The 461,373-nt window shown below is 60.6% G+C and carries 423 protein-coding genes, 13 tRNA genes, 2 other RNA genes and 3 pseudogenes (1 of these 441 only partly in view); 188 read left to right on the top strand and 253 right to left on the bottom strand.

Annotated features, from left to right (window positions below):
- Nucleotides 1-83, bottom strand: the 5' end (the start) of a protein-coding gene (nagZ, locus tag BLR92_RS02195) for a beta-N-acetylhexosaminidase (RefSeq protein ID WP_089725063.1). 955 nt of this gene lie to the left of the window's left edge; 83 of the gene's 1,038 nt are visible here — the first part of the coding sequence; it begins with the start codon at nt 81-83; its stop codon lies off the left edge, out of view.
- A 128-nt stretch (nt 84-211) separates the two neighbouring features.
- On the bottom strand, nt 212-871 hold the full coding sequence (locus BLR92_RS02190; protein WP_089725061.1) for a TetR/AcrR family transcriptional regulator: 660 nt from the start codon (nt 869-871) through the stop codon (nt 212-214).
- Between the two features lie 201 nt (nt 872-1,072).
- Here BLR92_RS02190 and lexA point away from each other — a divergent pair, with 201 nt between their 5' ends.
- On the top strand, nt 1,073-1,723 hold the full coding sequence (lexA, locus tag BLR92_RS02185) for a transcriptional repressor LexA (protein ID WP_089725058.1): 651 nt from the start codon (nt 1,073-1,075) through the stop codon (nt 1,721-1,723).
- A gap of 59 nt (nt 1,724-1,782) precedes the next feature.
- Entirely contained in the window at nt 1,783-2,838 is a 1,056-nt protein-coding gene (gene dinB, locus BLR92_RS02180; protein WP_089725056.1) for a DNA polymerase IV, read from the top strand.
- 6 nt (nt 2,839-2,844) lie between these two features.
- Here the strand turns inward: dinB and BLR92_RS02175 are convergent, their stop codons facing one another.
- A complete protein-coding gene (locus BLR92_RS02175; RefSeq protein ID WP_089725054.1) occupies nt 2,845-3,423 on the bottom strand; it encodes a TMEM165/GDT1 family protein in 579 nt (192 codons plus the stop codon).
- Nucleotides 3,424-3,722: 299 nt separating this feature from the next.
- Complete coding sequence (gene purU, locus BLR92_RS02170) at nt 3,723-4,577, bottom strand: formyltetrahydrofolate deformylase (RefSeq protein ID WP_089725053.1); 855 nt, start codon at nt 4,575-4,577, stop codon at nt 3,723-3,725.
- A gap of 219 nt (nt 4,578-4,796) precedes the next feature.
- Between purU and BLR92_RS02165 the strand changes: the two genes are divergently transcribed.
- Nucleotides 4,797-6,398 (top strand): ribonuclease J, encoded by a 1,602-nt coding sequence (locus BLR92_RS02165; protein WP_089725947.1) that lies wholly within the window; start codon nt 4,797-4,799, stop codon nt 6,396-6,398.
- Nucleotides 6,399-6,527: 129 nt separating this feature from the next.
- On the opposite strand, the gene BLR92_RS02160 is transcribed toward BLR92_RS02165, so the two are convergent.
- The 10 genes and pseudogenes from BLR92_RS02160 to BLR92_RS02115 form a co-directional block, all read right to left on the bottom strand.
- On the bottom strand, nt 6,528-6,818 hold the full coding sequence (locus BLR92_RS02160; protein ID WP_089725051.1) for an H-NS family histone-like protein: 291 nt from the start codon (nt 6,816-6,818) through the stop codon (nt 6,528-6,530).
- A gap of 188 nt (nt 6,819-7,006) precedes the next feature.
- The gene (moaA, locus tag BLR92_RS02155; RefSeq protein ID WP_089725049.1) at nt 7,007-7,996 is read right to left on the bottom strand and encodes a GTP 3',8-cyclase MoaA; all 990 of its coding nucleotides are present in this window, start codon (nt 7,994-7,996) and stop codon (nt 7,007-7,009) included.
- Nucleotides 7,993-8,445, bottom strand: coding sequence for a molybdopterin synthase catalytic subunit MoaE (moaE, locus tag BLR92_RS02150; protein WP_089725047.1), 453 nt, complete (start codon nt 8,443-8,445; stop codon nt 7,993-7,995). Before moaE ends, moaA begins: the two co-directional genes overlap by 4 nt.
- 2 nt (nt 8,446-8,447) lie before the next feature.
- Nucleotides 8,448-9,293 (bottom strand): cyclic pyranopterin monophosphate synthase MoaC, encoded by an 846-nt coding sequence (gene moaC, locus BLR92_RS02145; RefSeq protein ID WP_089725045.1) that lies wholly within the window; start codon nt 9,291-9,293, stop codon nt 8,448-8,450.
- A complete protein-coding gene (gene moeA / locus BLR92_RS02140) occupies nt 9,290-10,579 on the bottom strand; it encodes a molybdopterin molybdotransferase MoeA (protein ID WP_089725043.1) in 1,290 nt (429 codons plus the stop codon). Before moeA ends, moaC begins: the two co-directional genes overlap by 4 nt.
- Nucleotides 10,576-11,148 carry a molybdopterin-guanine dinucleotide biosynthesis protein B gene (mobB, locus tag BLR92_RS02135; RefSeq protein WP_089725041.1) on the bottom strand — a complete coding sequence of 191 codons (573 nt, stop codon included), beginning with the start codon at nt 11,146-11,148 and terminating at the stop codon, nt 10,576-10,578. Before mobB ends, moeA begins: the two co-directional genes overlap by 4 nt.
- 1 nt (nt 11,149) lies before the next feature.
- Nucleotides 11,150-11,737: a molybdenum cofactor guanylyltransferase MobA gene (gene mobA, locus BLR92_RS02130; RefSeq protein ID WP_281242875.1), complete on the bottom strand. Its 588-nt coding sequence runs from the start codon at nt 11,735-11,737 to the stop codon at nt 11,150-11,152.
- Between the two features lie 354 nt (nt 11,738-12,091).
- A pseudogene (locus tag BLR92_RS20200) lies at nt 12,092-12,505 on the bottom strand (ATP-binding cassette domain-containing protein); the annotation flags it as partial.
- Between the two features lie 96 nt (nt 12,506-12,601).
- Nucleotides 12,602-13,309 (bottom strand): ABC transporter permease, encoded by a 708-nt coding sequence (locus BLR92_RS02120; protein WP_089725036.1) that lies wholly within the window; start codon nt 13,307-13,309, stop codon nt 12,602-12,604.
- A gap of 36 nt (nt 13,310-13,345) precedes the next feature.
- Nucleotides 13,346-14,206 carry an ABC transporter substrate-binding protein gene (locus BLR92_RS02115; protein WP_089725945.1) on the bottom strand — a complete coding sequence of 287 codons (861 nt, stop codon included), beginning with the start codon at nt 14,204-14,206 and terminating at the stop codon, nt 13,346-13,348.
- A 299-nt stretch (nt 14,207-14,505) separates the two neighbouring features.
- Here BLR92_RS02115 and BLR92_RS02110 point away from each other — a divergent pair, with 299 nt between their 5' ends.
- Entirely contained in the window at nt 14,506-15,087 is a 582-nt protein-coding gene (locus tag BLR92_RS02110) for a cupin domain-containing protein (RefSeq protein WP_089725034.1), read from the top strand.
- An 87-nt stretch (nt 15,088-15,174) separates the two neighbouring features.
- Here the strand turns inward: BLR92_RS02110 and BLR92_RS02105 are convergent, their stop codons facing one another.
- From BLR92_RS02105 to BLR92_RS02075, 7 genes are all read right to left on the bottom strand, one after another.
- A complete protein-coding gene (locus tag BLR92_RS02105) occupies nt 15,175-16,413 on the bottom strand; it encodes a uracil-xanthine permease family protein (protein WP_089725032.1) in 1,239 nt (412 codons plus the stop codon).
- A 70-nt stretch (nt 16,414-16,483) separates the two neighbouring features.
- A complete protein-coding gene (gene upp, locus BLR92_RS02100; protein ID WP_089725030.1) occupies nt 16,484-17,113 on the bottom strand; it encodes a uracil phosphoribosyltransferase in 630 nt (209 codons plus the stop codon).
- 45 nt (nt 17,114-17,158) lie between these two features.
- Entirely contained in the window at nt 17,159-17,845 is a 687-nt protein-coding gene (ung, locus tag BLR92_RS02095; protein WP_089725029.1) for a uracil-DNA glycosylase, read from the bottom strand.
- Between the two features lie 8 nt (nt 17,846-17,853).
- Nucleotides 17,854-18,342: a xanthine phosphoribosyltransferase gene (gpt, locus tag BLR92_RS02090; RefSeq protein WP_089725027.1), complete on the bottom strand. Its 489-nt coding sequence runs from the start codon at nt 18,340-18,342 to the stop codon at nt 17,854-17,856.
- Between the two features lie 54 nt (nt 18,343-18,396).
- Nucleotides 18,397-18,945: an adenine phosphoribosyltransferase gene (locus tag BLR92_RS02085; RefSeq protein WP_089725025.1), complete on the bottom strand. Its 549-nt coding sequence runs from the start codon at nt 18,943-18,945 to the stop codon at nt 18,397-18,399.
- 10 nt (nt 18,946-18,955) lie between these two features.
- Complete coding sequence (locus tag BLR92_RS02080; protein WP_089725943.1) at nt 18,956-20,260, bottom strand: NCS2 family permease; 1,305 nt, start codon at nt 20,258-20,260, stop codon at nt 18,956-18,958.
- Nucleotides 20,261-20,460: 200 nt separating this feature from the next.
- Nucleotides 20,461-21,075 carry a riboflavin synthase subunit alpha gene (locus BLR92_RS02075; RefSeq protein WP_089725024.1) on the bottom strand — a complete coding sequence of 205 codons (615 nt, stop codon included), beginning with the start codon at nt 21,073-21,075 and terminating at the stop codon, nt 20,461-20,463.
- A 193-nt stretch (nt 21,076-21,268) separates the two neighbouring features.
- On the opposite strand from BLR92_RS02075, the gene BLR92_RS02070 reads away from it, so the two are divergent.
- From BLR92_RS02070 to BLR92_RS02055, 4 genes are all read left to right on the top strand, one after another.
- Complete coding sequence (locus BLR92_RS02070; RefSeq protein WP_089725022.1) at nt 21,269-22,312, top strand: methionine ABC transporter ATP-binding protein; 1,044 nt, start codon at nt 21,269-21,271, stop codon at nt 22,310-22,312.
- Nucleotides 22,293-22,946: a methionine ABC transporter permease gene (locus tag BLR92_RS02065; RefSeq protein WP_089725020.1), complete on the top strand. Its 654-nt coding sequence runs from the start codon at nt 22,293-22,295 to the stop codon at nt 22,944-22,946. Before BLR92_RS02070 ends, BLR92_RS02065 begins: the two co-directional genes overlap by 20 nt.
- 132 nt (nt 22,947-23,078) lie before the next feature.
- Entirely contained in the window at nt 23,079-23,894 is an 816-nt protein-coding gene (locus BLR92_RS02060; protein WP_089725018.1) for a MetQ/NlpA family ABC transporter substrate-binding protein, read from the top strand.
- Between the two features lie 89 nt (nt 23,895-23,983).
- A complete protein-coding gene (locus BLR92_RS02055) occupies nt 23,984-24,448 on the top strand; it encodes a GAF domain-containing protein (protein WP_089725016.1) in 465 nt (154 codons plus the stop codon).
- Nucleotides 24,449-24,502: 54 nt separating this feature from the next.
- On the opposite strand, the gene BLR92_RS02050 is transcribed toward BLR92_RS02055, so the two are convergent.
- From BLR92_RS02050 to glpK, 3 genes are all read right to left on the bottom strand, one after another.
- A tRNA-Val gene (locus BLR92_RS02050) sits at nt 24,503-24,579 on the bottom strand.
- 15 nt (nt 24,580-24,594) lie between these two features.
- Nucleotides 24,595-24,671: transfer RNA gene (locus tag BLR92_RS02045), tRNA-Val, on the bottom strand.
- 124 nt (nt 24,672-24,795) lie between these two features.
- Nucleotides 24,796-26,280, bottom strand: a complete 1,485-nt coding sequence (gene glpK, locus BLR92_RS02040; protein ID WP_089725014.1) for a glycerol kinase GlpK — start codon at nt 26,278-26,280, stop codon at nt 24,796-24,798.
- 267 nt (nt 26,281-26,547) lie between these two features.
- Here glpK and BLR92_RS02035 point away from each other — a divergent pair, with 267 nt between their 5' ends.
- The 3 genes from BLR92_RS02035 to BLR92_RS02025 all read left to right on the top strand — a co-directional run bounded on the left by BLR92_RS02035 (nt 26,548) and on the right by BLR92_RS02025 (nt 30,222).
- On the top strand, nt 26,548-27,330 hold the full coding sequence (locus BLR92_RS02035) for a DeoR/GlpR family transcriptional regulator (RefSeq protein WP_089725012.1): 783 nt from the start codon (nt 26,548-26,550) through the stop codon (nt 27,328-27,330).
- Nucleotides 27,331-27,530: 200 nt separating this feature from the next.
- Nucleotides 27,531-29,036, top strand: coding sequence for a glycerol-3-phosphate dehydrogenase (gene glpD, locus BLR92_RS02030; RefSeq protein ID WP_089725010.1), 1,506 nt, complete (start codon nt 27,531-27,533; stop codon nt 29,034-29,036).
- A gap of 112 nt (nt 29,037-29,148) precedes the next feature.
- Entirely contained in the window at nt 29,149-30,222 is a 1,074-nt protein-coding gene (locus BLR92_RS02025; protein WP_089725008.1) for an endonuclease/exonuclease/phosphatase family protein, read from the top strand.
- Here the strand turns inward: BLR92_RS02025 and BLR92_RS02020 are convergent.
- A complete protein-coding gene (locus BLR92_RS02020) occupies nt 30,219-31,598 on the bottom strand; it encodes a class II fumarate hydratase (RefSeq protein ID WP_089725007.1) in 1,380 nt (459 codons plus the stop codon). The two genes, BLR92_RS02025 and BLR92_RS02020, sit on opposite strands and share 4 nt — an antisense overlap.
- A 137-nt stretch (nt 31,599-31,735) precedes the next feature.
- On the opposite strand from BLR92_RS02020, the gene BLR92_RS02015 reads away from it, so the two are divergent.
- Nucleotides 31,736-32,251 carry a hypothetical protein gene (locus tag BLR92_RS02015; RefSeq protein ID WP_089725006.1) on the top strand — a complete coding sequence of 172 codons (516 nt, stop codon included), beginning with the start codon at nt 31,736-31,738 and terminating at the stop codon, nt 32,249-32,251.
- Between the two features lie 5 nt (nt 32,252-32,256).
- On the opposite strand, the gene hda is transcribed toward BLR92_RS02015, so the two are convergent.
- Nucleotides 32,257-32,958 (bottom strand): DnaA regulatory inactivator Hda, encoded by a 702-nt coding sequence (gene hda / locus BLR92_RS02010; protein WP_089725004.1) that lies wholly within the window; start codon nt 32,956-32,958, stop codon nt 32,257-32,259.
- The gene (locus BLR92_RS02005; RefSeq protein WP_089725002.1) at nt 32,958-34,034 is read right to left on the bottom strand and encodes an AI-2E family transporter; all 1,077 of its coding nucleotides are present in this window, start codon (nt 34,032-34,034) and stop codon (nt 32,958-32,960) included. Before BLR92_RS02005 ends, hda begins: the two co-directional genes overlap by 1 nt.
- Before the next feature lie 191 nt (nt 34,035-34,225).
- Here BLR92_RS02005 and purM point away from each other — a divergent pair, with 191 nt between their 5' ends.
- Complete coding sequence (gene purM / locus BLR92_RS02000) at nt 34,226-35,308, top strand: phosphoribosylformylglycinamidine cyclo-ligase (protein WP_089725000.1); 1,083 nt, start codon at nt 34,226-34,228, stop codon at nt 35,306-35,308.
- Entirely contained in the window at nt 35,305-36,072 is a 768-nt protein-coding gene (purN, locus tag BLR92_RS01995) for a phosphoribosylglycinamide formyltransferase (protein WP_089724998.1), read from the top strand. Before purM ends, purN begins: the two co-directional genes overlap by 4 nt.
- Before the next feature lie 114 nt (nt 36,073-36,186).
- On the opposite strand, the gene BLR92_RS01990 is transcribed toward purN, so the two are convergent.
- The 9 genes from BLR92_RS01990 to BLR92_RS01950 all read right to left on the bottom strand — a co-directional run bounded on the left by BLR92_RS01990 (nt 36,187) and on the right by BLR92_RS01950 (nt 45,531).
- Complete coding sequence (locus tag BLR92_RS01990) at nt 36,187-38,112, bottom strand: autotransporter domain-containing protein (RefSeq protein ID WP_089724996.1); 1,926 nt, start codon at nt 38,110-38,112, stop codon at nt 36,187-36,189.
- 224 nt (nt 38,113-38,336) lie between these two features.
- On the bottom strand, nt 38,337-38,903 hold the full coding sequence (gene dcd / locus BLR92_RS01985; protein ID WP_089724994.1) for a dCTP deaminase: 567 nt from the start codon (nt 38,901-38,903) through the stop codon (nt 38,337-38,339).
- A 106-nt stretch (nt 38,904-39,009) separates the two neighbouring features.
- Complete coding sequence (gene apbC, locus BLR92_RS01980) at nt 39,010-39,810, bottom strand: iron-sulfur cluster carrier protein ApbC (RefSeq protein WP_175488716.1); 801 nt, start codon at nt 39,808-39,810, stop codon at nt 39,010-39,012.
- Nucleotides 39,811-39,950: 140 nt separating this feature from the next.
- Nucleotides 39,951-41,138 carry a M24 family metallopeptidase gene (locus BLR92_RS01975; protein WP_089724990.1) on the bottom strand — a complete coding sequence of 396 codons (1,188 nt, stop codon included), beginning with the start codon at nt 41,136-41,138 and terminating at the stop codon, nt 39,951-39,953.
- Nucleotides 41,139-41,209: 71 nt separating this feature from the next.
- On the bottom strand, nt 41,210-42,202 hold the full coding sequence (locus BLR92_RS01970) for an MBL fold metallo-hydrolase (RefSeq protein WP_089724988.1): 993 nt from the start codon (nt 42,200-42,202) through the stop codon (nt 41,210-41,212).
- A 108-nt stretch (nt 42,203-42,310) separates the two neighbouring features.
- Nucleotides 42,311-43,546 (bottom strand): coiled-coil domain-containing protein, encoded by a 1,236-nt coding sequence (locus BLR92_RS01965; protein ID WP_089724986.1) that lies wholly within the window; start codon nt 43,544-43,546, stop codon nt 42,311-42,313.
- Between the two features lie 126 nt (nt 43,547-43,672).
- On the bottom strand, nt 43,673-44,086 hold the full coding sequence (arfB, locus tag BLR92_RS01960; RefSeq protein ID WP_089724984.1) for an alternative ribosome rescue aminoacyl-tRNA hydrolase ArfB: 414 nt from the start codon (nt 44,084-44,086) through the stop codon (nt 43,673-43,675).
- 9 nt (nt 44,087-44,095) lie between these two features.
- Complete coding sequence (locus BLR92_RS01955) at nt 44,096-44,818, bottom strand: rRNA pseudouridine synthase (protein ID WP_089724981.1); 723 nt, start codon at nt 44,816-44,818, stop codon at nt 44,096-44,098.
- Between the two features lie 38 nt (nt 44,819-44,856).
- Nucleotides 44,857-45,531 carry a spermidine synthase gene (locus BLR92_RS01950; RefSeq protein WP_089724979.1) on the bottom strand — a complete coding sequence of 225 codons (675 nt, stop codon included), beginning with the start codon at nt 45,529-45,531 and terminating at the stop codon, nt 44,857-44,859.
- A 220-nt stretch (nt 45,532-45,751) separates the two neighbouring features.
- Here BLR92_RS01950 and BLR92_RS01945 point away from each other — a divergent pair, with 220 nt between their 5' ends.
- Nucleotides 45,752-47,497: a sensor domain-containing diguanylate cyclase gene (locus BLR92_RS01945; RefSeq protein ID WP_089724977.1), complete on the top strand. Its 1,746-nt coding sequence runs from the start codon at nt 45,752-45,754 to the stop codon at nt 47,495-47,497.
- 10 nt (nt 47,498-47,507) lie between these two features.
- On the opposite strand, the gene BLR92_RS01940 is transcribed toward BLR92_RS01945, so the two are convergent.
- Together BLR92_RS01940 and corA are read right to left on the bottom strand one after the other, a co-directional pair.
- A complete protein-coding gene (locus BLR92_RS01940) occupies nt 47,508-48,101 on the bottom strand; it encodes an exopolysaccharide biosynthesis protein (RefSeq protein ID WP_089724975.1) in 594 nt (197 codons plus the stop codon).
- Nucleotides 48,101-49,066, bottom strand: coding sequence for a magnesium/cobalt transporter CorA (gene corA, locus BLR92_RS01935; protein WP_089724973.1), 966 nt, complete (start codon nt 49,064-49,066; stop codon nt 48,101-48,103). The genes BLR92_RS01940 and corA overlap by 1 nt, the downstream gene beginning before the upstream one ends.
- 148 nt (nt 49,067-49,214) lie before the next feature.
- On the opposite strand from corA, the gene BLR92_RS01930 reads away from it, so the two are divergent.
- Nucleotides 49,215-50,150, top strand: coding sequence for a YihY/virulence factor BrkB family protein (locus BLR92_RS01930; protein ID WP_089724970.1), 936 nt, complete (start codon nt 49,215-49,217; stop codon nt 50,148-50,150).
- A gap of 45 nt (nt 50,151-50,195) precedes the next feature.
- Here BLR92_RS01930 and BLR92_RS01925 read toward each other — a convergent pair whose 3' ends face one another.
- From BLR92_RS01925 to BLR92_RS01895, 7 genes are all read right to left on the bottom strand, one after another.
- Nucleotides 50,196-50,654 carry a tellurite resistance TerB family protein gene (locus BLR92_RS01925; RefSeq protein ID WP_089724968.1) on the bottom strand — a complete coding sequence of 153 codons (459 nt, stop codon included), beginning with the start codon at nt 50,652-50,654 and terminating at the stop codon, nt 50,196-50,198.
- Between the two features lie 426 nt (nt 50,655-51,080).
- Nucleotides 51,081-51,482 (bottom strand): DCC1-like thiol-disulfide oxidoreductase family protein, encoded by a 402-nt coding sequence (locus BLR92_RS01920; RefSeq protein ID WP_089724966.1) that lies wholly within the window; start codon nt 51,480-51,482, stop codon nt 51,081-51,083.
- Nucleotides 51,483-51,489: 7 nt separating this feature from the next.
- Complete coding sequence (locus tag BLR92_RS01915) at nt 51,490-52,968, bottom strand: phospholipase D family protein (RefSeq protein WP_340148211.1); 1,479 nt, start codon at nt 52,966-52,968, stop codon at nt 51,490-51,492.
- A 75-nt stretch (nt 52,969-53,043) separates the two neighbouring features.
- Nucleotides 53,044-54,492 (bottom strand): NCS1 family nucleobase:cation symporter-1, encoded by a 1,449-nt coding sequence (locus BLR92_RS01910; protein WP_089724965.1) that lies wholly within the window; start codon nt 54,490-54,492, stop codon nt 53,044-53,046.
- Between the two features lie 108 nt (nt 54,493-54,600).
- Nucleotides 54,601-54,999 (bottom strand): hypothetical protein, encoded by a 399-nt coding sequence (locus tag BLR92_RS01905; protein ID WP_089724963.1) that lies wholly within the window; start codon nt 54,997-54,999, stop codon nt 54,601-54,603.
- Nucleotides 55,000-55,230: 231 nt separating this feature from the next.
- On the bottom strand, nt 55,231-56,841 hold the full coding sequence (locus tag BLR92_RS01900; RefSeq protein WP_089724962.1) for a BCCT family transporter: 1,611 nt from the start codon (nt 56,839-56,841) through the stop codon (nt 55,231-55,233).
- Between the two features lie 255 nt (nt 56,842-57,096).
- A complete protein-coding gene (locus tag BLR92_RS01895; RefSeq protein WP_089724960.1) occupies nt 57,097-57,375 on the bottom strand; it encodes a peptidylprolyl isomerase in 279 nt (92 codons plus the stop codon).
- Between the two features lie 150 nt (nt 57,376-57,525).
- Here BLR92_RS01895 and BLR92_RS01890 point away from each other — a divergent pair, with 150 nt between their 5' ends.
- Nucleotides 57,526-58,146, top strand: a complete 621-nt coding sequence (locus tag BLR92_RS01890) for a rhomboid family intramembrane serine protease (protein WP_089724958.1) — start codon at nt 57,526-57,528, stop codon at nt 58,144-58,146.
- 2 nt (nt 58,147-58,148) lie between these two features.
- On the opposite strand, the gene BLR92_RS01885 is transcribed toward BLR92_RS01890, so the two are convergent.
- The 4 genes from BLR92_RS01885 to BLR92_RS20050 all read right to left on the bottom strand — a co-directional run bounded on the left by BLR92_RS01885 (nt 58,149) and on the right by BLR92_RS20050 (nt 61,841).
- Nucleotides 58,149-60,524, bottom strand: a complete 2,376-nt coding sequence (locus BLR92_RS01885; protein ID WP_089724957.1) for a DNA polymerase II — start codon at nt 60,522-60,524, stop codon at nt 58,149-58,151.
- A 373-nt stretch (nt 60,525-60,897) separates the two neighbouring features.
- Nucleotides 60,898-61,032 (bottom strand): hypothetical protein, encoded by a 135-nt coding sequence (locus tag BLR92_RS20055; RefSeq protein WP_281242871.1) that lies wholly within the window; start codon nt 61,030-61,032, stop codon nt 60,898-60,900.
- 41 nt (nt 61,033-61,073) lie between these two features.
- Entirely contained in the window at nt 61,074-61,442 is a 369-nt protein-coding gene (locus BLR92_RS01880) for a GreA/GreB family elongation factor (protein WP_139171562.1), read from the bottom strand.
- A 276-nt stretch (nt 61,443-61,718) separates the two neighbouring features.
- On the bottom strand, nt 61,719-61,841 hold the full coding sequence (locus BLR92_RS20050; protein ID WP_281242870.1) for a hypothetical protein: 123 nt from the start codon (nt 61,839-61,841) through the stop codon (nt 61,719-61,721).
- Between the two features lie 133 nt (nt 61,842-61,974).
- Here BLR92_RS20050 and metG point away from each other — a divergent pair, with 133 nt between their 5' ends.
- The 9 genes from metG to nth all read left to right on the top strand — a co-directional run bounded on the left by metG (nt 61,975) and on the right by nth (nt 71,919).
- Nucleotides 61,975-64,017, top strand: a complete 2,043-nt coding sequence (gene metG, locus BLR92_RS01875; RefSeq protein ID WP_089724952.1) for a methionine--tRNA ligase — start codon at nt 61,975-61,977, stop codon at nt 64,015-64,017.
- A gap of 195 nt (nt 64,018-64,212) precedes the next feature.
- Complete coding sequence (locus BLR92_RS01870) at nt 64,213-65,805, top strand: GGDEF domain-containing protein (protein ID WP_089724950.1); 1,593 nt, start codon at nt 64,213-64,215, stop codon at nt 65,803-65,805.
- A gap of 122 nt (nt 65,806-65,927) precedes the next feature.
- Nucleotides 65,928-66,509, top strand: a complete 582-nt coding sequence (gene rsxA, locus BLR92_RS01865) for an electron transport complex subunit RsxA (RefSeq protein WP_089724948.1) — start codon at nt 65,928-65,930, stop codon at nt 66,507-66,509.
- Nucleotides 66,510-66,524: 15 nt separating this feature from the next.
- A complete protein-coding gene (rsxB, locus tag BLR92_RS01860; protein ID WP_089724946.1) occupies nt 66,525-67,100 on the top strand; it encodes an electron transport complex subunit RsxB in 576 nt (191 codons plus the stop codon).
- Complete coding sequence (gene rsxC / locus BLR92_RS01855; RefSeq protein ID WP_089724944.1) at nt 67,093-68,871, top strand: electron transport complex subunit RsxC; 1,779 nt, start codon at nt 67,093-67,095, stop codon at nt 68,869-68,871. Before rsxB ends, rsxC begins: the two co-directional genes overlap by 8 nt.
- Nucleotides 68,868-69,938: an RnfABCDGE type electron transport complex subunit D gene (locus BLR92_RS01850; RefSeq protein WP_089724942.1), complete on the top strand. Its 1,071-nt coding sequence runs from the start codon at nt 68,868-68,870 to the stop codon at nt 69,936-69,938. Before rsxC ends, BLR92_RS01850 begins: the two co-directional genes overlap by 4 nt.
- Entirely contained in the window at nt 69,935-70,573 is a 639-nt protein-coding gene (rsxG, locus tag BLR92_RS01845) for an electron transport complex subunit RsxG (protein WP_089724940.1), read from the top strand. The genes BLR92_RS01850 and rsxG overlap by 4 nt, the downstream gene beginning before the upstream one ends.
- The gene (locus BLR92_RS01840; protein ID WP_089724938.1) at nt 70,570-71,274 is read left to right on the top strand and encodes an electron transport complex subunit E; all 705 of its coding nucleotides are present in this window, start codon (nt 70,570-70,572) and stop codon (nt 71,272-71,274) included. Before rsxG ends, BLR92_RS01840 begins: the two co-directional genes overlap by 4 nt.
- A gap of 6 nt (nt 71,275-71,280) precedes the next feature.
- The gene (gene nth, locus BLR92_RS01835; RefSeq protein WP_089724936.1) at nt 71,281-71,919 is read left to right on the top strand and encodes an endonuclease III; all 639 of its coding nucleotides are present in this window, start codon (nt 71,281-71,283) and stop codon (nt 71,917-71,919) included.
- A 10-nt stretch (nt 71,920-71,929) separates the two neighbouring features.
- On the opposite strand, the gene BLR92_RS01830 is transcribed toward nth, so the two are convergent.
- Genes BLR92_RS01830 through BLR92_RS01820 form a run of 3 tightly spaced genes read right to left on the bottom strand, consistent with a single transcriptional unit; the run spans nt 71,930 to nt 74,892 of the window.
- Nucleotides 71,930-72,937: an ArsA family ATPase gene (locus BLR92_RS01830; protein WP_089724934.1), complete on the bottom strand. Its 1,008-nt coding sequence runs from the start codon at nt 72,935-72,937 to the stop codon at nt 71,930-71,932.
- Between the two features lie 6 nt (nt 72,938-72,943).
- A complete protein-coding gene (locus BLR92_RS01825) occupies nt 72,944-73,210 on the bottom strand; it encodes a cory-CC-star protein (protein WP_370659219.1) in 267 nt (88 codons plus the stop codon).
- 8 nt (nt 73,211-73,218) lie between these two features.
- Entirely contained in the window at nt 73,219-74,892 is a 1,674-nt protein-coding gene (locus BLR92_RS01820) for a carbon starvation CstA family protein (protein WP_089724930.1), read from the bottom strand.
- Between the two features lie 184 nt (nt 74,893-75,076).
- Between BLR92_RS01820 and BLR92_RS01815 the strand changes: the two genes are divergently transcribed.
- On the top strand, nt 75,077-75,835 hold the full coding sequence (locus tag BLR92_RS01815; protein WP_089724928.1) for a YdcF family protein: 759 nt from the start codon (nt 75,077-75,079) through the stop codon (nt 75,833-75,835).
- Nucleotides 75,836-75,837: 2 nt separating this feature from the next.
- Here the strand turns inward: BLR92_RS01815 and BLR92_RS01810 are convergent, their stop codons facing one another.
- The 4 genes from BLR92_RS01810 to BLR92_RS01795 form a co-directional block, all read right to left on the bottom strand.
- A complete protein-coding gene (locus BLR92_RS01810; RefSeq protein ID WP_089724926.1) occupies nt 75,838-76,281 on the bottom strand; it encodes a DUF1161 domain-containing protein in 444 nt (147 codons plus the stop codon).
- Between the two features lie 63 nt (nt 76,282-76,344).
- Nucleotides 76,345-77,016 carry a glutathione S-transferase family protein gene (locus BLR92_RS01805; protein ID WP_089724925.1) on the bottom strand — a complete coding sequence of 224 codons (672 nt, stop codon included), beginning with the start codon at nt 77,014-77,016 and terminating at the stop codon, nt 76,345-76,347.
- 162 nt (nt 77,017-77,178) lie between these two features.
- Nucleotides 77,179-77,466, bottom strand: coding sequence for an HlyU family transcriptional regulator (locus BLR92_RS01800; RefSeq protein ID WP_089724923.1), 288 nt, complete (start codon nt 77,464-77,466; stop codon nt 77,179-77,181).
- A 10-nt stretch (nt 77,467-77,476) separates the two neighbouring features.
- Nucleotides 77,477-78,697, bottom strand: coding sequence for an argininosuccinate synthase (locus tag BLR92_RS01795; protein WP_089724921.1), 1,221 nt, complete (start codon nt 78,695-78,697; stop codon nt 77,477-77,479).
- Between the two features lie 171 nt (nt 78,698-78,868).
- Here BLR92_RS01795 and rnt point away from each other — a divergent pair, with 171 nt between their 5' ends.
- Complete coding sequence (rnt, locus tag BLR92_RS01790) at nt 78,869-79,534, top strand: ribonuclease T (protein WP_089724919.1); 666 nt, start codon at nt 78,869-78,871, stop codon at nt 79,532-79,534.
- Between the two features lie 136 nt (nt 79,535-79,670).
- On the opposite strand, the gene BLR92_RS01785 is transcribed toward rnt, so the two are convergent.
- Nucleotides 79,671-80,015, bottom strand: a complete 345-nt coding sequence (locus BLR92_RS01785) for a Grx4 family monothiol glutaredoxin (protein WP_089724917.1) — start codon at nt 80,013-80,015, stop codon at nt 79,671-79,673.
- A gap of 281 nt (nt 80,016-80,296) precedes the next feature.
- On the opposite strand from BLR92_RS01785, the gene argF reads away from it, so the two are divergent.
- From argF to BLR92_RS01770, 3 genes are all read left to right on the top strand, one after another.
- Nucleotides 80,297-81,214 carry an ornithine carbamoyltransferase gene (gene argF, locus BLR92_RS01780; protein WP_089724915.1) on the top strand — a complete coding sequence of 306 codons (918 nt, stop codon included), beginning with the start codon at nt 80,297-80,299 and terminating at the stop codon, nt 81,212-81,214.
- Nucleotides 81,215-81,237: 23 nt separating this feature from the next.
- Nucleotides 81,238-82,296: an ABC transporter ATP-binding protein gene (locus tag BLR92_RS01775; protein ID WP_245703896.1), complete on the top strand. Its 1,059-nt coding sequence runs from the start codon at nt 81,238-81,240 to the stop codon at nt 82,294-82,296.
- A gap of 171 nt (nt 82,297-82,467) precedes the next feature.
- A complete protein-coding gene (locus tag BLR92_RS01770) occupies nt 82,468-82,689 on the top strand; it encodes a hypothetical protein (protein WP_089724911.1) in 222 nt (73 codons plus the stop codon).
- A 136-nt stretch (nt 82,690-82,825) separates the two neighbouring features.
- On the opposite strand, the gene BLR92_RS01765 is transcribed toward BLR92_RS01770, so the two are convergent.
- Nucleotides 82,826-82,901, bottom strand: a tRNA-Ala gene (locus tag BLR92_RS01765).
- 288 nt (nt 82,902-83,189) lie between these two features.
- On the opposite strand from BLR92_RS01765, the gene uvrY reads away from it, so the two are divergent.
- The 8 genes from uvrY (at nt 83,190) to nadB (ending at nt 89,553) form a co-directional block, all read left to right on the top strand.
- Nucleotides 83,190-83,837 (top strand): UvrY/SirA/GacA family response regulator transcription factor, encoded by a 648-nt coding sequence (gene uvrY, locus BLR92_RS01760; RefSeq protein WP_089725938.1) that lies wholly within the window; start codon nt 83,190-83,192, stop codon nt 83,835-83,837.
- 68 nt (nt 83,838-83,905) lie between these two features.
- On the top strand, nt 83,906-85,720 hold the full coding sequence (gene uvrC, locus BLR92_RS01755; protein WP_089724909.1) for an excinuclease ABC subunit UvrC: 1,815 nt from the start codon (nt 83,906-83,908) through the stop codon (nt 85,718-85,720).
- A 60-nt stretch (nt 85,721-85,780) separates the two neighbouring features.
- The gene (gene pgsA, locus BLR92_RS01750) at nt 85,781-86,329 is read left to right on the top strand and encodes a CDP-diacylglycerol--glycerol-3-phosphate 3-phosphatidyltransferase (protein WP_089724907.1); all 549 of its coding nucleotides are present in this window, start codon (nt 85,781-85,783) and stop codon (nt 86,327-86,329) included.
- Between the two features lie 60 nt (nt 86,330-86,389).
- Nucleotides 86,390-86,464, top strand: a tRNA-Gly gene (locus BLR92_RS01745).
- A gap of 105 nt (nt 86,465-86,569) precedes the next feature.
- A tRNA-Cys gene (locus tag BLR92_RS01740) sits at nt 86,570-86,643 on the top strand.
- A 36-nt stretch (nt 86,644-86,679) separates the two neighbouring features.
- Nucleotides 86,680-86,766, top strand: a tRNA-Leu gene (locus BLR92_RS01735).
- Between the two features lie 41 nt (nt 86,767-86,807).
- The gene (locus BLR92_RS01730; RefSeq protein WP_089724905.1) at nt 86,808-87,983 is read left to right on the top strand and encodes an FUSC family protein; all 1,176 of its coding nucleotides are present in this window, start codon (nt 86,808-86,810) and stop codon (nt 87,981-87,983) included.
- Nucleotides 87,964-89,553 (top strand): L-aspartate oxidase, encoded by a 1,590-nt coding sequence (gene nadB, locus BLR92_RS01725; protein WP_089724903.1) that lies wholly within the window; start codon nt 87,964-87,966, stop codon nt 89,551-89,553. Before BLR92_RS01730 ends, nadB begins: the two co-directional genes overlap by 20 nt.
- Here nadB and BLR92_RS01720 read toward each other — a convergent pair.
- Nucleotides 89,536-89,943, bottom strand: a complete 408-nt coding sequence (locus BLR92_RS01720; protein WP_139171561.1) for a YgfX family protein — start codon at nt 89,941-89,943, stop codon at nt 89,536-89,538. The genes nadB and BLR92_RS01720 overlap by 18 nt on opposite strands.
- Entirely contained in the window at nt 89,903-90,184 is a 282-nt protein-coding gene (locus BLR92_RS01715) for an FAD assembly factor SdhE (RefSeq protein ID WP_089724899.1), read from the bottom strand. The genes BLR92_RS01720 and BLR92_RS01715 overlap by 41 nt, the downstream gene beginning before the upstream one ends.
- Nucleotides 90,185-90,389: 205 nt before the next feature.
- On the opposite strand from BLR92_RS01715, the gene BLR92_RS01710 reads away from it, so the two are divergent.
- Genes BLR92_RS01710 through lapB form a run of 3 tightly spaced genes read left to right on the top strand, consistent with a single transcriptional unit; the run spans nt 90,390 to nt 92,213 of the window.
- The gene (locus tag BLR92_RS01710; RefSeq protein WP_089724897.1) at nt 90,390-90,686 is read left to right on the top strand and encodes an integration host factor subunit beta; all 297 of its coding nucleotides are present in this window, start codon (nt 90,390-90,392) and stop codon (nt 90,684-90,686) included.
- Between the two features lie 36 nt (nt 90,687-90,722).
- A complete protein-coding gene (locus BLR92_RS01705) occupies nt 90,723-91,028 on the top strand; it encodes a lipopolysaccharide assembly protein LapA domain-containing protein (protein WP_089724895.1) in 306 nt (101 codons plus the stop codon).
- Complete coding sequence (gene lapB, locus BLR92_RS01700) at nt 91,029-92,213, top strand: lipopolysaccharide assembly protein LapB (protein WP_089724893.1); 1,185 nt, start codon at nt 91,029-91,031, stop codon at nt 92,211-92,213.
- Nucleotides 92,214-92,226: 13 nt separating this feature from the next.
- On the opposite strand, the gene pyrF is transcribed toward lapB, so the two are convergent.
- Nucleotides 92,227-92,928, bottom strand: a complete 702-nt coding sequence (gene pyrF / locus BLR92_RS01695; RefSeq protein WP_089724891.1) for an orotidine-5'-phosphate decarboxylase — start codon at nt 92,926-92,928, stop codon at nt 92,227-92,229.
- 221 nt (nt 92,929-93,149) lie between these two features.
- Between pyrF and BLR92_RS01690 the strand changes: the two genes are divergently transcribed.
- The gene (locus BLR92_RS01690) at nt 93,150-93,416 is read left to right on the top strand and encodes a ComEA family DNA-binding protein (RefSeq protein WP_089724889.1); all 267 of its coding nucleotides are present in this window, start codon (nt 93,150-93,152) and stop codon (nt 93,414-93,416) included.
- Between the two features lie 128 nt (nt 93,417-93,544).
- Here BLR92_RS01690 and BLR92_RS01685 read toward each other — a convergent pair whose 3' ends face one another.
- The gene (locus BLR92_RS01685; protein WP_089724887.1) at nt 93,545-94,306 is read right to left on the bottom strand and encodes an SDR family oxidoreductase; all 762 of its coding nucleotides are present in this window, start codon (nt 94,304-94,306) and stop codon (nt 93,545-93,547) included.
- 170 nt (nt 94,307-94,476) lie between these two features.
- On the opposite strand from BLR92_RS01685, the gene BLR92_RS01680 reads away from it, so the two are divergent.
- The 4 genes from BLR92_RS01680 to BLR92_RS01665 all read left to right on the top strand — a co-directional run bounded on the left by BLR92_RS01680 (nt 94,477) and on the right by BLR92_RS01665 (nt 98,186).
- Nucleotides 94,477-94,992: an FxsA family protein gene (locus BLR92_RS01680; protein ID WP_089724885.1), complete on the top strand. Its 516-nt coding sequence runs from the start codon at nt 94,477-94,479 to the stop codon at nt 94,990-94,992.
- A gap of 189 nt (nt 94,993-95,181) precedes the next feature.
- The gene (locus BLR92_RS01675; RefSeq protein WP_089724883.1) at nt 95,182-95,475 is read left to right on the top strand and encodes a co-chaperone GroES; all 294 of its coding nucleotides are present in this window, start codon (nt 95,182-95,184) and stop codon (nt 95,473-95,475) included.
- Between the two features lie 70 nt (nt 95,476-95,545).
- Nucleotides 95,546-97,180 carry a chaperonin GroEL gene (gene groL / locus BLR92_RS01670; RefSeq protein WP_089724882.1) on the top strand — a complete coding sequence of 545 codons (1,635 nt, stop codon included), beginning with the start codon at nt 95,546-95,548 and terminating at the stop codon, nt 97,178-97,180.
- A gap of 250 nt (nt 97,181-97,430) precedes the next feature.
- Complete coding sequence (locus BLR92_RS01665; RefSeq protein ID WP_089724880.1) at nt 97,431-98,186, top strand: RNA methyltransferase; 756 nt, start codon at nt 97,431-97,433, stop codon at nt 98,184-98,186.
- Nucleotides 98,187-98,259: 73 nt separating this feature from the next.
- On the opposite strand, the gene rpsA is transcribed toward BLR92_RS01665, so the two are convergent.
- The 7 genes from rpsA to BLR92_RS01630 form a co-directional block, all read right to left on the bottom strand.
- The gene (gene rpsA, locus BLR92_RS01660) at nt 98,260-99,936 is read right to left on the bottom strand and encodes a 30S ribosomal protein S1 (protein WP_089724878.1); all 1,677 of its coding nucleotides are present in this window, start codon (nt 99,934-99,936) and stop codon (nt 98,260-98,262) included.
- 187 nt (nt 99,937-100,123) lie between these two features.
- The gene (gene cmk / locus BLR92_RS01655) at nt 100,124-100,831 is read right to left on the bottom strand and encodes a (d)CMP kinase (protein ID WP_089724876.1); all 708 of its coding nucleotides are present in this window, start codon (nt 100,829-100,831) and stop codon (nt 100,124-100,126) included.
- On the bottom strand, nt 100,828-103,089 hold the full coding sequence (locus BLR92_RS01650; protein WP_089724874.1) for a bifunctional prephenate dehydrogenase/3-phosphoshikimate 1-carboxyvinyltransferase: 2,262 nt from the start codon (nt 103,087-103,089) through the stop codon (nt 100,828-100,830). The genes cmk and BLR92_RS01650 overlap by 4 nt, the downstream gene beginning before the upstream one ends.
- Before the next feature lie 2 nt (nt 103,090-103,091).
- Nucleotides 103,092-104,183, bottom strand: coding sequence for a prephenate dehydratase (gene pheA / locus BLR92_RS01645; RefSeq protein ID WP_089724872.1), 1,092 nt, complete (start codon nt 104,181-104,183; stop codon nt 103,092-103,094).
- 15 nt (nt 104,184-104,198) lie between these two features.
- On the bottom strand, nt 104,199-105,281 hold the full coding sequence (serC, locus tag BLR92_RS01640; RefSeq protein ID WP_089724870.1) for a 3-phosphoserine/phosphohydroxythreonine transaminase: 1,083 nt from the start codon (nt 105,279-105,281) through the stop codon (nt 104,199-104,201).
- 59 nt (nt 105,282-105,340) lie between these two features.
- The gene (gyrA, locus tag BLR92_RS01635) at nt 105,341-108,157 is read right to left on the bottom strand and encodes a DNA gyrase subunit A (RefSeq protein WP_089724868.1); all 2,817 of its coding nucleotides are present in this window, start codon (nt 108,155-108,157) and stop codon (nt 105,341-105,343) included.
- A gap of 112 nt (nt 108,158-108,269) precedes the next feature.
- On the bottom strand, nt 108,270-108,704 hold the full coding sequence (locus BLR92_RS01630; protein ID WP_089724865.1) for an acyl-CoA thioesterase: 435 nt from the start codon (nt 108,702-108,704) through the stop codon (nt 108,270-108,272).
- A gap of 229 nt (nt 108,705-108,933) precedes the next feature.
- Between BLR92_RS01630 and BLR92_RS01625 the strand changes: the two genes are divergently transcribed.
- On the top strand, nt 108,934-109,860 hold the full coding sequence (locus BLR92_RS01625; RefSeq protein WP_089724863.1) for a recombination-associated protein RdgC: 927 nt from the start codon (nt 108,934-108,936) through the stop codon (nt 109,858-109,860).
- Complete coding sequence (locus tag BLR92_RS01620; protein ID WP_089724861.1) at nt 109,857-111,017, top strand: 1-acyl-sn-glycerol-3-phosphate acyltransferase; 1,161 nt, start codon at nt 109,857-109,859, stop codon at nt 111,015-111,017. The genes BLR92_RS01625 and BLR92_RS01620 overlap by 4 nt, the downstream gene beginning before the upstream one ends.
- A gap of 213 nt (nt 111,018-111,230) precedes the next feature.
- On the opposite strand, the gene BLR92_RS01615 is transcribed toward BLR92_RS01620, so the two are convergent.
- Complete coding sequence (locus BLR92_RS01615) at nt 111,231-112,715, bottom strand: TrkH family potassium uptake protein (protein ID WP_089724859.1); 1,485 nt, start codon at nt 112,713-112,715, stop codon at nt 111,231-111,233.
- Between the two features lie 80 nt (nt 112,716-112,795).
- Here BLR92_RS01615 and BLR92_RS01610 point away from each other — a divergent pair, with 80 nt between their 5' ends.
- The 3 genes from BLR92_RS01610 to BLR92_RS01600 all read left to right on the top strand — a co-directional run bounded on the left by BLR92_RS01610 (nt 112,796) and on the right by BLR92_RS01600 (nt 116,792).
- Nucleotides 112,796-114,004 carry a cation diffusion facilitator family transporter gene (locus BLR92_RS01610; protein ID WP_089724857.1) on the top strand — a complete coding sequence of 403 codons (1,209 nt, stop codon included), beginning with the start codon at nt 112,796-112,798 and terminating at the stop codon, nt 114,002-114,004.
- A 129-nt stretch (nt 114,005-114,133) separates the two neighbouring features.
- Nucleotides 114,134-114,838 (top strand): transglutaminase-like cysteine peptidase, encoded by a 705-nt coding sequence (locus BLR92_RS01605; RefSeq protein WP_245703894.1) that lies wholly within the window; start codon nt 114,134-114,136, stop codon nt 114,836-114,838.
- Nucleotides 114,839-114,884: 46 nt separating this feature from the next.
- A complete protein-coding gene (locus tag BLR92_RS01600) occupies nt 114,885-116,792 on the top strand; it encodes a bifunctional diguanylate cyclase/phosphodiesterase (RefSeq protein ID WP_089724853.1) in 1,908 nt (635 codons plus the stop codon).
- Between the two features lie 70 nt (nt 116,793-116,862).
- Here the strand turns inward: BLR92_RS01600 and BLR92_RS01595 are convergent, their stop codons facing one another.
- The 6 genes from BLR92_RS01595 to BLR92_RS01570 all read right to left on the bottom strand — a co-directional run bounded on the left by BLR92_RS01595 (nt 116,863) and on the right by BLR92_RS01570 (nt 131,820).
- On the bottom strand, nt 116,863-117,159 hold the full coding sequence (locus tag BLR92_RS01595) for a tryptophan synthase subunit beta like protein (RefSeq protein ID WP_245703891.1): 297 nt from the start codon (nt 117,157-117,159) through the stop codon (nt 116,863-116,865).
- Between the two features lie 142 nt (nt 117,160-117,301).
- Nucleotides 117,302-125,902: a retention module-containing protein gene (locus BLR92_RS01590; RefSeq protein ID WP_089724849.1), complete on the bottom strand. Its 8,601-nt coding sequence runs from the start codon at nt 125,900-125,902 to the stop codon at nt 117,302-117,304.
- Nucleotides 125,903-126,084: 182 nt separating this feature from the next.
- Nucleotides 126,085-126,702: a response regulator transcription factor gene (locus BLR92_RS01585; RefSeq protein WP_089724847.1), complete on the bottom strand. Its 618-nt coding sequence runs from the start codon at nt 126,700-126,702 to the stop codon at nt 126,085-126,087.
- Nucleotides 126,699-128,156, bottom strand: a complete 1,458-nt coding sequence (locus BLR92_RS01580) for an HlyD family type I secretion periplasmic adaptor subunit (RefSeq protein WP_089724845.1) — start codon at nt 128,154-128,156, stop codon at nt 126,699-126,701. The genes BLR92_RS01585 and BLR92_RS01580 overlap by 4 nt, the downstream gene beginning before the upstream one ends.
- Nucleotides 128,153-130,312 carry a type I secretion system permease/ATPase gene (locus BLR92_RS01575; protein ID WP_089724843.1) on the bottom strand — a complete coding sequence of 720 codons (2,160 nt, stop codon included), beginning with the start codon at nt 130,310-130,312 and terminating at the stop codon, nt 128,153-128,155. Before BLR92_RS01575 ends, BLR92_RS01580 begins: the two co-directional genes overlap by 4 nt.
- A 47-nt stretch (nt 130,313-130,359) precedes the next feature.
- Entirely contained in the window at nt 130,360-131,820 is a 1,461-nt protein-coding gene (locus BLR92_RS01570) for a TolC family outer membrane protein (RefSeq protein WP_245703882.1), read from the bottom strand.
- Nucleotides 131,821-132,248: 428 nt separating this feature from the next.
- On the opposite strand from BLR92_RS01570, the gene BLR92_RS01565 reads away from it, so the two are divergent.
- Nucleotides 132,249-132,545: a hypothetical protein gene (locus tag BLR92_RS01565; RefSeq protein ID WP_089724840.1), complete on the top strand. Its 297-nt coding sequence runs from the start codon at nt 132,249-132,251 to the stop codon at nt 132,543-132,545.
- Between the two features lie 167 nt (nt 132,546-132,712).
- Here the strand turns inward: BLR92_RS01565 and BLR92_RS20045 are convergent, their stop codons facing one another.
- On the bottom strand, nt 132,713-133,090 hold the full coding sequence (locus tag BLR92_RS20045; RefSeq protein WP_281242867.1) for a prepilin-type N-terminal cleavage/methylation domain-containing protein: 378 nt from the start codon (nt 133,088-133,090) through the stop codon (nt 132,713-132,715).
- 492 nt (nt 133,091-133,582) lie between these two features.
- Here BLR92_RS20045 and pilB point away from each other — a divergent pair, with 492 nt between their 5' ends.
- The 6 genes from pilB to BLR92_RS01530 all read left to right on the top strand — a co-directional run bounded on the left by pilB (nt 133,583) and on the right by BLR92_RS01530 (nt 139,688).
- A complete protein-coding gene (gene pilB / locus BLR92_RS01555; RefSeq protein ID WP_089724837.1) occupies nt 133,583-135,367 on the top strand; it encodes a type IV-A pilus assembly ATPase PilB in 1,785 nt (594 codons plus the stop codon).
- A 207-nt stretch (nt 135,368-135,574) separates the two neighbouring features.
- A complete protein-coding gene (locus BLR92_RS01550; RefSeq protein ID WP_089724835.1) occupies nt 135,575-136,822 on the top strand; it encodes a type II secretion system F family protein in 1,248 nt (415 codons plus the stop codon).
- A 15-nt stretch (nt 136,823-136,837) separates the two neighbouring features.
- On the top strand, nt 136,838-137,704 hold the full coding sequence (locus BLR92_RS01545) for a prepilin peptidase (protein WP_089724833.1): 867 nt from the start codon (nt 136,838-136,840) through the stop codon (nt 137,702-137,704).
- Nucleotides 137,705-137,710: 6 nt separating this feature from the next.
- Complete coding sequence (gene coaE, locus BLR92_RS01540; RefSeq protein WP_089724831.1) at nt 137,711-138,358, top strand: dephospho-CoA kinase; 648 nt, start codon at nt 137,711-137,713, stop codon at nt 138,356-138,358.
- A complete protein-coding gene (gene yacG, locus BLR92_RS01535) occupies nt 138,355-138,591 on the top strand; it encodes a DNA gyrase inhibitor YacG (RefSeq protein ID WP_089724828.1) in 237 nt (78 codons plus the stop codon). The genes coaE and yacG overlap by 4 nt, the downstream gene beginning before the upstream one ends.
- 77 nt (nt 138,592-138,668) lie before the next feature.
- Nucleotides 138,669-139,688, top strand: a complete 1,020-nt coding sequence (locus BLR92_RS01530) for a CNNM domain-containing protein (protein WP_089724826.1) — start codon at nt 138,669-138,671, stop codon at nt 139,686-139,688.
- A 132-nt stretch (nt 139,689-139,820) separates the two neighbouring features.
- On the opposite strand, the gene BLR92_RS01525 is transcribed toward BLR92_RS01530, so the two are convergent.
- The 6 genes from BLR92_RS01525 to BLR92_RS01500 form a co-directional block, all read right to left on the bottom strand.
- Nucleotides 139,821-140,213, bottom strand: coding sequence for a hypothetical protein (locus tag BLR92_RS01525; protein ID WP_089724824.1), 393 nt, complete (start codon nt 140,211-140,213; stop codon nt 139,821-139,823).
- Nucleotides 140,200-141,735, bottom strand: coding sequence for a hypothetical protein (locus BLR92_RS01520; RefSeq protein WP_089724823.1), 1,536 nt, complete (start codon nt 141,733-141,735; stop codon nt 140,200-140,202). The genes BLR92_RS01525 and BLR92_RS01520 overlap by 14 nt, the downstream gene beginning before the upstream one ends.
- Before the next feature lie 98 nt (nt 141,736-141,833).
- Nucleotides 141,834-142,781, bottom strand: coding sequence for a Nudix family hydrolase (locus BLR92_RS01515; RefSeq protein WP_089724821.1), 948 nt, complete (start codon nt 142,779-142,781; stop codon nt 141,834-141,836).
- Between the two features lie 25 nt (nt 142,782-142,806).
- Complete coding sequence (argJ, locus tag BLR92_RS01510; protein WP_089724819.1) at nt 142,807-144,021, bottom strand: bifunctional glutamate N-acetyltransferase/amino-acid acetyltransferase ArgJ; 1,215 nt, start codon at nt 144,019-144,021, stop codon at nt 142,807-142,809.
- 204 nt (nt 144,022-144,225) lie between these two features.
- Nucleotides 144,226-146,955 (bottom strand): preprotein translocase subunit SecA, encoded by a 2,730-nt coding sequence (secA, locus tag BLR92_RS01505; protein WP_089724817.1) that lies wholly within the window; start codon nt 146,953-146,955, stop codon nt 144,226-144,228.
- 87 nt (nt 146,956-147,042) lie between these two features.
- Nucleotides 147,043-147,396 carry a hypothetical protein gene (locus BLR92_RS01500; RefSeq protein ID WP_245703879.1) on the bottom strand — a complete coding sequence of 118 codons (354 nt, stop codon included), beginning with the start codon at nt 147,394-147,396 and terminating at the stop codon, nt 147,043-147,045.
- A 78-nt stretch (nt 147,397-147,474) separates the two neighbouring features.
- On the opposite strand from BLR92_RS01500, the gene BLR92_RS01495 reads away from it, so the two are divergent.
- On the top strand, nt 147,475-147,966 hold the full coding sequence (locus tag BLR92_RS01495; protein WP_089724813.1) for a DUF721 domain-containing protein: 492 nt from the start codon (nt 147,475-147,477) through the stop codon (nt 147,964-147,966).
- Nucleotides 147,967-148,042: 76 nt separating this feature from the next.
- Here BLR92_RS01495 and lpxC read toward each other — a convergent pair whose 3' ends face one another.
- The 17 genes from lpxC to rsmI form a co-directional block, all read right to left on the bottom strand.
- Nucleotides 148,043-148,957, bottom strand: a complete 915-nt coding sequence (gene lpxC / locus BLR92_RS01490) for a UDP-3-O-acyl-N-acetylglucosamine deacetylase (protein ID WP_089724811.1) — start codon at nt 148,955-148,957, stop codon at nt 148,043-148,045.
- A gap of 116 nt (nt 148,958-149,073) precedes the next feature.
- Nucleotides 149,074-150,240 carry a cell division protein FtsZ gene (ftsZ, locus tag BLR92_RS01485; protein WP_089724809.1) on the bottom strand — a complete coding sequence of 389 codons (1,167 nt, stop codon included), beginning with the start codon at nt 150,238-150,240 and terminating at the stop codon, nt 149,074-149,076.
- Nucleotides 150,241-150,277: 37 nt separating this feature from the next.
- Nucleotides 150,278-151,564 carry a cell division protein FtsA gene (gene ftsA, locus BLR92_RS01480; RefSeq protein ID WP_089724807.1) on the bottom strand — a complete coding sequence of 429 codons (1,287 nt, stop codon included), beginning with the start codon at nt 151,562-151,564 and terminating at the stop codon, nt 150,278-150,280.
- Between the two features lie 205 nt (nt 151,565-151,769).
- A complete protein-coding gene (locus BLR92_RS01475) occupies nt 151,770-152,492 on the bottom strand; it encodes a cell division protein FtsQ/DivIB (protein ID WP_089724805.1) in 723 nt (240 codons plus the stop codon).
- 4 nt (nt 152,493-152,496) lie between these two features.
- The gene (locus tag BLR92_RS01470) at nt 152,497-153,417 is read right to left on the bottom strand and encodes a D-alanine--D-alanine ligase (RefSeq protein ID WP_089724803.1); all 921 of its coding nucleotides are present in this window, start codon (nt 153,415-153,417) and stop codon (nt 152,497-152,499) included.
- Nucleotides 153,414-154,829, bottom strand: a complete 1,416-nt coding sequence (gene murC / locus BLR92_RS01465) for a UDP-N-acetylmuramate--L-alanine ligase (protein WP_089724801.1) — start codon at nt 154,827-154,829, stop codon at nt 153,414-153,416. Before murC ends, BLR92_RS01470 begins: the two co-directional genes overlap by 4 nt.
- Before the next feature lie 28 nt (nt 154,830-154,857).
- Nucleotides 154,858-155,961 (bottom strand): undecaprenyldiphospho-muramoylpentapeptide beta-N-acetylglucosaminyltransferase, encoded by a 1,104-nt coding sequence (murG, locus tag BLR92_RS01460; protein ID WP_089724799.1) that lies wholly within the window; start codon nt 155,959-155,961, stop codon nt 154,858-154,860.
- A gap of 8 nt (nt 155,962-155,969) precedes the next feature.
- A complete protein-coding gene (gene ftsW, locus BLR92_RS01455; RefSeq protein ID WP_089724797.1) occupies nt 155,970-157,148 on the bottom strand; it encodes a putative lipid II flippase FtsW in 1,179 nt (392 codons plus the stop codon).
- Nucleotides 157,145-158,542, bottom strand: coding sequence for a UDP-N-acetylmuramoyl-L-alanine--D-glutamate ligase (murD, locus tag BLR92_RS01450; protein ID WP_089724796.1), 1,398 nt, complete (start codon nt 158,540-158,542; stop codon nt 157,145-157,147). Before murD ends, ftsW begins: the two co-directional genes overlap by 4 nt.
- 15 nt (nt 158,543-158,557) lie before the next feature.
- The gene (gene mraY, locus BLR92_RS01445) at nt 158,558-159,640 is read right to left on the bottom strand and encodes a phospho-N-acetylmuramoyl-pentapeptide-transferase (protein ID WP_089724794.1); all 1,083 of its coding nucleotides are present in this window, start codon (nt 159,638-159,640) and stop codon (nt 158,558-158,560) included.
- 9 nt (nt 159,641-159,649) lie between these two features.
- Nucleotides 159,650-161,032: a UDP-N-acetylmuramoyl-tripeptide--D-alanyl-D-alanine ligase gene (locus tag BLR92_RS01440; protein WP_089724793.1), complete on the bottom strand. Its 1,383-nt coding sequence runs from the start codon at nt 161,030-161,032 to the stop codon at nt 159,650-159,652.
- Entirely contained in the window at nt 161,029-162,567 is a 1,539-nt protein-coding gene (locus BLR92_RS01435; RefSeq protein ID WP_089724791.1) for a UDP-N-acetylmuramoyl-L-alanyl-D-glutamate--2,6-diaminopimelate ligase, read from the bottom strand. Before BLR92_RS01435 ends, BLR92_RS01440 begins: the two co-directional genes overlap by 4 nt.
- Nucleotides 162,551-164,275 (bottom strand): peptidoglycan D,D-transpeptidase FtsI family protein, encoded by a 1,725-nt coding sequence (locus BLR92_RS01430; protein ID WP_089724789.1) that lies wholly within the window; start codon nt 164,273-164,275, stop codon nt 162,551-162,553. The genes BLR92_RS01435 and BLR92_RS01430 overlap by 17 nt, the downstream gene beginning before the upstream one ends.
- On the bottom strand, nt 164,272-164,595 hold the full coding sequence (ftsL, locus tag BLR92_RS01425; protein WP_089724787.1) for a cell division protein FtsL: 324 nt from the start codon (nt 164,593-164,595) through the stop codon (nt 164,272-164,274). Before ftsL ends, BLR92_RS01430 begins: the two co-directional genes overlap by 4 nt.
- A gap of 8 nt (nt 164,596-164,603) precedes the next feature.
- Complete coding sequence (gene rsmH / locus BLR92_RS01420) at nt 164,604-165,563, bottom strand: 16S rRNA (cytosine(1402)-N(4))-methyltransferase RsmH (RefSeq protein ID WP_089725936.1); 960 nt, start codon at nt 165,561-165,563, stop codon at nt 164,604-164,606.
- 33 nt (nt 165,564-165,596) lie between these two features.
- Nucleotides 165,597-165,945, bottom strand: an RNA gene (rnpB, locus tag BLR92_RS01415) — RNase P RNA component class A.
- Nucleotides 165,946-165,980: 35 nt separating this feature from the next.
- Nucleotides 165,981-166,835, bottom strand: a complete 855-nt coding sequence (gene rsmI / locus BLR92_RS01410; protein WP_089724785.1) for a 16S rRNA (cytidine(1402)-2'-O)-methyltransferase — start codon at nt 166,833-166,835, stop codon at nt 165,981-165,983.
- 121 nt (nt 166,836-166,956) lie between these two features.
- On the opposite strand from rsmI, the gene BLR92_RS01405 reads away from it, so the two are divergent.
- The 4 genes from BLR92_RS01405 to BLR92_RS01390 are packed head-to-tail and all read left to right on the top strand — an operon-like array spanning nt 166,957 to nt 170,301.
- Complete coding sequence (locus BLR92_RS01405) at nt 166,957-168,747, top strand: penicillin-binding protein activator (RefSeq protein WP_089724783.1); 1,791 nt, start codon at nt 166,957-166,959, stop codon at nt 168,745-168,747.
- Nucleotides 168,734-169,102, top strand: coding sequence for a YraN family protein (locus BLR92_RS01400; protein WP_089724781.1), 369 nt, complete (start codon nt 168,734-168,736; stop codon nt 169,100-169,102). The genes BLR92_RS01405 and BLR92_RS01400 overlap by 14 nt, the downstream gene beginning before the upstream one ends.
- A gap of 24 nt (nt 169,103-169,126) precedes the next feature.
- Complete coding sequence (locus BLR92_RS01395; RefSeq protein WP_089724779.1) at nt 169,127-169,720, top strand: phosphoheptose isomerase; 594 nt, start codon at nt 169,127-169,129, stop codon at nt 169,718-169,720.
- 5 nt (nt 169,721-169,725) lie between these two features.
- Nucleotides 169,726-170,301 (top strand): BON domain-containing protein, encoded by a 576-nt coding sequence (locus tag BLR92_RS01390; protein ID WP_089724777.1) that lies wholly within the window; start codon nt 169,726-169,728, stop codon nt 170,299-170,301.
- Nucleotides 170,302-170,420: 119 nt separating this feature from the next.
- Here the strand turns inward: BLR92_RS01390 and BLR92_RS01385 are convergent, their stop codons facing one another.
- Entirely contained in the window at nt 170,421-172,232 is a 1,812-nt protein-coding gene (locus BLR92_RS01385; protein ID WP_089724776.1) for an acyl-CoA dehydrogenase C-terminal domain-containing protein, read from the bottom strand.
- Between the two features lie 387 nt (nt 172,233-172,619).
- On the opposite strand from BLR92_RS01385, the gene BLR92_RS01380 reads away from it, so the two are divergent.
- Nucleotides 172,620-173,816 (top strand): IS4 family transposase, encoded by a 1,197-nt coding sequence (locus BLR92_RS01380; RefSeq protein WP_089724774.1) that lies wholly within the window; start codon nt 172,620-172,622, stop codon nt 173,814-173,816.
- Between the two features lie 98 nt (nt 173,817-173,914).
- Here BLR92_RS01380 and BLR92_RS01375 read toward each other — a convergent pair whose 3' ends face one another.
- The 3 genes from BLR92_RS01375 to BLR92_RS01365 form a co-directional block, all read right to left on the bottom strand.
- Nucleotides 173,915-174,676 carry an SDR family NAD(P)-dependent oxidoreductase gene (locus BLR92_RS01375; RefSeq protein ID WP_089724772.1) on the bottom strand — a complete coding sequence of 254 codons (762 nt, stop codon included), beginning with the start codon at nt 174,674-174,676 and terminating at the stop codon, nt 173,915-173,917.
- Nucleotides 174,676-176,334, bottom strand: coding sequence for an AMP-binding protein (locus BLR92_RS01370; protein WP_089724770.1), 1,659 nt, complete (start codon nt 176,332-176,334; stop codon nt 174,676-174,678). Before BLR92_RS01370 ends, BLR92_RS01375 begins: the two co-directional genes overlap by 1 nt.
- Nucleotides 176,335-176,505: 171 nt before the next feature.
- On the bottom strand, nt 176,506-177,096 hold the full coding sequence (locus BLR92_RS01365; protein ID WP_089724769.1) for a TetR/AcrR family transcriptional regulator: 591 nt from the start codon (nt 177,094-177,096) through the stop codon (nt 176,506-176,508).
- Nucleotides 177,097-177,233: 137 nt separating this feature from the next.
- Between BLR92_RS01365 and BLR92_RS01360 the strand changes: the two genes are divergently transcribed.
- On the top strand, nt 177,234-178,418 hold the full coding sequence (locus tag BLR92_RS01360; protein WP_089724766.1) for an acetyl-CoA C-acyltransferase: 1,185 nt from the start codon (nt 177,234-177,236) through the stop codon (nt 178,416-178,418).
- Between the two features lie 7 nt (nt 178,419-178,425).
- Here BLR92_RS01360 and chrA read toward each other — a convergent pair whose 3' ends face one another.
- From chrA to BLR92_RS01330, 6 genes are all read right to left on the bottom strand, one after another.
- The gene (gene chrA / locus BLR92_RS01355; RefSeq protein WP_089724764.1) at nt 178,426-179,634 is read right to left on the bottom strand and encodes a chromate efflux transporter; all 1,209 of its coding nucleotides are present in this window, start codon (nt 179,632-179,634) and stop codon (nt 178,426-178,428) included.
- 21 nt (nt 179,635-179,655) lie between these two features.
- A complete protein-coding gene (gene pstB / locus BLR92_RS01350) occupies nt 179,656-180,438 on the bottom strand; it encodes a phosphate ABC transporter ATP-binding protein PstB (RefSeq protein ID WP_089725934.1) in 783 nt (260 codons plus the stop codon).
- Between the two features lie 98 nt (nt 180,439-180,536).
- Nucleotides 180,537-181,703 (bottom strand): phosphate ABC transporter permease PstA, encoded by a 1,167-nt coding sequence (pstA, locus tag BLR92_RS01345; RefSeq protein WP_089724762.1) that lies wholly within the window; start codon nt 181,701-181,703, stop codon nt 180,537-180,539.
- 23 nt (nt 181,704-181,726) lie between these two features.
- Nucleotides 181,727-182,983 carry a phosphate ABC transporter permease subunit PstC gene (gene pstC, locus BLR92_RS01340; RefSeq protein WP_089724760.1) on the bottom strand — a complete coding sequence of 419 codons (1,257 nt, stop codon included), beginning with the start codon at nt 182,981-182,983 and terminating at the stop codon, nt 181,727-181,729.
- 234 nt (nt 182,984-183,217) lie between these two features.
- Nucleotides 183,218-184,231 carry a substrate-binding domain-containing protein gene (locus BLR92_RS01335; RefSeq protein WP_089724758.1) on the bottom strand — a complete coding sequence of 338 codons (1,014 nt, stop codon included), beginning with the start codon at nt 184,229-184,231 and terminating at the stop codon, nt 183,218-183,220.
- Nucleotides 184,232-184,393: 162 nt separating this feature from the next.
- Nucleotides 184,394-185,578, bottom strand: coding sequence for a Bcr/CflA family multidrug efflux MFS transporter (locus tag BLR92_RS01330; RefSeq protein WP_089725932.1), 1,185 nt, complete (start codon nt 185,576-185,578; stop codon nt 184,394-184,396).
- Between the two features lie 208 nt (nt 185,579-185,786).
- Between BLR92_RS01330 and BLR92_RS01325 the strand changes: the two genes are divergently transcribed.
- Nucleotides 185,787-187,463 carry a methyl-accepting chemotaxis protein gene (locus BLR92_RS01325; RefSeq protein WP_089724756.1) on the top strand — a complete coding sequence of 559 codons (1,677 nt, stop codon included), beginning with the start codon at nt 185,787-185,789 and terminating at the stop codon, nt 187,461-187,463.
- A 91-nt stretch (nt 187,464-187,554) separates the two neighbouring features.
- Here the strand turns inward: BLR92_RS01325 and BLR92_RS01320 are convergent, their stop codons facing one another.
- The 9 genes from BLR92_RS01320 to BLR92_RS01280 all read right to left on the bottom strand — a co-directional run bounded on the left by BLR92_RS01320 (nt 187,555) and on the right by BLR92_RS01280 (nt 200,143).
- Nucleotides 187,555-188,052, bottom strand: a complete 498-nt coding sequence (locus tag BLR92_RS01320) for an STAS domain-containing protein (protein WP_089724755.1) — start codon at nt 188,050-188,052, stop codon at nt 187,555-187,557.
- Nucleotides 188,039-189,211 (bottom strand): PP2C family protein-serine/threonine phosphatase, encoded by a 1,173-nt coding sequence (locus BLR92_RS01315; RefSeq protein WP_089725930.1) that lies wholly within the window; start codon nt 189,209-189,211, stop codon nt 188,039-188,041. The genes BLR92_RS01320 and BLR92_RS01315 overlap by 14 nt, the downstream gene beginning before the upstream one ends.
- Before the next feature lie 13 nt (nt 189,212-189,224).
- Entirely contained in the window at nt 189,225-189,971 is a 747-nt protein-coding gene (locus BLR92_RS01310) for an MlaA family lipoprotein (protein ID WP_089724753.1), read from the bottom strand.
- Complete coding sequence (locus tag BLR92_RS01305) at nt 189,971-191,095, bottom strand: beta-ketoacyl-ACP synthase III (RefSeq protein ID WP_089724751.1); 1,125 nt, start codon at nt 191,093-191,095, stop codon at nt 189,971-189,973. Before BLR92_RS01305 ends, BLR92_RS01310 begins: the two co-directional genes overlap by 1 nt.
- A gap of 53 nt (nt 191,096-191,148) precedes the next feature.
- On the bottom strand, nt 191,149-195,150 hold the full coding sequence (gene hrpA / locus BLR92_RS01300; protein WP_089724749.1) for an ATP-dependent RNA helicase HrpA: 4,002 nt from the start codon (nt 195,148-195,150) through the stop codon (nt 191,149-191,151).
- A gap of 102 nt (nt 195,151-195,252) precedes the next feature.
- A complete protein-coding gene (locus BLR92_RS01295; RefSeq protein ID WP_089724748.1) occupies nt 195,253-196,908 on the bottom strand; it encodes an AMP-binding protein in 1,656 nt (551 codons plus the stop codon).
- 171 nt (nt 196,909-197,079) lie between these two features.
- Nucleotides 197,080-197,871, bottom strand: coding sequence for a class II glutamine amidotransferase (locus BLR92_RS01290; protein ID WP_089724746.1), 792 nt, complete (start codon nt 197,869-197,871; stop codon nt 197,080-197,082).
- Nucleotides 197,864-199,705, bottom strand: a complete 1,842-nt coding sequence (locus tag BLR92_RS01285) for a VWA domain-containing protein (protein WP_089724744.1) — start codon at nt 199,703-199,705, stop codon at nt 197,864-197,866. Before BLR92_RS01285 ends, BLR92_RS01290 begins: the two co-directional genes overlap by 8 nt.
- A gap of 9 nt (nt 199,706-199,714) precedes the next feature.
- Nucleotides 199,715-200,143, bottom strand: coding sequence for a hypothetical protein (locus BLR92_RS01280; protein WP_089724741.1), 429 nt, complete (start codon nt 200,141-200,143; stop codon nt 199,715-199,717).
- Between the two features lie 51 nt (nt 200,144-200,194).
- Between BLR92_RS01280 and BLR92_RS01275 the strand changes: the two genes are divergently transcribed.
- Nucleotides 200,195-202,261 (top strand): S9 family peptidase, encoded by a 2,067-nt coding sequence (locus tag BLR92_RS01275; RefSeq protein ID WP_089724739.1) that lies wholly within the window; start codon nt 200,195-200,197, stop codon nt 202,259-202,261.
- Between the two features lie 168 nt (nt 202,262-202,429).
- Nucleotides 202,430-203,845, top strand: a complete 1,416-nt coding sequence (locus tag BLR92_RS01270) for an APC family permease (protein WP_217636513.1) — start codon at nt 202,430-202,432, stop codon at nt 203,843-203,845.
- Between the two features lie 21 nt (nt 203,846-203,866).
- Here BLR92_RS01270 and BLR92_RS01265 read toward each other — a convergent pair whose 3' ends face one another.
- The 6 genes from BLR92_RS01265 to dnaX all read right to left on the bottom strand — a co-directional run bounded on the left by BLR92_RS01265 (nt 203,867) and on the right by dnaX (nt 208,917).
- On the bottom strand, nt 203,867-204,316 hold the full coding sequence (locus BLR92_RS01265; RefSeq protein WP_089724735.1) for a YcgN family cysteine cluster protein: 450 nt from the start codon (nt 204,314-204,316) through the stop codon (nt 203,867-203,869).
- Between the two features lies 1 nt (nt 204,317).
- Entirely contained in the window at nt 204,318-204,608 is a 291-nt protein-coding gene (locus BLR92_RS01260; RefSeq protein WP_089724733.1) for a YcgL domain-containing protein, read from the bottom strand.
- Between the two features lie 2 nt (nt 204,609-204,610).
- Entirely contained in the window at nt 204,611-205,756 is a 1,146-nt protein-coding gene (rnd, locus tag BLR92_RS01255; RefSeq protein ID WP_089724731.1) for a ribonuclease D, read from the bottom strand.
- Between the two features lie 59 nt (nt 205,757-205,815).
- Nucleotides 205,816-206,421, bottom strand: coding sequence for a recombination mediator RecR (recR, locus tag BLR92_RS01250; RefSeq protein WP_089724729.1), 606 nt, complete (start codon nt 206,419-206,421; stop codon nt 205,816-205,818).
- 146 nt (nt 206,422-206,567) lie between these two features.
- Nucleotides 206,568-206,894: a YbaB/EbfC family nucleoid-associated protein gene (locus BLR92_RS01245; protein ID WP_089724727.1), complete on the bottom strand. Its 327-nt coding sequence runs from the start codon at nt 206,892-206,894 to the stop codon at nt 206,568-206,570.
- 64 nt (nt 206,895-206,958) lie between these two features.
- Nucleotides 206,959-208,917, bottom strand: coding sequence for a DNA polymerase III subunit gamma/tau (gene dnaX / locus BLR92_RS01240; RefSeq protein WP_089724725.1), 1,959 nt, complete (start codon nt 208,915-208,917; stop codon nt 206,959-206,961).
- A 266-nt stretch (nt 208,918-209,183) separates the two neighbouring features.
- Here dnaX and BLR92_RS01235 point away from each other — a divergent pair, with 266 nt between their 5' ends.
- Nucleotides 209,184-210,353, top strand: a complete 1,170-nt coding sequence (locus BLR92_RS01235; protein WP_089724724.1) for a PD-(D/E)XK nuclease family protein — start codon at nt 209,184-209,186, stop codon at nt 210,351-210,353.
- 32 nt (nt 210,354-210,385) lie between these two features.
- On the opposite strand, the gene BLR92_RS01230 is transcribed toward BLR92_RS01235, so the two are convergent.
- From BLR92_RS01230 to ffs, 3 genes are all read right to left on the bottom strand, one after another.
- Nucleotides 210,386-212,581, bottom strand: coding sequence for an AAA family ATPase (locus BLR92_RS01230; protein ID WP_089724722.1), 2,196 nt, complete (start codon nt 212,579-212,581; stop codon nt 210,386-210,388).
- Nucleotides 212,582-212,844: 263 nt separating this feature from the next.
- The gene (locus BLR92_RS01225) at nt 212,845-213,189 is read right to left on the bottom strand and encodes a GNAT family N-acetyltransferase (protein ID WP_217636512.1); all 345 of its coding nucleotides are present in this window, start codon (nt 213,187-213,189) and stop codon (nt 212,845-212,847) included.
- A 307-nt stretch (nt 213,190-213,496) separates the two neighbouring features.
- Nucleotides 213,497-213,593, bottom strand: an RNA gene (gene ffs, locus BLR92_RS01220) — signal recognition particle sRNA small type.
- 296 nt (nt 213,594-213,889) lie between these two features.
- Here ffs and BLR92_RS01215 point away from each other — a divergent pair.
- Both BLR92_RS01215 and BLR92_RS01210 read left to right on the top strand, forming a co-directional pair.
- The gene (locus BLR92_RS01215; protein WP_089724720.1) at nt 213,890-215,113 is read left to right on the top strand and encodes an ATP-grasp domain-containing protein; all 1,224 of its coding nucleotides are present in this window, start codon (nt 213,890-213,892) and stop codon (nt 215,111-215,113) included.
- A gap of 35 nt (nt 215,114-215,148) precedes the next feature.
- A complete protein-coding gene (locus BLR92_RS01210) occupies nt 215,149-217,185 on the top strand; it encodes a hypothetical protein (RefSeq protein WP_089724718.1) in 2,037 nt (678 codons plus the stop codon).
- Nucleotides 217,186-217,197: 12 nt separating this feature from the next.
- Here the strand turns inward: BLR92_RS01210 and BLR92_RS01205 are convergent, their stop codons facing one another.
- The 4 genes from BLR92_RS01205 to BLR92_RS01190 form a co-directional block, all read right to left on the bottom strand.
- Nucleotides 217,198-218,211 carry an AbrB family transcriptional regulator gene (locus BLR92_RS01205; protein WP_089724715.1) on the bottom strand — a complete coding sequence of 338 codons (1,014 nt, stop codon included), beginning with the start codon at nt 218,209-218,211 and terminating at the stop codon, nt 217,198-217,200.
- A 118-nt stretch (nt 218,212-218,329) separates the two neighbouring features.
- Nucleotides 218,330-219,844 carry a tripartite tricarboxylate transporter permease gene (locus tag BLR92_RS01200; RefSeq protein WP_089724713.1) on the bottom strand — a complete coding sequence of 505 codons (1,515 nt, stop codon included), beginning with the start codon at nt 219,842-219,844 and terminating at the stop codon, nt 218,330-218,332.
- On the bottom strand, nt 219,844-220,296 hold the full coding sequence (locus tag BLR92_RS01195; RefSeq protein WP_089724711.1) for a tripartite tricarboxylate transporter TctB family protein: 453 nt from the start codon (nt 220,294-220,296) through the stop codon (nt 219,844-219,846). The genes BLR92_RS01200 and BLR92_RS01195 overlap by 1 nt, the downstream gene beginning before the upstream one ends.
- The gene (locus BLR92_RS01190) at nt 220,296-221,282 is read right to left on the bottom strand and encodes a Bug family tripartite tricarboxylate transporter substrate binding protein (protein ID WP_089724709.1); all 987 of its coding nucleotides are present in this window, start codon (nt 221,280-221,282) and stop codon (nt 220,296-220,298) included. Before BLR92_RS01190 ends, BLR92_RS01195 begins: the two co-directional genes overlap by 1 nt.
- Before the next feature lie 250 nt (nt 221,283-221,532).
- Here BLR92_RS01190 and BLR92_RS01185 point away from each other — a divergent pair, with 250 nt between their 5' ends.
- The 5 genes from BLR92_RS01185 to BLR92_RS01165 are packed head-to-tail and all read left to right on the top strand — an operon-like array spanning nt 221,533 to nt 226,139.
- A complete protein-coding gene (locus BLR92_RS01185; RefSeq protein WP_089724707.1) occupies nt 221,533-222,150 on the top strand; it encodes a helix-turn-helix domain-containing protein in 618 nt (205 codons plus the stop codon).
- A complete protein-coding gene (locus BLR92_RS01180) occupies nt 222,147-222,809 on the top strand; it encodes a response regulator transcription factor (protein WP_089724705.1) in 663 nt (220 codons plus the stop codon). The genes BLR92_RS01185 and BLR92_RS01180 overlap by 4 nt, the downstream gene beginning before the upstream one ends.
- Nucleotides 222,806-224,188 carry a sensor histidine kinase gene (locus BLR92_RS01175; protein ID WP_245703876.1) on the top strand — a complete coding sequence of 461 codons (1,383 nt, stop codon included), beginning with the start codon at nt 222,806-222,808 and terminating at the stop codon, nt 224,186-224,188. The genes BLR92_RS01180 and BLR92_RS01175 overlap by 4 nt, the downstream gene beginning before the upstream one ends.
- Entirely contained in the window at nt 224,185-225,375 is a 1,191-nt protein-coding gene (locus BLR92_RS01170) for an ABC transporter substrate-binding protein (protein ID WP_089724703.1), read from the top strand. Before BLR92_RS01175 ends, BLR92_RS01170 begins: the two co-directional genes overlap by 4 nt.
- Nucleotides 225,372-226,139 carry a TlyA family RNA methyltransferase gene (locus tag BLR92_RS01165; protein WP_089724701.1) on the top strand — a complete coding sequence of 256 codons (768 nt, stop codon included), beginning with the start codon at nt 225,372-225,374 and terminating at the stop codon, nt 226,137-226,139. Before BLR92_RS01170 ends, BLR92_RS01165 begins: the two co-directional genes overlap by 4 nt.
- A gap of 18 nt (nt 226,140-226,157) precedes the next feature.
- Here BLR92_RS01165 and mscK read toward each other — a convergent pair whose 3' ends face one another.
- Nucleotides 226,158-229,466: a mechanosensitive channel MscK gene (mscK, locus tag BLR92_RS01160; RefSeq protein ID WP_089724699.1), complete on the bottom strand. Its 3,309-nt coding sequence runs from the start codon at nt 229,464-229,466 to the stop codon at nt 226,158-226,160.
- A gap of 156 nt (nt 229,467-229,622) precedes the next feature.
- Here mscK and BLR92_RS01155 point away from each other — a divergent pair, with 156 nt between their 5' ends.
- The 4 genes from BLR92_RS01155 to BLR92_RS01140 are packed head-to-tail and all read left to right on the top strand — an operon-like array spanning nt 229,623 to nt 231,629.
- On the top strand, nt 229,623-230,558 hold the full coding sequence (locus BLR92_RS01155; RefSeq protein ID WP_089724696.1) for a phospholipase A: 936 nt from the start codon (nt 229,623-229,625) through the stop codon (nt 230,556-230,558).
- 60 nt (nt 230,559-230,618) lie between these two features.
- Entirely contained in the window at nt 230,619-230,948 is a 330-nt protein-coding gene (locus tag BLR92_RS01150; protein WP_089724694.1) for an ElaB/YgaM/YqjD family protein, read from the top strand.
- Nucleotides 230,948-231,343 (top strand): phage holin family protein, encoded by a 396-nt coding sequence (locus BLR92_RS01145; protein ID WP_089724692.1) that lies wholly within the window; start codon nt 230,948-230,950, stop codon nt 231,341-231,343. Before BLR92_RS01150 ends, BLR92_RS01145 begins: the two co-directional genes overlap by 1 nt.
- A complete protein-coding gene (locus BLR92_RS01140; protein ID WP_089724691.1) occupies nt 231,330-231,629 on the top strand; it encodes a YqjK family protein in 300 nt (99 codons plus the stop codon). Before BLR92_RS01145 ends, BLR92_RS01140 begins: the two co-directional genes overlap by 14 nt.
- 47 nt (nt 231,630-231,676) lie before the next feature.
- Here the strand turns inward: BLR92_RS01140 and BLR92_RS01135 are convergent, their stop codons facing one another.
- A complete protein-coding gene (locus BLR92_RS01135) occupies nt 231,677-232,858 on the bottom strand; it encodes a BaiN/RdsA family NAD(P)/FAD-dependent oxidoreductase (RefSeq protein ID WP_089724689.1) in 1,182 nt (393 codons plus the stop codon).
- Between the two features lie 140 nt (nt 232,859-232,998).
- Here BLR92_RS01135 and BLR92_RS01130 point away from each other — a divergent pair, with 140 nt between their 5' ends.
- The 3 genes from BLR92_RS01130 (at nt 232,999) to BLR92_RS01120 (ending at nt 235,727) form a co-directional block, all read left to right on the top strand.
- Nucleotides 232,999-233,400: a SpoIIAA family protein gene (locus BLR92_RS01130; protein ID WP_089724687.1), complete on the top strand. Its 402-nt coding sequence runs from the start codon at nt 232,999-233,001 to the stop codon at nt 233,398-233,400.
- A 188-nt stretch (nt 233,401-233,588) separates the two neighbouring features.
- Entirely contained in the window at nt 233,589-234,473 is an 885-nt protein-coding gene (locus BLR92_RS01125) for a DMT family transporter (RefSeq protein ID WP_089724686.1), read from the top strand.
- A gap of 195 nt (nt 234,474-234,668) precedes the next feature.
- Nucleotides 234,669-235,727, top strand: a complete 1,059-nt coding sequence (locus BLR92_RS01120) for a class I SAM-dependent methyltransferase (RefSeq protein WP_089724685.1) — start codon at nt 234,669-234,671, stop codon at nt 235,725-235,727.
- Nucleotides 235,728-235,843: 116 nt separating this feature from the next.
- Here the strand turns inward: BLR92_RS01120 and BLR92_RS01115 are convergent.
- The 10 genes from BLR92_RS01115 to BLR92_RS01070 form a co-directional block, all read right to left on the bottom strand.
- Nucleotides 235,844-235,931 (bottom strand) — tRNA-Ser (locus BLR92_RS01115).
- 91 nt (nt 235,932-236,022) lie between these two features.
- Nucleotides 236,023-236,538, bottom strand: a complete 516-nt coding sequence (locus BLR92_RS01110; protein ID WP_089724683.1) for a YiiD C-terminal domain-containing protein — start codon at nt 236,536-236,538, stop codon at nt 236,023-236,025.
- A gap of 1 nt (nt 236,539) precedes the next feature.
- Nucleotides 236,540-237,100 carry a nitroreductase family protein gene (locus BLR92_RS01105; RefSeq protein WP_089724681.1) on the bottom strand — a complete coding sequence of 187 codons (561 nt, stop codon included), beginning with the start codon at nt 237,098-237,100 and terminating at the stop codon, nt 236,540-236,542.
- A 51-nt stretch (nt 237,101-237,151) separates the two neighbouring features.
- Nucleotides 237,152-237,988, bottom strand: a complete 837-nt coding sequence (queF, locus tag BLR92_RS01100; protein WP_089724679.1) for an NADPH-dependent 7-cyano-7-deazaguanine reductase QueF — start codon at nt 237,986-237,988, stop codon at nt 237,152-237,154.
- 148 nt (nt 237,989-238,136) lie between these two features.
- Entirely contained in the window at nt 238,137-238,910 is a 774-nt protein-coding gene (locus BLR92_RS01095) for an ABC transporter permease (RefSeq protein WP_089724677.1), read from the bottom strand.
- On the bottom strand, nt 238,907-239,875 hold the full coding sequence (locus tag BLR92_RS01090) for an ABC transporter ATP-binding protein (protein ID WP_089724675.1): 969 nt from the start codon (nt 239,873-239,875) through the stop codon (nt 238,907-238,909). The genes BLR92_RS01095 and BLR92_RS01090 overlap by 4 nt, the downstream gene beginning before the upstream one ends.
- A gap of 178 nt (nt 239,876-240,053) precedes the next feature.
- Nucleotides 240,054-240,128, bottom strand: a tRNA-Gly gene (locus BLR92_RS01085).
- Between the two features lie 36 nt (nt 240,129-240,164).
- Nucleotides 240,165-240,240: transfer RNA gene (locus BLR92_RS01080), tRNA-Glu, on the bottom strand.
- A gap of 90 nt (nt 240,241-240,330) precedes the next feature.
- Nucleotides 240,331-240,405: transfer RNA gene (locus tag BLR92_RS01075), tRNA-Gly, on the bottom strand.
- Nucleotides 240,406-240,437: 32 nt separating this feature from the next.
- Nucleotides 240,438-240,513: transfer RNA gene (locus tag BLR92_RS01070), tRNA-Glu, on the bottom strand.
- A 216-nt stretch (nt 240,514-240,729) separates the two neighbouring features.
- Between BLR92_RS01070 and msrB the strand changes: the two genes are divergently transcribed.
- The 4 genes from msrB (at nt 240,730) to htpX (ending at nt 244,465) form a co-directional block, all read left to right on the top strand.
- Nucleotides 240,730-241,131 (top strand): peptide-methionine (R)-S-oxide reductase MsrB, encoded by a 402-nt coding sequence (gene msrB / locus BLR92_RS01065; protein ID WP_089724671.1) that lies wholly within the window; start codon nt 240,730-240,732, stop codon nt 241,129-241,131.
- 81 nt (nt 241,132-241,212) lie between these two features.
- Nucleotides 241,213-242,163 (top strand): ribosome biogenesis GTPase YlqF, encoded by a 951-nt coding sequence (gene ylqF, locus BLR92_RS01060; protein WP_089724668.1) that lies wholly within the window; start codon nt 241,213-241,215, stop codon nt 242,161-242,163.
- A gap of 72 nt (nt 242,164-242,235) precedes the next feature.
- The gene (locus tag BLR92_RS01055) at nt 242,236-243,468 is read left to right on the top strand and encodes a pyridoxal phosphate-dependent aminotransferase (protein WP_089724666.1); all 1,233 of its coding nucleotides are present in this window, start codon (nt 242,236-242,238) and stop codon (nt 243,466-243,468) included.
- A 97-nt stretch (nt 243,469-243,565) separates the two neighbouring features.
- Nucleotides 243,566-244,465 carry a protease HtpX gene (htpX, locus tag BLR92_RS01050; protein WP_089724663.1) on the top strand — a complete coding sequence of 300 codons (900 nt, stop codon included), beginning with the start codon at nt 243,566-243,568 and terminating at the stop codon, nt 244,463-244,465.
- 24 nt (nt 244,466-244,489) lie between these two features.
- Here the strand turns inward: htpX and pdxB are convergent, their stop codons facing one another.
- The gene (gene pdxB / locus BLR92_RS01045; protein ID WP_089724661.1) at nt 244,490-245,662 is read right to left on the bottom strand and encodes a 4-phosphoerythronate dehydrogenase PdxB; all 1,173 of its coding nucleotides are present in this window, start codon (nt 245,660-245,662) and stop codon (nt 244,490-244,492) included.
- A gap of 120 nt (nt 245,663-245,782) precedes the next feature.
- Here pdxB and BLR92_RS01040 point away from each other — a divergent pair, with 120 nt between their 5' ends.
- Complete coding sequence (locus BLR92_RS01040) at nt 245,783-246,061, top strand: WGR domain-containing protein (protein WP_089724659.1); 279 nt, start codon at nt 245,783-245,785, stop codon at nt 246,059-246,061.
- Nucleotides 246,062-246,085: 24 nt separating this feature from the next.
- Here the strand turns inward: BLR92_RS01040 and BLR92_RS01035 are convergent, their stop codons facing one another.
- Together BLR92_RS01035 and rlmKL are read right to left on the bottom strand one after the other, a co-directional pair.
- On the bottom strand, nt 246,086-246,412 hold the full coding sequence (locus BLR92_RS01035) for a glutaredoxin family protein (RefSeq protein WP_089724658.1): 327 nt from the start codon (nt 246,410-246,412) through the stop codon (nt 246,086-246,088).
- 79 nt (nt 246,413-246,491) lie between these two features.
- Nucleotides 246,492-248,684 (bottom strand): bifunctional 23S rRNA (guanine(2069)-N(7))-methyltransferase RlmK/23S rRNA (guanine(2445)-N(2))-methyltransferase RlmL, encoded by a 2,193-nt coding sequence (gene rlmKL / locus BLR92_RS01030; protein ID WP_089725924.1) that lies wholly within the window; start codon nt 248,682-248,684, stop codon nt 246,492-246,494.
- 234 nt (nt 248,685-248,918) lie between these two features.
- Here rlmKL and rmf point away from each other — a divergent pair, with 234 nt between their 5' ends.
- Complete coding sequence (gene rmf, locus BLR92_RS01025; RefSeq protein ID WP_089724656.1) at nt 248,919-249,125, top strand: ribosome modulation factor; 207 nt, start codon at nt 248,919-248,921, stop codon at nt 249,123-249,125.
- Nucleotides 249,126-249,228: 103 nt separating this feature from the next.
- Here rmf and BLR92_RS01020 read toward each other — a convergent pair whose 3' ends face one another.
- The 8 genes from BLR92_RS01020 to BLR92_RS00985 all read right to left on the bottom strand — a co-directional run bounded on the left by BLR92_RS01020 (nt 249,229) and on the right by BLR92_RS00985 (nt 260,544).
- Nucleotides 249,229-250,242, bottom strand: a complete 1,014-nt coding sequence (locus BLR92_RS01020; RefSeq protein ID WP_089724654.1) for a quinone-dependent dihydroorotate dehydrogenase — start codon at nt 250,240-250,242, stop codon at nt 249,229-249,231.
- 105 nt (nt 250,243-250,347) lie between these two features.
- Complete coding sequence (locus BLR92_RS01015; protein WP_089724652.1) at nt 250,348-251,340, bottom strand: hypothetical protein; 993 nt, start codon at nt 251,338-251,340, stop codon at nt 250,348-250,350.
- Between the two features lie 175 nt (nt 251,341-251,515).
- Entirely contained in the window at nt 251,516-256,354 is a 4,839-nt protein-coding gene (locus tag BLR92_RS01010) for an NAD-glutamate dehydrogenase (RefSeq protein WP_089724650.1), read from the bottom strand.
- Between the two features lie 206 nt (nt 256,355-256,560).
- Nucleotides 256,561-257,664: a tRNA (uridine(54)-C5)-methyltransferase TrmA gene (trmA, locus tag BLR92_RS01005; RefSeq protein ID WP_089724648.1), complete on the bottom strand. Its 1,104-nt coding sequence runs from the start codon at nt 257,662-257,664 to the stop codon at nt 256,561-256,563.
- Between the two features lie 59 nt (nt 257,665-257,723).
- A complete protein-coding gene (gene murI, locus BLR92_RS01000; protein WP_089724646.1) occupies nt 257,724-258,533 on the bottom strand; it encodes a glutamate racemase in 810 nt (269 codons plus the stop codon).
- A complete protein-coding gene (locus BLR92_RS00995) occupies nt 258,530-259,423 on the bottom strand; it encodes a LysR family transcriptional regulator (protein ID WP_089724643.1) in 894 nt (297 codons plus the stop codon). Before BLR92_RS00995 ends, murI begins: the two co-directional genes overlap by 4 nt.
- Nucleotides 259,424-259,570: 147 nt before the next feature.
- Complete coding sequence (locus tag BLR92_RS00990; RefSeq protein WP_089724641.1) at nt 259,571-259,921, bottom strand: GFA family protein; 351 nt, start codon at nt 259,919-259,921, stop codon at nt 259,571-259,573.
- A 77-nt stretch (nt 259,922-259,998) separates the two neighbouring features.
- Entirely contained in the window at nt 259,999-260,544 is a 546-nt protein-coding gene (locus tag BLR92_RS00985; RefSeq protein WP_089725922.1) for a hemerythrin domain-containing protein, read from the bottom strand.
- A gap of 254 nt (nt 260,545-260,798) precedes the next feature.
- On the opposite strand from BLR92_RS00985, the gene BLR92_RS00980 reads away from it, so the two are divergent.
- A complete protein-coding gene (locus BLR92_RS00980; RefSeq protein WP_089724639.1) occupies nt 260,799-262,139 on the top strand; it encodes a replication-associated recombination protein A in 1,341 nt (446 codons plus the stop codon).
- A 163-nt stretch (nt 262,140-262,302) separates the two neighbouring features.
- On the opposite strand, the gene lolA is transcribed toward BLR92_RS00980, so the two are convergent.
- A complete protein-coding gene (gene lolA / locus BLR92_RS00975; RefSeq protein ID WP_089724637.1) occupies nt 262,303-262,941 on the bottom strand; it encodes an outer membrane lipoprotein periplasmic chaperone LolA in 639 nt (212 codons plus the stop codon).
- Nucleotides 262,942-263,054: 113 nt separating this feature from the next.
- Entirely contained in the window at nt 263,055-266,249 is a 3,195-nt protein-coding gene (locus tag BLR92_RS00970; protein WP_245703873.1) for a DNA translocase FtsK, read from the bottom strand.
- Nucleotides 266,250-266,501: 252 nt separating this feature from the next.
- Here BLR92_RS00970 and aat point away from each other — a divergent pair, with 252 nt between their 5' ends.
- The 3 genes from aat to infA all read left to right on the top strand — a co-directional run bounded on the left by aat (nt 266,502) and on the right by infA (nt 268,296).
- On the top strand, nt 266,502-267,221 hold the full coding sequence (gene aat, locus BLR92_RS00965) for a leucyl/phenylalanyl-tRNA--protein transferase (protein ID WP_089724634.1): 720 nt from the start codon (nt 266,502-266,504) through the stop codon (nt 267,219-267,221).
- Complete coding sequence (locus BLR92_RS00960; RefSeq protein WP_245703870.1) at nt 267,211-267,951, top strand: arginyltransferase; 741 nt, start codon at nt 267,211-267,213, stop codon at nt 267,949-267,951. The genes aat and BLR92_RS00960 overlap by 11 nt, the downstream gene beginning before the upstream one ends.
- A 126-nt stretch (nt 267,952-268,077) precedes the next feature.
- Nucleotides 268,078-268,296 carry a translation initiation factor IF-1 gene (infA, locus tag BLR92_RS00955; protein WP_013332816.1) on the top strand — a complete coding sequence of 73 codons (219 nt, stop codon included), beginning with the start codon at nt 268,078-268,080 and terminating at the stop codon, nt 268,294-268,296.
- 168 nt (nt 268,297-268,464) lie between these two features.
- Here the strand turns inward: infA and clpA are convergent, their stop codons facing one another.
- The 3 genes from clpA to icd form a co-directional block, all read right to left on the bottom strand.
- Nucleotides 268,465-270,729, bottom strand: coding sequence for an ATP-dependent Clp protease ATP-binding subunit ClpA (gene clpA, locus BLR92_RS00950; RefSeq protein ID WP_089724631.1), 2,265 nt, complete (start codon nt 270,727-270,729; stop codon nt 268,465-268,467).
- 99 nt (nt 270,730-270,828) lie between these two features.
- On the bottom strand, nt 270,829-271,218 hold the full coding sequence (gene clpS, locus BLR92_RS00945; protein WP_340148210.1) for an ATP-dependent Clp protease adapter ClpS: 390 nt from the start codon (nt 271,216-271,218) through the stop codon (nt 270,829-270,831).
- Nucleotides 271,219-271,398: 180 nt separating this feature from the next.
- Nucleotides 271,399-272,655: an NADP-dependent isocitrate dehydrogenase gene (gene icd, locus BLR92_RS00940; RefSeq protein ID WP_089724629.1), complete on the bottom strand. Its 1,257-nt coding sequence runs from the start codon at nt 272,653-272,655 to the stop codon at nt 271,399-271,401.
- A gap of 117 nt (nt 272,656-272,772) precedes the next feature.
- Between icd and BLR92_RS00935 the strand changes: the two genes are divergently transcribed.
- From BLR92_RS00935 to BLR92_RS00895, 9 genes are all read left to right on the top strand, one after another.
- Nucleotides 272,773-273,375 carry a pseudouridine synthase gene (locus BLR92_RS00935; RefSeq protein WP_089724628.1) on the top strand — a complete coding sequence of 201 codons (603 nt, stop codon included), beginning with the start codon at nt 272,773-272,775 and terminating at the stop codon, nt 273,373-273,375.
- Nucleotides 273,372-273,821, top strand: a complete 450-nt coding sequence (locus tag BLR92_RS00930; RefSeq protein ID WP_089724626.1) for an NUDIX domain-containing protein — start codon at nt 273,372-273,374, stop codon at nt 273,819-273,821. Before BLR92_RS00935 ends, BLR92_RS00930 begins: the two co-directional genes overlap by 4 nt.
- Before the next feature lie 111 nt (nt 273,822-273,932).
- Nucleotides 273,933-275,099: a tRNA 2-thiouridine(34) synthase MnmA gene (gene mnmA, locus BLR92_RS00925; protein WP_089724624.1), complete on the top strand. Its 1,167-nt coding sequence runs from the start codon at nt 273,933-273,935 to the stop codon at nt 275,097-275,099.
- Nucleotides 275,096-275,734: a high frequency lysogenization protein HflD gene (gene hflD / locus BLR92_RS00920; RefSeq protein WP_089724622.1), complete on the top strand. Its 639-nt coding sequence runs from the start codon at nt 275,096-275,098 to the stop codon at nt 275,732-275,734. The genes mnmA and hflD overlap by 4 nt, the downstream gene beginning before the upstream one ends.
- A 61-nt stretch (nt 275,735-275,795) precedes the next feature.
- On the top strand, nt 275,796-277,160 hold the full coding sequence (purB, locus tag BLR92_RS00915) for an adenylosuccinate lyase (protein WP_089724619.1): 1,365 nt from the start codon (nt 275,796-275,798) through the stop codon (nt 277,158-277,160).
- Nucleotide 277,161: 1 nt separating this feature from the next.
- Nucleotides 277,162-278,358, top strand: a complete 1,197-nt coding sequence (locus tag BLR92_RS00910) for a cupin domain-containing protein (RefSeq protein WP_089724617.1) — start codon at nt 277,162-277,164, stop codon at nt 278,356-278,358.
- A gap of 2 nt (nt 278,359-278,360) precedes the next feature.
- Complete coding sequence (locus BLR92_RS00905; RefSeq protein ID WP_089724616.1) at nt 278,361-278,789, top strand: GNAT family N-acetyltransferase; 429 nt, start codon at nt 278,361-278,363, stop codon at nt 278,787-278,789.
- Nucleotides 278,790-279,110: 321 nt separating this feature from the next.
- Nucleotides 279,111-280,424 (top strand): isocitrate lyase, encoded by a 1,314-nt coding sequence (aceA, locus tag BLR92_RS00900; RefSeq protein ID WP_089724614.1) that lies wholly within the window; start codon nt 279,111-279,113, stop codon nt 280,422-280,424.
- Between the two features lie 160 nt (nt 280,425-280,584).
- Entirely contained in the window at nt 280,585-281,052 is a 468-nt protein-coding gene (locus BLR92_RS00895; RefSeq protein ID WP_089725916.1) for an outer membrane lipoprotein, read from the top strand.
- A gap of 89 nt (nt 281,053-281,141) precedes the next feature.
- On the opposite strand, the gene BLR92_RS00890 is transcribed toward BLR92_RS00895, so the two are convergent.
- Nucleotides 281,142-281,429, bottom strand: a complete 288-nt coding sequence (locus BLR92_RS00890) for a hypothetical protein (RefSeq protein ID WP_089724612.1) — start codon at nt 281,427-281,429, stop codon at nt 281,142-281,144.
- A 208-nt stretch (nt 281,430-281,637) separates the two neighbouring features.
- On the opposite strand from BLR92_RS00890, the gene BLR92_RS00885 reads away from it, so the two are divergent.
- Complete coding sequence (locus BLR92_RS00885) at nt 281,638-282,396, top strand: sulfite exporter TauE/SafE family protein (protein ID WP_089724610.1); 759 nt, start codon at nt 281,638-281,640, stop codon at nt 282,394-282,396.
- 127 nt (nt 282,397-282,523) lie between these two features.
- A complete protein-coding gene (locus BLR92_RS00880; protein WP_089724608.1) occupies nt 282,524-283,006 on the top strand; it encodes an FKBP-type peptidyl-prolyl cis-trans isomerase in 483 nt (160 codons plus the stop codon).
- A 99-nt stretch (nt 283,007-283,105) separates the two neighbouring features.
- On the opposite strand, the gene BLR92_RS00875 is transcribed toward BLR92_RS00880, so the two are convergent.
- Genes BLR92_RS00875 through BLR92_RS00865 form a run of 3 tightly spaced genes read right to left on the bottom strand, consistent with a single transcriptional unit; the run spans nt 283,106 to nt 286,628 of the window.
- Nucleotides 283,106-283,774, bottom strand: a complete 669-nt coding sequence (locus BLR92_RS00875; RefSeq protein ID WP_089724606.1) for a DUF3047 domain-containing protein — start codon at nt 283,772-283,774, stop codon at nt 283,106-283,108.
- Nucleotides 283,771-284,409 carry a CDP-alcohol phosphatidyltransferase family protein gene (locus BLR92_RS00870; protein ID WP_089724603.1) on the bottom strand — a complete coding sequence of 213 codons (639 nt, stop codon included), beginning with the start codon at nt 284,407-284,409 and terminating at the stop codon, nt 283,771-283,773. The genes BLR92_RS00875 and BLR92_RS00870 overlap by 4 nt, the downstream gene beginning before the upstream one ends.
- A 50-nt stretch (nt 284,410-284,459) precedes the next feature.
- Nucleotides 284,460-286,628, bottom strand: coding sequence for an FAD-dependent oxidoreductase (locus BLR92_RS00865; protein WP_089724601.1), 2,169 nt, complete (start codon nt 286,626-286,628; stop codon nt 284,460-284,462).
- A gap of 145 nt (nt 286,629-286,773) precedes the next feature.
- Between BLR92_RS00865 and msrA the strand changes: the two genes are divergently transcribed.
- Nucleotides 286,774-287,388 (top strand): peptide-methionine (S)-S-oxide reductase MsrA, encoded by a 615-nt coding sequence (gene msrA, locus BLR92_RS00860; protein ID WP_089725914.1) that lies wholly within the window; start codon nt 286,774-286,776, stop codon nt 287,386-287,388.
- A 9-nt stretch (nt 287,389-287,397) separates the two neighbouring features.
- Here the strand turns inward: msrA and BLR92_RS00855 are convergent, their stop codons facing one another.
- The 4 genes and pseudogenes from BLR92_RS00855 to BLR92_RS00835 all read right to left on the bottom strand — a co-directional run bounded on the left by BLR92_RS00855 (nt 287,398) and on the right by BLR92_RS00835 (nt 293,793).
- A complete protein-coding gene (locus BLR92_RS00855; protein ID WP_089724598.1) occupies nt 287,398-288,594 on the bottom strand; it encodes an MFS transporter in 1,197 nt (398 codons plus the stop codon).
- Nucleotides 288,595-288,608: 14 nt separating this feature from the next.
- Entirely contained in the window at nt 288,609-289,211 is a 603-nt protein-coding gene (locus BLR92_RS00850; protein ID WP_089724597.1) for a C40 family peptidase, read from the bottom strand.
- Nucleotides 289,212-289,444: 233 nt separating this feature from the next.
- Nucleotides 289,445-290,959, bottom strand: a pseudogene (locus BLR92_RS19855) (Wzy polymerase domain-containing protein).
- A 368-nt stretch (nt 290,960-291,327) separates the two neighbouring features.
- A complete protein-coding gene (locus BLR92_RS00835) occupies nt 291,328-293,793 on the bottom strand; it encodes a DUF1266 domain-containing protein (protein ID WP_089724589.1) in 2,466 nt (821 codons plus the stop codon).
- A 256-nt stretch (nt 293,794-294,049) separates the two neighbouring features.
- Here BLR92_RS00835 and BLR92_RS00830 point away from each other — a divergent pair, with 256 nt between their 5' ends.
- Entirely contained in the window at nt 294,050-295,498 is a 1,449-nt protein-coding gene (locus BLR92_RS00830) for an NAD-dependent succinate-semialdehyde dehydrogenase (RefSeq protein ID WP_089724587.1), read from the top strand.
- 196 nt (nt 295,499-295,694) lie between these two features.
- Nucleotides 295,695-296,993 (top strand): 4-aminobutyrate--2-oxoglutarate transaminase, encoded by a 1,299-nt coding sequence (gene gabT / locus BLR92_RS00825; RefSeq protein WP_089724586.1) that lies wholly within the window; start codon nt 295,695-295,697, stop codon nt 296,991-296,993.
- 153 nt (nt 296,994-297,146) lie between these two features.
- Here gabT and BLR92_RS00820 read toward each other — a convergent pair whose 3' ends face one another.
- Nucleotides 297,147-297,389, bottom strand: coding sequence for a GlsB/YeaQ/YmgE family stress response membrane protein (locus BLR92_RS00820; protein WP_089724583.1), 243 nt, complete (start codon nt 297,387-297,389; stop codon nt 297,147-297,149).
- Between the two features lie 55 nt (nt 297,390-297,444).
- Nucleotides 297,445-297,993, bottom strand: coding sequence for a DUF924 family protein (locus BLR92_RS00815; RefSeq protein ID WP_089724581.1), 549 nt, complete (start codon nt 297,991-297,993; stop codon nt 297,445-297,447).
- A 243-nt stretch (nt 297,994-298,236) separates the two neighbouring features.
- Here BLR92_RS00815 and BLR92_RS00810 point away from each other — a divergent pair, with 243 nt between their 5' ends.
- The 6 genes from BLR92_RS00810 to BLR92_RS00785 all read left to right on the top strand — a co-directional run bounded on the left by BLR92_RS00810 (nt 298,237) and on the right by BLR92_RS00785 (nt 306,421).
- Nucleotides 298,237-299,784 carry an alkaline phosphatase D family protein gene (locus tag BLR92_RS00810; RefSeq protein ID WP_089725912.1) on the top strand — a complete coding sequence of 516 codons (1,548 nt, stop codon included), beginning with the start codon at nt 298,237-298,239 and terminating at the stop codon, nt 299,782-299,784.
- Between the two features lie 190 nt (nt 299,785-299,974).
- Nucleotides 299,975-301,570 (top strand): solute:sodium symporter family transporter, encoded by a 1,596-nt coding sequence (locus BLR92_RS00805; protein WP_089724579.1) that lies wholly within the window; start codon nt 299,975-299,977, stop codon nt 301,568-301,570.
- 159 nt (nt 301,571-301,729) lie between these two features.
- Nucleotides 301,730-302,761 carry a GlxA family transcriptional regulator gene (locus tag BLR92_RS00800; RefSeq protein WP_089724577.1) on the top strand — a complete coding sequence of 344 codons (1,032 nt, stop codon included), beginning with the start codon at nt 301,730-301,732 and terminating at the stop codon, nt 302,759-302,761.
- Entirely contained in the window at nt 302,752-303,930 is a 1,179-nt protein-coding gene (locus BLR92_RS00795; protein WP_089724575.1) for an MFS transporter, read from the top strand. Before BLR92_RS00800 ends, BLR92_RS00795 begins: the two co-directional genes overlap by 10 nt.
- A gap of 26 nt (nt 303,931-303,956) precedes the next feature.
- On the top strand, nt 303,957-305,363 hold the full coding sequence (locus tag BLR92_RS00790; RefSeq protein WP_089724573.1) for a YcjX family GTP-binding protein: 1,407 nt from the start codon (nt 303,957-303,959) through the stop codon (nt 305,361-305,363).
- Nucleotides 305,360-306,421 carry a TIGR01620 family protein gene (locus BLR92_RS00785; protein ID WP_089724571.1) on the top strand — a complete coding sequence of 354 codons (1,062 nt, stop codon included), beginning with the start codon at nt 305,360-305,362 and terminating at the stop codon, nt 306,419-306,421. The genes BLR92_RS00790 and BLR92_RS00785 overlap by 4 nt, the downstream gene beginning before the upstream one ends.
- A gap of 7 nt (nt 306,422-306,428) precedes the next feature.
- Here BLR92_RS00785 and BLR92_RS00780 read toward each other — a convergent pair whose 3' ends face one another.
- From BLR92_RS00780 to BLR92_RS00755, 6 genes are all read right to left on the bottom strand, one after another.
- Nucleotides 306,429-307,241 (bottom strand): HAD family hydrolase, encoded by an 813-nt coding sequence (locus tag BLR92_RS00780; protein WP_089724568.1) that lies wholly within the window; start codon nt 307,239-307,241, stop codon nt 306,429-306,431.
- A 234-nt stretch (nt 307,242-307,475) separates the two neighbouring features.
- Nucleotides 307,476-309,155 (bottom strand): N-acetylglucosamine-specific PTS transporter subunit IIBC, encoded by a 1,680-nt coding sequence (gene nagE / locus BLR92_RS00775; protein ID WP_089724566.1) that lies wholly within the window; start codon nt 309,153-309,155, stop codon nt 307,476-307,478.
- A gap of 33 nt (nt 309,156-309,188) precedes the next feature.
- Nucleotides 309,189-311,702, bottom strand: a complete 2,514-nt coding sequence (gene ptsP / locus BLR92_RS00770) for a phosphoenolpyruvate--protein phosphotransferase (protein ID WP_245703867.1) — start codon at nt 311,700-311,702, stop codon at nt 309,189-309,191.
- Between the two features lie 185 nt (nt 311,703-311,887).
- Nucleotides 311,888-312,910 carry an SIS domain-containing protein gene (locus BLR92_RS00765; protein ID WP_089724561.1) on the bottom strand — a complete coding sequence of 341 codons (1,023 nt, stop codon included), beginning with the start codon at nt 312,908-312,910 and terminating at the stop codon, nt 311,888-311,890.
- Nucleotides 312,907-314,043, bottom strand: a complete 1,137-nt coding sequence (nagA, locus tag BLR92_RS00760) for an N-acetylglucosamine-6-phosphate deacetylase (protein WP_089724559.1) — start codon at nt 314,041-314,043, stop codon at nt 312,907-312,909. The genes BLR92_RS00765 and nagA overlap by 4 nt, the downstream gene beginning before the upstream one ends.
- A gap of 68 nt (nt 314,044-314,111) precedes the next feature.
- A complete protein-coding gene (locus tag BLR92_RS00755) occupies nt 314,112-314,852 on the bottom strand; it encodes a GntR family transcriptional regulator (protein WP_089724557.1) in 741 nt (246 codons plus the stop codon).
- A gap of 237 nt (nt 314,853-315,089) precedes the next feature.
- Here BLR92_RS00755 and BLR92_RS00750 point away from each other — a divergent pair, with 237 nt between their 5' ends.
- From BLR92_RS00750 to BLR92_RS00730, 5 genes are all read left to right on the top strand, one after another.
- Nucleotides 315,090-315,719, top strand: coding sequence for an NAD(P)H-binding protein (locus BLR92_RS00750; protein ID WP_089724556.1), 630 nt, complete (start codon nt 315,090-315,092; stop codon nt 315,717-315,719).
- 102 nt (nt 315,720-315,821) lie between these two features.
- Nucleotides 315,822-317,762: an exoribonuclease II gene (locus BLR92_RS00745; protein WP_089724554.1), complete on the top strand. Its 1,941-nt coding sequence runs from the start codon at nt 315,822-315,824 to the stop codon at nt 317,760-317,762.
- A gap of 134 nt (nt 317,763-317,896) precedes the next feature.
- The gene (locus BLR92_RS00740) at nt 317,897-319,015 is read left to right on the top strand and encodes an N-acetylglucosaminyl phosphatidylglycerol synthase (protein WP_089724552.1); all 1,119 of its coding nucleotides are present in this window, start codon (nt 317,897-317,899) and stop codon (nt 319,013-319,015) included.
- 8 nt (nt 319,016-319,023) lie between these two features.
- Nucleotides 319,024-320,025 carry a glucosaminyl phosphatidylglycerol flippase gene (locus BLR92_RS00735; RefSeq protein ID WP_089724550.1) on the top strand — a complete coding sequence of 334 codons (1,002 nt, stop codon included), beginning with the start codon at nt 319,024-319,026 and terminating at the stop codon, nt 320,023-320,025.
- A 181-nt stretch (nt 320,026-320,206) separates the two neighbouring features.
- A complete protein-coding gene (locus BLR92_RS00730) occupies nt 320,207-320,401 on the top strand; it encodes a hypothetical protein (RefSeq protein ID WP_139171559.1) in 195 nt (64 codons plus the stop codon).
- Nucleotides 320,402-320,509: 108 nt separating this feature from the next.
- Here BLR92_RS00730 and BLR92_RS00725 read toward each other — a convergent pair whose 3' ends face one another.
- The 40 genes from BLR92_RS00725 to sdhC form a co-directional block, all read right to left on the bottom strand.
- A complete protein-coding gene (locus BLR92_RS00725) occupies nt 320,510-321,751 on the bottom strand; it encodes an O-antigen ligase family protein (RefSeq protein WP_089724546.1) in 1,242 nt (413 codons plus the stop codon).
- Between the two features lie 151 nt (nt 321,752-321,902).
- The gene (locus tag BLR92_RS00720) at nt 321,903-323,708 is read right to left on the bottom strand and encodes an ABC transporter ATP-binding protein (protein WP_089724544.1); all 1,806 of its coding nucleotides are present in this window, start codon (nt 323,706-323,708) and stop codon (nt 321,903-321,905) included.
- Between the two features lie 60 nt (nt 323,709-323,768).
- Nucleotides 323,769-325,094, bottom strand: a complete 1,326-nt coding sequence (locus BLR92_RS19850; RefSeq protein WP_245703863.1) for a sugar transferase — start codon at nt 325,092-325,094, stop codon at nt 323,769-323,771.
- Nucleotides 325,095-325,318: 224 nt separating this feature from the next.
- Nucleotides 325,319-326,611, bottom strand: coding sequence for a DUF4910 domain-containing protein (locus tag BLR92_RS00710; protein WP_089724540.1), 1,293 nt, complete (start codon nt 326,609-326,611; stop codon nt 325,319-325,321).
- An 18-nt stretch (nt 326,612-326,629) separates the two neighbouring features.
- A complete protein-coding gene (locus BLR92_RS00705; protein WP_089724538.1) occupies nt 326,630-327,625 on the bottom strand; it encodes a polysaccharide deacetylase family protein in 996 nt (331 codons plus the stop codon).
- 28 nt (nt 327,626-327,653) lie between these two features.
- Complete coding sequence (locus BLR92_RS00700) at nt 327,654-328,478, bottom strand: SDR family oxidoreductase (RefSeq protein ID WP_089724536.1); 825 nt, start codon at nt 328,476-328,478, stop codon at nt 327,654-327,656.
- Nucleotides 328,468-329,385 carry a Gfo/Idh/MocA family protein gene (locus BLR92_RS00695; protein WP_089724534.1) on the bottom strand — a complete coding sequence of 306 codons (918 nt, stop codon included), beginning with the start codon at nt 329,383-329,385 and terminating at the stop codon, nt 328,468-328,470. The genes BLR92_RS00700 and BLR92_RS00695 overlap by 11 nt, the downstream gene beginning before the upstream one ends.
- Nucleotides 329,386-329,486: 101 nt before the next feature.
- The gene (locus tag BLR92_RS00690) at nt 329,487-330,707 is read right to left on the bottom strand and encodes a polysaccharide pyruvyl transferase family protein (RefSeq protein WP_089724533.1); all 1,221 of its coding nucleotides are present in this window, start codon (nt 330,705-330,707) and stop codon (nt 329,487-329,489) included.
- An 83-nt stretch (nt 330,708-330,790) separates the two neighbouring features.
- Entirely contained in the window at nt 330,791-331,585 is a 795-nt protein-coding gene (locus tag BLR92_RS00685) for an SDR family oxidoreductase (protein ID WP_089724532.1), read from the bottom strand.
- Entirely contained in the window at nt 331,566-332,282 is a 717-nt protein-coding gene (locus tag BLR92_RS00680; protein ID WP_089724530.1) for an acylneuraminate cytidylyltransferase family protein, read from the bottom strand. Before BLR92_RS00680 ends, BLR92_RS00685 begins: the two co-directional genes overlap by 20 nt.
- Nucleotides 332,283-332,309: 27 nt before the next feature.
- Nucleotides 332,310-333,371 carry a sugar phosphate nucleotidyltransferase gene (locus BLR92_RS00675; RefSeq protein WP_089724528.1) on the bottom strand — a complete coding sequence of 354 codons (1,062 nt, stop codon included), beginning with the start codon at nt 333,369-333,371 and terminating at the stop codon, nt 332,310-332,312.
- Between the two features lie 15 nt (nt 333,372-333,386).
- Nucleotides 333,387-334,586: a UDP-N-acetylglucosamine 2-epimerase gene (gene neuC / locus BLR92_RS00670; protein ID WP_089724527.1), complete on the bottom strand. Its 1,200-nt coding sequence runs from the start codon at nt 334,584-334,586 to the stop codon at nt 333,387-333,389.
- Nucleotides 334,583-335,602 (bottom strand): N-acetylneuraminate synthase, encoded by a 1,020-nt coding sequence (gene neuB, locus BLR92_RS00665; RefSeq protein WP_089724525.1) that lies wholly within the window; start codon nt 335,600-335,602, stop codon nt 334,583-334,585. Before neuB ends, neuC begins: the two co-directional genes overlap by 4 nt.
- Nucleotides 335,599-336,225 (bottom strand): NeuD/PglB/VioB family sugar acetyltransferase, encoded by a 627-nt coding sequence (locus BLR92_RS00660; protein ID WP_089724523.1) that lies wholly within the window; start codon nt 336,223-336,225, stop codon nt 335,599-335,601. The genes neuB and BLR92_RS00660 overlap by 4 nt, the downstream gene beginning before the upstream one ends.
- Nucleotides 336,226-336,260: 35 nt before the next feature.
- Nucleotides 336,261-337,271, bottom strand: a complete 1,011-nt coding sequence (locus BLR92_RS00655; protein WP_089724521.1) for an NAD-dependent 4,6-dehydratase LegB — start codon at nt 337,269-337,271, stop codon at nt 336,261-336,263.
- Between the two features lie 628 nt (nt 337,272-337,899).
- Nucleotides 337,900-338,595 carry a ParB N-terminal domain-containing protein gene (locus tag BLR92_RS00650; protein ID WP_089724519.1) on the bottom strand — a complete coding sequence of 232 codons (696 nt, stop codon included), beginning with the start codon at nt 338,593-338,595 and terminating at the stop codon, nt 337,900-337,902.
- A 360-nt stretch (nt 338,596-338,955) separates the two neighbouring features.
- Entirely contained in the window at nt 338,956-339,765 is an 810-nt protein-coding gene (locus BLR92_RS00645) for a putative capsular polysaccharide synthesis family protein (protein ID WP_089724517.1), read from the bottom strand.
- 132 nt (nt 339,766-339,897) lie between these two features.
- Nucleotides 339,898-340,773 (bottom strand): glycosyltransferase family 2 protein, encoded by an 876-nt coding sequence (locus BLR92_RS00640; RefSeq protein WP_089724515.1) that lies wholly within the window; start codon nt 340,771-340,773, stop codon nt 339,898-339,900.
- A 244-nt stretch (nt 340,774-341,017) separates the two neighbouring features.
- Nucleotides 341,018-341,743 carry a hypothetical protein gene (locus BLR92_RS19505; protein ID WP_139171558.1) on the bottom strand — a complete coding sequence of 242 codons (726 nt, stop codon included), beginning with the start codon at nt 341,741-341,743 and terminating at the stop codon, nt 341,018-341,020.
- Between the two features lie 458 nt (nt 341,744-342,201).
- Nucleotides 342,202-343,911, bottom strand: coding sequence for a hypothetical protein (locus tag BLR92_RS19500; RefSeq protein ID WP_139171557.1), 1,710 nt, complete (start codon nt 343,909-343,911; stop codon nt 342,202-342,204).
- A 170-nt stretch (nt 343,912-344,081) separates the two neighbouring features.
- A complete protein-coding gene (locus BLR92_RS00625; RefSeq protein WP_089724511.1) occupies nt 344,082-345,431 on the bottom strand; it encodes a UDP-glucose dehydrogenase family protein in 1,350 nt (449 codons plus the stop codon).
- Nucleotides 345,432-345,466: 35 nt separating this feature from the next.
- Entirely contained in the window at nt 345,467-346,474 is a 1,008-nt protein-coding gene (locus tag BLR92_RS00620; RefSeq protein WP_089724509.1) for an NAD-dependent epimerase, read from the bottom strand.
- A gap of 33 nt (nt 346,475-346,507) precedes the next feature.
- Complete coding sequence (locus BLR92_RS00615; protein ID WP_139171556.1) at nt 346,508-347,326, bottom strand: glycosyltransferase; 819 nt, start codon at nt 347,324-347,326, stop codon at nt 346,508-346,510.
- A gap of 1 nt (nt 347,327) precedes the next feature.
- On the bottom strand, nt 347,328-348,182 hold the full coding sequence (locus BLR92_RS00610) for an ATP-grasp fold amidoligase family protein (protein WP_089724506.1): 855 nt from the start codon (nt 348,180-348,182) through the stop codon (nt 347,328-347,330).
- A gap of 70 nt (nt 348,183-348,252) precedes the next feature.
- Nucleotides 348,253-349,170: a glycosyltransferase family 2 protein gene (locus BLR92_RS00605; protein WP_089724504.1), complete on the bottom strand. Its 918-nt coding sequence runs from the start codon at nt 349,168-349,170 to the stop codon at nt 348,253-348,255.
- Nucleotides 349,171-349,299: 129 nt separating this feature from the next.
- The gene (locus tag BLR92_RS00600) at nt 349,300-350,349 is read right to left on the bottom strand and encodes an EpsG family protein (RefSeq protein ID WP_089724503.1); all 1,050 of its coding nucleotides are present in this window, start codon (nt 350,347-350,349) and stop codon (nt 349,300-349,302) included.
- A gap of 165 nt (nt 350,350-350,514) precedes the next feature.
- Nucleotides 350,515-351,564, bottom strand: a complete 1,050-nt coding sequence (locus BLR92_RS00595; protein WP_089724501.1) for a polysialyltransferase family glycosyltransferase — start codon at nt 351,562-351,564, stop codon at nt 350,515-350,517.
- Between the two features lie 165 nt (nt 351,565-351,729).
- A complete protein-coding gene (locus BLR92_RS19495) occupies nt 351,730-352,518 on the bottom strand; it encodes a hypothetical protein (protein WP_139171555.1) in 789 nt (262 codons plus the stop codon).
- A gap of 229 nt (nt 352,519-352,747) precedes the next feature.
- A complete protein-coding gene (locus BLR92_RS00590; RefSeq protein ID WP_089724499.1) occupies nt 352,748-354,991 on the bottom strand; it encodes a polysaccharide biosynthesis tyrosine autokinase in 2,244 nt (747 codons plus the stop codon).
- A 50-nt stretch (nt 354,992-355,041) separates the two neighbouring features.
- Nucleotides 355,042-355,488: a low molecular weight protein-tyrosine-phosphatase gene (locus BLR92_RS00585; RefSeq protein ID WP_089724497.1), complete on the bottom strand. Its 447-nt coding sequence runs from the start codon at nt 355,486-355,488 to the stop codon at nt 355,042-355,044.
- Complete coding sequence (locus BLR92_RS00580) at nt 355,488-356,621, bottom strand: polysaccharide export protein (protein ID WP_089724495.1); 1,134 nt, start codon at nt 356,619-356,621, stop codon at nt 355,488-355,490. Before BLR92_RS00580 ends, BLR92_RS00585 begins: the two co-directional genes overlap by 1 nt.
- Nucleotides 356,622-357,331: 710 nt before the next feature.
- Nucleotides 357,332-358,204: a succinate--CoA ligase subunit alpha gene (sucD, locus tag BLR92_RS00575; RefSeq protein WP_089724493.1), complete on the bottom strand. Its 873-nt coding sequence runs from the start codon at nt 358,202-358,204 to the stop codon at nt 357,332-357,334.
- Nucleotides 358,204-359,370, bottom strand: coding sequence for an ADP-forming succinate--CoA ligase subunit beta (gene sucC, locus BLR92_RS00570; protein ID WP_089724491.1), 1,167 nt, complete (start codon nt 359,368-359,370; stop codon nt 358,204-358,206). Before sucC ends, sucD begins: the two co-directional genes overlap by 1 nt.
- A 145-nt stretch (nt 359,371-359,515) precedes the next feature.
- Nucleotides 359,516-360,955 carry a dihydrolipoyl dehydrogenase gene (gene lpdA / locus BLR92_RS00565; protein ID WP_089724489.1) on the bottom strand — a complete coding sequence of 480 codons (1,440 nt, stop codon included), beginning with the start codon at nt 360,953-360,955 and terminating at the stop codon, nt 359,516-359,518.
- Between the two features lie 53 nt (nt 360,956-361,008).
- Nucleotides 361,009-362,610, bottom strand: coding sequence for a 2-oxoglutarate dehydrogenase complex dihydrolipoyllysine-residue succinyltransferase (gene odhB, locus BLR92_RS00560; protein WP_089724487.1), 1,602 nt, complete (start codon nt 362,608-362,610; stop codon nt 361,009-361,011).
- Between the two features lie 40 nt (nt 362,611-362,650).
- Nucleotides 362,651-365,485: a 2-oxoglutarate dehydrogenase E1 component gene (locus BLR92_RS00555; protein ID WP_089724483.1), complete on the bottom strand. Its 2,835-nt coding sequence runs from the start codon at nt 365,483-365,485 to the stop codon at nt 362,651-362,653.
- A 228-nt stretch (nt 365,486-365,713) separates the two neighbouring features.
- Nucleotides 365,714-366,427: a succinate dehydrogenase iron-sulfur subunit gene (locus tag BLR92_RS00550; protein WP_089724481.1), complete on the bottom strand. Its 714-nt coding sequence runs from the start codon at nt 366,425-366,427 to the stop codon at nt 365,714-365,716.
- An 11-nt stretch (nt 366,428-366,438) separates the two neighbouring features.
- The gene (sdhA, locus tag BLR92_RS00545; RefSeq protein ID WP_089724479.1) at nt 366,439-368,211 is read right to left on the bottom strand and encodes a succinate dehydrogenase flavoprotein subunit; all 1,773 of its coding nucleotides are present in this window, start codon (nt 368,209-368,211) and stop codon (nt 366,439-366,441) included.
- A 3-nt stretch (nt 368,212-368,214) separates the two neighbouring features.
- The gene (gene sdhD, locus BLR92_RS00540) at nt 368,215-368,562 is read right to left on the bottom strand and encodes a succinate dehydrogenase, hydrophobic membrane anchor protein (RefSeq protein WP_089724477.1); all 348 of its coding nucleotides are present in this window, start codon (nt 368,560-368,562) and stop codon (nt 368,215-368,217) included.
- Entirely contained in the window at nt 368,556-368,933 is a 378-nt protein-coding gene (gene sdhC / locus BLR92_RS00535; RefSeq protein ID WP_217636511.1) for a succinate dehydrogenase, cytochrome b556 subunit, read from the bottom strand. Before sdhC ends, sdhD begins: the two co-directional genes overlap by 7 nt.
- 421 nt (nt 368,934-369,354) lie before the next feature.
- Between sdhC and gltA the strand changes: the two genes are divergently transcribed.
- Together gltA and BLR92_RS00525 are read left to right on the top strand one after the other, a co-directional pair.
- Nucleotides 369,355-370,644, top strand: a complete 1,290-nt coding sequence (gene gltA / locus BLR92_RS00530; RefSeq protein ID WP_089724475.1) for a citrate synthase — start codon at nt 369,355-369,357, stop codon at nt 370,642-370,644.
- Nucleotides 370,645-370,782: 138 nt separating this feature from the next.
- Nucleotides 370,783-371,664: an NAD(P)-dependent oxidoreductase gene (locus BLR92_RS00525; protein ID WP_089724473.1), complete on the top strand. Its 882-nt coding sequence runs from the start codon at nt 370,783-370,785 to the stop codon at nt 371,662-371,664.
- A gap of 417 nt (nt 371,665-372,081) precedes the next feature.
- Here the strand turns inward: BLR92_RS00525 and BLR92_RS00520 are convergent.
- The 11 genes from BLR92_RS00520 to BLR92_RS00470 form a co-directional block, all read right to left on the bottom strand.
- Nucleotides 372,082-372,157 (bottom strand) — tRNA-Glu (locus BLR92_RS00520).
- Between the two features lie 24 nt (nt 372,158-372,181).
- Nucleotides 372,182-372,257 (bottom strand) — tRNA-Ala (locus BLR92_RS00515).
- Nucleotides 372,258-372,325: 68 nt separating this feature from the next.
- Nucleotides 372,326-373,240, bottom strand: a complete 915-nt coding sequence (locus BLR92_RS00510) for a branched-chain amino acid ABC transporter permease (protein WP_089724471.1) — start codon at nt 373,238-373,240, stop codon at nt 372,326-372,328.
- A gap of 15 nt (nt 373,241-373,255) precedes the next feature.
- Nucleotides 373,256-374,125, bottom strand: coding sequence for a branched-chain amino acid ABC transporter permease (locus tag BLR92_RS00505; protein ID WP_089725907.1), 870 nt, complete (start codon nt 374,123-374,125; stop codon nt 373,256-373,258).
- Between the two features lie 60 nt (nt 374,126-374,185).
- Nucleotides 374,186-375,406, bottom strand: coding sequence for an ABC transporter substrate-binding protein (locus tag BLR92_RS00500; RefSeq protein WP_089724469.1), 1,221 nt, complete (start codon nt 375,404-375,406; stop codon nt 374,186-374,188).
- 134 nt (nt 375,407-375,540) lie between these two features.
- Nucleotides 375,541-376,767 carry an ABC transporter substrate-binding protein gene (locus BLR92_RS00495; protein WP_089724467.1) on the bottom strand — a complete coding sequence of 409 codons (1,227 nt, stop codon included), beginning with the start codon at nt 376,765-376,767 and terminating at the stop codon, nt 375,541-375,543.
- Between the two features lie 49 nt (nt 376,768-376,816).
- Nucleotides 376,817-377,551 carry an ABC transporter ATP-binding protein gene (locus BLR92_RS00490; RefSeq protein ID WP_089724465.1) on the bottom strand — a complete coding sequence of 245 codons (735 nt, stop codon included), beginning with the start codon at nt 377,549-377,551 and terminating at the stop codon, nt 376,817-376,819.
- Nucleotides 377,544-378,296, bottom strand: a complete 753-nt coding sequence (locus tag BLR92_RS00485; RefSeq protein ID WP_089724463.1) for an ABC transporter ATP-binding protein — start codon at nt 378,294-378,296, stop codon at nt 377,544-377,546. Before BLR92_RS00485 ends, BLR92_RS00490 begins: the two co-directional genes overlap by 8 nt.
- A gap of 157 nt (nt 378,297-378,453) precedes the next feature.
- Nucleotides 378,454-379,578, bottom strand: coding sequence for a zinc-dependent alcohol dehydrogenase family protein (locus tag BLR92_RS00480; protein ID WP_089724461.1), 1,125 nt, complete (start codon nt 379,576-379,578; stop codon nt 378,454-378,456).
- A gap of 157 nt (nt 379,579-379,735) precedes the next feature.
- On the bottom strand, nt 379,736-381,214 hold the full coding sequence (gltX, locus tag BLR92_RS00475; RefSeq protein WP_089724460.1) for a glutamate--tRNA ligase: 1,479 nt from the start codon (nt 381,212-381,214) through the stop codon (nt 379,736-379,738).
- 73 nt (nt 381,215-381,287) lie between these two features.
- Nucleotides 381,288-382,184, bottom strand: coding sequence for a LysR family transcriptional regulator (locus BLR92_RS00470; protein ID WP_089724459.1), 897 nt, complete (start codon nt 382,182-382,184; stop codon nt 381,288-381,290).
- Between the two features lie 475 nt (nt 382,185-382,659).
- On the opposite strand from BLR92_RS00470, the gene BLR92_RS00465 reads away from it, so the two are divergent.
- The 3 genes from BLR92_RS00465 (at nt 382,660) to BLR92_RS00455 (ending at nt 384,495) form a co-directional block, all read left to right on the top strand.
- Complete coding sequence (locus tag BLR92_RS00465) at nt 382,660-383,241, top strand: helix-turn-helix domain-containing protein (RefSeq protein WP_245703848.1); 582 nt, start codon at nt 382,660-382,662, stop codon at nt 383,239-383,241.
- Between the two features lie 67 nt (nt 383,242-383,308).
- A complete protein-coding gene (locus BLR92_RS00460) occupies nt 383,309-383,515 on the top strand; it encodes a hypothetical protein (protein WP_089724455.1) in 207 nt (68 codons plus the stop codon).
- Nucleotides 383,516-384,270: 755 nt separating this feature from the next.
- The gene (locus tag BLR92_RS00455; protein WP_089724453.1) at nt 384,271-384,495 is read left to right on the top strand and encodes a DUF2188 domain-containing protein; all 225 of its coding nucleotides are present in this window, start codon (nt 384,271-384,273) and stop codon (nt 384,493-384,495) included.
- A gap of 532 nt (nt 384,496-385,027) precedes the next feature.
- Here the strand turns inward: BLR92_RS00455 and BLR92_RS00450 are convergent.
- Together BLR92_RS00450 and BLR92_RS00445 are read right to left on the bottom strand one after the other, a co-directional pair.
- Entirely contained in the window at nt 385,028-386,092 is a 1,065-nt protein-coding gene (locus BLR92_RS00450) for a phage portal protein (RefSeq protein WP_089724451.1), read from the bottom strand.
- The gene (locus BLR92_RS00445; protein WP_089725906.1) at nt 386,089-387,867 is read right to left on the bottom strand and encodes a terminase large subunit domain-containing protein; all 1,779 of its coding nucleotides are present in this window, start codon (nt 387,865-387,867) and stop codon (nt 386,089-386,091) included. Before BLR92_RS00445 ends, BLR92_RS00450 begins: the two co-directional genes overlap by 4 nt.
- Nucleotides 387,868-388,009: 142 nt before the next feature.
- Here BLR92_RS00445 and BLR92_RS00440 point away from each other — a divergent pair, with 142 nt between their 5' ends.
- The 16 genes from BLR92_RS00440 (at nt 388,010) to BLR92_RS00365 (ending at nt 398,403) form a co-directional block, all read left to right on the top strand.
- Complete coding sequence (locus BLR92_RS00440; RefSeq protein ID WP_089724449.1) at nt 388,010-388,825, top strand: GPO family capsid scaffolding protein; 816 nt, start codon at nt 388,010-388,012, stop codon at nt 388,823-388,825.
- Nucleotides 388,826-388,836: 11 nt separating this feature from the next.
- Nucleotides 388,837-389,859 carry a phage major capsid protein, P2 family gene (locus BLR92_RS00435; RefSeq protein ID WP_089724447.1) on the top strand — a complete coding sequence of 341 codons (1,023 nt, stop codon included), beginning with the start codon at nt 388,837-388,839 and terminating at the stop codon, nt 389,857-389,859.
- A 15-nt stretch (nt 389,860-389,874) separates the two neighbouring features.
- Nucleotides 389,875-390,594, top strand: coding sequence for a phage terminase small subunit (gene gpM, locus BLR92_RS00430; RefSeq protein WP_089724445.1), 720 nt, complete (start codon nt 389,875-389,877; stop codon nt 390,592-390,594).
- 100 nt (nt 390,595-390,694) lie between these two features.
- Nucleotides 390,695-391,162 (top strand): head completion/stabilization protein, encoded by a 468-nt coding sequence (locus tag BLR92_RS00425; RefSeq protein WP_175488688.1) that lies wholly within the window; start codon nt 390,695-390,697, stop codon nt 391,160-391,162.
- Nucleotides 391,163-391,235: 73 nt separating this feature from the next.
- The gene (locus BLR92_RS00420) at nt 391,236-391,451 is read left to right on the top strand and encodes a tail protein X (RefSeq protein ID WP_089724441.1); all 216 of its coding nucleotides are present in this window, start codon (nt 391,236-391,238) and stop codon (nt 391,449-391,451) included.
- A gap of 70 nt (nt 391,452-391,521) precedes the next feature.
- Nucleotides 391,522-391,830 carry a hypothetical protein gene (locus tag BLR92_RS00415; protein WP_089724439.1) on the top strand — a complete coding sequence of 103 codons (309 nt, stop codon included), beginning with the start codon at nt 391,522-391,524 and terminating at the stop codon, nt 391,828-391,830.
- The gene (locus BLR92_RS00410) at nt 391,827-392,183 is read left to right on the top strand and encodes a D-Ala-D-Ala carboxypeptidase family metallohydrolase (RefSeq protein WP_089724437.1); all 357 of its coding nucleotides are present in this window, start codon (nt 391,827-391,829) and stop codon (nt 392,181-392,183) included. Before BLR92_RS00415 ends, BLR92_RS00410 begins: the two co-directional genes overlap by 4 nt.
- Complete coding sequence (locus tag BLR92_RS00405) at nt 392,180-392,617, top strand: holin family protein (RefSeq protein WP_089724435.1); 438 nt, start codon at nt 392,180-392,182, stop codon at nt 392,615-392,617. The genes BLR92_RS00410 and BLR92_RS00405 overlap by 4 nt, the downstream gene beginning before the upstream one ends.
- Nucleotides 392,614-393,105, top strand: coding sequence for a phage tail protein (locus tag BLR92_RS00400; protein WP_089724433.1), 492 nt, complete (start codon nt 392,614-392,616; stop codon nt 393,103-393,105). Before BLR92_RS00405 ends, BLR92_RS00400 begins: the two co-directional genes overlap by 4 nt.
- Nucleotides 393,098-393,550 (top strand): phage virion morphogenesis protein, encoded by a 453-nt coding sequence (locus tag BLR92_RS00395; RefSeq protein WP_089724432.1) that lies wholly within the window; start codon nt 393,098-393,100, stop codon nt 393,548-393,550. Before BLR92_RS00400 ends, BLR92_RS00395 begins: the two co-directional genes overlap by 8 nt.
- Before the next feature lie 60 nt (nt 393,551-393,610).
- On the top strand, nt 393,611-394,177 hold the full coding sequence (locus BLR92_RS00390; protein ID WP_217636510.1) for a phage baseplate assembly protein V: 567 nt from the start codon (nt 393,611-393,613) through the stop codon (nt 394,175-394,177).
- A complete protein-coding gene (locus BLR92_RS00385) occupies nt 394,177-394,527 on the top strand; it encodes a GPW/gp25 family protein (protein ID WP_089724430.1) in 351 nt (116 codons plus the stop codon). The genes BLR92_RS00390 and BLR92_RS00385 overlap by 1 nt, the downstream gene beginning before the upstream one ends.
- The gene (locus tag BLR92_RS00380; RefSeq protein ID WP_089724429.1) at nt 394,524-395,441 is read left to right on the top strand and encodes a baseplate J/gp47 family protein; all 918 of its coding nucleotides are present in this window, start codon (nt 394,524-394,526) and stop codon (nt 395,439-395,441) included. Before BLR92_RS00385 ends, BLR92_RS00380 begins: the two co-directional genes overlap by 4 nt.
- Nucleotides 395,434-396,060, top strand: a complete 627-nt coding sequence (locus BLR92_RS00375; RefSeq protein WP_089724427.1) for a phage tail protein I — start codon at nt 395,434-395,436, stop codon at nt 396,058-396,060. The genes BLR92_RS00380 and BLR92_RS00375 overlap by 8 nt, the downstream gene beginning before the upstream one ends.
- Nucleotides 396,053-397,720, top strand: coding sequence for a phage tail-collar fiber domain-containing protein (locus BLR92_RS00370; RefSeq protein WP_089724425.1), 1,668 nt, complete (start codon nt 396,053-396,055; stop codon nt 397,718-397,720). The genes BLR92_RS00375 and BLR92_RS00370 overlap by 8 nt, the downstream gene beginning before the upstream one ends.
- A gap of 8 nt (nt 397,721-397,728) precedes the next feature.
- Nucleotides 397,729-398,403, top strand: a complete 675-nt coding sequence (locus BLR92_RS00365) for a hypothetical protein (RefSeq protein WP_089724423.1) — start codon at nt 397,729-397,731, stop codon at nt 398,401-398,403.
- Between the two features lie 177 nt (nt 398,404-398,580).
- On the opposite strand, the gene BLR92_RS19490 is transcribed toward BLR92_RS00365, so the two are convergent.
- The gene (locus BLR92_RS19490; protein WP_139171554.1) at nt 398,581-399,219 is read right to left on the bottom strand and encodes a hypothetical protein; all 639 of its coding nucleotides are present in this window, start codon (nt 399,217-399,219) and stop codon (nt 398,581-398,583) included.
- A 184-nt stretch (nt 399,220-399,403) separates the two neighbouring features.
- Here BLR92_RS19490 and BLR92_RS00355 point away from each other — a divergent pair, with 184 nt between their 5' ends.
- The 5 genes from BLR92_RS00355 (at nt 399,404) to BLR92_RS00335 (ending at nt 404,709) form a co-directional block, all read left to right on the top strand.
- Nucleotides 399,404-400,924, top strand: coding sequence for a phage tail sheath protein (locus tag BLR92_RS00355; protein ID WP_175488687.1), 1,521 nt, complete (start codon nt 399,404-399,406; stop codon nt 400,922-400,924).
- 38 nt (nt 400,925-400,962) lie between these two features.
- Entirely contained in the window at nt 400,963-401,472 is a 510-nt protein-coding gene (locus tag BLR92_RS00350) for a phage major tail tube protein (protein ID WP_089724420.1), read from the top strand.
- Nucleotides 401,473-401,551: 79 nt separating this feature from the next.
- Nucleotides 401,552-401,890, top strand: a complete 339-nt coding sequence (locus BLR92_RS00345; RefSeq protein ID WP_089724419.1) for a phage tail assembly protein — start codon at nt 401,552-401,554, stop codon at nt 401,888-401,890.
- Between the two features lie 26 nt (nt 401,891-401,916).
- Nucleotides 401,917-402,039 (top strand): GpE family phage tail protein, encoded by a 123-nt coding sequence (locus BLR92_RS00340; RefSeq protein ID WP_089724417.1) that lies wholly within the window; start codon nt 401,917-401,919, stop codon nt 402,037-402,039.
- 15 nt (nt 402,040-402,054) lie between these two features.
- A complete protein-coding gene (locus BLR92_RS00335) occupies nt 402,055-404,709 on the top strand; it encodes a phage tail tape measure protein (RefSeq protein ID WP_089724415.1) in 2,655 nt (884 codons plus the stop codon).
- A gap of 1 nt (nt 404,710) precedes the next feature.
- On the opposite strand, the gene BLR92_RS00330 is transcribed toward BLR92_RS00335, so the two are convergent.
- A complete protein-coding gene (locus BLR92_RS00330) occupies nt 404,711-405,220 on the bottom strand; it encodes a hypothetical protein (protein ID WP_089724413.1) in 510 nt (169 codons plus the stop codon).
- 14 nt (nt 405,221-405,234) lie between these two features.
- Here BLR92_RS00330 and BLR92_RS00325 point away from each other — a divergent pair, with 14 nt between their 5' ends.
- The 4 genes from BLR92_RS00325 (at nt 405,235) to BLR92_RS00305 (ending at nt 408,536) form a co-directional block, all read left to right on the top strand.
- On the top strand, nt 405,235-405,678 hold the full coding sequence (locus tag BLR92_RS00325; protein ID WP_089724411.1) for a phage tail protein: 444 nt from the start codon (nt 405,235-405,237) through the stop codon (nt 405,676-405,678).
- Nucleotides 405,675-406,706, top strand: coding sequence for a phage late control D family protein (locus BLR92_RS00320; RefSeq protein ID WP_089724409.1), 1,032 nt, complete (start codon nt 405,675-405,677; stop codon nt 406,704-406,706). The genes BLR92_RS00325 and BLR92_RS00320 overlap by 4 nt, the downstream gene beginning before the upstream one ends.
- A gap of 117 nt (nt 406,707-406,823) precedes the next feature.
- Nucleotides 406,824-407,597, top strand: coding sequence for a hypothetical protein (locus BLR92_RS00310; RefSeq protein ID WP_139171553.1), 774 nt, complete (start codon nt 406,824-406,826; stop codon nt 407,595-407,597).
- A 48-nt stretch (nt 407,598-407,645) separates the two neighbouring features.
- Nucleotides 407,646-408,536, top strand: a complete 891-nt coding sequence (locus tag BLR92_RS00305; RefSeq protein ID WP_089724401.1) for an endonuclease — start codon at nt 407,646-407,648, stop codon at nt 408,534-408,536.
- 410 nt (nt 408,537-408,946) lie between these two features.
- On the opposite strand, the gene BLR92_RS00300 is transcribed toward BLR92_RS00305, so the two are convergent.
- On the bottom strand, nt 408,947-409,300 hold the full coding sequence (locus BLR92_RS00300; RefSeq protein ID WP_089724398.1) for a S24/S26 family peptidase: 354 nt from the start codon (nt 409,298-409,300) through the stop codon (nt 408,947-408,949).
- Between the two features lie 149 nt (nt 409,301-409,449).
- On the opposite strand from BLR92_RS00300, the gene BLR92_RS00295 reads away from it, so the two are divergent.
- From BLR92_RS00295 to BLR92_RS00285, 3 genes are read left to right on the top strand one after another with little or no spacing between them, the layout of a single operon-like run.
- Nucleotides 409,450-409,890, top strand: a complete 441-nt coding sequence (locus BLR92_RS00295; protein ID WP_089724396.1) for a LexA family protein — start codon at nt 409,450-409,452, stop codon at nt 409,888-409,890.
- Nucleotides 409,887-411,167: a Y-family DNA polymerase gene (locus BLR92_RS00290; RefSeq protein WP_089724395.1), complete on the top strand. Its 1,281-nt coding sequence runs from the start codon at nt 409,887-409,889 to the stop codon at nt 411,165-411,167. Before BLR92_RS00295 ends, BLR92_RS00290 begins: the two co-directional genes overlap by 4 nt.
- Before the next feature lie 37 nt (nt 411,168-411,204).
- Complete coding sequence (locus tag BLR92_RS00285; protein ID WP_139171552.1) at nt 411,205-412,152, top strand: hypothetical protein; 948 nt, start codon at nt 411,205-411,207, stop codon at nt 412,150-412,152.
- A gap of 49 nt (nt 412,153-412,201) precedes the next feature.
- On the opposite strand, the gene BLR92_RS00280 is transcribed toward BLR92_RS00285, so the two are convergent.
- The 4 genes from BLR92_RS00280 to BLR92_RS00265 all read right to left on the bottom strand — a co-directional run bounded on the left by BLR92_RS00280 (nt 412,202) and on the right by BLR92_RS00265 (nt 415,544).
- Nucleotides 412,202-412,738 carry a hypothetical protein gene (locus BLR92_RS00280; protein ID WP_089724391.1) on the bottom strand — a complete coding sequence of 179 codons (537 nt, stop codon included), beginning with the start codon at nt 412,736-412,738 and terminating at the stop codon, nt 412,202-412,204.
- Nucleotides 412,723-413,655, bottom strand: a complete 933-nt coding sequence (locus BLR92_RS19485) for a hypothetical protein (RefSeq protein WP_139171551.1) — start codon at nt 413,653-413,655, stop codon at nt 412,723-412,725. Before BLR92_RS19485 ends, BLR92_RS00280 begins: the two co-directional genes overlap by 16 nt.
- Nucleotides 413,656-413,930: 275 nt before the next feature.
- Entirely contained in the window at nt 413,931-414,815 is an 885-nt protein-coding gene (locus BLR92_RS00270) for an AbiJ-NTD4 domain-containing protein (RefSeq protein WP_175488686.1), read from the bottom strand.
- A 36-nt stretch (nt 414,816-414,851) separates the two neighbouring features.
- Nucleotides 414,852-415,544: a S24 family peptidase gene (locus BLR92_RS00265; protein ID WP_089724384.1), complete on the bottom strand. Its 693-nt coding sequence runs from the start codon at nt 415,542-415,544 to the stop codon at nt 414,852-414,854.
- A gap of 49 nt (nt 415,545-415,593) precedes the next feature.
- On the opposite strand from BLR92_RS00265, the gene BLR92_RS00260 reads away from it, so the two are divergent.
- Nucleotides 415,594-415,785: a hypothetical protein gene (locus BLR92_RS00260; protein WP_089724382.1), complete on the top strand. Its 192-nt coding sequence runs from the start codon at nt 415,594-415,596 to the stop codon at nt 415,783-415,785.
- On the opposite strand, the gene BLR92_RS00255 is transcribed toward BLR92_RS00260, so the two are convergent.
- Nucleotides 415,782-416,288: a hypothetical protein gene (locus BLR92_RS00255; RefSeq protein ID WP_089724380.1), complete on the bottom strand. Its 507-nt coding sequence runs from the start codon at nt 416,286-416,288 to the stop codon at nt 415,782-415,784. The two genes, BLR92_RS00260 and BLR92_RS00255, sit on opposite strands and share 4 nt — an antisense overlap.
- 101 nt (nt 416,289-416,389) lie before the next feature.
- Here BLR92_RS00255 and BLR92_RS00250 point away from each other — a divergent pair, with 101 nt between their 5' ends.
- The 15 genes from BLR92_RS00250 to BLR92_RS00180 all read left to right on the top strand — a co-directional run bounded on the left by BLR92_RS00250 (nt 416,390) and on the right by BLR92_RS00180 (nt 423,224).
- Nucleotides 416,390-416,593: a hypothetical protein gene (locus tag BLR92_RS00250; protein ID WP_089724379.1), complete on the top strand. Its 204-nt coding sequence runs from the start codon at nt 416,390-416,392 to the stop codon at nt 416,591-416,593.
- 48 nt (nt 416,594-416,641) lie between these two features.
- The gene (locus BLR92_RS00245) at nt 416,642-416,836 is read left to right on the top strand and encodes a hypothetical protein (protein WP_089724378.1); all 195 of its coding nucleotides are present in this window, start codon (nt 416,642-416,644) and stop codon (nt 416,834-416,836) included.
- Entirely contained in the window at nt 416,833-417,069 is a 237-nt protein-coding gene (locus tag BLR92_RS00240) for an ogr/Delta-like zinc finger family protein (RefSeq protein ID WP_175488685.1), read from the top strand. Before BLR92_RS00245 ends, BLR92_RS00240 begins: the two co-directional genes overlap by 4 nt.
- Nucleotides 417,070-417,101: 32 nt before the next feature.
- The gene (locus BLR92_RS00235; protein ID WP_089724374.1) at nt 417,102-417,497 is read left to right on the top strand and encodes a hypothetical protein; all 396 of its coding nucleotides are present in this window, start codon (nt 417,102-417,104) and stop codon (nt 417,495-417,497) included.
- Between the two features lie 50 nt (nt 417,498-417,547).
- A complete protein-coding gene (locus BLR92_RS00230; RefSeq protein ID WP_089724372.1) occupies nt 417,548-417,964 on the top strand; it encodes a hypothetical protein in 417 nt (138 codons plus the stop codon).
- Nucleotides 417,964-418,179: a hypothetical protein gene (locus BLR92_RS00225; RefSeq protein WP_089724371.1), complete on the top strand. Its 216-nt coding sequence runs from the start codon at nt 417,964-417,966 to the stop codon at nt 418,177-418,179. The genes BLR92_RS00230 and BLR92_RS00225 overlap by 1 nt, the downstream gene beginning before the upstream one ends.
- Nucleotides 418,176-420,551, top strand: coding sequence for a replication endonuclease (locus BLR92_RS00220; RefSeq protein WP_089724369.1), 2,376 nt, complete (start codon nt 418,176-418,178; stop codon nt 420,549-420,551). The genes BLR92_RS00225 and BLR92_RS00220 overlap by 4 nt, the downstream gene beginning before the upstream one ends.
- 13 nt (nt 420,552-420,564) lie before the next feature.
- Complete coding sequence (locus tag BLR92_RS00215; RefSeq protein WP_089724367.1) at nt 420,565-420,780, top strand: hypothetical protein; 216 nt, start codon at nt 420,565-420,567, stop codon at nt 420,778-420,780.
- Nucleotides 420,773-420,991 (top strand): hypothetical protein, encoded by a 219-nt coding sequence (locus BLR92_RS00210; RefSeq protein WP_089724365.1) that lies wholly within the window; start codon nt 420,773-420,775, stop codon nt 420,989-420,991. Before BLR92_RS00215 ends, BLR92_RS00210 begins: the two co-directional genes overlap by 8 nt.
- Entirely contained in the window at nt 420,984-421,193 is a 210-nt protein-coding gene (locus BLR92_RS00205; RefSeq protein WP_089724363.1) for a TraR/DksA C4-type zinc finger protein, read from the top strand. Before BLR92_RS00210 ends, BLR92_RS00205 begins: the two co-directional genes overlap by 8 nt.
- A complete protein-coding gene (locus tag BLR92_RS00200; RefSeq protein ID WP_089724361.1) occupies nt 421,190-421,414 on the top strand; it encodes a hypothetical protein in 225 nt (74 codons plus the stop codon). Before BLR92_RS00205 ends, BLR92_RS00200 begins: the two co-directional genes overlap by 4 nt.
- A complete protein-coding gene (locus tag BLR92_RS00195; RefSeq protein WP_089724359.1) occupies nt 421,411-421,704 on the top strand; it encodes a hypothetical protein in 294 nt (97 codons plus the stop codon). Before BLR92_RS00200 ends, BLR92_RS00195 begins: the two co-directional genes overlap by 4 nt.
- Nucleotides 421,701-421,958: a pyocin activator PrtN family protein gene (locus tag BLR92_RS00190; RefSeq protein WP_089724356.1), complete on the top strand. Its 258-nt coding sequence runs from the start codon at nt 421,701-421,703 to the stop codon at nt 421,956-421,958. Before BLR92_RS00195 ends, BLR92_RS00190 begins: the two co-directional genes overlap by 4 nt.
- Before the next feature lie 65 nt (nt 421,959-422,023).
- Nucleotides 422,024-422,410: a (deoxy)nucleoside triphosphate pyrophosphohydrolase gene (locus tag BLR92_RS00185; protein WP_089724354.1), complete on the top strand. Its 387-nt coding sequence runs from the start codon at nt 422,024-422,026 to the stop codon at nt 422,408-422,410.
- On the top strand, nt 422,403-423,224 hold the full coding sequence (locus tag BLR92_RS00180) for an HNH endonuclease (protein WP_089724352.1): 822 nt from the start codon (nt 422,403-422,405) through the stop codon (nt 423,222-423,224). Before BLR92_RS00185 ends, BLR92_RS00180 begins: the two co-directional genes overlap by 8 nt.
- Nucleotides 423,225-423,226: 2 nt before the next feature.
- Here the strand turns inward: BLR92_RS00180 and BLR92_RS00175 are convergent, their stop codons facing one another.
- Complete coding sequence (locus tag BLR92_RS00175) at nt 423,227-424,282, bottom strand: site-specific integrase (protein WP_089724350.1); 1,056 nt, start codon at nt 424,280-424,282, stop codon at nt 423,227-423,229.
- Nucleotides 424,283-424,388: 106 nt separating this feature from the next.
- Between BLR92_RS00175 and dusA the strand changes: the two genes are divergently transcribed.
- The gene (gene dusA / locus BLR92_RS00170) at nt 424,389-425,429 is read left to right on the top strand and encodes a tRNA dihydrouridine(20/20a) synthase DusA (protein ID WP_217636509.1); all 1,041 of its coding nucleotides are present in this window, start codon (nt 424,389-424,391) and stop codon (nt 425,427-425,429) included.
- A gap of 10 nt (nt 425,430-425,439) precedes the next feature.
- Here the strand turns inward: dusA and BLR92_RS00165 are convergent, their stop codons facing one another.
- The 3 genes from BLR92_RS00165 to BLR92_RS00155 form a co-directional block, all read right to left on the bottom strand.
- Entirely contained in the window at nt 425,440-426,468 is a 1,029-nt protein-coding gene (locus tag BLR92_RS00165) for a succinylglutamate desuccinylase/aspartoacylase family protein (protein ID WP_089724345.1), read from the bottom strand.
- Nucleotides 426,469-426,590: 122 nt separating this feature from the next.
- A complete protein-coding gene (locus BLR92_RS00160; RefSeq protein WP_089724343.1) occupies nt 426,591-427,190 on the bottom strand; it encodes a YceI family protein in 600 nt (199 codons plus the stop codon).
- A 40-nt stretch (nt 427,191-427,230) separates the two neighbouring features.
- A complete protein-coding gene (locus BLR92_RS00155) occupies nt 427,231-427,983 on the bottom strand; it encodes a CDP-alcohol phosphatidyltransferase family protein (RefSeq protein ID WP_089724341.1) in 753 nt (250 codons plus the stop codon).
- 210 nt (nt 427,984-428,193) lie between these two features.
- Here BLR92_RS00155 and BLR92_RS00150 point away from each other — a divergent pair, with 210 nt between their 5' ends.
- The 5 genes and pseudogenes from BLR92_RS00150 to BLR92_RS19845 all read left to right on the top strand — a co-directional run.
- Nucleotides 428,194-429,174: a zinc-dependent alcohol dehydrogenase gene (locus BLR92_RS00150; protein ID WP_089725900.1), complete on the top strand. Its 981-nt coding sequence runs from the start codon at nt 428,194-428,196 to the stop codon at nt 429,172-429,174.
- Nucleotides 429,175-429,352: 178 nt separating this feature from the next.
- Nucleotides 429,353-429,751 (top strand): 6-pyruvoyl trahydropterin synthase family protein, encoded by a 399-nt coding sequence (locus BLR92_RS00145; RefSeq protein WP_089724339.1) that lies wholly within the window; start codon nt 429,353-429,355, stop codon nt 429,749-429,751.
- Complete coding sequence (locus BLR92_RS00140) at nt 429,748-430,845, top strand: glycosyltransferase family 4 protein (RefSeq protein ID WP_089724337.1); 1,098 nt, start codon at nt 429,748-429,750, stop codon at nt 430,843-430,845. The genes BLR92_RS00145 and BLR92_RS00140 overlap by 4 nt, the downstream gene beginning before the upstream one ends.
- Nucleotides 430,842-431,735 carry a class I SAM-dependent methyltransferase gene (locus BLR92_RS00135; RefSeq protein ID WP_089724335.1) on the top strand — a complete coding sequence of 298 codons (894 nt, stop codon included), beginning with the start codon at nt 430,842-430,844 and terminating at the stop codon, nt 431,733-431,735. Before BLR92_RS00140 ends, BLR92_RS00135 begins: the two co-directional genes overlap by 4 nt.
- Nucleotides 431,689-432,657 (top strand): annotated as a pseudogene (locus tag BLR92_RS19845) (lysylphosphatidylglycerol synthase transmembrane domain-containing protein); the annotation flags it as partial. The gene BLR92_RS00135 and the pseudogene BLR92_RS19845, both read left to right, overlap by 47 nt.
- Before the next feature lie 33 nt (nt 432,658-432,690).
- Here BLR92_RS19845 and BLR92_RS00125 read toward each other — a convergent pair.
- On the bottom strand, nt 432,691-433,506 hold the full coding sequence (locus BLR92_RS00125; protein WP_245704014.1) for a RibD family protein: 816 nt from the start codon (nt 433,504-433,506) through the stop codon (nt 432,691-432,693).
- 160 nt (nt 433,507-433,666) lie between these two features.
- Here BLR92_RS00125 and ribA point away from each other — a divergent pair, with 160 nt between their 5' ends.
- From ribA to BLR92_RS19475, 4 genes are all read left to right on the top strand, one after another.
- On the top strand, nt 433,667-434,791 hold the full coding sequence (gene ribA, locus BLR92_RS00120; protein WP_089724332.1) for a GTP cyclohydrolase II RibA: 1,125 nt from the start codon (nt 433,667-433,669) through the stop codon (nt 434,789-434,791).
- Between the two features lie 143 nt (nt 434,792-434,934).
- Nucleotides 434,935-436,374, top strand: a complete 1,440-nt coding sequence (locus BLR92_RS00115) for a PAAR domain-containing protein (RefSeq protein WP_175488684.1) — start codon at nt 434,935-434,937, stop codon at nt 436,372-436,374.
- Entirely contained in the window at nt 436,371-436,748 is a 378-nt protein-coding gene (locus BLR92_RS19480) for a hypothetical protein (protein WP_139171550.1), read from the top strand. The genes BLR92_RS00115 and BLR92_RS19480 overlap by 4 nt, the downstream gene beginning before the upstream one ends.
- Before the next feature lie 102 nt (nt 436,749-436,850).
- On the top strand, nt 436,851-437,453 hold the full coding sequence (locus BLR92_RS19475; RefSeq protein WP_139171549.1) for a tetratricopeptide repeat protein: 603 nt from the start codon (nt 436,851-436,853) through the stop codon (nt 437,451-437,453).
- A 122-nt stretch (nt 437,454-437,575) separates the two neighbouring features.
- On the opposite strand, the gene BLR92_RS00105 is transcribed toward BLR92_RS19475, so the two are convergent.
- Nucleotides 437,576-438,376 carry a creatininase family protein gene (locus tag BLR92_RS00105; RefSeq protein WP_089724327.1) on the bottom strand — a complete coding sequence of 267 codons (801 nt, stop codon included), beginning with the start codon at nt 438,374-438,376 and terminating at the stop codon, nt 437,576-437,578.
- Nucleotides 438,373-439,821, bottom strand: a complete 1,449-nt coding sequence (locus BLR92_RS00100; protein WP_089724325.1) for a mannose-1-phosphate guanylyltransferase/mannose-6-phosphate isomerase — start codon at nt 439,819-439,821, stop codon at nt 438,373-438,375. The genes BLR92_RS00105 and BLR92_RS00100 overlap by 4 nt, the downstream gene beginning before the upstream one ends.
- A gap of 123 nt (nt 439,822-439,944) precedes the next feature.
- Between BLR92_RS00100 and BLR92_RS00095 the strand changes: the two genes are divergently transcribed.
- Both BLR92_RS00095 and BLR92_RS00090 read left to right on the top strand, forming a co-directional pair.
- The gene (locus tag BLR92_RS00095) at nt 439,945-440,940 is read left to right on the top strand and encodes an amidoligase family protein (protein ID WP_245703839.1); all 996 of its coding nucleotides are present in this window, start codon (nt 439,945-439,947) and stop codon (nt 440,938-440,940) included.
- Nucleotides 440,937-441,626: a gamma-glutamyl-gamma-aminobutyrate hydrolase family protein gene (locus BLR92_RS00090; RefSeq protein WP_089724321.1), complete on the top strand. Its 690-nt coding sequence runs from the start codon at nt 440,937-440,939 to the stop codon at nt 441,624-441,626. Before BLR92_RS00095 ends, BLR92_RS00090 begins: the two co-directional genes overlap by 4 nt.
- 55 nt (nt 441,627-441,681) lie before the next feature.
- Here BLR92_RS00090 and BLR92_RS00085 read toward each other — a convergent pair whose 3' ends face one another.
- Both BLR92_RS00085 and BLR92_RS00080 read right to left on the bottom strand, forming a co-directional pair.
- A complete protein-coding gene (locus BLR92_RS00085) occupies nt 441,682-442,113 on the bottom strand; it encodes an OsmC family protein (protein ID WP_089724319.1) in 432 nt (143 codons plus the stop codon).
- 337 nt (nt 442,114-442,450) lie between these two features.
- Entirely contained in the window at nt 442,451-443,011 is a 561-nt protein-coding gene (locus BLR92_RS00080; protein WP_089725896.1) for a DUF1415 domain-containing protein, read from the bottom strand.
- Between the two features lie 113 nt (nt 443,012-443,124).
- Between BLR92_RS00080 and BLR92_RS00075 the strand changes: the two genes are divergently transcribed.
- Complete coding sequence (locus tag BLR92_RS00075; protein WP_089724317.1) at nt 443,125-444,015, top strand: aldo/keto reductase; 891 nt, start codon at nt 443,125-443,127, stop codon at nt 444,013-444,015.
- 10 nt (nt 444,016-444,025) lie between these two features.
- On the opposite strand, the gene nfi is transcribed toward BLR92_RS00075, so the two are convergent.
- Nucleotides 444,026-444,781 carry a deoxyribonuclease V gene (nfi, locus tag BLR92_RS00070; RefSeq protein WP_089725894.1) on the bottom strand — a complete coding sequence of 252 codons (756 nt, stop codon included), beginning with the start codon at nt 444,779-444,781 and terminating at the stop codon, nt 444,026-444,028.
- An 84-nt stretch (nt 444,782-444,865) separates the two neighbouring features.
- Between nfi and BLR92_RS00065 the strand changes: the two genes are divergently transcribed.
- Nucleotides 444,866-446,092, top strand: a complete 1,227-nt coding sequence (locus BLR92_RS00065) for an exonuclease SbcCD subunit D C-terminal domain-containing protein (protein WP_089724315.1) — start codon at nt 444,866-444,868, stop codon at nt 446,090-446,092.
- Nucleotides 446,089-449,394 carry an AAA family ATPase gene (locus BLR92_RS00060; protein WP_089724313.1) on the top strand — a complete coding sequence of 1,102 codons (3,306 nt, stop codon included), beginning with the start codon at nt 446,089-446,091 and terminating at the stop codon, nt 449,392-449,394. Before BLR92_RS00065 ends, BLR92_RS00060 begins: the two co-directional genes overlap by 4 nt.
- Here BLR92_RS00060 and BLR92_RS00055 read toward each other — a convergent pair.
- The 6 genes from BLR92_RS00055 to wrbA form a co-directional block, all read right to left on the bottom strand.
- On the bottom strand, nt 449,391-450,554 hold the full coding sequence (locus BLR92_RS00055) for a mandelate racemase/muconate lactonizing enzyme family protein (RefSeq protein WP_089724311.1): 1,164 nt from the start codon (nt 450,552-450,554) through the stop codon (nt 449,391-449,393). The two genes, BLR92_RS00060 and BLR92_RS00055, sit on opposite strands and share 4 nt — an antisense overlap.
- A gap of 25 nt (nt 450,555-450,579) precedes the next feature.
- Nucleotides 450,580-451,038 (bottom strand): tripartite tricarboxylate transporter TctB family protein, encoded by a 459-nt coding sequence (locus BLR92_RS00050; RefSeq protein WP_089724308.1) that lies wholly within the window; start codon nt 451,036-451,038, stop codon nt 450,580-450,582.
- Complete coding sequence (locus BLR92_RS00045; RefSeq protein ID WP_089724306.1) at nt 451,035-452,606, bottom strand: tripartite tricarboxylate transporter permease; 1,572 nt, start codon at nt 452,604-452,606, stop codon at nt 451,035-451,037. The genes BLR92_RS00050 and BLR92_RS00045 overlap by 4 nt, the downstream gene beginning before the upstream one ends.
- Nucleotides 452,607-452,713: 107 nt before the next feature.
- The gene (locus tag BLR92_RS00040) at nt 452,714-453,670 is read right to left on the bottom strand and encodes a Bug family tripartite tricarboxylate transporter substrate binding protein (protein ID WP_089724304.1); all 957 of its coding nucleotides are present in this window, start codon (nt 453,668-453,670) and stop codon (nt 452,714-452,716) included.
- Nucleotides 453,671-454,019: 349 nt separating this feature from the next.
- The gene (locus BLR92_RS00035; protein ID WP_175488683.1) at nt 454,020-454,751 is read right to left on the bottom strand and encodes a FadR/GntR family transcriptional regulator; all 732 of its coding nucleotides are present in this window, start codon (nt 454,749-454,751) and stop codon (nt 454,020-454,022) included.
- Nucleotides 454,752-454,840: 89 nt separating this feature from the next.
- Nucleotides 454,841-455,446: an NAD(P)H:quinone oxidoreductase gene (gene wrbA / locus BLR92_RS00030; protein WP_089724300.1), complete on the bottom strand. Its 606-nt coding sequence runs from the start codon at nt 455,444-455,446 to the stop codon at nt 454,841-454,843.
- A 130-nt stretch (nt 455,447-455,576) separates the two neighbouring features.
- Here wrbA and argE point away from each other — a divergent pair, with 130 nt between their 5' ends.
- The 5 genes from argE to BLR92_RS00005 all read left to right on the top strand — a co-directional run.
- The gene (gene argE / locus BLR92_RS00025) at nt 455,577-456,734 is read left to right on the top strand and encodes an acetylornithine deacetylase (RefSeq protein ID WP_089724298.1); all 1,158 of its coding nucleotides are present in this window, start codon (nt 455,577-455,579) and stop codon (nt 456,732-456,734) included.
- A gap of 103 nt (nt 456,735-456,837) precedes the next feature.
- Complete coding sequence (locus BLR92_RS00020; protein WP_089724296.1) at nt 456,838-457,596, top strand: FadR/GntR family transcriptional regulator; 759 nt, start codon at nt 456,838-456,840, stop codon at nt 457,594-457,596.
- Between the two features lie 260 nt (nt 457,597-457,856).
- Nucleotides 457,857-459,578, top strand: a complete 1,722-nt coding sequence (locus BLR92_RS00015) for an IlvD/Edd family dehydratase (protein ID WP_089724294.1) — start codon at nt 457,857-457,859, stop codon at nt 459,576-459,578.
- 63 nt (nt 459,579-459,641) lie between these two features.
- On the top strand, nt 459,642-460,661 hold the full coding sequence (locus BLR92_RS00010; RefSeq protein ID WP_089724292.1) for a TRAP transporter substrate-binding protein: 1,020 nt from the start codon (nt 459,642-459,644) through the stop codon (nt 460,659-460,661).
- 98 nt (nt 460,662-460,759) lie between these two features.
- Nucleotides 460,760-461,373: TRAP transporter small permease subunit (locus tag BLR92_RS00005; RefSeq protein ID WP_139171548.1), on the top strand; the 614-nt coding region annotated here is incomplete at its 3' end.

The following is a 461,373-nucleotide window of genomic DNA, read 5'->3' as shown; positions in this document are numbered from 1 at the left end:
GGGCGCGCCAGTAACTTGCACTCCGCATTGGTCAGGGCGGTCGCTTCGAGATCCAGCATCACCGGGCCGAGCGGTTGGGTCATGGTCGGATTCCTTGGCTGTGAAGGGTGCCGATTCTAGACCAATGAACGAGGGGACAACAGACGACTCGCCGCGAAGATGCCATCCGACAAGCCCAGCCGACGCCAACGTACGGATGAATAACGAGAAATTATCCTGCCCGCATGGGCGGCGGCTCGGGCAGCGGCGCATTCATGCCCGCGACTACCACCGGGCGCAGACGACGAATCAGATCGCGCACGGAAACATGCTCGCCATAGTCCTGCTCGGCGATGTCACGCAGGGCATCGAGCCCCGAAAGTGTGAAGATCACCGTACCCAACATGAAGTGTAGACGCCAGAAGCGCTCGGAATCCGCTAAATCCGGCGTAGCACGGCGCACCAGTTCGACGAAGCGCGTGAAAACGCTGCCGTAGTGTTCCTGAATGTAACGACGCAAATGCCCCTGAGCCTGGGTGTAGGCCAACCCTAACAGGCGCATGAACACCTTGAGGCTGTTGCGCTCGGCGGGAACCTCCAACACCGTTTGCGCCATGCTCTCGAGCAATACTTCCAGCGGAATCGGCTTATCGCCGTAATGGGCTTCGAGGTCATCCAGCGCGGCATGAAAACGCTCGGTGAATGGATCCAGATAGCGGGCGAAGACCGCCTGAATCAGGGCCTTCTTGGAGCCGAAATGGTAATTCACCGCCGCCAGATTGACCTTGGCCTTGCTGGTGATGTTGCGCAGCGATGTCTCGGCGAAGCCGCGTTCGGCGAATAGCACCTCGGCAGTATCGAGAATGCGCGTCACGGTATCGGTCTGGGCCATGGAGCGGTCTCTTGGCTTATGAACGGGTAAACGAATGTTTTAAACGTCATACAATTCTACGACGACGGCGGAATTTCAACAATTCATGTGTTTTAAACGCAACTCAACATGAGGCGATTTCTCAAACAGCCAGTTACTGGATACAATACCATGCTGTATACTTAATCAAACCCATGACCGAGCGCCAACCGCGGAGGCTCCATGTCCCGAACCCTTACCCCGCGCCAGCAGAACGTCTATGACTTCATCGTCAAGACCATGAGCGAGTTGGGTTATCCGCCAACCCGCGCCGAGATCGCCAGAGCACTGGGCTTTCGCTCGCCGAATGCCGCCGAGGAACACCTGCGCGCCTTGAACAAGAAAGGCGTGATTCGCATGATCCCCGGCACATCGCGGGGTATCCGCCTGCCCGCCCAGGAACATGAAGAAGGCCAGAACCAGGATGGACCCAGCGCCGGCCTGCCGATTATCGGCGAGGTAGCCGCGGGTAGCCCGATTCTCGCTGCCGCGCATATCGATCGCCATTGCCCCCTGCCGCCGGATTACTTCACCCCACGCGCCGATTATCTACTCAGGGTACGCGGACTATCGATGAGCGATATCGGCATTCTCGAAGGCGACCTGCTGGCCGTGCACCGCACCGACCAAGTACGCGACGGCCAGATCGTCGTTGCGCGCCTCGAGGACGACGTCACGGTCAAGCGCTTCAAGCGTGACGGCCACCGGGTCCGGCTACTACCCGAAAACGACGACTTCGCCCCCATCGAAATCGATCTGCGTAACGAGCACCTGGAAATCGAGGGAATCGGTGTCGGTGTGATTCGCGGTGGCAACGGCCAGGCCCTGGGTTAATCAATTCCTAGGCTCGTCCAGACTGCGTTCAGAAAGTGATTTGTCTAGCGATATAGATAATGCGCAAGATCCTGCATGCCGATTGCGACTGTTTCTACGCTGCCGTGGAGATGCGCGACGACCCACGCCTGCGCGATATTCCGTTGGCGATCGGCGGCAGCGCCGAACATCGTGGGGTGATCGCCACCTGCAACTACCCTGCCCGCGCCTATGGCGTGCATTCGGCAATGCCCACCGCACATGCCCTGCGGCTATGCCCCGAGTTGACGCTGCTACCGGCCGATTTCGCCCGTTATCGCGCTGTATCCGAGCGCATCCAGGCGATCTTTCACGAACTGACGCCACTGGTCGAGCCGCTGTCGCTCGACGAAGCCTTCCTCGATGTCAGCGCGGTGACGCGCTTCAAGGGCAGCGCCACCTGGATGGCCAGTTGGCTAAAGGAGGAGGCGCACAAACGCACCGGCATCACGATCTCGGTAGGCGCGGCACCGAGCAAGTTTCTGGCCAAGATCGCCAGCGACTGGGACAAGCCCGATGGACTACAGGTCATCACGCCCGACAACGTCGATGCCTTCATCCTGGCCCTGCCGGTCACCAAGCTACACGGCGTTGGGCCGGCCACGGCGACTAAGCTTGCGGCGATGGGCATCGTCAGTTGCGCCCATCTGCGCCAATGGCCGATGAAAGCCCTGCTCGAGCGCTTTGGCAAGTTCGGCCAACGGCTTTACGAACTGGCAAGAGGTATCGACGAGCGACCGGTGCGCGTCGAGCGCGAACGCAAGTCGGTGAGTGCCGAGAATACCTTTCATCGCGACTTGCCAGGGCTCGCCGCCTGCCACGCCGAGCTGCCGACCTTGATCGAGCGCCTGAGCCAGCGACTCGAACGTCATGGCAATCCACCGATCAAAGGCGTGTTCGTCAAGGTACGCTTCAACGATTTCACGCTAACCACGCTGGAGGGCCCGGGCCACCAGGCCGAACCCAACCGTTTTCATACGTTGCTCGACGAGGCCTGGGCGCGTGGCAGTCGCCCGGTTCGGCTGCTCGGCGTCGGCGTGCGGCTGGTCAGCGTCGATGCCAGTCAGCAACTGACGCTATTCGACGATGCGACATGACGCCAATCACCAGCCGCTCAGCGCGTGCGCCTCGAACAATAACGCCCAAATGCCCAGCATGATGAAGATCAGGCTAGCCAGGCGCTGAATCCAGCGTACCGGCAGTCGCTGGCAAAAACGCTGGCCAAGCCACAGAACCGGCGCATTGGCCGCCAACATGCCCAGGGTGGTGCCTACGGTCACCGCCAATACATCGGCGAACTGGGCGCCGAGCAGTAGCGTGGCGATCTGCGTCTTGTCGCCGATCTCGGCAAGGAAAAACAGCACGAAAGCCGTGAAGAAGACACCTCGCCCTGGCGGGCCGGCTTCCAGCGTCTCTTCGCCATCGGGCTTGAGCAGCCACAGGCCGACCCCCACGAAAGCCGCCCCCAGTAGCAAGCTCATCAACCGCTCATCGATCAGCGTGATCAATTCGGCCCCAAGCCAGGCGGAAACGCCGTGATTGATCAACGTAGCCCCACAAATGGCTGTCAGAATCGGCCAGGGGCGGCGATAGCGCGCGACCAGCAGCAGCGTCAGCAGTTGGGTCTTGTCACCGATCTCGGCCAAACCCACGGCCAGGATGGAAGTCAGCAGGGCGTCCAATGATGGCTCCACGGGCCGGCGACAAAACTTCAGAACATCGCGCGTCGCCGGCCCCCGGAAACACGCCATATTCTGAGTCTCGTCAGGCCGAACACCCAAGGCTCGGCTGCCTACACCATGACCGCATAGCGGCCAACTTTGTTGATACAGGCCTTTCTCTGGACGCCTGGAAGGAAGGCAGCAAACTGCCGAATCAGACGGGTGGAAAGCGACTACTCCCCCAAAACGGTCGTTACTATATCGGGTTGTCCGAATACTGCCAAGCACGCTAATAACCTGGCCAACTGCCGACTACCCGCTTACGCGAAAACCACCGTCTTGTTGCCGTGGATCAACACACGATCCTGCAAATGCCAACGCAGGCCACGCGCCAATACCGCCTTCTCCACATCGCGCCCGAAACGCACCAGGTCGTCGGCATCATGGCAGTGCGAGATGCGATGAATATCCTGCTCGATGATCGGCCCCTCATCGAGCTCATCGGTCACGTAATGGCAGGTCGCCCCGATCAATTTGACCCCACGATCGTAAGCCTGATGATACGGCTTGGCACCGGCGAACGATGGCAGAAAACTGTGATGGATGTTGATTACTCGACCCGCGTAGCGCCGACACAGGCGCGGCGGCAGAATCTGCATGTAGCGCGCCAGCACCACGCAATCGGCGCTAACCGAATCCACCAGTCGCTCGACTTCGTCGAATGCCGCCGCCTTGGTATCAACACTCACCGGCACATGATGAAAGGGAATGTCGTGCCCCTGAACCAGCCTGCGCAAATCGTCGTGATTGGAGATCACCCCCACGATGTCGCAATCGAGCTCGCCGGCCGTCCAGCGATACAACAGGTCGACCAGACAATGAGATGCCCTGGACACCATCAGCACCACCCGCTTGCGCAGCGCCGTATCGTATAGCGCCCAGCGCATCTCGAACTCATCGGCGATCGGCCCGAAGGCTTGGCGCAACCCTTCGGCATCCAGCGAAACGGAGTCGGCCTGGATCTCGTAGCGCATGAAAAAACGCCCGGTGGCAAGATCGGAATGCTGGCTGGCTTCGGTAATCGAGCCGCCCTGGCTGGCAATGAACCCCGACACTCGCGCCACGATACCCACGCGATCGGGGCAGGAAACGACGAGTCGATAGAAACGCGACATGAGATACCCGCACGAACGTAAAAGGCCTGGAGGAGCCAGCTATTGTAGCGAATTCAGCGACTTTCGGTCACCTTCGTTGTGGCCCTGCCCCGCTATCACGTATAGTGAAAAGCCCATGACAACCTCGTGTCGATGATGTTTCAGCCCCGCGTACAGATCCGCGCCCGCCGCCGCCCGCCCTTGCATTTCATGCCCTTGGGGGGATGCGGCGAAATCGGCATGAATCTCAATCTGTACGGTTTCGATGGTCAATGGCTGGCGGTCGATTGCGGCATGATGATTCGTCAGGACCTACCCGACGCGCCGCTGCAAGTTCCCAATATCGACGACCTTCCCGCACTCGGCATCGCGCCACGCGCATTGATCATCACCCATGGTCACGAAGACCATATCGGTGCCGCCGCCTGGCTATGGCCGCATTGGGGCTGTGACATTCATGCCACGCCACTTGCCGCCGGTCTGCTGCGTGCCAAGTTCGTCGAACGCGGCCTGGCCACTGATGCGATTCGCGTCATCGAACCCGGTGAGGCGCTGGAGTGCGGGGCCTTCACGCTGCGTTACCTCCCTCTCACGCATTCGATTCCCGAAAGCTGCGCTTTGCTGCTGGCTACGCCACATCATCGCGTCCTGCACACCGGCGATTGGAAACTCGATCCCGAGCCACTGATCGGCGAACCCGTCGATGCCGAGCTGTACCGTTCGCTGGCGCCAGTCGACCTCGTGGTCGGCGACTCCACCAACGCTCCCCTACCGGGCCACTCGCGCAGCGAAGGCGAGGTGGCCCGCTCGCTGGAGCGCACGCTGGGCGATTGCCAGGGGCGGGTCATCGTCTCGTGCTTCGCCAGCAATCTGGCACGCGTGCTCGCCGTAGGGCGTGCCGCTGCGCGCTGTGGCCGTCGTGTCAGCCTGATGGGACGCTCCATGGAGCGCATGGTGAGAATCGCCCGTGGCCTGGGGTATCTGGAGGACTTTCCAGCGCTGGTACCGGTTCGCGATCTCGGCTACCTGCCTGCCGATGAAGTGCTGGTGATTGCCACCGGCAGCCAGGGCGAACCACGCGCCGCGCTGTCGCGTCTCGCCCAGGGACGCCACCCTCATTTCGAACTTCAGCAAGGCGATACGGTGATTTTCTCGGCCCGCATGATCCCCGGTAATGAGCGTTTGATCGAGCGCCTTCACGCGGGCCTGCAACGCCTCGGCGTCAGCATTCTCGAGGAAACGCACCACCCCGAGTTACACGCCTCGGGGCACCCTGCCCAGGATGAACTGAACACCTTCTACGAGTGGATCAAGCCGCGTCATTTGCTACCGGTACATGGCGAGCATCGCCACCAGAACGCCCACCGGGAACTGGCCGAAGCCCGAGGCATCCATGCGCCGTTGATTCCCGTCAATGGCGATCTGATTCGTTTCGATGCCGACGGCTTGACGCGCGAGGCGCGTCACCCTCAGACCCCGCGAATCGTCAGCCAGGATGAGGTGCTTGCCCTGGAAGGTCTGGCGGCGCCTCAGGGCGATCGCCGTGAGCGTCATGGCCAGCTTTTCCTGATGTTGCCGGTCATGACCGCCCAGCCAACCGGCTGGCTACGTATCGGCCGCCTGCTGATCGATTACAACACCTCGACCGCGCTGGATGAAACCGGCTTCGCCGATTGGCTCGATGACACACTGAGCCGACTCGACGCGGAAAATCTCGTGCAACTGCGCGACCAGCTTCAGCCTCGCCTGATGCAATGGCTCGCCGATCATCTGCGTCACCTGCCGATAGTCCACCTGCAACTGGTGCCGGCGGAAGCCGATATTTCGACATCCAGCGGTTGAGAGTCAACCGGCCAAGGAAGAGCATTTGGCGCAATCACCAACAAGGCAAAAAAGAAGTGGGCCTCAAGGCCCACTTCTTTTTTATGACTTCTGTACTCGGCGACACTAATCGCGACTATATATCAGCACTCAAGCCTTGGCATTCTTCTTGGGTGGACGACCGCGACGACGCTTGGGTTGTTCACCGACCAGATCGTCGAGCGACAAACCGGCTTCATTGATCGCTTCACGAATTTGCTCGAGTTTACGGGCCTTGAGCGCGTCGTCTTCCTTGCGACGGTGCTCTTCTTCCTGTTTCTGTTCGATCACTTCACCAATGACTTCCGCCAATTTGTGCAACTGTTCCATGCTCAATTGACGTGCGGCCGCTCGGGCAACGTTCTTGTTACGGGCGATTCTTTCTAGTGATTCGGTAGACATTGGCCTCCTCCATACTGAGGGTCGAGTGACCGCACCAAGGATTATTATTGTAAAAAGTATATGCCCACACTGGCATTTGGCAAGCAAAGCTTGCAAGAAATTGCTAACGGTGATTTGGCGATTAGCGGATAAAAGACATCGCAGTGACCATTATCATGGCCGGTAATGATCGCTGCTGTCGTAGAAAATCAACCGCCGGTCATGTTCATGAAGCGCACCACCTGAACGTCGCCATCGGTAGTGAAATGATGGCGTTCGGGCTTGAGCGACATGGCCTCGACGATACGCGACTTGAGCGCATCGATGTTGCCGGGGTGGCGACGTAGCACCTCGCGCAGGTCCACGGAGTGTTCGTTACCCAAGCACAACAGCAGGCGACCTTCCACGGTCACCCGTACGCGGTTGCAGGTGGCGCAGAAGTTGTGGCTGTGCGGTGAAATGAAGCCGATTCGCGAAGGGCTATCGGGCATGCGGAAATAACGCGACGGGCCCAACGTAGTTTCGGTGGTGGGCAGCAGTTCATATTGCGTCTCGATGGCCGCTTGAACGTCGTCGCTCGAGCAGTAGGTTTCCCCGCGCGAATGATCCGACACATCGCCCAGCGGCATCTCCTCGATAAAGCTGATGTCCACGCCTTCCCTACGAGCGAAATCGACCAGTTCGAGCACTTCGTCGTCGTTGCGCCCCTTGAGAATCACCGCATTGAGCTTGATACGCTCGAAACCGGCATCCTGAGCGGCGTGCAATCCGTCGATCACCTTGCCTAGATCGCCGGTGCGCGTCAGGTGTTTGAAGCGGCTTTCATCGAGTGAATCGAGACTGATATTGAGACGCTGCAATCCGCCCTGGCGCAATGCCTTGGCATGCTTGACCAGGCCGGCGCCGTTGGTCGTCATGGCAAAGTCCCTGAGCCCGTCGAGCCGGCCGATATTCGTCACCAGTTCCTCGATGCCGCGCCTGACCAGGGGTTCGCCACCGGTCAGGCGAATCTTTTCCACGCCCAGTTCGGTAAAGGCTTTCGCCACCGTGGTCAGTTCTTCCAGAGTGAGCACCTGGGCGCGGGGCAGAAACGTCATCTCCTCGCTCATGCAATAAACACAGCGGAAATCGCAGCGATCGGTAACCGAGATCCTCACGTAGCGGACGACGCGCTCGAAGTCGTCGATCAATTGTGTCATGAGGCCTCCCAACGCTGTGCGGCGTGCTTGTCGGTATCGCGTTCGGCCACCCAGTAATGACCCTGGGCGGTGTGCTCCTTTTTCCAGAAAGGCGCGCGCGTCTTGAGATAATCCATGATGAAATCGCAGGCTTCGAAAGCGGCCCGACGATGCGCGCTGGCAACGGCCACCAGCACGATAGGATCGCCAGGAGCCAGGCGCCCAATGCGATGAATCAACCGCACGCCCTGCAAAGACCAGCGACTGCTGGCCTCGTCGACGATACTCTCGAGCGCCTGCTCGGTCATGCCGGGATAATGTTCCAGCGTCAATGCCGCGACATCCGGGCGCTCGTTGAAATCGCGCACCAACCCGGTAAAACACACCACCGCGCCGATATCGCTACGCCCATCGATCAGGGCATTTTGCTCGTCGCCGGCATCGAAGGTCGCGGTTTGCACACGAATCATGTTCAACCTCCAGTGACCGGGGGGAAGAAAGCCACTTCATCGCCATCGGTCAACGGCGTATTTTCGGCGCTCATCACCTGGTTGACGGCGCACAGCACGCGTCGTTCCCCAAGCAGCGAGAAACGCGCGTCGTGCACCTTCAAGGCCGCCTTGAGACCGGCGACATCCGGTGTATCGAGCGCTTCAAAAGGAATTTCGAGGTCGCTGACGCCGAGCCGTTCGCGCAGCTCGGCCAGGCATTTCACGTAAATACAGGGTTGCTCGGGGCGCGGAGCGACACCGACACGACCGTCCTGACACTCGCCGGTGACGATGGGCATCGCGCTGGCTTGCATGGCGCCCGGCGAGGCGTCCTCCAACACCTTATCATCGGCCGGCTGACGCCGATAATCGCCCGACTTGCCACCGGTCTTGGTATCCAATTGGATATCGCCGATCTGCATGTCCTTGTCGACCGCCTTGCACATGTCATAGAGCGTCAAGCAGGCCACCGAGACCGCCGTCAGCGCTTCCATTTCGACACCCGTTCGGCCATTGAGCCGACAGGTCGCCCGAACATCGACGCAGGCACTGGCCTCGTCGAGCGTGAATTCGATGGCCACCTTGGATAACGCCAGGGCGTGACAAAGCGGGATCAGTTCATGGGTGCGCTTGGCGGCTTGAATACCGGCGATGCGCGCGGTTGCCAGCACATCGCCCTTGGGCAGCCCACCCTCGGCCAACAGCGCCAGGGTTTGTGGCCGCATGCGGATACGCCCGCTGGCTACCGCCTCGCGGCGGGTTTCTGTCTTGTCGCCGACGTCGACCATATGGGCCTCGCCGCGCGCATTGAGATGAGTCAGGCTCATGTCAGCTCCCCGAAGGGTTGTAGGGTCACGGTCTCGCCCGGCGCAACGTCGCCGCGGGCGTTTCCGATCTCGATCAGGCAATTGGCCGTCACCATCGACGACAGGATACCCGAACCCTGGCGCCCGGTGCTGCGTACATGCAATTGCCCCTCGTCGTCGCAGTGATAATTACCCCGATGATAATCGACCCGGCCCACGCGGCTCTTGAGCGGTTCGTCGGCGATGGCCATCAGTCGCTGCGGCTGCCAGTGAATCTCGCCTTGCAAGGTGCGCAGCAAGGGTTGGACGAACTGCAAGAACGTCACCATCACGGCAACCGGGTTACCGGGTAGACCGAAAAAAGGTACCCCGCGTTCGCCCAGCACGCCGAACGCCAACGGCCGCCCGGGCCGCATGGCGATGCGCCAGAAACCCAACCGACCACTTTGAGCCAGCGCGGTCTTTATCCAATCGGCCTGGCCCACCGATACGCCGCCGCTGGTAATCACCATATCGGAGACGCTCGCCGCATCGTCGAGTGTCGCACATATGCGTTGGCGATCGTCGGCGAGGATGCCCAGATCGACGATCTCGCAACCCAATGCGCTGAGCAAGCCGCGCAGCGAGAAGCGGTTGGCATCGAAGATGCCGGCCGAAGGCAACGACTCGCCGGGGGCGGTCACTTCGTCCCCGGTCGAGAATATCGCCACCCGCGGACGACGATGCACCCGCGTTGTGGCGATGCCCAGCGAGGCCAGCAGGCCCAAATGCTGGGCTCGAAGCCGCGTGCCCGCGTTCAGCGCTATCTGGCCACGCTGGATGTCCTCGCCGGCACGCCGTACATTCTGACCGCGGCGCACCGTCTCTGCGTGCCGCACTTCGACCCAGCGTCGCGGCCCTTGCCGTTCATCGAGGAGCGACTCAACGACGAGTTGCTCATGCATGATGACCGTATCGCACCCCTCGGGCAGTGGCGCGCCGGTGGTAATCATGACCGCCTCATCGGCTGCCAGGCGTTTTGCGAAACGCGCACCGGCCAACACCTCGCCGACGACTGCCAAACGCGGCACTTCGGTCCCGGACCAGGCTACTTGAGGCAGTGTCAGGGCAATACCGTCCATGGCGGCATTGGTGTTCTGCGGCACGTCGATCGATGAGGTCACATCCTCGGCCAGCACCCGCTCGGCCAACGAATCCAGCGCCACCGTTTCGGCGGCGAGCGGGCACGGCGTGAGCTCGCGCAAGGCCGCCAGTGCCTCGTCGACACTTAGCATGCGCTCGCCAAGATCGAAACAGGACAGGCTCATACATGGACTCCCGACTCGCGCGCCCGGCGGCGCTCGGGCCATTGACTTGACCAGGCGGCGACATAAGAGGCCAATGCGCCGAGATCGTTGAGATCGAGTAGCTCCACCGCATCTGGCAATGCTAGCGCCTCATCACTGGCCACGGCATGAATCCAGGCATCCTCGAAGGCCAATAGAGGCTTGCCGAGCGCCGGGCGGTGCAATTCCAGCTTGGGGAGCGGCCAGGCCTTGAAGCCCTCTATCAGCACCAGATCCGGCTCGAGCGGCCTGACCTGATCGATCAGCATCGCCAGATCCGCGTCCTCGCGACCCGGTGTTTCCATCATCAGCGCGAAGCGCGCTCGCGATGCGACCAGCATCGGCATCGCTCCGGCCTCGCGTAGACGATGGCTATCCTTGCCCGGCTGATCGACATCGAAGTCGTGATGAGCATGCTTGATCACCGCCACGCGCCGGCCATGCTCGCCCAGGCGCGGCAATAGCGCTTCGAGCAGCGTGGTTTTACCCGTGCCGCTCCAAGCCGCGATACCCAACAACGGCAACGTTTCATTGGCGAGATCGAGAGTCATGTCATCCTGTGTCGAGAGACCGTTTGGCCAGTGCCGCTTTATCTTCAGGGCTATTGAGATTGGCGAATGCCCCAGGCTGGTCGCTGAAATCCACGTGGCACCAGGCATGGCGCGCATACCAGCGGTCGATTTTGCGCTCGCCCCCAACCAGGGCCTCGCCCAGATCGTCGACCAGCGAACGGCGAATCAACGCCACCACCGGGTGAGCACGCTCGCCGTCATGAGCCACAGCGATATCGCCATCGCCCATGTCATCGCGCAGGCGCACCACGAGATCCGTCGGCAGCGCCGGCGTATCGCAGGGCACCACCATTACCCATGGCGTCGAGGCTGCCGACAGACCGCTCCAGATACCCATCAGCGGGCCTTGGAAACCGCCTTCGCGATCCTCGACCACGCGAACCCCGAGCTCACGATAGGCATCCAGCGAGCGGTTGGCATTGATCAGCACCGACCCCGCCTGGCCCTGGACCCGCGACAGCACATGAACAATCAGCGGGCGCCCGACGAAGTCCGTCCAGCCCTTGTCGACACCGCCCATGCGGCGCCCCTGGCCACCGGCCAGAATCAGCACGGTTATGTCATCCACGCTCGTTTCATCCAGGCTGCTTCGTTCAGTGGCGGCTTCACTCAAAGGCATACCGACTCCAGTAAGCCGCGAAATACTCGTCGAAGAAAGTTGTCCATTTGGTCAGATTAGCATCTGTAGCCAGCGTCGCCCAGCGTGCGGGGCGCTAGCCTTTGGTTTCAGACTAACGCAGACGCCAGATTAACGCAGGGCAGGATTAGACTCACGTCGCTGAGCGACATCATCGAACAATACCCCGTCACGCAAATGCCAACGCCGCTGGCAACGCGCGGTCAGCGGGCTGGGATGATGAGCGCTCATCAGAATGGCGCAGCCGGCCAGAGCCAGATCGTCGATCAACGCATCGACATCGGCGATGGCGCGAGCGTCCAGAGTCGCGGTGGGTTCGTCAAGCAGCAGAACACGTGGCTCCAGCAGCCAAGCTCGGGCTAGTGCCAGACGCAAGCGCTCGCCGCCGGATAGCGAGCGCGCCGGTTGACGGGCGCGCTCGCCCAGGCCGCACCAGTTCAGCATGCCCAAGGCTCGCTCACGAGCATGGGCGCGCTCGAGCCCATGCCAGCGCGCCGCGAGAAGCAGATTGTCCAGCACACCGGTATCGAACATATAAGGGTGCTGATGCAGGTAAACGACCCACCCCGGGCATGGCGGAACCAACGACTGTCCATCGAGCGTCCAGCGAACCCGCCCCAGACGCGGTGGTTCGAGGCCCGCCAGCACCCGCAGCAGCGTGGTCTTGCCGCTACCGTTGTCGCCTTGCAGATGGACCATTTCGCGACCCGACCAATGCAAGCGGTCGATGGTCCACAAGGTGTTTCCGGCAAAGCCATGATCGAGCGCTTCGATGTCGAGCATCTCCACCACCTTTCAAGAGCTGAATATCTGGCGGCCACGGCCACGCAGCATACCCAGTAACAGATTCAAGATCAGCGCCAGCAGCAGCATCACCAGCCCCAGAGCGATGCCCTGGGCATATTCGCCCTTAAGGGTCTCCAGGGCGATAGCCGTGGTGATGTTGCGGGTGAAGTGCTCGATGTTGCCGCCAACCATGATCGCGCACCCTACCTCGGCAATCACTCGTCCGAACGATGCCACCACCGCCGCCATCACGCCGAAACGCGCCTCGCCCAGCAGTCGCCACAACGCCGCCATTTTCCCTGCGCCATGCAAGCGCGCGGTTTCCCAGGCGCGCTGATCGATGCCCTGCAAGGCGCTGTGCAGCATCGCCACCAATAGCGGCATGGCCAGCAACCACTGGCCGATGATCATCGCCGGTTGAGTGAACAGCAATTGCCACTCGCCCAACGGGCCACTGCGCGACAACAGCATGAACAGCAGCAACCCGACCACCACGGTCGGCACCGCCATCAGGGTATTGGCCAGCGAGATCAGCAGCCAGCGCCCGGGAAACACCACTCGCGCCAGCACCAATGCGATCAACAGCGCTGGCGGAATGGCAAACAGCATGGCGGCGAGCGAGACACTGAACGAGACACCGATGATCTCCCATAAATCGGGATCGAACGACAGCAGTAGCACTAGCGCATCGCCCGTCGTTTCCAGTAGTTCGTGCATCGCTGCCCTTATGTCATTTACGTCGTTGCCGAGGCGTTATTGGGCCGCCGCCTCGCTGACTGCCTGAGCCGCGGAAACCTCCTCACCGGCGCTGGCGTGGAAGAGCACCTGACCATTGAGGCGAAAATCGTCGATCAACGCCTGCCCTTCATCGGATACCAGCCACTGCGCCAGGGCACGGGCGCCCTCGGCATTCAGGTCATCATAACGCTCGGGATTGACCAGAATCACCTGGTAGGGATTGAACAAGCGCTCGTCGCCCTCGACCAGCAGGGCCAGATCGAGCTTGTCCTGCATCGCCAGCCAGGTACCGCGATCGGTCAGCGTGTAGCCCTGCAACTCATTGGTCATCTGCAGTACCTTACCCATGCCCTGGCCGACGGAGCGGTAACCCTCGAAATCCACGGCGACCCCTGCGGCCTCCCATAGCTTGAGCTCTTTCTTGTGCGTACCCGAGTCGTCCCCGCGCGAGATGAACAGCGCATCGCTATTGGCGATGTCGGCCATCGCCTCGGCGACATCTTCGCTGCCTGCGACATCGGCCAGGTCGCTTTCAGGACCGACGATGACGAAGTCGTTGTACATCACGCTTAGCGGATTCACGCCGTAGCCGGCTTCGACGAATGCACGCTCGGCGTCGGGGGCATGCGTCATCACCAGATCGACATCGCCATCCTGGCCCATGCGCAGAGCCTTGCCAGTGCCTACCGGAATCACCTGGATTTGGTAAGGGTGCTCAGCTTCGAACTTAGGCAAGAGGTAATCGAGCAACCCCGAGTTGTAAGTACTCGTGGTAGTTGCCAAACGCACTATTTCATCGGCGGCGACAACCGGGCCGGCCAATAGCGCGCTCACCGCTAGCGCCCCAGCGGTCCTAGTCAGGGAGCGTACTTTCATGATCATAGGGGATCTCCTCGAACGAAGTGACTTTGCGATGCAACGCAGCGTTTGCAGTTTAATCGTTATTGGTCGATATGCCTTGCCGGACGCGACGGCATCGATTGGCATTAAAGCATTAGGCACCAGGTCGCGTAGCGGCATCATATTCATGACCGCCCATGCCAATCTCGATACCGCTATTCGCGTGTTGCGACCAGCGATGCCCTCACCACGGCACGAAACCAAGTTCTCCAATACTGACTGGCAGGCCGTGAAGGCGGTATCATACTGTCAAGGATGTTCAACAAGGAGTCTCGATGAGCGGATTCGATGTGGGTGCGCGCCTGAAGCAACTTCGCCTCAAGCGCGGCCTCTCACAGCGCGAACTGGCAAAGCGCGCCGGCGTCACCAACAGTACGATTTCATTGGTCGAACAGAACAGCGTCAGCCCTTCGGTCAGCTCGCTGAAGAAGATTCTCGACGCATTGCCGGTATCGATCAGCGAATTTTTCGCCGGTGAAGAGATAGCCCAAGAGCATATTTTCTACCGCGCCAGCGATCTCACCGAGATCGGTGATGGCAAGCTTTCCTGGCGCCTGGTCGGTGCGCGCCGACCCAATCGCAGCATGTCGATCATCCACGAGCACTATCCGCCCGGCGCCGATACCGGCGAGGACATGCTCGAGCACGAGGGCGAGGAAGGCGGCGTGATCGTCTCCGGCACCATCGAGCTCTCGGTCAATGGCGACAGCCAATTGCTGACCGCGGGCGACGCCTACTATTTCGACTCACGACTGCCCCACCGCTTTCGCAACGTCAGCGATGGAGACTGCGTGATCGTCAGCGCCAACAATCCGCCGAGCTTCGCCGACGGCGGCAACCATCAACATCACGGTTAACCACCGAAGCTAGAAGCCAAGAATGATTTCAGCTTCCGGTTTTTCTTCAAGGCGCGCAGCGGCGCTCTTCCAACTCAAGACTTTCTTTTAGTCTTCCTTGGCCGGCGGCAACACCAGATTCAGCACGATACCGGCAACCGTCGCCAGGCTGACACCTTGCAAGGCGAACTGGCCGCCACCGATCTGCATACCACCGATGCCGAACACCAGGATCAGCGACACCACCACCAGATTGCGCGGCGCGGTCAGTGGCTGTCCGGCGCGCACCAGGATGTTCATGCCAACCACGGCGATAGAGCCGAACAGCAGCGTCATGATGCCGCCCATCACAGGCGCGGGAATGGTCTGCAACAACGCGCCGAGCTTGGCGACAAAGGCCAGGGTAATCGCCACCACCGCCGCGACCGTCATTACCTTAGGGTTGAAGTTGCGCGTCAGCATCACCGCGCCGGTCACTTCGGAGTAGGTAGTATTGGGCGGTCCGCCGAACAACGCCGCCACCGAAGTCGCCAGGCCATCGCCCAGCAGGGTGCGATGCAAGCCAGGCTTCTCCAGGTAGTTCTTGTGCGTGACCGAGCCGATGGCGATCATGTCGCCGATGTGTTCCACCGCCGGCGCGATGGCCACCGGAATCATGAACAAGATCGCCGCTAGATGAAAACTCGGCGCCACGAACTGTGGCAACGCCAGCCAGGCAGCCCCGACGACCGGAGTCATGTCGACCACGCCCATGGCCAGCCCCAGCAGGTAACCGACCAGGATGCCGCCCATGATCGGCACCAGACGCAGCAGGCCGCGGCCAAATACCGCCAGTATCAGTGTTACCAGCAGGCTGATCATCGATAGCGCGATCGCCTGGCCATAACCGATCGTTTCGCTGGTTTCGCCCGTGGCCATGTCGACCGCCACTGGCGCCAACGCCAGTCCGATCACCATGATCACCGGCCCCACCACCACCGGCGGCAGCAGCCTATGCAACCAGCCAATGCCCTTCAGGCGCACGAACTGCGAGATCAGCACGTACACCAGGCCGGCCGCAAACAGCCCTCCCAGGGTGGCGGGAATGCCGAAGCTGGCCACCGAGCCCTGGATCGGCGCGATGAAGGCGAATGAAGATGCTAGGAACACCGGGACGCTTTGCCGCGTGGTTACCTGGAACACCAGCGTGCCGATACCGGCGGTGAACAGCGCCACGCTGGGATCGAGCCCGGTCAACAGAGGCACCAGCACCAGCGCGCCGAAGGCCACGAACAGCATCTGCGCGCCGACCAGTAGGGTACGTGGCAGGGAGTCGGCTTGCGGTGTCGAGGTGACAGCGTCCGTCATTATCGTTACTCCAAAAAAATGCCCCTGGCGTCGATAACGCAAGGGGCAGGATTTTTTCATTATCTAGCGATCAGCGAGTACCAAAAATCTTATCCCCGGCATCGCCGAGACCCGGCACGATATAGCCGTTCTCGTCGAGACGCTCGTCGATGGCGGCGGTGTATATCTCCACGTCCGGGTAGGCTTGCTGCACGCGACGAATCCCTTCCGGCGCCGCGACCAATACGATGACTTTCATCAGCGGGCAACCACGGTCCCTGAGCATGTTCAGCGTGGCTAGCATCGACCCGCCGGTGGCCAGCATCGGGTCGATGACGATCGCCAGGCGCTCGTCGAGGTCATTGGTGAACTTCTCGAAATACGGCACCGGCTCGAGGGTTTCTTCGTTGCGATAGAGCCCGACCACACTGATTCGCGCGCTGGGAATCAGGTCGGTCACGCCATCGAGCATGCCAAGGCCGGCGCGCAGGATCGGCACGATAGTGACCTTCTTGCCCTTGAGATGCTCGACCTGGATCGGCTCGCCGCTCCAGCCGAAGATCGTGCCCGACTCGACCTCGAGATCCTGGGTGGCCTCGTAGGTCAACAGCTTGGCGACTTCACCGGCCAGTTCACGAAAGCTCTTGGTGCTGATATCGGCGGCACGCATCAAACCCAGCTTGTGCTTGACCAATGGATGGTCGATAGCGTGGACGCTCATGTCGGGAAAGCCCTCTGCAAGACGATAAATGAATGGAACCTCGGCTTAACCCACGGTGGCCGGCAATTGCCAATCGATCGCTCCCCGGCCGCGCGCTTCGAGAAAGGCATTGGCCTGGGAGAAGTGGCGCTTGCCGAAAAAGCCGCGATGCGCCGACAGCGGCGATGGATGCGGTGCATGCAAAACCAGGTGCTTTTGCCGATCGACGAAATCGGCCTTTTTCTGGGCATAACTACCCCATAGCAGGAAGACCACACCATCGCAGTGTTCGTTGACCGCCTGTATGGCCCGGTCGGTGAACGTCTCCCAGCCCTGGTTACGATGCGCGCCGGCATTGCCCTGTTCCACGGTCAATACGCTGTTGAGCAGTAGCACGCCCTGACTCGCCCAACTTTCGAGAAAGCCGTGATTGACCGGCGTGAAGGGCACGTCCTGGGCCAGTTCCTTATAGATGTTCTGCAGCGACGGCGGCGTGGGCACGCCTGGGCGCACCGAAAAGCACAGGCCATGCGCCTGATGAGGGCCGTGATAGGGGTCCTGGCCGAGGATCACCACACGCACCTGATCGAGCGGGGTTAGCTCGAAGGCGCGAAACCAGTGCGACGAGTGCGGGTAGATTACCTTGCGCGAGCGCTTCTCGCGGGCCAGAAAATCGCGCAGGGCCTGCATGTAGGGCGCCTCGAACTCGGCGCCCAAATAGCGGTTCCAGCTTTGCGGCAGCACGGCGGTCATGACATCTCTCAATCTTCGCGCGAACGAACTTGGTCGACCAGCGGCTCGACATAGGCGATGCCCATGTCCCAGGGGAACTGGATCCAGCAATCCTGAGCCACTTCGGTGAGGCACTGATCGACCAGCGGGCGCCCCTCGGGCTTGGCGTAGACGGTGACGAAGTGCGCCTTGGGCAGCATGTCGCGCACCGCGCGGGCCGTGCGTCCGGTATCGACCAGGTCGTCGACCAGCAACCAGCCCTCGCCGTCATGTTCGACACCCTTGATCACATCGAGTCCGCCCTGCTCTTTATAATCGTAGCTCTTGATGCACACGGTATCGATCAAGCGTACGTTGAGCTCGCGCGCGACCAGTGCCGCCGGTATCAAGCCCCCACGGGTGATGGCGACGATGCCTTTGAAGTCGCGCTCGACGAGTTGATGACACAGGGCACGCACGTCGCGGTGCAGTTGATCCCAGGAAACGGTGAAATGCTGCTGATAACGGTTGGCGGTCATGATCGAGTCACTTTGCAAAATCGGCTTGGCGGCAGTTTTTCAGACGCTTTCGGGTCAGTCGTTCTCAGAGAAGCTACATACCGCGAACACGCCATGCCCCGCGTCACGGATTTTTTGCGAGCCGCCCAGTTCGGGCAGGTCGATGATCGTCGCGGTCTCGACCACCTGTCCGCCACTGCGCTGGATCAGCTTGGCGGCCGCCAGCATGGTGCCGCCGGTGGCGATCAGATCGTCTATCAGCAGAATACGGTCGCCGGTGCGAAAGGCATCGGAATGCAACTCGACGCTGGCCTCACCGTATTCCAGCGTGTAGGTCTCGCTGATCGTCTTGAAGGGCAGCTTGCCCTTCTTGCGCACCGGCACGAAGCTACAACCCAGCTCGTAGGCGACCGGCGCGCCAATGATGAATCCACGCGCATCGACGGCGGCAATCGCGTCCAGATGCATGTCCTGATAACGATGCACGAAGCTATCGATCAGCTTGCGAAACGCCGAACTGTTCTGCAACACCGGGGTGATGTCGCGAAAATTGACGCCCGGTTGGGGCCAGTCAGGCACGGTGCGGATCACGGACTTGATGTAGTCACCGTAGATGCTACTCATCAATGGCCTCCTAATCGAGGAACAGGAACTTGAGGGCGAACAGGATCGACAACACCACGACCGCCGCATTGAGATCCTCGCGACGACCGGACAACAGCTTGATCGCGGTGTAACTGATGAAGCCGAGCGCGATGCCATTGGCGATCGAATAGGTCAGCGGCATCGCCAGCGCGGCGATCAGTACCGGCGCCGCGTCAGAGACGTCGTCCCAGTTGGCATAGGCCAGGCTACCGCACATCAGCACGGCGACATACAGAAGCGCGCCAGACGTAGCATAGACCGGAATCGAGCCGGCCAGCGGCGCGAAGAACAGGCTGATCAGAAACAGGATGCACACGACCACGGCAGTGAGTCCGGTACGCCCACCGGCGGCAATACCTGAAGCGCTCTCGATATAGCTGGTGGTCGATGACGTACCCAGCAACGCGCCACTCATGGTCGCGGTGCTGTCGGCCATCAGCGCTCTGTTGAGTCGCGGCAGCTTGCCGTTCTCATCGAGCAGGCCACCACGCTGGGCCACGCCGACCAGCGTACCGGCGGTATCGAACAGGTCGACGAACAGGAACGCGAAGATCACGCTGATCATGCCGACCTCGAGGGCACCGGCGATATCCAGGTTGAACAGCACCGGCGCCATGGAGGGTGGCATGGAAACGATGCCACCGAACTCACTGTGTCCCAGCGCGATGGCGACGATCGTCACGCCGAGAATGCCGATCATTACCGCGCCGGTCACGCGCAGATAGGACAACGCGGTGATCGCGAAGAAACCGGCCAGGGTATACAGGGCAGCCGGCTGGGAAAGATCGCCGATGGTCAGCAGCGTCGCCGGATGGCCAACCACGATTCCGGCATTCTGCAGGGCGATGATCGCCAGAAACAGGCCGATGCCGGCAGCGATGCCCAGGCGCAGCGACATGGGAATCGAATTGATGATCCACTCGCGGATGCGAAAGACGCTGAGCAGGAAGAATGCCACGCCCGACAGGAACACCGCCCCCAGCGCGACCTCCCAAGTCTTGCCCATGCCCAACACCACCGTGTAGGTAAAGAAGGCGTTGAGGCCCATGCCCGGCGCCAGCGCGACGGGGTAATTGGCCCAGGCACCCATGATCAGCGTGCCGATGGCCGCCGCCAGACAGGTCGCGACGAACACCGCGCCTTGATCCATGCCCGCCTGCGCCAGCACGTTGGGGTTGACGAAGATGATGTAGGCCATCGTCAGGAAGGTGGTAATCCCGGCGATGATCTCGGTACGAATCGTCGTCTTGTGTTCGTCCAGCTTGAAGTAATTGTTCAGTTGGCGTTTCAGCATGGGATCGGCCTGCGCTAGGAGCAACGTCATGAGTACGAGAAAGCCGCATAGGGTACCCAAAGACATCGCATTAGGCGAGACGCTCGGACCCCGTGCGGCACGGCTTCCGGAAAAACCGGAATCGGGATTGTGGTTCTTCTTTATAAGCAAGGACCGGCGAATACGCCACCGATGCCATCAACGCCCTCTTGACGGAATGGTCAACACGACTCACGCGTCGCCAGTACGCGCTCTACGGTCTCGACGATCGCCTGGGTCTGCGGGTCGATTTCGATATTCACGCGATCGCCCGGCGCCCGCTCGGCGAGCACGGTGCGCGCCAATGTCTCGGGGATCAGGTTGACACTGAAGCGGTTATCGCGCACGTCGCCAATGGTCAGGCTGATGCCGTCGACGCCGATGTAGCCCTTCTCGAATAGAAAGCGTGAATACGCCGTCGGCAGTTCGAACCACAGGCGACGATTGTTGGGCGCCTCATCGATCTCGACGAGTTCGGCCATGCAGATCACATGCCCGGACATGGCATGACCGCCGATCTCGTCTCCAAAGCGCGCCGCCCGCTCGATATTGACGCGATCGCCGACGTCCAGCGCCCCCAGATTGGTCAGCCTGAGCGTTTCGCGCATCAGATCGAAACTGACCCGCTCGCCATCGATGGCCGTGACGCTCAGGCAACAGCCGTTGTGGGCCACCGATGCACCCAATTCCAGGCCCCGACGCAGCGGCTCGGGCAACGCCAGCACATGGCTGCGAAACTCGGTTTTCTCCTCGATGGCCACCAGCTCGGCGGTACCCTGTACGATTCCCGTGAACATCGCGCTCTCCTATAATCGGGCCGCCAGTTTATCAGCACTGCCAGCCAAAACCCGCCTTGACGCTGTCGAGAATCGGGCCGGAAAGTGACGTCGGCGCCTGATCCGATGATTTTCCTGTTAAAATCAACGGCTATCGTCGCCCTGCGACAGATTGGCTTGCTTCTTTTTTCGATGCCGCGACCCGAACAGGACCATGATTACACTAGACAACGTTTCCAAGACCTACGGTAGCGGGTCTCAGGCGATCCATGCGCTAAAACCGACCAACCTTCATGTGCCCCAAGGCGCCATTCATGGCGTTATCGGCTTGTCCGGCGCCGGCAAGTCGACTCTGATTCGCTGCGTCAACCTGCTCGAGCGCCCCACCACCGGCCGTGTCTTCGTCGATGGCCAGGAGTTGACCGCGCTCGATGCCAAGGCACTCAACCAGGCGCGCCACCGGGTCGGCATGATCTTTCAGCATTTCAACCTGCTGTCCTCGCGCACGGTATTCGCCAATGTCGCCCTGCCGCTCGAGCTGATGGGAGTCGCCAAGCGCGAGATTCGCGACCGCGTGCAGCCGCTGCTGGATCTGACCGGGCTCAGCGACAAGGTTGACAAGTACCCGGCCGAGCTTTCCGGCGGCCAGAAGCAGCGCGTCGCCATCGCGCGCGCCCTGGCCAGCCGCCCCAAGGTGCTGTTGTGCGACGAGGCCACCTCGGCGCTCGACCCACAGACCACCGCCTCGATTCTCGAACTGCTGCAGGACATCAATCGCAAGCTGGGGTTGACCATCCTGCTGATCACCCACGAGATGGAAGTGGTCAAGACGATTTGCCACAAGGTCGGGCTGATTTCCGCCGGTGAACTGGTCGAGGAAGCCGACGTCGGCGACTTTTTCACTGCGCCGAGCACACGCCTGGGGCGCGACTTCCTCAATGCCTTCCTGGAGCTCGAACCGCCGCAGGCGCTGGTCGATCGACTGGAAGCCCAGGCAGGCCCGAGCACGCATCCGGTGGTGCGCCTGACATTCGCCGGCGATGCCGTCGCCACGCCGCTGGTTTCGCGCCTGGCCCGCGATTGCGGCGTCGATGTCAGCATTCTTGAGGCCAAGGTCGAGTCGATTCAGGACCGCACCCTGGGCCTGATGATCGCCGAGCTGATCGGTTCGCCCGAGAAGACTCGCGAAGCGCTCGATTATCTCGAATCCCACGACCTGCAAGTGGAGGTGCTAGGCCATGTCCAGCGCGATGCTTGAACTGATACTCGAGGCCACGCTCGATACCCTATACATGGTCGGTATCTCCGGCCTGATCGCGGCGGCCCTCGGGCTGCCACTCGGCGTGCTGCTGTACGTAACCCGCCCCGGCCAGATACTCGCCCAGCCGTCCACTCATCACGTACTGGGCATGATCACCAATATCGGCCGCTCGATTCCCTTCATCATCCTGCTGGTGGCGCTGATTCCCGTCACTCGCATGCTGGTGGGAACGTCGATCGGTACCAGCGCCGCCTCGGTGCCATTGACGATCGCCGCGATCCCGTTCGTCGCGCGACTGGTGGAAGGCGCCCTGAACGAGGTACCGCCCGGCCTGGTCGAAGCCGCCCAATCGATGGGTGCCACGCCTTATCAGATTATTACCAAGGTGCTGTTGCCCGAAGCGCGCGGCGGCATCATCACCGGGTTGACGATTACCGTGGTGACTCTGGTCAGCTATTCGGCGATGGCCGGCGCGGTGGGCGGCGGCGGCCTGGGCGATCTCGGCATTCGCTACGGCTACCATCGCTACAACCCGACCATCATGCTGATCACCGTGGTGATTCTGGTGGTCATGGTGCAAGGGTTCCAGAGCCTGGGGGATACGCTGGTACGCAAAAGCGACCATAAGTGATGCCATCGTATCGATAACGAAAAGGAATTATAAATTTATTATTTATTCCTTTATATTAGGTCACAGCTTTGAAGCGATAGACCAAAGCATGATAGGGCCTGATTTTTGCCGCCATCACAGGAGATATTCATCATGAAAAAGACCCTTGCCACGAGCCTGGGCGCGATTGCCCTGCTGGGCCTCGGCCTGCTGGCCATCACCGCCGGTGCCGACGACGGCAACGCCGATAACCATATCAAGGTCGGTACCGTGGCCGGTCCCGAAACCGACGTGATGCGTGTCGCCAAGCAGGTCGCCATGGACAAGTACGGGCTGGAAGTCGAGATCATCGAGTTCACCGATTACGTCACGCCCAACGCCGCGCTCGCCGACGGTAGCCTGGATGCCAACGCCTACCAGCACGAACCGTACATGCAGAGCATGATCGACGATCGCGGTTACGATTTCGCCATCGCCGGGCGCACCTTCGTTTATCCGATCGGCGCCTACTCCGCGCAGTACGACAGCATCGAGGAATTGCCCGACGGCGCGGTCATCGCCCTGCCCAACGACCCAACCAACGAAGGTCGCTCGTTGATCCTGATGCACAACAAGGGGCTGATCGAACTCGACGACCCGAGCAATCTCGAAGCCACGCCGCTGAACATCGCCGAGAATCCACATGATTTCGAGTTCCGCGAAATCGAGGCGCCCCAGTTGCCGCGCATACTGCCCGATGTCGATATGGCCTTCATCAACAATACCTTCGCTCAACCCGCCGGCCTGTCGCTGGACGATGCACTCATCCGCGAGGGGCCGGAATCGCCCTACGTCAACCTGATCGTGGTGCGCGAAGGCGACCAGGATCGCGAGGCCATCAAGCAATTGGTCAAGTCCTATCAGACCCAGGCCGTCATCGATAAGGCCAATGAGTTGTTCAAGGGCGCCGCCGTGCCCGGCTGGAAATAACATTCTGGCTCAATCAGCCGCTCCCGGGGCCAGCGCATGCGCTGGCCCTTTTGCATGAACGGCAAGGAACGGAAAGACGGAAAATAGCCATGCCCGATTACACCCTGCTCGCGCGCCAACTCGAGGCGCTGCTCGATACACGCGACTGGCTGACCAATACCGCCCAGACCTGCGCTTTCATTGTGCAGGAAGTGGCCGACCTCAATTGGGCCGGTTTCTATCTGCAACGCCAGCCCGAGACGCTGATACTGGGGCCTTTCCAAGGCAAGCCGGCATGCAACCCCATCCCGTTCGACAAGGGAGTCTGCGGCGCGGCGGCGCGCTCGCGGCAAACCCAACGCGTCGACGACGTGCATGGCATCGCCGATCACATCGCCTGCGACGCCGCCTCGCGAGCCGAGTTGGTGGTGCCGATCATCGTCGGTGAACGCATCTGGGGGGTGCTGGATCTCGACAGCCCGAGAGCCGCGCGTTTTAGCGTGGACGACCAAGCTGGCATCGAGCGCCTGGTGGAGGTTTTCATCGACGCCAGCGATTTCGATCGTGAGCGATAAGTGAGAAAGCAAAATGCCCCGAAGGCGAAAACCTTCGGGGCATTTTGGCGAATCTGGTAGGACCAAGCGGATTTGAACCGCTGACCTCCACGATGTCAACGTGGCGCTCTAACCAACTGAGCTATGGTCCTGAAAATGGCCTGACTTGGTAGGACCGAGCGGATTCGAACCGCTGACCTCCACGATGTCAACGTGGCGCTCTAACCAACTGAGCTACGGTCCTGTAGGCGATTTCGCTGCCAACACATTCGGCAACGGATGCGTATTTTACGCATAGCATGGTCGAATGCAAGCCCGACGAAAATTTTCCCAACGATCAAATGCTTGACGCACTCCACCGAAGCGGGTCACTTGCATTTTACGCGCGCCACGGCATCCAGCCAGCCCCGGTATAACCGCTCACGCTCGGCCTCTTGCATTTGCGGCTCGAACGAGCGCTCGCAGTGCCACAGCCGAGCGATGTCATCGAGACTCTCGTACCAGCCGATGCTCAGCCCCGCCAGGTAAGCCGCGCCCAGCGCCGTGGTTTCGAGTACCGACGGCCGATCCACCGGCACGCCGAGCATATCCGACAGGAATTGCATCACCCAGTTGTTGATGACCATGCCGCCGTCGACCCGCAAGGTACCGTTGGAAACGGCGATGTCGTCGTTCATGCACTCCTGGAGATCGCGAGTCTGGTAGCACACCGATTGCAGCCCGGCGGCGACGATCTCGGCGATACCGGTATCGCGGGTCAACCCGAGAATCGCCCCACGCGCCAGCGGGTCCCAGTGCGGCGCGCCCAAGCCGGTGAACGCCGGTACCAGGTAGACGCCATGACCACTGCGGGTACCGCGCGCCAGGCGCTCGGTTTCCGAGGCATCGGCGAACAGCTTCAAACCGTCGCGCAGCCACTGCACGGTCGCCCCGGCAACGAAAATACTGCCCTCCATGGCGTAGGTCGTCTTGCCGTCGAGCCGATAGGCCACTGTGGTCAATAGCCGGTTGCGCGACACCTCGGCCTTGTCGCCGGTATTGAGAATCATGAAACAGCCGGTGCCGTAGGTGCTTTTCGCCATGCCCGGCTCGAAACAGGCCTGGCCGACCAACGCCGCCTGTTGATCCCCCGCGACACCGGCGATAGGCAGCGGCCCACCCAGGAACTCGGCCTCGGTGCTGCCGAAATCGTCGCTGGAGTCGCGCACCTCGGGCAGTAGATTGGCAGGAATGTCGAACAGCGCAAGCAGCTCATCATCCCACTGCTGACTGTGGATATTGAAGAGTGCCGTGCGCGATGCGTTGGTGGCATCGGTGGCATGCACCTTGCCGCCGGTCATTCGCCATATCATAAAAGTGTCGACGGTGCCGAAGGCCAACTCACCGCGCTCGGCACGTTGGCGTGCGCCTTCGACGTTATCAAGCAGCCACTTGAGTTTGGTTGCCGAGAAATACGGGTCGATCAGCAAGCCGGTGCGTTCGCGGATGAAGTCGGTATGCCCGGCATCGGCCAGCTCGCGACACACATCGCTGGTGCGACGGTCCTGCCAGACGATGGCGTTGTAAATCGGCTTGCCACTACGGCGATCCCACACCAGCGTCGTTTCGCGCTGGTTGGTAATGCCGATCGCGGCGACGTCCTGCACCCTCGCCCCGGCATTGTCGAGTGCCTGACGACAGGTGCGCTGTACCGACTGCCAGATATCCTCGGGGTGATGTTCGACCCAGCCATCATGCGGGAAATGCTGGGGAAACTCTTCCTGAGCGATGCCCGCGCTGCGCCCCTCGCGATCGAAGAGAATGGCGCGAGAACTGGTGGTACCCTGATCGATGGAGAGCACATAAGAGGCCATGGAAGGATATCCTTTATTCGAATTGGAATCGGCAGCCACATTCACTATGCAACACGAATGTTCGCTAGTGACAAAAAATGCTACCCGCCTTTTCGCATAACAACAAACGACAAGCGACGCTTACACTTAATACCATCGTCTAGCGTCCGCGTGACCGGGCGTCACGGCATCACGATATACCTGCTAAGATAGCGCTTTCGCGACGCTTTTTCCGAGGCCGACGTTGCACCACGCCACGACCGGCATAACCGATAGACAGACTTGCCCATGACCCAGCAAAAACGCCACGACGCCATCGTCGCCCTGGTCAAGCGCCAGGGCTATGCCTCTATCGAGCAACTCGCCCAGAGCTTCAACGTCACGCCTCAGACCGTGCGTCGTGATCTCAACCAGCTTTCCGAGGAAGGCTATATCAAACGCGTACATGGCGGCGCGGGTATCGAGTCGAGCACCGTCAATACCGCCTATCACACGCGCAAGACGCTGAATCTCGACGCCAAGCGGCGTATCGCCTATCAATTGGCCACGCAGATACCCAACCATGCGTCACTGTTCATCAACATCGGCACCAGCAACGAGATCGTCGCTGAGGCGCTGCGCGACCATCACGGCCTCGAGGTGATTACCAACAACCTCAATGTCGCGGCGATTCTTCAGCATCAGGAAGACTTCAACGTGATCGTCGCCGGGGGCCAGGTACGCTCGCGCGATGGTGGCATCATCGGCGAGGCGGCCATCGACTTCATCAACCAGTTCAAGGTCGATTTCGGCATCATCGGCATCAGCGGCATCGACGAAGACGGCTCATTGCTCGAGTTCGACTATCAGGAAGTCCGCGTCGCCCAGGCGATCATCGGCAACTCGCGCCAAGTGTTTCTGAATGCCGATCACTCCAAGTTCCACCGCAATGCCGTCGTCCGCCAGGGCAATATTTCCCAGATCGATGCGCTATTCACCGACCGACGCCCTCCCGAAAACATCATGCGCCTGATCGAAGCCAACGATGTGGCCCTGCATATCGCCGATACGCTGTTGGCGACGTCGGCCTAGAACGCCCCTTAGCGCCAACTCCGCTTCACGCCCCATACTCTGCCACCGGTTGCGGCATGTCGTGCGCGTATTCGTTCCATCCGACCGCCCCTTGATGTTCGTTTTCGATTAGGCTATTTTCAAAAACGAACATCATTGTCGTCGATTCGTGGCGCGTCACCATCACGCATTCGACGCAGATAATTTCAGCGGAGCGAACCATGGCTACAGCGCAGCAATCCGAGCTTCTCGACCTGTTCGTCGTTGGCGGCGGCATCAATGGCGTCGGGATCGCCGTTGACGCCAGCGGGCGCGGCTTGAAGGTCGGCCTGTGCGAGCAGGCCGACCTGGCTCAGGCGACTTCGTCGGCGAGCAGCAAGCTGGTTCACGGTGGGCTGCGTTATCTGGAGCATTATGAGTTTCGCCTGGTTCGCGAGGCGCTGCGCGAGCGCGAAGTGCTATTGAAGAAGGCCCCGCATATCGTCTGGCCGCTGCGCTTCATTCTGCCGCATCAGGCTCACCTGCGTCCGGCATGGATGATTCGCGCCGGGTTATTTCTGTACGATAACCTCGGCAAGCGCGATAGCCTGGCTGGCTCGCGCGGATTGCGCTTCGACGCCGCAAGCCCGCTCAAGGCCGATTTCAAGCGCGGTTTCGAATATTCGGATTGCTGGGTCGATGATGCCCGATTGGTGGTGCTCAATGCCCTGCAGGCTCGCGACAAGGGCGCCGAAATCCTGGTGCGCACGCGTTGCATCGAGGCCCGCGATGAAGATGGCCATTGGCGACTGACCCTGGAAGACGTCGCCAGTGGCGAGCGATTCGAGCGCCGGGCGCGCGCGCTGGTCAATGCCGCCGGCCCTTGGGTGGAAAGTTTCATCAGCACCCGCACGACGCGCAAATCGCGTTACGGCATCCGCATGATCCAGGGCAGCCATGTCGTCGTGCCGCGCATCAACACCGACGAGCGCGCCTACATCCTGCAAAATCGCGACGGGCGGATCGTCTTCGTGTTGCCCTATGAGCAGGACTTCAGCCTGATCGGCACCACCGATGTGCGCTATCAGGGCGATCCGGCCAAGGTCAGCGCCAACGACAGCGAGATCGACTACCTGCTTGAAGTGACCAACGCGCATTTCAAGGTGCAGCTCGAGCGTGGCGATGTGATTACCACGTTCGCCGGCGTGCGGCCGCTATGTGACGACGAATCGGCCGATCCCTCGGCGATGACCCGCGATTACACGCTGGATCTCGACACGCACGGCGCGCCCCTGCTCTCGGTATTCGGCGGCAAGATCACCACCTATCGCAAACTGGCCGAAACCGCCTTGCGCGAGCTCAAGCCGCTATTGCCGCACATGGGCGAGCCCTGGACCGCCGAGGCACTGCTACCGGGTGGCAACATCGATTCTCAAGCCAGCTTTTGCGCGCGCCTGGTGCGCGATTACCCATTCCTTGGCGAAGCCCGCGCGCGCCGCTACGCAGCCAGCTACGGTAGCCTGTGCCTAGGCTTTCTCGAAGGCTGCCAAGGGGCCGAGGATCTGGGCGAGGACTTCGGCGGCGGCCTGGTTCGCCGCGAGGTCGACTACCTGATCGCCAACGAATGGGCACGCGAGATCGATGACATAACATGGCGACGCACCAAGATTACGCTGCGCCTTGACGCCTCCCAGCGCCAACGCCTGGCCGATTACCTCGAGGGTAGACGCTGCCATCAAGCCGCGTAACCCTGCGGGGGTGAGTAACAAAAGCCAGACGCAGTGATTTCTTTGATACTGTCTCGCGAGTGCCGTTCGTGTTATTCAATAAGATACGAATACCCCCCACCGGGAGACTGGAATGCTCGATATTGGCTTGAGTATCGTGGCTGCGGCTTTGGTGCTCGCCACGCTGATTCCGTTCTTGCGCTTGCGCTATTGGTGGGTACGCGGTTTCGATTTTCCACGCCTGCAATTCACCGCACTGGCCATTGCCGTCGCCCTGATCCAGATATTCCTCGGCGACGCTGCCTGGCGCTGGTGGGACATCGCCGCTTTTTTGCTGGTGGCCATCGTCCAGGGTGCGCATATCCTGCCATGGACACCGCTGTGGCCGAAACCGGTCAGGTCAGCCAACGCTGGCGAAGGCCGACGCAGTCTCACCCTGCTGATCGCCAATGTGCTGACCCCTAACCGCAATGCCCAGGGTCTGCTGCGTCAGATTCACGAACGCCAGCCCGACCTGGTGCTGACGCTGGAATCCGATGACTGGTGGGGCCGGCAGCTCGAATGGTCGCTGGAGTCCGAATGGCCGTACAGCGTCAAGGTGCCGCTGGACAATCTTTACGGCATGCACCTGTTCTCGCGAGTTCCCCTGGAAGAGCCCGAGGTGAAATGGCTGATCCAGAGCGATATTCCCTCGATTCATACCTGGCTGCGCATGGAGTGCGGCGCACGCATTCGCCTGCATGCGATGCACCCTCGCCCTCCAGCGCCCGGCGAAAGCGAAGAGTCGCTATGGCGCGATGCCGAGTTGCTACTGGTTGGCAAGGACATTCATCAGCACGAACAGCCCACCTTGCTGGTCGGCGATCTCAACGACGTGGCCTGGTCACGCACCACCCGGCGCTTCTGTCGTGTCAGCGGCATGCTCGATCCGCGCCGCGGGCGTGGCATGTTCAGCACCTTCCATGCCAGCTATCCGTTCATGCGTTGGCCACTCGACCATATCTTCATCAGCGAGCATTTCACATTGGCCCGGATGCGCCGGCTAAAGCCCTTCGGCTCCGACCACTTCCCGATTCTCGCCACGCTGTGTTATCGCCCGGCGCGCGCCGACGAGAACGACCCTCCCGAGGCCGATGCCGAGGAACGCCGCGACGCCGCCGAAACCATCAAGGAAGCCAAGCAACGTGGCGATGGCGACGCCTGCTAGTCCGGCACCCCGCCACGCGTCAACTGAGCCGGGTCCAGCAGGCGTTCGAGCTCATCGCGACCGAGATCGGTTTCCTCCTCGGCGACGTCCAGAATCGGTCGCCCGTCTTGATAGGCTTTCTTGGCGATGGCCGCCGCGGCGTTGTAGCCGATTACCGAATTGAGCGCCGTGACCAGAATCGGGTTGCGCGATAGCGGGCCCTCGACGTTATCGTGACGCACCTTGAAGGTCGCGATGGCTCGATCGGCGAGCAGCCGACTGACGTTGCTCATCAGCGTGATCGATGTCAGCAGGTTGTTGGCGATCAACGGCAGCATCACATTCAACTGGAAGTTGCCGCTTTGGCCCGCCACGGTAATCGCGCTATCCAGGCCGATGACCTGAGCGGCAGCCTGCGTTGCGGCTTCGGGAATCACCGGATTGACCTTGCCCGGCATGATCGAGCTGCCCGGCTGCAAGGCTTCAAGCTCGATCTCGCCCAGTCCGGCGAGCGGCCCGGAATTCATCCAACGCAAATCGTTGCTGATCTTCATCACCGCGCAGGCATAGGTACGCAGATGGCCAGACAGCTCCACCGCCGCGTCCTGCGAGGCCAGGCTGGCAAAGAAGCTGTCGTTGGGCCGCAGCGCGAGCCCGCTCTGCGTGCTTAATGCCTCGGCCATGCGGCTGGCGAATTCAGGATGGGCATTGATACCCGTGCCCACTGCGGTGCCGCCCTGGGCCAGCCGAGAGAGCCGGGACTGGCCGTTCTCGAAACGCTCGACGGCCGAGGCTATCTGGCTGGCCCAACCGCCCAGTTCCTGACTCATGCGCACCGGCATGGCATCCATCAAGTGGGTGCGGCCGGTCTTGACCACATCGTCGAGCTCGCCGGCTTTCTGCTCGATGGCGGCCTTGAGATGTTCGAGCGCCGGCAGCAGGCGATCCTTGGCCTCCAGCGCGGCGGCCAGGTGGATCGCGGTGGGAATCACATCGTTGCTCGACTGGCCCATGTTGACATGATCGTTGGGCCCCACCGCCAGGTCGTCCTGCGAGGCGAGGTGCGCGATTACCTCGTTGACGTTCATATTGGTCGAGGTGCCAGAGCCGGTCTGGAAAACATCGATGGGAAACTGATCGGCATGTTCGCCGTCGATCAATCGCTGGGCAGCGGCGATGATCGCCTGGGCACGTTGCTCGTCGAGCAGACCGAGATCGCGATTGACCTCCGCCGCTGCCAGCTTGATGCGCGCCACCGCGCGAATGAAGGCCGCCGGCATCGATTGGCCGCTGATCGGGAAGTTGTTGACCGCGCGCTGGGTCTGGGCGCCGTAAAGGGCACTGTTCGGCACCTCCAACTCGCCCATGCTGTCGCGTTCGATGCGAGTATCGTTCATGACGCCCTCCTTGTCACAAGTTGAGGCGGATCAAGCGACGATCACCATCATTGGCATAGCCCGGCACCGCCACCACCCTTTACCATTGCGCTAACATCAAGCACTTTCAAGCCAATCAAGAGTCAAGGGAGCAAGTCATGGGCAAAAGGATAGCCATCGTCGTTCTGGGGTTGATATTGGCCGGTTGCCAGGCCATCGGCCCGGGCCCTTCTGGCCCGCCGGAAGTCGAGGATCTGGGTGAAGGAGTCCCGCAGCGTGTCGAAAGGCAAGTGCCCTTTCCCGCACAGGAATATGCCAAGCTCGACAAGACCGGCACCGCCACGGTCAGCGGGCGGCTGTTCCTCGAAACGAGCAGTGGCGTGGTTCCCGGCGCGGGCGAAACCGTCTCGATCGCGCCGGCAACCGCGTACTCGGCCGAGGCGGCGGAAGTCGCGCTGTCGGGCCGGGCGGTCGAGCCGGCCGACCCTCGCGCCCGTGAGTACACCCACTACGTCACCACCGATGCGCGGGGCTATTTCCAGGCCACCGGCCTGCCAGCCGGGGTCTTCTATATCGCCGGCAGCGTCAAGCCGCCCGGGAGCGAGCGTCGTATCATCATCAACCAGATATCGCTCAGCGAGGGTGAGACCCTGGAGGTCAGCCTGTCCCGTTAGGCTTGTTACCAGCCTAGCGCCTGTTTGACGAACGGAATGGTCAACTTGCGCTGGGCCGAAAGTGAAGCGCGATCGAGGCGCTCGAGAGCATCAAACAACTCGGCGAGCCGACGCGGACCACGATGCAGGATGTAACGCGTGACGTCGTCGGGGAGCTTCATGCCGCGCATGCGAGCGCGCAACTGCAAGGCTTCGAAGCGGCCATCGTCGTCGAGGCGTTCGATGTGAAACGTCATGCCCCAGGTCAGGCGCGAGGCGAGATCGGCCAGTTCGACACCGAGTTGACGCGGCGACGCGCCGGCCGCGATAACCAGGCACTTGCCCGCATCGCGCAGACGATTGAAGGCATGGAAAAGGCCCTCCTCCCAGCGCTTGCGGCCAACCACGGCGTCAAGGTCGTCGATCACCACCAGATCGAGGCGTTCGATATCCTCGAGCACGTGGGGCGGAAAATGCCCAAGCTCGCCCAGTGGCAGGTAGAGCGCGCGCTTATCGCGATCGCTCGCCTCGTGGCAGGCGGCCTGCAACAGATGGCTGCGTCCCGAACCCTCGCCGCCCCACAAGTAGATGAACGCTTCTCCATCGTCGCCGAGCTGGCGTTGCAACGCCGCCACCAAGGTGGCGTTGCCACTCGGCAGAAAATTGCCGAAGGTCGCGTCATCGCGTAACCCGACACCCAGCGGAAGCTGCGCAGGCCCAGTGCTCATCAGCTTTCCTCGTCACCATCACGATGCATGGCGGAATCGTATAACGTGCTGCTCTTGTAGCGATCGTGTAGATAGCGCAATAGCACCATGACGATCGCGGCAACCGGCAAAGCCAGCAGGATACCGACGAAACCGAACAACTGGCCACCGGCCAGTACGGCAAAGATCACCGCCACCGGATGCAGGCCGATCTTGTCGCCCAATAGCAGTGGCTGCAGCACCGTGCCTTCCAGTAACTGACCCACCGCGAAGATCGCGCCGACGCCAACCAGGTGCCATATATCGCCGAACTGGAAGAACGCGACGATGGCGGCAATCGCCAACCCCACGATCACCCCAAGGTAAGGCACGATACTCGCCAGGCCAGCCACCAGGCCGATCAATACGCCGAACTGCACGCCGAGCAGCGTAAGCCCCACCGCATAGACAAGACCCAGGCTCAACATGACCAATAGCTGACCGCGCAGGAACGCCGACAGCACTTCGTCGCACTGAACGGCCAGCTGGGTCACCGTCGGCTCATAGCGTCTCGGCAGTAGATTGCGAATGCGCCGCTTCAGGCGGTCCCAGTCGAGCAGCAGATAGAAGGTCACCACGGGAATCAACGCCAGATTGGCGATCCATAACATGAACGCCAGGCCCGACTTGGAAACCTGCGCCAGCACCAGCGCGGCGTAGGTACCGGTCTCCTTCCAGTTGGCCATCAGCGCGACACGCAACTGATCGAAATCGGTGGAAAAATCGAGCCCCGTCACCGAGCGCACCCAAGGCAGCACCGTGGTCTGCACCCAGTTGAAAATATCCGGCAGCGCGGCAATCAACTGCACCAACTGGCGCCAGAGCAGTGGAATCAGTACCAAAACAGCCATGGTCAGAACCAATGACAGCACCAGAAAGACCACGCTCACCGCCAGGCGCCGCGACAAGCCCCGGGACTCAAGCCAGTCGGTCAGCGGGTCGCCGAGATAGGCGAAGATCATGCTGACGACGAAAGGCATCATGATCGGACCCAGTTGCATCAGCAGCCACACTAGCGCGGCCAGGCACAGCAGGGTCCAGACTTGTACTCGCGTCATGCTCGGTTCCCTAATTGCTTATGATGAAAAGCTCGCGATGAACGAAAAAGAGCCGCGACACTCATCTTGACGGCGAGCTCGCGCCCAGCGGTGCATCCCCAATGGCAGCGATGTTACAATGCGCGCCCTCTTACCTCGGGCTATTCTCGACTTACGACAGCCATTAACAGCTATCTATCACAGGACTTGCCATGACCCGCAGCGCTTCCGACAACCCCGATTCTGCTTCGCCCTCATTGAGCTACAAGGATGCCGGGGTAGACATCGATGCCGGCAATGCCCTGGTGGAGCGCATCAAGGGTGTCGCCAAGCGTACCACCCGCCCCGAGGTAATGGGTGGATTGGGTGGCTTCGGCGCGCTGTGCGAGCTGCCCAGTGGCTACCGCGAACCGGTATTGGTCACCGGTACCGATGGCGTAGGCACCAAGCTGCGTCTGGCCATGGATCTCGATCGCCACGACACCATCGGCATCGACCTGGTGGCGATGTGCGTCAACGATCTGGTGGTCGCCGGCGCCGAGCCGCTGCAATTTCTCGACTACTATGCCACGGGCAAGCTGGATGTGGACATCGCCGCCGACGTCGTGACCGGCATCGGCGAGGGTTGCCTGCAAGCCGGTTGCGCGCTGGTGGGCGGCGAAACCGCCGAAATGCCCGGCATGTACGCAGGCAGCGACTACGACCTGGCCGGCTTCTGTGTCGGCGTGGTCGAAAAATCGAAGATTCTCGATGGCAGCAAGGTCGCCGAGGGCGATGTGCTGCTCGGCCTGGCCTCCTCCGGCCCGCACTCCAACGGCTATTCGCTGATTCGCAAGATTCTCGAAGTCAGCGGCGCCGATCTCGACACCGACCTCGACGGCCAGAAGCTTGGCGACGCCCTGCTCGCGCCCACGCGCATCTACGTCAAGCCGCTGCTGTCGCTGATACGGGATAGCGGCGTCGATGTGCATGCACTGTCGCACATCACCGGTGGCGGTCTGCTCGAGAACGTGCCGCGAGTGCTCCCCAACGAGCTGACCGCATGCATCGACGCCGGCGCCTGGCAGCGCCCGGCGGTGTTCGATTGGCTGCAACGCCAGGGCAACGTCAGCGAGCATGAAATGCACCGCGTGCTCAACTGCGGTATCGGCATGATCGTGGTGGTATCCGCCGCCCAGGCCGAGGCTGCCAAGCGGCACCTAGAGGCCGCCGGCGAACGCGTCGTCCAACTCGGCGAGATCGTCACTCGCCAGGGCGGCGAGGAGCAAGTGCGTCTGGAGAACCTCAAGGGATGAGCGACACGACCCACGACAGCCCGGCCAGCGACACCCTCAACGGCTTCGAGGCCGAACAGGCCGATACGCCGCGCGTGGTGGTGTTGATCTCGGGCAACGGCAGCAACCTGCAAGCGCTGATCGATGCCCAGTCCTACGGCGAGTTGGGCGGCGAGATCGTCGCGGTAATCTCCAACAAGGTCGATGCCTACGGTTTGAAGCGCGCTCGCGACGCCGAGATCGACGCCGTGGCCCTGCCGCATAACGAATATGACAGTCGCGAGGCCTTCGACGGCGCCTTGATCAAGGTCATCGAGCGCCACGAGCCCGACCTGATCGTGCTGGCCGGCTTCATGCGCATTCTCACGCCACTGTTCGTGCATCGTTTTCATGGGCGCCTGCTGAACATCCATCCTTCGCTGCTACCGGCCTACCAAGGGCTCAACACCCACGCCAGGGTACTCGCCGATGGTGGCGAAGAGCATGGTGTCAGCGTGCATTTCGTCACCGAGGAGCTCGATGGTGGCCCGGTGGTGATGCAAGCCGCGCTGAAGATTCATCCCGGCGATAGCCAGGAAGACGTGATCGAGAAGATCCACGCCCGCGAGCATCTCATCTACCCCATCGCCGTGCGCTGGTTCCTTGAAGGCCGCCTGCAACTCGGGCCCAAAGGGGCAACCCTGGATGGCATGGCGCTACCGCCGCAGGGCATGCGTCTTTCTCACGAGGATGCCGCCGAAGACCTTGATGAAGATCGGGATGAAAACCAGGACGAGGACGACTGAAGCCTGTCCTGCACGAACAAACACGGCCCTGCAATTGCAGGGCCGTGTTTGTTTCCGCCAAGCGTTAGGGAATCGCTGAATAAATCGCCGAGCAGGCATTTAGGCAGCGGTTCCTTAGAACGTGAAACCCGCTCCCACCTGAAAGTGCGGCGTCAGTTCATCCCAGCCCTGCACGCCCGCACCGGCGTGCAGCATGGCGTCGCCCAGCTTGACACGCACGCCGGCATCGAAGCGCAGGTAATGGTCGTCTTCGCGCTCAACGGTTTCACCCGACCAGCTATTGGTCGGCAACGATGCCAGCCGCACCTCGGCGCCGTCGCGCTCGTTTTCCAGATACTCGCCCCAGGCGAGTTCACCGAACAGGCCAAAGCCGCCCTCGAGCGAGCGATCCACCATCAGGCCCAGCTCCGCGCTACGCTGCTCGACGTCCTGATCCGAAACGATCAGCGCATTGGCCGCCGAACCCTGCTCGCGATAGCCGTCGATTTCACCGTCGATGTGACGATAGGCAACGAAGGGCGCGGTGTACCAGGGCGAGTCGCTCGCCGTCAGCCGGTAGTCGACACGCAGCTCGGCGGCCCAGCCATCGGCATCGGATTCACCCCGCAATGTGCGCTCGGCCATTCCCAGCGTTACCTGTCGGTCCAGGTCGAGATCGAAGTCGCCCCGGCTGACGATCGCCTGCACGCCGACCCGACCCAGATGCTGCCGGGCGAACAGACTGAACGCCTGGCCCTCGAGTTCGAACTGCGCCGGATCGTCCATATCGGCTTCGCGCTGGGTCACCGCCGCGCCCAGCCAACCCTGCCCGAGCGGCACTACCACGCCGACACCGGCACCGCTTTGCGTCGCCTCCGGCGTGCCATCCTCGCTGAAGCCGCTGGGCTGGTCGCTGCGATGATCGCCATGCACGAACAGGCGCACGCCATCGCTTTGCATACCCGGGCGCAACTCATTGACGATCGACTGCTGCTGGGCATTCAAGGCACCGCTGGTCAGTTCACCGGCCAGCGACAGGGTATAGGGCGCTTCGATGAGGGCGAAGGCGTAGTCGGCGAGAATTTCCTGGCCTGTCGTGGTCGGGTGTACCGCGTCATTAAACAACAGCTTGCTGGGATCGGGGTTGCCCGCGGCCAGGCCAAAAGGTGTGACATCACAGAGTGGATCGCTGAAGCAGACATCGGTGAGCGGCACATTGGTGGCCAGACCGAAATCCGCCGGCGCGGCAAGCACCTCGTCGAACAACGCGGGGACATTCAAGCGGATGATATCCACCTGACCGTCGTAAACCGCCAGGCGCTCGCCGAGCGTCTGGTTGAATACCTGCCCGAGCGCCGAAAATGCCGCGCGATTGCCGCTACCCAAGCCGGCCGGCGTGGCGCCGACATCCGGCAAATTCGAGACCACGATGGTCTGGGCGCCCGCCGCGACCAGCGCATCGATACCGGCGGCCAAGGTACTCGCGCTAGCCGCCGCATCGGCAGGGCTGGTCACATCGCCATCGAGAAAATCGTTACCCCCGCCGTTGATGTAATACAGCGCATCCGGGTCGGCCGCGCCCACGCTGACCAGGTAACCGTCACGGGTGCGCGACGCGACGCCGGCATCGACCACCGATCCATCCGGCTGGGTAATCGACGCCAGAATGTCATCGGTAGTATAGGCACCGGTGGCGTAGTTGGTGCCATCGGGCAGCCCCACCTGTTCGCGCACGATCGACGTGGACGGCAGTAGCGGCCCCAGGCCCAGCGCATCGGCCAAACGCTGAGTGCTGACCTCGCCATAGGGCGATGGCGCCAGATACGTTGGCCCCTCGCGATTGGTGAAGCGCAGGCTGCCGATCTCGCCGGCGGCGATGCGCTGTACATCGGGAAACTGCCCCGAATCGCTCAGGCTGTCGCCGAACACGATCATCTGCGAATAGGCCGATGCCCCGCTGGGGATCATCGCCAGCCCAATCAACACGGTCAGCGACTGGCGACGCAAGCGCAGGGAAAAACCATTGGATTCAATTCGTCGAGTCTTACAGGGTAGCAACATGGCACCATTCCTATGGTTCTATGATCTTCCTTGGATATCGCCCATTGCAGGAAGGGCGAGCCCCGGCGACGCCGCCGATCAAACACTCTTCCAGCGTAGAAGATCAATGTTATTTAGGCATTGGAATGGCTACGACATATGTCATGGAAAGCGAAGAAGAAGGCAAAAAGCAACGGCCGAACCAGGAGGCTCGGCCATTAGGATAGCGATAGAGACAAGGGGGATCAGGTTCGCGGCAGGGTTACGCCACGCTGGCCCATGTACTTGCCGCCACGGTCCTTGTAGGACGTATCGCAGATCTCGTCGGATTCGAGAAACAGCATCTGTGCCACGCCCTCGTTGGCGTAGATGCGCGCCGGCAAATTGGTGGTGTTGGAAAACTCCAGGGTCACGTGCCCTTCCCACTCCGGCTCCAGCGGCGTGACATTGACGATGATGCCGCAACGCGCGTAGGTCGACTTCCCCAGGCAGATGGTCAGCACGCTGCGCGGAATCCGAAAGTACTCCACGGTGCGCGCCAGCGCGAAGGAGTTGGGCGGAATCACGCAGGCATCGCCCTTGATATCCACGAAGCTCTTCTCGTCGAAGCTCTTGGGGTCGACGATCGCCGAGTGGATGTTGGTAAAGACCTTGAATTCGTCGGCGCAGCGTACATCGTAACCGTAGCTGGACGTCCCGTACGAGATCACTCGCTGCCCATCGACGTGGCGAACCTGATCGGCCTCGAAAGGTTCGATCATGCCTTCGCGCTCAGCCATGCGGCGAATCCACTTGTCGGATTTGATGCTCATCGGGCGTCCTTTGAAGGTCATGTAATCATAAAAAAGGGGCCGCTATGATAACGGCCCCGAGGGTGTTTAATAAAGCTGGCATGCACTGCAAGCTTTCGAAGCGAACCTAATCCCCGAAGGAAATGCTCGGCCCCTCATCGCTCTGACTCTCGACACCTTCGACCACCGCGCGCGCCACGTTGCGGAAGGTCGTTGCGATCTCGCCTTGCGGTTCGGCGACGACGCTGGGCTTGCCACCATCGGCCTGCTCGCGAATCGAGAGCTGGAGCGGTAACTGGCCGAGCAACCGGGTGTCGTACTGGCGAGCGATGCGATCGCCGCCACCCTCGCCGAAGATCGGCTCGCTGTGGCCACAGTTGGAGCAGACGTGCAGGCTCATGTTTTCGACGATGCCGAGCACCGGCACGTTGACCTTGCGGAACATCTCGATGCCCTTGCGCGCGTCGAGCAGGGCGATGTCCTGTGGCGTGGTGACGATCACCGCCCCCGAAACCGGCACCTTCTGCGCCAGCGTCAATTGAATGTCGCCGGTGCCCGGCGGCATGTCGATGAACAGATAATCCAGATTGTCCCAGGCGGTCTGGTTCAAGAGCTGCTGAAAGGCCCCGGCGACCATCGGCCCACGCCACACCATCGGCTCGTTGATATCGACCATGAACGCCATCGACATGGCCTGAATGCCATGCGCCTGCAGCGGTTTGAAGCTGTTCTCGCCGGCCATCTGCGGACGCACGCCTTCACCGATGCCCAGCATCCGCGCCTGGCTGGGGCCATAGATATCGGCATCCAGCAGGCCGACGCGATACCCCTCGGCAGCCATCGCCAACGCCAGGTTGGCGGTCACAGTGGATTTCCCCACGCCGCCCTTACCCGACGCCACGGCAACGATATGCTTCACACCCTCGATCACGGCTCACTCCTAATACGCTCAACAGCTAATACGGTCGTCAATGACGCCAGCCGGATCTCGCCGACGCCGTTTCATGCTCGCAGTATAACGCGCATGGGTCGGGCATAACCAAGCGCCATGCTCAACTTTTCATGCGCTCAAGCGTTGGCACAAAGCGTCCACGGGTTAGCCGTAAGCGGCACGCCACCGGATTCACTCACACGCACAGTGTCGCTGCAGCCAATGCCCCATAAGCCGGGAATGCGCAGGCATAGCGGCAGGTGAAAGACCATGTCCGGCTCGAACCGGCGACTCTGACCACGCGCGATGAACCCCGTTCCCTCGATCCAGGACGGCGGAAACTGCGCGCCGACCGCATAGCCGAATACCCCGGAAAAGAACGCATCCGCCGCCATCGGTTCCAACGCGCGTTCGGCGGCACGCGCCGCGTCATCGAAGCTTACCCCTGGGCGCATGTTCTCGAGCAGCGCTTCAAAAATGCGCCGGCAGGTATCGAAGGTCTTGTGCATATGCGCCGTCGGCTGGCCGGCGATCACCGTGCGCATCATGGGCGCGGTATAGCGCTGCCAGGCCGAGCCGAATTCGAGAAACACCGGTTCGCCTGCGGCGATCTCGTGGCGCTGGTGGTTGAGGTGAATCACGCTGCTGCGCGGGCCCGTGGTAACGATCGGCTGCATGCTCATGAATTCACTGCCGGCTTCAAACAGCGCTTGGGCACCAATCGCGGCGATCTCGCTATCCAGCATGCCGGGGCGAACGGCGTTGGCGGCGGCTTCGATACCCAGCCCGGTGATTCGTGCACTCTCTGCCAGGCACTCGAGCTCGGCCGGGGATTTGACGATGCGTGCGCCATGCAAGATATCGGCGGCATCGAGGAAGCGGCATTCCGGCAGGCGCTCTTGCAGGCCCTGCATCACGCCATGACGCAACGAGCCATGCCAGGCATCGACGCCAATGCGCGTGCCGATACCGGTCATCGCCTCTGCCAGCGGGTCGAGAATCTCATCGGCGTTTTCCCAGCGATAACCACGAATGTCATCGACGCGCGTGCAGGCCACCGCCGGGCCGGTCTCTATCGATGGCACCTGCAACATCATGTACTGCGGCGTGAACAGCAGTGCCGTATGCACCGAAACCTCGAAGGTGCTGTACCCGGTGAGATAGAAGATATCGGCGGGCGCGGTGAATAGCAGCGCATCCAGCCCCGCCGCCTGCATGGCTTCGCCCGCGGCTGTGCACCGACGCTGCAACTCGGCTTCGGAAAACGCGCACTCGCTGCCGGCCATGCATTGGCGAAGCTGCTGCCGATAGTCGTTGTAATCCATGCAGATACTGTCCTTGCGATGATAATGGGATGGTTGTCCAGGCGGTATCTACGCTATCGACAACGGGCCTGTCAGCAGCCGGCGGTACATCGACCGTCGGCATCGAAGCTCATCGTTTGGCCGCTTAACGGCAAGTGCATCGGCATCGTTACCGCGCCCTTGAACGCAGCGGTACGGGTGCCGGGCAACAGCTTGCCATCGCGGGTCGCCTCCTCATTGGCGTGCGAGGCAATCACCGCCTTGGGTTTGACCATCTCATTCATCACATAGGCCGCCTCGGTTGGGCCGGTGGTGAAGGTGCCGCCGATATTGATTACCGCAAGCTCGGCGCCGTAGAACTGGCGCACGACCAGGTCCTGTTCGGCGGTGAGGCCGGTATCGCCGGACAGATAAACGACCAGCCCGTTGGAGAAACTCAGCACGTAACCGCCCGGTGGACCGACATAGGCGGTCAAGCCGCTGGCCTTGAGCGCCTCGGCGTGGGCGCCCTCGAGAAAGGCCGGGTTCAAGCCGTTGCTATGTACCGCCGGTACGCTGGCGACACTCACGCCACCCACCTTGGCCTGGGCGCCAAAGCGCACCAGTTGCACCAGCGCCGGGTCGCCTCCCGCGGCTTCGACCTTCTTCGTGAAGAACGCCGGCATCTCGCCACCCAGCAAGAGCCGTGCCTGCTTGGCGACGGCGATGTTGACGGTATTGGAATTGGGCGTGACCGACACCGAGAACGCCGGCAAGGCGCAGGTGCCGGCGTTTGCCTCGGACTGATGCACGTCGCCCAGATGATCGCCGTGAACGTGGCTCAGCAGCACGGCATCGATATTGCCGAGTCGTGGATCATCGGCGCCGCGCACGGTGCGCCCGGCGTCGTAGAGGATTCGCGTGCCATCCGGGTCTTCGAGTATCAGCGCACGATCGTAGGGGCAGAATTCGCCTTCATGGCTACCCAGTGGCGTGATCTTTACCGCTGCCGCAGTGTCGACCGCCGCGGTATCGGTGGTGGCCTGCGCCGTCAGGCTGACAAGCCCCAACGCGGCCACCGCAACCAGCATGGATGACGTTTTCATTGGTGCCTCGCTCGCCGGTGACGAAGCGGCATCCGACCGGCGCTCCGTCAAGATGGACTCACCATGAATCCAGCCGACCAGACGACCGATCGGCTGGCGGAAGCCGTGTCAGTTGGTTTCCTGCGCTTGGGCATTACGCTGCCCGGCCTGTTGCTGACTCGCTTCGCCCTCGCTGGCTCCTTGGCCGGTCGGTTGGTCGCCGCCGCCCTGCTGGCCGGCACCTTGATCTTGACCACCCGCTGCTTGCCGATTGGCCGCTTGGCCACCGGAGCCCTGTTGACCGGCATTCTGACTCTGGCCAGACTCGCCTTGCTGCGCGCTGCTGGCCTGGGTAGTACCGGCTTGCGACTCATCGCCACCCTGGCCTTTGCTGCCTTGTTCACTTGCCGCTTGTTGGCCCGATGCTTGTTTACTCGACGCTTGCTCGCCCGAAGCCTGTTCACCCGATGCTTGCTCGCCGCCAGTAGTATCGATACTCGCGCCGATATCGGATAGCGCCTCGCGCATCTCGGCGATCTTGGTCAGGCCCTGCTGTACGCTGGCAATCTGGGTCTTCAACGCTTGCAGCCGTTCGACACGAGTCTGAACCTGCGACTCGATCTCGCTCAGGCGTTGCTCGGCGGCCTGCACTTGCGATTGAAGCGCCTCTTGGCGCTGCTGAACCTCGCCGAGCGATTGCTCGGTCTGCGCGAGCGTCTCCTCGGCCGTGGCGATTTGCCCCTTGAGCTCGGCGACCCGCGACTCCCGGTCGGCGATCTGGCTATCCAGGGACTCCTGTTGCTCGCTACTCGCCTGGATCTGCTTCTCCAACTCGGCATGGCGGCCTTGTGCGTCGGCGGCCTTGGCCTGGATTTTCTCGAATTCAGCCTGTGCGCTTCTCAACTTTTCCTGCGCGGCAGCGGCTTCGCTGTTTAACGATTCGAGCTGGGTTTCGCTCTGCGCGACCTGGTCCTGCAGTGACTGCAAACGTTCCTTGCTCGCAGCGGCCTGGCTCTGCTGCTCAGCCAGCTGGCCCTCGGCGTCGGCAATGCTCGATTGCAGCTGGCCCAGGGTCTTCTCGGCATCGGCGATGCTGCCCTGGAGCGAATCGTACTTGGCCTGGGCGTCTTCCACGCTGGCGTAGGTGTTCTCCAGCTCGGTGTTTCTCGCGCTCAGGGCCTGGTTCTCGTTTTCCAGACTGGAGATACGCGATTCCAGCTCGGTGCGCGCCTGCGCCCATTGCGCCTGCTCCGAATCGGCATTGGCACTGATGAAAATCGCGATCAGTATCGCGATAACGGCAATCGCGGCGAGCGCGCGTACACGGTTGTCCCTGGATAATTCGTTCAGCGATGTATCCGCCATGAGCCTGCCTCCCTTGCCCCAACACATGAGGCGCTGCGTAGAAAAAGCGCCGGGTATCCCGGCGCTTCGCTTATTGGTTGTTCTTCACAGGTTAGTGGGGTGTGGGGAGGGTTCAAGCCGAACGGCTCAATAGTCGACCTTGCCACGCAGCGTCTTGCGCTGGCCTTTTTTCGTTTTACTCTCCAGACGGCGCTGCTTCGAGCCCTTGGTCGGCTTGGTGGGGATGCGTTTTTTCGGCGCGTAAATCACACTTTTTATTAGTACACGTAATCGGTGTAGTGCATCCGCCCGGTTCTGTTCCTGAGTGCGGTGTTGCTGTGCCTTGATGATGACCACGCCATCCTTGGTGACCCGGCTATCCTTCAGCGCCAGCAGTTTCTCCTTGATGCCCTCGGGCAGCGACGAAGCCTGGATGACGAAGCGTAGATGGATCGCCGAAGAGACCTTGTTGACGTTCTGGCCGCCAGCGCCCTGGGCACGCACGGCCTGCATGTCTATTTCGTCGTCGGGAATGGCGATATGTTGGGATATTTGCAGCATAAGAGTTGCCTAGAAGCGTTTATCGGCGGGCAGATACCGCCATTCGCCGGGCGCCAGCTTGGCCAATGGTACACGCCCGAGACGCAGGCGCTTCATCGCCAGCATCCGTAACCCCACGCTTTGGCACATCAGCGCGATGTGACCGGGGCACAGGCCCTTGAGTGCGAAGCGCAGGTGTGTCTCGTTCTGCCAACTGACCTTGGCCGGCGGCAGGATACGCCCTTCGAAACGCACGCCCCGAGCGAGACGCTCGAGTCCATTTTCGGTGGGCGTGCCGCTGACTTCGACGACGATTTCCTGCTCGATACGCGAGATATCGTCCTTCAGCTTGCGTATCACGCGGTGATCCTGGGTGAAGACGCTCAGGCCGCTGGCGCCGCGCTCGAGTGGTGCCGCCAATGTCAGTCGTGAAAAATGCGCCTTTAGTGGGCGAATGCCCGACACGTCGTTCGTTGCCCGGCTCGCTGGGGTAATCAGCCGTTTGGCAATGCTATCGCCGTCCGCGTTGTCGTGCCCGGGCGGTAAATGCAGCAGAATCGTCGCCGGCACGATGGGCTCCAAGCGCGCACCAGGGGCTAGCGTCACCGCTTGGGTGTCGACCTTGAACTGCGGCTCTTCCACTACCTCGCCGTCGACCAGCACCCAGCCACCGGCGATATACTGCTCCGCCTCGCGGCGGGAGCATGGCAACAACGCAGCGAGATGCTTGGAAAGACGTACGCGATCGGACATTCGAGATTCAACTCTAGGAAGTGACAGGAATGATAACGCTATTGGGCCAGCCAAATGACATGCTTGGCCCCCTTGCCCGGGCGATGAGCGCGCACCGACTTCTCTTCGACCATGAAACCGATCCGACGCAAACGCTCGGTGAAGGCCGGATCGCGCCCCGCCGACCAGATCGCCAGCACGCCATCCGGACGTAGCGCTTCCTGCGCTGCCTGCAATCCTTTCGGCGAATAGATCCAGTCGTTCTCCTTGCGGGTCAAGCCCTCGGGGCCGTTATCGACATCGAGCATGATGGCGTCGAACGCCTGTTTCTCGGTGCGCAGCAACTTGCCCACATCGCCCACGCTGAGCGTGGTGCGCGCATCGTTCAGCGGATAACCGGCAACCATGCCCATCGGCCCGCGATTCCACTCGACGACATCGGGCACCAGCTCCGCCACGACCACTTCGGCATCAGCGCCCAGCGTCTTCAATGCCGCCGCCAGGGTAAAGCCCATGCCCAACCCGCCGATCAGCACCCGCACACTTGGGCGTGTCTTGACCGGCTCGCAGGCCAACTCCGCCAGCGCATCCTCCGAGCCATGCAGGCGGCTATTCATCAACTCGCCGGTCTTGCCGGCAATCTTGATGGAAAATTCACTATTGCGACGCAGCAGGCGAAGCTCACTGCCTTGACCGGGAATGGTCGCAGTGCCGATCAACTCGAATTTCGCCATAAAGCCTCAGCGGTGAATCGGAAAGGGCGTGAAAGAGGCGGCATGTTACGCGTTAGCGGACTCAGCGACCAGCGTTAGGCGCGGCAAGGCATCGTTAGCGTTGAAAGCACGGAGCGCCATAGGTTTTGACCTTGCTCGCGAGTCGGTAGCAATCTATCGCTAATATGATGTCGTCCGCCCTCCCGACAGCTTGCGTGAGGCATATACAAGAAGAAATTACGTGTTCACCGTTTTCCGCGCCCTCTTCATGCCGCTCTGGCGGCCCATGTGTTTCTGGCTGCTGGCGTCGGTCGCCACGTCCATCCAGGCTGCCTCGCCGCAGGTATTTCCACAGTCTGTCGATATTGCACAACTCGAACATCGCCTGCTCAGGGCTCCGGCGACGTTTCTGATCACTGATACCAGGACCGAGTTGGACGAAGTCAAACAACGAGCCTTCATGCCATTGACCGATGAGCATATCAATCATGGCATCAGTGCCAAAACGTACTGGCTTAGGGTACGGCTAGAGAATACCAGTCCGATACATGACCGAGCATGGGTACTACACCATGAAAGCAGTTATCTGGATAATTTCACGATCTATTACGCCGATACCGGCGAGCCAATGCGCAAGGTCGCGCTTACGGATCGCCAGCCCTTCCATAGCCGCCCCGTCGACTATCGCAAGCTTGCTTTCTCTCACGTAACGCCGGCGGGAGAATCGACCGATGTCTATCTCCGGCTCGACTACGATAAAGCCGATTCGGTCAGCCTCAATGTTCATCTCTGGGAGCGCGACGACTTCGAGCGTTATGTTCGCTGGGAAAACCTGCTCCATGGCGGCTACTTCGGCATCATTCTGACACTGGTATGCATCGCCCTGTTGTTCGCGATCGCCATGCGTGAGCTCACCTTCCTGTATTACTGCGCATTCCTGGTTACCAGCGGCCTAACGTGGGCATTGATCAGCGGCCTGGCTTACCAATATTTCTGGCCCGACTCGGTGTTCTGGCACAACGAAGGGTTTCATATCGTCTATTTGTTGTTCGTGATTAGCGCATTCCAGTTCTCACGGGCCTTTTTGCACACCGCCAAATATTTCCCGCGCTGCAACAAGCTCATGAGAACACTCCAATTCATCATGGCATTCGCCATTCTATTGCGCTTTTTCGGTGATTATGAATTGGTTCTGGATATGGCCTTTGCCGCCATGGCCTCGACGCTTATTCTTCTCCCTGCGCTTGGCTGGCGAGCCTATCGTAAAGGTGTGGTCTATGCTCGCTGGTTTGCAGCGGCTTGGCTGATCTACTCGCTGGGACTGGTTATCAGTCTGGCCAGTGCCTACACACGTGTCTTCGATTGGGGCATGGAATCGCTGGTCTACACCCAAATCGGCGGGCTAATCGAGTCGCTGCTGCTGTTAGTTGCACTCGCCGAGCGCTTGATGGCCCGCGAAGCGGACCGCCGCCAAGCGATCCGACTCGCCAACCAGGATCCGTTAACGCAACTCGGCAACCGGCGCCTGATGGCTCAGCAATATGAGGTCGTTAGAGAGCGCTTCGCACGAACGCAGGTGCCGGTCTTCTTGATCATGCTCGACCTGGATCACTTCAAGGCTATCAATGACGCCTACGGACATATCGCGGGGGATAGTATTCTTCAGCATCTGGCAGACGTACTAAGAAGCTATTGCCGTGAAGAAGACGTGTGCATTCGTCTCGGTGGCGAAGAGTTCGCTATGCTCCTGCAGGTACCCAATGAATCGACCGCTCTGAAGACCGCCGAACGCATCCGTCAGGAGTTCTCCAATACACCGACGTTCTACCAAGGCCATGCGATCGCTCACACGTTGAGCATCGGCCTTAGCCCCGCCCTCACCACCAGCGAGCAACTGACGCTACAGGAGGCGATGGTGCGTGCCGATGAAGCGCTCTATCGAGCCAAGACCACCAGCCGTAACTGCACGGCGGTGTATGCAGCCTAGCAGTGGCCGCTCACAGCAACTGATAGCCGACGAAACCGAGCGTGCCCGCCGTCAGCGCGAACGCCAGCAGTGCCAGCAAGCCATCCTGGGCAATCAGCGAAAGACCGAAGGCCGACAGTGCGGCTCCCGCGCCAGTGGCGGAAAACGGCACCACCTCCATCGGCGGCATCGCGGCGGCAATCACGATGCACATCACGGCGATAAAATAGATACCGGCTCGGCGAGTCAGGAAGACCAGACGCGGTCGCAATAGTCGGTCGATGGAATGCGCGGGAGAAAGCGACCACTGCAATGCTTTGACGAACGTTTTGCGCGATATCGACCGATTCAGCAGCCACCCCGGCAACCAGAAGTATTGGCGATGCAGCAGTAGCTGTATCGAAGTCAGCAGTACCACGACCGCCATCACCGTCGGCACGCCGGGAATGTCACCGATGATCGGCATGAGCGTGACCAGCCCCGCTATCAGCAATAGCGGACCGAAGGAACGGCTGCCTACCGTCTCGATGATGGCGCGCAGCGAAACCCGGTCCGCTCCCTGCGCAGCCTCGCGGAGTCGCACGATCAATTGCTCGAGCGTGGTAAATTGCGGATCGTCGTTCATTACAACCAGCCGGCCTTGCGGAAACGCAGATATAGGCCGCCACAGCAAACGCCCATCAGGCCAAGCGCCAGCGGGTAACCCGACCCCCATTCGAGTTCCGGCATGTGCTCGAAGTTCATCCCCCAGATACCCGCGAGTACTGTTGCCACGGCAAAAATGGCTGCCCAGGCAGCCAGGCGCTTATGCACCTCGCCCTCATCGATGGCGACCATTGCCAGATTGACTTGAATGGCGGTGACGATGGTTTCCCGGATGGTATCCACGGCGGTTTCAATGTGGTGCAGGTGGTCGTAAACATCACGAAAATATTCCTGGGTGTTCACGCACAGTGCCGGCACACGGCCGCCGAACAAGTGCACGCTGGCTTCGGCGAGTGGGGTGACGGCGTGTTTCACCGTCATGGCTTTACGCTTCAACTGATACAGCCGCTCGATATTGTTGCGCGCCGAATCCTTGGTGAATATCTGCTCTTCGATGGTTTCAAGCTCGGTCTCGAGCGCCTCGACGACGGGGAAGTAGCGATCGACCACGGCATCCATCAGGGCATAAAGCACAAAGGACACGCCTTGTTTGAGTAGGTGGGGCTCCTGCTCGCAGCGCGAGCGAACATTGAGGAAGCTCTGCTGCGAATGGTTACGTACCGAGAGCACATAGCCCGGCCCGACGAATACCGCGACTTCACCCTCGCCGATTTCGCCACCCTCCATGCTGAACATGCGCATGAACACGAACAGTGCCTCGCCATACTCCTCGATCTTGGATCGCTGCTGCCCATGCAGCGCATCCTCCACGGCCAGTTCATGCAGTGAGAATACCGTCTTGAGACGTTCGAGCTCTTCCGGCTCGGGATCGTGCAACGCCACCCACACGAAGCAATCCGGGCGACCCATGTAATCGGCGATTTCGGTGACCTTGATATCGCTCAGTTTGTGGCCTTCCTGGTAAACCACGCAATTGACGATCATTATCGGACCTCTCCTAACTAGCGGCCATCGGCTTTCCAGATATTAAGAGCTATGCTCTCGCTATTGCGCAGGATTGCATAAGCCGCGCGCTACTGGCATTCATTGAGCCGGCATCCATTGAACCGAAGCCGGTCGAGAAAGGACTCGCATGAGCAAGAGCACAAAGCGCCAGGCCATCCTCGAGATCGCGCCGCATGTGTTTCGATTTTCACTGCGCGTACTCGGCAGTTTTCTCAAGAACCGTGGCATCCTTCTCGCCGGCGGTGTCGGCTACAACGTCCTGCTCTCGGCGATTCCATTGTTCGCCGTGTTATGCGTGCTACTGACGCACATCGTCGACGAACAACGCCTGTTGGGCATCATGGCGTTCCAGGCCCGCCACCTGGCGCCGGGACATGCCAACCTTCTTCTCGATACCGTGCGCACCCTGGTGGATTCTCGCGATGTGGTCGGCGTCGTCGGGGTGTTGGTGTTGCTGTTCTTCAGTTCCTTCGCATTTCGCATGCTCGAGGATTCCATTGCAATAATCTTTCACCAGCCGGACGCCCCTCAGAAGCGCCGCTTCTGGGTATCCGCCCTGCTCCCCTATGGTTTCATGCTGGTGCTCGGCGCCGGGCTGCTCGCCCTGACACTGCTCGTTGCCATCGCCAACGCCTTCCACGAACTCATCATCTTTAGCTTCGGCGTCACCCTGCCATCGGCCAGCGTCGCCAAGGTCGCGCTCAACCTGCTCAGTTTCATCGGCATGTTCGGGCTGTTCAGCGCTATCTATAAGGTGCTGCCGGTCGTGCGCATCGCGCCCCGGCGCGCGCTTGTGGGCGGCTTCGCCGCCGCGCTGATGTGGGAGGCAGTGAGGCTGATATTGGGTTATTACTTCGCCAACATCTCTTTTGTGAATACGATTTACGGCTCGATGGCGACGATTATCGTGCTGCTGCTGAGCCTCGAGATCGGCGCCATCATTCTGCTACTGGGGGCCCAGGTGATCGCCGAGCTGGAGCGCAGCGCACGCGTCGGCCTGCCCTGGTACGGCGTGCCCAGGAAGAACTCGCAGGAAACGTCGGAAAAAGAGCCACCGCCCTGACAGCGGGCCACACCCATGGTCAAACGGCGCGGATACTGGCGACGATCAGTTCCCTGACTCCTCTTGTACTCGCAGCTTGGTGCGGATGAAGTCACTGTGGCGAACGAACAGCAAATCCGCCAGCTTGCGAATGCGGTGCTCCTCGTGAGGGTCAAGCGCGCTATCGACATAAGCCAGCCGCCACATCAGTTCGACCAGTGCGACCTTGTCATCGTAATCGTAATGCTCGTTGACCAGGCGCACGAACTGGAAATGATCCACCGACTGTTCGGCTTCCCGCTCGGCCAAGCGCATTAATTCGTCGACCGCTTCGTGACTCAGCGAAAAGCGCGTTTGCAGCATCACGCCCAGCGCTTCCAACTCGCTCGGTTCGGTCCGGTAATCGGCACGCACGATCTCGCAGAGTAGCGCCGCGGTTGCCAACTCCAGCGTCAGGGAGCGGTCTTGCGCCTTATCGGGTGCGGCCAGGGTACGATTGAAGAATTGCTGTATGGCATCGATCATCGGGATGGCCCTTGCTAGCGGGTATGGAAGAAGGCGGTCACGTTGGGGCCATGCACGGCGAGGTGAATAACATGGGCGAAACGCCGGCTTATTTGCGTGCCTTGGAAAGCGTGGATGAAAACATGCCGCAACCGGTGATGGCCGGCGCGACATGTCCCTTGGGTTAAACCAATCCCAAGAAGCTGAGAATGATCAATACGATGACGATCAAACCGACGAGATAGATGATGTTTCTCATTAGACTCTCCTTGTGCCAGTGAGCAGGCATCACACAACGTCGTGCGCAACCTGTGTTTAGTTATAGACCTTTTTTGCATAAAAGGCTCATCTCCCCTGGCCATGGCTCCCTGGGACGCTACGTTTCAATGCCATAAGAGTTTCGATGACCAAGCGCACGATCGGTTCCAAACAGCGACATTTCTCCGATCAGAATCGCTCGTTGCCAGGTAGCGACAGATTGTTGATTCGGCTTTTACCCAGCAGCTTGAGTAGCATATTGCGACAGGCTCGCAGCAGCGGATACACCACGGCGGCGACTCGCTTCGATCGGAAAATGGCGGCATTCAAGCGATTGAAAACGCCCGAACGACTACCGATCAATGCCAGCGCATGAATGGCGTCGGCGCCATAGTAGAGCTGATCGTCCAGCTTCAGCACCATGCCCTGGTCGATGTCCCACCCCAGCGCGGTAATTTCATCCAACACCGCGCTGGGGTCGCGGGCATTGACGATACGCAAGGTGCCGACCGTTTCGCGGATTCGCACCAGTCGCACGTAATGTTCGCAAACCGGGCACTCCCGGTCGTATACCAACAGAATGTCGCTCATGATTCCCTCAGAACGTCGAAAGCCCACTAGCCTCCATGACACGGTACATCCAGTAGCGTAGCCGAGAGTCATCCCCGAAGGCTGCATAGGGCACGCTGAAATGCTGGCCCGGTCGATTACTCCAGAGTCGCTCGAAATATTGGCCGGCATCACCGATTGCCGGCGCATCGGCATCGGCAAGCAAGCGCACGCTGGTCTCCAGATTGTAATCGTCGAGATTGCGCCGCGTGTAGTTGGCCGAGCCCAGGATCAACTCGGCTTCGCCGCTGGCCTGGGTCTTCAACAGCAGCTTGGCGTGACACTGCTCGCCATGCGTGTCGCACCAGCGCACGGGCACGCCGGCGGCGTGTAGGTCCGCCGCCACCTGTCGATTGGGAATGCCGTTCTTCTCGATGCCGAAGGCATCCTTGTTGGGATCCAGCAAAACCCGCAGCCGGACGCCACGCTCGCGCGCGGCGATTACCGCCTCGACCAATGGGCGATGCGAAAAATAGAACACCGCGATATCGATCCGGTCGCCCGCTTCGGCAGTGGCGATGGCATCGATCAGCGCATCGCGAATCTTGCTCTCGGTCAATACCTGTAGCCGTGCGCCTACATTCGTTGCTGGCTCGTTCGTCACCTTCACTGCGCGAGGCGTGTCGAACGCAATTTCGGCCCCGGACAACCTGGCCACGGCAAGTTCGGTTTCGAGCAGGTCGAGTGCCGTCGGCCCCTGAAAACGCAGCGCCACATTGCCGTGAAAGCTACTGGCATCATGCGGATTGGCCGAGGTGACAAGCCCTACCCAGTCATCGCCATGGTCGACCAACAGTGTCTTGCGATGGTTGGCCTTGAAGTTGAGCAGGCTGAGATAGCTGCGCAGCGTCACCTCGCCAGACCCTAGCGGATTGGGCAACCAACCGCTCCGTGCCGAGTTGCCCAGCCAGCGACAACACCAATGCCATAGCCCGGACCAGAGTGGATTGGAGGCGCGCAGCTCGGTGAGATCGGTGAACACGACCTGTATTCCCGCCGCGCGCAGCGCCTGAAAGTGGTCGGGCTTCAAGCCACCGTACAAGGTACTGAGCGGGTCGGTGATGATCAGCGCTTCCAGCCCGGGGCGCTGATCCTTGCGACGAACCAGCGCCTGGGTCAACTCGGTGGACAGCGGGCGATAATCGCCTTCGGCCGCGCCGGTAAAGTCGTTGAACAGGAACATGTCCAGCACGACCAACCGCTTGGCCTGGCCGATCAGCCTTAGCACCTCGTCGAAGATCACCTGCTCGGTCTGCCGCTCGCCGCTGGTATCGAGATAGGTGAGATCGGCCAGGAACTCGACATTTTCGACGCCACGCAGCGGCGTTGCCGTGCTCACGCCTTCCGGCAGTGGCTTGAATAACTGATACGCCGCCATGCCCAGGTAAGCGGCCAGCAATATCATCACCAACGGCCGCAACCCGCCTTTGCTGGCATGGCGCTCCAGCGTATTTTCCAATTCCTTCACTGCCGCCCCTCTGCCCGCTCGTGCGCATGCGCCCTGAGCGGGCAGTATAACGCCCAGGCAGCGTATTGGGCCCGCCTACCGCACCGACTGGGTGGAATCACCTTTCATCAGCAAGTAGTAGAACAGCGCCCCCAGGAAGGCACCGAGCAGCCAGGCGTATCCCGACAGAGCGGCCAACGCCGGCACCCAGACTGCGGCGATCGAGAAGATGGCCGCAACGCCAAAGGCGACGACCGCCTTGTGGTTCCAGCCCTTGCGGTAGTAATAGGCGCTGCCCGGAGCGCTGGAAAACAGCGCCTGAATATCGATCCTCTGCTTCTTGATCAGATAGTAGTCGGTCATCATCACGCCGTAGACCGGGGCGAGAATCGCACCCAGCGTATTGACGAATCCGGCGATGCCGATCTGGCTGATGATCGCCACCCACAGGCCACCGATGAAGAACGCGACGATAGCGGTAATCAAGCCACCCATGCGGAAATCGATCTTGCTGGGTATCAGGTTGGCCAGGTCGTAGGCCGGTGGCACGAAATTGGCGACCAGGTTGATGCCGACGGTGGCGGCGAAGAAGGTAATCGCGGCGATAATGGTCAGCGGCAGGTAATCGACGCGCTCGACGATATCGGTGGGATTGACCAATTGCTCGCCGAACAGCACCACCGTGCCGGCCGTCACGATGAGGGCAATCAGTGAAAAGAACGCCACGTTGAGTGGCAAGCCGAGAAAGTTACCCAGCTTCATCTCCTTCTCGCTACGCACGAAGCGCGAGAAATCGCCGTAGTTGATCACCACCGCCGCGAAATAGGCGATCATGGTTCCGGTAATTGCGATGAAAGCCGCGACCGAGCCACCGGCGTAGGAACCGGTGCCACTGAAAATCGTATCGATGGCCGGCAACAGCGCATCGCCGGCCTGTACCCAGATGATGATAGCCAGCACGATCATCACCACATACACGAATGGCCCTGCCCAGTTGAGAAAGCGCCGGATCTGCTCGATACCCCGCCAGAACAGCATGATCTGGAAGATCCAGACGAGCACGAAGGACAGCCAGCCGACGAATGTCAGCCCCAAAAACTGCGCCCCGCCGCTGATGCCGAACAGCGAATTGATCAACAGTGCGAGCGCCGTCGAGGCGAAATAGGTCTGCACCCCATACCAGAAGATGGCCACGATGGCGCGGATCATCGCCGGAAAATTGGCGCCGAACACGCCCATGCTGAGGCGCGCCATGACCGGGAAAGGAATGCCGTATCTGACGCTGGGTGCCCCGGAAAGATTGACCAGCAGCATGACCACGAAACCGGCCAAGATGATCGCCGCCATCACCGCCCAGCCGTTCAGGCCGTAATTGAGAAACAGCGACGCCGCCAGGGTGTAGCCGAACAGGCTCTGGATGTCGTTGGACCAGACATTGAAGATTTCGAACCAGCCCCAGCTTCGCTTGTGTCGCGGGATGGGTGCCAGGTCGGCGTTGTAGAGACTGGAATCGATGCGCTGGATCTCGAGGTTCTGGTCCGTCATGACGCGCCCTCTCCGGGTTGCCCGCGGTCGTGGTTATTGTTGTTACAGACACTTACCTCGTAGTGTAGAACAGGCGTGCATAGGGGCTTCGACAATTTGCAGGAAAACTTATTTGTCCGATGCGCCGCGTTTCAACTCGAACCCCTTGACGATCACATACGCAACCAACGCGAAAACGAACACCAGCAGATACATCCAGGCAATGCTCTGTAGCGTCTCGATGACGGTTCGATAGATTTCCAAGGTCCAGCGCTCGGCATTGAGCACCAACAACTCGGTACCCTTGTGCGGCGCGCTGATATAGCGCTCCAGATCGTAGATTCGCACACCGCCTGAAATGCCGACCACGAAACCGGCGAAGGTAATATAACGGTGCCAGGCGCTACTGATATCGTCCTTGATGATACGCCTGAGTATTTTACCCACCGGTTTATCGAACAGCTTGATCACACCGGCCGACACCACCGCCGCAATCACGAATGTCGCCAACAATAACGTGAAAAACATAAGCAATTCCTATGGAAACGGATTAGCGCATCGATACCACGCTGACGTATATTTCGCGAGCATTACCTACCAGGCCACCCACGGCCAGAAACGCAAGAAGCCACGCCGAAGTAATCCTGACGTGGCTTCTCTGCAAATCACCGCCGTTACGCTCCGATGGGCAAGACGGGGTAATCCCATTGGTGTGGCCATCCTTCCCACCGGATTGAATTTCGTGGCTGGCGCGGTCTCCTACAGTTCCTCGACGTCGGGCGGCTCACCGACGCGGCGCTTTGGGATATTCTCGCTCGTCAGGCCGCGCAGCAACGCAAAGACCATCGCGAACACCATGATGAAGATCGGCAGGCCGAGCACCGTTATCACCTGCTGCAGCGCGTTCAGCCCGGCTTCGCCCGCCAGCACGATGAGCATGGCGGCCACCAGACCTTCGGACACGCCCCAGAACACTCGCTGACGCGCGGGGCCGGGGTCGTGGTCGCCGGTGCACAGCATGTCGACGACGAGCGAAGCGGAGTCCGACGAGGTGGCGAAGAAGATCGCCACGATGAGAACCCCAAAGCCCTGCAGAAAAGTCGTGAAGGGGAAGCTTTCGAAGAACGCGAACATCGCCAGCGGCACGCTTTCCGCCACGGCGGCCGACAGTGCGCCGGCCTGGGCGCCCATGGCCTCGCGCGTGGCGTCACCGATGCCGTCGATCTCCATCGCGGACCAGCCGAAGATCGCGAACCAGACCAGCGTGAACGCCGATGGCGCGCCGAGCACACCGATCACAAACTCCCGGATGGTGCGTCCTTTCGAGATACGCGCAACGAAAATGCCGATGAACGGCGACCAAGTCACGGTCCAGGCCCAGTAGAAGACTGTCCAGTTCCCCTGCCAGCCCCAGCCTCCTTCCTGCTGGGTATATTCGGCGAGCATGTCGTTCCAGAACGCCATCGGCACGATGTTGGAACCGTAAATCGCCACTGTCTCGATGATTCCCCTCAGCAGGAAAACCGTCGAACCGGTCACCAGCACAAAGATCATCAGGCCAACGGCCATGCCGATATTGATGTTGGACAGCAGCTTCACGCCCTTGTCGAGGCCTGCCACGATCGACGAAACGGCGACGGAGGTAAGCAGGATAATGATGACCAGCTTGGTAGTGACCGAATCGGAAACACCGGTCAACTCCGTCAGTCCCGCGTTGATCTGGGACGTGCCCAGCCCAATCGACACCGCCACCCCAAACAACGTGCCAAGCACCGCGAAGATATCGATGGTCTTACCGATCGGGCCGTAGATCCGGTCGTGCAGTAGCGGATAGAACACCGAACTCACGCGCACCGGCAGGTCATAGCGGTAGATGAAATAGGCGAAAGCCAGCCCCGGCAGGGTAAAGATGGTCCATGTGTGCAGCCCCAGATGGTAGATCGCAAAACCCATCGCATCCCGCGAAGCTTCTACCGAGTAGGGCTCGACATCGTCGTAGGGCGGGTTGGAGAAATGGGAGATGGGCTCGGCTACGCCCCAGAACATCAATACGGTGCCGATGCCGCCGGCAAACAGCATGGTGAACCACGAGAGATTGCCGAACTCGGGCCTGGCATCCTGACCGCCCAGGCGAATTCGACCGTACTTACTGAGCGCTATCCATATCAGAAAAAGCAGCCAGACGTTCACCCCCATGATGAAGAACCAGCCAAGGTTGGTGACCACCCACGTCCGGCCAGCGGCGAAGAAATCGCGAATCTGCTCGGGCGCCACGAGCAGCGCTATCAGGAACACGATCATGCATCCAGCCGCCACAAAAAAGATGGTCGGATCCGTGCGTAGCCCAAGGCGTTTCGCTAGTTGTTCCATCTGGCGATCTCCCTCTGATTGTTATAGTGCGCAAGCTTCTGGCTATTTGCCGATACCAACCGTTTGGCTGATTAGCGAACGACTATCAGAAATCAATCAACAACATCACGACCTCAGCATGGTCCTTTTTTCCGATACTGTGCAACTTTCGGGTTGGTGGAGCACCGTCCGTTCGGCATTCTTATTCGGTGCGTCAGAAACGCAAGAAGCCACGGCGGGGCAAGCCCGCCGTGGCTTCTTGGACCAGATCGAAGATTACGAGCGGCTGGTGATTTCCAGCAGGTGATAACCGAACTGCGTCTTCACCGGACCATGCACGGTGTTCAGGTCGCCACTGAATACGACCTTGTCGAACTCCGGCACCATCTGGCCCGGGCCGAACGAACCCAAGTCGCCGCCGTTACGGCCCGACGGGCAGGATGAGTGCTGCTTGGCCACTTCGGCGAAGTCCTTGCCGCCCTCGATCTCGGCCTTGAGTTGCTCACACTTCGCTTCGCTATCCACCAGAATATGGCGCGCAGTTGCCTGGGTCATGGTGCAGTTTCCTGTGTTCGTGAAAGAGACTGCGAATCCTGACGGCGCGGCGGCGTTCTGACAAGTGTTTCCACCCGCTTGCGTCTTTCCCGCGATGTCGGTTGCACGCGCGATCTGACACTATACCGCCATACGCAGCGGAGACCTCGAATGCTCGACCTGACCCAAACGCCGATCACCCTGGCACTGCTCATCGCCAATGTCGTCGTCAGCCTTTATGTACTGTATCGCCGCCCCCGGCTCATCGGCAGCCTGGCCTTTCGGCCCCAGCGTATCCTGCGCCATGGCGAGATCCATCGTCTGATCACCGCCGGGTTCGTGCATGTCGATGGCACGCATTTACTGGTCAACATGCTCACCCTGTACTTCTTCGGGCCGCTAATGGAGTACGTGCTTGGCCCGATCGGCTATTTGATCCTGTATTTCGGCTCCGAACTCGCCGCGCACGGGCTGTCGCTCGTCATTCAGCGCGGCAACGCCCGCTATTCGGCCGTCGGCGCCTCCGGCGCGATCACCGGCGTGCTGTTCGCGTTCTGCCTCTACGCGCCCTTTGAGATGCTTTACCTGTTCTTCGCCATCCCCATCCCAGCCATCGTCTTCGCTGTCGGCTTCGTCGCGATCTCGATGATCGCGATGCGCAATCGAGGCACGAACCAGGTCGGCGGATTGGCGCACGAAGCGCACCTGGGTGGAGCGATTGGTGGGGTGGCGATCACGGTATTGCTCGACCCCACGGCGTTGCCGAGGTTTTTACAGCAGGTGGGGTTCTAGGTTCAAAATAGCCCCAACTGCCGATCGACCAGCGCCTCGAAGTCGTCGCCAACGAACGGCAGGATCGCATCGGCCACCGGCTGTAGCTGACGCGTCAGATAGTGGTCATAATCGATGGCCGAGCGGCGCGTTTCCAGCGGCTCCGGCCCCGCCAGCGTGATCACGTAGCTGATCCAGCCGCCGTTCTGATATTGGCGCGGCCGGCCCAGTTGGGCGTTGTACTCGTCGGCCATGCGTGCCGCGCGCACATGGGGCGGCACGTTGCGCTGATATTCACCGAGCTTGCGGCGCAGCCGCTTGCGATAGATCAGCCGCTCGTCGAATTCGCCGGCGAGCGTGCGCTGCACATAATCGCGCACATAGTCGCGGTGCGGCTCGCCCACGAAGATGCGTCGATAGAGTTCCTGCTGAAACACCTTGGCCAGCGGCGTCCAGTCGGCGCGTACCGTCTCCAACCCCTTGAACACCAGCCGCTCGCCGCCGCCCGCCTCTTTCACGAGACCGGCGTAGCGCTTCTTGCTGCCCGCCTCCGCGCCGCGGATGGTCGGCATCAGAAAGCGTCGAAAATGCGTTTCGAACTGTAGCTCCAGCGCACTCTCCAGGTCGTATTCCTGGCGAAGATGCTCGCGCCACCAGTCGTTGACATGCCGAATCAGGTGCTGGCCGATCCGCGCCGCCTCGTCCTGCTCATGCACCCGCCCCAGCCACACGAAGGTCGAATCGGTATCGCCATAGATAACGGTATAACCCTCTTCCTCGATCAGCTCACGAGTACGGCGCATGATCGCGTGGCCACGCATGGTGATCGACGATGCCAGACGCGGATCGAAGAAACGGCAACCCCTGGAGCCCAGCACGCCGTAGAAGGAGTTCATGATGATCTTCAACGCCTGGGAAAGCGGCGCGTTGCCCTCGCGCTTGGCGGCCTCGCGGCCCTGCCACACTCGCGCCACCATATCGGGTAGCGCATGGCACGTGCGCGAGAAACGCGCGCCGATAAAGCCCGGCACCGAATGGGCGTCGTCGGGCTCGCGCAGTCCTTCGACCAGCCCTACCGGGTCGATCAGGAAGCTGCGTATGATCGAGGGGTACAGGCTCTTGAAATCCAGCACTAGTACCGAGTCGTAGAGGCCGGGGCGCGAGTCCATCACGAAACCGCCAGGGCTATCCTCGCCCTGACGCCCATAGAGGTTGGGCGCGACGAAACCCAGTCGATGCATGCGCGGCAGGTAAAGATGCGAGAACGCCGCCACCGAGCCGCCGCTACGGTCGGCGGGCAGGCCGGTGACGGTGGCACGCTCGAGCAGGAAGTTGATTAGCTCGGTATGCGCGAAGACTCGTGTGACCAGCTCGCAGTCCTTGAGGTTGTAGCGGGCCAGCGCCGGTTTGTCCTCGGCGAACATGCGGTTGATGTCGTCCATGCGCTGGTAGGGGTTGTTGATCGCCTTGCCCTCGCCCAACAGCGTTTGGGCGACGTTTTCCAGGCTGAACGACTCGAAACTCCAGGTCGCCGAACGCAACGCCTCGATGCCGTCGATGATCAGCCGCCCGGGGGCCGAGGCGAAGAAGTGGTTGGGATTGCCGCCATGGGCGCGTAACTCCATCGGCTCGCCGCCCCGCCCCAACAACAGCGCCACGCCAAACTGCTCGGCGTGGCGCTGCAAAATACGCAGGTCGAATTGCACGACGTTCCAGCCGATGATCGCATCCGGGTCATGCCGCGCGATCCAATCGTTCAGACACGCCAGCAACGCCTCGCGGCTGTCGCAATACTCGAGGGAAAAGTCGAGGGGAGGATCGACCTGGCTGCTTTCATCATTGGCCTGCCCCAGCATATACACCTGACGCTCGCCGCAGCCTTCCAGCGCGATGGAATAAAGCTCGCCGCGTTCGCTGGTTTCGATATCCAGCGAGACCAACTTGAGTCGCGGACGATAGGCCGGCGCGGGTTTTAGCTGCGCGTCGATCAGCGTGCCGTCCGGCGTTTCCTGCCCCGTGAACACCACCGGCGCGGTGATAAAGCGCTCCATCAGATAGCGCTCCGGCGGGCGAATGTCGGCCTCGTAAACCTCGACGCCTGCATCATTCAAGCGCCGCTCCAGGTTCATCAACTGGCGATGTTGATGGCAATAGAGACCCAGCACCGAGCGGTGGTGGAAATCGCACAGCTCCAGCGGCCGCAGTTCGACACCCGATTCGCCACGCAATAGCGGCTCGGCGCGTTGGCGCTGCTCGGCGGGGATAAACGCCACCGAAGTCTGAACCGGCAGGCGCACGTAACGCGCGCCGGCATCCGTCGCCAGCCAGAACTCGACTTGCGTGCCGGCGGGCGTGTCCCGCCAATGGCGGGTAAGCACAAAGCCCTGGTTTTGTTCCACCGCTGCCTCTCGAGCACCTGATTCAGCGTGGAATGTTACTGGGTGTGGATGGGGATGTCGCTGGGTGGGGTTACAGGGGTGTTCTCCAGGCAACACCGATGCCTACCTGATTCAGCTCACCACGAGCCCCTCATCGAATTAGTCGTCTTCGTGGTGGTGAAACCAATTGTGTTGTGTCCTTTGGGCTTGATGAGTAGATGAGGCTGCAGCGACGTACTACGAGGAATAGCGTCTGAAGTGATAAAGCAACGCCAGCTTGCTGGCGTTGCTTTGAACCCACCGCTAAATGTAGCCTGTATGCATGAAACTCAGGTTATCTTGAGTGTAGTGCTAGGCTTACATGCTGACACTGAACGTTTAGCCATAGCTCCCATCATGACGAGACTGGTTTCCGCTTTCTGACAGTAGCGCTTATATCCATGCTGTCCTGCTCTTTTTTATTGCGCTTTTCGAGACGTTTTTGCTTCAATGTTTTTTCAGGACTCTTTTTTTCCTTACCCTTACTCATTTCGGTGCTCCTGTGTAAATCAACCTAGCATATGCGAACAATTACAACATTTTGAACTTACATGAAAAGCTCAATATCACCACATCCACCAAATCGCCAGAATTGGCATTCATAAGTGCCGAACCCAAAGGGGTAAGTATGGATACAGAGCCATTTCCAGGGTCTGCATCGTTAGGATGGCAAAGCTTAAGCGATAGCTTGTTCCCGGTACTCAACTCAAGCACTCTAACGCTCATCTCCATGTCTTTAACGACCCCGCCGCCAATCTCCAAACCGCTAGAGAGAGCCTCGCTCCCCCCAAGCCAATTCAGATAGGCCAGCGGGCCGCCGGTAAAGAAGTGACTTGTCATACCTCGCCACAATAAATACTGGCATGTTTTTTTGACAAACAAGGAAAACTTGCGAGCCAATTTATCGCCTCACAACAATAGATCATTGACAAACAGGATATGCTGGGCTGCCGGGGCATTAAATCCCCGGCTTAAACCGGAAAGGTAGTATTCCTCATATTCCTACAGACTAAAAACCACATTGTGCCACCCATAGGATTAACTCTCATGACACCGACCATAGCCCATCTAAAAATTAAAGCAACCCTAGCAAATGGCTTTCTTCTCAAGCATGAAATTCACCCTTTCACCTGCCTCGGTTAAAAATTAAAAACCCCGGACTCATAAAAACTGAAATCATGGAATAATCGCCGCATTTTGTGCCGAAAATAGCGGCAGGTTGGACAGCTCCACACCAGAATCAAGATGGTCACGGTTGCCCTTGGCGAGGTGAAAAACCGCGTTTTCGTTTGCTGGCATCGCGGGAACGTCCCTTCTCACGCAGATGCTCAAACCTTGGAGCGGATGCAGCCAGCCGCCAAGCGGGCTACAATCGCTCTTTCGTCCTAGCTGACGCCCGAATTCCTCGTTTTCGAACAGTCACAGAGCCACCATGCCGACTACCGCCAACGCCCCGCGCAAAATCCTGGTTACCAGTGCCCTGCCCTACGCCAACGGCTCGATCCACCTGGGCCACCTGCTGGAATACATCCAGACCGATATCTGGGTGCGCTTCCAGAAGAGCCGTGGCAACGCGTGCCATTACGTATGTGCCGACGATGCCCATGGCACGGCGATCATGCTGCGCGCCGAGATGGAGGGCATCACCTCCGAGCAGTTGATCGAGCGGGTTTCGAAGGAGCACCAGGCCGATTTTGCGCGCTTCGGGGTGGCGTTCGATAACTACCACTCCACGCATTCCGAAGAGAATCGCATCCACAGCGAGCGCATCTACACCGCGCTGCGCGATGCCGGGCACATCGCGACCCGCGATATCGAGCAGATGTACGATCCGGTGAAGGGGCTGTTCCTGGCCGACCGTTTCATCAAGGGCACCTGCCCGAAATGCAAGACGCCGGATCAGTACGGCGACAACTGCGAGGCGTGCGGCGCGACCTATACCCCGGCGGAGTTGATCGATCCGGTGTCGGCGATTTCCGGCGCCACGCCGGAGGTACGCAGTTCGACCCACTACTTCTTCAAGCTGCCCGATTTCGCCGAGTTCCTGAAAGGCTGGGTCCACCCCGGTCACGTTCAGCCACAGATCGCCAACAAGTTGCAGGAGTGGTTCGAGTCCGGCCTGAACGAGTGGGATATCTCGCGCGATGCGCCCTACTTCGGTTTCGAGATTCCCGATGCGCCGGGCAAGTACTTCTATGTCTGGCTGGACGCGCCGATCGGCTACCTGGCCAGTTTCCAGAACCTGTGCGACCGCGAGGGCATCGACTTCGACAGCTACTGGAAGAAGGATTCCGAGGCCGAGATCTATCACTTCATCGGCAAGGACATCGTCTACTTCCACGCGCTGTTCTGGCCGGCCATGCTCGAAGGCGCCGGGCTGCGCACGCCCAGCGGGGTCAATTGCCACGGCTTCGTCACCGTCAACGGCGCCAAGATGTCCAAGTCGCGCGGCACCTTCATCAAGGCCGAGACCTACGCCGAGTACCTGAACCCCGAGTACCTGCGCTATTACTTCGCCGCCAAGCTGACATCGGGTGTCGACGATCTCGATCTCAACCTCGAGGACTTCGCCTATCGCGTGAACGCCGATCTGGTCGGCAAGGTCGTCAATATCGCCAGCCGCTGCGCCGGTTTCATCAAGAAGCTCGGCGATGGCAAGCTCGCCGATTCATGCGCGGAGCCCGAACTGGTGGCCCGCTTTGTCGCCGCCGGCGAGGCCATCGCCGATGACTATGAGGCACGCGAATTCGGCCGCGCGATGCGCAAGATCATGGAACTCGCCGACGAGGCCAATACCTATATCGCCGACAAGGAGCCCTGGGTGCTGGCCAAGCAGCAAGGCCGCGAGCAGGAGGTGCTGGATATCTGCTCGGTGGGCATCGACCTGTTCCGCCAATTGATGGTCTATCTGGCGCCAGTGGTGCCGAAGATGGCTCGCGATGCCCAGGCCTTCCTCAATCTCGACAGTCTCGATTGGCAGTCTCGCCACGCTGCGCTCAACGGCCACGTCATCAACAAGTTCAAGCCGCTGATGACGCGCATCGAGCGCGACAAGATCGACCAGATGATCGAGGCTTCCAAGGAAGACCTGGCGGAGGAAAAGAAATTGAAGGAAACCGCGAAGGGTCCGTTGGCGGACAACCCCATTGCTGATGAAATCGGCTTCGACGATTTCACCAAGGTCGACCTGCGCATCGTGCGCATCGCCAAGGCGGAGTATGTCGAGGGTGCCGACAAGCTGCTCAAGCTGACGCTCGATTTGGGCGGCGAGACGCGCACGGTATTCTCCGGCATCCGCTCGGCCTACGCGCCGGAAGCGCTGGAAGGCCACCTGACGGTGATGGTCGCCAACCTCGCTCCGCGCAAGATGCGCTTCGGCGTCTCCGAGGGCATGGTGCTCGCCGCCGGTGACGGCAACGGCATCTACCTGCTCGAGCCGCACAGCGGCGCCGAGCCGGGCCAGCGTGTGACGTAACCCGATCGTTGCATCATGAGCGTGTCGGGCAATCCGCCACGCTCATGGGTTCATTGGCAACAGGCTTTTCCTGCCCTTTCCACACCCTCCCTGTGAAAATCCGATTCAACTTTAGCGCACCGCGGCCGATAAACGGGTTATCGACGTGGCGAACCGCTCGCTCCTGCACGCCATTCACCGTGATAACGATTTCAAATGACCCGAATCCTGGCTTCCCTACGTTATCGCTTCTTCCTGGCCCTGGGCATGGTTCTGCTGCTAGCCCTCGTGGCGCTGGGAATCATCGCTCAGCAGTTGGTCATTCCCGCCCTGATCGCCAAGGAGAACGAGTTCGCCGTCGCCGAACTCGATCGCGCACGGCGTGCCATCGACAATGAGCTGCATCATTTGAGCCTGATCAACAAGGATTGGGCGACTTGGGATGACAGCTATATTTTCATGCAAAACGCGCAATCGGGTTATTTGGCGTCCAATCTGGATGATGCGCTGGTCTTCGATGACGCCAATCTGCGCGTGATAATTTTTCTCGAATCCGATGGTACGCCATATTGGATTACCGGGCTCGAGCCCGATGAAGGGGCTTATACTTCTTGCTCCGGACTCAGCGACGATTGCTCATGGGCGGCACCGGCCGTGGCAACGCTGCAAAAACACATCGCCGAGGGAATCGACGAAGACACCCAGGCTTGGTTGCAAGCCTATCCAGAGCGTTCGATGGTGAGCGTTTGGCCTATCGTCAAGAGCGACGGTAGCGGGCCAGCGAGAGGCTGGTTGGCGATGATCCGTATCATCGATGGCGACTGGCTCGCGCGGCTCAAGGAAGGCACCGGAATCGAACTGGCACTGAGTGCCATCGAAACTCCGGGCCGATTGCCGAATCCGACCATCGAACGCGAGAACTCGCAGACCATGATCGCGACCCGCGCCATCGAAGCCGCGCCGCAGGGTTATCATCTCGAAATGCAAGCCACGCTGCCCCGCCAGAGCTTCAAGGCCAGCATCGAGACGTTTCGCTTCGCGCTGTACTGGACTATCGGCCTGCTGGTCGTGGTCGTCGTGGTAGTACTAATCTTGTTGGAGCGCATGGTTCTCGCGCCGCTGCGCCAGTTCGCCACCTTCACCCAACATCTGCAGAAACGCGGCAGCAATGCCAGCGATACACCACCGGCCTTGCTGGCCCGGCGTGACGAGATCGGCATGCTCGCCAGGGAGTTCCAGCATCTCATCGATTACCAGCAGCGCAGGACCTCGACCCTGATCGAGCTATCGCAGCGCGACCCGCTCACTGGCCTGGCCAATCGACGCCTGTTCGACGAACACCTGGGCAATGCGCTCGACGCCGCAAGAAACGGGGGCTGGCCGGTAGCCCTGTTGATGGTCGATATCGACAACTTCAAGACCTACAACGACCACTACGGCCATCCGGCCGGCGACGCTTGCCTATGCAGCATCGCCGAGGCGATGCGCCAGCAGTTCACCCTGCACGATCAACTGGCGGCACGCACCGGTGGTGAGGAGTTCAGCATCATTCTGCCGGCGACCACCCGCGAAGCTGGCATCAAGCAGGCCGAAAGCCTGCGCGGCACCATAGAACGGTTGGCGTTGCCACATGCCGCCTCGCCGTCGGGCTCGGTGGTCACGATCAGCATCGGCCTGGCACTCTCCACGCCGAGCCACCCGCGCGGTGCGGACTCCTTGATCCGCGCCGCCGACAGCGCCCTGTATCGTGCCAAGCAGGCCGGGCGCAATCGTGTCGGCCAGGATGCGCTCAATGCCCTGCCCGAATGACCCCGGTGCGGCTGCGGCGGTATGCTGGTCCGGGTCTAACGGCGTATAATGCCGGCCTGATCCGCACCTGTCGCGGCTCTCGCTAGCAAGCGCAGCGCCGGGCGCCGACTCGACTGGCCGTCATGACCGAATACTTTCTGATTCTGGTGAGCACCGTCCTGGTCAACAACTTCGTGCTGGTGCAGTTCCTTGGGCTGTGCCCGTTCATGGGCGTGTCCAACAAGCTGGAATCGGCGATGGGCATGGCGCTGGCCACCACCTTCGTGCTGACGCTATCGTCGATCGCCAGCTACCTGACGTTTCATTACCTGCTCGCTCCGCTGGGGCTCGAGTACCTGCGCACCATCGCCTTTATCATGGTCATCGCGGTGGTCGTGCAATTCACCGAGATGATGGTCAGAAAGACCAGCCCGCTGCTTTATCAGGTGCTCGGCATCTTCCTGCCGCTGATCACCACCAACTGCGCGGTGCTCGGCGTCGCGCTGCTATCGCTGAACCGCCAGTCGAGCTTCATGGAAGCCACGCTGTTCGGCTTCGGCGCCGCCGTTGGTTTCTCCCTGGTGTTGATACTGTTCGCGGCAATGCGCGAACGCCTGGCCATAGCCGATGTGCCCAAACCGTTTCGCGGCGCGGCGATCGCCATGATCACCGCCAGCTTGATGTCGCTGGCGTTCATGGGCTTTACCGGTCTGGTGCAAATTTGAATTCTTGGAATCCGCATGCTTGACCCGCTTACCGATATTCTCCTGGCCATCGCCGCCCTGCTGGGCATGGCGGCGGTGTTCGGTGCGTTGCTCGGTTTTGCCGGCCGGTACTTCAAGGTCGAGGGCGACCCGGTGGTCGAGCGGATCGACGACCTGCTACCGCAGACGCAGTGCGGCCAGTGCGGCTACCCCGGGTGTAAGCCTTATGCCGAGGCAATCAGCCAGGGCGACGAGATCAACAAGTGTCCGCCGGGCGGCGAGGCGACGATTATCGCGCTGGCCGATCTGCTGGGACGCGATGTCAAACCCTTGGATGGCGACACCCAGGCCGAGCCCCTGGTCGCATACATCCGTGAAGATGAATGCATCGGTTGCACCAAGTGCATCCAGGCCTGCCCGGTGGATGCCATTCTCGGCGCCGCCAAGTTCATGCATACCGTAATCATCGATGAATGCACCGGCTGCGATCTTTGCATCGAGCCCTGCCCGGTGGATTGCATCGATATGCTGCCGCGCCCCAGGCAAGACGCTCTGATCGTTAGCGACCGCCAGCCCATTGGCCATATCAGCGGGGCCAGCGTGTATGGCTAAGGCGAGCTTCCCCGGCGGTATTCATCCGCCCGAGCGCAAGGCGCTTTCCACCCGCGCGCCGCTGGTGCGGGCGCCGTTGCCACGTCGCGTGATGCTACCGCTGACACAGCATATCGGCGCGCCCGCCGAGCCTCTGGTCAACGTCGGCCAGCGGGTGCGTACCGGCGAGGTGATCGCCCGCGCCCAAGGCATGATCTCGGCCAATGTGCATGCCAGCATCACCGGCATCGTCAGCGCCATCGAGGAACACCCCGTGCCGCACCCTTCGGCGGCGGTGGGTGAATGTCGTGCGTTATGTATCGTGATCGATGGCGAATCCGGCAATGCCGACGAGGGCCACGGCGAGTTAAAGCAAAAAGACGAATGGCTTCGTATGCCGCCACTCGACTGGCGCTCCAGCGACGATGCTACCCTGATCGCGCGATTGCGCGAATCCGGCGTGGTCGGCCTGGGCGGCGCGGGATTTCCCAGCGCCGTGAAAGCCCAGGTACGTCAGCGCCACGCGATCGACACGCTGATCGTCAATGCCGCCGAATGCGAGCCGTACATCACCGCCGATGATATGGCGCTGCGCACCTACGCCAATGACATCATCGAAGGCGCCCGGCTGTTCGCCCGGCTCGCCGGTGCCGAGCGCATCCTGGTCGGTATCGAGGACAACAAGCCCGAGGCCATCGGCGCGCTGCGTCAGGTACTGAAGAACCAACCTGATGATGGCATGCTACTCGTTACCCTCAAGGAGGTCGCGACCCGCTACCCCAGTGGCGGCGAAAGGCAACTGGTGCAGTTGCTTACCAACCGCGAAGTACCTTCGCTCGGTCTACCGGCGGATGTCGGCGTGCTCTGTCACAATCCCGGTACCCTGTTGGCGGCACTGCGCGCGGTACGCGACGGCGAGCCGCTGATCTCGCGAATCGTCACCCTGACCGGCGAGGCGCTGGCGCGGCCCGGCAACGTCGAGGCACGCATCGGCACGCCGATGCACGAGCTGCTGGCTTTCGCCGGCTTGCAACCCGAGCGGCTCGCGAAGCTGATCATGGGCGGGCCGATGATGGGCGTTACGCTGGACAGCACCGCCCTGCCCCTGGTCAAGACCGGCAACTGCCTGATTGCGGCGACTTCCGAGGAATTGCCCCCGACGCCCCCGGAGCAGCCCTGCATTCGCTGCGGCGCCTGCGAAACCGCCTGCCCGGCCTCGTTGCTACCCCAACAACTTTACTGGTTCAGCAAGGGCCGCGAGCACGACAAGGCCGAATTGTTCAACCTGTTCGACTGCATCGAATGCGAGGCCTGTGCCTATGTCTGCCCCAGCCATATTCCGCTGGTACAGTATTATCGCGCCAGCAAGAATGAGATTCACGCCCGCGAGCACGAAGCGCACAGAGCCGAGCATGCCCGCCATCGTTTCGAGTTTCGCCAGGCCCGCCTGGCTCGCGAGGAAGCCGAGAAACAGGCCAAGCGCCAGGCGCGCAGTCGGCAGCTTAAAAAACCGCCCCCCGCGACCAGCCAACCAGCCGGCGATGACCTTCAGGCCCAGATCAAGAAACTAAGAATCGCCCAGGCCGCCGCCAGGGCCGCGGTCAAGAAGGCCGAGAAAACCCTGGCCCGCGTCAGCGAGCCCGGCCAGAGCGGAGCGACCGATCTCGACGATTTGGAAACCCAGCTCGCCACCGCGCGCGAGAACCTTCAAGCGACCGATGCGCGGCTAGCGGCGGCCCAGGCCCAAGTTCAAGGCACCGCCACGAACGATCAGGATACACAACCACGATGAGCCTGATGCACGCCAGCTCACCGCAAGCTCGCGCCGCGACCTCCACCGGCCAGGTCATGCGTTGGGTGCTACTCGCCACCCTGCCGGGCATCGCCACGCAGGCCTGGTTTTTCGGTTGGGGCACCCTGATCAACGTGCTGTCTGCCGCTGGGGCCGGCGTGGCGCTGGAGGCACTGGTGCTACGCCTACGCTCGCGCCCGTTGGGATTGACGCTGCGCGACAACAGCGCGCTGGTCAGCGGCGTGTTGCTCGGTGTATCGCTGCCGCCCTTCGCGCCCTGGTGGCTGATCCTGGTCGGCATGGTCGCGGCCATCGTCGTCGCTAAGCAGTTGTTCGGCGGCCTGGGGCATAACCCGTTCAATCCGGCCATGGTCGGCTATGCGTTGCTGCTGATCGCCTTTCCCGTGCCGATGACCCAATGGGCTGCGCCGCATGGCCTGTTCGGTCCCGATGCGAGTTCCCTGGGCGAGTCGCTGGGGTATTTTCTTGGCTTGGCTAGCCCCGCCGACGCCATGACCGGCGCCACGCCGCTGGATGCCTTCAAGCATAAACCCCAAGCGGTTCTCGCCAGCGAGTTCTGGGCCGGCGAACCACTGCCGCCCGGCACATTGAATGCCTGGCATAGTGCCGCGCTGGCCTGGCTGGCCGGTGGTGCGCTGCTGCTGTTCAAGCGCATCATCAGCTGGCATATCCCGCTCAGCATGCTCGGCGCCATGGTGCTGATTGCTACGCTAATGATGGCCAGCGATCCCAGCCATCATGCCGGCCCGCTGTTTCACCTGCTCGGCGGCGCGGCGATCTTCGGCGCTTTTTTCATCGCCACCGATCCGGTCAGCGCCGCCACCAGCCGCAAGGGCAAGCTCTATTACGGTGCCGGCATCGGCGTGCTGGTGATGGTCATTCGCTCGCTGGGCACCTACCCGGACGCCGTGGCCTTCGCCGTGCTGTTGATGAACTTCGCCGTGCCGTTCATCGATTACTACACCCAGCCGCGCACCTACGGCCACAGCCGGCCCAATCGCGGCATCAAGGTAAAACGAATCGACGACGATGAGGGTGCGCAGTGAGCGAGCTGACACGCAGCATGGCGCGCGGCGCCATCGGGCTGGGACTGTTTGCCGTGGTTACCGTCGGTATCGTCGCGGTGACGCACTCCCTGACGGCCGGGCACATCGCCGACAACCGCTTGGCCAGCCAGCACCAGGCGCTGGGCCAGGTGGTGCCCGAGGCGATGCACGACGGTGATCTGCTCGATCACGCCATCACCCTGCCCGCCGCCGAAGCCCTGGGCCAACCCAGCGAGTTCACCGCCTGGCGGGCGCGCAAGAATGGAAGAATCCAGGCAGTCATCCTCCCGGTGATCGCCCATGATGGCTATAGCGGCGATATTTCACTGCTGGTGGGAATCGACGCCGGGGGCGAATTGACCGGCGTGCGCGTGTTGGCGCATAAGGAAACACCGGGGCTGGGCGACAAGATCGAGGTGCGCAAGAGCGACTGGATCACCCAGTTTGCCGGGTTGTCGCTTGACGACCCACCCATCGATCAGTGGGCCGTGAAGAAGGACGGCGGCGCGTTCGATGCCTTCACCGGCGCGACCATCACACCGCGCGCAGTGATCGGCACGATCAGGCGCAGCCTGGAATACTTCGCTGCCAACCGAGCAATATTGCTGGGCGAGCCGGAAGGAGACGACCCATGAGCCAGTTCAATGAACTAACGAAGAATGGCCTATGGTCGAACAACCCGGCATTGGTGCAACTACTGGGGTTGTGTCCGCTATTGGCCGTTACCAGCACGGTGGTCAACGCGCTCGGCCTGGGTCTGGCCACGCTGCTGGTGATGGTCGGCGCCAATGTCTCGGTCTCGTTGATTCGCCATCATGTGCCGGACACGGTCCGCCTGCCGGTCTTCGTGATGATCATCGCCGCCTTCGTGACCTGTGCCGAACTGGTGATGCAAGCCTATGCTTTTCGGCTTTATCAGATCCTGGGTATCTTCATCCCGCTGATCGTCACCAACTGCGCGATTCTCGGCCGTGTCGATGCCTTCGCCGCCAAGAATCCGCTATTGCCCGCTGCCACCGACGGGCTGATGATGGGCCTTGGCTTCGCCGCGGTGCTGGTGGTACTGGGAGCGATTCGCGAACTGTTCGGTCAAGGCACGCTACTGGCCGACATGGAATTGCTACTCGGCCCCATCGCCGCCGACTGGCAAATCACGCTATTCGCCGATTACAGTTTCCTGTTTCTGGTACTGCCGCCCGGCGCCTTCTTCGCCGCCGGACTGTTGATCGCCGCCAAGAACGTCATCGACGATCGCCTGGAGCGGCGCCGTCGAACAAGCCAGACCGGCCAGCCGCAACACAGCCGGCGAGTCAGGGTCACCGGAACGATAAGATAGGACGCGATGAACGCCCAAAAACGTTTTGAGATATTCGCACGACTGCGCGAGCACACGCCCGAGCCGACCACCGAGCTCAACTGGACCAGTCCGTTCGAGCTGCTGACCGCCGTGCTGCTCTCGGCCCAGGCCACCGATGTGGGAGTCAACAAGGCCATGGCGCGGTTGTTTCCGGTCGCCAATACCCCCGAGGCGATCGTCGAGCTGGGTATCGACGGCCTCAAGGAGCACATCAAGACCATCGGCCTTTACAACACCAAGGCCGAGAACCTGATGAAGACCTGCCACCTGCTGATCGAGCGGCACGCTGGCGAGGTTCCACAGACTCGCGCCGAACTGGAAGCCCTGCCCGGCGTGGGCCGCAAGACCGCCAACGTGATTCTCAATACCGCCTTCGGCCACTCGACCATGGCGGTGGATACGCACATCTTTCGCGTCGCCAACCGTACCCGCATCGCGCCGGGCAAGAACGTGCTCGAGGTCGAGAACAAGCTGATGCGTCATGTCCCCAAGGAATTTCTCAAGGACGCCCACCACTGGCTGATCCTGCATGGCCGCTATACCTGCGTGGCGCGCAAGCCGCGCTGCGGTAGCTGCGTGATCGAGGATCTATGCGAGTATCCGGACAAGACCGAACTGTCTTGATAGTTCGGGCCTAGAAGCCCAGCTCCTGCAACCGATTCGCCAACTCCTCGAGAACTTCAATGCCTTGCACATCGGTAGCCAGTAGCGGCAGGCGTGGGCGCGGCAGATGCTCCAGCTCGGCGTCGATACGCGCCAGATAAACCGCCTCCTGCTCGCGACGCCGGCGCAGAAAGTCGCCATCGGCGTCATCCGGGATCACCCGATTGACCAGCGCGCCGGCTATCGGGATATGCGCGGCCTCCAGCGCCGCCACGGCTCGCGCCGTCTCGAGTATCGGCAGTCGTTCGGGAGTCATCACGAACAGGAACACGCTCTCGTCGGGGTTCTCGATGCGCCGTCGCGCCCGGTGAAACAACCGCCGGCGGTCGAGCAGCGTCTGGGCGACGTCGCGGGTGCGCGCATCCAGTTCGTCGAGGCCATCATGCTCGGGATTGTCGAAGGGCGTATCGACATCGCGACCACGCTTGGGCGTCAAGTGCTTGAGCACCTTGCCCAGCTCCTCGGATTTGCGATTGTGTGCCAATAGCCCATCGGTCCAGGCGGCCATGGCTTCGGGCAACGTCAACAGGCGCAGGGTATGGCCGGTGGGCGCGGTATCGAAGACGATCAGCTCGTAGCGGCCGTCGTCCTCGGTCATCAGTCGGGCCAGGCGCTCGAGCAGCGCGGCCTCCTGGGTGCCCGGCGACTGGCGGGTCAGGCGCATCTGTCGCTCAAGCTCAGTCATCATCTCCGGCGCGGCATAGCGGCGCATCTGCTGGATGACACGCTTGAGATGCGCATCGACCTCGGCATCGGGGTCGATTTCCAGCGCATCGAGGCCTGGCAGCAAGCGGCGCGGTGCATCATTGAGTTCCCGCTCGAAGACATCGCCCAGGCTATGCGCCGGGTCGGTGGAAACCACCAGCACACGCCGTCCACGGCGCGCCGCCAGTACGCCGAGCGCCGCCGCCACCGTGGTCTTGCCCACGCCACCCTTGCCGCCTACCCATAGCAGGCGGTGGTCAAGAAGATTCTGCATAGTCCCTCAGCAACAACCGAAATGGTCCAACGGCGAGCGCTCCATGCCCATCCGCAGGTGCCACTCGTGAAAGCGCTCCAGCATCAGCGGCTGCAATTCCAGGGTGTAATAGGCCGCCGGATTGGGCACGCCCATCATTTCCGAGAACACCAGCAGCATGAACAGGTCGTCTTCGTCGCGCCGCGCACGGGCGATGGCACCGCGATAACGCACCGAGTAAGCCTCTTCGGCGAAGTAGCGGGCCTGGCTCAGCCAGGCCCTGATCTCTTCCATTCTGACGTTCATGACGGCTTGCTCGCTTCGCCACGCAGGCGTTTAAGTGCCGAGGCACATTCCAGAGCGACCAGGATCGAGGCAATCAACACCACGATATCGAGCACCAGCAGGAAGTAATTGCCTTGCTCGTAGAAACTGCGCAACTGAGACAACAATGCCCAGAGAGTCATCACCACGACGAAGATCAGCGGCGCCAGGGTGTACCACATAGGACGTCCCAGGCGGACTAGCATCACGGTGACCACCAGCAGGGTCAGGCCGGCCAGCAATTGATTGGTGGTCCCGAACAGCGGCCATATGATCATCCCGCCGGAGCCATCGGCACCCCCAGCGCCGAAGGCCAGAATCAAGCAGGAGCCCACCGCCAGCAAGGTCGCGATGGCCGGTTTCTTCAGCCACTCCTGATGATAGATCTCCCCCCACTCCTGGAAGATATAACGCTGCAGGCGCAGGCCGGTATCCATGGTGGTGCCGGCGAACAGCGCCGCCATTACCGTCAACAAGGTCGCCGCGGTCGTCTCCGGCAAACCGATACCGTTGCTGATGATGTAGGCGCCACCCTCGACGAAGGCATTCACCCCGCCCTGTCCGAAGGCGCTATACATGGCCTGCCAGTCGCCGAAGCTGGCGAACCCCGCGGTCGCCGTAAGAATCGCCGCCAAGGCCAGCATGCCCTCCCCCACGGCACCGAAATAGCCGACGAAACGCACGTCGGTTTCCTTGTCGAGTTGCTTGGATGACGTGCCCGACGACACCAACCCATGGAAACCGGAGATCGCGCCACAGGCGATAGTCACAAACAACAGGGGAATCATCGATGGCGTACCCGCCGGTAGATTGGTGTTGAACATCGGCGCCAATATCGTCGGATTGGAAAACAGCACCGCCGCGTAAAGAATGATCAGACCGATGAACAACTGCAGGCCGTTGATGTAGTCGCGCGGCTGCAGCAACATCCACACCGGCAACAACGAAGCAGCCGCCGCATAGCCGAACAGAATCAGAATCCATAGCGCATTGCCCGGCACCCCCATGACCACATCGGGCATTTGCAAGGGGATCGAGGGGCCAATGCCGATCAAGGCATAAAGTGCGACCACCCCTATCACCGAAACCAGCATCAGGCTGGCCTTGCGCCGGTATATCAACTGACCAATGACCAGAGCAACGGCAATCGCGCCCCACACTGGCACCACGGAACTCGGGAAATCCATCATCAAGCCGGCGATGACCACGGCGAAAACCGCGTTGACCATCAATAACAACAGGAAGATGACGATCATGAAGATGCTACGCGCACGCTTACCGACGACATCCCCGGTCAGCGACCCGACCGAGCGCGCCCGATTGCGCACACTGGCCCAGATCGCTCCGGCATCGTGAATGCCGGCGAAGAACACCGTTCCCAGAATGACCCACAGGAAAGCCGGCAGCCAACCCCAGATCACCGCGATAGCCGGGCCAACGATCGGCGCCGCACCGGCAACTGACGTGAAATGGTGCCCCCACAGCACATAACGGTTGGTTGGCACGAAATCGGTGCCATCTTCGAATTCATGGGCGGGAGTGCGAAACTCGGGGTCGAGACGAAAGATCTTTTCGGCGATGAATTTCGAGTAGAACAGATAGCCCAACGCCAGCCCGGCCAACCCCAGCAACATCACGACAATAGCGTTCATGATAAGCCCTCCTTGTAGTGTCCTTTGCAGCCTCTCCCTGTATGTTATTGTTCTTTTTGAAGGTTCTGTCTGATCACCTGTTTCAAGATAGCCAAGAGTGGCGAATCGCGATAGGTTCGTTGGCTAATCATTGCGTTAAAAAGCCACTATCGATACGCGTACATACCAGGATTGAAAGCGACGAATGTCCATCCATCTACTGAAATACCTGGCGTTGCCGCCACTGGTCAACGTATTGCTGGTCGTGGTCGGGCTGATGCTGTTCAGGCGTTGGCGCTGGTTGGGCGGCGGATTGGTGGCCTTGGGCTTGGTCACGTTACTGGCGCTATCCACGCCACTGGCCAGTTATTGGCTACGCGTGGGCCTGGAACCCCATTCACCGCCTACGCCAGCGGAGTTGTCGCGCGCCGAAGCGATCGTGATCCTGGGCGGCGGACGCGATTACGGCACACCGGAATTCGGCTGGAATGATGCCCCCAACAACGCGACCTGGCGTCGTCTGGCCTATGGTGCCTGGCTCGCGCGACGCACCGAATTGCCGATTCTGGTAACCGGCGGTCGGGGGCATGATGAGGCGCTTGCAGAGGCGACCTTGATGGCTAAGGCGCTGCGTCAGGTGTTTGGACTGGAGGCACGCTGGATTGAAACACGCAGCCGCACCACCGCCGAGAATGCACGATTCAGCGCCCCGCTATTGAAGGCCGACGGCATACAACGCGTATTGCTGGTATCCCAGGCTTGGCATTTGCCCCGCGCAGCGCCCGAGTTCACCCGTGCGGGGCTCAGCGTCATTGCCGCGCCGACCGAGTTCGCCAGCCAGCCATCGCCGGGGCTGACCGCCTGGATACCGCAGGCCTACCACCTCCGCCACAGCGCCCAGGCACTGCACGAATGGCTGGGTCGCGCGTTCTATGCGCTGCGTGCATGGTTTCCCCACGGGTGACGTCACCCGCGCCGATAGATGACCTTGTAGCGACCGGCGTGGCAGCTACCGACGATCTCGGCGTCGTTTTGGCGATCACCGGCCAAGGCGACGAGGCTTTCGGCCTCTAGCGTGGGAACCACTTCCAGGGTGAAACGAGGCACGTCGTTAGCGCGAATCTTGCGCTCGATCTCGGCCCGAAGGTCGGCGCAGGATTGCGGTATCGGCCCCGAATCAGGCTGAGGCTTGCTCGTCTTATCCGGCTGCTGCGCTTGGATTTGCTCGGCTTGCAGTGGCTCGATTTCGCTTGATGGATCGGATGCCGGCAACGCCATAGGCTCTACCGTTGTCGCAGCTTTCAATATCCTCAGCACTCGCTCGTCAATATCTGGAGCCGATTGCATGGTCTGTGCCATGGCAGGCGATGCCATCACGGCCAGCGACAATATTCCCATGATTCGTTTCATCGATATGCACTCCCTATTGCGGCATGGCTCGAACGGTACAGGCAGATAAGCAGGTTTAACGCCTTACCCCGGCAGACTGAACTCGCCGCCCTTCTCCATCGCGCGCTGGTACGCCGGTCGCTCACGCATACGTGCCAGGCAAGCCTTGACGTGGGGTCGGTCGCCAAAGCCACCACGCGCCTCCAGCGCCAGCAGCGGAAAGCTCATCTGGATGTCGGCGGCGGTGAATTGCTCGCCAGCAAACCAGGCCGACGCCGTGAGTTCACTCTCCCAGAAATCCAGATGCTGGCGAATCTGGGGGTCGAGAAACTTGGTTCTTACGCCTTCGCCGAGCATGCGGCCGATGGGACGAATCAACGCCGGCACCGGCGGTTTGCCGAGCCGCGAGAATATCAGCTTCATGACCAGCGGCGGCATCGCCGAACCTTCAGCATAGTGCAGCCAGTAGCGGTAATGGCGATATTCGGCACTGCCGCGTGGCGGAACCAACTGGTGCTGGGCATCGTAGGCATCGATCAGGTAATCGATGATCGCGCCGGATTCGGCGACGGTGATTTCACCATCGGTGATCACCGGCGATTTGCCTAGCGGATGTATCTTCCTGAGCTCGGGCGGCGCCAGCATGGTCTTGGGATCGCGACGATACTCGACGACCTGATAGTCGATGCCGAGTTCCTCAAGTAGCCACAATACGCGTAGTGAGCGCGAATTTTCTAGATGATGAACGGTGATCACGAACGTCTCCTTGTGTGAACTCAAGCGTGTGAATCGAACGTATGAACTCGACCGATCCGAGCCTAACAGGTTTTTACCCGAGCGCGTTCATCAGACGCATGAACGCAAACGGCACCCCGAAAGGTGCCGTCGCGATGCTTACAATCATTGCTAGCGCTACACTCAGCGTCCAAACATGTCATCGCCGATATCGTCGATAAACTGCTGAGCCTTTTTCACAGTCAACTCGACACAGGCCTCACGGCTACTGACCACATCCGAGCGCTCGAAGCGGTGTTCGAGCGTCTCGCCGCCTTCGACCGGCTTGCGAACCCAGCCGCTGACACGATACTGACCACCGGCATCCTGCGGGTCAGGAGTGATCAAATACCCGCGATAATCCGTCGCAGGCATTTCTTCGGCATTGACGTCGCCGGCCCGAAACAGACCGCCAAACAGCTTCTTGAGCATGAAACCTCCTCTAACCTGCGCTGCGCCCCTTGCCGGCAGCGATACGCAGTCGCAGGGCATTGAGCTTGATAAAGCCTTCGGCGTCCTTCTGATCATAGGCGCCGGCATCATCCTCGAACGTCACGATGGACTCATCGAACAGCGATTGATCGGATTTCCGCCCCACCACGCTGACGCTACCTTTATAGAGCTTCACACGCACCACGCCATTGACGAACGTTTGCGTCTCGTCGATGGCGGCCTGCAGCATCTTGCGCTCGGGGCTCCACCAGTAGCCGTTGTAGATCACCTCGGCATACTTGGGCATCAGTTCGTCTTTCAGGTGTGCCGCCTCGCGATCGAGCGTGATCGACTCGATGGCCCGGTGCGCGCGCAGCATGATGGTGCCGCCCGGCGTTTCGTAACAGCCGCGCGATTTCATGCCCACGTAACGGTTTTCGACGATATCGAGACGCCCGATGCCGTTGTCGCCGCCCAGCTTGTTGAGCTTGGTCAGCACCTCATGCGGCTTGAGCGCCTCGCCGTCGATGGCGACGATATCGCCCTTCTCGAAGGTCAGCTCGATATAGGTCGGCTCATCCGGCGCGGCTTCGGGAGACACACTCCAGCGCCACATGTCGTCTTCGGCTTCGGCCCACGGATCTTCGAGAATGCCGCCTTCATAGGAGATGTGCAGCAGGTTGGCATCCATGGAGTACGGCGACTTCTTCTTGCTCTTCGAGAAATCGACCGGGATGTCATGCTGCTCGCAGTAGTTCATCAGCTTTTCGCGCGAGGTCAGATCCCATTCGCGCCACGGCGCGATGACCTTGACGCCGGGCTTGAGCGCGTAGGCGCCGAGCTCGAAACGCACCTGGTCGTTGCCCTTGCCGGTAGCGCCGTGGGAAATGGCATCGGCGCCGGTCTGGTTGGCGATTTCGATCAGGCGCTTGGCGATCAGCGGGCGCGCGATGGACGTACCGAGCAGATATTCGCCTTCGTAAATGGTGTTGGCCCGGAACATCGGGTAGACATAGTCGCGCACGAACTCCTCGCGCAGGTCCTCGATGTAGATTTCCTTGACGCCCAGTGCCTCGGCCTTGCTACGCGCCGGCTCGACTTCTTCGCCCTGCCCGATGTCAGCAGTGAAGGTCACGACTTCGCAGCGGTAGGTTTCCTGCAACCACTTGACGATCACGGAGGTGTCCAGGCCACCTGAATAGGCGAGGACGACCTTTTTTACATCGGACATGCGGGGCTCCTTAAGTGGGAAAACACAACCGGACGGCTCAATCGAACAATTATAGCGCCCGCTGACAGTGGCGAACACCGCCGGAGCTGTCGGGCTTGCACCAAACTGCTAAACTCTCGGCCTGTGGCGCGGGGCGACCGCGGCCAAATCGATACGGGATGGGAGACATGCATGACCGAGGCGAACGCCCACGAGCTGATGGCTCAGCGCTTTCGTAGTTTCTTGCCGGTGGTAGTCGATCTGGAAACCGGCGGATTCAATGCCGAACGTGACGCCATTCTGGAAATCGCCGCAGTTACGCTGACCATGGACCCGCAGGGCAACTTGATGCCCGATGCCACCTTCGCCTTTCATGTCGAGCCCTTCGAGGGCGCCAACGTCGATCAGGCGGCACTCGATTTCACCGGAATCGACCTCAATAACCCGCTGCGCAAACGCGTGTCGTTATCGGAGGCCGATGCCCTCGGTGAAATCTTTCGCCCGGTACGCAAGGCCACCAAATCCAACAACTGCACGCGAGCCATTCTGGTCGGTCATAATTCGGCGTTCGATCACGGCTTCTTGAACGCGGCGGTGAACCGCTGCGGCATCAAGCGCAACCCCTTTCATCCGTTCTCGAGCTTCGATACCGCTACCCTTTCCGGGCTGGTCTATGGCCAGACGGTATTGGCCAGGGCCTGTCGCGCCGCGGGTATCGAATTCGACAACTCATCCGCGCACTCGGCCCGCTACGACACCGAGCGCACCGCCGAGCTGTTTTGCGCCATCGTCAATCGCTTCAAGGACCTGGGTGGCTGGAACCTGGCGCAACGCGAACAGGGCATGGAGGAAAGCTAGACTGGCGCTACGCGCCTAGCTGAAAGTACGACGCTACGCGTCTTGAAGCTGGAAGAGCGCCGCTTCGCGGCTGGAAGAAAACGATTAGAAGCAGAACCATTTTCGATTCTTCCCTCTTCCAGCCGCGCAGCGGATGTCAACTATCGCTTTGCTCGGTGTTAGCCTTGGCGGCCGTTTCCTTGACCAGCTTTTCCAGCTCGCCATTCTGGTACATCTCGACGACGATATCGCAACCGCCGACCAGCTCGCCGTCGAGCCACAACTGCGGGAATGTCGGCCAGTTAGCGTACTTGGGCAACTCGGCACGAATGTCGGGGTTGTCCAGCACGTTGACGAAGGCGAAGCGTTCGCCACAGGCCATCAGCGCCTGCACGGTCTGCGCGGAGAAACCGCACTGTGGCAGTTGCGGCGTGCCTTTCATGTAGATCAGGATCGGGTTTTCACTGATCTGCTGCTGGATGTTCTCGAGAGTGGTGCTCATTGGAAATTTCCTTGCGGGGCGTCAGGACGAGTCGCCCGGTGCCGCGCTGGCGGTGTGTGATTTCTTGCCCCCATTCTACTGATGCATGGCGCCGAAATCAGCCCCATCGACGACGGATATCGCGAGTGCGTTGCGCCGCCCCCGTGGGATGGCTAGGATGGAGGTTTTCCGCGCGACCGGACGCAGCAGTGGCGTCGTGGTCGGGGCGCCGATGGCGTGGTCTTAACCTCCACCCTTCGGCGCCCTTTTCGTTCGCGGCATGCCGATGACAGGAGCTTGCCATGGCGACACGCCATTTTCTGACCCTGCTGGATCTGACACCCGATGAGCTCGCCTACCTGATACAGCGGGCAATCCGCATAAAAAGCGCGCTCAAGTCTCAGGGGCCGGCCTATACGCCGTTCGCCAACCGCACCCTGGCGATGATCTTCGAGAAGTCGTCGACGCGTACCCGGGTCTCGTTCGAAACCGCGATGGCGCAATTCGGTGGCCATGCGTTGTTCCTGTCGCCGCGCGACACCCAGCTCGGCCGTGGCGAACCGATCGGCGATACCGCTCGGGTGCTGTCACAGATGGTCGACGCGGTGATGGTCCGCACCGCCTCGCATGCCGACATCGAAGCGTTCGCCGCGGCCAGCTCGGTACCGGTGATCAATGCGCTGAGCGACGACTGCCACCCCTGCCAGCTGCTTGCCGATATCATGACTTGGATCGAATGTCGGGGTTCGGTCAAGGGCAAAACGGCGGTGTGGATCGGCGATGGCAACAACATGTGTCACTCGTGGATCAATGCCGCCCGCCAGTTCGATTTCAAGCTGCGCGTCTGCTGCCCCGAAGGCTATGACCCGGACTCGGCGGTTCTCGCCGCCGCCGGCGAGCGGGTCACGCTGATGCGCGACCCGCGTAAGGCGGTGATCGACGCCGACCTGGTCACCACCGATGTGTGGGCCTCGATGGGCCAGGAGCAGGAACAAGCCGAACGCGAACGCGCCTTCAGCGGCTTTCAGGTCGACGAGGCGATGCTCGACGAGGCAGCCGGCGACGTGCTGTTCTTGCATTGCCTGCCCGCGCATCGCGGCGAGGAGATCAGCCAGACCCTGCTCGACGATCCGCGCGCCGTGGTCTGGCAGGAAGCCGGCAACCGGCTGCACGCCCAGAAGGCATTGCTGGAATTTCTATTGCTGGGCCGCGTGGATTGATCGAGATGGCCGAGACACAGCCTGTGAGTCAAGCCTTGCTGCGTGTCGACGACCTCGAATGCCGCTACGACACGACCGTGGTGATACGCCATGCGCATTTTTCGCTGAATCGCGGCGATATCTGCTGCCTGCTGGGGCCGTCGGGCTGTGGCAAGACGACGCTATTGCGTGCGATTGCCGGCTTCGAGCCAGTGGCCAACGGCAGCATAGAGCTGGATGGCGAGCGCCTTTCCGATCCCAATACGCTGGTGGCACCGGAAAAACGCCAGGTCGGCATGGTGTTTCAGGATTATGCGCTGTTTCCCCACCTTAGCGTCGCCGACAATATCGCCTTCGGCCTACGCCGATTGACCGCCGGACAGCGTCGCGTGCGTGTCGACGAACTGCTCGAGCTGGTCGAGCTAGCACACCTGGCCCAGCGTTATCCGCATGAACTCTCCGGCGGCCAACAACAGCGCGTCGCCCTGGCGCGAGCATTGGCGCCCCAGCCGCGGTTGCTACTGCTCGACGAGCCGTTTTCGAATCTTGATGTGGAGCTGCGCCGCCAACTCAGCCAGGAAGTACGCCAAATACTCAAGCAGCTCGGCATCAGCGCCATCATGGTCACCCACGATCAGCAGGAAGCCTTCGCGCTGGCCGATCAGGTCGGCGTGCTCCACGGCGGTCATCTGCATCAATGGGATTCACCCTATAACCTCTACCATGAACCGGCGACCCGCTTCGTCGCCAATTTCGTCGGACAGGGTTTTTTCCTACCGGGCGTGATGAAGAATCGCGAGACGGTGAATACCGAAATCGGCGAAATCACCGGCAACCGGGCCTACTCGTTCGCGCCACGGACTCCGGTGGACGTGCTGCTGCGCCCCGATGACATCGTTCTCGACAAGAGCAGTCCGCTCCACGCAGTGGTCGAACAACGCACCTTCGCCGGCTCGAACACGCTGTATCGCTTACGCCTACCATCGCAGCAGGTCGTCGAGGCCTTCTTCAACAGTCATGACGCCTTCTTGCCCGGCGAGCGGGTGCCGGTGCGTATCCAGGCCGATCACCTGATTCTGTTCGAACGCCGGGACGCCGTCTGAAGCACAGTTCGCACAACCCTTTGGCATTAACCCGCTAGACCCGATATCGGCCACTATGGCCATTATCATCAGCCCGCATCGCAGCAATAAATCCATGCCCGCACATGAGCCAATATCCGACAATACGAAGGCACGCTCGGCTTACCCTTGGCTATATCAGGGAGGCTCTGTATGCACCGGATTGGCTGGCTGGTCGATGTCAGGGAAAACCATGTCGTGACGTGTTCATGTGGTAACGCCGAAATAACCGCCGATACGCCGCGCCACTGGTCGGCTTTCCTCGCCCGCGAACTGGATAGCCGAAGCCAGGCGCATTTCATCACCTGCACGCGCTGCGGTAACGGGCAACGCGCCCAGCCCAGCCGACAGCGACTACTGCGCAGCGTGAGCTAGCCATTCCCCATCGCGCCGCGCATACCCATACCCCACCCTACTTGATGCAATCTGCCCTACCAGCCGCGCATGACACTTGCCCAACGAAAGTAGCCGCCTGAGCATATGCCCAGGCGGCTACTTTGTGAATTCATGTTGGTGGAGCCTAGCGGGATCGAACCGCTGACCTCCTGCGTGCAAGGCAGGCGCTCTCCCAGCTGAGCTAAGGCCCCACTTACCGCGTTCGACGGGAGCAGCCGAACAGCGCCGCTAACGCGGGATGCTACTCAACGGCACAGTCCAATACTTTCGCAGTCCACCTACTGCAGCCGCGAGATTGCCGATTGCCGTTGAGGTGAAAAATGCTACGGATCGGCACAGCCGGCGTCAAGTGGCCTTAATCGATATTGTGCACTAGCATCAGCTAGTTACTTAATATTAAACTGATGTAATGCTTCGGTATGATGCCGGCGCTCAATTCCCTCATGCCGTTCTCCACCAACATCATGCGAGGAGCGAATTTGATCAGAGTTCTCGTCGCAGACGATCACCACCTTGTGCGCACCAGCATCGCTCGAATGCTGAACGCTGAAAGAGGCTTGCGCGTCATCGGTGAAGCTGCCGATGGCGAAGACGCCATTAGTCAGGCGCGACGCAAGCGCCCCGATATCGTGCTGATGGACATCCGCATGCCGGGCATCGGCGGTCATGAGGCCACCCGCAAAATCCTGCGGGGCATGTCGGATATCAAGGTCGTCGTGCTAACGGCCTATCTCGAGGAGAAATTCGCCCAACGGCTACTGGATGCCGGCGCCAGCGGCTTCATCACCAAGGGCAGTGAACTGGAAGAAATGGTCAGGGCGATTCGCACCGTGCATGCGGGGCAGCGCTATATCAGCCCGGACATCGCTCAGCGACTGGTGCTCGCCAAACTCAATGCCGAGGAAAACCCCTTCGATGACCTGTCGAGCCGCGAATTGCAGATCGCAGTGATGCTCATCAACTGTCAGCGGGTCGGCGATATAGCGGACTATCTTTATCTAAGCCCCAAGACCATCAATACCTACCGCTACCGTATCTTCGAGAAACTCGGGGTACTATCCGATGTCGAATTGACTCACCTCGGGCTACGCCATGGCCTGGTCGATGGCTATCGCAACGAGGATTGACACTGGCGACGTCACACCGCCGGTGATCTGATATTCTGTCGCTTCTCCATCCTGCAGATCGATTCGGCATGAGCTTCGACGCCAAGCATTTTCTCAAGACCGTCAGCGAGTCGCCGGGCGTCTATCGCATGCTCGACGACCAGGGCAACGCGCTCTACGTCGGTAAGGCCAAGCGCCTCAAGGCGCGTCTGGCGAGTTATTTTCGCGGTGCGCTGAACACCAAGACACAGGCGTTGGTGGGCCGCATCGCCGACGTGCAGGTAACGATCACCCGCAGCGAAACCGAAGCGCTGCTGCTCGAACAGACGCTGATCAAGGAACTGCGCCCGCCATACAATATTCTGCTGCGCGACGACAAATCCTACCCCTATGTCTTCGCCAGCGACCGCCACCCTTACCCGGCGCTGGAGTTCAAGCGCACTCGCCACAAGCGCAACGACGGCCGCTATCTGGGTCCGTACCCCAGCTCGCATGCGGTGCGCGAGAGCCTGGCACTGGTGCAGAAGATATTTCGCATTCGCAATTGCGAAGACAGCGTGTTCGCTCACCGCGCCCGGCCCTGCCTGCAGTATCAGATCCAACGCTGCAGCGCCCCTTGCGTGGATTACATCAGCGAAGAGGATTACCGTCGCGACCTCGAGCACGCCGTCATGTGCCTGGAGGGCAAGAGCGAGAAGGTCACGCAGCAATTGAGCGAGTCGATGGAGGCCGCCAGCCGGGCGCTGGACTTCGAGGAGGCCGCTCGCCTGCGCGATCAGATTCAACAGTTGCGCCGACTGCAGGAGCGCCAGATCGTCGATACCGAAGCCGGCGACGCCGATATCTTCGCCTTCGCCGAGCGGCCGGGTGGGCTTTGCATCAGCGTACTGACGATACGCCAAGGGCGCATGCTCGGGGCGCGTCACTACTCGCCCGGCAATGGCCTGGACTTGCCCCCCGATGAACTGCTCGGTGAATTCATCAGCCAGTTCTATCTCGGCCAGGGCCGCGAACTGCCCCAGGAAGTGATTACCAGCCACGCCCTGCCGGACAGCGACCTACTGCAAGCGGCACTCGCCGAGCAAGCCGGCAAGCGCATTCGCCTGGCGCATCAGGTGCGGGGCCATCGTGCCCAGTGGCTGCAACTGGCGCGCACCAATGCCGAGCAGCACCTGGCCACACAGATGGCCAACCGCACGCAGCTATCCAAACGCTTCGAGACACTGCGCGATGCGCTCGGCATGCAAACCACCCCGGAGCGCCTGGAGTGCTTCGACATCAGCCATAGCCATGGCGAAGCCACGGTGGCATCGTGCGTGGTGTTCGATCAGGATGGCCCGGTAAAGTCCGATTACCGGCGCTTCAATATCGAAGGCGTGGCGGCCGGCGACGACTATGCCGCCATGCGCCAGGCGCTGATCCGGCGTTTCAAGCGCCTGCAACAAGGCGAAGGCAAGTGCCCGGATATTCTGCTCGTCGATGGCGGCAAGGGTCAGCTCAATATGGCCCGCGAGGTCTTCGCCGAACTCGAGGTGGTCGGCGTGCGCCTGGTCGGCGTGGCCAAGGGCACCACACGCAAGCCGGGGCTCGAGACGCTGTTCATCGAGACCGTCGATAATACGCTGAGCCTGGACGGCGGCTCGCCGGCGCTGCATCTGATTCAGCATATTCGCGACGAAGCGCACCGCTTTGCGATCACCGGGCATCGCCAGCGTCGCGACAAGACACGTCGCACCTCGACGCTACAGGATATTCCCGGCATCGGCCCCAAGCGTCGCCGCGAACTGCTGCGTTTCTTCGGCGGGCTGCAAGGCGTGAATCATGCCACCCGCGATGAGCTCGCCCGGGTGCCCGGCATCAGCGCCAGTCTCGCTGCCTCCATTCACCAGGCATTGCATGGATGAAGCACCCGGCTACGGATAGAATGAACGCTCTCGACCACCGGCAAGGACCGACATGTCCCGATGAACATACCCAATATTCTGACACTCGCACGTATCGTGTTCATCCCGTTGCTGGTGATCCTGTTCTATCTGCCGTATACGTGGAGCATACCGCTGACCGCGGCGCTATTCGGCATGGCCGCCTTGACCGACTGGCTGGACGGCTATCTGGCTCGCCGGTGGGACCAGAGCACGCCGTTCGGTGCCTTCCTCGACCCCGTGGCCGACAAGGTCATGGTCGCCGTGGCTCTGGCGCTGCTCATCGAGCGCTTCGATAGCGCCTGGCTGACCCTGCCGGCGCTGGTCATCATCGGCCGTGAAATCGTCATCTCGGCGCTGCGCGAATGGATGGCCGAGATGGGCAAACGCGGCAATGTCGCCGTGTCCTGGGTCGGTAAGGTCAAGACCACGCTACAGATGATCGCGCTGCTGTTGCTGTTGGGTTCCATGCCGGGTAGCTGGATCGCCCATCTCGGCGTAGTGACGCTATATGTCGCGGCGGTACTCACCCTGTGGTCGATGATGCAGTACCTGCGCATGGCCTGGCCGGAACTCTCCAAATCGATGTGACCGGGTGCGATAAGCATTTGACAGGCGCGCACTTCTCTGTAGAATGCGTCCCCGAGTCGAGCGGGAATAGCTCAGTGGTAGAGCACAACCTTGCCAAGGTTGGGGTCGCGAGTTCGAATCTCGTTTCCCGCTCCAAAACTCCCATTTCGGTGGGGAGCAGGCCAACGAGGGTCGCGATCTGGTGTGCCAGTCCGATCGATCTCGTTTCCCGCTCCAATGTTTTTGTAACATGACTCCTGAGGCTGGATGGCAGAGTGGTTATGCAGCGGACTGCAACTCCGTGTACGCCGGTTCGATTCCGACTCCAGCCTCCATATTCCTCTCTGGCCTGACCGGCTAACCCAATCCCCGCCCGGATGGCGAAATTGGTAGACGCAAGGGACTTAAAATCCCTCGGTGGCAACACCGTGCCGGTTCGATTCCGGCTCCGGGCACCATCGTCGTCTGATGGCGTACTTCAGATCAAGGTTCATCGCCGATGTCACTGTTGCGTCTGCGCGATCCCTACTTCAATTATCATCATCGCCATCGCCTGCATGTGCTGCGTACCAGCCTGGCCTTGACCATCACTTTCGCCGTCATTCACCTTTTCCAGATCCCTCACAGCAGTTGGGCCCTGGTCAGCACGCTGATCGTGATGGGCAATCTGCCGCATATCGGCGGCGTGCTCGATAAAGGTAGCCAGCGCTTGCTGGGCACGTTGCTCGGCGCCACCTGGGGAATCGTGCTGATGTTGATCCCCAGTCCACCGCCGGGAGTGATTCCCGTCTGGATCTTGATCAGTATCGCCATTGCGACCTATGCCACCTTTACTAGCCGGTATGGCTACAGCGCACTGATGTTCGGCATCTCGCTACTATTGGTGGCCGGCAGCGGCAACCACGACCTGTCCATCGCACTGTGGCGCGCCTTCAATGTTCTGCTCGGTACGCTGGTCGGCATGCTGGTAACGATTCTGGTGCTGCCCCAGAAGGCCACCGACGTGCTGCGCTTCCTGCTTGCCGACAATCTCGACAAGCTCGCCCGCCTCTATCACGCTCACACCCGAGCCAGCGCCGCCAGCGATATCGACACTCGGGCGCTGCTCAAGACCACCACCCAGCAGCTCGTCAAGCAGCGCGGTCTGGTCGATGCCATTCACAGCGAGCGGCGCCTACGCCGCAACGAGCTCGACGACCTTATCTCGTTGCAGCGACGCATGCTCTCCACCGTCGAACTGCTGCTGGAAACGCATTGGACGACCCGCGAGGGGCATGATCGCATCGATGCCATGCAGGGGCTGCGTGAAGAGCAGCACCATCTGGCGAAGGTGTTGGGAACGCTGGCCTTCCAAGTACGCACCGGGCAGCCTGTCGATGTGCAGGTGGGCCGCTTCGACCTGCAAAGTTATGCCGAACAGGCCACCACCGCACGCGGCGAGAATGGGCGCACGCTATTCAGTCCCAGCGGTTATCTATGGCTCAATCGCGAACTGGCGCGCCAGACCAGCGAACTCAGCGTGCGCCTGGGCAGTCTGCGGCGCCTGCCCAGCAAGCGCCTGCGGCGTCGCGCCAACCGTCACACGCTGATCAGCGACGCACGCCGGCTGGTTACCGGCAACCCCGAACGGGACAATCAAACGGGAATCGACAAAGATGATTCGCAGCGATCATGACGTTCTAATCATCGGCGGTGGCGTCGCCGGCCTGGCGCTGGCACTGGAACTCGCCGAGCACCGCCCGGTGACGTTGCTGCGCCCGGCACAGGACGATATCGGCGCCAGTCGCTGGGCTCAGGGCGGCATCGCCGCAGTATTGGCGCCACACGACACCACCGAGGATCACGTTCAGGACACACTGATCGCCGGTGATGGCTTGTGCGATGAAGCCGCGGTACGCTTCACCGTCGAAAACGGCCGCGCGGCCATCGACTGGCTGGTCGCGCTCGGCGTGCCTTTCACGCCGGATGTCACTCCCGACGCGCCCTACCCGTTTCACCTGACCCGCGAGGGTGGCCATGGCGCACGGCGCATCATTCATGCGGCGGATGCCACCGGCCTGGCACTGATCGATACGCTGATCGAACATGCAAGACGCCATCCCGCCATTGAGTTGGTAAACGACCTGCAAGCCATCGAGCTACTGCGCGACCACAACGGGAACTGCCGTGGCGCGCTGTGCCTCGACACCGCCGATCGGCCACACATGCTCGCGGCGCGCGACACCATACTGGCTACCGGCGGCGCCAGCGGACTCTACCGGCACACTACCAGCCCAGCCCCAGCCTGCGGCGAAGGCATGGCAATGGCCGCCGCGCTCGGCGCCACGCTCAAGAATTTGGAATTCCAGCAGTTCCACCCCACCTGCCTCTATGATCCCAGCGGCAATCCGTTTCTGATCAGTGAGGCGGTACGCGGCGAAGGTGGCATTCTGCGGGACGCCCAGGGGCGGCGCTTCATGCCCGATTATGATACCCGCGCTGAACTGGCGCCACGCGATATCGTCGCGCGCGCCATCCATGCCGAGATGCTGCGTGCAGGCAGCCCACATGTCTTGCTCGACGTCACCCATCTCGAACCGGCAGCGGTACGCGAGCATTTCCCGACCATTCATGCCCACTGCCTGACACGCGGCCTGGATATCACTCGCCAGCCGATTCCGGTGGTACCCGCCGCCCACTATAGCTGCGGTGGCATTGCGACCGATCATTGCGGCGCCAGCGACGTAGCGCACCTCTACGCGATTGGCGAAGTCGCTTATACCGGCCTGCATGGCGCCAACCGCATGGCCAGCAACTCATTGCTCGAGTGTCTGGTGTATGCGCGCGGCGCCGCTCAGGCACTGCACGCGCCCCTCGATGAAAATCATGCCGAACCGCTCACCCCGGAGTTTGCAACGACGCCGGCGAGCCAGCCGGGCGTAGCGGATGACGAGATCGCCAAGGCACTGGCGGCATTGCGTCGAATCATGAGCGATAGCGTGGGGATCGTGCGCAGCGATGTCGGGCTCGCCGCCGGTAGCGAGGCACTACGCCGCTTGCACATCGAAAGTGCCCCGCTGTGGCTGCACAATGCGCCGACCCTGGCGCTGGCCAGGCTACGCCATGCCCTGCAACTTGCCGAACTGCTGATTGCCGCCGCCCATGCACGCCGTGAATCGCGGGGCCTGCACTTCAACCGGGACTGCCCCGACCATGCGGAGGGCCAGGCCAAACCCTCGGTGTCGCACCTAACGTTGCGACGTTGATTTGTTCCACAACAGCACCCGGCGCAACGCCCGGCGTTCGTCGAAACTGGCGCTGTCCGGCCACAGCCAATGCCGCCGGCCGGCGATGCGCAAACCGATCAGCCAGGGGCCGAGATAATCGCAGCACAGCTCCACGGGGCGCCATTCACCGCTGCGACCGGGCTGTTGCTGCCAGCCGCCCTCGATGCCAGGCACCCAGCGCAACCGCCACAAACCGACCCGGCGGCACTCGCGCCAAACCGCCGCGCATAACGCCAAGACCGCCGTGACGGTTAGCCACGGCGGCCCATACCGCGCCACGACCAGGCAGGTGGCCAACCCGAGCAATGCGGTGACCGTCAGCGCCAGCCTAGAGGGTGCGATACTGATCGTTACCGGTTGTTTCAGCATATTCGACGATCATCTTGACGACGCGACGCAGCGCATCGTCTTGGGGCCACTCACGGCGCATCAGCCATACGAACAGATCCTGGTCTTCCTCTTCGATCAACGCGCGAAACGCCTCCCGATCGCGCTCGTCGAGTTCGCTGTAGCGGTGCTCGAGAAATGGAACCAGCAGCAGATCGAGTTCCCACATGCCACGGCGGGAATGCCAGTACAGGCGCTTGAGAGTGATGTCTTCGCTCACCATGGGCCTCGAAAGTCACGAATTAAGGGTGGCGGCAGTATACCCGAGGCTTTCTCGCCACGACATGCATGCCACGAACCGCAGAAAACCGACTACCTTTTGCTTGTAAGCTAGTGCGTTGTTTTCTCACGGTTTGGGCAGTATGCTGAGCGAAACAACAAGACCTTGGCTCCTGCCGCCTACCGGCAATGCCGCACGGAGATACCCGATGACTAAATCCGAGTTGATCGAGCAGATCGCCATGCGACAGCCAGAGCTGTCGATAAAGGAAGTCGAGGCTGCGGTACGTATCATTCTCGACGACATCACGGAGGCCTTGGCCGACGGCGGTCGCGTCGAGATACGCGGCTTCGGCAGCTTCTCGCTGCATTACCGCGAGCCGCGCCTGGGCCGCAATCCCAAAACCGGCGATCCAGTCGATCTGGATGGCAAGTTCGTGCCACACTTCAAGCCGGGCAAGGAACTGCGCGAGCAGGTGAATGCCAGCCGCGCGCTAGGCTACTGACGCCCGGCCGCTACCGAATTCGAAAAGGAAACCGCTATGCGTTGGCTCAAAGGTCTGCTGCTGGCCATCATCCTGTTGGTGGTACTGTTGCTCGGCATACTTTTCGCCGTCAACAACCAGCAGGCGTTGCCACTGAACCTGATCTGGGTGGAGCTACCGCCGGCTTCGCTGTCGCTTTGGCTACTCATCGCCCTGGCTTGCGGCGTGATACTCGGCATGCTGGCGATGAGCGGCGTCTATCTGCGCCTGCGCGCACTGCTGACCCGAGCACAGCGGCACAACCAGCAACAGCGCAAGGAACTGGATCGCCTACGCATTCAGGAGTTCAAGGAAAGCCCCTAAATGCCCGATCTGCTGCTGCTGGCCCTGCTGTTGGCGGCAATCGCCATTGGCTGGTGGCTGGGCCGTCGCGAGCCGTTACGCTCTCGTGGCCGGACCCGGCAACACGCCACCCTCTCACGCGATTACTTCGTGGGCCTCAATTACCTGCTTAATGAGCAGCCGGACCGCGCCATCGAGACCTTCGTGCAGGCCATCGAGGTCAATAGCGATACCATCGAAACGCATATCGCCCTCGGCAACCTGTTCCGCTCACGCGGCGAAGCCGATCGCGCGGTGAAGATCCATCAAAACCTTCTCGCCCGCCCCACGCTGTCGACCGGACAGAGCGATCAGGTGCAACTCGAACTGTCACGCGACTTCCTGCATCTTGGCTTGCTCGATCGCGCCGAGCGCCTGCTCCAGCAATTGATGCGCGACACCGGCGACGATGGCATGCGCCAATCGGCCAAGCGCTTGCTGGTCGATCTGCTCGAGCGCGAGCGGGAATGGCAATCCGCGCTCGATGTCGCGCTTCCGCAACTTATCCGTCAGGACGAGACCGTGCGCCGTGCCGCGCCCCATTGGCTGTGTGAACTGGCGCAGCAGGAGTTGCGCTCCGCCAGCCCTTCCTTGGCGCGCAAGCGGTTACGCCAGGCCCTGAGCATCGACGAGCACTGCGTGCGCGCCAACTGGCTGTTGGCCGAGATCGAGCGCGACGCCGGCAACTACAAGGCCGAGATTCGCCTGCTGCGGCGCATTCCCGAACAGGATCGCGCTTTCACGCCGATCATCCTCGAGCCGTTGCGTGCGGCTTTTCTCAAACTCGAGGACGAGAATGGCCTGGAGCGTTGTCTCCATCAACTGATCCAAGCCACGCCGCATATCAGCGCCGTGATCATGCTGGCGCAATCGCTGGAGCGCCGCGAAGGCAGCGTATCCGCGGCTGAATTCGTGGGCAAGCAACTGGCGGCGACGCCCAGCCTGCGCGGCATCGATTATCTGATAAACCTGTACCTGCTCGACGCCGAGCCGGCTCAGCATGAACGTATCGCCCTGCTCAAGCAGCACAGCGGCAAACTGCTCGAAGCCCAGCCACGCTTTCGTTGCCAGCGCTGCGGATTCTCTGGCGCGCAATTGCATTGGCAGTGCCCGCGCTGCCGCAGTTGGGGCGCCACCAAGCCGATCATCGGCCTGGAAGGCGAATGAACGACACCATCGGCTAGTCAATCAGTTCGCGCTCGATAGCTTCCAACGCGGCCATCGGGTCGTCGGCCTGGGTCACCGGTCGACCAATCACCAGATGCGTGCTACCAGCAGCCATGGCGTCCGCCGGTGTCAGCACGCGGCGCTGATCGCCAACGCCGGCGAATGACGGCCGGATGCCCGGTGTCACCTTGAGGAAGTCATCGCCGCATAGCTCGCGCACCCGAGCGGATTCCCGCGCCGAACTAACCACACCGGCCATGCCGCTTTGCTGGGCCAGGCGAGCCAATCGCTCGACCTGCTCCAGTGGTTCGATATCCAGCCCGATTTCGGCCAAATCCACTCGCTCCATGCTGGTCAGCACCGTTACCGCGATCAGATGCGTGTGCAGGCCATGCCGCTTCAGGCATTCGCTTGCGGCCTCCATCATCCGCCGCCCACCCCCGGCATGCACATTGACCATCCACACGCCCTGCTCCGCGGCAGCCTGAACGGCGCCCGCCACGGTATTGGGTATGTCATGAAACTTGAGATCGAGAAACACCTCGAAGCCACGTCCATGCAGGGCCTCGAGTACGTCAGGGCCGCTGCGAGTGAAAAGCTCCTTGCCGACCTTGACCCGGCAACGCCGAGGGTCGAGACGATCGGCCATGCACAGCGCAGCATCCAGCGATGGGTAATCGAGAGCAATGATCAGAGGAGATTCGGGAGAAGGCATGAAGGCTCCGGTAGCCGGTTTTTGCGCCAGTATATCAGCCCGAGCCATCACGCTTAATGCACGCGTGTCGTCAGACGAAGTCACCGTGTAAGCAATATCTCCGGCTATAAAGCGGCAATCTCTTACACAAACTATCGGCAATCTCGCTACACAACGTCGTGTTTCCTCTCTAGTGTGGAACAGTCTGTAACAAGGCTCCTCTAAATCGGCAAGGAAACACGATGAGAACAATCTTCAAAGCGCTGACATTCAGCTTGCTGCTCGGTATCGCTCCGCTGGTGCTGGCCCAGGAGGCCGCCACCGTAAACGTCAACACCGCCGAGGTGGAAACGCTGGCCCAGCTCCCTGGCATCGGTAGCACCAAGGCGCAGGCCATCGTTGCCGATCGCGCTGCCAATGGCCCCTACAAGAGCGCCGACGATCTCGATCGCGTCAACGGTATCGGTGCCGCTACCATCGAAGGGTTGCGCGACCGCGTCGCGTTCTGAGCGACGCGTCATGTTATGGAAGAGGCATGCCATGGATGGCATATCGCGTAGCTGAAGCCATCATGTATCGGCCCCCAGCCCCGCTACCCCAAGGATTGCTGAAGAAATAGCCAATACATGGTGATTCCTTAGATACGCAGCCCGCCATCACACTCGATGACCCGTCCACTGAAGTAAGCATTCTCGAAAATGAAACGCACGCTATCAGCGATGTTTTCCGGCTGGCCGAGGCGTCCCAGCGGAATACCCTTGGCAAGCTTTTCGAGAATGTCGGGACGCATCGAAGCGGTCATTTCGGTTTCAATGAAACCCGGCGCCACCGCGCCGACACGGATACCATGTCGCGCCAACTCCTTGGCCCAGGTGACGGTCAAGGCCACGACGCCAGCCTTGGCGGCGGCATAGTTGCTCTGCCCCATGTTGCCGGCGCGTGAAATACTCGAGATATTGACGATCACACCCTTGTGTCTCGCCGCCACCATCTGACTGGCCGCCTCGCGACCACATAGAAATACCCCGGTCAGATTGACATCGACCACCTGCTGCCATTCGGCCAGCGACATGATCTTCTCGACTCGACCGTCCTTGGCCTTGACCAACAGGCCGTCACGCGTGATACCGGCGTTGTTGACCAGCCCGCTGATCGGCCCCATCCACTCGTGAATCGCGGCGAAGACATCGACGACCGATGTCTCGTCGGCCACGTTGGCAACGAACGCCCGAGCATCGAGCCCGGCTTCGCCTAACGCCCCGACGGCCTGATCCAGCGCATCGCTTTCCAGATCGATGAGCGCCAACCGTGCGCCACGCTCGCCGAGACTCTGCGCCATGGCCAGGCCCAAGCCACGAGCGCCGCCCGTAATCGCAATTACCGAGCCCTTCAGTTGCATGCCATACCCTCCAACTCTTCCTAATTGTGCACTGCAATATAACGAACATAGCATCTCATCCGATACTGGACCATCGACGCATGACAGCGGCGTACCAAATGGATACCCAAGCCTTGCATTTCAGCGCACAGCCTCCATTTTTGCAGGTAATAACGCGATCCGGAGTTACCATGCCACTACTCATCGTCTTTACCTTGTTCGCCCTGCTGGATTTTATCGTCCTGTTTGCCATCGGCTCCGAGATCGGCTTGCTGACGACCTTGCTGCTGATTGTCGCTACCGGCTTTGTGGGCCTACATCTGGTGCGCCGCGAGGGCGTCGCGACCTTGCGGCGTGCCCAACAGCGCCTGGAGCAAGGCGAAATTCCCTCGAATGAGCTGATGACCGGCGCCGCGCTGATCTTCGGTGGCGCGCTCCTGATAGCGCCGGGCTTTCTCTCCGACACCCTTGGCCTGATGTGCCTGCTGCCTGTCTCGCGCCGCCTGCTGGGCAGATTGCTCACGCGGCTTCCTTCCAAGGTTCGCGGCTTCGGCGCCTCCTCGCACTACCGACACGGCACCGACGGCTGGAACCCGGACAGCCGAAACGCCAACGAAAACCGACGTGACGAAAGCCCAGGACACGGACCGGAAAATACCTCACCCATCGAGGGCGACTTCATCGCCAAGGATGAGCCTCGTCACTGAAAAAATTTTTCGTGCAAAGCCCTTGAAAGGGCTATACGCGGCCCCATCAAGGGGATCAGTAAACCGGTTTCGGTCGATGGGCATAACGCCATTGGCCATTGACAATGGAGGGTTTCGACCCTCCACCCTGGAGCTCGGCTCAACAGGGATTATGCGCTTAGTCATGTAACCATCAGGAGAACGTGAGCAATGAACATCCGTCCCTTGCACGATCGCGTCGTCGTCCGTCGCGTGGAAGAAGAACAGAAAACTGCTGGCGGCATCGTGCTCCCGGGCAATGCCCAGGAAAAACCGACTCGTGGCGAAATCCTCGCCGTCGGTAACGGCCGGATTCTCGACAACGGCGAAGTGCGTCCGCTGGACGTCAAAGTCGGCGACAGCGTCATTTTCAAGGAAGGCTTTGGCGTCGAGAAGCAGAAGATCGACGGCGAAGAAGTCTTGATCATGAGCGAGTCCGATATTCTTGCCGTGGTGGAAGGCTGATTAGCGGCAGGCATCGCCCCGCTTCTTACTCCGAACCTCGTTTTTAGCACTGATTCAGGAAGCAACGACAATGGCAGCGAAACAAATCAAGTTCTCAGACGACGCTCGTAAGCGCATGGCGCGTGGTGTCAACGTTCTTGCCGACGCGGTCAAAGCGACGCTGGGCCCGAAAGGCCGCAACGTGGTACTGGAAAAATCCTTTGGCGCACCGACCGTGACCAAGGACGGCGTTTCCGTCGCCAAGGAAATCGAACTCAAGGACAAGTTCGAGAACATGGGCGCGCAAATGGTCAAGGAAGTCGCTTCCAAGACCTCCGACGTCGCCGGTGACGGCACCACCACCGCGACCGTACTGGCCCAGTCCATCGTCAACGAAGGCCTCAAGGGCGTCACTGCCGGCATGAACCCGATGGACCTGAAGCGCGGCATCGACCAGGCGGTCATCGCGGCGGTCAAGGAAATCGAGAAGCTGGCCGTGCCCTGCACCGACTCCAAGGCCATCGCCCAGGTCGGCACCATCTCCGCCAACGGCGACGCGCGCATTGGCCAGATCATCGCTGAAGCGATGGAGAAGGTCGGCAAGGAAGGCGTTATCACCGTCGATGAAGGCCGTGGCTTCGAAGACGAGCTGGAAGTCGTCGAAGGCATGCAGTTCGACCGCGGCTATCTGTCACCGTACTTCGTGACCAATCAGGACACCATGGCGGTCGAGCTGGAAGACCCGCTCCTGTTGCTGGTCGACAAGAAGATCTCCAACATCCGTGAACTGCTCCCGGTGCTGGAAAGCGTCGCCAAGGCTGGCAAGCCGCTGGTGATCATTTCCGAAGACATCGAAGGCGAAGCGCTAGCCACGCTGGTGGTCAACAACATGCGCGGCATCGTCAAGGTCGCCGCCGCCAAGGCGCCCGGTTTCGGCGATCGTCGCAAGGCCATGCTGCAGGACATCGCCATCCTCACCGGTGGCACAGTGATCTCCGAGGAAGTCGGCTTGACACTCGAGCAGGCCAACCTGGATCACCTGGGCAATGCCAAGCGCATCACCATGTCCAAGGAAAACACCACCATCATCGATGGCGCTGGCGTCGAAGGCGATATCGAAGCGCGTGTCAGCCAGATCCGCGCCCAGATCGAAGACACCTCTTCCGACTACGATCGCGAGAAGCTTCAGGAGCGTGTCGCCAAGCTGGCTGGCGGCGTTGCCGTCATTCGCGTGGGCGCCGCTACTGAAGTCGAGATGAAAGAGAAGAAGGCCCGCGTCGAAGACGCCCTGCACTCCACTCGTGCAGCCGTCGAAGAAGGTGTCGTGCCTGGCGGCGGTACCGCGCTGATTCGTGTGTTGACCCAGCTCAAGGAGCTCAAGGGCGATAACGAAGATCAGACTCACGGCATCGCCATCGCGCTGCGCGCCATGGAGTCGCCGCTGCGTCAGATCGTCACCAACGCCGGTGAAGAAGCCTCCGTCATCGTCAACCGCATCAAGGACAGCGAAGGCAACCACGGCTACAACGCCCAGACCGGCGAGTACGGCGACCTGTTCGAAATGGGTGTACTCGACCCGGCCAAGGTCACCCGTAGCGCGCTGCAGTCCGCGGGCTCCGTGGCTGGTCTGATGATCACCACCGAAGCCATGATCGCCGAAGATCCGGAAGAGAAGGAAGCCGCTCCGGACATGGGCGGAATGGGTGGCATGGGCGGCATGATGTAAGCCAGCCCTACCTTCCAGGCTCAGCCTGACCCAAGCCCCGCTGGCTCTTCGCCAGCGGGGCTTTCTTCTTTAGGCTTCCAAGGTGGCAATGAACACGCTTAGGAACCGCAGGCCGACCTTCCTTTCCTCTTCTCCCTTCTTTCTTCCAGCCGCGAAGCGGCGATCTTACAGCTTATGGCTTACAGCTCATCTCTGGACTGGGTACACTCTCCATCTCTCGCATCCATCACGGCAACCCTGTTAAACCGCCATGCTCTCCAATATCCGCATCGTGCTCGTTCAGACGTTTCACCCTGGCAATATCGGCGCCAGTGCCCGCGCCATGAAAACCATGGGGCTGACCCGGCTTACGCTGGTCAATCCCCGCCGCTTTCCCGATGACCAAGCCAGCCAACTCGCCGCCGGCGCCGACGATGTGCTTGCCAATGCGCATGTGGTTGGCTCACTGGCCGAGGCGGTCGACGATTGCGTCCAGGTGATCGGTGCCAGCGCCCGCCTGCGCAACCTGCCGCTGCCGCATTTCGATGAGCCGGACGAGATGGCCAACGCCGCCATGGCCAATGCCGAGCAAGGGCCTGTGGCGCTGGTGTTCGGTCGCGAACGCTTCGGATTGACCAACGATGAAATTCGCTGCTGCACGCATCAAGTGAGCATCCCCGCCAATCCCGATTATGGTGTGCTCAATCTTTCCCAGGCAGTACAGGTGCTGTCGCACGAGATCTTCCGCGCCTGGCGCCAACTCCCCGGCAGCGATTTCCAGCAAGCAACGCCTCGCCACGCCTCCCTGCCCACCCAACAGCAGCTAACGCATTTTCACGATCATCTGCATCGCGTCATGCAAGGTATCGGGTTCCTGACTCAGCCACACGCGCGTACCGAAGACCACCTACACGCCCTGTTCGCTCGTGCGCAGCCGACGCGCAAGGAACTATCCTTGTTGCGCGGGCTGCTCAGCGCCATCGAAGAAAAAGGCGAGAAGAGCAGCGAACCGGAAAACCGATCATAAAAAAACCGCGACCTCTAGCGAGGTCGCGGTTTTTGTTTCATTCAGACGCCTCAGGGCGTCTGAAAGGGACTGATCAGTCCTGACCCATCTGCTGCTTGATCAGGTCGCCGATGGTGGTCGGGCCACCGCTCTCGACTTCCTGCTCGCGCGGCTTACTTGCGCTACGGCGGGGCTCGGCTTGATCCTTCGCCTTGATCGACAGGTTGATCGCACGATTCTTGCGATCGACGCCGACGATACGCGCTTCGACGCTGTCGCCTTCGTTCAACACGTTACGCGCGTCTTCGACGCGATCAGCGCTGATCTCGGAAGCCTTGAGCACGGCGATGACATCGGTAGCCAACTCGACGTGGGCTTCCTTGGCATCGACTTCGACCACGCGACCGGTAACGATGGCGCCCTTGTCGTTGACCGCCAGGAACTCGGAAACCGGATCGGTCTCGAGCTGCTTGATGCCCAGCGAAATACGCTCGCGCTCCGGGTCGATCGACAGGATGACCGCTTCGGCCTCGTCGCCCTTCTTGAACTGACGAACGGCTTCTTCGCCGGTCTCGGTCCAGGAGATGTCGGACAAATGCACCAGGCCGTCGATGCCGCCTTCCAGACCGATGAAGATACCGAAATCGGTGATCGACTTGATGGTACCGGCAACGCGGTCGCCCTTGTTGTAGCGGCCGTTGAAGTCTTCCCACGGATTGGTGGCGCACTGCTTGATGCCCAGCGAGATACGACGACGCTCCTCGTCGATATCCAGCACCATGACTTCGACTTCGTCGCCGACCTGGACCACCTTGGACGGGTGGATGTTCTTGTTGGTCCAGTCCATTTCCGAGACGTGAACCAGACCCTCGACACCCTCTTCCAACTCGGCGAAGCAGCCGTAGTCGGTGAGGTTGGTGACGCGGGCATGAACCTTCATGCCTTCCGGGTAACGGTCCTTGATGTTGACCCAAGGATCTTCGCCCAGTTGCTTCAGGCCCAGCGAGACGCGGTTGCGCTCGCGGTCGAACTTGAGCACCTTGACGTTGATCTCGTCGCCCACGGCAACGATTTCGGAAGGATGCTTGATGCGCTTCCAGGCCATGTCGGTGATGTGCAGCAGGCCATCGACGCCGCCCAGATCGACGAACGCGCCGTAGTCGGTCAGGTTCTTGACGATACCGTTGATCTGCTGGCCTTCCTGCAGGGTAGCCAGCAGCGCTTCACGCTCGGCGCTGTTCTCGGCTTCGAGCACGGCACGACGCGAAACGACCACGTTGTTGCGCTTGGGATCGAGCTTGATGACCTTGAAGTCGAGCTCTTTGTTTTCCAGGTGCGCGGTATCGCGCACCGGACGCACATCCACCAGGGAGCCCGGCAGGAAAGCGCGAATGGTCGCCACGTCGACGGTGAAACCGCCCTTGACCTTACCGTTGATCACGCCCTTGACGATCTCGTCCTTCTCGAAGGCCGCTTCCAGTTCCTTCCACGCTTCGGCGCGCTTGGCCTTCTCGCGGGACAGGCGGGTTTCGCCGAAACCGTCTTCCACGGCTTCCAACGCGACCTTGACTTCGTCACCGATACTGATGTTCAACTGGCCGTTGTCGTCCTTGAACTGAGCAGCGGGAATCTGCCCTTCGGACTTCAGGCCGGCGTTGACGGTAATCCAGTCGCCATCGATATCCACCACGGTCGCCATGACGATGGCACCGGGTTCCATATTGATGTCCTGGAGAGACTGTTCAAACAGTTCAGCAAAGCTTTCGCTCATGAGCATCCTACATGATCAACGTTAAATGGCGGTTGTCGCCTTCTCCGCGCCACCAGCGAGCGCGGGCCTAATCCACATGTCCCCGGGGATGTTGGCGCTGGTTCGACCTGGGCCGGCTTTCAGGTGTTTGCCGGGCCACGTCATGACATCTTGCCGGGAGCTCCGGATGTGTCGTCTCACCGAGGCCTCAGACCGAGGGCGCAAGGCCCGAATCAGCGAGAAGCTTCTGGATGCGATCCACTACGTCCGGTATCGCCAACTCGGTGGTGTCCAGCTCGACGGCATCGTCTGCCGGCTTTAGCGGGGCCACCGCACGCTGCATATCGCGCGCATCTCGAGTCTCAATCTCTTTCAAAAGACTCGGTAGACTAGCATCTACACCGGCCCTCTGCAACTGAAGGAAACGCCGCCGGGCACGCTCTTCGGCCGAGGCGGTGAGGAAGATTTTCAGCGCCGCGCCGGGGAAAACCACCGTGCCCATGTCGCGTCCATCGGCGACCAGCCCCGGCGGCTTTTGGAAGTCGCGCTGGCGCGCCAACAGTGCGCCGCGCACCGCGGGTAGCGCCGCGACCTGCGATGCTCGCTCGCCGGCCTGCTCGGTGCGAATCGCCGCGCTGACATCCTCGCCTTCGAGCAGCACCCGCGCCGAACCCTGTTCGGCAAGAAAAGCCACGTCCAGCGTTGCGGCCAATTGCGCCAGCGCCGATTCGTCGTTCAAGGCCACCGCGTGGCGCACCGCCGCCTGGGCGGTCAGACGATAAAGCGCGCCGGAGTCGAGTAGATGCCAGCCCAGTCGCTCGGCGATCAGCCGGCTGACGGTGCCCTTACCGGCACCACCAGGGCCGTCGATGGCCAGTACCGGCGCCTGCGCATGGCTATTCACACTTTCTGTCATGCGCCCTCCTCATTCACGCCCAGGCCGACACGGCACGCCAAGCCGACAAAGTCGGGAAACGACGTCGCCACGTTGGCGCAATCGTCGATGACGATCTCACCACTCGCGCGCAGGCCCGCGACAGTAAACGCCATGGCGATACGGTGATCGCCCAGGCTGTCAATGTGCCCGCCAGCGTAGCTGGGGCCGTCGCTTCCCTCACCTTCAAGACGGCCAACGATGTCGATGCCGTCTGCGTATAGCGTATTGGCGACGCCGAGTACGCCGAGGCCATCGGCCATTGCCTGCAGGCGATCGGATTCCTTGACGCGCAGCTCTTCGGCGCCGCGCAGACGCGTGGTGCCTTCGGCGTTGGCGGCGGCAATGAATAGCGCCGGAAACTCATCGATCGCCAGCGGCACCTGATCGACGGGAATATCGATGCCCCTGAGCGGCGCATAACGGATACGCAGATTGGAGACCGGCTCGCCGCCGACTTCATGCTCGTCGAGCAATTCGATATCCGCGCCCATCGCCTTGAGAATGTTGATCACGCCGATACGCGTCGGATTGATGCCGACATGCTCGAGCACCAGGTCCGAATCCGGGGTGATCGCGGCGGCGACCAGGAAGAACGTCGCCGACGAAATATCCGACGGCACGTCGATCGGCCCAGCGGATAACCGGCCGCCACCGTTGAGCCAGGCCACGTCGCCTTCACGGCCGACCGGATAGCCGAAGCCATTGAGCATGCGCTCGGTGTGATCGCGAGTCGGCGCCGGTTCGCGCACGCGCGTTTCACCCTCGGCGTACAGGCCCGCCAGCAGCAGGCAGGATTTGACCTGAGCGCTGGCCATCGGCATGTCGTAATCGATGCCCTTGAGCGATTGGCCGCCCTGGATCCTGAGTGGCGGCCGGCCGCCTTCGGCGGTATCGATCACCGCGCCCATCTGGCGCAGCGGCTTGGCCACGCGGTCCATGGGGCGCTTGGTCAACGAGGCGTCGCCGGTCAGCTCGGTATCGAAGGCCTGCCCGGCCAACAATCCGGTGAAGAGGCGCATGGCAGTACCGGAGTTGCCAACGTAGAGCGACCCGGCGGGCTTTTTCAAGCCGTGCATGCCGACACCATGAATGGTTACCCGGCCCTGGTGCGGGCCTTCGATGGCCACGCCCATCTCACGAAAGGCCTGCAACGTGGCCAGGCTGTCCTCGCCTTCGAGAAAGCCCTGAACCTGGGTGACACCCTCGGCAAGTGCGCCCAGCATGATCGAGCGGTGCGAAATCGATTTGTCGCCGGGCACGCGGATAGCGCCGCTGACGTTGCCACCCGGGCTGACCCGGTAACGGACATTGCGTTGTTCCATCGCCTGATATCTCGTCTGGTTCAAAAGGGTATCGAAATAGTGCCGGGCGTGACTGGCGCGATCGAACGTCGCCAATAGCCTGTCGCCATCGCCGGCGGCCACTGCGCTTCGCAAGCGGGTGACACCGGCTTCGAAATCGTCCAGCGCCGAGAGCACCGCATCACGGTTGGCGATGAAGATGTCGCGCCACATCACCGGGTCGCTACCGGCGATACGCGTGAAATCGCGAAAGCCGCCCGCCGCGTAGCGAAAAATATCCAGTCGCTCGTCCTGGCGCGCCAGGGTATCGACCAGCGAAAACGCCAACAGATGCGGTAGATGGCTGGTGCGTGCCAGCACCTGATCGTGGCGTTCGACATCCATTTCCAGCACGTCGGCGGCGCAAGCGTTCCAAAGCGCCCGCACCCGGGCCATGGCGTCGCGATCGGTATCCGGTTCGGGAGTGAGAATCACCTTGTGACGACGATAAAGATCGGCGTTGGACGCCGCCACTCCGGTCTTTTCCGAGCCGGCAATCGGGTGACCCAACACGAAACGCGCCGGCAGCGCGCCGAAGACCCGTTCGGCGGCGCGCCGAATCGCCATCTTGGTGCTGCCCACATCGGTCAGCACCTGCTCGTCAAGCAATGGCGCCAGCTCGCGCATCACCGACTCCATCGCCAGCACCGGCACCGCCAGCACGATCAGCGAACTGCCGGGAACCAGCGTGGCAAGCTCGCCGCCGCCGGCGTCGATCACGCCCATGCCGATGCCGCGTTCGATTTCATCGGCGTCGGGATCACAGGCGACGATCTCGCCGCCGAAGCCGGCGGCCTTGAGCGCGGCGGCCAGCGAGCCACCGATCAATCCCAGGCCGACGATCAGAATGCGTGGCTCATCGACACCGCTGGCGTCTCGCAAAGGGTCCACCGGCATACCTAGAGCACACCCTGCGGGTACGAGCCCAATACCTTGATCTCGGCGGCGCGCAGGCGGACTTCCTCGAGCACCGCGTCGACTTCGGGCTGATCGCGATGCCCCTTGAAGTCGATGAAGAACACGTAATTCCAAACCCCGGTGCGCGAGGGTCGCGTCTCCAGGCGGGTCAGATCGATCTGGTGACGATGAAACGGCTCCAATAGATCGTGCAGCGCGCCGGGCTGATTGCGCATCGCCACGACTAGCGAGGTCTTGTCGTCGCCGGACAGCGGTATGTCCTGGTTGCCGATAATCAAGAAGCGCGTCGAGTTGTCGGGGCGATCCTCGATCTTTTCGGCGACTCTCTCCAGCTCATAGAGCTTGGCCGCCATGTCGCCGGCGATGGCGGCGCTATGCCACTCGGTCTTGACCAGTCGCGCAGCCTCGGCGTTGGACGATACCGGCACGCGCTCGGCCTGGGGGTAATGGGAATCCAGCCACTTGCGACACTGGGCGAAGGACTGTGGGTGGGAATAGATGCGTGAAATCTTGTCTTTGCGCGTGGTGCCGGCCACCAGCAGATGATGATGGATGCGCAGCACCACCTCGCCACAGATACGCATCGACGAGTCCATGAAGGAATCGAGGGTATGGTTGATGACCCCCTCGGTGGAGTTTTCCACCGGCACCACGCCATAGTTGGCCGCGCCGGCTTCGACCTCGCGAAACACCTCGTCGATGGCCGCCATCGGCAGGCTCTTGGCACTCTCGCCGAAATGCTTGAGCGCCGCCTGCTGGGTAAAGGTCCCCTCCGGCCCCAGATAGGCGACCTTGACCGGCTGTTCCAGTGCCAGGCAGGCGGACATGATCTCGCGAAACAGCCGAGCCATCTCCTCGGCATCGAGCGGGCCGCTATTCAGTGCCATGATGCGGCGTAGTACCTGCGCCTCGCGCTCGGGGCGATAGAACACCGCCTGAGGATCGACAGCACTCTTGACCCGCGCAACCCGCTGCGCACAATCGGCACGCTCACTGATCAGGCGCAGAATATCGCCGTCGATGCGGTCGATGCGTTCACGCAGCTCATCGAGATCGGTCGAGGTATCGCTCATCGTTTTCTCCTGCGCTCAGCCACGGCGTTTTTCGAAATCGTCCATGAAGTCCACCAGCGCATCCACCGCCGCCTCAGGTACGGCATTGTAGAGACTCGCGCGCATGCCGCCGACGCTGCGGTGCCCCTTCAGATTGAGCAGCCCGGCTTCGTCGGCCTCGCTAAGAAAAGTGGCATTGAGGGATTCGTCGGCCAGCACGAACGGCACGTTCATCCGCGAACGGTTGGCCGGCGCGATGGGGTTGCTGTAGAAATCGCTGGCATCGATGGCCTGATAGAGCTTCGCGGCCTTGCGCTCGTTGATGGCGTCCATCGCCGCAAGTCCGCCAATATCGTTTTTCAGCCACTCGAACACCAACCCCGCCAGATACCAGGCGTAGGTCGGCGGGGTGTTGAACATCGAGCCATTCTCGGCCATCACACGGTAGTTGAACATGGTCGGCGTGTCGGGGCGCGCGCGGTCGAGCAGGTCATCGCGCACGATCACCAGCGTCAGTCCCGCTGGGCCGATGTTCTTCTGCGCGCCGGCGTAGATCACGCCGAAGCGCGACACATCCAACGGCCCGGATAGAACCGACGAAGACATGTCGCAGGCCAGCGGTAGGCCGGTGTCGGGGATGTAGTCGAAGGCCAGCCCGCCGATGGTCTCGTTAGCGGTGTAATGCAGGTACGCCGCGTCGTCGGATAACTCAATATCGCCAGGCCGCGGCACGGCAGTCAGGCCGTTGGCTTCACTGGACGCGGCCACGTGCGCGCCACCTAGGTGCCGGGCCTCGGCGATGGCTTTCTTGCCCCAGATGCCGGTATATAAATAGTTGGGCGTGCCGCCATGGCCCAGCAGGTTGTAGGGCAGCATGGCGAATTGCGTCGAGGCGCCACCCTGCAGGAACAGTACCCGGTAGTCATTCGGCACGTTCAACAGCGAACGCAGGTTGGCTTCGGCAACCTCGGCAATGGCAACGAACTCGCGGCTGCGGTGGCTCATCTCCATGACCGACAGGCCGCGCCCCTGATAATCGAGCAACTCTTCGCGGGCGCGCTCCAGCACCCGAGTAGGCAATGCGGCGGGGCCGGCACAGAAATTATAGTGGCGTGTCATCAGCGTGGTTCTCGTAGTATTACCGAAGCGACCGCCGGCTGAGCGGCGGTCGCGTTACCTCAGTTCTGGTCAGGGGTTTCGGGGTCATCGTCGACAGGCGTTTCACCGTCCCCGTCTTGCGGGCTCATGTCGGAGTCCGTCGCGGCGTTCGCCTCGTCTTGGGCAGCGTCGCCGTCCGACGGTTCGCCGTTCGACTCTTCCTCATCCGGCTCCTCGACACGCACGGTCTTGACCAGCGATTCGTTCTCGCCGAGGCGAATCAGCATGACGCCCTGGGTGTTGCGCGAGGTGGTCGAAATCTCCTCGACCCGCGTGCGCACCAGGGTGCCGCGGTCGGTGATCAGCATCATCTCGTCGCAGGTGGCCACCTGCATGGCCGCCACCATGGCGCCATTGCGCGCGCTGGTCTGCATGGCAATCACGCCCTGGCCGCCACGCCCGCGCAGCGGGAATTCCTCGAGCCGCGTGCGCTTGCCGTAGCCATTCTCGGAGGCCGTGAGGATGTAAATCTGCTCGTCGCCAGCGCTGTCGGTCATCGTGCCGGTGGCTTGTTCATTACCGGTCACGGCGTTCACGTCGGCAGTGGGTTCGTCCGTGTTTTCATTCTCGATATCGCCACTGTCGGTATCGGCTTCGGTATCGATCAGCGTCGACTTGGGAATGATCAGGCTGATCACTTCGGCGTCGCCCTGCAGGCGCATGCCACGCACACCACGCGCGGTACGTCCCATGGCACGCACCTTGGTTTCCTCGAAGCGAATCGCCTTGCCGTTGGACGACAGCAGCATGGCGTGATCGTTGCCCGAAGTAATCGCCGCGCCGACCAGCCGGTCGCCTTCGACCAGGTCGATGGCGATCAGGCCGACGCTACGTGGCCGTGAGAACTGCTCGAGCGAGGTACGCTTGACGGTGCCGCTGGCGGTGGCGAAGAAGATGAAGCTGTCCTCGCGGTACTCGCGCACCGGCAACATGGTGTTGATCGACTCGTCGTCGTCCAGTGGCAGAAGGTTGACCAGCGGCTTGCCGCGCGAGCCACGGCTGGCGGCGGGAATCTCGTAAACCTTGAGCCAGTAGACCTTGCCCTTGTTGGAGAACAGCAGCACGGTATCGTGGGTCGAGGCCACCAGCAGATGCTCGATGACATCCTCGTCTTTCATGCTGGTCGCCGACTTGCCGCGCCCACCGCGATGCTGGGCCTGATAGTCGGTGATCGGCTGGGTCTTGGCATAGCCACTACGCGAGATAGTGACCACCATGTCCTCTTCGTTGATCAGATCCTCGATGGTCAGATCGAGATGGCTGACCTGAATCTCGGTCCTTCGCTTGTCGCCGTACTGATCGCGAATCGCGATCAATTCCTCGCGAATCACTTCGAGCAGGCGGTCGGCGGAAGCCAGAATCTCGGTCAGTTCGGCGATGCGCTCAAGAATGCCCAGGTACTCGTTGAGCAGCTTCTCGGTCTCGAGACCGGTCAGACGATGCAGGCGCAACTCGAGAATCGCCTGAGCCTGAGCCGGCGACAGGCGGTACTCGCGGTGATCGTCGGAGAGCCCGAAGCCTTCTTCGAGTTCCTCCGGCTTGCACGAAGTCGCGCCGGCGCGCTCCAGCATGCCGGTGACCTGGCCGGGTTGCCAGGCGCGTTCGAGCAGCTTGTCCTTGGCTTCGGCGGCGCTCGGCGAGGCCTTGATCAGCTCGATCACCTCGTCGATATTCGAGATCGCCACGGCCAGGCCTTCGAGGATATGGCCGCGCTCGCGCGCCTTGCGCAGTTCATAGAGGGTGCGCCGGGTCACCACCTCGCGACGATGGCGCACGAAAGCCTCGAGGACTTCCTTGAGGTTCAGCGTCTTGGGTTGGCCATTGTCCAGCGCGACCATGTTGATGCCGAATACGGTCTGCAACTGGGTCTGGGCGAACAGGTTGTTGACCACCACTTCGCCGGATTCACCGCGCTTGACCTCGATCACCACGCGCAGGCCGTCCTTGTCGGACTCATCGCGCAACTCGGCGATACCGTCAATACGCTTGTCCTTGACCAGTTCGGCGATTTTCTCGATCAGTCGCGCCTTGTTGACCTGATACGGCAACTCGGAAATGACGATGTGATCGCGACCGGACTTCTCGTGATATTCGACGGTATGCCGCGCTCGCACGTAAATACGCCCACGCCCGGTGCGATAGGCATCGAGAATACCTGCCTTGCCGTTGATGATGCCGCTGGTGGGGAAATCGGGGCCCGGGATGTACTCCATCAGGTCATCGATGGTCAGGGTATAATCATCGATCAGCGCCAGGCAGCCGTTGATGACCTCGACCATATTATGCGGCGGAATGTTCGTCGCCATGCCCACGGCGATGCCCGACGACCCGTTGATCAGCAGATTGGGCAGCTTGGTCGGCATCACGTCGGGGATGCGCTCGGTACCGTCGTAGTTATCGACCCAGTCGACGGTCTCCTTTTCGAGGTCGGCCAGCAGCTCGTGTGACAACCGCGCCATGCGCACCTCGGTATAACGCATGGCCGCGGCGCTATCGCCATCGATGGAACCGAAGTTGCCCTGACCATCGACCAGCACGTAGCGCATCGAGAAGTGCTGGGCCATGCGCACGATGGTGTCGTAGACCGCACTATCGCCATGCGGGTGATATTTACCGATGACGTCGCCGACCACACGGGCGGACTTCTTGTAAGGCTTGTTCCAGTCGTTGCTGAGTTCGTGCATGGCGAACAGCACGCGCCGATGCACCGGCTTGAGGCCATCGCGCACGTCGGGCAGCGCACGGCCGATGATCACGCTCATCGCGTAATCGAGATACGACTGTTTCAGTTCGTCCTCGATGTTGACTGGCAGAATCTCTTTGGCGATGTCACCCATGGGTCGTCGAATCCTTTGCACTGCGACTGGTAAGCACTGGCCTGTGGCAGCCAAGCGATCGACGGATTATATCATCGCGCGACGGATTAAGGCAGCGCGCGTCACGGTGGGTTTAGCCTTGCAGAGCATTACGCGCAAGCACCAGCGGAACGAGTATCTCGCGAAGCTTTTGTTCAATCGCCATGGTGCGGCCACTGCGGGTATCGAGCAGCATGAAGGTGAAGTCGGCATCGGCGATGCGCTTGCCATCGACGACACGATGGATCGCCTGGTGCATGACCGCGCTGCGATGATTGATCGCCGAGAGCGAGGTGAGTATTTCCAGCTCGTCGTTCATCACCGCCGCCCGGCGATAATTGATATTGAGATTGACGGCGACCACTGCCAGGCCCTCATTGAACAGAGCGGCCAAATCGAACTGCTGCTCGAAATAGGCCCAGCGCCCCTCTTCCAGAAACTCCAGATAGCGCGCGTTGTTGACATGAGCGTAGCCATCGAGATGAAAGCCGCGCACGCGCACGGTGGAACGGGCGACACGATGATCCATGCTGTTATTTCCTGTTAAGAAAAGTAAAGGCAACGGTTGAATACTAGCCAGCCCCCGGCCAGGCATCAAACGTCAGTTTGAAAACGCTGTAACAACGGTGATTCGTGTCGCTTGAAAGCAATGGCCTGATATGGGCTTTCCACAATCGATCAACGCTAAGTCGGACGCCCGCCTAGCACCCCAGGCCGTGATTGGCCATAATGTGCCTCCTTTTCAACGGAACGACACCATGTGGTTCAAGCACTTGCATCTATATCGCGTGCATGACACACCAGCACTGGATCGCGACACCCTGAGCGAAGCACTCGACGCGCAGGCCTTTCGTCCGCTGGGCGGCGTCGAAGCCAAGCGGATGGGCTGGAGCGCTCCCGCCGGGCGCGGTAGCGAACAGCGCCTGCACGAAATCCAGGGCCATCGCCTGCTGTCGGCATTGCGCCAGGAGCGTTTGTTGCCGGCTGCGGTGGTACGCGAAGAGGTCGAGGCACGCGCCAGCGACCGTGAAGCCGCCGAGGGCGGCCCATTGAGCCGCCAGCAAAAACAGGCGCTCAAGGAGCAGGTCTACGAGGAATTTCTGCCTCGCGCCTTCGTGCGCACGCAGCGCCTGGACCTATGGTGGGATACAGGACGTGGGCTGATCGGCGTCAATGCCTCGAGCCGCAAACGCGCCGAGGATGTTCTCGACTTGCTGCGCCAGACTCTGGGCAGCCTCAAGGTCACGCCGCTGGCCACCAAGGCCACGCCGACTCGCGCCATGACCGAATGGCTGCGCCAACCGGACGAGCGCCCCGCCGCGCTGGAACTGGGCGACCAGGTCGAACTCAAGTCCAACGGCGATGAAGGCGTGCTGCGGGGCCGCCAGGTGGACCTGGATGGCGAAGAGATTCAGACTGCGCTTAGCGCCGGCCGCCAAGTCACACGCCTGGCCTTTACCATCGACGAAGCCTTGACGCTGGTGCTCCACGACGACTTGGCCATGAAATCGATGCGCTTCGCCGACGCCCTGCTCGATGAAGCCAGCCAGACCGATGACGGCGACGACCCGATACTGCGCTTGGAAACCGATTTCGCGCTGATGACCCAAACACTCTCCAATACACTCGAACAACTTATCGACTGGCTGGGTGGCGAAGCCACGCCCGCCGCGCCGACACCATGACAAAAACGCTCGATCAGGATGCTTTCGAGAGCATTCGCCCATACCACGACAACGAAGTCGCCGAGGTGCTCGCCCGTCTTGCGCATGACAGTGAGTTTCTCGATGCCATCACCCGCTATCGCCTGCCGCGCCTGGCGAATCACGCCCCTTGGCTGGCACGCCGCCTGGCGGGCTTCGCCCTGCAGCGGCAGATGCGCGGCGTAACCAGCGTACGCGACCTGCAGGAGCGCATCTCCGTGTATATGCGGCGCATGCTCGCCACCAGCACGGACGCCTTCGATGTCGAGGGGCTGGACAAGCTGGACCCCGAGCGCGCCTACCTGTTCATAGGCAATCATCGAGATATCGCTCTCGACCCGGCGTTCGTCAATTACGCGCTGTATCAGGCTGGGCGCAATACGGTGCGCATCGCCATCGGCGACAACCTGCTGCAAAAGCCCTATGTCACCGACCTGATGCGCCTCAACAAGAGCTTCATCGTACCGCGCTCGGCCCGCGGCAAGCGTGCCATGCTCGCCGCCTATCAGGCGCTGTCGGGCTACATTCGCCATTCGATCATCGCAGATAACCATTCGATCTGGATGGCGCAGCGCGAGGGGCGCGCCAAGGACGGTATCGATCGCGCCGATCCGGCCATCATCAAGATGCTGACCATGGCCCGTCGCCAGCAGGACAAGAGCGCCAGCCTCGGCGATGCCATCCGTGAATTGCGCATGGTGCCGGTGTCGATCAGTTATGAGTACGATCCCTGCGATTTGCAGAAGGCCCGCGAATTGCATGCCGTGCATAGCGAAGGACGCTACGAAAAAGTCGAATTCGAAGACATTCGCTCCATCGTCGCCGGGATTACCGGCGCCAAGGGGCGCATCCAGCTTACGTTCGGCGAACCGCTGGATGCGGATTTCGAAACCCCCGACCAGGTCGCCGACGAAATCGACCGTCAGGTACTCGATGGCTACCACACCTTTCCCAGCCACCAACTGGCGCTGGAAGCCAGCGGACAGGCACCGGAACTGCTCGATTTAAGCGAGGTCACCGACGCCGACCGCGCGCGCTTCACGGCCCGGCTCAACGAGGTTCCCACGCACCTGCGCGACTGGTGGCTGGCGCAATACGCCAATCCGATACTCAATCGGGCGGGGCGAATTAAAGGCTGAAGATGGAAGAAGGAAGAGCCCTTCGGGCTGAAGAAAGAAGTCGGAAGAGAAAAGCAGCCTTGGGAGAAAGACTGGGTGTTCTCTTCAAAGCGCGCAGCGCCGTTCTTCCCTCTTCAAGACGCGAAGCGTCGTACTTCCGTCTTATTTCTTCAAGGCGCGCAGCGGCGCTCTTCCAGCTTCCAGGCGCATAGCGCCGCTCTTCTAGCTTCAGGCTTACTTCCGCCAGAACATCGGCGTAAACAGCACTAGCACGGTGAGGATCTCCAAGCGCCCCATCAGCATCCCTAGAGACAGCAGCCATTTGGCGGCGTCGGGTAGCGTGGCGAAATTGCCCGCTGGGCCGATGATATTCCCCAACCCCGGCCCGACGTTGGCCACCGCCGTGGTCGCCCCGGTCAGCGCGGTGACCAGATCCAGCCCCATCACTGCCAACCCCGTCGCCAGGCCGGCGATGGTGATGAAATAGAAAAACGAGAACGCCACCACGCCGCGCACGATATCGTCGGTCAGCACGCTGCCATTGTAGCGCTGGGAGAAAACGCCATGAGTGTGTACCAGCGAGCGGAGTTGATTGAGCAGCATCAGCATGGCGATCTGAAAGCGGAATATCTTCAGGCCACCGCTGGTCGAACCACTGCAGCCACCGACGAAGGTCAGATAAAAGAACACGACAACCGCCAGCGGGCTCCACTGGGTATAGTCTTCGGAGGCATAACCGGTGGTGGTGACGATGGAAACCACGTTGAAGCTCACCTGGGTCAACGCCTCGAAGGCCGGCACACCACGCAGGAGTTGATAAGCGGTCAACACAGCAATGACCATCAATAACAGCCACAGCAGGCCGCGCACCTGCTGGTCGCGCCACAACGCTTTGGGCGAGCCACGCAGGGCACGAATGTAAAGCACGAAAGGCAATGTGCCGCAGAGCATGAACAGCGAGGCCAGCCACAGAATCACCGGCTGCTCGGCATAGGCGCCAAACGAGGCATCGGAATTGGCGAAGCCAGCCGTCGCTATTGAGGTCATGCCGTGAACCACCGCATCCAACGGGAGCATGCCAGCCAACCAGTAGCATGCGATAGCCACCATGGAAAGCCCGAAGTAGACCAGTAGGGTCGCCTTGGCGATACCGCCGGTGCGCGGCATGACCTTTTCCGACCAGTCGGACGATTCGGTGTGAAACAGCCGCATGCCGCCAACTTTCAGAAACGGCAAAATGGCGATCGCCATGACGATGATGCCGACCCCGCCGAGCCATTGCATCATGCCGCGCCACAGCTTGAGGCCATCCGAAAGGCGTTCGATGCCGACGAGCACCGTCGAGCCCGTCGTGGTAATCGCCGACACCGACTCGAAAACCGCATCAGTAAATGACAGCTGCGGCGCCCCCAGAGCCAGCGGCAGGCTGGCCAGGCCGCTGATCGTCACCCAACTCAACGTAGTCAGCACGAACATCTGGCGCGGCTTGAGCTCAATCTCCACACGCCGGGTGAGTAACCACACAAGCCCGACGAGGGCCAGTACCGTCAGTATCGACAGACCGAAGGGGCGGCTATCGGGGTCGCTCTCGACGACCAGTACCAGCCAGGGCACCACCATGAACAGGGCTAGAACCAACCACAGCATGGACAGTACCTTGAGCACCGGCGCCCAGTCGTTCGCCAACTGCTCCATGCGTGGCAGCCGAATCGATGGCATTGATGTCCTTCCCTTGCGTCCTTGTGATTGGGCGGCAACTATAGCGCAGAAGTGTCTTATATTCTTCGGGATGGCATTAGATGAACCAACGCAACTCCCACGACACAGCCCCTGATAACACGGCACTCGATAACGCCGCTCTTCACGAAGCCAATACCCGGGCCGCTCACCGGGTTACGCTGATCGGCGCCATTCTCGATACACTGCTGGGGCTGGTCAAGGTAATCGCCGGCATCATCGTGGGTTCCGCGGCGTTAGTCGCCGATGGCATTCACTCCTTTTCCGACCTGGTTACCGATGTCTTCGTGCTTGTTGCCACCCACTACGGTCGGCAGGCGCCGGATCGCAACCACCCCTATGGCCACGGCCGTATCGAAACGATGGGCACCCTCGCGCTGGGTAGCGTACTGATCTTCGTCGCCGGCGGTATCGCCTGGGCCAGCTTGAGCCGTTTGCTGGATGGCGTCCCTATCGCTCCGCCCGGCTACTGGGTGATAGCCCTGGCGGCCGTGTCGCTAATCGTCAAGGAGTGGATATTTCGCTATACCCTGCGCGTCGCCCGGAAAATCGGCTCGCGCCTGATCGAAGCCAACGCCTGGCATTCGCGCAGCGACGCCCTGTCGACGGTGGTAGTGCTGATCGGCTTGATCGGCGCTCAATTCGGTGTCGGTTGGCTGGATGCAGTGGCCGCCATCGGCGTCGGCCTGCTGGTCGGCAAGATCGGCGGTTCATTGTTGTGGGACGCCACTCGCGAGTTGGTCGACACCGCCCTGCCCGACGACGAACAACGCGGCATGCGAAATGTCGCACTGGACGTTCCCGGCGTACGCGACCTTCACCAATTGCGCACGCGCAGTGTCGGTGAACGGGTGCTACTCGACCTGCATCTGGTGGTGGCGCCGCGCGTGACAGTCTCGGAAGCGCATGAAGTCGGCAATCAGGTCTGCCGCGAATTGTGCCGCGCCTTTCCCAAGCTCTCCGAGGTGACCTTTCATATCGACCCCCAGGACGACTCCGAACTCGACGACCCGACCCAGTTGCCCGCCCTACCGCTGCGCAGCGATGTCGAGGCGATGCTGGAACGCGTCTGGGGCAATCTGGAGTGCTGGCGCCAGCGAGTCGCCCTCGATCTGCATTATCTCGACAATCGTATCGATGTCTCGCTGTACATCGGCGACACGTACCGCGACGCCGACTTGAATCGCCTCGCCGCGTCGCTCAGAGACGCCGGTGCATCGCTACCTTGGCTGGGCCGCTTGCGTGTGTGGCAAGGCCCGGGCAAGGCCTGATACACTGAGTTACATTAAGTTTCCCCTGAAAGTGCCGATATACACGGTATCGCCATGAAAACGCATGTCTGGCCTCACCGAGCCGCGCATTACCTATGCCAGGCCGCGTGCGAAACCCAGGGATTCCTAGTGCCTCCACCTTACCTAGGCAACGCCTTCGACCCTTCACGGCGTCGCCTGTTGATCGGCGTCGGAGCCACGCTCTTGCTGTCGGCCAGTGGCATGCTGGGGCTGGCGACCGGGGCAATGGACCCACAGCGCATGCGTACGACGATGACCGAGCGCTACGGTCATCAAGGCGCACAGACACTCGATGCCTGGCTGAACCTGCTGCGCAAACTGGAGGGCCGTGACATTGCCGATCAACTCAAGGGCGTCAATGACTTCTTCAACCGCCGGGTGCGCTGGCTCGACGACAGCCAAATCTGGGACGAAGAGGATTATTGGGCCACGCCACTCGAGACACTCGGACGCGGCGCGGGCGACTGCGAGGACTACTCCATCGCCAAGTATCAAACACTCAAGAAGCTCGGCGTGCCCGGCGAGCGCCTGCGCATGATCTACGTACGTGCGCGGCTCGGTCGTAGCAGCATCACCCAGGCGCACATGGTGCTGGGCTATTACGCCACTCCCGGCGTCGAACCGCTGGTACTCGACAACTTGCTACCGACCATCCTGCCCGCCGGTGAGCGTGACGACCTGAGCCCGGTGTTCAGCTTCAGCAGCGATGGCCTGTGGGCGGGAGGTTCCTCTGAATCACTGGCCATTCCCACCCAGCGGTTATCGCGCTGGCGAAACGTATTGCTACGCATGTCGGCAGAAGGGTTCCTATGAACGCACAAGATGCTTTCGATAATGAAGTTCACTGGAGCGTGCGCAAATGTCGCTGATCACACGGCTTTGGCTAGCCATTTCGTTGATTCTGGCGCTGGCCTTCGGTGGCAGCCTGTTCATCGGTATCGTCGCCAGCAAGCAATACATCGAGCAGGAACTGCACATAAAGAACGCCGACAATGCCAACGCCCTGGCGCTGTCGTTGAGTCAGCTCGACAAGGAGCCGATCATCGTCGAACTGCTCATCGCCGCGCAGTTCGATACCGGCCACTACCAGCGCATAGAACTTATCGCCCCGGATGGAAGTGTTATCGAGCGCCGAGTCAGCGATACCAATATCGGTGACGTGCCGGACTGGTTCATCGATCTGGTAGCTTTCTCGGTTCCCGCCGGCACCGCGGTCGTTCAGGATGGCTGGCGGCAATACGCCACCGTCAAACTGCAAAGCCACTATGGCTATGCCTATCGTTCACTATGGCAAGGCGTCATCGATCTGATGCTGTGGTTCGGCCTGGCGGCGTTGACCAGCGCCGGGCTGGCCTGGTGGGTGGTGCGCTCCATTCGAAAACCGCTTCGAGCCGTGGTTTCCCAAGCTCAGGATATCGGCCAGCGCCGCTTCACGACGTCTCATGAGCCGCGCACGCGAGAGTTGCGTCAGGTCGTCGTCGCCATGAATCGGTTATCGAATGCCGTGCGCACCATGCTGGCTGAAGAGACCCGCAAGCTCGATCGGTTGCGTTGCAAGCTCCAGCAGGATGAAGTCACCGGTATCGCCAGACGCGATTACCTGCTCAGCCGTCTCGATGCCATGCTGGGCAGCGACGGACAACGCGCGGCCGGCCACGTAGTCATGGTACGCCTGGCCAATCTGAATACACTCAACTCACGGCTGGGCTACGCCGCCACCAACCGCGTGCTGGCCGATATCGCCGCTCAGCTAGAGAGTCTGGCAACAGGCTATGATGAGGGGCAGGCCGGGCGACTAAATGGCAGCGATTTCGCATTACTGCTACCCGGTAGCATCGACGCCCGAAGCCTGATCGAAGAGCTCAAGACACGGCTGCACCCGCTGACACAAGCGTTCGACAGTAATGTCGAACTACCGCTATCACTGGTCGCCTACGCTCGGGGCGATAGCCGCGCAGCGCTACTCAGCGTACTCGATGGCGCACTGGCCAAGGCGGAGACTGGTAGCGGCCGAGCCATCGAGGTCGCTACGACCGACGCCAAACGCCTGCCTTATAAAACCCACGACGAATGGCGTCATGCACTGAAGCGGGCACTCGAAAACGATGAGATCACACTCTCCCACTACCCCGTCGTCGACAGCGAAAATCAATTACTACATTACGAATGCCCGGCACGGCTCAAACTCGAAGGCGAGTGGCAAACGGCCGGCTTGTTCCTGCCTTGGGTGAACCGTACCGATTTGGGTAGCGATTTCGACCTGATGGTCGTCGAGATCGCACTGCGGGAAATCGCCGAGAAACACATCACGCTGGGCATCAACCTGTCGGGCGAGACGATTCGCGATACCGGCTTTATCGCCGCACTTCATCAACGCCTCAGAGACTACCCGGCACAAGCCGCACAGCTCTGGGTCGAACTGCCCGAGTCGGCCGCCGTAAGACACATGGATGCCTTTCGCACGTTATGCCACGAACTCAGGCCGTATGGCTGCAAGGTGGGTCTGGAACATGTCGGCCCGGAGTTCGGCAAACTTCAGGACTTGCACGATCTGGGGCTCGCTTATATCAAGGTCGATGTCTCGTTGGTTCGCAATATACACCTGCAGCCACAGGCACAACCGTTCCTGCGCGGTATCGCCACGGTCAGTCATGCTATCGGCATGCTGGTGATTGGCGAGGGCGTGACGGGCGATGAAGAACGCGAAACGCTCTTCGACCTGGGGCTCGATGGTGTCACTGGGCCGGGCGTGCGTATTCGAGATTGATGCTCGCCATGCTGTCACGGAAAAAATATGGCGCCGGGGCTCGGTGCCATATCAACGGTAAGCTTGGTGTCTAGATCAGCCCCACGTCATCCTGGTCGCCGATAAGATCGACGCTATTGACCTGGCGGCGCAACGACTGACGAGACATTAGCTTCTCGCGCGCGGCATCGGGTAGATCGGTGAAACTGATCACGCCCTTGGCAACCAAGAGTTCGATCACATCCTCGAGCACGCGCACGAATTCAAGATCGGAGCTACGTAACTGACGTAGCTGCTCATCGGCATCACGCTCCAGAAACGCCAACACCTCCGGCGCATCACTCGCAAGAAACTCCGTGCAGTCCGGCGTCGCGTCATAGCTGACCATGATAACCCCACCTTCGATATTGCGTTTAACGTACATGGCTCACCGATGCCCTATGAGAATGCTAACTATTTGATGACCATCATCAACGTGTATTGCACAATCGAACCCCACACTGCCGGGTGTGGAGTTCGAAAATCAACGATTAGATATCGATCTGGCCCTTGGCGATAAGGTCATCGACAAAGACATCGGAACTCTTGCCACCCATATCGACACCCGCCAGGCTGATCGTTTGATCGGCATTTGCATGGTTACTGCCCAGGTTGCCCGTCGTGCTGATATGCAACGTGGTCGAGCCGCCATCCTGGGTTGCCTGTATAAAGCTGGAAATGTCGTCGCCACTCTCATGATCTTGCAGCAGCTCTGACAAATCGAGCTTATCACCTTCGCCGGCATTGAAGTCCATTACCGTATCGCTGGCCGGCGCGGCTACCTCGCCTTCGTCGCCAAACTCCCAGGCGAAGGTATCGGCACCGAAGCCGCCATATAGCGTATCGCTACCGGTTCCGCCGGTCAGGGTATCGTCGCCGCCCTGACCATAGAGGATATCGTTACCCTCGCCACCGTTGAGGGTATCGTTTCCACCGCGGGCATCTCCGCCAACATTCAGCGCCTCATGATTGGCCTCAATATAGTCGTAAAGCTCAGCATCGGTTGGCGAATGGCCATTCTGCAGCTTCAGAAAGGCCTTCAGTGCCTCCAGGCCAGAGCCATCGGGTAGGTCAGACGACAGGTTATCGGTATTGATGGTATCGCCGAAGATGATGTCGTCGCCCTTGCCCCCGTCGATGGTGTCATCACCTACATCAACAGGGTCGATGCTGGTAGAACCACCCTGCAAGGCAGCATCCAGATCGTCAGCGTTGTTAACGATGCTGACCTCGCCGACCGGGCCGGTTACGACGGCTGGCTGGGTTAGGGTTACATTGTCGATGCTGACATTGGCATCTTCTTCAAAAATCCACCCACCTGTCTTATCTTCAACTGTGTAGACCAGTTGATACTGGCCCGGGCCAATATTATCGAATGTGACTCTACCCCAATCATCCGAGCCATGGTGATCAGTGGCTTCCCAATCGCCGCGATTAAATTTCTCTAAACGCCAACTAAAATTATCCTCACCCCACCAACTAAAACCTGATATATCATAATCAAAACTCAAGGACGAATTACTATTAGCGATCATTATCGGTGAACTGATCGCTGTTGTGGCACTATCATCATTTTCATCTGTTATGGATAGGTCGTCACTCACTGTCTCGGTCTTCGTCCCGAAGCTAACCGTCCCGTCGGTGGGAGATACTTTGGTATTATCGAAGAATTTTAGGTACTCTTCGTTGATTCCGTCACCGATACCAATGCCATGAACAGTGCTGATATCGCTGAGTCCCTCGAAAGCATCAACCGAGTTCTTGAACGTATCGTAATCGGTGTTGTTTCCGTCACCCCTGACATCACCATCATCGTCCAGGTAATAGGTAGGTTTGCCATCAGTCAGGAAGAAGCTCAGGTTCTCATAACCGTTGCTCTGATCGCCAAACCAATCAGTAGCATCGTTAAACCCAGCCTCGTAGTTGGTTCCACCATCAGCATCCAGGTCATCAATGGCAGCCAGAATATCCTCAATTCCACTCTCAGTTATATTATCAAATGTTTCATAAACTGAATTTGAGGCAAAAGAAACAAGTTGGATATTGATCGTACCGTCATGGCCTTCCATCTGATCAACCAGATTTCCCATTGCCGCCTTGACGAGCTCCATTCGAGTCAAGCCAGGTGTACCAGAAGCCTCTTCCATGCTTCCCGAAGTGTCGATAATCAATGAGATATTATAATTCTTTCCTGGCTCCACCGTCGTTTGCGTGCCACCGGTATCACCAAGAATAATATCGCCGCCGAAACCACCCGGGACATCATTATCGTCGTTGGGCGTAGTTTGGGGGACGATTAACCTACCTTCCTCGGTGCCGGTGATGGTGACGACGATGTCGTGGGTGGTGCCGTCCACCGTGGTCACGGTGAAGGTTTCGTCCTTGGTCTCGCCATCGGCCAGGTACTGGACATCGGCGTTGGCGACTTCGTAAGTCCAGCCACCGTTGGCGGTGATCGTCAGGCTGCCCAGGGCGCTGGGGCTGGCTTGCACCGAGCTTGGGTCGAACGTGGCTTCGCCATCATCGGTGTCGGCGACGCTCAGCGTGCCGCTGTCGGTGAGATGGGAATCATCGTTAACGTCGATGTCTTCGGTCACCGCGCCTAGATCATCGCCGCTGACTTCGGCGGTGTCATTGACCGGCGTGACCGCGACCGTGACGGTCGTCGTCTCGGTGTTCCCCGCCGCCGTGGTCACCGTGTAGGTGTAGCTGTCCGGCCCGTGGTAGTTCGCCGCCGGCGTGTAGATGATGCCGGCGTCGGTGACCGTCACGCTGCCGTTGGCGCCCTGCGTCACGCCGGTTACCTTGGCACCGGCGCCGAAGGTGTCGTTGGCCAGCACATCGGTGGTGACCGACGCGTCCTCGGCCACGGTAATCGTGTCGGGGTTGGCATCGCTGACCGGCGTGACCTCGATCGCCACGGTGCTGGTGATTTCTCCACCCTGGCCGTCGCTGACCGTCACGCTGAAGCTGTCGTCACCGTGGTAGTCGGTGGTCGGCGTGTAGGTGTACTCGCCGCTTGCGCTATCGAGTTCCACCGTGCCGTGAGCCGGTCCGTCGCCCAGGCTGTAGGTCAGCGTGTCGCCGTCGATATCCTCGGCTGCCACGCTGCCGTGGACCGCGGTATCTTCCTCTGTGGTCACGGCGAAGTTGCCGCTCTGCGGGTCGTAGTCGGGGTTGTCCGGGATGAACTCGGGCACGTCGTTGACCGGCGTGACCTCGACTGTGACGGTGGCGGTGTCTCCCGCCGTGCCGTCGCTGACGGTGTAGTCGAACGTGGCGTCGCCGTTGTAGTTTTCGGCCGGGGTGAAGGTGATGCTGCCGTCGGTGTTGAGGACGACGGTGCCGTTGCTGGCGTTGCTGACGCCGGTGATGGTCAGCGTGTCGCCATCCGCGTCGTCGTCGTTGGCCAGCAGCATGTCCGGCTGGATGACCAGCGCGGTGTCTTCCGCCGTGGTCAGCGCATCGTCGGCGGTATTGGTGGTGGTGTCGTCACCTCCCGTCGGGATGTCGTTGGTGCCGGTGATGGTGACGACCACGTTGTGCTCGGTGCCGTCCACCGTGGTCACGGTGAAGGTTTCGGTCTTCTTCTCGCCTTCGCCCAGGTACTGCACCTCGGCGTTGGCGACTTCGTAGCTCCACTCACCATTGGCATTGATGGTCAGGCTGCCCAGCGCGCCTTCGCTGGCCTGCACCGCAACGCTGGTGTCGATCGTCGACTGGTTGGTGTCGGCGTCGTCGATGACCAGCGTGCCGCTGTCGGTGAGCTGGAAGTCATCGTTAACGTTGGCGTCTTCGGTCACCGCACCCGTGTCATCGCCGCTGACTTCGGCGGCGTCTTCGGTGCCGGTGATGGTGACGCTGACTTCCTGCGTGTCACTGCCATTGTGGCCGTCGTCGACCGTCACGCTGAAGGTCTCGGTGATCCTCTCGCCACTGGTCAGGGCCTGAACCGCCGGACTGGCGTTGTTCAGGGTGTAGGTCCATTGGCCGCTGGCATCTACGGTGAAGCTGCCGTAGTCGGTGGTGCTGTCTCCCGTGACCGACCAGGTGTGGGTGTCGCTGGTGTCGACGTCGGCCACGCTGAGTTGGCCCGTGGCGCTCTGCGTGGCGTCCTCGGTTACCGCGCCGCTGGCCTCGCCGCTGATCACCGGGGCGTCGTTGGTGCCGGTAATGGTGACGACGATCGACTGAGTGTCGATGCCACCATGACCGTCGTCGGCCTGCACCGTGAAGGTGTCGGTAACCTCCTGATCCGCCGCCAGGCTTTGTACGGCATTGCTGGTGTTATCCAGGACATAGGTCCACTGGCCATCGATTCCCACGGTGATCGTGCCGTAGGCGCCGGTGACCTGGCCATCGCCATCGCTGTCGCCGTCCACGCTTCCGGTGTAGCCATCGGTGGTATCGATGTCGCTGAGATCCAGGTCTCCGCTGACGGTCAGCGCCGCGCCGCCGTCCTCGGTGACCGCGCCACTGGCCTGGCCACTGATCACCGGGGTGTCGTTGGTGCCGGTGATGGTGACGACGATGTCGTGGGTGGTGCCGTCCAGCGTGGTCACGGTGAAGGTTTCGTCCTTGGTCTCGTCCTCGGCCAGGTACTGCACCTCGGCGTTGGCGACTTCGTAAGTCCAGCCACCGTTGGCGTTGATCGTCAAGCTGCCCAGGACGCCTTCGCTGGCCTGCACCGGAACGTTGGTGTCGATCGCCGATTGGTCGGCGTCGGTATCGACGATCTCCAGCGTGCCGTTGTCGCTGAGCGTCGGGACGCTGGCGTCTTCGGTGACCGCGCCGCTGTCATCGCCATTGATCACGGGCACATCGTTGGTACCGGTGATGGTGATCGTCACCGTCTGGGTGGCGATGCCACCGTTGCTGTCGTCGACTTGCACGCTATAGGTTTCGGTGACTTGGTCCCCCGCTCCCAGATTTTGGGCGGCGGCGTTGTCCAGCGTGTAGACCCACTGGCCAGTTTGATCGACCGTCAGCGTGCCGTAATCACCCTGGCCATCTCCGCTCAGGCTCCAGGTGTGACTGTCACTCGCGTCCACATCGGTGACGGCCAGCTGCCCAGTGGCGCTCTGCGCCGTACCCTGTTCCTGGTCGGCTTGACCGTCCTCGGTCACCGCGCCACTAGCCGCCCCGCTAATCGTCGGCACATCATTGGTGCCCATGATAGTGATGGTGACGTCGTGAGGGGTACCGTCTACCGTGGTCACGGTGAAGGTTTCAAGCTTGGTCTCACCCTCGGCCAGATACTGGACATCGGCGTTAGCGACTTCGTAAGTCCAAGTACCGTCGGCGGTGATGCTCAGGCTGCCCAGGGCGCCGGTGCTGGCTTGTACCGGGACACCGGTGTCGATCGCCGATTGGTCGGCGTCGGCATCGTCGATCTCCAGCGTGCCGATATCAATGAGTTGCGAATCGTCATTGACGTTGATGTCTTCCGCCACCAACCCATCGTCAAGACCCTTAATCTCCGGTGCATCATTAGTGCCGGTGATGGAGACGACGATGTCATGGGTGGTGCTGTCCACCGTGGTCACGGTGAAGGTTTCGAGCTTGGTCTCACCCTCAGCCAGGTATTGGACATCGGCGTTGGCGACTTCGTAGCTCCACTCACCGTTGGCGGCGATGCTCAGGCTGCCCAGAGCACCGTTGCTGGCGACCGGGGCCACACTGGTGTCGATCGCCGATTGGTTAGCGTCGGGATCGTCGATGACCAGCGTGCCGCTGTAGGTCAGCATCGGATCGCTGGCGTCTTCGATCACCGCGCCAGTGTCATCGCCACTGATCGTCGGCGCATCGTCGGTACCGGTGACAGTTACGGTCAGCGTGGCTTTGTCGGTTCCACCGTCGCCATCGCTGACGGTGTAATTCAGGCTGGTAGTCTTGCTCTGATCGGCAGCTAACAGATCGAACTCCCCATTGGGGTCAAAGCTGTAGCTGCCATCATCGTTGAGTGTAAAAATACCGCCATTGTTACCGGCGATCGCGGTACCTACTTTACCAGTATCTCCATTGATTTCCGTGATGGTGAGGGTATCGCCGTTTTGATCGGTGTCATTGGCCAATACACCATTTTCAGCATCTACGCTTAGCTGCCCGCTCTCATCAATGGCGTCTTTATCACTGTTGGCTTGAGGGGCATAGTTGACGGTATATCCGCGAGTATCGGCAGCGCTGAAAACATTACCGACTGCGTCACTCCCCGTGACACTGGCAGTCACTTGATTGTTGTCGGCTAGCAAACTCCCCGGCACACCGATACTAAAGCTGCCATCCGCTTTGACTTGGCCGGCTATCTCCTCATCACCGATAGTGAGAGTGACGATGTCACCTTCGCGGGCATCGTCACCGACCGTGCCCGTGATGGTGATCGTCTGTGAACTCTCATCGCCGTTGATTTCATCGTCACCGGCGATCTCATCGATGCTGATCGTGGCACTGGCCTGCGTATCGACGGAATAATCACGTGTCGTGCTGGCTTCATAGTCATTGCCTGCGGCGTTCTGGCCGCTAACGCTAGCGCTAATCTGATCGAACTCACCCAGCGTACCGCCGAATACCTGGATGCTGTAGTTGCCCTCGGCATCGACCTGACCTTCAAAGCGGTTTCCGCCCACGTTCAACGTGACTGTATCGCCCTCGCGAGCATCAAATTCTACCGAGCCGGTGATGGTAATCTGCTGCCCATACTCCGCATCATTGATAACGTCATCGCCGGCGATCATATCGATGGTAATACTGGCCTCAGGCTCCGCCGCGCTATCGGGCGGCGTTTGATAGCCGATCAACGACGCCGATGAGTCCACCGTCAAGGTCGCGCTCGCGTCACCGCCCTGGTCATCGACGATGGTGTAGTCGAAGGTGTCCTGCACGGTGATACCGGTAACAAGATAATCGCCGCCGTCATTCTCCGCGTTTTCACTTCCATTCTGGTAATCGAGGCTCTCGAAGGCGATGAACTGAAAATCGCCATCGACATCGTCGGCGCCGATAGTCACGGTGCCAACATGGTTACTGCCGTCTTCGTAATCCACGGATTCGGGACCGAACTGGCCGGAGCCGACGAGATTGCCGCTCGCGTCATAAGCGAACCATTGACCGGATTCGCCACCGCTTTCGTCATTGAACAGGCGTGCCACGCCAAACGTCACGCTGTTTACCGGAGCGCCAAGATCGGCTATTAGCACATCCCCGGTTTCGCTGATTTGCTCCGGCCTGGGGTGATTCGGCGCCCCCTCACTTACGCCAACACCCTCCTCGGTGATCGATACGCGCTGCTGCGCCTCGCTGCTTAGCGCGAAGTTACCCAGCAAGTTGCCGTCAAGCTGCTGCCCATCAGAGCCGTTGAATCCATAAAGCACGGGCGTGCTTAGAGTGGAGGTATAGGTATATGCGCCGGTTGAATCGATCTGTAGCGTGCCATAGAGACCATCGACAGTGAGCGAGCCGCCGTCGGCCAGAGTATTTCCATCAACCTGGCTGACCCGAATGATATCGCCGTCGATATCACTATCGTTACTCAGTACGCCCTGGCCATTCTGGCCACCCGTTGCCGTGACAGAACCACCAACGCCAACACTGTTGGTATCATCTTGGGCCACCGGGGCGTCGTTGACCGGCGTGACATCGACCGTAACGCTGGCAGTGTCGCTGGCCTGGCCATCGCTGACGGTGTAATCGAACGTCGCCTGGCCGTTGTAGTTGGCATTCGGCGTGAATGTGATCTGCGTCACGCGCCCGGCATTGTCGCTGGTCGCGGTAACCGTGCCGACCACATTGCCCTGGGCGTCGCGGGCCTCGCCGTCGACGGCGCCAATGAACAGATCGTCGCCATCCACGTCGCTGTCGTTGGCCAGCAGAGTCTGCGGGTCGATGCTCAGCGCGGTGTCTTCCGGCGTGGTCAACGCATCGTTGGCGGCATCGGCAGTGTTGTCGTCATTGCCCTGCGGGGTATCGTTGACCGGGGTGACGGCGACCGTGACGCTGGCGGTGTCGCTGGCCTGGCCGTCGCTGACGGTGTAGTCGAACGTGGCCTCGCCGTTGTAGTTCTCAGCCGGGGTGAAGGTGATGGTGCCGTCGGCGTTGAGCACGACCGTGCCATTAGTGGCGTTACCGACACCGGTAATGCTCAGCTCGTCGCCATCCACGTCGCCGTCGTTGGCCAGCAGCGTCGCCGGGTCGATGATCAGCGCGGTGTCTTCCGCCGTGGTCAGCGCATCGTCGGCGGCATTGGTGGCGTTGTCGTCACCACCCACTGGGGTATCGTTGACCGGCGTTACGCTCAATTCCAGCGTCGCGGTGTCGCTCAGATCGCCATCGCTGACGGTGTAGCTAACCACCGGCACCTGGCCATTCCAGTTGGCGACGGGGGTGAAGGTGTAACTACCGTCACCATTAACGACCAGCGAGCCGATGCCCTCGAGCATGGCAGTCTCGCCAGCCTGATAACCAACGCCATTGACCTGGAACTGGGTAACCGTCAACGCATCGCCGTCGATATCGCTGTCGTTGGCCAGCACATTGCCATTGAGCGAGGTGCCTTCCAGGCCCGAACCGCTATCGTCAGTTGCCGTGGGCGCACCGTTCTCATCGATCTCGTCAGCCAGCGCCAATGATTCGCCTTGTGCGTCGATCAAGGTGTCGAGCTGTGGGGGCTGGTAATCGAAAGCCAGCGAATCGGTATCCAGATTGATCCGCGCCAGGCGCACGAAGGTATGGCCGCCGCCTTCGCCGCCACCACCCAGACCCGCCGCCGTGGGGTCGAGCACGTCGAGCAAGTCGCCCTCGCCCGCTTCGATGGCTGCGAGCAGCGCTTCGACGCTCTCGTCCGTGGTAGCGGCTTCGTCCTCAGGAACGGGGTTGTCGGCATTTAGCTCGGCAAGCATCGCGATCGACTGACCAGGGCCGATCGCTACCGGCTCGGCATCACCGAAGTCGAGCCGCACCCGGCCATTGTCCGAGGTAATCAGCGTTTCGCCTTCGAGTAAAACATCGCCGGGCTCAAGAACGCGAAGATTGCCGTCGGCATCACGGGCCCAAGCCTGCCCGGTTACAGAGAGAACGGTAGCGATCGGTGTACTCATGAAGGTAACTCCCGGGCGATGAATGATGACTAGTGACTGACAAAGTCACGGGTCGACCTGCGATAGCCTCAGACTAGGCAAGCCGCTTCGCAAAAAGTATTGGACCGAAGGACAGGTAACAAAATGTAATCGAACGCAAGTTATTTGGAACAAACCACCGGTGCATCATTGGTCGTTGAGCGTCAGCTAGTGACGCTCGCCTCCTGACCCGACAGCGTCAGTATCAATTGCATACGATCGCGCACGCGCAGTTTACGAAACACCGCGCCCAGGTGCGCCTTGACGGTACGCTCGGTAATCTCGAGCTTGCGGGCGACTTCCTTGTTGCTATTGCCGGCGGCCACGGCCAACGCCACATCACGTTCGCGCGCGGTCAGGCAAGCCAGGGCTTGCGTGTTCGCCTGGCTGGCGCCGCCCAGGGCACGATAGGTCGAGCCCACCACCTGGCGCAGCAACTCCGGCCACACCCAAAGCCCCTGATTGACAGTGACCAACGCGACCTGGCGTAGCAACGCAGGTGCCGATAGCGCATGCGCATAGCCCCGCGCACCGGCATTCAAGGCCTGAAAAGCCTGGGTGGCATTGGGCTGGTGCGATAGCGCCACGAGAATGGCGCCACGCTGAACCAGGCGCTCAGTTAAGCCCGGCCAGTCTTCGATATCGGTCATGATCCAGACATGATCGCCAGCGCCGGCCTGGGCTCGCACCTGTTGTGGCGAGCACTGACGCGCGCCGGGAAACGCCTCGCTCCAGCGGGGGATGTCGTCACGACCTTTGCTTACGAAGAGGTGTCTGTTCATCGCTCTGTCAGCGCATTGCCCTTGATACGAAGAATCGGCTCGAGCAGATAGTCGAGCACCGTGCGTTTGCCGGTACGAATATCCACCTGCGCCGTCATCCCCGGAATGATTGCCAGATCCTCGCCCAGCGTGCGGTCCTTGGTGCGCACCCTCACCAGATAGAACGTGTTGTCATCGTCATCGGTAATCGTGTCGGCGCTGATATGCTCCACGGTCGCCGGCATACCGCCGTATTTCGTGAAGTCGTAAGCCGAAAACTTGACGAAAGCCGGCTGGCCGGGATGCAGGAAGGCGATATCCTGCGGCGCGATGCGCGTCTCGACCAGTAGCTGCTCATCAGTCGGCACGATCTCCACCACCTCCTGGCCAGGCTGCACCACGCCGCCCAGCGTAGTGACATATAGTCGCTGCACGACGCCATCCACCGGCGAGCGAATCCCGGTCATGCTCACCTTGTCGCGCAGGCCGACGCTGCCTTCCTCGAGCGCGGCCAATTGGCCCAGTGTTTCGGAAAGCTTGGTGCGCCATTCGTTTTGCATCTCCAGCTTGACTTCGCGCAAATGGCCTTGAGCCTCTTCGACTGCCGCCTTCAGGCGCGCCACCTGGGCACTGGCCTGATTGCGCTCACCGCGCGCATTGGATACCTCGCGCCGCAAGCGCAGAATATCGACTTCGGAAACCGCGCCGGAGCTCAATAGCGGCTGGGTCATGTCGAGTTCCTGAGAAGCCAGGCTGAGCGCCCGGGAAGCCTGATCGAAACGCGCTTCGGCGGCGTTGAGCTCTTCACGATTCTGGGTGATCTGCTGCCTGGCAATCGCCTGGGCCTGTTCGAGTTCCTGCTGGCTGGTGTCGAAAAGCTTGCGCTCATGGCTGGCCAACGCCGGCGCTTTCTCCATAACCTCTTCAGATGGCACGAAAGGCGAGTCGGTGGTCAGCGCGCGCAGACGCTCGGCCTTGGCTTTCAATGCCAATGACTGAGCCATCGCCTCGCGATAGGAGGAAACGAAGCGCGTCGGGTCGATCTTCATCAGCAACTGGCCCTGTTCCACCAGCTCACCTTCCTCGGCCAGAATCTCTTGTACGACGCCGCCATCGAAGGATTGGATCACCTTGACCTGGGATGACGGGATCACCCGCCCGGCCCCCCTGGTCACCTGAACGATTTCGGCGACATAGGCCCACGCCAGCAGGCCCACCACCGTCAACACCATCAGATACAGCAACCCCTTGGCACGCATCGGGTCCTGCTGCATGCGCGCCCAGTCGGCATCGCTGGCCCAGTCGCGATCGAGATGCGCCGACGATACCCAGCGCGCGAATAGCCGATCGATCAGCGGGCGAAACGGCCTGCCGCCAACCTTGGAAACACGCCCCATGGCCTCGAAGCCGCGCTGCTCCGCACTGCTTCCCGTGTTTTCGTTCCCCGCGTTACTCGTCCCCGCATTACCGATCATAGCGCCGCCCTGCCGACCTGGCCGTTACGCAGCGCCTCGACCACCTGGTCCTTGGGACCGTCGGCCACCACCTTGCCGGCATCGATGACCACGATGCGATCGACCAACGACAGCAACGAGGTACGGTGCGTCACGATCACCAGCGTCTTGGGTTTTGCATAAATCGCCAGCTCGCGCTTGAAGGCCTCTTCGCTAGCATGGTCCATGGCACTGGACGGCTCATCGAGCAGCAGAATTTGCGGGTCGTGGGCCAATGCACGGGCGATCGCCACGCCCTGGCGCTGTCCGCCGGAAAGCAATTCGCCACGCTCGCCGACCGGCATCTCGATGCCCTGCGGATGGGCATTGACCATGTTTTCGATACCGCTGACCTCGAGGGCATGGAGCAGTGCCTCGTCATCGATGCCATCGCTGCCGCCCGCGGCGACGATATTGTCGCGCAGCGAGCCGAAGAACAGGCTGACATCCTGCGGCACGTAGCCGATATGGCGGCGCAGATCGATGGGGTCGAACTGACGGATATCCACGCCGTCGACCATCACCGCCCCGGCCGTCGGCTGATAAAGGCCCTGCAGCAGCTTGTTGAGTGTCGACTTGCCCGAACCGACCCGACCGAGAATCGCCACTTTCTCGCCGGCATGAATCTTCACCGACAGGTCGCGCAGCGCGTCACGTTCCTCGTTGGGGTAGCGCAGCGTCACGCCACGCAATTCGAGCTGCCCGCGCACCTGGGCACGGCTGACGTATTGGTGTCCTTCGGAGCGCTCCACGGGTTTGTCCATCACTTCGTTGAGCGAATCCAGCGCCGTGGAGGCATTGTGATACTGCGCCATCAGCGCCGCTGCCTGGCTGATCGGCGCCATCGCCCGCGATGAAAGCAGATACGCGGCGATCAGCCCACCCTGAGACAGATCGCCCTCGATGATCATGAACACGCCGATCACGATGATCGCCACCGCCACGCTCTGCTGGGTCCATAGCGCCACGCTGCCCACCGATGACCCCAGCAGGCGCATCTGCGCCGAGGTACGCGACAGATACGCCGTGGTCTTTTCCCATAGCGCCTGAATGCGCCCCTCGGCGCGCAGCGCCTTGAGCATTTCCAGATTGGCCAGGCTTTCGACCAGCGTGGCGTTACGCTGCGCGCCGACTCGCCAGGTCGTCTCCGAAAGCGCATGCATCTTGCTCTGCGCCGCCAGCGCATAGAGCAGCACGAACACCACGCCAACCACGATGGGGATCACCAACGCTGGACCGATCAGCGCGATGATCACCGCGAACAGCACCACGAACGGCAGGTCGACCAGCGCCACCACCGTCGCCGAACCAATGAAGCCACGAACTGATTCGAACGATTGCAACGTCGCTGCGAACGAGCCGGTCGAGGCTGGCCGCGCCTCCATGCGCATGCCCAGCACCCGCTGCATCAATGCCGATGACAGCTTCACATCCGCGCGGCTGGCGGCCAGGTCGACGAAGGCATTGCGCGTCAGGCGCAGCGCCAGATCGAAGCACAGCACCAGGGCGATACCCGCGCTCAGCGCCCATAGCGTGGCGCTGGCGTGATTGGGCACCACCCGGTCATAGACGTTCATCACGTAAAGCGGCATAGCGATGGCAAACAGGTTGATCAACACCGAGCCAATCAGCACGTCGCGATACAGCCGACGATTTTCCAGAATTACGCCCCAGAACCAGTGGTGCTGCTTCTGCTTGGAAACCTGGGGGCCGCGCGCGTCGAAACGGAACTTGGGCCGCGCGTAGATGGCGCGACCGCTATAGCGCGCATGCAGCTCATCGATGGGCACCTCGACGGCGGCATCGTTGAGCTCCGGATAAATCACTCCAGCCAGGCGCTTGTCGACATCTAGCCATAGCAGCACGCAGGCCCGCCCCGGCTCGAGCAGCAAAATGACCGGGAACAACTGAGGATTGAGACGTACCAGCGCGCAGCGCGACTGACGCGCCGTCAACCCGGCTCGCGCCGCCGCGCGCGGAAACACCCCCGGTGTCAGTTCGCCATCTTCCAGCGGCAAGCCGGCGAGCGCCGCCTCGCGGGTCAGCTCACGATCGTGCGCGCGTGCCACCGAGCGCAGGCATTCGAGCAAATCCCCACCACCCAGGCGGCTGTCGTCTAGCTTGATCTGGCTGGTCATGTTATTTCATCACCCTAGCGTTGGCATGCCGCCGGTATGGTACGGCGTTACCTGTTAGCTTGCGTTGGCTCGCTCAACGAAGCCGGCAGCAGGCCAGCAGTCAGTTCATCGAGGGTGTAATGAGTCGGCGCCGGCGCCGGGCAGATGGTTTCGCCATCGATCGTCACTCCGTTGCTGCCCAGCTCCGCCAGTGTCGGCACGCCCTGGCGCGACACCTCCAGCGCCGGCAACAACTGCCCCATCGCCGCCAGTGTGCGGGCATACGCCAGTTCCAGATCGTACTGCGCATTGACGTAGGCGCGGCTGGCCTCGAAGTATTCGTTCTCGGAGTCGAGCACGTCGAGCAAGCTGCGCTCGCCGATATCGAACTGCTGCTGGTAGGCCCCGCGCACGCGACCGATCGACAAGCGGTGCTGATTGAGATACTCCAGTTGCTCGGCGATTCGGCGGGTGTCGTTATAGGCGATCATGGTGGTCTGGCGCAGGCTCACACACTCCTGCTCGCGCTGATCGATGGCCTGGCTGACCCGGTCGCTAGCGCCGCGAAACGAGGCCAGATCCGAGCCGCCACGGTACAGGTTCATGCTCGCCACCAACTCGACGGTGGTTTGATCGTAACGGCCCTGAATACCGCTTTCGTTATTGGTGCCGGTGCTGGCACGAAACTCGAGTTGCGGATGGAAAGCCGACTTGGTGCCATCGGCCTCGGCGCGCGCCGCGTTGATGTTCTCGATGGCCGCATGAAAACCGGGGTTGCCCTCATAGGCGAGATTCACCGCCTCATCGACCGAGGCGGGCAAGCGGGTGTCCAGTTGCGGCACCGGGGTCAGTTCCTCGGCCGGCAATACACCGACCAGGCGCAGATAACGCGCGCTGACATCGTGCAGATTGGCAGCTTCGGTGAGCAGATTGGACTCGGCCAACGCCAGCCGGCCGCTGATCTGTTCCAGATTCACCCGCCGCCCGGCGCCAGACTCCACGCGCTGCTCGATCTGCCGGTAAACCGTAAGGTGCTTGGCGTAGTTGTCGCGCGCCAACAATACCAACTCGCGATAGCGCTTGACGTCCTGATAGGCTTGGGTCACTTCCAGCGCCACGTCGTTGCTGGTTCCCATCACTTCGTAATAACTGACCAGCTTGGCGTGATTTAGCCGCTCCACCTCGTTGGCGATCGCCAGGCCATCCCATAGCATCTGGGTCAGCGTGATCTCGGCGAAGTCGGAATCGTAACTGCCGCGGCCATCGTCCTCGCGCGATTCACGGCCGACACCGGCGGTTACATCGATGCTTGGCAGGTAGCCGCCAAAGGCCACGTCGACGTCATGGCGCGATGCCTGAAAGCCATGCCAGCTGGCCTGCACCGAGGGATTATTGGTCACTGCGCGACTCACCGCCTCGCGCAAGGTATCCACGGCGGCGGTGTCCTGCGCCAGAGCCACGCCGGTCGTTAGCGGTGCCGCCAGCACGGCGGTTAGAATGGAAGTGCGAGCAGAGAAAGGCAGTTGCATGATTGAGTTCCCCATCTGCCCCCAGTCACCTCGTGTGCCGACGGCAAGAGGGCGACGCTGGGGAGTTATCGAACCGGTCTCGGGGCGGGCAAGCCATGGGCGCCATGCCCAGCCGGATATTGTTGTCGTAACCGTTTTATGACCATTTTGTAACTCTACGGTAACTTTATTTTATTGGGTGTGACGAAAAAAACAAGAATTTTTCCAAATCCCTCATGCGCGGGTCGTAAGCCAGGCCGTAAGGCCTTCTCGGTACACGCTGAGCGTTGTTACTGAGCGCGTCATAGATGCCTAAGAGTGGCGAACCTCGGGCTGTTAGCGCTTTATACCGGGATGTGTGGCACGTCGCTCGAGGCTACCCACTGACGAATCGAGCACGAGCATGCTATCTTCGAACGCAGACAACCCCATAGGCAGGAGAGCACGCCATGGCCAGCTCCGAAATCCAGAAGGCCCGCGTAATCAATGAGCTACGCGGCTTCATCAAGAAATTGCTGCAGGACCCACAGATTCTCGAGCTATCGCTGACGATCACGCGGCGCATTTACAAGGAAAACGAACAGACGGGGCAAAGCGAGCAGCAAGTGATGGCGAGAATCGCCAATGAGATCAGCGAGACGACCAGCGTGCATATACCTGAAGACCCAAGCGAGCACTCCGAGGCGGATACGCTGTTTCTGGAGGTATTGAAGGAGGTAGTGGGGGAAGAGCAGGCGCTTTATTGAGGGGGAAAGAAGGAAGTAGGAAGTAGGAAGTTTTAAGAGTGTCTAGCCCTGAAATAGTTTGATACCTATTTTGCCCCAAAGCGGCGAACAGAAGTATAGAAACGCGAAACCCCGCAAAAATGCGGGGTTCGTTAGCAGCCTGAGGCCGACGAGCGCCGGCCTTCAAGTTATGCAGAATCGGTCCCTCCAAGACTAACTTCTACTGTTTCTGTATTGTCAGTAGGAGTAGCTGCAATACTGCCTGCTGTAGTAGTACCAGCGCCATCATCAGTTGGGAACGTAACCGTAACAGTATCACTCTGACAGGCTTGCCACTCTATCGCGGCTTCCGCTTCTGCCTCATCCATGTCCTCAGCAATTATTACAGTTCTTGCTGATGATAGCTCAGCCAAACAAGCAGATGCCCGAGCTTCTTCTTGATATTCCGTGTATCTCGGTATCGCAATCGCTGCGAGAATGCCGATGATCGCCACCACGATCAACAGCTCGATCAGCGTAAAGCCGCTTTGCTGTCGCTTCATTGCCCTGCTTCCCAATGTCTTCATGCTCTCGCCCCCTCAGGTCCCAAGCGGTCAATCTTTTTGATGAGTCGTACGTTTACGTTTTTGCTGCGCATACCAATTTTTTGCGAAGCTATCACACTCGGCCCATGCCTACTGCTCCTGCCCAGCCCTCCATCTTCAACGCTCGCCTAGCCACTCAAGTCGTTACAGATGGTTACGCTTACCCTCTACTATCGACCGCCCTCGACAATTCTTTAGCGATAAAAAGTGAAAATTTGTCTCTCGCCGCTCATCTGTCGCTTTTAAGCGACAGTTAGCCACCTCCCCATCCCTAAATTCCTCTTAGTCATTCCAGTATGGATTTACACTAAATAACAACTTTACGGTGTGCAAGCCACTCATACCAACGCACCCTAGCGTTAACAGTCTTAAGGCTGAGCCGCTGTGTCAATACCGATTCTTGGCGCTAGACTGCTACCATGTCTTTCTAATGTCCATCTCTTGAATAACAGCAAGAGGCACCGAGCCGATTTTATGAGCGCATCGTCATCCTCCTCGTCAAGGCCTCGAGCGTCGTCGCGCTCTGAAGGCTCCTCTCCGGCATCCAGCGGAGAAGGCCTGCGCGGACTGTCGAAACGACTGGTGGACGATGGGTTGCTGAGTGGGCCTGCGGCACTGCGCGCCGAACAGGAGGCGCAGGGCAGCGAACTAACGGTGATGCAGTACGTCATCGACAACGGCATGGTGACCGCTCGCGATGCCACGCTGAGCGCAGCCTGGGAATATGGTCTGCCGCTGATCGATCTCGATGCGTTGCGGCTCGATGCGCTGCCACCGGCGCGTGAAATGCCGGAGAAGGTATTGCGCCGGCACAACATCATGCCGCTGATGCGCAGCGCGCATCGTTTGACGGTCGCAGTACCCTTCCCCTCGACGCTCGCACAACTCGATGAGCTGCAATTCGCCACCGGCTTGAATGTCGAGGGTGTGTTGGCCCCGGTCGATCAACTCGGCCCGGCGCTGGAGAACTATCTGGCTCAGGCCGATACCAACGGCATGATGGAGGAGCTCGCCGCAGGCGATGAAGGTATCGGCGATCTCGAGTTCGAGGAGGATGCCTCTCAATCCGAGGACATGGCGATCACCGCGTCGAGCGACGATGCGCCGATAGTCAAGTTCGTCAACAAGATCCTGCTCGATGCGATCCGTCGCGGTGCCTCGGACATTCACTTCGAGCCCTACGAAATCAGCTTCCGTATCCGTTTTCGTATCGATGGCATTTTGCTCGAGGTGGCGCGCCCGCCCTTCGGCATGCGCAGCCGAATCGCCGCGCGTCTCAAGGTAATGGCGCGCCTGGATATTTCCGAGCGGCGCATGCCGCAAGACGGCGCCATCAAGCTCAAGCTCTCGAAGAGCCGTTCGATCGATTTTCGCGTCAATTCGTTGCCCACCGTATACGGTGAAAAGCTCGTGCTACGCATCCTCGACCCAGCCACGGCACGCCTGGGCATCGATGTACTGGGCTTCACGACCGAACAGCGTCAGATGTACGAGAAAGCGCTGGCCGAGCCGCAGGGCATGATTCTGGTGACCGGCCCCACCGGTAGCGGCAAGACGGTCACGCTGTACACCGGCCTTAATATTCTCAACACCGCCGAGCGCAACATTCTAACCGCCGAGGACCCGGTCGAGATCAGGGTGCCAGGGGTCAACCAGGTCAACGTGCTGCCCAAGATCGGGCTGGATTTCGCCAGCGCCCTGCGCGCCTTTCTACGCCAGGACCCGGATGTCGTGATGGTCGGTGAGATTCGCGACCTGGAAACCGCCGAAATCTCGGTCAAGGCATCGCAGACCGGCCACCTGGTACTGTCCACCGTGCATACCAACTCCGCCGCCGAAACGCTGACACGGCTGCGCAACATGGGCGTGGCGCCGTTCAATATCGCCAGCTCGGTATCGTTGATCATCGCCCAGCGCTTGGCGCGCAAGCTGTGCCCACACTGCAAGCAACCGGCCGAAATACCACACGAGGCACTGCTCAAGGCAGGCTTCACGGAAGAGCAACTGCACGGCGCGACTATCTACCATCCGGTAGGCTGTAAGCAATGCACACTAGGTTATAAAGGCCGCGTGGGCATCTACGAAGTCGTGCCGATCAGCGACGAGATCAGTCAGTTGATCATGCAGGAAGGCAACTCGCTGGAGCTCGATGACGCGGCGCGCCGCGAGGGCTATCCTGACCTGCGTCGCAGTGGACTGCTAAAGGTACTTAATGGCACGACCAGTCTGGAGGAGGTTAACCGCGTCACCAAGGATTGATAAGGAACCACTGCATAAATGCCTGCACGGACTAGGCGTCCCCGACGAATCGCAGGTCACGCGGTGCTGGTGTGTCAGCCCGGTCGAGAAAAGCCTAACTGTAGCGTCAATTTATTCAGCGATTCCACAGGGCACAAATATAAAGCGCCGCCTGCGTAAATAATTTATCCACGCGGCCGATAAAATAGATAACTACAGGGAAACATCATGGCCACCACCGTAAGAAACGCTCGGCGCTATAAACCCCGCGAGCAGAACAAGCTTTATCGCTGGCGCTGGACCGGCAAGAACAGTCACGGCAAGTCGATCAGCGGCGAAGTGGTCGCCACGCACCGTGGCGAGGTAGAGCGCGAGCTTTCGGGCCAGAGCATCATCGTCAAGAACATTCGCCGCAAGAGCAGCCTGTTCGGCGGTTCGGGGCGTATCAACACGCGCGACGTGACGCTGTTCGCCCGACAGATGGCGACCATGATTCGCGCCGGGGTGCCGGTATTGCAGGCGTTCAACATCGTCGCCGAAAGCCTGCGCAATCCGGCCATGCGCAGCCTGGTGCAGAAGCTGTCTCACGATGTCGCGGCCGGTTCGAGTTTTTCCGAGGCGCTGCGCCAGCATCCGCGTTACTTCGACTCGCTGTTTGCCAATATGGTCGAAGCCGGCGAGCAGTCCGGCTCGCTGGATCGCATGCTCGAGCGCGTGGCGGCGTACAAGGAGAAGATCGAGACGCTCAAGGCACGAGTGCGCAAGGCCATGTATTACCCGGCGGCGGTGGTCGGCGTGGGTATCGGCGTTACCGCGCTGCTATTGATCAAGGTGGTGCCGCAGTTCGAGAGCCTGTTTCAGGGCTTCGGCGCCGAGTTGCCGGCGATGACCCGCATGACGATCACGCTTTCCGAAATGGCTCAGCAATATTGGCTATTCGCGCTGGGGCTGATGATCGGCGCGATACTCTTTATTCGTCAGGGCATGAAGCGCTCCGACGCTTTTACCTACCGCATGCACAAGCTGACACTGCGCATCCCGATTCTCGGCGGCATTCTCGATAAGTCCTCGGTAGCGCGCTTCTCGCGTACCCTCGCCACTACGTTCGGTGCCGGGGTGCCATTGGTGGAGTCGTTGAATACCGCCTCCGGCGCGGCCGGCAACAAGGTTTACGAACGTGCCATCGTGCAGATTCGCGAAGATGTTTCCAGCGGCCAACGCTTGAATTTCGCCATGCGCAATACGGATCTGTTTCCCGTGCTGGCGGTACAGATGGTCGGCATCGGCGAGGAAGCCGGCTCGCTGGATGCCATGCTCAATAAGGTCGCCGATTTCTACGAGGAAGAAGTCGATAACAAGGTCGATGCTCTGACTTCATTGCTCGAGCCCTTGATCATCGTCGTGCTCGGGGTGCTGGTCGGCGGTCTCGTCGTGTCCATGTATTTGCCGATCTTCGAGCTGGGCACAGCGATATAAAGAAAGGAATCTCGATTGTTCGTCGATCTACCTCCTGAGCTGCTTTGGCCGCTGACGTTTCTGCTTGGCCTGACCCTGGGTTCTTTCGCCAATGTGGTGATTGCCCGCTTGCCGGCAATGATGATGCTTCAATGGCGCACCGACGCTCGCGAGGAGCTTGGGATTCCCGAAGAATCCACCGGCACGGCACCACCCCGCATCAACCTGGTTACGCCGCGCTCGCATTGTCCGCAATGCGCCACCCCGATTGCCTGGCACGACAACATTCCATTGCTCGGGTATATCAAGCGCCGTGGCCGTTGCGCGCATTGCCATGCGTCCATCAGCGCGCATTACCCGTTGGTGGAGCTTGCCGGTGGCACGCTAACCTTGGCGGTCGTCGTCATTCATGGTGCTAGCCTCGCCAGCCTGGCATTGATTGGCTTATGCCTGACGCTATTGACGCTGGCGGTTATCGATCTGCGCACGCACCTGCTTCCCGATCTGCTGACGCTGCCGCTACTCTGGGCCGGCCTGCTCTATCAGTTGTTGTTCCAACCAGCGTTTTTGCCAAGCGCGGTTATCGGCGCAATGGCCGGTTACTTCGTGCTTTGGACATTCTATTGGCTGTTCAAGCTGATTACCGGCAAGGAGGGCATGGGCTACGGCGACTTCAAGCTGCTGGCGGCACTCGGCGCCTGGACCGGCTGGCAGATGCTGCCACTGCTGCTGGTACTTTCCGCCAGTGTCGGTGCCATCGTCGGCATTCTCGTTCAGCTCTTCGTTCCACGGCTGCGTGGCGCGCCGATGCCTTTCGGCCCTTATCTATCCATGGCCGGCTGGATTGCGGTACTCTTCGGCGTACCCTTGATGGCGATTTACCAAGCCTTTCTTTTAAGCTGATCAGATATGCCCCACCCCTTAACCATCGGCGTTACCGGCGGTATCGCCTCGGGCAAGTCGGCGGTCGCCCAAGCATTCGCCGCCCATGGCACCCCCTGGGTCGACGCCGATGATGTGGCCCGTGAGGTCGTTGAGCCCGGCGAGCCGGCGCTGGCCGAGATTGCCGAGCATTTCGGTAGCGGCGTGCTCGACGGCGAAGGGCGTCTCGACCGCCGCGCGCTGCGCGCCATCGTTTTCGCCGATGAGAGCGAGCGACGCTGGCTCGAGTCGATCACTCACCCGCGCATTCGCCAGCGTCTGATCGATCGTCTCGAGCGGATGCGTGCAAGCGCCGCGCCCTACCATCTGCTGGTGTCGCCGCTGCTGTTCGAATCGGGTCAGTACGAAATGACCGATCGCCGCCTGGTTATCGATGTGCCCGAGAGCCTGCAGATAGCCCGCATCGGCGCACGCGACGGCAGCGATGAACGCCAGGCCCGCGCCATCATAAAAGCACAAATGTCACGCAGCGAAAGGTTGGCAATGGCCGACGATGTCATCGACAATCAGGGCAGTCGCGAGGCGCTGGCCGCACAGGTCGCGAAGCTCGATGCGTACTATCGCGGGCTAGCCGCCTCATCTTGCCATTTCCGAAATGAAAACGATCCGTCATGAACGACACCGACGCTAACCAACGCCCGCTGGAAGTGGCCTGCCCACAATGTCACACCAAGGTCGCCTGGAGCGCTGAGAATCCTTACCGACCTTTCTGCTCCAAGCGTTGCCAACTTCTCGACCTGGGCGCGTGGGCCGATGAGTCGCACCGCATTGCCGGCGAGCCGGCGATGGACGAAGCCGATCTCGACGAACTGATCGATAGGCTGGAGCGTGGAGGCAGTAATACGTGACGCGGCTCTCAGTGCGAGCTTGACAAGGGTTCGCGCCCCAGTATAAATACACGCTCCACTCCTACCCGCGAGGCTCCATGATCCTTCTGGCAGTTTTTGCTCTGCTAGCCATAGCCGTGTCATTTCTCTGTTCCCTACTCGAAGCGGCTCTTCTCTCCCTGACTCCCAGCTATATTGCGCAGCTAAAGGAATCGCAACCCAGGCTGCACGACAAGCTCTATCAACTAAAAAACAATATCGACCAGCCGCTCGCGGGCATTCTGACACTCAATACCGTTGCGCATACCGTCGGCGCTACCGGGGTCGGTGCCCAGGTCGCGGTCGTGTTTGGCGAAGCGTATCTGACCATCGCCTCGGTCATCATGACGTTGGCTATCCTGTTTTTATCCGAGATCATTCCCAAGACACTCGGCGCAACCTATTGGCGGCAATTGGCCCCCGTGCTGGCGCCTTGCCTGCGGATCATGGTGTTGATACTCAAGCCTTTCATCTGGCTATCGGAATTGATCACCAATCGCATCGGCAGCGACGAAAGCAATGTCGACATGCGTGGCGAGATCAAGGCACTGGCACGAATTGGCTTGGACGAAAAGGCTCTCGACGCCGATGAAACCCGCGCCATCACCAATATTCTCAACCTGCACGACATCCGCGTGGATAGTGTCATGACCCCGCGCACCGTATGTGTCACCGTCAATCCACGGATGACGGTGAGCGAGTTCGACGCCGAACTGAGCAAATCGCCCTTCACGCGGTTCCCGGTCATGGACGGCGGCGAGCAGGCGATAGGCTATGTCCACAAGGCGGATACCTATCACGCCGACGACGATGCCACGCTCAAGTCGCTGATGCACCCGATCAACTCGGTACATGGCGAAGACAATGTCGAACAGGTTTTTGCCACGATGCAGCGCGATCGCCACCACTTGTGCGTGGTTTACGATGAATTGGGCACGTGGCTGGGGGTGATCACCATGGAAGATGTGATCGAGACGATTCTGGGCCAGGATATCGTCGACGAAACCGACAATGTCTCCAACCTACGGAAATATGCCAAGCAGCGCTGGACCAAGCGGTTGAAGAAAACGGCCGAATGAGCCGCGATACGAGGGCACGATAAGCCGTGCCCTTACAACAAGCTGTGTTACCAGGAAGGATGCTTCGTTAACCGAAGTAAACTCAGGAGTAAAGAAAAGCTAATTGTCAGGCCCGGGTAATTAATTACTCGTTCACCTTGCCTCGGGCAATAACATCATTAGAGAACCGAGAGCAAAACCTGCAATAACTAACAAGAACCAACTGGCATACAGCCAGACCAGTAGGCGCTCCAGCCACTTGGGGGGGGTATTGGCCTTGACCAGTTCTAGATCGTCCCCCCAACGTCGTTGTACGTAGCGGGTACGGGCGAACAGGATAATCATGCCGTACTCGGTCATTCGCCATATGCTCCAGGGCGGGAAGGTAAGTTGAGAACGCCCCCAGCCCATGGTCCCAACGCCATAATAGCGATCGGCTTCACCGATCTTGAACAAGGCGACAATGCAAGCAATTGCAAGAAGTGCAAGTCCAAGGACGCCAAAGAAAGTCCCAACAATAGCCAGGGCAAATTTAATCTGTTCCATGGGTTTCTTTCCCGCCGTAGATACCTCTGAACAGCATCGTGCCGAGGCCTTCCCCCACTTTTTCACCTGCCTTCTCGCCGGCTACCGCGCCTGCTACAGCGCCAACGACACCGCAGACTATCCGCCCTTGCGGGGCGAGAGATACCGCTAGGCATATTTCGGCGCCATAAGTCCCCCCGGCACTACTACCTGCGGCCGAGGCAGCCACCCGCCAAATGAGTCCGCTATATTCAACATACTTGACCCGCGTGCATTCCCGCTCCCGACCCTCGCTGCATGCTCGCTCGACTTTTGACTGCGTGGCGGCGATATCCAGACCCAACCCGACGAAAGCGCCAATACTGGTCAGCTTGGCGACCAGCGTGGTCCTGGCGATGGCTTCCGAGATGGTGGGGATTCGGAACTTGCCACCGCTGCGCGCCGTGGCGGTGCTGTGCAGTTGCTGGCGTGCTTCGATATTGATTCGCGCCTTTAATTCAGCGTGGCGGGGTAGGCGCAGCGGAACGCTCACCCAGTTGCCCATCGCCAGCTTCAGGCGCTGAGCATGTTGATCGCGCAGCGCATAAAACTCCTCGCGGGTCATGGGGTGGGTCGGATCCATGGCTTGCTGGTACAGCTTGTCGATGGCTTCAAGCGAGTCACGAACTTCCTTGATGGCACGACCGCCCGCCGTCGAGGTCACGCCGAGCACGCTCGCGGCGTTGGTAAGTGTGGAAGAATCAGCCTCCGCCGCCTCGCCGGCCAAGGCGATATCTTCAAAGACCTGCCAATGATCCATCAGCGATTGGCGTTGGGCTTCTTCAAGCGGCTGCAGGGTGCCTTGAACCTTGCGTGCCTCGGCCATCAGGAAGGCTTCTTCCTGGTGGCACTGTTGGGACCCGGGGTCGGCGAGCACCACCATGTCGCCGGGCAGAATGTAATCGCCCAGGTGCGGGTTCAGCCGCTCGAACATCGCGTCGATGGCCGGCGTCACGGTCGGGAACAGGCGTCGTTTGATCTGCTCGCGGGTGCCCGAGGTACGCACGATATGAAAGCCCGGCTCGATCAGGCTCGGCGGTTCGACGATGGGTTGCGGCGAGCGTTCGGGAATCGCCGGCGCCGAAGTGGCGGCGGGTGCGCCACTGGCTGGCCAGCGGGCATTGGCCACGTTGTTGGGTGTCAGCCCGCGCGCATTGAGTTGGGCGATTTTCCTGGCCCCGGACTCGCCCTGGTCGAATGAGGCGGACGAATTCAAGCGCCACTGGCTACCGGTCCACTCGGCGAGTGGGCTGAACGGTTGATCCATACCCAAGCCGTAAATCAGGCACACCTCGCCACGTTCCACAGCTTTCAGGATATCGCGATGTAAACGCGCCTTGTCGATCGACAGCGAATCACCCAACGCCTGATTGAGCCGGTTAAGCTCGCTGTTCGACATGTGGCCATCGTCGAGCAAACGGGCGACCTTGCTGACGGCGAAAAATGGCGACTCGGTATACGGCAGCTCGACGTCCTTAACGTCGTACCATCGCTTGAGGGGCATAGTGGTTCCTTTCACATATGCTAAATTATTCTTTTGGATGAAAGGACGCTATCCACTCCCTCATGAAATGTCAAAAAATGGATTATGTTTGACTGTGCCTACTTCCAGAAATCGCGAATCGAGGCGATGCCTTGGGCGCCGACGGCGCGTGCATGGTTGGCGTCGTGACGGGTCATGCCGCCGAGAGCGAACACCGGCATGCCCGCCGGTTCGACGAGTTGTTGGAAGTCATGCCAACCCAGCGGCTCTGCATCGGGGTGGGTCGGCGTGGTACGCAGCGGTGATAGCGTCACGAAATCGCAGCCAATGCGCGCGGCCTGCTCCAGTTGTGCGCGGTCGTGGGTCGACCCCGACAGCCACTTGCCTTCGGCGATGGGCCGGCGCTCCAGCGTCATCAGCCGGTCGCTGGTGAGGTGAATCCCATCGGCGTCGACTCGCTCGAGCAGCTCAGGCTCAGCATTGAGCAGCAGTCGCACGTTATACTCCCGACACAATGCCAGGGCCTTTTCGGCGCGCGCGATATAGGCCGCTTCGTCGAGGCGTTTGGCGCGCAGTTGCACCAGACGAACGCCGTCTTCTTTCAATGCGCGCTCGAGCTTGGTCAAAAAGACCGCGTCGTCGTCTTCCTCGGCACTGATCAGGTATTCGGTGGGCAGCATCACCGCGCGCAGGATCGGCAAATTGGCGGCAGGGAACGGATAACTGAACAGCTCGTCGAGCGCTACCCAGCGTACCGCCTGCCCTTCCCGACCGTAGGCTTCACCACTGAAACCATGCACCTGCCAGACATCGAGCAGCACATGCTTGTTAGGGTACTCGTGATGCACGCGAATCAACGGCTGGGCACGTTCGATGGTCAGTCCCAGTTCTTCATGCAGTTCGCGCTTGAGCGCCTCGAAGCCGGTCTCGAATGGCGCCAGCTTGCCACCGGGAAACTCCCACAGCCCGCCCTGATCGACGTTGGAAGGACGCCGGGCAAGCAACACCTGCTGACCGTCACTGCTGAAGATGGCGGCGGCCGCCACATGTACCCTTCGTTTGATCATGTTGCTAAACACCCTTTCAACGGATTCAGCTTCTGTAGTCGGCATTGATAGACACGTAATCGTGCGATAGGTCCGATGTCCACACCGTGGCCCCGCCGTCGCCTCGCCCCAGCGCGATGCGAATCACGATGTCCTCGCGAGCCATGACCGCGCTACCGGCCGCTTCGCTGTAGCCCGCCGCACGTCCGCCATTTTCCACCAGACGCACCTCGCCGAGATCGATAACCACTCGCTCGACGTCGAAATCCTCCACTGGCGCACGACCCACCGCCGCCAGGATGCGTCCCCAATTGGCATCACAGGCGTACAACGCGGTCTTGACCAATGGCGAATGCGCCACGGTAAACGCCACGTCCAGCGCCTCCTGACGCGAGCGTGCTTCGCTCACCTCGAGGGTGACGAATTTGGTCGCCCCCTCGCCATCGCGGATGATGGCCTGGGCCAGTTGCATCAGCACCTCGTCGAGCGCACCGCGCAGCGCCGCTACGTCGGCGTCGCTTACGACCCGCGCGCCACGCCCGGTGGCGATCAGCATGCAGGCATCGTTGGTCGAAGTATCACTGTCGACGGTAATGCAATTGAACGAGCGATTCACCGATTCGCGCAGCAACGCTTCGAGCAGCGGCTGGTCGATACCGGCGTCAGTGGCGACGAAGGCCAGCATGGTGGCCATGTTGGGCTTGATCATGCCCGAGCCCTTACTGATGCCATTCACGCTAACCGTTGCACCGGCGATTTCACAGCTTGCCGTGGCGCCCTTGATACGTGTATCGGTGGTAAGAATGCCTTGTGCCGCATATTGCCAGGCAAGGTGCGAGTCATCGAGGCTAGCCAGCGCCTCGGGCAAGCCGGTGCGGATACGCTCGACCGGCAGCGGCTCGCCGATCACCCCGGTGGAGAACGGCAGAACCGTCTCGGCCGGGGCGCCGGCCAGTTCGCCCAGCGCCTGGCAACAGCTTTCGGCATCGCGCATGCCGCCATCGCCGGTACCGGCATTGGCATTGCCGGTATTGATCAGCAAAAAACGTGTCCGCTCCTGGGCGAGATGGCGTTTGGCGACATGCACCGGCGCGGCACAGAAGGCATTGCGCGTGAAGGTGCCGGCGACACTGGCCCCCTCGACAATCTCGATGACCACAAGATCGCGGCGGTCGGGCTTGCTGATACCCGCCTTGGACGTACCCAGCCGAATGCCATCGATCATTGGCATCTCGGGAAAAATCGCCTCGCCTACCGCCATCGCCCTTCTCCTGATTACTCATTCATCATCTTAGAATCGCTGGATAAATAGCCGAGCGGAATGAAGCGGGCGCCGCTGCGTGGCAAGGCGCACGGAGCGCAGAAGACGAGACATAACATGAGTTAGGCGAGTCTCGACCGGGCTGGCGCTCCAGCACCGCGCAACGCAGCAATTCGTCTGCGTAGGCATTTATACAGTGGTTCCTTAGTTAAGCTTGCCGTGGCACTGCTTGTACTTCTTACCCGACCCACACGGGCAGGGATCGTTGCGCCCGACCTTGGGCCCTTCGCGACGCACGGTCTGGCGAGCCGCCGCTTCGGCCTCACCATCGACTTCACTGGTCGCTTCCTCGCGGGCGGAATCCTCGCGGGTCTGCGTGGCGGCGGCTTTCTCGCGCTCCAGGCTATCGCGACGCTTACGCTCGAGTTCTTCGACTTCTTCCTGACGACGCACCTGAACGTGGCTGAGTATCCGCGTCACGTCGTGCTTGATGTTGCTCAACAGGCCCTGAAACAGCTCGAAGGCTTCGCGCTTGTATTCCTGCTTGGGGTTCTTCTGCGCATAACCGCGCAGGTGGATACCCCGGCGCAGGTGATCCATGGACTGCAGGTGTTCCTTCCAGCGGGTATCGAGCACCTGAAGCATGACCTGCTTCTCGAAACGGCGCATCAGTTCTTCGCCGACCGCCTCGACCTTGGCCGCGTATATCTCGCGATGCTGAGCCTGCAAGCGCTCACGCAGCGCTTCCTCGTGGAAATTGTTGTCCTCTTCGGCCCACTGGGTCAGCGGCGCATCGAGGTTGAACTCGGTCTTGAGATACTGTTGCAAGCCTTCCAGATCCCATTGCTCGGGCAGACTCTGCGGCGGCACGAAATCGTTGATGGCTTCGTCGAGCATCTCATCGCGAATACCGGCGATGTTGGCGGAGATTTCGTCGGCACCCAGGATCTCGTCGCGCTGCTCGTAAATCACCCGGCGTTGATCGTTGGCGACATCGTCGTACTCCAGCAATTGCTTGCGGATATCGAAATTGCGCCCCTCGACCTTCTTCTGCGCCCGCTCGACGGCGTTGGACACCATCTTGTGCTCAATGGCCTCACCACGCTCGAGCCCCAGGGCGCCCATCAGGCGTTGCACGCGATCGGAGCCGAACAGGCGCATCAGGCTGTCTTCCAGCGACAGGAAGAAGCGTGTCGAACCGGGGTCACCCTGACGCCCGGCACGCCCGCGTAGCTGATTGTCGATGCGCCGCGACTCATGACGCTCGGAACCAATCACATGCAGGCCGCCAGCGGCCAGTACCGCGTCGTGGCGGCTTTGCCACTCGGCCTTGGCGGCGTCGATTTGCTCCTGGCTCGGATCGTCGAGCTTGGCGACTTCGGCCTCCCAGTTACCACCGAGCACGATATCGGTGCCGCGACCGGCCATATTGGTGGCAATGGTAATAGCGCCCGGCTGCCCGGCTTGAGCGATGATCTCGGCTTCGCTCTGGTGCTGCTTGGCGTTGAGCACATTATGCGGAATGCTCGCCTGCTTCATCAGCCCCGACAGCAGTTCGGAAGTCTCGATCGACGCGGTACCCACCAGAATCGGTCGACCGGCTTCACGCTGAACCTTGACGTCCTCGATGATCGCCTCGAATTTCTCCTCGGACGAGAGATACACCAGGTCGTTGTAATCGGTACGCGCGATCGGCTTGTTGGTGGGAATGACCGCGACATCGAGGCCGTAAATCTGGCGGAACTCGAAGGCTTCGGTATCGGCGGTGCCGGTCATCCCGGCAAGCTTCTCGTAGAGTCGGAAGTAATTCTGGAAGGTCGTCGAAGCCAGCGTCTGGCTTTCTTTCTGGATCGCCACGCCCTCCTTGGCCTCGACCGCCTGGTGCAGGCCTTCGGACCAGCGACGCCCGGGCATGCTACGCCCGGTATGTTCGTCGACAATGATCACCTCGCCGTTGGCGACGATGTAATCGACGTCGCGATGGAACAGGTGGCGCGCGCGCAGCGCCGAATGCATATGATGCAAGAGCCCCAGATTTTGCGCGGCATATAGCGAGTCGTCCCCCGCCAGCAATTCCTGGCGACGCATCAGTTCCTCGACCGTATGGTGGCCATCCTCGGTCAGTTCGACCTGCTTCTGTTTCTCGTCGAGGATGAAATCACCGCTCGCCGGGTCCTCTTCGTCCTCGCAACGCTTGAGCTCGGTAGCCAGGCGGTCGATGACCTTGTAAAGATCGGTGTTTTCCTCGACCGGGCCGGAGATGATCAACGGCGTGCGCGCTTCATCGATGAGAATCGAATCGACCTCATCGACGATGGCGTAATGCAAATCGCGCTGCACCTTGTCTTGCAGCGCGAAGGCCATGTTGTCGCGCAGGTAATCGAAGCCGTATTCGTTATTGGTGCCATACGTGATATCGCAGGCATAGGCTTCGCGCTTCTGCTGTGTCGTTTGCCCCGAGAAGATCACCCCGACGCTGAGGCCGAGATATTCGTAAAGCGGACGCATCCACTCGGCATCGCGCCTGGCCAGGTAATCGTTGACGGTGACGACATGCACGCCCTTGCCAGGCAACGCATTGAGATAAACCGCCAGCGTCGCGACCAGCGTCTTGCCTTCGCCAGTTTTCATTTCCGAGATGCGCCCGCGATGCAGGGTTATCCCACCGACGAGCTGCACGTCGAAGTGGCGCATGCCCATGACCCGACCGCTCGCTTCGCGCACCGTGGCGAAGGCTTCGGGGAGTAGCTTGTCAAGGGTCTCGCCCCCTCGCAGACGCTCGCGAAACTGTTCGGTACGTGCCTGGAGATCGGCGTCGGAGAGGTCCTTGAGCTCTTCCCCGAACTTATTGATCTCGCCGACCTGCTTGCCCATACGTTTGACTTCGCGATCGTTCTTGGAGCCGACCAGTTTGCGTAACACGGTATTAAGCATGTGATGTCCAAAATCCGAATAGTCCTGCAGACAGGGCAAACCATTGCCACCCCGCCACGATTGGCGTATTGACCGGCACCGACCGGTTCAGGCTAGCCATGGCGGTGGGCCACGCCGATTCAGGACATCATGGTCTGCACAGGGAGCGCCGCTGGCCGGACGACAGTGTGCCCGCGTTCTGGGGCGCAAGCGGGACCGGCGTCGCGGCAGGCAGCGCCAGACCTTGCGCCGTGCCACGCGTCGCGATTCGGCACGAATCGCCTCGGGTGCCATCAGGCAAATTTGCGTCAGGCGCTCGGCCAGGCGCAGCGCCTCGGCTTGAACCAGCGCAGCCGGCAACAGACAACCCACCAGCAGTCCGGCCAGCCACCACGAGCGGGCGCGGCGGCGCGAGGCACGGGCCTCGGCGGGCGGCATGGCGCAGGGGGGCGCTGACGACATCACGCAAGTCATGCTGTAGGAGGGCTCCCGGGCATGGTAGATTGAGCTATTGAAGCCAGTAAGTTTGCAGGCAAGCCCATGAGTATAAAGGCTAAGCGTTTCCGCGCCCAGCCCATGACCGCACTACTGGAAGACGGCTCTCGCGGCTCGGGAGAGCTGGGCAGCTTGATGCGCATGGCGCGCCTGATCGAGCATGCCCAGCGCCACCTTCGCGAGCACCTGCCGGAAGAAGTGCGCGAGCATGTGTTCGTGGGTGGCTATCGCCAGGGCAAACTGACCTTGATCACCGATCGGGCCGTGTGGCTGACCTGGCTGCGCTACGAGCAGCCCCGCTTGCTCGCCTTGCTGAAACAGCTACCCGAGTTCACGGCGGTAATGGGCTTCACCCTCAAGGTGCGCCCGGTCAGCCCGCTCAAGATTCCTCCTCGTCAGACCCGCTCGTTATCGTCGCGAGCCGCCGATGAGATATCGAGCTGCGCGGCCGATACCGACGACCCTGCCCTCAAGCGCTCACTGGAGCGCCTGGCCGCCCACGCCGAGACAGACGCCGAAAAAAACGACCAGACATGAAAAACGCCAACCCAAGGGTTGGCGTCAATAGCTGGCTTGCCCACTGCCTTCATGCCAAAGCAGTCATTCGAAAACGTTACATCGCCATGGCGGGCGCCGCATACGAGATTGGCGCCTTCTGGGACGCTTCCTCGAAGGTGACGACTTCCCAGGCATCACGGTTGGCCAACATCGCGCGACACAATTGATTGTTCAGCGCATGGCCGGACTTCACGCCACGGAACTCGCCAATCAGGCTGAAACCAAGCTGGTAAAGATCGCCAATGGCATCGAGCACCTTGTGCTTGACGAACTCATCCTCGTAACGCAATCCGCCTTCATTCACGATGCGGTAATCGTCGACCACGATGGCGTTGTCGAGACTGCCACCCAGCGCCAGGTTCTGCGAACGCAGAAACTCCAGGTCGCGCATGAAACCGAAGGTACGCGCCCGCGACACTTCCTTGACGAACGATGTCGTCGAGAAATCGACACTGGCGGTCTGTTTCTGCTGATCGAACACCGGGTGATCGAAATCGATCGAGAACGACACCTTGAAGCCATTGTGCGGTAGGAAGACAGCTTCCTTGTCACCTTCACGCACGACGATTTCGCGCTTGATGCGAATGAACTTCTTGGGTGCGTCCTGTTCTTCGATGCCAGCGGACTGAATCAGGAACACGAAGGGGCCGGCGCTGCCATCCATGATCGGCACCTCGGGGGCGCTGACCTCGACGAAGGCGTTGTCGATACCCAGGCCGGCAAAGGCCGACATCAGGTGTTCCACGGTCGCCACCTTGGCACCACCGCTGGACAGGGCAGTACACAGCGTGGTGTCGGTGACGTTCTCGGCGCGGGCGGCAATGCGCACTTCGGGGTCAAGGTCGGTACGCACGAAGATGATGCCGGTATTGACCGGCGCCGGACGCAGCGTCAGATAGACCTTTTCACCGGAGTGCAAACCAACGCCGGTGGCGCGCATGGTGTTCTTGAGAGTACGTTGTTTGATCATGGGCAAAGGGGCCAGACTGTCATATAAGAGTTGTCAAACAGTGTTCACTATAACATCGAACGGCTGTTTAGACAAAAAATGTCATCTGGCAATCCCTATGCCCGCAATAGCCCGACTCAATCGGCTTGGCGACGCAAGAAGGCCGGGATATCCAGATAGTCGTCGAGTTCCTGAGCCTTGCGCTTGTCCTGACGCGCTCGGGCCGCATTTTCCTGCTCGGTTTTGGCCGCCTGCTGTCGCATCACCGTCGGCTGCTGCAGCTTGCGATAATCGGTCGACTCGGGACGCGTGGCGGTTTCGCGTACCGTGGCGGGCTTTTCCGCGCGGCCATCGAGACCGGCGGCCACCACCGTAACGCGCAACTCATCGGTCATTTCCATATCGATGGAGGTACCGACCACGATCGTCGCATCCTGGGAAGCGAACTCCTGCACGGTGGCACCGACATCATTGAACTCGCCAATCGACAGATCGGGGCCGGCCGTGATGTTGACCAGAATGCCGCGCGCGCCATGCAGATCGATATCCTCGAGCAGCGGGCTGCGAATGGCCTTCTCGGCGGCTTCGCGAGCACGGTTCTCGCCGGTAGCGCCACCGGAACCCATCATCGCCATACCCATCTCGGACATCACGGTACGCACGTCGGCAAAGTCGACGTTGATGATACCGGGGCTGGTAATCAGCTCGGCGATACCCTGCACCGCACCCAACAGCACGTCGTTGGCCGCGCTGAAGGCCGTCAACAGGCTGGCGCTCTTGCCCAGCACCGCGAGCAGTTTCTCGTTGGGGATGGTGATCAGCGAGTCGACATGCTCGGAGAGCTCACGCATGCCCTCTTCGGCGGCACGCATGCGCTTGGGACCCTCGAAGGGGAACGGGCGGGTCACTACCGCCACGGTCAGGATACCCAACTCCTTGGCGATCTGAGCCACAACGGGCGCCCCGCCGGTACCGGTGCCACCGCCCATACCGGCGGTGATGAACACCATGTCGGCACCCTGCAGCAGTTCGGCGATGCGCTCGCGATCCTCCATGGCCGCCTGGCGACCGACCTCCGGACTGGCACCCGCGCCGAGCCCCTTGGTGATTTCGCTACCTAGTTGAAGGACGGTCTTGGCGGCCACGCGCTTGAGCGCCTGGGCATCGGTATTGGCGCAGATGAACTCGACGCCTTCGATGTTGCTTTCGACCATGTGATTGACGGCATTGCCGCCGCCGCCGCCAACGCCAATCACCTTGATGACCGCGCTGCTGGAAGGTGCGTTATCTACCAGTTCGAACATTGCCCCGTCTCCTGTGGCCGCGTTTATGCGACCCCTGTCAGAAATTTCCTTTAAACCAGCCTTTGACCCGTTCCAGCGTCGAACTACCGTCCTTGGGGACACGCCGCGAGACCTCTTCTCTTTCTCTACGGGGCTGGGCGGCTACCACACGACCATTGCCATGGCCGTGTTTGGCTTCGCGCATACCATAGAGTAGCAAACCCACCCCCGTAGAATAAATTGGGTTGCGTACCACATCGGCCAGCCCACGGACATTCTGCGGACAGGCGATGCGCACCGGCATGTGGAAGATTTCCTCGGCCAGCTCGACCACGCCTTCCATGCGTGACGTGCCTCCGGTGAGTACCACGCCAGCGGCGACCAGATCCTCGTAACCGCTGCGCCGGAGTTCCTCGCGTACCAGCGTAAACAGCTCCTCGTAGCGTGGCTCGACCACTTCGGCCAGCGCCTGCCGCGACAGATCGCGGGACGGGCGGTCGCCCACACTGGGAACCTTTATCATTTCATCGCTCGAGGCCAATTGAGTCAGTGCGCAAGCGTACTTGACCTTGATGTCCTCGGCATATTGGGTGGGCGTGCGCAACGCCATGGCGATGTCGTTGGTGACCTGATCGCCGGCAATCGGAATCACCGCCGTGTGACGAATGGCGCCTTCGGTAAACACCGCGATATCAGTGGTACCGCCGCCGATATCGACCATGCATACGCCCAGTTCACGCTCGTCTTCGGTCAACACCGCATGACTCGAGGCGATCTGCTCGAGAATAATGGCGTCCACTTCCAGGCCACAGCGACGCACGCATTTTTCAATGTTCTGTACCGCATTGAGCGCGGCGGTAACCAGATGAACCCGCGCTTCGAGTCGCACGCCGGACATACCCAGTGGCTCGCGAATACCCTCCTGGGTATCGATAGCGAACTCCTGCGGCAGAACATGCAAAATGCGTTGCCCTTCCGAAATAGCGCGAGCACGCGCCGAATCGATGACACGATCGATATCCGAAGGAGTGACTTCGCGATCCTTGATCGCCACTACGCCATCGGAGTTCATCGAACTAATATGGCTGCCGGCTACGCCGACATAGACGGAATGAATATCGCAGCCGGCCATCAACTCGGCTTCCTCTACCGCGCGTTGAATCGATTGCACGGTGGACTCGATATTGATGACCACACCTTTCTTCATGCCGCGCGAGGGATGGGAACCAATCCCGGCGATCTCTATGCCACCATCATCGGTGGGTTGGCCGACGATCGCCACGACCTTGGATGTTCCGATATCCAGCCCGACTACCATATTGGAAGCATTGGATTGTCCAGCCATGGGTCGGGATCACTCCTCATTCTTCACTAAGTTAGAATCCATTTATCGAAGTAATAAAGTATTGGGCCAATTATAGGAACAACTGCGGTTGATTCACCAGCCCAATAACAAAACAAACCTCACAATACGGGTATTTTTTAATGAAAGAAACACCCATATCTCTTTACTGGCGGGGGCTAGCGGGAAAAAAACCAGGCAATACACGTTAACTATCGAATATCTGCGCTTCAGTTTCGCCATGCCAGGCAACGGCCACGCCATTGGGATAACGCAAATCTATGTAGCGGATTCGCGACGCGCGGGATCCGAGTTCACGTTTCCATGCCGCCATGAATCGTGCCAAGCGCGGTTCACGCTGGTTGCGACCGAGCATGACCCAAACGCTGTCATTGACCTGAAAACGCCAGGCGCCGCGGTCTTCAAGGCGCAACTGGGTCACTTCGAGCCCCAACTCGGCCAGCCGTGGGCGAAGCCGGTCGAGCAATGCCAATACCTCGGGACCGCTGCCTTCGGGACCGGCCAGGTCGGGCAAATCCCCAGAGACTGTCACTTCACCGCGACGGAAGGGTTTACCGCGAGTATTAAGCAATAAATCATCGTTCCAGCGCGCCACCGGTTGCTGTTCGAAAAGCCGGAATGTCAGGGCATTTGGCCAGCGCCTCGAAACACTCACCTCGGATAACCAATCGATGCCACGCGCCTGCTCGCGCAATTCATCCAGGTCCACCGACAGCCAACGCAAATCGCGCACCATGGGAGCGAGTTTCTCGCGAAGATAGTCGGCGCTGACATACTCCAGATCGCCGCGTATAGAAACGCGCTCGATGGGCCGGTCGAGCCATAGCCACAGCGCGCGCCCACCGGCAACCAGTAGCACCAACAGCAGCACCAGGCCCAGGACCGAGCTGCGTGTTCCGGGCTGCGCCATACGCTCAGGGCTCCAATGACGTATCGAGAATGCGCAGTACCAGGGCATCGAAATCGAGCCCCGCATGCGCCGCTGACTGAGGCACCAGGCTGTGATCGGTCATGCCCGGCACGGTATTGACCTCGAGCAACCAGAATTGCCCGGTCGCGTCGCGCATCACGTCCACGCGGCCCCATCCACGCCCGCCGACAGCAGTGAAAGCATGGCGGCAAAGCGCTCCCAACTCGGCCTCCTGCTCGGCTGCAAGACCGCAAGGAAGATGATAAAGCGTGGTATTGGAATGGTACTTGGCTTCGTAGTCGTAAAAGCCACTGGGCACCTCGACGCGAATCGCCGGCAATACCTCGTCGCCAAGCAGCGACACGGTATATTCATCGCCCTTGATGAAGCGTTCGGCCATCACCGCCGCGTCGAAACGCGCCGCCTCGCGATAGGCGGATTCCAGCGACTCGCGATCGGCAACGATGCTGATACCCAGCGTTGACCCTTCATGAACCGGCTTGACCACCAGCGGCAGACCCAACTGCTCGGTGACCGCCGACCAATCGCTATCCGGCCCCAGCATGATGCTCGCCGGGGTCGGCAACGCCAGGGCCTGCCAGAGCTGCTTGCAACGCTGCTTGTCCATGCCCAGCGCCGAGGCCAGCACGCCACTGCCGGTGTAAGGGATCTTCAACAACTCGAGCGCGCCTTGCAGCGTGCCGTCCTCACCGCCGCGACCATGCAAGGCAATGAAGACACGATCCGGCGCCAGCGCCTCGAGCCCGGTCAGGCCACCGGCGGCCAGATCATAGCCGCGCGCATCGACACCGCTACGCTTGAGCGCCGCCAGTATCGCCGCCCCACTGACCAGCGAGACCTCTCGCTCCGCCGAATCGCCGCCATAAAGCACTACCACCCGGCCATAATCGCTGGGGTCATTCATAACACCACCTCATCGAACTGTAGCCGGCAGGCGGCCAGCGCTAGAGAAATACCACCGACATCACCGGCGCCTTGGGTAATCAGGATATCGCCATCGCGCAGCACATTGGACAGCAAGCGTGGCAACTCGCCCTTGCTCTCTGCAAACAGTGGATCGACCTGGCCGCGCTGACGAATGGAGCCCGCCAGGGTGCGCCCTTCGGCACCGGGGATGGGTGCCTCGCCGGCGCTATAGACATCCAACAGCAACAACAGATCGACCCCCGACAGCACGCGCACGAAGTCCTCGTAAAGATCGTGGGTGCGCGAGTAACGGTGGGGTTGATAGACCATGACCAGTCGTCGCTTCGGCCAACCGGCACGCACCGCGCGAATCACCATTTCGACCTCGCGCGGGTGATGGCCGTAGTCGTCGACCAACATCACCTTGCCCTGCCGGCCATGCGGTAGCGGAAACTCGCCATGCACCTGGAAGCGGCGTCCCACGCCGGCGAAGCCGGCCAGGCCACGCAGGATGGCATCGTCGGCGATGCCCGCATCGGTCGCCACGGCAATCGCCGCCAGGGCGTTCTGGGCGTTGTGCTCACCGGGCATGGCCAGACGTACCGCCAACGGTGCGTGCCCGTCGGGGCGCAAGGCCGTGAAGCGGATCTCGCCGCCCTCCTGAACGAAGTCGCTGATGCGATAATCGGCATCGTCGCTGAAGCCGTAACTGACGAACTGCCGCTGCACTCTTGGCAACAGGCCGCGCACGTTAGCATCGTCCAGGCACAGGATCGCCAGACCATAAAACGGCAGGTTGTGCAAAAACTCGACGAAGGTGTCCTTGAGCCGGACGAAATCGCCGGCGTAGGTCGACATGTGATCGGCATCGATATTGGTGACGATCGATACCATCGGCTGCAAATGCAGGAAGGAGGCATCGGACTCATCGGCCTCGGCGACCAGGTAATCGCCCTCGCCCAGGCGCGCGTTAGTGCCCGCGCTGGTCAGCTTGCCGCCGATCACGAAGGTCGGGTCGAGCCCGCCCTCGGCCAGCAGCGTCGCGGTCAGGCTGGTCGTCGTGGTCTTGCCGTGCGTGCCGGCCACGGCGATACCGTGGCGAAAACGCATCAGCTCGGCGAGCATCTCGGCGCGACGCACCACCGGCACGCGATGCTCACGAGCCCAGGCGATTTCGGGATTGTCATGATCGACCGCCGTGGAAACCACCACCACATCGGCGCCTTCGGCATTGATCGCGTCGTGACCGATGGCGATACGAATGCCGCAATCGCGCAGATGTGCGGTGACCGTGGACTCCTTGAGATCACTGCCGCTGACTCGATAGCCCTGATTGGCCAGCACTTCGGCGATACCGCACATGCCGGCGCCACCAATGCCCACGAAATGAATGTTCAGGATACGGCGCATGCCCAGGCCAGGTACGGGAGGAAGTTTGCTAGTGCTCAAAAGCAGTCTCCATACAGCCCGCCACCAGACACTCGACGGCGTCGAGATGGGCGCAGGCGCGCGCGGCGCTGGCCATGGTGGCAAGACATTCAGGGTCGAGCACGGCGTCCAGCGTCTCGGCCAGAGACGTCGCGTTCAGTGTGTTCTGGGGGATCAATCGCGCCGCGCCGGCATCGACCAGATGACCGGCATTGACCGTCTGATGATCGTCGACGGCATGCGGAAAAGGCACCAACAGCGACGGCTTGGCGGCGGCGGCGAGTTCGGCGACAGTCAAGGCGCCGGCACGGCACACCACCAGATCGGCCCAAGCGTAGGCGGCGGCCATGTCATCGATGAAATCGCTGACCTCGGCCTCGACACCCGCCGCTCGATAGCCTTCGCGAGTGACGTCTTCCTTGTCGCGCCCGGCCTGATGACGAACCTCGGGGCGCGAGGCTTCGGGCAGGCGAGTCAGGGCTTCGGGCAGGCGCTGGTTGAGCGCCACGGCACCCAGCGACCCGCCGACCACCAATAACCGCAAGCGCCGGCCTTGCATCTCGGCCGCCTGGCGCGGGCATTCGCCGAGCGTGGCGATTTCCTCGCGCACCGGGTTGCCGATGACGATCTCGCGATGCGCCTTGCCGGCTTTTCTGAAGGCACCGGGAAAAGCGGCGTACACTCGCTTGGCCAGCCGCGACAGGGCCTGATTGGTCATGCCGGCCACGGCGTTCTGCTCGTGAATGATCAGCGGCCGGCGGGTCAGCCAGGCGGCCAGACCACCGGGACCGCTGGCGAAACCGCCCAGCCCCACCACCAGTTGCGGATCGAAGGTTTCGATCACTTGCCGCGCCCGCAATACGGCACGCGCCAGCCGCCATGGCGCAGCCAGCCAGCCAGCCATGCCATTGCCACGCAACCCGGCGATATCGATGCGATGCAACACGATGCCCGCGGCGGGCACCAAACGGTTCTCGATGCCGCGCGGACTACCCAACCACTCGACGCTGACGCCCCGAGTCGCCAAGCCGCGTGCCAGCGACAGAGCAGGAATCACGTGCCCGCCGGTACCGCCGGCCATGATCAGCACTCTGCGTCCTTGAGAGGATTTCATGGCGTGACTCACTTTCCGGGCGCTCCTTGCGTGGTTTTCCTGGTAGGCGCCTTGACGGGACGCAACCGCCGGGTCTCGATATCGACGCGCAGCAGCAACGCCACCATCACGCAACTGACCACCAGGCTAGAACCACCATAACTCAATAGCGGCAGCGTCAGCCCCTTGGTTGGCAGCAACCCGGTACTCACCGCGATATTGATGAACGCCTGGGCACCCAGCACCAGCGCGATACCGTAGCTGAGATAAGCGGCGAACGGCAATCGCGCCAGCTCCGCGCGGCGGCCGATGACCAGCGCGCGATACACCAGTAGCGCAAACAACCCGATGACCGTCACCGCGCCGACCAGCCCAAGCTCCTCGGCAAGCACCGCGAAGACGAAATCGGTATGCGCCTCGGGCAGGTAAAACAACTTTTGTACGCTATCGCCCAGCCCCAGGCCGAACCAGTGGCCACGGCCAAAGGCGATCAGTGCCTGGGTTAGCTGATAGCCGGAATCGTACATGTCGGCCCAGGGGTTGGCGAAGCTGGTAATGCGTTCGAGACGATAGGGCTCGGCAATTGCCACGTAGCCCCCCAAAGCCACGACGGCGATCATCAACAGGATAAAACGCATCAGCGGCGCGCCCGCCAATAGCAACATACCCATGACACAGGCGGTCATTACCACCAAGGCACCGTAATCGGGCTCGAGTATCAGCAGGCCACCCAGCGGCAGCATGATCGTCAACGGCTTGACGAACTCCCACCAGTGACGGCGCACGCCCGGCAGGAAGCGTTCCAGGTAACCCGCCGTGTAAACGATCAGGAACAGCTTGGCCACTTCGGAGGCCTGAATGTTGATTGGTCCCAGCGGAATCCAGCGCTTGCTGCCATTGACCTCCGTCCCGACCACCAGCACCAGTACCAGCAGCAGGAAACCCAGCAGCAGCAACCAGGGGCCGTTGGCATGCCACCACGACAACGGAAAACGTATCGCCACCGCCGCGATTGCCAGTGCAATACCGATGTAAGCCGCATGACGGACACTGTAATAGAAAGGATTGCCGGTCAGCGCAGCGGCTATTTCGGTCGAGGCCGATGTCACCATCACCCAGCCGATCGCCAGGATCGCCAGGCTCGCCAGTACCAACCAGGCGTCGAACGGCTTGCCCGCGGTCGACACACGCTGCGCCAAAGCCTTCATGGCCTCTCCCCGTTGTTCGCGGCCAGGTAACGCTGCACCCAGTCGCGGAAGTTATCGCCACGCACCTGATAGTTGGGAAACTGATCGAGGCTGGCGCAAGCGGGCGACAACAGCACGCAATCGCCGGGCTCGGCAATCGTCGCAGCGCGCTCGAGCGCGCCTCGCAGGTCATGCGTGCGGGTCACCGGCAACTCGCCATCGAGCAACGCCACCAGGCGCGGAGCATCGCTACCGAAGACGATGGCCTCGCGAGCATGCTCGACCAGCGGTGCCATGAGCGGTGTGAAATCGGCGCCCTTGCCCAATCCGCCACCGAGCCAGATCAGGCGGCCCTCGAGCGTCGCCCCCAATCCGGCAATCGCCGCCAGGGTAGCGCCGACATTGGTGCCCTTGGAATCGTTGACCCAGCGCACGCCATTACGCTCGCCGATCAGTTCACCACGATGTGGCAAACCGCAAAAGCGCGCCAGTACCCGGCGCATCGCCGCGAACTCCAGGCCCAGTTGCGTGCCCATCGCCAGTGCCGCCAAGGCGTTCGCCTGATTATGCCGACCGGGCAGGCGCACCTCGCCAGCCGCCATCAGAGGAGTTTCACCGTGCATCAGCCAGGGTTCGCTGCCATGGCCCACGTCACGATCGGCGATGCCCCATTCACCGGCCCGAGGCGGTTGCGCGGTGAAGTACGCAACGGGTAGCGAGGGATCGTCGGGCCAGGTCAGCGGATCGTCGCGATTGACCACGCCGTGGCGAGCGCCACGAAAAATCCCCAGCTTGGCATTACGGTAGCCGGCCATGTCGCCATGACGGTCGAGATGATCCTCACAAAGATTGAGAAACGCAGCGGTTTCGGCGCCAAGGCACGGCGTCGTTTCGAGCTGGAAGCTGGAAAGCTCGAGCACGAAGAGTTCGGCGTCGGGTTGCTCGGCCAGCAGGTCCAACGCCGGCGTGCCCAGGTTGCCGCCCACTGCGACACTACGCCCCGCTTCGCGGGCCATCTCGCCGAGCAGCGTGGTGACGGTGGATTTGGCATTGGCCCCAGTGATCGCGGCGATCGGCGCACGACACTCGCGGACGAAGAGCGCCATTTCACCCACGATTTTTGGCTCGCCCGAAGCCGCGAGCGTGCGCTTCCACAGACCCTCCAGCCCCGGCGTCTGGGGGTCGATGCCGGGGCTGAGCACCACCTCCTTGGCTTGGCTAATATCGAGCGAGGTAAGCGAACCGCAGTGCACAACGATGCCGGGATGCGCGGCACGAAAATCGTCGAGGCCCGGCGGCGATATCCGGGTATCGGCGACCATGAACGGCACGCCCTGGCGCGTCAGATGGCGCGCGATGGCGCGCCCCGAGATACCCAGACCGACGACCAGCGTCACTCCAGCGGGAACGATCATGCCAGCCCCGCCACGTCAGCGAATCTTCAGCGTGGCAAGGCCCATCAACACCAATACCACGGTGATGATCCAGAAGCGCACGATCACGCGTGGCTCCGGCCAGCCCTTGAGTTCGAAGTGGTGATGCAGCGGCGCCATGCGGAAGATGCGCCGCCCCGTGAGCTTGTAGGAGCCCACCTGCAGGATCACCGAGACCGTCTCCATGACGAACACGCCGCCCATCACGAACAGCACGATTTCCTGGCGTACGATGACCGCGACCACGCCCAGCGCCGCGCCCAACGCCAGGGCGCCGACATCGCCCATGAAGACCTGGGCCGGGTAGGTGTTGAACCATAGAAAGCCCAAACCCGCGCCGGCGATGGTGCCGCAGAAAACCGCCAGCTCCCCTGCGCCCGGAATCATCGGAATATGCAGATATTCGGCGAATACCGCATTGCCGCTGGCATAGGCGAATACCGCCAGCCCCATGGCCACCATCACCGTGGGCATGATCGCCAGGCCATCGAGGCCATCGGTGAGATTGACGGCATTGGAGCTACCGACAATCACCAGATAGGCCAGCACGATATACACAAAGCCGAGCTGTATGACGACTTCCTTGAACAGTGGCACGATCAGACTGGTTTCGACCGGGCTGGCGGCAGTGACATACAGCACGACAGCGGCGCCGATGCCGATCGCCGACTGCCAGAAATACTTCCAGCGCGCCGGCAGCCCGCGTGGGTTCTTCTCGACCACCTTGCGGTAATCGTCGACCCAACCGATGGCGCCGAAGCCCAGCGTGACGATCAACGTAAGCCACACGTAGTAATTGTCCAGATCGCCCCACAGCAAGGTACTGATCGACATGGCGACCAGGATCATCGCCCCGCCCATGGTCGGGGTGCCTGCCTTGGAGAGATGCGATTGGGGGCCGTCGTCACGTACCGCCTGGCCGATCTGACGTTCCACCAGACGGCGGATCATCATCGGCCCCAGCCACAGACACAGCAGCAGCGCCGTGAGTGTGCCCAGGATCACACGCAGGGTCAGGTAGTTGAAGACAGCGAAGGCGCTTTGAAATTGCGCCAGAAATTCGGCCAGATAAAGCAGCATGTGTTGCGTTCACCTTGATACATCCGCGCGCAGCTCAGTAATCAGTCGCTCCATACCGGCGCTGCGCGAGCCCTTGACCAGCACGCTGGCCCCTGACGGCAGATGGTCATGGGCATGGCGCAAAAGCGCCTCCCAGTCCTCGAAATGACAGCCCCGCTCGCCGAAGGCACGAGCCGCCGGCTCTGCCTCGGGTCCCAGGGTGCCGAGAAAGTCGATCCCCAATTCTTGTGCGTACCGCCCAACCTCGGCATGCAATCCAGCGGACGCCTGCCCCAATTCTCCTATGGCGCCGAGAAAGCACCAATGCGGGGCGGGCATCTTCGCCAACGCCTCGAGTGCCGCTTTTACCGCACCCGGGTTGGCATTATAGGTATCGTCGAGCAGACGACTACCACGTGGCCCCTCGATCAGCGTCAGCCGCCCGGGAATCGCCTGGATCGCCGATAGCCCGGCTACCACCTCAGCCGCCGGCAAGCCCAGCGCCAGCGCCGCCGCTGCCGCTGCCAAGGCGTTGCGCACGTTATGCAGGCCCAGCAGCGCCAATTGAACCTGACCCAGTGCCTGGCCATCACGCACAAGCGTGAAAGCATAGCGCCCGAGGCTATCGCAGGCCAGATCGCGAGCGTGGATTCGTGCCTGCTCGGTTAAACCGAAGCTCAGCACATCACGGTTGCCGGCAAGACGTTGCCAGAACGGGTAGAAGGCATCGTCGCGATTGAGCACCGCGACGCCATCCGCCGCCAGCCCGGCGAGGATCTCGCCCTTGGCCTGGGCGATCCGACCCATGCCGCCGAATTCGCCGACATGCGCGCCGGTCACGTTGTTGATGACCGCCACCTGCGGTCGTGCCAATGCCACGGTCCAGGCGATCTCGCCAATATGGTTGGCGCCCAGTTCTACCACCGCATGGCGATGGCGCGACGACAATCCCAACAGCGTCAACGGCGCGCCGATATCGTTATTCAGGTTGCCACGAGTGGCGAGCGTAGCACCGCGACGCTCGAGCAGCGCGGCCAGCATCTCCTTGACCGTGGTCTTGCCGCTGTTGCCGGTAATCGCCGCCAGCGGCCCGCCCCAGGCCAGGCGTCGCGCCTGGCCCAACAAACCCAGCGCCAGGCGGGTGTCGGCGACCTGCAATTGCGGCAACGCATCGTCGACCGGGCGCGAGACGATCGCCGCCGCCGCTCCCGCCTCGCGCGCCTGATCGAGAAAATCGTGAGCATCGAAGCGTTCGCCAACCAGCGCAACGAAGACGTCGCCCGCTCGCAGCGCCCGGGTATCGGTGACGATACCCGCGACCACGCGATCCTCGATCGCCAGCGACACGCCCAGCGCCGCGGCGATAGCGCCCAGGCTATCCAGTCCGCACGTCTTCGCGACCGATTCGCTCATGAGTTCACCTGGCGAGCGTCCAATGCGGATTCGGCGCTACGCACATCCGAGAACGGATGGCGCTGTCCGTCGATTTCCTGATAATCCTCATGGCCCTTGCCGGCAATCAGAATCACGTCATCGGCGCCGGCCTCGGCGACCGTACGGGCAATCGCCTCGCCACGGCCATCGATGCACCAGCTACGCTCGAGCGCCTCTGGCGATAGTCCGGCAAGCACCTGGTCGCGAATCTTCGCGGGCGTTTCGCTGCGCGGGTTATCGTCGGTAATCACCAAGCGGTCGGCCAATGACTCGGCGGCAGCGGCCATCAGCGACCGCTTGCCGGTGTCCCGATCACCACCGCAACCGAACACACACCATAGCTGCCCACGGCGACCATCGGCGTTCGCCAGATGTGCGCGCAGGGCCTGCAGAGCGTTGCCGAGCGCATCCGGCGTGTGCGCGTAATCCACCACCACGCTAGGCGCATTGGGGCGCGTGACGACCTGCATGCGCCCCGGCACCGGCGTCAATTCACCGGCGGCCTGACACAGTGCGTCGATGTTCTCGCCGAGCCCCAACAGCACGGCCATGGCCAGCAGCACATTGTCGAGATTGAAGCGCCCCATCAGCGCAAGCTCGAGTACGCGTTCGCCATCCGGGGTGGCGATCAGTGCACGCTGTCCATCACCATGCGGCTGCCAGTCGATCACGCGCAGCGTCGTCGCCTGCTGCTCGCCGCAAGCCAGCACGCGCACCCCATCGGGCAGGCCGGCGAGCATCAATCGCGCCAGCGGATCGTCGCCGTTGACCACCGCCAGCTTGAGTTCGCGGCGCTTGAAGAGCCGCGCCTTGGACGCTGCATAGGCAGCCATGCTGCCATGATAATCGAGATGGTCACGAGACAGGTTGGTGAACGCCGCCGCGGTGACACGACAACCCGACAGACGCTCCTGCTCGAGCGCGTGCGAAGAGACTTCCATGGCCACGCGCTCGATGCCCTGGGCGGCCATCGCGCCGAGCGCGGCTTGCAGTTCCAGCGGCCCCGGCGTGGTCAGGCCACTCTCGACGAGTCGGCCGGCGCGCCCCCAGCCAAGGGTGCCGATCAGCCCTGCGGGCCGGCCGAGCGCCTCCGAGAGCGCGGCGAAATAATGCGTTACCGAACTCTTGCCGTTGGTGCCGGTAACGCCGACCAGCTCGAGGCTCTTGGGTACCGCGAATAACAGCCGACCCAGTTCGCCCAGCACATGCTCGAGGCCGGCCAGACGCAACACGCGAGGGTCTTCGGGCAGGTCGATGCCTTTCGGCACGCCGCCATCCGATGTCACATCGGTCAATACCAATACCGCGCCGTCATCGAGTGCCTGAGCGATGAAGCGTCGGCCATCGACGTTCACCCCGGGTAAGGCAACGAAAACCGCCGGCGCGGCGCTGTCACCAATGGCCCGGCTATCGCGGCATAGCGCCAGTCGCTCGGCGGGAAGCTCTTCCGGCAGCACGATATCGGGCCACAATGTGGTCAACGCATCGAACAGACCTTCACGACTTATCAGCATCACCCATCGCCTCCTGCTTATCGGGAAGAACGTCGAGCAGGCGCAGTGCCTTGCCCACGACACGCGCGAATACAGGCGCAGAGACCAGCCCACCGTAGTATTCCTGGCCCTTGGGATGGTCGATCATCACCACGGTGACGATGCGCGGATCCGACACCGGCGCGATACCGGCGAACAGCGAACGGTAGGCGGATGTCTGATACCCCTCGCTGGTCACCTTGCGCACCGTGCCGGTCTTGCCGGCAATTCGGTAGCCCGGCACCGCGGCACGCGAACCGCCGGCACCCGGCTGCACGATCTGCTCGAGCATCAGCAACAGATTATCGGCAATACGCTCGGACATCACACGTTTCCCGTCGGCAGGCTCGGAGAGCTCGAGCAGCGATGCCGGTAGGCGCTTGCCATCGTTGGCAATGGCCGTATAAGCGCTGGCTAGCTGCAGTGCGGAAACCGCCAAGCCATAACCGTAAGCCATCGTCGCACGCTTGCTCTCCGACCAGTTATAAGGTACCGGCAAGCTGCCGCTCGCCTCGCCAGGGAAACCGGTACCCGGCACTTGTCCTAACCCCAGTTCATGGTAGCGATTCCATATCGCATCGTTGTCCAGTTGCAACGCCACCCGCGACATGCCGACGTTGGAGGAGTGCAGCAGAATACCGCCCATCGTCAGCTTGCCGTAATTGCGGAAGTCGCTGATGGTGTACTTACCGTCCAGGCGCATATAACCCGGCGAGGTATCGACGATGGTCTCCGGGGCGAACTTGTCGGTAGCCAGCGCCGCCGACATCGCCAACGGTTTCATCACCGAGCCGGGCTCGAAGACATCGGTGACCGCCTGATTGCGTAGCCCCTCGGCGTCGAGTTCAGAACGATTGTTGGGGTTATACGACGGCACATTGGCCATCGCCAGCACCTCGCCATTGCGCGCATCCATCATCACCAGAGTGCCGCCATCGGCGTTATGCTCGTTGACCGCCGCCTTGAGTTCGCGATAGGCCATGTATTGCAGGCGCAGGTCGATCGCCAGGGTCAGATCGCCACCCGGCTTGGCTTCCTCGATCAGGCGCAGATCCTTGACCAGCCGATCCTTGCGATCCTTGAGCACGAGGCGTTTGCCGGGATCGCCGGCGAGATAACTGTTATAAGCGAGCTCGAGCCCTTCCTGGCCCTGGTCATCGATATTGGTGATGCCGACCAATTGCGCGGTGACCTCGCCGGAGGGGTAATAACGCTTGTATTCGTGTTTGCCGTAGACACCGGGCAAGTGCAGATCGAGAACCTGCTGGGCGGCGACAGGCGTCATGCGCCGCTCCAGATACATGAACTCGTGCTCGGCGTAGAGCTCGATCCGCTCATTGAGAGCGTCGAGCTCGACACCCAGCGCCTTGGCCAGCATCAGGCGCTGAATGCGGTCGTCGGGCAATTGCTGGGGGTTGGCCCACAACGTGACCACCGGCGTCGAGATCGCCAAGGGGTCGCCGTTGCGATCGGTGATCATGCCGCGATGCGCGTCGATGGCTTCCACACGCAACGTGCGCGCATCGCCCTGATCCTGCAGAAACAGTCGATTCAGCACATGCAGGTCGACGATTCGCCCTACCAACAGGGCCAGCGCGGCCATGACGATGAAGACCATGAAACGGTAGCGCCCGCTACCCAGCGGAGCCATTTCCGAACGGGTCGGCGAGCCCTTGCGACGCTGACTCATGGACGAATCACTTCGACATCGTTGATATCAGGCACCTGCATTTCCAGACGTTCTCGAGCGAGGCGTTCGATACGCGACGGCGCCGACCAGGTACTCTCCTCGAGCAACAGGCGCCCCCAGATCGTCTGTAGCTGGTCCTGCTCGAGTTCGAGTTGTTGCAAGCGGGCGTATTGCACCCGGGTAAGGTGCGCGCTGGTCGTTACCGCCAGCGCACTGACCAGTACCAGCCCAGTGAGCACTGCCACCCACAGCTGGCGCCACCCCAGGCGCAGCTTCAGCGGCCAGTTTCCTCGGGGCTTGATCTTCGTTCCCTGGGCCATGCCAATCCTCAGACGATCTTGCGCGCGGCGCGCATGACCGCACTGCGTGCTCGGGGGTTGTCGTCGACCTCGGCGGGGCCCGGGCGCCGAGCCTTGCCCAGCGTTTCCAGCCGCCGCGTCAGTTGATCATCGCGAATCGGCATGCCACGCGGCAAATGCGTATCGCCACGCACATGATCGCGAATGAAGCGCTTGACCCGACGATCCTCGAGCGAATGAAAACTGATCACCACCAGATGACCGCCGGGAGCCAGCGCTTCCAATGCGGCAACCAAAGCGGCGTCGAGTTCCTCGAGCTCACGATTGACATGAATACGCAGCGCCTGAAAGGCCCGCGTGGCGGGATGCTTGCCTTTCTCCCAGGCGGGATGCGCCGCCTTCAACAACTCGGCAAGCTCGTGAGTGCGGGTGATCGGCGACTGCTGACGGCGCTCGACGATGGCCCGTGCCATGCGCTTGGCGAAGCGCTCTTCACCGTAGGTCTTGAAGACCCAGGCGATATCGGCTTCCTTGGCGCGCGCCAACCACTCGGCGGCGCTTTCACCGTGCTCGGGGTCCATGCGCATATCCAGTGGCCCATCGCGTAGGAAGCTAAAGCCGCGCTCGGGATCGTCGAGTTGCGGCGACGACACGCCGATATCCAGCAGGATCCCGGCGAGGCGGCCGTGCACGCCCTGGGCGCGGGCGATCTCGCCAAGCTGGCTGAAGGTGTCGGCATGTATCGAAAAACGCGCATCGTCGATGCGCCGCGCCTCGGCCAGCGCATGCGGGTCGCGATCGATGGCCAGCAGGCGAGCGGCGGGACCGAGCCGCTCGAGGATGGCGCGCGAATGCCCACCTCGCCCGAAGGTGCCATCCAGATAGACGCCATCGATTGCATGGATCAACGCATCGACGGCGCCGTCGAGCAGCACGCTGGCATGGCGATAGTCGGCGGACGAAGGCGAAGCGTTGACGCGATGCGGCATGCAATTCTCGGACACGACGATGAAAGAAATGAGGATGGGAGCCGGCCGTTAAGCCGGGTTCTGTCGTGGACAGCCATTCATCTAGGCCCAGCGTCACCACTGGGCTCAAGCAACCTACCCGCCCCCACTGCGGGCCACAGCGTCGGGGGCCTATTCGGTCTTGCTCCGGGTGGGGTTTACCATGCCACGCACTGTTGCCAGGCGTGCGGTGCGCTCTTACCGCACCCTTTCACCCTTGCCGGCAGCTTGCGCTGCTTAGGCGGTCTACTCTCTGCTGCACTTTCCGTCGGCTCGCGCCGCCCAGGCGTTACCTGGCACCCTGCCCTATGGAGCCCGGACTTTCCTCCCCCAGCAAGCTGGCGGCGACTGTCTGGCCGACTCCCAAGCGCGCAAGAATAGCAGTGCCTTAGATGCCCCTCAACCGTCGTCCTTGAGCGACAGTGCCTGTGCGTACCAGGACTTCTTGCGCCCACCGAGCAGTTTCGTCGCCACGCTGGCGGCCTGCTTGACGCCGACCCCCTCGTCCAGCAGCGCGCTCAGCAGCGCCACGCCGTCTACCGTGGTCGTTTCGTCTTCGCGCGGTGGCGCGCCGGCGACCATCAACACGAACTCACCGCGCGTTTGGTCGGGGTCCTCCTCCATGCGCGCGAGCAGGTCGGACGCCGTCCCATCGAGAAAGGTTTCGAAGGTCTTGGTCAGTTCGCGGGCGAGCACCACCCGACGATCAAAGAAGCTGGCGGCGATATCCACCAGGGTATCGCGGATACGATGCGGCGACTCGTAGAACACCAGGGTCTCGTCGCGCTCGCATAGCGCATCCAGGCGGGCGCGACGAGGCCCACTCCTGGCCGGCAGAAAGCCGACGAACAGGAAACGGTCGGTGGGTAGCCCGGCCGCGCACAGCCCCGCCACCAGCGCGCAGGGCCCGGGAATCGGCACGATCCGCGCGCCACGCTCGCGCAGCGCGCGCACCAGCACGAAGCCCGGATCGCAGATCAATGGCGTGCCGGCGTCGCTGACCAGCGCCACGTCGTCGCCGGCGTCGAGCCGCGCACCCAACTGATCCACGCGCCGCTCCTCATTATGCTCGTGCAACGATAGCATGGGCCGCTCGAGCCCCAGGTGACGCAGCAGCCGCGACGTGTGACGGGTATCCTCGGCAGCGATCAGCGCTACCTCGCCGAGCACCTTGGCGGCGCGTGGAGACAGGTCGTCGAGGTTACCAATCGGCGTGGCCACCACGTACAATGTGCCTTTGCTAGACTCGCTCATGGGTCGATCCCGGACGATAGAAGGTTGTGTGACGACGCTCACCGGCCAAGCTGGCCTCTCGTCAATCAGGGCCAGACCAGCACCAGAAAAATACAGGGCCAGACACAAGGAATGAAAACGTATGGATAAATCGCTGCGACGCCTGATCGGTGCCGGCCTGGTGGCACTACTCATGGCTGGCTGTGCCGGCCAGCAAGGCATGGTCGAGACACTGCGCGGTGGCCCCGAGCCCGCCGAACTGCTGGCCCAGGCCCAGAGCCAGAGTGGCCCCGAAGCAGCTCGCACCCGTCTCCAGGCGGCGGATATCCTAGCACGTCGCGGCGATAACGCGCAGGCCCTGAAAGTGGCCTCCGCCATCGATGCCAGCCTGCTCGGCGAGAGCGAACGCGTGCAATGGGCCTTGCTGCTGTCTCGCGTGGGGCTGGAGCAGGAAGATGGCTGGAGCGTCATTCAGGCGACCGCGTTGCTCGAAGACGATATCGCAATGTCGCGCGACGACGCCATGACGCTGCGCTATCGGCGCGGCTTGGCACTCGGCCTGGTCGGCGAAGCCCAGGATGCCGCCCGGACCCTGATCGACCTGCAGCGTGACGACGCGCCCTTCGACCTCAACGATGCCATCTGGCGCCAGCTTTCGCGGCTGCGTGGCCAGACCCTCGATCAACTGGCCAGTCGCGGCGACCCGCTTGCCACTGGTTGGGTCGAGTTGGTGCGACTGCAACGGCGTAACGGCGGCGATATTTCCGGGCTGTTCGCGCGCATCGACGAATGGCGCGCCCGCTACCCCAATCACCCCGCCGCTCGGCGTTTGCCGTCGAATCTACAGGCACTGAGCGAATTGCGCGGCCAGGACGTGCGCCATATCGCGGTATTCCTGCCCGAATCCGGACCGTTGGCCAACGTCGCCCAAGCCATCCGCGAGGGCATGCAGGCACGCCACATGAACGCCCTCGATCAAGGCGAGCAGACGCCACGCCTGAGCTTCTACGATGCCAGTCGCGGCACTCTCAACACGCTCTACGCGCAGGCCACCATGAATGGCGCCCAGGTCGTCATCGGCCCACTCGACAAGGACAAGGTCTCGCAACTGGAGCAACGCGACAGCGTGCCGTTGCCGACCCTGGCGCTCAATTACGGCACCGCGCCCAGCAACAAGGCCGACAATCTTTTCCAGTACGGCCTATCCGCCGAGGACGAGGCCCGCCAGGTTGCCAAGCGCGCCTGGCTCGATGGCCATCGGCGCGCCGGCATGCTGGTCCCCGACAATGCCTGGGGCGACCGGGTCGCCGACGCCTTCCGCGACGCCTGGCTACAACGGGGCGGCAGCCTGGCGGCCGTGACCAGTTACGATCCCGAAGCCTCGGTATCCAGCTCGGTACGTCAACTGCTCAACGTCACCAGCGAGCGTGCCCAGCGCGACATGGACATGCTGTTCCTGCTCGCCTTGCCCAGTTACGCGCGCCAGGTACCACCGACATTGGCGTTTTACTATGCCGACGATCTGCCGATCTATGCCACTTCGCACCTCTACGAAGGTCGCCCGCAACCACGCGCCGACCATGACCTCAACGGCGTTCAGTTCATCGAAATACCCTGGATCGTTCCCGAGGCCGCAGTGGGAGGCGAGAATGCTCTGCCCTTCTTCGAAAGCTACCAGAAGCTTCGCAGTGCCGGTGAACCCGCCCTGTTCAAGCTCAAGGCCATGGGTGTCGATGCCTATGAGCTCGCCCGCCGCTTGCCGCTGTTCGAAGCCGCTCCGGGCACCGAGTTCTACGGCGCCACCGGCGCGTTGAGCGCATCGTCGGATGGGCGCATTCACCGTGACCTGCCCTGGGCGGAATTCACCAACGGCGTGCCGCAACCTCCGCTACGCGATGTACAGAAGATCATGTTCGGCAATGGCTCGCTCTAGCGACGCCCGTGCCCGTGGCGAAGCGATCGAACGCGCCACGGAAGTCTGGTTGCAGGCCCAGGGCCTGCAATCGGTCGATCGCAATCAACATGCCAAGGGTGGCGAACTCGACCTGGTCATGCGCGAGGGCGAGACCCTGGCGTTCATCGAGGTGCGTCATCGCCGCGACTGTCGCCACGGCCATCCGCTGGAAACCGTCAACGTCACCAAGCAGCGTCGCCTGATCCAGGCGGCGCGTTTTTATCTGCTACGCAAAGGGCTATCATGTCCGTGTCGCTTCGACGTGGTCGGTGTCACCGGCACTCCGCCGCAATTGGAGTTCACTTGGGTGCGCGCCGCCTTCGACGCGTTCTGATCGCTAAGGGACCAAGACATCAACATGGATTTTCAATCACGCATTCTCGGCCACTTCAACGACAGCATCGATACCAAGACCTATGCCAGCGAGGTATTGCCACCATTCATCGAAGTCGCCAGCCAGATGATGGTTCAATGTCTGATCAATGAAGGCAAGATTCTATGCTGCGGCAACGGCGGCAGCGCCGGCGATAGTCAGCATTTTTCCTCCGAACTGCTCAACCGCTTCGAGCGCGAACGCCCTAGCCTGCCGGCGCTGGCACTGACCACCGACACCTCGACACTGACTTCGATCGCCAACGATTACAGTTATAACGAGGTTTTTTCCAAGCAGATTCGCGCGCTTGGCCAACCCGGCGATATCCTGCTGGCGATCTCGACCAGTGGCAATTCGGCCAACGTGGTTCAGGCGATTCAGGCCGCTCACGACCGGGACATGGCGGTGGTCGCCCTGACCGGCCGTGACGGTGGCGACATGGTTTCGCTGCTCGGCCAGGACGATTGCGAAATCCGTGTTCCCGCGACGTCGACGGCACGCATTCAGGAAGTTCACCTGTTGGTGATTCACTGCCTGTGTGATCTGGTCGACGAACAACTTTTTGGCAGCAACGAGTGAGAGCAATGAAAAAAGGACTGTTTACCCCGGCCCTGTTGACCCTGGCATTGACCCTCGGTGGGTGTTCGGCCATCAACGAAATGAACACCCCGCCTTCGACCGGTGAAAACTATGGCACCCGCACCGTCGGCATGAAGGTCGAGGATGAAAGCATCGAGTCCAAGATCGAGTCCACCATGCAACGTACCGATGCCCGTCTGGGCGACGCGCGCATCGGCATCAACAGCTATAACGGTGTCGTTTTGCTGTTTGGCCAGGTACCTAGCCAGGAACTCAGGGACAAGGCCGGTGAGATCGCCCAGAATATCCGCCGAGTGCGCCAGGTACACAACGAACTGACGGTCGCGGCCAACCTGCCGATGGGGCAGCGCATGACCGACACCTGGCTGGAAACCCGGGCTCAAACCGAGCTGGCGACCAACAAAAGCATCGATTCGAGCCGTATCGAGGTCATCAGCGAGAACTCGACCGTCTATCTGATGGGCATCGTGACCCGCCAGGAAGCTCAACAGATCGTCAGCGTGGTTTCACAGATCGGCGGCATCCAGCGCATCGTCAAGGTCTTCGAATATCTCGATTGATAACGCCGAAATCGCTTGACGGCTATCGCAAGGAAAAACGGCGCAACAAAAAAGGCGGGTGATTCAGAATCACCCGCCGCCAAGAGGTCAGAGCGCCTGACCGAGAGAGAAGCGAAACGCTAGATTTCAAAACCCAGGCCAAAGTCCTCGGCGGACATGGCCATCAACGAAGCGCCACCGGCGCGAATCATCTGCGCATGACCCCGCGTGCGTGGTAACAAGCGCTGGAAGTAGAAGCGTGCGGTATCCTGTTTGGCGCGGTAGAAGGCGGACTCGCTCTCGCCGCTTGCCAATGCCTGCTGAGCGGTACCCGCTGCACGCGCCCAGAGATAGGCCAGGGTGACGTAGCCTGAATACAGCAGATAATCGACACTCGCCGCGCCGACCTCCTCACGATCCTCCATGGCCTTCATGCCCACGCTCATGGTCAGTTCGCCCCATTCGGCGTTGAGCTTGGCCAACGGCTCGACGAATTCCTTGAGTTCGGCGTTATCGGCCTGGGCCTGACAGAACTTGTGGATCTCCTTGGTGAAGACCTTGAGCGTCTCGCCCTGGCTCATCAGCACCTTGCGCCCCAGCAGATCGAGCGCCTGGATGCCCGTGGTGCCTTCGTAAAGCCGAGTGATGCGGGCATCGCGCACGAACTGCTCCATGCCCCACTCCTGAATGAAGCCATGCCCGCCGAACACCTGCACACCCTCGTTGGTGGCCTCGAACCCCAGTTCGGTGAGAAACGCCTTGACGATGGGTGTCAGCAATCCGAGCAGCGTCTCGGCACGCTCACGCTCGGCAGCGTCCTCGCCATGCTCGGTCACATCGACCAGTTGCGCGGTGTACATCACCAGCATGCGCCCGCCCTCGGCCAGCGCCTTCTGGGTCAGCAGCATGCGTCGCACATCGGGATGCACGATAATCGGGTCGGCCGGCTTGTCGGCAGCCTTGGGGCCGGATAGCGCACGCATCTGCAAGCGGTCGCGAGCATAAGCCAGCGAGTTCTGGAAACTCGCCTCCATCAAGCCCAAACCCTGGATACCCACGCCGATTCGCGCCACATTCATCATCGTGAACATGCACGCCAACCCCTTGTTGGGTGGCCCAATCAGGAAACCCTTGGCACCATCGAAGTTCATCACGCAGGTGGCGTTGCCGTGGATGCCCATCTTGTGTTCCAGCGAGCCGCAGGACACGCCGTTGCGCTCGCCGGGATTGCCATCGACATCGGGTAGGTACTTGGGCACCACGAACAAGGAAATCCCTCGCGAGCCCTCGGGCGCGTCGGGCAGCTTGGCCAATACCAGGTGCACGATGTTTTCGGCCAGGTCATGCTCGCCGGCGGAGATGAATATCTTGGTGCCGCTGATCGTATAGGCGCTGTCGTCGGTTGGCACAGCACGGGTCTTGATCAGGCCGAGATCGGTACCGCAATGCGGTTCGGTCAGGCACATGGTGCCGGTCCATACGCCCTCGACCAGCTTGGTCAGATAGGTGGCACGCTGCTCGTCGCTACCATGATGGCGCAGTGCATCGGCGGCGCCATGCGAAAGGCCCGGATACATGCCCCAGGCCAGATTGCTGGCGCAGATCATTTCGGACAGCGCCATGCCCAGCGACGCCGGCAGCCCCTGGCCGCCATGCTCGGGCTCGGCGGACAGGCTCGGCCAGCCACCCTCGACGTATTGGGCGTAGGCTGCCTTGAAACCCCGCGGCGCCTTGACCTCACCGCCCTCCAGCAAGCAACCCTCGCGATCGCCGCTCTGGTTGAGCGGCAGCAGCACCTCGCGGGCGAAACGACCGCCCTCCTCGAGAATCGCCGCGACCACATCCGGCGATGCGTCGTCGCCATTCGGCAAACGCGCATAATGGCCGGGATAGTCCAGCATTTCGTCCATCACGAAGCGCAGATCGCGCAGCGGGGCCTGGTAGTCGGGCATCTCGAACTCTCCTGAATGAGCCGTATTGAGCGGCGCTCGGCACCACTTCAAACATGTGTTTGAAAATTAGGCCAGAGAAGGAGTCGAGTCAAGCGTTCGTTTTAAATTGATGTGTCGAGAGCCGTTCGAAACGTCGTCGAGCGAAGATCAGAGCTAGGCCCGTTCCCTACGGGCCCACGCATTTCCCACATCCGTGTGGGTCACTAAGCAAAAATCAGCGCAAAGGCGGACTGGGCTCGCACTCGAGTTTACGAATGATAAATGAGCACTTTAAGCCTGACGGATCCCCAGGAAATAGATAAGAAAATCAGAATGATATGATTGAAAAGGCCTGCATGGGCCGGCATGTTGTAAGTCGCCAAACACACAATATGCCGAAGGAGACCCATGCAGGCCCCTCGATTCTTGCATACTCTGCTGACGTCATCACTCCCCCTGGTCCATGCCAAGCGCCTGCAGGCATTGCTCGATACCGTGGGGGCTCTGCTGGGGAAGCGCCGCCTGGGCTTGACCGCCCTGGGCCGTGCCTTGCCGGGTCCGGTGGCGGCCAAGCACACCATCAAGCGGGTCGACCGGCTGCTGGGCAATCATCATTTGCACCGCGAGCGGCCGCTGTTCTATTGGCTCATGGCCACCCTGCTGATCGGCCATACCACGCGGCCGCTGATTCTGGTGGACTGGTCACCGATCGATGACCGGGGACGGCATTTTCTACTGCGCGCCGCAGTGCCGTTCGCCGGGCGGTCGCTGCCGATCTTCGAGAAGGTCCACCACAAGGCCGGCTGTCCTCGCTGCGAAGCGTACCTGCTGGATGCCCTCGCCGAGGTGCTACCCGCCGGGGCCACGCCGATTCTGGTCACCGATGCCGGCTTTCGCAATCGCTGGTTCCGGGCGGTCGAGGCGCGCGGCTGGCACTACGTCGGCCGGGTCCGCTGTCCGACCCGCTACCAGGCACCCGGGCAGGCGTGGCAGCCCGTTGCCGCCCTTTTCCCGCAGGCCACCGCCAGCCCGCAGCCACTCGGCACCGTGCGGATCGCCGAAAGCAACCCCCTCACCACCCGGATGGTGCTCTACCATCGGCCGCCACAGGGGCGCAAGCATCGCAACAAGCGCGGGCAGGTCTCTCAGGACAGCGGCAGCCGGCAGATCGCCCGGCGGCAGAAGGACCCCTGGGTGCTGGTCAGCAACCTGGAGGACCGGGCCACGCTGGCGGACAAGCTGGTGGCCATCTACCGACAGCGCATGCAGATCGAAGAAGGGTTTCGCGACGTCAAGAGCCCCCAGTTCGGGTTGGGGTTCGGCATGCACCGCTCTCGGCAGGGCAAGCGCATCGAGATCCTGCTGCTGATCGCCATGCTGGCGAATGTGGCCGTGATGGGGGCCGGCCTGCATGTCCGAGCCAGCGGGCAACAGCGGCGCTACCAGAGCAACAGTATCCGGCACCGGAATGTGCTCTCCGTGTGGCGGTTGGGCCTGGAATGGCTTCGGCGTCATCGTCTTGGTGCTGCCCCCTGGCCCGCCTGGAAAATGCTTCAAGCGAGCCTTTGCGAGGAGGTCAGGGAGCAGGCCTTATGCGACACGTAGCACAAAATTCGTGGGGATTCGTCAGACTTTAAGCTGATTTTTAACACCGCATGCTCGATTGTAAAAAGACGAGCACAGACAACAGGTGCGAACGGCTCTTATTGCATGCGGATACCGCCATCGAGCCGTATCACCTCGCCATTGAGCATCGCGTTGGTAACGATCTGCTCGGCGAGCGCGGCATACTCCGCGGGGCGCCCCAGGCGCTTGGGAAACGGTACCGCCGCCGACAGAGCGGCCACCGCGTCGTCGGGAATGCCACCCATCATCGGCGTCTCGAAGACACCCGGCGCGATGGTCATCACACGGATGCCGTGACGCGAAAGTTCGCGCGCCAGCGGTAGCGTCATACCGGCGACACCGGCCTTGGAGGCGCTGTAGGCGGCCTGCCCGATTTGACCATCGAAGGCCGCGATCGAGGCGGTATCGACGATCACCCCGCGCTCGCCGTCACTGCCCTGAGGGGTATTCTTGATCATCGCCGCTGCGGCCAAGCGCAGCACGTTGAAGGTGCCGATAAGGTTGATCTCGATGGTACGGCGGAAGGCATCGAGATCGGCGGGATTGCCCTCGCGATCGAGCAACTTGGCGACACTGACCACCCCGGCGCAATGCACCACGCCATGCAATCCGCCGCTATCCACGGCGCGGCTAACCGCCGCCTGGATGTCGTCGGCATCGGTGATATCGCCGCGGCACGCCACGGCGGCATCGCCCAGTCGCGAAGCCTGTGCCTCGATCGCCTCGCTCAAATCGCACAGCACCACGTTGGCGCCACCGGCCACCAGACGCTCGGCGGTCGCCGCCCCCAACCCCGAGGCGGCTCCGGTAATCAGAAAAGTACGGTCCTGCAGTTGCATCAGGGTGTCTCCGTTTCGCCAGCGGCCTGGGCGCGCAACTTGAAGCGCTGAATCTTGCCGCTGGGGGTCTTGGGAAGGGTTTCGACGAATTCGATTTCGCGCGGGTAGGCGTGTGAGGACAAACGTTCGCGCACGCGCTGGCGAATCTCCTCGGCGAGGGTTTCATCCGGTTCGTAGCCATCGCGCAATACCACATACGACTTGATGACCTCGCCACGAATCTCGTCGGGCTTGCCCACCGCCGCCGACTCGGCGACCGCCGGATGCGTCATCACGGTATTCTCGACATCGGTCGGCCCGACGCGATAACCGGCGGTGGTGATGATGTCATCGTTGCGCCCGGCGAAGCAGAAGCTGCCATCGGCCTCGCGGACGACCACATCGCCGGTCAGGTAGTAGCCATTAGCGAAGGGTTCCTTTTCCTGCCAGGTGTAGCCGGTGAAGAAATGTACCGGCGAGGCGGCGATATCCACGCCCAGCACGCCGGGTTCGCCATCGGGAAGTTCGTTGTATTCGGCATCGAGAACGGCGAGGCGGTAGCCCGGCATGGGCACGCCCATGCCACCGGCGGGTTTGACGTGCTCGAGCGCATGATGGTTGCAGCAGGTCATGCCGGTTTCGGTCTGACCGTAATGATCCATTACCGAACAGCCCAGCGCGCGCTCGACCCAACCGACCACTTCGGTATTCAGCGGCTCGCCGGCGGAACTGGCCGCGCGCAGCGACAGTCGTTCGGCGGCAGCGTCGAACAGGCCCGACGCCTTCATTAGCCGATAGGCGGTCGGCGCGGCGGCGAAGTTGGTGATCTGGTGGCGAACCATGAAGTCCAGCGCGCCCTGGGCGGCGAAGGCCGATTCGCAGAAATAGGTCGTCGCGCCCAGCAACAGCGGCCCGGTAATCGCGTAATACAGGCCATACGCCCAACCCGGGTCGGCCATGTTCCAGAACAGATCGTCGCCACGCAGATCGATGGCCAACTCCATGTACAGCGCGAAGGCCGGCAACGCGGCCAACGGTACCGCCACGCCCTTGGGTTTGCCCACGGTGCCCGAGGTAAACATCTGCAGGAATGCCGCCTGCGGATCGAGACGTGGCGCTGGCGTCTCGATCGGCGCATGTCCGGCTGCCGAAGCCCAGTCGGCATCGTCGCGGTGTTCATCGCCGCCACCGCCGACGCAGAGCACCGGCGGGCATTGGCTCAGGCCATCGAACTTGTGCCGGTTGGCACGATCGGTAATCAACAATCGCGCGTCGGCCCGCGCCAGACGAAAATCCACGGCGTCGGGACCGAAGGCGGTGAATAGCGGCTGGTAGACGGCGCCGATGCGCCAGGTCGCCAGCACCGCGATCATCAACTCGGGCGTGCGTGGCAGCATGCAGGCGATGCGGTCGCCCGTGCCCAGCCCCTGTTCCCGGAACCAGCCGGCCAAGCGCGCGCTGGCGGCTTCCAGATCGGCATAACTAAGTCGCGTCACGCGGCCCTCGCCGTCTTCATGCACCAGCGCTATGCGTTCACCGTTGCCGCTGCGCAGATGACGACCGCAGCAGGCCTCGAAGGCATTCAATCGCCCATCTCGATGATCGTCGAGCCGAGCCAGCACCTGTTCCAGCGAGAAATCGGCCAGATACGTCGAGTAATCCTGGGGCATTGTTGTCATTGTCCGCCTCCTTCTTTTCGTTAACGTAAACGTCAAGAGCACTACAAAAAAGTGAGCCGCTCACAGCAGCTCGATTAACCCTAGACATTGACCGCAGCCGATACAAGGCACCCCAACCGAGACAATGGTCGCAACCTGAACCTGGCCCAAGCATGCGACATCAAGCCGTATTCAAGGGCTCTCGGCCGCCTCGGGCGGGGTAATCATGGCAACCAACTCCTTGGCCAGCGCCTCGGGCGAGCGCGGCCCATCGGGGTCGTACCAGCGCACCGTCCAGTTCAGCGCGCCCAACACGAAGCGGCGCACCAGAAACTTATCGCCGCGAATCAACCCGGCTTCCAGTGCCTCGTCAATGACCTGTTGCCACAGTGCCTCGTAGGCATCGCGCAGATGCACCAGATGCGCTCGAGAATCACCATCCAGACGCCGCCATTCATAGAGAGCGACCACATGCGCATTGCGATCGGTGAGCAGCGTTTCGAGGTGAGCCCTGGCCATGGCATCGAGCCGCGCCTGGGGCGAGCAGCCCGCTTCGGCCAGGGCGGTGCGGGCGATCGACAGGGCGTTGTGCATGCCCTCCTCGATCACCGCGCAAAGAATTTCCTGCTTGTCGCGGAAGTGATGGAACAGACTCCCCGACTTGATGTTCATTTCCAGCGCCAACATGCGCACCGTGGTGCGATCGAACCCTTCGTCGACGAACAGACGCGCGGCGACACGGATCAATTCCTTGCGGCGAGGTGACACGTTCACTACAGTCATCGCATTAACACTAGCGCTTGCTTGGTTTTAGTCGAGCAAACCACAGCCCTCATCCGTGGTCAATGAAGTATCTCGACCAAGCGCCCGGTGCAAATTTCAGCCTAGGCTTTCTTACAACAACTTCTCAGGAGTTCGTCATGCCGTCTTCCGATGTTGTCATTCTTTCCGGCGCGCGCACGCCGATGGGCGCCATGCTTGGCAGCCTGTCGAGCCTCACCGCGCCCGAGTTGTGCGCCGTCGCCATTCGCGCCGCGATCGAACGCGCCGGTATCGCCGCCGACGAGCTCGATGAGGGCATCCTCGGCTGCGTGTTGCCCGGCGGCGTGAAACAGGGACCTGGCCGTCAGGCCATGCGCCAGGCCGGCATTCCCGATGGCATCGGCGCCACGACCATCAATAAGCTATGTGGTTCGGGCATGAAGGCGACCATGCTCGCGCATGACCTGATCCGCGCCGGTAGCGGCGAGTTGCTGCTGGCCGGTGGCATGGAATCGATGTCCAACGCCCCGCACATACTGACCAAGGCACGCAGCGGCTATCGCCTCGGTCACGGCGAACTCAAGGATCACATGTTCTACGATGGCCTCGAGGACGCCGAAACCGGCAAGCTAATGGGTGCCTTCGCGCAGCAGATCGCCGGCGAGCGCGGCTATTCCCGCGAGCGCATGGACGATTTCGCCATCGCCTCACTGGAGCGGGCCATGACCGCTCACGAGAAAGGTGATCTGGCTGGCGAAATGGCTCCGGTAAGCGTAAAAACCCACCAGGGCGAGCAACTCGTCGATCGTGATGAGCAGCCGTTTGCGGCGCGGCTCGACAAGATTCGCACGCTACGCCCGGCCTTTTCCAAGGACGGTACCATCACCGCCGCCAATGCCAGCTCGATCTCCGATGGTGCTTCGGCGCTGGTCGTGGCAAGTCGCGCCGCGGCCGATGCGCATGGCATCAAACCGGTGGCACGCATTCTCGGTCACAGCACGCATTCACAGCATCCCAGCGAATTCACCATCGCCCCGGTCGGTGCCATCGGCAAACTGCTGGATCGCCTCGACTGGACGGTCGACGACGTCGACCTGTTCGAGATCAACGAGGCCTTTGCCGTGGTCACCTTGATGGCCATGGACGACCACGCCATTCCCCACGACAAGGTCAACGTGTTCGGCGGCGCCTGCGCCCAGGGGCATCCGGTCGGCTCCACCGGCTCGCGAATCATCGTCACCCTGCTCAATGCGCTGCGCCAGCGCGGCGGCAAACGCGGCATCGCCAGCCTGTGCATCGGTGGCGGCGAGGCCACCGCGATTGCCGTCGAATTGCTGGATTAGGAGGTATTCACAGGGAAGCGACAACGACACTGCCAATCACGGTGGTCACCACCACCAGCCAGGGCGGCAGCTTCCAGACCACAAGCAACGTGAAAGCCACCAGTGCGATGGCGAAATCGACCGGCGCCAGCACGGCGCCGGTCCAGACCGGATCGTAAAGGGCCGCCGCCAGTATACCCACCACGGCGGCATTGGTGCCGGCCATGATCGCCTGCGCCCTTGGGCGCTGGCGTAGCCGATCCCAGAACGGCAGCATACCCATCAGTAGCAGCATGCCCGGCAGGAAGATCGCCACCAGCGCAACGCAAGCGCCAATCAGGCCATTACCTATCGGCGCGGCCACCGCACCCAAGTACGCCGCAAAGGTAAACAACGGCCCGGGCACGGCCTGCGCCGCGCCGTAGCCGGCCAGAAAGGCATTTTGCGAAACCCAGCCGGGATCGACCACGCTGGCTTCCAATAACGGCAGCACGACATGGCCGCCACCGAAGACCAGCGCGCCGGCCTGATAGAATGCCTCGAAAAGCGCCAGTCCTGGCGCCTGCCAAAGCGTTAACGCAAGCGGCAAGCCAAACAGCAGAAAAAGAAACAACCCCAGCGCAACTACTCCGGCACGAGGCGACAATCCAAAGTGAAGACGATTCGCCGAGGGCGCCTGTATCCGCCGGCATCCCACCCACCCAGCGAGCGCCCCCACGACGATGGCGGCAATCTGTCCCAACGACGATGAAATGAAGGTCACGATCAATACCGCGACAATGGCAATCGCCGCGCGCCGGCGATCCGGGCAAAGGTTACGTGCCATGCCCCATACCGCCTGCGCGACAACCGCCACAGCGACCAGCTTCAGGCCATGAATGACGCTCTGGCCCAGCGGCCCGGCGAAGGCATCGGCACCGTAGGCAAAAAGCACCAGCAACAGTGCCGAAGGCAGCGTGAAAGCCAGCCAGGCCAACAGCGCGCCACCCAGCCCGCCACGTAACAGCCCCATCGCGAAGCCCACCTGACTGCTCGCCGGGCCGGGAAGAAACTGACAAAGCGCGACGAGATCGGCATAACCGGCTTCATCGATCCAGCGCCGCCGAGTCACCAGTTCATCGCGAAAGTAGCCCAGGTGCGCAATCGGGCCACCGAATGACGTCACGCCGAGCTTGAGAAACGCCAGGAACACTTCGCCGGGCGTGCCGTCACGATGCGACCTGTTTAGCTTGGGCATGGGCACCACCTTAGTCGGGCGCTAGCCATAACGCCCGGTAATGTAATCTTCGGCCTTCTTGGTGTGCGGGTTGGAAAACATCATGCGTGTGTCGTTGTACTCGATTAGCTCGCCAAGATGGAAAAACGCCGTGTAGTCGGCCACGCGCGCGGCCTGCTGCATATTGTGGGTCACCGTGACGATGGTGAACTGCTGTTTGAGCTTGTCCATCAGGTCTTCGATGGTCGCCGTGGAGATCGGGTCCAGCGCCGAGGTCGGCTCGTCCATCAGGATCACATCGGGCTTGACGGCAATCGCACGGGCGATACACAGGCGTTGTTGCTGACCGCCGGACAGCGAAGTACCGGGCTCCTGCAGCTTGTCCTTGACCTCGTTCCACAGCCCCGCGTCGCGTAGCGCGCGCTCGACCAGTTCGTCCTGATCGGCCCGACGGCTGACCAAGTCGTGCATGCGCGGTGCGTAAGCGATGTTCTCATAGATCGACTTGGGAAACGGGTTGGGCTTCTGGAACACCATGCCAACCCGGCGACGCAGCGCCACCTCGTCCATGCGCGACTCGTTGACGTCGCGGCCATCCATTTCCACCAGCCCTTCGATGCGCACGCTCTTGATCAGATCGTTCATGCGATTGAGGCAGCGCAAGAACGTCGACTTGCCACAGCCGGAAGGCCCAATCAGCGCAGTGACGTTCTTCTGGTAGATATCGATGTTGATGTTCTTCAGGGCCTGGTTGTGTCCGTACCACAAGTTCAGGTCACGCACGCGCACGCTCAAGTCGTGATTGGCGTTCTCGTTGCGGCTTATCGGCCGACCGGGCTCGCGAGCGAGTTGCGGCGAGACATTGATGGCAGGCTGGGATAACTGTTCGTTGACCATGGTCGTGTCCTGTCAGGGTCGCCGGCCTACCAGCGACGTTCGAATTTCTTGCGCAGCCAGACGGCACTGGCATTGAGCGTAATCAACACGGCGAGCAGCACCAGGATGCCGCCGGCAGTCTTCTCGACGAAGGCACGATCCGGCTCGGAGGCCCAAGTGAATATCTGCGCCGGCATGACTGTCGCGGCGTCGGTGAACGATGCCGATATGTCGGGAATGAAGGCCACCATGCCGACGATGATCAGCGGCGCGGTCTCGCCCATGGCCTGAGCCAGGCCAATGATCGAACCGGTCAGAATGCCCGGCAGCGACAGCGGCAAAACGTGATCCTTCACCACCTGCCAGCGCGAGCAACCGACGGCGAAGGCTGCCTGGCGGATGCTGTCGGGCACGCTGCGTAGCGCCGTGCGGGTGGCGATGATGATGACCGGCAAGGTGCCCAATGCCAGGGTCAAGCCACCCACCAGCGGCGACGAACGCGGTACGCCGAAAAAGTTGATGTATATCGCCAGACCCAGCAGACCGAACAGAATCGAAGGCACGGCGGCGAGATTGTTGATGTTGATCTCGATGATCTGGGTGAGGCGATTGTCGGGCGCGAATTCCTCCAGATAGATGGCGGTCATCACGCCGACCGGGAAACTCGCCAGCATGGTCACGATCATCGTCAATACCGTGCCCAACGCCGCGGCGGCGATGCCCGCATACTCCGGGAGCTTGGAGTCACCATTGGTGAAGAAGAACGTGTTGAACATAAGCTCGGCACGCCCCTGCTCCGCCAGACGCTCGACCGTCGCCCGTTCGCTGGCGCCAAGGCTCGAGTGGTGGCCCTTGAGATACTGATCCACCTGAGCGTCGGCCAACACCCACTGCATGGGCGAGGTGCCCAGAAGCTGGGGGTTGTCTTCCATGCGTCCCGGGATCAAGCGCAGGAATCCGCGACTGACCAGGCTGCGAACGTCTTCCTCCAAGGCTGCCAGCGGTATCTCACTGGCCTGCTCGCTATAGCTCACTTCGACCTTGATCTGGGCCTGCTGAAACGCCGGCAGCCCCTTGATCAGCATGTCGGTAATAAACACCACCAGGAAGGCCGCCGCGAGAATCAGCGCCCCCATGGATAGCCACTTCAGGCGCGCCGACTTACGGTGCCGACGCTTCAACTGAGCGGTGATTTCGTCAAAGGATTGGCTCATGGGTGGTTATGACCTCTCCCGTGTCACAGGTTATTGGCGCGATATTTTTCGCGGAAGCGACGGATCATGATCACCGACACCATGTTCAGCGTCAGCGTCACCGCGAACAGCACCAGGCCGAGCGCGAAGGCCGACAGCGTCTCGGCGCTCTCGAACTCCTGGTCGCCGGTCAACGCGGCGACGATGCGCACTGTCACGGTGGTCATGTCTTCCAGCGGATTGGCGGTCAGGTTGGGGCGCATGCCCGCCGCCATGACCACGATCATGGTCTCGCCGAGCGCCCGCGACACCGCCAGCAACGAAGCCGAGATGATCCCCGGCGCCGCCGCCGGCAACACCACGTTCTTGATCGTCTCGCTCTTGGTCATGCCCAGCGCCAGCGAACCTTCGCGCATGCTATCGGGCACCGCATTGATCACGTCATCGGACAACGACGAGATGAACGGGATGATCATGATGCCCATGACGATGCCGGGGGCGAGCGCGTTGTTGAACGACGCATCGAGACCCACCAGCGCGGCCAGATCGACGATGAGCGGCGCCACGGTAATCGCGGCGAAGAAGCCGTAGACCACGGTGGGAATCCCCGCCAACACCTCGAGCACCGGCTTGGCCAGGGTGCGCACATGCGCTGGCGCGAACTCAGCCATGTAGATGGCCGACATCAAACCCACCGGGATCGCCACCAGCATGGCGATCAGCGTAATGATGAAGGTGCCGACGAACAGCGGCACCGAGCCGAACTGGGCGCCACCCTCGCCTGCCTCGGCGCGTCCCGCGGAAACCAGAAAACTGTTGCCCGGCGCCCAGGTCGTGCCGGTAATGAAGTCCCAGAAACTTTGCATCTGGAAGAAGCGGATCGCCTCGAAGAGGATCGAGAACAAGATGCCGAAGGTGGTCAGAATCGACACCATCGCCGCGGCCGCCAACAATAGCCGAATCACCCGCTCGATGGCCTGGCGGGCATGAAACTCGGGGCGTACCTGCATCAACCCGACCACCAGGCCCAGGGCCGCGATCACCAGGCTGGCGGCAAGCAGATAAGCGGTGGGTATCTCGGCGCCCAACAGCAGCATCACAAAGGCGCCCAACGCGCCTACCAGTATCGCCGGGCCTGCCGTGGCCAGCACTGAAAACCATGCGTACTGGTTGGGTTGTGCGTACATGGCCATGCCACCGGCACGCACGCGCGAGGCCTTGGCGCGCGCCATGAAGAAGGCGGCCAACCCCAGCACCAGCAGCACGATGCAGAACAGCAAAAGGATCAGGTTGGTTTGCATAACGTCTCTCGGGATAAGCACCAGCCCAGAGAGGGTGTTTACAAAAATCGCGAGCGACGGTCGAGCAAGGCGAAATCAGCCGAAAAAGCGCAGTTTACTGGAGTAAATGAGCATTTTGAGACTGGTTTCAACACAGCATGGCCGAGCGCAGCAATTTGTAGTCATCCTCTGAACGGGCTGTCATGCAAACGGGCCGATAGCAGGGCTACCGGCCTCGTCAAGGTAATGTCACGCTTACTGAAGATCGGAAAGCTCGAGCTTCTCGTGGTTCTTGACGGCTTCACGCTGTGCCGCGCGCATCTCTTCCGGCAGGGGAATCAGGCCCAGCCCCTTGAGATAGCCCATCGGACCGATCATCTTCTCGCTCATGAACAGGTTGGCATATTCATACATCGGCGGAACTTCTTCGGCGTGCTGATTCTTCACGTAGAAGAACAGCGAACGCGACACCGGGTACTCGCCGGAGCTGATGGCCTCGGGTTCGGGTTCGACGCCGCCGATGCTGGCACCGGACAGGGTGTCGGCATTCTCTTCCAGGAAGGAGTAGCCGAAGATACCGAAGGCATCGGTATTCTCCGACAGGCGCTGAACGATCAGGTTGTCGTTTTCACCCGCTGCAACGAACGCGCCATCGGTACGAATATCGGTGTAGGCTTCGCCGCCATACGCTTCCATCTCCTCTGAAGCGGCTTCCATCACCAACTCCCCGAAGGCATCGCGGGTACCGGAAGTCGTCGGCGGGCCGTAGACGATGATTTCGCGCTCCGGCAGCGACGGATCGATCTCGCTCCACATCGTGTAGGGGTTGGCGACCAATTCGCCATCGACCGGAACCTGGGCGGCCAGCGCCAGGAAGATCTGCTCGAGAGTCAAATCGACCGGCTCGTTGGTGCTGGATTGGGCGAAGGCGATACCGTCATAACCGATCATGGCCTCGGTAATATCGGTCACGCCGTTTTCCATGCAACGCTCGAACTCCGAGACCTTCATGCGACGCGAGGCGTTGGTGATGTCCGGCGTGTCTTCACCAACGCCGTTGCAGAACAGCTTCATGCCGCCACCCGAGCCGGTGGACTCGATGATCGGGGTGGGGAAGTCGGTGGTCGCACCGAACTCCTCGGCAACGTAGCTGGCAAAGGGATACACGGTGCTGGAACCGACGATACGAACCTGCTCACGCGCCTGGGCGACACCAGTCACGCCGATCACAGCGGCAGCGATAGCAGCTGTTTTGAGGATACGGTTCATGCGGTAACTCCTGTTTATGAGAGTGATCAACCTGCGCGAGACACAAGATGCCCAACGAAGATGACAGCTTCATGACAAGAGAAAATCGCTAGAAGGGAACGACCGGCGCAAGGCCATGCTCGACACGAGCGACGCCGAGGCACATGACCGTACGTGCCCGTATCAACCGCGCAGCGCCACCCCCGCGAGCAGGCGCACGCCGATATTACCCAACACCGCGGCACCCAGCATGGTCAGGATTATCGGCCAGGCGCTGGGAATCTCGAAAGCCCCCACCAGTACACCGGCCAGCGCCCCGCAAGTGAACTGTACGCTGCCCATGAAGGCGGTAGCGGTCGCGCTCATGTGCGGAAAATGATCGAGCATCGACGACATCGCGTTGGGGCTGATCAACCCCTGCATGCCGACGAACACCACCATCAATAGCGCCACGACGTAGAGCGATTCCAGGCCGAGCGCGAAAACCGCGACCAATGCCAGCCCGGCGGCCAGTTGGATACCCAATCCCCATAGCAGATTGCGCTGCGGCGCACGAAACCTCAGCAACCGGATATTCAGCCGGTTGGAGCCCGCCATGACGATGATATTGGCGCCGAAGACGAACGGATACGCCGCCGGCGACAGTCCGAAATACTCCATGTACAGAAACGGCGAACCGGTAATAAAGGCGAACATGCCGGCGAACGACATCGCCACCGCGCAGATATAGCCCATCGCCTCGCGGTTTCGCATCACAGCGCGATAGTTACCGAGCACCTGGCGAAAGCTTGGCGCATTGGGGTCGCGACCGTGCGTCTCGGGAAGATAGCGACTGAGTAGCCACAGCAAGAACGCGGCATAGACCGCGAGGAAGGCGAAGATCAACCACCAGCCGGCAAGATACAGCAGCAGGCTACCCAGCGCCGGCGCGACCAACGGCGCCAGCAGCAGGATCATCACCATGGTCGACAGCACCTTGGCCGCTTCACGCCCGCTGAAGCAGTCGCGCACGATCGCCGCCGAATTGACCACCGAGGCCCCGCCACCCAGGGCCTGAATGAAACGCAGCGCCCACAGCGCTTCGAGAGACTCGACCTGGGTGATCGCCAGGCTGGCGAGCAGGAACACGCTGATTCCGGCAAACAGCACCGGGCGACGCCCCAAGCGGTCGGAAAGCGGGCCGAACACCAGTTGGCCGAAGGCGAAGCCGAACAGGAACACGCTGATCGACAGCTCGGTATGATGCACGCTCGCGCCAATCGACTCCGCCAGCGCGGGAATCGCCGGCAGATAGGCATCGATGGCAAACGGCGCCAGGGCGGTATTGGCCGCCACCAGGAGTGCGACACGTCGGGAGTCGAGTTTCAGATCAGCCTCCTTGCAAAACGATCGGCGGGATTGGCAAATAAAGTAGGGTGCTAATGATAGCAAGATTAGCGATAAATGATCCCCTTCGTCACCCCACCATCCAAAACTGCAATAAACCCCCGTCAAAATCATCGTGATCGGTAATCGAGTGCAGCGCCGCTGCCTTGCATGAGTCGCTGCCACGCTGAATGAAAACGCAGGGGGAATAATGAAAACATTCGATAACCTGACCGTCAGAGTCAGCTGGACACTGGTATTGGCAATCTTCAGCTTGCTGGTTCTTGGCGTGGGGACGCTGGGGCTCTACGCCAACCATTACGGCCGACAAGCGTTTGGCTCGCTCAATCAAATCAACGTCGAGCAGAGCGCGGCGCTGAACCGCGCCTATATCGACATGTTGCGCTCGCAAGTGGCGATGGACCGCGCGGCCGAACTGATTCGCGTGCCCTCCTTCGATGCCCCGGGACCGGTCATCGAACGCGCCGAGGCGCTCATGCGCAATGCCGATCTGGCGTTCGCCGACTTTCTCGCCGCGCCGTCGCAACCAACACAGGCCGATGCCATCGAAGCACTGAAGCAACGCTTCCAATCACTGCTGAATACCGGCTTGGCATTGCAACTGATGGTTCTCGAGGAAGGCGACATTGCCGGTTATCGCTCGGGACGGGCACGCGTCAGCGCGATGAGCCAGGCATTCATGGACAGCGCCGACGACTTTTTCACGGCGTCCAGGGCCAGCGGCCTTGATCTCGCGCGCACCTTCGATAGCGTCGGTCACTGGCTAAACCTGACGATTGGCGCCGCGCTAGTGATCTCGCTGGCCATGGTCGGCCTCGTGCTGTGGGGCGTCACCGTCAATGTCATTCGCCCGCTGCGACGCATCGTCGGCCACTTCGAGCGCATGGGAGAGGGGGATCTCTCGGCGCCTATCGAGCAACGCGGGCGCAACGAAATCGGCCAACTATTCGCCGGGTTGGCCAGCATGCAGCAAAGCCTGGCCGCCACCGTGGGTAGCGTGCGCACCAGCAGCCGGACGATTCACGGTGGGGCACAGCAGATCGCTCATGGCAATGGCGAGTTGTCGACTCGCACCGAACAGCAGGCGGCCTCACTCGAACAGACCGCCGCGAGCATGGAGCAACTGACCTCGACGGTGGCCCAGAATGCCGACAGCGCGCGCCAGGCCAGTCAGTTGGCGGCCGGCGCCTCGCGCACCGCACAGCAAGGTGGCGACCTCGTCACCCAGGTCATCGCCACCATGCACGATATCGACAGCAGTTCGCGCCAGGTCGCCGAGATCGTCGGCATGATCGATGCCATCGCTTTTCAGACCAATATTCTCGCGCTCAACGCATCGGTCGAAGCGGCGCGCGCTGGCGAGCAGGGTCGTGGCTTCGCGGTGGTCGCCGGTGAGGTGCGTTCATTGGCCGGGCGCAGCGCCGCGGCGGCACGGCAGATCCGCGAGTTGATCGATGCCTCCGGCCAACGCATCGCAGCGGGCAGCGCCTTGGTCGACAAGACCGGTGACGCCATGACCGGCATCGTCGGCGAAGTACAGCGAGTCACCGCGCTGATGGAAGATATCGCGGCGGCCTCGGGCGAACAGAGCCAGGGCATTCACCAGATCAATCAGGCGATCGCCCAGATGGATCGGATGACCCAGCAGAACACCGTCCTGGTCCAGCAAGCCGCCATCGCCTCGCATGCCCTGGAAGACGCCGCCACGGCCCTGCGTGATGGCGTCGCCCGCTTTCATCTCGCCAGCGAGACATCCACCGAGGAAGAGGCCGTGACTCATGCAGCACTACCGCCAACGGACTCCCAACCACTCTATGAGTGGCAACCGCCGACGCTGACCGATGACACGCGGGTGGCTTGTGCCTGACGCCTTGCCCGGACGCGTCTGACCAACGCAGGCACCCGGCTCATCCGAGCCGGGTGCGATTCATTCGTGGGGGTGCGTATCACGAGACCGATTAACGGTGTTGTTGAGCCTCGAGCAGCTCTACCAGCGGCTGGAATTCCTCGCGATTGTGCTCGTTCATGCGCATCAGGATGCGGTGCGCCTCGAGTATGCGCTCCTCGATACCCTGAACGTCGGTCTCGACCTGCGGCAACTCGGCAAGCTCGTCGGGCTCGGTGAGCGGCGCGCGAACTAGCGTGAAATAGCGTGAAAACCCCATCACGTCGAGCATGCGCCGTACATCGGGATGATCGGCCACGATGGTTGGCGGGTGTTCCAGCCGCCCCTGAACCGCCATGGCCACCTTGGCCAGAAAGCCCAGCGCGGTCGAATCGACGTTGGTCGCCTCGCGCAGATCGACGATCACCGTTTTGAGCCCCGGTGTATCGGCGAGGCGCTGTGCCTCGTTGTCGAGCGTGGCGCACAGGGTGAGACGCACATCACCGCATAATTTGAGCACGAACACGCCGGCATCGTAGGCCGCCTTGAGTCGTCCCTCATGCGTTATCATGGTCGAATCCGCTCAGCATCATGATGGTCAGATCATCCGGAAGCTCTTCCCGCTCCACCGCGTTATCGCTGCCCTCGTCCATGGCCAGACTGACACGCAACGCCGCCACGTCGGGACATGCCCCGACGTGGCGTCTTAATTCCTTGAGCCGAGCATCCAGCGTTTCACCCGGCAAGCACTCCAATACCCCATCGGAACACAGCCACAATCGGAAGTTCTCCGGTAACGCCATAGCGTAGCTCGGGTAGCTCACCTGTGGAAACAGACCGACCGGCATGCCTTCGCCTTCCAGTACCGTGATCCGATCCGCGCAGGCCAGCATCGGCATGGGCAGTTGAGCGCCCAGCGAATAGTGAAGATAGTCGCGCTGATGGTCAATGACACCCACGAACAGGGTGGCATGCTTGCCGATCCCGGTATCGAGCAGCTCGCGATTGAGCTGGACCAGCCAGCGTGCCGCCAACGTCTCGGGCTCCTTGCCGTCCCACTCGTTCAGCCAGCGATTGCACAGATACTTGAGCAGCACGGTAACGAACGCCGACGACGCGCCGTGGCCGGAAACGTCGGCGAAGTAAAATACGCTGTAGCGTTCGTTATAGCGCAGGTAATCGAGGAAATCGCCGGAAAGGTACAGCGACGGCGCCAGCCAATAATCGCAGCCGACGCCGTTGATGGTAAGCGGCTGCGGCGGCAGCATCTTGCGCTGGATATGCCCGCCGGTCTGCTGGTCCAGGCGCAGCATCGCCAGATGCGTCTCGAGATTCTCGTTGAGCTCCGCCAGACGCGCACGATCGCTGGCATGCTCCTCGGCGAGGCGTTGGTGTTCCAACGACCGGCCGATCAGCCGCCGCAGCACGGCGCCATGCGTCAGCGGTTCGACCAGATAATCGACCAGGCCGGCATCGACGGCCTTGAGCAGATCATCGTCGAAACGCGACTCGGTAACGACCACGGTCGGCAGGCGTCTTGACAGCGACGGCCAGTCGCGGCTGGGCACGGCACGGACATGAGCGACGATCAGCGCCGTTTCCGGCGGCAGGTCATCGACATTCTCGACGGCGGAGACGGCGAAATGCCCCCTGGCAATGGTTTTCGCCAGGGCGTCACGCTCGGCTCCGGGCAGGTCGAGCAGACCGATCAGATTTTGCGGGCTAGCCATGATGGCATGGATCTCACTCGGCGAAATCGCCGTCATCAATATCGAAATCGAACTCGCCGCTGGCAAACGGGTCCGCGCCCGTCTCGCCGTCGTTGACCATGAATTGCCGTCGCTGCAAATAGGTATCGCGCAGGAAGATGTAACGATCGCCACGAATCAGCTTTTCCTGGTCGAGGAAACTGGCGCGCAAATCGACCAACTCGAGAAAGCGCAGGCCCCAGCGCGTGGTATCGTCCTCGACGTAAGTCACCGGGTCGGTGTACATGTCGGCCGGTATCGCACCGGCATGGCGCAGCGTACGGCCACCCAGCAGCGGCAACACCACGTAGGGCCCGGAATCGACGCCCCACACCGCCAGGGTCTGACCGAAATCCTCCTTGTTCACGGTCAATCCCATGCGCGTCGCCGGGTCGAGCAGCCCAGCCACCCCGAGGGTGCTGTTGACCAGGAAACGCCCCGTCGAGACGCCGGCATTGTTCCATTTCCACTGAAGTACGCTGTTGATCGTCGTACGGATTTCGCCGAGGTTGGAAAAGAAGTTGCCGACCCCAGTCTGTACCGGCTCGGGCGTGATGAAATCGTAGCCCTGCGCCGCCGGTTTCAGCGCATAGCGATCGATCACGTCGTTGAACGCATACACCCGCCGGTTGAAGCCTTCCCACGGGTCCACGGGATTGGCGGCCTGTTGTGACTGGCTTGCGCAGCCACCCAACATCGCGCCCGCCAATATACCCACCATCCACTTGCCCATCGTTTTCATCAGTTCACCCTGCGCAGAATCACACTGCCGGCACTGTAGCCGGCGCCAAACGAACACACCACCCCCAACGCACCCGTGGTCAAGTCATCGCGATGCAAGTGAAAGGCAATGATCGAGCCCGCCGAGCTGGTGTTGGCATAGCGGTCGAGAATCACCGGCGCCTGCTCCGGGGTCGGGTCGAAACCGAGCACTCGCCGGGCGATCATGTCGTTCATATGACGATTGGCCTGATGCAGCCACAGGCGTGTCAGATCGCCGCCGGCGAGTTCGAGCGAGGCAAGGTGATCGCCTATCAATTGCGCAACCATCGGGCAGACTTCCTTGAAGACGCGTCGACCTTCCTGGATGAACAGCTTGTCAGCGGCCTGCGGGTCGCTGTCGGTGACCCGGTTGAGAAAACCGGCATTGTTGCGAATGGCGTTGGAATAACGCGTCACCAGGCGCGTGCCGAGAATCTCGAAACGCGACTCGGCACTCGCCAGCTTGTCGGCCTCGATGACGATGGCGGTACAGGCATCACCGAAGATGAAGTGACTGTCGCGATCGCGGAAGTTGAGGTGCGCCGAGCAGATTTCCGGACTGACGACCAACACCCGCTGGGCGTTACCCGAGCGGACCGCGTTAGCCGCCGTTTCGATGGCGAACGTCGCCGAGCTACAGGCGACGTTCATGTCGAAGGCGTAACCGCCCGCGCCAAGCAGCGCCTGTAACTCCACTGCCACCGCCGGATAGGGCCGCTCGAGATTGGAACAGGCAACGATCACCAGGTCGATGTCGCTGGCCGCTACCCTTGCCCGTTCGAGCGCTTCGCGCGCGGCGATCATGCCCATTTCGGCTTGAATCGAAGGTTCGTCATTGGCGCGCCGGGGCAAGCGTGGGCGCATGCGCTCGGGGTCGAGAATACCCTCGGCATCGAGGACGTAACGGCTCTCGATGCCCGAGGCCTTGACGATGAACTCGCTGCTCGAATGCGCCAGCGGTTCACGCTCGCCACGCGCAATGGCATCGGCATGGCGGGTATTTTCCGCGTCGACCCAGGCATTGAACGACGCCACCAGTGCGGCGTTGTCGATGGCGTGCTCCGGCGTGTACAGGCCCGTGCCGGTAATCACGGCTTGTGTCATGACGTTCTCCTCACGGTGGCAAAGCGCCACCTGACTGATCCCTTGTCGTCGCTTCAGCGCCCGGTAATCTCCGCCCAGCGCCGCTCCAAGCGCTTGGCGGAAACCGGCATCAGCGTGCCCAACTGCTGGGCGAACAGCGATACCCGAAACTCTTCCAGCCACCAGCCGAACTCGATCAGGCGAGGGTCTTCCCAGCCATTATGTCGTTCGGCCTGGCGACGCTTGGCCAGGCGTGTCTCGAAATCCTGGACCTCCTGCATCAACATCTGGTCGCGCATGCGCTCGCGTGGAGCTTTCTCCAGGCGGATTCTCGCAGCCTCCATATAACGAGGATACTCCGCCAGCCACTCCCCCGCCTCGCTGATGAAGCCAGGGTGAACCAGGCGTTGCATCTGGGCCTTGATATCACTGTATACCAGCGCCAACGCCAGGCTGAGGTTGCCTTTCAACGCCTGGGTCACAGCCAGGTGTCCCTCGAGCGACTTGTGCAACGTAGGCACCAACGATTCGCCGTAGGGCACCAGTTCGCTACGCCGTTCATTCAACCGTTCGTTCAGCGCCTCGCGTGAGCGCGGCAGCGGGTCGACGGCGATCTCGTGCAGGAACGCCGCAGCGATCAGGTCGTCGAGCAACTGCGGCTTGCTGCCCACCTTGGTGAACAGCAGCGCGCAGCGATCCAACCCCTTGAGCTGGCGGAGCGCCTTGACCTGATCCGGCAGGCGCTGCATGGCCAAACGCTTGATGCCATGACGATGCGCCTCGCGGGCCTTGTCCGGATGATCGAACAACTCGACTGCCAGGCCCTGCTCGACGCCCTTTGCCGCGCCTTGCTCGATCAACGCGGGATAGGCCTCGACGCGAATCCCCGCCTGGGTGGTGGTGCGCGACTCGGCCAGCGGCGTTTCGGGTAGATCGTCGAGCTTGCGCGCCACGCCGGCGGATTCGCTCAGCGCCTGGGCACCGGCGCTGGCCGCCGCCGCAAAACGCCGTTCCAGCGCCACCGGGTCGCGGCCCTGCCCCAACACCTCGCCGGCATGATCGACCACCTTCAGATTCATACGCAGGTGCGGCTCGAGCAGATCCTCGCGCCAGTCATCGGGCGACAGCCGCAGGCCGGTCTTGATGCGCAGGAACTCACCCAGCGCCTCGCCGAGCGGCACATCATCGGGCGCCAGCACGTCGAGCGCGGCGTCGACCCAATCGGGTATCGGCACCACCTGACGACGCACCGACTTGGGTAGCGCCTTGAGCAGCGCGATGCACTTCTCGCGCAGCAGCCCCGGCACCAGCCATTCGAGGCGCTGGCGCGGCAGTTGCGAAAGCATCGCCGCCGGCACGGTCAATGTCACCCCATCGTCCTCGGCTCCCGGCGCGAAATGATAGCTCAGCGGATAGCGAACGCCATTCAGGGTCAACGCGTCCGGATATTGCGCCTCGCTGACATCCTCGGCCTCGCGCGCCATTAGCGTGGCCTTGTCGAGTTTCAAGACATCCGGCTCGTCACGTTCGACCCGGCGACGCCAGTGCTCGAACCCCTTGCCATTGACTATGTCGCTCGGCAAGCGCTGATCGTAGAAATCGAACAGTGTTTCTTCATCAACCAGAATATCGCGCTTCCGCGCTCGATCTTCAAGGTTTTCGACCTCATCGATCAGTGCGCGATTGTGCGTGAAGAACGCGGCCTTCGTACGGTATTCGCCCTCGACCAGCGCGCGGCGGATGAATATCTCGCGCGCCTCGGCCGGCGCGATTGGCCCGTAGTGCACCTTGCGCCGCGCGACGATCGGCAATCCAAACAGCGTAACCTGCTCGAAGGCGACCACCTGGGCGCGTTTCATTTCCCAATGCGGCTCGCTGTAGGTGCGCTTGGTGAGATGCGAGGCCAACGGTTCGATCCATTCCGGCTGAATGCGCGCCACCTGGCGGGCAAACAACCGCGAGGTTTCGACCAACTCCCCGGCCATGATCCATTTCGGCGTTTTTTTCGCCATCCCCGAACCAGGATGAATCATGAACTTGCGATTGCGCGCTCCCAGATACTCGCGATTCTCGATGAATTGCCCCAGGTTCGACAGCAGGCCGGTCAGCAGTGCCTGGTGCAGCCGTGCTTGCTGCAAACGCCGCGCCTCGCGCGCCGCTTCGTCGTCGGCTTCGGAGGGCTGACCACTCGACGACGGCGCAACGATTTCCATATCGCGCAGCAACTGGCGAAGCTGGCGGTAGGTATCGTGCCACTCGCGCAGGCGCAGGTAATTGAGATAGTTCTCGCGACACCAGCGCCGTAGCTGGTTGCCCGAGCGTTCGTCGCGCGCCGCCTCGAAGCCCGCCCAAAGATTGAGCCAGGCGACGAAATCGGAATCCGGGTCGTCCCAGCGCTTGTGGGCCTGGTCGGCGGCCTGGCGCTTGTCCGCCGGACGCTCGCGAGGGTCCTGCACCGATAGCGCGCTGACCACGATCAGCACCTCGCGCAGGCACTCCCGCTCGGCGCCGGCCAACACCATGCGCGCCAGGCGCGGGTCGATGGGTAGCTTGGCCAAGCGCCGCCCATTGGTGGTCAGGCGATTGCCCTCGTCCACCGCGCCGAGTTCGAACAGCAGCCGAAAGCCGTCCTTGATGAAGCGTGAATCCGGCGCGTCGACGAACGGGAAGGCCTCGATATTGCCCAGCTTCAGCGACAGCATCGACAGGATCACCGAGGCCAGGTTGGTGCGCTGAATCTCCGGCTCGGTGTACTCGGGGCGGGCGAGAAAATCCTCTTCGCTGTACAAACGCAGGCATACGCCTTCGGCAATACGCCCGCAGCGGCCCTTACGCTGATCGGCACTGGCCTGGCTGACCGGCTCGATGGGCAGGCGCTGGATCTTGGCGCGATAACTGTAGCGGCTGATACGCACCAGCCCCGGGTCGATCACGTAGCGAATGCCGGGCACCGTCAGCGACGTCTCGGCGACATTGGTCGACAGCACGATGCGCCGCCCGGCGTGCGACTGGAACACCCGGTTCTGCTCGGCATTCGACAGCCGCGCGTAGAGCGGCAGAATCTCGGTACTCTTGAGATTGGCGTGGCGCAGGGTATCGGCGGTCTCGCGAATCTCGCGCTCGCCGGGCAGGAACACCAGGATATCGCGCGGTCCGCTGTACCAGCGCTTGTCGCGCTCGATGGCCTCGATCTCTTCCACCGCGTGCAGGATGCCCTCCTGTAGCGTGCGGTCCTCCTCGTCGTCGGCGTCGCGCAGCAGTGGTCGATAACGCACCTCGACCGGAAAGGTTCGCCCCGAGACCTGCACCACTGGCGCGGGCCTATCATCCATCGCGAAATGCGCGGCGAAGCGCTCCACGTCGATGGTCGCCGAGGTAATGATGACCTTGAGATCGCGGCGTCGCCCGACGAGGCGCTTGAGATAGCCGAGCAGGAAATCGATATTGAGGCTACGCTCGTGAGCCTCGTCGATGATGATCGCTTCGTAGCGCTCGAGGTCCGGGTCGTGCTGGGTCTCGGCCAGCAGAATGCCGTCGGTCATCAGCTTGACCAGGGTGCGCTGGTTGGTCTGATCGCTGAAACGCACCTGATAGCCGACCTGCTCGCCCAGCGGCACCTCGAGCTCCTCGGCGAGCCTTGTCGCCACCGAGCGCGCCGCCAGGCGGCGTGGCTGGGTATGGCCGATCAGCCCGCGTCGACCCAGGCCAAGTTCGAGGCACAGCTTGGGTAGTTGAGTGGTCTTGCCCGAGCCGGTCTCGCCGGCGACCACCACCACCTGATGCTCGCGCAGCGCGGCGAGAATGTCCTCGCGTCTCTCGGCGACCGGCAGTTGCTCGGGGTAACGCAGCGTGACCGATAATTGCCGCCGCGCTTCTAGCTGGGCCTGTGAACTTGCCAGACGCGCATCGATATTGCGCAGTGCCCGGTCGATTGGCTGGCCGTCACGCGCGCGTGGTTGCAAACGCTCCAGGCGACGGCGCTGATCGCGAGCATCGCGCAACAGACAATCGTCGAGCCGCGCCAGGCGTGCATCGAGTTCCTTCAAGGCTTGGGTCGGCTGAACGGTGGCGCTCAATGAATCCTCGCTGACTTGCGTAAAAAAACTGCCCGCCGGAATACCGGGACGGGCAGGCAATTGTAACGCCGGGCATGCGGCCACGGCTATTTCATGCCGCGCTCAAGACTCCCTGAGTTCACGGCGCAATACTTTACCGACGTTGGTCTTGGGCAATTCGTCGCGAAATTCGATCAATTTGGGCACCTTGTAGGCGGCGAGCTCCTTCTTGCACCAGCCACGCAGCGTCTCGGCATCCAGCGTGTCGCTACGCGAGACCACGAACAGCTTGATCGCCTCGCCGCTGTTATCATCGGCCACGCCGATCGCGGCGGCCTCGATCACTTCGGGGTGGCCGGCTACCACGTCTTCGATCTCGTTGGGATAGACGTTGAAGCCGGAGACGATGATCATGTCCTTCTTGCGGTCAACGATACGGATGTAGCCATCTTCCTGCAGCACGGCGATATCGCCGGTGCGAATCCAGCCCTCGCCGTCGAGCGTCTTGGCGGTATCCTCGGGGCGATTCCAGTAGCCCTTCATCACCTGTGGCCCCTGGACGCACAACTCGCCCGGCTCGCCCAGCGGCAGTGACTCGCCATCATCATTGATGACCTTCACCGAGGTGCCCGCCACCGGTTTGCCGATGGTGCCGAGTTGAATGGCGCTCGGCGGATTGAAGGAGACGATCGGCGACGTTTCGGTCATGCCATAACCTTCGGCAATCGGACAGCCGGTTATTTCTTCCCAGCGCTTGGCGGCGGCCTTGGTCAACGCCATGCCACCCGAGATGGTCAGCTTGAGCGACGAGAAATCGAGCGCGCGAAAATCTTCGCGATTGGCGAGTGCGTTGAATAACGTATTGAGGCCCACGAAGCCCGAGAATTTGAGCGTCTTGAGCGTCTTGATGAAACCGTCGATATCGCGCGGGTTGGTGATCAGCACGCTGTGGTTGCCGGTTTCCATCATGAACAGGCAATTCACGGTAAAGGTGTAGATGTGGTAGACCGGCAACGGTGCTATCACCGTCTCGCAACCTTCGCCGAGTACGTCCGACATCAGCGACCGGGCCTGCAACATGTTGGCTATCAGGTTGCGGTTGGTGAGCATGGTGCCCTTGGCCGGCCCCGTGGTGCCGCCGGTGTATTGCAGCGCGGCAATATCGCCCGTCTCCCGCGCCACCTCACGATGCTCTAGCCCATGGCCCTTGGCCAACGCCTGGCGAAAGCCGATCGCGCTGGGCAGCGAGTACTTCGGCACCATCTTCTTGACGTGCTTGACCACCGCATTGATCAGCGCGCGCTTGGGGAAACCGTGCAGGTCGCCGAGCTCGGTGACCAACACATGCTTGATCTGGGTCTGCCCGAGCACCCTCTCCAGCTTGTCGGCCATGTTGGCCAGGATCAGGATCGCCTTGGCGCCGGAGTCGTCGAACTGATGACGCATCTCGCGCTCGGTGTACAGCGGGTTGGTATTGACCACCACCAGGCCGGCACGCAGCGCGCCGAATACCGCCACCGGAAATTGCAGGACGTTGGGCAACTGAATGGCGATGCGATCGCCCGGCTCGAGATCGGTTTTATGCTGCAGCCAAGCAGCGAAATCGGCCGATAATAGGTCCAGTTCACCGTAGCTCAGCGTCCGGCCCATGCAACTGAAGGCCGGCTTGTCAGCGAAGCGCTTGACCGAAGCGTGGAAGACATCCATCACCGAGGTATAGTCGTCGAGCCCCTCGAGGGTCGGACCGGAGAGGATGGGAGCGCTAGTGGGCTGACTCATGGGCAGATCTCCGCAGATGCCATCGGCTGAAGCCGATTGTTTTTTGTTGACTCAAGGGCGTTTCAGAAGCTTCTTTGTCATGCCGCTAGGATTACGAACGTCGCGGCCACCTTATAACAGCACCGCCAGGCTGTAAAACAAGCGATTGAAACAGTCGTTCAACCCTAGTCGTCAATCACCATCCATGCAGCTATAGTGCGCCATAATTTCACCATCGCGCCACACCAACAGTTCGCCCGGCAGCATGTGGGTCCAGCGTTCGTTGTCGGTCAGCGGCTCGGTGGCGATCACCGAGACCACATCGGCGGGCGTGGTGTGCTCGACGAAATCGACGGCCATTTCGGCATCGCACAGGCGCGCCTCGCCAAACGGGGCACGTCGGGTGATGTGCACCAGCTTGGTGGCGCAATAGCAATACAGGTGGCGGCCATCGGTCAGCAGCATATTGAACACACCGAGTTCGTGCAGCCGCTCGCAAAGACCATGCAGCGCCTTCCATAACGCTTCGGGATCGCTCGGCGGGGCCGTGAAGCGCTGGCGCAACTCGCCCATCAGCCAACAGAAGACGTGTTCGCTATCGGTGTCGCCCACCGCCTGGTAGAACGCCGGTACCAGCGCCTGCCAGCCGCCGAGCTGGCCATTATGCGCATAGCACCACTGGCGCCCCCACATCTCGCGGGTAAACGGATGGGTATTGGCCAGGCATATGTCACCGACATTGGCCTGGCGGATATGACTGATCACCACATGCGATTTGATCGGGTAATCGCTGATCAGCCGCGCGATTGGCGAATCCGCCGAGGGATGTGGATCGCGAAACTCCCGGTAGCCGCCCTCTTCATAAAAGGCGATACCCCAGCCATCGCGGTGCGGGCCGGTGCCGCCGCCACGGCGCAGAAAGCCGGTAAAGCTGAAACAGATATCCGTAGGCACATTGGCACTCATGCCCAACAGCTCACACATGCGGTTCCTCCCGCCGCCGTCGCCGGCGATGCGCCGCGTGGCGGCGCCATGCGATCAACATCAGCAACCCCACCACCACGGCAGCGATCAGCACCCAGGAAAGCGGGTCGTCGCTATGCTCGCGCAACTCGGGACTCACCTCGGCCCATAGCGCCTTGGCCTGTTCGGGTAACTCGCCCAATACCTGGCCCACGGAGCCACCCAGTTCGCTGAGCAACGAAGGCGACTGTGGCGTTGCTTCGCCGGGCACCTGCTCACTGGCGGCCAGCGCCTGCGTATCGAGCCCTTGGCGATCCAGGCTGGCACTGCCCAAGCCGGTGTCCGCATCGGTATTGAGCTGCAGCGTCGGCAGTTGCAGGGTGCGGGTTTCGCCGTCCAGGGTAATCGTCGCGGTCAGCGCCAGCGGCACCGACAAATCCTCGTCGAGCTCGGGCAGATCGATTTGCCAGTCATGCGCATCGACCGGCACGACGGGTAGCGTTTCGCCCTGCAACGACGCTTCGATACGCGTATTGTCGGCATTCAGCCGAGGATGTTCCGCATGCAGGCTGACGAGGTTCGCGGCTGCGTCGGGCGTGGCGCTGATCGCCGGCAATACGTTGACCGCTTGACGGCGCTGGCGTACGAACTCATCGCTTTCGGCAATCACCGCCAGCCGCGCGTTGCCGGTAGTCTCGGGCGCCGGCAACAGGCCACGGTAGCGCAGGCGCTCGCCGTCGCCATCAGATGCCAGTGTTACCGATTCGCTGATATCGCCATTGTCGATATCGCGCAACTCGGCGCGCACCTGCAAATCCTGTGGTGTCTCGCTTGCCGCCAGCGGCACGCCCCGCTCTTCGAGCCAGGCCTCGATCTGCGTTTCGAATCCGCGATAGAGCGCCGTCGGCAGTTCATCGGTACGCAACGATAGCGGCGAATCGATGTTGACCCGGCTCTCGTCGCCTATCTCGCCTTCGATGCGCCACTCGCCCTCGCTCGGGTTGGGCACGGTAATCAAGTCGAAGAGCGGCTGATGTTCCCAACGGATATCCTCGGGATGATCCTCAGCGGTATAGCGCTCGCCGTCGGGACCAATCAGTACCAGCGGTGGCGCGTCCGGTTCGTGGAACAGCAGCGACGAAAACGCCTCGACGCGATCGTCGACGCGGAACCGGTTGTCTTCCAGCGGAAGCTGGTCGCGGGGAAAAATGCGGTCGAAGACATCGAGAAACGCACGCATCAGCGCTTCGGGCGTCTCGGCCACCGCGGCGAGCCCGCCGGTGGTACGTGCCATGTTCTCGAGCAGCGTGATATCCACCTGGGGCGAAAAGGCGATGGTATGAATCACCACGTTTTCGTCCGCCAGCGCCGGCGCCAGTTCATCCAGTAGCCGCTGGCGCGACGCCGCATCCTGCGCGCTTTTGTTGCCTCCGCCGGCGGGAACGTCGACGACGCCGTCGGTAAGCAATACCAGATGGCGCTCGCTGGAAGCCGGTGGCGCCGATGCCGCCTGACGCACGGCCTGCTCGATATCGGTAAACTGCTGATACTCGAACAGCGCCGGCTTCAATGCCAGCGCGCGACGCCGCCAGGCATCATCGACGGTCGATGTGGGCAACGGGTTGGCAACCTCGCTGCCGAAGGTCCAGAGTCCGCTTCGCGCCCCCGACGGCAACAATGACACCATCAACTCCAGCGCACTCGCACTGAGCCGATTGGGATCGTTGTATTTCATGCTGCCGGAAACATCGATCACCATGCGTACGTCCGGGCGATCTTCCGGCGTCTCCTGGGCCCACCCCTGGGTGGTCCAGGCCAGCAGCGACAGTAACGTCGCGGCAATCAACACGCGCATTGCGATTCCTTAACCAATCACCGGCTCCCGGCGTTTATCGGCGACCGGCGCCCTACCGCCGCCCCCGCTATTGTCGTCATCGGAATTCTGCTCATTGCGGCGGCGCAGCCAGCCCCATAGCAGCACCCCGGCACCGGCACCCAACCCCATGCCCAGCAGCAATAGTGGTAATGCCGCGGAGAAGTCGCCCCGGGCACCCTGCAGCACCGCCACGGCGGCAACCACGATCGACGGCGCCAGGCCTTCATAGACTTCATCCTCGAGCACCGGAATCGTGAAACCGGCCGGCATCCATAGCATGCCGGCCACGATTCCCGTCACTACGAAGCGTGGAAATCTGGGTAGCCAACGAATAGCAAGGTAGCCAGTCACCAGTACCACCAGCGACAATGCCACATAGACCAGCCACAGTAGTGGTATGGAATCGGATATCAGCATCGTCTAGTTTTCTCCTGAAATTGGTTTGATCATCATGGTACACCGCGTTCAATGAAAGCACAGCCGCCCATCGCCGCATCACCCGGCTCTCCCATTCCACGCTTCCGGCGTAACGACGACCCGCATTGGCATTGGTTGGAAGACCGCGACGACCAGGCCGTGACGGCGTTTCTCGATGCCGCCAACGCCGAGTGCGACCACTGGTTCGCACCGCTGGAAGCGTTGGTCGAGTCGCTCTACCGTGGCCACCTGGCGCGTCGCGAACTGGCCATCGTGGGCCTGAAGACGCCACTCGAGCGTTACACCTACTGGAGCGAGACCGCCGCCGAGGCCGATTACCCCACCTGGTGGCGTCATCCGAATGGCGCGCCCGAGCGGCGTGAACGATTACTCGACCTCGAAACCCGCGCCAGCGAGCGGCATTATCTCGAACTCGGCGACCTGGCCATATCCCCCGATGAACAATGGCTGGCCTGGACCGAAGACAGCCGTGGCGATGAATACTTCGACCTGTATCTGTGCCAATTGCCGCATGGCGAACCCCAACTGCTGCTAGAAGGCATCGGCCCGGAACTGACCTGGGCCGAGGACAACCGCACGCTGCTGTTCACGCGCTACGACGCCACCCAGCGCCCGGCTAGCGTATGGCGTTTGACACGCGATAGCGGCGAATCGATCCTCGTTTTTGAGGAAACCGATGCGCAATTCTGGGTCGGCCTGGGTAAGACCCGCTCCAAGGCCTGGCTGGTGCTGGAAACCGCCTCCAAGGACACCTCGGAGTGCTACCTGATTCCCGCTCACGCGCCAAGCACGCCGCCACGCTGCGTCAGACCGCGCGAGAATGGCGTCGAGTACAGCATCGAGCACCGCCCAGGCCATTTCTACGTGCTGCACAATCGCCAGGCGGCGCATTTCTGTCTGGACGTAGCGCCGGAGGCCCAGCCCGATGCCTGGCAATCGCTGATCGCCCACCGTGAGGAGCATACGCTGGAGGGCGTCGATGCCTTTGCCTGGGGGCTGGTGATCACCGAGCGCGATCACCATGAGGCTCAAGTGCATTTGCGGGTACTCGAATTCGATAGCCAGCATGAGCCGATTGGCGAGCAGCGCCTGCCGCTTCCCGAAACACCGTGCAGCCTGGCGCTCGGCGATACGCCGGATTTCGCCACCCGTCGCCTGCGCCTGCACGAGGAGTCCTTCACGCTGCCGCCACGCTGGGTCGAGCATGACCTGGATACCAACGCCCGTCGCCTGCTCAAGAGCCAGCCGATTCATGGCGACCTGCCACCCGAGCAAATTGTCTGTCGGCGATTGTGGGCGACCTCGCACGATGGCGAGCGGATTCCGGTTTCGGTGGTGGCGCGCGCCGACCTACTCGGTCGGCAAGCGTTGCCAACGCTGCTTTACGGCTACGGCGCCTATGGCGAGGTGCTCGACCCGTGGTTCTCGGTGGCACGCCTGGAGCTACTGTCGCGCGGTATGGCCTTCGCGGTGGCGCACGTGCGCGGTGGTGGCGACCGGGGCGAGCCCTGGTATCTGGCCGGCAAGCTCGAGCACAAGGCCAACAGCTTCAGCGACTTCCTCGCCGCCCGCGACGCGCTGGTCGAGGCCGGCCTGAGCGATGGCGAGCACATCGCCGCCTACGGCGCCAGCGCCGGCGGCCTGCTGGTCGGGGCCAGCGTCAATCTCGACCCCGGGGCATTTTGCGCCGCGGTACTCGACGTGCCCTTCGTCGATGTATTGCGCACCATGGAAAATCCCGACCTGCCGCTGACCACCGCCGAGTACACCGAGTGGGGCAACCCGGCCGAGCCCGCGGTACGTCGACGCATCCGTGACTACTCGCCGCTCGACAACCTCGCCGCGCTGCCCTACCCGCCGATGTTCCTGCAAGCCAGCTGGCACGATTCGCGGGTGCCCTATTGGGAGCCGGCCAAGCTCTATGCACGATTGACCGAGCTGGATACAACACACGGCCCGACGCTGCTACGCACCGACATGGCCGCCGGGCACGGCGGCGCCTCGGGGCGCTTCAAGGCGTGGCAAGACAATGCCCGTCAGGATGCCTTCATCCTATGGGCGCTGGGATTAGCTGAACAGAGGTTGGCGGAACACTGAAAGCCGACAACACGGCCATTCGCTACTACGCTTTTTGCATATCCTTAATTTAACAACAAAAAAGTCATTCGGGTCCGTCCAGGGCATACTCTCGGGAAGGCGTCGAGAAAGAGTATCGAGAAACGGCGCCACATGCTCTGTTCGCCCCTGTCATGCAGGGAGTGTCACGTGGAGTCGGAAACCAGAGACAACAGTCTCACGCGGAGCATGGGACCGATAGGGGCCACCGCCACCGTGGTCGCCGGGACGCTCGGCGCGGGGCTGTTCGTGACAATCGGCACCGCCAGCGGCACGACCGGGCCGAGCGTCATCCTAGCAGTGGCACTGACGGGCGTCATCGCGATGGCCGTAGCGATGAACTATAGCTGGATGGCGACCATTTTCCCCGGTGCCGGAGGGGCCTACACCCTCGTCTCGCGAACCTTTCGCAACCGCCTGGCGGGATTCGTCGTCACCTGGACCAAATGGCTAGGTTACATGGCCGCCGACGCGGTTCTGGCCATCGGCTTCGGTAACTACCTCAAGGTGTTCTATCCGAGTATCGATCCCGCACTCTCCGGATTCGCCTTGCTGACGGTACTTTTTCTCATCAACCTCATCGGCACGAAGGGCTATAGCACGACGCAAAACGTCATGTTCTGGCTGCTCATCGCCGCCATACTCGTGCTCGTGGTGCCGGGACTTGTGCATATCGATACCGCAAACTATCGCCCCTTCTTCACCGGTGGCATGAGCGGACTCGTTGCATCCGCCGTCCCGCTGTTCTACGCGTTCATCGGCATCGAAGTCGCCGCGCAATTTAGCGCGGAAGTGAAAAACCCCGGCCGTAATCTGCCGTTGGCAATGCTCGGCGGAACGGGCATCCTGATCCTTCTGTACATGCTGACGGCGGTGGTCATCTACGGCGTCGTCAACGATTACACCGTCTTGGCCGATTCCGCGCGGCCTCTGGCAACTGCCGCCAACGTGTTCCTCGGCGAGTACGCCGTCGCCGTCGTCGCCATCGGCGGCCTGCTCGCCACCGCCACGAGTGTTCATGCCGTCATGGCCGCTGGCATCAAGATCCCCTACGCATGGTCGTGGGATTCACTCTTTCCCCAGTGGTTCTCGACGGTCAGCAAACGCTTCCGGACACCCCACTGGTCGCTGCTCACGCTGTACGCCGCTGCCTGTGCGCTCACCTTCTGGTCGGGAGGGCTCGACCGGGCCATCGCCATCGCCACGTTCAGCTACCTGATCGCGTATCTAGCGGTCTCGCTGGCGGCCGGCTACATCTACCTGAAGCGCGCGGATATGGCCTCGCGGGCCGCTTTCCAGCCGGGCGGCTGGTTCTATGTGCCGATCGTCGTTGCCGTGCTCGGGTCGGGCGCCATTATCTCGCAGGCGGCAAATTGGGTGGCACTTTTCAGTGGCGACTTCGCGGCGCTCTCGACGCTCGCCATCTACATCCCGTGGCTGGCCGTCGGCCTCGTGGTATTCACGCTCTACTGGTATCTCGGCAAACAACGCGGTATCGACGTAGACGCTATTCTCGACACGATTCCCGGCGCTTCCAAGGAGTCGGCCTACCCGGGCGAGCGGTAACCGAGCGCGGCGACGCCGTCATCATGAGTCGATAGGCAGGATCGCGATGATGTGCTCATCGAGCTCGTCTTCGGGCACGTCGCGTTGCGAGACGGCGAAGCTCGCCACGCTGATGCCCTTGCGATGCACACGCTGGGGATCGCCGCAGATCAGCGGATGCCAGCGCGCCAGCTTGCGCCCCTCATGCACTCGCCGGTAGGCGCACGACTTGGGCAGCCAACGAAAATCGTCGACCCGCTCGGGCGTTAGCTGGGTGCAGTCGGGCACCTTCGCGAAGCGATTGGCGTAGTCGCCACAGCGACAGCTACCGATATCCAGCAGCTCGCAGGCCACGTTGAGCACCGCCACGTCGCCGCTGTCTTCGTCCTCGACTTTCAGCAGGCAACACTGGCCACAGCCATCGCACAGCGCCTCCCACTCCTCAACGCTCAGTTCATCGAGGGTGAAGCGCTCCCAGAAGCGTTCGCGCATCTCAATAGCGCGCTTCGGTGGGAGTTCGGTATAGATCGAGCATGTATTCATCCCTAGCCGGCGGCATCTGCAAATAAAAGCCCTTGGCCTCGATAGCCGCGATCACATCATTAACATCGGCACGTGCCAACGGCTTGTTTTCGCTGAGAATCAACGTCATCGCAGAAACCGGTTTGCCGAAACGCTCGAGTAGAACCTCGGGAACATCGACGAGACCACGCGCCTTGTCCACGTAAAGATAAAGCTCGTCCTTACGCGAGCTTTTGAATATCTCACAGAGCAACTTGCCCATCGTCAGTTCCTCTCGGCCTCGGCATCGATTTCGCTTAACGCCCGCTGAAAATTCTCGGCCAGCAGTTCACCACGCCAGCCTTCGGGCAATGGCAGCGGCTGTCGCTCCAGATCGGCAACCACCAGGGCCTCGAGATCGCGACGCCGCGCCAGCAACTCCGGCGCCACTCCCAAACGCTCGGCGGTACTGTTTGCCTGGCTCTTGAGCGCCTTGAACCGGCGCTTGAACGGCCCCGACATCGGCGAGGGCAGTACGTCCGGCAATCGATCGCCATCGAGGTGCGCGGCTTCACGGACGATTGCCAGCAAGGCATCGCCTTCACGCTTGACCAGCGGTGGCTTGACGCCCTCCACCGCCGCCAATTCGTAACGATTGGTCGGCATCGCATCGGCAATTGCGAACAGCACATTGTCACTGACCAACCAGCTACGCGGCATGTCGCGGCTGCGAATCTCGGCTTCGCGCCATATCGTCAAGCGTTGGTATGCGGCTATCGAGCGTGCCGCCAATCGCCATAGCTGACGATGGCGGCGATGCCAGCCGCTGTCACTGTCGACATCACGACCAGCCTGGGCGACCAATGCGGCGCAGTCTTCCTCGAGCCAGGCCAGGCGGTCCAAATCTTCGAGCGCCTGGCGCTGCAACGCCCAGATCCCCGGCAAATAGATGACATCGAGCGCGGCATAGCGTGCCTGTGCCTCGCTGAGCGGCCGTGTCAGCCAGTCGGAGCGCGTTTCGTCCTTGGGCAAGACGTCGCCCGTCCAATGCTCGACCAGACGCTGATAGCCCATCGATGGAACCTCGCCGAGCAGCGCTTGCGCTAGCTGGGTATCGATCAGCGGCTGCATTACCACGCCGGCCCAGTTGCCGATCACTTCGAGGTCTTCACTGCTGGCGTGCAACAGCTTGAGTGGCCCTTGTTCGCCCAGCAATCGCTGCAAGGCGGGGGTTGCCGACAACGCCTGGGGATCGATCAGGTAGACATCCTGGCCCGACGACAACTGAAGTAGCGCCGGCACCGGGTGAAACGTCGACTCGCGAAAGAATTCGGTATCCACGGCGAGTGCCTCGGCGTCGCCCAGCTTGGCGCAGGCGGCGTCCAGGGCGGCGGTGGTATCGATCCAGTGTATCGTGGGGTCAAGGGACATGAAGGCAACTTTGGTTTTTGGAGTCAGTGATTCTTGAGATGGCAGGTCGTGCCTGGCGTTCATTCGCCACGAAACGGTAGCCGACCATTGAAGGCCCGGCTCAAGGTGCCGCCATCGACGTACTCGAGTTCGCCGCCCATCGGCACGCCATAGGCCAGTCGCGACAGACGCATGCCGCGCTCACGCAATTGCTCGGCGATATAGTGCGCGGTAGCTTCGCCCTCGACGGTGGGGTTGGTGGCGAGAATGACCTCCTCGACGCCGCCTTCATCGAGGCGTACATCGAGTTGGTCGAGTCCGATATCCTCCGGGCCAATACCATCGAGCGGCGAAAGGTGACCGTGCAGCACGAAATAGTGGCCGCGATAGCCGCCGGCATCCTCGATGGCCAGCATGTCGGCCGGCGACTCCACCACGCAGAGCACCCCATCGTCACGCCGTGGACTGGTGCATAGCGCGCACATGTCTTCTTCGGTCAATGTGCGGCAGCGCCGACAATAGCCGACCTCTTCCAACGCCTGGGCAAGCACGCCAGCCAGGCGACGACCGCCATCACGATCGCGTTCGAGCAGGTGCAGCGCCATGCGTTGAGCGGTCTTCGGCCCAACGCCCGGCAGCACGCGCAACGCTTCGAGCAGGCGGTCGACAAGCGGCGAGAAGCTCATAGGCAAGGCTCTTAGCGAAAAGTCGGCGAACGATGATCAGACAAGGCAAAAATCAGCGAAAAAACGGAGTTTACATAAAAGTAAATGAGTATTTTAAGCTGATTTTTAACGCCGTATGATCGAGTGCAGGCAGTTTTAGCAAGAGCCTAAAAGGGCATCTTGAAGCCTGCTGGTAGATTCAATCCAGCGGTCGCCTCTTCCATCTTGGCCTTGGAATTGGCCTCGACCTTGCGCACCGCATCGTTGACCGCGGCGGCCAACAGATCCTCGAGCATCTCCTTGTCTTCTTCCAGGATGCTCGGGTCGATGTCGACCTTGCTCACGTCATGACGGCCGTTCATGGTCACCTTGATCATGCCGGCGCCGGCTTCACCGCTGACCTCGGTGCGCGCGATTTCTTCCTGAATTTGCTGCATCTTCTCCTGCATTTCCTGAGCCTGCTGCATCAGGTTGCCCATTCCGCCCTTGAACATGCTGTCACCTCATCAATATGGTCTTGTCAGGATACGATGGCCTACCCGCGCCACCGTGGCAATTTCATTGCGCGCGAGTTTGCGGCGCGACAGTCTGCTCCAGCAGACGCGCATCGAAAGCCTGCTCCAATTGCTGGATATGCGGGTCGCCACGCAGCGCTTCAACCGCCTCGCCGTGGCGCTGGGCCGCTTCGCGGTCGCTGCGCGCCTTGGGCGTCTCGAGCGTATCCGGCAACTCGCCCGCCTCGATCACGATTTTCCGCTCGACGCCCACCTCGGCCAATGCTTTTCGTACTCGCTCGACATGCACCTCGGCATTCATCGCCGCCTGGCTGGGGTCGAGGCGCAGCGACAGTCGCTGGCCGTCGTCTTGCTCGATCACGCAATGCGCCGCCAGGTTGCGGGTCAGCCCCGATAGCGCCAGACGCGGGAATGTTTCCAGCCAGGCGGCATGATCGAAACCGCTCGCCGAATCGATCACCACCGGCTCAAGGTCGGGCTCGGGTTCGGGTTCGGCTTGAGACTCGAGGTCCTGATCGACCACGGCGACTGCTTCGGCAGTGGCTGCTTCGGCGGCCTCCTCAATCGCCGCTTCCCCGGCGAGGGTGTCACCCGTCGCTGCGGGCGGGATTTCGGCAGCCGGCGGCTCGGCAGGCGTCGAAAGCGCCGGGCTGACCGCCGCCTCGGATGGCATGTCGCGTGTCTCGGCCGGTTCCTCTGGCTCTACTTGTGCTTCGGGTTCCTGCTGCTGTTCCGGCTCACTGGCCTCGGGTAACGCTTCCCAAGGCGGCGGAGCGTCATCCTGCGGGGGTATTTCCGACTCCACCGAGGAAGCCAATTCGGGCTTCGCCGCCTCGGCCGCTGGCGGACTCGGCTCAGAGCCACCGGCCTGCTGTTCGCCACGCAGCGGCAGGGGCGTTTGCGGCGGCTTGGGCACGCCCTGCGGGCGAAACGCCAGCATACGCAGTAGCGTCATCTCCAGCGCGGTGCGGGCATCCGGCGCGCTATCCATATCGCTACGGCCCTGCAGGCCGATCTGGTAATAGAGTTGGACGTCTTCGGCGGTGAAACGCGCCGCCAGGGCCAGCAGTGCATCGCGATCGCCATGGCCGTTATCCAGCGCCTCGGGCACCATCTGGGCGATAGCCAGGCGATGAAAGATGCCCGCCAGTTCGTCGAGCATACCCGCGAAATCGGGGCCCTGCTCGGCCAGGCTGGCGACTTCGGCCAACACGCGGGCGGCATCGACCTCGGCCAGTGCCTCGGCCAGCGCCAATAGATGATGCTGATCGAGCGTGCCGAGCATGGCCGCCACGTCGCTGCGATTCACCTGCCCCTGGCCGAAAGCGATGGCCTGGTCAGTCAGGCTCAGCGCGTCGCGCATCGAGCCATCGGCGGCTTTGCCCAGCAACCACAGCGCGGTTTCTTCAAACGTCACCTGCTCGGCCTCGAGCACCTTTGAGAGATGCCCGACGATGCGCTCCGGCGGCATGTTCTTGAGAGTGAACTGCAGGCAGCGCGACAGCACCGTTACCGGCAGTTTCTGCGGGTCGGTGGTGGCAAGCAGGAACTTGACGTGGGGCGGCGGCTCCTCGAGCGTCTTGAGCAGCGCATTGAAACTGTGGGTCGACAGCATGTGCACCTCATCGATGAGATACACCTTGTAGCGGCCCTGGGTCGGCGCGTACTGCACGTTGTCGAGCAGCTCGCGGGTATCCTCTACCTTGGTCCGCGAGGCGGCATCGACCTCGATCAGGTCGACGAAACGGCCCTCGTCGATCTCGCGGCAGGTCGAGCACTGACCACAAGGCGTCGAGGTCACGCCGGTCTCGCAGTTCAGACACTTGGCGAGAATACGCGCCAGCGTCGTCTTGCCGACCCCGCGCGTACCGGTGAACAGGTAAGCGTGATGCAGCCTTCCCTGGTCGAGCGCGTTGACCAGAGCACGCTGAACGTGCTCCTGGCCGACCAGTTCATGGAAGGTGCGCGGACGCCACTTGCGGGCCAACACCTGATAGCTCATGCAGCGCGGAATCCTTGCAAAGGGTGATAGGCGAAGGCCGGCAGCGACCAAGGCCAGAAGTAAACCGACATTCTAGCGGTTGGGGGCAGTAGCGGAAAGCGTGGCGATGTCAGCTTCAGGATTGGTCAGGATTGCCGTTAACTAATATTGCATCTCACTCCGATCCATCATGGCAGGCTATTAGCCCCAGCGTAGCAACGGAGCTTTCTATAAGAACCGATAAAACGCAGGCCATAGGAACCGATCAAACGTAGGGCGAACCACGCATGAGCGAATTAGAAAATTTTCTGAAAGAGCTGGAACTGCTGAAAATAGAGGTACCGGAACCCAATTTTTTCTCCGCTGGTGGGCCTGGCGACAAGGAAAATCCGCTTTCAAAACTGTTGGCATTATTCATGGGAAGCCGCCAGGGGGCGCCCAGGTGGCTGGCAAAGGCCCTGCTGACTTGCCTATCCGACAACGGGCATTTCGATGCTCAGAAATTGGCCGGTATCCATTGGGAAAGCATAGAAACCGAATGTGAAGTCGTTTGCCCGGATGGAGGGCGCATCGACCTGGTGGTCAGCGATGGAAACTTTGTGCTGGGAATCGAGCATAAGGTTAATGCCCTGATCGACAACCCTTTCGCACAATATAACGAATGTCTCGAGAGTTATGATTGTGTAACACGGGTAAAGTGCGTGCTTCGCCCGAGTCATAACAAGCACGAAATCCCTGCAGAGCACAAAGATTGGCATAATATATCCTATGATCAGCTCATCAATAAAGCGCTGTCATTATTCGGACAAGATGTTGCGGAGTCCTCTCATACCAAGTGGCAGGTCTTCTACCAAGAGCTTCTACTACACCTTAGATCGATTGAAAACCGTAAAGAGGAGAAAACCATGGACAACAAAGAACTCCCTATCGTATTAAACAACTATCCACAGCTAATAAAATCCGCCAATCTATTAAAAGAATTCAAAGCCCACCTAAATAATAAAGGTGAGCAATGCCTCCGGGAGTCACTGGCGACAGATGAAATAAAAAGCACCGCACTTCACAGCCTCACTAACAAGGCTGTTGATGACTACAAGGTATTACGATTTTATCCAGAGAAATGGAATAACCAAGCGCATGTCATGTTGGTTTTTTCCGAATCTGGCCTGGCGAAAGAAGGTTTTTATGTGCAAGCCTGCATCAAAGAGTCGGAACGGTGGAATTTAAAACAAATACGGCATAAATTCGAGAAGATCACCGCAAAAAATTGGCCATGGTACCCTCGCGACAATGAGAGCGTCGCTTGGTCCGAAGATAATAACTTGTTATTGATCCTAAGCGCATGGCCAAAGGAAGCCACCCTAGAGAGTGCTATGGTCGCCCTCTCGACCTTGGCCAAGTGGGTTCAAGAGAATGTCTTTGAAGAAACGTCTCATCCTGCCCTAGAGCCATCATAACCTTCTCGACCAAGGGCAGGTTCGCCAATACTCTATTCTCGCCGTGCCGCGTGTCTATCCTTATCAGCCAGCACGGGCATAGGCCGGTGGGAATTGATAAAGCCGATCGGCATACGGTTGCCGTGTCCTTGGCGAGTCTGCTGTTCAAGCTCTAGCGCCTTAAGCAGACTGTTCAGGCGCAGCGGGCAGCCACGCAGGTCGAGTTGATCCAGCGCGGTGTAAATATTACCCGGTGTCAGCGAATAAGCCGCAAGCTGATTATCAGAAAGTGCTGCTAGCGCCTTGCGGTCTCGCTCGGGAATCACCTCCTGCAGCAACTCACGCAACTGGGTTATTTTCAAAAAGTCGAAGCCAACCTTGAGATCGAAGCGACGCATCACCGCATGATCGAGATATTCGAAGCGATTGGTGGTGGCGATAAATACGCCATCGAAATTTTCCAATTGCACCAACAATTCATTGACCTGAGAAACTTCCCAGCTCTGATCAGCCCGCGCCCGGTTCATCAAAAAAGTGTCGGCTTCATCGAGTAGCAGCACGGCCCCTCTATCTCGCGCATTCTCGAACAGCTCGGCAAGTTTTTGTTCTGTGCCACCCACGAACATATCGAGTAATGTGCTGGCATGCGCCTTGACCAGCGGCCTGCCGAGCAAATCCGCCAGATAAGTAGCCAGTGCGGTTTTGCCACTACCAGACGGGCCATGCAGGCAGAGCCGCGCACAGCCACGGCGCTGAACTTGGCGGGTCACGCGGGATAATGCCGGCTGGGTGTTCAGCCAGGTTAGTCGATAGTCTGGCATGAGCCGCTTGACAGTCGATGGCTGCGAAAGAGTCGCGTCAAACACCCTATTCAGCGCCAAGTCATTTTCTCCCAGTGCGCGCAAACGTTCACGCAATACTGCCTTGAGTCGCCGCTGGTTGCGCAGTGGTTCATGCGCGGGTAATAACGCCCCCAGCTCGGCTAATTGATGGGCGATGGCTGGCGTCATCCACGACTGCTTGGCCAAGCGCTTTTTAGCGTCCATCAGAATCGGCAAATTCTGCAATAACGCGCACACTTGCGGATGCCCCCTTTTACTGCTCTGGGGTTTAATTTCGATGATGAGGTCGAAACGACGCAGAAAAGCGGGATCTAGCTTGATCACGCTGTTACTCAACCACAGTCCCGGCACGGTATTGCGCTCCAATACCTGGTTGGTCCATGCCTTGGGTACCTGCTTTTTACCCGCGAAGGCATCCTCGATCTCATCGAACAATAACAACGCATTCGATCTGCCTTCCAGCAGACGCTGCGCCATACGGTAGCGATTCAATCGAGTCGCAGGCTCGTAAGGTTGCTGCTTTTCATCCTCGACGGGAACCTCAAACATTTCGCCACCGAGCACCTGTCCCAAGGCCCGAGCCAGAGCAGTCTTACCGACACCGGGAGCGCCGTATAGCAATACGTTAGCGCCGGAGCGCCGCTCGCTCAGCGCACGTTTCAGGTAATCAACAATCAACTGAAGTTGGGAAACATAGCTAAAGCTATGCAATGGCAATACGGCAACCGGCACGCGTGGGCATAGCTGAATGAGCAACCGAGACAAGCACTTATCGATAACCTCGGGATTATCGCAATCTTCTACCAATAAAGGAGCAAGGTTTTCCAGAGTATTACCTGGCCTGGTAGCATCCAACAGATCACGAGTGCTATGAGGTGCTTCCAGAATCTCGAAGCGCATCAAAGGGCCATTGCAATGCAATGCCTGGGAAACCTGTCTCGGAGAGTGCCCAATCAGGCCTGCAATCAAAGCGGCTATCTGAGAAAAATCGTGTATTTCAATAGAGTCACAAAGATCCCTCAACAGGTTGTGGCGGAAGTTGAGCCAGGCCAGTATCGTCAGGTCGCGTTCCGTCTCGTTCAACCCAAAGACCTTCGCGAATTGCTCACAGATGCCAACCAGCGCCGTATCCACTCGTCCCTTTAGAGGTGACAGCTCATGCAAACGCCGCCTAGCCTGAACTTTACGCAAAATAGCGGCAGCTGGCTGGTTGCTCAATAACGTCTCCTCCACATCCATGCCTAACCAGTTGAATAGCTCCTTCCAGTCAGATTCATCGAAATGGCTTGGATTACCATGCAGGCTGACCAGCTTCAATGCGATTAGCTGTGCCAGCGATAACTCCACTTCATCGGCTTCATTAGAAGTCGACATCCAATTGGTATCGAGCAGCGATTCCCAGCGCATGACATTCTCCCGTGCAATGTAATGAACCGAGTATCGTCCCTATAAGCGACATATCACGTCGCATCCAAGAATAATTGCCTCCAGCAAGACCTCGAGACATTCAAGAGTTCGATTTCATTGATGCCTCATTACCGGTTCGCCCTTGTGGGCAAACGTAGGCCGGTGTCAGTGCCGGGCTTTCACCGCCCCAGGAGGCCGTGTGTTACGCGGCATAGCATCGGCAATCGACAAGCACCGCTAGCGGTTGGCGAATCGACGAGAGTTCAATCGGAGATGAGGTTAGGGTACCAGCCCATGCCGAGGGAGTGCGTGGGTCTGAAACCGAACTGGGCATAGAGCCTATGGGCTTCCCCATCGGCCATCAGGCTGACGAAGGCATTGGGCGGGGCTGTCCGCAGAATGTAATCGCGAATCTCGCCCATGATGCGTTTCCCCAGTCCCTGCCCTTGATGGGCGGGCTTCACGGCGATATCCACCACCTGATAGAAGCAGCCATCGTCACCGACCACTCGTCCCATGCCGACGGTCTCGCCCTGATAGGTCACTTGCACGGCAAAGAGGCTATTGGGTAGACCACGCCCGGCACCCGGCGCGCTTCGCTCGTTCATTCCGGCTTCTCGACGAAGCCTCAGATAGACTTCGACCTCAGGGGGTTCGTGGACCAATGCGTAACCGTCGTCCGTCATGTTCATCCCTATTCGAGCTTGGAGAGGGTGTGGCGTATGCGCCGATATCCACGCCGAGGGCTTTCCATCAATTCGAACGTCCGCAGTATCGCTCACATGATAACGGTCGAATGTCTATTAGGATAATCGAAGGGAGAAGTGGCGGCTGGATACGCGCGGCAGGAACCAGTTCGCAAGCGGTTGGCGAATCGATGAGCCGAGAGGAATACCGGGCCCAAAATGGAGGCGGCCCCACCAGCCACATCCCGGCACACGCAGCCACCACTACCGTTGCTCCCTTCCGGGCCTGGCGGGGTTCGCAGTTTAGCGTTGCGGGAGGACCGATAGGGCCACCACAGTCGTCTCGGTGTTCTCGATCGAATCTTTTTACCCATGGATTCTTGGATCGACCGGCAGTTACCGAGAGGCTCAAACAAGCGTGAGTCATCAGTCACTTGGCTTGAGCGCGCCGGCACTATAACAGCGCGCAATGACAGCGGCAAGCCTGCCGGCACCCGGGCCGTCGAGGCTAGCTGTTCGCTGGATGAGCTAAGCTACTGGTAGCATGTGAAACGATGCCGCGCGCTCAACGCTACATACACTTTTCGCGGCATCTTGCTTGTACCCACAAGGAGAAATTGCCATGACCAAGGACAACAGCAAGGGCTACGTTGCCATTCTCGGCTGGAGCCTGAACGCCATCGAAGCCATCGACCGCTTCGACCGGCGCTACATAGTCGTGGCTCCCGAGTGGGCGGAGGATTATTGCAAGGAACACGACATTCCCTATTTACCCTGGAACTTCGAGCGTCTGAACGACCGCTCCATGGAAATAGCGCAGCGCCTCAAGGAAGAAGGTGTGGATGTCGCCATCCCACTGTTCGAGGAAACGGTCGAGTGGGCAGGCGCCATCAACGCGGTGCTGCTCGACAATCCGCGCCTGTTCGGTCAATCGATTCTGTTTCGCGACAAGGCATTGATGAAGCGCCGCGCGCAGCTTGGCGGCATTCGTGTCGGTATCTTCGAGGAAGCCCATGACAAGGGCGATGTCATCCGTTTTCTCAAGCGGGTCAATCAGACCCTGCTCAAGCTGGATGGCGACCCCAACGACCCGATTCACCTCAAGGCCTTCGACAAGGCCGGCTGCCTGGGGCATCGGGTGATCCGCACGCCAGACGAGGTGGATACGATCCCCGACGAGGAATTCCCGGTGCTGATGGAAAGCCACCTGGACGGCTGGGAATTCGCCGTGGAGGCCTGGGTTCACGATGGCAAGATTCGCTTTCTCAATATCTCCGAGTACGTGACCCTAGGCTATTCGGTGTTCGTCCCGGCCACGCCGGAGCTCGAGAGGTATCGCGATGCCATCACCCGGCAGATCGAGAAGCTGATCAAGACCTTCGATATCGAGTTCGGCTTCATTCACCCCGAATACTTCGTCACCAGCGATGGCGAGATGTACTTCGGCGAGGTTGCCTACCGCCCGCCCGGCTTCAAGGTCTTCGAGTTGCTGGAGCGCGCCTATGGCTTCAATGCCTATCAGGGCATGGTACTGGCATTCGATCCCAAGACCACCGAGGAGGAAATCACCGCGTTCTTCCCTCGCGAAGTGGTCGATGCCAAGGGTCATGCCGGCTGTTTCGGGGTCTACCCGCGCCGCCGCGTGGTCAGCAAGCTCGAAATTCCCGAGGAAACCGAGCAGCATGAATACTTCGAGTCCCACGAACTGACTTCACCGCTCGAAGAGACGGTGACCAAGCGTACGGCGTTTGGAACGCACTGGGGGCTGGTATACTTCTTCGGCGACGATCCGCATCGCATGCGTGACCTGCTTAAGCACCAGGAAGATCTGGACTTCTACGTCTGATCCGCCATCTATCTGGATGGCAATAAGGAGTTTGTTTGACTACCAACGATGAGCGTAGCGTCAATGTGTCCGGCAGCTTGGAGAAGCTGCTGGACAACCTGGACGAGGCGGTGGCTATCCTTGCCAGAACCAAGGACTTCGCCAAGCCACTGAAAACCGGTCGCGTGCTGACGGTGGCGCGACGAGTCTTGATGCTGGAAGGCGGCTGTGCTGCGCTCGAGCAACGTGCGCCCGACATTGAGGCTGCCGGCATCTTCAATGGCTCGGACTGGGCTTTTCCGCAGATTCTGATTCCGTCGCTGGCCAGGCATTCATTGCAATCCGGCACGTCGGAAACGGTGGTGATGGAGGCGCTCAGCGAATTGCGCCTGCTGGCGGTGGCACACGGTACGTATCTGCATGCCGGCATTTCCACGGAGCAGGCCCACCATTACCTGACACAAGTGCTGGCGCTGAATCTCGAACTGCTGTTCACGCCACCCAGTGAAACGGAGCGTACCCAACAGGGCGATCTGGCACTACTCACTCGCGCCCTGTATCGGCATCTGGCCGAGGGCATCGGTTACGAGCATGTCATCGACCAACTGGTCGATGAAATCTGGCGGATCCTCCAGCAGCGTCCGATCCAGGTCGACTCGGTCAAACAGATGATTCTGCAGATCGCGACCTGCCGCGCCAATCCGGAGATCGATCTTGGCAATAGCGGCCAGGGCGCCGATCGGCTGATCAGCAGTCTGTTCGGCACCACGCATGGTTGCCGCGAAGACCCGGGGCTGGATGCCTATCTCGAACGCCTGGGCAGCATGGACACCGCCGCGCTGCAATATGAAGCGACCGGCTTTGCCCGCGCCATGCACGATACCGGCCTGGTTTCGCCCTATCACACCGTGCTGCTACGCCACCTGCTGAACCACGGCGAGCACTTGCTGGCCGAAGCCATGGGGCTGTCGAGCACCGGACGCGACTGCCTGCTGTGCTACCGCGAACTGGTTCACGCCATGATCGATCTCGGCGTGCACCCGCAGACCAGCCAAGCCGTGTATGGCCTGGCGCTGCTGCTCGAACGCGGCATCCTTTACCAGCCGCCCGTGGCGCCGGCACTGTGGCGCCAGGTCGCCCTGCCGCTGTCGCCCTACTCCCAGCAACGGCTGATTCTCGCCTTCGGCAACACTCCCGCGCCGAACGCGCGACTGATGGAAGGCGTGCTATGCATGCTCGGCCAGCCGCTGGGTGTCGGTCAGGGCAACAATCCGACCTGCCAGTCGGCGCGCGCGCTGTCGATGTGGGCCTATAACGATCCCGATTACTTGCTGCAGATGGTCGCCTGGGCGACCCGTGATGACGAAATCATCATGCACTTCGAAGGGCAGCCGGTTTCGTCCCGCGAGAACCTGGAAGGCGTCGCCAAGGGATTGCCATTCGATCTCGATCCGGTATCGCTATTGGTGGTTCCGCATCTGGATCGCATCTACGTCGAGATGGGCCGACGCTGCGTGGGTCGCAGCGAAGACCCGCATCGCTGGATCAACCCCGAGTTCCATGGTTGGTGGGCCGGTCGCGGCTTTCGCATCGCGGTCGATGTCGCCACCGGCAAACTGCACCAACTCGACGACTTCCTGCGCTATTTCTATGCCAGCTATCACCCCTACTTCAACGGCAATCAGCCGCTGATCCATCCACAGCCTGCCGGCATCGCGGTCACTGACAGCGCCGCCCGCTTCATCGGCTGGCACGCCATCACATTGCTACGCGTGAGCCTCGACCCACAACAGGTCATGCGCATGTATTTCTACAATCCCAACAACGACAGCGGCCAGGACTGGGGCGACGGCGTGGTAGTCAGCACCGCGGGGAATGGCGAGCGCTTCGGCGAAGCCTCGCTGCCCTTCGAGGACTTCGTGTCGCGCGTCTATATCTTTCATTACGATCCGCTCGAGCCAGGCGATCCCACCCAGGTCGAAACGCAGTACGTGCATACGGTAATCGACAAGATACAGCGCAGTTGGGGTAGGGACCGTTTACCCGAGACGGGCCTGCAAGCGGATGACGGCCAGGAAACGGTGCCCGGCTAATCCTCTGACAAGCTAGTCGTCTCGGTCGCTCTGGGCGTGTCGGCTCAGCCAACGCGCCCACAACGGTGCAACGATCATCAAGGCGACCATGCGCAGCAAGTGGTGGAACGCCACGAACATCGGGTCCAGGCCCAGCGCCACGGCGACGATCGCCATTTCACCGATCCCGCCGGGCGCCAGGGCCAGCAACGCGACGTCGCGAGGCACACCCACCGCGCGATGAATCAGCTCGGCGAATACCGCCAGCACGCAGAGTGCCAACGCGGTCGCCACGCCGGCCTGCCAGACATAACGCCCCAAGCGCCTGCCCGAGAGCCCCTTGAAACGCGAGCCAATCGCGCAGCCCAACACCCAGAGCATCGTATTCATACCCCAACCAGGCAAATGCAAGCTGGCGACGCCACCGATGCCCAGCGCTACCGCCACGAACAACGGCGCCAGCAGCGCAGGTGTCGGCAGGCGCAGCCAGCGCCCCAGTGGAACGATCAGCGGCAATATCAGCAATAGCCAGAGATCCTGGTGCCGATCGACCGAAGCGGTGTCAGCCGGCGCGGCACCCTCGAAGGTCCAGAATAACGGCGGCAAGATCAGAATGACCAGAATGACCCGCAGCGACTGAGCCACCGAGATGCGCTGAGGGTCGCCGCCCACCTTGTCGGCCATCAACACCATTGCGGTCATCGCCCCCGGTGCCGAGGCGAACCATGCGCTCACCCGATCGAACCCGCAATATCGATACCAGGCGGCGGCCAGCGCGGTGGAACAAAACACGCCCAGCAGCAGCAACGCCGCCGATATCGGCCAGTCCAATACGCGGTGCGCCAGCGCCGGCGTCACCTGGCTACCCAGCACCAACCCCAGCACGCCGAGGAACAATTCGCGCATTCGTTCGGGAATGCGCACCTCGACGCCGCGCACCGACACCACCAGATTGGCCACCAGCGGCCCTAGCATCCATGCCAGCGGCATACCCGCAAGCTGAAACACCAGCCCGCCTATGATGCCCACCCCCAGTGAGCGCAGCATTGACGTTAGCGTCGATGAAACCAAGCGCGCCTCCCTGCCATGCTTCCCCTTCAATGAAAGACCCCGGCAGCGCGCACTGCCGGGGTCATCCGATTAGTCGTTCAAGAGGCTCGGCGCCTCAGTCCGACTGGACGCCAGCTTTCATGCGTCGGCGCAGCATCGGGCCGACGAACACCGGCAGCACCAGACCCAGAATTGCCACGGCCCACAGGCCGATCGCCAGACCACTGCCCCACAGGACGGTCCAGTCGCCGTTGGAAAGCTGCATCGCGTGGCGCAGGTTCTTCTCCATTTCCGGACCCAGTAGCAGCCCCAGGATGACCGGAACCAACGGAATTTCCAGCTTGCGCAGCAGGTAGCCACCGATTCCAAAGGCAATCATGAAATACAGATCGAACGTCGAGTGGCTGATCGCGTAGATCCCCACGAAGGCGATCATCGTGACCATCGGCAGCAGATACATCGGCGGCACCGACAACAGCCTGACGAAGATGCCGATCAACGGGATGTTCAACAACAGCAACAGGAAGTTGCCGATCAGCAGCGCCGCAATCACCCCCCAGACGATATCCGCATTCTGGGTAAACATCAGCGGCCCAGGCGTGATATTGAACGAAATCAGCATCGCCAATAGCACTGCGGTAGTGCCGCTGCCCGGCACACCCAGGGTCAGCATCGGTACCAGCGCACCACTGGAGGCGCCGTTATTGCCGGATTCCGGCGCGGCCACGCCACGCGGGTCGCCCTCGCCGAAGCGGCCCTTCTTGCCCAGTACCTTCTTTTCCAGGGTATAGGCGATGAAGCTGCCCAGCGAGGCACCGGCGCCCGGCAACACGCCGGCGACGAAGCCGAGCACGCTGCCACGCAGGGTGGTCGGCAGCACATGCACGATATCCTTCCACGACAGCTTGAGTTTGTTGACCTTGATCGCTTCGCGTCCCGCGCCGGCACGCTCCTCGATAAAGAACAACAATTCGGAGATGGCGAACAGGCCGACGATGGCAATGATGAAGTCGACGCCTTCGTAAAGTTTCAGCACGCCGAACGTAAAGCGCTGGGTGCCGGTGGAAATATCGATGCCCACGGTGGCGATGATCAACCCGATCGACGCGGCGAGAATGGTCTTCACCGGATTCTTGCCAGTGATGCCGCCCAGCGTGGCGAAAGCCAACACGAACAAGGCGAAATATTCCGCCGGACCGAAAGTCAGCGCGAAATCCGCCAGCAACGGCGCCAGCAGTATCAACCCGATGGTGGCGATCAAACTGCCCATGAACGAGGCCACGGCGGAAATCACCAGTGCCTCGGCGGCACGCCCCTGCTTGGCCATCGGGTAACCATCGAGACACGTCATCATCGCCGGCTCGTCACCGGGAATATTCAGCAGAATCGATGAAATGCGTCCGCCGTACATCGCCCCGGCATAAACGGCAGTCAGCATGATCAAAGCGGTTTCGGGACGCAGGCCGAGAGTAAAGGCCAGCGGAATCAGGATTGCCACGCCATTGGCCGGACCCAGCCCTGGCAGCGCACCGATCAGGGTTCCCAAAAAGGCACCGATCAAGGCGAACATCAGGTTATGCGGCGCTAGGGCGACACCGAACCCATCGATGAGATAATTGATGGTTTCCATCAGAGCGCCTCCAGGAATGACAGCAGCCCCAGCGGCAAGGCCAGCTCAAGCACGAAGTTGAACAGCACGAACACCACGACGCCACCGGCCAAGGCGATGGGGTAGGCATGCACCGGCCTGGCGCCCATGCGCCAGCACAGCGTCCCCACCGCCAACGTGGTGGAGGCGATGAAACCCAGTGGCTCGAGCAATAGCGTATAACCGATCAACACCAGCACGGCGATCAGCATCTCCAGCGCCGTACGCCGCATAGGCCATGCGTTATCGGGGTCCGGCTTGACGATCAGGTACAGGCTCGACAAGGCCAGCACGACCGAAAGAATGGTGGGAAAAGTCTCGGGGCCGACCGCCTCGACCCCGCCGAAAGGTTCGGGAAACTGCTGGGCGCCCCAGCCGTACGCGACGGCCAGGACGAGCATCAGCAGACCGAAGATACGGTCGTTGAGGATCATTACTTGATCAACCCGATGTCTTTGGACAGATCTTCAATGGAGCGAATCTGCGATTTGACGAAAGTCTCGAACTTGTCGGCCCCTGGATGGAACGGCATCAGACCATTCTTCTTCATGACGCTCTTCCACTCCTCGCTGGCGTAGAGCTCATCGATGGCGTTGACCCAGTACTGCTTGGCCTCATCGGACATATCGCCCGGCATGTAAAAGCCGCGCCAGTTGGGGCCGACAGAATCGATGCCCTGCTCACGCGCGGTAGGAATGTCGGAGAACTTGCCCGGCAGACGCTCTTCGGACAGCACAGCCAACACGCGCAGGTCGCCGGACTCCATGAAACCCTGAGCCTCGGAAATATCCCCCGTGAACGCATCGACATGACCACCGACCACTTGGGTCATCGCCTCACCGCCGTTGTTATAGGAGAGGTAGCCGATCTTGGGCAGGTCATCGACACCGGCGGCGTTCGCGGTGATCAACACCTTGAGATGATCCCAGCCACCGTTGGCGCTACCGCCGGCGAACTTCACCGACTGCGGATCTTCCTTGAGCGCATTCATCAGGTCTTGCAGGTTTTTGTACTCGGAGTCGGCATTTACGGCGATAACGCCATAATCCGCGCCCACCGCGCCGATCCAGGTGACCTGTTCGGCGGTCATGCCGGGGAACTGGCCCTGCGCTAGGCGCGTGGTGGTCGCCGTCGAGGCTGCAACCAGCAACTGTTCGTCGCCGGAGCGCTTGCTAACGGTATGTGCGTAAGCCACGCCGCCACCGGCGCCCGCCATGTTGATGGTCTGCACGCTGCCCGGGACCATTCCCAGGGTTTCCAGCACATTGCCCACACTACGGCAGGTGAAGTCCCAGCCGCCGCCCGGGTCGGAGGGCGCGATACATTCCACCTTGCCGGTGGGCTCGAAGGCCATGGCCATGCTGGCGCTCAGCGTCAGCGTAGCCGCGGCGAGAAACTTGAGTGGCGTTTTTAGCGACATTGTTGTTGTCCCCTTTTGCATGAAAGACAGTGTGTGAAGCGATCGAGACGTGGGTCTTGCGGGAAGTTGGCAATCACCTTACAATTCTGTAAGGCAGAACTTCGTTCCTCAGAATAGAAAGCTAGGCAACTTACTCATCGACGTCAACGCTTGGGCCGCCAGTTACAACCAAAGTCGTATAGGTGCTGTTTACGTCGGTCAGGCAAGGACGTCCCATCATCGATGACCACACGAAGAGGCATGGACCAGGATGGCACAGGACCGCGTCGAAGCCGTGGAGCGGGCGTTGACGATACTCAGCGCCTTCGATTGCTCCCAGGAGCAATTCACCCTCGCCGAGCTGGCCTCGGCCACCGGGTACTATAAAAGCACCCTGCTACGCCTGCTGGGCTCGTTGGAGCGTTTCGATTATGTACAACGCGGCAGCGATGGGCGTTACCGAATGGGCCGTGCACCGCTACGCCTGGCGCGTCGGCACCTGCCCAGCCGCCAACTGGAAGCCTGGCTGCAGCCGGTGCTGGACGCGCTGGCTGCCGCCAGTGGAGAAACCGCGGCGCTGATCGAAGCCGACGCAGGCAGCGCCGAATGCCGCCTGGTCGCCCTGCCCGATACGACACTGCGACACGACCTGCGCCCCGGCCTGGAATGGCACGTGGCAGCGTCTACCGACCCCGCCATGGAGTTCACCGGCGGCATCATGGTATGCCGCCATCTGACGATCTCACCGGGCAATCTTTGGCTGTCGTTGTCGGGGCCCGGCGGGCGTCTTGCGCGGCACGTTGCCGAAGCGCATCTGGAAGTCGCGCTGAGCGAGCTGACACAACGCCCGGCCGGCGAACGCGGCAATATCGCGGAGGAACCGGCATGAAATTATTACTGGTCGAAGACGATCGCCTGCTCGCCGAAACGCTCGCCGATACCCTGCGGCTCGATGGCTATCAGGTCATGGCGCTCGACGACGGCAAGCTGGCGCTGCAACGTCTTGAAGCGCCGGGCCACGGCCATGACCTGATCCTGCTCGACCTCAACCTGCCGGGGTGTAACGGGCTGGACGTGCTCGCCGCGCTGCGCCGCCATGACCGCCACACACCGGTGCTGATCCTGACCGCGCGCGGCGCCATCGAGGACCGAGTGCGCGGTCTCGACCTGGGAGCCGACGACTACCTGGCCAAACCCTTTGCGCTCGACGAACTCGAAGCCCGCGTACGCGCCCTGCTACGCCGCCAGTCGCGCGATACGACGCTGCGGGTCGGTAGCTTGAGTTTCGATAGCCTGGCCCAGCGCTTTACCCTCGCCGGCGACTCCCTCAACCTGCCGCCGCGTGAGCAACGCCTGCTGGCCTGCCTGATGCGCCACGCTGGCGAACCGGTCGACAAGGCCCGCCTCGCCGAACAGGCCTTCGCCGGCGAAGCGATGGGCGACAATGCCATCGAAGTCTACGTCCATCGCCTGCGTCGGCGGCTCGCCACCAGCGAGGTGGAACTGCGCACGGTGCGCGGCCTGGGTTATCTGCTGGAGGCACTGTGACGGCGGCCCGGACCAGCGCTCCGGCAAGTCTCTATCGGCGCCTGCTGGCCTGGCTGCTGCTGCCGCTGCTGGGGCTGGGAGCGCTAATGCTCGCGCAGGCCTATATCGGCGCCCGCGAGGCCTCGGATCGCGCCTTCGACCGCTTGCTCGAAGCGTCGTCGCTGGCGATTGCCGAGCAGGTCAAATGGCAAGGCGATCGCCTGTGGCTCGACCTGCCCCCGGCGGCGCTGGAAATGCTCACCACCGATGCCGAAGAGCGCGTGTTCTACGCCATCTACAATGCCAGTGGCGACTACATCACCGGCAGTGCCCGGCTACCGTCGGGGCCCGAGAGAAGCAGCGGCAAGCCGCTGCATTATGCGGATATTACCTGGCATGGCCTGCCACTGAGACTCGGCATTCGCGCAGCACAGATCGACGACTGGAGCCAGCGCGAGCGCTTCGAGGTGCGCGTGGCGCATACCCGCGAGGGCCGCGAGCGGCTGACGCTGTCGCTGTTTCAGGGCAGCCTGGCGCGTCTCGCGCTAATGGCCCTGCTGGCGGTCGGCGTGGTAATGCTGGCGATTCGCTCCGCGCTTGCGCCGCTGACCCGTCTGCGCCGCGCGATTCGCGAGCGCGACCCGCGCACCTTGACCCCACTGGAACTGCCGCTGCCTCGCGAGCTCGCCGAACTGCGCGAAAGCCTCAACGAACTGCTCGCCCGCATGCGCCGCGTGCGTGCCAATCAGGAGCGCTTCATCGGCGACGCCTCACATCAATTGCGCACACCGCTGGCCGGGCTCTCGGCACGCGCCGAACTGGCATTGCGCCAGGACGACCCCGACATCTGGCACGCTGCGCTTCAGGCGATGGGAGCGACCAGTACCAGCGCCGCGCGCCTGGCCACGCAATTGTTATCGCTGACTCGCCTGAACAACCCCGAGGCGACCGCCGAACTTCGCCCCCTGGACCTGAGCGAAATTGCCCGTGCGGCGACCCGCAACGCGCTCGGGACCTGTCACCGAGCCGGTATCGACCTGGGTGTCGAGACACCGCAGGCGCCGGTGTCGGTCGCGGGTATCGACTGGCAACTGGAAGAAGCGCTCGGCAACCTGATCGACAATGCGCGGCGTTATGGCGCCACGCGCATCACCGTGCGGGTACTCGACGCACCGGCCACCCTCGAAGTCGAGGACGACGGCCCCGGTATCGCCGCCGACCAGCGCCTGGTCGTGCTACGCCCCTTCCATCGCATCCATCAGGATGGCGCGGGCTCCGGCCTGGGCCTGGCCATCGTCGACGGCATCGCCCGCACCCATCGCGCACGCCTGAGCCTGCATGATGCCCATCAGGGCAGTGGCCTGCGCGTCGCCCTGACGTTTTCCCGGGATCGCTCATGACTATTCGACGACTCATTGGTCGGCCACGGCAGCGTGCAGGACGCCGGTCGTGGCTGGTCCTGATCTGGCTGGCTGCAGTGTGGCTAACCAGTACTCCGGTCGTGGCGCAGAACTCCCCGGATGCTCAGTTGCACTATGCGTCATCGCCCGCCAGCGACACCGCCGCCTCGCGGCTCGTCGTGCATGGCGCGCTGGATGTGCCGCTGATCGAGCCCTTGCTGGATGACTTCCACCGCCGCTATCCGCATATCGAGCTGACCTATCGCAACTTCACCACCCTGGAAATCTATCGGACGTTCATGTCCAACGCCGGCGAGGTCGATGCTAACGAGGCTACTGCCGATGTGGTGATGTCCTCGGCGATGCCCTGGCAATACCGCCTGGCCAACGACGGTTACGCCCAACCCCTGTATAGCGAGTCGGCACGCAACTGGCCCGACTGGGCGCGCTGGCGTCAGGAGCTATTCGGCATCACTTTTGAGCCCATCGTGATCGTCTATCGCCGTGAACTGGCCGAGCGCTTCGGCGCCGTGGAAAGTCACGCCGACCTGCTCGCACTGCTCGAACGCGAGAGCGAGGCGCTACGCGGCCGCGTGGTCACCTACGACCCGGCCAGCAGCGGCGTCGGCTATACCTACGCGATCGAGGAAGCGCGGCTCTCGCCGCGCTACTGGGAACTGGTCGCGGCACTCGGTAGCGTCGATGCCGAACTCGTCGGCACCACCCGCGAGATGCTCGTCGGCCTGGCCGAAGGCCGCTATTCGATCGGTTACAACCTGCTGGGCAGCTACGCGCGCGGTTTCGTGCGCGATCACCCCGAGCTTACCATCGCGGTACCCGACGACTATGCGCTGGTGATGCAGCGGCTGGCCTTCATCGCGCGTTCGGCCAATAATCCGCGCGCGGCAAAGCTGTTTCTCGATTACCTGCTGAGCGAGGCGGGGCAGCGGGTGATCAGCGAGCAAACGCCACTCGGCGCCGTGCATCCGGCACTGAAGGGCGACGGCAGCGCCAGCGCCCTGCGCGCGCGCCTGGGTGGGGCGCTACGCCCGATTCCCCTGAGCCCCGGTCTGCTGGCCACGCTCGACGACCTGAAACGCCAGGCGCTGCTATCGCGTTGGATGCGCGAGTTCCGGCGCGGGGCCGCGACCCAGAACACCCATCCATCACTGCGGAAAACGCCATGATGCGACTCGACCAACTGCTGGTCGCCCAAGGCCTGGCACGCTCGCGCACCCGTGCCCAGCGGTTGATCCGCAATGGCCGGGTCACGCTCGATGCTGCACCGCCACGAACGCTGACCAAACCCGGCGAGAAACTTCCCGACGACAGTCGCCTGATGGTTGCCGACGACGCCGAAGAGCGCTACGTCTCGCGCGCCGGGCTCAAACTCGAGGCGCTGATCGAGTCCGTCGGATTGTGCCTGGATGGCAGGCTGGTGCTCGATATCGGTCAGTCCACCGGTGGCTTCACCGATTGCGCGCTGCGTTTCGGCGCCGCGCATGTGATCGGCGTCGAGGTCGGCCACGACCAGCTCGATGCCGGCTTGCGCGACGACTCGCGCGTCACCTGCATCGAGGGTCTCAACGCCCGCGCCATGGCCGACGACCCGCGCCTGGCCACGGCCATCGCGCGCCACGCGCCCGAGTGCGTGTCGGTCGCGGTCATGGATGTATCGTTCATCTCGCAGACGCTGATCCTGCCCGAACTGGGCCGCGTGCTTGCGCGCGATGCCGAACTGTTGTCATTGGTCAAACCGCAGTTCGAGGTCGGGCCCAACAACGTCGATCAGCGCGGTATCGTCAGCGACCCGGCACGTTACGCCGAGGTCGAGGCGCGCATCCGTGCCTGCTGCGCCGAACATGGCTTCAGGGTGCTGGCATGGCGCGACAGCCCGATCCTCGGCGGCGACGGCAATCGCGAATTTCTGCTGCATGCCAGGCGCTGCTGAGCCTCAGTGTTCGCCACGTCAGTGCTCTCCCAGCGGCTTGTCCTCAGGCTGCGAGACGACCTTCGTCTCGCGCCCCTCGCTATCGTGCAGCCACACGTCCATCTGGTTGAAGGCGACGCGCACGCCGTGCTCGCGAAACAGCACATCGAGGCGCCGGTTGATCTCGTCGGCGGCATATAGCCGGTCGAGCAGGTCATTGACGAAGATACGCAGCTCGAAATTGAACGCCGTGGCGCCGTAACTGGTGCAGAACACCTGCGGCTCGGGGTCCTTGAGCACACGCTTGTTGGCGCTGGCCGCCTCGAGCAGCAGCCGGTGCACGCTATCCAGGTCCGAGCCATGGGCCACGCCGTAATTGAGCACCACGCGGGTGATGTTGTCCGATAGCGACCAGTTGATCAGCTGATCGGTGACGAACGTCTTGTTGGGAATGATGATTTCCTTGCGGTCGAAATCGGTGACCGTGGTCGCGCGGATACGTATGCGGCTGACCGTGCCGTGCAGATTGCCCAGGGTAATGGTGTCGCCGATGCGCATCGGCCGCTCGAAGAGGATGATCAGCCCCGAGATGAAGTTGGCGAAAATCTCCTGCAGACCGAAACCCAGCCCCACGCCAAGCGCCGCCACCAGCCACTGCAACTTGCTCCAGGCCACGCCGAGCGTACTCAGCGCCACGACGATGCCGGTACCGACGATGGCGTAGGACAACAGCGAGGAAATCGCATAGGCGCTGCCCTGCTTCAACGACAAGCGGGAAAGCACCATCACCTCGAGCAGCCCCGGCAGGTTGCGCGCCATGACGAAGGTCAGCACCACGATGACCACCGCGACGAGCAGATTGGCCACGCTGATCGGCGTTTCGCTCAGACTCTCGCCCGAGCCGCTCACGGTCGACCACACTTCGACATTGTCGAGATACGACAGCACCGCCAGCAAATCCGCCCAGACCAGATACAGCACCAGGGTGAAGCCGAGAAACAGGATCAGTTTGGACAGCCGCAGCGATTGCTGATTGACCTGCTCGAGATCCAACGGCGGTTCCTCGACGACTTCCAGCCCGCCTTCTGCGCCCTCCTGCACCTGGGCACGCCGCCGCGCGACCGCGCGCCGATAGGCCAGGCGACGCGCCGCCACGGCGAGCCCGCGAACCACCGCCGCCTCGATGAGAATCCACAGGCCGAAGATATACAGGCTGGCGACGAAACGCCCGATCAGGCGTAGCGCCGTGTATTCGTAGCCGAGTACGATCAGCCCGCCGAGCACCAGCGTCACCGCCGATAGCGCCAGCCCCAGCAACAGGCGAAACAGCTTGACGCCGAAGTGCGGCACGTGAGCCAGGATCAAACGCGCCGTCAGCACGCTCATGGCCACCAGACCCGCCAACAGTAACGCCAGCGCCAGCGGGCTCGCGGCCAATGACGGTCCATCGCCACGCGCCAGGCCGCTGATCAGCAGCACCGGGATCAGCGCCAGACCCAGTAGGCGCAGCAGGTACCGCAACCGCGCGGCATAGGCCGCCGGCCAGTGGAAATGGCGTATTGCCACGCCATCGGCCACCAACAGGCGCCGGGCCAACGCTACCACGCCCCAGGCCAGCGACAGTTGCAGCAACGCCGCTCCCAATCTCATGCCGAAGGCCTCGCCTATCAGTGTCAGCGCCACGCCAATCCCGGCCATGGTCAGCGGCCCCGGCGCGGCCAGCATGGCATTGAGACAAACCGCCCGCGGCGTGTGCATCTGGGTATCGTGCTTGAGACGACCGATCTGCTCGTGCAGCTTCTTTAGGTGGGCCTTGATTCGCCAACGCCGCAGCAACAATCCCGCAGCCAATAGAAACAACGGCAGCGACCACAACGCAGCCAGGCGCGGCGACTGCCAGAGACCGGCCAGCAGTTTGCGCCACTGCCCCTCGGTGGCTTGCGTGACGACCAGGTTCGGCACCTGACGCAACCAGGCCAGGTCCAGCGGGCTGCGACTGGCGACCCAGAACAGTTGCTCCTCGATGGTCGCGCGTAGCGTCTCGCTGATATCCAGCAATTGCTGTTGATTCAGTTGCAGGTCGATGGCGGTGGTCAACAACTCGCCATATTCCAGTTCCAACTGATCGGTAAGTTCGCGGCGCAACTCATAAAGCCGGGTCAGGGAATCGAGTAACGCCGGCGTTGTCTCGATGCCGGCTTCCTGAATACGCTCGACGGCGCGCTGCCGTGCATCGCGCAGCGCCTCGCGCTGACGCCCCAGATCGAACTGCTTGAGACGAATGTCGGCGATATTTTCCTGCAATCCGGGAGTCGCATTCACTCGCGGCAAGGTATTGCGCTGCTCACGCAGAATGCGCGACAGCAGCAGGCTACCGCGAATGGCCTCGATCTGCTCGGTGAGCGTGCGCTGCACCTGACGCACCCGATCGAGCTGGGCGCGCACCTTGACGCCCTCACGCTCGAGATGGTTGTCGCGATCGATGACATCCAGCAGTTCCAGGTTCAATTGCCGATTGACGGCCTGCACCTGGGATGCCAGCGGGTGATTGGCAAGCAATGGATCGCGACCAGCCGACTCGCTGATGGTGGTCTCGAGTGCCTGGCGACGCTTCTGGTCGAGCACCGCTTGCAATAGACTCAGACGATCCTCGAGGTTATCGACCCGGTGCCCCAGTACCTCGCTGCGCAGTTCGGCCAACTCCTGCAGGCGAGCGTTGTTGGCCAGCTCACGGCGCTTGAACGCCAGCTGACTCTCGGCCAGATAGCGCTCGCTGCGCGCCAGCCAAACGCGGGGCTCGTCCGTGGTGGCGCCGTCGAGCGTCAGGCGCAGTTCCTCGATACGTGACAGCGCCTCGGTGATCGCCGTTTGGGCACGCTCGGGCAGCGTTTGAGCGGCGATCAAACGCGCATTGGTCTCGGCCAGGCGATCCCGCAGCGCTTGCAATTCGTCGAGCGTGTCGGCAATACGCGTCTCCAGTTCGCTCTGCGAGACCGCTTCCAGCGACGCGGCACTCGGGGTGGTACTGTCGGCGATTTCACGCAGCGCCCGGTCAAGGCGTCGTATCTCTTCGGGGGCCCGTTTGAGGCGCTGTTCCAGTTCGTCGCGGCTTGCCTCGAGCGCGGCGATTTCATCCAGCGTTTCGAGCGTGGCGCGCAGCGTTTCGATCTCTTCGCTCTGGCTGGCCCCCGGCTGGTCCTGCGCCGTCAGTGATTCCAGCCGCTGAGCGACTGCCTCGCGCGTTGGCAGCGACGCCTGGGATGGCGATTGCTGAGCCCAGCCATTGGCCGATAACAGCAACAGCCAACACAAAAGTCCTACTTTCACAGCGCGTTCGAACGCCTGCATGATATCCCCTCGTCCCGCCTCGATTGACTGCCCGACAATGCCGGCGAATTGTGCGGTCGTCCCGCCGACTTGGCAATTCATTGCCGTGAGCGATTGACTTGCAGCCATGGCATGGTAGAAACAGACGTTTGATGCCTTATACAGGATGTTCCCTTTATGGCACTGCCGACCCGGCTGCAAGCCACTACCCTGCTACTCACGACCTTGACACTGGGGTCTTCCGCCCAGGCGATCGCCCAAAACGACCAGCAGGATGCCACGGACGCCGTCAGCGAAGCGACGCTGGAACAGGCCGAAACCCGCCGTGAGCTGGAACAGGAATCCGAAGACAATCCATTGGCAATCACCGTCTATCGGCGCAATTATCTGCTGCCCTGGACGTACAACACCAACCCCGATCAACAGGCCTTCAACTCGATCAGTAGCGACGGCAACGCCGACAAGGCCGAGGTCAAGTTCCAGATCAGCCTCAAGATCAATGTGCTGGAAGACATGTTCGGCGATAACGGCGACCTTTATTTCGCCTATACCCAGCGCAGTTGGTGGCAGGCCTACAACGCCGATGCCTCATCGCCGTTTCGCGAGACCAATTATGAACCGGAAGCCTTCGTCAGCTTCGATAACGACCTGACGCTGTTCGGCTGGACCAATACCATCAACCGTATCGGCTACGCGCATCAGTCCAACGGTCAATCACAGCCGTTGTCACGCAGTTGGAACCGCATTTACGCCGACATGCTCTTTCAGCGCGGCGATTGGGCGGTAAGCGTGGCGCCCCACTGGCGCATCCCCGAAAGCGACGAAGACGATGACAACCCCGATCTCGACAACTACATCGGCTACGGCGATATCACCGTGGTACGCGCGTTCGGCGATCATGAAGTGTCCCTGCTGGTGCGTGGCAATCCCGGCAAACACCATTACGGCGCCCGGCTCGATTACTCCTTTCCGCTGGTCGGCAAGATTCGTGGTTACATCCAGTATTACGACGGTTACGGCGAAAGCCTGATCGACTATGACCAGGACGTTCAGCGCCTGGGGCTAGGCTTCAGCCTGAACACCTTTCTCGCCGGGATTCCGGGTAGCCGTTGATAAGGCAAGTCACACTGCTATGATGAAATCGTCATTCACCACGTCATAGGAAGACAAATCATGGCCATGTACCCCACAGGACAGCATGACAGCGAAGCCAGTACCGCCCAGTTGAAGGAAGACCTTCGTCACCTGTCTCGCACCGTCGAGGAACTGGTCAGCGCCACGGCCGATGACTCACGAAGCAACGTCAAGGAATTGCGCGAGCGTGCCGAAAAGCGCCTGCACGAAACGCGTGCACGTCTCGAGGCACAGGGTGAGAAGCTGTATCTCGACGCTCGCGACAGCGCCGACCTTTGTGACCGCTATGTTCACGAGAACCCATGGACCAGCATCGGCGTCAGTGCCGCGCTGGGCGTCGTGGTCGGCATGCTGATCGGGCGGCGCTGATGTCGACCAGCCAGGGACCGGCGGAGCGCGTCATTTCCGCGGTACGTCGTCTGATCGGCAGCTTGGTCGCGACCGGCGAGACGCGCTTGCGCCTCGCCGTGCTCGAGTTGGAGCTGGAGCGCGACCGCTTGCTCTCGCTTTTGCTGCTGGCCGGCGCCAGTTTGATCCTGCTGTCGTTCGGGATCGGCATGTTGCTGCTTATGGTGGTGGTGCTTTATTGGGACGACCACCGCCTGCTGGCGATTGCGCTGTGCGCCTTGGTATTGCTGATTCTCTCGGCACTGCTGGCGTTCAAGGCCAAGCGCCTGGCCAGACGGCGCAAGCTGATGGAATCGACACTCAACAACCTGGCGCAGGATCGCCACGCCCTGAGGCCGTCGCATGAGTCATCGTGAACGCCTGCAACGACGCGACGAATTGGAGACGCTGATACTCCAACAGCGCATCGACATGGGCATCGCGCTACGCGACTGGCGCGAGGGAACGGCTCCCATCGATCATGGCTGGCAGAAACTGATGCAATGGCGCGCGCCGCTCTACGCGCTCGGTGGCTTGCTTGCGGTGCGTGGCGTGCGCAAGCCGCGTTCCACCTCGAAAGCTTTCGGCCGCCTGTTGACGGGCATCCTGCTCGTCAACCGCGGGCGCAGCCTGTATCGCATGATTCGCGACCAACGCCACTGATCGACACCACATCACCCGCTACCGACGCCGGCTCTCGCCGGCGTTTTTCATAATGCCAGCCCACAGGCAACGCCCGATGCCCAGGCCCATTGGAAGTTGTAACCGCCGAGTTCACCCGTGACATCCAGCACTTCGCCGATGAAGCGCAGTTGCGCAAGACCGGCCACTTCGAACGTCTTCGACGAAATCGCCTCGGTATCCACGCCGCCCAATGTCACTTCGGCGGTGCGCCAGCCCTCGGTAGCGGCCGGCTTCAACCGCCAAGCGTTGAGCCGCTCTCGCCATGCCTGTAGCTCGGCATTGGACTGCTCAGCCAGCGTGCCATCGCCGCCGTGCCACTCCACCAGCGCCTGGGCCAGCCGCTTGGGCAAGCGCTCGCCAAGCCAGCTCGAAAGCCGACGTTTTGGCGTATGACGGCGCGCCTCGGTCAGTGCTTCAAAGGCATCGATGCCGGGCAACAGATCGATGACCAGTTCATCACCGGGACGCCAGTAGCTGGAAATCTGCAGCATCGCCGGCCCGGACAGGCCGCGATGCGTAAACAGCATCGGTTCGCGGTAGCGCCCGCCCCGACAGGACACTTCGACCTCGCAAGCCACGCCGGCCAGCGCCGCGACGCGCTCCTTGAACTGCGAGGTCAAGGTGAACGGCACCAGCGCGGCGCGCGTCTCGGTGACCGCCAGGCCGAACTGCCGGGCGATGTCATAACCGAAACCCGTCGCCCCCAGCGTGGGGATCGACAAACCACCGGTGGCGATCACCACCGCGCCGCTATCGATGCGCCCCAGCGATGACTCGAGACGCATGCCTTCGCCACAGCGTTCGACACGGGTCACTTCGGTCTTCAGGTGGATCCCCACGCCCGCCCAGTCGCATTCGGTAAGCAGCATGTCGAGAATCGGCCGTGAGGAATCGACGCAGAATAACTGCCCCGGCGCCTTCTCGACATGCTCGATGGCGTGACGCTCGACCAACTCGAGGAAATGCTCGGGGCGGTAACGCTTGAGCGCCGAAATGCAAAAGTGCGGGTTGGCCGAGAAGAAGTTGGCCGGCTGGGTAGCGAGATTGGTGAAGTTGCAGCGCCCGCCCCCGGACATCAGGATCTTCTTGCCGGCCTTGTTGGCATGGTCGAGCACCAGCACCCGCCGCCCGGCATAGCCGGCGGTCAGCGCGCACATCAACCCGGCCGCGCCGGCGCCGATCACGACTACATCGGGTTTGAGGTTCATGCCGCTGACTGCTCCTGGATCGTCTGCTGGGGGCGGGATTCTAACAGAGCCTTGCCCGTCCGTGACTGACTGGAGCCGAGCGGGTCAGCTCGAGATAGTCATGCTACGCTCATGGAAAGGATCGTGAAGGAGGCAGGAACATGCTCGAACTTATCGCCGCGCCCGCGGCACATGTCGTCGCCATGCGTGCCAGCGGTCGTGTTAACGCTACGGAACTGCAGCGGGCCATCGATGCCATCGAACATGCCAAGCAGGCCCATGCCAAGGTCAGCCTGTATGCCGAAGTCGATGCCATGCGCTGGTTGACCGCGACCGCGCTGCTGCGCGACCTGGGCTACGGCCTGACGCAACTCGGCCAACTCAGCCATTTTCACCGCGCCGCAGTGGTTACCGACCGGCACTGGATACGCCCTATTGCGACGCTTGAAAACCAACTGTTCCGCCCGTTCGAGGTGCGTGTCTTCACCAATGCGGAAAAACAATCGGCGATGGAATGGGTCTGCGAGCTACCCAATACCGCACACAGCGAAGCCATGGCCTGAGCCCCCGGCGTGATACGCAGTGGAGCCGGCTTCCGCTCTACACAGCCCTCTTCTGCCCCTCCCGGGCCACGCCATCCCATTGGCGCGGCCCGGGATTTATTCGTCTTGGCTTAAGCAACGAATTATCGTAGAACATAACGGCAACCCAACGCGATTCGCGTTTCGCCGACTCTCGCCATGGAACGACAATGCTCGCGCTACGCCCTTATCTGCTCTTGCTGCTTACGGTCATCATCTTTTCCGGCAATATCCTGATTGGCAAGGCGTTGGCTGAATTACCGGCACTGACCATTTCCTGGGTACGCGTGTTCATCGCCATGCTGGTCATGGTGCCGATCGGCGCCTCTCAGATGTGGCGCGCGATGCCTGTCTTCAAGGCGCATTTACCCTCCCTGCTGGGCCTGGCGCTGACTGGTGTGGCGTTCTTCAATGCGCTGATCTACGCCGCCTTGAAAACGACGTCCTCGACCAACGTGGCGATCCTCGAAAGCACCATCCCGGTGGTTACCATCCTGTTCGGATTCGCCCTGTTCGGCGAGCGCTATCGTGCAATCCAGTGGCTTGGCGTGGCGGCGTCGCTAACCGGCGCGGTGGCGGTCGTCACCCAGGGTGATGCCAATCCGGTGGACGGCGTCGCCATTGGCGACGCCATCATGCTGATCGCGGTATTGACCTGGGTGGGCTATTCGTTGCTGGTCAAGGAGCACATGGCCAAGTTCCCCCGTTATGGCGGGCTACTGGCGATGCTGATCATCGCCAACCTGGCGCTGGCGCCACTGGCCATGCTGGAGTGGCTATGGAGCGGTCGCGTTCCAGACATCGGTACCGAGCAAGCCCTGGGGCTTGCCTACCTGGGCATTTTTCCTTCGGTCATCGCCTTGTTGTTCTATAACAGCGCCATCGGCGATATCGGCCCCACTCAAGCCTCGGTGTTTCTCAACCTGCTGCCGGTATTCACCATGCTGGGGGCCTGGTTGCTGATCGGCGAGACGATCACGCTGGTTCAGGTCGTGGGTAGCCTGGTGGTGGTCGGTGGCGTGCTGCTGACGACACGCGGTCGCCGTGGCGGCTAGCCCTGGCCATGCAATAGAACGGGAATCTTCCTGTCTCACTCTCCAGCATGACCTTGTCGAGCTGGGCAGGCTGCGCAGCACGCGTGCCATCAACGTGCAAACCGGCAATGTGCCGGTGCAGAATCTCGATAAACAGGAGCTCCGTCAGATGAGAGACGAGGCAGGCGCGGACCATCGAAACAGGGGAATAGCCAAATGAGTATCGACCAAGCCAAGGTCGCAGCGTTCGCCGACCAGGTGGTCGGCGACATCGCCGCCGCGATGTCGGGGGTGATGACCAATCTCGGTCATAAACTTGGTCTTTATCGCGCCATGGCCGGAAGCGGCCCGTTGACTTCCGTCGAGCTTGCCCAGCGCACCGGCCTGCATGAGCGCTATGTACGGGAGTGGCTCAACAACCAGATGGCCGGCGGTTATCTCGATTACGATTCAGCCGCCGGTGCCTATACGCTCTCCGACGAGCACGCCCTGGTACTCGCCAACCCGGATAGCCCCGCATTCCTCGCCGGTGGGTTCGACATGATATCGAGCATGTGGATCGATGAAGAGAAAATCGCCCAGGCCTTTCGAACCGGCAACGGCATCGGCTGGCACGAGCACCATCCGCATCTGTTCTGCGGCATGGAAGCGATCTTTCGAACCGGTTATCGGACCGACCTGGCCCAGCGATGGATTCCTGCGCTCGATGGCGTCGCAGCGAAGCTGGAAAACGGCGGCAAAGTCGCCGACATCGGCTGCGGCCATGGCGCCTCGACCATCATCATGGCCAAGGCGTTCCCTCAGTCATCTTTCGTGGGGTTCGACTACCACCCGCAGTCAATCGAGGTCGCTCGCCTGCGCGCCGAAGAAGCCGGGGTCGCCAATCGCACCACCTTCGAAGTGGCAAGCGCGAAAGAATTCGCCGGTGACGGTTACGACCTCATCTGCTTCATGGACTGCCTGCACGATCTCGGCGATCCACTGGGCGCGGCAAGGCATGCTCTCTCCACGCTAACCGATGATGGCACCGTCTTGCTGGTGGAACCCTTCGCCGGCGACCGCGTCGAGGACAATATCGGCCCCGTCGGACGGATGTTCTATGCCGCATCGACTGCGGTCTGCGTTCCGAATTCACTGAGCCAGGAAACCGGGCTGGGCCTTGGTGCGCAAGCTGGCGAAGCTCAACTTTCAGCCGTTCTGAGCGCGGCCGGCTTCAGTCGTGTACGGCGAGTAGCCGAGACGCCATTCAATATCGTCATTGAGGCCCGGCCATAGGTGAATGCCGTGCAAGCCGGATATGCTTGGCCGATTCGGTTCCAATACCGACAGCCCCACGGCCCAAAAACGAAAAAAGGAACCAAGCTGAACGCCTGGTTCCTTTTCAAATCCTGTGGCGGAGAGGGAGGGATTCGAACCCTCGAAGCCTTTCGACTTACACACTTTCCAGGCGTGCTCCTTCGACCACTCGGACACCTCTCCGCATTTCGAACTACTGGATGCGTTTTGGCATCCCTTAGAACGGCGCAGATGGTAGCGAGCTAAGCCCGCGATTGCAAGCCGTTTTTCGGTTTCAGGGCGGCGCCTGAGCGGGTAAAACGGCGTAATCGCTTTCGGCTTCCAGGCATAACGTAGCGCCGGTGTAGAGGCGTTGAATCAGGGCGATACGCCCTTTGCCGTGCGTTTGCAGACGGGTATGCAACCGCTCGGTGCCACCGGCATCGCGAGGCGCGCATTCCAGCCGGTAATCGCCAGTGACCGGGGCAAGAAAACGCTGATTGGCCTTGGCGACCACCACGTCCTGAAGGCGGCCTTGGGTACGTAGCCACAGCGTCGCCCAACACCAACCGATCAATGTGGTCTGAGCGGCCAGCGAGCCGCCGAAGCCGGTCCCCTTGTCGTTGAGATTGGGGCTGAGTCGTAGGTCCCATATCAACGTATCGCCCTGCCAATGCATACCGCTCAAACCGAGGTGATCGACCAGTGGGATCGCTTCACACAGCCACTGCTGGAAGGCGACCAGGTCATCGCCCTGCCCGGCTCGGGGCAACGCCAAGCGCGGGTGCGCTATGCCAACTTCGCGGAGCATTTCAGTCCCAGCGCTCGACGAAATCGGCGGGGTCGTGCTCCGGCAGGCGCTTGAGCCGTCCACCCGGCTGGCCAAGGTAGATGAAGGCGACAATCTCGTCGTTCTCGCAGAGCCCTAGGCCTTGGCGTACCACCTTGTCGAAGGCGAAGCTGCCGGTGCGCCACATGGCGCCCAGACCTTGCGCGTGCGCCGCCAGCAGAATGCCATGCGCGGCGCAGCCGGCGGAGAGAAGTTGCTCGATACGCGGCACCTTGGGCTGATCGGGCACCACCTTGGCGATCACGGCAATGATCATCGGTGCGCGCTTGGGCTTGTTGCGGATCGCATCCAGCTTGGCCTCATCGATATGCGGATTGGCTTGGTACTCGGCTTCGGCGAACAAGTCCCCTAGCCGGTCGATGCCGTCGCCTGAAAATTCGATGAATCGCCAGGGCATGAGTTCCTTATGATCCGGCGCACGCAACGCGGCACGGTAGAGGGCATCGAGCTGTTGGCGCTCGGGGGCCGGCCCCATCAACTTGCCCATCGAGTTGCGCTCGTGCAGCAACGTCATCGCATCCATTGGCTGACTCCATTCAAACGAGAATATTTCTCACCACTCTACCGGAATCGCTCATTGACGTGCCAGTCGCAGCGGCTCGGGTGGCCGTTCGCCAGGCGTGGCGCGCCACGGACTGATATCCAGGCCTCCGCGACGCACGTAACGCGCCATTACCAACAGCCGTTCGGGACGCACGCGCGCCATCAGATCGGTAAAGATATGCTCGACGCAGTGCTCGTGAAAATCCTGATGCTGGCGGTAGGAGACCAGGTATTTAAGCAACCCCTCACGGTCGATTCTGGGCCCGTGATAGCGAATCAGCACGCTGCCCCAATCCGGTTGGCCGGTGACCGGGCAATTGGACTTGAGCAGATGCGAATGCAGACTCTCTTCGATGGTCTCGTCGCCAGCGCTCAGCAGATCGGGATTGGGCGCATAGTCATGAATCTCGACATCCAGCCCGTCGATGCAGTCGCCGGGCAAGCGACGTGGCGTCAACGCCTCATCGTCGACATCCAGCAGGGTGACGCTGACATCGCCGCCGGCAGCCGCGGAAAGGTCGCGCGCCAGCGTTTGCTCGACCTCGGCATGGCCAGCGAAGCGGCTGTGATTGAAGCTGTTGAGGTACAGCTTCCACGATTTGGATTCGATCAGGTTGGGCGACGTCGCCAGTAGGCGAAAACGCGCCACGGCGACGATCGGCTTGCCCTTCGGATCGAGCCAGGACAGCTCGAAGGCGTGCCACTCGTCTTCGCCGACGAATGGCAGCGCCTCGTCAGCGATACCCAGCGGAGCACGATTGGCGGCACGTGCAATAGGGAATAGCAGCGTCGGGTCGTAACGCTCGGGATAGGCGGATTCGCGCCCCAGCGGGGCATTTTTTAAGACATCAGGGCATTGTGTTTTCATAAAACTCCATTTCTGAGGCGAAAAAACACCGAGCGAGGATCAGGCAAGGCAAAGATCGACGAGAGAGCGGAGTTTACTGAAGTAAATGAGCATCTTGAGTGGACCTTTAACGCCGCATGATCAAGCGCAGGAATTTTTCGCACAGAAACTAGCTACGGATGCCTTTCCCGCGCTCCAACATCCACAGCGCCAGGAAGAAAGCGGCGACGATAAAGATGCCGATCGCCACCAGCGCGCCGGCCACCGGGATGTCGGACACCCCGAGAATGCCGTAGCGAAAGGCATTGACCATATACAAAATCGGATTGACCATCGACACGCCCTGCCAGAAATCCGGCAGCAAGTCGATGGAATAGAACACCCCGCCGAGGTAAGTCAGCGGCGTCAGCACGAAGATCGGCACGATGGAGATGTCGTCGAATTTGTTAGCCACCAGCGCGTTGATGAACCCACCGATGGAGAACAGCGTGGCGGTCATGATCACCACGCCGAGGGTGATCAGCGGGTGGCGCAACGACAGATCGGTAAAGAACAGCGACACCACGGTGACGATCAACCCCACGCCCAGGCCACGCGCCATGCCACCAAAGACGAAGCCGGACAGGATCACCCAATTGGGCATCGGCGAAACCATCATCTCTTCCACGCTGCGTTGAAATTTGTTGGAGAAGAACGACGAGGCAACGTTGGAGTAACTATTGGTGATCACTGACATCATGATCAGCCCGGGCACGATGTAGGCCATGTAGCTGAAGCCGTCCATCTCACCAATTCGCGAACCGATCAGGTTGCCGAAGATGATGAAGTACATGGTCATGGTGATCGATGGCGGCAGTAGCGTCTGCGGCCAGATACGCGTGAAGCGACGCACTTCCTTGACCACCAGAGTCCACAACGAGACCAGAATCTGCATGGGGTTCATGAGTGCTCGATCTCCCTGGCGATGCGTTGCTCCTCGGCCTTGGCATTGTCGCCTTCGACCATCGACACGAACAGCTCCTCGAGTCGGTTGGCACGGTTGCGCATCGACACGACGTTAACGCCCTGCGCGGACAGTTGCGTGAAGGCGTCATTGATGTGCTGGCCCTTCTTCACCGACAACGCCAGTTGCGCGCCGTCGACACGCTCGATATCAAAGCCCTCGATACTCGGCAGTACATCCAGCGGTTGGGCCAGGTCGAGCAGGAAGGTCTCGGTATCGAGTTCGGTAAGCAGACCGCGCATCGAGGTGTTCTTGACGATTTCGCCACGGTTGATGATGGCGATATTGCGGCACAGGCTCTCGGCCTCTTCCAGATAATGCGTGGTGAGGATGATGGTGGTGCCTTCCTCGCGATTGATACGCTGCATGTACTCCCACATGCTGCGTCGCAACTCGATATCGACGCCGGCGGTGGGTTCATCGAGAATCAGCAGGCGCGGGCGGTGGATCAAGGCACGCGCGATCATCAGGCGACGCTTCATGCCACCGGAGAGCATACGCGCCGGACCGTTGCGCTTGTCCCATAGCCCCAGATCCTTGAGCAGCTGGTTGCAGCGCGGCCTGGCTTCGCGCATCGGCATGCCGTAGTAGCCCGCCTGGGAGTGGACGATATCCTCGACCTTCTCGAACTGGCTGAAATTGAACTCCTGCGGCACCACGCCCAGATTGTACTTGGCCCTGGCGAAATCCCGGTCGATGTCGATACCGTAGATTTTCACCTTGCCGGCGGTCTTTTGCACCAGCGAGCAGACGATACCCAGCGTAGTGGACTTACCGGCGCCATTCGGGCCAAGCATTGCGAAGAAATCGCCTTCGGGCACATCCAGATCGATGCCCTTCAGGGCGTTGAAGCCATTGCCGTAGACCTTGGTCAGCCCACGGATGGACAGAGCCGGTTCTGCCATCGAACGCACCTGTCGTCAGTCGGTCGCTCACAGCGTCACGAGAACGCCTGAGGAGAAAATAAGGGAAAATGATTACATGCGGCCAGCGCAGAAAAATTCAATGCCTGCTAACGATATACGCCTCAAGGAAGCAGAAAAACCGGCTGGTTGTCATGAAGATAGGAGAGATTTTTCGATTTGGAGCGGGAAACGAGATTCGAACTCGCGACCCCAACCTTGGCAAGGTTGTGCTCTACCACTGAGCTATTCCCGCACTGCTGACTTGCGCTTTTTTACCGCATGGCCGGAGTGGCGTCCCATAGGGGGTTCGAACCCCTGTTACCGCCGTGAAAGGGCGGTGTCCTAGGCCACTAGACGAATGGGACACATCATGGAGCGGGAACTACGAGATTCGTCCGGCTGGCGCCCCAGCTCGAGACCCTCGTCGCAACTGCTTCCCCACCGAAGTGGGAATTTGGAGCGGGAAACGAGATTCGAACTCGCGACCCCAACCTTGGCAAGGTTGTGCTCTACCACTGAGCTATTCCCGCGCTAATCCAATTCCGGCTACCCGAAAAGGAAGTGGCGTCCCATAGGGGGTTCGAACCCCTGTTACCGCCGTGAAAGGGCGGTGTCCTGGACCACTAGACGAATGGGACGCAGACCCTTGCCTCGTCGAGGTGGCGCGTATATTAATTAGCGCGGCGAAGGGTGTCAAGCGCGGGTCGGCCCCTATCCACCCGTCGACGAAACCGCTCGCGAGGCGATCCCAGCGAGCACTAAAATATACTGGAAAATCGCCCTGCTCTCGTTGTTTCATGGCGTTATCTCATGCCGAGAGCCGATGTAGCCGGTTAGCAAAATGGAGGAACGTCATGCGCAAGAAACTCCACAAGAGCGACGCCGAATGGCGCGAGCAGCTCACTCCCGAGCAGTATCACGTAACGCGCGAAAAAGGCACCGAGCCCCCTTTCAGTGGCGACCATGGCGCTAGCGACGAGCACGGCATCTACCACTGCGTATGCTGTGGCGCGGCGCTATTCGAGAACGAGCACAAGTTCGAGGCCGGCTGCGGCTGGCCGAGCTTCGACCGCCCACTGGCCAGTGCCGCCGTGGAGGAGCATGCCGACAATACACACGGCATGCAGCGCACCGAAGTGGTCTGCTCGCGTTGCGATGCCCACCTGGGCCACGTCTTCCCCGACGGCCCACCGGAATCCACCGGTCTGCGCTATTGCATCAACTCGGTAGCGCTCGGTTTCCACGCTGGCGAATAGCCCTTCCCCCCGCAAACCGCGACGGGCGCCGATCTGTTAAGATAGGCGCCCGTTTTCATGCTAGCGCCCAAGGTGACGATAATGCTCGGCTGGTACCCGGGACACATGAACAAGGCACGCCGCCAGATCAAGGAAGCGCTACCGGAGATCGACGTGGTGCTCGAAGTGCTCGACGCTCGCCTGCCCTACTCCAGCGCCAACCCCATGCTGGCCGTGCTGACCGAGCACAAGCCGGTATTGAAGATTCTCTCGCGCGCCGATCTCGCCGACCCTGCGCGCACCGACGAGTGGGTCGCGCATTTCGATGCCCAGCCGGACACCCGCGCCCTGGCGGTAACCACCACCAACGCCCGCGAGTTGAAGCGCATTCCCAGGCTGTGCCATGAGCTGGCCGGCCGGGTACGTGCCGATCGTGACGTCCGCGTCATGGTCATGGGTATTCCCAACGTCGGCAAGTCGACGCTGATCAATGGCCTGGCCGGCCGAAAAATCGCCAAGACCGGCAACGAGCCGGCGGTTACCAAGCGCCAGCAGAAGATACGCATCGACGGGCGCATCGCGCTGATCGACACTCCCGGCGTGCTGTGGCCGAAAATCGAGGATCAGGCCAGCGCTTACCGCCTGGCGGCCAGCGGCGCGATTCGCGACACCGCGATCGACTACCTCGAGGTGGCGATCGTCACCGCCGCCGAACTGGCGCGGCGCTATCCCGACGAGCTCACCGGGCGCTTCAAGCTCAGATCGCTACCGGCCTACACCCCCGACCCGCATGCCGCCGATGTCCAGGTCGATGGCCCGAAGCGCGTCGACCTGCTGGCCCTGGCCGGTTTCGATGGCCAGGCCATCATCAAGGAGGTCGCCAGCAAGCGTGGTGGCCTGCGCGCCGGCGGCGCGGTCGATCTGCATCGCGGCGCCGAAGTACTGTTGCACGAATTGCGTGACGGCAAATTGGGGCGCCTCACCCTGGAAACGCCAGCCGACATTCCCGCACCAGTCATCGAGATCGATGAATCCGCCAACGACCCGGCCTGACGTGCGCCTGTCGCTTTGGCAGGCCCACCGTGCCGGGGTATGCTGTGCCCTGCTCGCGCCCTAGGAACATCCATGGATACTTCGACCCCGATCAAGAAATCGCACAAGCTCGACAACGTCTGCTACGACATTCGCGGCCCGGTGCTCGAACATGCCCGCCGCCTCGAAGACGAAGGCCAGCGCATCCTGAAGCTCAATATCGGCAACCCCGCGCCGTTCGGCTTCGAAGCGCCCGAGGAGATCCTCCAGGATGTGATGCACAACCTGCCGACCGCGCAGGGTTACTGCGACTCCAAGGGGCTCTACTCGGCACGCAAGGCGATCATGCAGGAGTGTCAACGCAAGGATATTCCGGGCATCGGCATCGAGGACATCTTCATCGGCAACGGGGTTTCCGAGCTGATCGTGATGGCCATGCAGGCGCTGCTCAACGACGGCGACGAAGTGCTGATCCCGGCGCCCGACTACCCGCTATGGACCGCCGCCGCCAACCTTTCCGGCGGTCGCCCGGTGCATTATCTGTGCGATGAACAGGCCGACTGGGCGCCGGACATCGCCGACATTCGCGCCAAGGTCACCAGTCACACGCGCGCCATCGTGTTGATCAACCCCAACAATCCCACCGGCGCGGTCTACCCGCCCGAGGTGATCAAGGAGCTACTGACGATCGCCCGCGAGCACAAGCTGGTGGTGTTCTCCGATGAGATCTACGACAAGATTCTCTACGACGACGTCGAGCACGTCGCCACCGGCGCACTGGCCGATGAAGACCAACTGGTGGTGACGCTCAACGGCTTGTCGAAAAGTTATCGCTGCGCCGGCTTTCGTTCCGGCTGGATGATTCTCTCGGGCAACGTGGCCAAGCAGCATGCCGAAGACTTCATCCAGGGGCTCAATATGCTGGCCTCGATGCGCCTGTGCGCCAACGTACCCGCGCAGCACGCCATCCAGACCGCGCTGGGTGGCTATCAGTCGATCAACGATCTGGTGTTGCCGGGAGGGCGTCTGCGCGCGCAGCGCGATATCACCCACGAGAAACTCAACGCCATCCCCGGCGTTTCGTGCGTCAAGGCCAAGGGCGCGCTCTATGCCTTTCCGCGACTCGACCCCAAAGTGTTCAACATCAAGGACGACGCCAAGCTGGTTCTCGATCTGCTGCTGCAGGAAAAGATACTGCTGGTTCAGGGCACCGCCTTCAACTGGCCGGAGCCCGACCACGTGCGCATCGTCACCCTGCCCTGGGCTGACCAGCTCGACGACGCGCTGGAGCGCTTCGCGCGCTTTCTCGCGCGTTACCGTCAGTGAGTTGCGCCGAAGCGCTATATATTAAACGACACGCTTGAAACCCGGCCGTCGAGAACCTATCTAAATGGCCGACAAGGCTCACCGAGGGTCACTCCCCATGATGCGCATCATCCTGTTCCTGGCCACCAACCTGGCCGTGGTGCTGGTAGCCAGTATTACGCTGCGCCTGCTCGGCGTGGAGCCCTACCTGAATGCCAATGGGCTGAACATGAACGGCCTATTGATCTTCTGTTTCGTGTTCGGCATGGCCGGCTCGCTGATCTCGCTGTTCATCTCCAAATGGATGGCCAGGAAGAGCACCCGCACTCAGGTCATCGATACACCGCGTAACGCCACCGAGCAATGGCTGGTCGATACCGTCGCCGAACTGGCCCGTGAAGCCGGCATCAAAACGCCCGAAGTCGGCATTTTCCCGGCGCAACAGTCCAATGCCTTCGCCACCGGCTGGAACAGGAACGACGCCCTGGTCGCGGTTTCCGCCGGCCTGCTCAGTCGTATGCGTCCGGAAGAGATTCGCGCGGTACTGGCCCACGAAATCGGTCATGTCGCCAATGGCGACATGGTCACCCTGGCGCTGATTCAGGGCGTACTCAACACCTTCGTGATGTTCTTCGCGCGTGTCGTCGCGCAACTGGTCGATGGCTTCCTGCGCCGCGGCGACAACGGCGGTCTGGGCTTCATGGGTTATTTCGCCGTAGTGATCGTCGCCGAGATCGTCTTCGGCCTGGTCGCCTCGGTCATCGTCGCCTGGTTCTCGCGCTTTCGCGAATACCGTGCCGACTCCGCCGGCGCCAAGCTGGCCGGTAGCGGCGCGATGATCAATGCCCTCGCACGCCTGAAATCCGAGACCCATATGCCGGATCAGATGCCCGACACCCTGACCGCCTTCGCGATCACTACCGGCCGGACCCGCAAGATCATGGAGCGGCTGCTCGCCAGCCACCCACCACTCGATGAGCGCATTCGTGCGCTAAAGGAATCGGCCTACCGTCAGTAGATACCCGCCGTGATAGCAGACCTGTCAGGACGACGACTTGCTGGCCAGCTTGACCTTGAACCCATAGCCCTCGATGGCATCGCGCAGGTCGCCGGCGTTTTTCTTCAGATCGACACGCAGCGTCGAGAATTCGCGGCGTACCGGGTATTCGTCGCGGTAGCGATCGAAGGCGTTGGCCATGCCGAAACGCCGCCGGTAGCGCTCGAAGCCGACCATGTCGCGACGTACGTCGTAGCAGGCCCGCACGCACAGCGCCAATGCCTCGAGCGGCGGCGCCCAGCCGGTGAGCACGATCTTGCGCAGCCACGGGTCGGGCTTGATCTGGCCCAGCTTGCGCCGTGCGGGCAGGCCGTAATGGCGCATCAACGCCTGATAGACCAGTTCGGTACCGCGCATCTTGCCATCCAGGCTGTAGCCAGCAATGTGCGGGGTGGCGATATCGACCAGACCATAAAGCGCCTCGTCGATGGCCGGCTCATTCTCCCAGACATCGATCACGCTGCGCAGATCGCCCCGACTCTCGAGGCGTTGACGTAGCGCGGCGTTATCCAGGCAGGCGCCGCGCCCGGCATTGACCAGCCAGGTTCCCGGCTTGAGTGCCGCGATGCGCTGCGCGCTCATCAGGTGATGCGTGGCATGCGGCCCCTCGCGGGTCAGCGGCGTGTGCAGGCAGATGATGTCGGCCCGCTCGATCAGCGTGTCGAGATCGACGAAATCCCCTTGCGTATCATCGGCCGCCTCGGCTTCGGCACGCGGCGGATCGCAGAGCAGGCAATCGACATCGAGCTCTGCCAGGCGGCGGCGCAAGCGCTCGCCAACATTACCGACCCCGACGATACCCACGCTGCGATTGGCCAGTAGGAAATCCTCTTCATCGGCCAGCATCAGCAGGCTTGAAAGCACGTAATCCACCACCGACTCGGCGTTGCAACCCGGCGCGCTGGCGAAGCCGATCCGCCGTTCACGCAGGTAGTCGAGATCGACATGGTCGGTGCCGATGGTGCAGGTGCCGACGAAGCGTACCCGGGAACCTTCCAGTAGCGCGGCATCGACCCGGGTGATGGAGCGTACCATCAGGATATCCTGATCGCGCACTGCCTCGGCGGTGATCTCCCGGCCCGGCAAGCGAGTGATCTCGCCCAATTCACCGAAGAATTCGTCGGCCAGGGGAATGTTCCGATCCACTAGAATGCGCATGAGAGGTTCTCGCTCCTTGTTCACGGCCAGCGGGCGGTTACAATGACGCAACCTCGCGCCGCAGGCCATCTTAGGCCGTGACGCCGAAAGCGACAAGCCGCCGCCAATTCAGGAGCCACCGTGATCGTCCGCTGGGAAAGTGACCATGACTACGTACTGGTGCATGTCCATCGGGACATGTTCGGCGACTGGATATTCGTTCGCGCCTGGGGGCAGATCGGCACCCAGTTCGGCGGGCTGAAACACCAACTGGCCGACAGCTACGAGCAGGCCATGATGTGGCTCGACGACGTCGCGCATATTCAGACCTCGCGGGGTTTTCACAAGGTGCTCGAAACCAGCGAAGATAGCCCCGAGGGGCGCGACGCGGTGCGCCAACTCTCACTGCTCGATGGCTAGGCTCTGTCTGAAAACTGCCTGCGCTCAATTCAAAAAGCGCCGCCCTCTGACCCGCCTCGCACCACGCGGCGGTGAATCCACTTCCTGCACCTCATTCAGCGGCGCTGCCAACAGCCCTCGCGCGTCGAGCCAGGCCGCCAGTCGCTCGACCTCGAAGCCCCGCTCCAGCTCTTGCCCATCGCTATCGGCCAATACCGGGATACGTTCGCCGTAACGGGCGACAAGCGCCTCGTCGTCGGCGATGTCGATGCGTTCGAGTTTGATACCCGCCACGCCCAGGCGCGCCAACTTGGCTTCGAGCCGCTCACACAGATGACACCCCAAGGTGGTGTAAAGCCTCAGTCGATTCACGCATCCTCCCGGTGGCGAATCAGAAAGCAGCGATGCAGATCGGGGCGGCGTTGGCCGGATAAAAAGCGGGTCGAATGGCTCACGCATCCTCCCGGTGACGAATCAGAAAGCAGTGATGCAGATCGGGGCGACGTTGAAAATCGGGATCGAACGTCTTCGCCGAAATATCCTCGACCGCATAGCGACGCGCCACCGCGTCATCCAGGCGAAAACGCTGTTGATTGTTGGAGAACACCAGCGTACCTCCAGGGGCCAATCGCGCCATGGTCAGATCGAGCAGGCGAGCATGGTCACGCTGAATATCCAGGGTGTCGTCCATCTTCTTGGAATTGGAGAAGGTCGGCGGGTCGAGAAAGATCAGATCGAACTCGCTGCCAGCGGTTTGTAGCCAGCGCAGACAATCGTCGCGAACCACCCGGTGCCGGCCCGGGTCGAGCCGGTTGAGCGCCAGGTTGTCGCGCGCCCACTCCAGATAGGTATTCGACAGATCGACGCTAACGCTGTCGCTGGCTCCGCCCTTCTCGCCACCCAACGCGGCCTGAATCGTGGCCGCGCCGGTATAACAGAACAGGTTGAGAAAACGCTTGCCGGCGGCCATGTCAGCCAACATGCGCCGCACCGGCCGATGATCGAGAAACAGCCCGGTATCCAGATAGTCGCGCAGATTGACCCATAACAGCGCCTTGCCCTCTCGCACCTGGAATCGCTCGCCGCTCGCGTCACGCTTCTGGTACTGGGCCTTGCCGGCCTGGCGCTCGCGTTGCTTGAAGTAGACACGCTCGGCACGCACACCGAGCGCCTCGGGAATCACTCCCAGCGCATCGAGTAGGCGGCGTTGCGCCTGATTGGGATTGATCGATTTGGGTGGCGCGTACTCCTGCACATGCACGTGCTCACCGTAAACGTCGATTGCCAGGGCATATTCCGGCATGTCGGCATCGTACAACCGGTAGCAGGTCTCGCCACTGGTCTTGAGCCATTTTTTTAGCCGCTTGCGGTTCTTCTCCAGGCGGTTGGCAAACATCTGCGCACCTTCGGAGCGCGCCGGCTTGCCGTCGAGCGTTGGCGCGCGCGCATCGCCTGGCGCAGCGTCAGGCACCGTCATCAACAACAGTTTGCAGTCGAGTGGCCCGTTCTTGAACGCGTACTGCTTGTCGGCACGCAGCCCGGTGCGATGGCCGAGATCCGGATTGCCGGTGAACAGCGCCAGCCGCCAGCCGGGAAATTCCCGTCGTGCCCGCTCGCCGAGCGCCGCGTATAACGGCACCAACTCAGGCAACTCGCCGAGTCGCTCGCCATAGGGCGGGTTGGTGATGATCAACCCCGGTATTTCGGCATCGGCCGGGCAGGCAAGTTGAGTTACCGCGCCACCCTGAAAATCGATCAGCGCGGGAATGCCGGCGCGCATGGCATTGGTTTTCGCGGCACTCAGTGCCTGCGGACTCTGATCGAAACCGTACAGGCGCGATTTGATGCGTCGGCGTCCCAGGCCGGCACGCGCCTCGGCCTCGCGCTTGAGCTCACACCACAGCGCTTCGTCGTGACCGGCCCAGCCATGCAGGCCGAAGCACTCACGATTGAGCCCCGGTGCGACATCGGCCGCCATCAGCGCGGCTTCGATCAGCAGCGTGCCCGAGCCACACAAGGGGTCGATCAGCGGCTCGCCACGCTTGGCGCGCGCCGGCCAGTCGGCGCGGACCAGCAGCGCCGCGGCAAGGTTCTCCTTGAGCGGCGCATGGCCCTGTTCACGCCGATAACCGCGCTGGTGCAGGCTGACGCCAGCCAGGTCGATGCCCAGCGTCAACCGGCCACGATGCAGATGCGCATAAATGCGTAGATCGGGCTCGCGCAGCTCCACCTGGGGGCGTTCACGGCCAGCCTCGCGTAGCGCATCGACCACGCCGTCCTTGATCGTCTGGGCGCCGAAGCGGGTATGCCGGATCTGCTCGGACTGACCATGGAAATCCACCGCCAGGGTGGCACCCGGCGCCAGGTGTTGCGTCCAATCGATCTGCTGGGTCGTCGCCTTGAGCACCTCGGGTCGTTCGTTACCCTCCTCGCGAGCCAGGCATAACACGACCCGATTGGCGAGGCGCGACCACAGGCAGGCACGGTAAGCTACCGACAACGGCGCGCGAAAATGCACGCCGGCCACAGTGGTCTTGGTGATTTCACCGCCCAGCGTCGTGAGTTCACTGGCCAGCAATTCCTCGATGCCCTTGGGGCAGGTTGCGAAAAAACTCGCGCTTTCAGCGAATTGAGACACAGCCATGATGTGAGGCTCCGTCGTCATGTGCCCTTATGTTCCTTTGGTTTCAATTTGGTAACGTTTGTGTGACAAATTACGACTCGACAGGGTCATGCCTATTGGACTAAAAGTTAATCTTAGTAGCTACTAAAAACGCATGCGTTTCCGTCCGAACCTTCAGATCGCGGCAGCGGTGTTTCGCACCGCTCTCGTGCATATGTCTCGGTACAACTTCGGTTCTTCTCAAGAGGTCATCCGATGAAACGACAGAAACGTGATCGCTTCCAGCGTGCTTATGTTCACGGTTACAAGGCCGGTGTAGGGGGTCGCTCCCGTGATGATTGTCCTAGTCAGGATATCAATCTTCGCGAATACTGGATGAGCGGTTGGCGTGAAGGTCGAGGGGATCAGTGGGACGGAATGACAGGTGTTTCCGGTATTCACAAGAACCCCATGGTGATGTAATTCCAATTGAACGTCGCCGAGCGCTACTCGGTGAAGAACACCACCTTCAAGGCCCGTGCAATGCCACGGGCCTTTCTATTGCCAAGTTGTTTTTCCAACCAAGCTATTTCGCCAGCGCCCGAGCACATTCACCGACCAGGGTCGGCCCCCGATAGATGAACCCCGTATATAGCTGAACCAGGTCGGCACCCGCCTCACGCTTGGCAACGGCCGCTGTGTCGCTGTCGACCCCGCCGACACCAATGATCGGCAATTCGGACAGTTGGCTACGCAACGCCCGAACCACCGAGTTGGCGGCCTCGAACACCGGCACACCGGACAGCCCACCCTGCTCATCGCCGTGCCTCAGGCCGGCAACCGCGTCGCGCGCGACCGTGGTATTGGTGGCGATCACCGCATCGATGCCATTGGCGGCCAATGCCCGCGCCACCAGCGCGATCTCGTCCACGTTCATGTCCGGGGCGATCTTCACCGCCAGCGGCACGCGCTTACCACTGGCCCGGTCGAGCCGCGAGCATTCGTCGCGCAGCGCCCCCAGCAACCCATCGAGATGATCGCCGAATTGCAGGTTGCGCAGTCCCGGTGTGTTCGGTGACGAGATATTCACGGCAATGTAATGTGCGTGCGCATGGGCCTTGGTCAGGCAGATCAGGTAATCGTCCACCGCCTTTTCCACCGGCGTGGTCAGGTTCTTGCCGATATTGATGCCGATCACGCCATCGAAGCGACTCCTGCGCACGTTGTCGATCAGGTGATCGACGCCGGCATTGTTGAACCCCATGCGATTGATGATCGCGCCTTTTTCCGGCAAGCGGAACAGTCGTGGCCGGGGGTTGCCATCCTGTGGCCTGGGGGTCACCGTGCCCACTTCGACGAAACCGAAGCCCAGCGCGGCGAGTGCATCCAGATGATCGGCGTTCTTGTCGAGCCCAGCCGCCAGCCCTACCCGATTGGGAAAGCGCAGCCCCATCACCTCGACCGGGTCGTCGACCCGCCGCCCGCCGCCCAGCATTCCAGGTAGCTTCAGCCGATGCGCGGCATCCAGCGCGGATAGTGAAATGCCGTGGGCGGTTTCAGGATCGAGGCGAAACAGTAACGAGCGGGCAAGGGCGTACATCGGTTTCTCGGCAGCGACGGAAAAATCGCCGAGAGTATAGCGTAGACGCAGCACCCCGGCGACGCGGCAATGCCGCACGCCGGGGAGGAATGGCCTTATCGGCGCTTACTCAAGCGTATCGAGTTGCTGCACGCGCAGCGTGTAGTTATTGGTACCGCTTCTGGCGGGGCCGAACTTCTGCCCATCGACCCAGATGGTGTAACGGCCAGGCTGAAGCACGGTTTCGATGGCGAAGTCGCCTTCGAAACCCTCGCCCGCGTCGCTGGCCACCACATTGCCGCTGGCGTCGAGCACGCGCGCCTCGAGGCGGTAATCGCCCGGGTTGCCAATCATCGTCGAACTGGTAATCGAAACCGTACCGGCCTCGGCCACGTCGAAGCTCAGCACTTCGCCGCTTTGGCGAATCTTGATGTCGGCGACGATCTCGTCGAAAGCGCGCGGGGCGCCTTCCTCGGCTTGCGGCGCGGCATCGGCGACAGCTTCATCGGCAGCCGTCACGGCGGGTTTTGGCGCGGCGATCGTCGCCACGGCATCTTCGTTATTCACGAAGGCCGTGGTCGTGCCATCGTCGTCGCTGGCATCGAACATGATGCCCGAGCCGCCCTCGATCCCGCTCTCGTCGCTGCTGAGACGTTCGCCGCTGGCACTCAAGCCGGCCACCTGAACGGTGTACGAGTTGCCACCGGTGGACTCGCTACCAAACTTGTTGGCCTTGACGCGCAGCACGTAATCGCCCGGCTCGAGGGTCTCGACCAAGTGCAATCCGCCCCTTTCACCCTGCGCTTCGCCGGTGGCGATGACATTGCCCTGGGTATCGAGCAAGGAAGCCTGGATATAGTAGTCGTTCGACTGACCAGGCATGGTCGCGCTGGTGAATACGTAACGACCCGACTTTTCGACGGTGAACGCATGCTCGTGAGTACCGCCGAAGCCGAAGCTCTGGCTGCGCGCATCGGTACGCGACGTGAAGAACTTGCTGATATCGACCTTGGAGGCGGCTTCCATTGAACTCTGCAGTGCAGGGCTCTGAGCCAATGCCAGCGGCGCCGTGGCAGCAAGTCCCAGCGTCACGACGAGGGAAAACACACGATATTTCATGGGGCCTCTCTGAATGGGATTGACCAGTTCGTGGCACAGCATACCAGACCGTGCGATGCCGACACCCCTGTATCGCGCAGCGAATTACGCCGTCATTCCACGCTGGAATCGATTCCGGTCGGGTACCACCCCGCCCGCCGAGGTTCGACGAGCGGGGATGGCGCGGCATGACCGATCAGACTGTGCCGTTACTCTCGGCCAAATCGACCAATTCGCGAATGGCCACCGCGAACAGCGGGAAGCTACCCTGGGTACCCGAGCGTACCTCGCCGAGCAGATCGCTCCAGCGCTCGAGAAGCGTGGCATGGCGCTCCAGCCAGTGATCGACACGCGGCTCCACGTCGCGCGGCGCATCGTCCATCTTCAACACATTCACGGACAACGATAGCTGCTGACGATCAAGGTCGTCACGGAAGGTTTCGCGAGCCTGGGCTTGCCAGGTGTCGCGTACCACCAGTGCGTTGACCTGCTCGCCCATCCACGGCAACTCCAGACGATGGCCGATTTCATAATAAATATCGGCGACGCGCTGGATCTTCTCATCGGTCCGTTTGGCGGCTTCGATGATGCCAAGCCCAGCAAACAGGTTACTGGTTCCGGCGATGACATTGGCCAATGACTTGGGCACGTTGGCGGCGCTGAGTTCATCGCGGCGCTCCTGCCAGGCCTCGAGCTCATCGCCACGCAGACGCTTGCCGATGCTCTCCTGCAACTGCGCCAGGCGCGGCGCGAAATGCTCGACATTATCCTGCGTGGACAAGTCGGTACGATGGCGCAGGAACCAGCGTGTCGCGCGGCGTAGCAGGCGCATCAGATCAAGCATCATGCGGTGCTGCACCTGGCTATCGACCTTGTTGTCCAGCGCCTCGACCTGCTGCCATAGGCTGTCCAGGTTGAAGCTGTCACGGGCGACGATATAAGCGCGGGCGATATCGGCGCGGCTGGCGCCGGTGGTGTCGATCAGTCGCCGCACGAAAACGATGCCCATGTGATCGACTAGGTCGTTGGCGATCTGGGTGGCGACGATCTCGCGCTTGAGGCGGTGCTCGTACATCTCGCTGGGGAATCGCTCGACCAGCACCTTGGGGAAGGCGCGCTCCAGATGCGATTGGATATAAGGATCGTCGGGCACATCGGAAGCGATCAAATCGCCCTTCAGCGTGCTCTTGGCGTAAGAGATCAGCACCGACAGTTCGGGCAGGGTCAACCCTTCGTCGGCATTGGAGCGCTCCAGCAGCGTTTCGTCGTCGGGCAGGAACTCCAGTTCGCGATCGAGAAAACCGCCCGCCTCGAGTTCGTTGATGAAACGCCGGTACGGCCCCATTCCTTCCCGGGAAAGAATCTCGGACAGCGACAATGCCAATGACTGGCGATAGTTACTGGTCAATACCAGCTTGGCGACATCCTCGGTCATCTTGGCCAATAACTGGTTGCGCTGCTTATCGGTCATATCGCCACGCTTGACGATATCGTCGAGCAGGATCTTGATATTGACCTCATGATCGGAGCAGTTGACCCCACCGGCATTATCGATGAAATCGGTATTGACGCGCACGCCGCGCCTTGCGGCCTCCATGCGCCCACGCTGGGTCAGGCCCAGGTTGCCACCTTCACCGACTACCTGGCAGTTGAGTTCGACGCCATCGATACGCAGCCCGTCGTTGGCCTTGTCGCCAACCTCGGCATGCGATTCGCCACTGGCCTTGACGTAGGTGCCGATTCCGCCGTTCCAGATCAGATCGACGGATGCCTTGAGCATGGCGTGAATCAGATCGTTGGGCGAGAGCTTGCTTTCCTTGATGCCGAAGGCATCCTTCATCGGCTTGGTAATGGCGATCGATTTGGCGCTGCGATTGAATACCCCGCCACCTTCGGAGATCAACGAACTGTCGTAATCTTCCCAAGTCGAACGCGGCAGCTCGAACAGGCGTTTGCGTTCCTTGAACGCCTTGGCCACGTCGGGGTTGGGATCGACGAAGATATGCAGATGGTTGAAAGCACCGAGCAGGCGAATCTTGTCGGACAGCAACATGCCGTTGCCGAACACGTCGCCGGCCATGTCGCCGATGCCGACCACGCTGAATTCGTCCTTCTGGGTGTCGACACCCAATTCGCGGAAATGGCGCTTGACCGACTCCCAGGCACCGCGTGCGGTAATGCCCATCTTCTTATGGTCGTAGCCGTTGGCGCCCCCCGAGGCGAAAGCGTCGCCCAGCCAGTGGCCGTACTCGAGCGATATCTCGTTGGCGATGTCGGAGAAAGTCGCAGTGCCCTTGTCGGCGGCAACCACCAGGTAGGGGTCGTCATCGTCGTGACGCACCACGGCTGGCGGCACGACGATGTCGCCGCTCTCGAGGTTGTCGGTGACATCGAGCAGCGCACGAATGAACAGCCGATAGCAGGCAATACCTTCCTGTTGCCGGGTATCGCGGTCGGCGTTTTCCGGTATGCGCTTGCAAACGAAACCGCCCTTGGCGCCGACCGGCACGATGACGGCGTTCTTGACCTGCTGAGCCTTGACCAGACCCAGCACCTCGGTACGGAAATCCTCGTGACGATCCGACCAACGCAACCCGCCACGCGCGACCTTGCCGCCGCGCAGATGCACGCCTTCGAAACGCGGCGAATACACGAAGATTTCGTACTTCGGCCGAGGCTTGGGCATTTCGGGAACCAGGGTCGGGTCGAGCTTGAAGGCAATGTAGTCCTTGAACTCGCCGTCAGCGTCGGTCTGATAGTAATTGGTACGCAGCGTGGCTTGGATCAGGTCGATATAGCGCCGTAGCAGCAGGTCGTCGTTGAGACTGGCCACGTCGTCGAGCTGCTTGTTGATACGCTCGACGCAGGCCTCGACCTCGCTGTCGCGTTGCTGTTGCTCGGGGTCGAAACGCAACTCGAACAGCGCCACCAGCTCACGGGTGATCTCCGCATGGCTGGATAACGTATTGGCTATGTACAACTGCGACAGACCAAAGCGAACCTGCTTCAGGTAACGCGCATAGCCGCGCAACATGGCGACCTCGCGCCAGGTCAGGTTGGCACCGATGACCAGACGGTTGAACGGGTCGTTTTCGGCATCGCCGGCCCAGATACGCTTGAAGGCATCGACGAAGGTCTCGCGCATCTCCTGCAGGTTGACGATCTCGTTGGCGTGATGCTCCAGCGTGAAGTCGTGTATCCAGAATTCGCGATCGTCGCGCAGGATGCCATACGGCCGTTCGGTGAGCACGCGCAGCCCCAGGTTCTCCATGACCGGCAACACATCGGACAGCGGAATCGGCTGATCGCCATGAAACAGCTTGATCTTGATGCCGTCCTCGTCCTCTTCCACCAGTCGGTAGAGGCTCAGCGACAGCGGCGTGCTTTCATCGACCTCGCTAAGGTGATGAATGTCGTAGACCGCCGTGCGTGCCGTGAAATCGTCGCGATAGCTGCCAGGAAAGGCATCATGATAGTGGCTCATCAGGTGATTGGCTTGTTCTTCGCCAAAGCCCTCGATCATCGCGCTGTGCAAATCGTCGCGCCAGCTACGCGACAGGGTAGCGATCTTCTTCTCGATCTTGCGCAGGTCGTATTCGACCGGCGTCTCGCCGTTGAAGCGCAAGATGAACTGGATACGCGCCAGCACCGACTCCGACAGATAGGTATTGAAATCACCGAAGGTCGCATCGAGCTCGTCGCATAACAGATTCTGGATACGCACGCGCAAATCGGTGGAGAACACATCGCGCGGCACGAACACCAGGCAGGAATAGAAGCGCCCGAAACGATCCTCGCGCACGAACAGACGCACCCGGCGGCGCTCGCGAATATTCAGGATGCCCAAGGCAGTGCGCGATAGCTCATCGGTGTCTATCTGAAACAGATCGTCGCGCGGATAGACTTCGAGAATCTGCATCAGCAGCTTGCCGTTATGCCCCTTGGGATTGAAACCCGAGGCATCCATCACCGCTTGGATCTTCTTGCGCAGTACCGGCACATGGCGCGGCGAGTCGTTGTAGACCGTCGAGGCGTACAGCCCCAAAAAGCGGCGCTCGCCGATCACCTTGCCCTTGTCGTCGTAACGATCGATGGAAATGTAATCGGGATAGGCCGGGCGATGCACCCGCGAATGGTAGGCGCTCTTGGCGAACGACAGCAGCTCGGGGATCAGCACGTAATTATCGCCATCGACCCCCTTGTCGTTGCGAATTCGCTCGCGATAACGCGGCTGGCCGAGCCGGAACACTCCCAACTCGCTGCCCTCTACCGGACGCAACTCGTCTTGGCCCTTCTTGGCGATGATGTCGTACTCGTCGTAGCCGAGGAACGTAAAGTTATCGTTGAGCAGCCACTCGAGGAAGGCCACCGCTTCTTCGTGGACAGACGCATCGACTTGCTTGGGGCGTGTGGCCTTGAGCTCCTCGAGTGCAGCACAGACCTTATCGCGCATCGGCTCGAAATCGCTGACCGCCGTTCGCACGTCGACCAGCACCTCGCGCAGGCTGGTTTCAATATCCGCCAGCACGGCGGGGTCGGAGTGACGGTCGATCTCGATGACGATCATCGACTCCCGCGATCGCGGGGCATTCTTGGCCTTGACCGATGTCACGCGCTCGATGCGATGCTCGCTGTCACGTTTCACGGCCAACACGGCGTTATGGATGGCATGCACGGTAATGCCACGCCGATTGAGTTCGATGCGCACCGAATCGACCAGGAACGGCATATCCTCGTGCAATACGCCGATCACCGTGTGCGACGACTGCCAGCCATGCTTTTCGAAATCGGGATTGGTGACCGCGACCTTGGGCTGGCGCGGATCATGCTGTTGCATGAAGTGCCACACGGTCAGCGTCGCGCCATAAATGTCATCGAGGGGACGTTCGGAGAGATCCTCGAAGGGGGCGCTTGCGTAGAAATCCTCGGCGAAGGAGGCAATCGCCTTCACCTTATCCTGTGGAAGGCGCTTCGTGAGTTGCTCGCGAAGCTGGGCAAGAAATTCCTGTTTGCCATCGATTGCGACGTGTTGCATCAATCACCTCGGCTGCGCCCGGTCGCCGACTGCGACCGGAGGGGATGTCCAATGCGCGATGCACTCGATCGCGCTGCCCGTGAGCTTACTCTAGCTCACCCTGGCGACCCTATCGTCATGCCGCTTTCCTCATGGAGCATGTCAGTTGCGCATTGGCTATTGACATTAGCTTACAAGCTACAACCAAGGTCGCATATAGATGCGAGTCAGCGCTTTTCCAGCAGTACCCCGCATTCGCAATGATCGGTCCAGGGGAACTGATCGAATAGCGCAAAGCGCGTAATGGCATGCGTGTCGGCCAACTGCTCGAGGTTGCCAGCCAGCGTTTCGGGGTTGCAGGAGATATAAACGATCCGCGCGTAATCGCGCAGCCGCTCGCAACTGGGCGCGTCGAGCCCGGCGCGCGGCGGGTCGACCAGCACGGTGGTGAGGACGTAATCGTCAAGCGCCATGTCCACGACCCGTCGCCCGCCCTTTTCGCCGACCAGTGCTTCGGCGAACTCCTCGGCCGACATCCTCGCCACCACGGCGTTATCGATGGTGTTGGCCTTTAGATTGACGTTGGCCGAGGCCACCGAGGTGCGCGATATTTCGGTAGCCAGCACGCGGCGGAAGTTCTCGGCCAGTGCCACAGTGAAATTACCGTTACCGCAATACAATTCGACCAGGTCGCCGTTCTGGCTGTCGCGGGTCACCTCTCGCGCCCAGCTCAGCATCGCCCGATTGATCTCGGCATTGGGCTGGGTGAAGCTGCCCTCCACTTGCTGATAGACAAGCTCGCGGCCATCCACCTTGAGGCGCTCACAGACATGATCGCGCTCGAGCAGCCGGCGCTGTTTGCGGGCCCGGCCGATGATCGAGGCGCCGAGGCGTGCCTGCAACGCGCGCGCCTCCGTCTCCCAGGTTTCGTCGAGTTGGCGATGATAGATCAGCGTGATCAACGCCTCGCCGGATAGCGTGGTGAGAAACTCGGCCTGGAACAGCTTGCGACGCAGCACGGTATTGTCGCGAATCGCCTCGATCAAGCGTGGCATCAACTCATTGATGCGTTGGCTCGCCACCGGAAACTGATCGAGGCGCACGATCGTCTTGTTCTTGGGATCACTGGGGTCGACCTCGAACATCGCGTAGAAAAGATCGTCGCCCTCGTGCCAGACACGAAATTCGGCGCGCATCCGGTAATGGCTGGGCGGCGAAGGGTAAACCTCCAGCGCCGGCGGTGCGAGGTGCGCAAAGCGCGCGGTAATGCGCTCGCGCTTGGCCTCCAGTTGGGCCTGATAATGCTGCGGTTCGACGACGGGTACGACCACGAAATTTCGTTTCCTTGCCAAAAGATGATGAGTTCAACCGACCAGAATAACAGTCACGCTCAGCGCGACATCGCACGGGATTTGGCTGACGAATCGACGCCCGCCAACTGCCGGGGCGCGGCAAAGCCATAGCGCGCCAATGCCGTGACCAGCCCCTTATCGGGCGATGTCGCCCAAGCCGGTCCCGCGCCGCTGGCCGGCGCCGGCGAAGCGACGACGCTGGCCACGCGTCGGGCGATGGCCTCGCCCGAATCGATCCAGGTAATCGGCCTTGGCGCACAGGCATTGAGTGATTCGGCGAGCAGCGGGAAATGCGTGCAACCCAATACCACGGTATCGAGCGTCGGCTCTGCCCACAGCGCTGCCAGTTCGGCCGCCAACACTTGCGAATCCAGTGCGCCACCCGCCTGCGCGCGCTCGGCCTGCGCGACCAGTCCATCGGCGGCAACGCGAACCACCCGGCAATGCGCGGCGAACTCGCGAATCAACGCCTCGGTATAGGGGCGGTGCACGGTGGCGGACGTCGCCAACAGTCCGAAGGTGCCCGAGCGCGATGCCGCAACCGCCGGCTTGATGGCGGGCACGGTGCCGATCACCGGGATCGTTAGCCGTTCACGCAGTTCGCGCAGTGCCAAGGTGCTGGCGGTATTGCAAGCGACGACCAATGCACTGGCGCCGCTCGCCTCGACTGCCGCGCAACACACATCGGCAATGCGCATCACCAGCCAGTCATCGGGCTTGGTGCCATAAGGCAACATGGCATTATCGCAAACGTAGGCCAGTGCCGCCCCCGGCAGCCGGGCGCGCAACGCCGCCGCCACCGACAGGCCGCCGACGCCAGAATCGAACAGCAGGATCGGGCCGCTCATCGGTCTCCCTTGTGAAAGTAATCGCGCAACGTCTCGACCAGGGCCCGCAGGCGCGCCGGAATCAATTCACGCTCGGCGTACAGCAAATGCACGCCCACCGGGGGTATCACGAAGGGTTCCAGCACCCGCACCAATCGTCCGTGAGCCACCTCCGGCTCGCCCAGGAACGCCGGCTTGTAAACCAGCCCCATGCCGCGCACGGCCGCCTCGACCAGCGCCCGCCCGTTGTTACAGGTCAGCACCGGGTGAAAGCGAAAGCGCTGCAATTTACCGTCGACCATGAAGCTCCAGCTGGGCCCTTCGCGCTGCAGGCTGTAATGCAGGCAACGGTGGTCGCGCAACGCGTCGGGATGATGCGGTACGCCATGCTGTTCCAGATAGCTCGGCGCGGCATACACATGCATCGACATCGACATCAGCCGTCGCGCGATCAGGCTCGAATCTTCGAGGTTGCCGACCCGCACCACCAGATCGAAATCCTCGGCCAGCGGATCGACACGGCGATCCTCCAGCATCACCTCGAGCTGAACCGCCGGGTGCGCCCGTTCGAAGGCCTGCAGCGCCGGCATCAGTTCGCGCACGCCGAAATCCAACGGCGCCGAGAGCCGCAGCCGGCCGCGAATCTCGCCGCGCTGCTCACCCAGACCGGCCTCGAGCTCGTGTAGTTCGTCGAGCAGTTGCGCCGCGCCCTTGAGATAACGTTCACCCTCGGCGGTGAGTTGCAGGCGCCGCGTGGTGCGGGTCAACAGGCGCACCCCGAGCAGCGCCTCGAGGCGCGCCACCTGCTTGCTGACCATGGCGTTGGACAGCCCCAGCTTGCGCGCACCGCCAGCGAAGCTGCCCGCCTCGACCACGGCACGAAAGATGCGCATCGCCTGTAGCCGATCCATTGCCTCTCCTGCGCTTCACATTGGCTTCACGTTGGAGCGCATTCTACCCTAGCTCGCGGTGACTCGCGCGGTGGGCAAGCCTTATCCAATTGGGCCGGCTGCCACCTACTCCTCAAAGCGACCCGTGGCGTCACGGTCGCGCTCGTATCATCTCGTGAGCGGAAACGGCGGCAACCAGGACTCGCGACGAACGATCCAGCTTTCGTAGGTTGGCATCAGTTGGTCAGGGGCATCCAGGGATCCCAGGTGCACTTCGATTTCGTCTGCGCTGCGTGCGAAAACGGAAGAGCCGCAGCGGGGGCAGAAAAACCGCCCGGCGTAGTCGCGTGTTTCGCCATCGATCGTCACCGCATCCCGAGGGAACACCGCGGCGGCGAAAAAAAGGGCCCCATGATGCTTGCGGCAGTCGAGACAGTGACAAAGGCCGACCCGGTACGGGAGTCCCGAGGCCACAATTCGGACGTTGCCGCACAGGCAACCGCCCGTGAATTGGTCCATGCTGCGTCTCCTCTACAATCGACGGTCGGAATGTTTACAACGAACCCCGTCGGGCGTCCTGGGGACACGACACACGATCAGGCAAAGGGCGAGGGAGCGTCACGAAATTCGGCATAGAGTTCAGGGTACGCTTCCTGTAGGCGATTCAGCTTGGCTTCGGCGCCTTCCGGCAGTTCTTCGGCGAGCCGCTTGAGGTCATCGTCGTCGAAGTGCTCGCTAATCAATGGGAATAACTCTTCACGCTCGGCGCGAAGATAAGCACGGTGGGAATCCAGATAGGCCTTGAGATCGTGGGCGAAGCGATCCATGGGCACCACGGCATCCATCAGGATCATGTCGAGATCCTGCGACAGCCGCTTGAGACGCTCGTTGAGGTCATGATAATCACTGGCCAAGCGGTGACTCAGGCCGCCGGCCTCGGGGGCTTTCGCGGTAAGATGCTCACCGCAGACACGCTCCAGCGGTATGGTGAAACCGCTCATATAGTCGAGAATGTAGTCGACGACTTCCCGGATCAACTGGAAGTCGGGACGCTCGCCAGCATCGAGTGTCTTGTGTTTGAGGGACAGCACGTGCAGCAGCCGCGCCATGTTGGCATGATCCCGACGCAATTGGGTCAGCATGGGCATGGTGAGAGCCTCCTCCGCTTGAGATGGGCCTAACAGGGGCACGCCGTTCTATATTCCCTAGTGTAGGCTGACACTTCGATTCGCTCGCGGCCCAACATGACATGACCCTGGGCCGCCAATGAAGGGTCGACGGTCGGAGCGCCGCTCGCGTGACGCCCCAAATGTTTAACCCTAGTGGTTACCAGGCCATTACGCCCGTTGTATTGACACGTTACATGCATTTTTTCTTTCATACGAGCCGGGACATCATGGATCTATTCAGTCAGCATGCCCAGCAAGACAGCGCTCCCCTGGCCTTTCGCATGCGCCCCCAGCATCTGGACGACTATGTCGGGCAGCAGGCGCTGGTCGGCCCTGGCAAGCCACTACGCCACATGGCCGATAGCGGCACATTACGATCGATGATCCTGTGGGGGCCGCCAGGCGTCGGCAAGACCACCCTGGCGGAGATTCTCGCCGAGGCGTCGAGCGCCCAGTTGGAGCATATGTCGGCGGTGATGGCCGGCGTCAAGGAAATCCGTGCCGCCGTGGAGCGGGCACGCGCGTCGCAGGGTCAGGACCGCCCCACCGTGCTGTTTCTCGACGAAATTCACCGGCTCAACAAGAGTCAGCAGGATGCCTTGCTGCCCCATGTCGAGTCGGGGCTGCTAACGCTGATCGGCGCGACCACCGAGAACCCATCGTTCGAAGTCAATTCGGCGCTGCTCTCGCGAGCCCGCGTTTACGTGCTCAAGAAACTCGATGAGGACGAACTGATCGAGGTCATGCGCCGCGCCCTGGACGACGGCGCGCGTGGCCTGGGCAGCCGTGACATCCAGGTCAACGACGAGGTGCTGGGCATGCTCGCTCGCGCCAGCTCGGGTGATGCCCGGCGCGCCCTGGGTCTGCTGGAAACCGCCTGCGATTTCACCCAGCCCGAGGGTGAAGGCGAGCGACTGGACAAGACGGTGCTGCATGAAGTGATCGGCCACCGGGCCAGCGCCTTCGACAAGCAGGGCGATCATTACTACGACCTGCTCTCGGCCATTCACAAGTCGGTGCGCTCGTCGCGCCCCGATGCGGCGCTGCTGTACATGGCGCAATTCATGCAGGGTGGCGGCGATCCGCTGGACGTGATCCGCCGCCTGGCGGCGATCGCCTCGGAGGACGTCGGCAACGCCGAGCCGCGCGCCCTGCCGCTGGTGATGGCAGCCTGGGACGCCTACCTGCGCCTGGGCGACTACGAAGGCCAGCGCGCCATCGCCCACGCCACGATTCATCTGGCGGTCGCCCCCAAGAGCAATGCCATCGATCAGGCCTGGAAAGGCGCCCAGCGCTTCGTTGCCGAACACCCCGACCTCGAGGTGCCGATTTACTTGCGCAATGCGCCCACCAAATTGATGGCCTCGCTGGGGCATGGCGAAGGCTACCGCTACGCGCACCACGAACCGCACGGCTACCCGGCCGGCAGCGCGCATGACTGCTGGCCCGAGGCCACGGCGCACGCAACCTTCTTCAAGCCCAGCGAATACGGCCAAGAAAAGCGCTTCAAGCAGATGCTCGACTACCGCGCCGAGCTGGACGCCCAGGCGGACAAGGACAAAAGCTAGAAGCTGGAAGCTGGAAGCTGGAAGCTGGAAGCTGGAAGCTGGAAGCTGGAAGCTGGAAGCTGGAAGCTGGAAGCTGGAAGCCAAGAATGCTCTCGCCTCTTGGTTTTTTCTTCAAGCCGCGAAGCGGCGTACTTCCTGCTTCCAGCCGCAAAGCGACGCTCTTCTAGCTTGCGCGTGACTGGCGAATCACATCGGCGCCTTCGGGAACCTCGAAGGTAAAGCGCGAGGCTTCGAGATCGGGATTGATCTCGACATCATCGAAACGAATTGCGGTGCGTTGGCCAATGCTGTCGGCCATCTGCAGCATGCTCAGTCGCTCGCCCTGGAACGTCAACTTGAGTGACTCGAACAGCGTGTCGGGCGTCTGCGGGATCAACGTGAAGGTCTCGGTGACGCCCTGTTGTTGACGAGAGACATTGTAGCTACTGGTCAACTCGTCGGTACTGCCGGACAACAACAGCGCCGGGGTGTGCGTCACCCGGGTGTCCAGCGGCTGTACCCTGACCTGCTCGAGATCGGGGTCATACAGGTAGACGCTCTCGCCATCGGAAACCACTACCTGGCGATACGGTGCCTCGACCTCCCAGCGAAACTTGCCGGGGCGCGATAGCCACATCTGGCCCTGCGCTTCCTGCAAGCGGTTGCCACTGCCATCGAGAATCTGCTGCTCGAAACTGGCCGAGTAGGTCTGCAGCGGCTCGAGTAGATCCGTCAGGCGTGCTGCCGCCGCTTGATCGGCATGCGCCGTCAGCGGCATTAGCAATGCCACGCCCAGCGCTACCAACATCTTGAGTGGTTTCATGCCTTCTCCTTGGTTCGACTCAGCGAGTGGCCACTTACGGCCGGCTCGTTCCATTGACCTCGACGCGCGGCGGCTGGTTGCAACGCCGCCCGCTCTTCCTTATTAGCTGCACGTTATCCACCGACCGGCGGCGGCGCCAGCACCTCCCGGCTGCCGTTGGTGCCCATCGACGACACCACCCCGGCCGCTTCCATGGCCTCGACCAGCCTTGCGGCGCGGTTGTAGCCGATCTTGAAGCGGCGCTGCACGGCCGAGATCGACGCCCGGCGCGTCTCGGTCACGAACATCACCGCTTCGTCGTAGAGCGCATCCTGCTCGGCATCGCCGCCCTCGCTGCCATCGGCCTCGAGGCCGGTCAGCGCTTCGGCGCTCACGCCACCGGTCAGGATCTCGTCGATATATTCCGGCTCGCCGCGACGCTTCCAGTCCTCGACCACCCGGTGCACTTCATCGTCATCGACGAAGGCGCCATGCACGCGGGTCGGCATGCCGGAGCCGGCGGGCAGGTAGAGCATATCGCCATGGCCGAGCAGCGCTTCGGCGCCGCCTTGGTCGAGAATCGTCCGCGAATCGACCTTCGACGACACCTGAAACGCCATACGAGTGGGAATATTGGCCTTGATCAGCCCGGTAACCACATCCACCGACGGCCGCTGGGTGGCCAGAATCAGGTGGATACCCGCAGCGCGCGCCTTCTGTGCCAGACGCGCGATCAGCTCTTCGACCTTCTTGCCGACGATCATGAACATATCGGCGAATTCGTCGATCACCACCACGATATAGGGCAGTTTCTCGAGCACCGGCGGCTGTTCGTGCATCTGCCACGGCTGCGGCTCCCACAGCGGGTCGGCGACCTGGGCACCGGCACGCTCGGCCTCGTCGAGCTTGGCGTTGAAGCCGGCGATGTTACGCACGCCCATCGCCGCCATCAGCTTGTAGCGTCGCTCCATCTCGGCCACGCACCAGCGCAGGCCGTTGGCGGCCTCTTTCATGTCGGTGACCACCGGCGCCAGCAAATGCGGAATGCCATCGTAGACCGACAGTTCGAGCATCTTGGGGTCGACCATGATCATGCGTACGTCGTCGGGTGTGGCCTTGAGCAGCATCGAGATGAGCATGCCGTTGACCCCCACCGACTTGCCCGAACCGGTGGTGCCGGCTACCAGCAGGTGCGGCATCTTGCCGAGGTTGGCGACCACCGGGCCGCCGCCGATATCGTGGCCTAGCGCCAACGTCAGCGGTGAAGCCGCCTGCTGATAGGCGTCGGAGTCGATGACCTCGCGCAGACGAATCATCGCCCGATTGGGGTTGGGAATCTCGATACCCACCGTGGGACGACCGGGAATCACCTCGACCACGCGCACGCTCTTGACCATCAGCGAGCGTGCCAGATCCTTGGCCAGATTGCTGATCTTGGAAACCTTGACCCCGGCCGCCGGTTTGATCTCGAAGCGCGTGATGACCGGTCCCGGCCAGGTTTCGACGACTTCGGCCTTGACGCCATACTCCTGAAGACGCATCTCGAGCAGTTCGGCCATATCGACGAGTTGCTGCGGCGAGTAATTGGGCTTGGCAGGATCGGGTGGCGTCAGCAGACGCAACGACGGCAGCTCGCCACCGGGCTCGGGGAGGTTATCCATCACCGGGCGCTGGCTTTGCAAGTGCTCTACCGTCCACAGGGTCGGCCCTTCGGGATCATCGGCCGCGGCTCGTGCCTGATCGGCACTCGCCATGCACGGCACATCGTCGTCATCCAACTCATCGGGCGTGGCGCTCGCTCCGGCCTCGACGGCAGACAAGGGTATGTCATCGTCCTCCGGCGCATCGTCTCGTCTCTCGGCTGTCGCGTCGCTCCAGCTCAGGCGTGGCTCATTGGCATCCGCCTCATCGTCGCTGTCATCCCACTCGTCCCAATTGATGGCGGGCGGCCCCTGGCGCGCCACGGAATGCGGCGACGAAGCCGAGGATGCCGAAGCGGCATGGTCCTGACGGCTATCGGCCGACTCATCACGTGGCTCTTCTCGCGCTGGCTCATGGCGAGTGGGCGCTGGCGATGAATCGCCAGCGGGTGGGCGCGATACACTAGGCGGGATGATCGGCTCGTCGTCATCGGGAAGAATAGGCTCGGCCGGGCCATGCGTGGCCTGTTTAGACGCTGGCTCGCCAGGCTCGGGCATGCGCCGACGGGTCACGTCGGCGCGCAATGCGACTTCCTTGCTCGCCGTGGGTGACTGCTGAGCGCCATGCGCGGTTGCCGGCTCGGAGCGGGATGCGCCGAAAGCCGCTTTTATCCGCGCTTCCTGGGCGGTATACGCCGCTTCGGGCCGCTTGGCGGAGGGCGTGCGCTCCGGTACGTCCCAGGGAATCGCGATTCCCGCGTCACGCTCGGCGCGCAGCGCCATGCCGGTTCCAGGTGCCGAGTCCGGGTCGTCGAATTCATGCAACTGGGGTTCGCGCCGGCCACCGGCCAGCGCCGGCTCGGCGTCCCAACGATCAAGCTGCGGCCCTTTGTCGCGACCAAACCAGCGCCGCCACCAGGATGGCCTGTCGCTCGCCTGCACGCCAGCGTCTTCCCGCTCAGGCGTCGGTTGCTCGGCGATGGCATCCACGCGCGCCTCGCGACGGTTTGCCAACTGCGTACGCGCACCACCAAACTGGCGGCCCACCCAACGCAGCAGGCGGTGGGCGAGCGATCCCAACTCGTCCATTACCGTCAGCCACGACAGCCCCGAGAACAGCGGAAACGCACACAGAAACGATGCGATCGACAGCAATGTCGCGCCACGCAGCCCCACCAACGGCACCAGTGCCTCGGCCAACCCTTCGCCGAGAATGCCGCCCGCCGAATAAGGCAGTTCGCTCTGCGGGTTGAAGAAGTGCAGCGCGCCCAGACTGGTAGTGGCAAGCAGCAGCAGCACCAGGCCGCCGGCCCTGACCGCCAATGCCGTGGCATCCCACTCCAGACGCACCTCGCGACGGCGCATCAGCCGCCAGGCAGCAAAACCCAGCATGCCCGGCCACCACAGGGCACTGGCCCCGAACAGCGAATACAGCACATCGGACAGCCAGGCGCCGATCGGCCCCATCCAGTTGTCCACGTCCTGCCCCGGCCCACTGTGCGACCAACCCGGGTCCTGCGGTGAATAACTGAACATCGCCAACAGCAGGAACACACAGGCCGCCAGCAATACGATAATGACGCCTTCACGGGACACCCCTTGCAGGCGCAAACCGAAGCGGCGAGCTTGTTCCTTGGCCTGGGTCGTCGTCGTGCGTCGACGTCCGTCGGTCTTTTTCTTGACACTCAAATGGCCTACCCCCTTCCTACCACCCTACCCGCCGACCGAGCTCTACCGGGACGATCTCGCTCGAGTCGCCCCGGGCCAACCAGCGGGCATGGGCATTGTCTTTGCGAGGACGACATCATACCGAGCCTGAGCCATGTGGCACAGGGGGCAGTGCGCCTCATTGCCATCGCTCGGCTCACCAAGCGTTGTGATCGCCGGAGAACGGCGGCAAACTGGCCCATTGCGGCTCTCCCAACGCGATGACTGAACACCATGCTGCCCTGGCTACCCGCCCAATCGATTCATTTTCCGCCTCTCGATACCGCGCTCGACGAACCCGATGGCCTGCTGGCCGCCGGCGGTGCGCTGACACCGGACTGGCTGTTGGCCGCCTATCGGCGCGGCATCTTTCCCTGGTTTGGTGAGGACCAGCCGATTCTGTGGTGGAGCCCCGACCCACGCCTGGTACTGTTTCCCGAGCACATTCGCATCACCCGGAGCCTGGCCAAGCGCCTGCGCAATGGCGGTTTCCATGCCACCTGCGACAGCGCTTTCGCGGCGGTCGTCGAGGCCTGTGCCGCTCCGCGAGCCGACGCCGAAGGCACCTGGATCACTGCGTCGATGCAGGACGCCTATCTTCGCCTGCATCTGCTCGGCCATGCCCACTCCATCGAGATCTGGCGCGATGAGCGTTTGGTCGGCGGCCTGTACGGCGTCGCGCTCGGGCGAATGTTCTTCGGCGAATCGATGTTCTCTGTCGAGCGCGATGCTTCCAAGATCGCACTGGTGCATCTGGCACAGCATCTTCGGGCACAGGGCGGCGGCCTGATCGATTGCCAGATGCCGACCCCGCACCTGGTCAGCCTGGGCGCGCGGAGTATCGCCCGTAGCGAGTTCATCGACTACCTTAATGAGTATGTGGATCAACCGGCAACCCGCTGGGATCCGGCTTCTCCATCATGTGACCCAGGAGGCGAAGTACGTGAGCAGTAGCGCTGTGCAACAGCCGCCGGCGCGGGATCTGCGCTTCTTTCTTACTGTGCCTCATGCGTGCAGTTATTTGCCAGGCCGTGAAGCCACCACCTTGTTTCTCGATCCCCAGGAATCTCCCGGTCAGGGCGTCTACGATGCCTTGGCGCTGTTGGGGTTCCGGCGCAGCGGGCGTCACCTTTACCGACCGCATTGCGAGGGCTGCAGCGCCTGCATCTCGGTGCGCATTCCGGTTGCCGACTTCATTCCCAACCGCACTCAGCGCAGGCTCAAGCGCCGCAACGCGGACCTGACGGTCCATGAACGTCCGGCCGCCTTCGATAGCGAGCATTACGCGCTTTATGCGCGCTATATTCGCGCTCGCCATGCCGATGGCGATATGTATCCACCCAGCCACGAGCAATACCGAACCTTCCTGACACTGGATCATCCTTATGCACGACTGCTCGAATTTCGTCTCGACGACAAACTGCTCGCGGTGGCCGCCATCGACCTGTTGGGTCACGGGCTATCGGCCATCTATACGTTTTTCGACCCCTCCCCCATCTTCGAACGCCGCTCGCTGGGCACGTATGCCGTACTCTGCCAGATCGACAAGGCCCGCGAACACGGCCTGCCCCACGTCTATCTGGGCTACTGGATTCGCGAATCGCCCAAAATGAATTATAAGCGGGCTTTCCAGCCTCTGGAGTTTCTCGACGGTCGTCATTGGCGTCGTTCCATCCCGCTATGAGACGTGATTTTTGCCTTGGCGCGCGGCATGCGGCACAATATCGGGCTATCTTGATTAGCGAAGGCGACGCGATAAGCGATTGCCCTGCTATCATGCGTCGCGACCCACACTCGAGGAACCGCCTATATGGCCCGAGAAGATCATATTGAAATGGAAGGTGTCGTCGTCGACACCCTGCCCAACACCATGTTTCGCGTCGAACTTGAGAACGGCCATGTGGTGACCGCCCATATTTCGGGCAAGATGCGCAAGAACTATATCCGCATACTCACCGGTGACAAGGTCAAGGTCGAGCTCACGCCCTACGACCTGTCCAAGGGGCGCATCGTCTACCGCTCACGCTAGGCTTCGTACGAAAACTGCCTGCGCTCGCAAAATTCGACGACCGGCCCCTGCGCGCTGCATACCATCAGCCTCAATAAAACGCCCCGTCATCGACAGGGCGCAAGCATCGCTAAAGACTCGCTGACCGGGAGACAGGCAAGACGGCCCTCCTCCCGGCCGATGCCTCAATCAGGCCAGTTCCGCTTCCGTGGCCAGATGCAGTTCGCCACCCTCCACCGTGACGTGAACCAGCCCACCATGTTCGGCGAGATCGCCGAACAGGATCATTTCGGCCAACGGCTTCTTGAGCTTCTCCTGAAGCACACGCGCCATGGGTCGCGCGCCCATCTCCGGATCGTAGCCCTGTTCGGCCAACCAGGCCCGGGCCTGTTCGTCGACATCGAGCTGGACACGCTTCTCGTCGAGTTGCGCCTGCAGTTCGACCAGGAACTTGTCGACTACGCTGCGCACCACCGACGGCGCCAGCCCGTGGAACTGGATGATGCCATCCAGACGGTTGCGGAACTCCGGCGAGAAGGTCTTGCGGATGATCTCCATGCCGTCGGTGGAGTGATCCTGCGACTGAAAGCCGATGGAGCGCCGTGAAATCTGCTCGGCGCCGGCATTCGAGGTCATGATCACGATCACGTGACGGAAGTCCGCCTCGCGGCCGTTGTTGTCGGTCAGACGACCATGGTCCATGACCTGCAGCAGCAGGTTGAAGACCTCGGGGTGCGCCTTCTCGATCTCGTCGAGCAACAGCACGCAGTGCGGCTGCTTGGTGATCGCCTCGGTCAGCAACCCGCCCTGATCGTAACCGACATAGCCCGGCGGCGCGCCGATCAGCCGTGACACGGTGTGTCGCTCCATGTACTCCGACATGTCGAAGCGCACCAGTTCGATGCCCATCAACTGGGCGAGCTGGCGCGCCACCTCTGTCTTGCCGACCCCGGTCGGCCCGGAGAACAGGAAGCTGCCGACTGGCTTGTCGGGCGACTTGAGCCCGGCCCGCGACAGCTTGATCGCCGCCGACAGGCTCTGGATGGCTTCATCCTGGCCGAACACCAGCATTTTAAGATCGCGCTCCAGGTTCGACAGCAGCTTGCGATCGGAGCTGGAAACGCTCTTCGGCGGAATCCGCGCGATCGACGCGACTATCGCCTCGACCTGCTCGACGTCGATGGTCGACACCCGTACCTCGGGCGGCAACAGCCGCTGGTGAGCGCCCGCCTCGTCGATCACGTCGATGGCCTTGTCCGGTAGGTGACGATCGTTGATATAGCGATCCGCCAGACGTACCGCGCTATCCAGCGCCGAGTCGGTGTACTTGAGCTGGTGATGCTCCTCGAAGCGCCCGCGCAACCCCTTGAGAATGCGAATGGTGTCCTCGACGGAGGGCTCCATGACGTCGACCTTCTGGAAACGCCGTGCCAGCGCGCGATCCTTCTCGAAGATGCCGCGGAATTCCTGGAAGGTGGTCGAGCCAATGCAGCGCAGATCACCGGACGACAGCAGCGGCTTGAGCAGGTTGGAGGCGTCCATCACGCCACCGGACGCCGCGCCGGCGCCGATCACGGTGTGGATCTCGTCGATGAACAGAATCGAGTTGGGCTGCTTCTTGAGTTCGGCCAGCAGGCTCTTCAGGCGCTTCTCGAAGTCGCCGCGGTATTTGGTGCCGGCGAGCAGCGCGCCCATGTCCAGCGAATAGACCACGGCGTCGCTGATCACGTCGGGGACGTCTTCTTCGACGATCCGCTTGGCCAGGCCCTCGGCGATGGCGGTCTTGCCGACACCGGCCTCACCCACCAGCAACGGGTTGTTCTTGCGTCGCCGGGCGAGAATCTGCACCGTGCGCTCGAGTTCATGATCGCGCCCGATCAGCGGGTCGATCTTGCCGAGTCGCGCCTGCTCGTTGAGATTGGTGGCATAGCCGGTCAACGGATGCGCATTGCCTTCGCTCACGCCTTCCTCGCCCTCTTCGGCGTCCTGGGACGGCGACGGGCTCTGGCCATGGCCGGCAACCTTGGAGATACCGTGGGCGATATAGTTGACCGCATCGACACGCGCCACGTTCTGTTGTTTGAGGAAATAAACCGCCTGGCTTTCCTGTTCGGAGAAAATCGCCACCAGCACGTTGGCGCCCGTCACTTCGGACTTGCCGGAGGATTGAACGTGGAATACCGCGCGCTGCAGCACACGCTGAAAGCCCAGCGTCGGCTGTGTCTCGCGGTCTTCCTGATCCTCGGGGATCAACGGCGTGGTGGAATTGATGAAGTCCTGCAGGTCCGAGCGCAACTTGTCCAGGTTGGCTCCGCAGGCGCGCAGCACATCCGCCGCGGAGGCGTTATCCAGTAGGGCCAGCAGCAGGTGCTCGACGGTCATGAACTCATGACGCTTGGAGCGCGCCACCGTGAAGGCCGTGTTCAGGGTCAGTTCAAGTTCTTTGCTCAGCATGGCAGTCCCCTTCTAGCCGCTTAGGCATCGTCGGCACTTTCACAATCGGGCACATCGGGCAGTTTCGCAAGCCCTAGACTGTCACGTTAGCCAATAACGTCAGTCGGCCCGGTCGATATCGCACAGCAGCGGGTGCTGGCATTCTCGCGCGTAATCGTTGACTAGATGACTCTTGGTTTCCGCGATATCGCGGGTAAAGATGCCGCAAGTCGCCTTGCCTTGGGTGTGCACCGCCAGCATCACCTGAACGGCCTTCTCGCTATCCATGTAAAAGAAGACCTGCAACACCTCGACGACGAATTCCATGGGGGTGAAGTCGTCGTTGTGCAAGATCACCTTGTAGCGTGGCGGTTCTTCAAGCTCGGGGTCGGCCGGCTTGACCGCCAGGTCGTCCTCGCTGTCTTCCTGTGGTTGTGGTGGGCGTGTCATCCCCGCCCAAGAGGGCATCGCCGCGGCAATCATCGTAACGTTCTCGTGTGTCTTGAACATAAGAGGCAAAATCCATCGGCACAAGCCGAATTGCACGCGGGACGTCAACAGTTCTTTGACGCCCGCAGGCCGTCCGGGTTCATTGCAAGATGCGTCCCGCGGGCCAACCTTGCAAGGGTAGCGTACGAAAAAACCCCCGCTGGCAGGGCGAGCGGGGGTCATCTTGTCGCACGCTGAAAATTACATGTTGTCGGCGATGGCCTGGCCGAATTCGGAACACTTCAGCAGCACGGCCTTTTCCATCACGCGGTGGAAGTCATAGGTGACCTCGCCCTTGGCGATGGCTTTCTCGACACCCTTGAGCACCAGGTCGGCGGCCTCGGTCCAACCCATGTGGCGCAGCATCATCTCGGCGGAGAGAATCAGCGAGCCGGGGTTGACCTTGTCCTGGCCGGCATACTTGGGTGCAGTGCCGTGGGTCGCCTCGAACATCGCCACCGAGTCCGACAGGTTGGCACCCGGCGCGATACCGATACCGCCCACTTCAGCCGCCAGCGCATCGGAAAGATAATCGCCGTTCAGGTTCAGCGTCGCGATGACGTCGTAATCGGCCGGGCGCAGCAGGATCTGCTGCAGCATGGCGTCGGCGATGACGTCCTTGACAACGATTTCCTTGCCGGTGTTGGGGTTCTTGAAGGTCATCCACGGGCCGCCATCCAGCAACTCGGCGCCGAACTCATCACGCGCGATCTGGTAGCCCCAATCCTTGAAGGCCCCTTCGGTGAACTTCATGATGTTGCCCTTGTGCACCAGGGTCAGCGACTCACGGTCGTTGTCCACGGTGTACTGCAGGGCCTGGCGCACCAGACGCTTGGTGCCTTCCTCGGAGACCGGCTTGACGCCGATACCGCACATTTCCGGGAAGCGGATGTTGGTAACGCCCATTTCCTCGCGCAGGAACTTGATGACCTTCTCGGCCTCTGGCGAGCCGGCCTTCCATTCGATGCCCGCGTAGATGTCTTCGGAGTTCTCGCGGAAGATGACCATATCCACATCGCCAGGCCCTTTGACCGGGCTCGGCACGCCTTCGAACCAGCGCACCGGACGCTGACAGACATACAGGTCGAGCTTCTGGCGCAGCGCCACGTTCAGCGAGCGGATACCGCCACCGACTGGTGTGGTCAGCGGTCCCTTGATGGAGACCACGTAATCCTTGACGACCTCCAGAGTCTCTTCGGGCAGCCAGGTGTCGGCATCGTAGACTTGGGTCGCCTTTTCACCGGCGTAGACTTCCATCCAGTGAATCTTGCGCTCGCCGTTGTAGGCCTTGTGCACCGCCGCGTCGATGGCGATCTTCATGGCCGGGGTGACATCGGCTCCGATGCCGTCACCCTCGATGAACGGGATGATCGGCTCGTTAGGCACGTTCAGGGTATGGTCGGCGTTGACGGTAATCTTTTCGCCGCCTTCAGGTACGGTAATTTTCTGGAACCCCATTGATGACTCCCCTGTGATGTGTTCAGTGGAGGCCGGAGTATAGCATCGCCCCCCGGCCGCGGAGTAGGCTTGGCGCTTCGATCCGCACGAAAGTCGGTCACGACATAAGTTCTATAGATGAGCACTCTCTACCTGCTGAACAAGCCATACCACATGCTCTCGCAGTTCACCGACCGCGAAGGTCGCGCCACGCTGGCCAGCGTCATCGACGTGCCGGATATCTATCCGGCCGGACGCCTCGATTACGATTCGGAGGGCCTGTTGCTGCTCACCGACGACGGCGCGCTGATCCATCGCATCAGCGATCCGCAGCACAAGCAGCCCAAAACGTACTGGGTACAGGTCGAGGGCCAACCCGGCGAACGCGCGTTGACGGCGCTGCGCCGGGGCGTCACGCTCAACGACGGCCCGACCCGCCCGGCCAAGGTGCGGCGCCTCGACGACCCGGCGGTCGCCGAGCGCAATCCGCCGATCCGCCAGCGCGACGACATACCCAGCGCCTGGCTGGAGCTGACGATCAGCGAGGGCCGCAATCGCCAGGTTCGCCGCATGACCGCGCATGTCGGCCACCCCACGCTGCGTTTGATCCGCGTGGCCATCGGTGCCTGGCGGCTCGACGGCCTGGCACCGGGGCAGTGGCGCAGCGAAACGCTGCATGCGCCCATGTCACCCAGGCGCTATCAGGCACAGCCGGCCCGCCGCAAGAGGAAGCGCCCATGAACCGATGGTCACCGCATGTCACCGTTGCCTCGGTGATCGAACGCGCTGGTCGCTATCTGCTGGTCGAGGAGGACCATGGCGACCCCTTCAGCCTGTTCAACCAGCCCGCCGGCCATCTGGAGCGCGGCGAGCGGCTGACCGAGGCCGCCGCGCGCGAGACCCGCGAGGAAGCCGCCTGGCACGTCGCCATCACCGATTACCTGGGTCTGACCACCTTCACCGCCGCCGATGGGCTGGTCTTTCATAGTCACGCCTTCGTCGGTACGCCACTGGCGCGTCTCGACGAGCCGCTGGATGATGGCATCGTTGCCGCTCATTGGCTGACTTTCGATGAAATCGACGATCTCGATCGCGCTGGGCGGCTGCGCAGCCCGCTGGTCATGCAGCGCCTGCGCGACCTGCGCGGCGGGCGAGTCTATCCACTCAATGTCATTCGCGAGCGCTGACTCGAAGCCCGAAGCCATAGCCTGTATAATCTCGCGCAATCTTTCGGCCTTTCCATACGCGAGCACCCCTGACGTTCGCGGATGAGCATATTGCGAGTATCTATTCCGAGAATGGCTATTTCCGAAGCCCCGGCATCTTCAGCCACCGGGACGCCTTCCACCACAGGCAAGGTCATCGTCGGCATGTCCGGCGGCGTCGATTCTTCCGTTGCCGCGCTGCTGCTGCTCGAGCAGGGCTATCGTGTCGAAGGCCTGTTCATGAAGAACTGGGACGAAGACGACGGCAGCGAATACTGCACCGCCAAGGAGGATCTGGCGGACGCCCAGGCGGTGTGCGAAAAGCTCGGCATCACGCTGCATACCGCCAACTTCGCCGCCGAGTACTGGGATAACGTCTTCGAACACTTCCTGGCCGAGTATCAGGCCGGGCGCACGCCCAATCCCGATATCCTTTGCAACCGTGAAATCAAGTTCAAGGTATTTCTCGACTACGCCGAGATGCTCGGCGCCGAGCACATCGCCACCGGGCATTACGTCCGTAGAGGGCAGGTGCGTGAAGACCAGCGCGAAGGTCAGGCCCTACTGCTCAAGGGGCTGGATAGCAACAAGGATCAGAGCTATTTCCTGCATGCCGTGCCCGAAGCCGCTATCGCCCGCAGCCTGTTTCCGATCGGCGAGCTGGAAAAACCCGCAGTGCGCGAACTGGCCGAGAAACACGGCCTGGCCACCGCGCGCAAGAAGGATTCCACCGGCATCTGCTTCATCGGCGAGCGGCGCTTTCGCGATTTCCTGCAACAGTACCTGCCGGCCCAGCCGGGGCGTATCGAAACCCCCGAGGGCGACGTCATCGGTGAGCACATGGGCCTGATGTACCACACACTGGGCCAGCGCCAGGGCCTGGGCATCGGCGGCTTGGCCGATTATCCCGATGCGCCCTGGTTCGTGGCCAGCAAGGATCTTGAACGCAACGTATTGATCGCCGTACAAGGCCAGCAACACCCGTTACTGTATACCGATGCCCTGATCACCGAAGCGATGGACTGGATCGCTGGCAAGCCACCATCCAGCGAAGCCAGGCTGACCGCCAAGACCCGCTACCGCCAGGCCGACAAGCCTTGCCGCATGCGCGTGCGTGACGATGGCGGCGTGGCAGTGTTTTTCGACGAACCGCAGCGCGCCGTGACACCGGGCCAATCGCTGGTGCTCTACGACGGCAACGTCTGCCTGGGTGGCGGGGTCATCCGCGAAGCCTGGAAGCAAGGGGCACAAGCCGCATGAATGCGACGCCGATTCAGACCGCGCCCGACGACCCCACGACTCGCCAGGCCATTGCCCTGGCCGGCGTATTCCAGGCCGCCGCGGTGGTCGATCAGTTGGCGCGCACCGGGCAGTGCGACGAGCGCGCCTGGCAGACCCTGATTCGCGCCACGCTGGATACCGATCCGACGAGCTTCGAAGCCATTTACGGCGGCCATCACAATAATCTGCGCCTAGGGCTCGGCGTGCTCAATGCCGTGGCAGGTCGCGAGCAAGCCGATCCTGGCGTATTGCGTTACGGCTTCACCCTGCTGATGCTGATGCAGAAGCTGCGCAAGCAGCCAGCGATGATGGATACACTGGGCGAACGGCTGACGCGTGTTCAGGACCAGGCCGAACACTTCGACGACACGCACGAAAACGTCATCGCCAGCCTCGGCGAACTGTACCAGAACACCATCTCGACCTTTCGCCAACGCATTGTGGTGCAGGGTGACCCGGGGCTATTGCAGCAGCGCATGATGCCCGAGCGGGTGCGTGCCGCGCTGCTTGCCGGCATTCGCTTTGCGCTACTCTGGCACCAACAGGGTGGCCGACGCTGGAAACTGATATTCCAGCGCGCGGCGATGAAAAAGACCCTGGACCGGCTTAACTGAACCGACGGCACTGCGCCACACCATCGACACCACTTCGGAAACATGACCTGGAAACATGACCATGCAACTTTCCTCTCTTACCGCCCTGTCCCCCGTCGATGGTCGTTACGGCGCCAAGGCCAAGGCTCTGCGCGAGCACTTCAGTGAATTCGGCCTGATCCGCGCGCGCGTCACCGTCGAGGTACGCTGGCTGGAATGCCTGGCGGCTCATCCGCAAATCGGCGAAGTACCGGCCTTCTCGGCCGAGGCCAAGGCCGTTCTCGACAGCCTGGTCGCCGATTTCTCGGTGGAAGACGCCGCACGCATCAAGGACATCGAGCGAACCACCAATCACGACGTCAAGGCGGTCGAATACTTCCTCAAGGAGAAGGTCGCCGACCAGCCCGAACTCAACGCCGTCACCGAGTTCATTCACTTCGCCTGCACCAGCGAGGATATCAATAACCTGTCGCATGCGCTGATGCTCAAGGGTGGGCTCGGCGTGCTGCTGCCGGTGATGCACGAAGTGACCGCCGCCGTCGAACGCCTGGCCCATGAACACGCCGAACAACCGATGCTCTCGCGCACCCATGGCCAGACCGCCAGCCCCACCACGCTGGGCAAGGAGATGGCCAACGTCGCCTATCGCCTGCGTCGCCAGCTGAAGCAGATCGAAGCCGTTGCACCGATGGGCAAGATCAACGGCGCGGTGGGCAACTACAACGCCCATCTGGCGACCTACCCCGAGATCGACTGGGCGGCCAACGCTCGCGCCTTCGTCGAAAGCCTGGGACTGGCCTTCAACCCCTACACCACGCAGATCGAGCCGCACGACTACATCGCCGAACTGTTCGACGCCTTCTGTCGCTTCCATACCATCTTGATCGACTTTGACCGCGACGTATGGGGCTACATCTCGCTGGGTTACTTCAAGCAGCGCACCGTGGCCGGCGAGATCGGCTCCTCGACCATGCCGCACAAGGTCAACCCCATCGACTTCGAGAACTCCGAAGGCAACCTGGGGCTGGCCAACGCCCTGCTCGGCCATCTGGCGCAGAAGCTGCCCATCTCGCGCTGGCAGCGCGACCTCACCGACTCCACGGTATTGCGCAACCTCGGCGTAGGCCTGGCCTACGGCCTGATCGCCTATCAGGCAACGCTCAAGGGCGTCGGTAAGCTCGAGGCCAACCCGTCACGCCTGGACGACGATCTCGACAACAGTTGGGAAGTGCTCGCCGAACCGATCCAGACGGTCATGCGTCGCTACGGTATCGAAAAGCCCTACGAGAAACTCAAGGAGCTGACTCGTGGCAAGCGCATCGACCAGGCCGGCTTCGCCGCCTTTATCGATACGCTGGAACTGCCGGGCGAGGTAAAAATCCAGCTCAAGGCGCTGACGCCTGCCAACTACATTGGCAACGCCGTCGAGCAGGCCAAGGATCTCTGAGATGTCTCCCGATACGCCCTTGAGCCTGCTCGGCGGCCTGAGCGCCGCCGAGTTTCTCGGCGACTACTGGCAGCAGAAGCCACTGCTGATTCGCGGTGCCCTGCCCGATTTCGTCTCGCCGCTGTCGCCGGATGAATTGGCCGGGCTGGCCTGCGAAGAAGGTATCGAGGCGCGGCTGATCGAGGAGCACGGTGTTGACGAAGCCGACGCCGACAAGCCTTGGAAAGTCAGTCATGGCCCCTTCGATGACGCCACCTTCGCGCGCCTGCCCGAGCACGACTGGACGCTGCTGGTACAAGCCGTCGATCACTACGTGCCCGAGGTCAGCGCCCTGCTCGAGCACTTCCACTTCCTGCCGCGCTGGCGTCTCGATGACATCATGATCAGCTACGCCCCGCCCGGCGGCAGTGTCGGCCCGCACGTCGATCAATACGATGTCTTTCTGCTCCAGGCCAGCGGCACGCGGCGCTGGCAGCTTAGCGGCGCGGTCGCCGACGATGCGCCGATCATCGCCGGCATCGATCTGCGCATGCTCGAACACTTCGAGGTCCAGCCAGACCAGGATTGGCTACTCGAATCGGGCGACATGCTCTACCTGCCACCGGGCATGGCGCATCATGGCGTCAGCCAAAGCGACGATTGCATGACCTTCTCGGTGGGCTTTCGCGCGCCTTCCGTCGATGAATCGATCACCTCGTTCGCCGACTACCTTGGCGAGCAATTGCCCGATTCGCGACGCTACGGCGATGCCGGCCGCACCGTGCCATCGCACCCCGGCGAGATCGACGACGCAGCACTTGCGCGCATGCGCCAGCTGATTCTCGATAGCCTGGATAGCCCCGAGCAGCTGGAGCAGTGGTTCGGACGCGTGATGACGCAGCCCAAGTACGTCGATCAGTTGATCCCCGCCGAATCGCCCACTGACATCGCCGAACTTGTCGCTGAATTACAGGATGGCATGACGCTGGAACGCACCCTGGGGTCACGCTTCGCCTATCGCCAGCATGACGAACATCGCACCACGCTGTTCGTCGATGGCGACGGCCTGGCCTGCGATGCCGAGTTGGCCGCGCTGCTCAGCGGCGATGCCGCGCTGGATGCCCAGGTGCTCGAGTATCCCGGCGGCACCGAGCTACTGGCGACCCTACTCGATCGCGGCAGCCTGAGCTGGCCGCTCGACGACGATCTGGAGGACTGACGATGACTGCCCTCGACATTCGCCAGGGCGATTGGCAGAGCCTCGGCACACTCGCCGGCGACATCCGCCGGATCGTCTTCATCGAAGAACAGGCGGTGCCCGAAAACGAGGAATGGGACGGCCGCGACCCGAATTGCGTGCATTTTCTCGCCTATCGCGGCGGGCGTGCCATCGGCACCGCCCGCTTGCTGCCCGACGGGCATATCGGCCGGGTCGCCGTGCTCAAGGAAGGTCGCGGTTTGGGTATCGGGCTTAAATTGATGCAGGCCGCCATCGATTGCGCCAGGGCAAAAGGTCACCGAGAGGTGCTGCTGGACGCCCAGACTCATGCCCTGGCCTTCTATCGGCGATTGGGCTTCCAGGTGTATGGCGGTGAGTTTCTCGATGCCGGGATTTTGCATCGCAGCATGCGACTGACATTGTCCGAGTAACCTCTTCCCATTCTGCACTAGGTGGAATTTAGCTACAGGGGTGCCCTGAAAAACTCCTTTTTGTAGTCAAACTACAACCCTCCCTGCCCCAAAGTAATAATTGCCAGGCCCCATGTGCTGGGCCATAGTGAAATCACGGAGCAAATTAAAACAAGCGTTTTACCTCTACTACACAGCCAATGGTAAACGCGTGTTTTATGCGGTGCGAACAGCCACCCGTCGGCGACGCACCCGAACAAGGCTTCAATGATTTTGCAGTGCAATACATGGGTATCGTCTTTTTTTACGCACGATATCGTCCACCGGCAGAGAGGCTTGACCATGACTCAGACACGCGAACAGCAGATCGCCGCCCTCGAGAAGGATTGGGCAGAAAACCCACGCTGGAAAGGCGTGACTCGCACCTACTCCGCCGAAGACGTGGTACGCCTGCGGGGCAGCATCCAGGAACAGCGGACCATCGCCCGTCGCGGCGCCGAAAAACTCTGGAAGCTGGTCAACGGCGACGCCCGGAAAGGCTACGTCAATTGCCTCGGCGCGCTGACCGGTGGCCAGGCCATGCAGCAGGTCAAGGCCGGCATCGAAGCGATCTACCTGTCGGGCTGGCAGGTCGCCGCCGACAACAACGCCGGTTTCAACATGTATCCCGATCAGTCGCTCTATCCGGCCAACTCCGTGCCCACCGTGGTCAACCGCATCAACAACACCTTCAAGCGCGCCGACCAGGTTCAATGGCAGAAAGGCGCCAACCCCGGTGATGCCGACTTCGTCGATTACTTCGCGCCGATCGTCGCCGATGCCGAGGCCGGCTTCGGTGGCGTACTCAACGCCTACGAGCTGATGAGCGCGATGATCGAAGCCGGTGCCGCCGGCGTACATTTCGAGGATCAGCTCGCTTCGGTCAAGAAGTGCGGTCACATGGGCGGCAAGGTGCTGGTGCCGACCCAGGAAGCCGTGCAGAAACTAATCGCCGCGCGTCTCGCCGCCGATGTCGCCGATGTGCCGACACTGGTCATCGCGCGCACCGATGCCAACGCCGCCGACCTGTTGACCTCCGACGTCGACGACTACGACAAGCCGTTCGTCACTGGCGAGCGCACCGCCGAAGGCTTCTATCGGGTCAAGGCCGGTCTCGATCAGGCCATCGCCCGTGGCCTGGCCTACGCCCCGTTTGCCGATCTGATCTGGTGCGAGACCGCCACGCCGGATCTGGATGAAGCCCGCCGTTTCGCCGAGGCCATTCACAAGGAGTACCCCGATCAGCTGCTGGCTTACAACTGCTCGCCGTCATTCAACTGGAAGAAAAACCTCGACGACGCGACCATCGCCAGGTTCCAGCAGGAACTAGCCGACATGGGCTACAAGTACCAGTTCATCACCCTCGCCGGCATTCACAACATGTGGTACCACATGTTCGATCTGGCTCATGAGTACGCTCAGGGCGAAGGCATGAAGCACTACGTCGATAAGGTTCAGCAGCCCGAGTTCGAAGCTGCCGAGCGTGGCTACACCTTCGTTGCCCACCAGCAGGAGGTCGGCACCGGCTACTTCGACGACATGACCAACGTCATCCAGGGTGGCGTATCCTCGGTCACCGCACTGACCGGCTCCACCGAAGAAGCCCAGTTCTCATAAGGCATGGAAGTCCCCGGGGAGGCTCCCCACCTCCCCCTCATTTACCGATATTCAGCGTGGCACCGATTCGAAATGTCTTGGTCAAAGCTTTACAATGGCGCTAGACTCATCATTATAGAACAGTGTTTCTTAACAACTCGCCTGGAGATTCGGTATGAAACTGAAGCGCTATCTTTCTATCGCGGCCATAGGCCTGCTATCTCTCGGTGGCTGCGCCAACAGCGATTTGTACTCTGGGGACGTCTACCGGGGTAGTCAGGCCAAGACCGGCCAGAGCGTCAATTACGGCACGATCGTCGCCCTACGTCCCGTGCAGATTCAGGCCGACGCCGACAACAGCAGCCCACTCGGTGGGATCGGCGGCGCCGTTATCGGTGGCTTGCTGGGCAATCAGATCGGTGGTGGCTCGGGGCGGGTGCTCGCTACCGCGGCCGGCGCCATCGGCGGTAGCGTCGCCGGCAGCAAAATCGAAGGCGCCGCCAATAAGGTCGACGCCGTGGAAATGGAAATCCGCCGCGATGCCGGCGACACCGTGATCGTGGTCCAGAAAGCCGACCGCGACTGGCAGATCGGCCAGCGCGTGCGTCTGATCGGCAGCGGCGCCAGCTTGAGCGTGGCGCCTTACTGACCACACGGTACTGCCAAAAGGCACTTGCCAAATAAGCAAAAATCCCCGCGAGCCTGCTCGCGGGGATTTTTTTGGTCATGCTGAAATACTTAACGGCGCGTCTTTGCCTTGCTCATACCCCAGCCCACCACTTTCTTCAACACCCAGACAATCAGCGCGATGATCAGCAACGTCAGCAGCATCGACACCGGGTTGACGATCAGGGTCGCGCCCAGCACCGCCATTGCCAGGCACCATACCCAGCGATCGTCACCTTCACTTCTGAGCGCAGCGGGAACCTTACGATCGAAGAAGCGGCCCAGCGCACCCTCCCAGCTCTTCAGCGAGAAAAACAGGATCACGGCGAAAACAACCAGCCAGATCAGGGTCACGGTCATGTAATTGCTCCTGAAAGATCGGTGATGCTATCGATAACTTCGCTACACACTAGCCATACCCGACGCATGAGCGCCCAAGGCATTCATCCGTTAGAATCGGCATTCGCACCCGCCGATGCACGCGCCATCTTCATCAGGGTAGCGCGCTCTGTCGGCAGAGTACCCCCGCCCCGAAAGACGCGCAACCGCCGCACCAACGAGGACGATCATGATCTGGCTGGACGCCCTTTCCCCGCTTCCCACTGCGGTCAACCTCGGCCTGATCGGCTTGTCGATGCTGACCTCGGGGCTCTCCGCCGCCGCGGGAATCGGCGGCGGTACGTTACTGATTGCGACCATGGCCCAGGTAATGCCAGCCGCCGCGCTGATCCCGGTACATGGCATGGTGCAGCTAGGCTCGAACCTGGGACGCGCCAGCATGACTTGGCGACACATCGATTGGCCGCGCATCGCGGCCTTCGCTCCGGGTGCATTGATCGGCGCGCTGTTCGCCGCCTGGCTGCTGATTCGCCTGCCCTCTGGCATTCTCGAATTGACCATCGCTGCCTTCGTGCTGCTGATGTGCTGGGGGCCGTCACTGCCCAGCCGTTCACTGGGGCGCGTGGGTACGCTACTAGCCGGCGCGATCACTACACTGCTATCGAGCCTGGTCGGTGCCAGCGGCCCGCTGGTGGCGGTATTTCTCAAGCAGATCAGCAATGAACGCCTGGTACGGGTAGCGACCTTTTCCACCGCGATGAGTCTGCAGCATTTAAGCAAGGCCTTCGTATTCGGCATGGCGGGGTTCGTGTTCCGCGACTGGTTGGGCTTGATGGCGATGATGATCACCGCCGGCGTGGTCGGCACCTGGCTGGGATTGCGCTTGCTCAGACGGTTAACCGACACGCGCTTCGATGTGCTGCTCAAGTGGGTATTGACGCTGTTGGCCCTGCGTTTGTTATGGTTGGCTGCTGGAGAATTGATCTGAAACGCCGCAATCTTGAACCACCATCATGCGCACGGCGTGGCGTATGAAAAATTCCCTTGCGCCCCTGACAGTCCCGAAATGACGCGTTACCATGACAGGGACATGCACTCGAAAGGTCCAACTTAACATGCAGATTGCGCAAAATTCCGTTGTCGCGTTCCACTACACCCTGACCAACGATGAAGGTGAGGTGCTGGACAGCTCGGAAGGTCGCGAGCCACTGACCTATCTCCATGGCGCGGGCAATATCATCCCCGGCCTGGAGAAAGAGCTGGAAGGTCGTGAGAATGGCGAAAAGCTGCAGGTCGCCGTCAGCCCCGAGGAAGGCTATGGCGAAACCCAGCCGTCGCTGGTTCAGGAAGTGCCGCGCGAATCGTTCCAGGGCGTCGAGAGCATCGAGCCGGGCATGCAGTTTCAGGCCCAGACTCAGGGTGGCCCTCTGATGGTTACCGTGACCAAGGTCGAGGGTGACACCGTCGTCGTGGATGGCAATCATCCGCTGGCCGGCCAGAAGCTGAACTTCGACGTCGAAATCGCCGAAGTGCGCGAAGCGACCCCGGAAGAAGCCGAGCACGGCCACGTGCATGGCGAAGGCGGTCATCAGCACTGATTCAGCGTAGCCATACGAAACGCTCGAAGCAGCATCGAAAGGAAAAGGGGTGGCTATGCCGCTCCTTTTTTCGTTTCCGGGTCTTCTCTAGATACGTAGCTACTCTCCGGGACAATCCGGCGACTCGGATGATGACGAGAAACGCAACCCGCTGAACCAGGCCGTCGCATCGCCGCCGGCATTATCGCCATCGCTCATTAGCGCCACGCCGGTCAACTCATCGGGTTGGCTACCGAACAGCATGGCGAAGTCCTTGCGCACGTCGCGCACCTCGGCGACCCACTGCCCCGCATAGGCATCACCGCTTTGCAGCGCCAGCAGCTGGGCGCGATCAGTGAAGGCATTCACCCATTGGTTGCCAACCGGTCGGTTGCTCGACCACACATAATTCACGGCCTCGACTTGCCAGGGAAGTATCCCCGTCTTGTCGACCACATAGACTCGCGCCGGGTAGTCGTCGCCAGCTTTGGTCGTCTCATCGAGCCCGGCATAAACGCCCGAAACCTTCCAGCACCAACTCAGATACGGTGTTTCAGCCAAGTCGATTTCGCGCTCCAGATACTTGGCCGAAGCCTGGCCAGCGGCGCGCGCCTGCAAGACCTGCTGCCCCGTCTGAGTGACCAGCGAATAACGCGTCTCGCCTTCGAACGAGCGAGTCGGCCAGGCGGCGATCTGCGTCGCCGTGAAAGTGATCGGTTCAGACATGGCAAACGATGACATGGCCAGTAGAAGCGCAGCCGTCGGCCATCGCAGGCTATTTGATGTCATGTTCGCTCCTGTCGAATCGCTTCGTGGGATTTCAATGTTCGATAGCCGCCCCACAGGCGGGTCGTCGTGGTGATCAGGCAGGCAGCGGCGAAGATCGATGCCAGCGTCGCGAAGTGCTCCGGCCATAGGCAGAACGCCACGAAGGCCAGAATCGTCTCGGTACCTTCGGTCAGCCCATCGAGATAGAAAAACGCCTTGTGGGTGAAATGCGGGCGCTCTAGCCGATGCTTGGCAGCCATGATCGCGAAAGCCAGAAACGAGCTTCCAGTACCCACGAAGGCGAACAGCAATACCGCCGCCGCGAGCGCATTGGCAGCCGGGTCGGCTAGCGCGAAGCCGACCACGACGGCGGCATAGAAGACGAAATCCAGGCCGATGTCGAGAAAACCGCCCGCATCGCTGCTGGTGCCGGTATGCCGCGCCAAGGCACCGTCTACTCCATCAGCCAGGCGATTGAGCGCAATCGTCAGTAACGCGAAAGAGTAAGCTTCGAATGCCAGCAGCATCGGCGCCAGCATGCCAATCGCGAAGCCGACCACGGTGACCTGGCTGGGTGTGATTCGCCGCCGCGCCAAGCCCACCGCCAGGCGTTGAAGCGGTGACTGCACCCATTGCGATGTCCAGCGATCGAGCATGGCGACTTCCTGTTTCAATGACCTTTCGCGTACTCCGTCAGGCTCATGTCTCAGTTGCGCCCACGGCGTCGCCAGGCGAAGTAACGTTCGAGCCAGCCCAGTACACGTTCGGGCTTGTGAGCGTTTTTCCACACGCCGGCGCTGGCCTTTACCGCCTCCGAAAAGGTCGGGTACGGATGAATCGTTCCGAGCAGTTTATTGAGGCCAATGCCACGCGTCATCGCCAGGGTGAATTCGGCGAGCAGTTCGCCGGCATGATGACCGACGATGCTGACACCCAGGATACGATCCTTGCCCGGCACGGTCAGCACCTTGATGAAACCCTCGGTCTCGCCCTCGGCGATCGCACGATCCAGCTCGGCGAAATCGTAGCGGGTCGTCTCGAAAGCGATGCCCTGCGCCTTGGCTTCGCGTTCGTTGAGCCCGACCCGTGCCACCTCCGGCTGGGTGAAAGTTACCGCCGGCAGGTTGCGATAATCGACCGAGAAGCGTTTGATCTCGCCAAACAGGGCATTGACGGTGGCATGCCAGGCCTGGTGCGCGCTGGCATGGGTCAGTTGATAAGGCCCGGCGACATCGCCGCAGGCCCAGATGTTGGGGTGCAGGCTACGCAGCGTGCCATCCACGTCCAGCGTGCCGCGCTCATCGATGCCGATCCCCAGCGCCTCGAGGCCCAGCCCCGTCACGTTGGCCTCGCGCCCCGTGGCCACCAGCAGGCGGTCGAAGGCCACACGCTCGGTACCACCGCCAGGCCGATCGGTCGACTCGATCACCAGCACCTTGGCATTATCGCCATGGCTGGGACCCGACTCGATGCGCAGCGCCGTCGTTGCCAGATGCAGTGCGACACCCTCTTGGCGTAACTGTCGTTCCAGTGCCGCGGCGATATCGGCATCCTCACGAGGCAATAGCTGGGCGCCACGCTGCACCAGCGTTACCCGGCTACCCAGCCGGGCGAACGCCTGGCCCAGCTCGCAGCCGATCGGCCCACCGCCCAGAATCACCAACCGTTCGGGCAGCGATTCGAGACGCCATAGATTCTCCGAGGTCAGCACATCGAGCGTATCGAGACCCGGCAGCTCGGGAATCCTCGGGCGCGCTCCGCTGGCGATGATCACATGGCGCGTATTCAGCACGCGCTCGCCGACCCGCACTTCCCAGGGCGTCTGCAGATAGGCCTCGCCCGCGATCACCTCGACGCCCAGCGAGGCATAGCGCTCGCGGCTGTCATGCGGCGCAACCTCGTCGATCGCTCGCTGTACATGACGCATGACCCGAGTGAAGTCGATGCGTGGTTCGCCGGCATCGATACCGTAACGCGCGCCCTCGCGCACCGTCTGGGCAATCCGCGACGCACGGATCAAGGCCTTGGAAGGCACGCAGCCGGTATTCAGGCAGTCGCCACCCATGCGATCGCGCTCGATCAGAGCCACCCGCGACTTGAGCGCCGCGGCGATATAGCTCGCCACCAAACCCGCCGAGCCGGCGCCAATCACCACGATGTCGTAATCGAAGCCGCGCGGCCTGGCGAAACGCCGTGCCACCCTGCGACGCTTTACGATGTCGATCAGCCAGCGGGCTAGCAATGGGAACAGCCCAATCAGCACGAAAGAAATGATCAATTCCGGTGAAAGGATACCGCCAAGGCTCTGCAATTCGCCCAATTCCTGCCCGGCATTCACGTAGACCAGCGTGGCGGGCAACATGCCCAACTGGCTGACCCAGTAAAAGGTCCGCGCCCGCATGCGGGTCAGCCCCATCACCAGGTTGATGACGAAGAACGGAAAGATCGGCACCAGGCGCAGGGTGAACAGGTAAAAGGCCCCTTCACGCTCGATGCCGCGATTGATGCCCGCCAACTGGCGGGCAAAACGGCGCTCCAACGACTCCTGAGCGAGCAGGCGTGCGATCAGAAAAGCCAGCGTCGCGCCGATGGCGCTGGCGAAAGAGACGATCAGCACCCCCCAGCCCAACCCGAACAACGCCCCGGCAAGCAGCGTCATCAATGCTGCACCGGGTAGCGACAGCGCCGCCATGGCTACGTAGGCGGTGAAAAAACCGCCGGCCACCAGCCAGGGCTCGGCATCGAACCAGGCCTGAAAGCGCGCCTGTTGCATCTTGATATTTTCGAGCGTCAGCGCTTCATAAGCGCCACTGGCGAAGAACACGGCAATCGCGATGGCAACCACCGCTAATAACATCAGGCGCTTGCGACTCACGTATGGCACTCCTTGGCGATTGGGGCGGCGCGGTTTCGCCGTTTGGCATTTCGACCATCATAACGGGTTGCCCCTCGTCCAATGGAACCTGGCAATGCATTGCGCCTCCAACACACAGACCCTCATCGATCCGGGAGATTTACCCATGCGTGCTTGCCTACCATTGCTGGCGCTGTCCTTAGCGACCCTTTCGCCTGCCGTTCTTGCCCAGAACGACGCCCAGCAACCTGCTAAAGCCACGTTCGCCGGCGGCTGTTTCTGGTGCGTTGAACAAGCCTATGACGAGATTGACGGGGTGCTATCCACCACCTCGGGTTATACCGGTGGCGAGCAGGACAACCCAACCTATCAGCAGGTTTCCAGCGGCGATACCCAACACATCGAGTCGGTGCGCGTCGAGTACGATCCCGACAAGGTCGATTACGCCACCCTACTCGAGGCGTTCTGGCACAACATCGACCCCTTCGCCGAGAACCGCCAGTTCTGTGACGCGGGCGCCCAATATCGCAGTGCCATTTTCTATCATAACGAACGGCAAAAGCGCCTGGCCGGAGAAACCAGGGCCGAACTGGAACAGCGCTTCGACCGCGAGATCGCCACACAGATCATCCCCGCCGAGCGCTTCTGGGACGCCGAGGAATACCATCAGAATTACTATGAGAAGAACCCGATACGCTACCGTTTCTACAAGGCCGGCTGTGGTCGCACCGATCGCCTGGAAGAAATCTGGGGTGAACAGGCGGGCTTGCCCGGCAAATAGCCGGTCGCACTAGCGGATCGAGATGAGGTCGACGCGCTCCCGCCACCATAACCAGGCGGCGATCGCCATGGTCATGGCCAGCACCAGCCATGAAGCCGCTATGACTCCGAACCAGCCGGCGGCCTGCCAGAAGGGCTCGAGGTAGAACCCGCCGAGGCTGGCGCCCGAATAATAGAACACCAGGTAGAGTGCCGAGGCGCTGCCGCGAGCGCGCAGCGCCTGACGACCCACCCAACTCGAGGCCGTCGAGTGGGCGAGGAAGAAACCAAAGGCAGCAATCGTCAGCCCGAGCAGGATCATCGCCAATGAAGCGGCCATCGTCACCAGGCTGCCCGCCATCAGAATCGCGATGCCCAGCATCATGCACACCGGCTGGGAAAGACGCTGCGCGACGCGCCCGGACAACGCCGAGCCCAGCGTGCCACCCAGGTAAGTGAAGAAGATCATCCCCAGCCACTGGGTCGACAACGCGTAAGGCGCATCGCTGAGTCGAAACGTGATGTAACTGTACTGGTTGATGAAGATAAAGAAATTGAGCCCGCCGATCAGATAGGCACCCAACAGCAGCGGATTGCGTAGATGCCCGCCCAGCGAGGCCAAGGCCACACCGAGGCGCAGCGGTGATGGCTTGAAACATCGCGCCGGCGGCAGCAGCCGCCAGAATACCGCCAGGCAGATCAGGCTGAGCAGCCCCACGCTCAGGAAACTCGCCTGCCAGCCGCCGTACTCTCCGGCGATGCCGCCGAGTACGCGACCGCCGATGCCGCCCAGCGTGTTGGCACTGATGTAGAATCCTACCGCCAGCATCAATGCCGGCTTGTCGAACTCATCGCCCATCCAGGCAATCGCCACGGCCGGCAACCCACCCAGCACCAGGCCCTGTAGGCTGCGCAGCAGCAATAGGCTGGTGAAATCGGCGACGAATGGCAGTATCAGCGAACACAGCGTGGCGAGTAGCAAGGTTATGCGCATGATCGCACCGCGACCGATGGCATCGGACAGCGGGCCATAGATCAGCAACGAAACCGCCAGGGTCAGCGTCGAGGCACCCATCGCCAACGAGGCCGTCAAGGTCGACACGTCGAAGTCCTGGCGCAGCGCCGGTAACAGCGGCTGCACGGCATACAGGTTGACGAACACGGTAAACGAGCCCAGACACAACGCCAGGGTCGCACGCCACCAGTCACGGCTATAGGCTTCGATCATGAGGCAGTGCCTCTTCAGCCCTCATTGGCCTGTATAACGCGCTGTGCAAGCTCGGTGCGCGCCAGCGGCCGACGGGCCTGCCAGTAATAGCGATTCCAGTAGACGTTATCCAGACGCGAGAGGATCACGCCCTGGGATGATGAGGCATGTAGAAAGCGGCCCTCGCCGACATACACGCCGACATGCCGATAGGGCCCTGGCGGGCGAAAGAACACCAGATCGCCGGGGTTCAGTTCATCGCGCGCGATGCGTTGGCCCTCCAATACCTGGTCACCGGTGGTACGCGGCAGCTCCACCGCGAACGCCTCGTCGAAGACCTGCTGGACCAGTGCCGAACAATCGATGCCACGCTGGCTTTCACCGCCCAGCACGTAGGGCGTGCCCACCCAGCGCTTATGCTCGTCGAGCAGTGCCTGGCGGACCAGTTCCGGCGAGGCTTGCCGGAAACCACGCAACTGCTCGGCCAACTGATTGACCGGTGACAAACGGTACGCACCATGGGCAGACGAACCAAGCGCCCCCTTCATGTGGGCATCGGCGGGTGGTGTTCGGGGCGCCCCCGCACAGCCGCTCAACACGCCGGCCAATAACAGACACACGGCAGTAACACGAAGCATCCAGCGACCTCGTTCGCTCCATCGAACCGACCCCACCGATGCCTGCGCGGTGAAATGTCGCTGTGGGAGTGATGCCCGAAGTACCACTCCCAAAGCGGCCTGTCATCGGCCCATTAACCATGGTAAGCAGGCACGCGAAGCGGTGCCCGCACATATGAAGATTCGATGATAGAGCAAACGCCGTCGCCTGTCATTGCCACACCACTCCAGCGGCCCTGGAATGCCTGGCACATCTATGGCTTAGGAGCGATAGCCGCCGAGCCAAGCCCGCTGTCGTGACCGGAGATGCCTGCCGCCTCCGAGCGGGAAGCCTCCAGCGCAAAAGTCGCCGGCGCGGCAGCACTGGCGTTCAGCCGCTTGCCGGCGGCGACGATCGTCGCGTCACCGGGATATAGATGCTCGGCCCGAGCCAGCATCGCCTCGGCCTGTGCCTTATCGCCCAGGACTCGCCATGCTTCGATCATGTTGGCGTATAACGCCGGTGTCGGATAATGGCGCGCCGTGCGCTCGGCCCACGCCAGGTAATCGCGCACCTGGTCCATCATGCCCAGTCCGGCGCCGGCATCGAGCTGTTGGGTCATCAGCATGAAATCCAGCGTCTCGGGAATCCCCAGCGGATTGATCACCCGCGCCAAGCGCTGAACTTCCTTGCCGCCGCTCTGCAAATAGGCGCTGACCTGCCACAGGCTGTACAGATGCGTGATCATGAACAGCCACACGAGAGGCACGCCCAGTCAGGCACCAACACGAATACCGAAGGTATAGCGGTTGGCGCGCTCGGTCGTCGGCCAGCAACGGCTAGCCAATAGTCCCAGCAGCAGCACGAAGGCCAACCAGTGAGCGAGCGAATGGTAGAACGGGTATTCGGTCATGGCATGCAGCGCCAGTGGCGCCAATAGCGCCATCAGCATCAGCCGCTCGCCATGCGGGCCATGGCGCCACAGCCGCCAGGCGATCCATAGCACCGCGCCGAGCAGCGCCGCCATCGGCAATACCCCACCCTCGACGCCCCACAACAGCAATTCGTTATGCGGATGGTCGAAGCTACCCGAAATCGCCGTGCCGATACCGGGATGAGCCGCGCGCCAATCGGCGAAGCTTTGGATGAAGGCGTACTGGAAATCACCATAGCCCCAGCCGACGAGTGGCGCTTCGAGGATCATGCGCAGCGCATGCATATAGACATGGGTGCGCGCGCCGGTATTACCCAACGCCGCGCTGGAGCGCACCAGCCCCTCGGTAGCGAACCACAGTGCCACGGCGATAACGCAACCAGCCAGTAACGCCAGCAGCCAGGCACGGGCAACGCGCCGGTCGCGCCCCCACAGGTGGGCTACCGACAATACGATGACCACCAGGCTCGCCAGCCACCCGATGCGCGATACCAGTACCAGCAGCATCGCCGGCATGGCCAGTGGCGCCAACAATGCCAGGCTACGCAGCCAATGCTTTTGCGCCTCGCCGAGCAGCCACGCCGAGATCGCAAGCCCGGTGGCTAGAAACGACGCCAGCACGTTGGACTGCTGAAAGATCCCCCAGGGGCGACCGTAATCGGGGCTGAAACCTACCCAATTACCGGGTTCGAGCAGCGTGTACTGGACCCAGGCGAAGGCGGTTTCCAACAAGGTGCCAAGATAGATCGTGCATAACAACGCCACCCAATGGCGACGCTCCAGGGCAAGCTGCTCGAGCCCCAACAGCAATAGCGCCCCGGCGGTCAGCCCGAGCAAGCGCGGCACCGCGCTCATGGCGGTCGCATCCCACGACCAGGCCAGCGGCAACCAGAGCAACGCCACCACCAGCCACAGCCCGCGCTGAAAACCGCTGACGCGGATACGCCCGCGCGTCGCCGGCCACAGCGCCAGCGCAATCATCAGCGCCATACCCATCCACAGCGCCGCATTGAACGGCAGGCGCAAGCCGTGTCCGCCCATGTTGGGGAAACTCACGTGCAGCGCCACGCTGAACGTCGCCAGCGCAGTCAACAGGAACGCTACGGTCAGCCGGCGACCGACAAGGGACTTGCAAGGAGTCATACGGGTTCCTGCGTGGAACTCCGGTCGCCGGCAAGCCAGCGACCATCCAATGAGTTGTTATTAGATTAACGGTTTGCGGCTCAATGCAGCGTCCTGGCGTCACCGGGCAGCGTATCGATGTGCAGCGGCGCCCAGTGCCGCGGGCTCGCTCCGGGAAAATCCAGGCTCGCCCAGGCCCCCGCGAGTGGCGGTGCGCCACTCAGCCAGGCCACCAGTCCTTCGCGAAAGCTCACCAGAAACGCCTCACGCTCCTCGGTTTCGCCCATGAAAAAAGCGTAACCGGCATACAGCCCCCGGGCGTAATCGCGCCAGTTGCCATAGTGGCTCTGAGCCTGGCTTTGCGCGGCATCGAGTATCGCGCCAAATGCCGGGGCTTCTAGCCAGCCCAGGCTGCGCCCGGCAATCGCCAGATCCACCACCTGGGCGAGATCCCAGGCGGTCAAGTCGACGTCGTTGCAGCCGGCATCGTTGTCGCGCACGCGCCGCAAACGCAGCAAATGATTGCGTTCCTCCTCGCCGCAATCGTCGGATTCGAGAATCGCGATCTCCTCCTCCAGCCGGGCTCGGTTGAGGGTATAGGGCGCGTAGTTGATCTGGTATTCCTGACGATCGCCGACCTCGAGCAGAAAATCGAGGAAATCGCGCAGGTCGGCACCGCTGTGCAGCCCATACTGATTGTCGAGCCACTGATGCAGCGCTTCGCGTTCGATACTGCCTTCGCGCTGCGGCTCGCCCCACATGCCGGCATTCAAGGGACCGGTCAGGGCCAGCGCGGTGAAGCGGCTAAGCGTCGGGCGCGGCCCCGGCTCCCGCCACTGGGCCTGATGCCAGTCGAGCCAATGGAAGAGGCTGCCCGGATCATCGCGATGCCAGCGGATCTCATGAACCAAGGTGTCGTCAGGCATCTCGGGCAAAGCGGTTTCCCAGGCCACCCAGGCATCGAGCAGGCGCCGAGGGTCGGAATAGAAACGGCACAGCGCGCCACGCAGCGACTCGCCCAGGCCAGCCAGGCCGGTACCATCGAAGTCGCCGCTATCGCCGGCCATCAGCAGGTAAAAGGCATACTTTTCGGCCATATGAATGGTCGCAGCATGGCGCACGCAGTTCTTCAATCCATCGCGCAGACGCACGGCCTCGGCCGGCGGGCGTCCAAAGGGCGTTTCCAGCGATGGCAACGAGCCGTGCGCGGCATCGGCGGCCAGCTGATTGAGATGATGAGCCAAGGCCGGTAGCCAGTAGCGCGCCAGCCCCTCGACGCCTTCGTCGGAAAACAGCCCCAGGCTCTCGGCCAGATAACGCCGCGCGTCCTGGCGTCGGGTTTCGTCCACGGCCATACCGATGCCCTGCCGATAGAGCAGTTCCGGCTCGCGTATCGATGCCAGTGCCAGCACCCAATGACGAGGATCGTTGCGCCAGGCGCGAATCGCCGCTCGCGAGGTCTCGCGGCGTGCGTCGTCGAGCAATTCATGCAACGGCACTCGCCACGGGCTGATCGGCGAGTGCAACAATAGCGACCAGTCGCTGACCTGATCGCGCGATTGATGGCTACCTTCGAACAGGCTGCAGCCACGCTGGTAGGCCTGGGCCAGCGCCGCCCAATCGCTGTAGCGTCGCGCCAGCAGATCCGCCGCATGCGCCGTGAAGGTCTCGGCCTCGGCCGCCTCCAACCAGCCCAGCGCCAGACCGGCGTAAGCCAGATCGACTAGCCGCAGCCAATCCCAGGCGGCCCATTCCAACGGCTCGCCACGCTCGATGAAAGCCAGCAACACCCGCCCGTAGCGACGTTGCTCACGCTGATCGCCGAGCCCCGTCAGCCATGCCTGACGCGCCGGACCATCCTGATCGAGCAACCGCGAGGCATCCACATCCCAACCGTAGCGATGGCCCTGGCTTGCCAGCCACAGCAGCACCCGTATCAGTTCCTCGCGACCGCGAATCTGCCATACGTCATCCAACCAGGCAGCGGCATCCGGCCAGTCCAGCAAGTGACTGGCCGGTAGCGTCAACACCGGCGCGAAGGCCGCGCGCAGGCGCCACAGCCGGCAATCGTCGCCGGTCGGCCACAATGGCATGTCGCGCCGCGTCGTCAGGTATTCGCCCAACAGCTCCCAGGTCATCCCGTCGCCGTCGTGCTCGAGTTTGGCCAACACCTCGCTGGCAAGGGCGAACGCTTCGTCGCCGTGCGTCCAGCCCTCTTCCCGACGCGCCTCACGCAGCGCCTTCAGCCAGTCGTCGAGCGTGACATGCTGCGCCTGGATGGCGCCAGCCAGACGCTGAACCCAGGCCTGGCCTTGTGTCGGCTCGAGCCAGCCCGCCGCCACGGCCAGCGCCAGCAGCTCCAACGCGGCAAGCCGACGCCCTGGATCCGGCGCTTCAGGCGGGAAGGTTTCGAGCAGCCGCCAACCCAACTCTCCACGATCGGTCACGCCCAGCCGGGCCAGGCTCTCAGCGGCGAGCGCCGGCTCAACGGCGGTTGGATCGGGTTCGAAAGCCCAGCCGCACAGCACCAATTGCTGCGCCCACCAGGCATAAAGCGGATCGACCAAGGCACACCTCTGACTCTTTGCTACCGACATGAACGGAAACGGGCGAGACAGTGTAGCGGAAAGCATCGAGTTCGCCGATGCCTCAATCGTCGCTGACGATCGGCTCCACGGCCGCTTATCGAGACGTACCAATGAAAAGCTTGGCGATTTGTTTTAAATAATGCACACTTCGTTCAACATGATGGCCGCTCAAGATGGAAACTCGCCTCGTGTCGAATGCTATCGCCTTGATGCTGCTCTATTGCGGAGACCACCCATGCCCCAGCGACTGCCCGATCTGTTGATTCCCAAGGCCTATATTGGCGGCGAATGGCGCGACGCCGAGCGTCGTTTCGCCGTCACCAACCCCGCCAACGGCGAGACGCTCGCCGAGGTCCCCGACCTCGATGGTGACGATGCCCGCGACGCCATCGCCGCCGCCGAGGCCGCCTGGCCTGCCTGGCGCAAACGCGCGGCCAAGGATCGCGCCGCCCTGCTGCGCGCCTGGTTCGAGGCCATCGTCGCCCATCGTGACGCCTTGGCGCGGTTGATGACTCTCGAACAGGGCAAGCCACTGGCCGAATCGCTCGGCGAGGTGAACTATGGCGCTTCTTTCGTCGAGTACTACGCCGAAGAGGCCAAGCGCATGGCCGGCGAGACCCTGCCCAGCCATGGCGTCGACAAGCGCATCCTGGTGTTCCGCGAGCCGATCGGCGTGGTCGCGGCCATCACGCCGTGGAACTTCCCGCTGGCGATGATTACCCGCAAGTGCGCGCCGGCGCTGGCCGCTGGCTGCCCGGTGGTGATCAAACCCGCCGAAGCCACGCCATTGACCGCGCTGGCGCTGGCCCGCTTGGCACACGATGCCGGACTGCCCGCCGGCGTGCTCAATGTGGTCACCGCCGCGCAACCGGCGGCCATCGGCGAGGTGCTGACCAGCGACCCGCGCGTGCGCAAGGTGTCGTTTACCGGCTCGACCGCGGTGGGCAAGAAACTGCTGGCGCAGTGCGCCGGCACGGTCAAGAAGGCCGCCATGGAGCTGGGTGGCAACGCGCCGTTCATCGTTTTTGACGATGCCGACCTCGATGCCGCCGTGGAGGGTGCGATCGCATCCAAGTTCCGCAACTCCGGCCAGACCTGCGTATGCACGAATCGCTTGCTAGTTCAGGCCGGAGTGTACGACGCTTTCATAGACAAGCTTGCCAAGCGCGTCAGCGAGTTGAAGGTTGGCGATGGCCTGGAAGAAGGCGTGGTGCAGGGGCCGCTGATCAACGCGGGTGCCGTTGACAAGGTGCAGTCACATATCCGCGATGCGCTCGACAAGGGCGCGCGATTGATCTGCGGTGGCGAGCCGCATGCGCTGGGCGGCACGTTCTTCCAGCCGACGCTGATCGCCGATGTCAGCGACGCTATGCATGTGGCTCGGGAAGAAACCTTCGGCCCATTGGCGCCGGTGTTCCGCTTCGAGCGTGACGAGGACGCCATCGCCATGGCCAACGCCACCGAGTTCGGCCTGGCGGCGTATTTCTACGCCCGGGACTACCGGCGTATATGGCATGTCATGGAGGGTCTCGAGTACGGCATGGTCGCCGTCAATGAAGGCATTCTCTCCACCGAACTGGCGCCGTTCGGGGGCGTCAAGGAATCGGGGTTGGGTCGCGAAGGCTCGCGCCACGGTCTCGACGATTTCACTGAACTAAAGTACGTGTGTGTCGGCGGTCTTTGAAGGAATCGCTGAATAAATCGACGAACGGAATGAAGCGGGCGCCGCTGCGTGGCAAGGCGCACGGAACACAGAAGACGAGACATAACATATGGTTAGGTGAGTCTTCGAGTACCGCGTAACGCAGCAATTCGTCCGTGCAGGCATTTATACAGTGGTTCCTAAAGGACCCCATCAGTCTGACCAAGGAGGCTCTAGCATGAACAACGCACAGCTCAACGAACTCAAGCAACGCTACGTCGCCAATGGCGCCGCCAGCCCCGCCACTCAGTTTGCCGACCGGGCCGAGAACGCCGAGGTCTGGGATGCCGATGGCAAGCGCTTCATCGATTTCGCCGGTGGCATCGGCGTGCTGAATATCGGCCACCGTCATCCCAAGGTGGTCGAGGCGGTCAAGGCCCAGCTCGACAAGGTGATGCATACCTGTCAGACGGTGATGCCCTACGAGGGTTATGTGAGAGTCGCGGAGAAGCTCAGCCAGATCGTCCCCGTGCGCGGCCATGCCAAGGTCATGCTCGCCAACTCCGGGGCCGAGGCGTTGGAAAACGCGGTCAAGGTCGCCCGCGCCGCGACCGGCAAGACCAACGTGATCTGTTTCGATGGCGGCTATCATGGCCGCACCTTCATGACCATGGCCATGAACGGCAAGGTCAATCCGTACCAGACCGATTTCGGCCCCATGCCGGGCACGGTATTCCGCGCGCCCTACCCGGTGCCCTATCACGGCGTCAGCGAGGATGAAGCCCTGCGTGGCCTGAAGATGGCGCTGAGAACCGATGCCAACCCCAAGGACACCGCGGCGATCATTCTCGAGCCGGTACTCGGCGAAGGCGGCTTCTACGCCGCATCGCCGAGCTTCCTGAAGGCCATTCGCGAGATCTGCGATGAGCACGGCATCCTGATGATCGTCGATGAAGTACAAAGCGGCTTCGGACGCACCGGCAAGATGTTCGCCATCGAGCACAGCGGCGTCGAGCCGGATATCATGACCATGGCCAAGAGCATGGCGGACGGCATGCCGATCTCGGCCGTAGTCGGCACCGACAAGACCATGGATGCTTCCGGCGCCAACTCGCTGGGCGGCACCTACACGGGCAGCCCGGTCTCCTGCGCGGCGACACTGGCGGTGCTCGAGGTATTCGAGGAAGAGAAAATCCTCGAGAAGAGTCAGGCGCTGGGCGACAAGCTGGCCAAGCGCTTCGCCACATGGCAGCAGCAGTTCGAGTGCATCGACAACGCCCGCAACATGGGTGCCATGGCCGCTTTCGAGCTGGTTTCCGACAAGGCCAACCACACGCCGAATGCCGACCTCGCCGGCGCCTTGTGCAAAAAGGCCCGCGAAAACGGCCTGATTCTGCTCTCCTGCGGCATGTACGCGAATACCATTCGCTTCTTGATGCCGGTCACCATCGAAGACGACGTGCTGGAAGAAGGCTTGGGCATTATCGAGAACCTGCTAACGGAGCTGGTCGGAAGCAAGAGCACCGCCAGCGCCTGAACGCACCTGTAGCATGAGATGATGCGTCGCTAGAAATTCGGCCCGCTGGCGCTAATGCCAGCGGGCCGAATTGCACCTGCACTTATCGATAACCGGTATCAGGCCGCATCATGCTGGCCCTGCCGTCGAGAAGGACTCAGCCCGTGCGAGCCATCAGGATTTACGCAGCTTGCCGACCCCCCAAAGCAATACCACAGCGCCAATGGTGGCCGTCACCAACGAGCCGATGAATCCGCTCGACGAGAGTCCCAGCAGGCTGAAAAGAAACCCGCCGATCAATGCGCCGACGATACCCACGGCGATATTCCCAAGAATGCCGAAACCGCCGCCACGCATGATGTTGCCGGCGATCCAGCCTGCCAGGCCGCCGATGATCAGCCATAGAATGAATCCCATCGTTACACTCCTTTGCCATGTCGATAGTGACTCGCCCAGCTTGCCATAGTGGTACTCAGAAAGACGAGCCGGGCTCCTTGAGAAAAGCCAGCTCTTCGCTGCTGGAGGTGCGCCCGAGCAGCGTATTGCGATGCGGGTAGCGCCCGAAGCGGGCAATGATCGCGTGATGACGGCGCTCGAACTCGAGGTTGTTCTCTAGCCCCGGCTGGTCGAACAATCTAAGCGCCTCGTCGTGAACCAGTAGCGATTCACTGTGCATATACGGCATGTAAAGAAATGGCTTGTGCTGCACGGCCAAGTGCCCGTCGGCACCCGAGGCTACTGCCTCCTGGGCCAAGGCCAGCGCCTGCGGGTCCTGCGCGAAAGCACCCGTCCGGCCACGATGAATGTTGCGCGAGAACTGGTCGAGCACCAGAATTTCAGCCAAGCGGCCCTGTGGCGAGCGTCGCCAGGCCCATAACTCGCCGGCGATCGCCTGCTCGAGCAACGAGCCAAAGCGCTGTTTGATGAGATCGTCCAGTTCCTCGCTCTTCTCGAACCACTGGCGCGACGCCAGGGTCTCGAACCAGAAGTGAATTACCGCTTGCGCGGGGGTCTCGGTCATCGTCTCTCCTGCCTGGTAATCACAACTACTTTGGTACCCTGAGATTAGCCGATCCCCCGGCGACCACCACTGCCTTTTCCTCGAATCCTGCCTAGGATGACACTGTCATCGCCGGGTCATCGAAGCCTCATCCAATCGTCAGCGAGTTGTCATGTCCGTCGCGCATGCTGATTCGCCAATGATCCGGCTCAGTTGCCGCCCATGGGCATGAGCCACGAACATGACATGCAAGAGGAGAATGGCATGAGCCTGTCCCGCCGTCGTTTCCTGTCGCAAAGTATCCGTGCCGGCTCCCTGCTCGGTGCTGCCGGCCTGGTCGGCGCGCCAGCCATCGTGATGGCCGAGTCGCGTCGCCCGGCCATGCCCTACGGCGTGATGAGCGGCGACATGCTGCCCGGCCGTGCCATGCTGTGGAGCCGCTGCGACCGGCCCGCGCACTTGCTGCTGGAGCTGGCCGACAATGCCGAGTTTCGCAACGCCCGCAAGCTCGAGGGCCCAACCGCCCTGCCGGCAAGCGATTTCACCACCAAACTCGATATCACCGGCCTCGATGGCGTCGATACCTTGCATTACCGCCTGCGTTTCGCCGCGCTGGGCGAGCGTGACGCACTCAGCGAGCCGACGACCGGCCATCTGCGCCTGGCACCCCGGCAGTCGCGCGATGTGCGCTTCGTGTGGTCCGGCGATACCGTGGGCCAGGGCTGGGGCATCAATCCCGATCTTGGTGGCATGCGTCTTTACGAGACCATGCGCCAGGTGCAACCGGACTTCTTTATTCACTCCGGCGACACCATCTACGCCGATGGCCCGCTCGAGGAGCGCGTCGAGCTCGACAACGGCGAGATCTGGCGCAATCTCGTCACCCCTGCCAAGACCAAGGTGGCCGAAACATTGGACGAATATCGCGGCCAGTTCGCCTACAACCTGCTCGATGACAACCTGCGGCGCTTCAATGCCGAAGTACCGATGCTGGCGCAGTGGGACGACCACGAGACACTCAACAACTGGTACCCGGGTGAAATCGTCGACGACCCGCGCTACACCGAAACCAACGCCTCGCTACTCAACGCCCGCGCCCGTCGCGCCTTCATGGAGTACATGCCGGTGCGCCAATGGCCGGATTCACCCGAACGCCTGTATCGGCGTTTCCCCTACGGTCCTGACCTTGAAATCTTCCGCCTCGACATGCGCTCGCACCGTGGCGCCAACTCGGCGAACCGCCAGGCACAGGGCGCGCCCATTCTCGGTGAAGATCAGATCAGTTGGCTGCTTGCCGGTCTGCGTGACTCGACGGCGACCTGGAAGGTCGTCGCCGCCGACATGCCGATCGGCCTGGTAGTCAAGGATGACGAGCGCTTCGAAGCGGTCGCCAACGCCGACCCCGGCAAGCCGCTCGGGCGCGAACAGGAATTCGCCAGGCTGCTCGGCGGGCTACACGATGCCGGAGTAAGCAACGTCGTATGGCTGACCGCCGACGTGCACTACACCGCGGCGCATCACTACGCGCCCGAGCGTGCCACCTTTCAGGATTTCACGGCGTTCTGGGAGTTCGTCAGTGGACCGATCCATGCCGGCACCTTCGGCCCCGGCGAACTCGATGACACCTTCGGCCCCGAGGTGGCATTCCAGAAAGCGCCACCCACCGGACAATCCAACCTGCCGCCGTCACGGGGCTATCAGTTCTTCGGCCAGGTCGATCTCGATGGCGAATCGCGCGAACTGACCGTGACGCTCAAGGACGTTGCCGGCGACGCGCTGTTCAGTCGGACACTGGCTCCTCGGCGCAGCTAATTCATCGGCGGTTCGGCAAGTCCGTCCATCAAACCGACATTGCAAAACCTATGTCCGACAAATGGCTAATGGAAGAATCGATTCAGGCTTCTATACTCTCGACAGCCGTGAGTCGCAGCGGAGCCTGCAAGCACGGGCGCTAACCGGTTGGCGCCCGTGTATGCCCATGCCATAAAAGGACATCGACAACATGCATGCCCTCACCATTGTCTCGTTTTTGTTTTTCACCGGGCTGGTCGCATTGATCACCTGGTGGATCACCCACCGTGACGATCACAGCACCAGTAAAGGCTTCTTCCTCGCCGGTCGCAGCCTGACCTTCCCGGTAATCGCCGGTTCCTTGCTGATGACCAACCTCTCCACCGAGCAGATGGTCGGCCTGAATGGCGCTGCCTTCTCCGAAGGGCTGAGCGTGATGGCCTGGGAGGTAGTCGCGGTGGTCGCCCTGGTGGCACTGGCGCTGTTCTTCCTGCCGCGCTTTTTGCGTAGCGGTATCACCACGATTCCCGAGTTGTTGAGAATCCGTTTCGACGACACCACGCAGCTGATCTGTAACTTTATTTTCCTGGTCGCTTACGCGGTCATTCTGCTACCGATCATTCTTTATTCCGGTGCCGTGGGCCTGAGCGGCATGCTTGATCTGCAAGGGCTGACCGGCGTTCAGTCGGACACGTTCCTGTTGTGGGCCACGGTATGGATCGTGGGTATTATCGGCGCCGTGTATGCGCTGTTCGGCGGCCTGCGCACCGTCGCCGTCTCCGACACCTTGAACGGCGTAGGCCTTTTGATCGGTGGCTTCGTGATCGTCTACTTCGGCTTGCAGGCAGTCAGTGACGGCGGAGGGGTTCTTGCCGGCTGGGAGACGCTCAAGCAGAGCAATCCCGACAAGCTCAATTCGATCGGCGGCCCCGAAGCGCAAGTGCCTTTCGCGACCCTGTTTACCGGCGTTTTCCTGATCAATCTGTTCTACTGGACCACCAACCAGCAAATCATTCAGCGCACGTTCGCCGCCAAGACTCTCGCCGAGGGCCAGAAAGGCGTGCTGTTGACCGGCCTGTTCAAGCTACTCGGGCCGCTGTACCTGGTGCTGCCAGGCATTATCGCCTACCACCTCTACGCCAATGAAGGCATTCGCGCCGACCAGGCCTACGGCCACCTGGTGTTCAACGTGCTGCCGCCTTATCTCACCGGTTTCTTTGCCGCGGTCATGGTCGGCGCCATCCTGTCCTCGTTCAACTCGGCGCTCAACAGCACCACGACGATGTTCAGCCTTGGCATCTACAAGGGATTGATCAACAAGCAGGCCAGCGACCAGCAGGTGGTCAATTCAAGCAAGATATTCGGTTGGATCATGGCTGTCGCCGCAATGACCATTGCCCCACTGCTGGCCGGTCAGGAGAGCCTGTTCGGTTACCTGCAGAAGATGAACGCGATGTATTTCATCCCGATTCTTGCCGTGGTGCTGGTCGGCCTGCTGACCAAGCGGGTACCGGCAGTCGCAGCCAAGATCGCCTTGGTCGGCGGCTGTCTGATCATCGCTGTCGTCTACTTCGTTCCGCCATTCACCGGCCTGCTCAATGTCGTCAACAACTACCACTTCGTGGCCGGCGTATTCGTGCTGCTGATCGCGATGATGCTGCTCTTCGGCAAGCTCAGCCCACGCCCCACCGCCTGGATTCACGAAGACACCGGCCAGGTCGACCTGACCCCTTGGAAGGGCGCGATACCGGCGGGCATCGTGCTGCTGATTCTGGTCGTCGCCATCTACGTGGCCTTCGCCGGCTGATGCTGAATTGACAAAATGGCTGACGAACGTTGCCCCGCTCCGGCGGGGCAACGTCGTTTCGGGCATTCGTATGGCATGTCCGTTTTGGTGGGATAATGGTCGTTGCCGACATCCAGAAATCGCACGACACTAATGGCACTCCCGATCACGGAACCTGTCATGTCCCGTTCTATCGCCCTGCTCGCCTACCCTCGCTGCCAACTGCTCGATGTCAGCGGTCCCTGGCAGGTGTTCGCCAGCGCCAACGAACTGGCTGGCAAACCGCTTTATCGCTTGACGCTGCTCGGCGAGTCACCGGGTCCGCTTGCTACCAATTCGGGCATGGCGTTTCACGCCGACCGTAGCTGGCACTCGCTCGGCGTGGAGGAGACGCTCGATACCCTGCTGGTCGCAGGCGGCAGCGGCGTTACCGAGCAATGCGGCAATGCCGCCCTGATCGACAAACTGCGCGAATTGGCCCCCCACGTCAGGCGCATCGGTTCGGTATGCACCGGGGCCTTCTTGCTGGCCGCCGCCGGCCTGCTCGATGGCCACCGCGCCACCACGCATTGGCGTCACTGCCACCGACTGGCCGAAGCGTACCCGGCGATCAGCGTCGACTCCGATGCACTCTATCTTGAGAGTCAAGGGCGCTACACCAGCGCCGGAGTTACCGCCGGCATCGATCTGGCATTGTCATTGCTCGAAGCCGACCATGGCGCCGAGCTGGCTGGGCGAGTCGCCCGCGAATTGGTGGTATTCCTGCATCGTCCCGGCGGTCAGTCGCAATTCAGTGAAGCGCTGCGCAGCCAGCAGCGCGATGTTGGCCCACTGCGTCGCTTGCTCGACGAACTGCATGCCAATCCCGGCGCCGATCACTGCCTGGAGGCGATGGCGGCACGCATGGCGGTGTCGCCACGCCATCTTTCACGGTTGTTCCACCGCTACCTGGATACCACGCCCGGCGCCTACCTGACCCGCCTTCGTCTCGAACAGGCTCGCCAGACGATGCTGGCAAGCCCAACTCCATTGCCATTGGAGCGCCTCGCCAGGCACTGGCGGCTCGGTGGCGCCGAACAATTGCGCCGATTGTTCCAGCGCCATTACGGTGTTTCACCGAGCGTCTACCGCCAGCGCTTCAGAGCATCGCCGCCCAACGCCAGTGCAGCCTTGTCGTCACCACACCCACAGGAACCCCGTTCATGCCCATAACCGTTACGCTTCTCTCGCTGTGTCAGGCACTGCTGGTCAGCGGCAATATCCTGCTGATTGCCGTCTCGCCGCTGATCGGCGCGAAACTCGCGCCCGGCCCGGCCTGGGCTACCGCGCCGGTGGCCACCCAACTGCTGGGACTGATGTGCGCGACCATTCCCGCCTCGTTGATCATGGCGCGACTGGGTCGCAAGCGCGGTTTCGTACTCGGCAACCTGCTCGGGCTGCTCGGCGTCGGCGTGGCGGCCTGGGCATTGGTCGACGAGCAGTTCGTCATTTTCATGCTCGGCACCTGGCTGATCGGGATCGGGATCGGATTTGGCATGCTGTACCGCTTCGCTGCCGTGGAAGCCGCCCCCGTGGCGCTGCGCGATCGTGCCATCGGCATGGTCATGGGCGGTGGCGTGCTGGCGGCTTTTCTCGGCCCCTGGCTGGCGCGAACCAGTCATAACCTTACCGAGACGCCCTTCCTGGGCAGTTTCCTGGGGCTGGGGCTGCTCTACGTTTTGGCGTTGATCGTGTTGATCTTCACCCGGCTGCCAGCGGCGCAGATTTCTCACGACGACGGCCCGGCACGCCCATTGATGGAAGTCATGCGCCAGCCGGTGTTTATCACCGCCGCCCTGGCCGGCCTGATCGGCTACGGCGTGATGAACCTGGCGATGACCGCCACGCCGCTGGCCATGCAGCGTGCCGGTTTCCACTTCGATCACGTCGCCACCACCATCCAATGGCATGTTCTGGCGATGTTCCTGCCGTCGTTCTTCACCGGCCGGCTGACTGCGCGCTTCGGCGCGCCGGCGATGATCACCCTGGGCTGTTTGCTGCTGGCCGGCTGCGGCCTGCTGGCCCAGTTCGAAGTGGGCCTCTACGGCTACTACGCGGCATTGATACTGCTCGGCCTAGGTTGGAACTTTACCTTCCTGCCCGCAACCGGCCTGCTCACCGAAACCTACCGCCCGGCCGAGAAGGCCCGCACCCAAGCGGCCAATGAGTTTCTGGTGTTCTCGACCGTGAGCCTCACCGCGCTGCTCGCCGGGCCCTTGGAGGCCAGCCTCGGCTGGGCCGGACTGAACGCCGTATTGATGCCGCTGGCATTGCTGCCGCTGGCCGCGCTGATCTGGCAACGACTTGCCTCGCAGGTCACCCGCCCCCACATTAGGAGCTAAATCTTTCGACTCGGATATGAACCCCGATGCGCCAGAGCCTGGCACGCGAACTCAGCAATCTCATCGAACGCGGCCGGGATCGTCAGTTACGCCTGGCGGTCACCGGCCTGTCACGGGCCGGCAAAACGGCCTTTCTCACCTCACTGGTCTATCAGTTGCGCCATGCCGGACTCGAGGCGCGTCTGGATTTGCTACCGGCGGCCCGCGAGGGTCGGCTGCTCGGTGCCCAGCGCGTCGCTCAGCAGGATCTCGGCGTGCCGCGCTTCCCGTTCGATGAAGCGATGCTGGCGCTCGACGACAGCCCACCGCGCTGGCCCGAGCCGACTCGCGGCATCAGCGAGTTGCGTCTGCATATTCGTTATCGCCCGCAACGCGGCGGGCTGCTCGGCGGTCTGGGCCGCGATAGCGCAACGCTGACGCTGGATCTGTTCGATTACCCCGGTGAATGGCTGCTCGATCTGCCGCTACTCGATCACGATTACCTGAGCTGGAGTACTGGCCAGCAGACGAGCTTAAGTCCCGAGCGCCGCACGCTGGCCAGCGGCTGGCTGGATGCCGTGGCCGATCTCGATCCCGCCGCCGCGGCTGACGAGGGGGAACTGGCGCGCATCGCACAGCACTATGCCGAAGCATTGCGTGCCGCTCGCGAGGCCGGTTTCGCCGATCTGCAACCGGGACGATTCTTACTCCCCGGCGACCTCGACGGCGCGCCAGTGCTGCAATTCTTTCCGCTGCCGGGTCTCGATGTGGATGACCGCCAGCGCCTCGAAACGCTACCCGAAGACAGCGTTTATCACACACTGGCGCGGCGCTTCGCCTACTATCAACAGCATATCGTCAGGCCTTTCTACCAGGAGCACTTCAGGCGCTTCGATCGCCAGATCGTGCTGGTCGACGTGCTCGGCGCATTGAATGCCGGGCCCGAGCGTTTCGAGGATCTGTCGCGAGCGCTGGCCACGCTGATGCAGAGTTTCGATTACGGCAAGCGTAGCCTGATCTCGCGGCTGTTTTCGCCGCGCATCGACCGCCTGGCAATTGCCGCCACCAAGGCCGACCACGTGACACCGGAGCAGCACGTCAATCTGGTTTCACTGCTCGAAGCGCTGCTCGGCGAGCCGCTCAAGGACCTGCGTTTCGCCGACATCCCGGTCAAGGCGTTCTCATTGGCCTCGATTCGTGCCACCCGCGCTCATGAGGTAGAGCATCAGGGCAAGCATGCCCCGGCGCTGCGCGGCACCACGCAGGATGGTGAAGAGACACTGGTGTTCCCCGGCGAGGTTCCCGTGCGGCTGCCGCGCAGCGATTTCTGGACTCGCCAGGGGTTCGCGTTTCATGCCTTTCGCCCGCTTTCCCGCGAAGCACGCGGCGATGGCCTGCCGCATATTCGCATGGATGCCGCGCTCGACTGGCTGATTGGAGACAAACTGACATGAGCGACCCGCGACCACGCCAGCGTTTCAGCCTGGATACCACCCACGACGCCCCACGAATAACGCCGGAGTTTGACCCGCGCCCCTTCGAGAGCTATGCGCTCACCCAGAATGCACGACCCTTGGAGGACGAGCGACCGCCCGAGGATGCCGATGCCGCCTTGACCCGCGGCCTGGCCCGGCCGCGCAAGCGCCGCTGGGGGCTGCTGACACTGCTGGGTGGCACACTCACTCTCGGCGCGCTGGAAGCCGGTCAGGCGCTGTATTTTTCGGCACTCGGCGGCAGCCTGCTCGGTGGTGCCTGGAGTCTGCTCGGCCTGCTGGCGCTGGGCCTGGGCGGCGGCGCCCTGGCGCGTGAATTGTGGCGGCTGCGCAAACTGCGCCGCCACGCCGCGCTGCGCCAGAAGCTGCAAACGCTCGAAAACACCACCGGGCGGGATGCCCAACACCTGGCCGAGCGGCTACGCGAGCAGATGGGCCTGGACCGGGACCACCCGCATTGGCAGGCCTACCTCCAGGCTCACCAGCCGCACCACGATGGGGCCGAGACACGTCAACTGCTGGCCCATCATCTGCTTGCGCCACGCGACCGCGAAGCACGCCGCTTGATCTCGCGGATGGCCGGCGATACCGCGATCATGGTTTCGATCAGTTCGCTGACGTTGGTCGACATGATGCTGGTGGCGTGGCGCAACCTGGCGATGCTCGAACGTATCGCCGCGCTCTATGGGCTGGAACTCGGCTATGCCAGTCGCCTGCGGCTGTTTCGCCGCGTGCTTGCCAACATGGCCTTCGCCGGCGCCAGCGAAATGGCTTCCGAGGCGAGCATGGAACTGTTCTCGATGAATCTGGCCAGCAAGCTCTCGGCGCGTGCCGCTCAGGGACTCGGCGTGGGACTGTTGTCGGCGCGGCTGGGCCTGCGCGCATTGCGGCTGACCCGCCCGCTGCCTTTCGACAATGGCCATGCCAATGACCAGGCACCGCGCATCGCCGATTTGCGCAGCGAGTTGTGGCAACGGCTCAGGCGCCTGGAGGAGACCAACGACGGCCCAGTGGCGTAGTTCCCATTCAGGCCGACGCCACATCCAGCGCGAAATAATCGCGCAGCCGCTCGGCGACACCATGTTGATGATGATGACCGATGCGCTCGGCCTGGGGCACACGCAACGCCAGGTCCGGATGCGCGCCGGCCATGATGAAGCCGTGCCCGGCGAGGGCCAGCATCTCGGCATCGTTGAGATTGTCGCCGAAGGCCAGGCAACGCGACGCCGGAATGTCGAGCCGCGCCAGCAATCGATCGAGCGCCGCCCCCTTGTTGACGCCTTCGGCCATGATTTCGAGCGAATTGGCCATCGAATAGGTCAAATGCAGCCGGGTGCCAAAGCTATCGCGGATGCTTGCTTCCAACGCCGCCAATGCCTTGGCATCGCCAATGCACAAGACCTTGCCCACCCCGCTGCCGTCGTGCGCCTCGAGATCCGCGACCTGGTAGCCAAAGCCGGTGTGCTGGTGCAATGCCAATAGCCCCGGCGCCGGTGCGTCGATCAACCAGTCGTCACCGGTATAAAGGTTGAGGCGAATCTCGCCGTCGCGCGGCAGGCGTATCAGCTCGCGGACCAGTTCGGCGGGCACCCACTGCTCGGCAATCAGGCTATCGTCGGGGGCGTACAGGTGGGCGCCATTGGTGCTGAGAATATAGGCTTCGACACCCAGCCGACGGCGAAACTCGGCGATATCGCGGAAGTGACGCCCCGACGCCAGGGCCAGATGATGGCCGCGCGTCGCCAGCGCCTGGAATGTCTCGATGGTCAGCGGATCGAGAGCGTGTTCGGCGTTGAGCAGCGTGTTATCGAGGTCGGTGACGATCAGATGGGCAGTCATGACATATCCTGAAGGCGTAAAAGCATCCACAGGCCAGGGTTTGTTCGAAAAGTCGGCGAGTGAAGGCCAGACAAGGCAAAAATCAGCGAAAAAACGGAGTTTACTGAGGTAAATAAGTATTTTGAGCCGATTTTTAACGCCGTATGGTCGAGCACAGACAGTTTTCGTGCAAAGCCTAGCGTAATTCACCTGACATAAGCCACCGGGCCGCCGTTGACGGCGGCCCGGTGGCCCTCAACTCCGGCTGAGCCCGCTGGCCACGCCTTCGGCCCGCTCGCCAAGCAGCACATGCACCAGCCCCGCCTCGATATGCTGGACGCCCCTCGCGCCCAGCGCCAGCAGTGCCGCCTCGTCCAGCGCTGCGGCATCGCCTAGGCGCAAGCGCACCCGCGTCATCGCGACTGCCGTTGCCTCACGCACGTTTTCCGCGCCACCCAGCGCGGCGAGCCAGCGTTCGACCTGCTCGGCAGGCAAACACTGCGTATCGCTGGGAGCCGCAACGCCGGATGCAGCAGCCTGGGGCGGCGTCCGCGGCGCGGCGCCTTCGGCGGCCATGGCGGCGCGAATCTCGTCGGCCACGCCGTCGGCGATCGGGCCGAGAATGACCTGAATGCCGCCATTGCGCAGGCGCATGAGGCCACGCGAGCCGAGCTGCTTGAGCGCCGTTTCATCGATGGCCTGACTGTCTTCGAGTATCAGACGCAGGCGTGTGGTGCAGGCACCGACACTGGTCAGATTGGCGGCGCCACCCAGGGCGCGGACGAACGCCGGGCCACGCTCACCGAGATCGCGAGGCTGGCCTTGCGGCTCGGCGGTCTCGGGTTCGCGCCCCGGCGTCGGCAGGTCGTAGCGCGCGATCGTCCAGCGAAACAAGCCGTAATAGATCGCGAAATACACCAGCCCTACCGGAATCAGCATCCAGCCGTTGGTCGACAGGCCGTAGGACAGCGCATAGTCGAACGCCCCGGCCGAGAAGGTGAAGCCCAGCTTGACGTCGAGCAGGCTCATTACCACCATCGAGGTTCCGGTGAGCAGCGCATGAATCAGATACAGCATCGGCGCCAGGAACATGAAGGTGAACTCGATCGGCTCGGTCACCCCGGTCAGGAAAGCCGTCAACGCCAGCGACAGCAACAGCCCGCCGACCTGCGCGCGGCGCCCTTTCGGCGCGGCGTGATACATCGCCAGCGCCGCCGCCGGCAGGCCGAACATCATCACCGGGAAGAAACCGGCCATGAAACTGCCCGCGCTGGGATCGCCGGCGAAGAAACGATTGAGATCGCCGGTGGCGCCGTCGAAGCTGCCGAAGACGAACCACACGAAGCTGTTGAGCACATGATGCAGGCCGGTGACGATCAACAGCCGATTGAGCACGCCGTAAACGAACAGCCCTAGCTCGCCGGCATCGATCAGCCACTGGCCGAGCAGGTCGATGCCGACCTGCACCGACGGCCAGATCACCCCGAAAACGCCCCCCAATATGACCGCGACGAGCCCGGTGACGATCGGGATGAAACGTCGCCCGCCGAAGAACGCCAGATAATCCGGCAGCTTGATGTCCTTGAAGCGGTTGTACAGTAGTCCCGCCACCGCGCCGATGATGATGCCCGACAACACCCCCATGTTGATGTCTTCGTTGAGAGTGTGCAGCACTGCATCGAGCACCAGATAGCCGACCACGCCGGCCAGTCCGGCGGCGCCGTTGCTGTCGTTGGCGAAGCCCACCGCCAGGCCGATTGCGAAGATCAGCGCCAGATTGGCGAAGATGGCGTTGCCGGCATCGGCAATGAAGGCGATGTCGAGCAGGTCGGGCTGGCCGAGGCGCAGCAAGAGCCCGGCCACCGGCAGCACGGCGATGGGCAGCATGAGCGAGCGGCCCAGCCTCTGCAGGCCAGCCATGATATCGAGTCGCATGATGTCGTTCCTCCAAGCGTTGTTGTTATGGGATCAGGCGGCCAGGCGCTCATCGAGCCAGGCCGTGAGGCGCTCGCGCAGCGCGTTGCCGTCGTCGAGCGCCAGCCAGGCGGGTAGCTCATCGGCCAGCGCGGCACGATCGAGGAGGCGTATCGCCGCCTTGACCGCCGGTACCCGCGCCGGCTCCACCGATAGCTCGTCGACGCCCAGCGCCACCAGCACGGCCAGTGCCAGCGGATCGCCGGCGGCGGCGCCACACACCCCGACCGGGCAACGCCCGGCCGCGCCCTCGACGGTAGCCTGGATCAGTCGCAGCACACCGGGGTGCAGCACATCCATGCGCGCGGCGAGACTCGGGTCCTCGCGGTCCATGGCCAGGGCATACTGGGTCAGATCGTTGGTACCGATCGACAGGAAATCGGCCTCGCTGGCCAGGCTCGCGGCGCACAGCGCCGCCGAAGGCACCTCGATCATCGCGCCGAGCTGAGGTAGCCGGGTCAGACCCATCTCGTGACCCAGCGCCTCGAGGCGCCGGCGCACCGCACGCAGTTCGCCGGCATCGCCGACCATCGGCAGCATGATGCGCAGGGCATCGGCCGGCGTGACCGCCAGCAGCGCGCGAAGCTGGGTGTCGAGCAGTTCGGGGTGGCTCTGCCACAAGCGCACGCCACGCACGCCCAGCGCCGGATTGGCCACCACCGGCAACGGCAGATACGGCAATTGTTTGTCGGCGCCGATATCCAGGGTGCGCACGATCACCGGCTTGCCGCCCAGCGCATCCACGGCGGCCTGATACTCGCCACGCTGGGTGGCTTCATCGGGCGCGCTATCGCGTTCGAGAAACAGGAACTCGCTACGCAGCAGGCCGACGCCGTCGGCGCCTTCGTCGGCGGCCAGTTGGGCCTCCAGGGCACTGGCGACGTTGGCGCAGACTTCGACCCGTTTACCGTCGCGCGTCGCCACCGGCGCCCGGGACGCCTCGCGCTCGGCGGCGCTGGCTCGCTGGCGCTCGTCGATGCGTGCGCGCATCGCCGACAGCCGTGGTGCATCGGGCTGGGGCTCGAGCAGGCCACGCTCGGCATCGAGAATGGCTTCGTCACCGTCGACATCGCTCAACGCCTCGCCCATCGCCACCAGGCACGGTAAGCCGCGCGCGCGAGCCAGAATCGCCACATGCGACGTGGTGCCGCCAGCGGCCAGACATAGCCCGGCCGGCTTGGCGGCAGCCACGGCGATCAATTCGGAAGGCGTTAGATCATCAGCGATCAGGATGGCGCCGGCGGGCACCTCGACGCTGACCGGCGCATCGCTGAATTGCGCCATCACCTGATGCTGCAGATCGTGCAGATCGATGATCCGCGCCGTCATTAACGTGCTGCCGATCGCCTTGAGCCGCTGGGCCTCGTCGTCCAGCGCCTCGCGCCAAGCCTGGCCGGCACTGCGCCCCGCGTCAATGCGCGCTAGCGCGGCCTGGAACAGTGCCGGGTCGTCGAGCCAGGCCAGATGCGCGGCGAGGATATCCGCCTCCGCCGACTGCCCTTCGCGCTCGGCGCGTGTCATGGCTGCCTGGATATGCTCATTGACTCGCGCCAGTGCGTCACGCAATCGCGGCGTTTCCCGCTCACGCCCCTGGCCCTCGAAAGGCACGCGGGGCAAAGGCGGCGCATAACGCACCAGCGGGCCGATCGCCAGGCCCTGGCTGGCCACCAATCCGGCCAATTGCCCGGCTTCGGCGCTGGCGGCGGGGCGAGCGTCACGGTTGCCATGCTCGTCGGCCTCGGGCGTGGTCAGCAGCACCTCGGCGGCGTCCAGTGCCGCTTGCGACCGCTCGCCCCGGGCGATCAAGGTCATACGCTCGCCTTTAACCAGGCCTAGATTCATCAACTCGCTCAGGCTGCGCGCATCGGCGCGCTGAGCGTCGTAGGCCACGCCCAACTCGACGTCATGCGCGCGTGCAATGGCGCGCAGTCGCGCCGCTGGCCTCGCGTGCAAACCGGCGGCCAGCGCCAACGTCACCTCGCGTTCGAGCGCGGGACCGGCGGCCGACTCCGCAGCGGTCCCGTCGACATCGGCTTCCGCCATCAATACCAGCATCGGCTCACCCCGACGGAGCCGCTCACCGCTTCGCTCAATGGCGCGCTCGACGATGCGCCAGCCAGCGGCCTCGCTGACGATCAGCGGTGTAATCAGGCTCATCGCGCCTTGCGCCAGGCGATCGGTATCGAAGCGTATCAGCGTTTCGCCGGCGGCGACCTTCTGGCCGACCGCCACGCACAGCTCGATCCCCACGCCGTCGAGCTCGACGGTATCCAATCCCAGATGGATCAGCACCTCGATACCCTCGGGGGTCTTCAGGGTCACCGCATGCGCGGTGCGCGCGCACTGCACGATCTCGCCATCACAGGGCGCGCTCAGGGCGTTATCCAGCGGGTCGAGCGCCAGCCCATCGCCCAGCGTGCCTTCGGCGAACACCGGATCGGGCACTTCATTCAGGGGCACGATGACGCCATCGGCAGGCGCGCCCAGAATCAATTGTGTGGAAGACATCATTCTCTCCAGCGTTGTTGTTGTGGCACTTCGCCCACGCAGGAACCACTGCATAAATGCCCGCTCGGCCGAATGACTGCGTTGCGCGGTACTCGAAAGCTCGCCTAACCCTGTGTTATGTCTCGCTCTCTGTGTTCCGTGCGCCTTGTCCTTCATGCAGATCGGCGATTTATTCAGCGGCTCCCTTACAGCGTGCAAGTCACCTTTTGCAGGTGGCGCGGTTGATCGGGATCGCTATCGCGCGCGGCGGCCAGGCCGGCGCTCATCACATAGAAACTCTGAATCACCGACAACGGCTGCAACGCGGCATGGCCGGCGTCGGCCAGGGTCAATTCGCGCTTGGCGACAGCCTCGTCGGCAGCCAGCAGCACCCGCGCGCCGACACCGCGCAGCCACTCGGCCAGTTCGATCAACCCGGCCTGCTCCGGCCCCGGCGGGGCGAACACCAGCACCGGATAACCGGGTTCGATCAGCGCCATGGGCCCATGCTTCACCTCGGCGCCGCTGAACGGCTCGGCCTGTATCGCGCAGGTCTCCTTGAACTTGAGCGCCGCTTCCTGGGCCACCGCCAGGCCAGCGCCACGCCCCACCACCATCAGCCGGTCGGCCTCGCGCAACGCCTCGATAGCCGGCGACCAGTCCTGGGCCACGGCGGCCTCTAGTCGCGCCGACAGGCCATCAAGGGCATCGAGCAGCACGCGATCCTCGTTCCAGTGGCCCAGCAGTTGGGCGCAGGCCGAAAGCGTCGCCAGGTAACTCTTGGTCGCGGCCACGCTGCGCTCTTCACCGGCGAACAGCGGAATCTCGATATCGCTGGCCTCGCCCAGCGCCGATTGCGGCGTGTTGACCAACGCCAAGGTGCGCGCGCCGCCGGCGGCCATCGCCTGCTGGGTGGCGATCAGGTCGGGGCTCTGCCCGGATTGCGAAATCGCCAATGCCAACTGGTCTTGTAGCTGCCAGGGCGCACCGGCCAGCGTGGTCAGCGACGGCGGCAGCGAGGCCACCGGGATTCCCCGGCTGCGCATACAGAGATAGGCGAAGTAGCTGGCGGCATGATCGGAACTGCCACGCGCCACGGTCACCACGCCGCGCGGCTGGGCCAGGCGCAGGCGTTCGCCGACCTCCGCCAGCGGCGCGGCATTGCGCGCCAACTGACCGGCAATGCGCGCCGGGGCGTTGCACGCTTCTTCGAGCATCAAGGAACTCATGAGGCACCTCCTTCGACGAGGCCGCTCGTGATCGAAACTTCTGCGACGACGCCCCCCTCGACATACACGGATTGAACGCCAAGCTGGGAATCCATGACCACCAGATCGGCCTGGCAGCCCTCGGCCAGCCGACCGCGATCGACGAGGCCAAGAAAATCGGCGGGATAGCGCGACAGTCGCGCGCTGGCATCGGCCAGCGACAAGCCGACCGAAACCAGGTTGCGCAGCGCCTGATCCATGGTCAGGGTGCTGCCGGCGAGCGTTCCATCGGCCAGGCGCACGCCACCCAGACACTTGGTCACCGCCTGTTCGCCGAGGCGATACTCGCCATCCGGCATGCCGGCGGCGGCGGTGGAATCGGTCACCGCATAGAGCCTTGGGATGCTGCGCAACGCGGCGCGAATCGCACCGGGATGCACATGCAGCAGATCGGGAATCAGTTCGGCGAACTCGGCATGCGCCAGCGCCGCGCCGACCATACCGGGGTGGCGGTGATGCAGGCCGGTCATGGCGTTGAACAGGTGGGTGAAGCCACAGGCGCCGTGCTGCATGGCCGACACGCCCTGTTCATAGCTACCCAGGGTGTGGCCGAGCTGGACGCGGATGCCGCGCTCGCTCAGATGGCGGATCAGTTCATAGTGGCCGGACAGCTCGGGGGCCAGGGTGACCAGTCGAATCGGCGCCAGCGCGCAGAGTTCGTCGACCTCGGCGATCGGCCCGGGCCGGGCATACGCCGGTTGGGCGCCGAGCTTGCCGGAATTGATATAGGGGCCTTCCAGATGCACACCCAAGACGCGCGCGCCGCGTGCCTCGCCAGAGGCGATGAATGCGTCGATTTCACCGAGCACCCGGCGGATCTCGGCATCCGGCGCGGTCATGGTGGTCGCCAGCAGGCTGGTGGTGCCGAAACGCGCGTGAGTGCGCGCCAGGGTGTCGATCGCCGCTGCGCCCTGCATGACATCGGCGCCACCCCCGCCATGCACGTGCAGGTCGATGAAACCGGGCAGGATACGCGGCGCGTCGTTGCTCGCCGGGTCGACCGGCTTGCCGTCGATGCGCTGAATACGGCCGTCTTGCCAGTGCAGTTCGCCCAGCAGCCAGCCGTCGGGGGTCAGGATATTGCCGTGGAGCATCGGCTTACCTATGCAATGGATGTATTTAGCAGCTCGGTTGTTTATCGAGCCCGATGCAGCTCGGCTCTTTATCGAGCCCGGTGCAGCTCGACCATGAAGTCGTAGTAGTCGGTGCGGCAGTAGGTAACGGTCAATTCCGCCGGGGTACCGTCGGCCAGGTACCCCAGCCGGGTGACCTTGAGCAGCGCCTCGCCTCGCGGCACCCGGGCGAGATCCGCCAACTCGGCATCGGCGTTCACGGCGGTGATGTGTTGCAACGCGCGCTCCACCGGCTTGCCCAAGGCCAGCAATGTCTTGTAGAGCGAGGCCTCGACCGCTTCAGGGTCATCGAGCACCGCTTCAGGCAGGCAGCTCTCCTCCACCGCCATGACCACGTCATCGGCCAGGCGCAGGCGCTTCAATCGCGCGACACGCGCATCGCCGCCCAACCCCAAACGCAATGCTTCTTCGATACTTGGCGCTTCGAGACGCCGCGACAGCCAGCGCGAACGCGGCGTGAAACCGCGCTGGGTGAGCATTTCGGTGAAGCTGACCAGGCGCGTCAGCGGCTGGTTGAAACGCGGCGAGATAAAGGTGCCCGAACCGTGAGTGCGACGAATCAAGCCCTGTTCAGCGAGCCGATCCAGCGCCTTGCGGGCGGTGATTCGCGATACCTCGAGCGACTCAGCCAGAGTGCGCTCGGAGGGTAGCGCCTCGCCGGCCTGCCAGGCGCCCGCCTCGATGGCATCGCCCAATTGGCGCGCCAACTGGTGATAGAGCGGCGTGGCCAGGGCGGCATCGAGGGTCAACTGTGCAAAACGTGGGTCCATGAGCGATTCCCTGATAAATCTTAAGAACCACTATAGACCCAGTACAATACCAATCAAATACCAATTGGTCTTACTTTGGTCTTATAGTGATCATGGTGTCCGTTCCAGCGACCTTGATTCAGGTGACCGCCACCCGCATGACCCATCCACACGGATGCCTCGAATAGACAGCGGCAGTCGGGCACGAGTATTCGGTCGACAGCATTTTGTCGACGAGCACGAACAACGGAGGTTGCGATGAAAACCCTGATAATCGGCGCCAATGGCAAGATCGGTCGTCAATTCTGCGAGCTGGCCCGGGCAGCGGGCTTGCCCATCAAGGCGATGATTCGCGATAGCGACCAGCAAGCGTGGTTTCGCGAGCGCGGTATCGAAACGGTGATCGCCGATCTGGAAGGTGAACTACGCCACGCCTTTTCGGGCTGCGATCAGGTGGTGTTCAGCGCCGGTTCCGGCCCGCATACCGGGCCCGACAAGACGCTGATGATCGATTTGCACGGCGCGGTGCGCGCCGCCGATCTGGCCAGCCGCTTGGGGTTGCCACGTTTTATGATGGTCAGCGCGATGCGCGCCGAGCGACCGCTGGAGGCGCCCGAGAAGCTACGCCCTTACATGGCCGCGAAGCATGCCGCCGATGCCCACCTGCGCGCCTCGAAAGTCGCGCAGGTGATTCTCAAGCCAGGCCGGCTGACCGATGAACCGGCGACCCAGCGCGTGGCCACCACGCTGGAAGAAGCCGGCGACAACCGGGTATCGCGCGCCAATGTCGCGCATGCGCTGTTGCATGTGGCGCAAACGCGCAGCCTTCAGGATCGCGAGTTCGTGCTGCTCGATGGGCAGCGGTCCATTGCCGAGGCGCTGACCTGATCCGGCATCGTCGATCCTGTGCCGGACGATGGCATCACGATTGGCGACCGCGGCGCGAATCCGTATAGTGGCCGTTCGTCCCGCCAACCGTACCGACTCCTCATGCTGCAGAATAATTCGCTGCTGGCGCAGCTCAAGCAACAGATTCGTCAACAGACCCCGCGTGTCGAGGGGGTGATCAAGGCCACCGATCGCGGTTTCGGCTTTCTCGAAACCGCCGACGGCGAGTCCTATTTCGTGCCGCCGCCCGCCATGAAGCAGGTCATTCATGGCGATCGCGTCGAGGCCGCTCTCAAGGAAGAAGGCGACAAGAAATCCGTCGAGCCGGAAACCTTGCTCGAAGCCGGCCTGAGTCGTTTCGTTGCCCGGGTGCAGAAACGCGACGGCCGCCTGGCGTTGATTCCCGATCACCCCTCGATCAACAACGTGCTCAAGGCGCGTATCAAGCGCAGTCTCGATGAAGACAGCATCGCCGATGGCGACTGGGTGGTGGCACGCTTGGTGCGTCACCCGCTCAAGCCCGACGACAACAGCTTCTTCAGCCAGATCGACGAGTTGATCGCCAAGGCCGACGACCCGGCGGTACCTTGGCGTGTCACCCTGGCGCGCCATGCGCTGGAACAGGCCTCGCCACAGGCCGGCGACGACTGGCCGCTGGCCGACGAAGGGCTGGAGCGCGAGGATCTGACCGATATGGCATTTTTCACCATCGATGGTGAAAAGACCCGCGACATGGACGATGCGCTGCATATCGAGGCGCGCGCCGAGGGCGGCTGGCGGCTGAGCGTGGCAATCGCCGACCCCACCGCTTATGTCGCCGAGGGTCACGCCGCCGACCTCGAGGCCCAGACCCGCGCCTTCACCGTTTACCTGCCGGGGCAGAACGTCACCATGCTGCCCGAGCTTCTGGCTGACGATCTATGCTCGCTGAAGGAAGGCGAGGAGCGCCCGGCGCTGGCTTGTACGCTGGACATCGGTGCCGATGGCAGCCTCGGCGACTACCGCTTCTTTGCCGCCACGGTTCGCTCGCAGGCCCGCTTGGTCTACGACCGCGTTTCCGACTGGCTGGAGAAGCGTGGCGATTGGGCGCCCGACACGGCGACCGGCGAACAGCTCAAGGCGCTGGCCGACATGACCGAGGCTCGTAGTGGCTGGCGTGCCGAGCATGCGCTGGTATTCAAGGATCGTCCCGATTACGTCTTCGATCTCGATGACGCCGGCAACGTGCTGGATATCCGCACCGAGGAACGGCGCATCGCCAACCGCATGATCGAGGAGGCGATGATCGCCGCCAACGCCTGTTGCGCCGATCTACTCGCAGCCAAGGTCGGCCACGGCATCTTCAACGTGCATCGTGCCTTCGAGCCCGAGAAGGCCGACGCCGCGCTGGAATTCCTGGCCACCCAGCAAATCGAGATCGAGCGAGAGGCCCTGCTCGAACTGCCGCGTTATCGCGAGCTCAAGCGCGCGCTGGAAAGCCGCGACGATGCCTGGCTGGATGCGCGACTGCGCCGTTTCCAGGGCTTTACCAGCATGTCCGCCCTGCCCGGCCCGCACTTTGGCCTGGGGCTGCCCGCTTACGCCACCTGGACCTCGCCGATTCGCAAGTACGGCGACATGGTCAATCACCGCTTGATCAAGCGCGTGCTCAAGGGCGAACAGGCCCCCGCGGAAGCCAGCGCCAAGCTCACCGAGCAGCTTACCGAGCGTCGCAAGCTCAACCGCATGGCCGAGCGCGACGTCAAGGACTGGCTGTATGTGCGCTACCTGACCCCGGCGGCCAAGCAGCAGCAGACCTTCGATGCCGAGATCATCGCCATCAATCGCGGCGGCATGCGTGTGCGCCTGAGCGCCAACGGCGCCACCGCCTTCGTGCCCGCGCCGCTGATGCATAGCGAGCGCGACAAGGTGGCGATCGATGACAAGGAAGGCCGCGTACAGATCGAGGGCGAGGAACGCTTCAAGCTCGGCGATGCCATTCGGGTAACGCTCACCGAAGCGCGCGAGGAAACCCGTTCGCTGGTAGCCAGACCGACCGCCTGAGCCAACGCCTCGCCTACTCGCGAAAACGGCGGGCACCGATAGTCGGTGCCCGCCGTTTTTTTGGCTGTCGTCGAACTGTCGCATTGTGCCGTTAGCCTGAATCGCAACACGCAACGATCTCAGGAGGTGGCTTCTTGCACGTCGCCGATATCACCATGTTTCACGCTCCAGCCAGCGGCGGAGTAAGAACCTATCTGCAAGCCAAGCATCGCCGCCTGGCGCAACTCGCCGATATCGAAGCCAGCTTGTTGACTCCCGGCAACGAGGCCATGCAATTGGGCGGGTTGCACACCTTGCCCGCGCCCTATCTGCCTTTCGGCCAAGGCTATCGTTTCCCGTTGCGTCGGCGGGCCTGGACCGATGCGCTGACCCGCATCGCTCCGGACCTGATCGAGGCCGGCGATCCCTATGTGACCGCCTGGTCCGCACTGGATGCCGGCCAGCGCCTCGGCGTGCCGGTCATCGGCTTCTATCACTCCGATCTCCCCAGACTGATGGGCGACCGCCTCGGCGCCGGCGTGGCACGCCGCCTGGAAGGCTACGTCGCCAATCTCTACGGGCGTTTCGACCGGGTGCTGACGCCGTGCCGCTCGATGGTCGACCGGCTACGCCACTGGGGCGTGCCCAACGTGTACCTTCAACCGCTGGGCGTCGATCTCGATACCTTTCATCCGCGCCGTGGCGACCCACGACTACGCGAGACGCTCGGTCTGGCGCCCGGGACGCGGCTGCTGATCTTCGCCGGGCGCAATTCACGCGAAAAGAACATAACGGAACTGCTGGAGATGGCGCAGTGCCTGGGGCCTGGCTACCACTTGCTGATCATGGGGCCGCGAATGCCCGCTCGCCTGCCGGATAACGTCAGCGTCTTCAATCGCTACTGCGACGTCAACGAGGTGGCGCGCTGGCTGGCCAGCGCCGATGCCCTGGTGCATGCCGGCACCCGCGAAACCTTCGGCCTGATTGCCCTGGAAGCCATGGCCAGTGGCCTGCCGGTGATCGCCGTGCGCGCCGGAGCCTTGCTCGAAAACGTGCCGTTGGGTTGCGGCATGCTCTGCGAGCCGCATTCCCCGCAGGGCATGGCCCAGGCGGTCCGCGAGCTGTTCATGAACGATGCCGAGGCGATGGGCCGCCATGCCCGGCGCCATGTCGAACGCTACTACACCTGGAGCCGCGTCGTCGATCTGTTGCTCGATCACTACCGCGAGGTCATCGGCGCGACCACGACACAACCCAATCAGCGGCTCGGCTGAAGCAAGCCATGCCACGCTCGCTATGGTTGCTACCTGTCGCCCTGGTCATCGCGGCATCGATTCCGTTGCTGCTGGGCGGGCGCGGTGCACTACGAGAGCTGGGCGACTTTCCCACCGGACAGCTAGTGCTGATGCTGGGGCTGATCGTGGTGTGCTGGAATCTCAATGCCCTGCGTCTGCGCCTACTGTTGGCGGGTCGCTCCGAGCGCTTGAGCCAGTCGCGCGCGGTGGGCGTGGTGATGGCCACCGAGTTCGCGATCTGCGCCACGCCCGGCGGCAGTGGCGGCCCGCTTACGCTGCTCGGGCTGTTGACTCGCCACGGCGTACGCCCGACGCGGGGCTCGGCGATCTTCATCGCCGATCAATTGACCGACCTGACGTTCTTTCTCGCCGCGCTGATCGGCGTGGCGCTGTATGCCGTCGTCGAAGCCATCGAACTGAACCTTGGCTGGCTGATTGGACTGCCAATCTTGCTGCTCGGTTGCGGCCTACTGTTGCTGTGGCTGATGTTGCGCCACACCTCTTATCTGCTCCGCTTGAGCGGTGGCTGGCTAACGCGATTGCGGCTAGGGCCGACTCGGCGTCGACGCTTCGCCATCATCCGGCGCCTGTTGTCCTTCCGCCGAGCACTGATCGAAACACTGCGTTTGCCGCGGCACATTCTAGTGCTGGTGTTCGCGCTCTGCTGCGGCCATTGGCTGCTACGCTACAGTGTGTTGTATCTGGCCATCGACGGCCTCGGCGAATCGGTCGACTGGGCGTGGACGTTCGTGATCCAGATGCTGGCGATGGCCGCTGGCCAATTGAGTTTTCTGCCCGGTGGGGCCGGTGGTGTCGAGCTGACCTCTAGCGCACTCCTGATGCCATTGATCGGCAAGCACAGCGCCGCCGCTGCCGTACTGATCTGGCGCTTCGTTACCTACTATTTCTACCTGTTGGTCGGAGCGCCGGTGTTTCTGGCCCTGGTCGGCCGAACCGTAATCCGCCTGCTTCAACGCCGTCACACATAATCCACAACGCATGAGGTCGCTATACCACGCTTCAGCTCGCCGTCTCGCTCACCCTGGCCCTACCCGCGCTCGCCGACTACGCCGAAGGCGTCGGGCCCTGGGCGCCACAGGTCCTGAATCTGGACAAGGCAAGCTGACCCCGACCAAGCTGGTCGCGCGCGCTCACGATGCCGGGCTAGTGGTGCACCCTTTCACCCTGCGCGCCGACCGACTGCCCGATGGCGTAAAGGATTTCACCGCGCTATTCGAGACGGTGCTGTTCGGGGCCGGTGGCGTATTCACCGATCACCTCGGTCAGGTCGTCGCGTTTCTCGCCGAGCACGGCGAGTCGGACAAGTCGGACAAGTCGGACAAGTCGACAGTATCCGAGCAATAATGCTGCCCAGCGACCCGCTTATCCAAGTGTATTCACGCAAAAGGGCACCCTCAGGTGCCCTTTTGGCCATGCAATCCCCAGCCATCGTTTAACCGTTGACGACGTTGCTCAGCTCACCGCCCATGAATCGTGAGAATGGTATTTCGAGACTCGGGCTGCTATCTGGTTTTTCAACAACGCCCAGCAGATCACGTTAAGTCCCAGGTATCCCGCCAAGCCACGTGCATCACGCAGCATGGATTGACTCAAGCCGAAGTCGATGAAAGACACGCAGATTATCACCCCGGAAAGTGCCAGGGAGCGCACTCGAGAACTGCGGGTGCCTCTCAGGTGACGAGTAAACAACAACAGGGGAATACCGTATAGCCCGACCAGAGTCAGCAAGCCCACCAGACCGCGACGCGCGGCCGTATCAATGACCTCGCTATGCAACTGCTCATACCAGCTCACCTCCAGATGTAGCTTACCCTCGGCGACCATTTCATCGCGGGCGGCTTGTAGCCGGCCCTCCCCCCACCCCAGTAGCGGCTTTTCAGCAAACAACACGACACCGGCCTTCCACATTTCCAGACGCAGCCCTTCGGGAGTGCCTTTTACGTCATCGACGAAATAGCGCTGGAGATTTTCAACACCCACCATCACGCGCGCCAGCACACCCGATTGCGGTAGGCTCACCGCGCCTATCATAAGGGCGCCAAGCAGCCCGATCATTATCAGCAGACGTTTGCCGGGCAGCATCACATGAAAGGTGCGAAAAATCAGCCAGCCAAGCAGGGGAAGCGCAATCCAGCCGCCCCGCGTACCGGAAAGCATTGACGTCACGAGCCCCGCCACGGCGGCCAGACCCAGCAAGCCGGTCAGCCAGGCGGTTCTCCGCAATGCACCGCTCATCAGACCCAGCATGGCAACGAGGGCCAGCACACCCAATAATAACCCCAGATTACCGAAGGGTATGGCATTCATGCCGTTATCGGCTCGCGAATCGCCAAGCCATAGCCGCTCATAGCAAGCGATCGCCCCGGCACCCAGAGCGCCGCCAATCAATCCCAGCCACCAGCCCAACAGCGCTGGCGGATGGCGTCGCAGCCAGACCAGCAAGCCGGCGGCCAGTACCGGCCAAAGCGGCAGCAATACCCCATGACCTCCTCGGCCATCCGGCCACACGCCGGTGCGCGCCACATCCGCCAGCCACACCACGGCATAACTCAGCAACGCCAACAACCACAGGGCATCCTCGACATCTAGCCGGACACCTCGGTCCCGTGTCACCATACCGCCAACGAGCGCCACGCCGGCGGCCAGCAACGGTGCGACCGCGTAACCCCAGGGCAGGACGATCAACGACGCCACGAAAGTCGCCGCAAGAACTGTGTTGGCATGTATCCAGGGCGTGCCAAGAGTCCCTGAAAAAGATCGGGGTGCCACCAAGGCACCCCGCTCACGTTTCTTCTTCACAAAACATCCTTATTGCATGAATCCCGAAAGATATAGCGAGAGAATGTCAGGCATGCTCGACCATGCGCTTGAAGATATCGTTACGTCCGAACAGATCCTCATACTTGCCCGAATCGATAACCCTCCCTTTGTGCATCAGGTAAATGCAATCGCATTGCTTGACCGTCGCCAACCGGTGGGCAACGATAATGATGGTTTTATTTCCGGAAAAATCGTGAACGGCATCCATGACCAGTTTTTCGGTGATGCCATCCAGAGCGCTGGTCGCCTCGTCCAGCACCAACACTTCGGCGTCGCTATAAAGCGCTCGGGCAATACCGATGCGTTGCCGCTGCCCCCCGGAAAGTTGTACACCGCGCTCTCCCACACGGGTGTTCAGGCCGTCAGGAAGCTCCGCAAGCAATTCATCCAAATGCGCCATGCTTGCCGATCGCCTGACCGATTCATCATCGATGGACTCTGGCGGCAAGCCGAAGGCAATGTTCTCTCGAATGGATGCATCGGTAAGGAAAATATTCTGGGGCACAAAGCCCAGTGTGTTTTGCCAAGCTCTTATATCACCTTCCGACAATGGCCGGTCATCGATCATCAATTGCCCACTACCAGGTTTGATCAACCCCAGAAGCAGATCAATAGTGGTGGATTTCCCCGAGCCCGAGGCCCCAACCAAACCGATCACTTGGTTGGCGTGAATTTCCATGGATAAGCCATTCAGTGCCGGCTCCTGTTTGCCCGGATAATGAAAAGAAATATCACGCAAGGCGATGGAACGTTTTGGCGTCATGTAGCCGGCCTCGTGTACGTCGATGGGGCCTTTATCGACCTTGCCTATTGCACTTGCGCGCAAATCGTCGCGTACCGCATCGAACGCCGCCAGAGAGCCTCGAATCTGCGAGATGCTGGAGTAAACCTGCTGAAACGCCGGTAGCAATTTGAAGCCTGCCAATGCATATACCGACAGTATGGGGAGGATACTGCCCATGTTTCCGTTGTGCGTTGCCAGCAAATAGAGCACCAAAAAGATCACGCTGCCAAAGGCCACCAACTCCATGGCATAGCGCGGGGCTTGGCTCAATGCCTGGTTGATACCTTGAGCTTTGGCAAAACGCCCACTCGCCGCTTCAAAACGTTCGTTAAAGACGTTCTGGCGCCCTAGTACCAATACATCCTTGATGCCGCCGAAGCCCTCAACCAATAGTTTGAAGCGTTGTGCCTGCGATTTGGAAATGGCTCTACCATTGGAAATCAGGCGTCGACGCACCGTCATGTAGAGCATCAGGTAGGCGACTATGAACAGCGCCAATCCAGCGATTGCCACAACCGGATTATAAATAAAGATGGCCACCAACATGAAAAACGCCATGGTCAGCTTGGCATTCATCAACATCAAGGGGTTGATGATCTTGAGTGTCATGCGCTGGCATTCCTGGGTGATTCGGTTGGTCAATAGGCTACTGTTTCCGCTGGCATGAAATATCCATGGTTGATGCATATAATGATTGTATAAACGACTGCCTAACTCAACGCCTACCCGGGCGCCATATAGTGAAAGTCGCCAAATCGTGACCATCGAAACCAGCGCTGCCAAGGTGAGGACCACCAGAACGCCTACGCCTACCCAGAGCAGGAAATCGGTCGGCGAGGCTGCACCGGACGCACGATAAACCTGCGCGATCGCCCCCTCTCCCTGCAGTTGACTCATATCTCCAACCAGCGCCATGAAAGGGCCGATGGAAACCACCGAGGCAATTTCAGCGAAGGCCATGAGTATAACAAGTACCTGTAAGCGCAATAGTTTATTGCGCTGCTCCGTCGTTAACAGTGAATAAAATTCCGTTAGACTTTTTAACATTTAAAATCACCAAAAGTGGTTTCTGGTAGTACACCGCGCAACTCATGACAGCCACATTGACTATCTAGAGCCGAATCCAGTAACAAGAGTCTTTAAAGTTCGTATTATGATGAGCACATCGAGCCAGAATGAAAAGTTCTTGATATAATAGAAATCATATTCCAGCTTACCGATCATGCCGTCCACGTCGGCGGCATAGCCCTGCATTACTTGGGCCCACCCAGAAATCCCCGGTCGCACGACATGCCGGTAATGAAAGTATGGTACATCCTTGGCATACCAGCCGGTGAGTTCCATGGATTCGGGACGCGGCCCAATCAGGCTCATATCGCCTTTTAATACATTGAACAGTTGCGGCAACTCATCAAGACGATATTTTCGAATCACTCTGCCAACCCGGGTCACCCTCGGGTCTTCACCATCGATGGTAAAGCCTTTGCCTATACACCCCGTATACATGCTACGAAATTTATAAACCGTAAATTGACGACAACAAAAGCCCATGCGACGCTGCTTGAATATGGCCGGGCCTGGACTATCCAGGCGAATGGCAGCCATCGTCATTGCCATCAGTGGAAGTACCAAGGGTATGACCAGTAGCACGGCAAGAATGTCCATGCCTCGCTTGAGTGCTTCATAGCCTTCATGGGGGGAAAGACTTCCATGCTGAACTTCCTCGTGAAGATGATCGAGAGAAAGCTTTCCACAAGTCATTTCCATAGCCTTGCTCGAGCTATATACGGGTATACGGTGAATTGTACAATCCGCTAAAAAGCGCCGCCATATGTCGCTAAGATCGGCTTGCAAATCAGCGACGACACCATTGACTCGAACATGATCGAGGCTGGGAACATCAAGCAAGCACCAACCGGCACCCTGGCTCTCGTATAGTTCCGCTGCCTTTCCAAAGGGTACGATCGCGAGTATCTTCTGGCTGAAAACGGATATGGCCAGACAAATTATAAAACTGGAAGCACATCCCACCAGATAGGTAATCAAAACATACAAGTGGTCATACTCGACCGCAAAGGTCTGCAGTGCCACAAGCAGGAAAAAATAATATAGCGTTACACATGGAGTGACCAAAACATAAGATTTTACATGAGGCAAACCAGCCAACTGTTGTACTGAAACAGTAGCCATCAGGTATGCCGATGAACAACCGATTATTGCCGCCCACTGCTCTGGCCCGATACTATCCCAGAACTCCCATCCCCAAATAACCATGACTGGAAGTATGATCGAAAAAAACCACCCCAAGACAAGGTGGAAGTTGTTATTAATCAATATTCGTTCGAATGGCCGAGAGTGTCGCCGTTGATGCTCGAGCAGTGGGTGATGAACTTCACGGGCGTGAGTCGCTTCTCCAAGTTTGGCTCCACCCATGCCTGCCGAAGTCCCTTCAGTGGTAGGAGAGCTGAGGCGCCTTTTAATTATTGACAGTAACATTTTCAACCTCTAAGCCAAGGATTCTTGATTTCCAAAACCAACTAATTTGGATGAATAATAATTAGTTATTTCTCCAAGCAGGAGCGCAGCAATTCACCGACAATCTATTTAAGCGCTTAGGGGGTTGTCCGAGAGCTTCGTTAGCCTCGTCAATACTGACTTTAAGATAGCTCCAGCAGACCGTGCCGGACCCATTGCCTTAGGTAGCCTTCAACCAAGAGCGGTGGCAGGCCAACCCTACCAGCCAGCAAATTCACACTGGTGGTCCGGGTGAGCGTCGGAATAATATCCATCAAGAGACGCATTCGGCGCCGCTGATCGTCTGGAATGTCACCGAAGGCGACCTGTCCAGGATCGATATAGAGATCATAAGCCGGGTGTGAAAGACAGATATTTCCGGAGAAACGCTTGCGTACGACCGGACTTGCTTCCAGCGTGTCGACCGCCCGCAGCAATACCTGAACGGCTTCTTCGAGACATTCGTCGCTCATCAAGGAAATATTGTCACGGTCGGTGTGATACTCCGGATAGGGATAACGTGACAATGAAGCCATGGGTATACCATAGGCTTCCCAGATATATTCATCGTTAATAAGCGCGCTTTCGAACTCGCCGGTGTGGTACCGAAAACCGCTCTCAGCCAGCGCATCGGCCAGCGTAAGTTCTATATTGGCCTGCCGATGGCGGGAGAACTGCAAGGACAGCTCTGTTGGTGAACCGAGCATTTCAAGCATTACGCCTTCCAGCAGTTGCTCGCGTTCCCCGGCTGGCAAATGACCAAGATAATATTCATTTCCTATAATCCCTGGTGCCAGCACGAGCCTATAGCTGAAGTTCAGTGGGTGCTGGCGTTTACGCAGGGCCTCGAACAGGGCCACGCCTACTGCCACCCCCGAGAGACCGTCATTAGCAACACCTGGGTGGTCCAGGTTAGCACCGAAAACGATGGTCTCTGGCGATCGACCCTCGAGAGTATAATCGAGTACTCGCAATATACCTTGGGCTTCTTCGGTTTCGATGACGACGTCATAATCGCCCGGTTCAAGGCTATCGAAAAAGGTTCGCGTGACACAAAACCCCCAGTCACGCTTCCAACTACGAAACAACTGACGAAAATGAAAAGGGATCGCATCGAGGTATCGGTGATCGTAATGCAAATGCTGACGCAACTGCTCGCGCGTCACAGTTCCCTGGAAAGGTGCCGAAAGGGCCATGACAGCCAGCGGGTGATGACTGCCGTCGTAAATCCGTTGCCCCTTGTAATCTATTCGGGCGGTCCTGACATCCCATTTTGGCGGTATGACCCAACCGTTATAGTCATCCCCCGCTGGGTAGGTATGCTCCCGGAAAGGCAGGATATCTTGCATATAACGAATAGTATCGTCGTAATCGCTTGAACAAACGACCCGGTTTAGTGGTGTCAGGTCCGAAAGCAGTTTCATCATATCGAACATTGGCTTTTCCCTAGCGTTTTATGCATTGTTAGCAGAGATTTCCTGCATCCAGCCATAGTTCTGCAACGTCGCTTCGAGCGAGTGAGGCACATCATTGGTATCCAGTCTGGGTAGAAGCAAAGGATCATTTCGCGAAATATCCGCCACCCCCATGTCGACAGTCAGGCCTAGCGCGCATTGCCTCTCTCGTAGGAGAGTCAGCAAGGAATCGTTGTAGCCGCCATAGGGGTAACACATGACCCAGTCGCGTGTTGAAACACCCAACTCGGCAAGGAAGTCCAGGCTGTCGTCTATCTCTTTTCGCTGGTCATCGGGGGAAAGCGTGTTCAACCAAAGATGTTGATCACCGTGGCTACCGATAAACATACCGGCGCCCTGGAGCTCGCGAAGCTGATCGGTGCTCATGTACAGCTCGGCGGCGAAAGCTTTTTCATCCTCGGTCACGAAGCGGCGAAATAGCCGATCGATCAGAGGCGCACGCAGGGGTTCCGGTAAACCCTTCTGCAGAATGCGCTTGATGAAAGCCACCTCGGGATCGTCGTAACGGCTCTCGGTCGAATAGGTCGCGAAGTAATCCGCATTGTCTTTTAAATCATATTCACGACGATTCTCATCCATGGCAGTAAATATCTCACTGACCAGGCCCGAGGGGTTTGCACCGCTGGCGAGGGTAAAATGTATCTTGTTAACGCCGAGTACTCGCCCCTCGCGCACGGCGCAAGCAGGAGGAAAGAAACTCCCCTGTAGTCCGCGTTCGGCAAGCAGCGGAAAGACATGCTCATGGTGTTCGCGGTATCCGTCATCGAAGGTCAACAGTGCCGCCCGTGGAGGCAGAGAACCCTGGCCCCGGGCGGCAGCGATCACTTCTTCCATACGCACCACCTGGCAATGACGCTGTATAAAATCGAGCTGTCCACGAAAATACTCCAGCTCAAGAGCCTTGAGGTTGGAGTAGTGAGTTCCTTTAAGGGGACGCACATAGTGATACATCACAATCATGAGGCTCTGTGTCACCGCAAACTCTCCTATAGCCGATTTGTCATTACCAGGCACTCAAACCACCATCGACATACAGGTTTTGGCCGGTGACATAACGCGAGGCATCCGAGGCAAGGTAGATGAGCGCGCCAACCAGATCCTCGGGACTACCCATGCGCCCGAGAGGAACGCGCTGCGAGTAGCGGGATGTGAATTCCGCGTTCTGACCGCTCTGCACACCGCCAGGAACCAATGTATTGACGCGGATGCCGTGCTCCGCCCAGGCCGTGGCCAGGTAGCGGGCCAGACCGGCCACACCGGCCTTGGAAGCGGCGTAGACGGGAGGTGTATTTATGGCCACCCCAAGATATTCCGAGCCTGCGTAGATACGTGGATCGCTGCCGAGGTGACCATAGATGGAGCCGGTATGAATGATGCTCCCTCCCTTGCCCTGCGCTATCATTTGCCGCCCCACCGCACGCGATACCAGGAACACGCCGTCGAGGTTCACCGCCATGATCTTTCGCCACTCGGCAAGGGAGTACTGCTCTACGGGAGCGAAAAAAGCCTGAAGATCAGCGGATTTGCTAGCGGCATTGTTATGCAGGATATCGATGCTCCCAAAGCGCTCGATAGCCTTGTCGATGAGCTCTTCAACCGAGGCCTCACTAGCAACATCGCAGGCCCAGCCTGCACAGGCAACGTTGGTGTCGCGCGCAAGCTCGCGGGCATAGCGATCGGCCCCGCTACCATCCAGGTCAGCTACGATGACATGCGCGCCAAATTCAGCCAGTGCCCGACAAAATTGCTGCCCCAATATGCCGAGTCCACCGGTGACGATGGCGACCCGCCCGCTGAGGTCAAATAGTCGGCTGAGGTTAGTAGACATCTATCGCCACCTCATTTCCGCTCTGTAGAGCCTGCTTTCCAGCAATCAATGTGCTAATCACATCGACAGTGCATTTCGGCGAATAAGGCGGACGCTTATGGCGGATCATACTCCAGAATTCCCATAGAAGACGCCGGAACATGGAGAAGTTGTCGGTAATGTCGTGGCTGCTTATCTTTTGAGTTCCGAAAGCCTCGACTCTAAAAATTTTAGGCGCCTCATGTAGAGCATCGATCACCACCGGCGTCCCATCTGACATAGTTATTACAACAGAATCATGGTTAGACGATACAGCTCGCACCGAAACCGGACGAGACTTCATTAATGGAAAAATCGCATCCAGCAAATGGACTCCGTAGCGCTCCCAATCATTGATTATTGTTCCACGCACCAATCGAAGATCGCCATATCCACTGATATTATTTTTCACCGCATCCAATTCTTTGGCATATCGCATACTCGAGCAGGACATCAACATTCCCGCTTCCAAACATGGAATAAAATAATCAAGATCGTCTTTATTCAATGTCAAGGGCTTGTCAATAAGCGCCGGGATGCCTGCCTCGAGAAAGGGCTCGGCGAAATATCGATGAGTGGTGTGGTCGTCACGAGCGATGATCACGGCATCCACTTCTCCAAGCATATCAGCGGGAGACTTCACTGCATGCTCAATATTTGCTGCCAGACACAAGGCTGAAGTTTGTGAAGGTTCCTGCGTCCAGGCATGCGTAACCTTTAAATCTCCAACACCAAAATCCGAAGCATGGCGACAGCGTACGTAATCGTATATGACTGGCCATCCGGCTTCACTCAGGCCCTTATCAGAATACCCGTTGATAATGGAGGAGTAAGAAAATGGGTGGCCATTGCCTGGACTAAGTCCAAGGACGCCTACACGCGTTAGCATATGAAATATTTCCTCAGAACACACGAACCAACTACCATAAAACTACTCAATGGCAATAAATCCATCAACGCAAAGGATTGTTCACAACACCAAGCATGGCATTAATTATAATTAGAATATTCCTGAAGGACTCTTACATTTTCTTTAGAGAGCTCTTTTAGACGCAAGGCCCCTTCTCGAAATTTTTTTCTGAAAACCTCTCCTTCAGCGATATAATTTTCCACTTCATTGACAATTCCCTCAGCTTGGCTCTCAAGAGAAAAAGGGTCAAAGCGGACCGGCTTCATTCCCGCCTGTTTCATAAAAGCATCCATTTTTGGTGTGTGTTTACTAATCGCGATTACAGGTACACCGCCAATGTGGGCAAATATACTGGGATGCCATCTGGCGCCGATATAAGCCTGTGCATTCCCCAATACATCAATGGCTTGCTGCGTAGAAGCCGAGTTTTTTATCAAAGGTAGCTCAAGCTCTTGGGAGACAGACCCCATGAGATGCATATCTTTTCCTGAAGAAGCTGTTAATAATACCTGCCCCACTTTCTGACGTAATTTTTCACAAAGACTAACCAAGCCGGGGATAGGATCAAAACCAGGCCTTAGACCGCGAAAATATACCGAGCCACCTCCAACACAAACATAGGGTTTCATCGGATCAAAACTTTCAGTACTATCCAACAATTTTTTTAAGGATTTCGCATGAACGTCGTGCGTATTATTTTCTGCAGAGAGGGAAGGGGAAAAATAAGCCGCATCCGCTGCGATTCTTCCATGCCCTTCTTGGCAAGCTAACGCGGAGTCAGGTTCACGAAACACAACATCATCAAGCATTGGATTAACATGATGAGCAATCTCGAGCAATATGGAATCATTCAGAACAACGCTATGGTTAACCAGCGCTGTAACTTTACCGAGGTATTTTTTTGCTAGAAAAGCGATAAAATAAATCATTCGGCTTTGTCGGGTTCTGTCGTAAATACAGCCCTCGCCATTAATTAACACAACATCACATTGATTTATAGCAGTTTTTATTTCCTCAAAAATCTCGCCACACATGACTCGCTGGGCACTACATTCGAACTCACTCCAACTCCTTGGCGCAACATCTAGTACATCTCTATCTTCAGAAGTTAATTCAGCACTCTCTAAATCTTCACTAAATTTTTTTATGTCGCTTTTATGAGGAGCAGAGATACGGTGCTGATATATAGTCGAACCAACATACCCCCCTGCTATTCCAATCAACTCGCGAAGTGCAAATGATGTTGCCTTAGCCCCCCAGTTATTATCATCGGATGTATCGTTAACCAAGCAAATTTCCATATTTACCCACCCTACGCCAAAGACAATGTTGAACAAAATTTATTAGTATTTTTATTAAAGTAAATCCAGTCATCTAATGGGTGTCACCAGATTGCCCAGCCACCGTCGACGCATAGATTTTGCCCCGTCATGTACGCGCCGGCATCGCTGGTCAGCAGGGCTATCGCACCTTTCAATTCGTCTGGCTGCCCCAGTCGCCCCAAGGGAGCCTTGTCCCTAAGGCGTTGCATGAATGCTTCGTTTTCCTGAGTTATGGAATGAGGAAACGCTCCAGGGCTCAATGCGTTAACGCGAATTTCGTCGGGCGAAAGAAAACTTGCCAAATAGCGAGTGAATTGCAGCACACCTGCCTTGGCGGCTCCATAGCTAGGGGGATTGGCGTGGTCGGTACCTGCGTAGAGTCGATAGTCCGGTGCTACATGGCCATACATGGAGGCTATGTTTACGATGCAGCCCGACCTTCCCTTTAGCAGCGGGTAGCACTGTTTTACCATGCGAAAAACGGAATTCAGGCTAATGTCGACATCGTAGTACCAATCATCTTCTTGAATGCTTTCCCAACTGTTCTTACGCCCGGACCAGGCATTGTTGACCAGAATATTCAGCCCACCGTAGTTGTCGCGCAACATCTCCACACAGCGTGTCACGGACGCTTTATCGGTGACGTCGAGTTCAATACCTTGATGGTGACCAGGCCCAATGTCACTCAACCGTGCCGCCATGGCCTCACATTGGCTTCCGTCGCGACTGGCCAGAACCACATTGGCGCCCAACTCGGCAAGTGCCTCGCCCATGGCACTGCCAAGATGACCTGCCCCCCCACTAATCAGCGCGGTGCGTCCGGTCAGGTCCATTAACTCATGCAGTGATCTGTTCATGATTCCACTCGCTGGTAATGAATTCCGCCATTAGGAAATCCCGCTCGTTATCGATATCCAGGGAGTGCTCGCCATTCACGACAACAGCCCCCGTACGGCCGAACAGCATTCCCCGGCTGGCAAGCTCGAGTTTGTCGAAACGGAAAGCATAAACTTCACCACTAAGCTGATAAGCTTCAGGCAATTTTTGGCGAGGCAACCAGGGTACACTACCGTCGATGAACGTCTCAGGCGTGCCGCTATCAATTCGCCATGCTCGATGCGGGTTCAACTCGGCGGGTTTGAAGGTGGCTACGGAATCGAGTTCATCGTGATGCAACCGAAACAGGCAGGACCGTGCATCGGCCGCTTGTCTGAACGGACACGTTGGCTCCAACAGGAGCCCGTATGTAGCGCTCTCGCCTTCATTGTGTAAGCGCTGTGCCAGATCGAGCAGTGCATCGAGAACTAGCGAATTGTCCATCGCAAGCTCTGGAGAGCGCGTATAAACCTCGGCACCATAATCTCTTGACACCTTGGCGATATCGGCACTGTCGGTCGAGACGATGACACGATCGACTTCCTTTACCTGCGAAGCGAGCTCCAGAGTCCATGCAATCAGCGGTTTACCATTCAAGGATCGGATATTTTTTCCCGGGACAGTTTTACTACCGCCACGTGCCGGGACTACAGCAATGACTCTTTTTCCGTCGATCATGGACATTACCTGATATTGGGATGAGTATTAAGCCAATCTTAATTGCGCCATGGTGTCGCAATATTGCTGCCATTCTCCAGTATCCGACCATGCCTTGGCACTAATTGGATAAACGCCAACCCGGCCACCACGGCTCTTGACGTCCTCGATTAGCTCGGTAATGTCATAGAATTTATTTTTGGGAATCATCTCGAGAACCGAAGACCGCAGAACATACAACCCAGTATTCACCATAAAATTATAGTGGGGTTTCTCGCGCATAGCACAAAGCTGCCCGTTGTCAACGATATCGCAGATACCATAGGGAATATCGTAAGGACGCATCGATACCACCATGGTAATATCATTGCTTTCCTTTCGATGATGCTCGACCATGGTGTGATAATCTGCTTTGATTATCACATCACAGTTGGTGACCATTAAATCCCCTTTAAATTTACCGGCCAGAGTATGCAGGCCACCGCCCGTCCCTAGTGGCTCGTCTTCGTAGATGTAATTAAGCCGATACGATGGGTCAAGTTCTTCGAAATAGGCCTGAATCAGTTTCGATTTGTAATTGACGGAAAGGTAGAACTCATCGACACCACATTTTACAAAAGAGTCGAGAATTACCTGGATTGCCGTCTTCTCCCCTATAGGGATAAGAGGTTTGGGAAGCACACTGGTAAAGGGAGCAAGCCGAGACCCCTTACCACCGGCCATCACCACCACGGGGAGATCAAGCGCTTCCGGTTGCTTGGCGCTTTGATCCTCCTGAAATAGGGTCTCCCAGAAATACATATCGATAATGTGCCCCTCTTCATCGAGAACGGGCACTGATGTGATCTTAAGAGTGTGCATGGCACTTTTAATAGTGCCGACATCATCGCCGGCCTTGGCCGCATAGGGAGCGCGGTTGCATACATCCCCCACTACGCCATCCAGATCTCCGCCTCTGAGAATCCAGCGGCGAACGTCGCCATCGGTCAGGGTGCCGAACAGGCGATTGTCTTCGCTAACGACATAGAGGATTTTACGACTTATCTCTTCCAACTGATGTAGCGCTTCCAGAACCTGGCGTTGTTCATCAATCAAGAGTGACTCGAACATGTTATGCCTCCTGTCTCAATCGTTTCCTGCGACTACCGATAAGTCGTGAAAGCGTTTCTTTGTCAACGTTTCATTGAGCGGAATAGTCTTTAGGGTTTCCTTGATTCTTCGTGAAGTTTTTCCGTCTCTAAACCGGTCGTACGGGTTGAGTAGATCAACCAATGTGTCGCGAAATTCCGCGCGCAAGGCTCGATCGATTCCCCTGCGAATTTCGGCAACGTTGCAGTCGGTGGAAATGACATTGTCTGCTGTTAGACGCCCTTCCTGTCGAGATCCTATATTGACGACGGGCAGCCGAAACGACGGCGCCTCGACGAGGCCACTCGAAGAATTGCCAATCATCAGATCCAAATGCCGAAGACAACTGTGGTAAAGCCGTTGACCCAAACTATCGAACAGGTGGCCACGTTCGGGGTGGGCTTTACACCACTGCGTCAGGCGAGCATTGATTTCGCGGCCCTGGGTATCTGCATTGGCCTTGGTAAAGACGATCTGGAGATCGCCATAGGGTTCGAGCGCTTCCAGCAAGGCCATGATCTGAGCGTCGGCCGAGGTATCCGACTCGCCGGTGGTAACCGGGTGATAGGTAACGATTGCCGTAGGCCGGTCCAGGGGTATGCCTAGCGCTTTGACCAGTGCCTCCCGACCTATCGACTCGCTACGGTAGAGATGATCCAGCCCCGGAGACCCATAGTTGAAGGTTAATGCCGGGTCTTCACCCATTTGCAGAATGCGTTGACGATAGGCTTCGGCGGCCGGGAAATGCATATTGGCGAGTTTGCTGACGGCATGCCGGAAATACTCATCCAGGGCGCCTCGGCTGGTTTCGCCCCCATGCACATGGGCCACCGGTATGCCCTGCACGACGGCGGCTAGAGCCACCGGCGCGATCTCGAAACGGTCACCCAACAGCACTAAAAGATCGGGGCAATCCTCGGCAAGAGCGTCACCGCAGGACAGCATGGCCAAGCCCATGGCTTTGGTCATGGCGACGCGACTGTCCGATGACAGCAGGATTTCCATGCGTCGATGGATACGAAAGCCATCTCGCTCGATTTCCCTGACGGTCAGCCCGAACTCCATGGAAAGATGCGTGCCGGTTACCGCCAACATCAACTCCAGCTCGGGATCGTCGTCGATCTCGCGAAGCAGCCAGTAGAGCAAGCCATAGTCGGCTCGGGTCGTTGTCAATACCCAGATCCGGCGTGGAGTCATGCTAGGTCTCGCCAGTCAAGCAGTTGATCGGCCCCGATCGTGCGAGCGGCACGACGGCCAATAATCGTCTCCAGCAAGGAAGGGGGCAATCCCGTACCTGGGCGTTTCATGGTCAAATCGCTGCGAGTGATGATCTCGCCTTCGGTAATGTTCTGGCCGGCGGCGATGCTCTTGCGGACGACATCGAGATTGGCACGTTCGCAGGGGGCCGGCTGCTTAAGACCATCACCGCGCGCACTCTCGACATGCCGGATGGCCTGAACCATGCGCTGAAAATCCCCGGGCTCCATGGAAGCGGCGTGGTCTGGCCCTGACATGGCGGCATCCAGGGTAAAGTGCTTCTCTATTACCGTTGCCCCCATGGCCACCGCCGCGATAGGGATCTCGATACCCGCGGTGTGGTCCGAGTAACCCACCTTCACCCCGAAGGCGTTAGACAGTGTGGCCATGGCGGACAGATTGATCTCGTCGTAGGGAGCGGGGTATTCGGTCACACAGTGCAACAGCGTAATCTCGGCGGCGCCCACTTTTTTCAGGGTTCGCAGTGCGGCCTCCACCTCGCCCAACCAGCACATGCCCGTCGAAAGGATCACCGCCTTGCCCAAGCCACCGATAGTTTCCAGCAGCGGTATATTGGTTATTTCTCCCGAGGGGACCTTGAAGGTGCGCATGCCGAGTTCATGAAGAAAGGCGGCACTGATCTCGTCGAAGGGGCTGGAAAGAAACTCGATCCCGCAAGCCCGGCAGTGTTGATGGATCTGTCTGAAGTCCGCCTCGGACAACTCGAGCGACTTAAGCATGGCGTACTGCGACATCGAGTCCGGCATTGCACGTTGCTGGTAAGCGGCCGTAACGGCCTCACGCGTGACCAGGCGCTCTGCTTTGAAGGTCTGAAACTTGACGGCATCGGCGCCGCAACCCTGAGCGCTTTCCACCAGTTCAAGCGCCAGTTTCAGAGAGCCATTGTGATTCACGCCGGCTTCAGCGATCACAAAGGTAGAAGACGCCCCCCTCATGCAATTCTCCTCGCCGGGGTTCCCACATAGGTACCTGGCATAATGATGTCGTGAATTACTGTGGCCCCGGCGCCGATGACGGAATCGGCACATATGCGCACGGCGTGGATGAGATTGGCGCCCGTCCCGATCATGCATCGGTCGCCGACGATCACACCGCCGCTGAGCGTAGCCCCGGATGCCACGTGAACGTCGTCTCCTAGCACGCAGTCGTGATCGACGGTGGCGTGTGTATTGATAATGCAAGCGCGGCCCAAGCGGCTGCCGGTTACCACGACGGCACCATCCAGAACGACACTTCCGGCGCCTGAATCGACTCTGCCGTGGACGATGGCCCCTTGGGCGTAAAGGACGGGGAAGTCGATGCCGCAGGCTTGGTAGCGCTCAAGAAGCGCAAGGCGCTGATGGCCGATCGTCACCTTGCCCAGCCCGAGAACCGCCATCTCGGGAAATAACGCACAGCGATCGAGGAAATCGTCGTCAGTACCCAAAAAGGGGATGGCCATCGATACGCCTTCATCGCGCGGAGCCGTATAACCGCGAACCTGGTGCCCAAGCTGCTGCAATCCATACAGCAAAACCCGAGCATGACCGCCACCGCCCACTATGCAAAACTCACTCATGCGTTTTCCTATCACTGGCAAGAGGAGCATCAAGCCTAGATGTTATAGAGATGGGACTTATAGCGCGCCAGATTATCGGCTTCGCCAAACCAGTTGATGGTTTTCTGAAGCCCCCGCCGCAAACCATCGAGCCCCCCATGATCGGGATGATGACCCAATAGTCGTGAGGCTTTCTCGGTGCTTGCCCAGAGACGCTCGACCTCGCTATCCGTGGGTCGCAGCCGCTGTGGATCGGTATCGATGTCGATCTCTCGCCCCATCAGGTCCGCGATCAACGCGGCCGTGTCACCGATGCTGATTTCGAAGCCACTGCCGACATTGATGATCTCACCCACCGCGGCGTCACATTCGGCAACGCGAATAAAACCAGCCACGGTATCATCGACAAAACTGAAATCGCGTGTTGGATGTACCGAACCCAGACTAAGCCGCTGCACGCCGGAAGCGATTTGAGAAATGATGGTGGGAATGACGGCGCGAGCGGACTGTCGAGGCCCATAGGTATTGAATGGACGTATCAGCGCCACCGGTGTCGAGAAGGAGCGATGGAAGGACAAGGCGATCTGATCGGCACCAATCTTGGAAGCCGAGTAAGGGGATTGCCCTTGGAGAGGGTGCTCCTCGGTGATGGGCACCTGGCGAGCTGTACCGTAAACTTCGCTAGTTGATGTCTGAACGACCCTGGCCACATTCAAATCACGCGCCGCCTGCACAACATTAAGAGTGCCCTTGATGTTAGTATCAACATAGGTATCGGGAGAGTGATAAGAATAAGGAATAGCGATCAGCGCAGCGAGATGAAAAACGACATCGCAGCCACGCATGGCATGGCGCACGCCATGTGGATCGCGGATATCACCTGCAATGACCTCTAAATTGCTACGTATCTCAAGAGGGGATTCGTCCAACCAGCCCCAACTGTTAAAGGCGTTATACATCACAAAGGCTCTAACGTCGTAACCCAGCCTTACAAGAGTCTCCGTGAGATGCGAGCCAATAAAACCATCCGCCCCGGTAACGAGAATTTTCTTACCCATCAAATCCATAAGTGTCGACTTCCTAGCTGGAAAGTTTCTCTTTGTGGCACTAACAAAACTTAATTACACAAATAAAACTCACAAAATAGCTTTTATAGCTACTGAAAAAACACTCAAACCCTTAAACATCTTTCCACGCTACCGCCCCTGAGCGTTCCCTCGGCTATCTCCAGAACCATGAACACCATTAATTTTAATCTTAGAAATAGCCTCTAAATATTTAATGGGATTTAACAGCAACCGCCCTTCCTTATACACATCGTTACACATAAAGCGCCTGGTCATAGGCTCATTTTTTTAATGATCCACTTCTAATTATATTAATAACCAAACCGTCTGAATAATTAGAAAATTAATTGATGTGGGTTATTGAATGGCGAATCAATGACTTAGCATGGATACATAAACACCTTTGATCGCAAGTCGTCCTTAGGGCGTCAGCCAGCGTTTGCCAGTGCCAACACGACCGCAGAGCCAAAAGCGTCAAGATTGTAACCCGTCTGCTTTTCAAACCCGGTGGACCCGGTGGGGAAGCGTGGCAGCCCACAAGGGAGGGCCATGTGGGCCGGGTGCGTTCTCCTGGGGCCTGCCGATGACCTTAGTCAGGATCTATGTCGTCTACCGATGGAAGGTGGGGTCATTCCAGTTCATCGGGCTTGAAGCTTTCTTGCAATATTTTCCGCCAAGTTCCATTTTCTACAGCGATTTTATGCACCACTCCGACTTGAGCCGGTATTTTCTTGATTCCAAGAGCTTGTGCTATTGCTAGCCGGTGACAACCACCACGACCGAAGATATACTCTCCATTTCTACCAATGTGAATATATACCCCACCACTTTCCCTGAAATTACCACGGCTAATATCCAATCTTTTAAAATAGTCTCCGCCTGATCGCAGAGCCTCTATGATTTTATCAACCCGCTCATATCTGAGATACACATCATCCAGGCTTTTGCAATCATCGTAGAAAGAATGCTTTTCAAGTAATTCCTGCATATGCCTATAAGCCCCGACCTCCTCCCAAGTCAACCCTTTCAAAATTCGCTCTTTAACCATTCTTACTTTTTTAACATCGTTTATATTATTTACACGAAGATCCCAATCGCCATCCTCGATTTTTCCTGTATCATTTCTACGCCAATCCTTGGAATTGACTGTCTGCCTGACTTCCCGAGGGTCCAGGTAAAATAACTGAGAATGCCTTGGCGCACTCAAGCCATATTTAATTATGTTATAAAAATCTCTACCAAAGGTCGCGAACAACATTCGCTTTAGCTTTTTTAGCTCCGACAGCACTTTGAGATCAATTATTTTTTTAATTCCCTGCATCATAATATAACTCTTATTTTGCTATTAAATTCGGCCAGGTATTTTTAGACCAACCCAACAGTTAAAAATACGGCCTATAAGCATTAATATAACAACAAGCCAAGAAGGTGATAGGCCTATTCCTTCCTCATAACCATGAATACAGAGAGAATTTTACTATTGGCACCGAAGGCGCAATTCAATGACTTGGTATGATAATTTAGGTGCCAGGATAATACTTACCGATACCAGTGAGGCCAGAAACTCACTTAAACCGGAGCCCACCACATCAGGCTATATAAGAAAGTTAGAATTCCTCCATGATTCCATACTTACCAGAATATAGATCCGCAAGGAATGCTGGACCGGCTCAATAGTGAATGATCATGGCCAGGTGTCACCCTTGATTTTCGAAGCTGTCGCCTCTTTTTTCCAACTCTCTATATCTTCAGAAGAGAAGAAAGCAGTCAACCAAGAGCTAGAAAACACTTTATTTAACACATTGTCACTAGGAATATATCTCGTCCGAAAGTTTTTATACGCCTCAGAATACCACTTTTTACTACCATCATTTAACCTACGCATGGTTATTTTTTTATTAGTGAATTTTGATATTTCATTTTCGAGACTATCCAACTTATCCATTCTTATAACCAATATTTCAAACTTACCCTTGTTTAGATAACCAATGCCTCTGATTTTATCAAATTCAATATCGGTTACGCTAATTTTACAAAATCTATTTATTTCATTTTCAAACCAATTCTTAGCATAATCAAAATTATATGTGTTTTCGAAACAATCTACCAAGGTATCTATATTTTCGTCTCTTATATCCGCTTTTGCATTTAGATTGTGAAGTGTCAGCCAATATTGTATATCTTGGAAATAGTGGGAAATATCCCTATTCAAAGGCTCCCTCACCAGAGTAATTATTTTTATTGTATTTCGTCTTTTTATAATAATTCTTTTGGCTTGTTGTACAGCACTACATTTCAGCCTAGATATCAGCGTCCTATATCTTAATTTATGGTAAAATTCACACAAATAAGTGCCATATAATGTATGTATGTGTATAGCATTCGGCAGGGATTTTTCAAGCGCTGTAGAGCCAACTTTTCCCATCTGATAAATCAACAATGCATCTTCATCCGAAAACGTTCTATACGTATTAATGATTTTTTTTAGGAACATTAATACATTCCTCCCAAATAAAATTTTCTACATGAATTTTAATGTGATCGTGAGTACAGAAACCTATTGGGATTCTACAAATAAAACGGTTCACCACATTCCTCTTCGTTGCAATCTATCAACGAACTGAATTCATTGCTTAAAATTATTAGGGTTTTCTATCCCGAGCCAAAATTTTAAAATACAGTACAATTTGTAAAATTTAAGATTGTAATAAACCATAAAAGCGATAGCCCTTTCTCTCGCTACCAGGTTATTATCACGAGCAAGTCCTAGCACTTTATTCACCGGCGGAATTGGTGCCCTCAACACAGCAGTCCACCGAATTCCATGGTTACGATATACCCCGCCAGTAATTCTTTTACATCTTACTTTCAGATCGGGAAAATTTGCTCTAGCTGGGTGCAATACAGTACAAGAATCTCCAAAAACCATAGATTTTCCCATTGCTGTGGCCCGCTTATTCCATTCGAAATCACCGCAAGACATTAAACTATCATTGAAATATCCCACCTCATCTAAAACTTTACGCCAAGTGATGAGATTCGCTGTCGCTGAAACACCCTGAGCAGCAAACTCATGTTGTTTAAAGGCGAATGCCTTCTCATAAATTTCAGTCCAAGAGAGACAGTCATTTTTATAAAATAACTCGACCCGTCCGGCAACACGATCAGCACCATCCATTAAATATCTCAAGCCACTTACTAACCAATCGGGTTTAGGAATACAATCAGCATCAGTAAAGGCAATCACTTCCCCCTGAGCAATTTTTAAAGCTGCATTCCTTGCCGCGTATGAACCTGGCTTGCTTTCCTCAATAATTTGAAATCCAGGCGGCAACTCAAACCCAGAAGGCGGTTGATCAATAGGATCATTATTAACAATAATAACTTCAAAGGAACTGCGTTCGATTCTTTGTTTTACCAATGCCTCTATACAAAGTATTAGACGGTTCCAGTCGTGGTAAGTTGGAATAATAACAGAAATCTCAGGCATTCTATTTAACATAAATACTCCTGTGGCGATAAAAGTTCAAGGCCGACCCCGCATATTAGCTTTCACGTTGCTATCTGATACTGCCCCGCAGCCGATGTCTGCTGAAATAAACGTGCTTGGCAATTATGCAGACTTGGGCGTGTTAATCAGCGACTCCATAAAACCTTTACATTACAAATCTCAATTGGGAAAGATCGTATATAAACTTATAAATCACATAAAATTCACTTATACCAAACTTACATGGCTAGTTATTTCATTCATTAAGTGATTCTATTTTCCTTATTACCTCATCCCGAAGTTTTTTAGCTCTGCGGTCTTTACCTATGAAAGCTTCATGTATTCCAGCCACTCTTACATAGACCCTTTCCAAGCCTAAAGATTGTGCGATTAGAATTCTATGCGTTCCACCACAGCCAAGTATCAACCCGCCCCTCCTCCCTATTAACACTTGTATTTCATCAGCTAAGCTTCGTGAATCGTCTGGGTTTTTCAAACTTACTTCTTTTTGCGTTTTGTAACCGTCCTTTTTTATACTTTCATACGCTCTATCAAGTTTTCTAAAATATTCATCTATATCTTCATAACTCCTGCACCAGTAAGCTCCAATTGAAGAAGGCTTTTTATTTTCCCCATCAATATACAAAGAAACGGCTTTTTTCATTTTAGCATACTGCACTGTCCTTTTATAACTCACACCTTTTATAAATATGTCATGCACGGCAGAATATTCCAGCGATCTTACTTCAGATATAGGGGCCACCTCATTAATATCCCAATCCCCACCTGATACAAATAATCTTCTCTTTGCGCCTTTTTTTATGCAACAAGATATAGCGGCAGGGTTTACCCGAAGGAGATCAAGACCGTCTGAAGAAACGAGCATTCTATGCACTTCTGGAAGTGGGAAAAATTCAGCGATGCAAAGAAGTGATCTCCTTACCTTATTTACAGCGGGACCAGCCTTTATCGGCATGAACATACGTTATACTCCTTAAGCAAATAGAATTATTATAGTGCAGGAATATGGTGGCCCCAATCATGGCTTGGAATAATAACAGAAATTCAGGAATTTTATTTATCATACGTCCTCCAATAACGGCCAAAAATCCAAGATCAGAGCGTCGCTTATTAGCTTTTATTTCTTAAAACTTTTTCAACTGCCGTCACTAAATGCAAAAACAAATGCTAATCAGCCGCTATCTGCATCACTTCTTTCAGCACTTGACAGAACTTTTTGATCTCGGCATCTGTTAATGTCGAATGTATCAGAAACTTTTCACTGGTCTCCCTCAACTCCCTAGCTATAGGTAACCGCTGTTCGGTGCGCCAACCAGTATCATCAAAGGCTTTTTCGAAGTATACCTCAGAACATGGCACACCTTGGGAAAGATCAAGGGGCCATTTAACACCGACTAACCTTCATGCACAACATGACTGTTAAGGATCATAGTTAACCGTATCCCAGCTTATTTCTATAACCCACCAGTCGGGAATAACAAAAATGGTTGGATCCATCGGATCAAAGACCCGAATATCGAACCGGCTAATAGTCCCAAAGCCAGTTACTTCACCAAATGAAAAATCGTTTTCAAATGCAACACTATATGACAGGTGAGCATTTCTCTTTATTGGCGTACACTTTATAACTGGAAGTTTTATTACATCATAGCCTTTATCAACTATTACGCGCAGAGTGTTATCGTTAAGAATACTAGCAGTAGCAGGGAATCCGTCCGGCCTAGCCAGCTTTCCATCCCTAAAAATATTTAATACGGCGGACCCCGTTGATGCGCATTCCCTACCCTTGAAGAGCTGTTTTTTTATACTAGTAGTTACAGTCCCACCAACAGCCCGAAAGTATTCACGATTACCGGAAGGGTTAATGATTTCATCATCCCAGCGGCTATTCAGGTCATTCCAGTCTGCCTGTGGTATATTTATGCCATAAAGAGAATTTGATTCTGACCAACAATTTTCGGTAGTCATATACCAAATGCGTTGTGTGATTTCAAGGCCTGTTGTATTTTGCTCAAAGCCACAATTTTTTAACCTCAAGCTTAATAGATCATTATCATTAGCCCCTTCCCCACCTAACCCCCTATTCTCATAAACAAAGCCTTTTTCATTTCCTAGGAATACACACCCTTCGAGGTCAAACATAGTCGACGGATTCCCAGAACATCTTAGCGGTCTTGGGTAAACTCCGATTCGATTTGATGAAAAATATAAGTTTTTCATCCGTACATAAACACCATCCACATCGACCCCTATATCAAAATGGCTAATTCTAGAATTTTCAATTCTCCCGCAATAAAAATTGGCATCGAATAGTTTGTGAATTCTATCTTGTGCGGATGTGAAATTAATATTTATTATATCATGAGAACGCTGAGGATTAGATCCTACGTCACACGATGTCAACCATGTTTTTTTATGTATATTATCAAAAATAAAAGTAACACTGGAGCTTATGTGCTCGTTTTTCACTTCTCCATAATGAGGCACCTTTCGTTGAAGGGGCTGCGTAAACCGATAACGCCCTGGTGGCCAAATAACGCATGCAGCTCCTGCCAAATTAGCAGCTTCGTCTGCAGCAATTTGATAAGATGAGTTGTCCGTGCCGCTATGTAGATCGGTTGAAACAGCGTCGGGTATAGCTCCGAACCAAGTTGCCAGGATTGTGCCAGACCATTCGCGCTTCCACTGCCCTGCGGCCCCATCAACTTTAAAGACCGTTCCACCGTTATTCGCATCATCGCTTGCTGAGTCCCAATAAAAAGTACCACCGCCAACGTTAGTCCCGCCATGATAGCTTCTCACGCTCACCCGTTGTCGATTTAATAGTGTATCCGTATCTAGCGAGAGCATATCAGAAATACTTTCTACATAAATCATTCGGTTATCGAGCGCCATAGCCAGCGTCTGCTTCCCCGTTGAGCTCTTTACTTTAGCTTTAGATATGTTGATAGGAAAAAAAGTATCGCTAAAGCCATGATCCATTGTAAGCGGTATGTGCTTATTGGCAGCATCAGTTGTCAACTCATTTACAGCCGGATCGGAATTGTACGACCACGCATTGTCTGCCACCGTGAAGACAGCGCCAGCCCTGAGGGTCTTTAGGAAAAAATCTCGGCGCGACGGGTTCATACCATCTCCCACTAACTCAGAAAGACAAGCAACATTCTTCGGTAATTAATACTCAGCCAAGCTGTGAGCAGATAATATGGAGGCGGATATAAATCACCTGCAGAGTAAAAGCCAATTAATAAACTTCAAACAAACTAACAGTAAACAACTGTACCTAGATAAAGTATCGTTTAATTTTTGCCGGGCTTCTGTAGTGAATCAGCACGCCCCACCGCGAAGTACAGTAGACCTGCCTGTTTGACATCGTATGGTTCGTATAAATTACGCCCATCAACGACGACTGGTATCGCCAGTTGCTGCTTCAACCAGTAAAAATCAACGCTACGGAATACCTTCCATTCGGTACAGATGACCAGTGCATCGGCTCCTCGTACCGCATCCTCCCGGGATTTGACTAGTATCAGGTCATCCCGATCCCCATAGATCCGACGACATTCGTTCATCGCCTCTGGGTCATAGGCCCGCACCTTGGCGCCAGCAGTCCACAGCGATTCCATAAGGTCTCGGCTGGGTGCGTCACGCATGTCATCAGTGTTGGGCTTGAAGGACAAACCCCACAGAGCGATAGTTTTACCGGTCAGGTCTCTATTCAAGGCTTGGGCAAGCTTATTGAATAAGGTGCCTTTTTGTCGCTGATTGACCGCTTCCACGGAAGCCAATAATTCAGCCTCGTAACCAACCTGTTGAGCGGTTCGCGTTAAAGCCTGAACGTCCTTAGGGAAGCAGGAACCTCCGTAGCCACAGCCAGGGTAGATGAAGTGATAACCAATGCGCGGGTCAGAACCGATACCATGACGCACAGCCTCGATATCCGCCCCCAAGCGCTCGGCCAGGTTGGCGATCTCGTTCATGAAGCTAATCTTGGTCGCCAGCATAGCGTTGGCGGCATATTTGGTCAGCTCGGCACTACGCACATCCATGAACATCAGTTTTTCATGGTGACGGTTATAAGGCGCATAACACTCGCGCATCAACTCCTTGGCTCGCTCGGACTCGGTGCCCACGATGATACGTGCGCCGTAGGTAAAGTCCTCAATGGCTGCACCCTCTTTGAGAAATTCCGGGTTGGAACAAACATTAAAGTCCAGATCGCACCCACGCTTGGCTAACACTTGACGGATTGTCTCGTGAACATTGTTGGCCGTGCCCACCGGAACTGTGGATTTATCAACAATGACCTTATAGTCATTCATGTGTTCTCCAATAGCTCTTGCCACGGCCAGCACATATTGGAGATCAGCGCTGCCATCTTCGTCGGGTGGTGTACCCACTGCGATAAATTGCAAGGTACCAAAAGCGACTGCGCTAGCAGTATCGGTAGTAAAGCGCAGCCGTCCATTAGCAACGTTACGCTTGACCAAGTGTTCCAAGCCCGGTTCGAAAATTGGCATATCACCATCGAGCAAGCGCGCCACTTTGGCTTCATCAACGTCCATGCACAATACATTATGACCCACATCGGAAAGGCAAGCGCCAGTCACCAAGCCTACGTAACCCGTACCAAAAATAGTAATGCGCATAAACTTTCCTTATTGGTTTTTAAAAATAAAACGCATTAAATGCGATAATAATTGCGAAACCAGTTGACAAAGTGATACACACCCTCTTCAACATCATATTTTGGTTGGTATCCTATTACCTGATACAGGTCATCGGTATCCGCCCAAGTACGTTGAACATCTCCCGGCTGCATAGGCAAATAATTACATATTGCCTTTTTCCCAGTAATTTTTTCCAAAGCATGTATAAAATCCATAAGGCACACTGGACTACCATGGCCGATGTTATACAACGCATGTGGAGCTTTGTTGTCATTATGCGTAGACTTGATATAAGCCAGATTCTCGCGGTACTGTGGAATAACTTCCATAATGCGTACTACACTTTCAACGATATCATCAATGTAAGTAAAATCTCGTGACATTTCACCGTGGTTATATACATCAATGGGCTTGCCTTCGAGCACATTTTTAGTGAACTTGAACATGGCCATATCTGGCCGCCCCCAAGGGCCATACACGGTAAAAAAGCGCAATCCTGTAGTAGGAATTTTATATAAGTGTGAATAGCTATGCGACATCAGCTCATTGGCCTTTTTCGTTGCCGCGTAGAGGCTTACAGGATGATCGACATTATCCGTCACAGAGAAAGGAAACTTAGCATTCATGCCATACACCGAACTGGAAGATGCATAAACCAAGTGCCCTATCTGCTGCTGACGACATCCTTCCAAAACATTCAAGTGTCCCACTAAATTTGAGTCGGCATATACATGGGGGTTTTCCAACGAATAACGCACTCCCGCTTGTGCCGCCAAGTGGATCACTCTGTCAAAATCATATTTATTGAATAATTCAGCCATTCCATCTCGATTAGCAAGATCGAGATGGACAAAAACAAAATTCGGATAAGAAGCAAGATTTTCAAGACGGGCCTGCTTGAGCAATACATCATAATAATCGTTAAGGTTATCTATACCGATTATTTGGTGGCCCTGACTAGCTAATTTCCTTGCAACCGCATGACCAATGAAACCAGCCACACCAGTAATTAGAAATTGCATATCACCTTCTTATTTTCGTAGAAAAAGGCTGTGCTATATAGAATTTCGAAACATTTTTTGATAGAGAAATCTGCGAACCGTTGTAGGTGCTAGCCTGACGGGTATGCGAGATACTAGGTTATATATAGCTTGAGGCCAACCAATAAACCCAGAACGCACAAATTCACGCTGCAATTGATACTCGATATTTATAAATCTCCAACCACCACGTCGCGAAAACAAATTTTCACCGGCCCTTGCCAACACAAGATAATCTGGAATATTTGAAATATGATAACCAGCGCCAAGTAGCCTTCCCCATAAATGATAGTCTTGAGAATTCTTGAGTCCAGCATAACCTCCAACCGCCAGAATATGAGATTTTCTAAACATAACTGTCATATGGTTTAGCGGACAACGTCGACGTGCAAAAGTGCGCACTTCTTTAATCGTGCATGGCAAGCGCCTTTCAGCATGAGGGAAATCTTTATCTGTAGAAAATTCTTTGATCCACCCCCCACAGACAGATATATCGGCATGGCTGCTCATAAACTCAACTTGCTGCATAAAACGAGTTGGATAAGCTATATCATCCGCATCCATACGGGCAACAAGTTCATAAGTGCAATGCAACAAACCTTCTTGGAGAGCTTTTCCCAGCCCAACATTCCGCGTCATCTTAATACTTTTAATGTTAAGAAGCGTCCTAAATTTTTCTATCGTTTCATTCAACTGGGAATTAATTTTACCATCTTCTACTAGCACCACCTCATCCGCAGTCGTAGTTTGCCTTGCTAAGCTCAGTAAGCATTCATGCAAATGAATAATATTCTCTTTATTATAAACAGACATAAGCACTGATAGCTTTTCCAAACTATTCCCCTCGAATATTAAGTTTTTCGCCTAGGCTGTAATTGAACTGTTTGGGAGTGAATTGTGCTAAGCCGCTATCAGGAATATTTGTCATTTCTCCAAAATAGACATTCTCTCCAACCAAGTACAAATCCACCCTTATAAAATCGAAGTCCACTGAAAGACCCTCAGCAACATCTATTGCTTTTTCTAGTGAACTAGGTTTTTCGATACATTTATCAGATCTATTATAATTCAAAGTTATGGGCATCAATTCAAAGTCGGCGGTATAAAAATTTCTTTCGTGATTGATAAACCTTTCTATATCGACTTGAATTAAGCAAACCTTCCCATTAATGCAAAAAAATTTGTAGTCAGGAGGCACACACCCATCATCTGTTTCAATAAACTCTTCTACAATTATTTTTTTTTCAATACTAGAGTAGTACCACTCACGACTTTTGTTCGCATAATCAACATACTTCCATGCATTAACCTCCTTCTCTATATCCTCAAAGCAGACTTTTTCCTTATCAACAACCTTAACCATTTTAGAGCCATGCGTAGCTTTTATAACGAATTTCTTAGGAAGCTCTTCCCACGTTTTTTCGTCGAAGGTAATGCCACTCCAAAGGACGCTAATCAAACGGCAATCATTAGTTTTTTTTTCAACGTAACGGCGCACTGATATTCTGTCAGAAACAAGCCTTCTTAAAGCCTCTTGGTGCTTGTTAACTTTAATGTAATTTATTTTCTCGGGAAATGTCCTAGGATTACTTAAATCTAGCCAAGTAAAATTTTTTATAAAGAAAGCAATTTTAACGAATGCCTCGTCGGATAAGAAATCAAAAGATTTTATTATGTAGTCCTTAACCATATTGCTCCCAGCCTCCGGATGCTGTTGAAGATGATAAGATGGCTAGCACACTCATTTACCAACCAATCCGTCACACCTTGCTTTTAAGCTTTTGGCATAAAATCAAGGCTCTTATCCCGAAAAAAGAGAAGAACGATGCTAACAATAGCTCAACATTGAAACGTACTTTAAATGCCGATAGATACAGCCATGAAGCTGACATTTTTTTTCCTGACAAGAGATTCTTGTATGCTTCATGCTTCTTATTTGCTTCTTCCATAGTTTTTTGTTCGCCAAGTGAAAGTGCCGAACATTCCCATCTATATTTTGAATATATAATTTTTTTTGAACTAACAAATTTTTCCATGGATGCCGAAAGATAGTCTTTTCCTGTTGTAACTTGATAGCTTACCAAAGGTTCACTTAGCTTATGAAATGTGGCGCCTGCTTTAGCTAAACGCATCCACATTTCGTAATCTTCGAGCGCAGGCAAACTAGTATCAAACCCACCCAATTTTAATAGCATGTCCCTCTTGGCACTTACCATGGATGCGCCGCCAAGCTGATTACCGATAAGGCAATCTGTAAAAGAGATATTATCTTTTGGATTGGTTATATATCTTAAATTTTCTTTAGTATAATTAACGATGGCTGGATGATATATAACATCAACTCCCGTTTTTTTAAAGGCCCTTAAAACGAGCTCTAACTTTTTGTCTAGAAATTCATCGTCGTCATCTAAAAATGCTATATATTTCCCTACTGCTTCATTTATACCCATGTTTCTTGCGTAAGAGGCTCCTTTTGAGATTTTATTTCTCAGAATCTTTAATTTAATTCTTTCCCCAGGGATGTTAAAGAGATCAGCTTCTACTTCCTGAATTGAACCATCATCAATAATTATGATCTCCTTAGGCAGCAATGTTTGCTTAAGAATACTGCTAATCGATTTCTTCAAATCTTCCAACCTATTATGCGTTGGTATTACTACAGAAATATCAACTTCCATATGGATTACCTGGTTCCTTAACAGTATTATATGCACAAGGGCAATGCGCCCTCGATGTCCAATGGATCATGTCCTATGAAAAAGGGAATCAGCGATAACCTTAGGTAGCCTGGATAGCGATAAATATTTCTAGAATGCTGATCTGAGTATGTATTGATTATCGGGATTCGACGCGTTAATAAGAAACTGAATGCTGTATGGGATCATAAAGACAAGGAAAACAAAGAATTTGTTGGATATTGTTCTATACTCAATCAACAAAAGCCCAGCTATAATAATTTCGACAATTCTAAATGCCATGTTTAGCCTTGAGCTTAGCATAGCCACATCCGCGAAGAGGATATATAAAGAAAAGCCAATAATATAAAAGAATCCCAATGAGGATATAAGCTTATTTTCCTGATGTTTTAATGTAAAGAAAGAAATAGCAATGAGCATTACTATTCTTGAAGCCCACTGGTTAACAGATATTTCTTCTTTCCACTCACTTAGATAGGTTGAAGGCTTTCCTAGCGCGCTAGTGAAAAAGCTAAAAACTTCATAACCTAGGCCGGAAATATATATAAAAAGGGTGATCAAAGGGAGAAATATAGAAAATACAAAGTGTTTTTTACTAATGTCGAAAAACCATATGGCTCCAAAGAATATATATACAATAGAGCTTACATGGAAACACATGGCTAGAATATTCAATAAGAAATACTCTTTCACTTTCCCTTTGATTAAAAAATTAAGCGAATACACAAACATAGCCATAGCCAATGCTTGCCTCATCGCATTAAAGGTAAACGCAAAATAAAACAAACAATAATATAATAACATCACAAATACTAAATTTATCTTAAGTTTTTTAAGGCCAACATAAAGAAACATAATTGTTGCGAAGGCATAAAAAGAGAAATACAAAAAATCCCCTTTATACACTGCCTTTAAAAGGCTATTGACCATCAGGAATCCTGGTTCAACATATTCATATGTCACAAATGAAAAATTTAGCGCCCTAGTGGTGTTCCATATGCTTTGGTATGCATTGAAATCAGTTCCTGTATCATATCTCAACGAGGCCAGTAGAGCTAATAATAGAGCAAATATAGCACCTGCTATTTGTCCATTTCGATTTTTTGAAATAGAGTAAATTGAGTAGCAAAATAATAAAAAATATATTAAATAATATGGCATAAAATATCTTCTGTGAAATTATTTCCCATAGTCACTGACGAGAATTAAAGATACACTCGGACGCAAGAAGCACAATTACTTATCGCCCTTGGATTATCACTAGTTTTCTAGCGAAGACCAATTCCTAGCCATACAACACGCGCATTAAGCGAGCTTTGATAAATATCAGTTAACATTTAACTCGGTCAAATCAATTACATCAATGCCAGACTTTGAATAGTTTGCATATACCTCAATTACTTTTCCTCGGCGCTTTTCAAGTAATATTGAGTGTGGAATTCGAAAGGATAATATTGAAAAGCAGTCGAACATCACTTTTACATTTTGCAAGACGCTAGTGTAAGCCCCACCTATATTCAATGGAACTTTTTCATTTAATACCAAATAAAGCTCAGCCGGCATGTTGAGGTTTTTAACAGAAACGTTCCCCAGCTTTTTTATAGCGGCCACCTTACTGCCTTCCTCATCTCTATGAGGAATATAGATAAATATTTTTCCAAGATTTTCATAATACCTGACCACCTTACCAAGAAAAGCCAATTCATCCTTTCTGCACATTACCCCAACTTCGCTGTATTTTGCGCCAAAGTAGTAAACCTCTTTCTCATCAACAATCTTTTCACTCATTCTTTTTTTCAGCTCTATATATTCGTTCTTTATTACAAACGGACTATAATCGCACAAATGAAAGCTACTAAAAACAATAATTTTCTTTTCGGCGTATTTTTTATTATAAAAATAGGAATATATAAAATCATGAAGGCATTGCCTTATATGGCCTCTGTCCTTTTTTGGCCAATTAATATTCCTGGATATTGAATCGTTATAGGCAGCAATAGTACTATTACCGTCATCCAGCAAGAAAATTTTGTCCGAACGGATCGCGCACTTCAAATAGTGCATCCAGACACTATAAAAATCACCTATAAAAATATTACATATCTTCCCTTTAAATTTTCGAGAAATTTTAGCTATATTTTTAATTATTCTAACATGCATACCGACAGAAAATTTTGAATAAGTGCTGAAAAATATAACTTCTTCCCATTCAGACACCCCTACGACTTTTTTTATTTGCTCATCATTTTCTCTACGCTCCCCCCCCCAAAGCTTTACAAGTATAATATTTTTGTCTTCGGCACATAAACTATCTTTAGCTTCACAAGCGGATAAAGCTTGAAGAGGTGACTCGACTACAAACAAATTTAACCTCATCGAGCATTCCTTTAAAGGTTTGTTGTGTTAATAATAATCGACTTTACAGGAAAGCAGAAGAATGCATTCCGCATAGCCATCTGTTGCGCACCAATTCATTCGTAAGGCTTTAGGGTAAAGACATTTATAAAATCACTTATGACTAATAATGCCAAGATTGCTATCCTATAGTTTAGATAGATATTTTTTGCTATTCGTAGCCAAGGTTAGGCGCGCCAAAAGTATTCGGATGTATTTATTAAATTTTGAAAAGGTTAACTTATTAAAAACCCTTGCAAGCATCACTTCTTTTCTACCATAACTAATATTTTTATTATACTTTTTTAATTCTTCATTACTTTCGATCATGGAAGAGTTAAGCTCACAACCTATTTCCTTAAAAAAACCACCTATCAAGCCATATTCATGCCTAGAGGCATCTTCCATTTTTATTCTAATAACTCTATCTTCCCCAAAACAACTAATAGCATTCGTATATGCTTCATCCCATGAAAAATTATTTATGCCAGTTAGCTCAAAATATTTTTTTTCACTCCAACACCTCCCTTGCTGTACCGATTGAATATATAGCGAAGTGAAAAAATCTGAAATATCCCTTTCCAAGTAAGCAACTCTCAAAGAATACCCAGAAAAAACCTCGCTTAAAATGGAATAAATATATTTTTGATTTTTATAGGCTTGGTAAAAATCACCGAAAAACGACTCGCTGCTGATTATATTTACTTTATCATCTTCATAATTTCTATCGATCTTATCTCTAACAGAATACAACACTCTCATTTTCAGATACAAATCATCCTCTGGTTGTAATTTCGAGACCAACCCAGCCCCAACATCTTTATAGATATCAATATAATTGATCGAGCTATTTTTCAAAATCACGGGCTCTTTCTTCAAAAAATTTTGAATCGTAGTAGTGCCCGTCTTATGGGCACCCACATGAATAATAAGCATTTCTTAACCCCGTATAAATAATAAAATTATATAAGCTGACGCAAATATTTTTTTAAACTACCTAACTGCGTAGAATATAACAGGGCTATATTTGTTATTTTTAGTACTTCCTGAATAAACGAGCTAACCAAACTGAGGCTTCAATTCCTTAATTCTGTCCCATACTCTCAACTGAAGCTAGAATTAGCATCACGCTAAGCAAAGCTTTTTCGCTCCACCTATATCACATCTACTTGTACGAATAGTTGTAGTAACCGTAGCCATATGCTGTGGCGGCCTTGCGCTCCAGTGCGTTAAGAACCGCACCCTTGACCGTCACCCCCCCAGTTTCAAGGCGGCGCATGGCAAGGTCGATCTCCTTGGGTGGATTGTGCTGGAAGCGTGCGACCATCAGTGAAGTACTCACCTGCTTACCGATAATGGCGGCATCTGTTACGGCGAGAACGGGGGGCGTATCGATAATCACCAGGTCATAGTACTGACTTACGGCATCGAGCAGTTCCGTAAACCGTGAGGTTACCAGTAGCTCCGAAGGGTTCGGTGGCGCTACGCCTCGTGAAAGGTAATGCAGGTTATCCATACCTTTGACGTCACGAATCATCTCTTCAAATGTCTGGCGTCCGGCCAGTATTTCACTGAGCCCGCCTTCGGAGGGTTCGCCAAACACTCTATGAATGTTTCCCTTGCGCATATCGCCATCGATAACCAACACCCGCTGACCGGCCTGGGAACACACTGCAGCCAGATTGACCGTGATGAAACTCTTGCCGACCCCGGGGCTCGGGCCGGTGATCATCAGGCGATTGTCATCACCTTCCAGCATGGCGAAATGCAAGCTGGTACGTAGCCCACGCACCGCCTCGATGGAAATATTGGCGGGATTGCGCTTTGCCAGCAGGCCGACGATATGGGGTTGCCCCCGGCTGGCCCCGCTATGCTTCATACGACGATTGAGTTTGTCCTGTTCTTCGGCAAGCGGCACGGTGGCATACACGGGCAATCCAAGTCGCTCGAGTTGATCCGGGGTTTCTACACCCGGATTGAGCATGGCCCGCATCATCACCAACCCCACGGCAACCATTCCGCCTAGCAGAGCGGCCAATACTACAATCAATTTTTTATTGGGTTCCACGGACTGCGGGAAAACCTGGGCCTTGTCCAGCACACGCACATTACCCACCGTACTGGCTTCCGCAATCTGCATTTCTTGTACTTTATTGCGCAACTGTACGTAGATTTCCTGAGTCACCGAAACGTCGCGTTGTAGGCGTAAAATTTCCTGCTGGGTTTCAGGCAGGTTGTTGATTTCTTCTTCCAATTCGGCCCGCTCGTTCTCCAACTGGGCCATCTTTTCCAGCAGTGCCGCATAGGTAGGGTGGCTTGGCGTAAAGCGCCGGGAGATTTCTGCCTCGGCGAACTCCAGCTCGTTGAGCTGGGCTTCCAGGTTAACCAGCCGTTCGAGCACGGACTGGGTTTCCAGGGAGAGATCGACACTATCGCGTTCAGTTCGGTAGGCATTTAACCGGCCTTCTGCCTGTCGCAAGCTTTCACGTATGGAAGGCACCTGTTGGCTGAGAAATTCCAGGCTCTTGCGCGCTTCTTCCGATTGGCGTTGAATATTCTGCGCCACATAAATATCGGTGATGGTTCTCAGCGTGGTTTCGGCAAGCGATGGCTCGGAATGGGTCAGGCCCAGGTTGAGAATGCCGGTTGCCTCGCCCTGCTCCGTGATTATCAAGCTTTTCCTAACGTCAGCGATTGCCACCAAGCGCTGGATATGCGAAAGGGTAAATGTCGCCCCGGGCGATGCGTTGATCGACTCAACCGTCAAGCTGACATCCCCTCCCAGGAACTCTACCGCCGAGCCCACGCTACCCATGCCGAGGGTTTTACCATCGTAACGCAGTGCATAGCGCTGGTCGTCGAGCACCTCAAGCGTAAAGGTTGTCCCCAGATAGGCATCAGCGACCGGCATGGTCGCCACGTCGATCGTCTCGCCGGCCCAGGTGTAGTCCCAGTCTGTCATGAAGGCCGGGCGCTCCATCCCGATACGTTGGAAAAAACTATCGATAGCAGAGTCAGGACGCTCAACGCCACTACGGGTCAGGAATTCACCGATAATAGGCAATCTTACCGGCTCGACTTCCAGGTCGAGATTGAGGATATCCACTGTCCGACCGAGAACCATACGTGAACCGATGATCTCGATTTCCGCTTGAGAGGGCGGTTCCTGCCCTAATAAGCTGTTAACTTCAGCAAGTGGGTTCGATGGTGCGGCATTTTCGACCTGCACCAAGGCATCGGCGCGGTAAATCGGCGTGGCCAGAAAGGCATATATGACCCCGGCGATGATGAACAGCGCGGTAATGCTGGCGATCAGCCATTTATGGTCGATCAGCACCCCGAACAGACGGCCGAAGTCGATTTCTTCGCTATTCTGAGTGGCACGGAATACAAACTGATTCTGGGTCATGGAAATACCTGAAGCAGAAAAAACGAAAGCGGAATAAAGCGAGAAAGGTATTAACCAAGTCTGCTTTGCCAGGCATCAGCGGCACGCACAAGCTGACGATGAACGTGTCCGAAGGCCTCGCGGCTCTTGTGATAAGGATCGGGTATCTCTTCACCCTTTCCTCCATCATCCAGCCAACGCCCGAATAGAAGGGTCTTGCCAATGGCTGCCGGTGCTAACTTGGCCATGGCAAGGCGCTGCCCTTCACTCATAACCAACACTAGATCAGCCTGTTGAATCATTTCCTGGGTGATCTGCCGCGCCCGATGCTGGCTTACATCCAACCCCTCTCCCTCGGCCAACGCTGTGGCCAGGGGTTCGACGCCTTGACCAACGAGCGCGCTCAACCCGGCTGACTCAATGGTGAGATGTGGCAGGCGGGCCCTGAGTAGGGCCCCCGCCACCGGGCTGCGGCAGACATTACCCGTGCAGACGATAAGGAGATGGGAAAACTGCATTATTCAAAGTTTTCTTGAATTTCCGTGGCCTGGTAGATCGTAGTCAGCGACGGTAGCAACTGGTCGAGGACACGGTTCCAGCGGGCCAGCGGTGCGGCAGTCACATAGATGACATCGGTAGGCTCGAGCATGAACTGCGACCCGAGCACGAAGGCGGCTGCATTATCGGCATTCAATTGATAGACCGTGGCGTAGGTATCACTGGGCTCGGGATTACGACGAATCACGAAAATCCCCGATGCATTGGCGCTGCCTTCACGAATACCACCCGCTTGCGCGATAACGTTGGTCAGCGATAGCCGGCTGTTGGCCATGGCAATGGCGGAGGGCGCGTTGACCTCGCCCATCACGTAGACCTGTTCATTGCCGATATCCAGCACATGCAGCACGTCGCCATCCTGCAGCAACACGTTCTGCTCCATGTCTCCGTTAGCGAGCATATCGAAAACCGATAAGTGCGTGTCTTGCCCGTTACGGGTCAATATCACGTTATGCCAGTTTGCCGTTTCACTCAGACCACCGGCAGCGCTGAGCGCATCGAGTACATGCATCGGCACATTGGTTATCGGGAGGGAACCGGGATCGGTAACCTGGCCGGTGACATAAGCCTTCTGAGCATTGAATGCCGCCACTCTAACCTCGACTTGAGGTTCGGCAATAAAATCTGCCAGGCGTCGCTGAATCTCGTCCCTTACATCACGTACCGTTCGTCCGGCAACATCCACCTTGCCAACGTAGGGGTAAAAGATGGTTCCATCCGAGTGAACGACATTGCCAGATTCCGCAGCACTGCGCTCACTACCTGCAGGAATCGTTAGTTCAGGATGGTCGTAGACAATGACACTCAGCACATCACCGCGGCCAATGCGATAATTGTAGTCGGTCGGTGCGTCGTGCATTGTGCTACTGACAGACGCTAATGAAGCGGCTTCGGGGCGCGGAATATCACTCATCGACTTGACCAGATCAATGGTAATAGGCTTTACCGTGACGGCATCGCGAAGAGGGTCCGCACCGGTCTCATAGTCGATATGCCCTCCTGGAACGGCACAGGCGGAGAGTCCCACAACCATTGCCATGCCTATCAGCGGCAGGCTCCAGCGCAGCCGAAGATTAGTGAGTCTTGGAATCATATTATTGTACCCCTGCTTCGATCTATGAGAATTTATCAGAGTCCATTCTTTAGGTTCGCCTAACAGATAGTTCGGACATATAAGGGAATGTTGTCTTTTCATACTTACACTCATGATATTTATTGACGCTTTATTCTATTTTCATGCAGTGAAACACAACGAGACTCGGCTTTATCAAAGCCTGCCTTTATAATGGAATTTTTCCACGCTACCGCCCCGGCGGTTATCAATCGGCATCCCCCGAGGCCATAAAAAACTATTTTTTTCATAGGGTTATCTACAAACACCCTATTGTTACCATGAATTAAAGAAAGTAAACAAAAGTACACGAATGCTATTACTTTAGTCCATGCTAGGATTTTTTAAAGAGGTTTTCATGGTTAATTTATGTAATAGTAAACTTTAATCACTAATCTAATGCCAAGTATTAACAGCTCTAGTAATTAATTATTAACCGGAAATGTCTTCACAACGAATATCAGTATTAGAACGACTAAGTTATTTATTGAGATGGGTGTTTCAAGTACTAATAAAGAGACGGAGCAGTGATTGATTGCTCTTCACGCATGAAGCGTGGTCGGGTCGGTGGCACCCGATAGCGCCAGCAATCAGACGTCATGAGCGCATTACCCGAAGTCACCCGACACCCAGAACGAAAAAAAGGCACCCAAAGGTGCCCTTATGCGCTGGATGAAGGCCTCAGGAGCTGATTACCAGCCTGTGACATCCTTCAGTGCGTCGCCAATCTCGGCGAGAGAGCGTACGGTCCTGACGCCCGCCGCTTCGAGGGCGGCGAATTTCTCATCCGCGGTACCCTTGCCACCGGCGATAATCGCGCCGGCATGGCCCATGCGCTTACCGGCCGGTGCGGTAACACCGGCGATGTAGGAAACCACCGGTTTGGAGACGTGCTGCTTGATGTACTCGGCCGCCTCTTCCTCGGCGGTGCCGCCAATCTCGCCGATCATCACGATGGCTTCGGTCTTCGGATCCTTCTCGAACAGCTCCAGGATGTCGATGAAGGTGGAGCCCGGAATCGGGTCGCCGCCGATACCCACGCAGGTGGATTGGCCGAAGCCGTGATCGGTGGTCTGCTTGACCGCTTCGTAGGTCAGGGTGCCGGAACGTGACACGATGCCGACGCGGCCCGGCTGATGGATATGGCCCGGCATGATGCCGATCTTGCTCTCACCCGGCGTGATCACACCGGGGCAGTTAGGACCAACCAGGCGCACGCCCAGCTCATCGCACTTGACCTTGGCGTCGAGCATGTCCAGCGTCGGAATGCCTTCGGTGATGCACACGATCAACTTGATGCCGGCATTGGCGGCCTCGAGAATCGAGTCCTTGCAGAACGGCGCCGGCACGTAAATGACCGAGGCCTCGGCGCCAGTCTTGTCGATGGCTTCCTTGACGGTATTGAACACCGGCAGGCCGAGATGCTCCTGGCCGCCCTTGCCCGGCGTTACGCCACCGACCATCTGGGTGCCGTAGTCGATCGCCTGTTCGGAATGGAAGGTCCCCTGGCTACCGGTGAAGCCCTGGCAGATGACCTTGGTGTTCTTGTCAATCAGGATACTCATTACTTGCCCTCCGCCGCTTTAACCACCTGCTGTGCCGCGTCGGTCAAGCTGGTAGCCGCGATGATGTTCAGGCCGCTGGACGCCAGTTTTTCGGCGCCCTGCTCGGCGTTGTTGCCTTCCAGACGGACCACGACCGGCACATTGACGCCGACCTGCTCCACCGCGCCGATGATGCCCTCGGCGATCATGTCGCAGCGCACGATACCGCCGAAGATGTTGACCAGCACGGCCTTCACGGAGTCGTCGGAGAGAATGATCTTGAAGGCTTCCGCGACACGCTCCTTGGTGGCGCCGCCGCCGACATCGAGGAAGTTGGCCGGCTGGCCGCCGTTCAACTTGATGATGTCCATGGTGCCCATGGCCAGACCCGCGCCATTGACCATGCAGCCGATGTTGCCTTCCAGCGCGACGTAGTTGAGCTCCCATTTCTGGGCATTGGCTTCGCGCTCGTCTTCCTGGGACGGATCACGCATCGCCTGCAGGTCAGGGTGGCGATACAGTGCGTTGCCGTCGAGGCCGATCTTGGCATCGAGACAGTGCAGGTTACCCTGCTCGGTGATCACCAGCGGATTGACTTCGAGCAGCGCCAGATCCTTGTCGTGGAACAGCTTGGAAAGGCCCAGGAAAATCTTGGTGAACTGCTTGATCTGATCGCCTTTCAGGCCCAGCGCGAAAGCCAGCTCGCGCGCCTGGTATGGCTGCGCGCCGGTCAGCGGATCGATCTCGGCCTTGAGGATCTTCTCGGGGGTTTCCTCGGCGACCTTCTCGATTTCCACGCCGCCTTCGGTGGAGGCCATGAACACCACGCGACGCGTAGCGCGATCGACCACCGCGCCCAGATACAACTCAGTGGCGATGTCGGTGAGATTCTCGACCAGAATCTTGGCGACCGGCTGGCCCTTTTCGTCGGTCTGGTAGGTCACCAGGTTCTTGCCCAGCCACTGTTCGGCGAAGGCCTTGGCCTCGTCGGGGCTCTTGATCAGCTTGACGCCGCCGGCCTTGCCACGGCCACCGGCGTGGACCTGGGCCTTGACGACCCATTTGTCACCGCCGATCTTCTTGCACGCGGTAGCGGCTTCTTCGGGAGTGTCCACGGCGAAGCCCTTGGACACCGGCAGACCATAGTCGGCAAACAGTTGTTTGCCCTGATATTCGTGAAGGTTCATCGTGTCATGCCATTGGTTGCATGTGACTCGAACGATGGCCAGCGGATTCGTCTCGATAGAGTGCGAACCCGGGCCACCCCCGTTCGCCCGCGCAAAACGCGAGCGACGCGTCTCGGGGAATTGGACGCGTGCTTACATCGTGTTGTTATTTGCGCTTCTTGCGGTTGGCCATGTGAATCGCATGGCCGTCTACCGCCAGGGCGGCCTCGTGGATCGCCTCGGAAGTCGTCGGGTGCGCATAGCAGGTCAGTGCCAGATCCTCGGCACTGGAGCCGAACTCCATGGCGATCACGCCCTGGGCGATCAGTTCGCCGGCATGCTGACTGACGATATGCACCCCGAGAATGCGGTCGGTTTCGGCATCGGCAATGACCTTGGCCATGCCCTCGGCAGCGTTGTTGGCCAGCGCACGGCCATTGGCGGAGAACGGGAAGGAACCGGTCTTGACCTCGATACCGGCAGCCTTGGCTTCCTGCTCGTTCATGCCGACCCACGCCACTTCGGGCGCGGTATAGATGACGCAGGGGATCGCATCGTAGTTCATCTCGGCCTTATGGCCGGCGATGATATCGGCGACCATCACGCCCTCTTCCGATGCCTTGTGCGCCAGCATCTGGCCGCGCACGCAGTCGCCGATGGCATAGACGCCCGGCACGCTGGTGCGGCAGTGATCGTCGACGAAGATGAAACCGCGCTCGTCCAACTTGATGCCGGCGTCGTCATCGAGCAGACCCTGCGTATAGGGCCGACGGCCGACGCAGACGATCACCTTGTCGAAGGTCTGCTCCTGCTCGCCCTTGCTGTCGGTGTACTTGACCACCACTTCCTTGCCCTTGACCTCGGAGCCGGTGACGCGCGCGCCCAGCTTGATGTCCAGGCCCTGCTTCTTGAGCAGCTTCTGGGTTTCCTTGGCCACGGCCTGATCGACCATCGGCAGGAAGGTATCCATCGCCTCGAGCATGGTGACTTCGCTGCCCATGCGCTTCCATACACTGCCCAGCTCGAGGCCGATGACACCGGCGCCGATCACGCCCAGGCGCTTGGGCGCCTCGGTGAATTCCAGCGCGCCGGCGGAGTCGACGATCAAGCCTTCGGTCAGCGGGGTCGGCGGAATCTCGACCGGCACGGAGCCGGAAGCGATGATGATGTTCTCGGCCTCATAGGTGGCCTTCTTGCCATCGTTGCCGGTGACCTCGACCTTGCTGTTGGAAAGCACCTTGCCGGTGCCCTCCAGCGCGGCGACGCCATTGGCCTTGAACAGGGCGCTGATACCGCCGACGTTCTTGGCGATGACGCTCTCCTTGAACTCGAGCATCTTGGCGATGTTAGGCGAGACCTCGCCCACTTCGATACCGATCTCGGCGTAATGATCGCGCGCTTCGATGAACTTGTGCGATGTCTCGAGCAGGGCCTTGGAGGGAATGCAGCCCACGTTCAGGCAAGTGCCGCCATGCACGGTCTTGCCCTGCTTGTTGACCCACTTCTCGACACACGCGGTCTTGAGGCCCAGTTGGGCAGCGCGAATAGCGGCGACGTAGCCACCGGGGCCCGCGCCAATGACGATCACATCGTATTTATCGGCCATGAAATCTTCCTGTTCGTCTGTTCGATTCGCGATAGGTTGACGTTAGCGGCGAATCACACGTCCAGCAGCAGGCGTGCTGGATCCTCGAGCAGTTCCTTGATGGTCACCAGGAACTGTACCGCGTCCTTGCCGTCGATCATGCGGTGATCGTAGGACACTGCCAGATACATCATCGGACGGATTTCGACCTTGCCATCGACCGCTACCGGGCGCTCCTGAATCTTGTGCATGCCCAGGATCGCGGTCTGCGGTGGATTGATGATCGGCGTCGACATCAGCGAGCCGAAGATGCCACCGTTGGTGATGGTGAAGGTACCACCCTGCATTTCGTCGATGCCCAGCTTGCCGTCACGCGCGCGTTTACCGAAGTCGACGATGGTCTTCTCGACATCGGCGATCTTCATGCTGTCGGTATCGCGCAGCACCGGCACCACCAGGCCGCGAGGCGTCGAAACCGCCACGCCGATATCCTGATAGCCATGGTAGACGATATCGGTCCCGTCGATTGAGGCGTTGACATCCGGGAAGCGCTTGAGCGCCTCGGAGCAAGCCTTGACGAAGAAACCCATGAAACCGAGTTTGGTGTCGTGCGCCTTCTGGAAGGTTTCCTTGTACTGCGCGCGCAGCGCCATTACTGCCGTCATGTCCACCTCGTTATAGGTGGTCAGCATGGCTGCGGTCTGCTGGGCCTGGACCAGACGCTTGGCGATGGTCTGGCGCAGCCGGCTCATCGGCACGCGCTTCTCGGGGCGTTCGCCCTCGACCACCGGCGCCGCAGCGGCGGCCTTGGTCGCACTGGCGCTATCCGCTGCCTTGGAGGCTGCCGCCTTCTTGGCATTGCCCTCTTTCACGGCCTTCTGCACGTCTTCCTTGAGGATGCGACCGCCCTTGCCGGTGCCTTCGATCTTGCTGACGTCAAGATCGTGCTCGGCGACCATCTTGCGCGCGGCGGGCGCGAGAATCTTGTCGCCGAGCTTTTCATCCGATCCCTGGTCGTCCTTGGCGCCGTCATCGGCTTCAGCAGTCTCGTCGCCACCCGATTCACCGCCAGCCCCTGCGGAGAAGATCGCCAGCACGGCTTCGGATTCGACCTGCTCGCCCTCTTCGACCTTGATTTCAGACAGCGCGCCATCGACGGGCGCAACGACTTCCAGCACCACCTTGTCGGTCTCGATGTCGGCCAGCACCTCGTCGCGCTTGACCGCTTCGCCGACCTGCTTGTGCCAGGTCGCCACGGTGCCTTCCTGCACCGACTCGGGGAAGCTCGGCGCCTTGACGTCGTACGCCTTGCCGGAGGCCGCCGGCTTCTCGGCTTTCTTTTCAGTCTTTTTCTCGGCTTGCTTCTCCGGCTGGGAGTCGCTATCCCCCTCGGCCTTGGCATCGACATCGGCGCCGGAGCTGGGCTCGGCTTTCTCCTGCGCCTCGCCGAGCAGGCCCAGCACCTGCTCGGAGTCGCAGGTGTCGCCTTCCTCGACCTTGATCTCCGACAGCGTGCCCGCTTCCGGCGCCACCACTTCGAGGACGACCTTATCGGTCTCGATTTCGACGATCAGTTCGTCGCGCTCGACGCTGTCCCCGGGTTTCTTGTGCCAGGTAGCAACCGTGCCTTCGGCAACGGATTCCGGAAAGCTTGGCGCTTTGATCTCGGTAGCCATCTCGTTTCCTTAGTGTGTTCTCTCGTCCCGATGAGGCGCTTCAGGCGTTGAAGGCGTCATCCACCAGTTGGCGCTGCTGTTCGACGTGTACGGACATGTAGCCGGCCGCGGGTGCCGCGGAAGCCGGACGACCGGCGAATTTCAATTCGCGACCCAGGCCGTTTTCCAGCATATCGGCGACCACGCGCATGTGATGCTGGCTCTGATACCAGGCGCCCTGATTGAGCGGTTCCTCCTGGCACCACACCAGCTGCTCGAGGTTGGTGTAACCCTTGAGCACCTCATAAAGCTCTTCCTTGGGGAAGGGGTAGAGCTGCTCGATACGCACGATCGCGGTGTCCTCGCGCTCGTTTTCACTACGGTAGGCCGCCAGATCGTAGTAAACCTTGCCCGCGCACAGCACCACCCGCTTGACCTTCTCGGCATCCAGCTTGCCGACGTCGGCCAGCACCATGTTGAAGCGGCCGTGGGCCAACTCTTCCAGGGTGGACGTCGCTTCCTTGTGGCGCAGCAGGCTCTTCGGCGACATCACCACCAGTGGTTTGCGGATCGGCCGGATCACCTGGCGACGCAGCAAATGATAGATCTGCGCCGGCGTGGTCGGCACGCAGACCTGCATGTTGTGCTCCGCGCACAGTTGCAGGAAGCGTTCGAGGCGCGCCGAGGAGTGTTCCGGTCCCTGGCCTTCATAACCGTGAGGCAGCAGCAGGGTCAGGCCGCACAGCCGCCCCCACTTCGACTCGCCGGAAGAGATGAACTGGTCGACGACCATCTGCGCGCCGTTGAAGAAATCACCGAACTGCGCTTCCCAGATCACCAGTGCATTGGGCATGGTGGTGGCGTAGCCGTATTCGAAGGCCAACACGGCTTCTTCCGAAAGGAAGGAGTCGTGAATGGTGAAGCGCGGCTGGCCGTCGCCGATATGCTCCAAGGGCACGTAGGTGGTGCCATCCTTCTGGTTGTGCACCACCGCGTGGCGATGCGAGAAGGTGCCGCGCCCCGAATCCTGTCCAATCAGGCGTATCGGGTGACCCTGTTCGAGCAGGGTGGCGTAGGCCAGGGTTTCGGCGAAGCCCCAATTGAGCGCCATGCCACCGGCGTGCATCTTGCGGCGGTCTTCGTAGATCTTGGCGACCTGACGCTGAACCTGAATCCCATCGGGAATCTCGCACATGCGCGCCGCCAACTGCTGCATGCGCTTCATGTCCATCGTGGTATCGGCATCGCCGGTCCATTCGTGGCCGAGATACGCCGACCAATCGACGAACAACTCCTTGTTGGGCTCCTTGACCAGCGCGTTGGCGACATGGTTGCCGGCCAGCAGATCCTCGCGATACTTCTCGATCAGATCCTTGGCCTGATCGGCGGAGAGCACGCCATCTTCCACCAGGCGCGCCGCGTAGAGTTCGCGCGAACTCTTATGCGCCTTGATCTTCTGATACATCATCGGCTGGGTGCCGGACGGCTCGTCGGCCTCGTTATGGCCGCGACGACGGTAGCAGACCAAGTCGATGACCACGTCCTTATGGAACTGCTGGCGGTAATCGACGGCCACCTGGGTGGCATGCAACACCGCGTCGGCATCGTCGCCGTTAACGTGGAAAATCGGCGCCTGCACCATCTTGGCAATGTCGGTGCAGTATTCGGTGGAGCGCGTGTCCTGGGGATGTGAGGTCGTGAAACCAACCTGGTTGTTGATCACGATATGCAGCGTTCCGCCGGTCTTGAAGCCGCGAGTCTGCGACATCTGGAAGGTTTCCATGACCACGCCCTGGCCGGCAAAGGCGGCGTCGCCGTGGATGTTGATCGGCAGAACCTTGTCGCCTTCCGCGTCGTCGCGGCGATCCTGGCGGGCGCGTACCGAACCCTCGACCACCGGTGAGACGATTTCCAGATGCGAAGGATTGAAGGCCAGCGCCAGGTGAACCTCGCCGCCCGCGGTCATCACGTTGGAGCTGAAACCCTGGTGATATTTGACGTCACCCGAGCCCTTCTCGATGACCTTCTTGCCGTCGAACTCCTCGATCAATTCCGAAGGGCTCTTGCCGAGGATGTTCACCAGCAGGTTGAGACGGCCACGGTGAGCCATGCCGATGACCACTTCCTTGGACCCATAGCCACCGACGCGCTGGATGATCTCGTCCATCATGGGTATGAAGGTCTCGCCACCCTCGAGGCCGAAACGCTTGGTGCCCGGGTACTTGGATGCCAGATAGCTTTCCAGGCCCTCCGCCGCGGTCAGGCGCTCGAGCACGTGCTTGCGCACTTCGTCGCTGAATTTCGGCTTCGAGCGCACCGATTCGAAGCGCTGCTGCAGCCAGCGTTTTTCCTCGGTATCGACGATATGCATGAACTCACAGCCGATACTGCGACAGTAGGTCTGCTCGAGTGCGTCGACGATTTCCTTGAGCGGTGCCTTATCCTTGCCCAGGAAGAAGGAGCCGGTCTGGAACTCGGTATCCATGTCGGCTTTCGACAACTGATGAAAGGATAGATCGAGATCCGGTATCGGTACCGGCTTGCGCAGATCGAGCGGGTCGATATCGGCCTTCTGGTGGCCGCGGAAGCGATAAGCGTTGATCAGCTGGAGAACCTTGACCTGCTTCTTGCTTTCGCTACTATCGCTGGTGGCCACGCCCTGGGCGGAGCGACGGCTCTGGCCCAACTGGTAGAATTGATCGCGAATCGGGCTGAGGGGAATATCGCGGGAGGGACTGCCTTCTGGGCGCGGTAACTTGTCGAAGTAGTTACGCCATTCATCCGGGACCGCATTGGGATCGACGAGGTACTGTTCGTAGAGCGCTTCCACATAGTGAGCGTTGCCGCCGCTCACATGGGAGGTGCGCCACATCAACTCCATTATGCCTTCTTGCATCTCTCGGTCACCCTGCACTGATGGGGTGTTGTCGGCGCCGGCCTGCTAGTCGCTCCGGCGTCACGATTGCCCTGCCGGTGGGACGACGCGTCGTCCACTGAATTCACGGCAATGATCGTCAAGAGCCGGTGCACCAGGCACCGGCTCTTGAAACTTGGCCGGCTCAACTTGCGGCATGCGACCGCAAGAGAACACGGCGACTAATGATAACAAGCCACGCGCCACGATTTAAGTGGCATTCGCCATTAGCAGCTCGCGAATCTTGCCGATCGCGCGGGTCGGGTTGAGCCCCTTGGGGCAAACCGCCACGCAATTCATGATACCGCGACAACGGAACACGCTGAACGGATCCTCGAGATCGGCCAGGCGCTCGCGGGTCGCGGTGTCGCGCGAATCGGCGAGGAAACGATAGGACTGCAGCAGACCGGCCGGCCCGACGAACTTTTCCGGATTCCACCAGAACGACGGACAAGCCGTCGAACAGCAGGCACACAGAATGCATTCGTAGAGGCCATCGAGCTTTTCACGGTCCTCGGGCGACTGCAAACGCTCGATGGCCGGCGGCGGGGTGTCGTTCTGCAGGTAGGGCTGGATGCGCTCGTACTGCTTGTAGAAGATACCCATGTCGACCACCAGGTCGCGCACTACCGGCAGGCCGGGCAGCGGGCGCAACACCAACTTGCCACGCTTGTCGACCACCTCGGATAGCGCGGTGACGCAGGCCAGGCCATTGGAGCCGTTCATGTTCATGCCATCGGAGCCACACACGCCTTCGCGGCAACTACGACGGTAGGCCATGGAGCTGTCTTGCTGCTTGATGATCTCGAGGACATTCAGAACCATCAGATCGCGGCCCTGGGTGTCCACCTGGAACTCCTGCATATAAGGTGCGGAGTCGGTTTCCGGATTGTAGCGGTAAACGGATACCTGAAGCATGGACATATCAGATCCCCTTAATAAGTACGGATTTTCGGCTCGAAGGTGTCGACGGTCTTCGGCGAGAAATTCACATCACGCTTACTCAGCTTCTTGTCGAGCGGCGTGTAGATGGAATGCTTCAGCCAATTGACGTCGTCCCGATCCGGATAATCGTAACGGGAATGGGCACCGCGACTCTCCTTGCGCTCGAGCGCGGAGATAGCGGTCGCTTCCGCCACTTCCAGCAGGTTGTCGAGCTCCAGTGCTTCGACGCGCGCGGTATTGAACGCGTTGGACTTGTCGCCGAGATGGGCCTTGCCGATACGCTCACGCAGTTCGGCCAACTGCTTGACCCCTTCCTGCATCTGGTCTTCCTGGCGGAAGACGCCGAACGACCTCTGCATGGTTTCCTGCAACTCGGCACGCAACTCGGGGATGGATTCGCCACCGCTGGATTCGTTCCAGCGATTCATGCGCGCCAGCGCTGCGTCGATATCGGATTCGACGGCATCCAGGTAATCGATGCCCTCGTTGAGCGCGTTCTCGATGAACATGCCGGCCGCGCGCCCGAACACCACCAGGTCGAGCAATGAATTGCCGCCCAGACGGTTGGCGCCGTGCACCGAGACGCAGGCCGCCTCGCCACAGGCGAACAGGCCGTTGACGATGGTGTCGTTGCCGTCGGCGTCGGGCATGATCGCCTGGCCGTGCACGTTGGTCGGCAGCCCACCCATCATATAATGGCAGGTCGGCACCACCGGGATCGGCTCCTGGGCCGGATCGACATGCGCGAAGGTCTTGGCCAACTCGACGATGCCCGGCAGGCGCTTGTTGAGCACCTCCTCGCCGAGGTGATCGAGCTTGAGCAGCACGTGATCGCCGTTTTCGCCACAACCGCGGCCTTCGAGGATCTCCATCACCATGGAGCGAGCGACCACGTCGCGGCCGGCCAAATCCTTGGCGTTAGGCGCGTAACGCTCCATGAAGCGCTCGCCATCCTTATTGATCAGATAGCCACCCTCGCCACGGCAACCTTCGGTCACCAGCACGCCGGCACCGTAGATACCGGTCGGGTGGAACTGCCACATTTCGATATCCTGAACCGGGAAGCCGGCACGCAACGCCATACCGATACCGTCGCCGGTGTTGATCAGGGCGTTGGTGGTGGACGAGAAGATGCGCCCGGAGCCGCCGGTTGCCAGCACCGTGGCTTTCGATTTGATATGTACGACCTCGCCGGTCTCGATACATAGCGCGATGCAGCCGACCACATCGCCGTTGGCATTCTTGACCAGATCCACCGCGTACCACTCGTTGAGGAACACGGTGTTATTCTTCAGATTGTTCTGATACAGCGTGTGCAGCAGGGCATGACCGGTACGGTCAGCGGCGGCACAGGTCCGCGCGGCCTGACCACCCTTGCCGAAATCCTTTGACTGACCACCGAACGGGCGCTGGTAGATGCGCCCGTTATCGAAACGCGAGAATGGCAAACCCATGTGCTCGAGCTCGAAGACCGCCTTGGGCCCCTCGGAACACATGTATTCCGCGGCGTCCTGATCGGTGATGTAGTCACCACCCTTGACGGTATCGTACATGTGCCAGCGCCAGTCATCTTCGGGATCGGCGGAAGCGATGGCACAGGTGATACCGCCCTGGGCGGAAACGGTATGCGAGCGAGTCGGGAAAACCTTGGAGAGAACGGCCGTCTTTCTGCCGGACTTGGCTAGCTCGAGGGCGGTGCGCAGGCCGGAGCCACCACCACCGATGATGATTGCGTCGAATGTCAGGCTACGCATGTTGGACATGGATCAGGCTCCCCACAGGACTTGAACGCCCCACACCAGAAAAACGAAGATGGCAAGCATCACGACGATTTGCACGGCGAAACGAATGCCAGTCGGCTTGATATAGTCGGTGATTACGGTCCACAGGCCGATCCAGGCATGTGCCGCCAGCGAGAGGAATGCCAGCAGGGAGAAGATGCGCATCCAGGTTTGCGCGAAGAGCCCATTCCAGGTGGGGTAATCGAGCGCCGGATGGAATAGCAGATAACCGACCATGAAGATGGTGTAGAGCGCCAGAATGATCGCCGAGACTCGCTGAATCAACCAATCGGACAGGCCGCTACGACCGAAATTAGTGATATTGGTTACCATACCCAGACTCCTGCCAGCACCACCAGAACGGCACTTGCCACCACGGTGATTTGTGCTTTCCTGTTTGCGCTTTCAAGCTCGAGACCGATGCCGCCATCCATCAACAGATGCTTGATACCAGCCACGAAGTGAAAAGCCAGGGCGGACAACAATCCCCAGGCGATCAACTTGGCTAGAATATTCTCATCGAGTGCATGGCGTACGGCTTCGAACCCCTCGGGAGAAGACAGCGAAGCATCCAGCGCCCAAAAGCCGAAAATCAGGCCAATGAAAAGGATGACACCGGTGATACGGTGAGTGATCGAGGTCAGCGCAGGGAGTGGAAACTTTATTGTGGAAAGGTCGAGATTTACGGGTCTTTTGCTATTCACGGCTCTACACACTCTCTTGGCCCGCTCTTGATTCGGTCGGGCATCGAGCCCGAGCGGGCGGTGGTTTGAGGGAGGGTCCCGGCGGTCGATCAGGCGACTCGACCGAGCCTCTTTCCCGCCAGTCGCGCGAGGTGGGATTATAGGGGCTGCCCACAAGTATGACAAATCGTTACCGCCGAAATCCGACTTTAGTGTTACCCTTGGTAACATCAGCACGGCACCGTTACCCTGCCACGCGGCGCTTTCTGAGCGGAAAATACTCATCGCGACGGCAGGCTTACGGGCCGGCACGGCCACTATCGGTTAATTGACAATCCTTTCGACGATTCTATAGTGGGCAAACCTTTTTCAGCCTGCACCCGCCCGCAAGGCAAGCGAGACAACGACTTACGTTCAGCATTCACTATCAGAGGAGGCCGTCATGGCTGGCAAGAAAGCGCAGTTGACAATAGAGGGGCTGGATAAGGCCATCGAGTTCCCGATCTATTCCGGTACCACTGGGCCCGATGTCATCGACGTACGCGACCTCCTGGCCGAAGGTTTCTTCACCTACGACCCCGGTTTCGTCGCTACCGCTGCCTGTGAGTCCGGCATTACTTATATCGATGGCGGCGAAGGCGTGCTACTGCATCGCGGCTACCCCATCGCTCAGTTGGCGAACAACTCCAACTTCGTCGAGCTGAGCTACCTGCTGCTGTTCGGAGAGCTGCCCTCCAAGGAGGAGTACGTCAACTTCGAGAAGACCATTCGCAATCACACCATGGTCCATGAGCAGTTAGCCAACTTCTTCAAGGGTTTCCGGCGTGACGCCCACCCGATGGCGATCCTGTGCGGCGTGGTCGGTGGCCTGGCGGCCTTCTATCACGACAACCTGGATATCACCAAGGAAGAGGAGCGCCGGGTCAGCGCCATTCGCCTGATCGCCAAGATGCCGACGCTGGCGGCGATGTGCCACAAGTACAACATCGGCCAACCGTTCAATTATCCGCGTAACGATCTCAACTATGCCGAAAACTTCCTCTATATGATGTTCGGCAACCCGTGCGAGGAGTACAAGATCAACCCGGTGTTCGCCAAGGCGATGGATCGCATCTTCATGCTGCATGCCGATCATGAGCAGAATGCCTCCACCTCCACGGTGCGCCTGGCCGGTTCCACCGGCGCCAACCCCTTCGCCTGTATCAGTGCCGGCATCGCCGCGCTGTGGGGCCCGGCTCATGGTGGCGCCAACGAAGCCGTACTCAACATGCTCGACGAGATCGGCGACGACTCCGAGGAGAACATCCAGCGTTTCGTCGATCGCGCCAAGGACAAGGACGATCCCTTCCGCCTGATGGGCTTCGGTCACCGCGTCTATCGCAACTTCGACCCGCGCGCCAAGGTCATGAAGGAAACCTGCGACCAGGTGCTCGGCGAGTTGGGCATGGCCGACGATCCCCAGTTGAAGATCGCCAAGCGCCTGGAGCAGATCGCCCTGGAAGACGACTACTTCATCGAGCGCCAGCTCTATCCCAACGTCGACTTCTACTCGGGCATCATTCTCAAGGCGATCGGCGTTCCAGCCAATATGTTCACCGTGGTCTTCGCCGTCTCGCGGACCATCGGCTGGATCTCGCATTGGAACGAGATGATCAGCACCGGCTATCGTATCGGTCGTCCGCGCCAGCTCTACACCGGGCATACCCAGCGTGACTATCCCGAGAAGAACTAACATGCTCGAGAAAGAAACAAGCTGACGATGCGTGGGCCGCCTAATGGGCGGCCCGCTTCGTTTGGGTCACTCGAACTCGCTGCGCGCGATCGACGGTCATAAGAACAGGACACCGCTACTAACGAGAGGACAATCATCATGAGCGAAACGATACGTACCGCCGCCTTCATAGGCCTTGGGGTCATGGGCTATCCCATGGCGGGCCACCTGGCACGCGCCGGTCTCAGGATGCGCGTCTACAATCGCAATGCCGCCAAGGCCGAAGCCTGGATCGCGGAGCATGGCGGCAGCCACCACGCCACACCCCGTGAAGCTGCCGAGGGCGCCGACCTGGTATTGGTCTGCGTGGGCAACGACGACGATGTACGCCAAGTCGTTATCGGCCAGGATGGCGCCTTGGCCGGCATGCGCGACAACGCCGTGCTGGTCGATCATACGACCGCCTCCGCTGACCTGGCGCGCGAGCTCGACCAGGCCTGCCGGGCTCGCAATTGCCACTTTATCGACGCACCGGTCTCCGGCGGCCAGCAAGGCGCCGTGAACGGCGCACTGACCATCATGTGCGGTGGAGAAGATTCGGCATTCGAGCGCGCCCGCCCGAGACTCGCTCACTATGGCAAGGCCGTCACGCTGCTGGGAGCCTCCGGTGCCGGCCAGATGACCAAGATGGTCAACCAGATATGCATAGCCGGCCTGGTGCAAGGACTTGCCGAAGGCCTGCACTTCGCCGAGCGCGCCGGACTCGATCGCGAGCAAGTCATCGCAGTGATCTCACAGGGCGCGGCGGGCTCCTGGCAAATGGTCAATCGCCATAGCACCATGATCGCCGACGATTACGACCATGGCTTTGCCGTGGACTGGATGCGCAAGGACCTGAATATCTGCCTCGCCGAAGCGCGCCGACTTGACGCCAGACTACCGGTGACCGCGCTGGTGGATCAGTTCTACGGCGATATCCAAGCCATGGGTGGCGGCCGCTGGGATACCTCTTCGCTGCTCAAGCGTTTGCAGCGCGACTGAGTGCTTGACAATGCCCCGGCGAGCCGATTAGCCGGGGCTAATACAGAGCAGGTTTTGCACACCTTAAAACCCCGTTTTTGCCACCCCAGTGCTTTTCCACACTTTCTGTGGATAAGGCTGTTCACAACCACTAGAAAACGTCGTCTAATCGCCATGACAAGCGGCCTGGCTACAAATTGCCTAATTTTTAACCAGAGGTAACTTGCTGTTTTTAAAGAATTTTTTCACGAAACGCACAACCATGGGCCTGAACAACGAACTATGCACAAGACATTGATTCTAGGTGTACGGGTGGGGACAAGTCGGCGTTAAAGTCAACTCGGAATTAGTAGAAAATCACTAAAAATACCTAGCGAAGCCAGTCTTGACTGCCAACGCAGCGAGGAGAAAAGTAAACGGGAATAGCAGGGAAAGAGGTGGCGTCCCATAGGGGGTTCGAACCCCTGTTACCGCCGTGAAAGGGCGGTGTCCTGGACCACTAGACGAATGGGACGTTGTTGCGGCGTTTTGCGAGAAATGGTGGAGCCTATCGGGATCGAACCGATGACCTCGACGCTGCCAGCGTCGCGCTCTCCCAGCTGAGCTAAGGCCCCGAACCGCAAAGATGTCTCGCGAGAACGGGGCGTATATTATCCATACGCCTCTGAGTCGTCAACACTTTTTAGCTTCGAGATCGCAACAGGCGGGCCAACTCGCCGACGATGCCCCTGCGGAATGTCAGCACGCAGACCACGAAAATGCCACCGATGATGACATTGATCCATGAGCCCATGGCACTGAGCTCGTTGTACATGGCGACGATGGCGGTTGCTCCCACGACCGGGCCAAACAGGGTTCCCATGCCGCCCAATAGCGTCATCAGCACGACCTCGCCCGACATCGGCCAGTGCACGTCGGTCAGCGACGCGAACTGGAACACGATGGCCTTGGTGGCCCCGGCCGTACCGGCCAGCGTGGCCGAGAGAATGAAGGCCATGAGCTTGAAGCGATCGACATTGTAGCCCAGCGATATCGCCCGCGGCTCGTTCTCGCGAATAGCCGTGAGCACTTGGCCGAAGGGTGAATGGATGGCGCGGTAAATGATCAGGAAGCCGATCATGAAAATCGCGAAGACCGTGTAGTACATCGCCAATGGTTGGGACAGGTCGATAACGCCAAAGAGCTGACCGCGTGGAATGCCCTGCAAACCGTTTTCGCCACCGGTGAACTCTAGCTGGAGCGAAAGGAAGTAGATGATCTGAGCCAACGCCAGGGTAATCATGGCGAAGTAGATGCCCTGACGGCGGATCGCCAGCTTGCCGAAGATAGCCCCTAGAACCAGCGCGAACAGGGTACCCGTGAGAATCCCGGCCAACGGCGGAAAGCCCCACACCTTGACGACGTGACCGGTGATGTAGGCGGCGCCACCAAAAAACGCGGCATGACCAAAGGAAAGCAGGCCGACATAGCCGAGCAGCAGGTTGAAGGCGCAGGCAAACAACGCAAAGCACAGCAGCTTCATCGCGAACACGGGATAGATGAGGAACGGTGCCGCCAGGCCCAATCCAATCAACAGAACCCAGAAAATACGATTCATTGCGGTAGCGCTTCCTTATTCCTTGCCGAACAGACCGGCCGGTCGAACCAGCAAAACGATCACCATGATGAAAAAGATCACCGTATTGGCTGCCGGCGGATAGATCGCCTTGGTCAGGCCCTGGATCAGACCGAGTGTCAGGCCGGTGACGATGGCGCCCATGATCGAACCCATACCGCCGATGACGACCACGGCGAACACCACGATAATCAGGTTGGCGCCCATCAATGGGCTAACCGAGTAGATAGGTGCCGCCAGCACCCCAGCCAGCGCCGCCAATGCGACGCCAAAGCCGAAGGTCAGCGTCACCATGAGTGGCACGTTGATCCCGAACGCCTGGACCAGCTTGGGGTTCTCCACTCCAGCCCGCAGCACTGCGCCCAGTCGGGTGCGCTCGATCACGAACCAGGTGAGAAAGCACACCACTATCGACATGACGATGGCGAACAATCGGAACTTGGGGAAATACATGAAGCCGAGATTGACAATGCCGTTAAGCGACTCCGGCTGGCCGCCATAGGGAGTGCCGGAAACATTGAAGTAGTTGGTAAAGAAGCCTTGCAGCATCAAGGCGATACCGAAGGTCAGCAGCAGCCCGTAGATATGGTCGAACTGATATAGCCGGCGCAGCATGGTCCGCTCCAGCAGCATGCCGAAGCAACCGACGAGCAGCGGCGCCACGATCAGCGCCGGCCAGAAGCCCAGTTGAAAATCCTCGTAACCGAGCCATGGGCCAATGTATGAATGGCCGATCAATGCCACGAACGCACCCAGCATATAGAGTGCGCCGTGAGCGAAATTGATCACATTGAGCAGACCGAAGATGATGGCCAGGCCCAGGCTCAGCATGGCGTAAAACACGCCGGCACTCAGGCCCAGCATCATCTGCGCCAGGATCAGGTCAAGCGATACATTCACGGCGCAAGGCTCCCCGGTTCGCTTATTTTATTGGTCGATATGCGCACAGGTGCTTTCGGACAGGGGCGGATACGCTTGTTCACCGGGAATGACGCGCGCCACTCCGGCCACGTCCCACTCCCCTTTCGACGCGGACGCTTCCTTGACCTTGAGCAGATACATATCGTGGACCAGCAAGCCATCCGGCCGGATATCGCCACCCTTGGCGAAAAAGTCGTCGATCGTCATCTCGTTGAGCTGGGCGCGCACTGCGTCGGCGTCATCCGTGCCCGCGGCCTTGACCGCGTTCAGATACGCCGTGGTGGCAGAGTACAGCGCCGCATGTGGGAACGTGGGCGCAGCGCCGGTGCGCTCCATGTAACGCTTGGCCCATTCGCGCGACTCATCGTCGTAGTTCCAGTACCAGGCGCTGGTGAACTGCAGGCCCTTGGCGACCTCCTGGCCCAGACTCTTGACGTCGCTGATCAACACCAGCATCCCGGCCAGTTGCTGGCCGCCCTGCACGATGCCGAACGAATCCGCCTGCTTCACCGAGTTCACCGTATCCTGGCCGGCATTGGCCAAGGCAATGACCTCGGCGCCCGAGGCCTTGGCCTGCAACAGATAGGAGGCAAAGTCATTGGTGCCCAACGGCGCAGCGACACTACCGACGACCTCGCCGCCCAGGCTCTCCACGACCTCGGTGGTGTTTTTCTGCAACGAATGTCCGAACGCGTAGTCGGCGGTAATGAAGAACCACTTCTTGCCACCGTTCTTGACGATCGCCGTCGCGGTACCGACCGGCAGCGCATAGGTATCGTAGCCGTAGTGAATGCCGTACTTGGTACAGGCCTCATTGGTCAGCTGCGTGGTCGCCGCGCCGGTGTTCATGGTAATGACGCCTTTATCCGAGGCCAGGCTCTGCACCGCGAGACCCACGGCCGAGTTGGTCAGATCCGTGATCATGTCGACACGCTCCTGGTCGATCCATTCACGGGCGGTGGCCGAGGCAACGTCGGGCTTGTTCTGGTGATCTGCGGAAATCACCCGGATCGGTTGCCCCAATACGCTGCCGCCAAAGTCGTCAACCGCCATCTTGACGGCTCCGACCGCCCCCGGACCGCTGAAGCCGGTGGCATAAACGCCGGACATGTCGCCCAGCACGCCGATTTTGACGTAATCGTTGGACAACGCCTGATCCTGGGCGCTCGCGGCGCCCGCCAGGGTCATGGTGAAGCCACAGGTCGCGGCCAATAGTAGTTTCCTCATTGCCTTCTCCTCCTGAAGCCGGGCCCCCGGCGGTAGTGAGAGCGCGAGTTACACACTCAGGTACTGACCGATACACTCTTTCTCGCTTTCCGTGGGCGGCGGCTCCTCGAGCCTTATCGCCCCACTTGCATACGTTACTTATCGAGTAGCTGGCAGGCGCTTTCGGACAACGGGATGAACGCCTTTTCCCCGGGTATCGTGGCAACCACTTCCAGCAGGTCCCACGGCCCTTCCGATTGCTCGGGCGACTTGGCTTTCACCAGATACATGTCATGCGTCATGAGGCCATTGGGCAGGATATCGCCGCCCTGGACGAACATGTCGTTGATGGTCATGTCGCCCAGCACCTCACGCACGGCATCGGCATCATCGGTACCGGCCTTCTTGACCGCCTCCAGATAAGACAACGTGGCCGAGTACACGCCCGCCTGAACCATCGTCGGCATGGCGCCATGCTTCTCGAAAAAGCGCTGCGACCATTTGCGCGCCTCGTCGCTGCGGTCCCAGTAGAACGCGGTGGTGAACTGCAGGCCCTGGGCGGTTTCCAGACCCAATGCTTTCACGTCGGTGAGGAACACCAGCATGCCGGCCATCTGTTGACCTTGCTCCACGATGCCGAACGAGTTGGCCTGCTTGATGGCGTTGACGGTATCGGAGCCGGCATTGGCCAGCGCGATGACGTCGGCGCCCGATGCCTTGGCCTGGATCAGGTAGGACGCGAAATCGGTAGTTCCGAGCGGCGCCTCGACGCCACCCACGACCTTGCCACCCAGGTTCTCGACGACCATTGAAGTGTTGTCTTCCAGCGAGTGACCGAACGCATAGTCGGCCGTGATGAAAAACCAGGTCTCGCCACCGTTCTTGACGATTGCCGTCGCGGTGCCCACGGGCAATGAATAGGTGTCGTAGACGTAGTGGATGCCGTATTCGGTACATTGGCTCTCGGTCAACTCGGTGGTGCCGGAGCCGGTGTTCATGGTGATGACACCCTTGTCCGACGCCAGGCCCTGCACTGCCAGACCGACCGCCGAATTGTCCAAGCCGGTGATCATGTCGACGTTTTCCCGGTCGATCCATTGACGTGCGGTCGACGATGCCACGGCAGGCTTGTTCTGGTGATCTGAAGAAACCAATTTGATGGGTTTGCCCAGCACGCTACCGCCGAAATCATCGATGGCCATCTGTGCGGCCACGACGGCGCCGGGGCCTTCGAGCGCCTTGTAAACACCGGACATATCGCTGAGCACGCCTACCTTGACGTAGTCGCTGGACAGGCCCTGGCTCTCGTCCTGGGCGGTGCTTGCGCCACTGGCCAGGATCATCGTGAGGCCACAGGTGGCAGCCATTAACATTCGCTTCATTGTTGTTCTCCTCCTGAAGTCGGGCTCCCGGCGGTAGCGAGAGCGCGAGTCACACACTCAGGTATTGGTTGATGCGATCCTTCTTCGTCTCGATTTCCGATGCCTCGATCGTTTCCGCAACCCGACCGTGCTCGATGATGTAGTGACGATCGGCCAATGGCGCCGCGAACCGGAAATTCTGTTCCACCAGCACGATGGTCAGGCCCCGGTCCTTCAAGCTGCGGATGGTTTCACCCAACGCCTGCACGATTACCGGCGCCAGACCCTCGGTGACTTCATCCAGCAACAGCACGCTGGCGCCAGTGCGCAGGATGCGCGCCATGGCCAGCATCTGCTGCTCGCCGCCGGATAGTTGCGTGCCTCGGCTGCTGCGACGCTCCGCCAGATTCGGAAACATCTGGTAGATCTCATCGACACTCATGCCGCCGTCGCCCAGGCGCGGCGGCAGGCTGAGGTTCTCGTCCACGTTGAGGCGCGAGAAGATGCCGCGATCCTCCGGGCAGTAACCCAGCATGCCCATGCGCGCGATGCGGTGCGTGGGCTGTTTGATGATTTCGCTGCCGTTTACTCGAATCGAACCGGTACGCCGATCGACCAGCCCCAGGATCGACTTGAGTGTGGTCGTGCGACCGGCGCCGTTACGTCCCAACAGAGTGACGACCTCGCCCTCGTTCACGGTAAAATCGATGCCGTGCAGGATATGAGATTCGCCGTACCAGGCATTCAAGCCCTCGATACGCAGCAACTCCCGGCCCCGGGCCTGTGTTTGTGCTTGTTCAGGCATCCGCGGTTCCCATGTAAGCCTCCCTCACGGCCTTGTTACGCGAGACTTCTTCGTAAGGCCCTTCGGCAAGAATCTCGCCCTGATTGAGCACGCTGATGGTATCGGCCAGCGAGGCCACGACACCCAGATTATGCTCCACCATGAGAATGGTACGGTCCGCGGCGACCTGTTTTATCAGCGCCGTGATCTTGCCCACGTCCTCGACGCTCATGCCCTGGGTGGGTTCATCGAGCAGCATCAGCGCCGGGTCGAGCGCCAGTGTCGTGGCGATCTCGAGCGCGCGCTTGCGTCCGTAGGCCAGTTCGACGCTGATGTCGTCGGCAAAATCCGCCAGTCCCACGGCGTCGAGCAGTTCCATCGCGCGCTCATCCAGGGAATCCAATACCTTGTCGGAACGCCAGAAATGGTAGGAGTAGCCCAGGCGCCGCTGCAGCGCCACGCGCACGTTGTCGCGCACGCTCAGATGGGGAAACACCGCGGATATTTGAAAGGATCGGACGATACCGTGATCGGCGATGTCCGCCGCCTTGCGGTGGGTGATGTCTTTGCCGTCGTAGATGATGTTGCCCGCCGACGGCGAAAGGAATTTGGTGAGTAGATTGAAAACCGTGGTCTTGCCGGCGCCATTGGGGCCGATCAGCGCATGAATCGTACCGTGCTTGACCCGCAGGTTGACGTCCTTGACCGCGGTAAAACCCTTGAAGACCTTGGTCAGCCCCTGAGTTTCAAGAATATGCGTACTCATTTCGACGCAGTCCGCTGGCTCATTATTGTTTTATTGCCGCTGAGTTTCATGTTCCGCCTATCCACTCATTGGATACCATGTCATGCAGCATGCATGGCGGCCTCATCATGTGCCATACGACTTATGCTTAATATAGAGGACTTTATTTAAACCTCGGCTAGAACGTCACCACCTGGCGAATCGCCTCGCCGCTGGCCAGACGCTCGAAGCCGATATTGATCTCGTCGAGCGACAGTCGATGCGTCAGCAGCTTATCGATCGGGAGGCGGCCCGCCTGATAGAGCGCGATATATTCGGGAATGTCGAGCTTGGGTACGTGCCCGCCCAGATAGGAGCCCTTAAGGCTGCGCTCCTCGGCCACCATTTGCACCGGACTGATCGACACGCGTGTATCCGGATGCGGCAACCCGGCGGTGACCGTAGTGCCGCCTCGGGCCGTGGCGGCGAAGGCGAATTCCAGCGCCGAGGGCACGCCGGCAAATTCCGCGGCAACGTTGACGCCACCGCCGGTCAGATCCCGCACCTGTTGCAACGCCTTCTCGTCTCGTGGATCCACGCTGGCCGTAGCGCCCAGCTCCCTGGCCTTGTCCAGCTTGGCCGGGTCGATATCTGCGGCGATCACCTGCGAAGCGCCGCCGGCGAGCGCGCCCAATACCGCCGACAGCCCCACGCCACCCAGGCCGACCACCAGCACGCTCTGACCCAGACGCAGGTTCGCCGTGTGAATCACGGCACCCACGCCAGTGAGCACGGCGCAGCCGAACAGCGCCGCGATATCGTACGCCAGCGCCGGGTCGATCTTGACCAGCGACTCGCGCGCCACCACGGCGTATTCCGCGAAGCCGGAAATACCCAGGTGGTGGTGGATACCGCTACCGTCTTGCGCCAAACGCCGCTCGCCACCGAGCAATGTACCCTCGTTGTTGGCCTTGGCGCCGTGGGTGCACAGGGCCGCGCGACCGTCGGCGCAATAGCCGCAATGACCGCAACTGGGCACGAATGAGCAAACCACATGGTCGCCCACGGCGAAGTCGTGTACTCCCGCGCCGACTTCGATCACCTCGCCGGCGGCTTCGTGGCCGAGCACCATGGGAACCGGTCGCGACCGATTGCCGTCGATCGTCGACAGGTCGGAATGACACAGACCGGCGGCATGGATCTTCAGCAGCAGCTCACCATGCCCTGGCCCCGACAACTCGAAGGTCTCGATCGCCAACGGTCGGGTCTCGCTGTACGGGCGCTCGACCGGACGGGCGCGTAAAATCGCCGCTCGCGTGTGCATGGTGCTTTCCTCAAAGTCGAAACCGTGGCGATAGTGAAAACCATAGCGGCTTATGCCAGCTTATCAACGTACCACTTCGCACATCGGCACGCGTAGGCGTGCCGTTATCGACTTTCGACTATGCAATCACGAGCTCGGCCCGGAGCCGGCTAGCGAATCACAGTTCGCGAAATTCCTTCTCGAACTTCTTGGCCTGCTTCTTGGAAACGCCACCCAGCACGTCGACGGCGTGGCGTAGTCTCGCCCGGGTCACGTCCGAGCCGAGGATGGCCATGGCATCGATGACCGAGGTCGACGTCGCCGAGCCGGTGATCGCAATGAACACCGGCGCCAGCAGCACCTTCATCTTCAAATCGAAAAACTCACCCAGCCGCTTGATCTCGGCCAGCAGGCTCTCCTTGTCCCAGCGCGACACGGCCTCCAGGCGCCAGATCAGAAATTGCAGCAGCTTGACCAGTTCGCCGCGTTCGAGCTTGATCTCGGCGAAGCTGTGCTCGTCGATACGCGGCAGCCCGGCGAAGAAATGCCCGGCCAGCGGCATGACATCGGACAGCGTCTCGATGCGCGGGCGTACCTGCGGCAGTATCCGGCCGACGTAGGCCTCGTTGAAGGCCCAGTCACGCAGCGCCTCGAGCAGCGCTGCGTCATCGAGGTCCTCGCGAATGTACACGCCGTTCAGCCAGGTCAGCTTCTCCAGGTCGAACACCGGCCCGCCCAGCGATACGCGCTGAATATCGAAGTGCGCCATCATTTCGTCGAGGGTGAATTTCTCGCGCTCATCGGGCATCGACCAGCCCATGCGGCCCAGGTAGTTGATCACCGCCTGCGGCAGAAATCCCATGCGGCGGTAATAATTGATCGAGGTCGGGTTCTTGCGCTTGGAGAGCTTGGATTTATCGGGATTGCGCAGCAGCGGCATGTGGCACAGCACCGGCATGTCCCAACCGAAGTATTCGTACAACAACTGGTGCTTGGGCGCCGAGTTGATCCACTCCTCGCCACGCAATACATGGGTGATCGCCATCAAATGGTCATCGACCACGTTGGCCAAGTGATAGGTCGGCATGCCATCGGACTTGAGCAGGATCTGCGCATCGACCTGCGCCCAGTCGACCTCGATGTCACCGCGCAGCATGTCGTTGACGACACAGGTGCCCTCGCCCGGCACTTGCATACGCACCACATGGGGCCAGCCCTCGGCTTCACGCCGCGCCACCTCATCGGCCGGCAGCGCCAGATCCGCCGGCTTGAGCGCCAGGTGCAATCCTTCAGCCTTGCGTGCCTCGCGCAGTTCGTCGAGCTCCTCGCTGGTGCGGTAGCACTTGAAGGCATGACCGGCCTCGAGCAGTCGGCGCGCGTGCTCAGCGTAGATATCGCCGCGCTCGCTCTGTCGGTACGGGCCATGCGGGCCGCCGACATCGGGGCCTTCGTCCCATTCCAGACCCAGCCAGCGCAGCGAGTCGAAGATCATCTGCTCCGATTCGGCGGTCGAGCGCTGACGATCGGTGTCCTCGATGCGCAGAATGAACTGGCCGCCATGCTGGCGAGCGAAGCATAGATTGAACAGTGCAATGTAGGCGGTGCCGACATGCGGGTCGCCGGTGGGTGACGGGGCGATTCGAGTGCGTACGGTCATCTCATCCGTTCCGTTGGCTCAGTGAATGCCGGGCATTATACGCACTCGCCATCCGCCCAGCAGCCGTGACGACCTAGAGCACCAGGTTTTCGCGAAACCACTCGGTAATGAAATCCAGATAGGCACGCGTCTTGTCGGGGAGGTACTTGCGCGACCGGAACAGCACCAGCATGCTGCCGTGCTCATTCCAATACGGTTGCAGAAGTGGCACCAACTCACCGTTGGCGACCGCGGCGCGCGCGGAAAACGTGGGCAGATAGGCCAGCCCGAAACCGGCCTTGGCGGCTTCGACCACACCCAATAGATTATTGATCACCAGCCGCGAATTGGGCTCGACATCCAGGGGTTGGCCGTTGAGCGAGAAGCGCCAGTGAGCGCCCAAATCGTAATTGCCGTAAAACACGCTATCGTGCTCGGCGATATCGCGAGGATGCTGCGGCCTCTCGGCGCGCGCCAGATACTCCGGCGCGGCATATAAACCGTAGACCACCTTGCACAAGGGGCGGGACACCAGACTCGATGCCGGCAAGGGCCCCATGCGAATGGCTAGGTCGACCGAGTCGTCGATCGGCTCGAAGCGCTGATCCTCGAGCAGTATCTCCACCGCGATATCCGGATAGCGGCGCATGAATGCCGTGGTGGGTATCGCCAGATACATGAAGCCGAAGCTGACCTGGGCGCTGACCTTGAGTTGTCCGCGCGGGCGCGCCGTCACCGATTGCACTTGCGCCTCGGCAGCGGCCAGTTCGTCACGAATGCGCAGGCCGTGCTCGTAGTAGATCTGGCCGGCCTCGGTAATATGCAGCGAGCGAGTGGAGCGGTTGAGCAGGCTCACTCCCAACTCCTCCTCCAGCGCCGCGACCCGCTTGGAGGCCAACGACTTTGAAATACCCAAGCGTCTTGCCGCCGCGGTAAAGCTCTTGGCGCGCACCACTTCAACGAAAACCTTCAAGGCATCCAATGTCGCCAAGCGGAACCTCCGGGTTATTGAATAGCAAAGGTTTCCATTTTGGAAACACTGGTTTTCAATTGTACCCACTTATTCCGCAAAGCACGACTACCTATACTGCGTGCATCTGCCGACGAAACGCCATCGTTTCATCGGCGGAACCATCGCCCGGGCAACCCGCGCCGATGGAGCCTTCAGTGCAACGATACTTAGCGCCAACGGCTGCTCGCCGAGCAGTCGGCGCCTTTTACCCCGGCCACGGGAATCTACGGCTCCAGGCCTGCTGACACCGCGACCCAACCAGCGTATACATTTCACCTGCGCGATAGACTAAGCTAGTTTCCTGCCGGCGCCTCATTCCTAAATTGGAATGAGTATCCTTAACCCGAAACAAACTTCGGCAATGTCTAGTTATGCTAACGCGTTCACGTTATGGCGAGATGCATCGATGGACGCATTGGGATCCCGCATAAAACGGCTACGAGTGCAGGCTCGCTTGAGCAAAGCCGCCCTCGCGCGCCGAGTCGGCGTCTCCGACGTCACCATTTCCTATTGGGAATCGGGCACGATAAAACAGATCGGGCATGAGCGCTTGCTGGCGCTCGCCGAGGCACTCGACTGTACACTCAGTGACCTGCTGGATGGCACACCCGCTCCGCCTGTCCAGGGTGGGGTGTTGTATATGCAAGTACATCAACCCGCTCCCTGGCTACGCCAGGGAAAAACCCTCATGCCGCTTCTCGGCGGGTTGCCAGTGCCGCACCTGACCCGCGACTGTCATCTGGTGACTCCAGGCAACGGCGAGCGTTTCGATTTCCTTGCCGAGGGCGACCTGGCGGCTATCCTGCCACTCAAGAATTTCGATAGAGACGGCCTGTACGTGCTCGAGCGCTTCGATCAACTGGTGATTCGTTACCTTTCGAAAACCCTCGATGGCGACGTCAGCATCAGCGATGAATCGCAGCATCTGGATACCGTTGCCCCGGAAACACTGTCCTTCACGCTGGTCGGCCAGGTGCGCGCCCGCTGGCGGCTGGACAATATCGACGCCCTGGGGTGGGTGAGCGTGCCCCAATAACGCGACTTGCGAGGCTGGCTATCCGGACCTACGTTGCAAAAAGCGCTAGCAGCGAAGGAGCCGGCTCATGCCCATGCTATTCGACAGCTACGAAGATGCCAGCGACTGGTATGCCACCAGCGATTACAAGGAGCTGCAATGGTATGATGGATTCGAGGAAGAACAGCTCATCGAATTCGCCTACCGCAGCGGCTCCGATCACGACGGTGAAGACGATCTAATCGCCGCTTTTCTGCGCGAACAAGGCGAAGACCCCGAGGATTATGGCCTGTAAACCTGGCTTGCAGTTCTCTTTGGCTGATCGTCACCAGCGCTTGAAAACCACCGATAAAAAGACCCCGACCGATGGGCGGTCGGGGGTTCGTCGAGGGGCGACACCGCCGCAGCCGGCAAGCCAGCGCTGCAACGACACCGACATGGCCAATCTGCCAGCTTTCGAGCAGTAGTGAATTAACCCAGGTTAATCATCCCGCAAAAAATTCAGCACGATTGCGTTGTCGTCTGCAGTACCCGACCACTTCGACGCGACATTATCGACGGCTCATTCTCGCTGGCTGAAACACGACTCGCGTGCTGATAGAATACTCGGCCAACTCAGCTTTCTGTCTATGCATACCGCCATGGCCAATCTTGACCGTACCTTCTCTGTCGCGCCGATGATGGATTGAAGAACTCTCCCGCAACCATGCGCCTGGTAGCCTCCGAGTAGCAGATTTGTAGCAACCTCTCCGATATCTATCCCGTTTCTCGTCGATCTCCAATCGAGTGCCGCCCAGCCATTTAAACCGCCTGTGGAAAACCGCATCGATCTGCATGGATCCGAATAATAAATGATCTCCCGAAAACTCCTGCGCAGCCCAGCAACGGCGGCCCTCGGCTCATAGTGCATGAGCGTCTAAAAACTGATCTGTTTAGAGCGCGGGCGGGGCGGGGTGTCGACGGCGCGCGATGGGGCGCCGCTAGGGGCTGGCGGCTGCAGCTGGCGGTGATGGTCTACGCTGCTGATGAAGCCAGCGATCAGGAGCTCACATGGACAACTATCACATCAGCAAAGATGGCGAGACTTGGAAGTTCCAGAAGACAGGCAGTGACCGAGCGATCAAGCGCAGTGGCACCAAGGCGGAAGTGGTGGACTACATGCGCGAGTACATGGACGGGAAGACCGGCTCGGTGAAGATTCACAAGGAAGACGGCACGATCCAGGAAGAGCGTACCTACCCGCGTGGTGCGGATCCAAGACGCACGCCAGGCTGAACCAAGAGGCCGCCCCATCTGGGCGGTCTGACTTTCGAGCTTACCGGTTGCGCGTCCCTCTACCGTGTAGCGAATCTGAGCGGTGTTTATGACGAGCCCGGCGAACGCCGCCGCATCTCGATGCGATCTCATCTTGTCGAGTTCGCTGCGTTCAGCGAGACTGCTTGAGTACGAATAACTACAAAGGATGACCAGGGAAATGATGAGACCAATTTTCACATTGATGCTTGTTTCAGTTCTCACCGCTTGTGCGACGGCCAGCGAAACCTACACACCAAGTGGAGCAAAGGGATACACGATTGATTGCTCGGGCAGTGCGCTCAACTGGGGATACTGTACAAAAAAGGCGGGTAACCTCTGTGGAGCTAAAGGTTATAGCATCCTTCAGCGCACTGGTGACCAGTCCACAATGGTAACTGGTAACCAGTTCGGCTTGTTTAGTTCTCCGATTGTCAATCGATCCATGACCATTCAGTGTGGACCAAATAGCTAAGCCGCCCAGTGGACGGCTTCGTTCCTGCGCGGTCTTGCATCACTTCGTGGGATCCAGCGACGAGCCCCCGTCGCCATCCAGGGAGTACGGCCGAAACCGGACGATCTCCTCGCCCATCCGCTCGTTGATCTCCATCATCGTCGCCTGCAGCGGCTCGAGCTCGTTGGCGACGAACACCTTGGCCGCCTTCTCGACGTCACCGAACCCACCGGTGTTCTGCGGGATGATGCCCATCAGCTGCGGTGGAATCCGATGCCCTGCAAGCTGGTCGTCGCGGGTGATCGACTTGATGTTCCAGAAGTCATCCTTCGCCGCCACCTCGCTGACCGGGATCACTTGCACCCCATCCTTTTTCCCGTTGGGCGAGTAGAGAAACAGGTTGCGGAAGTTGCCCGGCCCCTTGCTCTCCTTGAGGGCCTGGCGCATCGCATCGATGTCTTTCTGGTCATGCGCCGGGTCGTTGACGTACATGATGAACCCGGCATGCGAGCCGTTGAGGTAATAGCGCCTGCGGAACAGCGTCGCGCTCTCGTTGAGCCAGGCGCTCTGCAGGCTGCCGATATAATCCGGCACGCCGTAGATCGACTGATCGATGTCCGGCTCGAGCAGATGCACCACCCGCCCTTTCGGCAGCTCGACCCGGTCCAGGTAGTTGGGCACCCACCAGTAGCGATCAGCCTGCTTGCCGCCGCGGCGCACGTACTTGGCGCGCAGGTGGCGGAACGGCAACGGCTTGCCCAGCCGGCCCCGCACTTCCTCGAGGTAGCCGTTGCCGAACACCAGATAATCCAGGGCGAGTGCCGAGAAAGCCTGGCGGCCCAGCAGCGGGTGCGGCTGGAACGTCCTCAGCAGGATATTGCGCTTCACCTGCAAGGCCGAGCCGTGATGCGCCGTCGCCCGGTAGGACTTCGCCAGAACCGACAACGGCACCGGCGGCTCGTACCACTCGTCGCCCGAAAGCCACACCCCCTCGTAGAACACGTCGCGCATGCTCGTGACCGGCTCCGGATCGCCGAAGCTGAACGCCTCCATCCGCCCCGGGCCGCTGCCGTCGGTCTTATACGCCGGCACTCGGATGCGCGGCTTGTCTGCGGTCGTGCTCATTCGTAGATCTCCATCACGGATTGGCCGGCGCCCTCGGCGGGGCCGTCGATCGGTTCGTGGCTCAGCGCATGCATCGTCGCCCACGCCAGGTCGGCGTGGCCGGTCGCCTTGCTGCGCCCGCTTGTGTAGGTGTACTGACGGCCGGACGGCGTCAGCTCGCGCTTGATCGCCATGAACGATTGCGCCAGGTCGCTCCAACCGGCGTCGAACTCCAGCCGGTTCTTGCGCATGATCTGCTGGGCCTGCATCACCAGGCGGCCCTTCACCGCCGGGTCGTAGCGGTAGCGGGTGACGGTCGGGAACCACTTCGCCACGTGCTCGGCCACCGCCTCGCCCAGCCCGCTGACATCGATGCCGATATGCTCGATGCGATAGGTGTCGCGGAAGCGCTTGATGAACGCCGCCTGAGCCTCGTAGTCCTCGCCTTTCAGCCGATGCCGCTCGAGCACCCGGTGCTTCTCTTCGGCCGAGCGCGCCGGTAACACCACCACCAGGCCCGCGCCGTCGCCATCCTCGCCGGTGCCGGTCGGGTCGTAGCCGATCCACACGCCCCGATCGCCCACCGGGCGCGGTGCGAACGGCCGGTAGTCGTCCCACACCTCCCAGCTGTCGACCATGCAGGGGTGCACCATCGCCAGCGGAAACGCGCTCTGCGAATCGTCGACGAACTGGCACATCAGCAGGTTCGCGAACTCCTCGTCGGAGTACTCGAGGCGCAGTTGCTCCAGATCGAACAGGTCGCAGCCGCCGGCGATCGCATCCTCCACCGTGACGATCTGCCGCCACTGACCATCGGCGCACAGCTGTCCACCGGCGCAGGCCGCGTGGGACACATCGAAATCGGCGCGATCCGCCTTGGCGCGGCGCTTGTTGAACAGCTCGCCGGACCAGAACGGGTAGGCCTCGTGCCCCAGACTCGACGGCGTCGAGAAGTACGTCTGGCGCCACTTCTTGTGCATCGCCATGCCGCTGGTGACTTTCCGAAACTCCTGGAAGCGATGGATCCAGAAGTACTCGTCCAGATAGACGTCGCCGTGGTAGCCCTGCGCGGTCTTGCTGTTGGTGCCGAGGAAGTGCAGCTCCGCGCCGTTGTCCAACACCAGCGGATCGCCCTTGAGCTCCACGTCGCAGGTGTCCTTCACGAACTGGACGATGTAGTTCTTGAAGATATGGGCCTGCGCCTTCGAGGCACTCAAGAAGATCTTGTTGCGGCCCGTCTCGAAGGCATCGACGATCGCCTCCCGGGCGAAGAACCAGGTCGCGCCGATCTGGCGGCTCTTGAGGATATTGCGGATCCGGTGCTTCTGACCGGCGTCGTACCAGGTCGCCTGGTATTCGAACAGCGAGTCGTGAAACGCCGCCTTGAGCAGCTCGAGCTGTTCCTCGTCGAGGTGGTTGCGCCGCTGCTTGCGCTTGCGCGGCGCCTCGTTGCGGGCGTTGATGGCCGGGTTGAGATCGGCCTCCTTGCCGCTTTCCTGGTAGCGGTGCACCCGCGCGATCCGCTCCATCTGCCGGCCCAGCAGATCGAGCTCCTTGTAGTCCCGCCCCTCCTTCGGCTCCTTGGCGATCAGCTGCACCATGCGCGCTTCGAGCGCCCCCTCGACCCGCTCGGTCGGGGTGGCCTCCGCCCAGCGGTCGCGCTGCTTCCAGCTATGCACCGTGGCGGCTTTCTCGCCGATCAGCTCGGCGATACGCGCGACTCGCCAGCCCTGCCAGTACAGGTGTCGGGCCGTCAGGCGTGGGGATTCAAGGGTATCGGGGGGCATCGTCGTCATGCCGCCAGCGTAACCGCGCGCGGCAGCGGGCAATTCGTCATCCCGTTGTGAATCAGGCGTCTACAACGGCAATCAATTGAGCGGGCAAGCCCGGGCGCGGAACCTGACGGCAACATCCGGTTCCGCAACCCCGAGGAAGCCCATGCCCTGGTTCAAAGTCGCCACCGAAGGCGCCACCACCGACGGCCGTTCGATCTCACGCCAGTGGATCGAACAGATGGCCAAGAATTTCGACCGCGCCAAGTACGGCGCCCGCGTCTGGCTGGAACACACCCGGGGCCTGTTCGCCGACGGGCCGTTCCCCGCCCTGGGCGATGTCACCGCGGTCAAGGCCGAGGAGGTCGACGGCAAGCTGACGCTATTCGCCGATATCGACCCCACCGACAAGCTCAAGCAGATCAACGGCGAACGCCAGAAGATCTACACCAGCATCGAAGTCGACCCGGATTTCGCCAGCACAGGCGAGGCCTACCTGGTCGGCCTCGCGGTCACTGACTCCCCGGCCAGCCTGGGCACCGACATGCTGCAGTTCAGCGCCCAGAAAGGCGCCGACTCCCCGCTGGCCCACAAGAAGCAGCGCCCCGAGAACCTGTTCACCGCCGCGCTCGAAACCGACCTGGACTTCACCGCCCCCGCGCCGGAAAACCAGGGCCCCAGCCTGGCCGAGCGGGTCAAGGCGCTGTTCAAGAAGCACGACGCCAAGACCGACCAGGGCTTCGCCGACTTCCGGACCGAGCTCGAGCAGACCCTCGAGCTGTTCGTGCAGCGCCATGCCGCCATGGCCGACGACCTGGCCGCCCGGCCCACGGCCGCCGCTTTCACTGAGCTGAAGGACGCCCACGCCACGACACAGCGCCGCCTCGACGAGCTGTACACCCAGCTCGACAACACCCCCGATACGCCCACCCGCAGCGCCGCCACCGGTGGTGACGGTGGCGTCGTACAAACCGACTGCTGAGCTGAGAGACCATGAAAAAAGACACCCGCATTGCCTACAACCGCCTGCTCGACCGTATTGCCGAGCTCTCCGGCGTGCCCAGCGCCAAGGAGCAGTTCGCGATCGAGCCCACGGTTCAGCAGACCCTCGAATCCAAGATCCAGGAATCGAGCCAGTTCCTGAGCGCGATCAACGTCGTCGGCGTCGACGAGCTCAAGGGCCAGAAGCTGGGCCTCGGCGTCACCGGGCCGATCGCCAGCCGCACCGACGTCACCCAACGCGACCGCACCACCACCGATGTCTCCGCCCTCGAAGCCCACGACTACGAGTGCGCGCCGACCGAGTTCGACACCCACATCACCTGGGCCAAGCTCGACGCCTGGGCCAAGTTCCCGGATTTTCAGACCCGGGTGCGCAACGCCATCGTTCGCCAGCAAGCGCTGGATCGCATCATGATCGGCTTCAACGGCACCTCCGCCGCCGTCGAGACCGACCGCGCGACCAACCCGCTGTTGCAGGACGTCAACATCGGCTGGCTGCAGCAGTACCGCGACCACGCCCCCGCGCGCGTGCTCCGCGAAGGCGCCAATGTCGGCGAGGTGCGCGTCGGGCCCGGCGGCGACTACGAGAACCTCGACGCCCTGGTCTATGACGTCGTCAACGAAATGCTCGATCCCTGGTTCCAGGAATCCACCGACCTTCGCGCGATCTGCGGCCGCAAGATCCTCGCCGACAAGTATTTCCCACTGATAAGCGAGTACCAGCAGCCCACCGAGCAGCGGGCGCTGGACATGATCGTCAGCCAGAAGCGCATGGGCGGCCAGCAGGCCGCGCGGGTCCCGTTCATGCCCGACGGCACCCTGCTGATCACCCCGCCGGAAAACCTCTCGCTGTACTGGCAGAACGGCAGCCGCCGCCGCTACCTCGAGGAGAACCCCAAGCGCAATCGCGTCGAGAACTACGAGAGCTCGAACGACGCCTACGTGGTCGAGGACTACGGCTTCGGCTGCCTCGTCGAGAACATCGTCTTCGGCGACTGGACCACCGCCGCGTAAGGAGATCGCACCGCCATGCTCAGCCCCGCGCGCAAGCGCTTCCAACAGGTCACCGCCGCCCGGGCGGCCGGTGACACCCAGCCCGGCCGGCAACAGGCCGGCGAGCAGTACGAGATCCACGCCGCCGCGCTGTGGGAGGCCCGCCGAACCCTCAAGGGCATCAAGTCCCTCGAGGCCAAGGTCGCCCGAAAGCGCGAGCTGCTGCCGCAGTTCGACGCCTATGTCGCCGGCGTGCTCGAGGGCGGCAACGGCGCCCAGGACGATGTGCTGATGACCGTCATGCTGTGGCGGTTCGACATCGGCGACCTCGCCGGCGGCCTGGCCATCGCCGAATACGCCCTGCGCCACGGCCTGGAAACGCCCGATCGCTACGAGCGCGACACACCCTCACTGGTCACCGAGCAGGCCGCCGAGGAAGCCCTGGCGCTGCTCGAGAAAGCCAGCGCCGACGAGACCGACAAGGGCCACACCGCCGCCGAGCTGGTCATGCACCTGAGTCGCGTCGAGGCGCTCACCCGCGACGCCGATATGCACGACCCCATCCGCGCCAAGCTGCACAAGGCGCTGGGCTATGCCTATCGCGACAAGGGCGGCCACGCCCGGGAAGCCATCGACCATCTCAAGCGCGCCCTGTCGCTGAACGAGCGCGTCGGGGTGAAGAAGGACATCGAAAAGCTCGAGCGCGAGCTCAAACAGCAGAACGTGAACGGCCCGGGCGGCAACGCCCCGGCCTGACGCCACCGAGTCGCACGCCGACGTCACGGGGGCGCATGGCTAGAGCGGAGCTCGCTCACGGCTCGACGCCATGCCCACCCCCGTTCTTGAGGGCCCCGCAATGTCACTCGTCGCCTACGGCACCCACACACCGGCGGAAGCCGCCGAGATCGCCAACAACGCCTTCTGGCCGGCGCTCGATCCCGACGACTTCCGCGTCCAGCATCGCATCGATACCACCATCACCCAGCCGCGCGTGACCACCGCGCTGCGCGTTGCCATGGCCTCGGTCAATCGGCAGCTCGCCGACTGGCAGGCCACCCAGGTCGAGGCCGGGCATGGCGACGTCGACAGCGTGCCGCTCGAAGCCTGGCAGACCGCCGGCCACCATCGCCTGCTCTACGTTCGTGCCGTCCATGCCGAAGCCCACGCCAACCTGCTCGAGCGCTATCGCGACGTCAGCGCCACGGCCGAGGGCGACGAGCGTGGCGAGGCAAAGAACGAAGCCGCCGACGACTACCGCCGCGACGCGCGCTACGCCGTCGCCGAGATCGAGGGCCGCACCCATACAACCGTGGAGCTGATATGAACGACATCCCTGTCGTTCACCCGTCGGGCCAGCGCTGCGCGCTGTTCCAATCCTCTCCCGGAGGATTGGTCTGATGCCCCGCGTCGTGCGCGCCCACCAGAACGACACCGTCGACCGGCTGTGCCATCGCGTGCTGGGCCGCACCGCCGGCGTCACCGAACAGGTGCTCGCCCTAAACCCCGGCCTGGCCGAACTCGGCCCGGTACTGCCCCAGGGCACCGCCGTCACGCTGCCCGAGGTCGATACACGACAACCGCGGCGCGCCAAGACCGTGCAGCTGTGGGACTGACAAGCAGAGGAACCATGGGACCCCAGACCACACGCAACAGGCCAGCGAGCAGCCACCGGGAGGCTGCGTAATGGCCCAGGACGGAACAGTGAAGCCATCGATGTTCGAGCGGCACCTGCAGACCGGCATCCAGCTTCTGCTGGTCGGGCTGCTGGGCTGGGCCGGCCTCAAGCTGGTGTCGCTCGGTGAGGACAACGCCGCGCTCCAGGAACGACTGATCTACCAGGGCGACCAGATTGCGAGTCTGCGTCGCGACCTGCGCGACTGGAGCAACCTCTACTACCGCAAAACCGACGCCACCCGCGAGATCGGCGCGCTGCAGGACGACGTGCGCGACCTCAAGCAACGCATTAGCACCCTGGAGGAACACCACCCATGACACGCATCAGCCCCGATTTTCAACGCCACGAATTCGCCTGCCACTGTGGCTGCGGCTTCGACACCATCGACGCACGAACGCTCGAGATCGTCCAGGCTGTGAGGGACCATTTCGGCGTCCCCGTCACCGTCAACAGCGGCTGCCGCTGCCCCGCACACAACCGAAGGATCGGGGGCGCCACCCACAGCCAACACCTGCTTGGACGTGCCACCGACATCGCCGTCGCCGGCGTCGCCCCCGATACCGTGCACGCCTGGATCGATGCCCATTTCCCCGAGGCCAGCCTCGGACGCTACGCAACCTTCACCCACGTCGACACGCGCACTGATGGCCCCGCGAGGTGGAACGGATGAATCTGATCGGCAACATCCTCGGCACCGTCGCCGGCCCGGTGTTCGACGTAATCGACCAGGCCATCACCGACAAGGACCAGGCCGCTCGGCTCAAGGCCGAGTTGAAGCGTCGCCTGATCGACCAGCAGGATGCCGGCCTGCAGGCACGCATGAAGGTGGTGCTCGCCGAGGCCACCGGCGAGTCCTGGCTACAACGCAACTGGCGGCCGCTGCTGATGATCGTCATCGTCGCGATCGTCGCAAACAACTACCTGCTCGCCCCGTATCTCGGTGCCATGTTCGGCGTCGGCCTGCAGCTGGCCCTGCCCGAGCAGCTATGGGATCTCATGACGATGGGCGTCGGTGGCTACATCGCCGGGCGCTCCGGCGAAAAGATCGTCGACACGCTGCGCGGTAAGCGCGGCCGCCTCATGGACGAGATCGACACGCGATGAAGAAGCTCACCGCCCTGCGTCAGTACCTGATAAATAGCGTCCCCGATCTGCAGCGCAACCCCGACCGGCTGCTGACCTTCATCCAGGACGGCCGCGTCGCCTTCCACCGTGGCCAGCACCTGAGCCACGAGTACCGTGTGCCCGCGCAGATCGTGCTCACCGACTACGCCGGCGAGCTCGACGCGGTGATGATTCCGCTGCTGCAGTGGCTCGCCCACTACCAGCCAGACCTGGTTCCAGAGGAGGCCGTCCAGTTCGGGGCCGAGATCCTCGACAACGACCGCTGGGACCTGGCCCTGACCGTCACGCTCACCGAGCGCGTCGTCGCCCTCGTCGACTGCGCCGCCGGGCGCATCACCGCCGAGCACCGCATGCCCGAATACCCCATCGACGCCTGCCCAGCCACCCACTGGCGGCTCTACGTCAAAGGGCCGAGCCAGGACGACCACCAGCTAACCAGCGAATGGGGCGCGCCCAGCGATGGATGATCTCGACGCGCTCGAGGAGTGGGCCGCTCCGCTGATCGCCCGGCTCGAGCCCCGGCAACGCCGCGCGTTGACCCGGCGCGTCGCCCTCGACTTGCGCCGTGCCCAGCGCGAGCGCATCAAGGCCCAGCAAAACCCCGACGGCACCCCGTTCGAGCCCCGCAAACCACAGCATCGCGCCCAGCAAGGGGCCATCCGCCGCAAGGCCATGTTTTCGAAGATACGAACCGCCAAGTACCTCAAGGCCAAGGGCAACGGCGACACCGCCGAGGTCGGCTTCGTCGGCCGGGTCGCGCGCATTGCCCGCGTCCATCAGAAGGGCCTGCGCGCCCGGGTCGATCGCGACGGCCCCATGTATGACTACCCCGCGCGCCGCCTGGTCGGTTTCAGCGCCGCCGACCGCGAGCTGATCCGCGACAGCCTGATCGATCACCTCGCCACGTTGTAAACGCCCCATCGACAACGCCCACCGCTAGAGCCGAGCGCCCGCGCGGGCAAGCATGGCGGCATGAACGAACGCATGCTCGGCGCCGCCGAACTCCTACGCCTGATTCACAACCTGGTCCGCATCGGCACCATCGCCGAGGTCGACCACGACGCCGCGCGCGTACGCGTGAAATCCGGCGAACTGCTCACCGACTGGCTGCAGTGGCTGACCCTGCGCGCCGGCACTACCCGCGACTGGGACCCGCCGACCGTGGGCGAGCAGGTCATCCTGCTCTCCCCCGGCGGCGATCCCGCCGGCGGCATCGCCATCACCGGCCTGTTCAGCGCCGCCCACCCCGCGCCGGCGGCCAGCGCCGATCTGTGGCGCCGGCTGTTCCCCGATGAAGGCCTGTTCGAATACGACCACGCCGCCAAAGTGCTGCGCATCAAGCTGCCGGGACGCATCGAGATCGAGGCCCCCGGCGGCACATCGTGGCTCGGCGATATCGGCCACCAAGGCGACATGACCCGCCAGGGCAGCTATGCCCAGGACGGCGGAACCCTCACCCACAACGACAAGAACGTCGGCTATGACCACCCGCACAGTGGCGTCGTCCCGGGTGGCGGTAACAGCGGAGGGCCCGTTTGATGCCCGGCATGAACCGCATCACCGGCGGCTCACTCGGCGAGCTCGAGCACATCCGCCAATCCGTCGCCGACATTCTAACCACGCCCCTGGGCAGCCGCGTCATGCGCCGCGACTACGGCTCGCTGCTTCCCGACCTGATCGACCAGCCGCTTCACGACGCCACGCTGCTGCGCGCCTACGCGGCTAGCGTCATGGCCATCATGCGCTGGGAGCCACGCATCCGCGTGACGGCCATTCATAGAAGCGTCAGCGCCAAGCGTCCCGGTACCGCTTCACTCGAGATCCAAGGCCAGACGGCGGATGGCCGAGAGGTCATCCTCGACGTTCCGATCGCGGGAGCCGCCGCATGAGCAGTCCTATCGACCTCTCGCGCCTGCCCGCCCCGGCCATCGTCGAATCCCTCGACTTCGAGACCATCCTCGCCGAGCGCAAGGCCGCGTTGATCGCACTCTACCCAGCCGACGAACAGGCCAGCATAACCGCCACGCTCGAGCTCGAGTCCGAGCCGCTCACTAAACTGTGCCAGGAGAACGCCTACCGCGAACTGCACTGGCGGCAGCGCGTCAACGAAGCGGCCAAAGCCGTGATGATCGCTCACTCAGGAAAGGGTGACCTCGATAACCTGGTCGCCAATTTCAACGTCCAGCGCCTGACCGTGGACCCAGGCGACCCAGGTGCTGTACCACCTGTCCCGCCGACGCTGGAACCGGACGATGATCTCCGTCTGCGAGGGCCCGAGGCCTTCGAGGGGCTCAGCGTGGCTGGGCCGACCGGGGCCTATGAATTCTACGCCCGCAGCGCCGACGGTCGCGTCGCCGATGTCTCCGCGCTTTCGCCGGAACCCTGCGACGCGCTGGTCACGGTGCTTTCACGCCTCGGTAACGGCACGGCCAGCCAAGACCTACTCGATATCGTCTACGACGCGCTCACTCCCGAGGACATTCGTCCGGTTTGCGATCGCGTCACCGTTCAATCCGCAGCGATCACCGAATACGCCATCCAGGCCGTGCTGCACTTGCATGAAGGCTTTGGCCCCGAGCAGGAGCTCATTCTCGAAAGCGCCCTGGCCCGCGCTGAGCAGTACCGCATCGAGCAGCGCAAGCTCGGCCGCAGCATCTACACCGACGCCATCGAAGCCAAGCTGCATGTCGAGGGGGTCAAGCACGTAGAGCTGATCTCACCGGCGGGCCACATCCTGTTCGACCGTACCCAGGCCGGGCATTGCACGGGCATCGACGTCACCCTGGGGTCGAGCAATGGCTGATATCTGGACGCTGCTACCCCCCAATGCGTCGTTCCTCGAACGCGCCGCCGCGACGGCGCTCGCCGAGATCGAGTGCGTCCCGGTACCGCTACGCGATCTCTGGCACCCCGACCGGTGCCCGGCCCATTTGCTGCCCTATCTGGCATGGACCTTCTCGGTCGATCGTTGGGATCCGACCTGGTCGGAAGCCGCCAAGCGCGCGGTGATCCGCAGCTCGTTCTATGTACACCGCAAGAAGGGGACGATCAGCGCTCTGCGACGCGTCGTCGAGCCGCTCGGCTATCTGCTGGAAGTCACCGAATGGTGGCAGACCCAGCCCGAGGGTCAGCGCGGCACCTTCGCACTCAGGATCGGCGTGCTCGACACCGGCATCACCGAAGAGATGTTCGTCGAGCTCGAGCGGCTGATCGCCGACGCCAAACCACTGACTCGCCATATCACCGGCCTCGACATCACGTTGAGCACCTCTCTGATGACCCATGTCGGGGTTTCCGTCTACGACGGGGACGAACTCGACGTGCTGCCCTGGGAGACGCCCGACATCGATGTCATCTGCCACTCGCGGCATGCCGTGGCCACCACCACCACCGACACACTGGAAATCCATCTCTATGGTTGACGAAAACTCCACCTTTGGCGGTTTCCTGACCGACATCGGCGAGGCCAAGCAGGCCAATGCCAACGCGCTGAAGATCCCTTGGAAGCTCACCCATATGTTGCTGGGCGATGCCAATGGCACTGACCCGGTACCGGCTCCCGAGCAGGCAGGATTGATCAATCAGGTTTACCGGGCTGCGATCAACCAGCTATTCGTCGATCCGGCCAACCCCGCGATCCTGATCGCCGAACTGGTGCTGCCACCCAATGTTGGCGGCTGGTGGATCCGCGAGCTCGGCCTCGAGGACGAGGATGGTGACTTCGTCGCCGTCGCCAACTGCGCGCCCAGCTATAAACCGCTGCTCGCACAGGGCTCGGGACGCAACCAGGTGGTGCGCATGCACCTCATCGTCAGCAACACCGCAAACGTCGAGTTGAAGGTCGACCCGAGCGTCGTGCTCGCAACACGCTCTTATATCGATGACTCGGTAGCCGAGCATGAGCAAAGCCGCAACCATCCAGCAGCGACGACGACGGCGTTGGGGTTTGTCGAGAAAGCCACGCCCACAGAGGCTAAGAACGGCACGCCCGATAAGTTCCCCGACTCCGCCGCCTTGAAAGCCACGCTGCTGCATCACAGCGTTGGCGGCGCCATCGACCTGCCCGGTGGCACAGACCTGAACACGGTGACCCGCCCCGGCCTCTATTTGTATGTGGGTGGGGTTGCTTTGGTGAACGGGCCCATCAGCGGCGCCGGATACATAGAGGTAATAAACAGGGAAAGCGCCGACCTGCCAATGCAGAGGTTCAGCCGGACCTATGAGAATCGTCTATGGCTGCGTGCTCGTACCGGCACACTCAGCACGTCAGGCTGGACGCCGTGGGTGGAGATACTACACAGCGGCAACCAGCAGGCAGCGACAACGACCCTAGCCGGAGTCGTTGAAAAAGCTACGACAGACGAGGCCAAGGCCGGCGCCGCCGACAAGTTTCCTGACGCGGCGGGTGTGAAAGCTGCAATTGCCGCTTCACGGTCTGGCGACCAGTTCTCTACCTACGATGCCGCCCGCACGTACACCACCGGCGAGATCACTCGCGGCTCGGATGGCCGGTTCTACGAGTTCTACGACCGCGACCAGGCCGGCACGGTCAAGGGCGTCGACCCGACCAACGTCGCCAACCGTCCGCATGTCTGGATGGAGTGGCATGGCGTGCGCCCTGGGACGGTTATCGAATGGCGTTCGACGACGCTGCCCGAAGGTTACGTGGAGAATGATGGTGCAGCGATTGGCCGCTCAGCCTATCGCCGTATCTATGCCGCTTTCGGTACGACGCATGGCGTCGGAAATGGCGCTACGACGTTCAATCTTCCCGATGACCGAGGTGAATTCAAGCGGGGCCTAGATAGGGGGCGCGGGGTCGATGCTGGCCGAGAGATGGGATCTCACCAGGTCGATGCGCTGCAGAACATCACAGGCTCAATCGCCAGAGTTGTGGCGAACCCGTTAGGGCTGAATCCGACTGGAGTGTTTACAGCTGTCCAAGATGGCGGGACAACCGATACTGCCGCAGGGTCTGGTGAAGCCACTTGGAATATCTCGTTTAACGCATCGCGTGTTGCGCGGACAGCGGCCGAAACCCGGTCCCGCAACAATGCCGTCATCTACCTGACCAAGATTTGAGGTCCACCATGACTCGCATTTGGGACATTAATCCAGTCGACCAGACGATCATCGACCCCGCTGGCCGCGAGTGTCCGATCGACCCGATGAGCGGACAGCCAAAAATCCCCGGCAGTGCGATGACCGAAGCCCCACCGCCGACCGGCGAGCACGAAGCCGCACAAGCTATCGGCGGAGCTTGGCAGGTCGTGCCTGACTGGCGCGGCCATGTCTACTGGACAGATGACGGGGAGCGCCACGAGATTGCCGAGCTAGGCATCGAGCCGCCCGGGGGTGCGCTCAATGAGGCGCCGCCCACACCGCTCGACGACCTTGCCACCGCCGCGCTCGCCCGCATCAACGCCGGCTATGCCTCCGCGCTGAAAGCGATCCTCGATCAATACCCGCGCGATGAAACGCTGAGTTTCGACAAGCAAGAAGCCCAGGCGGACGCCTGGTGGGCATGGTACGACCCCGACGGCAACGACCAGGCCGGTACCGAGCCGACGACCCCCTACCTCGATTCGATGCTGATCACCCGCCCGATCGGAAAGCTCGAGCTTGTGAACCGCATCCGCGACAAGGCCGCAAGATTCAGCGATGCTCACGGCCAGGCGACGGGGAAGCGTCAGGCGTTGGAGGACGAGGTGAGAGCCGCACTAGAGGCTGAGGACCGGGATACGCTGGCAGCCCTAACCTGGTAACTCACACCCCCTGCAGATCCAGCGCTCTACCAGCAGCCTTGGGCTCTACGATATGCTCGGTGCTCTGCACTAGCTCGCGGGGCCCAGCCTCTATTGCAACTGATGGATGGGGCGTCGATTGCCAAGCGGTATGGGCTGAAGGCGGCGAGTCAAGGATTGGAACCGTCGAAGATGGGTTTAGTCCAGAAGGTGGCCAAATTTTGACGACAGCTCACGATAGGTACGTGATTTAGGCTTATCCCGAAAAGTGTGCCCCTCAAATTGGTGAGTAACGAAAATCCATTTTCTTTCATAAACATCCGAATATCTAATAACCAAGGAAAAACCCGACATATGACCCGCTAAGGCTTCATTAGAAATCCTGACACGTTCCCAGGCTCCCACAGACTGCCTATTTTCTTCAGGGGGATAAAAGGAGGCCAATTCAATGTGGTCACCGGCACCCATTGCATAGCCAAAGTCCATAGCTGCAACTCTTGAAACACGAATATTCTTATCAAATGCCTTTCGAAGAACATCTCTAACTTTTTCGTGAGAAAATCCTTGACCTTGCTTATTGTTATAAAAAACACGGAAATCCTGAATTACCGCTGGCCCAAATCCTTTGTTGTGTATTTCTACTGTGCAAAGTTCATCCTCATGGCCTGGGTAGCTTGCCCATACGGAAAAAACTGGCTGCACTGAGTTTCGACCGGTTCGCCACTGAGAGTGAGCACTCCAAGCTACGAACCACAGCGTCACAACTGACGCCAAGGCCCCCATCCAATCAATCCAATTACTACCCGCTGCTTCAATAAAGACCTGTATCACTGCCATCCCCTCTAGCCCACATGCTTGTTAGCGTTAATTCTACAACGTTCCCTACTCGTCCTTCGCCACCCTCCCCCGCACGTTGTATTTCCCCAATCCACAACCCCCACCGCTAGAGCCTCGCGCCTGCGCAGGCAAGCATGGCAGCACGCATTGCAATGCCATCGCTCAACCTGCGCAGGAGCCCCTCATGGCCCAGGATTACCACCACGGCGTCCGCGTCGTCGAAATCTCCGGCGGCACCCGGCCGATTCGCACGGTGGCCACCGCCGTCATCGGCCTGGTCGCCACCGCCCCGGATGCCGCGCCCGGCGTCGCCGCGTCCGCCCTCGTCGACTTCGCCGCCGCCAATGCCGACGTCACCTATACCGCCGTCGATACCGGCACAGCCGGTAACCAGATCCGCATTCGCTACGTCGACCCGGGCGCCGCCGATCAGCTGCTCGCCGTCACCGTCAGCGCCAAGAGCATCACCGTCTCGCTGGGTACCGACGTCGACGGCGCCATCGTCACCACTGCCAGCGAGATCGTCGCTGCCATCGCCGCCAGTACCGAGGCCGCCGCCCTGGTCACCGCCGCCCTGCCCGCCGGTAGCACCGGCACCGGCGTGGTCGGCCCGGTGGGCTACACCAACCTCACCGGCGGCGAGAACGAGCCATTTCCGATAGGCACCGAAACCCTGGTCACCGACCTTTACGCCGCCCAGGGCGATGCTGGGGAGGAAGGCACCCTGGCTCGCAGTCTGGATGCCATCGTCGACCAGACCAAGGCCATGGTCGTCGTGGTGCGTGTCGCCGAAGGCCAGACTCCCGAGGAAACCAAGGCCAACATCATTGGCGGCGTGGATCCGCTAACCGGCAAGAAAACCGGCATGCAGGCCCTGCTCGCCGCCGAGCAGGCCTTCGGCGTCAAACCGCGCGTGCTGGGTGTGCCGGAATACGACGACGTCGACGTCGCCAGCGAACTGATCGGCATCGCCCAGAAGCTGCGCGGCTTCGCCTACGTCAGCGCCCATGGCTGCGCGACCAAGGAAGAAGCGGCCATGTACCGCGAGAACTTCGGCGCTCGCGAGGCGATGGTCATCTGGCCGGACTTCACTGGCTTCGACACCGCCACCAGCTCGACGCGCACCTTCCCCGCCGTCGCTCGCGCGCTGGGCCTGCGCGCCAAGCTCGACAATCAGATCGGCTGGCACAAGACGCTTTCGAACGTGGCCGTCAACGGCGTCACCGGCATCAGCGCCGACGTGTTCTGGGATCTTCAGGACCCCAACACCGACGCCGGCTACCTCAACAGCCACGAAGTCACCACGCTCATCAACCGCGGCGGCTATCGCTTCTGGGGCTCGCGCACCTGCTCGATCGACCCGCTGTTCGCCTTCGAGAACTACACCCGCAGCGCCCAGGTGATCGCCGACACGATTGCCGAAGCCCATCTGTGGGCAGTCGACAAGCCCATGCACCCCAGCCTGGTGAAGGACATCGTCGAGGGCATCAACGCAAAGTTCCGCGAGTGGATCCGCCTGGGTTACCTGCTCGGCGGCTCGGCATGGTTCGACGCCGAGATCAACACGCCGGAAGTGCTCAAGGCCGGCAAGTTGTACATCGACTATGACTACACGCCCGTCCCGCCGCTGGAAAACCTCATGCTGCGTCAGCGCATCACCGACCGCTACCTGGTCGACTTCGCCGACCGGGTCGCCGCCGCCTGATAGCCGGTTCGGCATCGGGAACCAGATAGGAGAAGACAATGCTTCCCAAGATCCTCAAGGACTTCAATCTCTTCGGTGACGGCAACAACTGGCAGGGCATGATCCCCAGCCTGACGCCGCCGGAGCTCGGCCGCCGCATGGTCGAGTACGAAGGCGGCGGCATGGACGGCCCCATCGAAGTCGACATGGGTGCCACCCTGCAGGAAATGAGCTGGACCGCCGGCGGGCTGATCGTCGATGGCCTGTTCGACACCTTCGGCTCGCCGATCCACGACGCCGCCCAACTGCGCATGACCGGCAGCTACGAGAGCGACGAGACCGGCGAGGTCGTCTCCGTCGAGATCACCGTGCGCGGCCGCCACAAGACCATCGCCATGGGCGAGGCCGCCAAGGGCGACAACTCCACGACGGAAGTCACCACCACGCTCAGCTACTACAAGCTCGTCGTCGATGGCGAAGAGATCATCGAAATGGACAAGCCCGGCTACGTCTTCAAGGTCCGCGGCGAGGATCGCCTCGCCAAGCGCCGCCAGGCACTCGGCCTGTAAGCGCGCCGTAACGCCCCGAGTCCCAACAGCCAGCGCCGCCCACCCGGGCGGCCCGAACATCGCCCCAGGAGAGTTACCCATGGCCGAACAAGCCACCGACACCCAGCCCGAAGTCCCGGCCGAGCTGCCCAGGCAACAGACCGAAACCGTCGAGCTCGACAGCCCCATTCAGCGCGGCAAGACGCCGATCACCGAGATCCACGTCCGCAAGCCCAAGTCCGGCGCGTTGCGCGGCGTCGCGCTGACCGACGTGCTGCAGATGGACGTCGCGGCGCTCACCAAGGTGCTGCCGCGCATCACCGAGCCGGCGCTCACCGAGGCCGAGATCCGCGACATGGACCCGGCCGATCTCGTCCAGCTCGGCGGCGTGGTGGCCGGTTTTTTGCTGCCCCGGAAGGCCCGCGAGAGCAACGACTGAGCCTGCCGGAGCGCGTCGACGACGCCATGGCGGATCTCGCCATGGTGTTCCACTGGACGCCCGCCGACATGGACGGCATGCCCCTGGACGAACTCATGGCCTGGCGGGAGCGCGCCCGCCTCCGCCACGAACCGCCCACCAAGCCCTAACGATAGGACTCACCGATGGCCCGCGACCTGAAACTCGAAGTCATGCTCCGGGCTATCGACAAGGCCACCGGCCCCCTCAGGAAGATCACCCAGGGCAGTGGCAAGACCGCCGAGGCCCTCAAGGCCAGTAAGGACGAGCTCGACAAGCTCAAGCGCGGCCAGCGCGATCTCGGTTCGTTCCGCAAGCTCAAGGAAGCCACCCGTGAAAACGGCGAGGCCCTCGCCGCCGCCCAGGAACAGTTGCGCGGCATGCGCGAAGGGCTCAAGCGCACCGACGCCCCCAGCCGGCAGTTCCAGGAGAACTTCCTCAAGGCCCGCCAGAAGGTCGAGCGCCTGACCGGCAAGCTCGAGGAGCAACGCCGCGAGCTCGGCGACGTGCGCGGCCGGCTGCGCAATACCGGCATCGAGACCAAGGACCTGGGCAGCGCCGAGAACCGCATGGCCGGGCAGATCCGCGAAGCCAACGAACGCCTCGAGCAGCAGCGCACCCGGCTGCGCGAAGTCACTCGCCAGCAGAAGCGCGCCACCGAGGCCGCCAACCGCTACCACCGTGCCATAGGCCGCGCCAACAATATGACCGGCGCAGGCGTCACAGGCATGGCCGCCGGCGGTGCCGCGCTCTATGGCGGGGCGCGCCTGCTCGCCCCCGGCGTCGACTACGGCGAGCAGATGAGCGCCGTCCAGGCCGTGGGCCGCTTCCAGAAGGACGACCCCCGGTTCCAGGCGCTCAAGGATCAATCCCGCGAGCTAGGCGCCTCGACGGCGTTCAGCGCCACCGAGGTCGGCAGCGGTCAGGAGTTCCTGCTCCGCGCCGGCATGAGCGCCAAGGCGATCAAATCCTCCATGCAGGACGTGCTCAACCTGGCGATCGCCAACAACACCGAGCTCGGCCGCACCGCTGACATCGCCAGTAACATCGCCGGAACCTTCAAGATCGACCTCGAGCAGGAAGGCGCCATGGGCCACGTCGCCGACGTGCTCTCGGCCACCGCCAGCCGCGCCAATGTCGATCTCGAAAAGCTCGGCGAAACCGTCAAGTACCTGGGCGGCGCCGAGGATCTCGACCTGACCCTCGAACAGGCCAGCGCCATGGCCGGCCTGCTGGGCAACATCGGCATCCAGGGCTCGCAGGCCGGTACCACCCTGCGCGGGATGATGAACCGCCTGACCGAACCGACCGCCGAGGCCGCTGGCGTCATCGACAAATTGGGCGTCCAGGTCGCCGACGCCCAGGGCAACATGCGCGACATGCCCGATATCCTCCGCGACATCAACGCCGCCACCCAGGATCTCGGCAGCGTCGCGCGCAAATCCGACCTTCAGAAGATTTTCGGCGCCGAGGCCGGCTCCGGCATGGCCGAGCTGGTCAGCCAGATGAGCACCGGCGCGCTCGATGACCTGATCGCCAAACTCCAGGTCGCCGCCGGCGAGAACGACCGCATGGCCAAGACCATGCAGGACAACATCGGCGGCGATCTCAAGGCCCTCAACAGCGCCTGGGAAGAGGTCGGCATCACCATCACCGACACCAACGAAGGCCCGCTGCGCAACCTCATCCGCAACGTCACCGAGATCACCCGCGCCGTAGGCAACTGGATGAAGGAAAACCCCGAGCTCGCCAGCACCCTGGCAACCATCGCCGCCGTGCTGGCCGCCGTGGTCGCTGCCGGCGGCACGCTCACCGTCATGCTCGCCTCGATCCTCGGTCCGATCGCCGCCGTGCGCTACGCCCTCACCCTGCTCTCGCTCAACCCCGCCGCGCTCACCATCATGGCCATCGTCGCCGCGGTCGCCCTGCTCGCCGCCGGCACCTACCTCATCTACAAGAACTGGGACAAGATCAGCGCCTGGTTCGGCGCGCGCTGGAACGACGTGAAAGCCGCCTTCGATAACGGCATCGGCGGCATCACCCGGCTGCTCGCCGACTGGTCCCCCATCGGCCTGCTCTACAAGGCTATCGTCGCCGGGCTCGAGATGCTCGGCGTCGAGGTGCCAGCCAAGTTCGGCACCCTGGGCGGTGCCGTCATCGATGGCCTGATCGGCGGTATCGGCGCCGGCCTAGGCATGCTCAAGGAGAAGGTCATCGGCCTGGGCAGCAGCGTCATGGGCTGGTTCAAGGAGACCTTGGGCATCAACTCGCCCTCGCGCGTGTTCACCGGCTTCGGCGCCAACCTGCTAGAGGGGCTGATCAACGGCATCGACGAGAAGTGGCAGATGCTCAAGGACAAGATCGGCAGCGTCGCCGGCGGCGTGATGGGCTGGTTCAAGGACAAGCTCGGCATCCACTCTCCCAGCCGCGTGTTCGCTGGCTTCGGCCGCAACACCCTCGAGGGCTACCGGCAGGGCCTGGCCGCCAGCGAATCCGGGCCGCTCAAGCAGGTCGGCGCCTTCGGCCAGCGCATGAAGCGCGCCGGCGCCGGCCTGGCCATCGGCGCCGCCAGCCTGCCGGCTATCGCCGACGTACCCATCGACCACCGTCCGTCGATGGAATCGAACCAAGCCAGCAGTGCACCGCTGATTGGCGAGCTCAACATCAACGTGCATCCCGCCCCGGGCATGGATGAGCAAGCCCTCGCCCGGCTCGTCGTCGGTGAAGTGCAACGCGCACTCGCCCAGGCCGAACGGGCGGCCGGGGCACGGCGGAGATCAGCGCTTTATGACACGGATTGACTCAGTGAAACCGGGGCGGCTTGGTGCGCACGAACTTGGGCGGGGTAGCCTGGCGTATAAGTACGGCCCGCTCTGCTGCAAGCGCCTGCTCTCTTACTTTTTTCTCGACAGTTTCTGCCTGTTGCTGGGCTTGTCTGTGGTGAGTTCGAAGACTCAAAAAAATGAACAGGAAGCAACCGATCAACGCGGTCACGAATGCAGCAGCCAAGAAAGTCAGCAGGAAACGTCTCGGCCATGGCAGGCTGGCGTCCTGCGGTATCGGCAAGCCACTCGAGAGGAAGCCACAAATAACAAGCGCGGTTACGCAGAACACAAGAGAAATGGAATGCTCGTATGCGCCCTCTTTGAGCGTTATTCCGGCCACCACACCTACCAAGATATAAAGTCCGTCCAGGTTCGCCGTCTGCACGATTCGCAGCAGATAGTATTGATCTCCGATCAGATACCCAACGACATAAAGCAAGACAAGAAAGCCCAGGGCCCAGCGCAGGAAAAGCCGCTCACCGTTCATAGGAGGCCTCACGCATGATGATGGTCTACGGCATGTTCGTGTTTTCTCTCACGACCGCCGCCTACCAGGAACTTCAGCGCCAAACTCAATGGCGACACGCGAGCCAGTCGCGCATCGGCCGCCGCCCGGCGCGCCAATTCCTAGGTATCGGCGATGACACCATCCGCTTGAACGGAACGCTGCTGCCGCAGTTCACCGGCGGCCAGTCGAACCTCGATCAGCTGCGCGCCATGGCCGACGAGGGCGCCGCCTGGCCGCTCATCGAAGGTACAGGCACGATGTACGGTATCTACGTCATCGAATCGCTCGATGAGCGCAAGAGCCGCCATTTCAAGGACGGCGCCGCCCAGCAGATCGAGTTCGATATCTCTCTTGCCCGCATCGACGATGAACGCACCGACATGCTCGGCAACGTCACCAGCCAGTCGCTGCGCGCGATCACCGGTGCCCTGGCATGAATTGGCTGACCGATCAGAACGCCCGCCCCGCCCGCACACCGGACTACCGCATCAGCCTACAGGGCCAGATCATCACCCCGCGCTTTCGCGGCCGCGTCGAAAGCCTGCGCCTCACCGATCGCCGTGGCCTCGAGGCCGACCAGCTCGACCTGGTGCTCACCGACGATGACGGCGCGCTGGCCCTGCCCCCGCGCGGCGCCGAGCTCACCCTGGCGATCGGCTGGGGCGGCGAGGCGCTCGTCGAGCGCGGCACCTTCATCGTCGACGAGGTCGAGCACAGCGGCGCACCGGACCGCCTCAGCATCCGCGCCCGCAGCGCCGATATGCGCGGCAGCCTGCCCGGCAAGCGAACACAGTCCTGGCACAAGCTCACCGTAGGCGACATCGTCACCACCATCGCCAAGCGCCACGTGCTCGCGCCCAAGGTCGGACGCAACCTCGCCGGCATTCGCATTCAGCACATCGACCAGACCGACGAGTCTGACCTCAATTTCCTCACCCGCTTGGCCGAGCGTTATGACGCCGTGGCCACCGTGAAAGCCGGCAATTTGCTGTTCATCCCGGCCGGTACCGCCACCACCTCCAGCGGCCTCGAGATTCCCCCGGTGCAGATCCGCCGCGGCGATGGCGACCAGCACCGTTACGTCGTCAGCGACCGCGATAGCTATACTGGTGTCATCGCCTACTGGAACGACGCCTCGGGCGCCAAAAGGCAGGAAGTGATCGCCGGCAGCGGCGACAACGCCAAGCGCCTGCGGCCCACCTACGCCAGCGCCGATGATGCACTGGCCGCCGCCCAGGCCGAATGGCAGCGTATCCAGCGCGGCCACGCCGAATTCAGCCTCACCCTGGCCGAAGGCCAGCCCGGGCTTTACCCGGAAACCCCCGCCTGGCTGATCGGCTGGAAGCGCGAAATCGAGGAGACGCCCTGGATCATCACCGAAGTCACCCACGACCTCAGCGGCAGCGCCTACACCAACGGGCTGCAGTTCGAGATCCGCAATAGCGATGCTCAGGCGCCGTACTGAACCAGTACCAGAAAAATCAGGAAGCGCGGGAGCGCTCTGCTCTGTAGTGGCCACTATCTTTTACAAGAACAACAACAAATACGGTATCCACCCATGATTACTCGGCTCGACGCACCAATGCCACGCCGTCACTTTCTGCTCGGTGTCGGCGCCGGCTCCACGCTGGTCCTCGCCAGCCCTCGACAGGTACTTGCCGCCTGCGAGAGCGAACCTGAAACCTACAATAAAATCCGTCTCATCGTCCGGGACGCGATCATGCAAGGCATCCAAGTCGCCCTCCAGGGCGAAGAAATCTTGGAAGCATCACGCGAAGCTAGACAACAGCTCGAAACGAGACTGCGGAAGCTGGTCGAAACCCAGCTACCCGATGTTCTTGAGGATTACAGAAGCAGTCAGAGCTGGACGCTGACTAACATCCCACTCGAGCCTCTCACCGACTTTCCCGACCACGAACCCATAATGCTGGGACCAAGCCACTTCGAGTATTCGCCGGTCGAGCGCCTTCCGGCACAGGAGCCCGAGCACTGCGGCTACGTCATCATTAGCTTTATAGGTGACCTGATCGGCCTGAGTATTGATGGCATCGATGCATTCAAAAAAGTCTGTAGCGACAGGGGGCTAGGCGACACGCTGGAAATTCTCCTGGTGAGTATTGTTGAGGGAGACTTTCCACGAGCGCGTGCGGCCTTGGAATACTTCCTCGAAGAACTCAACACGAGAGAGAACCTGAAAACTCTCAGGGAGGTGTTATCCCCGCAGAATGCACGTCGAATCTCTGCCTGGTTTGCAGGGCGGTGCGTCCCCATCCTGGGCTGGGCCTTGGTGCTCTGGGATCTCGTCGATGCCTTCATCGAGTATCGCGAGCGCTTTCAGCAGTGCGAGTTTGCCTGACCCCAACGCGTGATCCTGTACACTCCGGCCCTTTTGCCGGAGTGTTCCATGAAGCCCCTCACCATCCTGGCCGCCAGCCTCACGGCCGTCGCACTCATCGCCCAAGCGGCGCCGCCCTCATCCTTCTCAACCGCCAAACGGCTCGCCGAAAACCGCGTCTACCACGATCAATCCGAATCCTTCTATTGCAACTGCGACTTCACCTTCGAAGGTGGGCCAGATCTAGCTAGCTGCGGCTACCAGGTGCGTAAACAGCCCAAACGAGCAGCACGCATCGAGTGGGAGCATGTGATGCCCGCCTACGACATCGGCCGGCAGCGACAGTGCTGGCAAGAAGGCGGGCGCGACCATTGCCGGGCCACCGACCCGACCTTCCGCAGCGCCGAGGCAGATCTGCACAACCTGGTGCCATCGGTCGGCGAAGTGAACGGCGACCGATCGAATTTGCGATACGGCATGGCCACCAGCGCAGGCGCCTACCAGTACGGCCAGTGCAACGCGATGGTCGATTTCGGAGAGGACGTATTCCAGCCGCCCGCGAATCAGCGAGGCAATGTTGCTCGCATCTACTGGTACATGCGCGATGAATACGGCATCCGCATCAGCCGACAACAGGAGCAGCTTTTCCGCGCCTGGGCCAAGCAAGATCCCATCGACGCGTGGGAGCGAGAGCGTAACCGCCGAATCGCTGCGATCCAGGGCCACGGTAACCCCTACGTCAGCAACGAGGCGCTGCGAGCCCAAGCGATTCTACCCGTGGAACCAGCAGCTAACGATCCGATACTCCCGGTGAGCATAGACGGCTTCAACTGCTCGTCCCGCAAGACCTGCGGCGCCATGGCGTCGTGTGCGGAAGCGATCTTTCATCTGAAGCAGTGCGGGAACGGAAGGCTTGATGGTGATGATGACGGCACGCCTTGCGAAGCGATCTGCCGATGAGCGCACCCATGCGAGGTGATGGATGGGGAGGTAAAGCAGGAAACCACGGGGCCATAAACGCAAACGCCCCAGCCATCCGTATTGGCCGAGGACTCGTTATAGGTGTCCCTACCCCGTCCCACAACCTAACCTTAATAAGCTGGCTGCGTGTATGAAATTGCCTTCATACTTTGTAAGAGGTTTCGTACAAAATTCGATGCGCGAGGATAGGGCCCCTACTAGGTGGGGCCCCGTGTGACGTAAACAGCAGACGAACCAGCGGATGGAACGAGAATTCGGGACGTCACAGTTTCAGGCTAGCAGCTATCCCCGTCCCTGACGGCTCGAAATAGGACTGAGATTGAGGCGATATCCAAGCATTCCCTCGATCCTTCGCGTACCTCTCAATATTGACCAAACCTGAGCTGCGTTCACCACCCATACCTCCTCGCCTGGCTTACCACCACGCCCCGCAACATGTTCTGCCGCGCCCGGATCGAGCCGCTCCGGTCGCGCGGCGGAATCAGCAGAAGGCTCCCGCCGAGCCGAAACGCCTGATACAACCGCTGCTCCTCGTCACAATCCACGATCACTAGGTCGTCGTGCTGGGCGGTCCTGGCCTCATCGACCACCAGCACGTCGCCCTCGATCAGCGGCCCATCGACGCCGGCCTCCTCGCCGATCTCCACCAGGTAGCAGCTCGGCGCGAACTGGTTGACGTCGTACCCGCGCAGCGCCGGGTGGTCGATGCCCGCGACCAGCGGACCCAAGTAATTCACAACCATGGTTCTTCCCTGCAACACCCTGTTTATTTTCGGTTATCTGGCCGTACGTTGAATGCCGGCCCGCTCGCCGCGCCACATTAGCATTTGCCTCACGGCGCCGCTTCGTCGAATACTGTATATGCAAACAGTAATCGACGTGAAGGATCGCCATGTCACGGACCCACACAATACCCGCTGCGCTCACGCCGCAGCCGCTCGAGCTGCCCTTCCCCGAGACGCGCATCCGCGCCGGGCTGTCGGGCTTTCCCAGCCCCGCTCAGGACTACGAAGGCCGGCGGCTGGATCTCAACGAGCGGCTCGTCAAGCGCCCCGCCGCCACGTTCTTTCTCACCGTGGCCGGCGATAGCATGGAGCCACTCGGCATCGATGACGGCGACTTGCTCGTCGTTGATCGCTCACTCGACCCGCGCCCCGGCCATATTCTCGCTGCTCTGGTCGATGGCGAGCTGATGGTCAAACGTTACGAATTGCTCGGCAATCGCCCTTACCTCGCCTCCGGCAACCCGCGTTACGCGCCGATCCCGCTCACCGATTGCGACTGCCAGGTGTGGGGCGTGGTCCGCTCAGTGATTCACGAGTACCCGGTATGATTGGCCTGGTCGACTGCAACAACTTCTACGTCAGCTGCGAGCGCGCTTTTCAGCCACATTTGGAGGGCGTCCCGGTCGGCGTGCTCAGCAACAACGATGGCTGCGTCATCGCCCGCTCGGCCGAGATCAAGCAGATCGGCATCGAAATGGGCACCCCGGCTTTCCAGATCCAGCACCTGGTGCGCCAACGTCGGGTGGTGCTGCTCTCGAGCAACTACGAGCTGTACGGCGACATGTCCGCCCGGGTGCAGTCCGTGCTCGAGGAATTCGCGCCCGAGGTGGAGCCCTACTCGGTCGACGAGATGTTCGTGCGCTTCCACGGCTTCGAGCACGCCGCACTCGTCGATCACTGCCGGCGGCTGCGCCACCAGGTGCGCCAGTACACCGGCATCCCGGTCTCGATCGGCGTCGCCCCCACCCGCACCCTCAGCAAGCTCGCCAATCACGCAGCGAAGAAGGTCCCCGGCTACGGCGGAGTGTGCGTGCTCAACGGCGATGGGCCGGACACCAAGGGACTGCTGCAGCGAGTCAAGCTGGATGGCATCTGGGGCGTCGGCCGGCGCCTCGTCGAGCGCCTCCACGTCATGGGCCTCAAGACCGCCTGGGACCTGCGCTGCGAAGACCCTAAACGCATCCGCCGGCGCTTCTCGGTCACGCTCGAGCGCACCGTGCTCGAGCTCAAGGGCATCCCCGCGATCGAGATGGACGACTTCGCCGAGCCCAAGCAGCGCATCATGACGTCGCGCAGCTTCGGCAAGCTGACAGGCGACCTGGGCGAGATCCGCGAGGCGATCCGCCAGCACGGTCAGCGCGGCGCCGAGAAGTTGCGCGAACAGCGCAGCCTATGCCGCGCTGTGCTCGTCTTCCTGAAGACCAACCCCCACCGGCAGGACCTACGGCAGCACTCGCCGAGCATCATCGTCGAGCTGGACCGGCCCACCGACGACAGCCGGCCGATTCTTCAGGCTGCCCAGCACGCCCTGAACCGCATTTACCTGAAGGGCCACCTCTACATGAAAGCCGGCGTGATGCTGATCGACCTGGTCGACGCCGATCGTCAGCAGCTCTCGCTGCTGGATACGCCCCAGAGCGAGGCCGACCGTGAGCGCAGTCAAAAGCTGATGGCTACGATGGATAAACTCAACAAGGCCATGGGGCGTGGTACAGTTCGGCTCGGCATGCCGACTGATGGTGCCGCTTGGCATCTGCGATGTGCGAACCGCACGCCGAGATGGACGACGCGCTGGGAGGAACTCCCTATTGTCCGAGCAAAGTAGCTAAGAGATGAACTTAATGGGGACAAAAATTTTACATATGAGTGATGTTCGCCCTTTTATCACATTGGCACAGGCTTCAAAAATTTCACGCTCTTCAAGAAGACTATTCTTCACGCATTGCAACGAGACAATCGAGCAGAGGGGTCACTGGCATGCGGATTACATTTATGGCGCCGGCAGCTCGACTTTAATAAGATATAATAACCGCTTTTTTTTGCTTACAGCCAACCATGTGCTAAAAGCAAACAAAGTCGTCAAAGCAGATGGATCATCAAACTATCAGAACGAGTCCCCATTCATTGTAATAAGCGAGTCCAGTGGAGGATTTGAAGAGCTATTGAGCTTTTTGTTTCCTTTGAAGAAATGGAACATCGGGGAACTAATCGACAATGACGGCTTAGTTATAGATACAAAAGACATAGTGCTTATTGAGTTAGCAATACCCGCGTACAAATATTTTCCCGACGCCTTCATAAACCTAGACTCAACGCCACCTAAAGACATCTATAACACTGCGTACTTTAACGGTCAACTATTGATAGCCTCTGGCTATCCTATAAAAGACAATCTTTTCACTCATGACGATTTTGGTGAGTACACGCACCACACGAATATACAGAGAAAAATCATCACTGGTCTATGCCAAAACGCTGATGAAGAACCCTATATCAACTTAGACTTAACTGAAGGGGGGGAGTATTCTCACCAGGAGCTAAACGGCATGAGTGGTGGGCTTATACTCAATGTACATTCTGAGGAATCGAGCCTATCCTGGCTTGGAATGATCTTGACTGGAGGAAACAATATAATTCGCTTTTGTCCTGCGAAGATAATATACCCTGCAATACAAAGGTACCTAGATGCACCTTTTGAAATCATAGATCCTTCAGTTACAAACCCAAGTCTTAATGATTCAGAAGAAGCTACAAAAATCTTGGGGGAGCTATTGGATGAGCTCGAGGCTATGAAGCAAACTAAGACCTAACCATTTGAAGCTATAACTTTATGTTACTCATATAATCAAGCCATACACCTCAATAACCACTAGTCAACAATGCATGAAACCTTTTCACTATCATCAACATGGTAAGCACAACATTTATAAAAAGAAATACGACAACTGCCGCAAAAAATAGCAACACGTATTCCATATAGCCGCCCACACCTAAACCCTTTAAAAACATTTCCAAAAATGAAGCAACGACTACACACAAAGAAGTTACTATAGCGAAACAAATGTTTTGATATAACTGCCTAAGCAGCGACAACTTGATTTTTTTATTTGCCTTAACAGAGGGGTCGTCAGAAGACGATAGCAATTTAGATTCTTGGTCATACACCAGCACCAGAACACTCATCAATAGCGCAGTAGTTATAGCACCAAAATTTACAGCCAAGGACAACAATTCATTGCTCAAAACATTTCCCAAAAAAGCAATAGAAATAGCTATAGCCAAGGGAACAAAAAGAAAAACCAAGGCGTCAACAAAAGATAAACTACCCGTCCTGTTATCTCGAAGGGTAGCAATATGCTTTAAAACGATACCTCCAAAATTCAGCTTTCTTGACATATATAAACCTCCTGTGACCTATAGACAGATTGGCAAAGCTCATTGACGACTTCTACCAGCCAATCCTCCATTTTAGCAAAGTCAGGCATCCCATCCATTTTAATCATCTCATCCTCAACTTCAAGCTTAACTATTGGCATGCCAGGGGTGCCAGAAACCTGAAACGTTCTTCTATTACCATCCACTTCTACTACAGCCTTAACTTTGTCACTATGTTGCTCGAGGGTCGTTATGGCTCTTGGCTTATTTTCTTTAAGAGCACGAAACTTCCCAAAAGTACCATTCCTTTTAGGCTTCAATATCAATTCAGAATGCTCATGGCCCAATCCATTCAAATCATCTGTTATATCAGAAGAAGTTTTAAATTCCGTGGCCTTTATTTCTTTGACCTGAGCATCGAGCCATTTTTGAGCTGCTTTGTCATAGCTAAGGCCTTCAAAACGAAGAGTAAGGCCGGTTTTGTGTCGAAACAGATCTTTTAAACCTGAGGTTAAGACGCCTTTAACACCATGGTTCCTAATATTATGTAACGCAAGTATAGCCTCATCCTTTCCCTTAGGAGAATAGAAAAGGAAAATCCTATCCGTCACATCAGCGTCAGAGGCATTTTTATCAAACCTATGGCTACCTGTCTTGGCATCTCTTATTTTTCCTGGAACTCCATACTGCCCAGCGTTCACTATACCAACCAGACAGCGACCTGAACTAATACTCCAATAATCATCAACCGCAAATACAGTCTTATCTTCTTCATCTCTAACCAAATCATCACGCTTATTTAGATCTAAAAAATCTTTAAAAACACTAATGACATCTATACCATGTACATCGTCTAACACAGCAAGTCTATTTTCCGAACGCTCGGATTTATAATTAAAAGCGGAGACGCAATAAAGGCTAATTGTATGAGTTGCCATTCACCATCCTTAACCAAATAAATACAGAAATTTATAAAATTATAGGGATAAGTTGCTTCATTAAATAAAGCCCCCAACCCTAACCCCACACCGTCCTAACACTTCGACATCCCACATATCCCGCAGCTTGATTACTTCGGGGTGGTAACGCGTGTTATCGCTGATCAACATTAGCGAGCCATCGGTGAGCCGCTGCATGCGCCACAAGTTCAGCCCGTCACCGATGCGCATCTGGAAGATCCCAACGGGCCGGGTCTGTGACGCGGCGACAAGAACTACTCACCAACAGTCTCAATAACAAAATTTATGAACGCACTACAAACTATAAGCATAAATCTGGCGTCCTTGTAAGTAACCTCCTCTTTCTCCGTCATCGCGTGCCGTATGCCACCACTATCGCTAGTAAAACCATACAGCTTGCTATAGGCACCTTTCATGGCTGGATGAATTACGTCCTCTTCCTCCATGCGTTTAAGCAACCCGCCAAGACTTCCCGCCTCTGCATTGGTTGCGACCTTACATATACTTTCTACGGCTGAGATAGATTCTTTAATAGAATTTCTGAAATCTGGACTTTCCCGGTCTGTTAGATGCGCAAGTGCTTGCGACAAATGATCATGTGCCCCACCAATAGGAGTCGTGGCCTTAAGTGCACTTTCTATTTCGTCAATTTCCTGTTCGCTAGTTATCTGAGCCAGCTCGCTCCCAACCAAGCGAAATACCGAGCCCTCTCGCTCCAGCATGGAATTCAATTCATTTTTGGCAAGGTCGGCATTGGTTTTTAGGGCTTTTGTTCTATTTCCATCAGAATATGATATACGTCTATTCCCAACTGAATTCTCGAACCAGTTATAGACGAACTCAACAACATCGTATACAAGATACCAAGCATCGACCCTAAATATTTTTGCGATGCCATTAACTTCGTCCTGCTTACGGCCAATTTCGTAAATTGGTTTTTTCAAAAAATTTAAATAATATTTTTTAAAAAAATCATCCAAACAAAAAGAGTAATGCGAGGGGACAGATTTCAAAGGATCAAAGATCCTCATCTGCAGAACATTCCACAGTGAATTTCTTAGAGATTCATTCATTGATTCTCTTTGAAGTGGAACTTCCACTGGAGAATCAAAAAACCTGTCTGAAAACCGTCGATTCACATTACATCCATTACGTCAGTTTGATTACAAACGATATCAAAAAACCCGCCCCACCTTCCGCCAACATTGCCCGATGATCTCCACGTTTCCGAGATCCTCGGGCTTGATCATCTCCCGCTCGTAAGCCGGGTTATCGCTGATCAATATCCAAGCCCCGCCTGCCACACGCTGCACCCGCTTTAGTCGCAATTCGCCATCCATCCGCAGCAGGAACACACCATCCGGAGAACGCCGCGCGCGGTTAACCAGCACCTGCTCCTGGTCGCGGATCGTGTCGCCCATCGAGTCGCCGCGCGCGGTCACGCCCACCACCTGTGCCGGGTCCACGCCCTCGGCCTCGAAAAGCTCGGCGGGCAGGTAGAACGTCGACTGAATCAGTTCCACGTCGAACAGGCGCCCCGCCCCCGCTGCCGCCTCTATGTCATACATCGGCACCGGCTCTGTGCCCTGAAGTGCATCCAAAGTCTCAGATGATGTAGGGATATCCAAACGCGACCCATAGAGAACGAAATGCACATCCACCCCTATCTGCATTATCCGTTCGAGATACGCAGTGTCGGGATGCCGCTTGCCGGTTTCGTAGTTGGATTGCGCGACCTTTTTAACGCCACCGTGGGCGCCGAAGTCCTCTTGAGACATACCCAATCGGGTACGTTCTTGCCGTAGCCGTTCGCCAATGTTAGTCAAAAAGGAATTCTCACTCTTGACAGATATCCATATGGATATCATTCTGAGTTCACACGATGTCTTAGCGTCACACTAACCCGGAGCTTACCCCATGGACCTCAAGCCGTCGAAGCCTACCCGCAGTCCGCGTGGCGTCGAAAAGCCTGTCGCGATGCGCCTGTTGCCCGAGGAGCGCGAGGAGCTGGAGCGAATCGCGGCCGATGAAGTGCGCTCCGCCGCGTCCATGGCCCGGATCATCTACCTGCGCGGTGTCAGCCATTACCGCGCCGAGGCCAGCGCCTAGCGTTCCCACTCAGGGCCATACACGTCCATGAAGCCGCGCAACTTCTCCCACATCACCTCGGAGCCGCAGGTATGACAGCGCAACATGACACATCCCTCGCGGGTCGGCATTGGCTGCAACACCGCTTTCTTGTCGTTCAGGAAGCAGGTGGCGCAAAGGTAATGGCGGCTCTGCTCCCCTGGGCCGTCGGGCTTGAGGCGGTACGCCGCACCGCCAGCGGGCGTGGTGCATTCCTCGTAGCGACCCTTCTCCTGGTGCCACTGCTTAAGCTGCTGGAGTTCATGAGCCGCCGCCTCCTTGTCCTTTTCCAGCGTCATGGCGCGCAGCTCGGCTTCCTGGACGTCAACCGCAATGCCCTCGAGTTCCTGCTGAAGTCGCTGAGCGGCCTCTTTGCGCTTCTTGCCAGACAGGCTCGGGCCGAGGCCCTGCAGGTGCTTCGCGATTTGCAGCACTTCCAGCGTTCGCGTGCTGATTTCGCCAAGTACCACGGAGAAGTCCTCCATATCACCGACTCCTTTTCGGGGGTCATCCATCAGTTCGATTGGTTTCTGTACCACCGGCGCGCCCGCGCCTGATCCCGTGCGCTAGCAAAAGGAAACAAGCCATGTACCAGGACCCCCAGCGAGTTCGCACCCGTTACGGCTCCATCAATCTCGACGAACGCGAGGCCAAGTTGATCGATGCGCTGGTGGAGTACACCGGCGAATCGAAAGCCTCGCTACTGCGCCAACTGGTTCTCAAGGAAGCCCTGGAATCCATCGGCGCCGGCGACCTTTACGGCACCAGTATCGACCAGCACGCGTCCTGAACGAAGGCCCTTAAAAGGTCCTTTTAAGGTCCCCGAAAAGGAGTCCCGATGCCTGAACTGACACTGAGCTACGACGAGAAGATGGAGCGAATGCTCGAACAGGTGCGTCGTGAGCAGAACCTGGCATCGCTCGATCAGGCGGCCGAATGGTTGATCCGTCGCCGCTTGCGCAAAGGCACCGCCGGGCTCACGGGGCGCGGTCGCACGCTTCACCCCATCACCCAACAGGGAGACCGCCGGTGAGAATCACCTGCCCCCACTGTGGCGACCGCGCCATGACCCGTACCAGCAAGCGCCCGGCGCCGGTCTTCTACGAGGTCTACGCGCAGTGCATCAACCCCCACTGCGGCTGGGGCGGGAAATTGCTGGTCGAGTTCGTCCTGACGACCTCGCCGAGCCGCCTGCCGCACCCCGAGGTGCGCATCCCGGTCGAGCCGGCCAGCCGTCAGGTGCTGCTGGCCCAACTGAACGAATGACAAGCAAGCCATACGCAACGCAGGAGAACGCCATGAACGCCGTCACCCCGCTCAGCGCCGCCCGCGCGCCCCAGCTGGACCCACGCAACGTCGCCGTCGGCTGGATGTTCCGCGCCGGCATGACGCTGCAGCGCGTCGATGCCCTGGAGGGCTGCATCACCTACCTGATGGCCGAGCACGACATGAGCGAGCAGGCCGCCGAGATCGCCGCCATCCAGGCCTATGCCGAGGTGGCCACCGTCAATCAGCCGGCCCGCATCGATGTGGATGCCACCACCAGCCACGTGGTCGTGCTGCGTACCGCCGGCAACCGCGCGGTGATGCTCACCATCGACGATCTGGTCGCCACCCTCGAGCAGGCCCGGCGCGAGGGACGCGCCCAGGTCGTCAATTCCGACACCCGCACGCCGGTCGTCATCCAGCGGTAATCGTCACCAGCAAGACCCAACCGTCACGCATCCGTCAGCGAGGTAGCCTTATGCCCAGCGCCGTTACCCATCTGCCCGTCAAGCCCCGCGAACCGGTCGTCGCCGACGACCGGGCCGGCTTCGGCGCGCTGCGCGCCGAGCTGCACGAGCGTTGCGCCGACCAGGACCTCGCCGAGCTGTGGGCGGGCATGGCCACCGGCGAGCGCCGCGCCGTGCTCGCCAGCGCCCAGCTGGATGGCAGGGACGCCCTGCGCGGCATCAGCGACATGCCCAAGGCCAACCGCGACGCGATCCGCGCCGCCATCTACCGCATGAGCCAGTACGGCCGCCGCCTTCGCGACCGGCTCGAGGGCGAACGCCCCCACCCCAGCCGCGAGCTCGCCGGCCACGCCCGCCAGGCGTTGGCGGAAGGCAACCTCAAGGCCGCCCGGCACTGGCTCAAACTGATCGAGCAGGGGGCGGTGTGATGAGCCTGTCTATCCAAACGACAACCACAGTCGCCATCGCACAGCTGCGCACCCTCGCCACCGATTTCGCGATGGCCGCGAGCCGCTACACCCTTACCGGCGACCATGTAACCGCTTGCTGGGCCCGCGATCTCGAAATGCGCCTGATCAACCTCGCCGACCGGATCGAGGCCGAGGCCATCGGTAACGGCATTCTGCCGCGGGGTGATGCATGACCACGGCGCTGGAGCAGTCGCGCACCTTCGGCGCGCCGGGCTCAGGCAATCGGCCGGGCTGTGCCGAGTGGCGCGAAGCGCAGTTCTGGAGCCAACTGCCCAGTCTGGCCGAGGATCTCGCCGGCGGCTTCGTGCATGTCGCCAAGCGCCACGGCAACGCCGACGGCAACCGCTGGCTGGTTCGCAACACCGAGGGCCTGCTCGAGCCGACGCGGGTCTACAGGCGCTTCGCACCCATTGCCGACGACCTGCGCCGGGCATTCATCGCCAAGCGCAACGCCCAGCCGACCACCATCGAGGGCATCAAGGCCGCCTGCCAGTGGCTGGCCGATGTCGAGCGGCGCCTGACCATCGGCTCGCTCAACGCGACCCACGACGACGACGCCCTGGTCGATTACGCCAACATCCAGGCGCGGGCGGTCGAGGACGAGCGCAGCAGGATCATCGGCGGTATCGCCGAGCACAACCGACGCCTGCGCCTGGGCCTGCTGCCCCCGCCGCTCGAGCTGCCCAAGCTGCGGGGCCAAAGTCTGTCGGCCCAGTCGCGGCACATGGCCCGGCTGATCGCCGAGGCCCGCAACCCGCTGACGCCGCCGCCCGGCGGCATACCGCTCATGGCGGTGTTCAAGTGGCACCGCGCCCCGGTGATGAGCCTCGCCGTTGCCAACGAAATGGCACTCGGCAAGGCCCGCATCCGCGCCCGCCTGCATGGCATCACCCCGCCCAGCGTCAAAAGCAAGCGCGCCGTGCAGCTGGCCCGCCTGGGCTGCTCGCTCTGGTGGCGTCGCAAGCTGCGCCGGATCGCCGGCCGGCAACTCGAGCAGGTCCAACGCGAGGCGCACCGCGTGCATGCCCAGGCCGGCATCTACTGCAGCGACATGACCATCGAACGCCGCCGCTCGCAGCGCGTCCGCAACCGCGCCCTGCTCGAGACTCTCGAGGCGATCAACCAGGAGGGCCAGACATACACCCTGGCCGAGCTAGCCGAATTGGGGCTGGCGAATCCCGATCACCGTCGCGCCGAGCTGATGCTGCGGATCCGCGACACGGAAGTGGAAGCGCGCCGCCTCGGCCATCGCGGCATGTTCTACACGCTCACCACGCCGAGCCGGTTCCACCCGGTCGTCAAGAACCCCAAGACCGGCAAGGTACGCCGCAACCCGAAGTACGACGGCAGCACACCGCGCGAGGCCCAGCAGCACCTCCAGCAGCTGTGGGCGAAGGCGCGCGCCAAATTGGCCCGCGATGGCCTGGCGATCTATGGCATTCGCGTCGTCGAGCCCCATCACGACGGCACGCCCCACTGGCACCTGCTCGTCTGGATGAAGCCCGAGGACGAGGCCGAGGTCACCCGCACGCTGCAGGAATACGCCGAGGCCGAGTCCCCGCAGGAACTGTTCGACCGCCAGGGCAACAAGACCACCGCCCGCTTCAAGCCGGTGGTCATCGACCCGTCGCGCGGTACCGCCGCCGGCTACGTGGCGAAATACATCAGCAAAAACATCAACGGCCAGCAGTTCGCCCGCGCCGGCGTCGAGGGCGACCACCTGGACCGCTACGACCACGACCTGAACGACAGCGCGCCGCGCATCGAGGCCTGGGCGGCGTGCTGGGGCATTCGCCAGTTCCAGTTCATGGGGCTCCCCTCGGTGACGGTCTGGCGCGAGGTCCGCCGCCTGACAGAAAAACAGGAAGAGCAGCTACGCGCCTGGGAAGAAGCCACCCAGCCGATCCCCCGGGCCGCCGCTACCTTCCACCGCATCCGCGAGGCCGCCAACGCCGGCCAGTGGGATCTGTTCGTGCGGCTGATGGGCGGGCCCAACACGCCGCGCAAGCAGCAGCCGATCAAGCCCTGGTCCATCCCCCGCATGGACGCCTCTCGCGAGGACTTCAGCCACGCCACCGGCGTGGTCAACGAAAGCCTCCTCGAGCTAGGCCGCTACGGCGAGGAAGTCTCCACGCCCAAGGGGCTGGTCGTCAGCGACGGCCGGGGCAACGAATCCGAATACCTCACCCGCCTGTACCGCTGGGAAGTCCGCTCCCGCCGCAGCCCTTCGGGGTTGGGCAGTTCCGGAGGCGGCGAAGCCGGCTCCGCTAGGACTTGTGTCACTAACTGTACGGAGCCCGGCACGGGCGACGGGCAGCCCCTCATTCCCCGCGGTCTTTTGACCCCGCGGCAGGTGTCCCCCCAGGAGCTCGAAGCCCAGGTCCAGCGCTATCAGGAATGGCGGACCAGCGAAGAGTTCCGCGCCGAGCTCGAGTCGGTCGAGCTCGAGGACCGAATGATTCGGGCTGCCGCGCAGCGCACCTTCAAACCCGCGCCCCTGCCCGCGTGGCAAGGCGTCGACGAATTCTTCCCCGACGGGATCTGACAAGGAGAAAGCCATGCGCAACCAGCACCACGTCACCCACGCCGTGCCCTACGGCACGATTCAGGACGCCGGCGAACTCGCCGTGCTGAGCGAATCGAGCGAGCCGACCCGCCACCGCTACGCCATGGTCGTCGCGTTTTCCAGCGAGGAAGACTTGCGGCAGGCGATCGCTGAGCACCGCTGCGCCTACCGCGCCGGCGGCCGCGCCCAGGAGCTGGCCCATGAATGAACGGATCTATCTGGTGCGCGACCCGGCCGGGCGCGTCCACCAACACATCGACCGCAGCCAGGGCGGCGCCGTCCAGCACTTCGTCGCCGCCCGCGCCGGACAGGACGTTCGCCGCGCGGTCGCCTGGCTCGTCTGGCTCAACTACTGGCGGCGCGGCTTCCGCGTCGTCTATGCCCCCGCCATGCCACAGGAGGATACCGCCCATGGCTGACAACGCCGACCGCGCGGGCGAGATCATCGAGAACCGCCTCGAGGGCATGCTCGGCGCCATCGCCCTGCCGCCGCGCACCTTCGCCGAACCGATATGCGTGGACTGCGACGGTGAGATTCCGGCCGCACGCCGCCAGGCAGCGCCCTGGTGCGTGACATGCGCGCCCTGCCAGTCCATCCGCGAGCGAGGAAGCCGTCGATGAACAAGACCTACCAGGAACTCTGCGACGAGGTGCTGATGCTGCGCGAGCAGCTCGAGGACGAGCGCCGAGCGGCCGACCTCCGCTGCGCGAAGCTCGCGAAGGATCTCGAAGACGCCAAGGCCCTGGCGCACCAAGCGCTCAATGCGAACCTGCTGCTGCGCCTCGAGCGTAGAGCTGACCAGGGTAAACAAGGGCCGGCCATCACGGAGGGCGCCGCGTGAACGACCAGCAAACCAAGGGCGGCCCAGTGGCCAGGGCCGCCGCCATGCTTTGCCAGGACCCGGCGTTTCGGCTGTACCTCGACCGGCGCCGCCGCTACAAGCACGCCATGCGCGAAGCCGACCTGCCGGACGGCACCCACAACGCCCAGGACGCCCGCGACTGGCTCTGCGCCGCCTGCCAGGTACAAAGCCGCGCCGAGCTCGACCACAACCCAGCCGCCGCCGCGGCGTTTCGCCAGATCCGCAATCGCTTCAACAGCTGGCGGGCCAAGAACAAGGAGCAAGCATGAACACCTACTTTGGACTCCTGGCCGAATTCAACGGCCGCGCCGAGTTGCCCCTCGATGAAGTCGCGCCCCGCTATTTCGGCGTGAGCCCCCGCACCGCCAGCACGCGCGCCGGCGCCCAAGCGCTGCCTGTGCCGGTCTACCGCGCCGGGGACTCGCAGAAATCGCCCTGGCTGGTCAGCGCGGTGGATCTTGCGGCATTTCTCGATGAGCGACGGGAGGAAGCTAGAACGATGTGGAAGCGGGTGAACGAGTGAGCGATTGGATGGCGAATCCTGCAGTGGTATAAGCTCGTGCTGATAAACAATGGCTGGGAGCGCACGTGAAGAATGTCGCAGCGGCACTGATCATCAACGGGGGGCACATACTGCTCACCCGTCGGGCTCCCGGTGAGAACCTTGCTGGCTACTGGGAATTCCCCGGTGGCAAACAAGAGCTCGGCGAGACGATCCAGCAGTGCGCGCAGCGCGAACTCGAAGAAGAGCTTTCACTGCCCAGCATCGCCGGCGAAGTCTTCATGGAGAGCATCTACCGGTATGAAGGCGGCGCGATCAACTTGGTTGGTGTGCTGGTAGAAGCACAGCGGGGCCCACTAACGCTGACGGTCCACGATCGGGCTGAATGGATCCCGATTTCCCAGTTGATGCAGTACGAGCTTGCCCCCGCGGACATCCCTATCGCAGAAAAATTGGCCAAGATCTATGGATAGCATCGAGACGCTGCAACCAGGCACCATCCTATCGAACGATGAGCTCCGCGAGATCTTCAAGTGCAGCCCCCAAGGGGGGATGCGCCGCTCTCACGAGACCAACACTCTGGTGATCGTCACGAATCACATCGAGTCCATCTATGAGGACCGTTGGGAGGGAGACGTCATTCATTACACCGGCATGGGCCAGAAAGGACCGATGCAGCTGAGCTTTGCTCAAAACAAGACGCTCAGCGAGAGCCCAGCCAATGGAGTGGCCGTTCATCTATTCGAGGTATTCAGGAAAGGCGAATACACCTATGTCGGGGAAGTCGAGCGCTCAGGTGAGCCTTATCAGGCGACCCAGCCCGACGTTGATGGAAATGAGCGGCTCGCCTGGCTGTTCCCGCTGCAGCTGAAATCGCACGAGACGCCGGCTATCGATGGAGAGAAAGCTCGAGAAGCCTATCAGCGGCGTGAAAAGCGAGCTGCTCGGCTGGCCGATGATGAACTCAAAAAGCGAGCCATGAACGCGCCGACCATACCTGGCTCACGGCCGGCAGTTGCCATGCAATATGCTCGTTCACCGGAAGTATCGGAGTACGCGAAGCGGCGAGCGAATGGTTACTGCGAGCTCTGCGAGCAGCCCGCGCCCTTTCAGTCTAAGAGCGGCGAACCCTACCTGGAATGCCATCACATCGAATGGCTTGCCCGCGGCGGCGAAGACACGATCGAGAATACCGTGGCCCTGTGTCCGAACTGCCATCGGAAGATGCATGTAATCGGTAGTCATGCAGATCAGGAAAAGCTCAAAGCAACAGCTGCCCAAGGCTGATACTAACGAAGTGCGAGCTCCTCAGGCCTCAAATGCGTGTAGCGCTTCAGTACGTCCCAGCTCTCGTGGAGCGTAAACTGCTGTACCTCCACGATTTCATAGCCCGCCTCGAACAGCCGCGACGTAGCCTCATGACGCAGATCGTGAAAGCGTAGATCTTCAATCCCGCACGCGGCGCACGCTGTCCGCCATCGAGTGCCTACCGAGGCCGGCTGGAAAGGAAAGATGCGATCCTCACCTTCGACTTTCGGCTGCCGCCGAATTATAGCCATGGCTTCATGGCCCAGCTTGAAGCGCTTATGGTTACCCACCTTCTTCCGCGGATGCTTCGCATCACGCACCCAGCAAGTGTTGTGCTCCACATCCAGGTCCGACCAGAGTAGCCGAGTGATCTCTTCCCGCCGCCGAGCAGAAGCGATAGCAAAGTCCATGATGTCTTCCATGGGGAGGATGGCCGTCGGCCGGATCTGCTGAGAGCGACGAAAGTAGGCCCTGAGCTTCTCAATTTCCGAGCCACTGGGGCGGCGGGTACGTGACTCCGGCCGACCTATCAGCCCCTTGCTACGCAGTAGCAACTTGGCCCCCTCGAAGTCATCGATCTGAGCCGGCATCTTCCAGGCCGCCCTGGCCGTGCGCAGAATGATTCCGATCCAGATAATGTCCTGATTGATGGTCGAAGGCCGGATGCCCATGTTCCGACGCATCACTGCGTGCTCGATCACACTCTCGCTGTTCAGGTGGGTCACCTCGACCTCCGCGATGGGGAAGCGCAGCAGCTGTTCGATGGTGGCCCGCTTGCTACGCCCGGCATCCTGCGCAAACTCGTGGATGTAGCGCTCGATTGCTTCGCGGAACGTAACCTGCTTCCACTTCGCGGTCAGCAAGGCACCAGGAGCGGAGAGCTCCAGTTCGCGCCGCTTTGCCCACTCCTCGGCCATCGCTTTGCGAGGAAACGTCCTCGATTCAGAATGGGCTTTCTTGCCCTCCCGCATGATGCGGATCTGGGCCGTATATGCGACACTCCCGTCCCTTCTCTTCCGCTTGCTGATCGTCGCCACAGCACACGCCCCGCGTAGCAAATTGAACGCAGCCAGTGTAGCAAATCCGTAGCAACCAATAGCGGAAAACGTCGAAAAACCACTGTTAATATTTACAGATATGGATATGTCCGAAGACGCTCAACCCCGCATGATTACTGAAAACCCGCGGCCCAAGCTGGACAGGACGTTTTCCGTCGCGCCGATGATGGATTGGTCGACCCGCGACTTTCGCGTCTTCGCGCGGGCCTTGACGCGCCATGCATTGCTTTATACCGAGATGGTCACTACCGGCGCGATCCTGCATGGCAGCCCGCGTGAGCGCTTTTTAGGCTACGACGACATCGAGCATCCCCTAGCGTTGCAACTGGGTGGCAGCGACCCTGGCGAATTGGCCGAGTGCGCGGCGATCGCCGAAGCGTGGGGGTATGATGAAGTCAATCTCAATGTCGGCTGCCCAAGCGACCGGGTACAAAACAATCTGATTGGCGCCTGCCTGATGGGCCATCCCGATAAGGTCGCCGCCGCCGTACGCGCGATGAAGGATGCGGTATCGATTCCGGTTACGGTGAAATGCCGCATCGGTATCGACGATCAGGACGAAGACGCCGATCTCGAGCGGTTTATCGCCCAGGTCGCCGGCGCCGGCTGCGATACCTTCATCGTGCACGCGCGCAAGGCCTGGCTGCAGGGGCTCTCGCCCAAGCAAAACCGCGACGTGCCGCCGCTCAACTATCCACGCGTGCAGCGTTTGAAGGCCGCCCACCCCGAGCTGCATATCGGTATCAATGGCGGGCTGGAAACACTGCAGGATTGTCAGACTCAATTGGGCCGAGTCGATAGCGTAATGGTGGGGCGCGAGGCGTACCAGAACCCATGGTTGCTTGCCGAGGTGGATGCCACTTTCTACGGCAAGTCTGACCCTGCGATGAGTCGCCATGCAGCGGCGCGCGCGCTGCGCCCCTATATCGTCCGGCGGCTAGCCGAAGGCGCCCGGCTCAATCACGTGACGCGCCACCTGCTGGGGTTATTTCAGGGCTGTCCGGGTGGGCGCCGCTTTCGTCGCCACCTTTCCGAGAACGCTCACCGCGATGGCGCGGGTTTGCAGGTTTTCGACGATGCCCTCGGCCTGGTCGGCGAGACCCATCGCGAACCGGCGATCGCCTGACAAGCTTGCGTCACATGTTTTCCAATGTCGGCTCGAAAATCGACTGGAACGATTCCACCGCATTCTCGGCTTCCTCGATGGCATCGAAGCGCGCCACGTGGAAGAGCGCCTCGCCCTCGTTGGCCAGTGGCAGATTGCTCATGCCGATGACGATGCCATCGGCGTTAGCGATCACCTCGCCTTCCGCATTGCCGAACGGATCGGCCACCACGCCCAGCACCTGCCCCTTGGCGACCCGCGAGCCGAGCCGCGAACGCGGCCGCAGAATACCGTCGATCGGCGCGCGCGCCCAGCTCGAGCCATTGGCGATCTCGGCGGCCGGTGGCGGCGAACGGCGCCGGCTCGGCGCCAGCATCCCCAGGCTACGCATCACCCGCAGTACACCGCGCACGCCCGGAGCGATCGCCCACTCATCGAAACGCAGCGCCTCGCCCGCCTCGTAGGTCAGCACCGGCACGCCGCGGCTCTGCGCGTAAGCGCGCAGGCTGCCTTCGCGCAATTCGGCATTGAGGATCACCGGAGCACCGAAGGCCTCGGCCATCGCCGACGTATCGCTGCCTGGGGATAACTGCGCTCGGACCTGCGGAAGGTTGGTGCGATGGATGGCGCCGGTGTGCAGGTCGATGATATGCGTGGCCTGCTCGACGATCTGCTCGCGGAACAAGGCCGCCACTCGCGAGCCCAGCGAGCCCTCTTCACTGCCGGGAAAGCAGCGGTTGAGGTCGCGCCGGTCGGGCAAATAGCGGGTATGCTGAACGAAGCCGAAGATATTCACGATGGGCACCCCAATCAGCGTGCCGCGCAGGCGTTTGATCGTTGAAGACCGCAACAGCCGGCGCACGATCTCGACACCGTTGATCTCATCGCCATGAATGGCTCCGCATACCAGCATGACCGGGCCGGGTTGGCGGCCATGCACGACCTCGGCGGCGATATACAGCGGGGCGTGGGTGTAAAGCTTGGCGACGGGCACGTCGATCTGGGCGCGGGCACCCGGCGCCACGCGGACACCGGCGAGTTCGAAGGGGGCGCGTGCCATAATGGCATCCTTGGTAAAACGGTGTTTCCCTTATACCTTGGCGCGAGGCCAATAACGACCCCCAGGACTGACTACGCCCATACGTTTTCGCTAACGATCATCGACATTTCACGCAACGGTCGTTACTGGCGAATCGCCTCGAACTCGAGAATCAGCGTTACCTCGTCGCCGACCATGCCATTGTCGACGCCATAGCTCATGCCCCAATCGCTACGCGACAGCGTGGTACGCGCCGACAGCCCCAAGGTGTACTCCTTGTGACCGAAGGGATATTCGGCAGCCTTGTTAAGCGTTACATCGAGCGTCACCGGATGCGTTTCACCGAGCATGGTGAGATCGCCGGTCAGGGTGCCATGACGATCGTCCTCGGCGGTGAATTCGGTGGCCTCGAAGACGATGCTCGGATATTCGTCGACAGCGAGAAAGTCCGCGCTCTCGACATGCTTGTCGCGCTCCTCATGGTTGGTGAACAAGCTTTCCGAGGCGATCTCCACGCGCCCCGAAGACAACTCCTGCGTCTGCGCGTCGTAGACGAACTTGCCCTTGCCTTCGAGGAACATGCCCAGCAACTTCTCATAGCCGACATGCTCGATCAGAAAGCCGATCGAGAAGTGCTCGGGATCGATGCGATACGTCGCCGGTTCGGCCAGCGCCGGGGCGCTACCCAGCGCCATCCCCGCCACCAGGGCAACGCCAAACAACGGTTTGCGAAGAGAGAACATGGAGACCTCCTGATGTTTGCATCGACCCTCGATGCAAGGCTCATGATGCGGCTGGCAGCGAGTTTCGTCGGGCCAGCCAGCGTACATCGAGGCCGAACGACAGCGTCAGCAACCCCAGCGCCAATATCGCCAACAGCGACGCCAGCCCTTCCGCCACCATCGGCAGTAACCCCAATAACAGCGAGACGATCTGCCACACACAAATCGCCTTGCGCCGTCGGCTTTCCGGCAGCGGTCGGGCCAACCATGGCCAGATATACCCCGCCAATACGAAAGCGTAGCGCATCAACCCTATGGCCAGCACCCAGGCACCGGCCTTGTCGACCGCCACCAGCGCGGCACACAGCACCAGTATGAAGAAGGCATCGAGTTCCATATCGAAGCGCGCGCCGAATGCGCTCGCCGAGCGAGTCACGCGCGCCACCCAACCATCGAGACCGTCGAGCCCCAACGCCAGCACCGCTAATATCGCCATGTCGGTTGCATGATGCGCCATGAAATCGGGAAAGATCACCGCGCCAGCGAGAATCGCGATCAGCATGCCGCGCAGCAGCGTGATGCGATTGGCCCAGCCTAGCCAGCGCCGCGCCGGAGGCCAGGCCCATAGCACCAGCGCCGCCATGGTGAGATAGACCCCAGCGGCGCTCAATCGCAATCCCTGCGGGGCAGCCAGCCACAGCAGCAACCCCTCTACCAGCAGCGCCAGCAACAGCAGCCCGGCAGCCAATTCGACCAGTGTCGAAGGCTGCGCTTTACGCAGTCCAGTGGCTAGCGTTGTCTGATTGTCGCTCATGCGCCATTCCACCTCTACTTGACGTAGCAGCGCCCACCCCCAACCTTAACTATGGCAGAGACGGCTCGCATGCATAGGGACTTGCTTAACCCATTGTGGTGGGCCAGCGTATGGTTGCAAAGCTTTTCATATACAATTTTTATACAAGGGTTGAACCAAGCGACTTCTCTACGAATCGAAAGTTCAATGACCATGGATAAGGAAAGCATCATGGCCACCCCGATCGCCAAGGCTAAGGCATTCTGGACGCTCTCGCCGGGCAGCGGTGCACTGCGCGAGGAACCCTTGCCAGAGCCTGGCCCCGACGAGGTGCTGGTACACGCACGCTACAGCGCCATCAGTCGCGGTACCGAGGCGCTGGTGTTCAACGGCCGCGTACCGCCCAGCGAATATGAGCGCATGCGCGCGCCCTTCCAGGCCGGCGATTTCCCCGGCCCGGTAAAGTATGGCTACGCCAGCGTTGGTACGGTCGAACAAGGCCCGTCCCGGCTGCAAGGTCGTGACGTATTTTGCCTGTACCCGCACCAGGACCGCTACGTGGTACCCGCCGATGCGGTGCTCGCGCTGCCGACCGAGGTGCCGGCAGAACGCGCCGTGCTGGCCGCCAATATGGAAACCGCGATCAATGGTCTATGGGACGCCGGCCCGCGCATGGGCGATCGCATCGCGGTGATCGGCGCTGGCGTCGTCGGTGCGCTGGTCGCCTATCTGTGCGCCCGGATACCGGGAACCCATGTGCAATTGATCGATGTCGAACCCGGGCGCGCCCAGCTCGCTCAGGCGCTGGGCGTGCCCTTCTGCGCACCGGACGGCGCATACGGCGATAACGACCTGGTCATTCATGCCAGTGGCACGCCCCAGGGCTTGCGCGCCGGGCTCGCGCTGACCGGCCAGGAAGCCACCTTGATCGAGATGAGCTGGTTCGGCCAGCAAGAAGTCAGCCTACCGCTCGGTGAAGCATTTCATGCCCGTCGCCTGACGCTACGTTCGAGCCAGGTCGGCAGCGTATCGCCGGCGCGCAGCGTACGCTGGGATCACCGCCGCCGGTTGACGCTGGCTCTTGAACTGCTTGCCGATGCCCGCCTCGATGCCCTGATCAGCGCCGATAGCGACTTCACCGATTTACCGGCGCTGATGCCAAAACTCGCCGCCAAGGCCGGCGGCGCACTCTGCCATCGGTTGCGTTACTGATACAGCGTAAATTCATCACAAGGGAATCACTGAATAAATTGGCGAATGGAATGAAGCGCAAGGAGCCCGGAGCACAGAAGAATAGACATAACATCCAGTTAGGCTATTTTTTGAGCACCGCGTGACACAGCGATTCGTCCATGCAGGCATTTATGCAGTGGTTCCCAAGGAGACGTGCATGTTCAGTCTAACCGTTCGCGATCACTTCATGATCGCGCATAGCTTCAAGGGCGAGATATTCGGCCCCGCCCAACGCCAGCACGGCGCCACCTACGTGGTCGACGTCACCTTCAAGCGCCCCGAGCTCGACGCCAACGACTTGATCGTCGACATCGGCCTGGCCAGCAAGGCGCTGAGCGACGTATTGGCGGATCTCAATTTTCGCAATCTCGACGACGCCCCGGAATTTCACGGACGCAACACCACCACCGAATTCATGGCCAGCGTGGTTTTCGAACGTCTCGCCGCAGCCGTGCGTGCCGGTGGCCTGGGCGAACAGGCCCGCGGCCTGACCGCCCTGTGCGTGACGCTGCACGAGTCGCATGTTGCCTGGGCCAGCTACGAGGGAGCGCTGTGAGCCATTCGCTGACTTTCATCGTCGCCGGTGACCCCGCGCAGCTCACCGGCGGCTACGTATACGATGCACGCATCGCCGCCGCCTTGCGCAGCCAGGGCTGGCGCATCGAGGTCATCGGCCTGGGCGGTAGCTTTCCGGAGCCCGATTCAGCTTCAGCGCGCGCCCTGAACGACGCCCTCGCCAGGCAGCCCAATGGCACCCGCGTGGTAATCGATGGCCTGGCCATGGGCGGATTGCCCGAGATCGTCGCCAGGCATGGCAAGCGTCTCGACCTGACCGCGCTGGTGCATCATCCCCTGGCCGATGAAACCGGCCTCGATGACGCCCAGCGCACGCGGTTCATCATCAGCGAAACCCGCGCCCTGGCCGCGGTTCATCGGATCATCGCCACCAGCGCCTTTACCGCGCGCCGGCTAGCCGATTTCGATGTCGCGGCCGAACGCGTCGCGGTGGTCGAACCCGGCGTCGACGCAGCGCCGTTGGCACAAGGCACGCATGGCGATAGCAACACCACGCAGCGGCTGCTATGCGTGGCGACGCTCATCCCACGCAAGGGCCATGACGTACTGATCGACGCACTGGCCCGGCTCGGCAGGCATGACTGGCAGTGCGACTGTATCGGCGCGCTCGACCGTGACCTGGCCCATGCCAGGGCCGTGACCGCGAGGATACTCCAGCACGGCCTGGGCAGCCGCGTGCACCTGCTTGGCGAGCGTGAGCCCGAGGCGCTGGACGCCGCCTATCAGAGCGCCGATGTTTTCGTGCTGCCTTCCCATTACGAGGGTTACGGCATGGTGGTTAGCGAGGCGTTGGCGCGCGGCCTGCCGGTGATCACGACCACTGGAGGTGCATTGGCCCATACCCTGCCGCGCGAAGCCGGGCTGGCGGTACCGCCGGGCGACGTTGCGGCATTTGCCGAGGCGCTGCGCCGCTGGTTCGACGACCCCGAACTCAGACAGCGTCTGCGCGCCGGCGCTCGCCAGGCCCGCGCAACCCTCAAGGACTGGAACGCCGCCGGCGCCGCCTTTGCCGACGCCCTGCTGGCACATGGCGAGCCCGCGTCCGGGCGCAACGCCAAGGGAGTCTCGCCATGAACCAGCCCGCGCCCGGCAGCACCTTCGACAGCCACTGGCTGCGGCTGCGCGAAGCGGCCGATCGCGCCGCGCGAAGCACAACACTGACGCGACGCGCCGGGGCGTGGCTGGAAAAGCGCCACGCCAGCGAGGGTGTCTTTTCGCTGATGGATCTGGGCAGCGGCAACGGCAGTAACCTGGAATTTCTGGCGCCGCGCCTGCCCGGCCATCAGCGCTGGCGGCTGATCGATCATGACTCCCATTTACTCGCCCAGGCCACGGGGCGCTTTCACCAGTTGCACGACGCTGACGGCAATGCCATCGAGTTGATCGGTGACTGCCGCGATCTGGCCGACCTGAATACCCTGTCTCTCGAGGACTACGACCTGATCTGCGCCTCGGCGCTATTCGACCTGGTGTCGCGCGACTGGCTCGCGCGCTTGGCCGACGCCTGCGTCGCCTGCAACGCCGCCGTGCTGTTTACCCTGAGCGTGAATGGCGAATGGCATTTCATCGATCGCCAGGACCAGCCATGCGATAACGCCGAGGATCGCTGGGTCCGTCAACTGATCGATGCCCATCAGCAGCGCGACAAAGGCTTCGGCCCAGCGTTGGGTGGCAGCGCCCCCACCGCGCTGAGCGAGGCATTTACGCAGCGCGGTTATCGCGTCGCCAACGCTCCAAGCCCGTGGCGACTGCTGGCTGGCCACACTGAGAGCGTGACGCTCGGCCAGGCACTGCTCGAAGGCTGGGACCAGGCCGCCCGCGAGCAAGCTCCGCAATGCGCAGAGCGGATAACGGCCTGGTTCCAAAGCCGGAGCACGGCACTCGAAAGCGGCGCGCTGGGCTTGTGGGTCGGCCACGATGACGTTTTCGCCTACCCGCCCGACACCCCTGACGAGGCGGCCTGACATGACCGCGCCACGCCAGCCACGCTGGCCAGGCATCGGTGCCTGGCGACGTCCGCGCGTCTGGATACGTCCCTTCGCCAGCCTGATATTGCTCGGCTGCCTGGTGGCGTGGCTGGACATAGCGGCGATCGTTGCCGAGTTCGAACGACTGTCGACGGCTTGGGTGGCACTGGCCCTAGTGTTGACTCTACCGCAGGTGGCGATATCGGCGTGGCGCTGGAAGCTCACCGCGCGCCTGCTGAACGTCCGGCTGCGCTGGGGGGCCGCGCTGGGTGACTATTACCTGGCCACCTTTCTCAACCAGGTGTTGCCGGGCGGGGTAATCGGCGACGCCACTCGCGCCTGGCGCCATGCCCGCGAGAGCGGCGCGCGCGGCCCGGCAGTGCGCGCGGTCATCATCGAGCGCATTTCCGGTCAGATGGTACTCGCCGCCATGGCGTTACTGACGTTGCTGTCGCCAATATGGCGTGAGCCACTGACCACGGCGCTTTCACAGGGCTCTATACAAGGGCCCGCCGCGATAACCATCAGCGCGGCGGGCGCCTGGCTGATCGCTTGCGCGGCGCTGATCGCGGTGGGGTGGCTAATCCGTCGCCTGTCCCTCAAGCCACCGCCTGCGCTGCGCGGCCTGGGTAGCGATGTGTATCGTAGTCTGCTCAGCGCGAGCGCCTGGCCACGCCAGATGCTCGGCTCACTGCTGGTGGTCGCCAGCTACGTCGCGGTATTCGTCTGCGCGGCACGCGCCATCGGTGTCGAGCTGCCCATCGCCACGCTGTTGGCGCTGATTCCAGCGATCCTGATGGCCATGGCCATTCCGCTTTCCATCGCCGGTTGGGGCCTGCGCGAAGGGGCCGCGGCGCTGGTCTGGGTCGCTGCCGGTCTATCGCCCGCCCAGGGCGTAGCGGTCTCGATGGCCTACGGCCTGCTGGTGCTGGCGTCCAGCCTGCCCGGCGCGCTATTCCTGGTGCGTCGCCGGGCCGCCAACGCCAGTCGTCACGGGGGCGGCGGCAAGGGTCAGATCGAACAGCGTGTCGTCGCCACAGGTAAAGGTTCGCGACACGGGACGCAGCGCGCGATCGAGGGTGTCGATCGGCGTCAGCGAGAGCCCCGGCCGACCGGAACCGATCAGCAGCGGCGCCACCAGCAAATGCAAGCGGTGCAACACGCCGGCTTCGAGAAACCGCGATACCGTCAGCCCGCCGCCCTCGATCAACACCCGCCCAAGCCCGCGCGCGGCAAGCATGTCGAGCACCGCACGCGGCTCGACGATAGCGCCCTCGCCCAGCGGCAACACGACACGTTCGACATGCCCGCCCACCGGGCCGATAGTCGGCGCGCCCGCGCCGACCAGGTGCAGCGTCGGCGCCTCGCCGGACTGAAAGACGTGCCGCTCGGCAGGCAGTCGGCCACGCGGGTCGAGCACCACGCGCAGCGGATTATGACCATCGACCAGCCTCACGCTGAGGCGTGGATCGTCGGCATCGACGGTGCCCGCGCCGACCAGCACGGCATCGACCAGCGCCCGCAGCCGATGCAGATGCCGTCGGCTCTCGACGCCGTTCACGTAATGCGACGCCCCGGTCACGGTCGCGATGCGCCCATCGAGGCTTTGCCCAAGCTGGGCGATCGCCAGCGGCTCGGCGCGGGCCACCAGCGGCAGCAGGCAGTCGAGCAGGTCGCGCACGTCGTCGTCGACCGATCCATCGCAATGCCAGGCGCCGCCACGCCGAACATCCAGACGCCAGTCGCCCAAGGCCAGGGACAACGCCATGACTGACGACCAATCGCCATTCATGGCGTCGCGCACGCAGGACCAGGCGGCAGCCAGAGAAGATTCGCTCATGCATCCTCATCCTGGAAACAGGGACAGGAACCCCATCATGCGCAGCGCCCAGCGAGAGAACAACCTTAGTCACGCCAAGGAGACGTCCATGCATCAGGTCGAACGCGCCATCTTCGATATTCGCCGTGGACTGCCGGTACTGCTGCGCGACGGCGATCAGGATGTCTTGGTGCACCCCATCGAGAACGTCGACGATGGCGCGCTCGACCGATTGATCGCCACCGCCGGCGATGCCCCAGGGCTGGTATTGAGCCGCCACCGGCTGGCCTTGTTGGGCAAGACGCTCGATACCAGCGCCGCGCGCCTGCCGCTCTCTTCATTGGCAATACTCGATGTACGGCGGCTCAACGAATTGGCCTTCGGCGCCGATGCCGGCGAGCATTTTCAACCGCCGGTGGCCGCCAGCCGCGCCGATCATGCCGCGCTGACCCTGATGCGTCGCGCGCTGTTGATTCCCGCCGCCCTCACGGCACGCGTGGCCAGAAAATCCCGCGACCGCGTCGAGTCGCTGATCGAGAGCGGCGCATTGCTGGCGGTTGAGGCCAGCGATGCCGAGCACTGCTTCGAAGCCGCCTCGGGTCTGCTGAAAAAAGTCAGCGAAGCGCGTATTCCACTCGCTGACGCCGTCGACAGTCGCTTCATGCTGTTTCGTGAACCGGATGGCCTGCGCGAGCACATCGCCGTGGTCATCGGCGATCCCGAGGCCTGGCTCGACGCAGTGCCATTGCGCCTGCATTCGGCGTGCCTGACCGGCGATTTGTTCGGCAGCCTGCGCTGCGATTGCGGCGAGCAGTTGCGCAATGCCGTCGCCGATATCGACGCCATGGGGGGTGGCGTGCTGCTCTACCTGGCCCAGGAGGGACGCGGTATCGGCCTGGCTAACAAGTTGCGCGCCTATGCCCTGCAGGATGAGGGCCTGGACACCCTGGATGCCGATCAGGTGCTGGGGTTTGGCGAGGACGAACGCCGCTACGGCGTGGCGGTGGACATGCTCGCCGCGCTCGACATTCGCCGCGTGCAGCTCCTGACCAACAACCCGGTGAAGATCGCCGCGCTGATCGAAGGCGGCATCGACGTCGCCGACCGCCAGGCGCTATATGGCCGCTTGACCGAGCAGAACTATCGCTACCTGACTGCCAAGTCCAAGCGTGCCGGGCATATGCTCGACGCCGTGCTGAATGGACATTCCAAGGGTTCCCCCGACGGCTTTTAAAGGGGCAATCTCTACCGGCGGCTGGTGAATGTAAGATATTTCCTACAAAAACTGTCGTCTATGGCTTACAAGCCCGGCGCCGTTTGGCAGGTACAATTGCCGTTCATCGGTATCGCTCTCGTTCGGACATCAAGGAGCCAGCGGTGGATCTGGCAAAAATCGGCGACAAGGTCGTCTGCAAGTGTAACGGCGGCCCGCACAAGATCGTCAGTGGCGCGAGCACGGTCTTCGTCGACGATATCCCGGCGGCACGCATCGGCGACATGAGCTCCTGCGGGGCGACGATTACCACCGGCGCCGACTGGTTCGAGATCGAAGACAGCCCCGCCGCGATCAACGGCAGCCAGACTTCGTGCGGTGGCAAAGTCATTACCGGTTCGAGCGTGACCACCGGCTCGCCGACGAGTATCGAGATCGGCGGGTTTCGGTTTCAGCAATCCGCTCCCGCTGACAGCGCCATGACCACTGACGCCATCGATGACGCGATTGCGGCTTCGGGTGCGCCAGCCTCGCAAGCCAGTGCTCAACCGACCACTGCTTTCTCGGCAACGGCGGCAACCGCACCAATCGACGATGATGACACTAGCGGCGTCGCACCGGGCTTTCATATCGTCGAACGGCCGATGTCAGGCCGAGAACTCGAAGCCGAGCTACTCGGCCGGGCGAAGCCCGAGGCAATCGATAAATTTCGCGCGCTGAATCCACATCTCGCCGAGCGGGCCAAGCCCGGACAAATGGCCGTGCTCAGCGATCCCGACAACCTGCAATGCACGGCCGAAGACGCCCGGCTTCGCGACGCGGCGAACCGGGTCGATGCCGCGCTGGCCTCGTTGAGTGATGAAGACGCTCGATTCATGGTCGAGAACTACGACGCCATCGGGGCGTTTCTCGACTACTCCTCGGCCGGCGTGGGCGCGGCCACCGCCATGGTCGGCAAGCACCTGACAACGGTCGAACGCACGCTACGCAGCATCGAGCAACTCCATCAGCGTAGCTTTGCCGAGCATGGCAACCTCAACAACCCGGATTTCTTCGCCAAGCGCCGCCGGCTCTTCACCCAGTTGAACGGCTCGTTGGGGCCGCTGGTGCGTCGGGGCATCGGCTTTCCCGACCATCCCTCGCTGCGCCACGCGCTCGGCATCTCGACCCGCAGCCTGACGCATCACTGGCGCGAAGGCGGCGTGAGCGACATCCCGGGTTACGCAACGCATATCGACGGTGTCGCCAGGGCCGCCAAGTACATCAAGGCCGGTGGCTGGATCGGCGTGGGGCTGGGAGGTGTGGCATCCTATGCCAGGGTTCAGGAAGCCTGCACCACTGGCCGCGAAGATCAATGTGGCCGGGTCAAATACACCGAGGCCGGGAAGTTTATTGGTGGGGTGGGTGGAGGCGCTCTTGCGACAGCCGGTGCTACATATTTTGCGGGAACAGTTTGTACGGCTATAGGTTTCGCAACTGCCGGAGTTGGCGGCATCATCTGTGGACTTGTTGTTGTAGGTGGAGCTGGTGTCGTAGGGGGTATCGTAGGTAGTTCACGTGGAGAGGATGCTGGCGAGCTTATTTACAAGGGCCTAACTCCATGAGCGAGGATACTTATGCATACATCTGGACTGGTTTTTTCATTTTATGTTTTTTAGATATTTTCTTTATATTATATGTATCTTATTCAAAGCTTGAAGAAGCTGAAGAATACCTAAAAAATTCATCTGAAGTGATCACTCAGCGTTACATATGGAAGAGTGGGCCAATAGGAAAAACAATGAGATTAATGCGTCTCGGAGGTGTATTAGCGCGACCAAACTTTTATCATCGACATAAATTAGCCAGCATGGAAGATATTGAAAAAATACCTAGGTCTTTAAAGGCCTGGATTTTAACCCCTTGCCATATCACTGTATGCCTGTGCGTTTTTATGTTCGGTTTTTGGGCTTGGGAGGAGCTAATAAAAAGACTTTAGATATCTGCGCCATCGGACGTGAAACCAATGTAACCGGGTCAAACACACCGAAGCCGGGAAGTTTATTGGTGGGGGTTATGGGAGGAATGCTGTGGTGAACAAATGAAACTCTTGACTATTTTTGGCGTACTTATAATGTCGCTTGCTCTATTGGCCTGCCAGCCTCAAACCAGTGAGCGAGCAGTAAAATTACAGAAAGAAGCTGCTTCGACATTGGCACAAGGTGTTGCGAATAGCAGCGACAAGAAAGTTTCAACAGCACTTGACCTAGTCAACGAGTCATTGGGAATTGCTCCAAACCATGTACCTTCACTCGTCACACGCGCCAACATAAACATATACGAACGCCGTTATGAAAAAGCATTGAAGGATATAATTAGCGCCCAGGAGATAAAGCCGAAGGATCGTTCTCTAAATATGCTTGAGTGCCTGCTAAAAGAACGTAGCCAAGGAAAAAAAGCCGCTATCCCTTGTTATGCAGCATTAGAGAAAGAATGGGCGAAACAGCACCAAGAAGGTGAGCCTATCGATATCAACTGGGTTGCGGCGGCCTACCTCGCAAACAGTGGTAACCGGCAGGATTTAAAAACTCGCTATTTGCAACAGAAAAAATCTCAAGGAAGCCCTGATTATCTGCTGGCAAAAAAGACCATCCAGAGTTTGGAGCAAGGTCGCTATCTTCAGCTTATCATGCCTGGATATTAAATCAGGAAATCTCCCGCGGGCAGCTTCGTCGGCCTGGATATCTCCGCTCCGCAGTCAAAATTAATCAGGCATGCAGCGATGGGCGGCCTGCGCTTGAGTTTTATACCAATCTGCAGTGGCCCTTACTTCTGAAAACGTGCCTCGAAATCGTCGATATCCATGGCGCGGGTCTCGCTGATGACGGTCGCCAGCGTCGCGCCGTAATGGCTGACCAGGCGCTCGCCGAGTTCCGCATTGGCCAGCCGCGCGTCGCCGACCACACCGCCGGGGTGAAGGTCTTCGGCCAGCCAGGCGAAGGCCGCCTCGCCTTCCGGCCCCAGCGTCAAGCCTTGCCGGGCCATCGCCTCGCCTCGCGATGGCGGGTGGTCGAGATGCTCGCGACGTACCTTGTGGGGTGCCAGGTGCAACATCATCGCCGTTTCCAGCGCGCCGCCATGCAGGCCATGGCGCAACTCATCCACCGGTAACGCTTGCGCCGGCGCGGCGAAGCGAAAGTAGTTGGCCTTGACCACCAGCATGCCCCAGCGTTCGCGCAGCTTGAGCGCGGCGATATCGGCCACCGCCTTGTTGCCGCCATGGCTGTTGAGCAGCACCAGCCGACGCACGCCGGCACGCGACAGTGAGTCGCCATAGGCTTCGATCACCGCGATAGCGACTCCAGGTGGCAGGCTCAACGTACCGGGAAAACCGGCGTGTTCATGGCTTGCCCCCACCGACATCGGTGGCAACACAAGCAGCGGGAAGTCCTCGGGTAATGCCGCGACTGCCGAGGCGAGCAGCCCTTCAGCGATATCCAGATCGGTCGATAGGGGTAAATGCGCGCCATGCTGTTCGATGGCCGCCAGCGGCAACACCGCAACACTATCTGCATGGATCGCCTTGCTCAGTTCGACACTGGTCAGGTCCTGCCAACGCTCGCTCATGTCGGCTCCTCGCCGTGCGCACCCGGTGTCGCGTCACGGCCATAACGATCGGCGAGACGCTCGATGTCATCCTCGCCCAGATAATCCCCGGACTGAATCTCGATCAACTCCAATGGCACTCGCCCGGGGTTTTCCAGCGAATGCGCCTGGCCGATGGGAACATAGGTGGATTGATTCTCGCTGACCAGATAGCTTCGCTCGCCGTTGATTACCCTGGCGGTACCGGCGACCACGACCCAGTGTTCGGCGCGGTGATGGTGACGTTGCAGCGACAACCCCTCGCCAGGTTTGACGGTAATATGCTTGACCTGAAAACGCCGGCCGCGATCGATCCGCCGAAAATCACCCCACGGGCGCAGCACTTGCGGGTGCTGCTCGACTTCTTCCCGCCCATCGAGCCGTTCGACCAGCGCCCGGAGCTGCTGTATGCGGTCGCGAGCGGCCACCAGCACGGCGTCGGCGGTCTCGACGATCACCAGGTTGTCGACGCCCAACGCCGCCACCAAACGGCTATCGGCATGCACCAGGCAGCCATGCGACTTTTCCAGCATGACATCGCCATGGGCGCTGTTATCGTCGGCGTCACGGGGCAGCGAGCGCCACAGCGCCTGCCAGTCGCCGAGATCGTTCCAGCCGGCGTCCAGCGTCACCACGACGATGTCGTCGGCACGCTCCATCACCGCGTAGTCGATGGAGTCCGCCGGACACGCCAGGAAGGCCTCGCGCTCGGGGCGCAGAAAATCCAGGTCGCCGTGCCGCCCCGCCCAGGCCTCGCGGCAGGCAGCGAGGATCGCTGGCGCGAAGCGCTCGATGGCGGCCAGCCAAACGCTGGCCCGCAACAGGAAAACACCGCTGTTCCACAAATGATCGCCACTGGCGAGATAATCCTTGGCACGCGCCGTGTCGGGTTTCTCGACGAAGGCGGCGACACGATGAGCACCCACGCCGAGCGGCTCGCCACGGCGAAGATAGCCATAACCGGTCTCGGCGCGCGTCGGTGCAATGCCCAACGTCACCAGCCAACCGGCCTCGGCCAGTTCCAGTCCCTGACTCAACGCTGTACGAAACGCCACTTCATCGGCAATCGCATGATCGGCGGGCAATACCAGCAACAGCGGATCGTCGCCCCGGCTAATCGCTTCGAGAGACGCCAACGTCAAGCTCGGCGCGGTGTTACGCCCCTCGGGTTCGATCAGCAGCGTGACGTCATTCAATCCCGACTGGCGTAGCTGTTCGGCAGCAAGGAAGCGATGGTCCTCGCCGCACACCACGATCGGTGCAGCGCTGGTCAAACCCGTGAGTCGCGTCAGGGTCCGTTGCAGCAAGCTGGCTCCGTCGACCTCGCCAAGAGCGAGAAACTGCTTTGGCCGCAGCCGCCTCGACAACGGCCACAACCGAGTGCCGCTGCCACCGGCAAGAATCACGGGAACGCAGTGGTCCGTCATCGCAACTCCTCGAGACTCGATCACCATGAACTCTCAGCTTGCCACCAAAGGCGGCCAGCCCGCTAGCTTGCAAACAGAGGCGGCAACCGCTGCAATGGGATGGTCCACTCGCAGGAGAGTCGCGTGAATCCCAATGCTCCCCCGCAACCTCGCACCGGCGAGGGTCATTTGCGCCGTGTCGGCGTGGAGATCGAGTTCGCCGCCATTGCACCGGCCAAGGCGGCCGAGTTGGTGATCGATCACTTCGGCGGTCGCTGCATTACGCTGAGCCCGCATCGCTTCAAGGTGATCGAGACCCGCTGGGGCGAATTCACTATCGAGCTGGATACCACCTACGCGCACCCGGACGCCAAGGTCGTGGAAAAAGCCGAGGCCAAGGGTGACGAATGGAACCATTGGCGCCTCGATCTACACAATCGCACCCGCCAACTGATCGGCGACGCCGTGGCCGGCGTGGTACCCACCGAAATCGTCTGCCCACCGCTGCCCTGGCTGGCACTCAATGAACTCGATGCCTTATTCGGCGCGCTACGCCTGCAAGGCGCTCGCGACACCCATGACAGCCTGTTTTACGCCTTCGGCCTACATCTCAATCCCGAGGTGCCGGGCACCGATGCCGCCACCTTGCTGGCATACCTGCGCGCCTATCTGATTCTCGCCGAATGGCTGCGCGAGGAAATTGATATCGACTTCACGCGCGGGATATTGCCGCACGCCAACCCCTTCCCCAAGGAGTATGCATTCAAGGTTCTCGATCCCGATTACACGCCCAATCTCGACACGCTGATCGCCGATTACCTGATCGACAACTCGACCCGCAATCGCGAGTTGGATCTGCTGCCGCTGTTCGCGTATCTGCGCCCTGATTTTCCCAGCGGGTTACTAGCCGACCCGCTGGTCAAGCCACGACCGACCTTTCACTATCGCCTGCCGAACGCCCAGTTGTCGCGACCCGACTGGAACGCAGTGTGTGAATGGAATCGCTGGATCGAGGTCGAACGCCTGGCCACCGACCCCGAACGGCTGGCCGAGCGTAGCGAGGCCTATATCGATCATCATCGCCGATCACCGGTCACACGCTGGCTGGACCAGCTCAAAGAATGGATGCACGACGCATGACACGACCACGGATCGGCATCACCACCTCGGATCACAAGAGCCTGCTTGCCTGGTGGTGCGACTGGTTGGCGGTATGGCGTGCCGGTGGCCAGCCGGTGCGGCTGTCACCCGCGAAGCCCGATCCGGATGGCCTGGATGGCTTGGTGGTCGGTGGCGGCGACGATATCGGCGCGCACCTTTACGGCGGCGAGGTGCAACTCGACGTGCGCGTCGATCCGCAACGCGACACCCTGGAGCTCGAGCTGCTCGAGCGCTTCGTGCCCGACGGCTGCCCGGTATTGGGTATCTGTCGCGGAGCGCAGATCATCAATGTGTATCTCGGCGGTTCGCTGATCAGCGATATCCATACCGCCTTCGAGCATGTCAGGAAACGTCGCACCGTATTGCCGAGCAAGACCGTCGACGTCGTCGCAGGCAGTCAGTTGCACGACATCGTGAAAGTCAGTTGGTGTCAGGTAAACAGCCTGCATCATCAGGCCATCGACAATCCCGGCGAAGGGATCGACATCGTCGCCCGCGACCGCGACGGGCTGGTCCAGGCCATCGAGAGCCACCGCCATGGTTTTCTCATCGGCGTGCAGTGGCACCCCGAGTTTCTGATCTTCAATCGTCCACAGCAGCGCCTGATTCGCGCGCTGGTCGATGCCGCCACCGAGCACGCCAGTCAGGCCTCGACGGCCCACTGAGTCGAACACGACGAAGCCGGCCACCAGGACCGGCTTCATGGGTCGAATGGCGATATCAACTCTCGAGTTTGGCGTCCAGGGTAATCTCGGCCTTGAATAGCTTGGAGACCGGACAGCCCTCCTTCGCCTTATTGGCCGCTTCGTCGAACTTGGCCTGATCGGCGCCGGGAATTCTGGCGGTAGTGTCAAGATGAATGGCGGAAATCGTGAATCCGCCATCGTCCTCTTTCAGCGTCACCGTGGCTTCGGTCTTGATGCTCTCCGCTTCGAGATCCGCCTCGCCCAGAATCATCGACAGCGCCATCGAATAGCAACTGGCATGCGCCGCGCCGATCAATTCCTCGGGGTTGGTGCCGGCCTGCCCCTCGAAACGCGTATTGAAGCCATAGGGAATTTGCTTGAGCGCGCCACTCTCGGTGGAAACCGTTCCCTTGCCCTGCTTCAGGCTACCCTGCCATTCGGCGGATCCTTTCTTCTCGATGCTCATAACGTCTCCTTTACGTCGGCTTGCCAAGGCGGCCCGGCGGGCCACCCATCCCACAATTGACTATAGTCGCTGGCCGCCACTTCCCGCTGAGAGGGTGCTTACAAATTACTGCGCTCGCCCATTCTGCGTTGAAATCGTGCTCAAAAATGCTCATTTACCGTTTGTAAACTCCGCTTCTTCGCCCGATTTCGCCTTGTCTGGCCGTCGCTCGTGACTTTTGTAAACACCCTCTGAGACATCGCCTATCGAAGCGAGAAGCGATGTCGGCGTCGTGAACAATCCGTCTCACCTCCTTGATTGATGCGGCATGCGGCGCGGTGTTTCAAGGCATGGATGGTCACCGCCCGCCAGTCGACCGACAACAGGCGAGCAGTCGTTCGGCCAGCGCCCGATTTCCCAGGCGCCTCAGCGTCTCGACGTTGCGTTCGGGAATCCGCTCGGGGTGGGCGAAGCGAGACAACGCCTGCTCCACGCCCGCCTCGCGCAATAAATGCAGCATCGGGTGCGGCGAACGGTTGGTGTAATTGGCGGGGTCGTCCTCGGCGACACCATCGAAGCAGTAATCGGGATGAAAACTGGCCAGTTGATAGACCCCCTCATAGCCCTGATCGTCGAGCAATGCCTCGGCCAGCCCCAGCAGATCGAGATAGTCGTCGAAAACCTCCGCGCCGTCGGTCAGCACGACCAGCGTAGTTTCTATACTGGCGTCGCTATCGAGTCGCTGGCATTCGTCGATCAGTGCCAGCAATGCCTGCTCGGGCGAAGCCGCCGATACCGGGACGTAGCGAATACTGTCGCGTTCGAGTTCGCGCCGGGCGAAGGGGCAGATATCCAGGCCGACCACGAAATTCTCGACCCAGGCACGGGTCCGATGGAGGCTGTCGACGGCATCGGTCATGGCAATCTGCCAGTGGAAACTACCTGCGTGAATGGGCTGAAGCACGGTATTGAAAATTCGCGGCATACCGCCCAGAGTCAAATGGAATACATTTCCATATAAGCGAGCCTAGCATGTTCCGAGATGACATTCCTCGCGTCACCCTCGCCGCCGACGGCGATGAGCCCGCCATCGCACTGCCGGCCATCGGCCAGGGCACCTGGTACATGGGCGAGGGTCTGACACCTCGCCATGAGGAAGTCCGCGCCTTGCAACAAGGCCTGGAACTGGGCCTGACGCTGATCGACACCGCCGAGATGTACGGCGACGGTGGCGCCGAGGAGGTCGTCGGCGAAGCGCTTCACGGGCGCCGTGACCGCGCCTTCCTGGTTTCCAAGGTCTACCCTTGGAACGCCGGGCGCGACAGCGCCATCGACGCCTGCGAGCGCAGCCTGAAACGGCTCGGCACCGATTACCTGGACCTTTACCTGTTGCATTGGCCTGGCGGCATTCCTCTCGCGGAAACCCTCGAAGCCTTCGAGCGCCTGCGCGAGCAAGGCAAGATTCGCCGCTTCGGCGTGTCCAACTTCGATATCGATGACATGCAGGCGCTGACCGGCCTCCCCGGCGGCGCGCGCTGCGCCGTCAATCAGGTGCTCTATCATCTGGGCTCGCGCGGCATCGAACACAGCTTGCTACCCTGGCAGCGCGAGCGGGGCCTGCCGACCATGGCCTACTGTCCTCTCGCCCAGGGCGGAAAGCTGCGTCGCGAGCTGCTCGGCCACCCAGACGTCGCTGCCGTCGCCGAAGCGCTAAATGCCACTCCGGCGCAGGTGCTGCTGGCCTGGGCCACCCGTCCGGCGGAAGGCCAGCGTAACGTTATCGCCATTCCCAAAGCCGTACAGCCAAGCCACGTCGAGCAGAACGCCGCCGCGCTGGAACTCGACCTCGATGACGCGGCCCTGGCGCGCCTCGATGCGGCGTTTCCGTCGCCGGGCCGCAAGGTGTCGCTGGATATCGTCTGAGCGCCGCATTCTACTCGCCGATTCCCAGCTCGCCTTGCATGCGCTCATGCTTGAAGCGCTGGCCGCGCCGCGAAGCCAGCCGATCCGCCAGACGGGTCGGCTCAGGCAGCTTGGTGCGACCCAGGCAGGCGATCACCCATTCCAGGGCGGTCGTCTGACTGATCCGATGCCCGGGCGAAACGACGATCGGCTTGACGCCCTCGCGGCTGCGCAGCATGGCGCCGATAGTGACACGGCCTTCGGCGTCCAGCGCCACATCGGCAGGGTCCTCCTTGCGGCGCCGATCGGTCAGCGGCGTCCACTCTCCGCGCGGCTCGGGTACCTCGCCATGGCCACCGCACAGGCGCTTTTTCGCCACCCCCACGGTCGGCAGATCCAGCCACAACCCCAGATGCGAAGCCACGCCCAAGCGTCGCGGGTGGGCGATCCCCTGGCCATCGACCATCACCAGATCAGGGCTCTGCGACAAGCGCTCGAAGGCGCGCAAGGCGGCAGGAATCTCGCGAAACGACAACAACCCGGGAATATACGCCATGCGGGTCGGCTCGCGGTGCACGACCTCCTCGATCGGCACGAGTTCAGGCCAGCTCAACAGCACCACGGCGGCGCGCGTGGTCGTGCCGTCGTCTTCGAAGCCGATATCGACACCGGCGATGATGTGCACCTCGCCGAGACGGTCGCTGCGCTCGGCGCGTGGCGCCAGGTGGCGTTGCAGGTCGATGGCTTGCTGCGGGGTCAGTGTCCAGTCGTGCAGCGGTTGGCGCATGGTCGACATTACCGATCGTAAATTTGTTGTTTCAGCATAGAAGGGCTTGGACGATACACTGGTGGCCTATCCTAGGAGCAAGACGTGAAGCTGATCCACACCGCCGACTGGCATCTCGGCCAGACCTTTCATGGCCAGGAGCGCCATGTCGAACATCAGGCCTTTCTGACCTGGTTGCTCGACACCCTCGATTCACGGCGCCCCGACGCGCTGCTGATCGCCGGCGACATTTTCGATGTGGTCAATCCCTCGCTGCGCGCCCAGCAATTGCTCTACGATTTCATCGTCACCGCCCACGAGCGCCTGCCACGGCTCGAAATCGTGATGATCGCCGGCAATCACGACAGCGGCTCGCGTATCGAGCTGCCGGCACCGCTGATGCAGCGCCTGCACACCCATGCCCGTGGCCGGGTGAGCTGGCAGGACGATGGCCGGCTGGATGCCGAGCACTTGTTGATCCCGCTGCATGATGCCAAAGGCGACGTCGGCGCCTGGTGCCTGGCGCTGCCGTTCCTGCGCCCCGCCGAAGTCACCGGCGGCGGCATCGACGATTATGTCGCTGGCATCGCTCGCGTGCATCGCGAGCTGATCGACGCGGCGCGCGCCGAGCGCCGGGCCGGCCAGGCGTTGATCGCCATGAGCCATGCCCACCTGCAGGGCGCAAGCGTCTCGGAGAACAGCGAGCGGCCCATCGTCATCGGCGGCGAGGAGTCGCTACCGGCGAGCCTGTTTCCCGAGGATATCGCCTATGTCGCACTCGGTCACCTGCACCGCCCGCAACAGGTCGGCGAGGCGCGGATTCGTTACAGCGGCACGCCGCTGCCGATGGATTTCTCCGAGAGCAACTACCCGCATCAAGTCGTCGAAGTGACGCTCGATGGCGAACGCCTGGCCGGTATCGAATCGCTGCCGATTCCGCGCGCGGTGGAACTGCGCCGGGTGGGTCCGTTGCCACTCGACGGCGCACTCAGTGAGCTCGAGCGTCTCGACGAAGACGCCACGCTCGAGCGCGAACGCTGGCCGTGGCTCGAGGTCAGGGTCGATCTCGACGCGCCCTGCCCCGATCTGCGCGCACGCATCGAAGCCGCTCTCGACGGCAAACCGCTACGCCTGCTGCGCATTCATACCCGCTTTCCCGATGCCCAGCGCAGCGATGGCGCAAAGCGCGTGACGCTCGATAGCCTCGGCCCCCGCGCGCTGTTCAAACGCGCCTGGCAAGAACGTTACGGCAGCCCGCCGACAGCCGCGATACTCAGCGATTTCGATGATTTGCTACAGACGCTTCACGATGCCGAGGACCTCGAACCATGAAGATCCTCGCCATTCGTCTGGAAAACCTCGCCTCGCTGGCCGGTTTCCACGAGATCGATTTCACCGCCGCGCCGCTTGCCGATCAAGGATTGTTCGCGATTACCGGCCCCACCGGCGCCGGCAAGAGCACACTGCTCGACGCCCTGTGCCTGGCGTTGTACGGCAATACCCCACGGCTGCGCCACGCGCCGAATCGCGATTCGCAGTTGTCCGATGTCGGCGATGCCACGCTGGCTACCGCCGATGCCCGCACCTTGCTGCGTCGGGGTTGCGCCAGCGGCTTCGCCGAGGTCGATTTCGTCGGTCGCGACCAGCATCGTTATCGCGCCCGCTGGGCCGTGCGGCGCGCCCGCGACCGCCACGATGGCCGACTTCAGGCCGCCGAGCAGTCGTTGACCGACCTCGACGACCAACGCCTGTTGACCGCCCAGAAGCGTGAATTCGAGCGCCTGCTGCCCGAGCGCCTGGGGCTGAATTTCGACCAGTTCACCCGCGCGGTGCTGCTTGCGCAAAGTGAATTCGCGGCCTTTCTCACCGCCGACGACAACGCCCGCAGCGAACTGCTGGAAAAGCTCACCGCGACCGGTGAATACTCGCAAATCTCGATCGCCGCTTATCGCCGCGCCCGCGATGCGAAACAGATTGTCGAGCAATGGGAAGCCAGGCTCGCCGACGACTTGCCCGCCGAGCCCGAAGCCCGTGCCGAGCTCGAGCGACATGCCCAGCTCGCCCAGGGTGAGCTGGAAGACGTGCTGCGGCACGCCAAGCGCCTGGACACCCGAGCGCAGTGGCACGCCACGGATACCAAGCTGCGCGAAGCCCACGCTGAGGGGGGCGACCGGCAGCGAGACGCCGAGGATCGATGGCAGGACCTGGCCCCCGCCCGCGCCGACCACGAGTGGCGCCGTCTGCTCGCGCCCCAGCGCCACCGCCTGACTCGCCAGGCCGAGCTGCCTGGCGAGATCGCCCGTCTCGAGGTGACACACACCCAAACGCGTGAGGCCCTGGAACACGCTAAGGTCACGCACCGAACCGCTGCGCATGAACGCGATCAGGCGGAACAAGCCCTCTCTCAGGCCGAAACGGCTCGCCAACAGGCCGAGCCCATGTTGCGCCAGGCCCGCGACCAGGCCCAACGGCTTGCCACCCGGGAACACCAACTGGCGGAGCTCGAAAACACCCACACCGAGCGCCGCAGGCAGGCGGATGAGCTGGCCACGCAGCGCCGACAAGCGGGCGAGGAACAGCAACGACAGCGCCAACAGCACGACCGCTGGCAGGCCACCTTGCGCCAGTTGATGGGCGATCACGAGCGGCTGGAAGACACCCGTCGGGAAGCCCAAAGAGCCCATGATCGTGCCGCCCAACGCCGCCTGGCACTGGGCGAGCTGGAAAGCCGCTGGCAGGAGGCCCACCGCGCCGACCAGGCGCTGCGCACGCTAAAGGAACGCCTGACGGAGGACGAGCGGCGACTCGAAGAGCTGGTCTCGCAAGGTCAGGCCGCGCGCCGGCGCCTCGATGACACGGACGGCCGCCACCGGACGATCCTCGAACTGGTCGAGCGCAGCCGCGCGGTGCGCAGCGAAAGCGTCGCGAAGCTGCGCGAGGGCCTGCAGAGCGGCGAGCCCTGCCCGGTGTGCGGCGGCCTCGACCACCCCTGGCGCCATCACCCGCCGACCACACCGGAATCCGCGCAACTCGCCGCCCAACAGGCGGAAGAGGAGCGCCAACTCACCCAGGCGCAGCAAGAGCGGGACCAGGCCCAACAGCAACGCGACGACCTCCTGGGCCAGTACCGCGCCCTGGAAGCATCGCTGCGTCAGCGACGCCAGGACCTCGAGGATGCCGAGCATCGCGGGACCAAGACCCGTCGGGCACTCGACGACCATCCGCTGCACGACGAGCTGAACGCCATCGATGCCGCCGAACGAAACGCCTGGCTGGCGCACCAGCGCCAGGAAGCCGAAGCCACGCGGGCGCAACAGGAACGGACCCTCAACGAACTGACCCGTGCCGAGACCGAACTGGCACCGCTGGAGGAGGCACTACGCCAGATCGAGCTGACGCTCACCCAACTCGACACCCAGCAATCCGGCCTCGACCAGGAATTGGCTAGCCTGGCCGAGCGGCTCCCGCCGCTGCGCGGCGAGCGCGACGCGATCGCCGCGCGCCTCGAGGACCTGCTCGGCGACCACGCCTCGCCAGACGTCTGGCAGCGGCACCTCGACGCCCGCCAGGACAGTGCCCGCCAGGTGCGGGATGCGGCGCTGGCCAGGCTCCATGAGGCCCAGCAGAATCAGCAACGCCTCGCCCAGCAGGCGCGCTACGAGGATGACCGCCTCACCGGGCTACGCGAGGAGCGCAGCACCCTGGATCGCGAACTGACCGAGTGGCGCGGGGCGCATCCTGAACTGAGCGATGCCGCCCTGGCGAGGTTGCTGGCCCAGTCCGACGACGAGGCCAGCCGCCAGGAACGGGCGCTGATTGACGCTGAGCAGGCCCGCCAGCAAGCCAGCGCCACCCTGGCCGAGCGCCGCCAGGCGCTGATCGCCCATCGCCGCGACCAGGAGCTGGCCGAGCGCGGGGAAGACGACGAGGCGCTGCTGGGGGGCGAAGCGGAAGCCAAGATCCAGCGACTACGGGACGCGCTGGCCGGCGAGCGCGAAGCACTCGCGCCACGTCTCGACACGGCCCAGGCGCATCGCGACGAAGCCGCCCACGTCCTGCGCGACGACGACGGCAGGCGCGAACGCCAACGAGAAAGCCAGGCCAAGCTGGAGGCGGCCCGAGCCGAGCACCGCCGCTGGGGCAGTATCAGCGAGTTGATCGGCTCGGCGGATGGCAAGGCCTTCCGACGCATCGCCCAGGCCTACAACCTGGAGCAGTTGCTGGAGCACGCCAACGCCCATCTGGCCACGCTGTCGCGCCGCTACCGGCTGGTACGTGGTGGCAGCGAGTTGGGCATGTTGGTCATCGATGGCGACATGGGCGACGAACGGCGCTCGGTGCACTCGCTATCCGGCGGCGAAACCTTCCTGGTCTCGCTAGCGTTGGCGCTGGGCCTGGCGTCAATGGCCTCGGGGCAACTGCGCATCGAATCGCTGTTCATCGACGAAGGTTTTGGCAGCCTCGACCCGCAATCGCTGGCGCTGGCGATGGACGCCCTCGACGGCCTGCAGGCCCAGGGGCGGCGCGTCGGGGTGATCTCGCACGTGCAGGAGATGCACGAACGCATCGCGCTGCAGATTCGCGTCGAACCCGCCGGCAACGGCGCCAGCCGAGTCAGCGTGGCGATGCGCTAGAAGTGCTTCTCGAACACCTCCATCAACTCGCGCTTGTCCTCGAAGCCGATACCCGGCACGCGCGGCAAGCGCACGCGGCCATTTTCGATCGGCGTGGAATCGGCGAAGCCACCGAAGGGCGCGAAAACGTGCGGATAGGATTCGTTGCCGCCCAGCCCCAGCCCCGCAGCGATATTCAGCGCGAACTGGTGCCCGCCATGCGGAATGCAGCGGCGCGGCGACCAGCCGCGAATGCGCAGCTCATCGAGCATGCGCAGGTACTCGACCAGCCCGTAGGAAAGCACCGGGTCCATCTGCAGGATATCGCGGTCGGCACGCATGCCGGCGTGGCGCAACAGATTGCGCACGTCCTGATGCGAGAACAGGTTCTCACCGGTCGCCGTAGGGCCCGCATAAGACTCGCAGAGCCGACGTTGCAGCGCGTAGTCGAGCGGGTCGCCGGCCTCCTCGAACCAGCGCAATCCATAGGGCGCCAACCCCTCGGCGAACTCCAGCGTCGTCGCGGTATCGAAGCGGCCATTGGCATCCACCGCCAGGCGCGAAGGATCGCCAACCACCTCGAGCGCCGCCTCGACACGCCGTAGATCCTCGTTCAGCGGTACGCCGCCGATCTTCATTTTGGTTTCGATGTAGCCCTGATCGAGATAGCCGCGCATCTCGTCGCGCAAACGGTGGTGCTCGTCGTCCGGGTAGTAGTAACCGCCGGCGGCGTAGACCGAGACATCCGCATCGGGCGTGCCGTCGCCGTGGCGCTCGGCCAGCACCTCGGCCAGTGGCCGATTCTCGACCTTGGCGACGATGTCCCATATCGCCATGTCGATGATGCCCACCGCCACCGAACGCTCGCCGTGACCACCCGGTTTTTCATTGGCCATCACGATGCTCCAGACCCGGAACGGGTCCAGATTGTTGCCGCTGTCATCCAGCAACGAGGCCGCCGGCGCCTCGCGCAAGCGCGGAAGAAAACGCTCGCGCAGCAGGCCACTCTGCGCATAACGCCCGTTCGAGTTGAAGCCATAGCCTACGACCTGGCGGCCATCGATAGTGACGTCCGTATAGATCGCCAGTATCGACACATCCATCTTGGCGAAGGAAATATAGGCATTGGCGATCTCGGAGGCGATGGACACTCGCGCCTCCCTGATATCGGTAATTTTCATGCGGCTTCTCTTATGGCAGAACACATCAGGACCAGAGGCTTCCGGTCGGTAGCCTGACACTCAATATTTCGGTAAAGGCCAGATAGAACACGCCGATCAGCAGCGCCATGATCGGCACCCACATTGCCAGGCGGCGTGCCGATACCGGCGTCTCTATTCGGGCCAGAAACCAGGTGAAGCCGAAGAAGGCGATGGCCGTTGCCAATAAAAAGCCCAAGATGCCGATCGCATACCACCAGGCGAACAACACCGCGATAGCGATGATCAAGCGTAATGGGCTGCCTTCGATCTCGACTTGGCGCTCGGCGGGTTTGACGAAGGCCTTGATCACCAGCGTGAGCGCCAGCAGCACGGTAATGATGATCATGGCTCGCGGAAAGATGATGCTGAGCCGCCCCAGTTCCTCGCGGGGTAGCCAAAGTATCGCGGCGAACGCCAGGCCCAGGATGCCCGCGGCCAGATCGGTATTGAGGCGCACGATCATGGCTTGCTCTCCTCTTCACGGCTGCCCTTGTCGGAGCCTGTCTTATCCGGATTCGCCTTGGCCATACGGCCACTACGCTCCAGCCAGGCGGGCAGCAATGATGTCGCGGCACTGAGCACGACCAGAACGACCAGGACCTTGGATAGGGGGTTCTCGACCAGGCCCAGCCACGGAATGGGATCGGCTATGGAGATCAGCATGGTCTGCACATAACCTTTTTCGGCGATGATACCGAGAATCATGCCCAGCACGATGGGCGCGGCGTAAAGGCCGATCAAGCGCAGGAAATACCCGAGCGTGCCCAACAGCAGCATGAGGCCGACATCCAGAAAGCTGTTACGCAAGGCATAGGTGCCGAGAATCGTGACCATGGTGATACTTGGCAACAGGAAGTAGTACGGGGTCTTGACGACCACTCGGTGAATCAACCGTCCACCAAGTAGCCCGACCGGCAACAGGAACAACGCCGCGAAACCCATCGAGAGAATGAAGCCATTGGTCAGCACGCCGGTCTCGGTGAATAGATCGAGACCCGGGCGCAGGCCATGCATGAGCAACACCCCGAGAATGATCGCATCCGGCGGCGCGCCGGGAATGCCCAGCGTCAGCAACGGCACCATGCTACCCGCCACCATCACGTTGTTGCTCGATTCGGAGGCGACCACGCCATCGACATTGCCCTTGCCGAAGGACTCCGGCTTGCCGGAAAACCGCTTCGCTTCGTTGTAGGCCACCAGACTGGTGACATTACCGCCGGCCCCGGGAATGATCGCGATGATCTGGCCAATGATGCAGGATCGGATCAAATTGACCGGCTTGAGGAAAATATGCCTGCCCATTTTGCGGATGGCACCCCCAACGCCACCTTCGAGCTTGCCGCTCTCTGGCAGGGCGCCACGCCCCTGGGCCGCCATCGAGAGAACCTCCGGCACCACGAACAGCCCAATCAATGCCACGATCAAGGTGATCCCACCCTGCAATGCGGGAATGCCGTAGATGAAGCGGGTCTCGCCACCGATCGGCGAAACGCCGATCGTGCTCAACAGAATGCCGATACAGCCGCCCATCAGCCCCTTGAGCAGCGAGCCGCTCGACAGGCTGGCAACCAGCGTCAGGCCCAGCATCGCCACCCAGAACATCTCCGCCGGGCCGAATACCACGGCCAGCCGGGCAAGCGGCGGCGCCAGCAAGAGCAGGAAGCTCACCCCGACGATGCCCCCGACGACCGAAGCGATGGTCGCGGCGGCCAATGCCTCGTAGGCACGCCCCTGACGCGCCATCGGATAACCATCGAAACACGTGGCAATCGATGAAGGAGTACCTGGTGTATTAATCAGAATGGCAGTGAAGGCACCGCCATAGATCGCGCCCATGTAGACGGCGCCCAATGCCATCAGGCCCTGCAAGGCGTCCATCGTGAAGGTGAAAGGCAGCAGCACCGCCAAGGCCATCGTGGCGGTCAACCCTGGCAAGGCGCCGATGAACAACCCCGCGGTCACGCCGACCAGAATCGTAATCAATCCCTTGAATGTCAGAATCGACATCAAGGCTTCTACCAGCATCTCCATGAACCGACCTCGCTTATGCCTTCGTTCATGCGCGACGTACCAACGTCAGTCCCGCCCCGCCCCTGACGGGACACATGACCGATAGGGGCGGGATGTCTCGCATCAGTTCACTGAGCCTCGGCGTCCTCTAGAATCGGCTGGTAGGCGGTCTTCAGTTGCTGAATCACCTTGTCGACTTCTTCATCGGTGATATAGGTCATGACGAAACCGAGCGGCTCCTGCTTCTCGGTGATACGTTTGTTGGCCTCGGTGAAGGCCTTTTCGAGTTTGGTGACGACCTCTTCGGGCGTACCCTTGGGAACGGCCACGCCACGATAGGCGCCACCGACCAGGTCATAGCCAAGCTCCTTGAAGGTCGGCACGTCCGGCATTGCCGGCACTCGCTCCTCGGATGCCACCGCCAGCACGCGAGCGGTGTCCTCCATCTGTACGCCGAGCATCGAATAATTGAAGATCCCCGAGACATGGCCGCCCTGCACCGCGGCGGGCAGTGGCCCGGTCCCGGTGAAGGGAATGTAGGTCACGTCGATACCCGCCTCGCGCTCCAGGCGCAGCACGCCCAGGTGGTTGGCGCTGTAGGTGCCGCTACCGCCCAGCGTGACCGCCTCGGGGTTCTCCTTGGCATAGGCGACGAGATCATCGAGGGTCTTGAAGGGACTGTCCTGGGGCACGATCAAGGCATTGGGCGTGAAGTGATAGAACATCACGATTTTCCAGTTATCGGTTTCGTAACCGGCATTCGTGCGCATGATCGGCTGGGCGATGATGTGCGGGATGTTCACGCCGATCAACTCGTAGCCGGTCGGTTCGGCGCTATTCTGGAATTCGCTCCACCCGACCGCGCCACCGCCACCGGGGCGATGCGTGACATTGACGTTCACGCCGAGAATTTCCTCGAGATGCGGTTCCTGGAAACGCGCGGTGATATCCGATTCGCCACCGGGATCGAAGGGTATCGTGTAGGTAATGGGCTGCTCGGGATATTCGGCGAATGCCACGCCGGGCATTCCCAGGGCCACTAACAGAGACAATGAACCCACCCACTGAGTCGCTGCGATCTTCATGTCGTTCTCCTATGTTCTTGTACTTGAGCCGCGGCTCTGGACCTCTCGTGTCGTTGTTATCCGCTTGGCTTCGAGCTACCGACCCTCTCAATCGAAGCTAGCAGAGTTGTAAAATCTGTCAATTTGCCAGGCGAAGGACACCGTCAGGCAGCGACAAAGATCGTATGAAAAGCGATTTTCCCATCAAAAAGACGTAGAAAGTCTCATGAAATGAGTATAAAAACTCTAATTAATCTATTGATATAAATATAAAAAACCACGGATAACTAACCGACTACAGAAAATCCTTATCGGCTTGAGTAACGAGTTGTCAAAGTAATAGTGTTTTTTGACATTCGCCGTCAGCGACTCATCCTTCGAAGACGCGCCGCCGGGAATTACCGATATGCTCACGCATGCGCTGGCTCGCCCGTTCCGAGTCGCCCTGGCGAATGGCATGGAAGATGCCGGCGTGTTCTTCCTGCACTTCGGGCAAGTGGTGACCGGGGCGACGCAGGCCCAGGTTGCGTGCCAGGTTCTGGCCGAAATTGATTTGCGCTTTCAGCGACAGCAGGGTGTCGCTGAAGAAGCGGTTGTTGCTCGCTCGGGCCACGGCCAGATGAAAGCCGAAGTCGGCATCCACCCCGAGTTCGCCGGCATGAATGCACGCTTCCAGGCGCTGCAGGGCACGCTCGATATCCTGGATCGCCGACGAATCGGCATTCTGTGCCGCCAGGCGTGCCGACTCCCCTTCCAGCGCTGCTCGAAACTCGAAACAGCGCTGCATATCCGCCAGGCTTTCCAGCGGCGCGAAATCCAGCATGGCGCGATCCGGCCGACGCTTGACGAAACTGCCCGCGCCGCGATGCGAGCGCACCAGGCCGTCGTCTCTCAGTCGGGCGAGCGCCTCGCGCACGATCGGCCTCGACACCTGATTCATGCGCGCCAGTTCGGCTTCCGAGGGTAGCTTTTCGCCTTCGCTGTAATCGCCCTTGAGGATGTGTTCGACGATATCGGCATAGACGCGATCGCTCAGCTTGGCCGACCGCTCGAGTACCTCGGCCGCTGGCATGGAAATGGAGTCGCTATGCTTACCCGTCATCGTTTGGCGTTCCACTGTAGACCCAAGGGACAGGATCAACATACCGCAGACCTTGGCGGCGGTCAGGTCTGCGTGGCATCGGCGTCGCCTCAGGACGCCAGCTTGCTCGTCAACTCGGCAACGTGCTGGCCCTGGAAGCGCGCGATGGTCAACTCGTTGTCACTGGGCTGACGACTGGCGTCGCCACCGGCGATGGTCGTGGCACCATAGGGCGTGCCGCCGGACACTTCATTCAGCTCGCTCAATGCTTGGCAGGAGTACGGCACGCCGACCACCACCATGCCCAAATGAAACAGCATGGTATGAATGGACGTCAGCGTGGTTTCCTGGCCACCGTGCTGGCTGGCGGTCGAGGTAAAGGCGCTGCCGACCTTGCCGACCAGCTTGCCCTGGGCCCATATGCCGCCGGTCTTGTCCCAGAAATTGCGCATCTGCGAAGCCATGTTGCCATAGCGGGTTGGCGTGCCGATGATGATCGCGTCGTAGTCCACCAGCGCGTTGGGGTCGTCGAGCTGCGGCGCATCCTGGTCGCGTTTGTAGCCCGAGCGCTCGGCGATGTCATCGGGCACCAGTTCGGCCACGCGGCACACGTCGACCTGGGTGCCACTCACGCCGCGCGCGCCTTCGGCCACGGCCTTGGCCATGGTTTCGATGTGTCCAAAACTCGAGTAATAGATCACCAGCACCTTGCTCATGGATCGCTCCTTCGCAAATCAAAACGTCACTACAAGATGGTGCAGCGACGCTTCTCGGTCAAAAGCCCTGCTTACGCTCAAGCCGGCATGCTAGGCTGACGAAAAGACGACGACTCTGGAGAATTCAGCCGTGCGATCCGCTCAACAATTTCTCGAGACATTGGTCGGTTTCGCCACCGTTTCGCGCGATTCCAACCTCGAGTTGATCCGTTTCATCGAAGACACCCTGGCCGAGTACGACATCCCCTGCCAGCGCGTCGAGAACGATGACGGCAGCAAGGCCAACCTGCTGGCGCGTATCGGCCCGGCGGTGGCCGGCGGCGTGGTGCTGTCGGGGCATACCGATGTGGTACCGGTCGACGGCCAGCCATGGTCCAGCGACCCGTTCAGCCTGATCGACAAGGGCGATGGGCGCCTCTATGGGCGTGGCAGCTGCGACATGAAGGGCTTCATCGCCTGTGCCCTGGCGCAGGTACCGAGCTGGGTCGAGCAGGACCTGAAACGGCCGATCTATCTGGCCTTCTCCTACGACGAAGAAGTGGGCTGTCTTGGCGCGCCGCGACTGATCGAGCGCTTGATGGCCGACCACCCACGCCCCGACGCGGTGATCGTCGGCGAACCCACCATGATGGCGCCGGTGGTGGCGCAGAAAGGCGTCACCAACCTGCGCACCACGGTCACCGGTCGCGAGGCGCATTCGAGCCAGGTCAATCAGGGTGTCAGCGCGGTGCATGTCGCCGCCCGGCTGGTCACCAAGATCGAGGACATCATGGCCGAACTGCGCGCCGAGGGCCGTATCGACGACGCCTTCAACGTCGCGCATTCCAGCCTGCATGTCGGCAAGATCCAGGGCGGCACGGCGATCAACATCATGGCCCGGGAGTGTCACTTCGATTGGGAGATCCGCCACCTGCCGCAGGATAGCTTCGAGACGGTTTTCGAGCGCTTCGGTGAGTACTGCGAACGCCTCGAAGGCGAACTCAAGGCACGCGCGCCGCAGGTTGCCATCCACACCCAGAAGCTGATCGAGACCGTGCCGGCGCTGGCCGACCGCGACAACGCCGCTGCCTTGGATCTGTGCCGCGAACTGCTCGGCGAGCGCGCCAGCGAAGCAGTGGCCTACGCCACCGAGGGCGGCCAGTTTCAGCGCGCCGGCCTGCCTACGGTGATCTGCGGGCCGGGCAGCATCGCCCAGGCCCACCAGCCCGATGAATATCTCGAGGTAACGCAGCTGGAGGCCGGCGTGGCGTTCATGCAGGCACTGGGCGAACGCCTGTCGCGCAACTGATCCCTGGCGGCATGCGCCGGCAACCAGGGATCGGCGCATGCCGCATTGCCGAAATGTCCGACATATGGCAGCTTGATAGCAAAACTTTCAGGACATTTCTTTAGTGACGGCAAGAACACCCAAGCCCGCGCGACGCCCGAACGTCGCCGAAGCCCTCGCCGAAGCCATCTTCTCCGGCGATTATCAACCGGGCGATTTCGTGCCCAAGGAACTGGCCCTGTGCGAGCAGTTCGCCATCAACCGCTCCGCCGTGCGCAGCGATCTACGCCAGTTGGTCGACGTGGGCATCATCGAGCGCATCTCGGGGCACGGCTCCAAGGTACGCGAATATGCCGAGTGGAACATTCTCGACCCACTGGTCACCGAGTGGCTGACCCGCTACGCCGCGCCCAACCCCAAGATTCAACGAGAGATCCTGGCCTTTCGCCTGGATGTCGAGCCCTATGTCGCCATGACCGCCGCCAAGCGCGCCACGGCACGCGACCTGGTCGCCATCGAGGAAGCCTTCGAGGGCATGGGCCAGAACCTGCATAATGCCAGTTGCCCCGAGGAGCGGCGCCTGCATAGCGACTACGATGTCGCCTTCCATGCCGCGATCTTCAAGGCCACGCATAACATCGTCTGGTCACAGCTCTCGCATATCCTGCGTCCATCCATCTATCTATTGGTGTCGATGTCCAACGTCAGCGCCACCGACCCCGAGGATAGTCTCGAACGTCATCGCCAATTGATGGAAAGCATTCGTGCGCGTCGCCCACGCGATGCCTTTTTGGCTGCCCAGGCCGTGCTTGCCGGCACCGCCCAGGCGCTGGGCCTGGACGCTCCGGAATCCTCGCTGGGTCACGATCTCGATATCGCTTAGCGACTGCCCTCCGTAAACCGAGCATGAAGCCGAGTCCCGGCTTCATCTCGATCTCCTGTAATTCCACCCGCTACCAGGCACGACAGTTCTCACTGCCCTGCTGCCCTATTCAATCGATGCCAAAGCCCCGAGCGTGCTTTCGAAGCTGAATGCGACGAAAGTATATGTTGAACATAACTATTATATGTTCAACATTTAAAGGCATTCCTGCAACATACACGAGGCACTCGCCTCGATGACAGACGACAAGGACACCTTACATGGGCAAACGCATCCCTCTTCGTTCGCAATCCTGGTTCGGCGGCACCGACCGCGACGGCTTCCTGCACCGTAGCTGGATGAAGAACAGCGGACTGCCCGACGATGCCTTCGATGGACGCCCGATCATCGGCATCTGCAACACCTTCTCCGAGCTGACCCCGTGCAATGCGCATTTCCGCGAACTGGCCGAGGACATCAAGCGTGGCGTCATCGAGGCCGGTGGCCAGCCGTTCGAATTCCCGGTGTTCTCCTGCGGCGAGACCAACCTGCGCCCCACCGCCATGTTGTTTCGCAACCTCGCCTCGATGGATGTCGAGGAGGCGATTCGCGCCAATCCCATCGATGGCGTGGTGTTGATGGCCGGCTGTGACAAGACCACCCCATCGCTGCTGATGGGCGCGGCCAGTTGCGACCTGCCCACCGCGCTGATTTCCGGTGGGCCGATGCTCAACGGGCGCTTTCGCGGTCGCACCCTGGGTTCGGGCACCGATGTGTGGAAGTTCTCCGAGGACGTACGCGGCGGCCAGATGAGCGAAGAAGAGTTCTTCGCCGCCGAGAGTGGCATGCACCGCTCGCCTGGCCACTGCATGACCATGGGCACCGCCTCGACCATGGCCTCGATGGCCGAATCGCTAGGCGTCGCCCTGCCCGGCAACGCCACCTGGCCAGCGGTCGACGCGCATCGCCGGCGCCTGGCGCGAATGACCGGCCGGCGCATCGTCGAGATGGTCCGCGAGGACATGAAGCTCTCGCAGATTCTGACCCGCCAGGCCTTCGAGAATGCGATTCGCGTCAATGGCGCCATCGGCGGCTCGACCAATGCCGTGATTCACCTACTGGCGATCGCCGGGCGCGTGGGCGTCGAGCTGTCACTCGACGACTGGGATACCTACGGTCGCGACGTACCCTGCCTGCTCGACCTGATGCCCTCGGGACGCTTCCTGATGGAAGACTTCTGCTACGCCGGCGGCCTGCCCGCGCTGATGAAGCAGATCGAGGACCTGCTCCACGGCGATGCCCTGACCGTCAACGGCAAGACCGTCAGCGAGAACCTGGCCAAGGCGGAATGTTTCAATCATGAGGTGATTCGCCGTCGCGACAATCCGCTCACCCCGCAGGGCGGCATCGCCGTGCTGCGTGGCAACCTGGCGCCGCAAGGCGCGGTGCTCAAACCTTCCGCCGCCACCGAGGCACTCATGCAGCATCGCGGTCGCGCGGTGGTCTTCGAGACCATCGAGGACTACAAGGCGCGCGTCGACGACCCCGATCTCGAGATCGACGCCGACAGCATCATGGTACTCAAGGGCGCCGGGCCCAAGGGTTATCCGGGCATGGCCGAGGTTGGCAACATGCCGCTGCCCAGCAAGCTGCTCGAACAGGGCGTGCGCGACATGGTGCGGATTTCCGATGCACGCATGTCGGGCACCGCGTTCGGCACGGTGGTGCTGCACGTGGCCCCGGAAGCCTCGGTGGGCGGCCCGTTGGCACTGGTGCAAAACGGCGACGAGATCGAGCTCGACGTCACCGGACGCAGCCTGCACCTGCTGGTCGACGACGCCGAGCTCGAACGCCGCCGCCAGATCTGGCAGGCACCGCCGCCGGCCATGAATGGTGGCTACCAGAAACTCTATATCGATCATGTCCAGCAGGCCGATACCGGCGCCGACCTGGATTTCCTGATTGGCTGCCGGGGCGCGGCAGTGCCTCGCGAAAGCCATTGACGCCCTAAGGGCGACGTTCCCAAGCTCGCAGCACAACAACAAACGCTATATGGAGCCTCAATCATGATCAGACTCAAACAGCTCGTCATCGCCACCAGTTCGGTACTGCTGCTCGGCGCGTCCAGCGCCTGGGCAGCCGAATACGAATGGAAGTTCCAGGCCTCGGAAACCGCCGGCGAGCCCAGCTTCAAGATCAAGCAGGAGTGGGCCGAGAAAATTGGCGTCATGACCGACGGCCGGGTGGAAATCGAGGTGATGCCGATCAACTCGGTGGTCGGCCCCACCGAAACCCTGCAAGCGGTCAGTACCGGCATTCTCCAGGGCCACATGACCGATCCCAGCTACTTTTCGGGCCAGAACCCGGCCTTCGGTATGCTCGGCAATCTGGTCGGTGCCTGGAGCGACCCCTACGATTTCCTCGAGTACATGAAGCAAGGCGGCGGCGAAGAACTCTACAACGAACTGTCCGAGCCGTACGGAACGCATCTGATCTCGGCGGCCACCTTCCCGCTGGAATCGATCCCTTCCACGGTGCCGATCGAGTCCATCGAGGATTTCCAGGGGCTCAAGATCCGCGCCCCACAAGGCATGGTCTACAACATTTTCGAGCGCATCGGCGCCACGCCGGTCAACCTGCCCGGCTCCGAGGTCTATACCGCGCTCGAAAAAGGCGTGATCGATGCCGCCGATTCCACGGTGCTGTCCAACAACGATGCCATGGGCATACATGACTTCGCCCCCTACCCGCTGTATCCGGGCTTTCACTCCATGCCGATGATTGCCGTTTCCATCAACAAGGAGATCTGGGACGGCTTGCCGGAGGGCCTGCAACTCACCCTGGAAACCGCTTTCGACGCCATGGCTTATGATTTGATCGCAAGCCTGCAGGAGCAGGACATCGAGACGCTGCGGGAACTCAAGGCGGACCCCGACGTGCATCCCTTCGACCTGCCCGCCGAGGAACGCAAGCAGTTCCGTCAAGCGGCCGAGAAGGAGTGGAAGGAGTGGGCCGGCAGGAACGAAATGACCCAGAAAGTCTACGAATCCGCGACTTCCTTCCTGAAATCGCGCGACCTGCTCTGATGCTTTGATCTGAATGGTTGGGGCCGAGTTATCGGCCCCGCCTCTTTACCCTTTTCTTCTGACCATCGCGGCGTGATTCAACGCCGCGTGGAGGAATCATGTCCAAGCTTTACAAGGACGATCAGGTAGCGCCCGGTGACGATGAAATCGTCCTCGGGACGGCCGGCGAACCACCCGGCGAGGAAACCGACCCGGCGCGCAACGCCTTCGACGCCCTGGTGGTGCGCGGCGGTCGCATCGCCGCCTGGCTGGTGTTCATCGCCATGGCGATCAGCGTCTTCGAGGTGATCATGCGCTACGCCTTCGATTCGCCCACCTCGTGGGTGCACGAGTCGGTGGTCATGCTGGTCGCGGCGACCTTCGCCCTCGGTGGGCCGGTGGCGCTGGCCGCCAACAAGCACATCCGCGTGCGGGTGCTCTACGACAGCGCCGGGCCGTCGCTCAAGCGCTGGCTCGACCGCTTCAACGACCTGGTGACCTTCGTTTTCTGCGTGGCGATGAGTTACGCCGCCTTCGTGATGTTCTGGGACTCCGCCCACAATCCCTTCGGCGAGTGGTCGCTGGAGCGCTCGGGGACCTCCTGGAACCCGCCGTTTCCGTCGCTGGCCAAGGGCATGATCATGCTCGCGCTGATGATCATGACGTTGCAGGCGCTGCTGCACCTGATCCAGTCGCTGCGCGCACGGGCCACGCCCCCGTCCCACGATCGCGG

The organism is Modicisalibacter muralis (assembly GCF_900102945.1).
In the GTDB taxonomy this organism is placed as follows: Bacteria; Pseudomonadota; Gammaproteobacteria; order Pseudomonadales; family Halomonadaceae; genus Modicisalibacter; species Modicisalibacter muralis.
This window is presented reverse-complemented; position numbering and strand designations above follow the sequence as displayed.

Excerpts from the sequence above, each read along its gene's own strand:
- BLR92_RS02190 (WP_089725061.1), bottom strand. The coding sequence starts at position 871 with ATGGCCCAGACCGATACCGTGACGCGCATTCTCGATACTGCCGAGGTG.
- lexA (WP_089725058.1), top strand. The coding sequence starts at position 1,073 with ATGTCCCGAACCCTTACCCCGCGCCAGCAGAACGTCTATGACTTCATC.
- dinB (WP_089725056.1), top strand. The coding sequence starts at position 1,783 with ATGCGCAAGATCCTGCATGCCGATTGCGACTGTTTCTACGCTGCCGTG.
- purU (WP_089725053.1), bottom strand. The coding sequence starts at position 4,577 with ATGTCGCGTTTCTATCGACTCGTCGTTTCCTGCCCCGATCGCGTGGGT.
- BLR92_RS02165 (WP_089725947.1), top strand. The coding sequence starts at position 4,797 with ATGAATCTCAATCTGTACGGTTTCGATGGTCAATGGCTGGCGGTCGAT.
- BLR92_RS02160 (WP_089725051.1), bottom strand. The coding sequence starts at position 6,818 with ATGTCTACCGAATCACTAGAAAGAATCGCCCGTAACAAGAACGTTGCC.
- moaA (WP_089725049.1), bottom strand. The coding sequence starts at position 7,996 with ATGACACAATTGATCGACGACTTCGAGCGCGTCGTCCGCTACGTGAGG.
- moaE (WP_089725047.1), bottom strand. The coding sequence starts at position 8,445 with ATGATTCGTGTGCAAACCGCGACCTTCGATGCCGGCGACGAGCAAAAT.
- moaC (WP_089725045.1), bottom strand. The coding sequence starts at position 9,293 with ATGAGCCTGACTCATCTCAATGCGCGCGGCGAGGCCCATATGGTCGAC.
- moeA (WP_089725043.1), bottom strand. The coding sequence starts at position 10,579 with ATGAGCCTGTCCTGTTTCGATCTTGGCGAGCGCATGCTAAGTGTCGAC.
- mobB (WP_089725041.1), bottom strand. The coding sequence starts at position 11,148 with ATGACTCTCGATCTCGCCAATGAAACGTTGCCGTTGTTGGGTATCGCG.
- BLR92_RS02120 (WP_089725036.1), bottom strand. The coding sequence starts at position 13,309 with ATGCACGAACTACTGGAAACGACGGGCGATGCGCTAGTGCTACTGCTG.
- BLR92_RS02115 (WP_089725945.1), bottom strand. The coding sequence starts at position 14,206 with ATGAAAGTACGCTCCCTGACTAGGACCGCTGGGGCGCTAGCGGTGAGC.
- BLR92_RS02110 (WP_089725034.1), top strand. The coding sequence starts at position 14,506 with ATGAGCGGATTCGATGTGGGTGCGCGCCTGAAGCAACTTCGCCTCAAG.
- BLR92_RS02105 (WP_089725032.1), bottom strand. The coding sequence starts at position 16,413 with ATGACGGACGCTGTCACCTCGACACCGCAAGCCGACTCCCTGCCACGT.
- upp (WP_089725030.1), bottom strand. The coding sequence starts at position 17,113 with ATGAGCGTCCACGCTATCGACCATCCATTGGTCAAGCACAAGCTGGGT.
- ung (WP_089725029.1), bottom strand. The coding sequence starts at position 17,845 with ATGACCGCCGTGCTGCCGCAAAGCTGGAACCGCTATTTGGGCGCCGAG.
- gpt (WP_089725027.1), bottom strand. The coding sequence starts at position 18,342 with ATGACCGCCAACCGTTATCAGCAGCATTTCACCGTTTCCTGGGATCAA.
- BLR92_RS02085 (WP_089725025.1), bottom strand. The coding sequence starts at position 18,945 with ATGAGTAGCATCTACGGTGACTACATCAAGTCCGTGATCCGCACCGTG.
- BLR92_RS02080 (WP_089725943.1), bottom strand. The coding sequence starts at position 20,260 with ATGCTGAAACGCCAACTGAACAATTACTTCAAGCTGGACGAACACAAG.
- BLR92_RS02075 (WP_089725024.1), bottom strand. The coding sequence starts at position 21,075 with ATGTTCACGGGAATCGTACAGGGTACCGCCGAGCTGGTGGCCATCGAG.
- BLR92_RS02070 (WP_089725022.1), top strand. The coding sequence starts at position 21,269 with ATGATTACACTAGACAACGTTTCCAAGACCTACGGTAGCGGGTCTCAG.
- BLR92_RS02065 (WP_089725020.1), top strand. The coding sequence starts at position 22,293 with ATGTCCAGCGCGATGCTTGAACTGATACTCGAGGCCACGCTCGATACC.
- BLR92_RS02060 (WP_089725018.1), top strand. The coding sequence starts at position 23,079 with ATGAAAAAGACCCTTGCCACGAGCCTGGGCGCGATTGCCCTGCTGGGC.
- BLR92_RS02055 (WP_089725016.1), top strand. The coding sequence starts at position 23,984 with ATGCCCGATTACACCCTGCTCGCGCGCCAACTCGAGGCGCTGCTCGAT.
- glpK (WP_089725014.1), bottom strand. The coding sequence starts at position 26,280 with ATGGCCTCTTATGTGCTCTCCATCGATCAGGGTACCACCAGTTCTCGC.
- BLR92_RS02035 (WP_089725012.1), top strand. The coding sequence starts at position 26,548 with ATGACCCAGCAAAAACGCCACGACGCCATCGTCGCCCTGGTCAAGCGC.
- glpD (WP_089725010.1), top strand. The coding sequence starts at position 27,531 with ATGGCTACAGCGCAGCAATCCGAGCTTCTCGACCTGTTCGTCGTTGGC.
- BLR92_RS02025 (WP_089725008.1), top strand. The coding sequence starts at position 29,149 with ATGCTCGATATTGGCTTGAGTATCGTGGCTGCGGCTTTGGTGCTCGCC.
- BLR92_RS02020 (WP_089725007.1), bottom strand. The coding sequence starts at position 31,598 with ATGAACGATACTCGCATCGAACGCGACAGCATGGGCGAGTTGGAGGTG.
- BLR92_RS02015 (WP_089725006.1), top strand. The coding sequence starts at position 31,736 with ATGGGCAAAAGGATAGCCATCGTCGTTCTGGGGTTGATATTGGCCGGT.
- hda (WP_089725004.1), bottom strand. The coding sequence starts at position 32,958 with ATGAGCACTGGGCCTGCGCAGCTTCCGCTGGGTGTCGGGTTACGCGAT.
- BLR92_RS02005 (WP_089725002.1), bottom strand. The coding sequence starts at position 34,034 with ATGACGCGAGTACAAGTCTGGACCCTGCTGTGCCTGGCCGCGCTAGTG.
- purM (WP_089725000.1), top strand. The coding sequence starts at position 34,226 with ATGACCCGCAGCGCTTCCGACAACCCCGATTCTGCTTCGCCCTCATTG.
- purN (WP_089724998.1), top strand. The coding sequence starts at position 35,305 with ATGAGCGACACGACCCACGACAGCCCGGCCAGCGACACCCTCAACGGC.
- BLR92_RS01990 (WP_089724996.1), bottom strand. The coding sequence starts at position 38,112 with ATGTTGCTACCCTGTAAGACTCGACGAATTGAATCCAATGGTTTTTCC.
- dcd (WP_089724994.1), bottom strand. The coding sequence starts at position 38,903 with ATGAGCATCAAATCCGACAAGTGGATTCGCCGCATGGCTGAGCGCGAA.
- BLR92_RS01975 (WP_089724990.1), bottom strand. The coding sequence starts at position 41,138 with ATGGATTACAACGACTATCGGCAGCAGCTTCGCCAATGCATGGCCGGC.
- BLR92_RS01970 (WP_089724988.1), bottom strand. The coding sequence starts at position 42,202 with ATGAAAACGTCATCCATGCTGGTTGCGGTGGCCGCGTTGGGGCTTGTC.
- BLR92_RS01965 (WP_089724986.1), bottom strand. The coding sequence starts at position 43,546 with ATGGCGGATACATCGCTGAACGAATTATCCAGGGACAACCGTGTACGC.
- arfB (WP_089724984.1), bottom strand. The coding sequence starts at position 44,086 with ATGCTGCAAATATCCCAACATATCGCCATTCCCGACGACGAAATAGAC.
- BLR92_RS01955 (WP_089724981.1), bottom strand. The coding sequence starts at position 44,818 with ATGTCCGATCGCGTACGTCTTTCCAAGCATCTCGCTGCGTTGTTGCCA.
- BLR92_RS01950 (WP_089724979.1), bottom strand. The coding sequence starts at position 45,531 with ATGGCGAAATTCGAGTTGATCGGCACTGCGACCATTCCCGGTCAAGGC.
- BLR92_RS01940 (WP_089724975.1), bottom strand. The coding sequence starts at position 48,101 with ATGAACGACGATCCGCAATTTACCACGCTCGAGCAATTGATCGTGCGA.
- corA (WP_089724973.1), bottom strand. The coding sequence starts at position 49,066 with ATGATCGTCAATTGCGTGGTTTACCAGGAAGGCCACAAACTGAGCGAT.
- BLR92_RS01930 (WP_089724970.1), top strand. The coding sequence starts at position 49,215 with ATGAGCAAGAGCACAAAGCGCCAGGCCATCCTCGAGATCGCGCCGCAT.
- BLR92_RS01925 (WP_089724968.1), bottom strand. The coding sequence starts at position 50,654 with ATGATCGATGCCATACAGCAATTCTTCAATCGTACCCTGGCCGCACCC.
- BLR92_RS01920 (WP_089724966.1), bottom strand. The coding sequence starts at position 51,482 with ATGAGCGACATTCTGTTGGTATACGACCGGGAGTGCCCGGTTTGCGAA.
- BLR92_RS01910 (WP_089724965.1), bottom strand. The coding sequence starts at position 54,492 with ATGACGGACCAGAACCTCGAGATCCAGCGCATCGATTCCAGTCTCTAC.
- BLR92_RS01905 (WP_089724963.1), bottom strand. The coding sequence starts at position 54,999 with ATGTTTTTCACGTTATTGTTGGCGACATTCGTGATTGCGGCGGTGGTG.
- BLR92_RS01900 (WP_089724962.1), bottom strand. The coding sequence starts at position 56,841 with ATGGAACAACTAGCGAAACGCCTTGGGCTACGCACGGATCCGACCATC.
- BLR92_RS01895 (WP_089724960.1), bottom strand. The coding sequence starts at position 57,375 with ATGACCCAGGCAACTGCGCGCCATATTCTGGTGGATAGCGAAGCGAAG.
- BLR92_RS01890 (WP_089724958.1), top strand. The coding sequence starts at position 57,526 with ATGCTCGACCTGACCCAAACGCCGATCACCCTGGCACTGCTCATCGCC.
- BLR92_RS20055 (WP_281242871.1), bottom strand. The coding sequence starts at position 61,032 with ATGAGTAAGGGTAAGGAAAAAAAGAGTCCTGAAAAAACATTGAAGCAA.
- BLR92_RS20050 (WP_281242870.1), bottom strand. The coding sequence starts at position 61,841 with ATGCCAGCAAACGAAAACGCGGTTTTTCACCTCGCCAAGGGCAACCGT.
- metG (WP_089724952.1), top strand. The coding sequence starts at position 61,975 with ATGCCGACTACCGCCAACGCCCCGCGCAAAATCCTGGTTACCAGTGCC.
- BLR92_RS01870 (WP_089724950.1), top strand. The coding sequence starts at position 64,213 with ATGACCCGAATCCTGGCTTCCCTACGTTATCGCTTCTTCCTGGCCCTG.
- rsxA (WP_089724948.1), top strand. The coding sequence starts at position 65,928 with ATGACCGAATACTTTCTGATTCTGGTGAGCACCGTCCTGGTCAACAAC.
- rsxB (WP_089724946.1), top strand. The coding sequence starts at position 66,525 with ATGCTTGACCCGCTTACCGATATTCTCCTGGCCATCGCCGCCCTGCTG.
- rsxC (WP_089724944.1), top strand. The coding sequence starts at position 67,093 with ATGGCTAAGGCGAGCTTCCCCGGCGGTATTCATCCGCCCGAGCGCAAG.
- BLR92_RS01850 (WP_089724942.1), top strand. The coding sequence starts at position 68,868 with ATGAGCCTGATGCACGCCAGCTCACCGCAAGCTCGCGCCGCGACCTCC.
- BLR92_RS01840 (WP_089724938.1), top strand. The coding sequence starts at position 70,570 with ATGAGCCAGTTCAATGAACTAACGAAGAATGGCCTATGGTCGAACAAC.
- nth (WP_089724936.1), top strand. The coding sequence starts at position 71,281 with ATGAACGCCCAAAAACGTTTTGAGATATTCGCACGACTGCGCGAGCAC.
- BLR92_RS01830 (WP_089724934.1), bottom strand. The coding sequence starts at position 72,937 with ATGCAGAATCTTCTTGACCACCGCCTGCTATGGGTAGGCGGCAAGGGT.
- BLR92_RS01825 (WP_370659219.1), bottom strand. The coding sequence starts at position 73,210 with ATGGAAGAGATCAGGGCCTGGCTGAGCCAGGCCCGCTACTTCGCCGAA.
- BLR92_RS01820 (WP_089724930.1), bottom strand. The coding sequence starts at position 74,892 with ATGAACGCTATTGTCGTGATGTTGCTGGGGTTGGCCGGGCTGGCGTTG.
- BLR92_RS01815 (WP_089724928.1), top strand. The coding sequence starts at position 75,077 with ATGTCCATCCATCTACTGAAATACCTGGCGTTGCCGCCACTGGTCAAC.
- BLR92_RS01810 (WP_089724926.1), bottom strand. The coding sequence starts at position 76,281 with ATGAAACGAATCATGGGAATATTGTCGCTGGCCGTGATGGCATCGCCT.
- BLR92_RS01800 (WP_089724923.1), bottom strand. The coding sequence starts at position 77,466 with ATGCTCAAGAAGCTGTTTGGCGGTCTGTTTCGGGCCGGCGACGTCAAT.
- BLR92_RS01795 (WP_089724921.1), bottom strand. The coding sequence starts at position 78,697 with ATGTCCGATGTAAAAAAGGTCGTCCTCGCCTATTCAGGTGGCCTGGAC.
- rnt (WP_089724919.1), top strand. The coding sequence starts at position 78,869 with ATGACCGAGGCGAACGCCCACGAGCTGATGGCTCAGCGCTTTCGTAGT.
- BLR92_RS01785 (WP_089724917.1), bottom strand. The coding sequence starts at position 80,015 with ATGAGCACCACTCTCGAGAACATCCAGCAGCAGATCAGTGAAAACCCG.
- argF (WP_089724915.1), top strand. The coding sequence starts at position 80,297 with ATGGCGACACGCCATTTTCTGACCCTGCTGGATCTGACACCCGATGAG.
- BLR92_RS01770 (WP_089724911.1), top strand. The coding sequence starts at position 82,468 with ATGCACCGGATTGGCTGGCTGGTCGATGTCAGGGAAAACCATGTCGTG.
- uvrC (WP_089724909.1), top strand. The coding sequence starts at position 83,906 with ATGAGCTTCGACGCCAAGCATTTTCTCAAGACCGTCAGCGAGTCGCCG.
- pgsA (WP_089724907.1), top strand. The coding sequence starts at position 85,781 with ATGAACATACCCAATATTCTGACACTCGCACGTATCGTGTTCATCCCG.
- BLR92_RS01730 (WP_089724905.1), top strand. The coding sequence starts at position 86,808 with ATGTCACTGTTGCGTCTGCGCGATCCCTACTTCAATTATCATCATCGC.
- nadB (WP_089724903.1), top strand. The coding sequence starts at position 87,964 with ATGATTCGCAGCGATCATGACGTTCTAATCATCGGCGGTGGCGTCGCC.
- BLR92_RS01720 (WP_139171561.1), bottom strand. The coding sequence starts at position 89,943 with ATGCTGAAACAACCGGTAACGATCAGTATCGCACCCTCTAGGCTGGCG.
- BLR92_RS01715 (WP_089724899.1), bottom strand. The coding sequence starts at position 90,184 with ATGGTGAGCGAAGACATCACTCTCAAGCGCCTGTACTGGCATTCCCGC.
- BLR92_RS01710 (WP_089724897.1), top strand. The coding sequence starts at position 90,390 with ATGACTAAATCCGAGTTGATCGAGCAGATCGCCATGCGACAGCCAGAG.
- BLR92_RS01705 (WP_089724895.1), top strand. The coding sequence starts at position 90,723 with ATGCGTTGGCTCAAAGGTCTGCTGCTGGCCATCATCCTGTTGGTGGTA.
- lapB (WP_089724893.1), top strand. The coding sequence starts at position 91,029 with ATGCCCGATCTGCTGCTGCTGGCCCTGCTGTTGGCGGCAATCGCCATT.
- pyrF (WP_089724891.1), bottom strand. The coding sequence starts at position 92,928 with ATGCCTTCTCCCGAATCTCCTCTGATCATTGCTCTCGATTACCCATCG.
- BLR92_RS01690 (WP_089724889.1), top strand. The coding sequence starts at position 93,150 with ATGAGAACAATCTTCAAAGCGCTGACATTCAGCTTGCTGCTCGGTATC.
- BLR92_RS01685 (WP_089724887.1), bottom strand. The coding sequence starts at position 94,306 with ATGCAACTGAAGGGCTCGGTAATTGCGATTACGGGCGGCGCTCGTGGC.
- BLR92_RS01680 (WP_089724885.1), top strand. The coding sequence starts at position 94,477 with ATGCCACTACTCATCGTCTTTACCTTGTTCGCCCTGCTGGATTTTATC.
- BLR92_RS01675 (WP_089724883.1), top strand. The coding sequence starts at position 95,182 with ATGAACATCCGTCCCTTGCACGATCGCGTCGTCGTCCGTCGCGTGGAA.
- groL (WP_089724882.1), top strand. The coding sequence starts at position 95,546 with ATGGCAGCGAAACAAATCAAGTTCTCAGACGACGCTCGTAAGCGCATG.
- BLR92_RS01665 (WP_089724880.1), top strand. The coding sequence starts at position 97,431 with ATGCTCTCCAATATCCGCATCGTGCTCGTTCAGACGTTTCACCCTGGC.
- rpsA (WP_089724878.1), bottom strand. The coding sequence starts at position 99,936 with ATGAGCGAAAGCTTTGCTGAACTGTTTGAACAGTCTCTCCAGGACATC.
- cmk (WP_089724876.1), bottom strand. The coding sequence starts at position 100,831 with ATGACAGAAAGTGTGAATAGCCATGCGCAGGCGCCGGTACTGGCCATC.
- BLR92_RS01650 (WP_089724874.1), bottom strand. The coding sequence starts at position 103,089 with ATGCCGGTGGACCCTTTGCGAGACGCCAGCGGTGTCGATGAGCCACGC.
- pheA (WP_089724872.1), bottom strand. The coding sequence starts at position 104,183 with ATGAGCGATACCTCGACCGATCTCGATGAGCTGCGTGAACGCATCGAC.
- serC (WP_089724870.1), bottom strand. The coding sequence starts at position 105,281 with ATGACACGCCACTATAATTTCTGTGCCGGCCCCGCCGCATTGCCTACT.
- gyrA (WP_089724868.1), bottom strand. The coding sequence starts at position 108,157 with ATGGGTGACATCGCCAAAGAGATTCTGCCAGTCAACATCGAGGACGAA.
- BLR92_RS01630 (WP_089724865.1), bottom strand. The coding sequence starts at position 108,704 with ATGGATCATCGTGTCGCCCGTTCCACCGTGCGCGTGCGCGGCTTTCAT.
- BLR92_RS01625 (WP_089724863.1), top strand. The coding sequence starts at position 108,934 with ATGTGGTTCAAGCACTTGCATCTATATCGCGTGCATGACACACCAGCA.
- BLR92_RS01620 (WP_089724861.1), top strand. The coding sequence starts at position 109,857 with ATGACAAAAACGCTCGATCAGGATGCTTTCGAGAGCATTCGCCCATAC.
- BLR92_RS01615 (WP_089724859.1), bottom strand. The coding sequence starts at position 112,715 with ATGCCATCGATTCGGCTGCCACGCATGGAGCAGTTGGCGAACGACTGG.
- BLR92_RS01610 (WP_089724857.1), top strand. The coding sequence starts at position 112,796 with ATGAACCAACGCAACTCCCACGACACAGCCCCTGATAACACGGCACTC.
- BLR92_RS01600 (WP_089724853.1), top strand. The coding sequence starts at position 114,885 with ATGTCGCTGATCACACGGCTTTGGCTAGCCATTTCGTTGATTCTGGCG.
- BLR92_RS01595 (WP_245703891.1), bottom strand. The coding sequence starts at position 117,159 with ATGGTCAGCTATGACGCGACGCCGGACTGCACGGAGTTTCTTGCGAGT.
- BLR92_RS01590 (WP_089724849.1), bottom strand. The coding sequence starts at position 125,902 with ATGAGTACACCGATCGCTACCGTTCTCTCTGTAACCGGGCAGGCTTGG.
- BLR92_RS01585 (WP_089724847.1), bottom strand. The coding sequence starts at position 126,702 with ATGAACAGACACCTCTTCGTAAGCAAAGGTCGTGACGACATCCCCCGC.
- BLR92_RS01580 (WP_089724845.1), bottom strand. The coding sequence starts at position 128,156 with ATGATCGGTAATGCGGGGACGAGTAACGCGGGGAACGAAAACACGGGA.
- BLR92_RS01575 (WP_089724843.1), bottom strand. The coding sequence starts at position 130,312 with ATGACCAGCCAGATCAAGCTAGACGACAGCCGCCTGGGTGGTGGGGAT.
- BLR92_RS01570 (WP_245703882.1), bottom strand. The coding sequence starts at position 131,820 with ATGCAACTGCCTTTCTCTGCTCGCACTTCCATTCTAACCGCCGTGCTG.
- BLR92_RS01565 (WP_089724840.1), top strand. The coding sequence starts at position 132,249 with ATGGCCAGCTCCGAAATCCAGAAGGCCCGCGTAATCAATGAGCTACGC.
- BLR92_RS20045 (WP_281242867.1), bottom strand. The coding sequence starts at position 133,090 with ATGAAGACATTGGGAAGCAGGGCAATGAAGCGACAGCAAAGCGGCTTT.
- pilB (WP_089724837.1), top strand. The coding sequence starts at position 133,583 with ATGAGCGCATCGTCATCCTCCTCGTCAAGGCCTCGAGCGTCGTCGCGC.
- BLR92_RS01550 (WP_089724835.1), top strand. The coding sequence starts at position 135,575 with ATGGCCACCACCGTAAGAAACGCTCGGCGCTATAAACCCCGCGAGCAG.
- coaE (WP_089724831.1), top strand. The coding sequence starts at position 137,711 with ATGCCCCACCCCTTAACCATCGGCGTTACCGGCGGTATCGCCTCGGGC.
- yacG (WP_089724828.1), top strand. The coding sequence starts at position 138,355 with ATGAACGACACCGACGCTAACCAACGCCCGCTGGAAGTGGCCTGCCCA.
- BLR92_RS01530 (WP_089724826.1), top strand. The coding sequence starts at position 138,669 with ATGATCCTTCTGGCAGTTTTTGCTCTGCTAGCCATAGCCGTGTCATTT.
- BLR92_RS01525 (WP_089724824.1), bottom strand. The coding sequence starts at position 140,213 with ATGGAACAGATTAAATTTGCCCTGGCTATTGTTGGGACTTTCTTTGGC.
- BLR92_RS01520 (WP_089724823.1), bottom strand. The coding sequence starts at position 141,735 with ATGCCCCTCAAGCGATGGTACGACGTTAAGGACGTCGAGCTGCCGTAT.
- BLR92_RS01515 (WP_089724821.1), bottom strand. The coding sequence starts at position 142,781 with ATGATCAAACGAAGGGTACATGTGGCGGCCGCCGCCATCTTCAGCAGT.
- argJ (WP_089724819.1), bottom strand. The coding sequence starts at position 144,021 with ATGGCGGTAGGCGAGGCGATTTTTCCCGAGATGCCAATGATCGATGGC.
- secA (WP_089724817.1), bottom strand. The coding sequence starts at position 146,955 with ATGCTTAATACCGTGTTACGCAAACTGGTCGGCTCCAAGAACGATCGC.
- BLR92_RS01500 (WP_245703879.1), bottom strand. The coding sequence starts at position 147,396 with ATGTCGTCAGCGCCCCCCTGCGCCATGCCGCCCGCCGAGGCCCGTGCC.
- BLR92_RS01495 (WP_089724813.1), top strand. The coding sequence starts at position 147,475 with ATGAGTATAAAGGCTAAGCGTTTCCGCGCCCAGCCCATGACCGCACTA.
- lpxC (WP_089724811.1), bottom strand. The coding sequence starts at position 148,957 with ATGATCAAACAACGTACTCTCAAGAACACCATGCGCGCCACCGGCGTT.
- ftsZ (WP_089724809.1), bottom strand. The coding sequence starts at position 150,240 with ATGTTCGAACTGGTAGATAACGCACCTTCCAGCAGCGCGGTCATCAAG.
- ftsA (WP_089724807.1), bottom strand. The coding sequence starts at position 151,564 with ATGGCTGGACAATCCAATGCTTCCAATATGGTAGTCGGGCTGGATATC.
- BLR92_RS01475 (WP_089724805.1), bottom strand. The coding sequence starts at position 152,492 with ATGGCGCAGCCCGGAACACGCAGCTCGGTCCTGGGCCTGGTGCTGCTG.
- BLR92_RS01470 (WP_089724803.1), bottom strand. The coding sequence starts at position 153,417 with ATGAATGACCCCAGCGATTATGGCCGGGTGGTAGTGCTTTATGGCGGC.
- murC (WP_089724801.1), bottom strand. The coding sequence starts at position 154,829 with ATGCGCCGTATCCTGAACATTCATTTCGTGGGCATTGGTGGCGCCGGC.
- murG (WP_089724799.1), bottom strand. The coding sequence starts at position 155,961 with ATGAAATCCTCTCAAGGACGCAGAGTGCTGATCATGGCCGGCGGTACC.
- ftsW (WP_089724797.1), bottom strand. The coding sequence starts at position 157,148 with ATGAAGGCTTTGGCGCAGCGTGTGTCGACCGCGGGCAAGCCGTTCGAC.
- murD (WP_089724796.1), bottom strand. The coding sequence starts at position 158,542 with ATGATCGTTCCCGCTGGAGTGACGCTGGTCGTCGGTCTGGGTATCTCG.
- mraY (WP_089724794.1), bottom strand. The coding sequence starts at position 159,640 with ATGCTGCTTTATCTGGCCGAATTTCTGGCGCAATTTCAAAGCGCCTTC.
- BLR92_RS01440 (WP_089724793.1), bottom strand. The coding sequence starts at position 161,032 with ATGAGCGAATCGGTCGCGAAGACGTGCGGACTGGATAGCCTGGGCGCT.
- BLR92_RS01435 (WP_089724791.1), bottom strand. The coding sequence starts at position 162,567 with ATGCTGATAAGTCGTGAAGGTCTGTTCGATGCGTTGACCACATTGTGG.
- BLR92_RS01430 (WP_089724789.1), bottom strand. The coding sequence starts at position 164,275 with ATGAGTCAGCGTCGCAAGGGCTCGCCGACCCGTTCGGAAATGGCTCCG.
- ftsL (WP_089724787.1), bottom strand. The coding sequence starts at position 164,595 with ATGGCCCAGGGAACGAAGATCAAGCCCCGAGGAAACTGGCCGCTGAAG.
- rsmH (WP_089725936.1), bottom strand. The coding sequence starts at position 165,563 with ATGCCGCATCGCGTCAACGCTTCGCCTTCGTCCGCCGACTATCGCCAT.
- rsmI (WP_089724785.1), bottom strand. The coding sequence starts at position 166,835 with ATGAGCGAGTCTAGCAAAGGCACATTGTACGTGGTGGCCACGCCGATT.
- BLR92_RS01405 (WP_089724783.1), top strand. The coding sequence starts at position 166,957 with ATGGATAAATCGCTGCGACGCCTGATCGGTGCCGGCCTGGTGGCACTA.
- BLR92_RS01400 (WP_089724781.1), top strand. The coding sequence starts at position 168,734 with ATGGCTCGCTCTAGCGACGCCCGTGCCCGTGGCGAAGCGATCGAACGC.
- BLR92_RS01395 (WP_089724779.1), top strand. The coding sequence starts at position 169,127 with ATGGATTTTCAATCACGCATTCTCGGCCACTTCAACGACAGCATCGAT.
- BLR92_RS01390 (WP_089724777.1), top strand. The coding sequence starts at position 169,726 with ATGAAAAAAGGACTGTTTACCCCGGCCCTGTTGACCCTGGCATTGACC.
- BLR92_RS01385 (WP_089724776.1), bottom strand. The coding sequence starts at position 172,232 with ATGCCCGACTACCAGGCCCCGCTGCGCGATCTGCGCTTCGTGATGGAC.
- BLR92_RS01380 (WP_089724774.1), top strand. The coding sequence starts at position 172,620 with ATGCAGGCCCCTCGATTCTTGCATACTCTGCTGACGTCATCACTCCCC.
- BLR92_RS01375 (WP_089724772.1), bottom strand. The coding sequence starts at position 174,676 with ATGCAACTGCAGGACCGTACTTTTCTGATTACCGGAGCCGCCTCGGGG.
- BLR92_RS01370 (WP_089724770.1), bottom strand. The coding sequence starts at position 176,334 with ATGACAACAATGCCCCAGGATTACTCGACGTATCTGGCCGATTTCTCG.
- BLR92_RS01365 (WP_089724769.1), bottom strand. The coding sequence starts at position 177,096 with ATGACTGTAGTGAACGTGTCACCTCGCCGCAAGGAATTGATCCGTGTC.
- BLR92_RS01360 (WP_089724766.1), top strand. The coding sequence starts at position 177,234 with ATGCCGTCTTCCGATGTTGTCATTCTTTCCGGCGCGCGCACGCCGATG.
- chrA (WP_089724764.1), bottom strand. The coding sequence starts at position 179,634 with ATGCCCAAGCTAAACAGGTCGCATCGTGACGGCACGCCCGGCGAAGTG.
- pstA (WP_089724762.1), bottom strand. The coding sequence starts at position 181,703 with ATGAGCCAATCCTTTGACGAAATCACCGCTCAGTTGAAGCGTCGGCAC.
- pstC (WP_089724760.1), bottom strand. The coding sequence starts at position 182,983 with ATGCAAACCAACCTGATCCTTTTGCTGTTCTGCATCGTGCTGCTGGTG.
- BLR92_RS01335 (WP_089724758.1), bottom strand. The coding sequence starts at position 184,231 with ATGAACCGTATCCTCAAAACAGCTGCTATCGCTGCCGCTGTGATCGGC.
- BLR92_RS01325 (WP_089724756.1), top strand. The coding sequence starts at position 185,787 with ATGAAAACATTCGATAACCTGACCGTCAGAGTCAGCTGGACACTGGTA.
- BLR92_RS01320 (WP_089724755.1), bottom strand. The coding sequence starts at position 188,052 with ATGATAACGCATGAGGGACGACTCAAGGCGGCCTACGATGCCGGCGTG.
- BLR92_RS01315 (WP_089725930.1), bottom strand. The coding sequence starts at position 189,211 with ATGGCTAGCCCGCAAAATCTGATCGGTCTGCTCGACCTGCCCGGAGCC.
- BLR92_RS01310 (WP_089724753.1), bottom strand. The coding sequence starts at position 189,971 with ATGAAAACGATGGGCAAGTGGATGGTGGGTATATTGGCGGGCGCGATG.
- BLR92_RS01305 (WP_089724751.1), bottom strand. The coding sequence starts at position 191,095 with ATGACACAAGCCGTGATTACCGGCACGGGCCTGTACACGCCGGAGCAC.
- BLR92_RS01295 (WP_089724748.1), bottom strand. The coding sequence starts at position 196,908 with ATGAGTCAGCCCACTAGCGCTCCCATCCTCTCCGGTCCGACCCTCGAG.
- BLR92_RS01290 (WP_089724746.1), bottom strand. The coding sequence starts at position 197,871 with ATGTGTGAGCTGTTGGGCATGAGTGCCAATGTGCCTACGGATATCTGT.
- BLR92_RS01285 (WP_089724744.1), bottom strand. The coding sequence starts at position 199,705 with ATGCGCGTGTTGATTGCCGCGACGTTACTGTCGCTGCTGGCCTGGACC.
- BLR92_RS01280 (WP_089724741.1), bottom strand. The coding sequence starts at position 200,143 with ATGCTGATATCCGATTCCATACCACTACTGTGGCTGGTCTATGTGGCA.
- BLR92_RS01275 (WP_089724739.1), top strand. The coding sequence starts at position 200,195 with ATGAAAGCACAGCCGCCCATCGCCGCATCACCCGGCTCTCCCATTCCA.
- BLR92_RS01265 (WP_089724735.1), bottom strand. The coding sequence starts at position 204,316 with ATGCGCGAACGCTTCTGGGAGCGCTTCACCCTCGATGAACTGAGCGTT.
- BLR92_RS01260 (WP_089724733.1), bottom strand. The coding sequence starts at position 204,608 with ATGGGCAAGTTGCTCTGTGAGATATTCAAAAGCTCGCGTAAGGACGAG.
- rnd (WP_089724731.1), bottom strand. The coding sequence starts at position 205,756 with ATGTCCCTTGACCCCACGATACACTGGATCGATACCACCGCCGCCCTG.
- recR (WP_089724729.1), bottom strand. The coding sequence starts at position 206,421 with ATGAGCTTCTCGCCGCTTGTCGACCGCCTGCTCGAAGCGTTGCGCGTG.
- BLR92_RS01245 (WP_089724727.1), bottom strand. The coding sequence starts at position 206,894 with ATGTTCAAGGGCGGAATGGGCAACCTGATGCAGCAGGCTCAGGAAATG.
- dnaX (WP_089724725.1), bottom strand. The coding sequence starts at position 208,917 with ATGAGCTATCAGGTGTTGGCCCGCAAGTGGCGTCCGCGCACCTTCCAT.
- BLR92_RS01235 (WP_089724724.1), top strand. The coding sequence starts at position 209,184 with ATGAGCGAATTAGAAAATTTTCTGAAAGAGCTGGAACTGCTGAAAATA.
- BLR92_RS01230 (WP_089724722.1), bottom strand. The coding sequence starts at position 212,581 with ATGCGCTGGGAATCGCTGCTCGATACCAATTGGATGTCGACTTCTAAT.
- BLR92_RS01225 (WP_217636512.1), bottom strand. The coding sequence starts at position 213,189 with ATGAACGAGCGAAGCGCGCCGGGTGCCGGGCGTGGTCTACCCAATAGC.
- BLR92_RS01215 (WP_089724720.1), top strand. The coding sequence starts at position 213,890 with ATGACCAAGGACAACAGCAAGGGCTACGTTGCCATTCTCGGCTGGAGC.
- BLR92_RS01205 (WP_089724715.1), bottom strand. The coding sequence starts at position 218,211 with ATGCTGCGCTCACTGGGGGTGGGCATCATAGGCGGGCTGGTGTTTCAG.
- BLR92_RS01200 (WP_089724713.1), bottom strand. The coding sequence starts at position 219,844 with ATGGAAACCATCAATTATCTCATCGATGGGTTCGGTGTCGCCCTAGCG.
- BLR92_RS01195 (WP_089724711.1), bottom strand. The coding sequence starts at position 220,296 with ATGATCCTCAACGACCGTATCTTCGGTCTGCTGATGCTCGTCCTGGCC.
- BLR92_RS01190 (WP_089724709.1), bottom strand. The coding sequence starts at position 221,282 with ATGTCGCTAAAAACGCCACTCAAGTTTCTCGCCGCGGCTACGCTGACG.
- BLR92_RS01185 (WP_089724707.1), top strand. The coding sequence starts at position 221,533 with ATGGCACAGGACCGCGTCGAAGCCGTGGAGCGGGCGTTGACGATACTC.
- BLR92_RS01180 (WP_089724705.1), top strand. The coding sequence starts at position 222,147 with ATGAAATTATTACTGGTCGAAGACGATCGCCTGCTCGCCGAAACGCTC.
- BLR92_RS01170 (WP_089724703.1), top strand. The coding sequence starts at position 224,185 with ATGACTATTCGACGACTCATTGGTCGGCCACGGCAGCGTGCAGGACGC.
- BLR92_RS01165 (WP_089724701.1), top strand. The coding sequence starts at position 225,372 with ATGATGCGACTCGACCAACTGCTGGTCGCCCAAGGCCTGGCACGCTCG.
- mscK (WP_089724699.1), bottom strand. The coding sequence starts at position 229,466 with ATGCAGGCGTTCGAACGCGCTGTGAAAGTAGGACTTTTGTGTTGGCTG.
- BLR92_RS01155 (WP_089724696.1), top strand. The coding sequence starts at position 229,623 with ATGGCACTGCCGACCCGGCTGCAAGCCACTACCCTGCTACTCACGACC.
- BLR92_RS01150 (WP_089724694.1), top strand. The coding sequence starts at position 230,619 with ATGGCCATGTACCCCACAGGACAGCATGACAGCGAAGCCAGTACCGCC.
- BLR92_RS01145 (WP_089724692.1), top strand. The coding sequence starts at position 230,948 with ATGTCGACCAGCCAGGGACCGGCGGAGCGCGTCATTTCCGCGGTACGT.
- BLR92_RS01140 (WP_089724691.1), top strand. The coding sequence starts at position 231,330 with ATGAGTCATCGTGAACGCCTGCAACGACGCGACGAATTGGAGACGCTG.
- BLR92_RS01135 (WP_089724689.1), bottom strand. The coding sequence starts at position 232,858 with ATGAACCTCAAACCCGATGTAGTCGTGATCGGCGCCGGCGCGGCCGGG.
- BLR92_RS01130 (WP_089724687.1), top strand. The coding sequence starts at position 232,999 with ATGCTCGAACTTATCGCCGCGCCCGCGGCACATGTCGTCGCCATGCGT.
- BLR92_RS01125 (WP_089724686.1), top strand. The coding sequence starts at position 233,589 with ATGCTCGCGCTACGCCCTTATCTGCTCTTGCTGCTTACGGTCATCATC.
- BLR92_RS01120 (WP_089724685.1), top strand. The coding sequence starts at position 234,669 with ATGAGTATCGACCAAGCCAAGGTCGCAGCGTTCGCCGACCAGGTGGTC.
- BLR92_RS01110 (WP_089724683.1), bottom strand. The coding sequence starts at position 236,538 with ATGCTCCGCGAAGTTGGCATAGCGCACCCGCGCTTGGCGTTGCCCCGA.
- BLR92_RS01105 (WP_089724681.1), bottom strand. The coding sequence starts at position 237,100 with ATGGATGCGATGACGTTGCTGCACGAGCGCAACTCGATGGGCAAGTTG.
- queF (WP_089724679.1), bottom strand. The coding sequence starts at position 237,988 with ATGAAAACACAATGCCCTGATGTCTTAAAAAATGCCCCGCTGGGGCGC.
- BLR92_RS01095 (WP_089724677.1), bottom strand. The coding sequence starts at position 238,910 with ATGAACCCCATGCAGATTCTGGTCTCGTTGTGGACTCTGGTGGTCAAG.
- BLR92_RS01090 (WP_089724675.1), bottom strand. The coding sequence starts at position 239,875 with ATGGCAGAACCGGCTCTGTCCATCCGTGGGCTGACCAAGGTCTACGGC.
- msrB (WP_089724671.1), top strand. The coding sequence starts at position 240,730 with ATGCGCAAGAAACTCCACAAGAGCGACGCCGAATGGCGCGAGCAGCTC.
- ylqF (WP_089724668.1), top strand. The coding sequence starts at position 241,213 with ATGCTCGGCTGGTACCCGGGACACATGAACAAGGCACGCCGCCAGATC.
- BLR92_RS01055 (WP_089724666.1), top strand. The coding sequence starts at position 242,236 with ATGGATACTTCGACCCCGATCAAGAAATCGCACAAGCTCGACAACGTC.
- htpX (WP_089724663.1), top strand. The coding sequence starts at position 243,566 with ATGATGCGCATCATCCTGTTCCTGGCCACCAACCTGGCCGTGGTGCTG.
- pdxB (WP_089724661.1), bottom strand. The coding sequence starts at position 245,662 with ATGCGCATTCTAGTGGATCGGAACATTCCCCTGGCCGACGAATTCTTC.
- rlmKL (WP_089725924.1), bottom strand. The coding sequence starts at position 248,684 with ATGGCTGTGTCTCAATTCGCTGAAAGCGCGAGTTTTTTCGCAACCTGC.
- rmf (WP_089724656.1), top strand. The coding sequence starts at position 248,919 with ATGAAACGACAGAAACGTGATCGCTTCCAGCGTGCTTATGTTCACGGT.
- BLR92_RS01020 (WP_089724654.1), bottom strand. The coding sequence starts at position 250,242 with ATGTACGCCCTTGCCCGCTCGTTACTGTTTCGCCTCGATCCTGAAACC.
- BLR92_RS01015 (WP_089724652.1), bottom strand. The coding sequence starts at position 251,340 with ATGAAATATCGTGTGTTTTCCCTCGTCGTGACGCTGGGACTTGCTGCC.
- BLR92_RS01010 (WP_089724650.1), bottom strand. The coding sequence starts at position 256,354 with ATGCAACACGTCGCAATCGATGGCAAACAGGAATTTCTTGCCCAGCTT.
- murI (WP_089724646.1), bottom strand. The coding sequence starts at position 258,533 with ATGAGCGGCCCGATCCTGCTGTTCGATTCTGGCGTCGGCGGCCTGTCG.
- BLR92_RS00995 (WP_089724643.1), bottom strand. The coding sequence starts at position 259,423 with ATGGATCGGCTACAGGCGATGCGCATCTTTCGTGCCGTGGTCGAGGCG.
- BLR92_RS00990 (WP_089724641.1), bottom strand. The coding sequence starts at position 259,921 with ATGGACCAATTCACGGGCGGTTGCCTGTGCGGCAACGTCCGAATTGTG.
- BLR92_RS00985 (WP_089725922.1), bottom strand. The coding sequence starts at position 260,544 with ATGCTGACCCAATTGCGTCGGGATCATGCCAACATGGCGCGGCTGCTG.
- BLR92_RS00980 (WP_089724639.1), top strand. The coding sequence starts at position 260,799 with ATGGATCTATTCAGTCAGCATGCCCAGCAAGACAGCGCTCCCCTGGCC.
- lolA (WP_089724637.1), bottom strand. The coding sequence starts at position 262,941 with ATGAAACCACTCAAGATGTTGGTAGCGCTGGGCGTGGCATTGCTAATG.
- aat (WP_089724634.1), top strand. The coding sequence starts at position 266,502 with ATGCTGCCCTGGCTACCCGCCCAATCGATTCATTTTCCGCCTCTCGAT.
- infA (WP_013332816.1), top strand. The coding sequence starts at position 268,078 with ATGGCCCGAGAAGATCATATTGAAATGGAAGGTGTCGTCGTCGACACC.
- clpA (WP_089724631.1), bottom strand. The coding sequence starts at position 270,729 with ATGCTGAGCAAAGAACTTGAACTGACCCTGAACACGGCCTTCACGGTG.
- clpS (WP_340148210.1), bottom strand. The coding sequence starts at position 271,218 with ATGTTCAAGACACACGAGAACGTTACGATGATTGCCGCGGCGATGCCC.
- icd (WP_089724629.1), bottom strand. The coding sequence starts at position 272,655 with ATGGGGTTCCAGAAAATTACCGTACCTGAAGGCGGCGAAAAGATTACC.
- BLR92_RS00935 (WP_089724628.1), top strand. The coding sequence starts at position 272,773 with ATGAGCACTCTCTACCTGCTGAACAAGCCATACCACATGCTCTCGCAG.
- BLR92_RS00930 (WP_089724626.1), top strand. The coding sequence starts at position 273,372 with ATGAACCGATGGTCACCGCATGTCACCGTTGCCTCGGTGATCGAACGC.
- mnmA (WP_089724624.1), top strand. The coding sequence starts at position 273,933 with ATGGCTATTTCCGAAGCCCCGGCATCTTCAGCCACCGGGACGCCTTCC.
- hflD (WP_089724622.1), top strand. The coding sequence starts at position 275,096 with ATGAATGCGACGCCGATTCAGACCGCGCCCGACGACCCCACGACTCGC.
- purB (WP_089724619.1), top strand. The coding sequence starts at position 275,796 with ATGCAACTTTCCTCTCTTACCGCCCTGTCCCCCGTCGATGGTCGTTAC.
- BLR92_RS00910 (WP_089724617.1), top strand. The coding sequence starts at position 277,162 with ATGTCTCCCGATACGCCCTTGAGCCTGCTCGGCGGCCTGAGCGCCGCC.
- BLR92_RS00905 (WP_089724616.1), top strand. The coding sequence starts at position 278,361 with ATGACTGCCCTCGACATTCGCCAGGGCGATTGGCAGAGCCTCGGCACA.
- aceA (WP_089724614.1), top strand. The coding sequence starts at position 279,111 with ATGACTCAGACACGCGAACAGCAGATCGCCGCCCTCGAGAAGGATTGG.
- BLR92_RS00890 (WP_089724612.1), bottom strand. The coding sequence starts at position 281,429 with ATGACCGTGACCCTGATCTGGCTGGTTGTTTTCGCCGTGATCCTGTTT.
- BLR92_RS00885 (WP_089724610.1), top strand. The coding sequence starts at position 281,638 with ATGATCTGGCTGGACGCCCTTTCCCCGCTTCCCACTGCGGTCAACCTC.
- BLR92_RS00880 (WP_089724608.1), top strand. The coding sequence starts at position 282,524 with ATGCAGATTGCGCAAAATTCCGTTGTCGCGTTCCACTACACCCTGACC.
- BLR92_RS00875 (WP_089724606.1), bottom strand. The coding sequence starts at position 283,774 with ATGACATCAAATAGCCTGCGATGGCCGACGGCTGCGCTTCTACTGGCC.
- BLR92_RS00870 (WP_089724603.1), bottom strand. The coding sequence starts at position 284,409 with ATGCTCGATCGCTGGACATCGCAATGGGTGCAGTCACCGCTTCAACGC.
- msrA (WP_089725914.1), top strand. The coding sequence starts at position 286,774 with ATGCGTGCTTGCCTACCATTGCTGGCGCTGTCCTTAGCGACCCTTTCG.
- BLR92_RS00855 (WP_089724598.1), bottom strand. The coding sequence starts at position 288,594 with ATGATCGAAGCCTATAGCCGTGACTGGTGGCGTGCGACCCTGGCGTTG.
- BLR92_RS00850 (WP_089724597.1), bottom strand. The coding sequence starts at position 289,211 with ATGCTTCGTGTTACTGCCGTGTGTCTGTTATTGGCCGGCGTGTTGAGC.
- BLR92_RS00830 (WP_089724587.1), top strand. The coding sequence starts at position 294,050 with ATGCCCCAGCGACTGCCCGATCTGTTGATTCCCAAGGCCTATATTGGC.
- gabT (WP_089724586.1), top strand. The coding sequence starts at position 295,695 with ATGAACAACGCACAGCTCAACGAACTCAAGCAACGCTACGTCGCCAAT.
- BLR92_RS00820 (WP_089724583.1), bottom strand. The coding sequence starts at position 297,389 with ATGGGATTCATTCTATGGCTGATCATCGGCGGCCTGGCAGGCTGGATC.
- BLR92_RS00815 (WP_089724581.1), bottom strand. The coding sequence starts at position 297,993 with ATGACCGAGACCCCCGCGCAAGCGGTAATTCACTTCTGGTTCGAGACC.
- BLR92_RS00810 (WP_089725912.1), top strand. The coding sequence starts at position 298,237 with ATGAGCCTGTCCCGCCGTCGTTTCCTGTCGCAAAGTATCCGTGCCGGC.
- BLR92_RS00805 (WP_089724579.1), top strand. The coding sequence starts at position 299,975 with ATGCATGCCCTCACCATTGTCTCGTTTTTGTTTTTCACCGGGCTGGTC.
- BLR92_RS00800 (WP_089724577.1), top strand. The coding sequence starts at position 301,730 with ATGTCCCGTTCTATCGCCCTGCTCGCCTACCCTCGCTGCCAACTGCTC.
- BLR92_RS00795 (WP_089724575.1), top strand. The coding sequence starts at position 302,752 with ATGCCCATAACCGTTACGCTTCTCTCGCTGTGTCAGGCACTGCTGGTC.
- BLR92_RS00790 (WP_089724573.1), top strand. The coding sequence starts at position 303,957 with ATGCGCCAGAGCCTGGCACGCGAACTCAGCAATCTCATCGAACGCGGC.
- BLR92_RS00785 (WP_089724571.1), top strand. The coding sequence starts at position 305,360 with ATGAGCGACCCGCGACCACGCCAGCGTTTCAGCCTGGATACCACCCAC.
- BLR92_RS00780 (WP_089724568.1), bottom strand. The coding sequence starts at position 307,241 with ATGACTGCCCATCTGATCGTCACCGACCTCGATAACACGCTGCTCAAC.
- nagE (WP_089724566.1), bottom strand. The coding sequence starts at position 309,155 with ATGCGACTCGATATCATGGCTGGCCTGCAGAGGCTGGGCCGCTCGCTC.
- ptsP (WP_245703867.1), bottom strand. The coding sequence starts at position 311,702 with ATGTCTTCCACACAATTGATTCTGGGCGCGCCTGCCGATGGCGTCATC.
- BLR92_RS00765 (WP_089724561.1), bottom strand. The coding sequence starts at position 312,910 with ATGAGTTCCTTGATGCTCGAAGAAGCGTGCAACGCCCCGGCGCGCATT.
- nagA (WP_089724559.1), bottom strand. The coding sequence starts at position 314,043 with ATGCTCCACGGCAATATCCTGACCCCCGACGGCTGGCTGCTGGGCGAA.
- BLR92_RS00755 (WP_089724557.1), bottom strand. The coding sequence starts at position 314,852 with ATGGACCCACGTTTTGCACAGTTGACCCTCGATGCCGCCCTGGCCACG.
- BLR92_RS00750 (WP_089724556.1), top strand. The coding sequence starts at position 315,090 with ATGAAAACCCTGATAATCGGCGCCAATGGCAAGATCGGTCGTCAATTC.
- BLR92_RS00745 (WP_089724554.1), top strand. The coding sequence starts at position 315,822 with ATGCTGCAGAATAATTCGCTGCTGGCGCAGCTCAAGCAACAGATTCGT.
- BLR92_RS00735 (WP_089724550.1), top strand. The coding sequence starts at position 319,024 with ATGCCACGCTCGCTATGGTTGCTACCTGTCGCCCTGGTCATCGCGGCA.
- BLR92_RS00720 (WP_089724544.1), bottom strand. The coding sequence starts at position 323,708 with ATGTTAAAAAGTCTAACGGAATTTTATTCACTGTTAACGACGGAGCAG.
- BLR92_RS19850 (WP_245703863.1), bottom strand. The coding sequence starts at position 325,094 with ATGGGTGGAGCCAAACTTGGAGAAGCGACTCACGCCCGTGAAGTTCAT.
- BLR92_RS00710 (WP_089724540.1), bottom strand. The coding sequence starts at position 326,611 with ATGTTCGATATGATGAAACTGCTTTCGGACCTGACACCACTAAACCGG.
- BLR92_RS00700 (WP_089724536.1), bottom strand. The coding sequence starts at position 328,478 with ATGTCTACTAACCTCAGCCGACTATTTGACCTCAGCGGGCGGGTCGCC.
- BLR92_RS00695 (WP_089724534.1), bottom strand. The coding sequence starts at position 329,385 with ATGCTAACGCGTGTAGGCGTCCTTGGACTTAGTCCAGGCAATGGCCAC.
- BLR92_RS00690 (WP_089724533.1), bottom strand. The coding sequence starts at position 330,707 with ATGGAAATTTGCTTGGTTAACGATACATCCGATGATAATAACTGGGGG.
- BLR92_RS00685 (WP_089724532.1), bottom strand. The coding sequence starts at position 331,585 with ATGAACAGATCACTGCATGAGTTAATGGACCTGACCGGACGCACCGCG.
- BLR92_RS00680 (WP_089724530.1), bottom strand. The coding sequence starts at position 332,282 with ATGATCGACGGAAAAAGAGTCATTGCTGTAGTCCCGGCACGTGGCGGT.
- BLR92_RS00675 (WP_089724528.1), bottom strand. The coding sequence starts at position 333,371 with ATGTTCGAGTCACTCTTGATTGATGAACAACGCCAGGTTCTGGAAGCG.
- neuC (WP_089724527.1), bottom strand. The coding sequence starts at position 334,586 with ATGACTCCACGCCGGATCTGGGTATTGACAACGACCCGAGCCGACTAT.
- neuB (WP_089724525.1), bottom strand. The coding sequence starts at position 335,602 with ATGAGGGGGGCGTCTTCTACCTTTGTGATCGCTGAAGCCGGCGTGAAT.
- BLR92_RS00660 (WP_089724523.1), bottom strand. The coding sequence starts at position 336,225 with ATGAGTGAGTTTTGCATAGTGGGCGGTGGCGGTCATGCTCGGGTTTTG.
- BLR92_RS00655 (WP_089724521.1), bottom strand. The coding sequence starts at position 337,271 with ATGGATTTGATGGGTAAGAAAATTCTCGTTACCGGGGCGGATGGTTTT.
- BLR92_RS00650 (WP_089724519.1), bottom strand. The coding sequence starts at position 338,595 with ATGATGCAGGGAATTAAAAAAATAATTGATCTCAAAGTGCTGTCGGAG.
- BLR92_RS00645 (WP_089724517.1), bottom strand. The coding sequence starts at position 339,765 with ATGTTCCTAAAAAAAATCATTAATACGTATAGAACGTTTTCGGATGAA.
- BLR92_RS00640 (WP_089724515.1), bottom strand. The coding sequence starts at position 340,773 with ATGTTAAATAGAATGCCTGAGATTTCTGTTATTATTCCAACTTACCAC.
- BLR92_RS19505 (WP_139171558.1), bottom strand. The coding sequence starts at position 341,743 with ATGTTCATGCCGATAAAGGCTGGTCCCGCTGTAAATAAGGTAAGGAGA.
- BLR92_RS19500 (WP_139171557.1), bottom strand. The coding sequence starts at position 343,911 with ATGAACCCGTCGCGCCGAGATTTTTTCCTAAAGACCCTCAGGGCTGGC.
- BLR92_RS00625 (WP_089724511.1), bottom strand. The coding sequence starts at position 345,431 with ATGCGCATTACTATTTTTGGTACGGGTTACGTAGGCTTGGTGACTGGC.
- BLR92_RS00620 (WP_089724509.1), bottom strand. The coding sequence starts at position 346,474 with ATGCAATTTCTAATTACTGGTGTGGCTGGTTTCATTGGTCATGCGGTT.
- BLR92_RS00610 (WP_089724506.1), bottom strand. The coding sequence starts at position 348,182 with ATGGTTAAGGACTACATAATAAAATCTTTTGATTTCTTATCCGACGAG.
- BLR92_RS00605 (WP_089724504.1), bottom strand. The coding sequence starts at position 349,170 with ATGGAAGTTGATATTTCTGTAGTAATACCAACGCATAATAGGTTGGAA.
- BLR92_RS00600 (WP_089724503.1), bottom strand. The coding sequence starts at position 350,349 with ATGCCATATTATTTAATATATTTTTTATTATTTTGCTACTCAATTTAC.
- BLR92_RS00595 (WP_089724501.1), bottom strand. The coding sequence starts at position 351,564 with ATGAGGTTAAATTTGTTTGTAGTCGAGTCACCTCTTCAAGCTTTATCC.
- BLR92_RS19495 (WP_139171555.1), bottom strand. The coding sequence starts at position 352,518 with ATGCTTATTATTCATGTGGGTGCCCATAAGACGGGCACTACTACGATT.
- BLR92_RS00590 (WP_089724499.1), bottom strand. The coding sequence starts at position 354,991 with ATGACCCAGAATCAGTTTGTATTCCGTGCCACTCAGAATAGCGAAGAA.
- BLR92_RS00585 (WP_089724497.1), bottom strand. The coding sequence starts at position 355,488 with ATGCAGTTTTCCCATCTCCTTATCGTCTGCACGGGTAATGTCTGCCGC.
- BLR92_RS00580 (WP_089724495.1), bottom strand. The coding sequence starts at position 356,621 with ATGATTCCAAGACTCACTAATCTTCGGCTGCGCTGGAGCCTGCCGCTG.
- sucD (WP_089724493.1), bottom strand. The coding sequence starts at position 358,204 with ATGAGTATCCTGATTGACAAGAACACCAAGGTCATCTGCCAGGGCTTC.
- sucC (WP_089724491.1), bottom strand. The coding sequence starts at position 359,370 with ATGAACCTTCACGAATATCAGGGCAAACAACTGTTTGCCGACTATGGT.
- lpdA (WP_089724489.1), bottom strand. The coding sequence starts at position 360,955 with ATGGCCGATAAATACGATGTGATCGTCATTGGCGCGGGCCCCGGTGGC.
- odhB (WP_089724487.1), bottom strand. The coding sequence starts at position 362,610 with ATGGCTACCGAGATCAAAGCGCCAAGCTTTCCGGAATCCGTTGCCGAA.
- BLR92_RS00555 (WP_089724483.1), bottom strand. The coding sequence starts at position 365,485 with ATGCAAGAAGGCATAATGGAGTTGATGTGGCGCACCTCCCATGTGAGC.
- BLR92_RS00550 (WP_089724481.1), bottom strand. The coding sequence starts at position 366,427 with ATGTCCATGCTTCAGGTATCCGTTTACCGCTACAATCCGGAAACCGAC.
- sdhA (WP_089724479.1), bottom strand. The coding sequence starts at position 368,211 with ATGTCCAACATGCGTAGCCTGACATTCGACGCAATCATCATCGGTGGT.
- sdhD (WP_089724477.1), bottom strand. The coding sequence starts at position 368,562 with ATGGTAACCAATATCACTAATTTCGGTCGTAGCGGCCTGTCCGATTGG.
- gltA (WP_089724475.1), top strand. The coding sequence starts at position 369,355 with ATGGCTGGCAAGAAAGCGCAGTTGACAATAGAGGGGCTGGATAAGGCC.
- BLR92_RS00525 (WP_089724473.1), top strand. The coding sequence starts at position 370,783 with ATGAGCGAAACGATACGTACCGCCGCCTTCATAGGCCTTGGGGTCATG.
- BLR92_RS00510 (WP_089724471.1), bottom strand. The coding sequence starts at position 373,240 with ATGAATCGTATTTTCTGGGTTCTGTTGATTGGATTGGGCCTGGCGGCA.
- BLR92_RS00505 (WP_089725907.1), bottom strand. The coding sequence starts at position 374,125 with ATGATGCTGGGCCTGAGTGCCGGCGTGTTTTACGCCATGCTGAGCCTG.
- BLR92_RS00500 (WP_089724469.1), bottom strand. The coding sequence starts at position 375,406 with ATGAGGAAACTACTATTGGCCGCGACCTGTGGCTTCACCATGACCCTG.
- BLR92_RS00495 (WP_089724467.1), bottom strand. The coding sequence starts at position 376,767 with ATGAAGCGAATGTTAATGGCTGCCACCTGTGGCCTCACGATGATCCTG.
- BLR92_RS00490 (WP_089724465.1), bottom strand. The coding sequence starts at position 377,551 with ATGCCTGAACAAGCACAAACACAGGCCCGGGGCCGGGAGTTGCTGCGT.
- BLR92_RS00485 (WP_089724463.1), bottom strand. The coding sequence starts at position 378,296 with ATGAGTACGCATATTCTTGAAACTCAGGGGCTGACCAAGGTCTTCAAG.
- BLR92_RS00480 (WP_089724461.1), bottom strand. The coding sequence starts at position 379,578 with ATGCACACGCGAGCGGCGATTTTACGCGCCCGTCCGGTCGAGCGCCCG.
- gltX (WP_089724460.1), bottom strand. The coding sequence starts at position 381,214 with ATGACCGTACGCACTCGAATCGCCCCGTCACCCACCGGCGACCCGCAT.
- BLR92_RS00460 (WP_089724455.1), top strand. The coding sequence starts at position 383,309 with ATGCCCATGCTATTCGACAGCTACGAAGATGCCAGCGACTGGTATGCC.
- BLR92_RS00455 (WP_089724453.1), top strand. The coding sequence starts at position 384,271 with ATGGACAACTATCACATCAGCAAAGATGGCGAGACTTGGAAGTTCCAG.
- BLR92_RS00450 (WP_089724451.1), bottom strand. The coding sequence starts at position 386,092 with ATGAGCACGACCGCAGACAAGCCGCGCATCCGAGTGCCGGCGTATAAG.
- BLR92_RS00445 (WP_089725906.1), bottom strand. The coding sequence starts at position 387,867 with ATGACGACGATGCCCCCCGATACCCTTGAATCCCCACGCCTGACGGCC.
- BLR92_RS00440 (WP_089724449.1), top strand. The coding sequence starts at position 388,010 with ATGCCCTGGTTCAAAGTCGCCACCGAAGGCGCCACCACCGACGGCCGT.
- BLR92_RS00435 (WP_089724447.1), top strand. The coding sequence starts at position 388,837 with ATGAAAAAAGACACCCGCATTGCCTACAACCGCCTGCTCGACCGTATT.
- gpM (WP_089724445.1), top strand. The coding sequence starts at position 389,875 with ATGCTCAGCCCCGCGCGCAAGCGCTTCCAACAGGTCACCGCCGCCCGG.
- BLR92_RS00425 (WP_175488688.1), top strand. The coding sequence starts at position 390,695 with ATGTCACTCGTCGCCTACGGCACCCACACACCGGCGGAAGCCGCCGAG.
- BLR92_RS00420 (WP_089724441.1), top strand. The coding sequence starts at position 391,236 with ATGCCCCGCGTCGTGCGCGCCCACCAGAACGACACCGTCGACCGGCTG.
- BLR92_RS00415 (WP_089724439.1), top strand. The coding sequence starts at position 391,522 with ATGGCCCAGGACGGAACAGTGAAGCCATCGATGTTCGAGCGGCACCTG.
- BLR92_RS00410 (WP_089724437.1), top strand. The coding sequence starts at position 391,827 with ATGACACGCATCAGCCCCGATTTTCAACGCCACGAATTCGCCTGCCAC.
- BLR92_RS00405 (WP_089724435.1), top strand. The coding sequence starts at position 392,180 with ATGAATCTGATCGGCAACATCCTCGGCACCGTCGCCGGCCCGGTGTTC.
- BLR92_RS00400 (WP_089724433.1), top strand. The coding sequence starts at position 392,614 with ATGAAGAAGCTCACCGCCCTGCGTCAGTACCTGATAAATAGCGTCCCC.
- BLR92_RS00395 (WP_089724432.1), top strand. The coding sequence starts at position 393,098 with ATGGATGATCTCGACGCGCTCGAGGAGTGGGCCGCTCCGCTGATCGCC.
- BLR92_RS00390 (WP_217636510.1), top strand. The coding sequence starts at position 393,611 with ATGAACGAACGCATGCTCGGCGCCGCCGAACTCCTACGCCTGATTCAC.
- BLR92_RS00385 (WP_089724430.1), top strand. The coding sequence starts at position 394,177 with ATGCCCGGCATGAACCGCATCACCGGCGGCTCACTCGGCGAGCTCGAG.
- BLR92_RS00380 (WP_089724429.1), top strand. The coding sequence starts at position 394,524 with ATGAGCAGTCCTATCGACCTCTCGCGCCTGCCCGCCCCGGCCATCGTC.
- BLR92_RS00375 (WP_089724427.1), top strand. The coding sequence starts at position 395,434 with ATGGCTGATATCTGGACGCTGCTACCCCCCAATGCGTCGTTCCTCGAA.
- BLR92_RS00370 (WP_089724425.1), top strand. The coding sequence starts at position 396,053 with ATGGTTGACGAAAACTCCACCTTTGGCGGTTTCCTGACCGACATCGGC.
- BLR92_RS00365 (WP_089724423.1), top strand. The coding sequence starts at position 397,729 with ATGACTCGCATTTGGGACATTAATCCAGTCGACCAGACGATCATCGAC.
- BLR92_RS19490 (WP_139171554.1), bottom strand. The coding sequence starts at position 399,219 with ATGGCAGTGATACAGGTCTTTATTGAAGCAGCGGGTAGTAATTGGATT.
- BLR92_RS00355 (WP_175488687.1), top strand. The coding sequence starts at position 399,404 with ATGGCCCAGGATTACCACCACGGCGTCCGCGTCGTCGAAATCTCCGGC.
- BLR92_RS00350 (WP_089724420.1), top strand. The coding sequence starts at position 400,963 with ATGCTTCCCAAGATCCTCAAGGACTTCAATCTCTTCGGTGACGGCAAC.
- BLR92_RS00345 (WP_089724419.1), top strand. The coding sequence starts at position 401,552 with ATGGCCGAACAAGCCACCGACACCCAGCCCGAAGTCCCGGCCGAGCTG.
- BLR92_RS00340 (WP_089724417.1), top strand. The coding sequence starts at position 401,917 with ATGGCGGATCTCGCCATGGTGTTCCACTGGACGCCCGCCGACATGGAC.
- BLR92_RS00335 (WP_089724415.1), top strand. The coding sequence starts at position 402,055 with ATGGCCCGCGACCTGAAACTCGAAGTCATGCTCCGGGCTATCGACAAG.
- BLR92_RS00330 (WP_089724413.1), bottom strand. The coding sequence starts at position 405,220 with ATGAACGGTGAGCGGCTTTTCCTGCGCTGGGCCCTGGGCTTTCTTGTC.
- BLR92_RS00325 (WP_089724411.1), top strand. The coding sequence starts at position 405,235 with ATGATGATGGTCTACGGCATGTTCGTGTTTTCTCTCACGACCGCCGCC.
- BLR92_RS00320 (WP_089724409.1), top strand. The coding sequence starts at position 405,675 with ATGAATTGGCTGACCGATCAGAACGCCCGCCCCGCCCGCACACCGGAC.
- BLR92_RS00310 (WP_139171553.1), top strand. The coding sequence starts at position 406,824 with ATGCCACGCCGTCACTTTCTGCTCGGTGTCGGCGCCGGCTCCACGCTG.
- BLR92_RS00305 (WP_089724401.1), top strand. The coding sequence starts at position 407,646 with ATGAAGCCCCTCACCATCCTGGCCGCCAGCCTCACGGCCGTCGCACTC.
- BLR92_RS00300 (WP_089724398.1), bottom strand. The coding sequence starts at position 409,300 with ATGGTTGTGAATTACTTGGGTCCGCTGGTCGCGGGCATCGACCACCCG.
- BLR92_RS00295 (WP_089724396.1), top strand. The coding sequence starts at position 409,450 with ATGTCACGGACCCACACAATACCCGCTGCGCTCACGCCGCAGCCGCTC.
- BLR92_RS00290 (WP_089724395.1), top strand. The coding sequence starts at position 409,887 with ATGATTGGCCTGGTCGACTGCAACAACTTCTACGTCAGCTGCGAGCGC.
- BLR92_RS00285 (WP_139171552.1), top strand. The coding sequence starts at position 411,205 with ATGAGTGATGTTCGCCCTTTTATCACATTGGCACAGGCTTCAAAAATT.
- BLR92_RS00280 (WP_089724391.1), bottom strand. The coding sequence starts at position 412,738 with ATGTCAAGAAAGCTGAATTTTGGAGGTATCGTTTTAAAGCATATTGCT.
- BLR92_RS19485 (WP_139171551.1), bottom strand. The coding sequence starts at position 413,655 with ATGGCAACTCATACAATTAGCCTTTATTGCGTCTCCGCTTTTAATTAT.
- BLR92_RS00265 (WP_089724384.1), bottom strand. The coding sequence starts at position 415,544 with ATGATATCCATATGGATATCTGTCAAGAGTGAGAATTCCTTTTTGACT.
- BLR92_RS00260 (WP_089724382.1), top strand. The coding sequence starts at position 415,594 with ATGGACCTCAAGCCGTCGAAGCCTACCCGCAGTCCGCGTGGCGTCGAA.
- BLR92_RS00255 (WP_089724380.1), bottom strand. The coding sequence starts at position 416,288 with ATGGAGGACTTCTCCGTGGTACTTGGCGAAATCAGCACGCGAACGCTG.
- BLR92_RS00250 (WP_089724379.1), top strand. The coding sequence starts at position 416,390 with ATGTACCAGGACCCCCAGCGAGTTCGCACCCGTTACGGCTCCATCAAT.
- BLR92_RS00245 (WP_089724378.1), top strand. The coding sequence starts at position 416,642 with ATGCCTGAACTGACACTGAGCTACGACGAGAAGATGGAGCGAATGCTC.
- BLR92_RS00235 (WP_089724374.1), top strand. The coding sequence starts at position 417,102 with ATGAACGCCGTCACCCCGCTCAGCGCCGCCCGCGCGCCCCAGCTGGAC.
- BLR92_RS00230 (WP_089724372.1), top strand. The coding sequence starts at position 417,548 with ATGCCCAGCGCCGTTACCCATCTGCCCGTCAAGCCCCGCGAACCGGTC.
- BLR92_RS00225 (WP_089724371.1), top strand. The coding sequence starts at position 417,964 with ATGAGCCTGTCTATCCAAACGACAACCACAGTCGCCATCGCACAGCTG.
- BLR92_RS00220 (WP_089724369.1), top strand. The coding sequence starts at position 418,176 with ATGACCACGGCGCTGGAGCAGTCGCGCACCTTCGGCGCGCCGGGCTCA.
- BLR92_RS00215 (WP_089724367.1), top strand. The coding sequence starts at position 420,565 with ATGCGCAACCAGCACCACGTCACCCACGCCGTGCCCTACGGCACGATT.
- BLR92_RS00210 (WP_089724365.1), top strand. The coding sequence starts at position 420,773 with ATGAATGAACGGATCTATCTGGTGCGCGACCCGGCCGGGCGCGTCCAC.
- BLR92_RS00205 (WP_089724363.1), top strand. The coding sequence starts at position 420,984 with ATGGCTGACAACGCCGACCGCGCGGGCGAGATCATCGAGAACCGCCTC.
- BLR92_RS00200 (WP_089724361.1), top strand. The coding sequence starts at position 421,190 with ATGAACAAGACCTACCAGGAACTCTGCGACGAGGTGCTGATGCTGCGC.
- BLR92_RS00190 (WP_089724356.1), top strand. The coding sequence starts at position 421,701 with ATGAACACCTACTTTGGACTCCTGGCCGAATTCAACGGCCGCGCCGAG.
- BLR92_RS00180 (WP_089724352.1), top strand. The coding sequence starts at position 422,403 with ATGGATAGCATCGAGACGCTGCAACCAGGCACCATCCTATCGAACGAT.
- dusA (WP_217636509.1), top strand. The coding sequence starts at position 424,389 with ATGTCCGAAGACGCTCAACCCCGCATGATTACTGAAAACCCGCGGCCC.
- BLR92_RS00165 (WP_089724345.1), bottom strand. The coding sequence starts at position 426,468 with ATGGCACGCGCCCCCTTCGAACTCGCCGGTGTCCGCGTGGCGCCGGGT.
- BLR92_RS00160 (WP_089724343.1), bottom strand. The coding sequence starts at position 427,190 with ATGTTCTCTCTTCGCAAACCGTTGTTTGGCGTTGCCCTGGTGGCGGGG.
- BLR92_RS00155 (WP_089724341.1), bottom strand. The coding sequence starts at position 427,983 with ATGAGCGACAATCAGACAACGCTAGCCACTGGACTGCGTAAAGCGCAG.
- BLR92_RS00150 (WP_089725900.1), top strand. The coding sequence starts at position 428,194 with ATGGCCACCCCGATCGCCAAGGCTAAGGCATTCTGGACGCTCTCGCCG.
- BLR92_RS00145 (WP_089724339.1), top strand. The coding sequence starts at position 429,353 with ATGTTCAGTCTAACCGTTCGCGATCACTTCATGATCGCGCATAGCTTC.
- BLR92_RS00135 (WP_089724335.1), top strand. The coding sequence starts at position 430,842 with ATGAACCAGCCCGCGCCCGGCAGCACCTTCGACAGCCACTGGCTGCGG.
- BLR92_RS00125 (WP_245704014.1), bottom strand. The coding sequence starts at position 433,506 with ATGGCGTTGTCCCTGGCCTTGGGCGACTGGCGTCTGGATGTTCGGCGT.
- ribA (WP_089724332.1), top strand. The coding sequence starts at position 433,667 with ATGCATCAGGTCGAACGCGCCATCTTCGATATTCGCCGTGGACTGCCG.
- BLR92_RS19480 (WP_139171550.1), top strand. The coding sequence starts at position 436,371 with ATGAGCGAGGATACTTATGCATACATCTGGACTGGTTTTTTCATTTTA.
- BLR92_RS19475 (WP_139171549.1), top strand. The coding sequence starts at position 436,851 with ATGAAACTCTTGACTATTTTTGGCGTACTTATAATGTCGCTTGCTCTA.
- BLR92_RS00105 (WP_089724327.1), bottom strand. The coding sequence starts at position 438,376 with ATGAGCGAGCGTTGGCAGGACCTGACCAGTGTCGAACTGAGCAAGGCG.
- BLR92_RS00100 (WP_089724325.1), bottom strand. The coding sequence starts at position 439,821 with ATGACGGACCACTGCGTTCCCGTGATTCTTGCCGGTGGCAGCGGCACT.
- BLR92_RS00090 (WP_089724321.1), top strand. The coding sequence starts at position 440,937 with ATGACACGACCACGGATCGGCATCACCACCTCGGATCACAAGAGCCTG.
- BLR92_RS00085 (WP_089724319.1), bottom strand. The coding sequence starts at position 442,113 with ATGAGCATCGAGAAGAAAGGATCCGCCGAATGGCAGGGTAGCCTGAAG.
- BLR92_RS00080 (WP_089725896.1), bottom strand. The coding sequence starts at position 443,011 with ATGACCGATGCCGTCGACAGCCTCCATCGGACCCGTGCCTGGGTCGAG.
- BLR92_RS00075 (WP_089724317.1), top strand. The coding sequence starts at position 443,125 with ATGTTCCGAGATGACATTCCTCGCGTCACCCTCGCCGCCGACGGCGAT.
- nfi (WP_089725894.1), bottom strand. The coding sequence starts at position 444,781 with ATGCGCCAACCGCTGCACGACTGGACACTGACCCCGCAGCAAGCCATC.
- BLR92_RS00060 (WP_089724313.1), top strand. The coding sequence starts at position 446,089 with ATGAAGATCCTCGCCATTCGTCTGGAAAACCTCGCCTCGCTGGCCGGT.
- BLR92_RS00055 (WP_089724311.1), bottom strand. The coding sequence starts at position 450,554 with ATGAAAATTACCGATATCAGGGAGGCGCGAGTGTCCATCGCCTCCGAG.
- BLR92_RS00050 (WP_089724308.1), bottom strand. The coding sequence starts at position 451,038 with ATGATCGTGCGCCTCAATACCGATCTGGCCGCGGGCATCCTGGGCCTG.
- BLR92_RS00045 (WP_089724306.1), bottom strand. The coding sequence starts at position 452,606 with ATGGAGATGCTGGTAGAAGCCTTGATGTCGATTCTGACATTCAAGGGA.
- BLR92_RS00040 (WP_089724304.1), bottom strand. The coding sequence starts at position 453,670 with ATGAAGATCGCAGCGACTCAGTGGGTGGGTTCATTGTCTCTGTTAGTG.
- BLR92_RS00035 (WP_175488683.1), bottom strand. The coding sequence starts at position 454,751 with ATGACGGGTAAGCATAGCGACTCCATTTCCATGCCAGCGGCCGAGGTA.
- wrbA (WP_089724300.1), bottom strand. The coding sequence starts at position 455,446 with ATGAGCAAGGTGCTGGTGATCTATTACTCGAGTTTTGGACACATCGAA.
- BLR92_RS00015 (WP_089724294.1), top strand. The coding sequence starts at position 457,857 with ATGGGCAAACGCATCCCTCTTCGTTCGCAATCCTGGTTCGGCGGCACC.
- BLR92_RS00010 (WP_089724292.1), top strand. The coding sequence starts at position 459,642 with ATGATCAGACTCAAACAGCTCGTCATCGCCACCAGTTCGGTACTGCTG.